Genomic DNA, 461,373 nt, shown 5'->3' with positions numbered 1-461,373 from the left:
GTACTCCGGGTGGGATGGCACGCCGAGCTTGCGCACCAGCATCAGGTCCAGGCGAACCTTCAGCGCCGTGGCCACCTCATAAGCCACCGGCACGCCGCCACGGGGCAAGGCCAGAACGATGACATCGGGGCGATTGGCGTAAGGCAGCAGCGGCTCGATCAAACGCCGCCCGGCCGCTGGCCGGTCTTGCAGGATGGAATGGGACAAGGGGCTCATGTGAAAACCTCCCCAGGCGATTGCGCCTGACTTTTTCAGTCACACCGTCCTTTTGTGGCAAGGGGCTCTGTGGCAGGGGCTTTTGTGGCGAGGGGGCTTGCCCCCGTTCGAGTGCGAAGCACTCGCTAACACCGTTGATCATAAGATTTCTGGGGCCGCTACGCAGCCCAACGGGGGCAAGCCCCCTCGCCACAGAGTTCAGTGAACAGCATGCCCCTCCCGACGCGTCCCGCCTACACCAACCGCTCAATCTTCTGATGCTGCCACACCAGTTTGTAATACAGCGTCTGCAGCACCAGCATCCCCAGATACGCCACCGGAAACGCCATCCACACCCCTTGCAGCCCGAACTTCGCATCCAGCAGATACGCCGCCGGCAACTGCACCCCCACCACGCAGACAATGGAAATCGCCACCGGCACCATCACCGTGCCGCTGGCGCGCATGATGCCGCCGATGATCGCCTGGAAGCCAAACACCAACAGGCTCCAGAGCATGATGTGCAACAGGTGCTGGGCCATGCTCCGCGTCGCTTCTTCCGTGAGGAACGACGCCAGCAGCCAATGCGACAGCAAATACCCGAGCACCACCAGACCACCGGTCAGGCACACATTGATCATCAACCCCGTGCGCAGAATCGGCCCCATGCGTTCGATGCGTCCCGCCCCAATCGCCTGCGCGCCAAGAATCGACGCGGTAATCGCAATCGACAGCGCCGGGAACTGCACGTAATTGACGATCTGCGTCACCGCGCCATAGGCCGCCGTCGCCTGGGAACCGTGCTGGTTCACCAGCGCCAGAATCACCAGCTCCGACAGCGACAACACCACCATCTGCAACCCGGTGGGCAAACCGATGCGCAGCACCTTGCCGAGAATCGCCATGTCCAGCTTCATCGCCGCAAAGAACTCACGGTCCGGCGCCAGCGGATGGCCCTTGCCAATCAGCCGCCACGCCAGCAACCCCATCGCCACCAGGTTACCCACCAACCCGGCAAACGCCGCACTCTGAATCCCCATCGGCGGCAAGCCAATCCACCCGCGAATCAACGCCGGCGTCAGCGCCAACCCGACCATGGTCGACACCACCAGCGCCAACAACGGCGACAAGGTATCGCTCACCCCGCGCAACAACTGCGTGAACAGCACAAACACCAACAGCGACGGCATGATCCACAACATCACATGGGCATACGCCACCGCATCGTCCAGCACATCCGCCGGCGTCCCCAACCCCACCAACGCCGAGCGCGCAAACACACTGCCCACCACCGCCGCCGTCAACCCGATCAACACCCCCAGCAACAAGGTTGCCCCGGCAATCGCCTTCACCAGATGCGTCTCCCGCGCCCCCCACGCCTGCCCGATCAACACCCCCGCGCCGGCACCGAGGCCGATCACCAGGGCGATGAAGAAAAACACGATGGGGAACATCCCCGACACCGCCGCCAGCGCCTGGGTGCCAAGCATCTGGCCGATGTAGATGCTGTTGACCGTACCGGACATGGATTGCAGGAAGTTCGACAGCACCATCGGGGCGAGGAAAAACAGGTAGGTTTTCCAGAGAGGGCGTTGGGGGTTGGGGGTTTGCATGGGCGAAGATCCATCTCGACGGCAGTAGCGATGATTAAGGATAGCGTGGGTGGCTGAAACCAAGGGGCGATGACCATCTCAGGTCTGTGTCTGGATATCCAGCGGCCTGAGGTGAAAGGTCTGAAGTTTCATCATCAAAGGTCCTACACAAAGCTCGGAATGCCTCACCTTCCCGCGCTGATCTCGTGCGGCTTATAGTCGGCGCCGTCGCCCTAATGGCGATTCGGGTTTGGCGACCTGACCTCAGAGAATGCGAAGGCTATCCGCTTTATTGCAGGTATCATCGCACCCGCAAAGCCGCTGTTATGGCGGCTGTGCGCGGGAGACCTTCGGGTCTGCCGGTTTTCTCTGTGCCGGTTCGCCAACCTGCGCACAGCTGCCACCCATTCGTTTGGCGACGACTGAGTGACGGCCTTGAGCCAATCAAACAGAGATCTTCACAATGAATCGATACATACCTCTCACCGGAATCGACCTGGTTCCGGCCTCCCTGCTCATCGACACCCAAGCCCCACTCGACGTCCTGCAAGCCATGGCCGATTACCGGATTCGGACGGTTACGCAGGTGCTGGAAAACATCGCCTACCGATCCGAACTCGGTTGTGACACGGTGGTGCTGGAAGACTTTGCCAAATTGCTGGTCATTCCGTTGCGCGATGGTTGTGACTTGATGGATGTGATTGGCAGACGCCTGCGAGCACAAGCAGCGGAGTAAGCGAAAACGGGCGCCAGATCTAATCAGGCGCCCTTTTTGTTTGCGCTGCGTGAAGACGGTTCTGATCACTCACAACACCTTCCCCCAAAGTGCCAAACGCCCCTGCCAACAGTCAATTAGCTAAACTTCATGAGTAAACCACTTCGCGAAACCCTGAATATCAGGAGGCGAACAATGAGCAAGCAACCTCAACCCCAAAGCCGCTCCAACCCCCAACCCAGATCCCGTCCGTTGGTGCCGAACCTGCCGAGCAAAACCGGCAACAAGTCCGGCGGCTTGCGCGGTAACTATCCGCCGAAGAAGTCGTAATTGCCTCGGGTGTAAGACAGGCTTTGCAATGGAGCCTGTCGTACACCCCGTCACTTCAGCATTACTTGCCTCTATATCGGACATTGTTTTCCACAAGCGACGTCGTTCCGGCCAAGAATGATGGCCAAGGGCTACGCTCTACACGGTTTCTCAAATACACCTCGTGCATGCCGGCAATCGATTTGCCTCAATGGCTTAAGCGATAAAAATCCTGTGGCGAGGGAGTTTGCTCCCTCGCCACAGGTTAAGTGTGAGGCTTGTCTTCCGGTATCAGTCCAACCCCTGCTTCTTCGCGGTTCGATTACATGGAGTAAGCGTACATGCCCTTCCCCCCTCGTTTCCTCGACCACTACCGCAAAGCCGACCGCATCATGCTGGGCCTGATCTGGTTGATGTTCGCTTTCGCGGTGGGCCTGGCGTTCTGGCACGACACCTTCAAGCAGGCACTGTTGGTGGGTGGCGGTACCAGCGTGTTGCTGACGCTGGTGTATCGCGCCATCGGCGGTTCTCGGTTGATGCGCTGTTTGCTCGGCACAGGCTTGATGGTGATGGCGGCGTTGCACATCAACCAGGCCGAGGGGGTCATTGAGTCGCACTTCGGGATTTTTGCGTTGTTGGCGGTGTTGACGTTTTATCGGGACTGGCTGCCGATTCTGGTGGCGGCGGTGACGATTGCGCTGCATCACGTGGTGTTTCATGTGCTGCAGCACCAGGGTTTTCCGGTGTTCGTGATGGCGCATCACGGTGGCTGGACGATGGTGTTCGTTCACGCTTTTTATGTGCTGATGGAAACGGTCGCGCTGCTCTATCTGGCGGTGCACAGCCAGGCCGATGCGGTAGAGAGCCAGGACATGCTGGACAAGATGCTCGCCGCTGCTTCACAGCTGACAACCGATCCCGGTCAGGGTGACAAGGCGCGGGTGCATGTGTCACTGGCGCAGCGGTTCGATCAGTTCCTGATGCAGATCACCGCGTTGGTGGACGGGGTGGTGCGTGACTCCAACGGCTTGGGTCAGTTGGGCCAGGAGTTGGCCAAGGCCAGCAACACGCTGGAGAAAGGCGCCAAACATCAGTTGACGGAAATCGCGCAGATGACCGGGTCGATGCAGCGCATGGGTGATGCGATGGAGCACATCGTGGTGCATGTCGAGCATGCCGTTGCCCATGCCGGCCAGGCCAGTGTGCAGATCACCCGCGGGCAGGAAAGCGTGAACCGCGCGCGGCAGGAAATCACCCATCTGGCCTCGCGCCTGGAAGGCACCAACCAGACCGTGCAGGTGCTCGCCGGGCAGGCGCAGCAGATCGGTACGGTGCTGGAGGTGATCAGCAGCATTGCCGAGCAGACCAACTTGCTGGCGCTCAACGCGGCGATTGAAGCGGCGCGTGCCGGCGAGCAAGGCCGCGGCTTTGCCGTGGTGGCCGATGAAGTACGCAGCCTGGCGCAGCGCACGGCGGTGTCCACCAAAGAAATCCGGACCATTATCGAGGCCTTGCAGCAAGGCAGCCGCAAAGCCGTGGAGGCCATGCAGGACAGTCGCGAAGGTGTGGAGCGCTGCGTCGAGGACAGTCAGTTGGCGGCAGCGATGTTGCAGGCGGTCGGCAGCGACATCTCGCAGATCGATGAGCTCAATGGGCGAATTTTCACGACGACCCGCGAACAATCCACGGCGAGTGTCGAGATTGTCGGGCGCTTGCAGTCGGTGCAGAGCATCGCGCAGAACACGGCGGATGATGTGCAGACGCTGGCGTCGAGCAGTCGGCGCTTGCCGCCTATTGCGACTCGGCTGGATGCGTTGGGGCGCACGTTTCATCAGTGATGCTCGATGCGGGAGGTTGTCCGCTGGTCGAACCGACTTGCTCTACAGATTCATAATACCTATCTTTGAGTCTATAGAGGCAAGACAGGTATTGATCATGGCCGTCCCCCTGCAACCCCAATCCTTCAGCAAAAACCAATGCGTCACCGGCCTGCGCGCTGCGGTGAGCATTCTGGAAAAGTGGCAGGCCAGCAGCGACCAGGCCTGTCGCATCCTGCGCATTTCCCGCAGCACCTACACCCGGGCGCGGCAGCGCGATGTGGAGTGGGCTGTGGCGCTGGATGCGGACCAGATGCAGCGCATCAGTTTCGTGTTGAACATTCATGCGACGTTGCGCCTGGTGTTCGACAACCCGGACAACGTGTACGGCTTTGCCTCGATGGCCAATGACAATGAGTTTTTCAATGGCCGCAGCCCGTTGGAGATCATGGCCCAGGGCGACATGATTGCGCTGTATGAAACCTTCCGCCGCATCGACATGTTGCGGGGTGCGCAATGGTGATGGCGAGTGAGCTGGCGGTGTTTGCCGGTCAGTCGCTGCAGGCCTATCGGCTGGTCAATTCGAAGTTTCCGCCCATTGCGTTGTTTGATGACGTGGCGGACGCGGATGAGTTTGAGGTGCTGTTCGAGATTCAGGCGCTGACCAATCCGCGGTTGAAGAATGAAGTGGGTCAGCTTGAGTTGATTGCGCGCAGCGAGATCCCGTTCGGGATTGCCGGTTGCTCTTACGCCATCGCGCCGTTTACCCATGTGAATCCGGCGGGGTCGCGCTTCAGTGACGGCAGTTTCGGGGTGTTGTACCTGGCGGATTCGATGGAAGCGGCGCTGGCCGAAGTGCGGCATCACCAGGCTCTGTATTGGTCGAAGGTGCCGAGCCTGAACTATGAGCGGTTTGTGTTTCGCGGGTTGGCCTGTGCCTTTGGCGATGGCGGGATAAAGGACGCCACCGCCCTGCCGCTGACCGATCCGGTGTATGCGTCGGACGATTACAGCCATTCCCGCGTGCTGGGGCGGGCGGTGCGGGACGCCGGTTGTCCCGGTTTGCGTTATCACTCGGTGCGCATGCCGGGCAGTCATTGCTGGGCGTTGATGACGCCGAGGCCGGTCTCGTCGATTGTGCAGACGGCGCATTACGAGATGGTGTGGAATGGGCAGATCACCAGTGTCAGCCAGATCAGCGAGGCTTGAGCCCCGTTGTCAGGCACATGAAAACCTGTGGGAGCGAGCTTGCTCGCGATTGCTGAGTGTCAATCGACACAGATATTGAATGTGAAACTGCCATCGCGAGCAAGCTCGCTCCCACATGGATCTGCGATCCATTGACCGCATCGATAGTCACCATCAGTTCAATGAAGTTCTCTTAAAAAATCCCCGGCGTAACATCTGCTCCATACCAACCCATAAGCACCCCGGAGCACACCATCATGAAACGCCAGACCCTCCTCAGCATCGCTTTCTCGGTTTTCGCAGTTAACGCTTTCGCCGCAAACTCTGCTCAACCCGTGGTCGCTGAAGGCGGCTCGGATCGTCTGATTGAAAGCCGTGTGGCTGAAGGTGGTTCTGATCGCCTGATCGAAAACCGCGTCGCCGAAGGTGGTTCCGATCGCCTGATCGAAAACCGCGTTGCCGAAGGTGGTTCCGATCGCCTGATCGAAAACCGCGTCGCCGAAGGTGGTTCCGATCGCCTGATCGAAAACCGCGTCGCCGAAGGTGGCTCCGACCGCCTGATCGAAAACCGCGTCGCCGAAGGTGGCTCCGACCGTCTGATCGAAAGCCGCGCTGTCTGAATGCAGGGCTTTACCGCAGGACTCAATGAAAAGCCCGGCCTCAACCGCCGGGCTTTTTCGTGCGGGTGATCAATTCGTCCGTTGTTCATGCGCTTTCGCATAGCGCGCCAGGCCAATCTTGATGCCAACCAGCATGGGCGCGGCAAAGACGAACAGCAGGGCCACGGCGAAGAACGCCGTGTCGAAGGCAATCACCGTGGCCTGACCTGACACCGCCTTGCCCAGCAGGCTGGTGGCTGCCCCGCCAGCGGCCAACGGGTCCATGCCCTTCCCCGCCAGCATCGCGGTGGTGGTCGTCAGCCGCTCGATGAGCGCGTGCCCACCCGCAGTGACGTGGGTGCCCAGGACCACGCCGTTGCTGACTGCGTGATGCTCGATCAGGGTCTGCAGTCCGGCGACGCCCATCAGGCCGCCGAACTGACGCCCCGTATTGAACAGGCCGATGCCGCTGGCCAGGTTGCGGCTGTTGAGGTGGGTGAAGGCAATCAGTGTGATCGACAGAAACAGGAAGCCCAGGCCCAGGCCGCGCAGCAGGATGGCCGCCATCATGTCATCGTTGCCGCTTTCGCTGGTGGAGCCGGACAGCATCCACATCGCCGCCATGATCAGCAGGATGCCCAAGGGCACGGTGGCCACCGGCGGCACGCGGCGGACCTGGAACAACCAGGCGGCGATGAGCAGCGAACCGACAAAAAAACCGCCGCTGGGCAACAGCAGCAGGCCGGCATCGGTCGGTGTGAAGGCGAGTACCGACAGGGCAAATGCCGGGATCAGGTAGGCGCTGCCGAACAGCGCGGCACCGGCGACGAAACTGACGATAAAGGCAAAGGTGAAATCGCTCGATTTGAACAGGCTTAAGTCAAGCAGCCCCTGGCCTCCGGTAAGGACCTGTTGGCCGATAAAGCCCAGCAGCGCGGCGGTACCGATCACCGTCAGCACCAGAATGCGCGGTTCCTCGAACCAGTCCCAGCGGCTGCCCTGGCTGAGCACATAGGTGAAACAGAACAGGGACGCACAGAGCAACGAGAACCCGAGCCAGTCAAACGAAGGTTGCCGGCCCCTGGCGGGCATGGGGTGGTCGGCGATGAGCAAGAGGCCGGTCGCTGCCAATGCCAGCGGCACCACGCTGAAGAAAATCCAGGTCCAGGACTGGCTGTCGATCAACCACCCTTGCAGGGCCGGTGCGAGGGTCGCGGACGCAACCACGGCCGCCATGGCGAACAGGGCTTGCAGGATCGGCTGAAGGGCGCGCGGATAACCGCGAAAGATGATCGCCTGGCCCGCCACCAGCAAAGCACCGCCGGCGAAGCCTTGCAGGATGCGCAGTGCGATCAGCAGCTCCAGCCAGGCGCTGACGGCAGCCACGCAGCACGCCAGACCCATGACCAGGGTGGCGCCGATGAGCACGTTGCGTGGAGAAAAGCGCTGCATCAGCCAAGGGGCGAGCATGAACCCGATCAGCTTGAGGGCGATGTAGCCGACATCCAGCCAGGCGAACTCGTCAGGCGTGGCATAGGTGTCGCCGATGATGTCGCCGCGTCCGAGGGCGAGCACGGTGCTGGCGATCGCCTCGGTCAACGCGGCCAGGACGATGCCCGCGATCAGCAGCACGCCGGTCGTCGGCCTGGCGCGACTCATGAGCCGGCCCCTTGCGCAACCTCTACCCGCGCGGACAGCCCCGGCACGATGCGCCCCGGCAGCGGATTGTCAGCCAGGCGGATCTTCACCGGAACGCGCTGTACGACACGTACGAAGTTCCCGGTGGCATTGTCGGGCGGCAGCAGGCTGAACGCCGAACCACTGCCCGGTGCAAAGCTGTCGACCACGCCGGCCAGTGCCGCATCGGGATAGCCATCGACCGTGACGCGCACGGGCTGACCAGGGCGAATCTGTTCGAGCTGGGTTTCCTTGAAATTGGCCACGACCCACACATCGTTGACCGGCACGATATCGAGCAGGGCGACACCCGGCGTAACGAAGCGGCCGAGGCGAACCTGACGATTGCCGACTACGCCATCCACCGGCGCATGCACCACGGTGTGGTCGAGATCGATCCGGGCCAGATCACGGGCCGCTTCAGCCTGAGCCACCGCTGCCACGGCCGCTTCTCTTTGCGCGACAAACACAGTGATGCGTTGCTGTTGGGCCTCGACCGTTGCCGAAGCGGCCGATACCGACGCCACGGCTCTGGATTGTGCCGTGCCGGTTTCATCGACCAGTGCCTGGCTCACGGCGTTGCTGACGATCAGTTTGCGGCTGCGGTCGTGGGTCTTGGCCGCCAGGCTCATGTCGGCGGTGGCCGAGCGTCTTTGCGCTTCAGCCTGCCTGATCAGCGCATGCTGAAGCCGGATCTGCGCGTCGACATGGGTCAGGTTCGCCCGGGCGGCGCTGACATTGGCCTCGGCTTGCGCAAGTCTGGCGCGATAGTCGCGGTCATCGATACGGAACAGCACATCACCCGCGCGCACGGCCTGGTTGTCCTTGACCTCGAGCGCCGTGACATAGCCGGCGACCTTGGCGGCCAGCGAGGTGACATCCCCGCGGACATAGGCGTTGTCGGTCGAGGTCACGCCACTGGAATACGCCATGACGCCCCAAGCCGCCACGACCACCACCGCCGCGACACACAGCAACAGGCCGATGGTCTTGCGCTGGCTGCGCCGCACCACGACCACCGGCGTTGCGGTGGCAATGGCGGCCTTGTCCTGGAGCGAGTTCATTTTTTCATATCCTGTTCAATGCCAAGAGCCAGGCAGCCACGGGGCGGCAGGGTCTGCCGCCCGGCTGTCGAGCCTTCATGAGCGGGTTGATCGGCTCACTGCTTGATCGGTGTGACGAGCACCTTTTCCTCGGTGTCGAGGACGAACACCGCCAACAGGCGTGCCGGTTGGGTGTCACTGGCGTTGGCGCTGACCAGGTGCACGGAACCCGGCTCCTCTACGAAGTTTTCGCCGACCTTGTAGATATGTTCCGGCTGGCCTTTGACCTGGATGCGAAACGAGCCTTCCAGCACCGTCGCATAGATGAAAGCCGTTTTCGGATGGGTGTGGGCTGGCGACGCGGCACCCGGCCCATACTCGACGACCACACCCCTCATACTCTTGCCGGGGATATTGGGAATGGGACGGTCGAACACCACCGTCACCTTGCCGGGGGGCGGCTCGGCGGCCGAGGCGGCGCTGATCGAGAGCGCTGCGAACACAGCGGCCATTAGCAATCGGGTAACCATGGGATGTCTCCTGGATGCATAGGGAAATGAGAGGTGAGATCCGTTACTGCGCTGTCGACCGGGCCAGCCAGTCGTCGAAGCGAATCGCCCCCAGGCGTGCGTTCTTGCCGGTGACCAGCGATTGATCGTCGAGCACGGCGCCGAAGTAACGGGCATGTACATCCGGCACGACCTTGCGGCTGTCCTGGGTCGCCCGCAGATAGCGCCTGGCCAGTTCGTCGATCGGCATGGTTTCCGGGCCGCCCACTTCAATCGTGCCATTGACCGGTGCTGCCAGCACGACATCGGCCAGCGCCGCTACCACGTCGTCGGACGCAATCGGCTGGATCAGCGCCGGCGAAGCATGAATCTCATCGCCGACGGTGAACGACTGGACAATGCCGGCGGCAAACTCAGAGAACTGCGTGGCACGCACAATGGTGTAGGGAATGCCGGACGCCTTGATAAGGGCCTCCTGCGCGACCTTGGCCCGGAAGTAACCGGTATCGGGAAGCCGTTCGCTGCCGACAATCGACAGGGCCACGTGATGACGAACCCCGGCGGCGGCTTCGGCGGCCAGCAGGTTACGACTGGAGGTCTGGAAGAAATCGAGAACGGCCTGGTCCTCCCACGACGGCGCGTTCGCCACGTCGACCACCACGTCAGCACCATCCATCGCTTCGGCCAGGCCTTCGCGGGTGATGCTGTTCACGCCCGTGCTGGGGCTGGCGGCGAGCGCATCATGGCCGCGCTCGCGAAGGGTGTTCACAAGTTTCGATCCGATGAGGCCGGAGCCTCCGATGACGACGATCTTCATGACTGTTCTCCACTTGTCGACTGCAACCATTGCGTCGGTGTAGAGAGATTGCCTGCACGGGCAAGGCAAGTCCTTGCGCCGGGCTTGGGTTTGCCTTGGCGAGCGCTTGGATTTTTGTCCAAGGCAACTGACGGTCGTCCAGCCCCCTTGCCGCTGACGGTGCAGCGGCTGTCGAGCTGCCGTATCATCCTTTTCAGTCACAACCAGCCGCCTGGGGATGCCCGTCTTGCCATTCAGTTTTGAAGATTACGTACTCGATCAGGAACGCCGGGAGCTGACCCTGCGCGGGCAAGTCGTGGCCGTCGGACCGCAGGTCTTCGACCTGTTGCTGCTGTTCGTCAACAATCCCGACCGCGTCGTCAGCAAGGACGAATTGCTCAAGGCGGTGTGGGGCGACCGGATCGTTTCGGAATCGACGATCACCAGCCACATCAATGCCGTGCGCAAGGCCATCGGCGATACCGGTGAGGAGCAGCGCCTCGTACGCACCGTCGCCCGCAAAGGCTACCGCTTCGTTGGCCGGATCAACGGCGACTTGACCGGGCAAGCGCGACAGCCCGAAGACGATGAACGCCCGACCGCCGCCCCGAAGCCAATCCCCTCCCCTGCGCTGGTCCTGCCGGAAAAACCCTCGATCACCGTCCTGCCCTTCCAGAACCTGAGCGGCGATCCGGAGCAGGAATACTTCGCCGACGGCGTCGTGGAGGACATCATCGCCGCCCTGTCGCGTCTTCGCTGGCTGTTCGTCATCGCGCGCAATTCGAGCTTCACCTACAAGGGCCAGACGGTGGACGCCCAAGGCGTTGGCCAGGCGCTGGGCGTTCGCTACGTGCTCGAAGGCAGCGTGCGCAAGAGCGGGAACAAGCTGCGCATTACCGGGCAACTGATCGACGCGACAAGCGGCACGCACATCTGGGCCGAGCGCTTCGAAGGCCTGCTGGACGATATCTTCGAGCTGCAGGACCAGATCACCGAAAGCGTCGTCGGCGCGATCGCGCCGCAACTGGAGCGGGCAGAAATCGAACGCGCCAAGCGCAAGCCGACAGAAAGCCTGGACGCCTACGACTACTACCTGCGGGCCATGGCCAAACTGCACAGCGGCAGCCGGGAAGCCATCGAGCAGGCGCTGCCGATGTTCTACCAGGCCATCGAACTCGATGGAGAATTTGCCTCAGCCTATGGCATGGCTGCCTGGTGCCACTTCTGGCGCAAGCTCAATGGCTGGATGGTCGATCGGCCTGCGGAAATCGCCGAGGGCATACGGTTGGCGCGGCTGGCGGTGGCCCTGGGCCGCGATGATGCCGTCGCGTTGACCCGGGGCGGACATGCGCTGGCCCACCTCGCCGGCGAAGTCGACGGCGGCATTGCACTGCTCGACCGGGCACGCTTGCTCAACCCCAACCTCGCCCCCGCCTGGTTTCTGGGCGGTATCCTGCGGGCGCTGCGCGGTGAAACGGACGCGGCCATCGAGCATCTGAACCATGCCGTTCGCTTGAGCCCGCTGGACCCGGAAATGTTCAGGATGCAGGTCGGCATGGCGCTGGCGCATTTCTTCGCCGGGCACTTCGATGCCGCAGCGGGCTGGGCGGACAAGGCACTGGGTAACCTGCCCAGCCTGCTGGTCGCCGCGGCACTGGTGGCGGCCAGTCATGCGCTCGGCGGTCGAATGGACAAAGCGAATCTGGCGATGCAACGCCTGCAAGCGCTGGATCCCTCTTTGCGCCTGTGCACCCTCAAGGACTGGCTGCCCATTCAACGGCCTGAGGATTTCGCCCGCTTCGTCGATGGATTGCGCCTGGCGGGATTGCCGGAGTAAACGCGAGCACCCTTGACCTGTAGGAGCGAGCCTGCTCGCGATGGTCGTCAACGATGACGCGGGTTACCTGATTAAACGCGGTGTCCTGAAGTCCATCGCGAGCAAGCTCGCTCCTACAGGGGACCAGGGGCCAGGTCGTGCATTAGCTTTTACCTGGCAAAACTTGCACATTGCAACGGTAGGCTAAGCTTTGAGCAACTCGTTGCTCATGATGCTCGGTTCTGCAGGTTTTGGGTGTTTCTGGAGAGCGTCTGCAACAGCGATCTCAGACTGGCCAAAACCTTTCACGCAGGATTGCCGTGATGACCGAGCCCCTCCTCAGCTTTGATGCACTCAAACGCGCCGCTGCCGCCGGCGAAATCGACACCGTGCTGGTCTGCATGGTCGACATGCAGGGACGCCTGGTCGGCAAGCGCTTCCAGGTCGAGTTTTTCATCGACAGCGGCCACGAAGAAACCCATTGCTGCAACTACCTGTTGGCCGACGACATCGACATGGAGCCCGTGCCGGGTTACGCCGCGGCCAGTTGGAGCAAGGGCTACGGCGATTTCGTGCTCAAGCCTGACATGTCCACCCTGCGACGCGTGCCCTGGCTGGAATGCACGGCGCTGGTGCTGTGCGACGTGCTCGATCATCACCATCGCCAGGACCTGCCCCACAGCCCGCGGGCGATTCTGAAAAAGCAGGTCGAGCGTCTGCGCGAGCGTGGCTATACCGGCATGTTTGCCTCGGAACTCGAGTTCTATCTGTTCGATGAGAGTTACGAGGCGATCCACAAGCGCAACTATCACAAACCGAAAACCGCCGGCCATTACATCGAGGACTACAACATCCTCCAGACCACCCGCGAAGAGCCGGTGCTGCGGGCGATTCGCAAGCATCTGCAGGCCTCGGGCATTCCCGTGGAAAACTCCAAGGGCGAATGGGGCCCCGGCCAGGAAGAGATCAACATCCGCTACGCCGATGCCATGACCATGGCCGACCACCACGTCATCATCAAGCACGCCTGCAAAGAGATCGCGCAGTTGCAGGGCAAGGCGATCACCTTCATGGCCAAGTGGCGCTATGACGCCGCCGGTTCCAGCAGTCACATCCATAATTCGTTGTGGGACAAGAACGCGAAAAAGCCGCTGTTCTTCGACGCAAAAGCCGAATTCGGCATGTCGAAACTGATGCGTGCCTGGGTCGCCGGGCAGCTCAAGTACGCCAACGACATCACCTGTTTTCTCGCGCCCTACATCAACTCCTACAAGCGCTTCCAGGCCGGCACCTTTGCGCCGACGCGGGCGGTGTGGAGCCGCGACAATCGCACCGCGGGCTTCCGCTTGTGTGCCGAAGGCAGCAAGGCCATCCGCATCGAATGCCGCATCGGCGGCGCCGACCTCAACCCCTATCTGGCCTTCGCCGCGTTGATCGCGGCGGGCCTGGCCGGCATCGACGAAAAGCTCGATCTCATCCCGCCATTCGAAGGGGATGCCTACCAGGACGAGCATTTGCCGGAAGTGTCCAAGACCCTGCGCGAGGCGAGCGCCGCCCTCAAGGCCTCCGGCATGTTGCGCGAGGCGTTCGGCGATGAGGTGGTCGACCATTACGTGCACACCGCCGAGTGGGAACAGAAAGAGTACGACCGGCGAATCACCGACTGGGAACTGCAGCGCGGCTTCGAGCGCTATTGAGAACATCATGACTGCGAAGGTGCAATTGATCTCCCCGGTCGATGGCCGGGTGTACGTCGAACGAGAGATGGCCGATGCGGCGCAGGTCGAGCAGGCGCTGACGGCCGCTGCCAGCGCACAGGCGGCATGGCAACGCCGCTCACTGAGCGAACGCGCAGCATTGTGCAGCGCCGCAGTGGACGCGATGTTGTCGATGCAGGCGGACATCGTGCCGGAACTGGCCTGGCAGATGGGTCGCCCGGTGCGTTATGGCGCTGGCGAACTGCGCGGTTTTGCCGAACGCGCCCGGCACATGATCGCCATCGCGCCGCAAGCGCTGGCCGCTGTAGAGCCGGTGCCTGTGGCGGGTTTTCGACGCTACATCAAGCGCGAGCCGCTGGGCACGGTGCTGGTGGTCGCGCCGTGGAACTACCCCTATTTGACGGCGGTTAACACGATCATCCCGGCGTTGATGGCCGGCAACAGCGTGATCCTCAAGCATGCGTCGCAGACGCTGTTGGTGGGCGAGCGTTTCGCCGAGGCCATGCGCCGCGCCCATCTGCCGGATGGCCTGTTCCACAACCTGCTGCTCGATCATCGGCAGACCGCCGCGATCATTGATTCGGGCCGGGTGCAGCAGGTCAACTTCACCGGCTCAGTCGATGCCGGCAAGGCCATGGAAAGCGCCGCCACGGGACGCTTCATCGGCGTGGGCCTGGAGCTCGGCGGCAAGGATCCGGCCTACGTGCGGGCTGACGCCAACCTCGAGCATGCGGTGGAAAACCTGGTGGACGGCAGTTTCTTCAATTCCGGGCAGAGTTGCTGCGCCGTGGAACGCATCTACGTCGACCAGAAAATCTTCCCGGTATTTGTCGAGCGCTTCGCCGAACTGACCCGCCAGTACGTGCTGGGCAACCCGCTGGACGAAGCCACCACCCTCGGTCCGATGGTGACACCGGGTGCCGCGTTTTTCGTTCGTGGCCAGATCGCCGAAGCACTGGCCCAGGGCGCGACGGCGCTGATCGATCCGCAGGTCTTTCCCGCCGACGTGCCGGGCAGTGCCTACCTCGCGCCCCAGGTCCTGGTCGATGTCAGCCATCAAATGTCGGTCATGCGCGATGAGAGCTTTGGCCCGGTGGTCGGCATCATGCCGGTGGCCAGCGATGACGAGGCCATTGCCTTGATGAACGACAGTGAGTTCGGGCTCAGCGCGTCCATCTGGACCCGGGACCTCGCAGCGGCCGAACGTCTGGGCAACCAGGTCGCCACCGGCACGCTGTTCATGAACCGCTGCGATTACCTGGACCCGGCGCTGGCCTGGACCGGCGTGAAGAACAGCGGGCGCGGCGTCACCCTGTCGCCACTGGGCTACGAGCACCTGACCCGAGCCAAATCCTTTCATCTGCGTCACGAGGTGTAGACCATGAACCTGACTGGAAACTGGAACTACCCCACGAGCGTTCGGTTCGGCGTCGGGCGCATCGCCGAGCTGGCCGACGTCTGTCGCAGCCAGGGGATCCAGCGACCCTTGCTGGTCACCGACAGCGGCCTGGCCCGCGCACCGATCACCACGGCGGCACTGGACGCGCTGCGCGCCGCCGGCCTGGGCGTCGCGTTGTTCTGTGACCTCAAGCCCAATCCGGTCGAAGCCAACCTGGCCGGCGGGCTCGACGCCTGGCGCGCCGGTAAACATGACGGTGTGATCGCATTCGGCGGCGGCAGTGGCCTGGACATGGGCAAGCTGATTGCCTTCATGAGCGGCCAGACCCGCCCGGTATGGGACTTCGAAGACATCGGCGACTACTGGACCCGCGCCGACGACAGCCGCATTGCCCCGGTCATTGCCGTGCCGACCACGGCGGGGACCGGCTCGGAAGTCGGTCGTGCGGCAGTGATCATCGACGAACGCACCCACACCAAACGCATCATCTTCCACCCGAAAATGATGCCGCGCGTGGTCATCAGTGACCCGGCCCTCACCGTCGGCATGCCCGCCAAGGTCACCGCCGGCACTGGCATGGACGCGTTATCCCATTGCCTGGAAGCGTACTGCGCCCCCGGTTTTCATCCCCTGGCCGATGGCATTGCGGTGGAAGGTATGCGCCTGGTGGCCAACGCCCTGGTGAAAGCGGTACACACGCCGTCGGACCTCGAGGCGCGCGCGCAAATGCTCGCGGCGGCGGCCATGGGCGCCACGGCATTCCAGAAAGGCCTGGGCGGGATGCATGCGCTCTCCCATCCGGTGGGTGCGCTGTACGACACCCATCACGGCATGACCAACGCCACCTTCATGCCCTATGTCCTGCAATTCAATCGCACGGCCATCGAGGAGCGCATCACCCGCCTGGCGGCGTACCTGCGCCTGCCCTCGCCGGGGTTCGACAGCTTCCTGGCCTTCGTCCTCAAGCTGCGCAAGGACATCGGCGTGCCCCATACCCTGGTTGAACTGGGCGTGGATGACCGGCAGGCCGACCTGATCGCTGACATGGCGATTGTCGACCCCTCTGCAGGTGGCAACCCGCTGCCTTTGACCCGGGACGGTGTGGCAAAGATTTTCGACGCGGCACTTCACGGCCGTCTGTAGGAGCGAGCCTGCTCGCGATGGACGTCAACGATGATGCGGGGAGCCTGACACCCCGCGTCGTCCTCCAGTCCATCGCGAGCAGGCTCGCTCCTACAGAAAACCAAGGTCGAGCCTACGGCGGCTCAGTTCGGCCTGTCCAATACCTGAAAAGGGGCATACAACAATGAACCCAACAAGCCAGCCGGGCACCGACACCCACGACGAGGACGTCAAGGTGCTGCACAGCATGGGCTACGCCCAGCAACTCTCACGACGAATGGGGGTTTTCTCCAACTTCGCCATTTCCTTTTCGATCATCTGCATCCTCTCCGGTGGTATCAACTCACTGGCCCAGGGCACCTCGGGCGCGGGTGGCATATCCATCGGAATCGGCTGGCCGATCGGCTGCCTGATCTCCGGGGTATTCGCCATGGCCATGGCGCAGATTTCCTCGGCCTACCCCACCGCCGGCGGCCTGTACCACTGGGGCTCGATTCTCGGTAACCGCTTCACTGGCTGGCTGACCGCGTGGTTCAACCTGCTGGGACTGGTCACGGTGCTGGGCGCGATCAACGTCGGCACCTATTACTTCTTTTTCGGTGCCTTCGGACCGGCACTGGGCATGGAGGACACGACCACGGTCAGGGTGATTTTCCTGGCAATCCTCACGGGCCTGCAGGCCTTGTGCAACCACTTGGGTATCGGCCTGACCGCCAAGCTCACCGACTTCTCCGGCTACCTGATCTTCGCCACGGCGCTGGCGCTGACCATCGTCTGCCTGATCTCGGCACCCAGCTATGAATTCGCGCGGTTGTGGACCTTCGGTAACTATTCCGGCGAAGCCGGCGGCAGCGTCTGGCCGCAGGTCTCCAACGGCTGGGTTTTCATGCTCGGCCTGCTGTTGCCGATCTACACCATCACCGGCTATGACGCCTCGGCGCATACCTCCGAGGAAACCCGCAACGCGGCCATGTCGGTGCCGCGCGGCATGGTCATGTCGGTGGTCTGGTCGTTGCTGTTCGGCTGGCTGATGCTCAGTGCGTTCGTGCTGATGCTGCCGAGCATGGACGAAGCGGCCAAGCAAGGCTGGAACGTGTTTTTCTGGGCCATGAACACCCAGGTCAACCCGACCTTGAAACTGGTGCTTTTCGTGGCAATTTTCATCTCGCAGGTGCTCTGCGGGCTGGCCACCGTCACCTCGGTTTCGCGCATGATCTTCGCCTTCTCCCGGGACGGCGGCCTGCCCTGCTCCAAAGCCCTGTCCTCCGTCTCGCCGACCTTTCGCAGCCCGGTGGCGGCCATCTGGACCGGTGCCACCCTTGCCGTACTGTTCGACTGGGGCTCGTCGGTGATCTCGGTCGGGGCAACGCCGGTCTACACGATCGTGGTGTCCTGCACGGTGATCTTCCTGTTCTTCTCCTTCGCCATCCCCATCGTGCTCGGCCTGTTTACCTACGGGACGTCGAAGTGGCCGACCATGGGCCCATGGAACATGGGGCGATTCTGGTACTCGGTGTTCGCCATCCTCTCGATCCTGTCGATGATCATCATTTTCGTCATCGGCATCCAGCCACCGAACGATTGGGCGCTATACATCACCATCGGCTTCCTGGTGCTGACCGCCATCGTCTGGTTCGGTTTTGAAGCCCGGCGCTTCCAGGGGCCACCGGTGGGCGACATGATCGTCAAGCGCCAGGCTGAAATCGCGGCGGCGGAAGCGGCGTTGAACCGGAAATAGAGCGAGCAATGAGTAACCTGTGGGAGCGAGCTTGCTCGCGATGGCGGCGTGTCAGGCGCCATGGATGCTGGATGTGCCAGCCTTATCGCGAGCAAGCTCGCTCCCACAGGGTTTGTGGTGTTCCAACGCTTGGCTGACTGGCATTAGCCACCTCTGCCAGGCTTTTTTGTATGGCGATGATTTATCCTGTGCCCCCCGATTTCTTCCCGGAGACACCTGTGCCCGCCCTCACCGCCCGCGAGGTTTACCAGCCGTTGCGCGATGCCGCCCAGGGTATTCGCACCTTCAAGCGTATCGATGAATACTGCACGTCGAACCTTGTACAGGTCGACATCGACGGCTGGCGCCTGACGCTCGACGTCGACACCGGCCACTTGCGCCACTGCCTGCACGGCCAATGCCCCGATGGCCGCGAGTATGCGTTCGACAGCGGGCAGCGCTTCGGCACCGACCCGGTGAGTTTGCTCAGCACCTGGGAGCTGGCGCAGATTGAGCGGTTGCTGGCCTGAATCATTCGCAACCTGTCGTTCCCTGGCCGCACTTGTGATACACAAGCCGGAATGATTTCTGCGTCCAAGGAGATTCCGCCCATGCCCCGTTCCCCACGCCTTTCGCACTGGCTGGCTTGCGCCCTGCTCGGTTTGTTCGCTGGCGTTGCCCAGGCCGGCACGACGGCCCCGGCACCCGATGCCCTGCAACCCTTGCTGGCGACGATGAACGAGCGCTTGAACATCAGTGAGCTGGTGGCGCTGACCAAGTGGGACAGCGGCAAACCGGTCCAGGACAATGCCCGGGAAGCGCAAGTCATCGCCAACGCGCGCAAGCAGGCGGACCAGCGCAAGCTCGACCCCGACGATGTCGCCGACCTGATTGCGGCCCAGATCGAAGCCAGCAAACTGCTGCAATACGGCCGACTCGCGCAATGGCAAGCGGCGCACAAGGCACCGGACACGCCACGACCGGACCTCAACAACGACATCCGGCCCAACCTCGACAAACTGCAGAACCTGCTGCTCACGCAGTACGCCGCGTTCCTGCCCTACCGCAAAGACCCGAACTGCCCGCAATGGCTGGCCACCGAACGCTCGGCGCTGATCAAGGATTACCTGCATGGCCAGGCGATGATTCGTGCGACGGGCGAATTGTGTGTTGTGGGTCGATGACAGCGAAGTGATCCAGACGAAGAGCCCGGCCCAATCTGTCGGGCTTTCATGGACGCGCTTTGCTCTTCAGTTCGCTGCCGCTTGGAACCGCTTGCGGTAAGCCGCCGGCAGTAGCCCGACGCGTTGTTGAAACAGCCTGCGAAACGAGTTGCCATCCTCGTAGCCCACCGCATAGGTGATGCTGTCCAGCGTCATGCGTGTGGATTCAAGCAATTGCTTGGCCTTTTCCAGGCGCAAGGTCTGCAGGTAGGCAATCGGCGTGTAGCCGGTGGCGTCCTTGAAACGTCGCTTGAAGTTGCGCACGCCGAAGCCGAATTGTTGGGCCACATCATCGATCAACAACGGCTGATCGAAGTGTTCTTCCAGCCAGTATTGCACCCGCAGGATATCGCCATCACCGTGGCTCTTGGGCATTGACCACATCACATACACCGACTGCTCGCTGCGCACCGAGTCGACCAACAGGTACTTGCCACACTTTTGCGCCAGTTCCAGTGACGCAAAGCGACGCACCAGGTGCAGCAACAGGTCCATGGCCGCACTCGCGCCGCCGCTGGTGACCACGCGATTGTCCTCGCAAATGATTTGCCCTTCGTCCAGCAACGCGTGGGTATAGCGGCGACGGAAAAGCTCGGCAAAAGCCCAGTGCGTAGTCGCACGGGTGCCGTTCAATAGCCCGGCCTCACCCAACATGAACGCCGCCGTGCACATGGAAGCCACCACCGCACCTTGGGCGTGCTGCTCACGCAGCCACGGTCCATAGGCGCAAAAGGCCGGCAAGGCATCCTTGAGGGTGAAGAGGAATCCCGGGATCAGGACCAGATCGGTTCGCGGGATCTCGCCAGTGGAACGGTTCACATGCAACCGCTGCCCGCCCCAGGCGGCGACATCGGCGCCATCGAGCGAAGCGCTGACCACCCTGAACGGTGGTGGGTCGCTATCGGCGAACAGGTTGGCAGCACTGAGCACTTCCAGGGCCATGGTTGCGCTGGCGGTGGAGCATTGATCCGCCAGTAACAAGGTGATGTGCATTGCGACTCCATTGCGCTTTTCGCATGTAAAATGTCATTTGCGCACCTACCTTAGCCGATTTACAAGGCCTAAAGTGCAGCCATCAACCCAACGGTGGCGCACTTATGAATCTCTGGTTTCGACTTTTCCTCATGCTGTTGCGTCGCCCGTGGCGCAAACCCGTGGACGCCTCGGCGACCACCGTTGTGCGCATGCGCGTGTGGCCGCTGGATCTGGACCTCAACCGGCACGTCACCAACGGTCGCTATTTCACGCTGGCAGACATCGGGCGAATGGATTACGTACTGCGCAGCGGGGCCTTTCGTGTGGCGCTTCGTCATAAGGCCGTGCCGATTGTCGGCGATACCTGGGGCAAGTTCCGCCGAGAGTTGCGCCTGTTCGAAGCCTTTGAAATACATACCCGTATGCTTGGCTGGGACGACAAGTGGAGCTTTATGGAGCACCGTTTCGTCAGCAAGGGCCGGGTGGTCGGCGTGGTGGTGATGCGCGGTCTGTTCCGCGCGGGTAGAGGCACGGTGGCACCCGGTGAATTCGCGCTGGAGCTGGGTTTGCCAGAGCAATCGCCGTCGATGCCGCCATGGTTGACGGACTGGTCGCGTAACTGCAACGACATGAGCCATCAGTTGCGTACACAAGAGGCTCCGCCTGCGCGGCAACCGGAGACAGTCGGCTGACCGCGATGTAAAACACCCTTTACATTCGTGAAATCCCCGGCGAAGATGTAAAGGGTCTTTTACATCAGGAAGAAGCAATGAAACGCTATTACATGGAAATGGGCGCCGCAGCAGCGCTGTACTCGGTACTGCTGATCCTGTCGGTTATCCTGCTCAAGGATCAGCAGGAAATGGCCATGGCGCTGAAGATCGTCATCACGCTGTTGCCGGTGATTCCTGCGGGGCTGATGTGTTGGGCAGTGGTGCGCAACATGCGCACGCTGGACGAAATGCACTTGCGTATCCAGTACGAAGCGCTCGGTTTTGCCTTTGCCGCTTCGGCGCTGCTGACCTTCACCTACGGCTTTCTGGAGAATGTCGGCTTTCCACATGTGTCCTGGGTCTGTGTGTGGCCAGTGATGGGCCTGATGTGGATGGTCGGGCTCAGACTGGCCAAGCGGCGCTACCAATGAAAAACCGTCTCAAGGAACTGCGTGCCGAACGCAAGTGGTCGCAGGTCGATCTGGCGGCGTTGTTGAATGTTTCGCGGCAGACCATCAATGCCATCGAAAATGGCCGCTATGATCCCAGCCTGCCCTTGGCGTTCCAGATTGCCCGGGCATTTGCGCTGCCTATCGAAAGTATTTTCGATGACGAGTTCGCCGGCTAATCTCTCTCTTCAATCAGGCGCCTGCCCATGAGCCATACGGAAACCCTCGCCAAAATCCTGCTCGGCCCGTTGCTGCTGATTCAGGGCCTGTACACGCGACGGGTGACGCCGAAGCTGCCGGAGGCCGAAGGTGAACGCCAAGGCGTGGCCGGCAGCGGCGATGTTCTGCGGTTGTTGATTGTCGGCGACAGCGCCGCAGCGGGTGTGGGGGCGGCGACTCAAGGTGAGGCGCTCAGCGGTCGGCTGGTGGAGCGCCTGGTCGAGGATTATCAGGTGTCATGGAAACTCTGGGCGCGCACCGGCCTGGATTCGCAAGGGTTGCTGGAGCTGCTCGAACAGCACGCCCCCGAGCCGTTCGATGTGGCGCTGTTGTCGATTGGCGTCAACGATGTCACCAGCTCGCTCACCCTGGATCAGTGGCTCGCTCGGCAACAGCGCTTGATGAGGCTGTTGTGCGACAGGTTCGCGGTGAGGCAGATTGTGGTCTCGCCGCTTCCGCCGATGCATTTGTTCCCTGCCCTGCCGCAGCCGCTGCGCTGGTTTCTGGGGTTCAGGGCGCGTTGTTTCAACGCACGGCTTGCGGATCTGGCCGCAGGCGTGGATCAATGCACGATGCTGACCACCCCGCTGGCACCCGAACCGGGCTTGATGGCCAGCGATGGTTTTCATCCGGGGCCGATGCTCTACCTGCAATGGGCCGACGATGCCGCCAGGGTTATCGATCAACGCTTTCGCACCACAACAATAAAAACAGGAGTTGAAGATGTCTGAGCTGAACCTGAACCCCAATGTCGCCGCGTCCATGAAGCAGTGGCACGCAATGCTCGGCAACCGCGACTTGAGCGCTTTGCCCTTACTGCTCGATCCGCAGGCGGTGTTCCGCTCGCCGATGGCGCACACGCCGTATCCGGGGGCGCCAGTGGTGTCGATGATCCTCAACACGGTCATGAACGTGTTCGAGGATTTTTCCTATCACCGCGAGCTGGCGACGGCGGATGGCTTGAACGTGATTCTCGAATTCAGCGCCAGAGTCGGCGATAAAGAGCTCAAGGGCATCGACATGATCCGCTTCAACGAACAGGGCAGGATTGTCGAGTTTGAAGTGATGGTGCGGCCGCTGAGTGGCTTGCAGGCGTTGGGTGAGGAAATGGGGCGGCGCCTCGGTGCTTATCTGAAGGCCACAAAAGCCTGAGTCAGCAAATTACCCTGTGGGAGCGGGCTTGCTCGCGAAGGCGGTGAAACAGTCGATAGAGATGTTGACTGACACTCCGCTTTCGCGAGCAAGCCCGCTCCCACAGGTTTTGTGTGCAACCTGGAGTCTTCACGCTATCGGCTGATGGCTGGTCACGCAGTGAATCCCCCCACCACCGGCGGAGATCGCGTCGATGTCGAGCCGTACCACCTTGCCGTTAGGGTTGAGCAACACTGACTCGGTGGTGATCGGGTTTCCACAAGGCCGCCGGCGAGTGATTACTGCGCCGGAAACGTTTGCAGATAGGCCAACAGGTCTTCGATTTTTTCCGGGTCACTGAGGCCCCAGAAAATCATGCGCGTGCCAGGCACCACTTTCTTCGGCGCTTCAAGGTAGGCGATCAGGGTTTCGCGATCCCAGACCAGGTTGGCGGATTTCATCGCGTCGGAATACACATAGTCCGTGGTGACGGCGGATTGGCGGCCGATCACGCCATTGAGCTGCGGGCCGAAGAAAGCGCGAGCCGATTCGCCGATCTGATGGCAGCCGCTGCAGAGGCGCTTGTACACTTTCTCCCCGGCCTGGACATCGCCCCCAGCAAGGGTGGGTGTGCTGAACAGGCCAGCGCTGAGTGCCAGGGCGAGGGCCAGGGCGGCGATTTTCTTCATGTTGCGTTTCCAGTCTGCGATGGCTCGCTATTGGAACATGACAGCTGAGGTTCTCCAAAACAGTCAGGTGGGCACGGCCCAATGTGGGAGCGAGCTTGCTCGCGATGAGGGAGTGTCAGTCGACATCAAAGGTGCCTCACAGATCGCTATCGCGAGCAAGCTCGCTCCCACAGGGGGGCTGTGTACTGAGTTACTTTTTGGTTCGGGAGGTATTGAGCTCAATGGCCGCTTGAATCAACGCCGTCAGCGCCGCTTCATCGATCTGCTCGCCCTCGCGGATATCAATCGCCCGTCGGGTATTGCCTTCAAGGCTTGCATTGAACAGCTTCGACGGATCGTCCAGCGACGCGCCCTTGGCGAAGGTCAGCTTCACCACCTGCTTGTAAGTCTCGCCGGTGCAGAGGATGCCGGCACGGGACCACACCGGCACACGCCACTTCCACTCTTCGATCACTTCGGGGTCGGCCTGCCGGATGATCTTGCGCAGGCGGGCCAGGGTTTCGCCGCGCCAGTCGGCCAGTTCGCGGATTCGCTCGTCGATCAGCGCCCAGGCTTCGTTTGATTCAACCTTGTCCGTTTTCATCACTGTCTGCACCCTCATCATGATGGTTGTGACCGATGAGGGTAGACGCTGTTCGCGGCTTTTCAGGAATCGCTGACTGACGGTGCCTGGGGCGCGGGACGGGTTTTCACGGTGACGAACATTTTGATGCGGTCGCCGATTTCCTGGAGGGTATGGCGGAACGGCTCGTGTCTTTCGCTGGTGGTCGGGTCTTCGAAGCTCCAGACCATCACTTCACCGGAAAACGGCATGCGCGCGGCCTCTTCGCGGGACTTGTCGCACAGGGTGATGACGTAGTCGAATTCCTGCCCTTCGAAATCCTCGAGGGACTTGCTACGCAAGCCACTGGCATCGACATTGATGTGTTCGAGGGATTCGAAGGTGCGTGGATCGATCTCGGTGGCCTCAAGCCCGGCGCTGAAGGCCAGGAAGTCGGCAGGGTCGGTGTGGCGAAGCAAGGCTTCGGCCATGGGTGAGCGGACATCGTTTCTGGCGCAGACGAACAGCACGCGACGTGGTTCGGTCATGGGTTTACCTCGGCTGGCAGGTTGTCAGTGTTTGCTCATCAATCCATGCAGTACGCCGAGCCGCAATCCCGGTTCAGACGCAATCATATGCGTGATCCCGAACACCTTGAACGCCGCCAGCATCACCACCAGACCGCCGGGCAGAATGCTCAGGCGGTGGGTCGGCAAACCGGCCAACTTGAGGTGTTTCACATGTTTGACTTCCAGCAGGCGCAACGACAGGCGCAACAGGCCGCCATAGGTGATGCCGCTTAGCCCGTCATCGTTCAGGCCATTGGCCTTGAGCACCTTGGCCAGCATCCGCGCCGTCCCTGAAGAGCCGATCGCCTGCTGCCAGCCCATGGCGCGGTAGCGGTGGGCAACGCGTTCGAATTGCACCGTGGCCGCGCGTTCGGCCTCCAGCAGCGCTTGGGCCACGATCCGCCCACCGTGGAAGTAATGCGCACCGAAAGTGCCGCTGCCGATGGCAATGCTTTCAGTGACCAGCAACCGGTCGCCACGGCCGATGATCATTTCCGTGGAGCCACCGCCGATATCCACCACCAGCCGCGTGCTTTGCGCCGGCAAGGTGTGGGCGACGCCGGCGTAGACCAGTTGTGCCTCTTCGTGACCGGAAATGACGTCGATGCGAAAGCCCAGGTGACGCTCGGCACTGGCCAGGAACAGCGGCGCGTTGTCCGCTTCGCGCACGGCACTGGTGGCCACCGCCCGCACGCGTCCGGCCTCAAAACCGCGCAGCTTCTTGCCGAATCGCGCCAGCGCCTGCCAGCCACGGTCCAGCGCCAACTCATCGAGCGCCCCGCCCTGCAGACCTTCGGCCAGACGCACCGGTTCGCGCAGGGTCTTCACTTCCTGAATGACCATCTGCTGGTTTCGTCTCACCGACTGACCAATCATCAGGCGAAACGCATTGGAACCCAGGTCGATGGCGGCAAACAGCGGGGCGTCTTTCATACGGGGTTCCTTGCACATTCATCTGCCGGCGGACTGACGGCCGTCGGGCACTCAAGACGGATTGCGAGGATCTTGCCATGGCTTCGATGACACCCGGATGACAGCAGCGAGTTCTTGCGCACCGTACCGGAATTCGAGCGCATGCTTGCCCGCTCCGGCATCCATCACCTGCTGAGCCAGATGCCTTATGAGGAAGTCGAGTTGCCGGTGATCGAATTGCCGCAGCGTGAGCGCCAGAAAGACTATTCGCGGGGACCTGTGCCGCAGGAAATCATCGTGCCGGAGGTTTACTGACTCAACACAGGACCTGTGGCGAGGGGGCTTGCCCCCGTTGGGTTGCGCAGCGCCCCCCAAAATCAGGCGGTGCGATTTGCCAGACAAACTGCACTGAATGATTTTACGACTGCTGCGCAGCCGAACGGGGGCAAGCCCCCTCGCCACAGTTAATCACTCGCAGCGGGATTTTTGGTGTCCTGACGAATGGCCATCAAGTCGTCATCGAATTGTCATGCACCGACCGCCATACTCCAGTCATCCAATGCGTGCTTTAATTTTCTGCTGCCTCTCCCGGCGGCTTTTTTGCCTGAAATTGCGCTTACAGGCATTCCTGCGCCGCACGCTCGAAACTGGACGGCACGAAGGTCGACGCCAGCAGCTTGCGCTCGTACAGGAACACCTTGCCGCCGTTCGAGGCCTTGTAGGTTTCAAGCACGTTGTCCGCCGCCACTTTGCTCGATACGACGATCCGGTAGCTGCGCTGGGTCTGCGACACCGTGGGTGCCAGTGCATCGTGCTGCAACTTCGGCACCACGCAATGGGTGTACTGCTCGGGCGACTTGCTGGTCTGCAAGGTCATGGTCGGATTGTTCGGCGTGGCACAACCGGCCAGCAACAGCGAGGCGAAGGCCAGGATCGGGGCAAAAAAAGTGCGCATGAATCAGGTCCTGAAAAGCAATCTACGGTGAATGGGCTTGCCCGCCGTTCAAAGGTCTTGTGCAACGAACTCAGCAGCCAGTCGGATCAGGATCTTCATCGCGCAGGTTCCTTGAGCAGCGTGTTCAATGCCGGCAATTTTCCGCCTTTGCGCAAAAAACAGAACTTGCGATGCTTGATGGTGACTATTGACTGAACCAATAGTGCGGCGGCGCCAATGCAGGCCTCTGGCGCAAACTTACCGGTCAATGTCGAACAAGCGGCTGTGCCGGGCGCCCACTGTTGATTACAGTGGCGACTGCCCTCAAAACCTGATCAAGGAGTGAAACAATGGTGACCTGCTACCTGAAATACGTGCTCGACCCCTACCAACTCGAGGCATTCGAGCACTACGGCAAGTTGTGGATCCCCCTGGTGGAGAAGTTCGGCGGCCAGCACCACGGCTACTTTTTGCCGTCTGAAGGCGCCAACAACATCGCCCTGGCGCTGTTCACCTTTCCCAGCCTGGCGGCCTACGAACATTACCGGCAGCAATCGATGAACGATCCGGAGTGCATCGCGGCGTTCAAATACGCCGAAGACCGGAAATTCATCCTCAGCTACGAGCGTTCATTCATGCGGCCGGTGTTTGCCTGAAAGGCTTGCTGGCTCAGTCTATTTTCAGATCCAGGCAGTAGGTGTAGTAACCGGGGTCGCGCACCCAGCCCAGGGACTCATACAAGCGCTGGGCGGTGAAATTGTCGGTGGCGGTTTCCAGGGTCATGCCTTTGCCACCGGCCAGCCTTGCAAAATCCCGTGCGGTGTTCATCAGCAAGGTGCCGACACCTTTGCCCCGGGCAGCGGGCGTGGTGAACAGATCACCCAGCAGCCAGGTACGATGGGCGTCAATCGAGGAAAAGGTCGGGAACAGCTGGACGAAGCCGAGGTTTTCACCGTTGTTGTCCCGGGCAAGAAAAATCACCGACTCATCCCGGGCAATGCGCTCGGCGATGAAGGCGCGGGACTGCGCCAGGTTCGACGGCTGCTCGTAGAACATCCGGTAGGCGTCAAACAGAGGGGCGATCTGGTCGATATGCGATGCGTCGGCGCGCAGGGCCTGAATAGCCATAAGGGTGCTCCATTGCGGTCTCAAGGATTTACAGACTAGCAATGGCAACGGAACAGCGACTTAAAATTTTCTGAAAGCACCGCCACCCAATGTGGGAGCGAGCTTGCTCGCGAAGAGGCCGTGTCAGTCGACATAAATGTTGAATGACACACCGCTTTCGCGAGCAAGCCCGCTCCCACATTAGGTTTGCACATTGATTGCGGGTTGCAATCAGACCCGCACATTACGCCCCGGCAGTGAAGTGCGCTGGCTGCTTTCCCAGCCCTCGACCAACCCAACCGGTACATCCGCTGACGGCAGCATCTGCACGCCACGCACCAGGTCGGACGCCCGCTCAGCCAGCATGATGGTCGGCGCATTGAGGTTGCCGTTCGGCTCGGTCGGGAACACCGACGAATCGATCACCCGCAGACCGGCGATGCCGCGCACACGCAATTGGGAATCAACCACCGCCATGTCGTCCTCGCCCATGCGGCATGAACCGCAGGGATGGTAGGTGCTTTCCAGGTTGTCGCGCACGAAGGCGTCGAGGTCTTCGTCGCTGGTCACCTGCGCGCCCGGGGCGATTTCGCCGTCGCGGAAGCGGTCCATGGCTTTCTGGCCGATGATCTCGCGGGTCAGGCGGATGCAGCGGCGGAATCCTTCGCGGTCCTCTTCCCGCTCCAGATAGTTGAAGCGAATCTCCGGATGCTCGTACGGGTCGGCCGAGCGCACCCGAACATAACCACGGCTTTTCGGTTTGTTGGGACCGGTGAGCACCATGAAGCCATGGCCCTTGATCGGCTTGTTGCCGTCGTAGCGCATCGCTGCCGGCAGAAAGTGGAACTGGATGTCCGGCCAGCGCAGGCCCTTCTCGGAGCGAATGAAGCCACCGGCCTCGAAGTGGTTGGTGGCGCCCAGGCCGTCCTTGAACAGCAGCCAGCGCAGACCGATCATCAGCTTGCTCAGCGGGTCCATCTTGCTGTTGAGGGTCACCGGTTCCTTACAGCCGAACTGGATGTACACCTCGGCGTGATCCTGCAGGTTCTCCCCTACCCCCGGCAGGTCATGGCGCACGCCGATCCCGGCTTTGCGCAGGACGTCCGCCGGGCCGATGCCGGAGCGTTGCAGAAGGTGCGGCGAGCCGATCGGGCCGGACGAGATCAGCACTTCGCGGTTGCAAAGCACCTGGTGGGTCTGGCCGCCGTGGTCATACATGACTCCGACCGCACGCTTGCCTTCGAGGATGACCTGGCGGGTCATCGCGTGGGTGATCACCGTCAGGTTCGGTCGACCCATGGCCGGACGCAGATAGGCATTGGCCGTGGAGCAGCGCACGCCGTTTTTCACGGTCATGTGCATGGCGCCGAAACCCTCTTGCATGTAGCCGTTGCAGTCTTCGGTCTTGATGTAGCCCGCCTCCGCGCCGGCTTCGACCCAGGCACCGTACAGCGGGTTTTTCATGTGGTTGCCGTTGGTGGTGTGCAAGGGCCCGGTCTGCCCGCGATAGCTGTCGCCGCCCGACTCATAGCTCTCGGCACGCTTGAAGTACGGCAGGCAGTTGCGATAGCCCCAGCCTTCAGCGCCCAGGGATTCCCACTCGTCGAAATCCAGCGCATGACCACGGATGTACACCAGGCCGTTGATCGAAGACGAACCGCCCAGCACCTTGCCCCGTGGACAGTGAATGCGCCGACCGTTGAGGAAAGTCTCCGGCTCGGTCTCGTAGCGCCAGTTGTACTTCTTGGTGTTCATCGGGATCGAGAAGGCACTGGGCATCTGGATCACTACGCTCTTGTCGCTGCCGCCGAATTCCAGGACCAGCACCGAGGTGGCCGGATCTTCGCTCAGGCGGTTGGCCAACACACAACCTGCCGAGCCTGCGCCAATGATGATGTAGTCGTATTTTTGCGTAGCCATGGTCATCTCCCGACCGTCGATTCAGTGAATACCGGCAGTGGCTGCTGTTTGTGGGTCAGCGTGTCGCCGGTGGTGTATTGCGGGGAGGTTTTTTCGATCTGCTGGATCACCGCTTCTTCGCGCTTGAGGTCGATCGAGCGGCTCAGCCAGTAGTAGGCCAGGCCCGAGACGATCAACCCGACCAGCCAGGCGATGTCGATGCTGCCCAGTGCCTTGGCGAGCGGGCCGACATACACCTCGCGCTGTTCAACGCCGTCGAAGATGTAGAAGAACGGAATCATCGAGATAAAACCGATGGCATAGGCGGCGATCCCGCGCAGTCCCCAGCTGCCATAGATGTTGCCGTGGGGCATGAAGAAGTGCGGGATGGCGTAGCGGCCCTTGCGCACGAAGAAGTAATCGGTGAGGTTGACCGAGGTCCAGGGCACCAGGAAGTACAGCATCACCACCAGGTAGATCCCCAGCACCGACAGGCCTTTGCCCGAACTCTGGATGCTCAGGGCCACGCCCAGTTGCAGCAGGATCACGAAGCCGATGGCCAGGATGCGTGCCTTGCGGGTGGGTTCGATGTGCTTGATCGAGTCGACGCAGGTCAGCGTGGTCAGCTTGGCGCTGTAGATGTTCATCGCGATCACCGGCAGGAACGCCAGGATGGTGACCACCACCACCGCCGTGCCCATCAGTGGCGACACGGTGTTGCCGACTTGCCCCAGGGCCACCAGCACGTCAGTGGTATGCAGGTGATCGGCCAGCCAGCCCCCCACGGAAATCATCCATGCACCGGACAGCGAAGCCCCGAGGAACACCACGGCGATCAGCTTGCCGCTGGAAGTATTTTTCGGAAGGTAGCGCGAGTAGTCCGACACATAAGGCGCATAGGCGATGTTGTAGCTGGCGGCCGCCGCAAACTGCGCGATGAAACCGGTCCAGTTGAAGCCCAGCGGTTCACGGGCCACTTCGCCTTCCGCGAGTGCCGGCAGCACCGCATCCGGCACCCAACCCATCAGCACCGCCATGGTCACCAGGCCATACAGCGGCAACGACAGGAACAGTGCCCATTTGAAGCTGCGGTGCATCCAGTCATGGCCGAGAATCGCCAGCACCGCCGCCGGGATGGTCACCGCCACCGCGATCACCGCAGGGCTGAAACCGAACAGCGTGTGCAGCCCCTGCATCATCAGCACCAGGTTGACGATGTTGAAACCGGCGAACACGAACAGCGTCGCCAGCAGCACCAGGATCACCCCGCGATAACCGAACTGCGCGCGGGACTGGATCATCTGCGGCAGGCCCAGGTGTGGGCCTTGCGAACCGTGAAACGCCATGAACAGCGTGCCGAACATGATGCCCAGCGTGCCGGCCAGGGTGGTCCAGAGCGCGGTCAGGCCGACGCTCGGGCCGACGAAGCCGATGGTCATGGTGAAAAAGGTGAAGTTGCCGAGGAACCAGAACGGGCCTTGGCTCGACAGTTTGTCGGTGCGCTCGTTCTCGGGGATGAAATCGATCGAATGGCTTTCGACGACGGGTTTGTCATCGAGGCTGGACACGCTCGGGGCTGACTTGGCGTTAGTGTTCATGATGGTCTCTTATTGTTGGAAGATCATGACGAGATAACCGCGTTCTTTCGGGTGAACGACTCCCGGGGCGCGTCCTTGCCGTTCCCGAATTTCAAAGGTGCAATTGCTTTCAACTTTGGCGCAAAACCTGTGGGAGCGAGCTTGCTCGCGATGGGGGCGTGACATGCAACATTGATGTTGGCTGACAGTCCGCTATCGCGAGCAAGCTCGCTCCCACAGGGATTGCATTGTTCCTTGTCTTAACTGATCAGCATCAGCCTGGCAGCGTGATCCAGACCGCCTTGGTTTCGAGCAGGTAATCGAGCTGCTCGGCGCCCAGGTCCTTGCCGAACCCGGACTGTTTGTAGCCACCGAACGGCATCGACGGATCGAGGGTGCCGTGGGCATTGACGTAGACCGAGCCGGCCTTGAGGCGCGGGATCAAGCTGTGCACTTTGCCAAGGTCGTTGGAATACAGTGCGGCTGCCAGGCCGTAAGGCGAGTCGTTGGCCAGGGCCAGGGCCTCTTCTTCATCGTCGAAAGGTGCGGTGACCAGCACCGGGCCGAAGATCTCTTCCTGGACAATGCGCATGTCGTTGCGGCAATGGGCGAAGATGGTCGGCTCGACGAAGAAGCCTGGGCCATCGACCGCTTGTCCGCCGTAGACCAGTTTCGCGCCTTCAGCCTTGCCGGTCTCGATGTACTCGGTCACCCGCTGCTTTTGCAGGGCCGAAACCAGTGGGCCGATGAAGCAGTCCGGGTCCAGGCCCGGGGCCATTTTCAGGGTGCGTGTGTAGGCGATCAGCTCACCCAGGAATTGGTCGTAGACACTGCTATGAATATAGGCCCGTGTACCGGCGTCGCATACCTGCCCGGAGTTGAAAAACACGCCGTTGGCGACCGCTTGGGCGGCGGCCGGGATGTCAGCGTCGGCGCAGACGATGACCGGTGATTTGCCACCGAGTTCGAGGGTCAGGCGCTTCATGTCATCCAGCGCTGCGCGGCCGACAGTCTGGCCGACCGGGGTCGAGCCGGTGAAGGTCAGTTTGTCGATGCCGGGGTGGGTGGCCATGGCCGCACCGACCACACTGCCGCGCCCGGTGACGATGTTGATCACGCCGTCGGGGATGCCCGCTTCCTGCACCAGTTCAGCGAAACGCAGGGCCGACAACGAGGTCAGTTCGGCGGGTTTGACTACCACTGTGCAACCGGTCGCCAGCGCTGCGCCGAGCTTCCAGGCCATGGTCTGCAACGGGAAGTTCCACGGCACGATGGCACCGACCACGCCGACCGCTTCCTTGCGGGTATAGGCCAGGTAGTTGCCCGGCAGCGAAGGTTCGACGGTGCGGCCGTGCAGCTTGGTGGCCCAGCCGGCGAAGTAACGCAGGGTATCGACGGTGCCCTGGATGTCCACGTCCTTGGCGAAGGCCACGGATTTGCCCATGTCGATCGATTCGATTTCCGCCAGTTCGGCAGCGTTCTGTTCGATCAGGTCGGCCAGGCGCTGCATCATGCGCTCGCGCTCGGCCGGTTTGGCCTGGCGCCAGGCGCCGCCGTCGAACTGCGCGCGGGCGGCTTGCACGGCGCGGTCCAGGTCATCGGTGGTGCCCATGGGAATGCGGGTGATCAGGCCTTCGGTCGAAGGTTCGATGACATCGGAGGTCTGGCCGTCGCTGGCTTCGACCCAGGCGCCGCCGATGAACATTTTCTGGACCTTGCTGAGGAAGGTCTGGGTGGCTTCGCTGACGCCGAATTTCTGCAGGTAACTCTTGACGATCGTGTCCATTTTTATTCTCTCTGCCCGGCAGTCAGGTCCTGCCGGGGCTCTGGTTTTTGAGCTCTGGTTTCTGAGCTTTATGGTTTCGATGATCAGGCTGGAGTTGTTTCGCTCTCGGCGGCCGCACGCACCTTGCCGCGCTCGTGGAAGATGAAACCGATGCTGTTGAGCAGCAGTTGCGCGGCGAGGATCGAGGTCATGCCGGTCGGGTCGTACACCGGCGCCACTTCCACCAGGTCCATACCGACGATGTTGCCCTTGCTGCGTTTGGCCAGGGCCTGGATGATTTCCAGCACTTCGTAGTAGAGGAAGCCGCCGTGGCTCGGGGTGCCGGTGCCGGGGGCGATGGACGGGTCGAAACCGTCGATGTCGATGGTGATGTAGTAGTTGATGTTCTGCGGGATCAGCGCCAGCACACCCTCGACGCCGAGGCGGCGCACGTCACGTACCGAGAGGATTTTCGAGCCGGCTTCATGGGCCGCTTCGTAATCGTCACGGTTGGACGACGATACGTTGCGGATGCCCATCTGGGTCATGCCGACGATGTGGTTCATTTCGGATGCACGGCGCAGCGGGTTGCCGTGGCCGTAGCGCACACCGTGGCGCTCGTCGACGAAATCCAGGTGCGCATCGAAGTGGATGATGTGGATCGGGCCGCGGCCTTCGAAGGCCTTGATCACCGGCGCGTGCACCGAGTGGTCGCCGCCGAGCACCACCGGCATCACGCCGGCGTCGAGGATCTTGCGCACGGCGTATTCAGTGTTCTTGTTGCTGGTGGCCATGTCGGTGTGGACGATGTCGGCATCACCGACGTCGACCATGCGCACATCCGATGCGGTGAGGTACATCACGTCATCTTCGTGATCGTAGGCGCCGGCGTGGCCGAAGGAAAACAGCGTCGATGCTTCACGAATACCGCGGGGTCCGAAGCGTGCGCCGGAGCGCCACTGGGTGCCCATGTCGTTGGGCACGCCCAGCACCGCGACGTCGGCATCCAGTGCGTCCCAATCGGTGCACACCGGGGATTTGCCAAAGGTGCAATGACCCACGAATGGCAGGTTCAGGCGACCGGATTCATAACCGTTGTTCGACATTTCTAGCCTCTCCACTTCTTGTTATCGGCCTGGCGGACTGCAAGGCGACCGCCGTTGGAAAGACTATGGGCGCAGGTTTTCGTGGAAAAAATGCTAAACATCAGATACTCATATCGGCATTCCCGATGCGTCCACAGGCCGGAGGTCCAAGATGATCCAGCTGCACGATGTCGACCTGAAACTGCTCAGGGTGTTTGCCACGATTGTCCGTTGCGGCGGCTTCTCGGCTGCACAGGCGGCGCTGAATGCCGGGCAGTCGACCATCAGCGAGCAGATGACCCACCTGGAAACCCGCCTGGGGGTCAAACTCTGCCAGCGCGGGCGCAGCGGCTTTCGCCTGACCGAACAGGGCGTGGCGATTCATGAAGCCACCCAGCGCCTGCTGTCGGCGGTGGAAAACTTCTGCATGGACGCCGACGTGCTCAAGCAGCACATCAGCGGCAAGCTCAACCTGGGGATCATCGACACCACGATCACCGACCCCGACTCGCCGATCCCGCGCACCACCCAGCGCTTCGTTTCCCGCGGCCACGACGTGCACCTGAACGTGTACGTCGGTACCCCGGCGGAACTCGAAGAACGGGTGCTCGACGGTCGACTCCATCTCGCCATCGGGCACTTCCCGATCCATGTGCCGGGGCTGCTGCAATCGCCGCTGTACCAGGAAGCCCTGGGCTTGTATTGCGGACGGCGCCATCCGCTGTTTGGCAGCCAGGCTGAAGGTGCGGAACTGCTCGAGGAAGTCGCTGCCGGGCGCATCGTCGTGCGCGGCTACATGCAGCAATACGACCTCGAGCACCTGGGCGTGAGCAAGGCAGCCGCCACCGTCGATAACATCGAGGCTTCGGCCATCCTGATCATCTCCGGCGCCTATGTGGGCTTCCTGCCCGAGCACTTCGCCAGCCAGTGGGTCAAGAGCGGCGAGATGCATCAACTGGCAGCCGCGAGCCTGCGCCTGAAGTCACCCTTCGATGTGATCACCCGGCGCGGTACGGCACCGCCGCCCATCCTCCAGGCGTTCCTCGAGGACCTGGCCGCCAGCGCCCGTAAAACCGCCAAGCCGTGATATGACACTCGCCAAATCGAAATTTTGCCGGGCATACTGATTCGGTTCGCCAACCTTGCAGGCCCGTCATGCGCATCCACGTCACCTTCATCGACCGCGTCGGCATCACCCAGGAAGTGCTGGCCCTGCTCGGTGGACGCAGTTTCAACCTGGACGCCGTGGAGATGGTCCCGCCGAACGTCTACATCGATGCGCCGACCCTCGGCGCCGAGGTGCTCGAAGAGTTGCGCGAAGCCCTTTTCGATGTGCGCGGCGTGCAGGCCGTGACCCTGGTCGACATCCTTCCGGGGCAACGCCGGCGCCTGCAACTGGACGCCTTGCTGGCCGCCAGTTCCGACCCGGTGCTGGCGGTGGATGACCGTGGTCATGTGCTGCTGGCCAACCCGGCGCTGATCGCCCTGTGCGGCCGCGAACCGGCCGGTGAATCGCTGACCGCCCTGTTCGACGATACCGATTTGCAGCGCACCCTGATCGCCCATCATTTCCGCCTGCCGATGCACGAGGTCAGTCTCGGCGGCCAGACCTTGCTCCTCGACGCGATGCCGATCACCGACGCCGGCGCCCTGCTCACCCTGTATCAACCCAATCGCATCGGCGAACGCCTGTCGGCACTGCATCACGACCATGCTGAAGGCTTCGATGCGCTGCTCGGCGAATCGCCGCCGATCCGCGCGCTCAAGGCCCGCGCGCAACGGGTCGCAGCATTGGATGCACCACTGTTGATCCAGGGTGAAACCGGCACCGGCAAGGAGTTGGTGGCCCGTGCCTGCCATGCCATCAGCCCGCGTCACGACGCGCCATTCCTGGCCCTGAACTGCGCGGCACTGCCGGAGAGCCTCGCTGAAAGCGAGCTGTTCGGCTACGCCCCCGGCGCCTTCACCGGCGCGCAACGGGGCGGCAAGCTCGGCCTGTTGGAACTGGCCGACCAAGGCACGGTATTCCTCGATGAAGTCGGGGAAATGTCGCCCTATCTGCAAGCCAAGTTGCTGCGTTTCTTGAGCGATGGTTGCTTCCGTCGGGTGGGGGGCGACAAGGAAGTGCGGGTCAATGTGCGGGTACTCAGCGCCACCCACCGCGACCTGGAAAAAATGGTCGCCGAAGGACGTTTTCGCGAAGACCTGTTCTACCGCCTCAACGTGCTCAACCTGCAAGTGCCGCCGCTGCGCGAGCGCGGTCACGACATCCTGCTGATGGCCAATCACTTCATGCAACAGGCCTGCGCGCAGATCCAGCGACCGGCCTGTCGCCTGGCACCGAGCACCTTCAGCGCCCTGCTCGGCAACCGCTGGCCGGGCAACGTGCGGCAACTGCAAAACGTGATCTTTCGCGCGGCGGCGATCTGCGAGAATCCGTTGGTGGACATCGATGACCTCGACATCGCCCGCACCGCCGTCGAGCGGCAAAACGACGGTGAAGTGGGCAGCCTGGAAGAAGCGGTTGGCGACTTTGAAAAGAACCTGCTGGAACAGCTTTATCGCAGTTATCCGTCCAGTCGGTTGCTCGCTGCACGGTTGCAGACGTCCCATAGCGCGATTGCGATTCGCCTGCGCAAATATGGGATTCCCAACAAGCCCTGAGTTATCTGTCGGAACACATTGTCACCGACAACACATTCCCCTGTGGGAGCGAGCTTGCTCGCGATGACGGAGTGTCAGTCAATATCAATGTGACTGTCATACCGCTATCGCGAGCAAGCTCGCTCCCACAGGGGACTGAGTCGCGCGCGGGCTCCCCGTCTTCAAATCGATACAGCGTAGCGAAATCAAGACAAAACCCTTCACACCGCAATCACGGCATCCGCGTCCACCGCCCGGCTGCCCCGTATTGATTTCAATACAGAAGAAATCTTCAGCGCCTTAAAAAATTAGTTTAAGCCATTGATTTAAAACGACTAATAAACATTGGCACCGCCCTTGCTATCACTCCTCCAACCCCGCTCGTCGCCCCGCCACGAGCCTTAAAACAATAAGGAGTTGATATGAGCCAATTGCGTTTTACCGTCGATCACGAATGGTTGCGTCTTGAGAGCAATGGCCTGGTCACAGTCGGCATCACGGCGTTTGCCCAGCAGGCGCTGGGGGATGTGGTGTTCGTTCAGGTGCCTGAACTGGGCGCCTTCGGTGCCGGCGCTGAAGTGTCGGTACTGGAGTCGGTGAAAGCCGCCAGCAGCATCGGCATGCCGCTGGACGGTGAGGTGGTCGAGGTCAACGACACGCTGGAGAGCAGCCCGGAACTGGTCAACGAAGACCCGTTGGGCGAAGGCTGGTTCTTTCGCTTCAAACCGGTCGATGTCGAGGCGTTGAGCGACTTGCTCGATCAAGACGCCTATGCACGCCTGACCGCCGAACACGCCGACGCTTGAAGCCCCCACGAACCCAGAAAAAGGACCACACCATGTTCAGCAAACACGACCAGATCAAAGGCTACGACGACGAACTGCTGGCGGCGATGAATGCCGAGGATGCGCGGCAGGAACACCATATCGAACTGATCGCCTCGGAGAACTACACCAGCCAGCGGGTGATGCAGGCCCAGGGCAGCGGCCTGACCAACAAGTACGCCGAAGGGTATCCGGGCAAGCGTTACTACGGCGGCTGCGAGCACGTCGATGTGGTCGAACAACTGGCCATCGACCGCGCCAGGCAGCTGTTCGGCGCCGACTACGCCAACGTCCAGCCGCACTCCGGCAGCCAGGCCAACGCCGCGGTTTATCTGGCGTTGCTGCAAGCGGGCGACACCGTGCTCGGCATGAGCCTGGCCCACGGCGGCCACCTGACCCACGGCGCCAAGGTGAGTTTTTCCGGCAAGCTGTACAACGCGGTGCAGTACGGCATCGACACCGCCACCGGCCTGATCGATTACGACGAAGTCGAGCGTCTGGCACTGGAGCACAAGCCGAAGATGATCATCGCCGGCTTCTCGGCCTATTCGAAGACCCTGGACTTCCCGCGCTTTCGTCAGATTGCGGACAAGGTCGGTGCGTACTTCTTCGTCGACATGGCCCACGTCGCCGGGCTGGTGGCCACGGGGCTGTACCCGAACCCGCTGCCCTACGCCGACGTGGTCACCACCACCACGCACAAGACCCTGCGCGGCCCCCGTGGCGGTCTGATTCTGGCCAAGGCCAACCCGGAGCTGGAGAAGAAGCTCAACGCCGCCGTGTTCCCCGGCGGCCAGGGTGGCCCGCTGATGCACGTGATCGCGGCCAAGGCCGTGTGCTTCAAGGAAGCGCTGGAGCCGGCATTCAAGACTTATCAGGCGCAGGTGATCCGCAATGCCCAGGCCATGGCGCAGGTGTTTATCGAGCGCGGTTATGACGTGGTGTCCGGCGGTACCGACAACCACCTGTTCCTGGTCAGCCTGATCCGCCAGGGCCTGACCGGCAAGGACGCCGACGCTGCCCTCGGGCGTGCCGGCATCACCGTGAACAAGAACGCCGTGCCCAATGATCCGCAATCGCCCTTCGTGACCTCCGGCCTGCGCATCGGTACGCCGGCGATCACCAGCCGTGGCTTCAAGGAAGCGCAAAGCATCGCCCTGGCCGGCTGGATCTGCGACATCCTCGATCACCTGGGCGATGCCGACATCGAAGCCAATGTCGCCCGCCAGGCGGCCGCCCTGTGCACGGACTTCCCGGTCTATCGCGACTGACCACACAACATAGAACCCTGTGGGAAAAAACCTGTGGGAGCGAGCTTGCTCGCGATGGCGGACTTTCATTCAACATCAATGCTGAATGTAATGGCCTCATCGCGAGCAAGCTCGCTCCCACAGGGTCTCCCACAGGTTCAGTACCCTGTTGTACAAGGAAAACACCATGAACGCCATTGTCGAATCGACCGGCAACCACCCGGCCAAGGTGGAAGTCGGCACCAAACTGCGCGGCGCGGACAAGGTCGCGCGGATTCCGGTGAAGATCATTCCCACGGATGAATTCCCGCGCAAACCCGACTGGATCCGCGTGCGCATGCCGATCTCTCCCGAGGTCGAGCGGATCAAGCAACTGTTGCGCAAGCACAAGCTGCACAGCGTCTGCGAAGAAGCCTCGTGCCCGAACCTCGGCGAGTGTTTTTCCGGTGGCACCGCGACCTTCATGATCATGGGCGACATCTGCACCCGGCGCTGCCCGTTCTGTGATGTCGGCCATGGTCGGCCCAGGCCGCTGGACACCAACGAGCCGATGAACCTGGCCGTGGCGATTGCCGAGCTGCGCCTGAAGTACGTGGTGATCACCTCGGTGGATCGCGACGATTTGCGCGATGGCGGCGCCCAACACTTTGTCGATTGCCTGCGCGAGATCCGCAAGCTGTCACCCGGCGTGCAGCTGGAGACCCTGGTGCCGGATTATCGCGGACGCATGGACGTGGCCCTGGCGATCACCGCCACTGAGCCGCCGGATGTGTTCAACCACAATCTGGAAACCGTACCGCGCCTGTACAAGGCCGCGCGCCCCGGTTCGGACTTCGAGTGGTCACTGGACCTGCTGCAGAAGTTCAAGCTCGCCGTGCCCCACGTACCGACCAAATCCGGCCTGATGCTGGGCCTGGGCGAAACCGACGAGGAAGTCATCGAAGTCATGCAGCGCATGCGCGAGCACGACATCGACATGCTGACCCTCGGCCAGTATCTGCAGCCCTCGCGCAGTCACCTGCCGGTGCAGCGCTTCGTGCACCCGGACACCTTTGCCTGGTTCGCCGAAGAAGGCACGCGCATGGGCTTCAAGAACGTGGCGTCCGGGCCGCTGGTGCGCTCGTCCTATCACGCCGATCAACAACTTCATGGAGGTGCCGGCGGTTTCCAGCCATGATGGAGTGACTGGTCATGCATGGAGCCGTTCCCGATGCCGCGTTCACCCTGTCTGTTGTTGCTGTGCCTGAGCCTTGCCCTGCCGTGCATGGCCGACGAGCCAAAACCCGGGCACATGCTGTATGTGCGCAGCGTCGACCCGGGCATCGCGCAGGACATCCGCTACGCCAGCGCGCACAATTTCACCGGGCATCCGCTCGACGGCTACCAGGCGGCAGAGTGCCTGCTATCGCAGGACGCGGCAAAGGCGTTGGCCCGAGTGCAAAGCGCACTGAAAGCCGAAGGTTACGGCCTGAAGGTATTCGACTGCTATCGCCCGACCCGCGCGGTGGCGGACATGGGCCGCTTCGCCAGCGAACCCGGCGACCCGCTCAAGACCGAGTTCTATCCGCGGGTCGACAAGCAGGACTTCTGGCGCCTGGGGTATGTGGCCCGGGTGTCCAATCACTCCCGGGGCAACACCGTCGACCTGACGATGACCGGCCCCGACACCCTGCCCGCCGACACCTGGACGCCTTCGGTGAAACCGGTGGATTGCACGGCGCCTTACGGCGAGCGCTGGCACGACGGCGCGCTCGACTTGGGCACCGGTTTCGATTGCTTCGATGAGCGCGCGCACACCGACTCGGCGCTGATCAACGCCACGGCCAGGGCCAATCGCCAGCGACTGACCCGTGCCATGGCCAAGGAAGGCTTTGTGGGTTATTCGGCCGAGTGGTGGCACTTCACGTACAGCGGCAATCCGCCGAAGCCGGACGTCATGGACTTCCCGATCACGCCGTTCACGCCATGAACAATCTGCTCAAGGCCATGTTGATGGCGTTTTTTCCGCTGGCCGCCATGGCCCAGGGACTCGACGGCAGCGACCAACTGATCGTGGTCACCAGTAACGGCTGGAATGACATCCAGGGTACTGCCCAACGCTATGAACGGCACGGGCAGACCTTGCGCAAATTCGAAGCGCCCTTTGCCGTCGTTCTCGGCAAGAACGGCATGGGCTGGGGCAAGGGGCTGCTCGACAGCGGGCCACCTGAAGGACCGGTCAAACAGGAAGGCGATGGCAAGGCGCCAGCTGGCATGTTCAAGCTGGGCACGGCGTTTGGCTACGCGCTTTCGGCCGATACCCGCCTGCCCTATCTGTCGCTGACACCGAGCATAGAATGCGTGGATGACAGCCAATCGACTCGCTACAACGAACTGGTCGACGGCGCGGTCGTCGAAAAGGACTGGAGCAGCTCCGAACGGATGCGCCGCCCGGATGAGTTGTACCGCCAGGGCATTTTCATCCAGCACAACACCCCGGCCTCTCCCGCTGCCGGCTCGTGCATTTTCTTCCACATCTGGCGCGGCCCCACGGCGCCGACCCGTGGCTGTACGGCCATGGACCCGGTGGATATCGGGCGTTTGTTCAACTGGCTGGACCCCAGAAAATCTCCGGTGCTGGTGCAACTGCCTGAAGCGCAGTACGAGGCGCTGCGTGAGCGTTGGAAACTCCCCAAGCGCTAGTCAACGCCGGACCCTGTGGCGAGGGGGCTTGTCCCGTTGGGCTGCGAAGCGGCCCCAAAAGATGGGCCTGCTCGCGCACGTCCAACGGGGGCAAGCCCCCTCACCACAAAAGCTCCCTCACCACAAAAGCCCCCTCGCTACAAATGCGGGTGTTAACCCCGCTCAACCACCACGCCACTCATCGACGGCTTGGCCAGCGCGTAATAGATCACCCCCGGCACCAACAACCCGACGATCCAGGAAATGTCCACGCCGCCCAGTTGCGCAACCATCGGCCCGGAGTAGAAATGGGTGTCGACAAAGGGCAGCTGGATCAACACGCCGATCACGTACACGCTGATCCCCAGCACGTTCCAGCGACCGTAGCGGCCGTTCGGGTCGGACAGCGCCGGGATGTCGTAGCGTTCCTTGTTGATGAAGTAGTAGTCCACCAGGTTGATCGCGCTCCAGGGGGTGAAGAACGTCAGCAAAAACAGGATGAAGTACTTGAACGAGTTGAGGAACGAGTACTGCCCCGCCAACGCCAGCGCGGTGGACGCCGCGACGATCAGCAGCACAAACAGCATGCGCTGGCGGGCGCTGATTTCCAGGCGGCGACGGAAGCCACTGATGATGGTGGCAATGCACATGAAGCTGCCGTAGGCGTTGAGGGTGGACACCGTGACCTTGCCGAACACAATGCTCAGGTACAGCAAGGACGCGATCACACCGCTACTGCCCAGGCCGACAATGGTCGCCACTTCGTGCCCACGGAAATTCGCCCCGGCCAATGCGGCGGCGAACACCCCGAGCACCATCGAAGCCTGGGCCCCCAGCACCGTGCCGAGACCGACGGCGGTGAAGGTTTTCCACGATGAGGTCTTGCTCGGCAGGTAGCGCGAGTAGTCCGCCACGTAGGGGCCGAAGGCGATCTGCCAGGACGCCGAGAGCGACACCGCCAGCAGGAAGGTGCTCCAGCTGAAATGACGGTTGTCGAGCAGCAGGCCGATGTCGTTGAGGGTCATCAACCGGGTGAACAGGTAGGCGAAGGCGATGATGCCCAGCACACTGGCCACCCGCCCGACCAGGTGAATCACCCGATAGCCGAAGATCGTCAGGAACGCGATGCACGCCGCGAAAATCAGGATGCCGGCGCTGTCGCTGACACTGATCAACTGAGCAATCGCCTGCCCCGACAGCACCGCGCCGGTGGCGCTGAAACCGAGGTACATCAGGCACACCAGGACAATCGGGATCGCCGCGCCATACACCCCGAACTGCACGCGGCTGGAGATCATCTGCGGCAGCCCGAGCTTGGGCCCTTGCGCCGCGTGCAGCGCCACCACGGCGCCGCCGAGCACTTGCCCGATCAGCAAGCCGATCAGCGACCAGAACACGTCACCGCCCAGTACCACGGCCAGGGCGCCGGTGACGATGGCGGTGATTTGCAGGTTGGCGCCAAGCCACAGGGTGAACTGGCTGTAGAGGCTGCCGTGACGCTCGGCCTCGGGAATGAAATCGATCGAGCGGGTCTCGATCAGGGGACTGCGTTGAGCACTCATGAAAGTGTTTCCTTTGTGGAACTGTTTTTGTTGTCAGGGACGGAATCTAAAAGGTCTTGGTTGCACTGGCTACAACGGTCGCCGAACACAGGTCGTCATAGCCATACCAACTGCTGCACTCGCTTTTCGACAAGTCCGTGTCGACATAGCTCAGACCCCAGGTCACGCCGACGAAGTCGCGTGTCAGCTTGGCCTCCCACTCGTAGTAAGACTCGCGGTTATCGCCACTGGCGGACCAGAACGCGGGGTCTTTCACATCGTTGCGTCCAAAGCGCAGGTCCAGGCCGACTTCAGCCGGCAGATCGATTTTGTAGCTCAGGTAGGTGTAAAGGGTGTCCTGGTCCTCGCCGAAAAAGTTCGGTGTGTCCTTTGAGTAATAGGCACCGAGCTTGACGCCATACAGATCGAGAATGGCGTACACCTCACTGAGGTTGAATTCGGAGTTTTTCGGGTAGTCGTACTTGATGTAGCCCAGGTCCAGGCTGATTGCCTCGGTCGCCTGCCAGTAGTAACCCGCATAGTACTCAAGCTCCTGCCGGGTATCGAAGCCGCCACCGAAATCCACGTTGGAGGTCCAGGCGCCGATGTACAGGCCACTGCTGTGCAGCAGCGTTGCCCCGCCCTGCACGGCCGGATCACCCAGGGTTTGCGAGATGCCACGGGTACGGTAGTCGCTGACCACGCCCAGGGTCATGTCAAGGCTGAAGTCATCGTTGAGGGCCAGGGCGTGGCTGCTCAGGGGGGCCAGTGCCAGTGCGGCGAGGGTCAATGCTGAAAGTGCGTTCATACAGTTCTCTTGTTGTTATGGCGTACGGGGAATTTCAGGCATGGCGATGCCAGGCCCCTCGCGCGACGAGGGGCTGGCGGTGTTTGCGTATGTCGGGTGTTCGCAGGTCAGGACGCGGGGGCGTAGACCTGCTTGCCGGCGAAGAAGGTGTTCAGGACTTTGGTTTCGAACAGGTCGTCATCGCTGACCTTGAACACATCGCGGTCGAGAATGATCAGGTCAGCCTGCTTGCCCGGTGCCAGCGAACCGATCTGCTTGTCCAGGCCCAGGGTTTTCGCGGCATTAAGGGTATAGGCATAGAACATGGTCTTGCGGTCGATGCTTTCCTTGGCATTAAGTACGCCCAACGGACCTTTGCGGGTGCTGGCCTGGGCAATGGCGTTGAACGGATTGGCGCTCGACACCGGCCAGTCGCTGCCACCGGCAATCGTTGCGCCTGCGTCATGCAGGGACCGCGCGGGATACTGGTAACCGTAGGCAAAGGCGCTGATGTAGGGTTTGACCAGTTCGACGGTGTAGGACTCGCCGGTGGCCCACAGCAATTGCATCGAGGCGATCACGCCGAGCTGCTTGAAGCGTGGAAACTCCTTGGGATTGACCAGTTGCAGGTGCGCGATGCTGTGCGGCACCGGGGTCGGGCTGAGCTTGCGCGCATAGGCCACGCCATTGAGTGCTTCACGCACCGCGCGGTCGCCGACGGCGTGCATGTGCACGATCCAGCCGCGCTTTTCCGCCGCCACCACCAGTTCACCGAAGTGCGCCGGGTCGGTCAGCAGTTGTCCGTCCTTGTGGCTGTTCTTGTACGGCACGATGACCGCAGCGGTTTGCCCCGGGAACTCGAGAATGCCGTCGACAAAGACCTTGATGCCGGGGAACGTCAGGTTAGGCACGCCCTCGAACTGCTTCATCACCGTGTCGATCACTTCCAGGTCGGCCGGTTTGCTCTTCGGGTTGGTGACCATCAACGCGGCGACGTGGGCGCTGAGTTCGCCGTTCTGCGCCAGCGCCTTGTACAACGGCAGGACGCCGACGGTTTCTGCGGTGGCATGGAAATCGAACAGTGAGTCCTCACTGCCGCCGTTCGCCGCGGCGTCCATCCACGCAGTGATGCCGAACTGGTTGTTGACCCGCACCGCCTCTTTCGCGGCCTTGAGCATGCTCTCCTGGCTGGGCGCGGGAATTGCGCTGCGCACCACGTCCCAGCGTGATTCGGCAAAGTAGCCGTTAGGGGTGAAGTCCGCTTCATGGCCGACGTAACCGCGCTCTTTCTCCGGCAGGCTCTTGACCAGTGCCGCGTCGATGTTCAGACGCTTGAGCATCGCGTTGTTGGCCCAACCGGTGTGGCCGTCGATGCCGCTGAAGACGACAGGCTGATCGGCCCAGCGCCCCTGATTGAACACCTTGCCCAGTTCACGGCTTTTTTCCCAATAGGCCGAACTGACCCCGGCGACGCTGATCACATCGCCAGCCCGGGCACGCCCGGCCTTGTCCTCTTCAATCAACCACTGCTCCAGTTCCGGCAGCGGTTTGACTTCGTCCAGCAGGTTGGCCTTCATGCTGTCGAACGCCCCCACCACCGGGTGGCTGTGGGTGTCGATCATGCCTGGCATCAACACCTTGCCCGCCAGGTCGATGCGCTGGGTCTTGGCATCGGCCAAGGCGTTGATTTCGGCATCACTGCCGACTTTCAGAATCTTGCCGTCTTGCACCGCAACAGCTTGCACCAGCGCCTGGCCGGGTTCGGCGGTAAAGACCTTGCCGTTGAACAACACCAGGTCAGCGGCGGCCATCGCCTGCACCGAGGACAAGGCCAGTGCGGCGGCCAACAGGTTTGGAATCAATCGCATCGGAACGCTCTCTAGTTTTTATTGGGCGGATCGGGAAGTAACAGCCTGGGAAACCACATTCGGCGCAAGCCCCAGGAACGGCGCCTTGGCCCACACGACCTTGCCGCCGACCAGCGTCAGCAGCACGCCATTGCGGCCCAGCTCCTCCTCGGGCACCTGCATGAAGTTCTTGTCGAGCACGATCAGGTCAGCGAACTTGCCGACTTCGACCGAACCCAGCACCGCATCCAGCTTCAGCTGCTGGGCGGCATTGAGGGTGATGCTGCGCAGCACTTCGGCTCGCGACATGGCCGGATCGCTGTTGAGTCGCCCGGCATACTTGGGTCCATAGCTATGCGGATTGGTGGGGTCGCCGGAGCGGGTAACACCGACTTTCAGCGCCAGGAACTCATCGAGGGGATCGACCGGCCAGTCGCTGCCAAACGCCACACGGCCACCGGCATGGGCGATGCTGCCCGAGGGCTCCATGCGTTCGAATCGCTCGGCGCCGAGGTGATCGCTGGTGCCGTCGACCGTGGACGGTGCCTGCTGCGCCCACTGGAACGACATGGTGGCCGTGACGTCCAGTGCCTTGAAGCGTGGGTAGTCGGCAGGGTCGACCGACTCGGCGTGCGCGATGGCCGGGCGCAAGTCCTGACCGGGCAGTTCCTTGCGCACGTAGGCGACGCTGTCCAGTGCATCGCGCACCGCGCGCTCGCCGGTGGCGTGCAGGTGCGGATCGAAACCGGCCTTGACCGCTTGCAGCAACAGCGGATTGAGCACCTGCGGCGGGAAGTACAATTCGCCCAGGTTCTTGCCCGGCGTCCACTTCGGCGCCTGTTCGGTGCCGCTGTTGTGCAGATACGGGGTCAACATGGCGCCGGTGTCCGCCGGGGCATTGATGATGCCGTCCATGAACAGTTTGACGTGGCGCATGTTCACGCCCGGCGCGACATGCACTTCGCCCTGGTCGTAGGTGTTGGCCAGGGCCTTGGCCTCGGCGATGGTTTTCACCGGGTCGGCGGCAGCGGCGGCCGGGTCCAGCTTGATCGCCAGCAAGGCTCGGGCGGTCAGTTCGCCGGACTTTTGCAGGTTGGTGAAGGCCTTGGCGCTTTCCGGTCCCGACAGGGCATCGAAGAAGCTGGTGATGCCCTGTTGGCGCATGGCGTCGAGGGCAGCACGGGTCTGGTTGAGTTTTTCTGCATCGGTGGCGGGCGGCACCATGGCAGCCAACGACTCGGCGGCGCCGTCCTCGCAGATGCCGTTCGGATTGCCGGCGCTGTCACGTCGGTACTTGCCGTCTTCGGGGTCGGCGGTGTTCTTGTTGATCCCGGCCAGCTCCAGGCCGCGAGAGTTGGTCAGCACGGTGTGAAAATCGGTAGAGCGCACCTGGATCGGACGCTTGGTCTTGAGCGCGTCCAGGGTCGACTTGTCGGCGTCGCCGTCAAGCCCGGTCATGCCCATGCGGTCCCAGCTGCCGACTTCCAGCCAGACATCCGGGCCCTTGTCCTTCTCGGCATCGAGGCAGGCCTGGATGCTCGCCTGAAACTGCGCACGGGTCATGGTCTGGTATTTCAGGTCGCACAGCGTCATGGCGCGACCGCCATCCCCCGGGTGCATGTGCGCATCGACGAAGCCTGGCATCAGCATGCGCCCGGCCAGGTCGATCAGTTGGGTTTGCTTGCCGATGTAGCCGTCGACCCCGGCATCGCTGCCCACGTAGACAATCTTGCCGGCGGAAATCGCGATGGCCTGTTGCACGGAATTCTGGCCATCGACCGTGTAGACGTAGCCATTGCGCATGACCGTGTCGGCGGGCGTCGCGCCCCATGCCATGCAGGAAAATGCCGTTGTCGACGCAACGGCGATGAACAACCTGGAAAGTCTCAAATGCCTCACCCCTGTTCTTATTGTTTTGAAGCGGCCCGAACGGCTGCACAAGCCCTTGTATAGACAGGGCCTACCCTATAGGGCGCAGCGTTCGAATGGACCTCTGCAAATGAGGAGGGGTCAGGCAAATAATTGAAACGGCTGGGATTAATCCCGGCGCACGGACTCCGTCAGCGCGCCCGGCGAGCGCAGGACCGAGCCCAATTCCACCTTGCTTTTCACACCGAGCTGCAAGTAGCAGTTACGCAGATAGGTGCGCACGGTCGCGGGGCTCAAGGCGAGGAGTTTGGCGATCTCTTTGTAGGAATGGCCGGCGGCGAACAGCATCGCTGCCGTGCGCTCCCGAGGTGCCAGGCCATCCCCGCCCGAGGGGGCTTCGAGGGACAGGATGACGTGTTCGGCGTTGGGGCTCAGGGTCAGGGCGCAGCGACCCAGACGGATCACGCAGGGGGCTTTGGACAATTGCGCGATCACCTCAGGTGGCAGCGTGGAACCGCTCCAGCCGGGCAGTTCGCGCTGGATGGCGACGCACAACCTGGCCCCCACATAGAGCAGACTGCCGTCCATACGCGCGATGCCAAAATCACTCGCGCCATTTTCGCTGTCGAAGCGAATCATGTCCTGCACCTGGAACCGCCACAGCTGGAACAGGTGATCGCAGAACGCCAAAAACAGCTCGGCTTCGTTCTCCTCGAACGCCTGTTCATCCTCACCCCGGTAGAGGCAGACGAAAAACATCAGGCCGCTTTCGGGCAATTCGTAGGTGATGCTCATCAAGTGATAGAGATCGAAGCGCCGGGCGAAATCATTGACTGCCTCGCAAGGGTCGGTGAAACCCTTGTCGCGCACCACTTCACCGGGATGATTGAGCGTGGCGTAGGAGAACTGATCGTTGGCCGCCACCGGATGCCATTCGGCGGCAAAGGATTCAGGGAGATTGATGCTGCCATGCATCCAGCTTTGCATGGGCACCTCAGGACCTGGCGCAGACATTTCGCCCCACCAGGCAGAGGCGAAGGGCACCAGTTGACCGAAGGCCTGCAGGCCATCGGCGATGAACCGCGACGCGCCGCTCTCCCGCGCCAGCCGACCAAGGTGCAGTACGCAATGATTGAACGCCTTGAGCGTGACCATCGTTGCGTCACCGTCGACTTTATTTCCCGCCCCCATCATTGCGATCCCGTTCACTGCATGGCCTTTCGTTTCGACGATGCCATAGGCCCCTGACGGGCGTCCAGCACGCAATGACATCATCGGTTACAAAGTGCTGTGCAACCCATACAACTGTGGCCGGCGGTCCTGATGCAGGTCGTTGCGGGCGCTGATGCGTTTGTTGCGCGCTTCGGCGAGGTTCAGCGTCGCCAGCAGGATTTGCTCGCCGCCCTGCTCCGCCGGCCCGGCCAAGGGGTAACCGTCAGCATCGACGATGACCGACCCTTGCACCCAGCCGACCCCGCGTTCATGGCCATAGCGATCGCATGCTGCAATGAACATGCGGTTCACCGAGGCATTGGCCTGCACCCGCAAGACTTCCGCCGGGCGCTCGGTCTGCGGCCGCGGACCGTCGGGCCAGTTGACCGGCGCACACAACAGATCGGCGCCAGCCAGTGCCGGCAGTCGCACCCACTCGGGGAATTCCAGGTCGTAGCAGATCAGCATGCCGAGCCGTCCATGCAGCGTTTCGACCACCGGCGGCGGTGCATCGCCAGCGGTGAAGATGTCCTTTTCGGCATCCCACAGATGCGCCTTGCGGTACACCGCACGCAGGCCATTGGCGTCGATCATCGCCGCGCTGTTGGCCAGCTCATCGCCGGGCAGGCGTTCGCAGAAGCCGCCGACGATCACCAGGTTCAGCTCACGGGCCAGGGCCTGCCATAACTGCAAGGTCGGACCGTCAACGGTTTCCGCCAGGCTCAGCGCTTCGTCGCGGTCGGCAAACAGATAGCCGCTCTGCACCAGCTCAGGCAGCACGACGACTTGCGCGCCCTGGTGCGCCGCCTGGCGAATCGCGCGCTCGGTGAGCGTGCGGTTGTAGGCCAGGTCACCTATTTTCGGTGCCAGTTGGCAACAGGCGACCAGGGTATTTTTTGCGTTGTTCAACGCCCTGCCTCCGCAGATGAATGGGTCATGGCGACGATGTCGCTCTCGCTCAGGGCATCGATCACCCGGCGTTCGGCGGCCAGGTCAATCGAACGGCTGAGCAGGTAATAGGTCAGCCCCGAGACCACCAGGCCCACCAGCCAGGCGATGTCCACGCCTTCGAGCACCCGCGCCAGCGGGCCGACAAAAACCTCTTTGCCGGCGGCGGCATCGAAGATGTAGAAGAACGGCACCATCGCGGCGAAGCCGATCAGGTACGAGACGATTCCGCGAAATTGCCAGGCGCCGTAGATGCCCTTCGGCGTGAAGAAATGCGGGATCGCATAGCGGCCCTTGCGCACGAAGAAGTAGTCCACCAGGTTGACGGCGGTCCACGGCACGAGGAAGTACAGCAACAGCACCAGGAAGGTGTTCAACAGCGCGATGCCGTCCCCTTTGATCGACAGCACGCAGGTCAACAGAACCACGCTGATCACACTGATCGACAGCACACGGGCGCGGGGTGTCGGGGTGATTTTCCGGATCGAGTCGACACCGGTCAGCAGCGTCAGCATGGCGCTGTAGGTGTTGAGCGCGATGATCGGCAGGAAGCCCGCCACCGAGACGATCACCAGCAGATTGCCCAACCCCGGCACCATGGAAGAACCGACCTGATTCAACGCCACCAGTGCATCCGCTGCTTTCAACTGCTGCGCCAGCCAGGCGCCGAGGCCGATCATCCAGCTGCCGGACAACGAGGCACCGATGAACACCGCCGCGATCAATTTCACCCGGCTGGTGTTTTTCGGCAGGTAACGGGAATAGTCGGACACGTAGGGCGCATAGGAAATGTTGTAGCTGGCACCGATGGCGAACAACGTGGCGAAGGCCACCCAGTTGAAGCCCAGATCGGTCGCCGGCGTGACACCTTCCTGACCCGCACCGAACATCAGGGCGATGGTCACCAGGGCGTACAGCGGCAAGGTCGCCAGCAAGGCCCACTTGAACGCCTTGTGCATCAGGTCGTGGCCGTAGATCGACAACAGCGCACCGATCAGCACCACGGTGACGGCGACGATGGTCGGGTCGATGCCGAAAACATGTTCAAGGCCGTTCATGATCAGCGAGATGTTGACCACGTTGAAACCGACGAATACGAACATCGTCGCCATCAACGCCAGGATCACCCCGCGATAGCCGAACTGGGCGCGGGACTGGATCATCTGCGGCAGGCCCATTTCCGGGCCCTGGGAGCCGTGGAACGCCATGAAAATGGTGCCGAACATGATGCCCAGGGCACCGGCGAGCATGGTCCACAGTGCGGACAAGCCGAGGCTCGGGCCGACAAAGCCGATGGAGATGGTGAAGAAGTGGAAGTTGCCCAGGAACCAGAACGGCCCCTGGCTGCCGAGTTTGGCGTGACGTTCGTTTTCCGGAATGTAATCGATGGAGTGGCCTTCGATGGCCAATCCGCCACTCGCCTCGGCGGCGCGCGCAGACACTGGGGAACCTGACATACGATTGTTCCTATGCTGGTGTTTGTTGTTTTTGTGGTTACAGCGCTCGCTACGACGTCCAGATCGGGTGAAACTCCAGAAAAAGCTGACGATGACGCTGGTTTCACGGCAATGTAGGGTGTGAGTCCGGGCAATAAAATATCGCAGGCACACTGTTCACATAGATCAGCACCTATGTAATCGACAATCGGGAGCCCTCATGCTGGGAACTGTAACGGAGCTGGATCTGCGTCTGATCCGGGTATTTCTGACCGTCGTCGAGGCGGGCGGCATCTCGGCGGCGCAAACCGCCCTCAACGCCACGCAACCGACGATCAGCGCGCAATTGGCGACGCTGGAAGCGCGGGTCGGTTTTCGTCTGTGCGAACGCGGGCGTGGCGGGTTTTCCGTCACGCCCAAAGGCACGCAGTTCATCGAGGCGGCCCGACGCTTGCTGGCGGCGGCCGAAGGATTCCGGGTCGAGGTACAGCACATCAACCGCAAAGTCTCGGGCAGCATCAACATCGGCCTGCTGGGGCAAATCGATCCGGTGGCGAACAAGAAAATCGGCCTGGCCATTGCCCGTTTGCGGGCTCGGCACGAGGGGCTGTACTTCCATTTCACCGAGCTGTCGTCGTCCCTGCTGGAAGAGAAAATCATCAACGGCCATATCGACCTGGCCATTGGTTACTTCTGGCACCGCTTGCCCAGCATCGATTATTTCCCGCTGTTCCCGGAAACCCAGATTGCCTACTGCGCCCCCTCGCATCCGCTGTTCGGCCAGGTCGGCGCACTGACCCGCGAAGATGTCAGCGGCTTTGACTGGGTCTGGCCGAGCCATCCGCTGCCGGAGATGCCGGCCCCCACCTCCATCGAACGCCTGACCGTGCTCACCGACAGCATGGACGGCGCCGCCCTGCTGATCCTGTCCGGCCAGCACCTGGGGTTTCTGCCACAGCACTACGCGACCCGGCATGAACAGCTGGGGCAATTGCACCCGCTGAACCCGGATCTGCTGCGTTATGAGGTGAGCTTTCATGCAGCGGTGCGGCATTCATCTCGTCAGAAGGATCTGGTGAGTGCGTTCCTCAACGAGCTGATCGAGATTTTCGGAGCGGTGTAGGGCCCTGTGGGAGCTGTGGGTCAGCTGACATCAACGCTGGCTGTAATGGCGCCTTCGCGAGCAAGCCCGCTCCCACAGGGTTAGTGGGTGTACGCAACATCTGCGAGCAACCGGGATTACTGTGGGAGCCTGCTTGCGAAGGCGGTGGGTCAGCCAGCATCAATGTTGAATGTGCTGGCCTCATCGCGGGCAAGCCCGCTCCCACAGGGTTAGTGGGTGTACGCATCATCTGCGGGCAACCGGGATTACTGTGGGAGCGAGCCTGCTCGCGAAGGCGGTGGGTCAGCCAGCATCTATGTTGAATGTGCTGGCCTCATCGCGGGCAAGCCCGCTCCCACAGGGGGATGCGGTGGTTTCAGAAATGGATGTCCTTGGCCGGGACCACATCGATCCGCGCCACGGAACCGGTCAGCTTTGCAAGGTCCTTGTTGTGTTCGGCGATGATGTCTTCGGCGGTCTGGTTGCCGTTGTCGACGGTGGAATGTGCGTCGCTCGCCAGCACCACGTCGTAGCCCAGTTTCAGGGCCTGGCGCACGGTGGTATTGATGCAGTAATCGGTTTGCAAACCACAGATGACCAGGCGCTCGAATTCTTGCTCCGGCAACTGTTTTTGCAGGTGGGTCTTGTAGAACGAATCCGGAGTGGTCTTGCGTACGAGCAGGTCCTTGGGCGAGGTTTGCAGCCCTTCGGCCAGTTGCCAACCGGCAGCCTTATGCGTCAGCGGACTGCCCACTTCTTCGTGCTGGATCAGCACCACTGTCACGCCGGCCTTGCGCGCCCGGGCTGACAGGTCATTGATGGTGTTGATGACCCGTCCGATCTCGAAGCACTCGTACTCACCGCAACACAAGGCCTGCTGGACGTCGATGATTAACAACGCAGTGGTCATGATTTCCTTCCTTGAACGGTCGATGGTTCAGGGGACGAACATAAGCCCGTCCCCCTCCGGGCACAACCCTCAATAACCCAGCGACAACCCGGTGTTGCGCCGAGGGTCGTTCGCCCCGTAGAAACGGTTCTTGCCCACCGGCTTGCCACCCAGGGACGGCGCACCGACGAGGATCGCCGCCAGGTGGTTGGCGTCCTGTGGACCGGCAAACTTGTGTCCCCAGCTTTCGAGGATCTTCACCGTGTCCGGGCTGGTGGTGAAGGCTTCCAGGTTGGTCTCCTCCGGCAGCCACTGCTGGTGGAAACGCGGTGCATCCACCGCTTCCTGGATGTTCATGCCGTAGTCGATCACGTTGAGCATGGTCAGCAAGGTCGCGGTGATGATGCGGCTGCCACCCGGAGTGCCGACCACCATCACCACTTTGCCGTCCTTGGTGACGATGGTCGGGCTCATGGACGACAGCGGCGCCTTGCCGGGTGCGATGGCATTGGCCTCGCCCTGCACCAGGCCGTACATGTTCGGCACGCCGATTTTCGAGGTGAAGTCGTCCATTTCATCGTTGAGGATGACCCCGGTCTTGCTCGCCATCACGCCCGCGCCGAACCAGTCGTTGAGGGTGTAGGTCACCGACACCGCGTTGCCCCACTTGTCGACGATGGAGTAATGCGTGGTGTTGTTGCCTTCATGAGGCGCTACGCCGGGCTTGAGCTCACTCGATACCGCGGCTTTTTGTGGATTGATCGCTTCGCGCAGCTTGGTCGCGTAGTTTTTATCCAGCAGGTGGGCAATCGGGTTCTTCACGAAATCCGGATCGCCCAGGTAGCTGTTGCGGTCCACATAGGCGTGGCGCATTGCTTCGATCTGATAGTGCATGCCCTGGGCCGAGTGATAGCCCAGATCCTTCATCGGATAGCCTTCGAGAATGTTCATGATCTGGCAGATCACCACGCCGCCGGAGCTCGGTGGCGGTGCCGAGACCACGTGGTAGCCACGGTAGTCGCACTCGATGGGCGCCAGTTCGCGGGTCTTGTATTTGTCGAGGTCGGCCTGGGTGATGATGCCCTTGTTGGCCTGGCTGGAGGTGACGATGGCGTCGGCCACCCAGCCCTTATAGAAGCCGTCGGCGCCTTTCTCGGAGATTTCCCGCAGGGTTTTGCTCAGGTCCTTTTGCACCAGCTTCTGGCCGACCTGCATCGGCTCGCCGTTACTGAGGAAGATCGAGCCGGAATCCTTGATGTCCTTCTTGAACATGTCGGTGGCGTAGTCCAGCAGATCGACGTCGCCCTGCTCCAGTACGAAACCGTCTTCGGCCAGCTTGATGGCCGGGGCGATGATTTCCTTGCGCGGCTTGGTGCCGTACTTGGACAGCGCCAGTTCCATGCCCGAAACGGTACCCGGCACACCCACGGCCAGGTGGCCACGGGTACTGAGATCGGGAACGACGTTGCCGTCCTTGTCCAGGTACATGTTGGCGGTGGCGGCCAGCGGCGCTTTTTCACGGAAGTCGAGGAAGGTCTTGCGCCCGTCCGCCAACTGAATGGTCATGAAACCGCCGCCGCCGAGGTTGCCTGCCGCGGGGTACACCACCGCCAGCGCATAGCCGACCGCGACCGCTGCATCGACCGCGTTGCCGCCGTTCTTGAGCACATCCACGCCCACATGGCTGGCCAGGTGCTGGGCGGTGACCACCATGCCGTTTTCCCCCGTCGCCGGGGCCACGGAGGCGGCGTGAGCAGTCAGGCAGCTGAGAGCCAATGAGGTCGCAATCAGCGATTTGGCAAAAGGTTCGTACTTCATGAGTCGGTCTCTTCTTGTTATTAACCAGGGGAACGCTTCAAAATCAGTGAGCAAGTATGGTCGGGATTACGTATTGCGCCTCCTCGTCGACACAGTATCCTTAACGCTTGTTCAGCCATTTCCCGCGAGCCCTGGCATGACCTATACCTGCATCACCGTGGCTTCCCCGGTCGGCCAGTTGAAGCTGGTGGCGAACGGTTCGCGACTGGCAGCCATCCTCTGGGAAAACGACAAACCCGGGCGGGTGCGCCTTGGCCCGATGAGCGAGGCGCCGGACAACCCGATCCTGGTGCGCACCGCCGCGCAACTAAGCGAATATTTTTCCGGCACCCGCGATCGCTTCGAACTGGAACTGGACTTTGCCGGCACGCAATTTCAGAAAAAGGTCTGGGCGGCGCTGCTGACCATCCCGTTCGGCGAGACCCGCAGCTACAGCCAGATCGCCGAACAGATCGGCAACCCGGCGGCGGTCAGGGCGGTGGGTGCGGCGAATGGCAAGAACCCGATTTCGATCGTGGCGCCGTGTCACCGGGTGATTGGTGCGTCGGGAAAGCTCACCGGGTTTGCCGGCGGGCTGGAAGCGAAGGCGTTGTTGCTCACCCTTGAAGGCGGGCAAACGCCCGGCACCGCGCGCCTGCCCGGCTTTTGACCTTGTAGGAGCTGCCGCAGGCTGCGATCTTTTGATCTTGCATTGAAAAGATCAAAAGATCGCAGCCTGCGGCAGCTCCTACGGGGAGATCAGGATTGGTTGAAAAGGTTTTTCATCGCCGCATACTGCAGCAGCATGATGGTCTTGGCGTCGCAGATCTCGCCACGGTAGAACGCTTCGAGGGCGTCGTCGAACGCCCACTCCAGCACTTCCAGTTCTTCGGTTTCCGCCTCCAGCCCGCCACCGTCGCTGACTTTCAACCTGGCGTCGTATTCGGCAATGAAGAAGTGCAGTTTTTCCGTCACCGAACCGGGGCTCATGAACGCTTCGAACACCTTCTGCACATGGTGCACGCGGTAACCCGTTTCTTCCTCCGCTTCATCGCGGATGCGGTCTTCAGGCGCCGCGCCTTCCAGCAACCCCGCCGCCACTTCGATCAACAGCCCGTCGTGACCGTTGACGAACACCGGCAGGCGAAATTGCCGGGTCAGTACCACGGTTTTCTTTTCGCGGTTGTACAAGAGAATCGCCGCGCCGTTGCCACGGTCGTAGACCTCTCGCGTCTGGCGTTGCCACTCGCCGTTGTTGCGTTGGTAATCGAAGGTGATTTTCTTCAGCAGGTACCAGTCGTGGGACAACACCTGGGACTCAAGGATGTTGACCCGCTCGGTTGTGTTCGACATGACAACGCGTCCTGTTATTTGTCAGAGAGTGCACATGTTAGGTGAAAACCTGCCTCCTCAAGCAAGCTGCGCCTTGTACTCCTTCTCGTATTGCCCGGCCAACGACTCTTTCTGTTTGTCGTCGAGCAGCTTGCCGGCCATCTGGAAGAACTTCTGCTCTTCTTCCTCGAGGTGGTGATGCACCTTCTCCGAAAGCTTCTTCGCGGTCACCAGCCAGGCCGGGCTGGACATTTCGGTGTCATCGAGCGCCTCCATCATTTCGTCCATTTCGTGATGTTCGGCGATGCCATGACGGCTGAGGTCGACCCCGTTGTCGAACTTCATCAGCGGAATGTAGAAATGCCGCTCTTCGGCCGTGGCGTGAGCCTGCAATTCTGACTTGAGTTGCTTGTACGCCTCGACCCGCTCAGGCGTATCGCCGCTGGTATGGATCAGCGCCTTGGCATAGGTCCGTTGGCGTTCGTGGCTTTCGCGCAAGGCTTCAAAAATGTTCACGGGGCGTTGTCCTCATCAGCGGCGTCTGGAGTGACGCGTCTTAAGGAATGACAGCTGTGCGTTGGCGACGGTTCAACTTTCCCGGGGATGGAACAATCACAGCAACCGGGATAGGCTGCGGCTTCACTGCCATAAGGATATAGCCATGAACCTGCGTATCGAACTGTCGCAAAACCCCACGGAAGAACAACGCCAGGCCATCCTCAAGCCATTGCGCGCCTACAACGGCTCGAAGGCCGAAGGCAACGTGCCCGAGCACATCGCCTTGCTGGTGCGCGACGACAACGACGAGATCCTCGGCGGCCTGCATGGCCGATTGTTTTACCAGTGGCTGTACATCGACTTGCTGGTGGTGCCGGAACAGGCACGGGGACAGGGCCTGGGTTCGAAACTGATGCAGATGGCCGAGGACCTGGCGCGGGAACGGCATTGCGTCGGTCTGTGGCTCGACACCTTCGAATTCCAGGCGCCGGAGTTCTACAAGAAATGCGGCTACAGCGAGATCGGGCACATTGCCGATTACCCGCCGGGGCACAAGCACTTCTTCTTCCAGAAGCGCCTGAGCTATTGATCCATACCGCCCCCCCTGTAGGAGCGAGCTTGCTCGCGAAAAAAACCGGAACACCGCGGGGTGTCAGGCACCCAGCGTTTTCGTTGTCGACCATCGCGAGCAAGCTCGCTCCTACAGGGGGGTACAGCGTCAGATCAGAGGCAAGTCGCCAACGCCGCCAAGCGGCGCTTGGCCACGAAATCATCCTTCTGTGCGTAGTAGCTCAACACCGTGCCCGAGGCATCGGTGGTCACGTCGACGAAGGACTCCGCCGAACGGGTATAAACGGTCGTGCCGCCCTTCTCGCCAGGCTCCAGATAGGCGGCGGCATCAACGCCGAACACAGCCTCGTCCTGCCAGGAAAACTGCACGCACTGGGCAACGTCCTTTCCCGGTTTTTCCGAGTTCAGGGTTTTGTACGGGGCCTTGGTGCGGGCGTCGTTCATCGCCGAGCTGGCGCATCCGGCCAGCAAGGTCACGGCCAGCGCCACCATCAGAATTCGCATTGCATTCACTCATCGGGAAAAAGCGGACTTTATCACCCCGGCAGCCCGTATCGTTCTGCTTTACTGCATTTATAGCGCGACAGCGCACAACGATTCGCGCACCCTGTCGCGCCAATATCGCCCCATCGCAGCCCTGACTGGAAATCTGATGACACCTAATGCCGAGTTCTACAAACCGAGCACTGAATATGCCGACAAGCTGATCAGCCAGATCGGGCAGACGCCGTCCTGGATCGCCAAGCGAATCGGCGTCACCGACAAGCGGATTCGCTACATCCTCGACGGCGAAAGAACCGTCAAAGGCGAAACCACGCCGATCCAGATGACCTACACCGAACAGTTTGCCCTCGAATGCCTGGCGGCAGCGGCCAAGGCCAGCAAGAAGCAATCCTCGTAATCCGTTCTCAAGGAGCGACCATGGCGGCAACCGAGCAGCAACATGAGCAGGCACTGAAGCGATTTCTCGACGAACGCCCCGAGTTGCGCCACGACCTCGACAACCTCAACCCGTTGCAGGCCCAGGCCAAGGGTGAAACCCCGGCGCAGTACCGCGACGAACGCTTGCACGAAGCCTTCGAAGCCGAGGCAGAACGGCAAGGATTGTTCGCCTGGGAGCTGACGCTGCAACTGACGGCTGCTACGGCCGAAGACTACGAAGCGCAGCGCCTGGAAGTGCACCGGGAAGTCGCGGAAATGGCCGGTATGGACTGGCTCGAGTATTGCGAGTTGAATGGGATAAAACCCTAAGCACTGTTCAAGGATGCCGTCGCCCATGCTGCCCAACACCGCCAGGACCCACGCCAGCCCCGGTCACTTGCACACGCAGAAATGGCGCGGGCGCATAGGCCTGAGCCTGGTGGCCATGCTCTCGGTACTCGCCGGCATGACCGACGCCATCGGCTTCATGGCCAGCGGCGACTTCGTCTCGTTCATGAGCGGCAACACCACCCGGATGGCTGTCGCCATCAGCACTGGCGACCTTGGCTTGACCTTGCGCCTGGTGATACTCGTCGCCACCTTCATCGTCGGCAACGCGCTGGGCATTATCGTCAGCCGCCTGGGTCGCCGTCGGGCCCTGCCGCTGCTGTTGTGCATCGCCACCCTGCTGTGCGCCGCCGCAGCCTGGCCTTATGAGGCGCAACTGCCGGCCCTGCTGGCGGCGATCATTGCAATGGGCATGCTCAACGCCGCGGTGGAAGAAGTGAACGGCCTGCCGGTGGGCCTGACTTACGTTACCGGCGCCCTGTCGCGTTTCGGCCGCGGACTGGGCCGCTGGATGCTCGGCGAGCGCCGTAACGGCTGGCGCGTGCAACTGATCCCATGGACCGGCATGTTCGCCGGTGCGGTACTCGGTGCCGTGCTGGAACATCACCTGGGGCTCAAGGCGTTGTTTGCCAGTGGCCTGCTGGCTGCCGCGCTCGGGGTATTGTCGTTGAAGATCCCGCGGCGCTGGCAGTTGGGGTACATGCCGCGCTGAGACTGGTGTTGACTGTGGTGCCGCCTTCGCGAGCAGGCTCGCTCCCACAGTGGACCTGTGGTGATTGCTGATTTGTATCCGACACAAATCCCTTGTGGGAGCGAGCCTGCTCGCGAAGAGGCCCGCCCGGACAACATCACTTTGGCCGCCCCGCCGATAAAGCTTTATCATGGCCGCAGTTTCGCTGATCGAGTCTGTCATGAAGTTCGCCATCGCCGTGTTTTCCGCCGCCCATGCGCCCTCCTCGCGCCGCGCCCTGCTGTTCGCCCAAGCGGCGCTGGCCGGCGGGCATGAGATCGTCCGGCTGTTTTTCTATCAGGATGGTGTCTACAACGCGTCCGCCAGCGTGGTCACGCCCCAGGATGAAGCGGACTTGCCCAAGCAATGGCGCGCCTTTGTCAGCGACCACCAACTCGACGGTGTGGTGTGCATCGCCGCCGCCCTGCGTCGTGGAGTCTTGAATGAAGAAGAAGCCCGGCGCTATCAACGCGAGGCTGTTGCCGTCGGTGCGCCGTGGGAATTGTCCGGCCTCGGCCAATTGCATGATGCGGCGCAGGATGCCGACCGCCTGATCTGTTTCGGAGGCGCATGACATGGCCAAATCCATATTGATCATCAGCCGCCAGTCGCCATGGTCCGGCCCGGGCGCGCGGGAAGCGCTGGATATCGTGCTGGCCGGCGGGGCCTTCGATCTGCCGATTGGCCTGTTGTTTCTCGATGACGGCGTGTTCCAGCTCGCCGCCAGCCAGAACGCCAGGGCCTTGCAACAAAAAGACCTGAGCGCCAACCTGCAAGCCCTGCCGATGTTCGGTGTCGAGGAACTGTTCGCCTGTGGCGACAGCATCGCCCGGCGCGGCCTCGACCCGAGCGGCCTGGCGCTGGAAGAAGCCCGGGTGTTGGCCGCCCACGAAATCACCGCCCTCATTGATCGTTACGACCAGGTGATCACCCTCTGATGTCGACTTTACATGTGTTGTCTCACTCCCCGTTCGCTGACGAACGCCTGACCAGTTGCCTGCGCGTGATCGGTGCCAACGACGGCTTGCTGCTGTCCGGCGATGCCGCCTATGCGTTGCAACCAGGCACTGTACCGTTCACGGCACTCAGCACCCGTGGCCTGAAGCTGTTCGTCCTGACCGAAGATGCCCAGGCCCGTGCGCTGGTGGTTCCGGACTGGGCCCGGGCCATCGATTACCCGGCCTTCGTCGAACTGTCGATTCACTATGACAAGGTCAACAGTTGGCTATGAATGCATTGACGGTCGGCGCCCGCGCCATCGAGCTGGACAAGGACGGCTTCCTGGTCGAACTGAATGACTGGTCTGCCGATGTGGCCAGCGCCCTGGCGGCTGCCGAAGACATCGAGTTGACGCCCGAGCACTGGGAAGTCCTCGAACTGCTGCGCAGTTTCTACGCCGAGTTCCAGTTGTCACCGGCCACCCGCCCGTTGATCAAGTACACCGCATTGAAACTCGGCCCGGAAAAAGGCAACAGCCTGCACCTGAACCGACTGTTCAAAGGCACCCCCGCCAAACTCGCCGCGAAGCTGGCGGGCCTGCCCAAACCGACGAATTGCTTATGACCGATTACCCAGCACTGACCCTCGAAACGCCCGCCGAGCACCCGTTCGCCCAATTCGTGCGGATCCTTGGCAAAGGCAAGCGCGGCGCCCGTGACTTGACCCGGGTCGAGGCCCGCGAGGCCATGGGCATGGTGCTCGATGAAAAGATCGAGGAAACCCAGCTCGGCGCATTCCTGATGCTGTTGCGGCACAAGGAAGAAAGCGCCGAGGAAATGGCCGGGTTCACCGAAGCCTTGCGCGAACGCCTGAACCCTCCGGCGCTGGCGGTGGACCTGGACTGGCCGACCTACGCCGGCAAGAAACGGCACTTGCCGTGGTACCTGTTGGCGGCCAAGTGCCTGGCGCAAAACGGCGTGCGGATTTTCATGCATGGCGGCGGCGCCCACACGGCCGGTCGCTTGTACAGCGAGCAACTGCTGGGTGAGTTGAACATCCCGCTGTGCCGCAACTGGCAACAGGTCGGCTCCGCGCTGGATAACGGCGGCCTGGCCTTCATGCCGCTGGTGGACTGGGCACCGCAGCTGCAACGGATGATCGACCTGCGCAACACCCTCGGTCTGCGCTCGCCGATCCACTCGCTGGCGCGGATTCTCAATCCGCTGGGTGCGCGTTGCGGCCTGCAGAGCATTTTCCACCCCGGCTATCAGGCCGTGCATCGCGATGCCAGCGGCTTGCTCGGCGATACCGCGATCGTGATCAAGGGCGATGGCGGCGAAATCGAGATCAACCCGGACGCCGACAGCCATCTGTACGGCACCACTGGCGGCCAGAGCTGGGACGAGGAATGGCCGCAGTTATCGGCGCAACGTCATGTCAAACCCGCCTCGCTCGATCCCGAGCACCTGAAAGCGGTGTGGCGTGGCGATGTGGTCGACAGCTACCCGCAAATGGCCCTGATCTCGACCATGGCCCTGGCCCTGCGTGGACTCGGCCAGAGCCGCGAACAGGCCTTTGAAACCGCCGGGCAATACTGGGCCGCGCGCAACAAATCGATTTAACCGATAATTCACGCCCGATCTTTGCGCTTTTTGTTCGAACCCATGGGAATAGACTCGACTCCAACGATTATTGGCTTCGGGAGTCTTGAACATGGGTTTGTTAGTCGATGGCCGCTGGCAGGACAAGTGGTACGAAAGCAGCAAGGACGGCGCGTTCCAGCGTGAACAGGCGCAGCGTCGCCACTGGCTGACCGCAGATGGCAAGCCGGGACCGACCGGCGTCGGCGGTTTTGCCGCAGAACCCGGTCGCTATCACCTATACGTGTCCCTGGCCTGTCCGTGGGCCCATCGCACCCTGATCCTGCGCAAACTCAAAGGCCTCGAAAGCCTGATCGACGTTTCGGTGGTCAGTTGGCTGATGCTGGAAAACGGCTGGACCTTCGACAAAGCCCTGGGCTCCACCGGCGACAAGCTCGATCACTTCGACTTCATGCACCAGCGCTACACCGCCGATACCGCCGACTACAGCGGCCGCGTCACCGTGCCGGTGCTGTGGGACAAACAGCACAAACGCATCGTCAACAATGAATCATCGGAAATCATCCGCATGTTCAATAGTGCCTTCGACGATCTGACCGGTAACGACCTGGACTTCTACCCGGCGCCGCTGCGCGGTGAGATCGATGCGTTGAACGAGCGGATTTATCCGGCGGTGAACAATGGCGTGTACCGCGCCGGGTTTGCCACCTCGCAACAGGCTTATGAACAAGCCTTCGACGAGGTGTTTGCCGAACTGGACCGCCTGGAGCTGCTGCTGGGCGCCAACCGCTATCTGGCTGGCGAATACCTGACCGAAGCGGACATCCGCCTGTTCACCACGCTGATTCGCTTCGATGCGGTGTACTACGGGCACTTCAAGTGCAACCTGCGGCGGATTGCGGATTATCCGAACCTGTCGAACTGGCTGCGGGAGATCTATCAGTGGCCGGGGATTGCCGAGACGGTGGATTTTGAACACATCAAGCACCACTACTACGCAAGCCATCGCACCATCAACCCGACGGGTGTGGTGCCCAAGGGGCCGGCGCAGGACTTTACCGTGGCCCATGATCGGGAGCGGTTGAGTGGGAAAGGGGTTTGGCGCAGAGGTTGAGTAATTCGGTGCTTTTGAAGGCCCCATCGCGAGCAGGCTCGCTCCCACATTGGATCTGTGTCGTTCACAAATCCCCTGTGGGAGCGAGCCTGCTCGCGAATGGGGGCAACTCGGTCTCTAGACCTGCCCCTGAGCCCCTTCGAACCACGCCAGTTTCTCGCGCAGTTGCACCACTTCACCGACGATCACCAGGGTCGGCGCATGCACTTCATGCTCCGCCACCAATCGTGGCAAGTCGGCCAGGGTTCCGGTGAAGACGCGCTGGTTGACCGTTGTGCCCTGCTGGATCAACGCCGCAGGGGTATCAGCACCGCGACCATGCTTGATCAACTGCTCGCAGATGATCGGCAAGCCCACCAGGCCCATGTAGAACACCAGCGTCTGCGCCGGCGCGACCAGATCGGCCCACGGCAAATCGGTTGAGCCGTCCTTCAGGTGCCCGGTGACAAAGCGCACCGACTGCGCGTAATCGCGGTGGGTCAGCGGAATCCCGGCATAGGCCGCGCAACCACTGGCCGCGGTGATCCCCGGCACGACCTGGAACGGGATGCCATGGGCCGCCAATTCTTCGATCTCTTCACCGCCACGACCGAAGATGAACGGATCGCCGCCCTTCAGTCGCACTACACGCTTGCCCTGTTTGGCCAGGTCCACCAATTGCTGGTTGATCTGATCCTGCGGCACCGCGTGATCGGAACGGCGCTTGCCGACGTAAACCCGCTCGGCGTCGCGACGGCACAGTTCGAGAATCGCCGGTGCCACCAGACGGTCGTACAGCACCACGTCGGCTTGCTGCATCAGACGCAGTGCCTTGAACGTCAGCAGATCGGGATCACCTGGCCCTGCGCCCACCAGATAGACCTCACCGGTCGCCACAGGGGCTTCACCATCGATTTTCGCCTGGAGCAATCGCTCGGCTTCAGCGCCCTGCCCGGCCAGTTGCCGATCGGCAACCGGGCCCTGGAAAACATCCTCCCAGAATGCCCGACGCTGCTGCACATCCGGAAACAGGCCTTTGACCTGGTGACGAAAACGCGCCGCCAGACCGGCCAGTTGACCGTAGGTGGAAGGAATCCAGGTTTCGATCTTGGCGCGGATCAAGCGTGCCAGCACCGGCGCATCGCCACCGCTGGACACGGCAATGATCAACGGGGAACGGTCAACGATGGCCGGGAAGATCACGCTGCACAGGGCCGGCGCGTCCACGACGTTGACCGGCACGCAACGCCGATGGGCATCGGCGGAGACTTGTGCATTCAGCGCTTCGTCGTCGGTGGCGGCAATGATCAGCCCGCAACCGTCCAGGTCCGCCTCGGCGTAGCCACGCAACAGGCACTCGCCACCGCTGCCGGCAACCAGTTCGCGCAGTTGTGCTTCGATTTCAGGTGCAACCACCCGCAGCTGCGCACCGGCATCGGCCAGCAGGCGGGATTTGCGCAAGGCAATTTCCCCCCCGCCGACGACCAACACACGACTGCCGCGAAGGTTGTGAAACAGCGGCAGATATTTCATTTAGCCGATGACCTCAAGGCCACCCATGTACGGCTTGAGAACCTCGGGCACACGGATCGAACCGTCGGCCTGCTGATAGTTCTCCAGCACCGCCACCAGGGTGCGACCCACTGCCAGGCCGGAGCCGTTCAGGGTGTGTACCAGTTCCGGCTTGCCGGTTTCCGGGTTGCGGAAGCGCGCCTGCATGCGGCGGGCCTGGAAGTCGCCACAGTTGGAGCACGATGAGATTTCGCGGTACTTGTCCTGGCTCGGGATCCACACTTCCAGGTCGTAGGTCTTGACCGCGCTGAAGCCCATGTCGCCGGTGCACAGCGCCAGGGTGCGGTAAGGCAGTTCCAGCAGTTGCAGGACTTTCTCGGCGTTGGCGGTCAGGCCTTCCAGCGCTTCCATCGACTTCGACGGCTCGACGATCTGCACCATTTCAACCTTGTCGAACTGGTGCTGACGGATCATGCCGCGGGTATCACGACCCGATGCGCCGGCTTCACTGCGGAAGCACGGCGTGTGGGCGACGAACTTGATCGGCAGCAGTTTCGAATCGACGATTTCTCCGGCGACGATGTTGGTCAGCGACACTTCGGCGGTCGGGATCAGGTACAGGTCGGCCTCGCCTTCGCGGGCGATCTTGAACAGGTCTTCTTCGAACTTCGGCAGCTGACCGGTGCCTTGCAGCGCCGGGGCCTGGACCAGGTAAGGCGTGTAGGCCTCTTCGTAGCCGTGCTCGGTGACGTGCAGGTTAATCATGAACTGCGCCAGGGCGCGGTGCAGACGGGCGATCGGGCCACGCAGCAGGGCGAAACGGGCGCCGGACAGCTTGGCGGCGGTTTCGAAGTCCAGCCAGCCGAACTTCTCACCCAGGGCAACGTGGTCCTGAACCGGGAAATCGAAGGCAGTCGGGGTCCCCCAACGGCGCACTTCGACGTTGCCGTCTTCGTCTTCGCCAACCGGCACGGATTCGTGCGGCAGGTTGGGAATACCCAGCAGGATCGAGTCCAGTTCGGTCTGGATCGCGTCCAGTTCGACTTTACCGGCGCTCAATTCGCCCGCCATGCGCTCGACATCCGCCATCAGCGGCGCGATGTCTTCGCCACGCTGCTTGGCCTGACCGATGGATTTGGAGCGCGCGTTACGTTCAGCCTGCAGTGCTTCGGTGCGGGTCTGGACGGTCTTGCGCTGTTCTTCCAGCGCTTCGATGCGCGCAACATCCAGCACAAAGCCACGGGATGCCAGGCGGTCCGCTACGTCCTGAAGGTTGCTACGTAACAGTTTGGAATCGAGCATGTCGGTTTCTCGTTTATCAAAGTTTGGTCAAGGACAGGCCGGCCCAGGTGGCAAGCAGCCCGCCGAATACGCTGAGTGCCGCATAGCCCAGGGCCAGCGGCACTTGCCCGCTTTCCAGCAGGCGCACCGTATCCAGTGAAAAGGATGAAAAAGTCGTCAGCCCCCCGAGGAAGCCGACCATCAACCCGGCGCGCACCTCGATAGGCACCTCCGGGCGTATCAAAAACAGACCGTATAGAACGCCGATCAGCAAACAGCCCACGATATTAACGGCCAGCGTCGCGGTATAGAAGTGCCGCGGCCAATTCGCGTTGATCCAGTTACCCGTGGCAAAGCGCAACAGCGTGCCGGCCATCCCGCCGACGGAAACCGCAACGATCAAGGGAAGCACTATTTTCTCCGCTGCCGGGGGCTTAAACGGTCGAGTTTTGCCAAGTGGTTGAGTTTTTCGCCGATCTTCAACTCCAGGCCACGGGGCACCGGCTGATAGAACGGAATCGGGTCGAGTTCTTCGGGGAAATAGTCTTCCCCGGCGGCGTAAGCATCCGGCTCGTCGTGGGCATAGCGGTATTCGTCGCCATAGCCCAATTGTTTCATCAGCTTGGTCGGCGCGTTGCGCAGGTGCAGCGGCACTTCCAGCGAGCCATGTTCGGCGGCGGCGCGCAGTGCGGTCTTGAAGCCCATGTACACCGCGTTGCTTTTTGGCGCGCAGGCCAGGTAGGTGATGGCCTGGGCCACCGCCAGTTCGCCTTCGGGGCTGCCGAGACGCTCCTGCACTTCCCAGGCCGCCAGGCACAGGCTCAGGGCGCGCGGGTCGGCGTTGCCGATGTCTTCGCTGGCCATGCGCACCACGCGCCGGGCCAGGTACAGCGGGTCGCAACCGCCGTCGATCATGCGCGCGAACCAGTACAGCGCGCCGTCGGGGTTGGAGCCGCGCACCGATTTGTGCAGCGCGGATATCTGGTCGTAGAAGGCTTCGCCACCCTTGTCGAAGCGTCGACGGGTGTCGCCGAGCAGGCTCTGAAGGAGCTCGGTGCCGATCTCGCTGTTGTCTTCGGCCAGGTCCGAGGCGTTTTCCAGCAGGTTGAGCAGGCGTCGACCATCGCCGTCCGCGGCCGACAGCAGCATCTGGAAGCCTTCATCGCTGAGGGTCAGGTTGCGCTTGCCCAGGCCCCGCTCTTCGGTCAGCGCGCGCTGCACCAGTTTGCGCAGGGCCGCTTCGTCGAGGCTCTTGAGCACGTAGACGCGGGCGCGGGACAGCAAGGCGTTATTGAGTTCGAACGAAGGGTTTTCCGTGGTCGCGCCGATGAAAATCAGCGTGCCATCCTCGACATAAGGCAGGAACGCGTCCTGCTGGGACTTGTTGAAACGATGCACTTCGTCGACGAACAGAATGGTGCGGCGGCCGTACTGCGCGGCCTGCTGCTTGGCGATTTCCACCGCCTGACGGATCTCCTTGACCCCGGCCAGCACCGCCGAGACCGTTTCGAAGTGCGCATCCGAGACTTCCGCGAGCAATCGCGCCAGGGTGGTTTTGCCCACACCCGGCGGTCCCCAGAAAATCATCGAATGCAGGGCACCCTGCTCCAGCGCTTCGCGCAAGGGCTTGCCGCGAGCGAGCACGTGTTCCTGACCGACGTACTCGTCCAGGTTGGCCGCGCGCAGGCGGGCGGCCAGGGGCTGGGCGATGGGGGTGCTGCGAAACAGGTCCATCACGTACGTTTAAAACCTCGTCTTATTACGTAGCTTTCATGTCTGGCAAAATACTGTGGCGAGGGGGCTTGCCCCCGTTCGGCTGCGAAGCAGTCGTAAAAACTCTGCATGCGGTGTGCCTGATACAACGCAATTGCAGGTTATGGGGCCGCTTCGCGGCCCAACGGGGGCAAGCCCCCTCACCACAGAAGCCCGTTCCCACAGGCTCCGTGGTTATTCCTGGATCACGTCCGCACCCTTGGGGATGTCGAACTTGAATTTGGATGCCGGGATCGGCTCGTTGGCCTTCACCCCGGTGAACAGGATATTGGTGCGTTGGCCGACACTGTCGATCAGTTGCATGTCGTTGACCAGACCATTGCGGAACGACAGGCGCAGGCTGTCGAACAGGGTGTCCTTGGTCTTCGGCTTCAGGGTGAAGTCGATCACGCCGCCGGCTTCCTTGGCGCTGATGTCGAAGCTCTGGCTGATCTTGGACACGTCACCGGACAGCAGCAAGGCCGGAGTCTGGGTCAGGCGCTGGTCGAGGTTCTTGATGGTGGCCTGTTCCAGGTCCGGATCCCACAGGGTGACCTTCTTGCCATCGGACACCATGGTCTGTTCGGCCGGTGCATCGGTGTGCCAGTAGAACAGGCCCGGGCGCTGCAGGGACATGTCGCCGGAGGTTTCCTGCAACTGGGTGCCGGTGCCATCAAGGGTCAGTTGCGAAAAACGCGCAGTCAGGGTCTGGGATTTTTCCAGCAGTTGGGTCAGGCGTGCCACATCCTTGTCATCGGCGTTAGCCTGGAGCGTGGTCAAAGCCAGTACCGGCAGCAACAGCATGCGGATCAGACGCATGGGAGTCCTCATAACATTCGTGGGAGTGCGAGCGGCGCCAAAGGGCGCCACCCTTTCTATTCGTGTCAGTCGCGCACCGGGCCAGGGGCCAGGACTTCACGCGAACCGTTGGTGTTCATGGACGTCACGACCCCGGCCATTTCCATGGCTTCGATCATGCGCGCGGCGCGGTTGTAGCCGATCTTGAGCTTGCGCTGAACCGCGGAAATGGAGGCGCGACGGCTTTCCAGCACGAACTGGACCGCTTCGTCGTACAGCGCGTCGGCCTCGGGATCGTCACCGTCGCCGCCCCCGCTGCTGCCTTCGAAGCCACTGCCCGCCTCTTCGACGCCATTGAGGATATCGTCGTTGTATTCCGGCGCGCCCCGCAGCTTCCAGGCCTCCACCACGCGGTGAACCTCATCGTCGGACACGAAGGCACCGTGAACACGAATCGGCAGACTGGTGCCCGGCGGCATATACAGCATGTCACCGTGGCCCAGCAGTTGTTCGGCGCCGCCCTGGTCGATGATGGTCCGCGAGTCGATCTTGCTCGACACCTGGAAAGCCATGCGGGTCGGGATGTTGGCCTTGATCAGACCGGTGATCACATCCACCGACGGACGCTGGGTCGCGAGGATCAAGTGAATGCCGGCCGCACGCGCCTTCTGGGCGATACGCGCGATCAGTTCTTCAACCTTCTTGCCGACGATCATCATCATGTCGGCGAATTCGTCGACCACCACCACAATGGTCGGCAGCTTTTGCAGGAGCGGCGCTTCGTCGTGGATGCTTTCGCGCTTGTACAGCGGATCGCTCAACGGCTCGCCGGCGTCCTGGGCTTCCTTGACCTTGGCGTTGAAACCCGACAGGTTGCGCACGCCCATCTTGGCCATCAGCTTGTAGCGTCGCTCCATCTCGGCAACGCTCCAGCGCAGGGCATTGGCGGCGTCCTTCATGTCGGTGACCACCGGGCACAGCAGGTGCGGAATGCCTTCGTAGATCGACAGTTCCAACATTTTCGGGTCGATCATGATCAGCTTGGCGTCTTCCGGGCCGGACTTGAACAGAATCGACAGGATCATCGCGTTCACGCCCACCGACTTACCGGAACCGGTGGTACCGGCCACCAGCAGGTGCGGCATTTTCGCCAGGTCGGTGATGACCGGTTTGCCGCCGATGTCGTGGCCCAGGGCCAGGGTGACCGGGGATTTGAAGTTGTCGTACTCGGGGGTCGACAATACCTCGGAGAAACGCACGATCTGCCGGTCTTCGTTGGGAATCTCGATACCGACCGTGGTCTTGCCCGGAATCACTTCCACCACGCGCACGCTGGTCACGGCCAGGGAACGGGCCAGGTCTTTGGCCAGGTTGGCGATGCGGCTGACCTTGACGCCGGCGGCCGGCTGGATTTCGTAACGGGTAATCACCGGACCCGGGTGGATCGAGTCCACGGTCACTTCGACGCCGAACTCCTTGAGCTTGATTTCCAGCAGGTGACCGACCGCCGCCAGGGATTCGGGCGAGTAATTGAGCTGTTTCTTTTCCGCGGGATCGAGAATCGAGATCGGCGGCAAGGTGCCTTCAACGGCGCTGTCGACGAACAGTGGCGCCTGCTTCTCTTTTTCCACGCGTTTGCTCGGCGCGGCAGGTTTTGGCGGCGCGGGTGCAATCACCGGCGGCACCTGCTTCTCGCGCTCGGACATGTGCTTGCTCAGGGCCTGCTCACGCTCGATCAACCGCTCCTTGACCTTGGCCTGCTCGCGCTTGTCGGTGACGGTCGGCGCAACCACTTCATCCATACGGTCATCGACTTCACGCAGCTGGGCGACCAGCTGTTTGCGTTCGGTACGGGCCGCCCACCAGCGATTGGCCGCCCCCTGGAACAGTTCGAACAGGTCGAGGGTGATCTTGCCGGTGATGTCCATCACCTTGAACCACGACAGGTCGGTAAACACCGTCAGGCCGAACAGGAACAATGCGATGAACAGCAGCGTACTGCCCTGGATATTCAGCGCGTTCCTCGCCAGTTCGCCGAGGCTTTCGCCCAGCGCACCGCCTGCACCGGCCGGTAGACCGGTCGCGGCATGGAAATGGATATGGGCCAGCGCGGCCCCCGACAGCACCAGGAACACCAGGCCGATCAGGCGCCAGGAGAATAGCCAGCCGCTCCACTGCCAAGGCTCGTGACGCTGACGGAAGATCTGGTACGCCTTGACCGCCAGCAGCAACGGGAAAATGTAGGCGAAGTAACCCAGCACCATGAACAGGATATCGGCGCTGTAGGAGCCCGCGGGCCCGCCGAAATTCTGCACGTCGTCGATCTTGCTGTTATGGCTCCAGCCCGGATCATCCTTGCCATAGGTCAGCAAGGCCATCATCAGGAACAGGCACAGGGCACCGATGGCGATCAGCGCACCTTCCTTGAGTCGGTAGTGCAAGTGCTGGCGCCAGAGCGGAACGACGGCTGGTTTAGGTGCTGCGGTGGATTTCTTCAAAACGCTTCTTTTCCTGCGCCAATGGCGCGTCCATCTGTTGAATGTCTAAAAAACTGCCCAATCCAGGCAGGTAAAAAAGTTAACACACGTAACCGGGACTACTTTTAACACTGCGTCCCGGCTTTTATAAACACGGTGCGCACTGAATATATGTAACACGCAGGGCATTGTACGGGTTTGTACGCACGACGCCATGCTTGAGACCCTTGGGTGTAGCATAGTCAACAGCACATGACATGCTATTCAATTTGAGCATGCATTGTCTTTTGTGACAAAGGCTTATGAGGTGTTTTTATGAGCGAAGCGAAGCATTCCCGCTTGATCATCCTGGGCTCCGGCCCTGCCGGTTACAGCGCAGCCGTTTATGCCGCCCGCGCCAACCTCAAGCCCGTTGTCATTACCGGCATACAGGCAGGTGGCCAGCTCACCACCACCGTCGAAGTCGATAATTGGCCAGGCGACGTCGAAGGCCTGACCGGCCCCGTGCTGATGGAGCGCATGCAAAAACACGCCGAGCGCTTTGCCACCGAGATCGTTTACGACCACATCCATACCGCCAAGTTGCAACAACGGCCATTCGAGCTGATTGGCGATGGCGGCACCTACACCTGCGACGCCCTGATCATTGCCACCGGCGCCTCCGCACAATACCTGGGCCTGCCCTCGGAGGAAGCATTTGCCGGCAAAGGGGTGTCGGCGTGCGCGACCTGTGACGGGTTCTTCTATCGCAACCAGGTGGTCGCGGTGGTCGGCGGCGGCAACACGGCGGTCGAGGAAGCGTTATACCTGTCGAACATCGCCAAGGAAGTGCACCTGATCCATCGACGCGACAAACTGCGCTCGGAGAAAATCCTCCAGGACAAACTCTTCGAAAAAGCCGCCAACGGCAATATCCGCCTGCATTGGAACCAGAATCTGGACGAAGTGCTCGGCGATGCCAGTGGCGTGACCGGTGCCCGCCTGCGGGACAGCCAAACAGGTGAAACCAAAGAGCTGCCGCTGGCCGGGGTGTTTATCGCCATCGGCCACAAACCCAACACCGACCTGTTCACCGGGCAACTGGAAATGCGCGACGGGTATCTGCTGGTCAAGGGCGGCAGCGAAGGCGATGCTACCGCCACGGCGATTGCAGGTGTGTTTGCCGCCGGCGACGTGGCCGATCATGTTTATCGCCAGGCCGTTACGTCTGCCGGGGCCGGTTGCATGGCGGCGCTGGACGCCGAAAAATACCTCGACGACATTCCTGCCGTTTGAAGGCAAACTTTACGGCGGGCCAATGCCCGCCACTGCCCTCCCCTTCTGCAAGCCCGGATGCCATGCTGACTTGGTTACAACGCAATACCTTGCATTTCCCACCGCTGGAAAAGGCCATGCGCGACCCCAACGGGCTGCTGGCTGCCGGTGGCGACCTGTCCGCCGATCGGTTGATCTCGGCTTATCGCCACGGCTGCTTCCCATGGTTTTCCGAAGGCCAGCCGATTCTCTGGTGGTCGCCGGATCCGCGCACGGTTCTGTTTCCCGACGAATTGCACGTCTCGCGCAGCCTGAACAAACTGCTGCGCCAGCAACGCTATCAGGTGACCTTCGACCAGGACTTCGCCGCCGTCATTCGCGCCTGTGCGGCGCCCCGGGATTACGCCGACGGCACCTGGATCACCGAAGCGATGCAAGAGGCCTACATCGAACTGCACAGGCGTGGTCACGCGCACTCGGTGGAAGTGTGGGACGGGGAGGAACTGGTCGGCGGCCTGTATGGCCTGGCCATGGGCCGGTTGTTTTTTGGCGAGTCCATGTTCAGCCGCACTGACAACGCCTCGAAATTCGGCTTTGCCACCCTGGTCCGACATCTGAAAGACTCGGGGTTTGTACTGATCGACTGCCAGATGCCGACCGATCACCTGCACAGTCTGGGCGCTCGAGCGATACCCCGCCGCGAATTTGCGAGCTATCTGGTCAAGCACCTGGACCAACCCAACACCGCCACCTGGGTTTGCTGAGCGACTTTCTCCCGTGTGGCTTACACTTATTCAAAAGCATTATCCCGAGGGTTGATCATGACCGAGTTGGCGCGTTTGAAGTTCTATGCCACTCAGCCGCACTCTTGCAGTTATCTGCCCGATGAGCAGGCCACAACCCTGTTCCTCGACCCTAGCCAGCCCATGGATGTGCATGTCTATGCAGACCTGTCGGAGATGGGGTTTCGTCGCAGTGGCGATCATCTCTACCGGCCGCATTGCCAGAATTGCAATGCCTGCGTTCCGGCGCGCATCCCCGTGGGGCAGTTCACGCCCAACCGGCAACAGAAACGCATTTTCAAGCGCAACGCGGACTTGCAGGTGCGCCCGGCCAAGCCCCGCTTCAACGAAGAGTACTTCGAGCTTTACCAGCGCTACATCGAACAGCGTCACGCCGATGGCGACATGTACCCGCCCAGTCGCGACCAGTTTTCGACCTTCCTGGTGCGGGACCTGCCGTTTTCACGGTTTTATGAGTTCCGCCTGAATGGCCAGCTACTGGCCGTCGCCGTCACCGATTTACTGCCGAACGGTCTTTCGGCGGTCTACACCTTCTACGAGCCAGCCGAAGAGCGTCGCAGCCTTGGACGCTATGCAATCCTGTGGCAAATCGCCGAGGCCAGGCGACTGGGGCTGGAGGCGGTCTACCTCGGCTACTGGATCAAAAACTGCAAAAAAATGAATTACAAGACTCAATATCGCCCTATTGAGTTGCTGATTAACCAGCGCTGGGTGGTTCTAAACTAGAGCCGGCCCTAAACCCCTTGGCTTAAACCCCTCTTTTCGGGCACAATGCACGCCGCTTTTGCCTGGCGCAGTTGCACCGGGCCATTCATTGGACACCGAGGGCTTTACTGCATGTCGAAAGAAGACAGCTTCGAAATGGAAGGCACTGTCGTCGACACCCTGCCCAACACCATGTTTCGTGTGGAGTTGGAAAATGGGCACGTCGTAACCGCGCACATCTCCGGCAAGATGCGCAAGAACTACATCCGTATTCTTACCGGCGACAAAGTGCGCGTAGAGCTGACTCCCTATGACTTGAGCAAAGGGCGCATCACTTACCGCGCCCGCTAATCTGGTCAATACAAGACGCCCGGCTTATGCCGGGCGTTTTTGTTTGTGCGGGATTTAGCTGCCAAACCACTGTAGGAGCGAGCTTGCTCGCGAAAAACCTGAGAACGCCGCGTCAATCCAGGTTTCCCGCTTCATCGTTAACAACCATCGCGAGCAAGCTCGCTCCTACAGACAACAAAAAGGCGCCTTTCGACGCCTTTTTGCTTTGTTGCGATTTAACGTCAGGCCATCTCGGCCGTGGTCTCGAACTCGAAGGTCAGCTCGCCATCCTTGATGTCGATGTGCACCACACCGCCATGTTCGGCCAGTTCGCCAAAGAGAATCTCCTCCGCCAGTGGACGCTTGATCTTGTCCTGGATCAGGCGAGCCATTGGGCGAGCACCCATCGCCGCGTCGTAGCCACCTTCGGCCAGCCAGCTGCGGGCCGCATCGGTGACTTCCAGCAACACTCGCTTGTCTTCCAGCTGCGCCTGAAGTTCGGTAAGGAACTTGTCCACCACGCTCTTGATGACCTCATGACTGAGGCGACCAAACTGGATAATGGTGTCCAGACGGTTGCGGAATTCCGGCGTGAAGCTCTTCTTGATCACTTCCATCGCATCGGACGAGTGGTCCTGGAAGGTGAAACCGATCGAAGCACGAGCAGCTGTCTCGGCACCGGCGTTGGTCGTCATGATGACGATCACGTTACGGAAATCCGCCTTGCGCCCGTTGTTATCGGTCAAGGTACCGTGGTCCATGACCTGCAGCAGCAGGTTGAAGACTTCCGGATGCGCTTTCTCGATTTCATCGAGCAACAGCACGCAGTGTGGCTGTTTGGTGATGGCTTCGGTCAGCAGACCGCCCTGGTCGAACCCGACATAACCCGGAGGCGCACCGATCAGACGCGATACGGTATGGCGCTCCATGTACTCGGACATGTCGAAGCGAATCAGCTCGACCCCCAGCGCCTTGGCCAACTGACGCGCCGCTTCGGTTTTACCGACACCGGTAGGCCCTGCGAACAGGAACGAACCGACAGGCTTGTCAGGGGACTTGAGGCCCGCACGGGACAACTTGATCGCGGTTGCCAGCGAGTCGATCGCGGCATCCTGACCAAATACGGTCAACTTCAGGTCACGCTCGAGGTTACGCAGCAGTTCCTTGTCGGAGCTGGTGACGTGTTTTGGCGGAATCCGCGCGATTTTCGCGACGATGTCCTCGACCTGAGGCACTTCGATGCGCTTGACACGCATCTCGACCGGCTGCAGGCGCTGGTAGGCACCCGCCTCGTCGATCACATCGATCGCCTTGTCCGGCATGTGACGATCGTTGATGTAACGCGAAGCCAGTTCGGCAGCCGCGCGCAGGGCTTCATCGCTGTATTCGATATTGTGATGGCTTTCGAAACGCCCCTTCAGGCCGCGCAGAATGCCAATGGTGTCTTCCACCGAAGGCTCCGACACATCGACCTTCTGGAAACGCCGGGCCAAGGCACGGTCCTTCTCGAAGATGCCGCGGAACTCCTGGAAGGTGGTCGATCCGATGCAACGGATATCACCCGAGGACAGCAGCGGCTTGAGCAGGTTCGAGGCATCCATGACACCACCGGACGCGGCACCCGCACCAATGATGGTGTGGATCTCGTCGATGAACAGGATCGCCTGCGGCCGTTTCTTCAGCTCATTGAGCAACGCCTTGAAGCGCTTCTCGAAATCGCCACGGTATTTGGTACCGGCCAGCAAGGCACCCAGGTCGAGGGAGTAAACCACGCTGTTGGCCAGCAGGTCCGGCACCTGGTTGTCGACAATGCGCTTGGCCAGGCCTTCGGCGATCGCGGTTTTACCCACCCCCGCCTCGCCCACCAGCAGCGGGTTGTTCTTGCGTCGACGCGCCAGGATCTGTGCGACACGCTCGACTTCCAGCTCACGCCCCACCAAGGGATCGATACGACCCTGGCGCGCGAGTTCGTTGAGGTTGCTGGCATAAGCATCCAGGGGATTGCCCGAGGAAGAAGACTCACCGCCCTCGTCGTCCTGCATATCCTGCTCACCTTCAGAGTGATCGCCATGCCCCGGCACCTTGGAAATGCCATGGGCGATGTAGTTGACGACATCTATGCGGGCAACGCTCTGCTGTTTCAGCAGGAACACCGCCTGACTCTCTTGCTCACTGAAGATCGCGACCAGCACGTTGGCACCAGTCACTTCGCGTTTGCCCGAGCTCTGTACGTGAAACACAGCACGTTGCAGTACACGCTGGAAGCCCAGGGTTGGCTGGGTTTCGCGATCCTCGTCATGCACGGGGATCAATGGCGTGGTGGAGTCGATGAACTCCTGCAGGTCATGCTTGAGTTTGTCGAGGTTTGCGCCGCACGCGCGCAGAACGGTGGCGGCAGCCTCATTGTCCAATAGGGCCAGCAGGAGGTGTTCGACGGTCATGAACTCATGACGCTTCGAACGGGCTTCCTTGAAGGCAAGATTGAGGGTGACTTCGAGCTCGCGGTTTAACATAGCTTCACCTCATACCCAAGTGGTCGGCGATTAACCGTCCTTCTCGATTTCACAGAGTAGCGGATGCTGGCTTTCCCTGGCGTACTGGTTGACCTGCATGGCCTTGGTCTCCGCGATGTCGCGGGTAAACACTCCACATACTGCCCGTCCTTCTGTATGGACGGCCAGCATGACCTTGGTCGCCAGCTCGCGATTCAGGTTAAAAAACACCTCGAGCACTTCGACGACGAAATCCATCGGTGTGTAGTCATCATTGAACAAAACCACCTTGTACATCGGCGGCGCCTGTAGAGCAGGCTTTGCCTCCTGAACAGCAATGCCTGCGGAATCGTCGTCGTGTAAATCAGGGCGATCCTGATTGAATGTTAGTCGAATCTGGCTGATTGCATGCATGGAAAGAAAGGTTCGTCAGTTGTTCAAATACAGTGGTGGGGGCGGCTATCAGCGATTTCAACTCCGACTGCCGGTCAGCTTGACTATCGGCAAAAGGGTGTTACAACCAATAGAGCCCACAGTGGGTAAAAAAGGTCCGCGGAGTCAAACTTATTTACAGGTTCGGCTGCGGATGTAGTGGATGATACTCCAGTGATGGAGTCTGTTGCAGAGGGAGTTGGGTATGGCAGTCGGCAAGGTGAAGTGGTTCAACAACGCCAAGGGTTACGGATTCATCAACGAGGAAGGCAAGACAGAGGATCTGTTTGCCCACTACTCGGCCATAAAAATGGAAGGTTATAAAACCCTGAAAGCCGGGCAAGCTGTCGTATTCGAGATCATCCAGGGCCCCAAAGGCCTTCACGCGGTCAACATCGGCAACCCGGTGGACGCCTCGAAAACCGCGACACCGTCACCTGAGCAGACCGTTTCGGTTTAATACCGCCGCGTCATCCAGTCATAAAAAAACCGCCTGACTCAACTTCTTGAATCAGGCGGTTTTTGTGTACCTGCGTGTTCTTACATGTGCGAGATCAGCGCATCACCGAAACCGGAAGACGACACCAGTTTCGCCCCTTCCATCAGACGCTCGAAATCATAGGTCACGGTCTTGGCGGAAATCGCGCCATTGGTGCCCTTGATGATCAGGTCGGCCGCTTCGGTCCAGCCCATGTGGCGCAGCATCATTTCAGCGGAGAGGATCAGCGAACCCGGGTTGACCTGGTCCTTGCCGGCGTACTTCGGCGCCGTACCGTGGGTGGCTTCGAACATGGCCACGGTGTCGGACAGGTTGGCCCCTGGCGCGATACCGATACCGCCCACTTCCGCCGCCAGGGCGTCGGAGAGGTAGTCACCGTTCAGGTTCAGGGTCGCGATCACATCGTATTCGGCCGGGCGCAGCAGGATCTGCTGGAGCATGGCGTCGGCGATGGCATCCTTGACGATGACGTTCTTGCCGGTTTTCGGGTTCTTGAACTGCATCCACGGACCGCCGTCGAGCAGGGTCGCACCGAACTCCTCAGCCGCCACTTCGTAGGCCCATTCCTTGAAGGCACCTTCGGTGAACTTCATGATGTTGCCTTTGTGCACGATGGTCAGCGAATCGCGATCGTTGTCGACCACATATTGCAGGGCCTTGCGCGCCAGACGCTTGGTGCCTTGCAGCGAAACCGGCTTGACACCGATACCGCAGTTCTCGTCGAAACGGATCTTGGTGACGCCCATTTCTTCTTTAAGAAACTTGATGACCTTGGTGGCTTCCGGCGTACCGGCCTTCCACTCGATGCCGGCGTAGATGTCTTCGGAGTTCTCGCGGAAGATGGTCATGTCGACATCACCCGGCTTCTTGACCGGGCTGGGCACGCCTTCGAACCAGCGCACCGGGCGCAGGCAGACGTACAGATCGAGTTGCTGACGCAGGGCCACGTTCAGCGAACGGATGCCGCCACCGACCGGGGTGGTCAGCGGGCCCTTGATGGAAACCACGTAATCCTTGACCGCGTCCAGGGTCTCCTGAGGCAGCCAGGTATCCTGATCGTAGACCTGAGTCGCTTTTTCCCCGGCGTACACCTCCATCCAGGAAATCTTGCGCTCGCCACCATAAGCCTTCTTAACTGCAGCATCGACAACCTTGATCATGACCGGGCTGATGTCGACGCCAATGCCGTCGCCTTCGATGAAGGGGATGATCGGGTTATTAGGAACATTGAGAGAATGGTCTGCATTGACGGTGATTTTGTCGCCGACGGCTGGAACCTGAATCTTCTTGTAACCCATGCTGAACTCCATTGATTGGATTGAACATCTGGCTTGGTTCGAGCGTAACCCAGTTGAATCGGCGCGCAAACCCTATGTTCTATCCATATGCCGCAAAGCCGCACAACCAGCGGCCTACAAGCCTGAAAGCAAAGGGAAAAACGCCAAACTCAAGCACGACGAATGACCTTACGCCCTCCTCGCCCCTGCGACCTTTAGACCAATGGACGACATTGGTTGCGTATGAACCATCGGCAGATTGCCAGCTACCTATGTATAATGCCGCCGCTGACTAAAGGGTCACGACGGCCTGAACAGCTCTACGATGAGTGTTTACGCCCGATTAGCCGGTCTGTTACCGCAGCCCGACTGCATGACGCCCTACTGATGCACCCAACATCACAGCAACGAAACCTCGATATTCGGCTCATGGATGACTTTGAACGAACGCGCTTACCCGGCGCCCTCGAGTTTCTGCGCACGCTTTAGCAAAGAAGAGAGAGTTAATCCGAATATGCCCACCCGCTCGAAGATCATCTATACCTTCACCGACGAAGCTCCTGCCCTCGCCACCTATTCACTGTTGCCTATCGTAGAGGCGTTCACCGCCTCGGCTGATATCGCCGTTGAAACCCGCGATATCTCTCTTGCAGGGCGCATCCTGGCCAGCTTCCCCGAGCAACTGGGTGACAAAGCCGTAGCCGACCACCTCGCCGAACTGGGCGCCCTGGCCGTTACGCCTGAAGCCAACATCATCAAGCTGCCGAACATCAGTGCTTCGGTTCCACAACTGCAAGCCGCGATCAAAGAGCTGCAAGCCCAGGGCTACAACCTGCCGGACTACCCGGAAACCGTGACCTGCGACGCCGACAAAGAAGCCAAGGCGCGCTACGACAAGGTCAAGGGCAGCGCCGTGAACCCGGTTCTGCGTGAAGGCAACTCCGACCGCCGCGCTCCGCTGTCGGTCAAGAACTACGCGCGCAAGCACCCGCACAAAATGGGCGCCTGGGCCAAGGACTCCAAGTCCCACGTCGCGCACATGAGCACCGGCGATTTCTACGGCAGCGAAAAAGCCGCCCTGATCGACGCCGCTGACGCCGTGAAAATCGAACTGATCGCGCAAGACGGCACCGCCACCGTCCTGAAAGAAAAGACCAGCGTACAAGCCGGTGAGATCCTCGATTGCGCGGTCATGAGCAAAAACGCCCTGCGCAGCTTCATCGCCGCCGAAATCGAAGATGCCAAGGCACAAGGCGTGCTGCTGTCGGTCCACCTGAAAGCCACCATGATGAAGGTTTCCGACCCGATCATGTTCGGCCAGATCGTTGCCGAGTTCTATAAAGATGCACTGGCCAAGCACGCTGACGTGCTGGCACAGATCGGCTTCAACCTGAACAACGGCATCGGCGACCTGTACGCTCGCATCAAGGCCCTGCCTGCCGAACAGCAAGCGGCCATCGAAGCTGACATCCAGGCGGTCTACGCCGCTCGCCCTTCCCTGGCGATGGTCAACTCCGACAAAGGCATCACCAACCTGCACGTGCCGAGCGACGTCATCGTCGACGCCTCGATGCCGGCGATGATCCGTGACTCCGGCAAGATGTGGGGCACCGACGGCCAGCTGCACGACACCAAGGCCGTGATCCCGGATCGTTGCTACGCAACCATCTACCAGGCCGTGATCGAAGATTGCAAAGCCAACGGCGCATTCGATCCGACCACCATGGGCAGCGTACCGAACGTTGGCCTGATGGCGAAGAAAGCCGAAGAATACGGCTCCCATGACAAGACCTTCCAGATCAAGGCTGACGGCGTTGTTCGCGTCACCGACAGCAAGGGCAACCTGCTGCTGGAGCAGTCGGTCGAAGCCGGCGACATCTTCCGCATGTGCCAGACCAAAGATGCACCGATCCAGGACTGGGTCAAACTGGCAGTCAACCGTGCTCGCGCCAGCAGTACTCCGGCGATTTTCTGGCTGGACCCAATGCGCGCCCACGACGGCGTGGTGATCGAGAAAGTTCAGGCTTACCTGAAGGATCACGACACCACCGGCCTGGACATCCAGATCATGTCGCCTGTCGACGCCATGAAGTTCACCCTGCAGCGCACCCGCGAAGGTAAAGACACCATCTCGGTGACCGGCAACGTACTGCGCGACTACCTGACCGACCTGTTCCCGATCATGGAACTGGGCACCAGCGCCAAGATGCTGTCGATCGTGCCGCTGATGAACGGCGGTGGCCTGTTCGAAACCGGCGCCGGCGGTTCGGCTCCGAAGCACGTTCAGCAATTGCTGGAAGAGAACTTCCTGCGCTGGGATTCGCTGGGTGAGTTCCTGGCCCTGGCCGCGTCCCTGGAACACCTGGGCGTGACCTACAACAATCCAAAGGCGCTGGTACTGGCCAAGACCCTGGACCAGGCCACCGGCCAGTTCCTGGACAACAACAAGTCGCCATCGCGCAAAGTCGGCAACATCGACAACCGCGGCAGCCACTTCTACCTGGCGTTGTACTGGGCTCAAGCCCTGGCCGCCCAGACCGAAGACGCTGCACTGCAAGCGCAGTTCGCGACCCTGGCCAAAACCCTGACCGAGAACGAAGCGACCATCGTTGCCGAACTCAACGCCGTTCAGGGCAAGCCAGTGGACATCGGCGGTTACTACCACGCCGACGCCGAGCTGATCAGCAAGGCCATGCGCCCAAGCGCAACCTTCAACGCGGCGGTTGCTGCGCTGGTTTAAGGTTGTAAGGGAACATCACAAACCCCGGCCATGTGCCGGGGTTTGTGTTTGTGGCCCATACATATTTTTATCGGTGAAATCCGATCCAATGTGGGAGCGGGCTTGCTCGCGAAAGCGGTTTATCATTCAACATCTTTATTGACTGACCCACCGCTTTCGCGAGCAAGCCCGCTCCCACAGGGACAGCATTTCAACTTCGAGGAGATCTCATGGACTGGAAACCCCACATCACCGTCGCCACCATCGTCGAAGACAATGGCCGCTTCCTGATGGTCGAAGAACTCAAGCACGGTCGCGTGGTGCTCAACCAGCCCGCCGGGCATCTCGATCCGGACGAAACCCTGACCGAAGCCGCCGTGCGCGAAACCCTCGAGGAAACCGGCTGGGACGTCGAACCGACCGGCGTACTGGGCATTTACCTCTACACCGCCCCGAGCAACGGCGTGACTTACCAGCGGGTCTGCTTCATCGCAAAACCACTGAAACACCACCCTGATTATCAACTGGACGACGGCATCGTCGGCGCCAAGTGGTTGACCCGCGAGGAATTAATCGAGCAGCGCGGCAACTGGCGCAGCGAGCTGATCATGCGCTGCATCGATGACTATCTGGCAGGCATTCACTTCGGCCTTGCATTGATCCGTCCTTCTCTTTAGCCATGCGGGCTCCGGCCTGTTAGAATCGCGTCCTTTTTCAAGACACTCATTGAATCCCTATGCGTGATCCAGCCCCTTCTGACACACAAAAGAAGCGCGTCATTGTCGGCATGTCCGGCGGCGTGGACTCTTCCGTTTCCGCCCTCCTGCTGATCGAGCAGGGCTATGAGGTGGAAGGCCTGTTCATGAAGAACTGGGAAGAAGACGATGGAACGGAATACTGCACCGCCATGGATGACCTGGCGGACGCCCAGGCCGTGTGCGACAAGATCGGCATCAAGCTGCACACCGCCAACTTCGCCGCTGAGTACTGGGACAATGTGTTCGAGCACTTCCTGGCGGAATACAAAGCCGGACGCACGCCGAACCCGGACATCCTGTGCAACCGCGAAATCAAGTTCAAGGCGTTCCTCGACTACGCCATGATGCTTGGCGCCGACCTGATCGCCACCGGCCACTACGTGCGTCGCCGCGACATCGATGGCCGCACCGAACTGCTCAAGGGCCTGGATCCGAACAAGGACCAGAGCTACTTCCTGCACGCCGTCGGCGGCGAACAGATCGCCAAGACCCTGTTCCCGGTCGGCGAGCTGGAAAAACCGCAAGTGCGCGCGATTGCCGAAAAGTACGAGCTGGCAACCGCGAAGAAGAAGGACTCCACCGGGATCTGCTTTATCGGCGAGCGCCGTTTCAGCGACTTCCTCAAACAGTACCTGCCGGCACAACCGGGCGAGATCAAGACCACCGAAGGTGAAATCATCGGCCGTCATCACGGCCTGATGTATCACACCATCGGCCAGCGTCAGGGCCTGGGCATCGGCGGCCTGAAAGACGCCAGCGACGAGCCGTGGTACGTGCTGATCAAGGACCTGGAGCACAACGAGCTGATCGTTGGCCAGGGCAATGACCATCCATGGCTGTTCTCCCGCGCCCTGCTCGCTTCCGATATCTACTGGGTCAACCCGATCGACCTGAGCCAGCCACGCAAGCTGACCGCCAAGGTTCGTTATCGTCAGAGCGACCAGCCCTGCACCCTGGAAAAAACCGCCACCGGTTATCGCGCGACCTTCGATGACCCGCAACGCGCGGTCACTCCAGGCCAGTCCGTGGTGTTCTACGACGGTGAGATCTGCCTCGGCGGCGGCGTGATTGAAGTAGCCGAGCCGTGGACGAGCAAGGGCCAGGCCCTATGAACCCGATTCAGGAGCAACTGACAGCACTGGGCGGCGTGTTTCTCGCCGCCGTGCTGGTGGACAGGATTGCCAAGAGCGGCCAGACCAACGAGGCCGGCCTGAGTTGCATGCTCGGCAGCCTGCTGATCCGCGACCCCAAGGACACCCTGGAAGTCTATGGCGGCGATGACATCAACCTACGTGAAGGTTATCGCGCCCTGATCGGCGCCCTCGAGCGCGACCCAAGCACCCTGCAGCGCGAACCGCTGCGCTATGCCCTGGCAATGCTCGGTCTTGAGCGCCAACTGGCCAAGCGCGAGGACATGCTCGAGGTGATCGGCAAGCGTTTGCCGCAGATCCAGTCCCAGGTCGAACACTTCGGCCCGGCACACGAAAACGTGATCGCCGCGTGCGGCGCGCTGTACCAGGATACTTTGAGCACCCTGCGCCAACGTATCCAGGTGCACGGCGACATGCGCAACCTGCAACAACCGAGCAACGCCTCGAAAATTCGTGCCCTGCTGCTGGCCGGCATCCGTTCTGCACGCCTGTGGCGGCAATTGGGCGGTCATCGCTGGCAGCTGGTGATCAGCCGTCGCAAATTGCTCAAAGAGCTTTACCCCTTGATGCGTAACGAATAACCCGCATCGACAGAACAGAACTTAGCAATACGCGTAATACGCCGGTCAGTTGGCGACGGACCGGCGGATTTTTTCATGTATGATACGCGCCCCATTTCGTTGCCCGACTGTCCGAGAACACCCCATGCAGCTCTCTTCGCTCACTGCGGTTTCCCCTGTTGACGGCCGCTACGCCGGCAAAACCCAGGCCCTGCGCCCAATTTTCAGCGAGTACGGCCTGATCCGTGCCCGCGTTCTGGTTGAAGTGCGCTGGCTCCAGCGCCTGGCCGCTCATCCTGCCATCAGCGAAGTGCCGGCGTTCTCCGCCGAAGCCAACGCTGTGCTCAACGCCCTGGCGGAAAACTTCTCTCTGGAGCACGCCGAGCGCGTCAAAGAGATCGAGCGCACCACCAACCACGACGTCAAGGCCATCGAATACCTGCTCAAAGAGCAAGCGGCCAAGCTGCCGGAGCTGGCCAAGGTCAGCGAGTTCATCCACTTTGCCTGCACCAGCGAGGACATCAACAACCTGTCCCACGCCCTGATGCTGCGCGAAGGCCGTGATGACGTGATGCTGCCGCTGATGCGCCAGACCGCCAACGCCATCCGCGAACTGGCCATCCGCTTCGCCGACGTGCCAATGCTGTCGCGCACCCACGGTCAACCGGCCTCGCCGACCACCCTGGGCAAAGAACTGGCGAACGTGGTTTACCGTCTGGAGCGCCAGATCGCTCAAGTCGCTGCCGTTCCGCTGCTGGGCAAGATCAACGGCGCTGTCGGCAACTACAACGCCCACCTGTCGGCCTACCCTGAGATCGACTGGGAAGCCAATGCCCGCGCCTTCATCGAAGACGAACTGGGCCTGGGTTTCAACCCGTACACCACGCAGATCGAACCCCACGACTACATTGCCGAGCTGTTCGACGCGATCGCCCGCTTCAACACCATCCTGATCGACTTCGACCGCGACATCTGGGGCTACATCTCCCTGGGTTACTTCAAACAGCGCACCATCGCTGGCGAAATCGGTTCGTCGACCATGCCGCACAAGGTCAACCCGATCGACTTCGAAAACTCCGAAGGCAACCTGGGCATCGCCAACGCACTGTTCCAGCACCTGGCGAGCAAGCTGCCGATCTCCCGCTGGCAGCGCGACCTGACCGACTCCACCGTACTGCGCAACCTCGGCGTCGGCTTCGCCCACAGCGTGATCGCGTACGAAGCCAGCCTCAAGGGCATCAGCAAGCTTGAGCTCAACGAGCAGAAGATTGCCGCTGACCTGGACGCTTGCTGGGAAGTATTGGCCGAGCCGATCCAGACCGTGATGCGTCGCTACAACATCGAAAACCCGTACGAAAAACTGAAAGAATTGACGCGCGGCAAGGGCATCAGCCCTGAAGCGCTGCAGACTTTCATCGACGGCCTGGACATGCCAGCCGCCGCCAAGGCAGAGCTGAAACTGCTCACCCCGGCGAACTACATCGGCAATGCTGTGGAACAAGCCAGACGCATCTGATCGATCGCTAGACCCTTTGAAGACGCCCGGCCGCGCCGGGCGTTTTTATTCCCGTCTGAAAAGTGCATTTTTTCAATAGGTTACACATGAATCCTGATATTCCTCTTCAACTTCTGGGCGGCATCACGGCACGGGAATTCCTGCGCGATTACTGGCAGAAAAAGCCGCTGTTGATCCGCCAGGCGATTCCTGATTTCGAAAGCCCGATCGACGCCGACGAACTGGCCGGCCTGGCGCTGGAAGAAGAAGTCGAATCGCGCCTGATCATCGAGAATGGCGAGCGTCCATGGGAGTTGCGTCGCGGCCCGTTCGCCGAAGATGAATTCAGCAAGCTGCCTGAACGTGACTGGACCCTGCTGGTTCAGGCCGTGGATCAATTCGTCCCGGAAGTCAGCGAACTGCTGGAAAATTTCCGCTTCCTGCCGAGCTGGCGCATCGACGACGTGATGATCAGCTACGCCGCACCAGGCGGCAGCGTGGGTCCGCACTTCGACAACTACGACGTGTTCCTGCTGCAAGGCCACGGCAAGCGCAACTGGAAGATCGGCCAGATGTGCAACACCGAGAGCCCGATGCTGGCCCACGCCGATCTGCGCATCCTCTCTGAATTCGAAGCCACCGATGAATGGGTGCTGGAACCGGGCGACATGCTCTACCTGCCGCCGCGCCTGGCCCACTGCGGCGTCGCCGTGGATGACTGCATGACCTACTCGGTCGGTTTTCGCGCGCCGAGCGCCGCTGAAGTGCTGACCCACTTCACTGACTTCCTCAGCCAGTTCCTGTCGGACGAAGAACGCTACACCGACGCCGACGCCTTGCCGACCGCCGATCCTCACCAGATCCAGCGCGATGCACTCGATCGCCTCAAAGGCCTGCTGGCCGAGCACATGAGCGACGAGCGCCTGCTGCTGACCTGGTTCGGCCAGTTCATGACCGAGCCACGCTACCCGGAACTGGTAGTGGGCCCGGAAGACGTCGAAGAAGAGGACTTCATGTCCGCCCTCGAGCAAGGCGCGATCCTGATCCGCAACCCGAGCGCGCGCCTGGCGTGGTCCGAAGTCGATGACGACCTGCTGCTGTTCGCCAGCGGCCAGAGCCGTTACCTGCCGGGCAAACTGCGCGAACTGCTGAAAATGATCTGCGCCGCCGACGCGCTGCACGCCGACAACCTCGGCGAATGGTTGAGTGATGAAGACGGCCGCGGCCTGTTGTGCGAACTGGTCAAGCAAGGAAGCCTGGGGTTTGCCGATGAATAAGATTCACGTACGTGTCGCAGACTGGCAAAAGGACAACGCCGAGATCCGGCGCATTCGTGAAGCGGTGTTCGTCGCCGAGCAATCCGTTCCGCCGGAACTGGAATGGGACGCCGATGACATTGATGCAGTGCATTTCCTCGCTTACGAAGGCGACTTTCCGATTGGCACCGCGCGCCTGTTGCCTGACGGTCACGTTGGCCGGGTCTCGGTACTCAAGGACTGGCGCGGCCTGAAAGTCGGCGATGCGCTGATGCAAGCGGTCATCGGCGAAGCCGAAGAGCGCGGACTCAAGCAGCAGATGCTCAGCGCCCAGGTACAAGCCACGGCGTTCTATGAGCGCCTGGGCTTTCACCTGGTCAGTGAGGAGTTCCTGGAAGCCGGGATTCCGCATGTGGACATGGTTCGGCATTCGGCCTGAGACCGAGTCGCCTACATCGCGAGCAAGCTCGCTCCCACAATAGATTTGTGAGTTGTTGAAGATTCTGGCAACACCATCGATCCCAGTGGGAGCGAGCTTGCTCGCGATAGCAGCCTCAAGAACACCACAAAACGCCCCGACATCAAGCGATGCCGGGGCGTTTTGCTGTCTACGATTCAACTAGCGCCACTACCGGCCGACAAACTGGCAATATCAACACATGCACCTGTAGGAGCGAGCTTGCTCGCGATGCACCTGAGAGCGCCGCGGGGTGTCAGGCTTCACGCATTATCGTTGACGACCATCGCGAGCAAGCTCGCTCCTACACAAATCACGAAGCCGGAGATAACGGATATGTCCCTACGCCCCCTGCTCAGCACCCTGCTGGTAGCCTGCAGTTTTTCGGTCATGGCAGCCACCGAAATCGTGCCCCTGAACTACCGCACCAGCGCCGATCTTCTGCCAGTGGCGCAGGATTTCGTCGGCAAGGACGGACAGGTCAGCGCCTACGGCAATCAACTCATCGTCAACGCCGATCAGCGCAAGATCGACGAACTTAAAGCCCTTATTTCCCAACTCGATACGGCACCCAAGCGCCTGCTGATCACTGTCGACACCAGCGACAACAACTTCCAGGGTGACCAGGGTTCTTCAGCCAATGGCGCCAAGACTCGCATCATCAACTACAGCACCGACAGCCGTGACGGCGGTATCCAGCAAGTGCAGGCCAGCGAAGGCGCACCGGCGCTGATCCAGGTCGGCCAGAGCGTGCCGCTGACCAGTTCGCAGACCGATGGCTATGGTGACCTGCGCAGCCAGACCGAATACCGCAACGTCACCCAGGGCTTTTACGTCACCGCAAACGTCACCGGCGACATCGTTCACCTCTCGATCAGTACCAACCGTGACCGCCTGAGCCAGGAACGTCAGGATGTAGTGAACGTGCAAAGTACCGACACAACCGTCACCGGCCACCTCGGTGAGTGGATCCTGCTGGCCGGGGTCAACGGCCAGACCCAGGCCGACAAACAGGGCCAGACCCGCAGCTACTCAACCCAGAGCCGCAACGACATGACTTTGCGGGTGAAAGTCGACACCTTGGACTAAATCACCAAAAACTGACTGACGAGTCGTATTAGACCAAAGATGTAGTGCCCGAAAAAAAGCACTACAAAACGTTTGACGAGCCAAAAAAGCGAAGGCATGATGGCCTCGCTCCCGCTAATCAGGGGCCCTGGCAAGGGCCTTCGAGGCGACGTTCGCACCTACCCCGCGAACCGCTTCGTGTCTGTACCGCCCACAAGGTGTGTTTGACGAGGTTGTCGACTGGAACGAAGTTGTCCCGAGGGACGGAAGCGTAATAGGTAACCCGGCACCACACTGATGTTCGTACCAAGGCCCACGACGCCCGAATGCGCCCGCAGTTCGCCTTTACCTGCTCACTTCCCCTCGAGCCCGTCGTTCATCCCGTCGCCCTCCCCGCCGAATCCGACTTGACCGCTTAAGCTTCTGGTCAGCGAGCGCAGGAATTTTCCACCGCAGAACAACTTTTCATAAAGACGCGACGAGGTTTATCTCCCATGGCACTGACACGCGAACAGCAAATTGCAGCCCTCGAAAAAGACTGGGCTGAAAACCCGCGCTGGAAAGGCGTGACTCGCACTTACTCCGCTGCTGACGTCGTCCGCCTGCGTGGCTCGGTTCAACCTGAGCACACCTTTGCAAAAATGGGCGCCGAGAAGCTGTGGAACCTGGTCACCCAGGGTGCCAAGCCAGCCTTCCGTCCTGAGAAAGATTTCGTCAACTGCATGGGCGCCCTGACCGGCGGCCAGGCTGTGCAACAAGTCAAAGCCGGCATCCAGGCAATCTACCTGTCGGGCTGGCAGGTTGCTGCGGACAACAACTCCGCCGAATCGATGTACCCGGACCAGTCGCTGTACCCGGTGGACTCGGTTCCAACCGTGGTCAAGCGCATCAACAACTCGTTCCGTCGTGCCGACCAGATCCAGTGGAAAGCCGGCAAGAACCCTGGCGACGCTGGCTACATCGACTACTTCGCACCGATCGTGGCTGACGCCGAAGCCGGTTTCGGCGGCGTACTGAACGCCTACGAGCTGATGAAGAGCATGATCGAAGCAGGCGCCGCCGGCGTTCACTTCGAAGACCAGCTGGCTTCCGTGAAGAAATGCGGCCACATGGGCGGCAAGGTACTGGTTCCTACCCAGGAAGCCGTGCAGAAGCTGACCGCTGCCCGCCTGGCAGCTGACGTCGCCGGTACTCCGACCATCATCCTGGCCCGTACCGACGCCAACGCCGCTGACCTGCTGACGTCCGACTGCGACCCGTACGACCAGCCATTCGTGACTGGCGAACGTACCCAGGAAGGCTTCTACAAAGTGCGCGCCGGTCTGGACCAGGCCATCGCTCGCGGCCTGGCCTACGCTCCGTACGCCGACCTGATCTGGTGCGAAACCGCCAAGCCGGACCTGGACGAGGCTCGTCGCTTCGCTGAAGCGATCAAGAAGGAATACCCGGACCAACTGCTGTCGTACAACTGCTCGCCTTCCTTCAACTGGAAGAAAAACCTGGACGACGCGACCATCGCCAAGTTCCAGCGCGAACTGTCCGCCATGGGCTACAAGCACCAGTTCATCACCCTGGCCGGCATTCACAACATGTGGCACAGCATGTTCAACCTGGCGCACGACTACGCCCGCAACGACATGACTGCCTACGTGAAGCTGCAAGAGCAGGAATTCGCTGACGCCGCCAAGGGTTACACCTTCGTGGCCCACCAGCAGGAAGTGGGCACCGGCTACTTCGACGACATGACCACCGTGATCCAGGGTGGCTCATCTTCGGTAACCGCGCTGACCGGCTCGACTGAAGAAGAACAGTTCCACTGATCTGCTTCTTGAGTAAACAGCCGCTGCGGACTGAATAGAAAGCTAACCGCAGCGCTGCACATCTGACGCCCCGACTGGTTCGGGGCGTTTTTTTGCCTGCGATTTAACCAACACTGCAAAACCCCGGTAGGAGCTGACGAGTGAAACGAGGCTGCGATCTTTTGATCTTGCTTCTAAAAAACAAAGTCAAAAGATCGCAGTCTCGTTTCACTCGTCAGCTCCTACAAGGGTCGGCGGCAGTCTGGGCAAAAACGTTGCTCCATCTCTAAGCGGAGTGAGCGACCGGAAATCAGATAACGAAGTTAACCAGTCGATTGGGCACCACAATCATCCTGCCCGCGCCTTCCAGATAACTGCGCAACACCGGATCAGCCAATGCCTGGCTCCGTATCGCATCGTGATCGGCATCAACCTGGATCATGATGTCCCCACGCAACTTGCCGTTGACTTGCACCATCATTTTTACTTCGTTCTGTTTCAAGGCTTCATTGTCGGGTACCGGCCACGAACTGTCGTAGATGTCACCTGCGAAACCCAGTTCCGCCCAGAGTGTCTGGGCGATGTGCGGCGTAACGGGATACAGGACCTGCAACAGGATCGCCATCCCCTCGCGGGCCGCGTGCGGGCCAGCCGACCTGCCGCCCTCCAGCACCTTGAACATCTTCATCGCACCCGAAACCACAGTGTTGTATTGCAGCCGTTCGTAATCGTTGTTGATCTGCTGCAGCAAGCGATGTATCTCAAAGCGCACGCGTCTGGATTCGGCAACGTCCTCAACCCGAGCATCCCCACCATCCGGGGCCCGGCTGTCACAGGCAAAAGTCCATAGCCGGCGCAGGAAGCGATAAGCACCCTCCACCCCACTGTCGCTCCAGATCGTGTCCTGGTCGGGAGGTCCCGCGAAAATAGTAAACAAACGGGCAGTGTCGGCGCCGAACGTGTTGATGATGTCCTTCGGCTCGACGACGTTGTTCTTCGACTTGGACATTTTCTCCACGCCGCCAATGGTGACGGGCAAACCGTCCTCAAGCGCCGTAGCCTTTACCGGGCGACCTTTTTCATCGTACTCGACCGTCACCTGCGCGGGATAAAACCATCGCCGACTGCCATCATCCGCTTTGCGGTAATAACTTTCCCGCAACAGCATGCCTTGGGTGAACAGGTTCTTGAACGGTTCGCTGAACGCCACCAGCCCTTCATCCCGCATAGCCCGGGTCCAGAACCTGGCGTACAGCAAATGCAGCACAGCATGCTCGATACCGCCGATGTATTGATCGACGGGCATCCAGTATTGGCTGCCTGGCCCCACCATCGCGGTAGCACTGTCGGGATCGCAGTAGCGCATGAAGTACCAGCTTGAGTCGACGAAGGTATCCATGGTGTCCGTTTCTCGAAGCGCCGGCGCCGCGCAGCGAGGGCAAGCCACATGGCGAAATCCTTCATGTTCCAGTAACGGGTTTGCGCTGCCGTCGGGAACACAATCGGTGGGTAACACCACGGGCAGATCTGCGTAAGGTACCGGGATGTCGCCACATTGTTCACAATGGATGATGGGAATTGGGGTTCCCCAGTACCGCTGCCGTGAAATCCCCCAATCGCGCAGGCGCCACGTGGTGGTTTCCTCGCCCATGCCACATTCAACCAACGCCGCGACGATGGCCTGAGTGGCCTGTTCGACTGTCAGCCCATCGAAGGTGCCGGAGTTGATCAGATGGCCGTCCCGACGGGTGTAATCGTCTGACCAGACCTCGGGCTCGTACGCCTGATCATCGGAGGCAATGACCTGGCGAACAGGCAAACCGTATTGATGGGCAAAGTTGAAGTCACGCTCATCGTGGGCAGGCACGGCCATCAGGGCCCCTTCACCGTATTCGCTGAGCACATAGTTGGTAATCCACAGTGCGACAGGCTCACCGGTCAACGGGTGCTCGACGTGCAAACCGCTGGGAACGCCGATCTTGACCTGAACGCTGGAGGCGGGACCGGCATCCGCCGCTTGACGACACGCCCGCACCTGCAACTCCAGGCTCGGATCAAGCTCCAGAGCCCGCCTGGCCAGTGCATGCTCGGGAGAAATGGCACAGAAGGTCACCCCCATCAGCGTATCCACCCGGGTTGTGAACACCCACAGCTTGCCTGCATCGATAAGTTGCTCCGACGCATCCCGGATCTGGTGGGCAAATGCCAGACGAACACCGCTGGCCTTGCCGATCCAGTTGCGCTGCATGGTGCGCACCCTGTCGGGCCAGCCATCCAGCGTGTCGATGGCCGATAGCAACTCTTCGGCATATTGCGTGATACGCAGGTAGTACCCGGGAATTTCCCGCTTCTCGACCAGCGCCCCCGAGCGCCAGCCTCGACCTTCGATCACCTGCTCATTGGCCAGCACCGTTTGGTCGACAGGATCCCAGTTGACTATCTGGGTTTTCTTGTAGGCCACGCCTTTTTCCAGCAACTTGAGGAAGAACCACTGACTCCATTTGTAATACTGTGGGTCGCTGGTGGCGATCTCGCGCGACCAATCGAAGGCCAGCCCCAGCGGCTGCATTTGCGCCTTCATGTCCGCAATGTTCAGTCGTGTCCACTCGGCGGGAGAAACACCCGACTGCATGGCCGCATTCTCTGCCGGCAAACCAAAAGCATCCCAGCCCATCGGCATCAGGACATTGAACCCTTTCATGCGTAAATGACGGGCCAACATGTCGTTGATCGTATAGTTGCGAACGTGCCCCATATGCAACTTTCCCGATGGATAGGGAAGCATCGAGCAGGCATAAAACTTCGGCCGACTTTGATCTTCGACCGCCCTGAATACATCACCTTGAAGCCATTTGGCCTGAGCCGTACTTTCAACCCAGACTGGATCATACTGTGGTCGCATAGAGGTTCCTCAACATTGCAGGAGCTGAACAACGACTCGCTCGGCTCACACTCCTTAAAAGTTACCGGTCGATTTGCTTCAGTTCCTGTCCGGCGATGAAACACGGGGCGCTACAGCCGTCCTGGCAGCAACCAAAAGACAGCCGCCTCCGAACAGGAGGCCCAACAGCCCATAAAGACTCCAACTCAGCTGGAAACCGACCCCGCTGATCAACGAGGCGCCCAGCCCTACGGATACCATCCTCGCCCCCGCCAGCACGATCGGAATAAGGGAAAAAAGACTGGCCTGGGTTTGCAATGTGGTTTTCTGTGAAATCAGCGCGGTGATGTAGGTAATGCCGAGAATCTCACCCAGCGTCCAGAAGAAAACAAACGACAGGATCAGAACTGTCTGCTCGAAAAAGGCATAGGCGCCAAATCCGATACCGTAAAAAACCGCAGCCAGGGACAGATTGGTGAGCGCCCCGAAACGCGACGTCAACGCTATCAGTGGTTGCGTCAACACGATCACCATCAACGCATTGACGATACCTACAGCACCGAACACGCTGGCGGCCTTCCCCGCCGTTACCACGTCAAGCCATAGAGGCAGCTGATATTCACGCTGCGCATCCAGCACCGACAACGCAAAGAACATTGCGCCCGCAACGATCACGATCCTTGGCACATCAACCAGTGCGCCGATGGAAGCCCTTCTGGCTTCAGGTACGGCGCTCTGGCGTTCCGGCAGAGCCAGAAAGATACTCGCCAAAAGGCACAACACACTCACGACCATCGCAAAAATCATCAGGTAGTGACTGTCCAGGCCGAGCAAATACCCACCAATCACGAACAGCAGCGCGCCCCCCAGATTGCTGGCCAGGTGTAAATAGCCAAAGTTGGCGACGCGATTGCTTTCATCCGCCGCCAAGGACGTGAGGACACTAAATACCGGCGTGATCAGGCCCGCACACAGCATGAACAGCAGCACCATCACAATGGATGCGATCGATGAGCTGAACAGTGCAGCAAACAACAAAAACACCGATGAACAAGACGAGGTACAGATCAATAGCACCCGGAAGGAACAACGACCGATCAGCACCCCGCCCAACAGATTGCCCAACAGATAGAACGCCGACATCAGCGTGATTACCAAGGCCACCGCCGAACTGTCGAGCTGGTAGTGGCGCTGGAAAAACAAAGCAGCAAAAGGCCCCAAGGCATTCGCCATGACGAACAGCAACCGAAGCAAAACGATATTGCGCATCCCTTCTGCCATACCGATCCTTTTCAGCAATCCCTTCACTTGAGAATCACCTCGACGCTGCGCAAGTGAGCAACGCTGGCAGCCGTACTGCCGCTGCCAAGCAATATTGCCATCAGGAATGTTTTGAGATCCGACGAAGCAGGAATGGCCACACGCAACATATTGTGGAGCAGGCCGAAGCTGTGGGGGTACTGCGAACAGTCGCTGACGCGAATTTTGGCCTGAGCGAAAGCGTTGGCCAGACGACCGTCGGACTGATCCTGCAACAGCAAAAAATTCGTATCGCTTTCGTATACGACGATCGCGTTGGCCCGACAGACTTCGATTATTTCACGCTTGATCTGCGCGAGTTTATCGTGAGCCCGCTGCAATGCTTCCCGGTTCTGCAAGCAGAACAGCGCAGCTTTCACCGCCACATGGTTTACATCCCAGGGTCCGCGCACCTTCATCAGTTCACGGATTGATTCCGGTCGCGTGATCACATACCCCAGACGCAACCCGGCAAGGCCAAAGTACTTTGAGAACGAACGGATAACGAACAACTGCCTGGCCGTGTTGAATGTATCCAGACACGAGTGTTGCAGGTACTCAAAGTAGCATTCGTCAACGATCATCGGCTTGTCTTGTCTTACACAAGTCTCGACAAGAGCTTTCAATTGCTCAGGATCAATACGTACGCCCAGAGGATTGTTGGGGTTACACAGGATCAGTCCCTGACAGGTTTGCAAAGCCTCGAGCACAGCCTCGGTCGGCAGCACGAATCTTTGGGCTTGTTTCTCGAAGCCCACGATCACCGGCGCCACGCCATTGACGTCGAGCATCTGGTAATAGAAGGAAAAAACCGGAGAAGGAACTACCACCCGATCCCCGGGCGAAAACACCGACCGTATCACCAGATCGATTGCCTGATCCGCCCCATTGGTCAACAGCAAGCTGTCGGTCGACACCTTGCAGTACTTTGCCAGCTCGCTAAGGAGTGGCTGATAATTGGGGTAGGTGAACAGATCCCGAGGCTTCAATTCGGTGGCCATGAACCGCGCCAGAAACTCATGTAGAAACTGGTTTTCATTCAGATCCAGCAACACCGACGAGAGATCGCGTTCCGGAGACTTCCATAATCCGGAACGCAAGATGTGTCCGTGAAACTTCATTTGTGCATCCCTCCGTAGATCACCTGTTCGCCGAGCTCATACATCTGCCTGACCTCTTCGTCGCTGGCATACACCACCGACTTCCCTGTGGCCGCCGATAAATACTGGCTCGTAATCAATCGACTGATTTCCGCAGTGAATGCCACGGCACGATGAAACGCCTCGGACAGGTCGCGGCCAAAACAGGTAATGCCATGACTGGGCATGACAATGCAGTTGGTGTCGCTGGCGCAGCGGCCAATGGCACTGACATCCAGTTCGACATTCACACCCTCACCAAGAATGCACGGTGGCTTGCCCATCACCAGTGCCGTGTCGTTCGACACGTACTCCATTTCACGCCATTGCATGACAGCGAAGAAGGAAATGACTTCATTGGGATGAAGATGCACCGTGGCATTGACATCAGCGCGACAGCGCATGATTTCCCGGTGCATCTGGTGCCCCAGGCTGGGTCTGAAACGACCGTGCAAAAGCTCATCGGACTGCATATCCAGCACAGCCAGATGTTCAAGACCGCACTCTTCCAGGGAGACGCCGCGGTGTTTGGTGTAGATCACTTCGCGCTGCCAGTATGCGCAGTGGCTTCGTACAGCGATATTGCCCAGCGTATTGACCAACAGCTGTCGCGCCGCCAAGCGCTGACCGTATTGAAGAATACTGCTGCCGATCGCCACGTCGAACCAGGCTGGCAACCCGGATCGGGAAGTTTCAAGTCCCGCCAGTTTTAATTCAGGCATATCCCTTTGCCTCCCCCCGATACGCAATCGGGATTGACCACGGTTTTGATCTTTGTCCCCTGTAGCAGACCCAGAATCGTTTCCAGGGCATTGGCCTTCAAATCGGCCAGAGAGCGTTCGCTGTAAAACGCGGCATGCGGCGTCAATAACACACGCTCATGTTCGATCAGGGCCTGGGGAGGTGCCGGTTCCTCCTGCACGACATCCAGCAGTGCCATTGACACTACCCCGGACTGCAGGGCCAGAAGCAGAGCATTGGTATCGACGATGCCACCTCGCGCAGTATTGACCAGGGTCGCACCGTGCTTCATCCGCGAAAATCGCGCATCGTTCATCAAATGCGCAGTGTCCGGATTAAGAGGCAAATGCAGCGATATGACATCGGCCGTATCGAGCAACGACTCCAGCGTGCCGCCCTGCGCAATACCTTCGACACAGCGCTCGACCCAAGGATCGTAAAAACAAATCCGGTAACCCAGGGCCACCGCTCTGCGCGCCAATGCTCGCCCTGTTGCGCCATAACCGATCAACCCCAGGACCGTATCTGCGCAGGCTTTGACCTCGCCAGTATGAGCTCGCCAGCTCCAGCCGCCCTGCCGGGTGTGCCTGGCGTAGTCGAGAAGCTTGCGCTGGGCAAAGAGAATCAACGCCATGGCGTGCTCCGCGACTTCCTCCGCCCCCACAGAGCCGATGTTGGAGCAAAGAATGCCTTTCGCGCTCAAAGCCTCGACATCCACATCATCAAGGCCAATGGTCGCCTTCACCAACGCGCGGCATCGATGCATCCTGGCCACCAATGGCGCGTCGATGACAACCGAATGAAAGGCGATGATCCCGTCGGCGCGGGCCAATTGTTCATCCGAGGGCCGGGATGTGACCTCCAGGCTATAGGGCTGATGCGCCGAACCCGAGACATACTCCCCAGGGTCGACATAATTCACTCTCCGCGAATCGATCATCAGAATATTCATGAGCTTCTCCTCCTTCCCTAGCAGTAGCATTGCCGATTCAAATTTCGCGCCTGGCAGCCCTCAGCCGCTGAGGTAGTCGCAGTGTTTGCCGATGTTCCGTGCCATGGCCACGTCATATAGGCAGGCAGCGACCACCATGTCCTGACTGGCGTGGCCGACGCTGCGGAAATAACTCAGACCTTGTTTATGCGTTACTGGCGAAGGCTGCTCGACGGCTAAAGCACCGATTTCCCGGATGTCCTTTACACCAATCACCGACAACGCCAACGCCTGAGCAATTTCGCCCGACTCACGACATGCGGCGTCCAAATGATCGACATGAACTTGAGCGTTGCCCAGTAACCGGGGATCGATCTCGCACGCCTGAAGCGTACTGCCACCAATGGCATTGATATGGGCATCGGATTTGAGCTGATGCACTCCAATCAAGGGCAGTGGACTGTCATGGGAGGTCGTCGTGCAGACTATGTCCGCATCAGCCAGCGCCTCCTCCATGCGGTTGACGGCCTCGACCGGCAGCGCAAGCTCAATGGACAGGCGCTCGGCCAAAGCGACACTTTTGGCCAGGCAACGGGAAAATATCCTGACCTGCCCCAGATCTCTGATAGCGGCCATCGCCTTGGTATGCGCTGCGGCCTGAGCCCCAGCACCGATCACCGCCAGATTGAGTCGCTCCCGCGGGCAGAGCTTGTCCGTCGCCAGGGCACTCATGGCACTGGTACGAATCGCCGTCAGGGCTGCACTGTCAATCATGGCTAGCAACCTCCCGCTGTCGATATCGATCAGCAAAACCGCGCCATTGACCCCCGATAACCCATGCATAGCGTTGCCGGGATGAAACGACGACACTTTGATGCCCAGCGTCTGGCTTCCGGGCAAAAAGGCCGGCATGAACAAAGAGAATGCTTTCTGTCGCTCGTGTGTGATGATCGAACGTTGCGGAACCACAGGAGGCGAGAGTGCAAACCCCCGGTGGGCTTTTTCGAGTGCGCGAACAAGCGTTAGTAACTCGACACAACGCCCGATATCTTCGCGATTAAGAAGCAGCATGGCTTTTCCTTTTCCATCAAAGCTTTTCGAAGATACGGGCCATCCTCGAGCCGGCAGCACTCATGCTTGAGTGCCTCCATCCATCGACATCGCCATCCCGAGACGCCTAGCCGACCGGGTAGTCTTGGGAATGCCCTTGCTTGGGAACCAAAAAGGTGCGCAGGTAAGTGATCACGGGGGTGTCATCCTGCTTACGACCAATCACCCTGATGGTGACAATGCCTTGCCCCGGACGCGATCGGGATTCACGCTTGGAGACAACCTCGCTCTCGGCGTACAAGGTGTCGCCGACATAAACCGGATTTGGCAGACGAATTTCGTCCCAGCCCAGGTTTGCGATCGCCCGGGCACTCATTGTCGCTACCGTCATGCCGCTGATAATCGACAAGGTCACCGAACTGTTGACCAGCAATTTCCCGAATTCGGTGCGCTGGGCATAAGCAACGTCGATATGTGCAGGATGGTTGTTCATGTTCACCAGTGACTGCCAGATGTTGTCCAGCTCAGTCACAGTTCGGCCGGGGCGGTGCTCGAATACATCCCCCACCACAAACTCTTCGTAGTGCAAGCCATAAGACTCCCGGTAGCGATTTGCACCGATCCGTACATGGGCCGAAATCATCGGTTCCATAACCTTCTCCTCAAAGGCCCAGTTCCTGGGCGCGCTGGATAAGTTTCCTGGCTTGCTTCACAAACGGCGGTCCCACCATGAGGTTTTTCAACCGGGTGATTTTTTCACCACTGTTCTCCGCAGCCTGCACAACTGCCAAAGCATGTTCGTACTCAGCGATGGAAGGAGTGAACACATCATTGATGATGGGAATCTGCCTTGGGTGAATGGAGGTCTTGCCACTGAATCCCAACTCCCGGGTGTCCTGGCATTCCTTCAGCAGCCCCGCCTCGTCGTCGAGATTGAAGTAAGCGGTGTCGAACGCGGGAATACCCGCGGCGCTTGCGGCCGCGACGATGCTCCCACGGGCATGCAGGATGTTGCTCCAGCCACCGATCTGCACCCCCAGGCTGGCCGCATAGTCGGCGGAACCAAAGATCAGTCCATCGGCACTCGATGCAATGGCGTAAATATCCCGCAGACAGGCCGGTGTTTCGACGGTGACCAGTATTTTCGGACTTTCTCCATCACGACTTAAATTGGCGCGCACCACCTCTATCTCCGCCGCCGCTTCGGTCATTGCCAGGACAACGAACTCGGGCCGCTGGTCAAGTGATTGCACCAGCAGCAGATCGAGCAACCCTTGATTGTCCCGCAGAGGATTGATACGCAGTGCTGTACGCTGCGTAACACGGGAACGATAGAACTGTTCGACACACAACCGGGCTTCAGCTTTCCCAGAGAGCGGAACACCGTCCTCCAGATCAATCACCATGACATCCGTCAGAGCACTCTTGGCGTATTGCTCAGGGTGCAAGGCGGAGCAATACAGCAAACTTCTTGGTGTGGGATTGGACATCGCAACCTCTCAACGCTGGACAGGTTTCAGGTTCAGACGGGCCTCTTTGACCGCTGCCTGGACAGCGGAGCAGAAGCTCCGGACATCTTCTTGGGACATGTCTGCACGCATCATCACGCGCAAACCGGATTTGTTCCTGGCCACGATGGGAAAGAATACTGCCGAGGTGTAATACCCGCGTTTGAAGACACCCTCCGAAACAGAAATCGCCATATCCGGACTGTCTAATGGGATAACCCGAATCGGTAGACCCGACCCCGCGTGCTCCGTCGCAAACAAGCTGTCGAACAGGCGAATATTGGCACTAAGCTTCTGCTGCAAAACGCCAAGCTCACTGGTCTTGTGAATATCCAGAGAAGCCATGGCAGCGCCTATAGCGGCGGGATTCACATATTGCGAATAGGACATTGGCCCGCCAAAACGACGGAAAATCTTCTGATAGTTGGCCTTCTCCGACATGAATATACCGCCTCCATTGGCGCCAAATGCCTTGGCCAATGAATAAACCAACAGGGTCCGCGGATTGAGCTCAGGCAGGAAATTACGAATATAACCCTCACCCCGCTCGCCATAGGCGCTCAATGAATGAGAGTCATCGAAGTAGAGAAACAGCCCAAACTTGTCCTGCAAAGCCAACAGCCGCTCAATAGGCGCACTTCCCCCCATACTGTAAGCACCGTCAGCAACATACGCGACCAAAGGATGACGCTTGCACATATCCTCGATGAAATCGACATCATTGTGATTGCAAGTGACAACCTGCGTTTCATCACCGCAGATGGCCTTGACCTGGTTCAGTGCAAAATGGGCATGTTTATCAAAGATCAAAAAGGGGCGCTGGCCATCAGTAAACATACCGGCTGCCAGCAGGGGAAGAGACGCGACGATGCCCGCGCTGCAGGAAGTCGCTGTGAATGCTCGACAATTGAAATGGGCAGATAAGGCGTCTTCAAGCTCATCGAGCTCTTTCAACCTTATTCGGATACGCGAAGTGGGCAAATTCACGGTACCGCAACTCAGCACATAATCTGCAGCACGTCGCGCCAGACGTTCATCGACCTCAAGCCCCAAATATGAACAAGAGCACATATTCATGAATTCATGACCGTTCTGGTCTTGCATGCGCCCCTGTCGAGTATGCTCGATACTCAAATCGGTAAGCCCCGACTCTTGTGCAAGCCCCCAGGAGGGATTACCCATTTCGACGGATCTGGCAGTGTTGATATATTTATTTTTTTGCTCTGACATACACGACCTCTCTATGACCGATGACACATGAAGAGCCAGTACAACAGCAAAATTCAATACACCAGCCACTTCATGCCAGCCCAATTAGCCTTACACACTCATTTCTTTCCGGCAACTCAGAAAAGTCTGTAATTTACGAATGAAAGTTCCGTAGGAATTTTCGCCAAAACCAAACCGAAATACTAACAAAGCTTCAACAGATAGATATTTACGCAAGTGCAATCCTGATGAGAAATTATACCCAACGCCGCTCTGAATTATCATGTAACAAACCAAGATAGTTTTGTTAGATCCCACGCCAGCAAAATGCAGATCCCTCTCTATATTCAAACGTTACGCCTACTTGAACTATTTGCACCCAACCACCAAACGGAGGTTCCTTCATGGAAGGAAGATTAAAAGGTAAGCGAGCTCTAATAACAGGCGCATCGGCAGGCATTGGAAGAGCAATAGCCGAAGCTTTCATTGCGCAGGGGGCCGACGTTTTCATTACCGCACGCACTGATGAAGCCGGCGCGCGTGCAGTTATTGAAATAGCCGAGCGTCTTGAACAGCGGGCCAGTTTCATGCTTATGGATGCCGAAAGCTGTAGCGTAAATGCGCTCTTCGAGAAAGCGCACGCAGACATCGGACCGATAGATATACTTGTCAATAATCCCGCATTCATAACCCGCACTCCATTTCTGGAGCTGAGCGGCGATGAGTACGAACGCACCCTTGCAGTCAACCTCCGCTTCCCCTTCTTTGCAACTCAACGCTTTGCAAAAGATTGCATAGCACGCAAACAGGGCGGCAGCATCATTAACATTTCATCGGTCAGCGCCTTCAAGGCAGTCAGCCGAATGTCAGCGTATCAAGCCAGCAAGGCAGCACTGTCGATGCTTACACGAAGCTGTGCCTTGGAACTGGCTCCCTATGGCATCAGGGTCAACACCCTTTCACCTGGACTGACCGCCACCAACGGCAACGCCAACCAGTGGCGGGACGCTCCAGAGCTATGGCAGAACAGAAAAAAAGAGATTCCAATGCAGCGCGCCGGAATTCCCTCGGATATGACGGGCGCTGCCATCCTCCTGGCATCCGATGAGTCATCATGGATGACCGGTGCTGATCTGGTAATTGATGGGGGGCACAGCTGTATTTAGAGAACCTTAAAGTCGCAGCAGACTTTATGTTTTTTTCCTATTGGCACGAGGCATAGCAAGGTCGTACCTGTCGCCTCTGATCTGCTTGGCCTAAACAACTGGCCGTTGCGGACCGAAAGCCAACCGCAACGCCGCACATCTGATACCCCGACCTGGTTCGGGGCGTTTTTGCCTGAGATATACAATCACCGCCGAACCCTGTGGGAGCGGGCTTGCCCGCGATTACGGTGGATCATCAAGCGCATGGTTGGCTGACACACCGCCATCGCGGGCAAGCCCGCTCCCACAACGGGCGATGGTGATTCAGGGAAAAACATTGTTCCAGAGCAGTTTCTCGCTCGGAAAACCAAGGTAAAAATGCCCCGTCCGCTGCTCGCAGTAGCGCGCATGTAGGACAACCTCCCGACCACTCACCCGTTAAACAGTTTGAAAACCGACTCAAACAATATTGATTATCATTTGGCGACAACTATGTTCGTTACATTCCCTACAAAACATAATTGATGAAAACCCTGCTAATGCCCGCATCGCATGGGCTGCGGGGCTTTGGAGGTGCGCTATGTCCTTATTCCTATAAATAATTTCGCTATAGGAATTTTACTTGCCGGGTGTTTAGCCATAAAATCAGCGGGATTGATTGCTGCGACATATCGTCACTGCTTTTGTTTCTTTTCAAGCTCAGAGACCTTTGCTCTCTGTTAAGGATTACCAGCATGCCCGAAGCGACAGGACTCATGGCCCACAACTGGGGCTTTGCCATTTTCCTTCTAGGCGTTGTCGGCCTCTGCGCCTTCATGCTGGGCGTCTCCAGCCTCCTCGGGTCAAAAGCCTGGGGCCGCAGCAAAAACGAACCGTTCGAGTCCGGCATGCTACCTACAGGTGGCGCCCGCTTGCGGCTCTCAGCCAAATTCTATCTGGTCGCGATGCTCTTCGTGATCTTCGATATCGAAGCCCTCTTTCTCTTTGCATGGTCTGTGTCCGTCCGCGAAAGCGGCTGGACCGGATTCGTCGAAGCTCTCGTTTTCATAGCAATTCTGTTGGCAGGCCTTGTCTACCTATTCCGAGTGGGCGCCCTTGACTGGGCTCCGGAAGCTCGGCGCAAGCGGCAAGCGAAGCTGAAACAATGAGGCTTTGGCAATGCAATACAATCTCACCAGGATCGACCCCGATGCTCCTAACGAGCAGTATCCGATTGGCCAGCGGGAAACCGTTTCCGATCCGTTAGAAGATCAAGTCCACAAAAACATTTTCATGGGCAAGCTCGAAGACGTGCTCAACGGCACGATCAACTGGGGGCGCAAGAACTCCCTGTGGCCGTATAACTTCGGTCTTTCGTGCTGCTACGTGGAAATGACCACCGCCTTCACGGCGCCCCACGACATCGCGCGCTTTGGCGCCGAGGTTATCCGGGCATCGCCGCGCCAGGCGGATTTCATGGTTATCGCCGGTACCTGCTTCATCAAGATGGCGCCGATCATTCAGCGTCTCTACGAGCAAATGCTCGAGCCTAAATGGGTCATCTCCATGGGTTCGTGCGCCAACTCCGGTGGCATGTACGACATCTACTCCGTCGTTCAAGGGGTGGACAAGTTCCTGCCCGTGGACGTCTACGTGCCTGGCTGCCCGCCCCGCCCTGAAGCTTTCCTGCAAGGCCTGATGCTGTTGCAGGAGTCGATTGGCCAGGAGCGTCGCCCACTTTCCTGGGTCGTTGGCGATCAAGGCGTGTATCGCGCCGAGATGCCTTCCGAGAAGGAAAAGCGCCGCGAACAGCGTATTCAGGTAACCAACCTGCGCAGCCCCGACGAAGTCTGATCCAGATCTGCTTCTTATATAGAACGAGAACCTGGCTTCATTCTTTACGTTGACCGAAAGCGATAAATAACCATGACTACAGGCAGTGCTCTGTACATCCCGCCTTACAAGGCAGACGACCAGGATGTGGTCGTCGAACTGAACAACCGTTTTGGCCCGGAGGCGTTCACCGCCCAGCCTACCCGCACCGGCATGCCGGTGCTTTGGGTTGCCCGCGCCAAACTCGTCGAAGTCCTGACTTTCCTGCGTAACCTGCCCAAGCCGTACGTCATGCTCTATGACCTGCACGGCGTGGACGAGCGTCTGCGTACCAAGCGTCAAGGGCTGCCGAACGGCGTCGACTTCTCCGTGTTCTACCACTTGATGTCGATCGAACGTAATAGTGACGTAATGATCAAGGTCGCCTTGTCCGAGAGCGACCTCAGCCTGCCGACCGTCACCAGCATCTGGCCGAACGCCAACTGGTACGAGCGTGAAGTCTGGGACATGTACGGCATCGACTTCAAAGGCCACCCGCACCTGTCGCGCATCATGATGCCGCCGACCTGGGAAGGTCACCCGCTGCGCAAGGACTTCCCGGCCCGCGCCACCGAGTTCGACCCGTTCACCCTGAACCTGGCCAAGCAGCAGCTCGAAGAAGAGTCTGCGCGCTTCAAGCCGGAAGACTGGGGCATGAAACGCTCCGGCCCGAACGAGGACTACATGTTCCTCAACCTCGGCCCGAACCACCCTTCGGCGCACGGTGCATTCCGCATCATCCTGCAGCTGGACGGTGAAGAGATCGTCGATTGCGTACCGGACATCGGCTACCACCACCGTGGTGCCGAGAAGATGGCCGAGCGTCAATCGTGGCACAGCTTCATCCCGTACACCGACCGTATCGACTACCTCGGCGGCGTGATGAACAACCTGCCGTACGTGCTCTCGGTCGAGAAGCTGGCCGGCATCAAGGTGCCGGAGAAGGTCGATGTCATCCGCATCATGATGGCCGAGTTCTTCCGGATCACCAGCCACCTGCTGTTCCTGGGTACCTACATCCAGGACGTCGGCGCCATGACCCCGGTGTTCTTCACCTTCACCGACCGCCAGCGCGCGTACACGGTGATCGAGGCCATTACCGGTTTCCGCCTGCACCCGGCCTGGTACCGCATCGGTGGCGTCGCCCACGACCTGCCGCGCGGTTGGGAAAAGCTGGTCAAGGACTTCGTCGAGTGGATGCCCAAGCGTCTGGACGAATACCAGAAAGCCGCCCTGGACAACAGCATCCTGCGTGGCCGGACCATCGGCGTCGCCGACTACAACACCAAAGAGGCCCTGGAATGGGGCGTCACCGGTGCCGGCCTGCGTTCGACCGGTTGCGATTTCGACCTGCGTAAAGCGCGCCCGTACTCGGGCTACGAGAACTTCGAATTCGAAGTGCCGCTGGCCGCCAATGGCGATGCCTACGACCGCTGCATCGTGCGCGTCGAGGAGATGCGCCAGAGCATCAGGATCATCGACCAGTGCCTGCGCAACATGCCGGAAGGCCCGTACAAGGCGGATCACCCGCTGACCACGCCGCCGCCGAAAGAGCGCACCCTGCAGCACATCGAAACCCTGATCACGCACTTCCTGCAGGTTTCGTGGGGTCCGGTCATGCCGGCCAACGAATCCTTCCAGATGATTGAAGCGACCAAGGGCATCAACAGTTATTACCTGACGAGCGATGGCGGCACCATGAGCTACCGCACCCGGATTCGTACCCCAAGCTTCCCGCACCTGCAGCAGATCCCCTCGGTGATCAAAGGCAGCATGGTCGCGGACTTGATTGCGTACCTGGGTAGTATCGATTTCGTTATGGCCGACGTGGACCGCTAAGCATGAACAGCACGCTTATCCAGACAGACCGTTTCGCCCTGAGCGAAACCGAGCGCTCGGCCATCGAGCACGAGTTGCATCACTACGAAGACCCGCGCGCGGCGTCGATCGAAGCCCTGAAGATCGTCCAGAAGGAACGTGGCTGGGTGCCGGACGGCGCCCTGTACGCCATCGGCGAGATCCTCGGCATCCCGGCCAGCGACGTTGAAGGCGTGGCTACTTTCTATAGCCAGATCTTCCGTCAGCCGGTCGGCCGCCACATCATTCGCGTCTGCGACAGCATGGTCTGCTACATCGGCGGCCACGAGTCCGTGGTCAGCGAAATCCAGAGCAAGCTCGGCATCGGCCTGGGTCAGACCACCGCCGACGGTCGTTTCACCCTGCTGCCGGTCTGCTGCCTCGGCAACTGCGACAAGGCGCCGGCGCTGATGATCGACGACGACACGTTCGGTGATGTGCAGCCAGCAGGCGTTGCCAAATTGCTCGAGGGCTACGTATGACCCTGACTTCCTTCGGTCCAGCCAACCGCATCAAGCGTTCGGCCGAGACTCACCCGCTCACCTGGCGTCTGCGCGACGACGGCGAAGCCGTATGGCTCGACGAGTACCAGGCCAAGAACGGTTACGCCGCTGCGCGCAAGGCCTTCGCCGACATGGCCCAGGACGACATCGTCCAGACCGTGAAAGATTCCGGCCTCAAGGGTCGTGGCGGTGCAGGCTTCCCCACTGGCGTGAAGTGGGGCCTGATGCCCAAGGACGAGTCCATCAACATCCGCTACCTGCTGTGCAACGCGGATGAAATGGAGCCGAACACCTGGAAAGACCGCATGCTGATGGAGCAACTGCCCCATCTGCTGATCGAAGGCATGCTGATCAGTGCCCGTGCGCTGAAAACCTACCGCGGCTACATCTTCCTGCGTGGCGAGTACACCACCGCCGCCAAGCACCTGAACCGTGCCGTGGAAGAAGCCAAGGCAGCAGGCCTGCTGGGTAAAAACATCCTGGGCAGCGGTTTCGACTTCGAGCTGTTCGTCCACACCGGTGCCGGGCGTTATATCTGCGGTGAAGAAACCGCACTGATCAACTCCCTCGAAGGCCGCCGCGCCAACCCGCGCTCCAAGCCGCCCTTCCCTGCCGCCGTTGGCGTGTGGGGCAAGCCGACTTGCGTGAACAACGTCGAGACCCTGTGCAACGTGCCGGCGATCATTGCCGACGGCGTGGACTGGTACAAATCCCTGGCCCGCGAAGGCAGTGAAGACATGGGCACCAAGCTCATGGGCTTCTCCGGCAAGGTCAAGAACCCGGGCCTGTGGGAATTGCCGTTCGGCGTCACCGGTCGCGAGCTGTTCGAAGACTACGCCGGTGGCATGCGCGACGGTTACAAGCTCAAGTGCTGGCAGCCAGGCGGCGCCGGGACCGGCTTCCTGTTGCCGGAACACCTGGACGCACAAATGTACGCCGGCGGCATCGCCAAAGTGGGTACCCGTATGGGTACCGGCCTGGCCATGGCGGTGGACGACAGCGTCAACATGGTGTCCCTGCTACGCAACATGGAGCAGTTCTTCGCCCGCGAATCCTGTGGCTTCTGCACCCCGTGCCGCGATGGCTTGCCATGGAGCGTCAAGCTCCTGATGGCCATCGAGAACGGTGAAGGCCAGCCAGGCGACATCGAGACCCTGCTGGGTCTGGTCGGTTTCCTCGGCCCGGGCAAGACCTTCTGTGCTCACGCACCGGGCGCCGTGGAGCCGTTGGGCAGCGCAATCAAATACTTCCGCCATGAGTTCGAAGCCGGTATCGCGCCTGTCAGCGCCGCCGTCCCGCCTCTGGCAAGGCCGATCGTAGTCGGCGCGTAACCGCTTAAAAAGGCGAAGGGTCCGTGCCCTTCGCTTTTCGTGTGATGACGCCGTAAGCGGCTGTGTTGATTCACGCGAATGACAAGATTCCATTAGCCACGCCCGCTGACACCGGGCCAACGAAGAACTTTGAACCATGGCCACTATCCACGTAGACGGCAAAGAGCTCGAAGTCGATGGGGCAGACAACCTGTTACAGGCATGTCTGTCGCTAGGCCTCGATATCCCTTATTTCTGCTGGCACCCTGCCCTGGGCAGCGTTGGCGCTTGCCGCCAGTGCGCGGTCAAGCAGTACACCGACGAGAACGACACCCGTGGTCGCATCGTCATGTCCTGCATGACCCCTGCCACCGACAACACCTGGATCTCCATCGAAGATGAAGAGTCCAAGGCCTTCCGCGCCAGTGTTGTTGAATGGCTGATGACCAACCACCCTCACGACTGCCCGGTCTGTGAGGAAGGCGGTCATTGCCACCTGCAAGACATGACGGTAATGACCGGCCACAACGAGCGCCGTTATCGTTTCACCAAGCGTACCCACCAGAACCAGCAACTGGGCCCGTTTATTTCCCACGAAATGAACCGCTGCATCGCTTGCTACCGCTGCGTGCGCTTCTACAAGGACTACGCCGGCGGCACCGATCTGGGTGTGTTCGGCGCCCACGACAACGTGTACTTCGGTCGCGTTGAAGACGGCACCCTGGAAAGCGAGTTCTCCGGCAACCTCACCGAGGTCTGCCCGACCGGTGTGTTCACCGACAAGACTCACTCCGAACGCTACAACCGCAAGTGGGACATGCAGTTCTCGCCGAGCATCTGCCATGGCTGCTCCAGCGGTTGCAACATCTCCCCGGGCGAGCGTTACGGCGAACTGCGCCGCATCGAAAACCGTTTCAACGGTTCGGTGAACCAGTACTTCCTGTGCGACCGTGGCCGTTTCGGCTATGGCTACGTCAACCGTGAAGACCGTCCACGTCAGCCGCTGCTGGCCAACGGCACCAAGCTGAGCCTCGACGAAGCACTGGATAAAGCTGCCGATTTGCTGCGCGGTCGCAACATCGTCGGTATCGGTTCGCCTCGCGCCAGCCTCGAAAGCAACTACGCGTTGCGCGAACTGGTCGGTGCCGAGCACTTCTACTCGGGTATCGAAGCCGCCGAACTGGAGCGCATCCGCCTGGTCCTGCAAGTGCTCAAAGACAGCCCGCTGCCAGTGCCGAACATGCGCGACATCGAAGACCACGACGCCGTGTTCGTCCTCGGTGAAGACCTGACCCAGACGGCTGCGCGCATGGCCCTGTCCCTGCGTCAATCGGTCAAGGGCAAGGCCGAAGACATGGCCGACGCCATGCGCGTCCAGCCTTGGCTCGACGCCGCCGTGAAGAACATCGGCCAGCACGCGCTGAACCCGCTGTTCATCGCCAGCCTGGCTGAAACCAAGCTCGACGACATCGCCGAAGAATGCGTTCACGCCGCTCCAGACGACCTGGCCCGCATCGGTTTCGCCGTGGCTCACGCCCTCGACGCCAGCGCACCGGCCGTTGAAGGTCTGGACGCTGAAGCCCTCGAACTGGCCAAGCGCATTGCCGACGCCCTGCTTGCGGCCAAGCGCCCACTGATCATCGCCGGTACTTCCCTGGGCTCCAAAGCCCTGATCGAAGCTGCCGCGAACATCGCCAAGGCCTTGAAGCTGCGCGAGAAGAACGGTTCCATCAGCCTGATCGTGCCGGAGGCCAACAGCCTCGGCCTGGCCATGCTCGGTGGCGAATCGGTCGACGCTGCGCTGCAAGCCGTAATCGATGGCAAGGCCGACGCCATTGTCGTGCTGGAAAACGATCTGTACACCCGTACCGACAAAGCCCGTGTCGATGCTGCGCTGACCGCCGCCAAAGTGCTGATCGTCGCCGACCATCAGAAGACTGCCACCAGCGATCGCGCGCACCTGGTGCTGCCAGCCGCCAGCTTTGCTGAAGGCGACGGTACCCTGGTCAGCCAGGAAGGTCGCGCCCAGCGCTTCTTCCAGGTCTTCGATCCGAAGTACATGGACGCGAGCATCCTGGTTCACGAAGGCTGGCGCTGGCTGCATGCCCTGCGCGCCACCCTGCTGAACCAGCCGATCGACTGGACCCAACTGGACCACGTCACCGCCGCCGTCGCTTCCAGCACTTCGATCCTGAACCGCATCGTCGATGCCGCACCGTCCGCCGCGTTCCGCATCAAGGGCATGAAACTGGCCCGTGAACCGCTGCGTTACTCCGGTCGTACCGCCATGCGCGCCGACATCAGCGTGCACGAACCGCGTACCCCGCAGGACAAGGACACCGCGTTCGCCTTCTCCATGGAAGGTTACTCGGGTTCGGCCGAACCGCGTCAGCAAGTGCCATTCGCCTGGTCTCCGGGCTGGAACTCGCCGCAAGCCTGGAACAAGTTCCAGGACGAAGTCGGTGGTCACATCCGCGCTGGCGACCCGGGCACCCGCCTGATCGAAAGCACCGGTGACTCGCTGAACTGGTTCGCCAGCGTTCCGCGCGCGTTCAACCCGGCTCCAGGCACCTGGCAGGTCGTGCCGTTCTTCCACCTGTTCGGCAGCGAAGAAAACTCTTCGAAAGCCGCTCCGGTCCAGGAACGCATTCCGGCGGCCTACGTTGCACTGGCCAAGTCCGAAGCCGACCGCCTGGGCGTCAACGACGGTGCCATGCTGAGCCTGAACGTGGCCGGCCAGACCCTGCGTCTGCCGCTGCGTATCAATGAAGAGCTGGGCGCAGGCCTGGTGGCATTGCCTGCGGGCATCGCCGGCATTCCGCCAGCGATCGCAGGCAAATCCGTTGACGGTCTGCAGGAGGCAGCTCAATGACCTGGTTCACTCCTGAAGTGATCGACATCATCATCACGGTCCTCAAGGCCGTGGTGATTCTGCTCGCCGTGGTGGTTTGCGGTGCCCTGCTGAGCTGGGTCGAGCGTCGTTTGCTCGCCCTCTGGCAGGACCGTTACGGTCCGAACCGCGTCGGCCCGTTCGGCGCGTTCCAGATCGCCGCCGACATGATCAAGATGTTCTTCAAGGAAGACTGGACGCCTCCATTCGCCGACAAGATGATCTTCACCCTGGCACCGGTCGTGGCCATGAGCGCCCTGCTGATTGCCTTCGCGATCATCCCGATCACCCCAACCTGGGGCGTGGCGGACATCAACATCGGCATCCTGTTCTTCTTCGCCATGGCTGGCCTCTCGGTCTACGCGGTGCTGTTCGCCGGCTGGTCGAGCAACAACAAGTTCGCCCTGCTGGGCAGCTTGCGTGCCTCGGCGCAAACCGTGTCGTACGAAGTGTTCATGGGCCTGTCGCTGATGGGCATCGTGATCCAGGTCGGCTCGTTCAACATGCGCGACATCGTTGAATATCAAGCGCAGAACCTGTGGTTCATCATTCCGCAGATCTTCGGCTTCCTGACCTTCTTCATCGCCGGCGTGGCCGTGACTCACCGTCACCCGTTCGACCAGCCGGAAGCGGAACAGGAACTGGCCGACGGTTACCACATTGAATACGCCGGCATGAAATGGGGCATGTTCTTCGTCGGCGAGTACATCGGCATCGTGTTGATTTCGGCGCTGCTGGTGACCTTGTTCTTCGGTGGCTGGCACGGTCCGTTCGGCCTCCTGCCGCAGATCCCGTTCATCTGGTTCGCACTGAAAACCGCGTTCTTCATCATGATGTTCATCCTGCTGCGCGCGTCGATCCCGCGCCCACGGTATGACCAGGTGATGGATTTCAGCTGGAAGTTCTGCCTGCCGCTGACCCTCGTCAATATGCTGGTGACCGCTGCGATCGTGTTGCTCAACACGCCCGCCGTCGCGGCTCAGTGAGGATAGAGAATCATGAAGTACATATTTGACATCGTGCATGGCTTCTACACCCAGCTTCGCAGCCTGGTGATGATTTTCGGCCACGCCTTCCGCAAGCGCGACACGCTGCAGTACCCGGAAGAACCGGTCTACCTGCCGCCGCGCTACCGTGGACGTATCGTCCTGACCCGCGACCCCGACGGCGAAGAGCGTTGCGTAGCCTGCAACCTGTGCGCCGTGGCCTGCCCGGTCGGTTGCATCTCGCTGCAGAAAGCTGAAACCGAAGACGGTCGCTGGTACCCGGACTTCTTCCGCATCAACTTCTCGCGCTGCATTTTCTGTGGCCTCTGCGAGGAAGCCTGCCCGACCACCGCGATCCAGCTGACACCGGATTTCGAGATGGCCGAGTTCAAACGTCAGGACCTGGTCTACGAGAAAGAAGATCTGCTGATCTCCGGCCCCGGCAAAAACCCTGATTACAACTTCTATCGTGTTGCAGGTATGGCGATTGCCGGGAAGCCGAAAGGCTCCGCGCAGAACGAAGCCCAGCCGATCAACGTGAAGAGCTTGCTGCCTTAAGGAAGAAAGATGGAATTCGCTTTCTATTTCGCATCGGGTATCGCTGTGGTGTCCACGCTTCGCGTGATCACCCACACCAACCCCGTGCACGCCCTGCTCTACCTGATCATTTCGCTGATCGCCGTGGCCATGACGTTCTTCGCCCTCGGCGCACCGTTTGCCGGTGTCCTGGAAGTGATCGCCTACGCTGGCGCCATCATGGTTCTGTTCGTGTTCGTGGTGATGATGCTGAACCTGGGCCCGGCCTCGGTTCAGCAAGAGCGCGCCTGGCTCAAGCCCGGCATCTGGGGCGGCCCGGTCCTCCTCGCCACGCTGCTGCTGGTGGAACTGCTGTACGTGCTGTTCTCCCATCAGACCGGTGAAGCCATCGGCCACACCACCGTAGACGCCAAGGCCGTGGGCATCAGCCTGTTCGGTCCTTACCTGCTGGTGGTTGAACTCGCCTCGATGCTGCTGCTCGCCGCAGCCGTCACGGCGTTCCACTTGGGCCGCAACGAAGCCAAGGAGCAATGACGATGCCTGCTATCCCCATGGAGCATGGTCTGGCGGTCGCCGGCATCCTGTTCTGCCTCGGTCTGGTCGGCCTGATGGTCCGCCGCAACATCCTTTTCGTGCTGATGAGCCTGGAGGTCATGATGAATGCCTCCGCTTTGGCGTTCATCGTTGCCGGTAGCCGCTGGGCGCAGCCGGATGGACAGATCATGTTCATCCTGGTGATCAGCCTGGCAGCCGCCGAGGCCAGTATCGGCCTGGCGATCCTGCTGCAACTGTATCGCCGCTTCCACACGCTCGATATCGACGCTGCCAGTGAGATGCGCGGATGAACCTTCTCTATCTGACTTTCGTATTCCCTCTCATCGGTTTCCTGCTGCTGTCGTTCTCCCGTGGACGCATCTCGGAAAACCTGGCCGCGCTGATTGGCGTCGGCTCCATCGGTCTGTCGGCGATCGTTACCGCCTACGTGATCTGGCAATTCAACGTCGCCCCGCCGGAAGGCGGCCACTACACCCAGGTGTTGTGGCAGTGGATGGCGGTGGAAGGCTTCACCCCTAACTTCGCCCTGTACCTGGACGGCCTGTCCGTGACCATGCTCGGTGTGGTCGTCGGCGTCGGCTTCCTGATCCACCTGTTCGCGTCCTGGTACATGCGCGGTGAAGCCGGCTACTCGCGTTTCTTCGCCTACACCAACCTGTTCATCGCCAGCATGCTGTTCCTCGTGTTGGGCGATAATCTGTTGTTCCTGTACTTCGGCTGGGAAGGCGTGGGCCTGTGCTCGTACCTGTTGATCGGTTTCTACTACAGCAACCGCAACAACGGTAACGCCGCACTCAAGGCCTTCATCGTGACCCGCATCGGTGACGTGTTCATGGCCATCGGCCTGTTCATTCTGTTTGCCCAACTGGGCACGCTGAACGTCCAGGAACTGCTGGTGCTGGCACCGCAGAAATTCCAGGCCGGCGACTTCTGGATGGTCATGGCCACCCTGATGCTGCTGGGCGGCGCTGTCGGTAAATCCGCGCAACTGCCACTGCAAACCTGGCTGGCGGACGCGATGGCCGGTCCTACTCCGGTTTCGGCACTGATCCACGCCGCAACCATGGTGACCGCCGGTGTCTACCTGATCGCCCGTACCCACGGCCTGTTCACCCTGGCGCCGGAAATCCTGCATCTGGTTGGCCTGGTCGGCGGTGTGACGCTGGTACTCGCCGGTTTTGCAGCCCTGGTTCAGACCGACATCAAGCGTATCCTCGCCTACTCGACCATGAGCCAGATCGGCTACATGTTCCTGGCCCTGGGCGTCGGTGCCTGGGATGGCGCGATCTTCCACCTGATGACCCACGCCTTCTTCAAGGCCCTGCTGTTCCTTGCATCCGGTGCGGTGATCGTTGCCTGCCACCACGAGCAGGACATCTTCAAGATGGGCGGCCTGTGGAAGAAACTGCCACTGGCCTACGCCAGCTTCATCGTCGGTGGCGCGGCCCTGGCGGCCCTGCCACTGGTAACCGCGGGCTTCTACTCCAAGGACGAAATCCTCTGGGAAGCATTTGCCAGCGGTAACGAAGGTCTGCTGTATGCAGGTCTGGTCGGTGCGTTCATGACTTCGCTGTACACCTTCCGCCTGATCTTCATCGCGTTCCACGGTGAAGCGAAGACCGAAGCGCACGCCGGTCACGGCATTGCCCACTGGCTGCCACTGTCGGTGCTGATCGTATTGTCCACCGCCATCGGCGCGATGATCGTTCCACCGCTGCACGGCGTACTGCCTGAGAGCGTCGGCCATGCCGGCGGCGAAGCCAAGCACAGCCTGGAAATCGCTTCGGGCGCCATCGCCCTGGCCGGTATCCTGCTGGCCGCGCTGCTGTTCCTCGGCAAGCGTCGTTTCGTGACGGCCATCGCCAACAGCGGCATCGGCCGTGTCCTTTCGGCCTGGTGGTTCGCTGCCTGGGGCTTCGACTGGATCTACGACAAACTGTTCGTCAAGCCTTACCTGGCGATCAGCCACATCCTGCGCAAAGACCCGCTCGACCAGACCATCGGTCTGATCCCGCGCATGGCCAAAGGCGGTCACACCGCCCTGAGCCGTACCGAGACCGGTCAACTGCGTTGGTATGCCGCCTCGATGGCTGCGGGTGCCGTGCTGGTCATCGGCGCCGTCGTGCTGGTAGCGGTCTGATATGAACCTTGCGAATTTGCGAAAGGAAACGAACCCGTCATGATTCTGCCTTGGCTAATCCTGATCCCCTTCATCGGCGGCCTGCTGTGCTGGATGGGTGAGCGCTTCGGCGCCACCCTCCCCCGCTGGATTGCGCTGATCACCATGTCCCTGTTGCTTTCCCTCGGCCTCTGGCTGTGGGCCAACGGTGACTATTCATTCGCTCCGGCACCGGGTGCCGATCCGACCTGGGCGCTTGAGTTCAAGCACGTCTGGATCCAGCGCTTCGGTATCAATGTGCACCTGGCCCTCGACGGCCTGTCGCTGTTGATGATCATGCTGACCGGCCTGCTGGGTGTCCTCTCGGTACTCTGCTCGTGGAAAGAGATCCAGCGTCACGTTGGCTTCTTCCACCTGAACCTGATGTGGATCCTGGGCGGTGTCGTCGGCGTATTCCTCGCCCTCGATCTGTTCATGTTCTTCTTCTTCTGGGAAATGATGCTGGTGCCGATGTACTTCCTCATCGCGCTCTGGGGTCACAGTTCTTCGGACGGCAAGAAAACCCGGATCTACGCGGCGACCAAGTTCTTCATCTTCACTCAGGCTTCCGGCCTGATCATGCTGGTGGCGATCCTGGGTCTGGTACTGGTCAACTTCAACGACACCGGCGTGATTACCTTCAACTACGCCGACCTGTTGAAGACCAAGATGTCGATGACCACCGAGTACATCCTGATGCTCGGCTTCTTCATCGCCTTTGCGGTCAAGCTGCCCGTGGTGCCGTTCCACTCCTGGCTGCCTGACGCTCACGCCCAGGCGCCGACCGCAGGTTCCGTCGACCTCGCCGGTATCCTGCTGAAAACCGCTGCCTACGGCCTGCTGCGTTTCGCCCTGCCGCTGTTCCCGAATGCCTCGGCCGAGTTCGCGCCGATCGCCATGACCCTGGGTCTGATCGGGATCTTCTACGGTGCGTTCCTGGCGTTCGCGCAAACCGACATCAAGCGTCTGATCGCCTTCTCGTCCGTTTCCCACATGGGCTTCGTACTGATCGGCATCTACTCCGGCAGCCAACTGGCACTGCAGGGCGCGGTGATGCAGATGCTGGCCCACGGTCTGTCGGCGGCGGCACTCTTTATCCTGAGTGGCCAGCTGTACGAACGCACCCACACCCGCGACATGCGTGAAATGGGTGGCCTGTGGTCGAAGATCGCTTACCTGCCGGCCCTCAGCCTGTTCTTCGCGGCGGCGTCCCTGGGCTTGCCGGGTACCGGTAACTTCGTCGGTGAGTTCCTGATCCTGATCGGCACCTTCCCGATCGCCCCATGGATCACCATCATCGCCACGTCCGGCCTGGTGTTCGGTTCGGTCTACTCGCTGATCATGGTCCACCGTGCCTTCTTCGGCCCGGCCAAGTCGGACGCGGTACTGCATGGCATGGACGGTCGCGAAATGATCATGGTGGTCGGTCTGGCAGCGCTGCTGGTCTACATCGGCATCTACCCACAACCGTTCCTCGATACCTCTGCCGCTACGATGCATGGCGTGCAGCAATGGCTCGGCACCGCCTTCACTCAACTCGCTTCGGCCCGGTAAGAGCGCTATGGAATTCACGACTCAACACTTTATCGCGCTAGCGCCGCTGTTGATTACCAGCGCCACGATCATCGTGGTGATGCTGGCGATCGCCTGGCGCCGCAACCACTCCCAGACCTTCCTGCTGTCCGTGGCGGGTCTGAACCTGGCGTTGCTGTCGATCCTGCCAGCCTTGAAGGTCGCGCCATTGGCCGTGACCCCACTGCTGCAAATCGATAGCTTCGCTTGCCTGTACATGGCACTGATCCTGGTCGCCACCCTCGCTTGTGTCACCCTCGCCCACGCCTACCTCGGCGATGGCGGCACGGGTTACCCGGGCAACCGTGAAGAACTGTACCTGCTGATCCTGATGGCCGCCGCCGGTGGCCTGGTGCTGGTCAGCGCGCAGCACCTGGCCGGGTTGTTCATCGGTCTGGAACTGCTGTCGGTGCCGGTCTACGGTCTGGTGGCCTATGCCTTCTTCAACAAGCGTTCGCTGGAAGCCGGTATCAAGTACATGGTGCTGTCGGCTGCCGGCTCCGCGTTCCTGTTGTTCGGTATGGCACTGCTGTACGCAGACTCCGGCTCCCTGAGCTTCGTCGGCATCGGTCAGGCGCTGGCGGCTACCGGCCTGCCAAGCTCGCTGGCACAACTGGGCCTGGGCATGATGCTGATCGGCCTGGCGTTCAAGCTGTCGCTGGTGCCCTTCCACCTCTGGACTCCAGACGTCTACGAGGGTGCTCCGGCACCGGTCGCAGCGTTCCTGGCCACCGCTTCCAAAGTGGCCGTGTTCGCAGTGATGGTGCGCCTGTTCCAGATCTCGCCAGCGGCCAGCAGCGGCGTGCTGAGCGACGTGCTGACCATCATCGCCATTGCGTCGATCCTGTTTGGCAACCTGCTGGCACTGACCCAGAGCAACCTCAAGCGTCTGCTGGGTTACTCGTCCATCGCCCACTTCGGCTACCTGCTGATCGCCCTGGTGGCGAGCAAGGGCCTGGCCGTGGAAGCCATCGGCGTATACCTGGTCACCTACGTGATCACCAGCCTCGGCGCTTTCGGCGTGATCACCCTGATGTCCTCGCCGTACAAAGGTCGTGACGCAGACGCCCTGTACGAGTACCGCGGCCTGTTCTGGCGCCGTCCGTACCTGACTGCCGTACTGACCGTGATGATGCTGTCCCTGGCCGGTATCCCGCTGACCGCGGGCTTCATCGGCAAGTTCTACATCATCGCCACCGGTGTCGAGTCGCACCAATGGTGGCTGGTCGGCTCCCTGGTACTGGGCAGCGCCATCGGCGTGTTCTACTACCTGCGTGTGATGGTCACCCTGTACCTGATCGAACCGAACCTGCGTCGCGTCGACGCCCAACTGCACTGGGAACAACGTGCAGGCGGCGTGATGCTGCTGGCCATCGCGGTACTGGCCTTCTTCCTCGGCCTGTACCCACAACCGCTGCTGAACCTGGTTCAGCAATCGGGTCTGGCGGGTTGATCGCTTAGGCGACTCTCGGCAACAAACAGAAACGGCACCTTCGGGTGCCGTTTTTGCGTTTGGGGTTTTCAAGGTCAAAAGATCGCAGCCTGCGGCAGCTCCTACATTGGGGAGGCGTACAGCCTGTAGGAGCTGCCGCAGGCTGCGATCTTTTAATCTTCATTGCCTACCCTCCTTTCAGAAAGTATTTGTCTGGCGATCAGCAATCGATGACATCCGGCGATTGCTCCGAACGCTAGTGTGAGCGACGGGCTTACAGGAGTATTCAAATGAAACAAGAACCGATGGTGATGATGTGCAATGAAACGGCGAAACCGAGCCATGGTTCGATTGCCTTTGCCACCCCGAAAAATTCTGGCTATATTTGTCCAGAATATGGGAGAGAAATCATGATCGTCGTTCCGTTGGCCGAAGCAAAAAACAATCTGTCCAAACTCGTCGACGATGCGGCGGCCGGCCAGATCATAACGATTGCCAAGCATGGTCGAGCCTTGGCCCGCCTTGTTCCCGTAGGAAAAACCAGCGGGAAGCGTATCGGTGCGATGAAAGGCAAACTGCTTCTGGATGAAGATTTCGATGCACCACTGCCGGACGACATGCTGGATGCTTTTGAAAGAACCCACGAATGAGGGTTCTGCTGGACACTCATGTTTTGCTTTGGGCTCTGAGCGATGACCCCAAACTATCCGGCAAGGCCAGAAAGCTCATTGAAGGCGCTGCCGACATATACATCAGCGCAGCGACATTCTGGGAAATGGCAATCAAGGTCGGGTTGGGAAAGCTCAATGTTGATCTGGAAGAAATCCGCCAGTACTGCCTCGAAAGCGGGTTCATCGAATTGCCTGTGACTTCAGAACATGCCATTGCCGTGAAAGACCTCGAACATCACCATCGTGATCCGTTCGACCGCCTCATTGTTGCAACCGCGATGACTGAACCCATGAAACTTCTAACGTCTGACCCATTGGTGGCCAAGTACACGGATTTGGCTATTTTGATTTAGTCAGCCCAACTCCGATCAAATGCGAGAGCGGGCTTGCTCGCGAAGACTGTAGGTCAAACACAAATGAAAACGGCACCTTTCGGTGCCGTTCGCCTTTCACACTCCCGCCACGTTACTTACGCGCATCCGCCCAAGATTTCAGCAGCTCGCTGTAGCTCACGGTCTCCCCCTTAGGCTTCTCGTTTTCCAGTTTAGGTTTCGGTGCACCCGGCTGATCGAACCAGTACTGCGCATCGCGCTCGGGGTTCATTTTCGGTGCGCAGGTGGCTTGTGCCTTCGAACGCTCCAGGCGGGTCATGATCGCGTCCTGATCCTTGGCCAGGCCATCGAGCGCCTGTTGTGGGGTTTTGTCGCCGCTGGCCGCTTCGGCGATGTGGCTCCACCACAACTGCGCGAGGCGAGGATAATCAGGTACGTTGGTCCCGGTCGGGGTCCATTGCACGCGGGCCGGGCTGCGGTAGAACTCCACCAGGCCACCGAGTTTCGGCGCCAGGTCGGTCATCGCTTGTGAGTTGATGTCCGATTCGCGGATAGGCGTCAGGCCGACGATGGTTTTCTTCAGCGACACGGTTTTCGAGGTCACGAACTGCGCATAGAGCCAGGCCGCCAGTTTCTGCTTCTCAGGCGTGGACTTCATGAAGGTCCAGGAACCCACGTCCTGATAGCCCAACTTCATGCCCTCTTCCCAGTACGGTCCCCGTGGTGACGGCGCCATGCGCCATTTCGGCGTGCCATCGGCGTTCATCACCGCCAGGCCTGGCTTGGTCATGTCGGCAGTGAAGGCGGTGTACCAGAAAATCTGCTGCGCGATGCTGCCCTGGGACGGCACCGGACCGGATTCGGAGAAGGTCATGCCCGCCGCTTCCGGTGGCGCGTACTTTTTCAGCCAGTCGACGTACTTGGTGGTGGCGAACACCGCCGCCGGGCCGTTGGTGTCGCCGCCGCGGGTCACGCTGGAACCCACCGGGTGGCAGTCCTCGACACGAATGCCCCACTCGTCCACCGGCAAGCCGTTGGGGATGCCCTTGTCGCCGCCACCGGCCATGGAGAACCAGGCATCGGTGAAGCGCCAGCCCAGGGATGGGTCCTTTTTGCCGTAGTCCATGTGCCCGTAGACGCGCTTGCCGTCGATTTCCTTGACGTCTTCGCTGAAGAACCTGGCAATGTCTTCATAGGCCGACCAGTTCACCGGTACGCCCAGCTCGTAACCGTACTTTTCCTTGAACTTGGCCTTGAGGTCCGCGCGTTCGAACCAGTCGGCACGGAACCAGTAAAGGTTGGCGAACTGCTGGTCAGGCAACTGGTAGATCTTGCCGTCCGGCGCAGTGGTGAAGGAAATGCCGATGAAGTCCTTGAGGTCGAGGGTCGGCGAGGTGAAGTCCTTGCCTTCGTTCGCCATCAGGTCGGTGATCGATTCGGTCTTGCCGTAGCGAAAGTGCGTACCGATCAAGTCCGAGTCGTTGACCCAGCCGTCATAGATGCTTTTGTCCGATTGCATCACGGTCTGCAGCTTTTCCACCACGTCGCCTTCCTGCAGCAGGTCGTGGGTCAGCTTGATCCCGGTGATCTCGGTGAAGGCCTTGGCCAGCACCTTGGACTCGTACTCGTGGGTAGCGATGGTTTCCGACACCACCTTGATGTTCATTCCGCGAAAGGGTTCCGCCGCCTTGATAAACCACTTCAACTCTTCCAGCTGTTGATCGGCCGTCAGTGTGGATGGCTTGAATTCACTGCCGATCCATTTTTTCGCGGCATCTTCGTAAGCATCGGCCCAGGCCGAAGCGCTCAAACCGCTGAGTGCCAGCATGGCTGCCAATGAAATGCTATGTCGCAGCTTATTGTTTTTGTCGAACATAGAGACCTCCTTATAGGGTTTCGGAGCAACAGTGCCGAGCGATTCGACTAGCCCCAACGCATCACAGCCAACAGCCACACCAGGGACAACGCGAACGCCACCCAGATGCTCCAGTCGGTGACGCCGATTACCAGCAAATGCAGGTAGGCGCTGCCGAGAAGACCGATGAACAAGCGATCGCCACGGGTGGTGGCAATCGGTAGCAAACCTCGCCGAAGCACGCTCGGCGAACGCAACTCCCAGGTGGTCATGCCCACCAGGATCAAGGCAATGACGCCGAAGAACGCCGCCGTGGGGGCGGTCCAACTCATCCATTCCATCATCAGCTCCTCATACCCGGCCCAGGGCAAAGCCCTTGGCCACGTGGTTGCGAACAAACCAGATCACCAGCATGCCCGGCAGGATGGTCAACACCCCCGCCGCTGCCAGTACACCCCAGTCGATACCGGATGCCGAAACGGTACGGGTCATCACCGCCGCGATGGGTTTCGCGTTCACCGAGGTGAGGGTTCGCGCCAGCAGCAGTTCTACCCAGGAAAACATGAAGCAGAAGAACGCCGTCACACCGATGCCGGAGCCGATCAACGGGATGAAAATCTTCACGAAGAACTTGGGGAAACTGTAGCCATCAATGTAGGCGGTTTCGTCGATTTCCTTGGGCACACCGGACATGAAGCCTTCGAGAATCCACACCGCCAGCGGCACGTTGAACAGGCAGTGAGCCAGGGCCACGGCAATATGGGTGTCGAACAACCCGATCGACGAATACAGCTGGAAAAACGGCAACAGGAACACCGCCGGCGGCGCCATGCGGTTGGTCAGCAGCCAGAAGAACAGGTGCTTATCACCCAGGAAGCGATAACGCGAAAACGCATAAGCCGCCGGCAGTGCCACGGTCAGGGAAATGATCGTGTTCAGGCTCACGTAATACGCCGAGTTGATGTAGCCGGTGTACCAGCTCGGGTCGGTGAAGATCACCTTGTAGTTGGCCAGGGTGAAATCCTGCGGGAACAGCGTCAGGCCGCCGAGGATTTCGCTGTTGCTCTTGAAGGACATGTTCAGCAGCCAGTAGATCGGCACCAGCAGGAACAGGATGTAGAGCAGCAGGGGGATAAGCTTTCTTTTGCTCATGGCGCGGGCCTCAGCGGTTGGCGTCAGAGTGAGTCATGGCGGTGTAGAACAGCCAGGACACCAACAGGATGATCAGGAAGTACACCAGCGAGAACGCTGCGGCCGGCCCCAGGTCGAATTGCCCTACGGCCATCTGCGTCAGGGTCTGGCTGAGGAAGGTCGTGGCATTGCCCGGACCGCCACCGGTGAGTACGAAGGGCTCGGTGTAGATCATGAAACTGTCCATGAAACGCAGCATCACCGCGATCAGCAGCACGCTCTTGAGCTTGGGCAACTGGATGTGCCGGAACACCGCCCAGGCCGAGGCACGATCGATCCGCGCCGCCTGGTAATACACATCCGGAATCGCCCGCAGGCCGGAGAAGCACAACAACGCCACCAGCGAGGTCCAGTGCCAGACGTCCATCACCAGCACGGTGACCCAGGCGTCCGCCGTGTTCGCCGCATAGTTGTAGCTGATGCCCATGGCGTTGAGGCTCGAACCGAGCAGGCCGATGTCGGCGCGGCCGAAGATCTGCCAGATGGTGCCGACCACGTTCCACGGGATCAGTAGCGGGATCGCCAGCACGATCAGCACCACCGAAGACCAGCGGCCCTTGGTCGGCATGGTCAGGGCGATGGCGATGCCCAGCGGAATTTCGATCAGCAGCACGCAGGCGGAATAGATGAACTGGCGCAGCAACGAGTCATGCAGCCGCGGGTCGAGCAGTACCTGTTTGTACCAGTCGGCACCGACGAAATAGCGGCTGGACTGGTCGAAAATGTCCTGCACCGAATAGTTGACCACGGTCATCATCGGGATCACCGCACTGAACGCCACCAGCAGGAACACCGGCAGCACCAGCCACCAGGCCTTGTTGTTCTGCACCTTGTTCATGGCTGCGCCTCTTGATTGGCATTGGCTTCGAGCAGGAAATCATCGGCATAGACCATCAGCCATTGCGCCGGAAAGCTGATGTAGGCCGTGCCTTGCGGCACCGGTTTGTCTTCGGCCAGGCGCACCTTCAGGGTGGCACCGTCGAGGTTGAGGGTCATGATCTTGTAGGTGCCCAGGTCCTCGACGTGTACAACCTGTGCCCGCAGCGCGTCATCAAAGGCTTCGTCCCACACATGGACGAACTCCGGGCGAATGCCGACCTTCAGGGTTTTCCATTCGGATTCTGCGATGCGTTGCTGCATGGCCTCGGACAGCGGCAGGTGGGTCGAAGCGAACCCGACGCCACCCGGTTGCGGCTGCACCTCGATCAGGTTCATCCCCGGGCTGCCGATGAAGTAGCCGACAAAGGTGTGGCTCGGGCGCTCGAACAATTCCCGTGGTGTGCCGAATTGCACGATCTGCCCGCCGTACATCACCGCAATCTTGTCGGCGAAGGTCGAGGCCTCCAGCTGATCGTGGGTGACGTAGACCATAGTGATGTTGAACTGCTCGTGGATCTGCTTGAGCTTGCGTCGCAGCTTCCACTTCAGGTGCGGGTCGATCACCGTCAGCGGTTCATCGAACAGGATCGCCGACACATCGTCGCGCACCAGCCCGCGGCCCATGGAGACTTTCTGTTTTTCGTCGGCGGTGAGGTTGCGCGCCTTTTTGCCCAGCAGGTTCTGCAGGTCGAGGACCTCGGCGATTTCCTGCACCTTGGTATGAACTCTTGCCTCGGCCATGCCCTGGTTGCGCAGCGGGAAGGCCAGGTTGTCGAACACCGTCATGGTGTCGTAGACCACCGGGAACTGGAAAACCTGGGCAATGTTGCGCTTCTCCGGCGTCAGGTCGTTGACCGCTTTGCCGTCGAACAGCACATGACCCTGGGACGGGCTGAGCAGCCCGGAAATAATGTTGAGCAAGGTTGATTTGCCACAGCCCGACGGACCGAGCAACGCGTAGGCGCCGCCCTGCTCCCAGATGTGGTCCATCTCGCGGATCGCGTAGTCCTCAGGTCCCACCGGGGTTTTGGTGTAGCTGTGGGCGAGGTTCTGCAAACGGATTTCGGCCATCAGGCTACCCTCGCGACACGCTGGCCCGGCGCCTGCACCAGCCGGCCCTGCGTATCGAACACAAACAGTTTATGGGTCGGGATGTAGATACGGATGGGCGCATCGACGTCGTATTCGTGAACACCCGGCAAGTGCAGCACCAGCAGAAAATGCTCGTTGCGCACGTGCAGAAAGGTTTCCGAGCCACTGATCTCGGCCACCTCGACGGTCACCGCCAGTTCGAGGTCATCGTCATTGCTCGGCACCAGCGAGATATGGCTGGGTCGCACGCCGAAACGGAACTCGCCCTCGCCCACCGGGCGCAAATCGACGTTCAGCGGAAAGTGCACGAAGTTGGCGAAACTCACTTCGTTGCCGGCAATGCGCCCCGGCATCAGGTTGATCGGCGGCTCGGAGAACAGCTCCGCCGCCAGCACGGTTTGCGGCTGGTGATAGACCGAAGACGACTGGCCGCTCTGGATCACCCGCCCTTCGTGAAGAATGGTGGTGGTACCGCCCAGGGCCAGGGCCTCGTTGGGTTCGGTGGTGGCATAGATCGCGATGGTATGGCGCGCCTTGAACAGCTCGCGCATTTCCTGGCGCAGTTCCTCGCGCAACTTGTAGTCGAGGTTGACCAGCGGCTCGTCGAACAGGATCAACTCGGCATCCTTGACCAGCGCCCGGGCCATGGCCGTGCGTTGTTGCTGGCCACCGGAAAGCTCCAGCGGATAACGCTTCAGAAATTTTTCGATGCGCAGCATCTTCGCGGTTTCCAGCACCTTGCTCTGGATCAGCTCGCTGGATACTCCGGCCTGACGCAGCGGCGAGGCGATGTTGTCGAACACCGTCATGGTCGGGTAATTGATGAATTGCTGATAAACCATCGACACATTTCGCAAGCGCACCGGCCGTTGGGTAACGTCGACGCCGTTCATCAGGATGCGGCCGCTGTCGGGCTTGTCCAGACCGGCCATCAGGCGCATCAGGCTGGTTTTGCCGGACAGGGTTCGTCCCAGCAAAACGTTGAAGGAACCGGGTTCAAAACTCAGGTTGGCATCGTCGATCCAGGTCTGGCCCTCGACGGTGCGGCTGACGTGCTCCAGGGTGAGTGACATGGCTCGGCCTTTTATTATTGGAGTCAAGCGACCGGAGCGATAAAGCGACATCCGTGCCAAAAATCCCAAGCCGTTGATTCAGCTTGAAATTAGTGAAAACAACGGGCCGTCGACGTTCGTTGCTGAACACAAATGAACAATCTGAAATGAACAATTGAACAGTTCACCCATTGACAGTGAACAATAGTGAACAACACTCTACGGATGCGTTTTGCCTTTCCTGATACCTGAAATAAATGCAAAACCTGTGGGAGCGGGCTTGCTCGCGAAAGCGGTCTGACAGTCACATTGATGTTGAATGTGCCGCCGCCTTCGCGAGCAAGCCCGCTCCCACATGAAGTTCATCGCGCTGCAGAACTACCCATAAAAACAATAAAATCTTGTTCAGAGATCGACTGCCATGGCCGCACCTGCCCTGCCGCTGTCCCACGACGCCATCATCCAGGACTCCTGGTCGCGTTGCCGCGCGTTCGGCCTCAGTCATCAGAGCGTGCCGGCATTCGATCAATTGCCGGCCGCGGGCATCGCGCAACTGCTGGAGAGCCAGCATTCACTGGTGCAAACCACCCATCAGGAAGTGCTGCCCTACTACGAGAACATCCTGAGCAATTCCAATTGCCTGATCATGCTCGCCGACCATCAGGGCCAGGTGCTTACATCGTGGGGCACCCAGCGCTTTATCGAGCCGAAACTGGCCCGGGGTTTCAGCGCCGGCGCCAGCTGGGTGGAACGTTGCACCGGCACCAACGCCATTGGCACCGCCCTGGCCTGTGAACAGGCCGTGCACATCGAGCACGACGAACATTTCCTCAAGGCCAACCGCTTCATGACCGGTTCCGCTGCGCCGATTTTCGATGCCGAGCGCAAGGTGATCGCGGTGCTGGACGTGTCCAGCGACAGCTACCTGCCGCCATCCCATACCCTGGGCATGGTCAAGATGATGAGCCAGACCGTGGAAAACCGGCTGATCCTAAACCTGTTCCATGGCCAGCATTTCCAGTTGACGTTCAACACCGGGCTGAACAACCTCGACAGCCAATGGGCTGGCTTGCTGATTTTCGATGAAAGCGGCCAGGTGCTGTCGGCCAATCGCCGGGCCGACAATCTGCTCGGCATCAGCCTGTCGCGGGTCAGTGTCGAGAGCCTGTTCAAGGTCTCGCTGCTGGAGCTGCTCAATCAGCCCGAAGGCCTGCCCTTCGCCTTGCAAACCTCCGGACGCAACCGCTTCCAGTGCCTGCTGAAGCGGCCGAAACAGGCATCCATTCAACCCCGAGTATTCACCGAGCCGGTTGTAGCTACACCCGCGGCCATCAGCCTGAACACCCTGCATTTCGGCGACAGCCGCGTGGAAAAAGCCGTGCGCCAGGCCGAACGCTTGCTGGAAAAAGACATTCCACTGCTGATCCACGGTGAAACCGGGGTCGGCAAGGAAGTCTTCGTCAAAGCCCTGCACCACGCCAGCTCACGCAGCAAACAATCACTCATCGCCGTCAACTGTGCGGCGATTCCCGCCGAACTGGTGGAATCCGAGTTATTCGGTTATGAGAAAGGCGCGTTCACCGGCGCCAACCAGAAAGGCAGCATCGGGCTGATCCGCAAGGCTGACAAAGGCACGCTGTTTCTCGACGAAATCGGCGATATGCCGCTGCCGACACAGGCGCGACTGTTGCGGGTGTTGCAGGAACGTTGCGTGCAGCCAGTGGGCAGCAGCGAATTGTTCCCTGTGGACTTGCGCATCATTTCAGCGACCAATCGCTCGCTGCGCGAACAAGTACAACTGGGGCGGTTTCGTGAAGACTTGTACTACCGCATCGGCGGCCTGACCCTGGAACTGCCGCCCCTGCGTGAGCGCAGCGATAAGGAGGCACTGTTCAAACGCCTGTGGGAGCAGCACCGTGAACCGACGCAATGGGCCGGTTTAAGCCAGGAAGTGATGGCGTTATTCAGCCGCCACCCGTGGCCGGGCAACTTGCGCCAGGTCAGCAGCGTGATCCAGGTGGCCCTGGCCATGGCCGAGGAACAGCCGGTGCGGGCTGAGCACTTGCCGGATGATTTTTTTGTCGACCTGGAGATGGAGCCGGTGGAGACGCCGGAGCCGCTGGGCATCGACTTGAATGATGTGGAAGCACTGAATCGGCAGTTGCAGGCGGTCGGGGGGAATATTTCGTATCTGGCGCGCAGACTGGGAGTTAGTCGTAATACCCTCTATAAGAGACTGCGCCAGACTTAATGACAGGTGAACCGCACCGGCGGTGTTCGGCTTGAGACCTTCGCGAGCAGGCTCGCTCCCACAGGGGCTTGGTGTCGACCACAGAATCCAAAGCTGACGAAGGTCCAATGTGGGAGCGAGCCTGCTCGCGAAGGCGTCAGTCGAGACGCCACCAACTTGCAGCTACCCAAAAAACAAAAACCCGCACAAGGCGGGTTTTGCTTTACAGCGGATCAGGCAATCAGTCAGCCAGACGCCAGGTCGTGCCGCCCTTGCCGTCTTCCAGCACCACGCCCATGGCGGTGAGCTGGTCGCGGATGCGGTCGGATTCGGCCCAGTCCTTGCCGGCACGTGCCGCCAGGCGAGCGGCAATCAGCGCCTCGACTTGGGCTGCATCAACCCGCCCTTCGGCACCGGCCTGCAGGAAGTCATCGGCTTCGAGCTGCAACACACCCAACACGCTGGCCAGTTCTTTCAGACGCGCCGCCAGGCCGGCCGCTGCATTGAGATCGCTCTCGCGCAGACGGTTGATCTCGCGGACCATCTCGAACAGTACGGCGCAGGCTTCCGGCGTGCCGAAGTCGTCGTTCATCACCTGGGTGAAACGCTCGACGAAGGCTTCGCCGCCCGCCGGCGCCACATTCGGCAGGCCTTTCAACGCGTGGTAGAAACGCTCCAGGGCGCCCTTGGCGTCCTTGAGGTTGTCTTCCGAATAGTTGATCGCACTGCGGTAGTGGCTCGACACCAGCAAGTAACGCACGACTTCCGGGTGGTACTTGTCGAGCACGTCGCGAATGGTGAAGAAGTTGTTCAAGGACTTGGACATCTTCTCGCCATTGATACGGATCATGCCGCAATGCATCCACGCGTTGGCGTAGGTCTTGCCGGTGGCCGCTTCGCTCTGGGCGATTTCGTTTTCGTGGTGCGGGAACTCAAGGTCGCTGCCGCCGCCATGAATGTCGAAGGTTTCGCCCAGGCAGCAGGTCGACATCACCGAGCATTCGATGTGCCAGCCCGGACGCCCGGCGCCCCACGGCGATTCCCAGCTCGGCTCGCCCGGCTTGGTGGCTTTCCACAGTACGAAGTCCAGCGGGTCCTGCTTGGACTCGTCGACTTCGATACGCGCGCCGATGCGCAGGTCTTCGATCTTCTTGCGCGACAGCTTGCCGTAGCCCATGAACTTGGCGACGCGGTAGTACACGTCGCCGTTGCCCGGGGCGTAGGCATAACCCTTGTCGATCAGGGTCTGGATCATGCTCAGCATGCCCGGGATGTGATCGGTGGCACGCGGTTCCATGTCCGGCTTGAGGATGTTGAGGCGTGCCTCGTCCTCATGCATGGCGGTGATCATACGCTCGGTCAATGCGTCGAACGGCTCGCCGTTCTCCCGGGCCCGATTGATGATCTTGTCTTCAATATCGGTGATGTTGCGCACATAAGTCAGGTTGTAGCCACTGAAGCGCAACCAGCGGGTCACAAGGTCGAACGCGACCATGCTGCGGCCGTGGCCGATGTGGCAGTAGTCGTACACGGTCATGCCGCACACGTACATGCGCACATTGTTGCCATCGAGCGGCTTGAAGACTTCTTTGCTCTTGGTGAGCGTGTTGTAGATCGTCAGCACTTTAATTTCCTTGACGCTGAATCACTGGCCCCACGAATCACGCAGGGTCACGGTACGGTTGAATACCGGCTGACCTGGTTTCGAGTCCTTCAAATCGGCGACGAAGTAACCTTCGCGCTCGAACTGGAAACGGTCTTCCGGCTGTGCATTGCCAAGCGAAGGCTCAGCACGACAACCAGTGAGTACCTGCAGCGAGTCAGGGTTGATGTTGTCCAGGAAACTGGCGCTGTCTTCGGCCTTCTCCGGGTTCGGAGAACGGAACAGGCGATCGTACAGACGCACTTCGCACTCGACGCTGGCGGCGGCCGGCACCCAGTGGATCACGCCTTTGACCTTGCGGCCTTCCGGGTTCTTGCCCAGGGTGTCCGGATCGTACGAGCAGCGCAGTTCGACGATGTTGCCATCGGCGTCCTTGATCGCTTCGTCGGCGCGGATCACGTAGCTGCCACGCAGACGCACTTCACCGGCCGGTTCCAGGCGCTTGTAGCCCTTCGGCGGCTCTTCCATGAAGTCTTCACGGTCGATGTAGATTTCACGGGCGAACGGCAAAGCGCGCACGCCCATGTCTTCCTTCGGATGACGCGGCAGTTCGAGGTTCTCGACCTGGCCTTGCGGGTAGTTGGTGATCACGACTTTCAGCGGACGCAACACGCACATGGCACGCGGGGCACTCTGGTCGAGGTCGTCACGGATGCTGAACTCGAGCATGCCGAAGTCCACCACGCCGTCGGAACGGTTGGTGCCGATCATTTCGCAGAAGTTGCGGATCGATTTCGGCGTGTAGCCACGGCGGCGGAAACCCGACAGCGTGGACATGCGCGGGTCGTCCCAGCCGTTGACGTGCTTTTCATCGACCAGCTGCTTGAGCTTGCGCTTGCTGGTGATGGTGTAGTTCAGGTTCAGGCGGCTGAACTCGTACTGGCGCGGGTTGGCCGGCACCGGCAGATGCTCGAGGAACCACTCGTACAGCGGACGGTGGCTTTCGAACTCCAGGGTGCAGATCGAGTGAGTGATGCCTTCGATGGCGTCCGACTGACCGTGGGTGAAGTCGTAGTTCGGGTAGATGCACCACTTGTCACCGGTCTGGTGGTGGTGAGCGTGACGGATGCGATACATGATCGGGTCGCGCAGGTTCATGTTCGGCGAGGCCATGTCGATCTTGGCCCGCAGCACGCGTGCGCCGTCCGGGAACTCGCCGGCCTTCATGCGGGCGAACAGGTCCAGGTTCTCTTCGACGCTGCGGTCGCGGAACGGGCTGTTCTTGCCAGGTTCGGTCAGGCTGCCACGGAATTCCTTGGCTTGCTCCGGAGTCAGGTCATCGACGTAGGCATTGCCGGATTTGATCAACTCCACTGCCCAGTCGTGCAACTGGTCGAAATATTGCGAGGCGTAGCGCACTTCACCGGACCACTCGAAGCCCAGCCATTTGACGTCGCTTTCGATCGCGTCGATGTATTCCTGGTCTTCCTTGGCCGGGTTGGTGTCGTCGAAACGCAGGTGTGTGACGCCGCCGAACTCCTGGGCCAGGCCGAAGTTCACACAGATCGACTTGGCATGGCCGATGTGCAGGTAGCCGTTGGGCTCAGGCGGGAAACGGGTGACGATCTGCGTGTGCTTGCCCGAGTCCAGGTCTGCCTGGATGATCGGCCGCAGGAAGTTGACCGGCACGGCTGGGCCGGTCTTGGCATTCGAGGTAGGGTCGACAGTGGGCTTGCTCATAGGATCCTTGAACGTACAAGTGCGTGGCCGTAATGAAGGCCGGACAAAACAAAGCCGCTATCATAGCCGATGCCGTCAAGTACCTGACAGAGCGCACTCTGTAAACCGTCGCATTTAATGGGCCGCAAATGAAAAAACTGCCTCGAAATTCGTGCCTGTCACGCTAAACTGCGCACCTTGGCCGAGACAGGCTGAACCGGTTGCGGGACGGAATGTTCCAAAACCACGAATTCCCTTAGTGAGTAACGATCATGACCCAAGTCAAACTGACTACCAATTTCGGCGACATCGTCCTCGAACTGAACGCCGACAAAGCCCCGATCACCGTGGCCAACTTCGTCGAGTACGTTAAAGCCGGTCACTACGAAAACACCGTTTTCCACCGTGTCATCGGCAACTTCATGATCCAGGGCGGCGGTTTCGAGCCAGGCATGAAAGAAAAGAAAGACAAGCGTCCAAGCATCCAGAACGAAGCCGACAACGGTCTTTCCAACGACAAGTACACCATCGCCATGGCCCGCACCATGGAGCCGCATTCGGCTTCCGCTCAGTTCTTCATCAACGTGGCGGACAACAGCTTCCTCAACCACAGCGGCAAGAACGTTCAAGGCTGGGGCTACGCGGTATTCGGTAAAGTGACCGCCGGCACCGACGTTGTCGACAAGATCAAAGGCGTGGCCACCACTTCCAAGGCCGGCCACCAGGACGTACCGGCAGACGACGTGATCATCGAGAAAGCCGAGATCATTGAGTGATATTGCTGATTTCAGATTTACATCTGGAAGAGGAGCGCCCGGACATTACCCGGGCGTTTCTGGATTTGCTCGCCGGACGCGCCCGCTCGGCGAGTGCGTTGTACATCCTGGGCGACTTTTTCGAGGTGTGGATTGGCGACGACGCCATGACGCCCTTCCAGCGTTCCATCTGCCAGGCCCTGCGCGACCTCAGCGACAGCGGCACGGCCATTTTCCTGATGCACGGCAATCGTGATTTCATGCTCGGCAAGGCCTTCTGCAAGCAGGCTGGCTGCACCCTGCTGAAAGACCCGAGTGTCGTGCAATTCAACGGCGAGCCGGTGCTGCTGATGCACGGCGACAGCCTGTGCACCCGCGACGAAGGCTATATGAAGCTGCGCCGCTACCTGCGCAACCCGATCACCCTGTTCATCCTGCGCAACCTGCCCTTGCGCACCCGGCACAAGCTGGCACGCAAACTGCGCAGTGAAAGCCGTGCCCAGGTGCGGATGAAGGCCAATGACATCGTCGACGTCACGCCCGAAGAGATTCCGCGGATCATGCAGGAGTTCGGGGTGAAGACCTTGATCCACGGGCATACCCATCGTCCGGCCATCCACAAGTTGCAGTTGGGCGACCAGGCAGCCCGGCGCATTGTGCTGGGGGATTGGGATCGTCAGGGATGGGCGTTGCAGGTGGATGAGCAAGGGTTTGCGCTGGCGCCGTTTGACTTCGCAGCGTCTTGAAGATCAAGAGATCGCAGCCTTCGGCAGCTCCTACAGGTGTACACATGCCTGTGTAGGAGCTGCCGAAGGCTGCGATCTTTTGATTTTCGGGCCTAGAAATCCCGCTTGTAGAAGATGTCCAGCGAACTGGCCACACCGCCGGCGGCTTCAAGGTAGACCCTTTTGCTCAGCTTGTAGCGCAAGGCAATGGTGTTGGCCGGTTCGAACACGCCGACGCCATAACGCAGGCTGAGCTTCTCGGAAATATTACCGCTGGCCACAACACTGGTGGCGTCGCCACTGCCCTGGGTGTCGAGCTGGAAGTCCTGGATGCCCAGGTTCTTGGCGATGCCGCTGGTCACACCGGAACTGCCCATCAAGCCCAACCCGAGGGCCGCCTGGGCGAGCATGTTGTTGTCTTCGCCATTGCTGCTCAGTGGACGCCCGAGCACCAGATAGGACAAGGCCTGCTCCTGGCTCATCGCCGGCTCTGAAAAGATTTGCGTGGTCGGTTGTTCGGCGCTGCCACTTAAACGAATGCCGGCGATGATGTCGTCGGTCTTGCGAATGGCTTCGATGTCCAGGTACGGCTGATCGATGGGCCCGGCAAACAGCAAGCGTGCCCGGCGCACTGAAAGCCGCTGGCCATAGGCGCGGTAACGCCCGTCGTTGAGCCACAGCTCGCCACGGGTGTCCATGTTGTCACCGATGTGCACATGCCCCTGCACATTCGCCGTCAGGCCAAACCCGGCAAAGCTCAGCTTGTCCTCGCCGACCAGCACTTCGATGTCCATCTTCATCGCCAGCGGTGGCTTGCCCTCCTCGGTCTGCTGACCGACGATCACCGTGTCATCGGAGACCTTGACCGTCGACGGCGGCAATTCACGAATGGTGATTTCGCCCCTGGGCACCAGCACCTTGCCGGCGATGGCCAGCTCATCGCCCTTCATTGAAATCTTCAGGTCCGGCGCGACTTCAAGCTTGGCGTAAGGCTCGACGGTGACCGGCAACTGCGAGCCCTTGAGTGCCAGATCCACCACCAGCGCCTGCCCCCAGGCGATGTTGCCGTTCAAGCTGCCCTGCCCGGCCTTGCCACTGTTCCAGCCACCGTTCAGTTGCACGCTTTCACCGGCGATGAGCGCCTGAACGTGCAGATTTTGCAGCTCCATCGGCAATTCAGGCCCGGCCACCACGCCGTCACTGAGTTGCAGACTGCCATTGACCTGCGGCGCCAAAAGACCGCCGGAAATCGTGCCGCTGCCATTCAGGCGCCCGGTCAGCTTCTCGACCATTGGCACGAATGGCCGAGCCACCGACAAGTCCAGCCCGCTCAAACGGAACGAGCCGCTCAACGGCTTGTTCTTCGGCAACGGATTGAGCTGCGCCTGCACCCTCAGTTCGCCGAGTTTGCCGCCAACGAAATTGAGTTCGGTGTCGATACGTTTGGGCGTGAGTTTGCTGGTGAGTTTCAGGGTCTGGTACGGGAAATCCAGCCACTGGTCCTTGTCCTTGATGCGCAACGTGCCGCCGCTGGCATCGACGCTGACCTGGCCGTTCGGGCCACTGGCCGGCAGATCCAGTTGCAGGTCGGCATTGAGCCGCCCCTGCCAGGCGAAATCCTTCGGCAACCACTGTGCGAGGCTGTCGATCGGGAACTGCCTGAGGTGATAACGCAGCTTCGGCTCGGGCATCAGGCGTGAGTCTTCACCGCACAGACTGGCCTGGCCGGATGCCCAGCAATGGGCACCGAAGTTGATTTTGCCGTCCGCCAGGCGTTCGAGCTTCGCCGGCCCTTGCAGCTTCCAGTCCTGGCCACCGGCCTGGATATCACCGCTGGCCAGGCGTCCACGCCAATTGCCTTTATCCAGCGCACCGTCCAGACCCAGCGCCAGTTTCAGCTTCGGCCCTTGCAGATCGAGGCTCAACTTCTGGTTCTTGATATCGCCCTGGCCGCTGGCGGTCAGGGTTCCCAGCGAGGTGTCACCGGCCTGGATGCCGCTGCCCTTGAGATCGATTTTCGCCCGTTGCGCACTGTCCAGCGTGGCGTCCAGGTTCAGGCTTTGCAGGCGATTGTCCTGGAAAACCAATTGCGAGCCTTGCAGGTCAAGCTTGCCTTGGGGCGCCTTGAGCGTGCCGGCGACATCCACGCGGCCATTGAGTTGGCCGCGCAGCTCTGGCCAGAGCTGGGCCAGGCGCGGCAGCTTGAGATCGATCTGCCCGGCGAGTTTCTGTTGCAGGCTGCCCTTGCCGCTGATGCTGTTCTCGCCCAGGCGAACCTGCAGGGCGTTGAGGTTCCATTGCTCACCACGGCCATCGGCCTTGGCCTGGATCACCGCTGGCTGGCCGCGCAGTTTGCCCTTGAGGTCCAGGTCGGCATTGAGGCTGAGCACTTCGTTTTTCAGCTCGCCCGTGCTGCGCAACGGCCCCGCCAGCGTGCCCGGCAGCTCCGCGACCCAGTACGCCGGGTTGATCGCCGACAGATCCAGCGCGGTGTCCCAGGCAATGCCGTCGGCGAACTGCAGGTTCAGGTGCCCTTCAGCCTTGCCCTGCCCGGCCTGGAGTTGAATCTGTTGCAGGTAGATTTTCGTCAGGTCGCCCGCGAACGGACTGGCCAGGGTGAAGGCACCGGCCGGACCATCCGCCGCGGCTTCAAAATGACCGAGGTACTTGCCGTCGGTGTAGGAGACCTCACCGGTGAAGCGGCGCAACGCCACCTCCGGCTCGTCGATCAATGGATAGAGACGGTGCCAGGGGAAGTCCAGCCAGTCGATTTTCGCTTCGGCGCTCAAGCCTTTGCTCCAGTCCACAAGCCCTGTGAGCTTGAGGCTTTGCTTGTCGTTGGCGGTCAGGTCGAGCGCGGCGATCTGCGCGCCGTTGGCGTCGACCTTGCCTTGCAGCGCCAGGGCGACCGGCCCTTGCTCGGCGGGCAGCGTGGCTTTGCCGAGCAGCGCGTAGCCGTTCTTCAGGTCGCCGGCACCGCTGAGTTCAAGCTGATTGAGTTGCAGGGTGTCCGGCAGATCGGCACCGGGTTTGAAGCCATCGGCGGTGATCCGCACCTTGGCCGGCAGGTTGTCCACCAGCGGTTGCAGTTCGCCGGTCAGTTGCCCGTTGAGGTAACCGCTGCTGTCGGCTCTGAGATTGAGGGTTTTCAGCAGGTCGCCATCAATCTTGAGCGCCAGCTCCCACGGCGCGGGGGTCGACAGGGTCAACTTGCCTTGCGCTTGAAGCGGCCAATTGCCGATCGGTTGCAGCGAGCCGGACAGGTTCAGGCTGAGGTCATCGCGCTGCAAATGCACGGAATCGATCTGCATGCCCTCAGGGGTCCAGTGTGCTGCCAGCTGCAAACCCTTGAGCTCTTCACTGCCGTTGAACAGCAGGCTGCCGACCTTGACGTCTCCCAACTCGATGGCCAGCGGCAACTTCAGTTCCGGCAGGGTAATCGGGCCGCTGTCCGGCTCTTCGCCACCCGGCGGGAACGTCAGGCTGACCTGGTCGGCCTGCAATTGCTCGATGCACAAGGTCATGCGGGTCAGGCACAACGGCGACCAGGCGAAAATCACCTGGTTCAGTTCAACCCGGCTGGTGTCCTGCTGCCACAGCACCCGGTCGGCACTCCACTGCCCGCCCAGCCGGCCCTGGAAGTTGTCCAGGGTCAACCCCGGTACGAAACCCAAGGCCCAGCGGCTGCCCGTCGCCGTGCCGAGCACAGTGGCCAGCGTCAGGACAACCAGCATCAACAGTGCGGCTATTGCCAGCAGCGTTACTTTCAAACCACGCTTCACAGCTCAGGCCCCATGGAAAAGTGCAGTCGAATGCCACCATCGTCGTCCAGCGCATGGGCCAGGTCGAGGCGGATCGGCCCCACCGGCGAGACCCAGCGCACGCCGATACCGACCCCGGTCTTGAGGCTCGGCAGTTCGAGGGTGTTGAAGGCGTTGCCCTGGTCGACAAAGGTCGCTATCCGCCATTTTTCGGCGACCGAATACTGATACTCCGCGCTGGCGGCCACCATGTAGCGGCCACCGATGCGATCGCCATCGGAGTTTTCCGGGGACAGGCTCTGATAGTCGTAGCCACGCACGCTCTGATCGCCACCGGCGAAGAAGCGCAGCGATGGCGGTACAGATTTGAAGCCGTTGGTGGCACTGCCGCCGACCTGCACCCGTCCGAGGAAGCGGTGTTTATCGAACACCGTGGTCAGGCCTTTGACCAATGCCGTGCCATAGAGCAGGTTGCTGTCGGAACCCAGCCCCTCCTTGGCCACCTTGGATTCGAATTGCAGGCGATAGCCGTTGTGCGGATCGATGCGGTTGTCGCTTTTGAGGTACGAATAGCTCACACCGGGCATCAGCAAGGTGCTGAGCCCCGAGTCGTCGCCCAGTTGATAATCCTCGTGCTGCCACTTCAGCGACACCACCCGTTGCCAGCCGCTGGGCAGTTTGCTGTGCCACTCGGGGCCGAGGGTCAACAGCTTGCTGTGGCTTTCCTTATCGGCGATTTCTTCATTCTGGTAACCACCGGCAAAACGCAGTTTGTCGGTCAATGGTGGGTCCAGCGGAATGTCGTAGAACAGCCCGACGTTTTGCCGGGGTGCCGAGACTTCGGTTTCCCAGCCATAACTGTGCCCTTGTGCATTGACCCAGTGCCGGGTCCAGTTGGCCTTGGCCCGCGGGCCGACGTCGGTGGAGAAACCCAGGCCCAGGCCCATGGTCCGTGGCTTGCGGGTTTCGAGCTTGACGTCTACCGGGATCGCATTCTCTTTTGACGCCGCGGGTGCTGCGTCCACGCGCACGCCTTCGAAGTAGCCACTCGATTGCAGGTTCTGATTGAGTTCGGCAATCAGCTCCGAGTCGTAAGGTGTACCGGCCTTGAAGGGCACCATGCGTTGCAGCAGTTCGTCATCGAACGGCGTATCGCCCTCGAAACTGACCTTGCCCAAGGAATAGCGCGGACCGCTTTCATAGATAAGGTCGATATCGGCAACGCCGGCCCGCGGGTCGACCGACAGTGTCGAACGGGTGAAACGGCCGCTGAAAAAGCCATAACGCGAAGCCTGGTTCTGGATCAGGCGCTTGGCGTCCTCGTAATGCCCATGGTTGAGCACGGCACCGGGCTTGAGCGCGTCGCTTTTGGGGACTCGAAAGGATTTGAGGGACGCTGCGGGTCCTTCGACTCGCACCGTGACATTGCGCAAGTGCACCGGCTCGCCGGGGTCGACCTTCAACACCAGGCGCGGCTTTTCGCCACCCTTCACTTCGCTGTCGATGTGCGGCTGGTAATAACCCAAGGCCTGGGCGGCCTTGCGCGCCTGCTCCTCGGCGCCACGACTGAAGCGCTGCAAGGCTTCTTCGTCACGATCGCCGAGGCTGCCGATATAGCCCTCTATATTGGCCTTCAGTTCATCGTTGGACGGTTTGATCCGCACATCCAATTCACTTTGCGCCAGCGCCGTGCAGCTGGATAACAGCATGAGCACGCCACTGGTAAATCTTCCTGGAAACTTCATAGGCGCGGATGCTATCACGAGCATGGTTCATGAACATGGAAGCGTGATAGAGCCTGACATGCCCGGAAAGTTCGTGGTCTAAGCCGTTGCTGTTTGTAACACCTGGGGATTGGGGTGAAAAAACACGTGTTCGCGAACCGGCCCAACCGCAACTTCACCGATTTCCTCATAGCCCTGACGTTTATAGAACTCCAGATAGCGAGGGTTCCCGGTGTCGAGGATCACGCCCTGTGAGTGTTCATCCACCGCGCACCAGTTGTGCACGGCTTGCAACAGCTGTTCGCCGAAATGCTGGCCCTGGAACTGCGGGTGAACCCCCAGCAACGGCAAGACGTGCACCGAGTCGTTCGGCACGCAGGCCTCCACGGCAGCGTGATACTCGAGGTAGCGACGGGTGCAGCGAAATCCCGTGCTGAGCACCATGCGCAGGCGCCACGCCCAACTTTCGGTGACCCCAAGGCGACGTTGCGGCGGCGCAATCAGGGCGATGCCGATCAGGCGGTCGTTGACCAGCAGACCGATGGCCGGCAGGTCCTGGAGAAAATGCTGGGTCACCAGTTCGCGCACCGTGGCGCGAACCCGCTGTTCGTAACCGGGGCGTTCAGCTTCGAACAGATAGCCGAAGGTCGGTTCGTGTCGATAAGCCTGGTACAGCAGCGAACGGGCTTCACGGGCGTAGCCGCTGTCGAGCATGTGAATATCGGCGATGGCGGACGAGGTTTCGGGCATGACGGTTGATCTCCCCGGCACAGCTCGGATGGCTGCGCTCTTGTTGTTACTGTTGTTACGAGCTGATCGGCGCTGACACAGTTCCTTACAGACCAGCAATCAGTGTAGGCAATGAAATCGCCTTCGCGAGCAGGCTCGCTCCCACAAAGGTACAGGCTCCATCCATTCCCTGTGGGAGCGAGCCTGCTCGCGATGAGGCCATCACTGCCCACACAAGGCTGACTGGAAAAACTCAATCCCCTCACCCCACACTGGCCCGATTCCCCCATGTCAGCTAGCATCGCCCTTTTGCCAGGACTGCCGACCATGAAGATCGTCTCCTTCAACATCAACGGGCTGCGCGCCCGTCCCCATCAGCTGGCGGCGCTGATCGAAAAGCACCAGCCCGATGTGATCGGCTTGCAGGAAACCAAAGTCCACGATGAGCAGTTCCCGCTGGCCGAGGTGCAGGCGCTGGGCTACCACGTGTATTTCCACGGGCAAAAAGGCCATTACGGCGTCGCCCTGCTCTCGCGCCAGGAACCGCTGGCCCTGCATAAAGGTTTCGCCACCGATGAAGAAGATGCCCAGCGGCGTTTCATCTGGGGCACCTTCGCCGACGCCAACGGTGTCCCGGTCACCATCATGAACGGTTATTTCCCACAGGGCGAAAGCCGCGACCACCCGACCAAATTCCCGGCCAAGGAGCGTTTCTACGGCGACTTGCAGCAATTGCTGGAAAGCCAGTTCAAGAACGACCAGCCGCTGGTGGTGATGGGCGATGTGAACATTTCCCCGGAAGACTGCGACATCGGCATCGGCCCGGACAACATGAAGCGCTGGCTGAAGACCGGCAAATGCAGCTTTCTGCCGGAAGAGCGCGAGTGGATGGCCCGCCTGAAGAACTGGGGCCTGGTCGACAGTTTCCGTCACCTGAACCCGGACGTGACCGACACCTTCAGCTGGTTCGACTACCGTAGCCGTGGCTTCGAAGACGAACCCAAGCGCGGCCTGCGCATCGACCTGATCCTCGCCTCCCACGGCTTGCTGCCGCGGGTGAAGGCCGCCGGTGTGGACTACGAACTGCGCGGCATGGAAAAACCTTCGGACCATGCGCCGATCTGGCTTGAGTTGAGCTGATCCCTCACGGCTGCATCAATTCCCTGTGGGAGCGAGCCTGAACTGGCCTAATGATTTTGGACACTTCAATCGGGCGCTATGATGGCGCCCAAATCTGAGGTGTTTGGATATGCGTAAATCTTATTCCAGTGAGTTCAAACTCAAGGCCGCAGCATGGTGCTGGACGAGGGCCAGTCAGTTCCCGATGTTTGTGCCAGTTTGGATATTGGCCTACGGCCTTGCGCCGTTGGGTCGACCAGGTTCGCAAAGAACGCTTGGGTTCGACCCCGGTGGGGGCCAAGGCAATCACCGCCGATCAGCGGGAGATTCAGCAGCTCAAAGCGTTGCTCAGGCAAAAAGACCTGGACATTGAAATCCTAAAAAAAGGCCAGTGCTCTCCTGCTTTTGGACTCCAAAGATCATTCTCGCTGATCAATGAGCTGGACGAGCAGTACGGCGTTAACAATTGCTGTCGGGCGTTTGGAGTCACCCGCAGCAGCTTTTACGCCTGGCGTCAGCGTCAGGGCAAGGTGAATCCTGAGCGGGAGAAACTTAAGGCCGTGCTGGTCAAGCATCACAAGGAATCCAGAGCGTCCGCAGGGTCTCGCACCCTGTCCAAGGAACTGCAAGCCAAGGGGCATCGTGTCGGGCGACATATGGCTCGCAGCTTGATGCGCGAAGCCGGTGTTGCCAGCCATCAACGGCGGCGGCACAAGTACAAATCTTCCGGCGTTGAGGCGCTGGTGGCGCCGCATGTGCTCAAGCGCAAGTTTGATGTCACTGCGGTTAACCAAGTGTGGTGCGGCGATGTGACCTACATCAAAGTCGGCACGCGCTGGATGTATTTCGCGGCGGTGCTGGATCTGTTTGCCCGCAGGATCGTGGGCTGGTCGTTTTCGATGATTTCCGATGCCACGCTGACCTGCGAAGCGTTGCGGATGGCGGTCGACCTGCGAGGCCGGCCAAAAGAGGTGCTGTTTCACTCTGACCAGGGCTGCCAATACACCAGTCATAAATTCAGGAAAGAAATGCGCAAACATGGCCTCCTGCAAAGCATGAGTCGCAAAGGTGAGTGCTGGGACAACGCTCCGATGGAGCGTTTCTTTGGAAGCCTCAAGTCAGAGTGGGTACCAGAAGATGGCTACCGCTCGGAACATGAGGCGCGGGTGGATGTGCAGCGTTATGTGATGCGTTACAACAACGTCAGGCTCCATAGCTACAACGGCTACCGGTCGCCGGTAGCTATGGAGAAACTGGCGGCATGAAACCGTAACTGGTGTCCAAAATTAGTTGACCAGTTCAGCCTGCTCGCGAAAGCGGTGTGTCATTCAACAATGATGTCGACTGATACGCCCTCTTCGCGAGCAGGCTCGCTCCCACATTGGAAAAGTGTCATTTTTCGGAAACCTTACTGACTTAATCTCCCGACACCTCCTTTGGCTATATAAGGTGCCGGCATGATGCTGCGCGTGTTGTTCCTGTTGATGCTGTGCCTCGGCTTGCCACAGCTGGCGGCTGCCGGCAATTTGCCGACATCCGGACAAGGCCCGGTGCTGCGCATTCAGGGCTCCAACACCATCGGCGCGGCCCTGGGGCCGGCGCTGGTCGAAGGCCTGCTGGGCGAACAGGGCCTGCGCAGGATTCACCGCGAAACCCTGGCTACCGCCAACGAACTGCGCATCGTGGGTGAAACCGATCAGGGCAGCCAGGTTGTCGTTGAAGTCGCAGCCCACGGTTCGAGCACCGGTTTTGCCGCCCTGAAAGCCGCCAATGCCGACCTCGCCGCCTCATCACGTCCGATCAAGGACAGCGAACGGGTGAGCCTTGCATCCCTGGGCGATCTGAAAAGCCCGGGTGCCGAACAAGTCATCGCCATCGACGGCCTGGCGATCATCCTTCACCCGGACAATCCGCTGACTCAACTCGGCACCGAGCAACTGGCGCGCATTTTCAGTGGCGAAGTCAAAACCTGGGAAGAAATCGGCGGCCGCGTCGGGCCGATTCATCTGTATGCGCGGGATGATCAGTCCGGTACCTACGACACCTTCAAGGAACTGGTCCTGAGTGATCGCGGTAAAAGTCTCAGCAGCACGGCGAAACGCTTCGAATCCAGTGAACAACTGTCCGACGCCGTGAGTGCAGACCCACAAGGCATTGGTTTTATCGGCCTGCCCTACGTCCGCCGGGCCAAAACCGTGGCGATTGTCGATGGGCAATCACAAGCCATGCCGCCACTGAACAACCTGATTGCCACGGAAGACTATCCGCTGTCCCGCCGACTGTTTTTTTATCTGCCACCGAGCGGGGAAAACCCTTGGGCCGATGCACTGGTGGCGTTTGCCCAAAGCAGTAAAGGACAAGCGATTGTCGCCGCCAACGGTTTCATCGCCCAGACCGTCCAGGCCATGACCGTGACACCCAATGCGTTGATGCCCGAGGGTTATCAGGCGCTGAGCCGTCACGCACAGCGTTTGTCGGTCAACTTTCGTTTCGAAGAAGGCAGCGCAACGCTGGACAACAAGGCGCAACAAGACTTGTCCCGGGTTCTCGACTATATAAAGCAGCACGACAAAACCAATGGCCGGGTAACACTGGTGGGCTTTGGCGATGCCAAGAGCGACCCGGCGCGCGCCGACTTATTGTCGAAACTGCGAGCCATGGCAGTGCGGCGGGAGTTGGTGAAAAGCGGTGTGGTGTTTCGCGAGATTCGCGGGTTTGGAGCGCAGATGCCGGTGGCGGCCAATAGCGCCGATGAGGGAAGGATCAAGAATCGGCGGGTTGAGGTTTGGGTGCATTGAATCTGATGTTGCTGCATTGAATGGAATGACGCCTTCGCGAGCAAGCCCGCTCCCACAGTGGATCTTCAGTGAACACACTATCTGTGACCACAGAATTCCCTTGTGGGAGCGAGCCTGCTCGCGAAGAACGATGACGCGGTCTTAGTGCCCGCTACGCATCATCTCTTTCGGCACATACTTGCCGATTTCGAACTTGCCGATCGCCGCTCGGTGCACTTCGTCCGGGCCGTCGGCCAGGCGCAGGGTGCGCTGCATCGCATACATGTAGGCCAGCGGGAAATCGTTGGAAACCCCTGCCCCGCCATGGATCTGGATCGCCCGGTCGATCACCCGCAACGCAACGTTTGGCGCGACGACCTTGATCTGCGCGATCTCGCTGCGGGCCACTTTGTTGCCAACGGTGTCCATCATGTACGCCGCCTTCAGTGTCAGCAGACGTGCCATGTCGATCTCCATCCGCGAGTCGGCGATCTTGTCGACGTTACCGCCCAGCCGCGCGAGGGGCTTGCCGAATGCCGTACGGCTCACCGAGCGCTTGCACATCAGTTCCAGTGCACGCTCGGCCATGCCGATCGAACGCATGCAGTGGTGAATCCGGCCCGGGCCAAGGCGACCTTGAGCGATTTCGAAGCCGCGTCCTTCGCCCAACAGGACGTTTTCGTACGGCACCCGGACGTTTTCAAACAGCACTTCGGCGTGACCATGGGGCGCATCGTCGTAACCGAACACCGGCAGCGGACGCACAATCTTCACGCCGGGGGTATCGACCGGCACCAGAATCATCGAGTGCTGGGCGTGGCGTGGCGCGTCCGGATTGCTCAGCCCCATGAAAATCAGGATTTTGCAGCGTGGGTCGCAAGCACCCGAGGTCCACCACTTCTTGCCGTTGATCACCCACTCGTCGCCATCGCGCACCGCACGGGCGGCCATGTTGGTGGCGTCGGAGGAGGCAACGTCCGGTTCGGTCATGGCGAATGCCGAGCGAATCTCGCCGCGCAGCAAGGGTTCGAGCCAGCGTTGCTTCTGTTCTTCGTTGGCATAACGCACCAGCACTTCCATGTTGCCGGTGTCCGGTGCCGAACAGTTGAACGGCTCAGGTCCCAGCAGCGAGCGGCCCATGATTTCCGCCAGCGGCGCGTATTCGAGGTTGGTCAGACCGGCACCGAGCTCAGACTCAGGCAGAAACAAATTCCACAGCCCTTCAGCCTTGGCCTTGAGTTTGAGTTCTTCCATGATCGCGGTCGGCTGCCAGCGGTCGCCCTCGGCGACCTGGCGCTCGAACACGGCTTCGGCGGGATAAACGTAGGTGTCCATGAACGCTGTTACGCGCTCACGCAGTTCCTGAACCTTGGGCGAATAAGCGAAATCCATGAGCGAGATACCTTCTTGGGGGAGGTTGTTTAGATCATGCAATCGATGCTAGAACAGCCATGAAAATTTACCTAGCCTATTCTCGGCGTGTATAAACATTCATCACCGATATATGATCGGCTGATCGTCAAGGTCAGCCCGCCCACACAATAAGAGAGCCGCGTAATGAATCTGAGCAAGGTCGATCTCAACCTTTTCATCGTCTTCGACGCGATCTACACCGAAGCCAACCTGACCCGTGCCGGGCAGATTGTCGGCATCACTCAACCGGCGGTGTCGAACGCTCTGGCCCGCCTGCGCGAGACCTTCAACGACCCGCTGTTCGTACGCACGGCCCAGGGCATGGTGCCGACGCCCATGGCGCAGAACATCATCGGCCCGGTGCGCAATGCGCTCTCACTGCTGCGCGTGTCGGTGCAGGAAAGCCGCATTTTCAACCCGCAGCAAGCGGTCAAGACCTATCGCATCAGCATGACCGACCTCACCGAAGCGGTGATCCTGCCGCCGCTGTTCCAGCGCCTGCGCCGCCTGGCGCCGACGGTGATCATCGAGAGTTTTCTGTCCAAACGCCGCGAGACCACCAAGGAACTGGCGGCCGGCCGCCTGGACTTTGCGGTCGATGCGCCGCTCAACACCGACCCGCAGGTACGTCACGTCAAGTTGATGGAGGACCGCTACGTGTGCGCCATGCGCAAGGGGCATCCGCTGGCGGGCAAGGAAAAACTCACGCTGGATGATTACCTGGGCCTGACCCACATCCATATTTCCAGCCGCCGCAGCGGCCTCGGTTATGTCGACCTGGCGCTGGGCAAGATGGGCATCCAGCGCAAGATCGCCCTGCGTTCCCAGCATTACCTGATGGCCTCGCAGGTGTTGCAGCAGACGGACATGGTCATGACCGTGCCGGAACGCTTCGCCCGCCGCAACGACCTGCACGCCTTTTATCTGCCGGTCAACGATGTGCCACCGGTGGAAACCCACCTTTACTGGCACGAAAGCACAGACCAGGACCCGGCGAACCGCTGGATGCGCGAGCAGATGATCGAGTTGTGCCAGCAGGTGACGGCGCAGGAGAAGAAGCTCGAGAAGGTGTAAAGGAGTCACACCGCGTTATCGTTCTTCGCGAGCAAGCCCGCTCCCACATTGGATCTTCAGTGGACACAATACTGGTGCCCTGCACAAATCCCTGTGGGAGCGGGCTTGCTCGCGAAGGGGCCAGCAAGAACGCTGAAAATTCACGCCCCTTGACGTAAACGTCAACCTGCCATTAGCTTAGCGCCATGACCTTTTGCGAGCGCTTCCATGAGCAGCCAGACCTACAGCATTTCCGACCTCGCCCGCGAGCTCGACATCACCACCCGCGCCATTCGCTTTTATGAGGAGCAAGGCCTGCTCAGCCCCGAGCGCCGTGGTCAGGAACGCATTTACTCGCCCCGGGACAAAGTCAGCCTGAAGCTGATCCTGCGGGGCAAACGCATCGGTTTCTCGCTGGCTGAATGCCGCGAGCTGATCGAGCTTTACGATCCGTCCAGCGGTAACACCAAACAGTTGCACAGCATGCTGGCGAAAATCAGCGAGCGCCGTGAGCAGCTCGAACAACAGTTGCTGGACATCGAACAGATGAAACTGGAGCTCGATACTGCCGAAGAGCGCTGCGTACAGGCGCTGGAGCAGACCCTCAAAAGCCAGGAATCAATTCAGTAAATCCACACCGCCCCCTGTAGGAGCGAGCCTGCTCGCGATGGTCGTTAACGATAACGCGTGTTTGCTGGATAAACGCGGTGCCTGAGAACCCATCGCGAGCAGGCTCGCTCCTACAGGGTTCTGCGAACAATCAGCACAGGTCAAAGCCCATGTCCCTCCCCTCCCACGTACGCATTGTCGAAGTCGGCCCGCGCGATGGCCTGCAAAACGAAGCCCAACCCATCAGCGTTGCCGACAAGGTGCAACTGGTCGATGCACTGACCGCAGCCGGGCTCGGCTACATAGAAGTCGGCAGTTTCGTGTCGCCCAAGTGGGTGCCGCAGATGGCCGGCTCCGCCGAGGTTTTCGCGCAGATCCAGCGCAAACCGGGTGTGGTCTATGGCGCACTCGCTCCCAACCTGCGCGGCTTCGAAGATGCCCTCGCCGCCGGGGTCAAGGAAGTGGCCGTGTTCGCCGCAGCGTCCGAGGCGTTTTCCCGGCGCAACATCAATTGCTCGATCAGCGAAAGCCTGGAGCGTTTCGCGCCAATCATGGAGGCCGCCAGACAACAGGGGGTGACCGTGCGCGGGTATGTGTCCTGCGTGCTGGGGTGCCCCTATGAAGGTCACGTCACCCCGGAGCAAGTCGCTTTGGTCGCTCGCGAGCTCTATGCCATGGGCTGCTACGAGGTCTCGCTGGGGGACACCATCGGCACCGGCACCGCTGGCGCGACCCGGAAAATGTTCGAAGTGGTATCAAAGGATGTACCCCGTGAAAAGCTCGCCGGGCACTTCCACGACACCTATGGCCAGGCCGTGGCCAACATCTACGCCAGCCTGCTGGAAGGTATCTCGGTGTTCGACAGCTCCATCGCCGGTCTCGGCGGCTGTCCCTATGCCAAGGGCGCCAGCGGTAACGTCGCGACCGAAGACGTGGTTTACCTGCTGAACGGCCTGGGTATCGACACCGGAATCGACCTCGACGCCCTGATGCTCGCCGGTCAACAGATTTGCAGCGTATTGGGTCGCCCTACCGGTTCCCGCGTGGCCAGGGCCCGCAGCGCACAGTGAGTGCGTTGAGTGTGTCCGGGTGTTACCGCGCAGACTCAAACGTGGGCGCAAGCGAGTAACACGGAAACAAAATGTAGGGTTTTGCCTGAGGCAAAAAAACCTGTAAAACCGCAAAGCATTGATTTTAAAGGCTTTTAAAAAGTTGGCACGGCTTCTGCTATATCTATCGCATAACAAGAATAAAAAAATTGCGGCAACCCTAATAAAAACAAGACGTAACGACTCTGACATAACAAAAACAACACGGCAGAGACGCAGCTAACAGATTTTTTTGGAGAAGATGTGCTTTTCAGGGTGCTTTTCGAAGTGACCCGCAATCAGACAGAGAATAATAAAACTACCTTCAGGTAGCTCCCGTACTGGTTGGATCGCTCAGCGAAAAAGCAGATCAGCGCTCAAAAAAATACGTTTGCTCTTGATCCCGGATGGGGATCGCCAAAAACAGCGGTAAAGGGCAACGGTTGCCAAAAACAAAAACAGACCGACCCTCAATAATAAAAAAAGAGCACGCGCAACGACAAATTAAAGGGGAGCTTCGGCTCCCCTTTGTGCTGTCTGGCATTCAGGTTTTCCTCGATCAAAACTGTGGGAGCGGGCTTGCTCGCGAAGACGGTGCTTCAGTCAATACATGTATCGACTGATCCGACGCCTTCGCGAGCAAGCCCGCTCCCACATTAGGTTGTGTTCAGCCTTTGTTGATGCGCAACTCCTCGATACTTATCTCGCGCATCCGGAATTTCTGGATCTTGCCGGTCACGGTCATTGGAAACTCTTCCACGAACTTGAAGTAACGCGGTGTCTTGAAGTGCGCGATGCGCTCCTTGCACCAGGCTTGCAGCTCTTGTTCGGTAGCGCTGTGGCCGGGGTGGAACTTGATCCAGGCGACGATCTCTTCGCCGTAGCGCGAGCATGGAATGCCGATTACCTGAACATCCGCAACGGCCGGATGCGTGAAGAAAAACTCTTCCAGCTCCCGGGGGTAAATATTCTCGCCGCCACGGATGATCATGTCCTTGTTGCGCCCGGCAATACACACGTACCCCTCATCGTTCATGCTCGCCAGGTCACCGGTGTGCATCCAGCCTGCCTGATCGATGGCTTCTGCGGTGCCTTCGGGATTGTTCCAGTAACCCAGCATCACACTGTAACCGCGAGTGCACAGCTCACCGATGGTGCCCCGCGGTACCAGGTTGCCGGCTTCGTCGATGATCTTGCTTTCAAGTTGCGGCTGGGTGCGGCCGACGGTGGTCACGCGCAGTTCCAGGTCGTCTGAAGGACCGGTCTGCAATGACACCGGACTGGTTTCCGTCATGCCGTAGGCAATCTGTACTTCGCTCATGTGCATTTCGCTGATGACCCGACGCATCACTTCAATAGGACAGGTTGCGCCTGCCATGATCCCGGTGCGCAGGCTCGACAGATCGAATTCGGCACGTTGAGGTTGATCGAGCATGGCGATGAACATGGTCGGCACGCCGTACAGCGCCGTGGCTTTTTCGTCAGCCACAGTGCCGAGGGTCAGCAACGGATCGAACGCGTCGTTCGGATAAATCATCGTGCTGCCATGGGTGATGCAGCCGAGATTGCCCATGACCATGCCGAAGCAGTGATACAAGGGCACCGGAATCACCAGGCGATCGGCCGCCGTCAGGCCCAGGCTTTCACCGACCATGTAACCGTTGTTGAGAATGTTGTAGTGACTGAGGGTCGCGCCCTTGGGGAAACCGGTAGTGCCAGAGGTGTACTGGATATTCACCGGCTGATCGAAATGCAGGCTGTTCTGGCGCTCATGCAGTTGCTCGACCGTCACGCTGTCCGCCAGACCGGCCAGTTGCGACCAGGGCAGGAACCCCGACGGCGGCTGGGCATCCAGGCTGATAACGCCACGCAACTGCGGCAACCGCTCGCTCTGCAGTTTGCCGATGGATTGCTCGGCCAGCTCGGGCACCAGGCCTTGCAGCATCGCGTGATAGTTCGACGTTTTGAAGGCGCCGGCGCAAACCAGCCATTGGCAGCCGGATTGCTTGAGTACGTATTCGAGTTCGGAACTGCGATATGCCGGATTGATATTGACCAGGATCACGCCGATTTTCGCGGTGGCAACCTGGCTGATGCACCACTGCGCGCAGTTCGGCGCCCAGATACCAAGGCGGTCCCCGGCTTGCAGCCCCAGCGCCAGCAGTGCCCTGGCGTGCAGGTCCGCGGCCTCGGCCAACTGCCGCCAGGTGTAACGCAGCTGTTGATGGCGCACCACCAGCGCCTCCCCGTCCGGGAACTGCGCGACCGTGTTGTCGAACGCCTGGCCGATGGTCATCGCCAGCAAGGCTTTGTCCTGGGAACCACGGGTGTAACTGCGTTGCGGGCTTGCACTGGGTTGATCCATGACGACCCCTATTGTCTTTATTTATGGGCTACCGGCGGCCTCTTGTAGGAGCGAGCTTGCTCGCGATGGAGGTCAACGATGACGCGTACCACCTGAAAAATGCGTCGCCTTCAAGTTCATCGCGAGCAAGCTCGCTCCTACAGGAACTGATCCGCGTTCTATCTTGAACTGGCTCTACTCTCGCTCAAGTTGACGTTAACGTAAAGGGTGATTGACAGCCATTCGCCACAGGCTTACGTTAACGTAAAGGTGAGAACCCGATCACGGCCCTCTCCCGCCCTACAAAAAAGCCAAAAGGTGACCCATGAGCTATCCATCCCTGAACTTTGCCCTCGGTGAAACCATCGACATGCTGCGCGATCAGGTCCAGTCCTTCGTCGCCAAGGAGATCGCCCCGCGCGCCGCTCAGATCGACATCGACAACCTGTTCCCCGCCGACCTGTGGCGCAAATTCGGCGACATGGGTCTGCTGGGCATCACCGTGCCGGAAGAGTACAGCGGCGCTGGCCTGGGTTACCTGGCTCACGTGGTCGCAATGGAAGAAATCAGCCGCGGTTCGGCCTCGGTGGCCCTGTCCTATGGCGCCCACTCCAACCTCTGCGTCAACCAGATCAACCGCAACGGCAACCACGAACAGAAATCCAAATACCTGCCGAAGCTGATCAGCGGCGAGCACATCGGCGCGCTGGCCATGAGTGAGCCGAATGCCGGTTCCGACGTGGTCTCGATGAAACTGCGCGCCGACAAGCGTGGCGACCACTACGTGCTCAACGGCAGCAAGACCTGGATCACCAACGGTCCGGACGCCAACACCTACGTGATCTACGCCAAGACCGACCTGGAAAAGGGCCCCCACGGCATCACCGCGTTCATCGTCGAGCGCGACTGGAAAGGTTTCAGCCGCAGCAACAAGTTCGACAAGCTCGGCATGCGCGGTTCGAACACCTGCGAGCTGTTTTTCGATGACGTCGAAGTGCCGGAAGAAAACATCCTCGGCGTACTCAACGGCGGCGTGAAAGTGCTGATGAGTGGCCTCGACTACGAGCGCGTCGTCCTTTCAGGTGGCCCGACCGGGATCATGCAGGCGTGCATGGACCTGATCGTGCCGTACATCCACGACCGCAAGCAGTTCGGCCAAAGCATCGGCGAATTCCAGCTGATCCAGGGCAAGGTCGCCGACATGTACACCCAGCTCAACGCTAGCCGCGCCTACCTGTACGCCGTGGCCCAGGCTTGCGAGCGCGGCGAAACCACGCGCAAGGACGCCGCCGGCGTGATCCTCTACAGCGCCGAACGCGCCACGCAAATGGCCCTCGACGCGATCCAGATTCTCGGTGGCAACGGCTATATCAATGAATTCCCGGCCGGTCGTCTGTTGCGTGACGCCAAGCTGTACGAAATCGGCGCGGGCACCAGTGAGATCCGTCGCATGCTGATCGGTCGCGAACTGTTCAACGAAACCCGCTAAACGGAGCTGTCCATGGCTACCCTGCATACCCAGCTCAACCCCCGTTCAGCGGAGTTCGCCACCAACAGCGCGGCGATGCTCAAGCAGGTCGACGCGTTGCACACCCTGCTCGCCCAAGTGGCGCAAGGTGGCGGCCCGAAGGCTCAGGAACGCCACACCTCGCGGGGCAAACTGCTGCCTCGCGAGCGCATCAACCGCTTGCTCGATCCGGGCTCGCCGTTTCTGGAAATCAGCCAACTGGCGGCGTATGAGGTGTATGGCGAAGACGTCCCCGCTGCGGGCGTGATTGCCGGGATCGGTCGCGTGGAAGGCGTCGAATGCATGATCGTCGCCAACGACGCCACGGTGAAAGGTGGCTCGTATTACCCGCTGACCGTGAAAAAACACCTGCGCGCCCAGACCATCGCCCAGCAGAACCGTCTGCCGTGCATCTACCTGGTGGATTCGGGCGGCGCCAACCTGCCGCGTCAGGATGAAGTGTTCCCGGACCGCGAGCACTTCGGCCGGATCTTCTTCAACCAGGCCAACATGAGCGCCATGGGCATTCCGCAGATTGCCGTGGTCATGGGTTCCTGCACCGCTGGCGGCGCCTACGTGCCGGCGATGGCCGACGAAGCGATCATGGTCCGCGAGCAAGCGACGATCTTCCTCGCCGGCCCGCCGCTGGTGAAGGCCGCGACCGGTGAAGTGGTCAGCGCCGAGGACCTCGGCGGGGCCGATGTGCACTGCAAGATTTCCGGGGTGGCCGACCATTACGCCGAGAGCGATGAACACGCCCTGGCCCTGGCACGCCGCAGCGTCGCCAACCTCAACTGGCGCAAACAAGGCGAGGTTCAACAACGCACGCCGATCGCCCCGCTCTACAGCAGCGACGAGTTGTACGGCGTGGTGCCGGCCGATGCCAAGCAGCCGTTCGACGTGCGCGAAGTCATCGCGCGACTGGTGGACGGGTCGGTGTTCGACGAGTTCAAGGCGCTGTTCGGGACAACGCTGGTCTGCGGTTTTGCTTACCTGCACGGTTACCCGATCGCGATCCTCGCCAACAACGGCATTCTATTCGCTGAAGCGGCGCAGAAAGGCGCGCACTTCATTGAACTGGCATGCCAGCGCGGCATTCCGTTGTTGTTCCTGCAAAACATCACCGGCTTCATGGTCGGCCAGAAATACGAAGCCGGCGGTATTGCCAAGCACGGCGCGAAACTGGTGACGGCGGTGGCTTGCGCCAAGGTGCCGAAGTTTACGGTAATCATCGGCGGCAGCTTCGGTGCCGGTAACTACGGCATGTGCGGTCGCGCCTACGATCCGCGCTTCCTGTGGATGTGGCCAAACGCACGCATCGGGGTGATGGGCGCCGAACAGGCGGCCGGCGTGCTGGTGCAGGTCAAGCGCGAACAGGCCGAACGCAGCGGCCATGGTTTCAGTGCCGAGCAGGAAGCCGAGATCAAGCAACCGATCCTCGACCAGTACGAAGAACAGGGTCACCCCTACTATTCCAGCGCGCGCCTGTGGGACGACGGTGTCATCGACCCGGCCCAGACCCGCGACGTACTGGCCCTGGCCTTGTCCGCGTCGTTGAACGCGCCAATCGAACCGAGCCGCTTCGGCGTGTTCCGGATGTGATTTTTTTGTTGTAGGAGCGAGCCTGCTCGCGATGGACGTTAACGATAACGCGTGTTTTCTGAAAAAACGCGCCGCCCTGTAGCCCATCGCGAGCAAGCTCGCTCCTACACAAGAACCGTGGAGACGGACGAATATGAGCGACTTCAACACCCTCGAACTGCTGAGCGATCCGCGTGGTTTTGCCACCCTGTGGCTCAGCCGTGAAGAAAAGAACAACGCCTTCAACGCCGAAATGATCCGCGAACTGATCATCGCCCTCGACAAAGTCGCGAGCGATGCCAGCCTGCGCTTTCTGATCGTGCGCGGCCGTGGCAAGCATTTCAGCGCCGGCGCTGACCTGGCCTGGATGCAGCAATCGGCCGAACTCGATTACGCCACCAACCTCGATGACGCCCGGGAACTGGCGGAGTTGATGTACAACCTGGCCAAACTCAAAGTGCCGACCCTGGCCGTGGTGCAAGGTGCAGCCTTCGGCGGCGCGCTGGGCCTGATCAGTTGCTGCGACATGGCCATCGGTGCCGATGATGCGCAGTTCTGCCTGTCGGAAGTGCGCATCGGCCTGGCACCCGCGGTGATCAGCCCATTCGTGGTGCAAGCCATCGGCGAGCGTGCGACCCGGCGTTATGCCCTGACGGCTGAGCGCTTTGGCGGGCAACGGGCACGGGAAATCGGCCTGTTGTCGGAGAGCTATGCAAGTGCCGAGCTCGAACAGAAAGTCGAGCAGTGGATCGACAACCTGCTGCTCAACAGCCCGGCGGCCATGCGCGCCAGCAAGGATCTGTTGCGCGAAGTCGGAGACGGCTCATTGACCCCGGCATTGCGCCGCTACACCGAAAACGCCATCGCCCGCATCCGCGTCAGCCCCGAAGGCCAGGAAGGCCTGCGTGCCTTCCTGCAAAAACGTCCGCCGAGCTGGCAAGCCGAAACCACCAAGGAGCCCCGTTGATGAGCGCACCTGTCCTCACCACCCTGCTGGTGGCCAACCGTGGCGAAATCGCTTGCCGGGTGATGCGCACCGCCAAGGCCCTGGGCCTGACGACCGTGGCCGTGCACAGCGCCACCGACCGTGACGCCCGGCACAGCCGCGAAGCCGACATTCGCGTTGACCTGGGCGGCAGCAAAGCCGCCGACAGCTATCTGCAGATCGACAAACTGATCGCCGCCGCCAAGGCCAGCGGCGCCCAGGCGATTCACCCTGGCTATGGTTTTCTGTCGGAGAACGCCGGATTCGCCCGCGCCATCGAAAACGCCGGCCTGATTTTCCTCGGCCCACCTGCCTCTGCCATCGACGCCATGGGCAGCAAATCCGCGGCCAAAGCCTTGATGGAAACCGCCGGCGTGCCACTGGTGCCCGGTTATCACGGCGAAGCCCAGGACCTGGAAACCTTCCGCGCCGCCTGCGAACGCATCGGCTACCCGGTGCTGCTCAAGGCCACCGCGGGCGGCGGCGGCAAAGGCATGAAAGTGGTCGAGGACGTCAGCCAGCTGGCCGAAGCCCTGGCCTCGGCCCAGCGCGAGGCGCAATCGTCGTTCGGCGATTCGCGGATGCTGGTGGAGAAATACCTGCTCAAGCCACGTCACGTGGAAATCCAGGTGTTCGCCGACCAACACGGCAACTGCCTGTACCTCAATGAGCGTGACTGCTCGATTCAGCGCCGGCACCAGAAAGTCGTCGAAGAAGCCCCGGCACCGGGCCTGAGCCCGGAACTGCGGCGCGCCATGGGGGAAGCGGCCGTGCGTTCGGCGCAGGCCATCGGCTACGTCGGTGCCGGCACCGTTGAGTTTTTGCTGGATGCGCGCGGCGAGTTCTTCTTCATGGAGATGAACACCCGCCTGCAAGTCGAACACCCCGTCACCGAAGCCATCACCGGTCTCGACCTGGTGGCCTGGCAGATTCGTGTGGCGCGCGGCGAAGCGTTGCCGATGACTCAGGATCAGGTGCCGCTGGTGGGCCACGCGATCGAAGTGCGGCTGTACGCCGAAGATCCGGGCAATGATTTCCTGCCGGCGACCGGTCGCCTGGAGCTGTATCGCGAATCCGCCCCGGGGTCTGGGCGCCGGGTGGACAGCGGCGTTGAAGAAGGCGATGAAATTTCGCCGTTCTACGACCCGATGCTCGGCAAACTGATTGCCTGGGGCGAGGATCGTGAACAGGCACGGTTGCGCCTGCTGAGCATGCTCGACGAGTTCGCCATCGGCGGATTGAAGACCAACATCAACTTCCTGCGGCGCATCATCGGTCACCCGGCGTTCGCCGCTGCCGAACTCGATACCGGCTTCATTCCGCGCTATCAGGAACAGTTGCTGCCAGAGCCAGCACAACTCGGCGATGAGTTCTGGCAAGCCGCCGCCCAGGCATTTGCCCAGAGCCAGCCGCATGCAACCCGTGCCGATGACCCGGGTTCACCGTGGGCGGCGCCTAATGGTCTGCGTGCCGGTTTGCCGAGAGAGATCACTCTGCACTTGAGTTGTGAAGGCCAGGACCGTGCACTGACGCTGGGCGATATCAATGCTGACAGTGCCCGGCTCAAGGGTGAGCATCTGTTGACCGAGCAGGCTGGCGTGCGTCGTCAACACCGCGCAATACGCCGTGGCGAGCATGTGTATTTGCAGTGGGATGGCGAATTGCACCGCATCGAGGCCTACGACCCGATCAGCGCCGTCGAGGCCAGCCACAGCCATCAGGGCGGGCTGACCGCACCGATGAACGGCAGCATCGTCCGCGTGCTGGTGGAGGCCGGGCAATCGGTCGAGGCCGGGGCGCAGTTGGTGGTACTGGAAGCGATGAAGATGGAGCACAGCATTCGCGCGCCCCATGCCGGGGTGATCAAGGCGCTGTATTGCCAGGAAGGCGAGATGGTCAGCGAAGGCAGTGCGCTGGTCGAACTGGAAGAAGCGTGAAATGAAGATCGGTCCTGCGCATTGCCAGGACCGATCTGATCAGAACCTGGCTGTTGCCTGAACCACTACGCCGATGATTCGACACTCATCGGCGTACAAGGCTTTCGGATACGTCGGATTGAGCGGGACCAGATAACGCTGACCACCCTCTTCGATCAGCTTGCGAAACGTGGCTTCGGTGCTGTCCGGCCACTGGGCAATGACCAGTTTGCCAGGCACGGCTTCCACAGCCGGGTCCACCAGGATCAGCATGCCTTCCGGGATGCTGATGCCATTGGGCGCGGTCATCGCATCGCCCGCCACTCGCAACCAGAATGCCGGCCCCCGGGCGTGGTAATCGGACAGTTCATAGCGCTCCTTGCCATACACCGGGACCTCGCCGTCGCGCACTTCGGCAGGCTCGTGCCAGTCACTGATCGGGTAGCGAAAGTACGGGTTGTACTTGTGAGTCAGGGGGATTTCGTCGTCGGTTGACGCCTGCGGTTCCCTGATCACCAGCGCCACTTCGAGAAACTCCAGACCCAGCGCCTGCAACACACGGTTCATGTCTTCGATGCCGGGTTCACGACGTTTGTTGAGCCAGTGGCCAATGCCGCCCTGGGACATCCCGAGGCGCTCGGCGAGTATCTCTTGAGTGATTTTGAGTTCACTCATCTTGGCCTTGACCAATTCAATCCATTTATCCATGTGCGGCACGATACGTGGGCGACTCCGACCATCAAAACACAAATTGTAGTATTTAAATCCTCGTCACAAATACAGTTCGTATTAGGATCGACTCACGGATCTGAATCTAACACGGAGCTTGCCATCGCCATGAACCCACCCGCCAATGACCTGCCGGACGCGCAAATCGACACCACCCTCACCTCATCCCTGGACTCGGCGGCGGCACAACGCGCGCTGGACTATTACTTGAAACCTGCCGTTTCGGAGGAAGTGGCCGAGTCGCGTTTTTTTGATGTCAACCGCAACATCAGCGGCGAAGAGGCGCTGGTCCATGCCTTGGACCTGTTGCGCTGTGCAGCCGCCACCGCGTACGAATCAGCCAGTCACCTGCAAGGCGCAAACCGCGACCTGGCGTTTTCGACGGTGCACATGATCGACATGGCCAAGGCGATGGTCGATCGCTCGCTGGAAAAGTATGAAAACGCTTGAAGTGAGAAGGCAAATCGAGAGGACAGGAAAGAATTTTCCTGTCGCGCAGGTAAAAATGCTTGACCCGCAAACGAGAATGATTATTATTGCTGCAACTGGTCGCGAGATCAGTCGATGGACCAGGTGACCTTAGGTCGGTCTCCTGGACTATCTCCTCATCAGGCTAATCACGGTTTTTGACCCGGCTTTTTGCCGGGTCTTTTTTTGCCAGTTTTTTCTGGCTTTGGCTTCAGGCTAATGAAGTCTTTGGGTGCCGCAAATTCGATGGCGCGGATGATATCAAAAGAATGCCAGTTGGCAAGAGTGGCCCGGAATCATGGGTTCAAACCAGCGACAGATAGCACTTGAGAATCAATCGCATAGCCTCTAAGCTGCGTCAGCGTCAAGGAGGACGCCCCCACCTCTGCAGCCCGCAATTTCCCTCGGTTTCACCCCCTCTTGCGTGTAAAGTAGCCGCGATAAAAATCATATTCAGGACCCGATTATGACCGTGGGCAAATCCTCTTTCGACATCAGTGCCAACTTCGACAGCGGCAACATCCAAGTCATCGACATCAGCGATCCGCTCAAACCGCTTCTGGCCATTCGCCCGGACACCCGCAGTGCCCATTTCCAGTGGTTCCACTTCAAGGCCAGCGGCCTGCATGTCGGCCAGGAGCACTGGTTTCGCCTGAACAATGCCAGCCAGTCCTCCTATAACAAGGCCTGGACCGGCTATCAGGCGGTGGCGTCCTACGATCACGTCAACTGGTTCCGCGTACCCACCATTTTCGAAGGCGACTGCCTGCGTTTCAGCCTCGAAGCCGAGCAGACCCACGCCTGGTTCGCCTACTTCGAACCCTACAGCCGTGGCCGTCACGACTGGCTGATCGAGCAGGCGCTGAGCAAGGCCGGTACCGAACTGCTGGCCACCGGCAAGAGTGTCGAAGGCCGTGACATCCAGTTGTTACGCAAAGGCACCGGGGCCGAAGGTCGACGCAAGGTGTGGATGATTGCCCAGCAACATCCGGGCGAACACATGGCCGAGTGGTTCATGGAAGGCGTGATCGAACGCCTGGAAAAACACGACGACCCGGTGCTGAACAAACTCCTGGCCAGCGCCGACCTGTACCTGGTGCCGAACATGAACCCGGACGGCGCCTTCCACGGCCACCTGCGCACCAACGCCATGGGCCAGGACCTCAATCGTGCCTGGCAGAGCGCCAGCCAGGAAATCAGCCCGGAGGTCCTGTTCGTTCAGCAGCAGATGGAAAAGTACGGCGTCGATATGTTTCTCGACGTCCATGGTGACGAGGAAATCCCTCACGTGTTCACCGCCGGCTGCGAAGGCAATCCAGGCTACACGCCGCGGATCGAAAAGCTCGAGGAGCACTTCCGCAGCCACCTGAAGCACACCACCAAAGACTTCCAGACCAAGTACGGCTACACCCGCGACGAACCGGGCCAGGCCAACATGACGCTGGCCTGCAACAGCGTTGGCCAGAAGTACGACTGCCTGTCGCTGACCCTGGAAATGCCGTTCAAGGATCATGATGATCATCCGAATCCGTTGACGGGCTGGTCGGGCAAGCGGTCGAAGCAGTTGGGGAAGGATGTGCTGACCACGCTTGCGGATATGGTCGATACCCTGCGCTGATTCGATTACATAGTGACGTGGCCTGACAATAGGCCGCGTCACTCACTTGAGCATTTATGGCCTTGCAACAACGGAATTGCTCGGGACTGAAACCAGTCCAATAGAACTAACAGCCTTAACAAAGTACAGTGCCTCCCCTGAAATATTGGTTGCGGTAAACGTTAGCGCTGTACTGTCTCCAATTTTTTTTGGCAAGGGGTCCAAAGCAACGTTCACACGGTATATTTCATATTGAACGGCTTCAGGTGATGCGTTCCAGCTAAAAGTAATCGTACTAGCAGTTGACCCAACTTTGGCAAAGTTTCCTGGCGCGGTTGGCCGGGAGGGAGCGTAAGAGGATAGCCGCTCAGCATTTTCGCGCCATATACGCGCTGTATCTGCGGTTACAGCATCCCCACGCGGCAAACCGAACTCATCGCTCAGAGCAGGTGTTGAATAGTACCCCGTTGACTCTCCACACAAAATCGTAGAAGTCTTCCCATTGTTATACCCATAATGGTATTTAGCCCCGCCGTTGGAATTGCAATGAATACTTCCAGCATTGTGACCTACCTCATGCCTATACGTATTGATGCTACGTGCCAATCCAATACCCGCACGGCCTCCTATATTCCCCCAACCTGTGGCCGTATCCTCTGGAGTCGAATCAAAAAAACCATAAATTATGTCAGGTACGTATTCGGCCATGCCTGCAGAAAAAATCATTCTTAATTGCCCCAGGGTCCCGGTCGTTGTTGGGTAATTCTGCTCCACTACCTGAATCCCGACCAATCTAAGTGAAACATTGGAGACCTCTGAGATTCTCAAGGCTAAGTTAACAGACTCTATTTGTGATAACGCATGGGCCATCACATCCCCGCCTACTCGATTAACCGCCGCACGAGAATAGCCCAACAAGACATCAACAATTTTGGGATCCTCGCTGGCTGAATTTACCAGCGCCGTGGCAACTTTTTCATCGGGACTTGGAATGCCGTCCTCGACTGCCGGATCAAATTTTGGCTCTGGACTAAACGTACTCAAGCCTTGTTTGTTGACTAAAAACAGCCCGCTTTTGCCTGGCTTATTGACTAACGAGACAAGACTTCCATTTGCCGAACGCACCGTCACCAGCGAACCCTCGGACTTATCTGGCATGCGCAGCTTGCCACTCTCAACGGTATAACCATCAATAACCTTCGAACTCGAACGTTCGAAAACCGCCGGCGCAATCAAATCCGCATACAGCTCTGCTGTCGATTTACTCGCAACATTTTCGACAACCCAGCTTTTCGGTTCTCCGGAGTCAGTCGTCGGCGGATGCGCACAAGCACCGAGTATCACCGCCAAACACACTAACGACAGCCCGAAAAAAGCGCGTCGTATGGAACGCACGCCTGCAGTCTTGAACATGGTTCGTCTCCCTGAATGGCACGATCAGTGCTGTCCGACTGGCCCCATTCGGGACCACTGCAGTCTTTGAGCATTGAACGTGCTTTTTCAGATCAGCGAAACTGTCAGAGTTGACAGGTAAGCAGACGATCACCCTGTGACAAAAGCCAAATCACAGCCCAGCGAGATCAACCGCGATCCTTACCCCGCAACATACTGTCCAGCACTTCATCTCGCCGCACCCAACCGTGAAACAACGCCGCCGCCAGATGCAGCAACACGGTCAGAAACAACAGATACGCCAGATACCCATGCGCCTTGCGCAAAAACGCAAACAGCTGTGCATTCGCCGACACAATCGACGGCAGTTGCAACGAACTGCTGAGCATGACCGGTTCGCCCGATGCCGAAATCATCGCCCAGCCAAGCAACGGCAAGACCAGCATCAGTGCATACAACAAGACATGCGAGGCCTTGGCCGCCAGCGCTTGCCAACCCGGCAGATCCGCCGGCAGCGGAGGCTGCGTGGTAGAGAAACGCACCACCAGACGCACGATTACCAACAGCAAAATCGCGACCCCCAAGGGTTTGTGCAAATGGATCAGCCATTCATGCCGCTCGGAAACCGAGGCGACCATGCCGGCACCGATAAACAGCATGGCGATGATCATCAGTGCCATCAGCCAGTGCAGCAGGCGTGCCAGCGGGGCGAAGTGGTTCGGTTGAGTGCTCATTGCCGGGTCTCCTGTGTGGCGGCGGGCAACTGGCTGACTTCGCTGGTGCGACGCAGGTAGGAATTGGCGTAACCGGCTGAACGAGCGGCAAGCAACGGGTCGTCGGAACCTTCGATTCCGGCAGGCAACACCAGCGGATCGTAATTGATGTCACGGCATTCGCCGTTGAGTTGCGGCTGAGTCTTTTCAAGCACCAGAGTGCCAGCGTTCAATACCTTGCGTCCTTCGGGCCAGGCCTTGCTGGCGTCGTTCACCGGATCGCCGGGGTTGGCCAGGGTGATGTTCAACTGCCAGCGCAACGGGCCTGCGGCGATTCGCTCGACCAGGTCTTTCTCCAGGAAATCACTACCCTCCGGCGCCGTGGCCCCGGGTGCGTCCTGGGCCAGAGGCACCATGTTCCAGCGCACGGCCTGACGTTGGCCCGCCGCGTTGACCAGGTAGAACGCATTGACGCTGTTGTAGTTTTCGGTCACATAACTGGCCGACGGCTTGGCGGTTTTGATCCAGGCCAGGAAAGGTGCCGCTTCGGGGTGCGAAGCAAAGAATGCGGGCACAGCCTTGGGGTCCGGTTTGCCGGTGGCCGGGTCTGGTGACTGGGCTTTTTGCAATTGATAGAACGCCTCGGGCGTGCCCACCGGGAACACCGGCATGCTGTTCATCCCGGTGCGCCACTGCTGGCCGTTGGCCTGAGTGAAGCGCAAGGCCATGCTGCGGATCGGCACGGCACTGTCCGGCGCGTAGGGGTTACCGGCCGGCAAGGCGAAACGCCCGACCACCGGCGTCTGCGCCTCATTGAAGACCTGAGCGGTGGAATAGCTGCGCGCCTCACCGCTGCTTTCGAAGTGCCCGATCACGCACACGCCTTTTGAATGGTTGCGACGGAAACCCGGATGCACGCCGTTGTTGGTTTCCAGCACGTTGATCAGTTTCTTCGGGGTCAGGCGCTGTGGGTCGAAGGTGCCGTTGACGTAGGCAAACGCCCCTGCCAGTGCGGCAACGACCACGGCAATGCCAGCCAGACGCAACGTCAGGCTTGCCGCACTCAAGGGTGGCCGGATGGGCGGTGATGATCGATCTACCATGAAAGACTCCAGGGCCATCGGCCACAAGTGAGAAGAATCAAGCAGACGAACCGCAGGCAGGTTTATTCCCACACGCGGTATTTATTTTTTCAGACGTGGAATAACCTCGAGTACCGGGCGTCTTCCTAGTCCCAAGCGTAGTGACTAGCCAGAACTTCATGAACGATATCGACGAACAACTGAGAGAAATTATTCCCAGATTGCGGCGATTTGCTGTGTCGTTGACACGCAACTCCAGCAGCGCCGACGATCTGGTGCAAGCCAGTCTGGAGCGGGCACTGTCGAGTTGGGCTGGCAAACGCGCCGAGGGCGACTTGCGCGCCTGGCTGTTCTCGATTCTGTATCGGCAGTTTCTCGATGCGCACCGCCGCTCCCGGCGCTACGCGCGCATGCTCGATTTTTTCACCGGCCGTGACGATGCCCAGCCCTCGGTGGAGCGCACCGTCATTGCTCAATCGACCCTCAATGCCTTCGATCAACTGCCCACCGAACAACGCGCGCTGCTGCTCTGGGTCTCGGTAGAAGGCTTGAGTTACAAAGAGGTCGCCGAGATTCTCGACGTCCCCACCGGCACCGTGATGTCCCGCCTGTCCCGGGCTCGCCAAGCCCTGCGCCAACTCAGCGATGGCGAAATCAACCGCCCATCCCTGCGGAGACTCAAATGATCAGCATGCCCCCCAGCGAGCGAGACCTGCACGCCTACGTCGACCACCAACTGAGCGACGCCGACCGGCGCCTGATGGAGACATTTCTGGCCAGTAACCCGCCCGTGGCGGCACAAGTGCGCGCCTGGCAGCAGGATGCCCAGACACTGCGCGCGGCCTTGAGTGGCGCCTTGCAACAACCGTCGAACCCGGACCTGGATCCGGTGGTGATACGCCAGCGCCTCAAACGCCAATCCCGTCGACACCTGGCCACTGCCGCGGTATTGATCATCGCCGTCAGCGTCGGCGGTTTCAGCGGTTGGCAAGCGCGGGAGATGACACTTGCGAGCCCCCAGCTTCCAATGACCGATGCCCTGCAGGCGTATCGCCTGATTGCCCAGCAAGGCATCCTGCCGGCGGATTACAAGGCCGGCGACGACGGTGACATGCAAGGTTGGCTCGACCGCTACTTCACCCGGGCCAATCGCCTGCCCGACCTCTCGGGGGCCGGGTTCAAGCCGGCCAGCGGGCGTTTGCTGAGTACCGAGCAAGGCCCGGCAGCGATGGTGGTCTACGAGAATCAGGGCGGGCAGAAAATCAGCTTCTATGTGCGCCCGCCAGGACCGAAAAACTTCCTGCTGCCCCGTGGCAGCCGTAGCGATGGAGACCTGCAGGCCGAGTACTGGTCGGGTGCTGGCTACAACTATGCGATGGTCAGCCCGGCGGACACAGCGGCGGCGCGGATGCTCAAGCAGACCACTCGGTTCTGATCCCCCTCTGCGGGAGCGAGCTTGCTCCCACAGGGTTTGCGGTGTTCCTTCAGAACCCGGTTACGGTGGCCCGGACAGGTCAACTCCGCTGGAAGCACATTCCCTGCTCTGGTTAAACTATGCCGCCGCAGCTCGGGGAGCCTGCCCGCACACCAGAGGTGACATCTCAGTGGCCGTTCGACCACCCAATCGTTCGCGAATCAAATCGCGCTGGCAATCGTTGCGTCGTCTTCTCGGCAAGGCACCGGCTGCCGGCAACGCCGAGGCAGGCGAGGCTATCCACGACTACTTTCGTCACCAGGCCCATTCCCGGGGCTACACCCTCAGTCACAGCCAGCAACGCGTGATCGACTGCATGGCCCGGCATACCTGCATGTTGATGGGCACTTCGACGCAAACCCTTCCGGGCCTTTACCTGCATGGTGCCGTGGGGCGCGGCAAGAGCTGGCTGCTCGACGGTTTTTTCCGCGCCGTTCCCCTCGCGCATAAACAACGCCTGCACTTCCATCAGTTTTTCGCCCAACTGCACCAGGGCATGTTCGAGCACCGCGATCATCCTGATGCCCTGGCGATCACCCTGGATGCCCTGCTCAGCGATTGCAGGGTGCTGTGTTTCGATGAGTTCCATGTGCACGACATCGGCGATGCGATGCTCATCACCCGGTTGTTCAAGGCACTGTTTCAGCGCGGCATCCTGTTGCTGGTCACCTCCAACTACCCGCCCGCAGGCCTGTTGCCCAATCCGCTGTACCACGCCCGCTTCAAACCGGTGATCGACTTGATCAATGCACGCATGCAAGTCATGGAAGTCGGCGGTCCACACGACTATCGCAGCCAGGTCCGCAGCCATGCGCAGCAGCTGTTCACCCAAGGCCATTATGTGTGGCCAGCCAGCGCGGTGCAGCGGCGCTCATTGAATCTGCCGGATCGCGGCGCCCCGCCCCTGTCGCTCCCCGTAGGCACCCGGCATTTCCAGGCGCGTTTGTACGATGAGCGACGCATCGGTTTCACTTTCGCCGACCTGTGCGACCAGCCTGTGGCCGTGATGGATTACCTGGAGCTGTGCCGCCGCTTCGATCGCTGGATCATCGATGACCTGCCGCGGCTCGCTGAGTGCTCGATGGCCGCCCAACAGCGCTTCATCAACCTCATCGACGTACTGTACGACCAGGACAAGCACCTGACACTGCTCGCACAACACGCCCTGCGCGAATGCCTGGACGGCGATGCCATTGATCTGGCACGCACCCGCAGTCGACTGGGGCAACTGGTCGAAGTCAGCGAGCCAGTTTGATCGATATCTTTTTGTTGCATTGACTGGCCCCTTCGCGAGCAGGCTCGCTCCCACAGTTGACCGAATTGCCCGGACGGGAGTGATCCAATGTGGGAGCGAGCCTGCTCGCGAAAGCGGTCTGACAGTCACCACATCTTTCCCGCTATCATGTCGCGCCTTTGCGGGGCCTCGTGCCTATTCCTTGATCAATAGCGAATCTGTTCATGCATACCCTTGCTCAATTGCGTGCCGGCGAGTTGTCAGGCATCACGCGGCTGGATCTGGTCGACGGCCTCACGGAATTCCCTCGGGAAATTTTCGATCTGGCGGACTCGCTGGAAGTACTCAACCTCAGCGGCAATGCCTTGAGCGCCCTGCCGGAAGACTTGCATCGCCTGACCCGTCTGCGCGTGCTGTTCTGTTCCGATAACCGCTTCACCGAGTTGCCGGCCTGCCTGGGCCAATGCGCCGCACTGACGATGATCGGCTTCAAGGCCAACCGCATCGCCCACGTGCCCGCTGCGGCACTGCCACCGCTGCTGCGCTGGCTGATCCTGACCGACAACTGCATCGAGACGCTGCCGAGCGAGTTGGGAGAGCGGCCATACCTGCAAAAGCTCATGCTCGCTGGCAACCGTTTGCACGCGCTGCCGGAGTCGTTGCGTCAGTGCCATCGGCTGGAGCTGATCCGCATCGCGGCCAACCAGTTGACCGAGTTACCGCAATGGCTGCTGGAATTGCCGAGCCTGACCTGGCTGGCCTATGCCGGTAACCCGCTGGAAACCGAAGCCGATGCCGCGGCCCTCGACGCGACACCGCGCATTGACTGGTCGGCATTGCGCCTGGAAAAACAGCTCGGCGAAGGTGCGTCCGGGGTGATCCATCAGGCGGTCTGGCAACCGGCAGAGCAACCGCCCATGGCCGTTGCGGTGAAGCTCTACAAGGGCGAAATGACCAGCGATGGTTCACCGCTGCACGAGATGAACGCCTGCATCACCGCCGGCCTGCACCCGAACCTGATCCGCGTCGAAGGGCGGATTGTCGATCATCCGCAGCAAACCGCCGGGCTGGTGATGCAACTGATCGCACCGAGTTACCGCAACCTCGCCGCACTGCCGAGCCTGGCGTCGTGCAGCCGCGACATCTACCCCGACGACTTGCGCTTCAGTGCGGCCGTGGCGCTGCGCATTGCCTCGGGCATTGCCTCGGTGGCCGAACACCTGCACAGCCATGGCATCACCCACGGCGACCTCTACGGGCACAATATCCTGTGGAATGAGCAGGGAGACTGCTTGCTGGGGGACTTTGGCGCGGCGTCGTTCCACGGGATTTCCGACAGCCTTGAAAGCCGTGCCTTGCAGCGGATCGAGGTGCGGGCGTTCGGGGTGTTGCTGGGGGAGTTGCTGGTGCGGATCGACTCGGGGTTGAGCGATGATCGGCGTGGAGTGCTGGAAGATCTGGAGCGGCGTTGCTGTCAGCCGCAGGTGCTGGCGCGGCCGGGGTTTAGCGAAGTCGTGCGGCAATTGGAAAGTCTGTGACCGCTATGCAGTCAATCGCGAGCAAGCTCGCTCCCACATTATTAGACCGCGCCCAACCAGGCAACTCGGTCAACTGTGGGAGCGAGCTTGCTCGCGATGACGGTCTGACAGACAACAGAACCGTCATTGACACAAAGACTTAACCCGCCAACCCGACAAACATGTCCTGCACGTCGTCATGGTTATCAAGGCCTTCGAGGAAGGCTTCGACTTCCGCCATCTGCTCGTCGCTCAGGCCGCTGACCGGGTTTTTCGGCTGATAGCCCAGTTTGGCCGACAGCACGGTGAAGCCTTGTTCCGGCAGGGCTTTCTGTACCGCGTCGAGGTCGGTCGGTTCGGTCAGGAACAGGGTTGCACCCTCTTCACCCGGTTCGAAATCCTGAGCACCGGCTTCGATGGCGGCCATTTCCGGATCGGCGTCCGGGGTGTCCGGCGACGCTTCGATCATGCCGACATGGTTAAAGTCCCAGGCTACCGAACCGGAAGCGCCCAGTTGACCCTTGCGGAACGCCACGCGGATTTCGGCAACGGTGCGGTTGATGTTGTCGGTCACGCACTCGACGATCAACGGCACCTGATGCGGGGCAAACCCTTCATAGGTCACGCGATGGTATTGCACGGTCTCGCCCAACAGGCCCGCGCCCTTCTTGATGGCGCGATCCAGTGTTTCCTTGGGCATCGAAGCTTTCTTGGCCTGTTCAACGACCAGACGCAAGTGCGCGTTGGTAGCAACATCAGCGCCATTGCGCGCAGCAATGGTGATTTCTTTCACCAGTTTGCCGAAGATCTTGCCCTTGGCATTGGCTGCCGCTTCTTTGTGTTTAACCTTCCACTGTGCGCCCATTTCTCACTCTCTTATCTGTGACATCTGTGGCGTCGAGACAACCATTGGCCGACGCTTTGCGCAAGTTTATACGGCCTAAAGTTGGCAATCGACCAAAAAATCCCGACTGGCATCGACATCTTCACCAGCGGTTGTAGGGGGATTCTGAAATGCCGCTTTAGCCTGTCCGCAATGCGCCGGGGTTTCGTACGCTTTGCAGCCTATTCAACGGCAGCAGCGTGTTCGATGCACAACGACAAGGAAAGTCCCACCACCCTGACGCTTCTCGATGACGACCTGAGTTTCCAGGTGGTCCGGTTCAGCGGTCACGAAGCACTCAACCAGCCCTATCGATTCGACATCGAGGTTATCGGCCTGGCACCGGCCCTGAACCTTGAACGATTGCTGCACCAGCCGGCGTTTCTCGAGTTCGGCCACGACCAGGGCATACATGGCGTGCTGCACAGCGCCGGGTGTGAATATCGAAGCGCACACCGGGTCGCTTACAAACTGGTGCTGGTGTCCGGTATCCAGAAACTGGAGCAGCAACGCTGCCGACGGGTTTTCCAGCACGCCAGCGTGCCCATGATCCTGCGCCAGTTGCTCGAGGAACATGGGCTGCCCGCCAGCAGCTATCGCTTTGAACTGGCAACCGGCCACTATCCCGTGCGAGCTTTTTGCATTCAGTACGAAGAAACCGACCTGGCATTGTTGCAACGACTGTGCGAGGAAGAAGGCATCCATTACCACTTCGAGCATCAACGCGACGGCCATGTACTGGTACTGGCCGATGACAGCCTGAGTTTCCCCCAGGAGCCGCTGCTCATGCCGCTGTGCAGCGACGCAGGCAACGACCCTCACCAACCTGTGATCAGCGAATTGTTCCAGCGCCATGATGCTTCGCTCCCCCCTGTGCGCCCGGGTGCGAGCAATCCTGGTGCAGCGGACATCAGCGACGGTGCAGCCAATCACTCGTTCACCACGGCCAGACAGGTTCTCGCTGGCGAACAGCAGCATCGCGACCAGCTCAGCCGGCGACAACTGGAACGCCTGCGGTGCCGGCACCTGCAGATCCACGGTCAAAGCAACCTGGGAGCATTACGCAGCGGCCGGATCGTGCAGGTGGCCGGGCATCCCCTGGCGAGTTTCAATGATCAATGGCTGGTGACCGAAGCAAGCCATCAGGGGTGCCAGCCATCGATTCTGCTCGACGACTCAACGGGCATGGCCCTGGGTTACCGCAATCAATTCAGCGCCATCCCCTGGTCGACGGTGTTCAGGCCCGCGCTTAAACAACCCAGGCCGAGTATCCCCGGGTATCAACCAGGCCAGGTGTGCGGCCCGGTCGGACAACCGCCGACAGTGGACGAGGATGGCCGGATTCGGGTGAACCTCTGGCCCGCCACACATTCAGCCACAGAGTCGTTGTCCAGCGGCCTGTGGCTACCCTTGGCGCTGACCACCGCCGAGGACTGGATCGATCCGTCCCGCTTGCCCGTGGCCGGCAGTGAGGTACAGGTGATCTTCCTCGACAGTGACCCGGATCGCCCGGTGCTCTGTACGGCGCTGGGCCCTCGACCACAACCTCTGAACCCACCGCCCCGTGAACCCCGGGGCGATACCCGCCTGCTGTTCGACTGGCTGCTCCACCGTCCTTGAGCATGACCGAGGTCCACAAACCGGTGTAACCGCCGCCGACGATGTACACATCGGCGACGAGGAACAGCACTCAGGTACGCAGGGGTTTGATGTTCATCGCCCGATCGGGCACGGAGGGATGGTTGGTTTTCAGGCCGCCGGGGCGGCTGTTCCAGTGCGGGATCAGCACCAGCGCCGAGAACATCGCGCAGCCGGCGAAGACAATGAACACCGTGACCGAGTCGAAGTAACCTGGCAGCAATCCGCCAAGCACCGCTCCGACGGAACCGCAACCGTTGACGAACCCGGCTGCCGTCGCGCCGGCCTTGGCCGTGCCGAAATCGATCGCCGCCGCGCCGCTGATCATCGAGTCCGGCCCGTAGAGGGTCAGGCCCATGACGAACAAGAGCGCCACCACCAGGACCACACTGCCGGTATGCAGGGCGCCCATGAACAACGCCAGGGTCACGGTGAGTGCCAACAGACTGAGTACGCAAGCCGGCATGCGCCGGGCGCCGAACAGTTTGTCCGAGGCCAGGCCGATCATGATCGGCCCGAGCAACCCGGCCAGTTCGAACGAGGTCGGAATGATCGCCGCACCGACCTTGCCCACCGAAGGCATCTGTTCGAAGACGATCACCGGTCCCCACAGCAGAATCGCGTAGCGCGCCGGTTTCAGCATGAAGTACGCCAGCCCCAGCACCAGTACCGTGCGGTTGCGCAGGATTTCCTTGAGTGGCTCCCAGATTCTGATTCTGCTTTGGGCAAGGGTTTCTTCAGCGGTCAGTTCGGGCTCCGGTTCCACAGCCGGCAAGCCGACGTCTTCAGGTTTGTTGCGCTGGAAAATAAAAAACAGCACGGCGACCAGCCCGACCACCGCCGCACTGGAAATGAACGCCGCATGCCAGGTGCCGATGAGCGTATACGCCCACCAGCCGGCAAACGGCGAGGCCACGAGCCCGCCAAAGGCGTAGCAGGAACTCCACAGACCCAATACCCGACCGCGCTGTTCGGAGGGAAAGAAACTGCCCAGGTTCTTGCACAATCCCGACCAGCCGGTGGACTGCGCCAGGCCTTGTACCAGCATGCAGGTAGCAAAAATCGGTAACGTCGCAAAGTTGCCCATCACCAGCGCCGCACCAGCGGAAATCAGCAACCCGCCGAGCACCACCACCCGCGGACCGAAGCGGTCGGCCAGGATGCCCCAGGTGAATTGGCCGACGGCGTAAGCCGTCAGGTAGATGGCATCGAGGTTGGCCATGGCCATTTTGTCGAGCATGAAGGTCGGGTCTTCGGCGATGCCGAGTTTGGCCACCGAGAAGGCTTTTCGGGTGAAGTAGAACGCGGCGTAGGCAAGCCAGGTGATCGCGAAGATCTGCACGCGCCAACGCTTGATGGTGCCGATGTGCTTGTTCATTGTGCTTCTGACCTCAGGGTGTGAGTGTGCCGGCAGAATTGGAAGCAAATGCCTGTTTTCTTATTGTTGAGCACTGCGATATCGCCCTGTCCCTACGGCGGATACCGGTCAGATGAGTCCTGTTTTGCACGCCCAGGCTCATGGCACCCGCTGCGGTTCGACTGACCGGTCAGCGGGGCTGAGAGTGATAAAAACAATTACTGTTTAATAAGTGAAATCGATTTATCGTATTTCCAAAATAAGCTTTGCTTGTTACTGGAGATATCGATGTCGGTTTCCCACGCCCAACTCAAAGCGTTCCATGCCGTTGCGGTATATGGAAGCTTTACCAAAGCCGCCGAGCGGCTATTTCTGACGCAGCCAGCGATTTCCGACCAAGTGCGCAAACTTGAAGAGCGCTACGGTGTTTTGCTGTTTCACCGCAACAAGCGTTCGGTACGCCTGACCGATCTGGGCGAACGCCTGCTGAGCGTTACCCAGCGGCTTTTTGTGATTGAGGCCGAAGCCCAGGAACTGCTGCAGGACTCCCAGGCCCTGCAGACCGGCAGCCTGATCCTGGCGGTGGATGCGCCGGTGCACGTGCTGCCGCAGATTGCCCGATTCTGCGAACGCTACCCGGGGATCAGCGTGAAGATCGAAACCGGCAACACTGATGAGTCGCTGTTTCGACTGTTCAACTATCAGGCCGACCTGGCGTTGCTGGGCCGGGACGTCAGTGACGAACGCCTGATCTCCTTGCCCCTGCGCAATGACCCGATGGTGGCGTTCGTGTCGCGCAATCATCCGTGGGCCGACCGTGAATCCATCACCCTCGCCGACCTTGATGACACACCGCTGGTACTGCGGGAAATCGGTTCGGTGACGCGCCAGACCCTGGAGGAGGAAATGGCCGGCGCCGGGCTGCGCATTCGTCCGGCGATCCAGGTTGAAGGCCGGGAAGCCGCTCGTGAAGCGGTAGTGGTAGGGATTGGCATCGGCGTGGTGTCGGCGGCCGAGTTCGGCGCCGACTCACGTGTATGCGCCTTGCCAATTACCGATTGCAAACGGCGGCTGACTGAAACGCTGGTGTGCTTGCGCGAGCAGAGTTCGCGGCGAATCGTGGCGACGTTTCTTGAGATGGTGCGCGAGAGTCTTGTGTAGGCAGGGCCGGCCCCTTCGCGAGCAGGCTCGCTCCCACAAAGCTCTGTGCACGCCAAAGATCTACTGTGGGAGCGAGCCTGCTCGCGAAAGGCGCGACTCGGTCTGTTAGGTGGGCGCCAACCCCAAAAAAGCCTGAATCAACCGCAAATCCCGGCGCCGCTCCATGCACCCGATCATGTGCCGGTTCACCAACCCCTCGCCAATGATCGGCACCGCCGCCACTCGCGGGTCGTGGCTGACTTCCACCGACGACACCACCCCCACCCCCAGTTCGGCGGCCACCGCCTCGGTCACCGCTTCGCGGCTGTCCAGTTCCAGCAGCACCCGCGGATTGACCCTGGCCTGAGCGCAAGCCTCATCGAAGGTGCGCCGGGTAATCGAACTCGGCTCGCGCAGCACCATGATTACCTGATCCAGCTCCTTGAGCTGCACGCCTTTGGTCTTCTGCGCCCAAGGGTGCCCGTCGGGCACCAGCGCACAAATCCGTGATTCGCTCAGTGCCTGCAGATGCAAGCCCTTGCGCGGCTCGACTTCGGTCAGCACCGCCACGTCGGCATGTTCGGACAGCAGCGCCGCCAGGGTTTCCTGGGCGTTGCCCAGGCGCAGGTTCACCGTGATCCCCGGATAGCGCGCGCGCAGGCTGGCGAGCATCGGCATGACCATGTGCGGACCGTCCGCCGCCACCTCCAGGCGTCCGGTCAGCAATTGCCGGTTGGCTTCGAGCATCGCCTGCGCCTCCTCGGCCAGGCCGAACATCGCCCGGGTGATCGCCGCCAGCTTGGTGCCCTCCTCCGTCAGTTCCACCCGTCGGGCGGTGCGGCGCAACAGGGTGATCTGGTAGTGCTCTTCCAGCGCCTTGATGTGCCCGGTGACCGCCGGCTGGCTGATGAACAGCCGCGCCGCCGCCCGGGTAAAACTGCCTTCCCGGGCCACGGCATCGAAGGCGCGGAGCTGAAACAGGTTCATGAATAACCCTCACTGATGGCTGGCATAACAACAAACAATTTGATTGATAGCACGGCAAATTGCAATTTAAGCCCCGTAGCTTCACCCCATCGATTGCGAGGACACGAAAATGAGTGCTGCCGAACCCATCCTGCTCACCCCCGGCCCGTTGACCACTTCGGCCCGCACCCGTCAGGCGATGATGATCGACTGGGGCTCATGGGATGAGCGCTTCAATCAACTGACCGCCAGCCTATGCGAGCAATTGCTGGCGATCGTCAACGGCGCCGCCACCCACCACTGCGTGCCCTTGCAAGGCAGTGGCACCTTCGCCGTCGAGGCCGCGATCGGCACCCTGGTGCCTCGCGATGGCAAGGTTCTGGTACTGATCAACGGCGCCTACGGCAAACGCCTGGCGAAAATCTGCGAAGTGCTGGGCCGTTCCTTCAGCACCTTCGAAACCGCCGAAGACGAACCGACCACCGCCGCCGACGTCGACCGCCTGCTGCGCGCCGACAACGGCATCACCCACGTTGCCCTGATTCACTGCGAAACCAGCACCGGCATCCTCAATCCGTTGCCGGAGATCGCTCAGGTCGTCGCCGGACACGGCAAGCGCCTGATCATCGACGCCATGAGCTCCTTCGGTGCCCTGCCGGTGGACGCGCAACAAGTGCCGTTCGACGCCCTGATCGCCGCCTCGGGCAAATGCCTGGAGGGCGTGCCTGGCATGGGTTTTGTCTTCGCTCGCAAAGAATCCCTGGCCAGCGCCGCCGGCAACTCGCATTCGCTGGCGATGGACCTGCAGGACCAGCACGCCTACATGGCCAAGACCGGCCAATGGCGCTTCACCCCGCCGACCCATGTGGTCGCGGCGCTGCACGAAGCCCTGCTGCAATACAACGAAGAAGGCGGCTTGCCGGCCCGGCACGCACGCTACGCCGCCAACTGCCAGGCACTGATGGAAGAGATGGGCAACCTGGGGTTGCGCAGCTTCCTGCCGGCGGCCATTCAGGCGCCCATCATCGCCACCTTCCACGCCCCGAAAGATCCTCGCTACCAGTTCAAGGAGTTCTACGAGCGGGTCAAGGCCAAGGGTTACATCCTCTACCCCGGCAAACTGACCCAGGTCGAAACCTTCCGCGTCGGCTGCATCGGACATGTGCAACCGGCCGAGATGCGCGAAGCCGTGGCCGCGATTGGCGAGGTGTTGCGCGAGATGGAAGTGCTGGAGATCTAACCCACACCGCATTCCCCTGTGGGAGCGGGCTTGCCCGCGATTGCGGTCTGACATTCACCACTGATGTCGACTGACAGGGCCCCATCGCGGGCAAGCCCGCTCCCACAGGTAACGCGAACTACCGAATAGCTCATTCTCACAGGAATCCAAACACCATGAACTACTCCAACCCAGGCAAACTCCAGGCCGCGATCCTCGACTGGGCCGGCACCGTGGTCGACTTCGGCTCCTTCGCCCCGACGCAGATTTTCGTCGAGGCCTTCGCCGAGTTCGACGTCCAGGTTTCCATCGAAGAAGCCCGTGGCCCGATGGGCATGGGCAAGTGGGACCACATCCGCACCCTGTGCGATCTGCCGGAAGTTGCCGAGCGTTATCGCAAAGTCTTCGGCCGCACGCCGACCGACGACGACGTCACCGCAATCTACCAGCGTTTCATGCCGCTGCAGATCGAGAAAATCGCCGAACACTCGGCGCTGATTCCGGGCGCTCTGGAGACCATCGCCAACCTGCGCCAGCAAGGGATCAAGATCGGCTCCTGCTCCGGTTATCCGAAACAGGTCATGGACAAGGTGGTCGAACTGGCTGCCACCAACGGTTATGTGGCCGATCACGTGGTTGCCACCGACGAAGTCCCGAATGGCCGCCCGTGGCCCGCCCAGGCGCTGGCCAACGTCATTGCCCTGGGCATCGACGATGTCGCCGCGTGCGTGAAGATAGATGACACCGTACCAGGCATTCTCGAAGGTCGCCGCGCCGGCATGTGGACCGTGGCGCTGATCTGCTCGGGCAACGCCCTGGGCCTGGATTACGAAGGTTATCGCGCGCTGGGCAGCGACCAGCTGGACAGTGAGCGCAAGCGCATCCATGGGATGTTCGAAAGTTCGCGCCCGCACTACATGATCGACACCATCACAGATCTGCCGCAGGTCATCGCCGACATCAACAAGCGTCTGGCCAACGGCGAAATGCCGCAATCGAGCTAAAAACCACAACGCCCCCTGTAGGAGCGAGCTTGCTCGCGATGGAGTGTCAGATACGTTGATGTCGACTGACACACCATCGCGAGCAAGCTCACTCCTACAATGTTTTTCTATTGCCCCGATCCAGAGCATCGAGCGATCGATCACCTCAGGCAAACCCGGTGAAACAGGATTACAGTTAAGGCACACCGTCGGACAAGAGCGGTGGCTTTAAACCGGACCTCTGAGGAACACCGAATGCCGTGGAAAAACTCCGAGTCGCGCTACAGCACCGTATCGATCACGCTGCATTGGTTGATGCTGGTCCTGCTGGCGTTGGTTTATGCCTGTATCGAGTTTCGCGGGCTCTTTCCCAAGGGCAGTGGCGGGCGCACGCTGATCGTCGAATCACACTTCATGCTCGGCCTGACCGTATTCGTCCTGGTCTGGCTGCGATTGTTCGCACGCAGTCTGGGCCCGGCGCCGCAGGTCTTCCCCGCCTCGCCGCCGTGGCAAACGACGCTGGCCAGGCTGATGCACTGGGCGCTGTACATTTTCATGATCGTCACGCCGATCCTCGGCTGGCTGGTCACCAGCGCCAAAGGCAACCAGGTGATGTTCTACGGTTTCGACCTGCCGATGCCGATCGCGGAAAACAAGGACCTGGCCAAACAACTCAAGGACTGGCACGAACTCGGCGGCACTATCGGCTATTGGCTGATCGGCCTGCATGCCGTGGCCGCGCTGTATCACCATTATGTGGTGGGCGATAACACCTTGCTGCGGATGACGCCCAAAGGCGGAACCCGCGATAACTGAACTTGGCGGCAACCCGAGATGTGGGAGCGAGCTTGCTCGCGATGGCGGTGTGTCAGTCGACAAATGTGCTGAAGGCAATGCCCTCATCGCGAGCAAGCTCGCTCCCACATTGATTTGCGGTGCGTTTCAGGCTTGTGAATCAAACCCTCGCCGCCCCTGCAAGCCGCCGGTGTGGATGAAGATCAGTCGCGTACCTTGGGCGAATCGGCCCGCTTCGACTTGGTGCTTGAGTGCCAGCAGTGCCTTGCCGGTGTACAGCGGTTCGAAGGGAATGCCGCTGGCCTGCCCGGTCTTTTCGATGAACTCAAGCAGCAGCGGATCGACCTTGGCGAAGCCACCGCGACTGGCCTCAAACAGTTCATACACCGGATCTGACACGCCCGCTTGCCCCACGATCATCTCGACCTGCAGCGCCACGCCATGATCTTCAGGCACCGCCAACGCCCCGAAAACCGGATGATCACCAGCTTCTGCCAGTACCAGCCCCGCGAGGGTCGTGCCGGTTCCGCAGGCCAGCCACCAGCCGTCGTAATCACTCCAGCCCAATCCGGTCAGTTGCGCACAAACCTGCGCCCGCAACTGCATGCACCCTCGTGCACCGGGTAATCCGCCTCCACCTTCAGGCACCGGATGCAATGTCGGATACTGCGTTTGCCATGGCTGCCAAAAACCGGCCTCATGTCGCGCCCGATAGCCGCCGTAACCCAGCCAGTGCAACTGCATGCCAAATGCCTGCAAATCCTTCACGGTCGGTGTTTCCTGAGGATGCCCGCGCAACAAGCCGACGGTGGAAAAGCCGAAACGCTTGCCCGCCGCAGCCAACGCATGGAGGTGATTGGAATGCGCGCCACCGAGACTGATGATGCCTTCGGCCCCTGCGCGGTCGGCAGTCTTAAGGTGTTCGATGAGCTTGAACCATTTGTTGCCGCTGATCAGCGGGTCGATCAGGTCCAGACGCAGGATGGCGACTTCGATGCCGGCATCGGTAAGCCAGTCGAGATCAACGCGTTCGAGGGTGGGCTGGGGTAGCCAGGTGGAAGAAGGGAGAAGCATCAATGCCGGCTCTAGGTGAAGAGCCGGCATCTTAACAGCCATGCGGACGCTATCGCGGGCAAGTCGAATCGTCGCACCGCCGCTCCCACAGTGGATTTGTGTCGCTCACAAAACTCATGAACAACGCAATAACTGTGGGAGCGAGCTTGCTCGCGATGGCCATTGGCACGCTGAACCTGCTATTACAACTGCGCCGCCAACCGCGAACCCTGATTGATCGCCCGCTTGGCATCCAGCTCTGCCGCGACGTCCGCGCCACCGATCAGGTGCACGCTCTGCCCCGCCGCCACCAGGCTCTCATGCAACTCACGCAACGGGTCCTGCCCGGCGCAAATCACGATGTTGTCCACTGGCAGCACCTGCGGCTCGCCGGTTTCGCCGATGCGGATGTGCAGGCCTTCGTCGTCGATCTTCAGGTATTCAACGCTGTTGAGCATCTGCACCTGCTTGTTCTTCAGCCCCGTGCGATGGATCCAGCCGGTGGTCTTGCCCAGGCCGTCGCCGACCTTGGACTTCTTGCGTTGCAGCAGGAACACCTCGCGGGCCGGCGCATGGGGTGCGGCCTTGATACCGGCAACACCACCGCGTGCCTCAAGGTGCGTATCGATGCCCCACTCCTTCCAGAACGCGGCGCGGTCCTGACTGGTAGCGACACCTTCATGAACGAGGAACTCGGAGACGTCGAAACCAATACCACCGGCACCAATCACCGCGACACGCTTGCCGACCGGTTTGCGCTCCAGGATCACATCCAGGTAGCTCAGCACCTTGGCGTTTTCCACGCCAGGAATCGCCGGCACGCGCGGCGCAATGCCGGTGGCCAGGATGATCTCGTCGTAGCCGCCTTCGACCAGCTGTGCCACGTCGACTCGGGTGTTCAGGCACACCTCGACGTTGGTGGTCTGCAGCTTGCGGTTGAAGTAGCGGATGGTCTCATAGAACTCTTCCTTGCCCGGAACGCGCTTGGCGATGTTGAACTGACCGCCGATTTCGCTGGCCGAATCGAACAGCGTCACCTGATGGCCGCGCTCGGCCGCCACGGTCGCGGCGGACAAACCGGCAGGGCCGGCACCGACCACGGCGATTTTCTTCAGTTGCTGCACAGGCAGGTAATTGAGTTCGGTTTCGTGGCAGGCACGCGGGTTGACCAGGCAGCTGGTCAGCTTGCCGCCAAAGGTGTGATCGAGGCAGGCCTGGTTGCAGCCGATGCAGGTGTTGATCTCATCGGCGCGACCCTCTGCGGCCTTGTTGACGAAATCCGGATCGGCGAGGAAGGGCCGTGCCATGGACACCATGTCGGCATCGCCCTCGGCGAGTATCTGCTCGGCGACTTCCGGTGTGTTGATGCGATTGGTGGTGATCAGCGGAATATTCACCGAACCCCGCAGCTTGGCCGTGACCTTGCTGAACGCCGCACGCGGCACTTTGGTGGCGATGGTCGGAATCCGCGCTTCGTGCCAGCCGATACCGGTGTTGATGATGGTCGCGCCGGCCTGCTCGATGGCCTTGGCCAGTTGAACGATCTCTTCCCAGGTGCTGCCGCCTTCGACCAGGTCGAGCATCGACAGCCGGAAAATGATGATGAAATTCGGGCCGACCGCTTCACGCACGCGGCGAACGATTTCCACCGGCAGGCGCATGCGGTTTTCATAACTGCCACCCCAGCGGTCGGTACGGTGGTTGGTGTGGGCGGCGAGGAACTGGTTAATGAAATAGCCTTCGGAGCCCATGATTTCCACACCGTCGTACTCGGCGGTTTGCGCCAGTACCGAGCAGGTGACGAAATCGCTGATCTGCTTCTCGATGCCTTCCTCGTCCAGCTCCTTGGGCTTGAACGGGTTGATCGGCGCTTGAATGGCGCTGGGTGCAACCTGTTTCGGGCTGTAGGCATAACGACCGGCGTGGAGAATCTGCATGCAGATCTTGCCGCCCGCGTCATGAACGGCACGGGTGACGATACGGTGCTTGAGCGCCTCTTCTTCGGTCGTCAGCTTGGCCGCACCGGAATACACGCCACCTTCGTCGTTCGGGCCGATACCGCCGGTAACCATCAGGCCGACACCGCCACGGGCACGTTCGGCAAAGTACGCCGCCATGCGTTCGAAACCACCCGGTTTCTCCTCAAGACCCGTGTGCATCGAACCCATCAGGGTGCGATTGCGCAGCGTGGTGAAACCCAGGTCCAGCGGAGCCAACAGGTGCGGGTATTGAGCGGCGGTCATCGGTAACTCCACATCGATCGATCACGGAAAGTGCAGGAGCTCTGTGGCCCCCATCAGTCATGTTCGACAGACTAAGAGTCGCAGCGCCGTCGCTCAATGACCGTAACTGACAACTTAATGATCGAAATGTGCAGCAACAGGGGGTGACCGAGAGTGGCCACCCCTCATAAGGTCAATTACCCGTAAATACCGGCTTGCGCTTTTCGAAGAAGGCGCGTGCACCTTCAGCCTGATCCTTGCTCGCCGCGCAGTGCAGGAAAGCCTTGCGCTCTTCACGCAGTCCTTCGTCCAGTGTCCTCTCGTCGGCGCCTACGATACAGCGCAGCACACCGTCCACGGCCAGCGGTGCCTTCTCAGCCAGTTCCTGCGCCAGCGCCATCGCTGCTACCTTGAGTTCGGCGACTGGATGAACGGAACGCACCAGCCCCATGCGCAAGGCCTCGTGACCGTCAATCCTGCGGGCACGCAACACCATATCGAGCGCGTTGTCACGACCAATGCAGCGAGTCAGGCGCACCGAACCGCCCCATGCCGGCACGGTTCCCAGATCCATCTCGGGCAGACCTATCTGAGTGCCAGTATCGGCGGCGAGACGGAAATGGCAGGCCAGGGGCAATTCGAGCCCGCCGCCCAGGCAGTAGCCGAACAGGGTGGCAACCGACGGCTTGCCCAGGGACTCGATGCGCGCCAGAACGCGTAGGCGCTGGTCGAGCACGGTGTCCCAACCACCGCGGGCTGGAACCTCGCGCATCGCCTCCTTGAGGTCCATGCCAACGGAGAAATTGGCCTCGCCTTCACCCGTGAAAAGCAGGGCACGTACACTTGAATCGGTGGCGGCCTCTTCAACCGCCGCTTCCAGAGCGTCGATGAAAGCGAAGCTCATTCGGTTGATCGGTGCGTCATTGATGCTGATGGACATAACGGCGCCGTGACGCGTGATCAACAGGGGGTTTTCGTTGGACATGATGAGTGATTCCTTTTTTTGTAAGGGGTGCCTACGACGGTCGCAAAATTATCGGCCGTCAAAAATGCGCAAATGTTTTCGTCGCAGCGAAGCGTGTCAGGCCACTTCAGGAGGCTGTTCCGGTTCCGGGAAAATTTGACCGCCTTCCATGGCCCATGAAGCGGGTATGTCGACCACTGCCACGACCACTGCATTCGCATCGGCCCCGGTGACGGCCATGTAAACGTCGGTGATTGCGCGCAGGATGGCGTGGCGTGTCGCCTGTGGTCGTCCTGCACGTATCTGTCCGCGAATTATCGCGGGGGTCGCGACTTGGCCGGCGGTGAATGCGCTTCCCGGTTCAAGCTCCTTGAACAGCACGTGCACATAGCTGGCCGGCGCGCCAGTTTCCCTGGTGTGAATGGATGTGATGGACTCGGCCAGCGATTGGCGTTGACGCTCGCTGAGCGTTCCTTTGACGGTCTGGCATTCATAGAGGGGCATGGAAAACTCCTTTGAAGACGTTATGCAACAGTCAGGTACACAGGGCTTCAGCCCTTCAACTTGATGATCAGTTCGATCAGCTTGTTGGGCTTGAGCGGTCCTTTGTCGTAGGGCGGCAGCATCATCCTGGTGGCCGCGAAGAAGCCCTGACGATAGACGGGGCGCATTTTGGAAAAGGTCTGAAAGCCTTCGTAACCGTGGTAATGGCCCATACCGCTGGCGCCGACGCCGCCGAAGGGCATGTCGTGCTGAGACACGTGCAGCAGCGCGGTGTTGATGCATACGCCGCCCGACATGATGTGGGTCACGTAGTAGTCCTGCAGGGCGCGGTCCCTGGTGAAGGGATACAGCGCCAGGGGCCTGTCGTGCTTGTTGACGTAACCAGCCACTTCTTCGCGAGTGGTGTAGGTCTTGACCGGCAGCAGCGGGCCGAAGATCTCGCGCTGCATGATGACCATGTCGTCGCTGACGTTGAATACCAGAGTCAGCGGGAACTTGCGCAGGGTCTTGTCCGGCGTCTGCTCGGGGAAAAGATTGACCACGCGCGCGCCCTTGGCCACAGCGTCATCCAGCGTGGCCTGCATGCGGTCATAGGCGCGCTGGTCGATCATGGACGTGTAATCGGCATGATTGATGTCAGGGTAGCGCTCGGCTATGACCCGCAGGGCTTCCAGCTCGAAGTCCGCCTCGGAGCCGGCGGGAATGAAGACATAGTCGACGTTGGTGCAGATCTGGCCCGCGTTGAAGGCCTTGCTCCACATGATGCGATCGACGGCCAGGGTCATCGGGAAATCCGGCGCGACCACGGCGGGTGATTTTCCGCCCAACTCCAGCGTCACCGGGGTCAGGTTGCGTGCAGCGTTCGCCATCACGGAGCGGCCGGTCTGACCCGAACCCGTGAAGAAGAGATGATCGAAGCGGATCGAGGAAAAAGCCGGGCCCACCGAGCCATTGGCGCCGCTGTCTTCGAAGAACTGAAGCTGTTGCGGCGGGAAATATTTCGGTGAGATGGACATCAGAAGACGCGTCAGATTGTTCGAGTTTTCCGACATCTTGACCATCGCCCGGTTGCCGGCGGCGAAGATGGCGGTGAGTGGCCCGAACGACAGCAGCAGCGGAAAGTTCCAGGGTACGATCACGCCGACCACGCCCAACGGCTGGGGAATGACACGGTTGCTGGAGGTGGGGTAGACCATCAGATCGATGTGACGCTTCTGCGGTTTCATCCACTTCTTCAGGTGCTTGATGGTGGACTTGATATCTCCCAGCACGACGAAAAACTCGGCGAACAGCGTCTCGAAGGTGGAGCGGTTGCCGTAGTCCTGGTTGATCGCTTCGATCAGTGCCTGGCGGTTGTCTTTCAGCATCCGCGCCAACTTCTTGAGGTCTTCCACGCGCTGGGCATAGCTGCGCTCGGGCGTGGCGAGGTAGGCGGCGCGTTGGTGCTCGAAACAGGATTGCATGGCGGGGGGAACGATGGGCTGGGCAATATTCAGGGCACTCATGCCGAGGTCCTTGTGTAGTGATTGAAAGGCGGCAAATGGGTTTGGCTACGCTTGTCGCGCAGCCGCCCCCCTTCTATTGCAAAGGATTCAATGCATCCGGTGTGGCGCTCACGCGTCCTTGAAGTTCGGCGCTCGTTTTTCCAGGAAGGCCGCAGCGCCTTCCTTGAAGTCTTCTGCACCGGTCAACCGGGCGACTTCACTTAGCAGTGTTGCAAGCGCCGCCTCGGGGCCTTTTTCACGAGCCAGGCGCACCGACGCAAGCGCTGCTTTAACCCCGGACGGTGAGTTCTGCGCAATCAGCCGTGCGAATTCGAAAGCGCGCGTCATCAGCTGGCTCTGCGGTACGACTTCTTGCACCAGCCCCATCCGGCAAGCGGACTGAGCATCGAACTCTTGCGCCGTCAGGATGTAGCGAAGCGCGTTACCGAGACCGATTTTTGCCGGCAAGAACACGGTGGCACCCCCGAACGGGAACAACCCGACTGCCACCTCGCGTTGAATGAACGTGACATCTTGCGCGGCGATAACGATATCTGCCGCTGCCGCCAGCTCCACCCCCAGGTTCATGCACTTGCCATGAACGGCAAGGACCACCGGTTTGCTCCGGCGGCGAACGGCCGGGTCGATTTCGAGCATATCCACCAGCGATGGATCGCCGATACGCAACTCTCCCCGCGCGGCGAGAGGCGCAGTACTGACGATGTCCATGCCCGAGGTGAAGACCAGGCCATTGGCATGCAACACCGCACAACGCAGGCCTGGATCGTCCTCGTAGATCGCCATGGCCTTGGCCAGGCCGATGAACATGTCGCGGTCGAAGGCATTCATCTTGCGCGGACGGTCCAGGCAGATCGACAGCACATTACCGTGGCGTGTGATAACCACCCGATCCTCAAGACGGTCGCCGGACGCGGCATGGGTTTCGCGTTTTTCGCGCTCGCGCAGTACCAGGATCCGCCGCAGGATTTTCCCTGCCGGGTTCTTCGGAATGGCGTCGATGAACTCGATGTCGCGCAGTTTCTTGTAGGGGGTTACACGCTGTGCGACGAAGTCGATCAGTTCGGCTTCGGTCACAGGTGAGCGCAGCACAACGAAGGCTTTGGGCACCTCACCGGATTCGGTGTCAGGGCTGGGCACGACGCCGGCATCCGCCACCGCGGGGTGCATCAACAACACACTTTCGAGTTCGACCGGGCTGATCTGGAAGCCTTTGAACTTGATGAACTCTTTGGCGCGGTCGATGATTCGCAGATTGCCGTGCTCATCGAGCCGGCCGACATCTCCGGTTCGCAGCCAGCCCTGCGCATCGATCGTTTCGGCGGTTGCCGCCGGATTGTTGAAGTAGCCGAGCATCACGTTGGGACCGCGTATCAGCAGCTCGCCATCCGCACCTGGCGCCACGTCCTGGCTGCCGCCGATTTCCACGACCCGCACCTCAATGCCATGCATCACCCGGCCGACCGAACCTTCGGCCTCTTTGGGCATGCCTGGCTCGGAAACAGCTCCGGTGGTGGTGGATTCGGTAAGGCCCCAGCCGTTGAGCACCGGTACTTTCAATCGATCGGCGGCGCTCTTCAGCAGGTCGGCACTGATGGGTGAGGCACCGGAGATGGCCAGCCGCAGGCTCGACAGGTCGAAATGATCGACCAAAGGGTGCTTGGCAAACTGCAACACAACGGGAGCAACGACCGGAGCGACAGTGATTTTGTAGTCCTGAATCACGCGCAAAGTCACTTCCAGGTCGAGAGCGGGCAGCACGATCAAGCGCGCGCCCTGAGAAAGAGCCGAGCCTATGAAGCTGGTTTGTCCATAGATATGGAAGAACGGCAGCGCCGCCAGGATGGTGTCGGACCGGCGGAAAACCTGGGCGGCGGTCACCTGCTCGGTCGCCGCGACGTAGTTGCGATTGCTGAGCATCACCGCCTTGGGGAAGCCGCTGGTGCCACTGGAGAACATCAGGGCCAACAGGTCTTTTTGCACATCACGGCAGCGTTCTTCGGCCAGAGGCTTGCCCATCAGCAACGAGGAAAACGGCGTGAGGCCCGCAGACTCACCCAGCACGAAAATTTCTTTGAGCTGCAATGTGGACAGGGTGTCACGTAGCCTTTCGAAGACTTGCGGGGTGACGATCACACGCGTGGCCCCCACCAGCTTGAGGAGTTCTCGCACGTCCTCTGGTGAGGACATGGGATTGAGTGTGGAGTACACGCCGCCGGCGAAGGCTATACCGTACAGAGCCACCGGGAACCAAATGCTGTTCGGCGCGATGATGGCGGTGACCTCGCCCGGCTCCAGACCGCGCTCTATCAGGTTGGCGGCAAGCACACGCACATGCCGGGACAGTTCGGCGTAGGTCAGTTGTTCACCGCTCAGCCCGTCGATCAGCGCCGGGTTGTCTGCGTAGTGTTGGATTCGCTCCAGAAATAGCCCGGCGAAGGAACCGACGGGTACTTCCAAAGGCCTTTGCGACAGAAATGAATTCATGTATTTACCCCGCTCGTGGTATTGGTCATTGCGTGTTCCGAGGCACGTTGGTGCGCCTTAGGGGTCATCGACTCGTGAACAACAGTACGAGCGGGGTCGTGAGCTCGACAAACGACATTGGTTTTACTTGGATGACAAAATGTCACGTGAAAAGAAGATCCTCATCCCTACGGAGAGCGTGCGACAGCTGCCCGCGCTCAATGCTTTTGAAGCGGCTGCGCGGCTGGGCTCCTTTCAAGAGGCCGCAACGTTCCTGCACCTGACGCCTTCGGCAATCAGTCACCAGGTTCGAAGGCTGGAAGGCGTATTGGGTGTGGCGCTTTTTGTTCGACGCAATCGGCAAATCGAACTGACCGAAAGCGGCCGCAAGCTGCAGCTGCACGTCAGCCGGGGCCTGGCCGAGATCGCTATCGGGCTTCAGGCGGTCAAACAAGCCAGTGACACCAGCCCTTTACGCATCAGTGTGGCGCCCAGTTTCGCGGCTACCTATCTGAGTGCGGGCATGGCGCAGTTCGAGCATGAGAACCCGGATATCACCGTGCATATGGAGTTTTCATCCAGAGTGGCCGATCTGGAAGCCCGCGAGCTGGACATTGCCATTCGCCACACCACGCAAACCCGATTCAACGTATTTTCCGAAAAACTGGCGGATGTTTCCGGTGCACCTGTCTGTGCACCGCAAATAGCGGCAAGACTCGTTGCCGGGGAGCGTATCGAGAGTATCCCTCGCATTACGCTAGCCCAGGCACCTGGCGTCTGGACACTTTGGAATCAAGCCGCCGGACGCATGGATATCCCGCCACAGCGTGAGCTGCTTTTTGAAAGTCTGAGTGATGGCCTGCAGGCGGCAATTGACGGTCAGGGATTGATGATGGCTCCGCTGGGGCTTATCGAAAAGCACCTGAAGAATGGCCAATTGGTTCTGCCTTTCAAGGAGAAGCTGGAGCGAGTGTCGGCCTACCGCTTGCTGTGTCTCAATGGCAATGAGATGTCTCCCAAAGTCTTGCGGCTGCGGCGCTGGCTAAAGGCGGTGATTCGCAACAGCGGCCATTTCGGCGACGGTCTCGATGTCGCCAGCCATCAGGTCCCGCGCGCAGATCGATAACCTTTCATTCGAACAACTGACGACGCCTGGCTCCCGGCGACATGGAAAACCAGCGCTGGCAAGCGCGATTGAACACGCTCTGTTCGCTATAGCCGAGCAGACCGGCAACCTGGGACATCGGCATGTGCCGCTCCGCCAGATAGTGGTCGGCACGGTCACGCCGCAGGCTCTCGACGATTTCATCGAAGCTTCTCCCCTGCTCGGCCAGCCTTCGCTGCAACATACGCACGTGCATACCCAGTTGCTCGGCAATCAATGGCAAACGGCAACGCTGTATCGGCATCATGCGCAAGACCAGGCGCTCGACCTGACTGACAACATCCGACGTCGCTTGCAAGTCGAACTGCTGGAAATACTGTTCCAGTGCGCGATGCAGGTAGGGGGCCTGCTGTTCAATCCGCTGATTGAGTTGTTCGTCACGAAGTACCAGGGCGTTGCAGGATTGACCGGTGCACACCGCAGTTTTGAAATAGCGCCGGTAACGTGCTTGAGCCACTGAGTGATTGGCGGAAAACAGAACCGCCTGGGCAACGAAGTTGTCGCCATACAGCAACCTCATGCCGTTATGCGCCACCCCCATTGCCAGCTCCACCATTTGCCGTCGCGGGGTCGGTCCGGACAGGCGGATGTCGATCAACAGACGCGGCGCCTGTTTCTCGCTAAGGTCCAGATCAAGCTGGATGCCCGGGCTGTGGTAGCCGATAAAACGGATGATTTGCTCCAACGCCTCCCCCGCCGTTGCGCACGTTCGAGCGATGACCGCAATCGGCCCCAAGACGTGCAAGTCCTGGTACTCGGCCATGCGCAAGCCAAAGTCAGGGCAGTCCAGCTCTCGTGCGGCAAACTCCAGCAGCCCGACCAGCGAACGCAACGGCACCCGTGCCTCCTCGTCCATCAGCACGTCCGGATGGATGCGGAAGCGCTCGAGCATGAGGTCAGCTTGCCCGCCGAGCTGGCTTGCCACCTCACGGAACCCGGTAAACGAGCTTGTTCTGATCAATGTAGTCATGTCGTCAAAGATCAAATAAATGGCATGAGAGGTCAATTATTTTCTACCGCCTTCAGCCAACAATCGGTCCCAGGTAACTCTGTTGCTTCCTGGTGAAGCAGCCCCTGTTCGCTCGCTCGGGATCATTGTGTGATGGAATTCGACTACGTAATCATTGGTGCCGGTTCAGCCGGCTGTGTCCTGGCCAACCGCTTGAGTGCAAATCCCGATATCACGGTATGTTTGCTGGAGGCCGGTCCGGAAGACCGCTCGCCATTGATCCATGCCCCGGTGGGCGTCGCGGCGATCCTGCCGAGCCGACACGTCAATTGGGCATTTCACACAGTACCGCAGCCCGGCTTGAACGGACGTCGCGGCTACCAGCCACGCGGCAAGGTACTGGGCGGAAGCAGTTCGATCAACGGCATGGTGTACATCCGAGGCCACCATGGTGACTTCGACGATTGGCAGGCGCTGGGCAATCCCGGCTGGTCGTTCGCCGATGTACTGCCGTACTTTCGCAAGAGTGAAATGAGCCACCGCGGCGCATGCGACTACCACGGGGCGCAAGGCGAACTTTATGTCGGCAGGAACCCGATGCATCCCGTCACGCAAGCTTTCATCGAGGCGGGGCAGATGGCCGGACACCGCCACAATCCCGACTTCAATGGCGTCGACCAGGAAGGCGTTGGCCAGTTCGATGTGACGATCCGCGACGGTCGGCGCTGGAGCACGGCCACCGCGTTCCTCAAACCGGTTCGACACATCCGCAAGAACCTCACGGTGCTGACGTCGGCCGCTGCCGAACGCATTGTGCTCGAAGGCAAAAAAGCCGTCGGTGTCGAACTGCGCCTCAAGGGCAATCGCCAGACCATCAAAGCACGCCGGGAAGTCCTGCTCAGTGCCGGTTGTTTCGGTAGCCCACAATTGCTGATGCTCTCGGGGATTGGCCCGCAAGAGGAACTCAAGCCCCAAGGCATCACGGTGCAGCACGAACTGCCCGGTGTCGGGCAAAACCTGCAGGACCATCCGGATGTCGTGCTCAGCTACAGGAGTCAGGATACGTCATTGATGGGTGTCTCACTGCGCGGCAGTGTGAAGATGGGCAAGGCATTGATCGACTATGCCCGTCATCGGCGCGGCCCTTTTGTGAGCAACTTCGCCGAAGGTGGCGGCTTCCTGAAAACCGATGCCAAACTTGCACGCCCGGATATCCAGCTGCATTCGGTGATCGCGATGATCGACGACCACAACCGCAAGCTGCACTGGGGCCACGGCTTCAGTTGCCACGTCTGCGTGTTGCGGCCCAAGAGCATCGGCAGCGTCGGCTTGCAATCAAACGACCCGAGCGCCCCACCGCGCATCGACCCGAACATTCTCGGGCATGACGAAGATGTCGAGACCCTGCTCACGGGCTACCGCATGACCCGGAACATCATTCAACAAGCGCCGATGGCGCGTTATGGCTTGAAGGATATGTTCAGCGCGGGCTTGTACGGCGATGAACAGCTGATCGAACTGTTGCGTCAGCGTACCGACACCATTTATCACCCGGTCGGTACCTGCAAGATGGGCAACGACGAGCGTGCGGTGGTGGACAGTCAATTGCGCGTGCATGGCATCGAGGGGTTGCGGGTGGTGGATGCCTCGATCATGCCGACGCTGGTGGGCGGCAACACCAACGCCGCTTCAATCATGATCGCCGAACGCGCGGCGGACTGGGTGTCCGCGAGCAGGTGATCCTGCCGTCGAATCGACCTTCGGCGTTGCTGCCGGAGGTCAGCGGTTTGGATACACAGGTTCCGAACAGTGCGGCAGTGGTTTGAGGTGATTTGCTCCTGATCAGCTAAGGTAACTTGGTCAACCACCCGTTTGGGCAGATCATCCATGAACGCCTACTTCACCCTGTTCTTCGGCATGTTCACTACCCTGCTGGCAATCATCAATCCTCTGGAAGCCATCCCGGTGTTCCTGGGTCTGTTGCAAGGCAAAGATGCCGCCGAACAGCGGCGGGTGGCGCGCAAGGCCTGCCTTTACGCGCTGCTGTTGATGTTTTTCTTTTTGATCTTCGGCAACCTGCTGCTGCGTTTGTTTGAAGTTCCGCTGAGTATGATTCGGGTAGTCGGCGGGGTGATCCTGATGCGGATCGGGTTCGAGCTTTTTGCGCCCTCGCCCGACAGCAGCCTGATTCCAAGCGGTGGCAAAGGCGACGAGGACGTATCTTTCATCCCCATGGCCATGCCGATCATGTTCGGCCCCGGCGCCATTGCCACGGTGATCGGCCTGACCAGCACCATCAAGGACTCCGACCGCGCCGTACTGTCCTTCGCCGTCGTGGCGCTGGCGATCTGCGCCACCATGCTGGTCACTTACCTCTCTTTGGCCTACGCCAACAACATCCTCAAGAAGATTGGCCCGCAAGGCATCGATGCCGCGACCCGCATCGTCGGTTTCTTCGTTTCGGCGATGGGCGTGGGGCTGATCTTTCACGGGACAGTGGAGTTTCTCCAGTCGTATGGGGTGCTACTCAACGGTGTAGCGAAGTAGGACTGCAAAGCTCTCATGCAAAAAAACGGGCGCCTGTTTGGGGCGCCCGCACGGCTGATCAGTCACGGCGTCAATCGTGTCCGTTATGACCGTTCTGCTTCATGGCTTTGAGGATGCCGTCCAGGTTGTAGGTTTCCGGCGCCTGCATGGGCGGGAAGTCCTTGTACGACATCAGCTCCTTCTCCCAGAGCAACTGTCCGATCGGCAGCATGTTCCAGTTGTAGATATAGGCGTTACCCGGTGAGCCCAAGGCACCGCCATAGCCCGTGATGGACTTCGCGTCGGCACCGACCGTTGTTTCAAAAGGGTCGCGCTTGAGGTTGAGCAGTTGGGTCCAGTGGAACGTGGTCGCGCCATACAACCCGCCCGTCGCGGTATCCGGCACCATGGTGTAGTACATCTTCCAGTTCTTGTAGCGCACCGCCGAAGGTTGCGAGCCGGTGTAGTAGAAGAAGGTGTCGCGCGCCGACTTGTCGGACTTGCCGGTCAGGTAGTCGGTTTGATCCACGCCATCGAGCTTGGTCTTGACGATGCCGGGGTAATTGCCCGCCATGATCTGCTCATTGAGCTCATTACCCTTCTTGCCGCCAGCGATATTGACCAGGGTCGGTACCCAGTCGAGCGAGGCGAAAATATCGGTCAGGACCGTGCCAGGCTTGATCACCCCGGGCCAGCGAATGACCAATGGCGCGCGCATGCCACCCTCCCAGGTGGTCAACTTGCCGCCTTTGAACGGGGTTGTACCGCCATCCGGGAAGGTAATGGTTTCCGCACCGTTGTCGGTGGTGAAGACGACAATGGTGTTGTCCAGTTGGCCCATGTCCTCGAGTTTCTTCAGGACATAACCAATATTGTCGTCCAGTTGCTTCATGCCTGCTTCGTTGGTGCCCCAGTCTTTTCCGCCGGGCTCACCGACCATGGCGTCATACTTGGGTGGCAGCACCGTGGTGATGTGCATGCGCGCCGGGTTGTACCAGACGAAGAAGGGCTTGTTGGTCTTCTTCGGATCGTTGCGGTCGAGGAAGTCGATGACCTTGGCAGAGATTTCTTCATCCACGGACTTCGAGCGTTCCAGCGTCAGCGGCCCTTCGTCCTTGCACGTGGTGTTCTTTTGCGTACCGTCGCTGGAGACGCAGGACATGACCGGACGAGGTGGCGTCAGGCAGGTACCTTCCCGCGGATCGATGGCGCCAGGCACGTCCGGCAGCCCGTTGATCGGCGTGGCCTTGCAGGGTGGGGCGATGCCCTGCACCTGCGGCGTCTTGTTGATGTCGACAAAGCTCACGCCCTGCATTGCATCGAGGTGATAGAGGTAACCCCAGAACTCCTGGAAGCCGTGGGAAGTCGGCAGTGCCTCAAAATTGTCACCCAGGTGGTTCTTGCCAAATTCGCCTGTGTTATAGCCTAGATCCAGCAGGAACTTGGACAGCGCAGGTGTGCCAGGACGCAGCCATGACGGGCTGCCGGGCAATTGCGGTGGGATCATGCCGGTTCGCAGCGGGTGCATCCCGGTAAAAAAAGCATTGCGCCCCGCCGTACAACTCTGCTCGGCGTAGTAGGTCATGAATTTCGCGCCTTCCTGGGCGATGCGATCGATATTCGGCGTTTCACCCACCGCCAGGCCCTGGTGATAGATGCTCGGCTGCATCCAGCCGATGTCATCGGCCATGATGAACATGATGTTGGGTTTCTTGTCGGCCGCTTGAGTCACTGTCGACAGGCTGACGGTACTGGCAAGACTGCTTAACGCCAGTCCCGTCAGTACAAGTTTTCTCAGTTTCATGAACTTGATCCTCTTCCAGTTGATTCACATAACTACCCATCTCGGATACGTCGTGCTCTCATCTCTCAAGGCTCAAAAACTTCAACTGCCCCATCCTTAATACTGACGGTCATCCGTCACGGGTGCGGCTTCCTTAAATATGTTGAGCTTTGACCGCAATGGTGTTTGGCTCCAGTCATTTGCATACCCAGAATTCAGCCCTACCACTAACCGGATGGTGAGTATAGACGCGCATTTACAAGGAGCCGGCCGCAAAGCCGCCCCTCCATGGATCACATCACTTCATCGCTTTGCCTGCGCGACATCGCCGCAGAAAATATCGACGCTGCCATCTTCGGGTGATGTACGCACGACGATGGAATATTGTCCGGAAAGCAACTCTGACGTTGCGATCGGCGCATTACGGTAAAAACTCCAACCGTTGGACCCGGCTTCATTTTTTGTATTGACCTTATCGTTCATTGCATAGGCGACAGGTCCGGGTTGCTGACAGCTGCCTTTGTTGATGAAGGTGTAAATGCGCGGCGGCAGGAGGGTTCCGGTGGGAACGCCAGTGATATAGAAATCAAAATTGGTCTGGTTGCCTTCGGCTGTCAGGGTGGCGTTGCCCGTCTGGCCCGCATTGCGGTGGGTGGCCGCCAGAGGCAGATTCATTGAGTGGTTCGAAGCCGTGCTGCAACCGAAAAGACCTGCCATGAGTAGCGCGAGTGGAACGATGCGGGTATTCATAACAACCTCCAAAAGTGGAAGAAGTGCATGGGGGAACATTGGGTATAGCTCATTAATAAATGGGCTGTACCTCAATAAATCCGCATTGGAAAACTTCGCACCTGTCACCCGGCGATCAGGCAAAAAAATAGAAGAAACGCTGACAGTGTCATCTGTCCCTGGCTTTCACGCCTCCATGATCTTGACCAACAGACTTTCGCGCTGGCAAACGTCGGCCTCCACTGCCCTCACTTCTTTCATGAATACCTCTACCGCGGGTGGCAGCGAACGTTCCTTGAGGTAAATGAAGCCGTACCGGGTACGCAGTGCGAGGTCCTGAACGGGTAACGGCGCGATTTCTCCCGCCGACAATTCGCGTTCGAACGTCGACAGATTCCCCAGCGCCAAGGCGTTGCTGTTCTCGACGAACTTCACGATTTGCATGGGGACATCAATTTCGATGGCCGGTACGAAGTCTCCGCTCAGCGCATCATAGGCACCGGCGCAGCCCAGCGTTGCCGGAAGCAAGTGGGTCGCCAATCGCAAGGGAATGCGCGACGCCACCCAGGGGTAATCGAGTGTTTGTGCCAGCGTCAGGGAACGGTTTTGCGCCAGCAGCGGATGGTCCGGTCGACAGAACAGGCGGCCTTCATGCTCCCCCAACAGCTCGCAGGTGAGCTCTTCCCGGCCTTGCAGGGTACTGATTTCAGCGATGCCCAGATCCACCACGCCGGTTGTGACCTGATGCGCCACCTCCCGCCACCCGGCCACATGGGCCGTCACCTTGATTTGCGGATGCCGGGCATGCATCCGCGCAATGCTGGCGTATCCGCTGATGATGCTGGGGTAAGGACCGAAAGCGACTTTCAGTGCGCCGATATCCCCGCCCGCGAGCAAGGCGATGTCACGGCGCAGATCCTGCTCCGCCACCAACAGGCGCTGACTTTTCTCCCGAAGCAAATGACCAAATGCAGTCAATACAACGCCGTCGGTGCGTCGATCGAACAACGTGACCCCGAGTTCGCGCTCCAGCAACTGGATGCTTTTGCTCAGCGCCGGCTGGGAAACACCCAGCGCCTTTGCCGCTCGGCCAAAGTGTGCGTGCTCAATCAATGCCAAAAACTGACGTAGACGGTTCGGCGTCATTTCATAACCTTTATGTTATCGAAAGCCTTTAAAACGGAATTTTTCGGAATTAACTCAATATGCTATTCATGGTTCGACAGGTCAAGCCGAGAACGCAGAACACTCGCGTTGCCTTGACGCCCTTGGACACTTCATCTGGCGCAGGAACCTTTCATGTACAACAAGACCCTCCATCTGGCATTGGCGATCACACTTGGCGGTGGCATCAGCCCTTGCGTTTTCGCTGCCGATGCAAACGGCGCAGCTTCCGATCCGGCTCCATCGCAAAACGTGCACTTCGACAGCAAGGGCAAGGCGCCTTCGTCCTACACGGTCGACATGCAGAACACTGTGCGCAAGACACTCCCCTTTGCAGACAAGCGCGACCTTGAAGAAGCGAAAAAAGGCTTCATCGCCGCACCGCCCTACAAGAAGATCATGGCCGACGCCGGGAACGTCGCGTGGAACATGGGGAGCTACAACTTCCTGAATGAAGGCAAGGATTACGACAGCATCAATCCGTCGCTGCAGCGTCAGGCGGTGCTCAATACGGCCTATGGCCTCTATGAAGTCGTTCCGGACAAGATCTACCAGGTGCGCGGGTTTGACCTGGCCAATATCACATTCATCAAGGGCGACACCGGCTGGATTGTCTTCGACACGCTGCTGTCGAAGGAAACCGCCAGGGCCGCCCTGGACTTCATCAACGAAAAACTGGGCAAGCGCCCGGTCGTGGCGGTGGTGATCTCCCACTCCCATGCCGATCACTTTGGCGGAATCCGCGGCGTGGTCGACGAGGCCGATGTCCGCAGCGGCAAGATCCCGCTGATTGCGCCGCAAGGTTTCATGGAGCATGCCGTGGCTGAAAACGTCTACGCCGGCAACGCCATGAACCGGCGAGCGTTCTTGCAATATGGTTTGCTGTTGCCGCACAGCCCCTATGGTCATGTCGACATGGCCATTGGTAAAAACGCTTCCAGTGGGAACATGGGCCTGATCGAACCTAATCGTTTCATTACCAAAGATTTCGAGACCCTGACCATCGACGGTATCGAAATGGAGTTCCAGAGCACGCCCGGCACTGAAGCGCCCGCAGAGATGAACACCTGGTTCCCACAGTTCAAGGCGTTCTGGGCAGCCGAGAACATCACTGGCACCATCCATAACATCTATACCCTGCGCGGCGCCCTTGTCCGCGACCCGCTGGTCTGGTCGAAGAACATCAACAATGCCCTGTATCGCTACGGTCAAACGGCAGACGTCATGTTCGCCTCCCACAGTTGGCCACGCTGGGGCAATGAGCGGATTCAGGATGTGATGCGCGCGCAACGCGATGCCTATGCCAACCTGAACAACGCCGTGCTGCATGCCGCCAACCAGGGCGTCACCATCAACGAGATTCAAAACGTCTACAAATTGCCCGAAAGCCTGAAAAACAACTGGGCGACCCATAGCTACCACGGCTCGGAAGAACACAACAGTCGCGCCGTGATCAACCGCTACCTGGGTTACTGGGATGCCAATCCGGCGACGCTGATGCCGTTGTCTCCGAAGGATTCGGCACCCTTGTATGTGGAAATGATGGGAGGCGCCGACAAGATCATGGCCAAGGGCAAGTCCTTGTTCGATCAGGGCAAGTACCGCGAAGCCTATGAAATCCTCAACAAGCTGGTGTATGCCGAACCGCAGAACAGCAAGGCCAAGGACTTGCTCGCGGATGTCTATGAGCAAGTCGGTTATCAGAAGGAAAGTGCCGGCGTGCGCAATAGTTTCCTCTCGGCCGCGTATGAACTGCGCCATGGCATGCCCAAGGGCGTGCCGCCAAAAACGGGTGGTGCGGACATGATCCGCGGCATGAGCACCGAGTTATGGCTGGAGTACCTGGGCATTGCCCTGGATGGCAGCAAAGTCGCGAACCAGCACTTCATCTTCAACCTCAAGACACCCGATAACGGCGAGCAATTTGTCGTGGAGTTGAGCAACTCGACACTGACCAATATCAAGGGGCAGCAAGCCAGCAAACCCGACCTCACCATCACCCTTGACCGTGCTGACCTTGAAGGTGTGATGGCCAGGAAAACCAGCTTTGATCAACTTGTTGCAGCCGGCAAAGCCACTTTCGAGGGCGATCGTAAACCGTTCGAACTGTTGATGGTGGCGATCACCCCGTTTACCCCGACCTTTGAACTACTGCCAGGCACCCAACAGTAATCAACAAGGGCTGCGCTTCATCCTGCACCGGGGTGAAGCGCTTTTTGGCGTTCTACTCGTAACCCTGAATAAACAATAACGAGCATGGATGGCGCTATTCATAAGTTGTTCCTTCCAATATCGAGAATATGAACTACCACTTATGTGTGACCCCACCAGGCCGCTTGAACGTAATTCAGGTTTTTCGACGTTCGTTAATTCACCCTTATTCGAAAATGCACATTTGCCGGGATTTAATCCATGCAAACCAGAACAGGTGCACTGCCTGCCTTTACGCTACTTGCCTTGTGCAGCCAGCAAGCACACGCCGGCGGCCTCATGCTCTACGAAATCGGCACCGATAACGCCGGCCTGGCCAACGCCGGTGCCGCTGCCCGCGCCCAAGGCCCCTCGACCATCGCCAGCAACCCGGCGGGCCTGAGTTACCTGCCGGGAACACAGATCACCGCGGGCTTGCAGGTGCTTTACGGCAACCTCAAATTCGATCGCGACGAAGACACCAACGTGCCGGGTAGCGGCAGTGGCAACGCCCTCGACCCGATTCCCGGCGGCAGTTTTTTCATCAGCCATGAACTGGACGAGCACTGGAGTGTCGGCTTCGGCCAATACGCCGACTTCGGTCTGGCGGTCAATTACGACAACGACTGGTCCGGGCGCTACTTCGCGCAGAACGCCAGCCTCGGTGGTTTGTCGTTGGTGCCGAGCGTGGCTTACCGCTTTAACGAGCAATGGTCGGTGGGTCTGGGCGTCAAGGCCATGTACGGCATGCTGCAAGCCCAGACCGCGATTGACCGCTCGCCGTTCGGCTTTACCGACCGCACCGACGGCCAATTCAAGTACAAGGACCAGGATTGGGGCTTCGGTGCGAATGTCGGCGTGATCTACGCCCCGCAAGCCGGCACGCGCATTGGCCTGACCTACACCAGCCAGGTCGATCTGGACTTCGAGGACCGGCTGGACGTGAATGGCGATGGCCGACTGCTCGAGCGCGTCAACAACACCAAAACCGAACTCGATGTGAAGGTACCGCAAACCGTCACCCTGAGCCTGTTCCAGCAACTGGACCGGCAATGGGCCTTGCTGGCCTCGGTCAACTGGCAGGACTGGTCAGAGTTCGGCGACATCGCGGTGCAGGTCGACACCACGGCGCTCGGCGCCCGATCAACCACTGTCGACGCACATTTCAAGGACACCTGGCACCTGTCGCTCGGCGCGCAATACCAGGCTACCCCGCAATGGTTGTGGAACGTCGGTGTGGCGTACGACAGCAGCGCCGTGTCGGACCACAACCGCAGCGTTACCGTACCGATGGCCGAGTCCTGGCGCCTTGCAACAGGAGCCACCTATGCGCTGGACAAGGACACCGACGTCAACCTCAGTTGGGCCATGATCTGGATTGGCGACATGCCGGTTGACCAGACCAGAAACGTTTCGGGCAATCGAATTTCCGGTCAATTCGACAATGCCTGGATTCAAGCCGTGACCGGAAACATGACCTGGCGCTTTTGAGTGTCTTGCCACACCAAAGCGACTTCATCCGAGGAGCACACAGCATCATGAATCTGTCCCGAAACCTGCTTGTCGGTGCCGCCGTGGCCGGGCTTCTGCTCGGTGGTTGCACCTCCAAAGTCACTGAACAGGCGCAGTACTCCGGCTACCTGTCCAACTACGACAATCTGCAGGAGGTCACCACGCCCAGCGGCGGCACGGCGATGCGCTGGGTGAGCCCGTCGTGGAACCCCAATGCCTATGACACGGTAGCGTTCGAGCGACTGGAGCTGTATCCGGCGCCCAAGCCCAATGAGCGGGTCAACCAGCAGACACTCGATGACATCCGGGACTACATGAGCAGCAGGGTCAAGGCGACGCTGGGGCAGAAGTACCGGATGGTCCACCACACGAGTGCCGCGCCAAAAGGTTCGAAAACCTTGATCCTGCGCGCCGCGATTACCGGCGTGAGCGCCTCCAATGAAGGCATGAAATGGTATGAAGTGGTGCCCGTCGCCGCTGTCGTCGGAGCGACACAGGCGGCCACCGGTCACCGCGATCAGGACACCGAGCTGTATATCGAGGCCGAGCTCATCGACGCGAAAGACAACCAGACCGTGGCCAGGGTAGTGCGCAAGGTGTTCGGCAAGCAGTTGTCCAACGAAACCCAGAAAATCACCGCCCAGGACTTCAAGGCGGCGATCGACAAGTTGAACGTCGATCTCTGGGCATTCATCCGCAGTTGAATCGCTTCCCCGTAGAGGAATAGCTGACATGGCTTCCCATACATTGCTTCGACTCACAAACTTGCACAGACCTTTAATCGTCGCAACGCTCATCGCCAGCGCGCTTGCGTTAAGCGCTTGCGCAACGGTGGATGCCCAGACGACCGCCTACGTCGGGGTCGAGCACCCTGCTCCGACCCTGCCCAGCGAAGTCCAGATACTACGCACGGAACCGACGCGCCCCAGTGTGCGTTTGGGCGAAATCCTGATCGATGCCAGTGTCGACCCCGCGCCTCCCATCACCCAGGTCGAACAGAAACTGCGTGAAGAAGGCGCCAAACTGGGTGCAGACGCGGTGGTGGTGGTTTACGACCAGATCCAACCCGTCGCCGCCTACGTGACCGGTCCTCTGTGGAACCGCGACATCGATACGATCCAGGGCCGCAAGCTCAAAGGCATTGCCATCAAATACCAATGACGAGGTGCACAGCTATGAAAGCAATCCTGTCCTGGCTGACGGTCACGTTGGCGACTGTCTTGATCAGTGCCTGTTCCGCCGTGGGATCGAACGATGGTGGTGCCGGTGAAATGGAGATTCGCTCGGGCAAGATCGAGCAGATATCGCTGACGCAGATGCAGACCAATCACGACAGTGGCGTCGGCGCCGTCCTTGGTGGTCTCGGCGGTCTCGGCATTGGCAGCCTGATCGGCAGTGGCACCGGGCGCGACGTTGCAATGGTTGCCGGCGCACTCGCCGGTGCGGTGGGCGGTAACTATGCAGAGAAGAAAAAGTACGATCAGCCGGTCGCAGCGCAACAGGTCATCGTGCGGGTGAAAAGTGGCGTGCTGGTATCGGTGACCCAGCCGATCAATCCGGCCCTGAGCAATGGCATGAACGTTTACATCGAAGGCTCGGGAAATAATGCCCGGGTGCTGCCACAGGGTGGGTAGCGGCCACGTCTGGAGCGGTAAAACGCCGTTGATCAGGCAGCCCAAGGCATAAAGCAAGTCATTACAGTAAAAATAAATAAACCTACTGTTGTGTAATATTACACTTCACGATAGATTTGTTAATAACCTGTAATGAGCTGAAAAGACCATGAAACCTTGCGTAAAAAGCCTGGTGCTCGAACTGCTGGTCGCTAAAAACGGCGTTCCCTTGCAGGTCAGGGAAGCCATCGTCGCCTGCGAGCTATTCGGCATCAGTGAAAACAACGTCCGGGTCACCTTGGCGCGCCTCACTATCGAAGCATTGCTCGAAGGTGCGGGCCGAGGAAGTTATCAGTTGGGGCCGCAGGCCAGGGACATCTCGGCGCAGCTGTTCGAGTGGCGCAACGTGGAGCAGCATCTGCGGCCGTGGGACGGCAGTTATCTGATGGTGGCGTGCAATGCCCTGGGGCGCAGTGATCGCAACATCTTGCGCCAGCGTGAACGTGCCCTGCAGATGCTGGGTTTCGCGGAGCTGGACAAAGACCTGTACGTGCGCCCGAACAATATCTCGCCTGATATCGAGTCGTTGCGTCGACGTTTGATCGAACTCGGCCTGGAACCGGCCGCACTGGTTTTCCAGGCCCAGGGCTTCGAAGAGGCGCAGTCGCAGCGAATACAAAACCTGTGGAAGGGTGAGTTGCTCGACGACAGCTATCGCCGCAATTGCGAGCAATTGGAAAGCTGGATGCTGCGCGCGGGGCAACTGAAGCCGGATATGGCCGCACGCGAGTCTTTCATCCTCGGCCGCGAAGCCATCCGCCAGATCGTCTTCGACCCCCTGCTACCGGAACCTATGGTCGATGTGGCGCTGCGCACGGAATTCTTTGCCTGCACCCAGCGCTTCGTGGATCGCGGCCATCAAATCTGGCGCACCTTTGTGCAACAGCCCTGAAGACTCAACTGACTCATCACCCGGGCCGGTACCTGGCCCTTGATGTCGAGGATAGACATGCATAACAAAACCAAAATCAGCGATATTCTCAGCCGCGACGAAATCAAATCCTTCAGCGAACGCTCAGACCTCTGGGGTGCCTGGGCCGTAGTGTCTACTTGGGGTGTGTTGGCCTTGACCTTTACAAGCCTGGCCTGGGCCCGCGAACTCCTGCCCTGGTGGGGATTTTGTCTCGCCCTGATCGTGGGTATCGTGATTATTGCCGGACGCCAGTTGTGCTTTGGCATTTTGCAGCACGACGCCGCGCACGGGACATTGTTCAAGACCAAATGGTGCAATGACGTACTGGTGGACTGGTTGTGCGCCCGGCCGATCTGGAACGAGCTGCGCAAATATCGTCCCTATCACCTGACTCATCACGCCAGGACCTCTTGCGTCGACGACCCCGATCTCTGCCTGGTTGCCGGATTGCCTACGACGCGACGCTCCTTGATGCGCAAGTGCCTGCGCGATCTTTCAGGCATTACCGGTCTGAAGTTCCTGGCGGGACGCGTGCTGATGGATGCCGGCGTGCTGCAGTGGTCGCTCACCAGCGATATCCACCGCCTGCCGCAGGCAGGTCGTCGCTGGTGGGACTACCCACGGACCTTTTTCAGAAACGCCAGCGGCATGCTACTCACCAACGGCCTGCTCCTTGCCGCATTCTGGATCAGTGGACAGGCGTGGTTGTACGGTGTGTGGGTGCTGGCCTATATCACGCCGTTTCCGTTGTTCATCCGCATTCGCTCCATGGCCGAACATGCCTGCCTGGAATCAGGCACGGACGTCCTTCGCAATACGCGAACCACACAAGCCGGTGTTATCGCCCGCGTTTGCGTGGCACCTATCCGGGTCAACTTTCACATCGAGCACCATCTGATGGCATCGGTGCCGTATTTTCGCCTGCCGAAGTTGCATGCTCTTTTGCGACAGCGTGGCATCGTGCCGCAACCGCCCACTTACTTGCAGGTGCTCAAGCGTGTGAGCCAGCGAATTCACACCGCCTGATGGGTGAATACTGTTCGCCCCAGACTCAAAAGCCGAAGTAGACAAATGCCGTAGCTGCCGCCATACCCCACGCGACCAATGCCATGACCGTTGAGTTTTGCGGTAATCCGGATTCGCTCAATCGCTGCAAACCGGGCTTCGCAACACCGACCTGTACATAATAACCATGCCTGATTGCCTGGTAGGTATACCGCAGGCCGACCAACAGAAACAGGGCGATCAGGCCAAGGGCAAGCCCACGCCTGATAGCCGGTTTAGCCAATGCTGCAAGGTGATCCTGCTCGCAGGCAACGCTATTGAGTTGCACAACGGTAATTCGTTGATAGTCCGTCGAAGAGCGCTTTTGCCCCATCTGGATCGCCGCCTGTTGCTCCAGATCCAGCACCTGATACTTCCAGAGTGTTGACGATCCTTTTCGGCAAAAGGTAAACGCAGCAGGACTTGAGACGGAGATAATACAAGCGTCGTTGATATCCAGTTTTTCCAGCGTTTCCATGGCTGACCTGGTGAAGTCCAGGTCGAAGACAGAAGCGGCCCCGGTAGCAGATGCCGCGGCCGAAACCAGTAGGCTGCTCAAGATGCAGATGGCAGAAATGTTCACGACCTGGTGTCCCCTTTTCCATTTTTTGATTTCGCAGCTCAATTCCAGCCTGCTTTGTTGAGCTCCAGTACGCTGCTGGCACCCCGATTACCGATGGGTCATTGAGTGGAAGGAAAAAGGGAGGGCATCCATTGCCCTCCCTTCCGTGGTCCACGCTCCCTGCGACAGTACTGGCCAGGACCTCAAGTGGCCAGGATGAAGTCCGTTTGATCAACGGCCGCGCTGTTGACACCGACAAGCTGAATGCTGTCAGCCCCGATCCCTACCACCGTGTCTGCCCCGTTGGCCGTGATGGTCACGTTGGCAGCGAACGTCGCGCTGGTGATCCCCAGCGCCGTGATATTGAGCAAGTCCTGCCCGACTGGATTGGCTCCGAAGCCGAAGATCTGGTCGTTGCCGAAACCTGCGGCAGCAAACACAAACGTATCGTTGCCGGCGACGCCACCACTCATCACGTCGTTACCGCCACCGCCGGTTAGAACGTCGTTACCCGCCCCCCCCACGATCGTGTTGGCCTGCGCGTTGCCGCTGCCCGCAAAGTTGCCGCCACCGCCGAAAAACAGATTTTCGACGTTGGCATCCAGGGTGTAGCTCGCGAGTGAGGTCCACACCGTGTCGCTGCCACCACCGGCGTTCTCGCTGACCACGTCCCCAAGGTCGGCGACTGCGTAGATATCATTGCCATCACCGCCGGCCATCGTGTCGGCACCGCCGCCGCCGACCATCGTGTCGACTCCGTCGCCGCCGTTGAGGGCGTCGTTACCCGCGCCGCCGACCATCGTGTTGGCGAGCTCGTTGCCGTTACCCACAAAGTTGCCGCTGCCGCCGAAAAACAGATTGTCGACGTTGGCACTCAGGGTGTAGTTCGCAAGCGAGGTCCAGACCGTATCCGTGTCGGCACTGCCAAGCTCGCTCACCACGTCCCCAAGGTCGGCGACTTCATAGGTATCGTTGCCGACGCCACCGACCATCGTGTCGGCACCTGCGCCACCGATGATGACGTCGTTACCTGCGCCGCCGGTGAGGACGTCGTTACCCGCACCACCCACGACCGTGTTGTCGAGCACGTTGCCGGTGCCCGCGAAGTTGCCGCTACCGCCGAAATACAGATTCTCGACGTTGGCACCCAGGGTGTAGCTCGCAAGAGAGGTCCAGACCGTGTCCGTGCCTGAGCCGCCAAGCTCGAACACAACGTCCCCGGTGTCGGTGACTTCATAAGTATCGTTGCCGGCGACACCACCATTCATCACGTCGTTACCGCCACCACCGATGATGACGTCGTTACCCGAACCACCCACGAGCGTGTTGTCGAGCGCGTTGCCGATAGCCACAAAATTGCCACTGCCGCCGAACGCGAGGTTCTCGACATTGGCACCCAGGGTGTAGCTCGCGAGCGAAGTCCAGATTGTGTCGTTGCCTTCGCCGCCAAGTTCGGTCACCGTGTCCCCAAGATCGGAAACTTCAAAGGTATCGTCGCCAAGACCTCCCGCCATCGTATCGGCACCACTACCGCCGATAAGAATGTCATTGCCCCCGTCACCATTGAGGATGTCGTTGCCACCCAGGCCGTTCAGGAAGTCGTTGCCATCACCTCCGCTGGCCACGTCGTCGCCTGGCGTGCCGATAAAAATGTCGGCACCGGCGGTACCGACAAACACTGCACCGACGGTCACCGGGGCCGTGGCGTCGGACGCAATGCTTTCGGCCACACCGAAGTCATCGACGTAACTGACCACCACGCGCACCTGATCGCCGACCTGAGCCTGGCCAAGCGTAAACGTGCTAGCGGTGGCTCCGGCGATGTCAACGAAGGTCACCCCATTGGTCTCCTGCCACTGGAAGGTGAACTGCGGATTGCTGAGGCCATCGACGTCGACGATGGTCGACAGGTCGGCGGTCAACACCTGGTTCAGAAACGCAAACCCGAGGATGCCCGGCCCTGCGGTCGGTGCGTTGTTCGCCGACGAGTCGACGATCTCCAGCGTACCATTGCCATCCTGATACACCGCGCGAACGCGGATGTTCAGCCCGGCGACATCGTCCGCCACCATATAGGTGGCGCCCGTCACCCGCGATGCCTCGCCGGCGGCGAGAATGGTGATGTCATCATAGATGCCCGAACCGGCAATGGTTTCGACCTGCCAGTAGTACGCCACCGGTCCGGTAACCGCACCGGTCGGATTGGCCGCACCCACGCTGTTGGCGTCGCGTATCGACTGGCTGCTGACGCGCAGCAGTTGGCCGGCGACAGGCGCATCGACACGCGCACCGGTGGTAGCATCGAGGATCGCCAGACGCCCCACAGGAGCGCTGTTCGAGGCGGTGCCAACACCGGAGGCCTGCGTCTGGTCAGCGAACTGCAGGCGCTCGATGCCGGTCAGGTGATCGACGCCATCACGCCCGGCCACCAGGTCGGTCACGATGACGGCGTTGCCCTCGACAGCGACCGTGTACTCCGACGCGTTACCGGAATACAACGCAGTATCGAAGTTGTCAGTGCCGGTCAGAATCTCCCGCACGATGACCAGTTGGCCCGGGTTGTAGGTACCGTTGAGCATGAACGGCACCAGTGGTTCCATGCTGTTGAACGTGGCGATCTCCGCGCCGCTTCCATCAGCATTCGCCCGTACGCTGATGCGCACGTTCAGCCACTTGTCACCATCGATGATGTCGTCACCACCGCGACCTTCGATGAGGTCGCTGCCGCTGCCACCGAGGATGATGTTGCCGCCGTCAAAGAACGTAGCTCCCGCTGCCAGCAGATCGGACAGACCGTTGATCAGGCTGATGTTGGTCAGCACACTGCCGGTTGCACCCGCAGTGGGTAGCGTTGTCGCATCTGTGCTATCGCCGCGCAGGTAATCACCGTGAGACGAACCCGACAGACCTTCCATGGCGTCGAAACGCACCAGCGCCGACGCTCCCGAACCCGGCGTCGGTGGTACATCGAAGAAGCGGTCACTGAAATCGATGCTCACGCCCTGGGCGAGTCCCTTGAAGGTCGCCCAGTCATAGCCCGAGCCGCCGATATAGCGATCACCGAAGCCGAGACTGCCGACCATGATGTCGTCACCGCCTTCGCCGTTGAACTTATCGTTCTCGCTGGCGCCGACGAATACATCGTGGCCGATCACAGGGTCGTTACCGAGCGGGTCGAAGTTGTCGCCAGGTGCACCGTCCGAGGTGCCCTTCTCGATCCAGTCGTCGCCTTCGTTACCCATGTCCTGTTCGTTGGCCTTGCTGCCCAGGATGAAGTCGTTGCCCTGGCCACCAATGGCTTCGGAGGCGTCCTCACCGGTAATGATGAAGTCGTTGCCGAACCCGCCAATGATCAGGTTGACGCCGTTGCCTCCGTGCAGCACGTCATTACCGTCGCCACCCTGGAGGTTATCGTCGCCGCCGGTGTCGGTAATGATGTCGTCGCCGGCGCCACCGCGCAGCTGGTCGTTGCCGTCACCGCCTTCGATGCGATCGTTGCCGCCATCACCCCAGACCGTGTCGTCGCCTTCACTGGAGATGAGGATGTCTGCGTTTTCGGTACCGCCCAGCACGATGTGCTGGTCACCTGTGTACTTGATGTAGTTGGTGTCCGCCCCCACGGTCAGCGGATTGTCGCGGAACACCACTTGCTCGCCGTTCGGGCCGAGCGGATCGGCGGCGGCCAGGCCTTCGTTGAATTGCCTGCCCGGGTCCACTTCCAGGTAGAGTCCCGGGGTCGAGAACACCAGGCCCGGCAAGTGAGTGGCCGAAGTGTTGGCCATGATCAACTTGGCAAACGAGTTGCTTTCAAGCTCCGCATTCATCGTCAGGCCAGCGGTACGCTCCAGGTAGTAGAAGCGATCGCCGTCCTGCAGTTTTTCCAGCTGGTTCTCGAACACGAAGTTGAAGGTCGAGCCGAGCATGCCGCCGAACGGGGTTTTCTGTTCGGCCAGGCCGCCGATCCAGAGATCGATGGCATCGACGCCAGTGACCGTTACACCCCTCAGGTCGTCGGCAGTGCCCAGCACGCCATCCGTGCCGGCCAGCGTTACGTTGGCATAGGCACCGGTGCTGTTGAGGAAGTCCAGACGATCGACTGGCTCCGTAACACCACCATCGCCAAACACCAGCAACATCGCCGCAGCGCGCTTGCCTTCCAGCGTGGTCGCCGCGGTGATCGTGTCATGCGTGCCGTAGGCCGCGATGAAGTTGATCAACGACTCCGGATGTTTGAGGTGCTGCACCAGGTCGACCCAGCTGGTGTACGGCTTGAGTTGGGTATCACCGGTTTGGCTGTAGATGTCGCGGCGGATCGCGTTGAGCGAGGGAATCCCCACGTCGCGGCCACGGGCGATGTTGATCGCCGGCAGGTCGAGCGGCAGGCCGAGCAGGTTGTTGCGCAGCGCCTCGGTGACGAACTCGTCGATTTCGTTACCGGCTTGCCGGGTCACCCCACGGATGATCGCACTGGTCGCATCCTCTGCCGACACACCACTGGCGGCGAACGCCAACGGGTTGAGGAACGCCGCGATCAGGCCGAGCTGCTGAGTGGGATCAGCGCTGTTCGGATCGCTTACCACGTTGAAGTCGATGTCGTAGCGATCGACGGTCTCGGTCAGCATCGAGTGGCCAAACCGGTACACGGTGTGGGCGAACTCGGCAACGATCGAGGGGTCGAGGTCAACGTCATAGACCTGGGTCGGTGCGAAGAACAGGTCGATGTTGGGCTGGATGGTCCGCGCAAACTCCTCGAATACCAGGTGCTGGTACTGCATTTCGGTGCCGAACTTGGCAGCCTGGAACAGGCGCTCGCCATTCCACACCAGCGCATCGAACTCGGCCTGGTTGGTTGGCAGCGCACTCACCGGAGTGAGCAGCCACTCGTTGAGGAAGGCCACGTCACCCGAATCGAGCACGGTGTCCTTGGTCTGCGCAACCAGCCGGTTGTGCTCGGAGTGGAAGATCGCATGCACCGCGGTCAGACCGATGTTCTCGTTGACCCGGCCGTCGCCGGCGATGTAGTGAGCATCGAGCAGCTCGTTGTCATAGGTCAGGTTGTTGCCGCCTGGGCCAACAGGCTGCGCATTGCCGACATCGGTGTCAGCGTCCGCCTGCAGAACCCCACCAACGACGACCGGCACGGCATTGTGGGCGATGTCGGCGAGGAACTGGTGACCGGTGCGCACGGCATTGCTCAGGTCAATCGGCGCTAGCGGATTGCCTTCGACAAGGACGTCATCAGGCGTGCCGCCAATACCGTCAACCCCTGTCATCACCACCATCGGGAAGCCGTTCGGCCCCTTGATGAAATTGCCATAGGCGTCGGTCGCCAACAGCGGGCCACTATCGACATCGGCATCGGTAAGGTTGATACCCAGGATGTCGCGGGCCTGTGCCTTGACCACTTTCCAGGTCGCCATGCCACCCAGTTCGATGTCATCCGAGGTACCAAACTGGCCATCCGCCCCCAGGTCACGGTTGGTGATCAACCGGCCGGTCGCTATGGGACCGTTGTCAGTCAATTGATAAGCGCGCAGGAACACCTGGTGCGACGGATGCGAGCTATAGGTCTGGTTCTGGTCCACGAACGGCGAGGTGGTGTTGGTGTGCTCATGGATGTCGTCGGCCGTGCCGAGAATGCCATCGGCCCCCGGCTGGTTGGTCGCGCGGGTCAGAACCATGAAGTTCGTCGGGCTACCAGGCACAAACAGCGGATCATCCGGTTGCAGCGGGATGAACACGGTGCCCGAACCACCTTTAGTCACCAGGTCCAGGCCATGATCGAAGAACTGCCCGAAGAAGGTCATCCAGGCGTTGAAAGGTGCGGACAACCCCGCGTCCGCCGTGGTGTTCTCGAACAGGTACACATCGCGGTCGTCGGCAGTGCCGAACTCACCATCCAGGCCGGGGCTGGCGACTATCGATACGCCATCCTTGAGCACGTCGTCATTACCCGCCAGGCCGAAGTTGAGCACACCGTCCGCGCCCGGGTCGAAAGCCGTGGCATAGGCCGCCGGATTGTTCGACGTCTGGTCGACGATCAGGTTACTGATGGTGCGCGGCTGCGAGTCAATCACAATGCCGTTGTCCTGCGCATACGACGTTCCCTGTTCCGCCGGATTGAAGACCGGATCGGTCACCCGCGGAAAGAGGTTATCGGCGGCGCCGAACTCGGTATTGTTGATGCCGTCGAGGTTCAACAGGTTGTTGTTCGACCCGTCTACCGTACGCAGGCCCAACGGCGCGCGGATGTTCGGGAGCAGCGAGAGTATGTCCTGACCGGCTGCGTCAGCCTCGGCAATCTTGATCTGGTCAAGGATGAAGTTGAGGTCAGAGCGGACCATGTGCAGGCCCGCGCCACCCGCGGTGGCATCGACCACCGGGGTCTGCGCGGTCGGCACGACCGGCGCGCCGGGAGCCACCACTGAAGTGGGTTGCGAGAACAACACCTCAGTCGTGCCATGACCGTCCTGGTAGATCGCCTTGACCCGCAACGACAGCCCGGCAAGGTCGGGAGAGACCTTGAACGTGGTGCCGTCGGCACTCTGGAACGCCACGTCGCCGGCAGGCAACAGGATGATGTCCTCGAAAATGCCGCTGCCTGGATCCGCCTCGAATTGCCAGAAGTAGGACACCGAGCCGTTGATCAAGCCTTGCGGATTACCCGCCGCGACGTTGTCGGCATCGGTCACCCCGGCCACGCTGACAGTCAGTATATCGCCCACGACTATCGCGCCGCCGTTGCCATCCGTGACAGTCGGACTGCCAGTCGGTTCGGCATTGAGTCCATCCACCAGCACTAGCTGGTTATCGGCGAATTGCAGGCGTTCGATATGCAGCAGGGTATCGGCGCCGTCGCGGCCCGCTACGCTGTCTGTCACCGTATAGACGTCATCCGCCAGATCGTCGGTACCGCGGTCGTCGACGGTCACCGTGTACTCGTCCTGAAGCCCGGAGAAAATGGCGGTGTCGAAGGCCTCCCCGTCAGTCGAGGTGCCGGGCATGATTTCCCGCACGGCCTGGAGCTGACCAGGGTTGATGGTGCCGTCCAGCATGAGCGGAATCATATCGACCATGCTGTCGAAGGAGGCGATTTCGGGACCGGTATGGTTGACGTCAGCCGGATCATAAACGGCAATCCTGACGTTGATCCATTTGTCACCGTCGATCAGGTCATCGCCACCGCGACCCTCGATCAGGTCACTGCCATCGCCGCCAAGGATGATGTTGCCAGTGGCAAAGCCGGTGACCGGCAACCCGGCATCAGCCAGGAACTGGTCCAGACCGCGGATCAACGCCACATTGGTCAGCGCACTGCCTGTGGTACCGCCGTGGTTGATGATGGTGTCCGCATCAACATTATCGCCTTTGAGCACATCGCCGAAACTCGAACCGGACAAGCCCTCGACCTCGGCATATCGGTCGAGAATCGAGGCCGGCGAGGCACCGACCGGATTGAACACCCCGGTGTTCTGGTTGGGCGCGTTGCCGTGTGGCTGTGCCAGCGTGGCCATGGTCAGGTCGGCAGTCACGCCGTGCCTGTCATTCTTGTAGGTCACCCAGTCGAAGCCGGACATGCCATCCATGTTGTCTTGGGCGTCGCTGCCGGTAAAGATGTCATCGCCACCCTCGCCGATCATTTCGTCGAAGCCGGGACCACCGATAAAGATGTCGTTGCCTATCACATCGTCATTGAGCAGTGGCGAGAAGTTATCACCAGGCGCACCGTCCTGGGTGCCCATCTCGATCCAGTCATCACCTTCGCCACCGGTAGGTGGCAGGTTGGTCTTGGCACCGAGGATGAAGTCGTCGCCCTGGCCACCGAAGGTGGTGCTGATGTCTTCCGTGGTGATGATGAAGTCCTGGCCAGCGCCACCCAGGATCAGGTTGCCACCCGCCAGCATGCTGCCGGCCACGATCACATCGTTACCGTCATTGCCTTCCAGACGGTTGTCACCGAACGAGTCGCTGATGATGTCATCACCCGCACCGCCCAATACCGCGTCGTTCCCGGCGCCGCCTTCGAGGCGGTCGTTGCCGCCGTCGCCGTAAAGGGTGTCATCGCCCTCGCCGGAAATGAGGATGTCATTGCCGGCGGTGCCGCCCATGACGATATGGTCTTCACCGGTGTATTGCAGATAATTGGTATCCGGACCCACGGTGTCAGGGTTGTCGCGAATCACCAGCGACACGACTTCGACGCCGTTGATCATGATGCCGCCCGTAGGGTCGGCTCGGCCGTCCGCGCCAAGGCCGGTGAACTGAGCGGTCTGATCCACCTCGAGGGTGAACGTCGGTGTCAGGAACACAGTGTTCGACAGGTGGGTGACATCGGAGTTGAGCATGATCAGCTTGGCAAAGGAGTTGTTTTCCAACTCGGTGCCGAAGTCCAGGCCAGCCGTACGCGCCAGGTAGTAGAAGCGGTCGCCGTCCTGCAACGCCTCCATCTGGGTTTCAAACACGAAGTTGAAGGTCGAGCCGAGCATGCCGCCGAACGGCATCTTCTGTTCGGCGAGGCCACCGACCCAGAAGTCGATGTCGTCAACGCCCGTGATCGTCACACCGGTCAGGTCATCTGCAGTACCCAGTACCCCATCCGCGCCGGCCAGCGTTACGTTGGCATAGGCACCGGTGCTGTTGAGGAAGTCCAGGCGGTCAGCGGGCGAACCCACGCCCCCCAAAACCAGCGCCAGGGCTGCATCGCGTTTGCCTGCCAGTGTGGTCGCCGCCGTGATCGTGCTGTGCGTGCCATAAGCCGCGATGAAGTTGACCAGAGACTCGGGGTGCTTGAGGCTGTCTGCCAGGTCAGCCCAACTGATGTAAGGCTTGAGTTGGCTGTCGCCGGTTGATTCGTAGAACTCCCGGCGCGCCTCATTCAAGGTGGGGATACCCGTGTCGCGACCACGCGCCAGGTTCAGGGCCGGCAAATCGAGCGGCAGACCGAGCAGGTTGTTGCGCAACGCTTCAGTGACGAACTCATCGATCTCGTTGCCAACCTGGCGGGTCACACCGCGAATGATCGCACCTGCCGCCTGGTCCGCAGTCAACCCGCTGCTGGCGAACGCCAGAGGGTTGAGGAAGGCCGCGATCAACCCCATTTGCGAGTCCGGGTTGGTGGGGTCAGTGAGCAGCGGATTGAACGCGGGGTCGAAGCGATCGACGGTCTCGGTCAACATCGAGTGACCGAAGCGGTACACCACGTGGGCGAACTCGGCGAGGATTGCCGGATTGATCGAGGTGTCATACCCGTTGGGCGCAAGGAACGCGTCGATCTGTGGCTGAACGGTACGCCCGAATTCCTCGAACACCAGGTGTTGGTACTGCATTTCAGTACCGAACTTGGCGGCCTGGAACAGGCGTTCACCGTCCCACACCAGTGCCGCGATCCCGGCGGGTGTAGTCGGTATCGCAGTCACGTCGTCAGCCAGCCATTCATTGAGGAAGGCCAGGTTACCGGAGGCAAGGATGGTGTCCTTGGACTGCTGGACCAGACGGTTGTGCTCGGAGTGGAACACATGGTGCACGGCGGTCAGGCCGATGTTCTCGTTAACCCGGCCGTCGCCGGCAATATAGTGGGAGTCGAGCAATTCGTTGTCATAGGTCAGGTTGTTGCCGCCCGGGCCAACAGGCTGCGCATTGCCGACTGCGGTGTCGGCATCCGCCTGCAGAACGCCACCGACGACGACGGGTGCAGCATTGTGGGCAATGTCATCGAGGAACGCATGCCCGGTACTCACCGCGTTGGTCAGACTGATCGGAGCAGCCCGGTTGCCTTCGACCAGTTGCGTGACGTCATCCGCTGTCCCGGCGATGCCGTCGGCACCGTTACTGATGCGAATCACCACCTGCGGCATGCCGCCAGGCCCGCGAATGAAGTTGCCGTACGCATCGGTTGCCAGCAACGGCACGTTGTGCACATCGGCGTCGGTCAGATCGATGCCGAGCATGTCACGGGCCTGCGCCTTGACCACTGCCCAGGTCGCCATGCCGCCATTTTCGCCGCCGGTAATCAAGCGCCCCGTGGCAACAGGGTCACCTGCCGCGTTGAGAACGTACTCGCGCAGGAACACCTGATGCGAGGGGTGCGAGCTGTAGGTCTGGCTTTGGTCGACGAACGGCGAGGTGGTGTTGGTCTGGCCATCATCGGCCGTGCCGACTACGCCGTCCGCACCGGCGGTACGCACTGCGCGTGAGAGCACCATGAAGTTGGTCGGGCTGCCCGGTACGAACAACGGATCGTCCGGCTGCAGCGGAATGAACACAATGTCGGTAGCGCTTTTGGTGACAAGGTCGAGGCCGTGGTCGAAGAACTGACCGAAGAAAGTCATCCACGAGTTGAAGCCGGCGGTCAGGCCGACGTCCGGCGACTCGTTGGGAATGAAGAACACTTCCTTGTCATCGGCCGTTCCGAACACGCCATCCAGGCCGGGGCTGATCACTGGGGCGGCGCCGCCGTTCGCCGCTACCGCGGCTGGGTTGTTGGCAGTCTGGTCGACAATCAGGTTACTGATAATCCGTGGTTGCGGGTCGACCACCGTCCCAGTTCCTGCGTATTGCGCCGATAGAAAGGAAGGATCAAGCAGGCGCGGAAAATCAGCGTCCGCCGCGCCGAAATCAGTCTGGCCGGTGACCAGGTTGTTGAAGCTGCCATCGACGGTACGCAGACCGAATGGCACCTGAGTGTTGGGAAGCAAATCAATGAGGCTGGTGCCGGCGGCATTCGCTTCGGCGATAAAGATTTGCTTGAGGATGAATTCCAGGTCCGATTGGGTGAAATTGGCCATTTTGGATTGCCCTCGATCTGTCTGGGTAAAGGCGCGGGACGAGAAAATCCTCCCGCGCCAAGTCAAGTGCTGGCTTGCGCAGTGTGTTGGTCATGTTTTTTTGCGAGAGCTGGCGTTACCCGGAACCCGGGATACGCGCCTGGAATTCGCGTAGTGAATGGCTCGCCGAACGGTCAGGCAGAGCAAGTACGACCCTTGGGCGGGCCATGGAAACAGGAGGTAAAGGCAAACTTGCTGGAAAGCCCCTTCACTCTGCAAAAGAACGCAATGATCGACATGCTTTGCTCCTTCCGGGAAATCACCGCGCCTTGCGTTGCCAAAACGATGACAAGCTTCAGGCGGGCGGCCCCCCCGATAACTAAGACTAAAGTTCCATAGCAAATCTTTGTCAATATTCCGTCGTGAAAACAGACGACTGGTGTTTAGTCGACACAACTAGCTGTTTTTAAACGACATATAGAAAGTTGAGTGCAGGTATAGAGCGAAATGTTATTTCGGAGGGTTTCAGCGCGACCTACGCTCCTGCATAAGGGAGCAACGCAGAGATTTCGGAAGACTCGCCATTCACAGAGCGACCAGCCTGCGTGTGCATAAGTCGTTTAAGGGACTACATTTACTGTTAGCTGTTGCGTCCCTAGGGCAACCGCCTTTTCGAAGTGGGAGGATCACCATGCCCAAGCAGTCGAGCATCCGTTCCGAACTGGCCGACGCGCTGTTTCGCCTGCGGCGCAGCTTTTATTCGCTGGCAGCGTTCAGCGGCGTCATAAACGTCATGATGTTGACGCCAGCTATTTATATGCTGCAGGTCTATGATCGAGCCCTGGTCAGTCGGAACGTTACGACGCTGACAATGCTGACTGTGCTGGTGGTGGGTCTTTTCCTGTTGATGTCCACGCTGGAAATGGTCCGCACCAAGGTGCTGATCCGGGTCGGCAACTGCCTCGACATGGACCTCAACCGACGCGTTTTCAACGCTGCATTCGAACGCAACCTGAACCGCGCCGGAGGTAATCCGGCCCAGGCCCTGCAAGATCTCTCCCAGGTTCGTCAGTTCGTCACCGGCAATTCCCTGTTCGCCTTCTTTGATGCACCGTGGACGCCGATCTACCTGTTGGTCGCCTATCTGATCCACCCGATACTCGGGCTGATCACGCTGATCGGCTCCCTGATTCTGATAGGCCTGGCTTATCTCACAGAAAAGTCGACGCAGAAGCCGCTGGCCGAAGCCAATCAGGCCGCCATGTCCTCAGCCCAATACGCCAACAACAACCTGCGCAATGCCGAGGTCATCGAGGCCATGGGCATGCTGCCGTCGATCAGCAAGCGCTGGTTCAATAGCCATTTGCGCATCCTGGAAATGCAGACCCTGGCCTCCGACCGCGCCGCCTTGATCAGCAGTACCGGACGCTTCGTGCGTATCACACTGCAGTCACTGATCCTCGGCGCCGGCGCGCTGCTGGCGATCGAAGGCAAGATCACCCCGGGGATGATGATTGCCTGCTCGATCCTCACCGGCCGTGCACTGGGCCCGGTGGAACAGGTCATCGCATCGTGGAAGCAACTGCTCGGCTGCCGCTCGGCCTGGGGCCGGCTCAACGAGATGCTGCAAGACTTTCCGCGCCGGCCACCGAGCATGTCGCTGCAGCGGCCGCAGGGCATGCTGGCAGTGGAGAATGTGTATGCCGGGGCCCCTGGTACCAACAACACGATTCTACGCGGCGTGGGCTTCAGTCTGGTCCCCGGTGAAAGCCTTGGCATCATCGGCCCGTCCGCCTCGGGCAAATCCACCCTCGCCCGCCTGCTGGTCGGGGTCTGGCCGGCGCAGGCCGGCAAGGTGCGCCTGGACGGCGCGGACATATTCACCTGGAACAAGGGCGAACTCGGCCCCTGGCTCGGTTATCTGCCACAGGACGTGGAGCTGTTCGAGGGCAACATCGCCGACAACATTGCGCGTTTTGGCGAAGTGGACAGTGAAGCGGTCATCCGCGCCGCCAAGAGCACCGGTGTGCACGAGATGATCCTGCGTTTTCCGCAGGGTTATGACACCCGCCTGGGCACCGATGGCAGCCCGCTTTCCGGTGGCCAGAAACAGCGAATCGCCTTGGCCCGCGCACTGTATGGCGAGCCCAATCTGATCGTGCTGGATGAGCCGAACGCCAACCTCGATGACGTCGGCGAAAAGGCCCTGGTCGATGCGCTCGCCGAACTCAAGGGCCGTGGCGCCACCGTCGTCCTGATTTCCCACCGTCCCAACGTACTCTGCGCCGTCGACAAGGTGCTGATGCTGCGTGACGGCGGCGTGCAGATGCTCGGCACGCGCGATGAAGTATTCGCAGCGCTGCGCAAGGCCAGTGTGATGCCTGCAGGCGCGTCGACTCCGCTGGCCTCCGTCAAAGCACGGGAGTGACCGATCATGCAACTGAGCCAACACACCGAGATGATTCCTGCCGATCCCCGCAGCGCGGTAGACCTGGACGTCGGCAGACCCACGCGATGGGGCGTGTGGCTGGTGCTCGCCGGGTTCGGCGGCTTCCTCCTGTGGTCCTGGCTGGCACCACTGGATGCCGGCGTGGTCGCGACCGGCACGGTCAAAGTCACCAACAATCGCAAAGCCGTACAGCACCTCACCGGCGGTACCGTGGAAGCCATACTCGTTCGCGAAGGCGATTTGGTGAAAAAAGGACAGGAAGTGGTCCGCCTCGACTCGTTGCGTGCCGCTGCCGAAGAGGGTGCGATCAGCGCTCAGTACATCGTCAGCAAGACCGTGGAAAACCGCCTGGAAGCGGAACGAGACGGTCGCGATGTAGTGACCTACGATCCCGAGTTGCTCAAGCGCTTCAAGGGTGACTACCGCCTGGAGGCCGCCATGGACCTGCAGCAGCGCCTGCTGGACACCCGCCGCGCCGGACTCGCTGGCGAAATCAGCATCCTGCAGGAGAACCTGGCAGCGTCGGCAGTGCAGCTCAAGGGCCTGCAACAGGTCTACAGCGCCCGCGCTTCGCAGATCGGCTTCCTCAATCAGGAACTGCAGGGCACCCGCGTGCTGTCGGCTGAAGGCTATGTGCCGCGCAATCGCCTGCTCGAGCTGGAACGCAGCAACGCCGACCTCTCCGCCGGCCAGGCCGAGAACCTCAACAACATCGCCCGCGTGCGCAGCCAGACCACCGAAATCAAGCTGCGCATCCTGCAGCGCCAGCACGATTACCTCAAGGAAGTCGAATCGCAGTTGACTGAAACCGCCAAGGAAAACACCACCCTGGCCGACCGCTTGCGCGCACTCGACTATGAAGTGACCCACACGGTGATTCGCTCGCCAATCGATGGCATGGTCCAGGGCCTGAGCATTGCCACCGTCGGCGGGGTCATTCAGCCCGGCTTCAAGATCATGGAAATCGTTCCGCTCAACGAACCGTTGCAGGTCGACGCGATGATTCCCGTGCAGGCCATCGACAAGATGGTCCCCGGCTTGCCCGTGGACATCGCCTTCCCGGCCTTCAACCATGCCCAGACGCCAAACATCCCAGGTCGCGTGCTGACCATCTCCGCCGACCGCCTGATGGACGAGGAAAGCAAACAACCCTTCTATCTGGCCCAGGTGGAAGTCACGCCCGACGGCATGAACCTGCTTGGCAGCAATCACATTCGCCCCGGCATGCCCGCCACCGTCACCATCAAGACCGGCGAACGCAACATGATGAGCTATCTTCTTAAACCAATGCTCGAACGCGTGGACAGCTCATTCAAGGAACAATGAAATGGAACGTCATTGCCTGCTCTTCTGCTTGTTGGGGTTGGCCCTGCCGGCTGACGCCATGGACCTCAAGCAAGCCTGGGATCTGTTGCAGTACCAGGGCCCTATCTACCAGGCCGCCGTGCATGAAAAACAAGCCGGCGGCGAAAACCGCGCCATCGGCAAGGCCGGCCTGCTGCCGCAGATCAACGCCTCGGCCTACAACAACAAGGTCAACGGTTCCCAAAGCCAGAACAACATCGACAATGATCTGCACTACGACTCCAAGGGCGCCAACGTGCGCCTGCGCCAGCCGCTGTTCAACAAACAGAAGATGGCTGAGTACCGCCAGGGTCAGCAACGTGCCGACTACAGCAACGCGGTATTCGATGCCAAGAGCCAGGACGCCGCGGTGCGCCTGGCCGAAAGCTATTTCGACGTGCTCCTGGCCAGCGAAACCATCACCCTGGCCAAGTCCAAGCTGACCGCCTTCGATGAGCAACTCGCCTCGGCGAAACGGCGCATGGAGTTGGGGGCCGGCACCATCACCGACATCGACGAGTCAGCCGCCCGCCGCGACCTTGCCGAAGCCGAACTGATCGAAGCGCAGGACAATCTGGTCAACGCGCGCGCCAAGCTTGAGGAATATATCGGTGAAACTCCCGAATCGCTGACCACCTTGCGTCCGAGTTTCGATACACCGCCGCTGCTGCCGAGCAACCTGCAGGACTGGTTGGTCAAGGCCCAGACCGACAGCCCGCTGATCCATGCGCGCCGCTATAGCCGCGACCTTGCCGCAGAAGAAGTGAAGCGCGCCAGGGCCGGCCACTGGCCAACACTGGATTTCATCGCCGGCTACACCGCGGGTGAGAGCCAATCGCTCTCCGAGTTGAACCAACGCAACCGCTACGGCTCGATCGGGCTGGAAGTCAATATCCCGCTGTACAGCGGTGGCGGCGTCAGCGCACTGACGCGCCAGGCCAGCGCCAATAGCGACAAGGCCCTGGATGAGCTTGACGCCGCGCGTCAGGAAGTCATCACCGGAACCACCCGTGAGTATCAAGGCATACTCAGCGGCGCCAAACGCATTCGCGCCCTGGAAAAGGCAGTAGCGTCCAACGAACGCTCGCTTGCATCGACACGCAAGGGCTTCAAGGAAGGTGGCACCAGCACCAACTCGGACGTACTCAATGCCGAAGAGCTGCTCTTCGTTGCGCGTCACGACCTGTTCGATGCCAAGTTGCGCTATTTGATGTCGCGTCTGCGCCTGGCTTCTTCGGTGGGCAGCCTGGGCGACGACGATATCGACCAGATCAACGACTACCTCGGCCCGGAACTGCTGGTCACCAACTAACGTTCTCCTGCCGGCCGGTCGAGCAAAATGGTGGCTGACCGGCGCCCCCCCTCCCCCTCAATTCCCCTCGCGTTTAACCCGGTCATTCAGTGCTGCATCTCGATGCAGAAAGGCCGCCGACCGCAAAAAACCGTCAGCGTGAAATTTGCCCACCAAGCCCTTGATTCCCTTTATGCTTAATCCGGTTCCAAATGAAAAGCCACGCCCGGCTCCAGGCTGTAAACTGTGTCCCCATGCGCAAACTTTTGTACCTGACATTCTCCATGGCGTTGCTCGCCGCCCTCACGACCTACGCGATGTGGGCCGCGGACCGGCCGGTGGGTCACTACCTTTCGGACCTGCGGATCAACCTGGCTGTCGACCAGGGTACGCCTGCCGATCGTGGCAATCTGCTGGGCATTCAGCCCGAACTGTTTCCTACCGATTATCAAAGCCCCGAGCGTTTGCACCGCAAGCTCGCGGCCTATTTGCAAGCAGCCCGGGACCAGGGTTTGTTGAACGGCAAGACCGTCGTCGTGTTGCCGGAACACGTCGGTACCTGGCTGATGGTCAGCGGCGAAAAAGATGAGTTGTATCAGGCCAGCACCCTCAAGGAGGCCATGAACTGGCTGGCGGTGAGCAATCCCCTCAAGTTCGCCAGGGCATTGATCAGCGCCGAGGGTGGCAACCGCCTGGATGATGCCCACCTGCGCATGAAAGCCAAGGCGATGGCCAGAGACTACCAGGCGTTGTTCGGAGGATTGGCCAGGGAATTCCACGTGACGCTGGTCGCGGGCTCCATCGTGCTGCCCGAACCGAGCATCATCGACGGCACCTTGAAAATCGGTCGCGGCGCGCTGTACAACAGCAGTGTGGTGTTCAACAACGATGGCCTGCCGATCGGCCAGCCCCAGCGCCAGATGCACCCGTTCTTCGCAGAACAGAACGTGATCAAGGCGAACGCCGACCACTCGCTCAACGTCGTTGATACCCCCGCAGGAAGGTTGGGCGTATTGATCGGCCACGACAGCTGGTACCCGGAAAACTACCTCAAGCTCAACGACCAGAGCGTACAGCTGGTTGCGGTACCGGCCTTTGTTCCCGGCCGTGGCAACTGGGAGCAGCCGTGGCGTGGCTACGGGAGGTCATCGGAACCGGCGTCGCTCAACCTCAAGCCCGGAGAAGTCAGCGAAGGCCAGGCCTGGCAGCGCCTGACCCTCACGACCCGGGTACCGGCCAGCCAGGCTGTCGCTGGCATGAGTGTGTTCCTGCGGGGTCAGTTCTGGGATCAGGGCAGCGCCGGGCACAGTTTCCTCAGCCGCAACGGCCAGCATTTTGCCGACGGCAACGCCCAGGGTGCGCGCTTGCTGAACCTCTGGTTGTAAGCCATGAAACCGCAGCCGATGCGCCTCGGCGATCTGTCGGTGGGCTTTGTTCATAGCCTGGCCGATGCCGTGCGCAGCCATGGCGTCGATCCGCAGCCACTGCTCGATCAATACGGCCTCGATGCAGCACGACTGAGCGAGGCCGGTGCCCGCCTGTCAATACCGCGCTACATGCGCCTGGGCCACGGCGCCATTCAACTCACCGACAACCCGGCCCTTGGCTTACGCATGGGTCAACTCAGTCGCCTGAGCCAGATCGGCCTCGCAGGGGTCACCGCCGCCCAGGCACCCACAGTACGTGAAGCCGCACGCTGTCTGATCCGCTTCGAAGCCTTGTATGGTTCCAATTATCGCGGCCAATCAAGCTTCCACGAAGACGCCCAGGGTGCCTGGCTGCGCTTCTATTCGATCAGCCCCTACAACGCCTACAACCGCTTCGTGGTGGATTCGATCATTGCGGGCTGGTTGCAGCAATTATCCAGTGTCAGCCCCATCCCGCTGCGCGCCGAACGTATCGAGATCGAATTCGACGAACCCGGTTACCGCGCGGCTTATGACGTTCTGGGTGACTGTCCGATCCAGTTTGGCAGCGAACGCAATCAACTGCGCTTGAGCCTGGCAAGCCTCGCCCAGCGCAACCCCGAGCATTGCCCGAGCACCTGGCGGCATTTGCTGCAACTGTGCGAGCAAGAGCTGGAACAACTGACACGCACCCGCAGCCTGCGTGAGCGCATCATCGCGCTGCTGGGCCCCTTGCTCAATGGTGGCCGGGAGCCCGACCTGGAAGAAGTGGCGGCACGCCTGAAGCTGCCCACCTGGACCCTGCGCCGCAAACTTGCCGAGGAAGGCACGCAATTTCGCGCAATCCTCAATGAAACCCGTCGCGATCTGGCCATGACCTACATACGCGACACCGAACTGGCGTTCGGGGAAATCGCCTACCTGCTGGGCTTTGCTTCAGCCGAAGCCTTTCAACGCGCATTCAAACGCTGGAACGGGCAGACTCCCGGCGAGTTTCGCCGCAGCCATCGCCAGTCCGCCTGATGCCTACAGCTCGGTAGCGTCTTCCGCCGGCTCCAGCGGGTCCAGTTCGAAAGCCTGATACTCGAGCAGTTCTTCTTGATAATCGTCCATTGTTGAATCCCCCGACATGCATTGAAAACGCTTGAATAAATGACCAGCCCCTTGAGCATAAAGTGCCCGCATGAAAGAAAAATGACGCGGACACGACACTGCGTCGCTACTGAATAAAACGTAGCAGCTGGTCAGGAATTTATCATTGGGTTTTTTCGCGGGAGGCCACAGGACAGCGGCCTTGCTTGACGCAGATCAATCCATGCGCTCGCTACGGGATCGTTACTCGCTGGCCGATCCCGTAACGCGAACAATCACTGACCGGTGACAGGCATCGCCGGAATCGCCTCGCTCGGCGGCGGCATGTCTGTCGGATTTGTCGGTGGCGTGATGGTTTCTACCGACGGTGCCGGATCCATGCTCTGCACCGGGGTGATCGGTGCCGCTTCAGGCGGCGGCATGACCGGCTCAGAGGCCGCTGGAGCGGGTTCCACTGGAGCCGGTGCCGGGATTACCGGGGCTGGCTCTGCGATCGGCGCAGTGGTCGCTGCAGGCGCCAGGGGAGCCGGTACTGCCTTGGCTTCAGGCATCCCCAGGTCTGTTTTCGGCTTTTCGGGGATATGCGCAGCCTTCTTCGCTTCTGGCGGCAGGAACAGTTCGACCAGTGCAAAGAAACGCTCGTAGAACTTGGCAGACGATACGGTTTCGCTGGCGACCTTGACCATCGAGTCGTCAGAGGAACCGATCGGCATCGACACCGAGCCCAGCACACCCACACCAAGACTGGCGGAGTTGTTGGTTTTCTTCAGCGCATAACGATCCTGCAGGGCGTTGGCGAACACGGTCGCGTGGTGCCCTTCACTACCGTCATCGGCACACACCACATTGAAGCTGATCTCCATGTGGTTCTCGCCGGTCTGCTGGAAGCTCTTGTGACCGCTGACCAGCTTCGGATCGTTGCTGGTGATGATGTAACCCTGGCTGAGCAAGGCGCGGCGGGCGGCTTCACAGGTCTGGATATCGGTGACCGGATAGTTTCGGGAAAAGGTGCCGGAATCGTCGAAGTTCTCATGCTCGTAGATGGCAGCCTTGTTCGATGAACAACCGGCTGCAACGGCCAGCACGGCAGCCACGCCGACAATCCGCATGGGAAATGATTTAAACATTGAACATCCTGAGGAAAACGGTTCGGGGCATATTGTGCAACAGATCGATGCTTAGCGGAGTATCGATTGTGTCTTAAAACGGTTACAGGCTGATTGACCCCGGTTTTGCACAAAAGTCACCGCGGCAATTGACGTACGGCACAACAAAAAGACCCCGGCGTTTCGGCCGGGGTCTTCTGTGTAGCGCTAAACCTGCAAAGGCATCAGTATTTCTTGATGTCTGCCTGGCTTTCCAGTTGCTTGCGATACGCCGCAAAGTCTTGCTGGCCGATGCGCGAAGCGAGGTAGCGACGGTACTGCGCTTTCTCTTCTTCGGTCGGTGCCGCTGCTTCGTTCACGCCATTGAGGCGCACGATCATCAGGCTACCATCGGCCAGCGTCACGCTGGTGAAGGTCGGCTTGTCCTTGGCCGCAGGCTTCGCCATGCGGAACAGCGCTTGCAGCACAGCAGGGTCGACCCCTTCCTGAGCGCGAGTCGCCGCTTCGGTGACTTTCCAGGCCTGGCCGTCGACTGCCTGATCCAGCGGGGTCTTGCCATCGCGCAGGCTGGCAATCAAGGCTTCAGCCTTGGTCTTGGCATCGGCGCTGGCGTGCTCCTTGGCCAGCTGTACCCGGATTGCAGCAGAAACACTTTCCAGCGGCAACTGCGAAGGCTTCAGGTGCTCCTTGGCACGCAACACGATCACGGTTTCCGGATCGAGCTCGATGGCGGTGCTGTTCGCACCCTCATCCAGGACTTCCGGGCTGAACGCGGCAGTGATCACGGCACGGTTGGCTGCAATACCCTCTCCGCCTTCGCGACCGAACGGCTTGGTCGTCTGTACGGTCAGTTTCAGGTCCTGCGCCGGCTGAGCCAGATCGGACGCTTCGAACGAGGCGTCTTCCAGCTGCTTGCTCGCCTCAACGAAACGCTGCTCGACCTGCTGGGTTTTCAGCGCGCGGGTCAGCTTGTCTTTCAGGCTGGCGAAAGTTGGCACTTCAGGCGCTTCCACACCCAACAGCTTGATCAGGTGAAAACCGAAGTCGGTGCGAACCGGCGTCGAAACCTGGTCTTTGGCCAACGAATACAGGGCTTTTTCGAACGCCGGATCGTAGACGCCAGCACCGGCATAACCCAGGTCACCGCCGTTGTTCGCCGAACCCGGATCCTGGGAGAACTCCTTGGCCAGCGCCTCGAACTGCTCACCCTTGGCCAGACGGGCCTGGATCTCTTCGATCTTCGCTTTGGCTTGTGCCTCGGTGGTCTTGTCGTTCACTTCAATCAGAATATGCGCAGCCCGGCGTTGCTCGGACAGGTTCGCGATTTCTTTCTGATAGGCCGCTTGCAGTTCTTCGTCGCTGACGCTGACCTGGTCAAAGAAGGAAGACTTCTTCAACTCGAGGTAATCGATGACCACCTGATCCGGCGTCATGAACTCCTTGGCGTGCTCGTCGTAATAGGCCTTGACCTCTTCGTCGGTCAGCTTCACAGCCGACGGATCAGCCTTGATGTTCAGCGAAGCGAAATCGCGGGTCTGTTTTTCCAGACGGGCAAACGCCAGCACCTGCGCATCGGTCACGAAGCCGCTACCGGCCAGACCGGCACGCAGCTGGCCAATCAGCATTTCCTGAGCCAGCATCTGGCGGAATTGCATGCGGCTATAGCCGAGCTGGCGAATCACCTGGTCGAAACGCTCGGAGCTGAACTTGCCATCAACCTGAAATTCCGGTGTTTGCAGGATGACCTGATCAAGTGCCGCTTCGGAAAAGGCAAACTTCGATTGTTCTGCGCCTTGCAGCAGCAGCTTGCGATCGATCAGGCCCTTGAGAGCCGATTCGCGCAACATTTTTTCATCCAGCAAGGAAGCATCGAAATCCTTGCCCAGCTGTTGCATGAGCTGGCGGCGTTGCATATCCACCGCCTGGCTCAGCTCGTTCTGGCTGATTTCTTCACCGTTGACCTTCGCCGCTTCATTCTTGCTCGTCGTGGCCTGGAAAATGGCGTCGAAACCGGTCAAGGCCATCAGTGCAACGATGACCCCGATAATAGTCTTGGCAATCCAGCCTTGTGAATTGTCCCTGATATTCTGCAGCATGCGTCCCCCAGAAACGGTTGAACTTCAAAATTAGGCAACCGTGGAGCGTGGGTAGAATCCGGATAGAAGAAAGGCGCATCCGAGGATGCGCCTTCTCGTAACTGGCGGAGCGGATCAAAGGCTCGAACTGGCGACCCTTGGTGTCTTGAACCGGCGACCTGCAGTCAGGACTGCCGCTCCGCTGCCAAGTCAGGCATGACCCCGACCCGGATGGGTAAAAACCTGAATCGAACTTAGTTGACAGCTTCTTTCAGTGCTTTACCGGCTTTGAAACCTGGTTTTTTGGCTGCTGCGATTTCCAGCGTCTTACCGGTCTGTGGGTTACGACCAATGCGAGCTGGACGATCGGTTACGGAGAAAGTACCGAAACCTACCAGAACAACAGAGTCGCCAGCCTTGAGAGCGCCAGTGACGGATTCGATTACAGCGTCCAGCGCACGGCCAGCAGCAGCTTTCGGGATATCAGCGGATGCAGCGATAGCATCAATCAGTTCCGACTTGTTCACTCTAAGTCCCCTTATATCTATTTGAGTATGATTCTAAGTTTTTTTGGTGAAAGCAAAAACGAGTGCTGAATGGCCTACAGACACTTAAGAGCCGCTTTATAACAAGGGCTCTAAAAAACTGTCAAGGAAGCCCCCCAGGCAAATACGTACTAATGCGTACTAATTCTTTCCTTAGAATCCGCGTCGCGTTTCTCATCCTTCGCGACTATCTCCGGAGCCACGTCCGGCAAGGGCTCCGGCGCGTATTGCAACGCAATTTGCAGGACCTCGTCAATCCATTTAACCGGTTTAATCTGTAGATCCTGCTTGATATTGTCCGGAATCTCTTTGAGATCGCGCACATTCTCTTCAGGAATGATCACGGTCTTGATCCCGCCACGATGGGCAGCCAGCAGTTTTTCTTTCAAGCCGCCAATGGCCAGCACCTGGCCACGCAAAGTGATTTCGCCGGTCATGGCGACATCCGCGCGTACCGGAATGCCGGTCAATGCCGAAACCAGGGCCGTACACATGCCCACGCCAGCGCTAGGACCGTCTTTCGGGGTTGCCCCTTCAGGCATATGGATGTGCGTGTCGCGCTTCTCATGGAAGTCCAGGGGAATGCCCAGGCTCTTCGCCCGACTGCGAACAACGGTCAATGCGGCCGTGATCGACTCGACCATCACATCACCCAGGGAACCGGTCTTGATCAACTGGCCCTTGCCCGGTACCACGGCGGCTTCGATGGTCAGCAGTTCGCCACCCACCTGAGTCCACGCCAGCCCGGTCACCTGGCCGATCTGATCCTGCTGCTCGGCCAGGCCATAACGGAATTTACGCACGCCCAGGAAGTGCTCCAGCATGTCTGCGGTGACCTTCACCGAGAAGCGTTTTTCCAGCGCATGTTCCTTGACGGCCTTGCGGCACACCTTGGCAATCTGCCGCTCAAGGCCACGCACACCGGCTTCTCGGGTGTAGTAGCGGATGATGTCGCGAATCGCTTCGGCGTCGAATTCCAGCTCGCCTTTTTTCAATCCGTTGGCAGTGATCTGCTTCGGCGAAAGGTACTTCACGGCGATGTTGATCTTCTCGTCTTCGGTGTAGCCAGGCAGACGGATCACTTCCATCCGGTCCAGCAGCGCCGGCGGAATGTTCATCGAGTTCGAGGTGCACAGGAACATCACATCGGACAGGTCGTAATCGACTTCCAGATAGTGATCGTTGAAATTGTGGTTCTGCTCGGGATCGAGCACTTCCAGCAACGCCGATGCCGGGTCGCCGCGCATGTCGCTGCCCATTTTGTCGATTTCATCGAGCAGGAACAGCGGGTTGCGCACGCCCACTTTTGTCATCTTTTGAATCAATCTTCCTGGCATCGAACCGATGTAAGTACGGCGATGACCACGAATTTCCGCCTCGTCACGCACGCCACCGAGAGCCATGCGTACGAACTTGCGGTTGGTGGCATGAGCAATCGACTCCGCCAGGGACGTTTTACCCACCCCGGGAGGACCGACCAGGCACAGCACCGGACCACGAATCTTCTTCACGCGTTTTTGCACGGCGAGGTATTCGAGGATGCGTTCTTTGACTTCTTCGAGGCCATAGTGGTCGGCATCCAGAATGTCTTCGGCACGCGCCAGATCCAGGCGCACCTTGCTCTGGGCCTTCCACGGCACCTGAACCAGCCAGTCGATGTACGAACGCACCACGGTTGCTTCCGCGGACATCGGTGACATCTGCTTGAGCTTGTTCAGTTCGGCCGTCGCCTTGGCCAGTGCGTCTTTCGGCAGGCCGGCGGCGTCGATACGCTTTTTCAGCTCTTCGACTTCGTTATGACCTTCGTCGCTGTCACCGAGCTCTTTCTGAATGGCCTTCATCTGCTCGTTCAGGTAGTACTCGCGCTGACTGCGCTCCATTTGCTTCTTGACGCGGCCGCGAATGCGTTTTTCGACTTGCAGCAGATCGATCTCGGCATCAAGCAACGCCAGAACGTGCTCGACCCGGGCCGACAGATCGATGATTTCGAGTATTTCCTGCTTCTGCTCGATCTTCAGGGCCATGTGCGCAGCCATGGTGTCCACCAGGCGGCCTGGCTCATCGATGCTGTTGAGCGACGAGAGGACTTCAGCCGGGACTTTCTTGCCCAACTGCACGTATTGCTCGAACTGGGACAGCAGGCTGCGAACGAACACTTCCGACTCGCGCTCTGGTGCATCAACTTCGTCGATCAGGGAGACTTCAGCACGGCAGTGGCCGTCCACTTCGCTGAAGCGCTCAACGGCGCCCCGCTGCTCACCTTCGACCAGGACCTTGACCGTGCCGTCAGGCAGCTTCAGCAGCTGCAGAACGGTGGCAATCGTACCAACGCGGTACAGAGCCTCTTCACCGGGATCGTCGTCAGCCGGGTTTCTCTGCGCCAGCAGAAGAATCTGCTTGTCACCCGTCATCGCAGCCTCGAGGGCTTCGATGGATTTCTCGCGCCCCACGAACAGCGGGATAACCATGTGCGGATAAACCACGACATCACGCAATGGCAGGAGAGGCAATTCAATGGTGGTCTTCATGATTTCGCCTCTACGGCGGCCGTAAGGCCGTAAACAGATGGAAGTAAGCTTGAAACCAAGATGGGGTCTAGTTTCGAAAAAAACAAGCGGATAAAAGCAGTAAAAGATCTCAGCCCGAAGAAGCTTGAGAAAATGGCTGGCTGTCAGGTCGCCTTCGCTGGCAAGCCAGCTCCCACAAAAGAAAAGGGGCCCGAAGGCCCCTTCTTTGTTCAAGCTGCGTGACGCTTAAGCGTCTGGCGCGGCCTTGGCGGTCGGCTCACTGTTTTCATAGATATACAGTGGCTTGGACTTGCCTTCTATCACGCTTTCATCGATCACTACTTTGCTCACCTCGGATTGCGAGGGGATTTCATACATAGTGTCGAGCAATACACCTTCGAGAATCGAACGCAGGCCACGGGCACCGGTTTTACGCTCCAGGGCACGCTTGGCGACCGATTTCAGAGCGTCGGAACGGAATTCCAGATCAACGCCTTCCATCTCGAACAGCTTGGCATACTGCTTGGTCAGAGCATTTTTCGGCTCAGTGAGGATCTGCATCAACGCAGCCTCGTCAAGCTCGTCCAGCGTTGCAAGCACCGGCAGGCGACCGACGAATTCCGGGATCAGACCGAACTTGACCAGATCGTCAGGCTCGACTTCACGCAGGGACTCACCTACTTTCTTGCCTTCTTCCTTGCTGCGCACTTCCGCGTTGAAACCGATACCGCCCTTGGTGGAACGGTTTTGAATAACCTTTTCCAGACCGGAGAACGCACCGCCGCAGATGAACAGGATGTTACGGGTGTCGACCTGAAGGAATTCCTGCTGCGGATGCTTGCGACCACCTTGAGGCGGAACGGAAGCGACCGTGCCTTCGATCAACTTGAGCAGGGCCTGCTGCACGCCTTCACCGGAAACGTCCCGGGTGATCGACGGGTTATCGGATTTGCGCGAAATCTTGTCGATTTCATCGATGTAGACAATACCCATCTGGGCCTTTTCCACGTCGTAATCGCATTTCTGCAGCAGCTTCTGAATGATGTTCTCGACATCTTCACCCACGTAACCCGCCTCGGTGAGGGTGGTTGCGTCGGCGATGGTGAACGGAACGTTCAGCAAGCGAGCCAGGGTTTCGGCAAGCAGGGTCTTACCCGAGCCTGTCGGGCCGATCAGCAGGATGTTGCTCTTGCCGAGTTCGACGTCGTCATTCTTTTTGTCACGCTGATTCAGGCGCTTGTAGTGGTTGTACACCGCTACGGCCAGAACCTTTTTCGCACGCTCCTGACCAATCACATACTGATCAAGGATGCCGCTGATTTCTTTAGGCGAAGGCAATTTATGCGCGCTGCTTTCGGCCTGTGCTTCCTGCACCTCCTCGCGGATGATGTCATTGCACAGGTCGACGCACTCGTCGCAGATAAAGACCGAGGGGCCGGCAATCAATTTGCGTACTTCATGCTGGCTTTTGCCACAGAAGGAGCAATAGAGCAGCTTGCCGTTGTCCTCGCCGTTGCGGGTGTCAGTCATTCGTTCGATCCAAATCCGATAGGCTTGCAACACAAGATGAAGGCTATTGCGGGCTTTTTCAAGCCCGCAGGTGATCGGACCCGCCGACCAACCTTATTTTGAGCTGCTTATTTTAAGCAGGGCGCTGACTGATCACTTCGTCGATCAGCCCGTACTCACGCGCAGCGTCCGCACTCATGAAATTATCGCGGTTGGTATCGCGCTCGATTTCTTCAAGCGTGCGCCCGCTGTGCTTGGCCATCAGCGTGTTGAGACGCTCACGAATGAAGAGGATTTCCTTGGCGTGGATTTCGATATCCGACGCCTGGCCCTGGAAACCGCCCAGTGGCTGGTGAATCATCACACGCGAGTTCGGCAGGCAGTAACGCTTGCCCTGGGCACCGGCCGTCAGCAGGAATGCGCCCATGCTGCACGCCTGACCGATACAGGTGGTTGACACATTGGGCTTGATGAACTGCATGGTGTCGTAGATCGACATGCCCGCCGTCACCGAACCGCCCGGGGAGTTGATATAGAGATGGATGTCCTTGTCCGGGTTTTCCGCTTCAAGGAACAGCAGTTGCGCACAGATCAGGTTGGCCATGTAGTCCTCTACCGGGCCAACCAGAAAGATCACTCGCTCCTTGAGCAGGCGCGAGTAGATGTCGTAGGCGCGCTCGCCACGAGCGGACTGCTCGACAACCATCGGGACCAGGCCGCCTGCGGCCTGGATATCAGAGTTCTGCTGAATATACGAATTACGGAACATGCTCTGCAGTCACTCCCAAATAGTTATGTCTTGAATACGCATAAGCCAGCACGAAGGCTGGCTTATGGTGATTGCTTCTTACCGCAAAAGTGATCAGTCGGCTTGTGGTGCTTCTACCGGCTTGACCGCTTCTTCGTAAGAGACCGATTTGTCGGTCACGCTAGCTTTCTGCAGAACAGTATCCACAACTTGCTCTTCCAGCACAACCGAACGAACTTCGTTCAGTTGCTGGTCGTTTTTGTAGTACCAGGACACAACTTGCTCAGGCTCCTGATAGGCCGAAGCCATTTCCTGAATCATCTCGCGAACGCGGGTTTCGTCCGGCTTGAGGTCGAATTGCTTGACCACTTCAGCCACGATCAGGCCCAGCACTACGCGGCGCTTGGCTTGCTCTTCGAACAGCTCGGCCGGCAGTTGGTCAGGCTTGATGTTGCCGCCGAACTGCTGGACGGCCTGCACGCGCAGACGGTCAACTTCGTTGGACAGCAGAGCCTTTGGCACTTCGATCGGGTTGGTGGCCAGCAGACCATCCATTACCTGATTCTTGACCTTGGATTTGATCGCCTGACGCAGTTCACGCTCCATGTTCTTGCGAACTTCGGCGCGGAAGCCTTCCAGACCGGTTTCCTTGATGCCGAATTGAGCGAAGAACTCTTCAGTCAGTTCTGGCAGCTTTGGCTCGGAAACGGTGTTGACAGTCACGGTGAACTCGGCAGTTTTGCCAGCCAGGTCCAGGTTCTGATAGTCCTCTGGGAAAGTCAGGTTCAGAACGCGTTCTTCACCGGCCTTGGCGCCAACCAGGCCATCTTCGAAACCAGGGATCATGCGGCCGGAACCCAGGACCAGCTGGGTACCCTTGGCGGAACCGCCGGCGAACACTTCACCGTCGACCTTGCCGACGAAATCGATGTTCAGCTGGTCTTCGTTCTGGGCAGCGCGATCGGCCACTTCGAAACGGGTGTTCTGCTTGCGCAGGATTTCCAGCATCTTGTCCAGATCGGCGTCAGTCACGTCAGCGCTCAGACGCTCGACGGCGATACCGTCAAAACCGGCAACGGTGAACTCAGGGAACACTTCGAAAACAGCGACGTATTCCAGGTCCTTGCCCGCTTCCAGGGATTTAGGCTCGATCGATGGCGAACCAGCCGGGTTCAGCTTCTGCTCAACCACAGCTTCGTAGAAGGAGGACTGGATCACGTCGCCTACAGCTTCCTGGCGAGCATCGGCACCGAAACGGCGCTTGATTTCGCTCATTGGCACTTTGCCTGGACGGAAGCCAGCAATCTTGGCCTTTTGGGCGGTCTGCTGCAGACGCTTGTTGACCTGGCTCTCGATGCGCTCAGCCGGCACGGTGACGCTCATGCGGCGCTCAAGAGCAGTAGTATTTTCAACAGAAACTTGCATGGATATTCCTCGTTGCACAGACGTTAGCCGGCCGTTTCCGACCCCAGAATCAAGGGCATGCATTCTAGTGGGTCAAACTCAAGAAGTCACCCTACTGAAAACGGGTAAAAAAGCAGCAGGCAATTTATAGGTGCGAATGCACGAATGCACCTCGCCCCGATGGCAAATACAACCAATCACGCCAGGGCTCTGCGCCGACCCTTCCTATATAGAAGAGGTCGCCAATCATCTCCCTGACAGCCAGCCCCGCACACAGGACCGGCGGACAGGACGGCATCATCGAGAAACATAAATACGACGAAACGCCCCGCCCCTGCGACCCGGAACTTGCGGCCGCCGAAACAAAAAAGGCGCCAGACTTTTCAATCTGGCGCCTTTCGAAATATGGGGTGGACGATGGGGATCGAACCCACGACAACGGGAGTCACAATCCCGTGCTCTACCAACTGAGCTACGCCCACCATATTGCCTGTTAAAGAAGCCAAACAACTTCTTTATCAAGCTCCAGCCAGGCCAACAGCCTGATCGAAGCTTTATTTGGTGCGGATGAAGAGACTCGAACTCTTACGCCTCGCGGCGCTGGAACCTAAATCCAGTGTGTCTACCAATTCCACCACATCCGCGGATGAAGCCGTTAAAGCAAAGGCGCCAGACTGTTAATCTGGCGCCTTTCGAAATATGGGGTGGACGATGGGGATCGAACCCACGACAACGGGAGTCACAATCCCGTGCTCTACCAACTGAGCTACGCCCACCATATCGCGTTACTTGTGCCAAAGCTGCCTAATGGCGCACCCGGCAGGACTCGAACCTGCGACCATCCGCTTAGAAGGCGGATGCTCTATCCAGCTGAGCTACGGGCGCCTTGTTAGCTGTACCCTTGGAGGACTACAAACTAAGTGCTTTCCAGTCTCGCAGAACCGTAATCCCGCTCAACCTTCTTAACCAGTGCTAGGCTGTGCCCGACAAGTGCGACGAATAGTATAGAGCCACCTGAAGGTCGTCAAATCCTTTTTAAAAAAAATTCATTTAATTAAAGGAGTTAGGGGAATTTGCAGACCAAGCGCCTTTGCCCTCACCGCATGACATGCGAGAATGCGTTCTCTTTTTTTCCCCTCTCGATGGTTAATCACGCGCAATGACTGCACAACTAATCGACGGCAAATCGATCGCCGCCTGCCTGCGCCAGCAGATCGCCCAACGTGTCACCGAGCGTCGCCAGCAAGGCCTGCGCACGCCCGGCCTCGCGGTGATCCTGGTCGGTAGCGATCCTGCCTCTCAGGTTTATGTCTCGCACAAGCGTAAAGACTGTGAAGAGGTCGGCTTTCTGTCCCAAGCTTATGACCTGCCTTCCGAAACCACTCAAGAAGCGCTGACCGAGCTGATCGATCGCCTGAACGACGATCCTGCGATCGACGGCGTCCTGCTTCAGCTTCCGCTTCCCGAACACCTGGACGCCTCCAGACTGCTGGAGCGCATTCGTCCGGACAAAGACGTCGACGGTTTCCATCCTTATAACGTCGGTCGCCTGGCCCAGCGTATCCCGCTACTGCGCCCATGCACCCCCAAAGGCATCATGACCCTGCTGGAAAGCACCGGGGTCGATCTTTACGGGATGAATGCCGTGGTCGTCGGTGCGTCCAATATCGTTGGCCGCCCGATGGCGATGGAATTGCTGCTGGCCGGTTGCACCGTGACCGTCACCCACCGCTTTACCAAGGACCTGGCCGGGCATGTCGGCCGTGCGGACCTGGTCGTCGTCGCCGCCGGCAAGCCGGGACTGGTCAAGGGCGAATGGATCAAGGAAGGCGCGATCGTGATCGATGTCGGCATCAACCGTCAGGACGATGGCAAGCTGGTCGGTGACGTGATCTATGAAACCGCCCTGCCCCGCGCCGGCTGGATCACTCCGGTGCCGGGCGGCGTTGGCCCGATGACCCGTGCCTGCCTGCTGGAAAACACCCTCTACGCCGCTGAAACCCTGCACAGCTGAGTTTCACCGCAGACGCTGACAGCGAATCGAAGAACCCCGCCCTTGGCGGGGTTCTTTTTGCCTGCGAAACACACTCGACCACCCGACGGAAAATGACATTTTTTTCATGTTTCTCAGGACTTTCGCCTGTTGTTTGAACAACCATCGACAGTTATTCAGCCATACTCCAGAATGTCGCGCTTTTTACGAAATAGCCCGTTACAGAACGGCCTATCAACACTTTGTGAGTCTGCCAGCGTGAAAATCCGTCTTTCCATCCTGAGCCTATTTTTTGCAGTTACAGGGACTTTCCTCACGCCAATCGCCAGTGCTGACGAGACCACCGCAGCACCGCGAGATACGAAGACACTCAAGCTCGCTTCCGGCAGCTCCCTGCTGCTGGACATGCAAACCAACAAAGTCATCTATGCCAGCAATCCTGACGTCGTCGTCCCCATCGCGTCCGTCAGCAAACTGATGACCGGCCTGGTCGTGGTCGAAGCCCGCCAGAACATGGATGAATACATCAACATCAACATCAGCGACACACCGGAAATGAAAGGCGTGTACTCCCGGGTCAAGCTCAAGAGCGAACTGCCGCGCCGGGAAATGTTGCTGATTGCCCTGATGTCATCCGAAAACCGCGCCGCCGCAAGCCTGGCCCACCACTATCCGGGAGGCTATGCCGCGTTCATTGCTGCCATGAACGCCAAGGCCCGGGCCTTGGGCATGACCAACACGCATTTCGTCGAGCCGACCGGACTCTCCCCGCGCAACGTTTCGACCGCTCGCGATTTGAGCAAACTGTTGATCGCCGCGCACAAGTACCCGCTGCTTACCGAACTGAGCACGACCAAGGAAAAAACCGTTTCGTTCCGTAAGCCCAACTACAGCCTGGGTTTTCGCAACACCGACCATTTGGTCCGCAAGCCGGACTGGGACATCCAGCTGACAAAAACCGGTTTCACCAACGAAGCAGGCCACTGCCTGGTGCTGGTGACCCGAATGAGTAATCGCCCGGTGGCCCTGGTGATCCTTGACGCCTATGGCAAGTACACCCATTTTGCCGATGCCACGCGCATGCGTAATTGGGTAGAGAGCGGAAAGAGCGCAGACGTGCCTTCCGTAGCCTTGCAGTACAAGGCAGACAAGAACCTCAAGCAGCGGCAGAGTGGCGTGGTTGAGGCGTCGCAGTAACCTTGCTGCAAACATATTAAAAAAGCCCCGATCACTCGGGGCTTTTTTTTTGGTGATTCACGGAACACAGATTACGAAATACCTGTAGGAGCGAGCTTGCTCCGGGCGGCGTTCCGACGAAAAGCCTGAGAGCACCGCGGGGTGTCAGGCTCCCCGCATCATCGTTGACCTCCATCGCGAGCAAGCTCGCTCCTACAGGCCGGGCGGCGTTCCGTTTTTCCAAGTGCCCCCCCCCCCCCGTAAGACCGGAACCATAAGTGGCCGTCATCGCCAGCAAGCCGGATCCTACGAGGATCGGTGTTCCCCGGGGTTGCGTGAAGAACCTTTTTTTCGCCGGCTATTCAGTCGTTGGGCAGCGGCATCTGGTCGTCATCAGGGATGCCGTCGCCGGTACTTGGATCTCTCCACCCCTTCGGTTTTTCAGTGGGCACCACCGTTGGCCGCGCCATGGGATCCCTCAACGGGCTGTCCGGATCCATCACCGGATCGGTGCTTTGCTCCGGGGTCGTGGGGACGGTTTCCGGACGTTTGTCGTCAAAACTGGAATCGGTAGACATACACACCTCCATTGAACCTAAGGTTTCAGATCACCCAGTGGATCGTAGGGCTTGGCCGGAGCCTTGGGGTTGTCACCCGGCTTCACGTCCCTCGGTGCCTTGGCGGGCCCGATCGGGTCGACCTGAGGATCGGCAAGGTCCGGGGAATCGGGGTCGAAACCCAGCTCATCGCCAGACGAATGTTCAGACGAGTGCGGACCGACGGGCGTTGTGGAGTGAGCCATGGGTGCCTCCTGATCTCGGCCCGGAACCGGGCCTTTGAAGATCAGAGGCCGGCGACGAGCGATGGTGCCCGTCGGGTGACCAACGGACTTAGTGTGCGGCCAGGGCTTTTTTCGCCTTGGCGGCGGCCTGCTCCTGACCGGCTTGGGCCAGATCGTTGGCGGCCTTGAGCCAGCGCTGCTGATCGACCTGAGACGGGATTTGCGTCGGATTCTGGATCAGCACGGCCCAGCCACCGGCGTCCTTGAATGCCGACTCGAAGGCGCTGAAGCTCATCAGTTCGCGGCGGTTCATCCCCGCGCGCAACAGGACCGTCTGCTTCTGACGGTTGTAGCCGGCCAGAATGGCGTAACGCGGTTCGGCCCACATGGCCGAGCCCTCGGTGAAGCGCACCATCACCGGATAACCGGCGGCGACCTGCGTCAACAAGGCCGCAAGGTTGCTGTCGAGGGAATAAACCACCATCCCGTACTCGCGGGCCAGATTCTGCATGTTCTGTTGCAATTGCGCTTCGCCCCCCGGCAAATGCAAGGGCTTTTCGAGCAAGCCTGGGGTGATCACGATGCCCTGCTGGGACAACATGCTGGCCAGCACCTGCGGTCCGCTTTGATACGCATCGCCCCTGTAGAATCGGCCGCTGAGTTCGACTCGCTCCGGCAAACGCTTGATCTCGGGTGCAACGCTCCCGGCACACCCCGCCAGACTCGCCACGCAACCGGCCATCAGCATGGCCGACAAAATTCGAGAAAATACCCGCACCATCAGCTCTCTCTTGTTCAGGTTCAGACGCCAGGCAATCCCATTTCTGGCTCGGTCGTCGATCATAGGTCGCCGCGCTGCCCGGGTATAGCTTTAAACGGCAGACGCGTGCATTCGATAGAGCGAACTGGTTGGTGACTGCCGACTTTCGGTCAATAGTCTGAAATGCAGTAACGGCTAAACTGTGTTCTAAAGAGACGACAGTGAAGCGTGTGTGCCCGCAGCAGGGCAAAGAGGAGGCACAGATGAGCCTGACCATGATCATTGCGATGTTGATTTGCAGCTGGCTGGCGGTAGCCGCTGCCATGCTGTGGGGCGTGCTGCGCATCACTCGCCACCACCATCACCCTGCCCCGCCCGCAACGGCGCCAGAAGCGGACGAGACGCGCAGCCAACACGCCAACGCTCACTGACCGATATTTTCCTCAAACAAACGAAAACGGCCGCCTGGGTTCAGGCGGCCGTTTTGCTTTCATCTACCGTCAAGCGTCAGCGTTTACCTGCTTCTGCCGGGCCCGGCGGGACATCATGTTCAACACCTCGATCGAAGCCGAGAATGCCATGGCCGCATAGACGTAGCCTTTCGGTACATGGGCGCCGAAGCCTTCGGCAATCAGTGTCATGCCGATCATGATCAGGAAGCCCAGGGCCAGCATCACCACCGTCGGGTTGTCGTTGATGAACTTGGCCAACGGATCAGCGGCAAACAACATCACCAGCACCGACACCACCACCGCGATAATCATGATCGGCAAATGCTCGGTCATGCCGACAGCGGTAATGATGCTGTCGATGGAAAACACCATGTCCAGCATCAGGATCTGGCCGATCGCCGCAGCAAAGCCCAGGGTCACGGTGGATGTCTTGGACGTCGGATCATCCGGCGCCGGGTCCATGCTGTGATGGATCTCGGTGGTCGCCTTCCACAACAGGAACAGGCCACCGGCGATCAGGATCATGTCTTTCCAGGAAAACGCGTGGCCGAGAATCTCGATCACCGGAGCGGTCAACTGGACGATGAACGCGATGGTGCTCAGCAGACCCAATCGCAGGATCAGCGCCATGCCGATACCGATGCGCCGCGCCTTCTGCCTGTGTTGCTCGGGCAGCTTGTTGGTCAGGATCGAAATGAAGATCAGGTTATCGATGCCGAGCACGATTTCCATCACCACCAGGGTGGCCAGGGCAACCCAGGCAGTGGGGCTGGCGGCAAGTTGTAAAAGGTAGTCCATGGGTCAGTCCTGACTCGTTGTAATACGGTTTAGATTTCCTGGGAGGAAGATTCGGTTTTTTCCGATTCTTTTTCCGGTGATTCTTTTTTGCTGATCAACCCGCTGGTGGCATCGTTGAGTGCCTGTTCGGCAGCCTTGTGGGTATCGTCAATCGCCTGTTTGGCGCTTTCGGCGGCCTTGCCCATCAACTGTTGAGCGCTTTGCTCGGCCTGGTCGCAACCGGCCAATACCAGTAAAGATGTGATCAACAGCGCCGTGGCTTTAATTTTCATGATGCTTCCCTCGATAGAACGAACGGGACCGAAACGATGGCCCGTTGATAGCGATGCATTCTAGGGAAGCAAACACTTCAGGAAAATTCGTATTTTTGCGGTATATACTTCGATTTTTACGAACCAATACTTCCTTGCTTTTATGTAGAAGCTGCCGAAGGCTGCTCTTACAGGGACCGTACCTATGTTGAATTATCGACAACTGCATTATTTTTGGGTGGTGGCCAAGACCGGCAGCATCGTGCGCGCCTGCGAACAACTGAACCTCACGCCGCAAACCATCAGCGGGCAGATTTCATTGCTGGAACAGACCTTTGGCATCGAGTTGTTTCGGCGCGTCGGACGACAACTCGAACTGACCGAGGCCGGACGCCAGGCACTGCCCTACGCCGAGCAAATGTTCCAGCTGGGTGGCGAACTGGAACTGATGCTGCGGGCACAACCCAATGAGCAGCAAATTCTGTTTCGTGTCGGGGTGGCCGACGTGGTGCCCAAGTCCATCGTCTATCGCCTGATTGCACCGACCATGGAGCTGAGCGAACCGCTGCGCATCACCTGCCGCGAAGACAAGCTTGAACGTTTGTTGGCCGACCTGGCGATCCAGCGCCTGGACCTGGTGATCTCCGATAGCCCGATGCCGTCGCACCTGGACATCAAGGGCTACAGCCAGAAACTGGGTGAGTGCGGGATCAGCTTCTTCGCCACCCCTGAGTTGGCGGCACGCTTCGGTCAGGACTTCCCGCGCAACCTGCACGGTGCGCCACTGCTGATTCCAGGTCCGGAAACCGTGGTGCGCAGCCGTTTGCAGCGCTGGTTCGCCGAGCAGCAGATCCAGCCGCAGATTGTCGGCGAGTTCGACGATAGCGCCCTGATGCAGGCCTTCGGCCAATCCGGCAGCGGGATCTTCATCGGTCCGAGCGTGATTGCCGATGAAGTGCGACGCCAGTATGGCGTGCAAGTGATCGGCCAGACCGATGCGGTGAGCGAGTCGTTCTATGCCATCTCAGTGGAGCGCAAGGTCAAGCACCCCGGCATTGTCGCCATTACCGAAGGTGCCCGACGCGAGCTGTTTACAGCGCTGTAACCGCTTCGCGCGGCTTGAACGTCATCAGGGCGATGGCCAGCAGGATCGAAGCCAGAATGAAAGCGGCGGCGGCAAAGCCAAGGCCTTGCAGGCCGACGCTGTCGATCACCCGACCACCGATCATCGCGCCCAGGCCGATGCCGAGGTTGGCCCCGGCGATGTTCAGCGACGCGGCAAATGCCGGCGCTTCGGGCGCGGCTTTCATCAGGCGCACATGGCTGACCAGGAACAACGCCGCCTGAGTCACGCCCCAGATGCCCATCGCCGCCGCCAGACCGAGCGGCGAATGGATGTTCGGCACCAGCGCCACCAGACCGGCAATCATGAACGCGCAGAACATCATTGACGCCATCAGCGGATGCCGATCCACCGCCCGGCCGCCCAGGGAGTTGCCGATCAACCCGACCGCGCCGAAGCCCATCAGGCACCAGCCGACCAGTGTGCCGTTGAAGCCGGCCAGACGCTCGAGGATGTCGGCCAGATAGGTATAGGCCGTGAACATGCCGCTGAACACAATCACCGACAGCAACACATGACCGAGCATCAGCGGGCTGCGCAGGATCTTGAACTGCGACACAAAGCTCACCTGATGCTGGTGCAGGTTGGTCCTGGGCAGATAGATAAACAGCAGCAGCGCCTTGGCAAAGGCGATGACCGCCAGAATCGCAAAGGCACTGCGCCAGCCGAACGCATCGGAAATCAGCGTGCCCACCGGAATGCCGAACACAGTGGCGCAGACAATGCCGAAGCCGATCTTGGCGATGGCGCGACCGGCGTAATCCGGCCCGACGATGTCCACCGCCGTTTCGCTGGCCAGCGCCCAGAACACCGGTAGCCCCAGCGCCGGGATCAACCGGGCAAACGCCATCACCCAGATGTTCGGCGCCAGCGCCGCCAGCGTATTGGCCAGGCCAAACAGGATCAGTACCGAGATGAACAGCTTGCGCCGCTCGAAGCGGGCGAACCAGGCCGTCAGGAACGGCCCGAACGCGGCCACGGTAAACGCGAACAAGGTCACCAGCAAACCGGCCTGCGGGATGCTGACTTCCAGGTCCCTGGCGATAGCCGGCAACAGGCCAACGATGATGAATTCCGTGGTCAGCACCGTGAAACCGGCGGCAGACAACAGAAGAATGGGCAACAACCGCATGCACAACTCCAGAAAACGACGACACCAGCGATAGCCCGAAGGCCCACTGGCAGACATGAAAATGAGGATGGCGAATCTTAACAGAGTGTTTTCGGATGCGGTTGCACGAACCTGCAATTCGCGTTGAAGACCAGGGCGGCAGTTCGTCACAGGTCTGAAGGATCATACCTGCGCTGTGATAAAGTCCGCGCCCTGAAAAAGTACACCCTGTGGTTAATGCCGATTATTTAAGGGCAAAACCTGTGGGAGCGAGCTTGCTCGCGATGGCGGACTGTCAGACAACGCAACTATGGACTGTGCCACCGTCATCGCGAGCAAGCTCGCTCCCACAAGAAATGCGACGTTCAACACCTTAAAAGACATTGATCCCTGTGTTTCCTTCTCGGTTTCCTGCCTGCGGCCTGCCCTGTTTGTTGCCGCAAACCTGCGAAACCATGCATTAATAAAAAATCAGAGATGCTGTTTTATGACTGCTTCATCCCCTTCTCTATTACACCGCATTAAACGCTTGAGCCTGGTCACACAGATCGTGGTCGGCCTGATCGCCGGTATTACCCTGGCCCTGTTGGCCCCCGACGTGGCGAAATCCACGGCGTTCATTGGCAAAGTGTTTGTCTCGGCACTGAAAGCCGTCGCGCCGATTCTGGTGTTCGTGCTGGTCATGGCGTCGATTGCCAACCACAAGCACGGCCAGGAAACCCACATCCGGCCGATTCTGTTCCTGTATCTGCTGGGCACTTTCGCCGCGGCCGTGGTCGCGGTGGTTGCCAGCATGACGTTCCCGTCCAGCCTGGTGCTGTCGACCCAGGACGTCGCGGTCACAGCGCCAGGCGGGATTGGCGAAGTGCTGCAAAGCCTGTTGCTGAGCGTGGTCGACAATCCGGTCAGCGCGCTGATGAACGCCAATTTCATCGGCATTCTGGCGTGGGCCATCGGCATGGGCATCGCCATCCGCCATGCCGGCGACACCACTCGTGAAGTGCTGGGCGACCTGTCCAACGGCGTGACCGTGATCGTGCGCCTGGTGATCAGTTTCGCTCCACTGGGCATCTTCGGGCTGGTGGCCTCGACCCTGGCCACCTCCGGCTTCGGCGCCTTGATCGGTTATGCGCACCTGCTGGCCGTGCTGCTGGGCTGCATGCTGTTCGTGGCACTGGTGATGAACCCGATCATTGTCTTCTGGAAACTGCGCCGCAACCCGTACCCGCTGGTGCTGACCTGCCTGCGCGAAAGCGGTATCACCGCATTCTTCACCCGCAGTTCGGCGGCGAACATTCCGGTCAACCTGGAATTGAGCAAGCGCCTGGGCCTGCACGAAGACACCTACTCGGTATCGATCCCGCTGGGCGCGACCATCAACATGGCCGGCGCGGCGATCACCATCACCGTGCTGACCCTGGCCGCCGTACACACCCTGGGCATCACCGTGGACATTCCCACCGCGATCCTGCTGAGCGTGGTCGCAGCGATCTGCGCCTGTGGTGCTTCGGGTGTGGCCGGCGGTTCGCTGTTGCTGATTCCGCTGGCATGTAGTCTGTTCGGCATCCCGAGCGAAATCGCCATGCAGGTGGTGGCGGTCGGGTTCATCATCGGCGTGTTGCAGGACTCGGCGGAAACCGCGCTGAACTCGTCCACCGATGTGCTGTTCACCGCGGCGGCTTGCCTGGGTGAAGAGGCAAAAACAGAGCGCCTGGCCTGACACAAATCCCTGTGGGAGCGAGCTTGCTCGCGATAGCGGTGGGTCAGTCAACATCAATGTTGAAGGTTACACCGCCATCGCGGGCAAGCCCGCTCCCACAGGGTCGGCGGTGTATTTGAAACATATGCGTGTATGAAAAAGCCCGCCAAGGCGTAAACCTTGGCGGGCTTTTTTGTACCCGGGCGGTTTAGAACGCGCCCATGTAGTCGCGCTTGCCCACTTCCACGCCGTTGTGACGCAGCAGTGCATAAGTGGTGGTGACGTGGAAGAAGAACTGCGGCAGGCCATAGGTCAGCAGGTAGGACTGGCCGCTGAAGCGCTTCTCTTTAGGCGTGCCCGGACGGGTGACGATCTCGATGCCTTCCTTGCCGTTGATCTGCTCAGGCGTGAACTCGCCGATGTAAGCCAGAACTTTGCTCAGCAGCGCTTGCAGTTCGGCGAAAGTGGTTTCGGTGTCGTCGTACTTCGGCACTTCAACTTCGGCCAGACGGGAAGAAACGCCCTTGGCGAAATCAACGGCGATCTGTACCTGGCGCACCAGCGGGAACATGTCCGGGAAGAGGCGCGCTTGCAGGAAGGCGTTAGGGTCGATGTTTTTTTCAGTGGCGTGAGCCTCGGCCTTTTTCAGTACATCGCTCAGGGCATTGAGCATTTGCTGGAAAACAGGCACGGAAGCGTCGTACAGGGAAATGGTCATGGCAGGTCTCGTATGGTGACGGGAGGATCGCGGGAAACCTGTGGGAGCGAGCTTGCTCGCGATGGACGTGAACGATAACGCGTTCTGTCTGAATACACGCGTCGCGCTGGAGTCCATCGTCGGAACGCCGCCCGGAGCAAGCTCGCTCCCACAGGGGTTCGATTTTGGCCGATTATAGCCGCGTGCCGCCCATCCGAGACCGGTCTTTTTCAGCTGCCGTACACTTTGGCCGCCGGGACCGCTTGCATCAGCAGCTGCGCGACAGCATCCCCCATCTCGCCAACCGCCCAGCGGCCCTGGCGATCCAGTTGCGGGCCACGGCGCCAGCCATCGGCGATCGACAACTTGCCACCCTCGACTTCGAACATCTGCCCGGTCACCTCGGCGGACGCCTCGGAACCCAGCCACACCACCAGCGGCGCGACGTTTTCCGGGGCGAAGTAATCGAAGCCCGCTTCAGGCTTTTTCATGGTGTCGGCGAACACCTGCTCGGTCATTCCGGTACGCGCGGCCGGCGCCAGGGCGTTGGCGGTGATCCCGTAACGGCGCAGTTCAGCCGCCTGCACCAGCGTCAGCGAAGCAATACCGCCCTTGGCCGCCGCATAGTTGGACTGTCCAATGGAACCCTGTAAACCGGCGCCGGAACTGGTGTTGATGATCCGCGCATCGACCTTGGCGCCGCTCTTGGCCTGCTCACGCCAGTACTTCACGGCGTGGCTGGAAATGCAGAAGTGGCCCTTGAGGTGCACGGCCACCACGGCGTCCCAGTCGGATTCGCTGAGGCTGGCGAACATGCGGTCACGGCAGATGCCGGCGTTGTTGACCACCACGTTCAGGTCGCCAAAGGTTTCGATGGCCTGGCGCACGATCAGCCCTGCCGAGTCATAACGGGTGATGTCGTCGCTGTTGGCCACGGCACTGCCGCCCTGGCCGAGGATTTCGCCGACCACGGCCAGGGCCGCTTCGCGGTTGATGTCGTTGACCACCACCTTCGCGCCTTCGGCAGCGAAGGCCATCGCGTAGGCGCGGCCCAGACCACCGCCGGCACCGGTGATGATCACGACGCGGTTTTCACAGATTTTCATGAGTCTATTCCTTCAAATTCTTCACTAATCGACACAATCCCCTGTAGGAGCGAGCCTGCTCGCGATGGTCGTTAACGAATACGCGGGGTATCTGAATAACCGCGTCGTTCTTGAGTCCATCGCGAGCAGGCTCGCTCCTACAGGATCGGTGTGATTCCTGATTACAAACGTTCGATGATGGTCACGTTGGCCTGCCCACCGCCTTCGCACATGGTCTGCAGGCCAAAGCGTCCGCCGCTGCGCTCCAGCTCATGCAGCAGGCTGCACATCAAACGGGTGCCGGTGGCGCCCAGCGGATGGCCGAGGGCAATCGCGCCGCCGTTGACGTTGGTCTGTTCGTGGGGATAGCCCGTCTCTTTCAACCAGGCCATGGCCACCGACGCGAAAGCCTCGTTGATCTCCACCCGGTCGATGTCTTTCAGTTTCATCCCCGCACGCTTGAGCGCGTAGGCCGTGGCCGGGATCGGGGCGGTGAGCATCCAGATCGGGTCTTCGGCACGCACGCTAAGGTGATGGATGCGTGCCCGTGGCGTCAGGCCGTAACGCTTGAGCGCCGCCTCCGAGACGATCAGCATCGCGCTGGCCGCGTCGCAGGTCTGGCTCGACACTGCCGCGGTGACCCGGTCACAGCCGAACAGGAATTCCAGCTCGGCCATTTTTTCCAGGCTGGTCTGGCGCGGCGTTTCATCGTGCAGCACGCCGGCCAAGGGCACGATCTCGCGGTTGAAACGGCCTTGCTCGATGGCCTGCAGGGCCCGTCGATGGGACTCCAGCGAATAGGCTTCAAGCTGCGCCCGGGACAGGTCCCACTTTTCGGCGATCATCTGCGCCGAACGGAACTGCGTCGGCGGTTGCGCACCGTAGCGCCGCACCCAGCCTTCGGAGCCGCTGAACGGATCGGTGAAGCCCAAGGGCTCGGCAGCGATCATCGCCGAGGAAATCGGGATCTGAGTCATGGTCTGCACGCCACCGGCGATGACCACGTCCTGGGTGCCGCTCATCACCGCTTGCGCCGCGAAGTGCACCGCTTGCTGGGACGAACCGCACTGGCGATCGATAGTGGTGCCCGGCACTGATTGCGACAGGCCGGCCGCCAGCCAACTGGTGCGGGCGATGTCACCGGCCAGCGGGCCGATGGTGTCGACACAGCCGAAGATCACGTCGTCGTAATCCTCGTCGGGAATGTCATTGCGCTCGACCAGTGCGCGCAAAACATGCGCGCCCAGATCGGCGGCGTGAATCTGGCTCAGACCACCCTTGCGCCGCCCGGTGGGCGTGCGCAGGGCGTCGACGATATAGGCTTCAGGCATGGTCTACCTCGGTGAAAAAATTGAAATCTGGTATTGAGAGCGCCGAAAAACCTGTGGGAGCGAGCTTGCTCGCGATGAGGCCGACACATCCAACATTGATGCCATCTGACGCACCGCCATCGCGAGCAAGCTCGCTCCCACAGGGATGTAGTCACCCTTACTGACGGGTTAAAACGTACTGCCCGCGCCCAGCGCCGATTTGCCGTCAAACAGCGCCGCACGAATCCGCCCTTTGTGATGGCCGCGATCGCCCCAGACCTTGTCCAGCGCCCACGCGCGTTTCATGAACAGATGCAGGTCGACTTCCCAGGTGTAACCCATGGCGCCGTGGGCCTGGATGGTGTTCTTCGCCGCCAGCATGGCCGCTTCCGCCGTTGCCAGCTTGGCGTGGGACACCAGCACGTCCTGCCCCGGTTGCTGCTCGGCCAGCGCATAAGCGGCGCGGTACAGCGGACCTTTGGCGAACTCGATCTGCACCGCGACGTTGGCCATCAAATGCTTGACCGCCTGGAACGAGCCGACCGGCTTGCCGAACTGCTTGCGCTCGAAGGTGTAGTCCACCGCCAGGTCGACCATGCGTTTGGCCAGCCCCAGCAATTGCGCAGCGCTGGCGAGAGCGCCTCGGTTGAAGGCGGCCGCCCACAGTTGCCTTCCTTGTTCGCCGCTGGCTACGCAAGTAGCGGGAGTCGGCGTCCATTCGACCTGGAACAGTTGACGGCTCGGGTCGACCGACTCGTTGCGGGTCAGGCGCACGGCATTGCGCTCCAGTGCATGCACTTCATCGCCATGGGCCAGCAACAGCAGATCGGCAACATGGGCATCGCTGACCAGCGGGTTCCCCGGTTCAGAAACGGTCAGACGTGCACTGCCCTCGGCAACTCGCGCCAACCAGTATTGCTTGAGCGTCGCGTGTTGCTCATCGAGGGCGGCGAGCATCGGCACGCCCACCAGCATGGTGTCCACCAGCGGTTCGGGCAGACCGGCGTAACCGCATTCCTGGGCAATCAGCACGAAATCCAATTCATTCATGCCCATGCCGTCCTGCGCCTCGGGCACGGTCAGCGCGGTCAGGCCCAGTTCCACCAGTTGCGCCCAGAGTCGCTCACTGCGCCCGCCGTCGCTCTGCCACAGTTCGCGAATGCGTTCCGGGGTGACTTCGTTGATCAGGAAGCTGCGGACGTTGTCCTGAAACAGCAGTTGGTCGCGGCTGAAACTAAAGTCCATGGTCTATTCCTCAGGCACGCGGCATGCCGAGCATGCGTTCGGCAATGATGTTGCGCTGGATCTCGTTGGTGCCGGCGTAGATCGGCCCGGCCTGGGCAAACAGGAAACCGTCCAGCCAATGGCCGACGTCACCGGCGGCCGGGGCTTGCGGCAGCAGCTCACCACGCAGGCCAAGAATGCTCATGGCGGTGTCGTGCATGCGCTGGTCGAGTTCGGACCAGAAGATCTTGTTGGTCGACGATTCCGGCCCGATCTTGCCGCCCTGCACCAGTTGCGAGGCCGTCATGTAGGTGCTCAGGGTGTAGGCCTCGGCATCGAGCCAGGCGCGCATCACCGCCTCACCGATGGCCGGGTCGCGGTCGGCCTGCTCGCGGTTAGCCAGGTACAGCTGCACCAGACGCTTGGCGGTTTCCTGGAAACGCGCCGGCGAGCGCAGCAACAAACCGCGCTCGAAACCGGCGGTGGACATCGCCACGTGCCAGCCCATGCCTTCGCCGCCGAGGGCGTTTTCCACCGGCACCTTGACGTCGTCGAAGAAGATTTCGGCGAAACCCGGCAAACCATTGAGCTGCGGAATCGGCCGCACGGTGATGCCCGGCGTATTCAGCGGCAGCAGGATGAAGGTCAGGCCGTGATGGCGCTGGGACTGTGGATCGGTACGGAAAATACCGAACACCCAATCGGCCCACACCGCGCGGGTCGACCAGGTCTTCTGGCCATTGATCACGTAGTGGTCGCCCACCCGTTCCGCCTTGGAGCGGATCGCCGCCATGTCGGAACCGGCACCCGGCTCGGACCAGGCCTGGGCCCAGATGTCTTCGCCGGTGGCCATGCGCGGCAGAAACCGAGCCTTTTGTTCTTCGCTGCCGTACTCCATCAGGGTCGGGCCGAGCAGGAAGATACCGTTCTGGTTGACCCGTGCCGGTGCCCCGGAACGGTAGTATTCCTCCTCGAAAATCAGCCACTCGATCAGGTCGCAGCCGCGCCCGCCGAGTTCGGTCGGCCAGGTGACCATGCCCCAACGGCCTTCGTTGAGCTTGGCTTCCCAGGCGCGGTGCTCGGCAAAGCCCTGTTCGGTGTCGAACGATTGCAGCGGTTCACTCGGTACATTGGCCGCCAGCCAGGTTCGCGCCTCAACGCGAAAGGCCTGCTGGGCCGGGGTATAGGTCAGGTCCATGGATATGCCTTCAGCCGTTGAATCGGGCATCGCGTTTCTCGACGAACGAGTCGCGTGCTTCCTGAGAGTCCAGTGAGCGGTAGGCTTCGAGGGTGAAGCCCTGCTCCCAGCGGTATTTGTCTTCCAGATTGCCGTCTTCGATGCCTGTCAGCGCTTCCTTGGCCAGGCTGATCATGCCCGGGCTCTTGGCGGCGATGGTGCGGGCGATCTGCAACGCGGCTTCGCGCAAGTCTTCGCGCTTGACCACCTGCTCCACCGCGCCCAGGCGGTAAGCTTCGGCGGCGTCGATCGGCTCGCCGGTGAAGTACATGTGGCGGACCTTCTGCACCGGGAACAGGCGCTGCAAATGCGCGCCGCCACCCATGGCCCCGCGATCCACTTCCGGCACGCCGAAGGTGGCGCACTCGGACGCGACAATGATGTCGGCAGCGCCGCAGATGCCGATGCCGCCGCCCAGCACGAAGCCGTGCACGGCCACTATCACCGGTTTCGGGTTGCGGTGAATGGCCTTGAAGCTGTCGTAGTTGCCCTTGTTCACCGCGACGATCAGGTTGCCGTCGGCGGCCAGTTCCTTGATATCGACCCCGGCACAGAAGCCGCGACCTTCAGCACGGATCAGGATCACCCGCACGTCGTCGTTGCGGCCCAGGCCCTCGATCTCGCTGGCGATATCAGCCCAGCCCTGGTTGTTGAAGGCGTTGACCGGTGGCCGGTTGAACACCAGTTCGGCAATGCCGTGTTCGATGCTGACGCTAAATGGTTTCATGGTTTCCTTCCTTCACAATGCATGGCCCCTTACGACACACGGCAGCACAGTTCGCCCAGGCGCGCTTCGGCGTCGCGGACGATCTGTTCAATCAATTGGGCGCAGCTGGGCAAGCTGTCGATGGATGCGGCGATCTGTCCGGCAGGCAACACGCCCGCGGCCGGTTGCCCGTCGACCATGGCTTTCTGGATCACCATCGGCGCGTTGGCGGCCATGATGCTTTGCGCGGCGGTCAACTCTCCGGCACCGCGCATCTTCAGCGCGCTGGTCAGCAGTTGCGTCAGGCTCATGCCCGTGTGGCGGCGGTAGGCCAGACCACTCTGCAAGGCCAGCAACAGGCGCTTGAGACCGCCGCTGTTTTCCAGCTGGTTGAGCAACTCGTTGCGGATCATCCGTTGCGGCATGCCGTCGATGGCGCGGCTGATGATGATCGCGGCCGGGTCCTTGACCGCCAGGTAACGCGCCAACGTCGCCTGCGGCACCGGGCTGTCGGCGCACATCAAAAAACGCGTGCCCATGGCGATGCCTTCAGCACCGTAGGCCAGGGCCGACACAAGGCCTTTGCCGTCCTTGAAACCACCGGCCGCCACCACGGGCACCGAAACCGCATTGACCACTTGATCAAGCAGCATCAAGGTCGGCACGGAACCGGTGTGCCCACCGCCCTCGCCGCCCTGTACGGTCACCGCATCGGCGCCCATTTCCACGGCTTTCTGCGCATGCTTGAGCGCGCCGACCGTGGGAATGCACACCACCCCGGCATCTTTCAGGCGGCTGATCATTTGCTTGCCCGGCGAACGGCTGTAGCTGACCGCACGGACTTTATGGCGCAACACCAGCTCGACGATCTCGCCGGCATTGGCCTGGTACATGTGGAAATTCACCCCGAACGGCTGATCGGTCAGGCGCCGGGTTTCGATAATCGCCGCTTCCATCTGCTGCGGTTCGATGGTCGCCCCGGCGAGAAAACCGAAACCACCGGCATTGCCCGTGGCCGCCACCAGTTTCGGATCGGCGACCCAGCCCATGGCGGTCTGGATGATCGGATAGCGGCAACCGAGCAGCTCGGTCAGGCGGGTATTCAACGAAATCGCCATGCTCACGCCTCGCCCGTTTTGCGCTGGGAACTGGCCATGGCCTTGGCGTCGTAGCCGCCGAGGCGGTCGCCGGACACCAGTTCGTTGTGGGCATGGGCGAAGTGATGCAGGCCGAACACCATGTCCATGGTCGCGCGCTTGCCCATCAGGTCTTCGGCGTTGTTCACCGCTTGCTTGCTCAGTTGCAGGCCCAGGCGCGGCATCTGGGCGATGCGCCCGGCGATGTCGAGGGTCTGTTGTTCCAGCTCGTCGCGCGGCACCACCCGATTGAGCATGCCCATCTGATAGGCACGCGGTGCCGGCATGCGTTCGCCAAGGAACAGGAATTCCTTGGCGATGCGCGGGTTCAATTCATGCACGTGGGCGAAATACTCGACCCCGGGAATGCCCATGCGCACCACCGGATCGGCGAAGTACGCATCCTCGCTGGCGACGATCAAGTCACACACCCAGGCCAGCATCAGCCCACCGGCAATGCACGCGCCCTGGACCATGGCGATGGTCGGCTTGGGCATCTCGCGCCAGCGTCGGCACATGCCCAGATAGACTTCCTGTTCGCGGGCATAGAGAAACTCGCCGCCCGGCTTGTTCACATGGTCGTACCACAGGCTGGCGCGATCGAAGCTCTTGTCGACGTCGCGGCCCGGGGTGCCGATGTCATGCCCGGCGGAGAAATGCTTGCCGGCGCCGCGCAACACGATGACCTTCACTTCATCGTCATCGCAGGCCCGGCGAAACGCCGCGTCCAGCGCATAAGTCATCTGCGAGTTCTGTGCGTTGTGGTACTCGGGGCGGTTCATGGTGACGATTGCCACCGCGTCGCGCACTTCGTACAGGACCACCTCGGCCTCGTTCTTGTCGTTATGTTCAGCCATCACTTGTCTCCGAAAACGCGGGCGCTCAGCGCTGGCCTGGCGGGTTGTCTTTAAGCTGCAGGGCGCGCAGGTTGTGCGGGTCCAGACGCTGGATCAGTTGCAATTGCTCGGTGGTCGGGGCTGCGGTGGTCGGGCAGTCGTCCGGCACGTGCAACTCGAAGCCGGTGTTGTCCTGGACCTGCGCCGCCGTCACGCCGGGGTGCAGCGAACGGATGCGCATCTGCCGTTGCGGGCCTTGGAAATCCAGGACGCAGAGGTCGGTGATGATCAGGCGAATGTCGATGTCGTCCAGCTTCCAGCCACGCGCCAGGCGGGCCGGGTTGTAGCCGACCGAAGCGACCATATCGACCTCGCCTTCGACGAACACCCGACGGTTGTGGCTCGGCACGCAAAACGAGTTGGCGTGGCTGACCGAGTTGCCGGGGAAACCGCGCACACCGAGCATCTGCGCCTTGGGTTTGGCGTAGTCGCCGATGCAGGAAATGTTCGCCTGGCCAAAGCGGTCGATCTGGGTCGGGCCGACCAGTGCATGGCGCTTGCCGCCCCAGACGTTGTCGAAAATCCGCGAGAAACCCATCCAGCTGTCGCGCTTGGGCTCGTAGCCCTTGCGCGCGCCCAAAGGCACCGGTTCGGCGACCATGTAGGCTTCGGAGTCGGTCATCAGCAGTTGCGGGTTGCTGGTCAGCATGGCCAAGGATGCTGCCAGGCGCGGGATCACACCGATGCCGGTGGCCAACACTTCGCCGTCTTCGCGCCAGGCTTCAGAGGCGGCGCAGATCATCAGTTCGGCGAGGCTGTAAGTGGTAGTGCTCATCGCAAGGCTCCCTTAGAAAATCGGCAACGGCAGTTCACGGATCGCAGCCAGGCCGCCAACCTTGTCCAGGTACTGTTCGTGGGTGCAGTCGACGTAGTCGCGCACGTAACCTTCCCAGCCATCGGCCGCCTGTACGGTGGCGTTGTAGGCCTTGAAGTGCGCGACGTCGAAACCGTACAGCGGCGCGCAGGACGACGGATGCGCACCGCCCGGCACGTGGGCCACGGCTGTGGTCAGGTTGCGTTCCCAGAACACTTGATGGGCATGGGCGCTGTCCTGATGGAAGTACTCGCTGTCGACCAGTTCATCGCAAGTCACGTAGCTGTGGGTCGCGGCCCGCACGAACAGGTCGTCCATGTAGTGATCCGGGCCGCTGATCTGGCACACGCCGCGTTTGTCGGCACGGTCGACATGCACCAGCGCCGCGTCGAGCTTGAGGGCCGGCATCGCCACCCAATCCTTGCCATCGGCGTAGGGCGAGGCGATCAACTTGATCTGGCGGTTGTGGCGCAGCACATCGGTGCCCAGGCCCACGGCGGTCGGAATGAACGGCACATTCATCGCCGCCGCCCGCAGGCCGAGCAGCAGCATGCCTTCGTCGATTTCCATCACGTCCAGCGCGGCTTCCTGGCGCGCCTTGCGGAAGTACGGCTCCAGCGGAATGAAATCCAGGGAGACGAAGGCGAACACCAGTTTCCTGATCTTGCCGGCGGCGCAGAGCATGCCGACATCCGCACCGCCGTAGGCGACCACGGTCAGGTCCTTGAGATCCGAGCGCAGAATTTCGCGCACCAGCGCCATCGGCTTACGGCGCGGACCCCAGCCACCGATACCGATGGTCATGCCGTCACGCAGTTGGCCGACGATCTCGGCGGTGGTCATTTGCTTGTCCATCGTCATGTTCCTCATTGGCGACCGACACTGAAGTCGTGGCCCCAATGGCTGACCACGGTACTTTCGAACGGCGTGTGGCGGTCCCAGTCGACCACCAGGCCGTCGCAGCCGTACTCCAGGTCAAACCCGGACGGGGTCTTGATATAGAAAGAAATCATCTGGTCGTTGGTGTGCTGGCCGAGGGTGGCCGACAGCTTCACGCCATTGGCGTGGACGCGATCCAGGGCGCGACCGACTTCGTCCAGCGCGTTGACTTCGACCATCATGTGCACGCAGCCATGGGGCATCGGGCACTCGAAAATCGCCAGCGAGTGGTGGCGACCGTTGTTGCAGTGCAGGAAGTGGATGCGCTTTTGCGGCTCGGCCGGGTCCGGGGTGAAGCGGACTTTCATCAGGTCCGACAGGCCGAATCCCATCACTTGTTCGTAGAAGTCGCGGCAGCGTTCGAAGGCCGGCGCCGGCAACACCACGTGGCCCATGCCGAGGTCGTTGGTGACAAAGCCTTTGACGCCCACCGGCGAAACAAAACGGGCGAAGTCCTGCAGCGGGCCCCAGAAAATTTCGTGGCGGTTGCCATCCGGATCGCTGAAGTGCACCAGCTCCTGAACCTTGCGCAGCTCGGCTTCGGACGCGGTGCCACGGGTCACTTGCACGTCGGCCTGCTGCAGCTCCCTGACCGCCTGCTCCAGCGCCGCTTTGCCGGCCACTTCCCAGCCGCAGGCACCGAAACCGTTCTCGGCACTGTTCTGCACCAGCACGCGGTAATGACGCTCGTCCATTTTCAGGTACAAAAGCTCATCGTCGCCGCTGACCATCATGCCCAGCACCTGGCTTGCGTAGTGGCGCCATTGCGCCAGGTCGCTGGATAACAGGGTGACGTAACCCAGACCGCGGATATCCATGGATGCACTCCTCGTTTTACTCAGGCCGTGCCGCCCTTCGGCGACTGCCGGGGGAGACTTTATGTAGGGGCTATTTGTAGGAGCTATTCAAACGGGTTCGGGGAGGGGCAACATCGTCCAATGGGACTAGCGGATTTGATGGCGCGGAACATGAAAAACCTGTGGGAGCGAGCTTGCTCGCGATGGCGGAGTGACAGTCAACAGAGCTGTTGGATGACAGGGCCTCATCGCGAGCAAGCTCGCTCCCACAGGGGTAAGTGGTGTTGCGGGTTTATGTAGGCGGATCGATTTGATCCAGCACACGGTTCGCGGTGATCTCGGCGAGCATGACGCTATTGGAGATGCCCAGCAGTGCATTACGGTCACCGCCCTCCAGATGATCCACCAGTTGATGCACCATCACATCCACCGAGGCCAACGTCTCGACCAGATAAACCACCAGAGTTTCGGTCGTGGCCTCAGGGGCGACGCTGAACAACGTGCTGATTGTTCGAGGGGTGGCTCTGATATCGGCGGTCGAGGGGAAGTGGGAAGCGAGGGCTCGCTCGGCGGCTTCGTTGAGTTTTTTGGAATCGGGTTCGTATGGGGATGCCGGATCGGTGTCCGGCGGATTGGGCGTTACCTTGAACATTTACGACTCTCCAATAATGTGGAGCCGTCACCGACTTGCGACTAAACGAGAGGTGGCAGCTGTACGCAGGTTAGTCGACCGGGGAGAATCGAAACCGGCGCGCCCGAAGGCGCCCTGCGCACAGCTACCATAAAGTGCAGGCATGAAATGACCTGACTGTCTGGATGCAAATGCGCTTCGATTGACCACGGGCGACTAAACCCGATCACTGATGGGCAGTGACACGAATCAAGTTACCGAGCGGCCCCAAGGCGCACAAGCCGGCGGATTCTGGCGTACCTGTAGGCAACGACGCAAGGCGTTGTAGCTTTCAAGAAGTGATTCCGGCAGGCATTAAACAACCCTCACAAACACCCATAGGAGCTGCCGAAGGTGTCGTGGCTGTGGGATTACTGCAGGTATAAAAAAACGGGCCATAAATGGCCCGTTTGAGGAAAGTGCGATTGTGTTCACAACCGAGGAAAATCCTACAGGCTCAAGACGCTGCGCATTGTCTCTGTGATTACTGGGTAGACTTGGCTTCTCGCACTTTCTTTTGCTCTGCCAGGGCTATTTCCTTGAAATCATAAGTCGGAAAGAACTCTGTCCGGTAGCTTCCCCACGCGGTGTTTTCAAGTGCGAGGTTGACCGCTGCGAGACGCGAGGCAGGCAGGCGTAGAACGATGACCTGTCCTATCCCCATGGTTATATTCCAGCTGACAACCTCCACCCCGGCAGGAGGGAACACCTTGTAGAAATCCTGTTTGGCGAGTTGCTCTTTCAACTCTCCCAATGGACGCGATTGATCGTGCTTCAGGAAAACAGTCAGCATGAGTGCATTATCTGGCGTGGCGATAGCGTCTTTTGCGGCCGAAGGCGTTGTCGGCTGTGCATGGGCGCCAGCCGAGTATATTCCGGCCAGTAGTAACGTAGACATCAATAGCGTTCTGAATTTCATACTCATGTTGCACCTTTTATTTTGGGTTTTTATGGATGCTACTTCAGAGTGGCGTCATTTAACGCGGACGCCTTGAAGTATCGAAATAATTACTTAATAAATGACTGCCGAAAGGCGTTTAGTGCGACATTGAGGTCTTTAAAGGTCCTCTGTAGGGCGCATGGACCACATAGATCCGGACAGGGGCATTGGTATCCACCATGTCGCGAGGTACCTCTCGTGAATAGGTGAACTCTTCGTCATTCAACTTTTCCAGTCTTCTGACCACCGTCCTGACCGTTCCTTTATCAGGCACCAGGATATGCGTTGTTTTGTCACCGGTGACAAGGAAGTAACCGCCGCCGCCATTGTCATATTTTGATTGCCCGGTATCGGTATAAAAAAATTCATAGCGATTACGTCCGGGATCCCACATTGATATTCCAACAACACCCGGATATTTTTCCTTGACGTCTACTTCCGGGGCTCCCTCTATATAAACCTTGGTTGTCAACCATTGAGGAGATGTGGCCAATGCCTGAATATCAGTCTTATCCTCCATCTGCTTTCCGTGGCTGACAAGTGGACTGAGTAATCCAGCGAGGAGCAGGCATTTAAACATTGCGTGGTATTTTCGCATGGAATAATTCCTTGCCGAGTTTAGTGGTGACGTTTGCTTGTTGTTTTTGCTCTCGTAAAAAAATAATCACTGCGAGCAGCTAATGAAATATAGGAGCGATATCAGTAACCCACAATACCAGGTATATATTTGCAACAACTGCAGCAGTAATGACCTTCAATAAAGCCCAACAAAATAATGGGCGTTTGAATCTCTTCGTCAAGACCCGGAAACCCCTGTAGGAATTATCTCTGGTCGTGATTTTCTGATCTTGATCTTCTCGGAGTCGATGGAAAATAGAGATCAAAAGATAGCAAACCGCGGCAGTTCCTGGCGTTGCGTTATACAGGTGGTGAGATTTGGTCCAGTACCCGGTTCGCCGTGATCTCCGCCAGCATCACAATATTTGAAATACCCAGCAAAACATTGCGTGAACTGCCCTCCAAATGGTCGACCAGGTAATGGACCATGACATCGACCGAGGCCAGCGTCTCGACCAGCTACACCGCCAGGATTTCGGTCGTGGCCAGTGACGCGAACTTGCGCAATAACCTGTAGGAGCGAGCCTGCTCGCGATGGTCGTCAACGATGACGCTGAAAGCCTGACACCCCGTGGCGTTCTCCGGTTTATCGCGAGCAGGCTCGCTCCTACAAGGGGTATGCGGTGTTCAATCTTTATTCGGCAGGCATAAAAAACGGGCCTTGGGGACCCGTTGGAAAGTTGGCCTGACGTCCGTGCCTGGCCTGAAATGCGGTCAAACTGTGGGAGCGGGCTTGCTCGCGAAGGCGGTGTGTCAGGCAGCATAAATATTGAATGTGCCGGCCTCTTCGCGAGCAAGCCCGCTCCCACAGGGGTTGTGGGGTTTGACCCGCATCAACCCTTGCGGAAGTGCGGAATCACCTTCTCGCCAATGTTCTTCAGTGTCTCGAGCTGCGCCCACTGCGGCACAGTGCCCATCTGGCAGATGAACAGGATTTCGTCGGCGCCGGCGTCGATCAGCCGCTGCACGTAGCCGATGCAATCCTCGACGGTGCCGTAGGCGTGGTTCGGGTTCATCATGGCCATGGTCGGGTCGGAGAAGTCGACGCTGACTTCTTCGGAGGCGAAGCGCGACTTGATCACGCTCTGGCCGTTGCCGTCGACGAAGGTGTCGTCCTTCCACTTCTCTGGATCCGGGCGCTCGCCACCGCCGTACCAGTAGCCCAGGGATTCCATGAAGTAACGCTGGCCACGGATACCAATGCGGCGCGCTTCTTCGTTGTCGTCCAGCACGATGGCCGGGCACAGCGCGGCGATGTGCCGGTTCGGGCGGAAGCCCACTTGCTTCTTCTCATCGCGGTTGTCGTAGGCCGAGTGATACACCTCAACCTTCTTGGCGATTTCTTCCGGGCCACCGAAGCCCAGCACCAGCGCACCCATGCCGCGACCGCCGGCATTCTTCAGCGACTCGGTGTTGGTACACGCCAGGTACATCGGCGGGTGCGGGTCCTGATACGGCTTTGGATGAATCGGGCGCTTGGGGATCTGCACGAAGTCGCCGTTGTGCTCGATCTCGTCCTGCACGAACATTTTCGGGATCAGGTACATCATCTCGTCGATCTGCGGCTGCAGGGTCGCCAGGTCGTAGCCGAAGGTGCCGGCTTCCTGCTGGGTGCCGCCCTTGCCGACGCCAAAGTGCACACGGCCCTTGGACAGCAGGTCGAGGGTGGCGATGCGCTCGGCGACTTTCACCGGATGGTTCATCGCTGGAGGCAGGCAGACCACGCCGTGGCCGATACCGATGCGCTCGGTTTTACCGGCCACGAAAGCCAGCATGGTTTCCGGCGCGGACATGTGCGAGTAGTTGCTCAGCGCCGTGTGCTCTACGCACCAGAAGGTGTCGAAGCCGAGCTTGTCGGCCAGCACGGCCTGCTCGACCGTGTCTTCGAAAATCTTGCGGTCGCCTTCGCGGCTGGAGTCCACCGTCTGGGCTTCGTAAATCAGGGAAAATTTCATGGTTGATCCTTGTGCTTATTTGGATGCGCAGTCGGCGCCGTAGACCTTCGCCTTACCGCCAATGCTCGTGCATCGACGGGGCGCTCGAATCACGCAAACGGACTAGCCCGTTTCATAGAAAAAGAGCTGTAGGGAAGCGTCAGAGGAAAAAGTCGCTGCTGTCCTGCCCCATGCTCACGCCGCCAAGGTTCCAGGCGTACTTGGCCGGGCTGTTGGCAACGTGGGCGCGACCGGTGTGAATGTCGCGGAAGGCACGGTTGATCGCGTGACTGCGGAAGATCGTCGAAGCACCGCTGTTGAACATCAGGTCGCCAACCGCCTTGGCGCACTTGTCGGCCACCAGCGCCGAGTCGTAACGCATCTTCACCCGCTCAGGCATGCTCAACGGCTCGCCCTTCTGCGCGCGCTCCAGCATCAGGGCGAAGTTGCGATGCAGCACGGTCTTGCATTCGTCGACGCAGACCAGGGCATTGGCCAGGGCCGATTGCGCAGCCGGGTCCTGGACCATCTTGCGACCGTCATTGACCCCGACCCGGGCGCGGTTGTGCTCGACAAACTGATCCACCGCGCCTTGCAGCGCGCCGATAGCGGACGACGACACCGCACGCACGAAAATCTGCCCGAACGGCAGGCGGAACAAGGGCGCGGTGTTCACCGCATTGCCCGGACTGTTCTGCATGAAACCGTCGAGCGCGCGATGGGTGCGGTACTCGGGGACGAAGGCGTTTTCCACCAGAATGTCGTGGGAGCCGGTGGCTTCAAGGCCCATGACATTCCAGTTGTCGAGAATCTGGTAGTCACTGCGCGGCACCAGGAACGTCCGGTAATCCGGCGCCCCGCCCGCCTCTTCCGGCGGCACCAGCGCACCGAGGAACGCCCAATCGCAGTGCTTGCTGCCGGAAGAAAAGCCCCAACGGCCGCTCAACTTGAAACCACCGTCGACCCGCTCGACCTTGCCCACCGGCATATAGGAAGACGAGATCAGCACGCTGGAATCGCTACCCCAGACATCCTGCGCCGCGCGGTCGTCGAACAGCGCCAGCTGCCAGTTGTGGATCGCCACCACCCCCAGCACCCAGGCCGAGGACATGCAGCCTTCGGCCAGGGTCATCTGCACGTCGAAGAAATCCTTGGGCTCCAGCTCATAGCCTTCCCAACGGGACGGTTGCAGGATGCGAAAGAACCCGGCGTCGTGAAAATCCTTCAGGGTTTCTTCAGGCAACTGCCCGGCTTGCGCAGCATTCAGGGCGCGCTCACGCAGGATCGGCACCAACTCACGGGCACGTTGGCTCAGACGCTGGCGAATCAGGTCTTGGTTGAGCATTTTTATTGTTCTCCTTTGTTCACCCCATCCGCCGGGGCGCGCGTGCAACGGGGCGGGTGTAGTGCCCCTACGCTGGCATTCAAACAATGCGCAAAGCGGCGGGCATCCCTCAAACGGACCATGTGGGATTGCGGAACGGGTCTCTGGGGGTGTATCTGAAAGGGATGTGTTTGCTGGCAGGCCGCCTTCGCGAGCAGGCTCGCTCCCACAGGGAACCGGGTTGTTCACAGCATTTGTGAGCAACACAGATCCAATGTGGGAGCGAGCCTGCTCGCGAAAGCTGAGTATCAGCCAGCAGAGATGTTGAATGATCAACCCCCTTCGCGAGCAAGCCCGCTCCCACAGAAGAGCAAAAGCAGAGCAGCCCACACCGCGCCGCTTCTCACCACTCATCAGGCCGAGCGTTAGCTCGCCTGCAGCTATTGATCTTGATCCACCCGCCCCCTCGGCAGGCTGAGCGCAGGTGTTCATCCGGGGATGGGCGCGCAGCGCCGTTCGACGCAGTCGAACTCATTGCATGTAGGTCGAAGCGAAGCCGACCGGAGGGCAATGCCCCCGGATGAATACCGGAGCGAAGGTACCCCGAGCCTCAGCGAGGGGCCGTACGTAAGGGGCGAGCGTTTTTTTGCTTACTTTTTTTAGGCGCTTGTAAAAAAAGTGAGTCGCCGTCAGGGCGAAACCATAAGCCGCCGTTACCGCAGCAACGGATATGTACACAACACAACAACAGCCTGGTCGGCCCAGAGGCCGCCAAGGCCTAGTCCCCTCGGACGATGTTGAGTCTGTACACCAGAGCAAGAATCCATCGCACTCCACCCCCAACAAAAAAGGCCCAGTGCGATGAACGACGCCAATCTCAAAGCCGACATGCTCCAGGCCATGCGCCGCCTGGCCAAGTCCGTCACCATTATCAGCACCAGCAATGGCTCCGAACGCTTCGCCATGGCCGCCACCGCGGTCGACTCCCTGAGCACCGAGCCGCCATCGCTGCTGATCTGCGTCAACAAGACCGCCTCGCCCCACGCCGCACTGGCGACCGGCGCCGACTTCTGCGTCAACATCCTCGGCGTCGACCAACAAGACCTGGCCAACCTGTGCAGCGGCGCGATCAAGGGCGAAGCACGCTTCGACCGTGGCAACTGGCTCACCAGCCCCGGCGGCATTCCTTACCTGGGTGACGCACAGTCGGCGATCCTCTGCCGCCAGGACGGCCACTTCAGCTACGGCACCCACACCGTGTTCATCGGACGCATTCTGCAGATCCACACCACTGACGCCATCACCCCGCTGGTCTACCTCGACGGCAGCTACACCACCACCGCCAAACCCGCACCTTCTCTCGCAGCCGCTGGCTGAGGCCCGAACATGGACAGCCTGAACCGGTTGACGGCGTTGCGAGTGAACAGCGCCGACCCGTTGCCATGGGATGACCGCTGCGACTTGCTGATCGTCGGGTTTGGCGGAGCTGGCGCCTGTGCCGCCATCGAAGCCAGCACTCGCGGCCTGTCGGTGCTCGCACTGGATCGCTTCGAAGGCGGCGGCGCCACGGCACTCAGCGGTGGCGTGGTCTATGCCGGCGGCGGTACGCCGTATCAGCGCCAGGCTGGCTATGAAGACACCAGCGACGCCATGTTCAACTACCTGCGTCAGGAAGTCGGCGAAGCCGTCAGCCACGAGACATTGCGCGCGTTCTGCGAAGGCAGCCGTGAACAACTGGCATGGCTGGAACAACAAGGCGCGGCCTTCGAAGCCAGCGTGCCGCCGCATAAAACCTCGTACCCTAGCGACCAGTACTACCTCTATTACTCCGGCAACGAAGCCGTGCCGGCCTATGCCGCCAGCGCCAGACCAGCGCCCCGCGGTCACCGCACCAAAGGCCCGGGCATGTCCGGCGCCAGTCTGTTCGCCCCGCTCAAGGCCAGCGCCTTGCGCCACGGTGCACGCCTGCGCAGCCAGTGCGAAGTACGGCGGCTGGTGCTCGACCTCGACGACAAGGTCCTCGGCGTCGAAGCCTGGCAGTTGCCGTCGGGTAGTCGCGCTGCCAAACAACATGCGCGCCTGTCGCGCTGGGCCGCGGCCATTCATATGTACGCTCCGGCCTTGGCCGACCGCTTGCGCGCCCGTCAGCGTCGCATCGAACAGACCAGCGCCATCCGCCAATTGATTCGCGCCGAACAGGCAGTGCTGTTGAGCAGTGGCGGCTTTATTTTCAATCGTGATCTGGTGCGCCAACACGCGCCGCAGTACCTGGCCGGTCTGCCGCTGGGCGCCACCGGGTGCAACGGCAGCGGCATCGCCCTGGGTCAGAGCGCCGGGGCCAGCGTGGCACGGATGGACAAGATCAGCGCCTGGCGTTTCATCAATCCGCCGCTGGCCTGGGCCCGCGGGCTGATCGTCAATGCCCGCGGACAACGTTACGCCAACGAAGAAATCTATGGCGCGACCCTCGGCCACGCCATGGTCGAAGAACAGGATGGCCGCGCCATTCTGGTGCTCAACCGCGCACTGGTACGTGAGGCATTGAGTCAGGTCGGTCCCGGCAAGGTATGGAATTTCCAGCGCCTGCCGGTGCTCCTCAACCTGCTGTTCAACGCCAAGCGCAGCACCAGCCTCGCCGGCCTGGCCAAGCGCTGCAACCTGCCGCCGGAACTGCTGCGCCAAAGTGTCGAACGCTATTCCCGCGCGGCACGGGGCGAGGTGGCCGACGAATTCGGCAAGTCCGCAGCGATGCTCGCCAACCTCGACCAGGGCCCGTGGTACGCCCTCGATCTTTCATTCGCCAGCAAACTGTTCCCCTGCCCGGTCATCACCTTGGGCGGGTTGAAAGTCTGCGAGGCCAGCGGTCGGGTGCTGGACCCTGCCGGCCAGCCAATAGACGGCCTGTACAGCGCCGGCCGCAATGCGGTCGGGGTCGCCTCCAACCTGTATGTCTCCGGCCTGTCACTGGCCGATTGCATCTATTCCGGTCGCCGGGCTGCCGCCCACGTGGCCGACCAATTCGCACTTCAAACCGCACGATCAGGAGAACAACAATGCAACGTGTAGAAGGCAAAGTCTGCATCATCACCGGCGCCGCCAGCGGCATTGGTCGCGAAGACGCCCTGCTGCTGGCCCGCGAAGGCGCCAAAGTCGTACTGACCGACCTCAACGAAGAAGCCGGTCGCCAGGCGGCCGCAGAAATCGGCGCCAACGCGCTGTTCATCCGCCACGACATCGCCAGCGAAAGCGACTGGCAACACGTGGTCAAGACCACCGTCGAACACTTCGGCCGCCTCGACGTACTGGTCAACAACGCCGCGATCCTGGCCCTGGGCAGCATCGAAGACACCACCCTGGAGCTGTGGCAGAAGGTGCAGAAGATCAACGGCGACGGCTACTTCCTCGGTTGCAAGTACGCCATCCAGGCGATGAAGGAAAGCGGTGGCGGCTCGATCATCAACATGTCGTCAGTCGCCGCCCTGGGCGCCATGCCGATGTTCTGCGCCTACTCGGCGTCCAAAGGCGCGGTGGCGGCGATGACCCGTTCCATCGCCCTGCACTGCAAGCAGCAGGGCTATCGCATCCGCTGCAACAGCGTGCACCCCGATGGCGTGAACACGCCGATGACCCAGGCCCTGGCCGGCGGTCAGCCGATCCCGCAGGAAGCGCTGGACCAGGACCCGATGAACCGCATGGCCGCGCCACGGGACATTGCCAACGTGGTGCTGTTCCTCGCCACGGACGAGTCGCGGTTCGTCAACGGTGCCGAGATCCGCGTCGACAACGCCCAACTGATCAGCGGGCTCTGAGGTCGAGGTGAACATGGGCACGCAACAACAGAACCTGACCCCGGCCGAACACATGACGGCGAGCGTCTCATTGCAAGTGTGCGCGGTGATCGACGAGACCTTTGATGCACGCTCGCTGGTGCTGGATGTACCGCCAGACCTGCGTGAGCGCTTTCGCTACAAACCGGGCCAGTTCCTGAGTTTTCGCGTGCCCTTCGCCGGCAAACTGTTGACCCGCTGCTACTCCATGGCCAGCTCGCCCCTCGCGGACGCGCTGCCCAAGGTCACGGTGAAACGGGTTGACGGTGGCCGGGTGTCGAACTGGATGAACGAAGTGCAGATCGGCGACTGGCTGGAAGTATTGCCACCGGCCGGGCATTTCTACCTGGACCCGCAGGTGGACACCGAAAAGCCCCTGGTCCTGTTCGGGGGCGGTTCGGGCATCACCCCGGTGTTTTCCATTCTCAAATCAGTGCTCCATGGCAGCCGGCGGCCGATCAAGTTGATCTACGCCAACCGCGATGAGGCGTCGGTGATTTTCAAGGACGAGCTGTGCCAGCTGATCCAGGCGCATCCTGATCAACTGCACGTGGTGCACGTCCTCGATTCGGTGCAGGGCTTCCTGACGGACCATCAGGTCCGTCATCTGCTGCGCGGATCGGCCGGCGGCGACTACTTCATCTGCGGCCCGGGCCCCTTCATGGACACCGTGGAGCGCACGCTGCTGGCACTGGGCGAAGCGGCCGAACGCATTCATGTCGAACGTTTCGTCTCGCCACCGGACCCCGACGAGCTGTTGGCCGAAGAAGCCCTCGCCCGCGAGGCCGCGATGGGGTCGCAGTGCGAGGCGCTTATCGTCGAGCTCGACGGCCAGCAACACGAAATCGCCTGCCGCCCCGGCGACACCTTGCTGCAAAGTTGCAAAGCGGCTGGCCTCGATGTGCCATCGTCCTGCGAAGAAGGTTTTTGCGGCGCGTGCATGTGCGTGGTCAAGGAAGGTGAAGTCCAGTTGGCGCGCAACGACGTGCTGACCCCCAAGGAACTCGCCGACGGCTGGACGCTGGCCTGCCAGAGCCGACCGACGGGTGCCCGGGTACGCCTGAAATTCCCGGATTGAGGCTACGCATAACCCTGTAGGAGCGAGCCTGCTCGCGATGGACGTCAACGATAACGCGCCCTGTCTGAATGAACGCGGTGTCCAGACGTTTTTCGCGAGCAGGCTCGCTCCTACAGTTGAAATGTGCCGGACGGGAGAACTGTTGCTTAGTCTCAACGGACGATCACTCAGGCCCGGTCTGCAGTTAGACTCGGCCACAGCATTAGCCCACAACAATAAAGAGGTGCAGTTATGGCTCGTTTGCAGAACAAGGTCGCGGTGGTCACCGGTGGCGCTTCGGGGATCGGTCTGGCCTGCGTGCGCCGTTTCGCTGTCGAAGGCGCGCAAGTGATCGGGCTGGACATCGGCAGCGCACCGGCAGACTTTCCCGGCCTGTTCATGACCCTGGACGTGCGCGACGAAGCGCAGGTGCAGCAGGTCATGCAAGACGTCATCAGCCGCTTCGGGCGCATCGATATTCTGGTCAACGCCGCCGGCGTCGCCGACCAGGGCAGCGTGACCCAGACCACCACCGCCAACTGGCAACGGGTGATGGACATCAACCTCACCGGCAGCATGCTCACCAGCAAGTACGCGCTGGCGTCGATGGTGGAACAACGCAATGGCTCGATCATCAACGTCGGTTCGATCTTCGGCCTGCAAGGCTGCGACGGCAACGTGGCCTACAACGTGTCCAAGGGCGGCATCAACCAGCTGACCCGCTCGATGGCCATCGACTACGGCTACGCCAACATTCGCGTCAACGGCCTGTGCCCGGGCCTGATCGAAACGCCGATGACCAGCATGGTCCGTGACAACGATGCGTTCCACGCCTTCTTCGCCTCGCAGCACATGCTCAGCCGCTCCGGGCAACCGGAAGAAGTGGCCAACGTCGCGCTGTTCCTGGCCTCGGACGAAGCGTCCTTTGTCAGCGGCCAGATGATCGCCGTGGACGGTGGTTTCTCCGCCGGTCGCCGTTTCGCCCCGCCCGCCCAGTAATTCGCAATCCGGCCGGGCGCCCTGCCCGGCCTACTCCCTTTTTCGCAACTGTCTTCTAACCGGGGAGGCCCCATGCCGCCTGTCGCCACCGCACTGACCATCGCTCAACTGTTCGCCAACGCTGCCCAGGCCTACGGCGACCGCCCGGCCATCGAGGACGCGGGCCACGTCATCAGCTACCGACAACTGGACCAGTTGCGCCGCCAGGCTGCCCGCGCCCTGCTGGCCCTCGACGTACAGGCCGGGGACCGCGTGGCGATCTGGGCGCCCAACGTGTGGGAATGGATCGTCGCCGCCGGCGCCCTGCAAAGTGTCGGCGCCGCCCTGGTACCGCTCAATACCCGGATGAAGGGCAGCGAGGCTGGCTACATCCTGCGCGAAAGCGGCACCTGCGTACTGTTTGCCATCGGCGAATTCCTCGGCGCGGACTACCCCGGCATGCTGGTGTCGGAAGATCTGCCTGCGCTGCGCCACATCGTCAGCCTGCGCGGCGCCAATTCGGGCACCCTGGCCTGGGAGCGGTTTATGGATCTGGCGGCCGACGTGCCGCAACTGGCCTTGCGCACCCGCGAACAGAGCGTTGGCCCGCAAGCCTTGTCCGACGTGCTGTTCACCTCGGGTACCACCGGCAAGCCCAAGGGCGTAATGACCAACCACGGCCAGAACCTGCGCATCGTACGCGACTGGAGCGACATCGTCGGGCTGCGCGAAAGTGATCGCTACCTGATCGTCAATCCATTCTTCCACTCCTTCGGCTACAAGGCCGGCTGGCTGGCCGCATTGATGCGTGGCTGCACCCTCCTGCCGCAGCAAGTGTTCGACGTGCAGGCCGTGCTTGAATGCGTGCAGCGCGAACGCATCACCGTGTTGCCCGGACCGCCGACGCTGTATCAATCGTTGCTGGCCCATCCACAACGCAGCGAGTTCGACCTGAGCTCCTTGCGGGTAGCGGTGACCGGGGCGGCGGCGATTCCCGTGGAGATGATCCACCGCATGCGCGACGAACTGGGGTTCGCCACCATCGTCACCGCGTATGGCCTGACGGAAGTCTGCGGTTTCGCCACGATCTGCCGCGCCAGCGACTCTGCGGAACTGGTCGCCAACACCAGTGGCCGGGCGATGCCTGGAGTGGAAGTGCGGTGTGTCGACAACACTGGCCGCAGCCAACCGGCGAACACTCCCGGTGAAGTGCAGATCCGCGGTTACAACCTGATGCAGGGCTATCTCAACAACCCCGAGGCCAGCCAGGAGCTTCTCGACGCCGACGGCTGGCTGCACACCGGCGACATCGGCATGCTCGACGAACAGGGTTACCTGCGCATCACCGACCGCCTCAAGGACATGTTCATCACCGGTGGCTTCAACGTGTACCCGGCGGAAATCGAACAGTGCCTGCTGACTTATCCGGGCGTGGCCCAGGCCGCGGTGATCGGCATCCCCGATGAGCGCATGGGTGAGGTGGCGATGGCGTTCCTGTTGCCTGCACCCGGAATGGAAATCGAGCAGGCGCGACTCCTCGCCTGGTGCCGTGAGCAGATGGCCAACTACAAGGTGCCGCGCCGGGTGCAGATGCTGCAGAGCATGCCGATCAATGCGGCGGGGAAAGTGACGAAGAATGTGTTGCGGGAGTGGGCATTGCGGCCGGTCAGTTAATCCCAATCCCTGTGAGAGGGTGTAAGCAGATTTCGCATTCGATACAGATCAACTGTGGGAGCGGGCTTGCTCGCGAAGGGGTCATCAGCTTCAACATTATTGTTGACTGACACACCATATTCGCGAGCAAGCCCGCTCCCACAGGATCTTATGTTTTACCTGCTACTGAGTCAGACTACCCTCGCCGGATGCTGTTGACGCGGGTCGCCGAGCATGACGCGGTGGGACGGCGGCTGGCGGCCTTCGGCTTCGCTGATGCCATAGCCGGGAGCGACTTCGGCGGTGATCAAGGTCTGCCCCGACAGCGCCATCAACTGCGGATCATTGAGCAAGGCATGAATTACCCGCCCGTTGAATTGCGGGGTTTCGGCATGGGCGAGAAACGCCTGGTACTGCTCGCCGTGCTGCTCGCCGGCAATCCGGGTGCGTTCGGTCAGTTGCGGGCCGAGCCACAGCGACAACGCCGCCACGCCCTGCCCCTCGAAATCGATCGCCATGTCCGCCGCCAGTTTGTCGACGCCGGCCTTTTGCGCGCCGTATGCCGGACCGTGCATGTAGCACCCGGCCCCGAACGACGACGTGAAGCAGATCAGTCCTTGGGCACTTTTGAGCAACAGCGGCGCGGCGTAGTAGCTGGCGATGTAGGCCGAGCGCAGGCCGACGTCGAGAATCCGGACCAGCTCCAGCGGTTTGGCCCAGAACGGCCCCGGCTCGATCAATTGGTCATGGATGAAGGCGGCGTTGTTCACCAGCAAATCCAGGTGCCCGCACTCTTCTTCTACGCGGGCAAACAACGCCCGAACCTGCGCGTCATCGGCATGGTCACAGACCACCGCGATACCGCGCCCACCGGCGGCAGTGATCGCCGCGGCGGTGTCCTCCAGCGAGCCGCGCAAGGCATGCCCGTACAGATTCGAGCCGCCCTGCGCCGGGGCGCGGCCAGTGATGTACACGGTCATGCCGGCCGCCCCGAGGGCCAGGGCGATACCCTGGCCCACTCCGCGACTGGCACCGGTCACGACGGCGACCTGTTGACGTGGCTGATTCATTCAACGCTCCCTAACGAGGTTTTCGCCGAAGCGGTTTCGCTCTGGCGCTTGATGTGATTGGCGGCCAGGTAGCCGAAGGTCATGGCCGGGCCGATTGTCGAGCCGGCGCCTGGATAAGTGCGGCCCATCATCGAGGCGGCGCTGTTGCCGATGGCGTAAAGGCCGTTGATCGGTTGCCCGTCTTCGTGCAACACGCGGGCGTGCACGTCGGTCAGCAGTCCCCCCTTGGTGCCGATGTCGCCGGCGTCGATGCGCACGGCGTAGAACGGCCCCTTGAGCAACGGCGCCAGGCACGGATTGGGCTGCACGTTTGGGTCGCCGTAGTAGCGGTCGAACAGTGAGTCGCCCTTGTGGAAATCCTCGTCGACGCCCTGCACGGCCATGCCATTGAAGCGCTGCACGGTGCGCAGCAGCCCGCCAGCGTCGACGCCGATTTTCGTCGCCAGTTCTTCCAGGCTCGACGCCTTGTGGAAGTAGTCACGCAGATGCTCGGGCAATTGCCAGTCGCGCTGGGCATAGCCCGGCAGCAAGGCACCGCACGGGTATTTGCGGCGGAACTCGGCGTCGAACACCATCCAGCACGGCACGCTCTCGCTGCCTTCGCGGTTGTTGGCGTACATCGCATAAACGATATCGGTATAGGGCGCGGCTTCATTGACGAAACGCTCCCCCGCCGCGTTGACCATCACGCACCCCGGCAAGGTTCGTTCGACGAACAACGCGCGCTGCTTCTCTTCGCCCTTGACGAAAGTGGTCGGCGCCCACCAGCTGTGCTCCATCAACGCGGTCCGCGCGCCGATGGCCTGGCCGGCGCGGATGCCGTCGCCGGTATTGTTCGGCGGCGTGGCACTCCAGTTGGCCCGGGACGGCTGCGGCAGGTACTGCTCGCGCATCGCCTGGTTACGCTCGAAACCACCGGCGGCAACGATCACCCCGTAACGCGCCTTGACGTGGAGCAACTGACCGTTGCGATTGACCCGCGCACCGCCGACCCGGTCGCCGACCAGCAGCAGTTCTTCGAGCGCACAGTTGAGCCACAGGGATTTGCCGCGATCCTGCAACGAACAGCGCAAGGCACCGATCAAGGCATTGCCCAGGGTCAGGTAGCGGTCGCGGCGGGACAAGCGCCGACCCTCGCGGTCACGCCAGTAACGCCACATCACCCGTAGCGTCAGGCGCAACCAGCCGGGGCCACGGCACAGCAGCACTTGCGCCTCTTTCATGGTCATCGCCATGCGTCCCATCATCAGGGTGCCGGGGGACGGTGCGCGCATGCGCAGGAATTCTTCGCCGAGCTCAGATGCATCGAAGGGTTGCGGATCCATCGAGCGATAGCCCGGTTTGCCGCCCGCGACTTCCGGGTAGTAATCGGCGTAGCGCGGTTGCGCCTCGAAGCGCACCCGGGTGTGTTTTTCCAGGTACTCGACCATCTCCCGGCCATGTTCGACATAGGCTTCGATGCGCCCGTCGTCGATCTCGCCATGGGTAACGGCGCGGATGTAGGCAATCGCTTCGGCTGCCGAATCACTGCCGCCGAGCGCGTTGATCCGGTGGTTGTTGGGGATCCAGATACCGCCGCCGGACACCGCCGAGGTGCCGCCGTACTCGCCGCTCTTCTCGATCAGCAGCGCATTCAAGCCCAGGTCGTGGGCGCGCAGCGCAGCGGTCATGCCCCCGGCTCCCGAGCCAATCACCAACACATCACAGCACTCGTCCCATTTGATCCCGGCAGCGTTCATGCGATCACCCTTGTTCAGCGCCCATCAGGCAGAAACCGCCACCGCCGGATCTTCGCCCGGTGCAGTCGGTCTCGGGATTGTTCGCCGCACGCGCCGGGTGTTCATCGTCCGATGGGACTAAGGCCGGGACTGCGACAGCCCCGTACAAATCGCTTAGTCCGCTTGGACGATGTTGCGCGCAAGTCGTGACTCCATAGTCGCCCACAACACCAATCCCCCCCTGAAATGCAGGTCGGGCAGGTCTGACCTGGACCATGAGGACGACATGATAAAAACAATAATCGCCCCACCAACACAGCACCCTCGCACACAGCTTGTTCTATTGATGCTGGCTGGCGGATTAAGCGCTCACGTTAACGCCATGAGCTTTCAGCCGAGCGAAGACTTGAGCATCGACTGGGACACCACACTGACGTACAGCCTCGCCTGGCGGACCGAGTCTCGCGATCACAAACTGACTGCCGATGCCAACGCCAACGACGGCGACAACGCGTTCGACAAAGGCAGCCTGATCAACAACCGCAGCGGCTTTCTCACCGAAGCCAACATCAAGTGGCAAGACAACTACGGCGTGTTTGTCCGCGCAACGGGCTTCTACGACAACGTCTACGATCAGGGCAACGACAACACCACCGGCACCTCGAACTGCTTCGCCGGTGGCCATTGCAGCCAACCCGACCGTTTCTCCCAGGACACCATCGACCAGCACCGCAATGAACTGCGCATGCTCGATTACTACGCCTACGGCACCTGGGACGTGAGCGGCCACGCCCTCAACGCACGCCTGGGTAACCAGGTGGTGAGCTGGGGTGAAAGCCTGTTCTACCCGGGTATCTCCGCAGCGCAGAGCCCGGTCGACGCGACCAAGGCGACCACCCCGGGCGTCGAGGTCAAGGAAATCCTGCTGCCGGTCGGCCAACTGTTCACCCAGTTCGCCCTGACCGAAAGCCTGGGTATCCAGGCGTACTACCAATACAAGTGGGAAAAGACCGAGCTCTTCGGCGTGGGTAGCTACTTCTCCACCACCGACTTCATCGATGAGGGCGGCTTCAACGACGCCTCCGGTTTCGTCACCCGCCTCAAGGACGACAAGCCGAGCGACAGCGGCCAGTACGGTCTGGCCTTCACCTACGCCGCCGAGTCGTTGAACAACACCGAGTTCGGCATCTACTACTCGCGCTATCACGACAAGACCCCGTCGCTGGACTTTGCCTCGACCCTGGGTCGCTACCAGGTGCGCTACTTCGACAACATCGACCTGTTCGGCGCGAGCTTCGCCACCGTGCTGGGCGACGTCAGCTGGGCCGGTGAAGTCAGCTACCGCGACGGCACGCCAGTGATGGTCGACAACGGTTTCTCCAGCCCCGTGCGTGGCAAGACCGTGCAGGCGCAAACGTCGATGATCTACGTGCTCGGCCCGACCGCCTTCGCCGACAACACCACCCTGACCGGCGAGCTGGTCTACAACACCGTGGTCAGCAACGACAAGTCGCAACCGGTGCCCCTGGCGCCGGGCTTCGCGCTGCCGGGAACCGACAGTCTGGTCTATGACCGCGATGCCTGGGGCTACACGGTGCAGGCGAACTTTGACTACAACGACGTGTTCAGCGGATGGGACATGTCGGTGCCTGTCACCTTCAGCGCCGCCGCCCACGGCGACAGCTCGATGGTCGGCTCGATCAACGCCGGCCAGAACGATAACCGCGCCAGCATCGGCAGTTCGTGGCGCTACCTGGGCAACTTCACCGTCGAGGCCCGCTACAACGCCTACCTCGCCAGTGCCAACAACAGCCCGTTGGCCGACCGCGACAACGTCGCGCTCAACTTCAAGTACCGGTTCTGATTCCCCTGTCGGAGGAGCACAGCATGTCCAGATTCACCCAAACATTATTGAGCACGGCGCTGACCGTCAGCCTGCTCGGCAGTGGCCTGGCCTACGCCAAGGTCAACCCCGAAGAAGCCGCCCGCCTGGGCCAGGACCTGACCCCGATGGGTGCCGAAAAAGCCGGCAACGCCGACGGCAGCATCCCGGCCTGGACCGGCAAATGGCGCGGCCTGCCACCCGGCCTCAAATACGCCGGCCCGGGCACGCCGTACCCGGACCCGTACGCTGCGGAAAAACCGCTGTTCGTGATCGATTCGAAGAACATGGACAAGTACGCCGACAACCTGACCGATGGCCAGAAAGCGTTGCTCAAGCGTTACCCTGACACGTTCAAGATCCCGGTGTACCCGAGCCACCGCGACTTCCGCTTCGATCAGCGCCTGGAAGACCAGATCAAGAAAAACGCCGTCACTGCCGAACTCGACAATGACAACAACGACACGAAAAACGCCTGGGGTGCTTCGCCGTTCCCGATTCCGAAGAACGGCAGCGAGTTGATGTTCAACCATACCTTGCAAGGGCGCGCCAACACCGAAGAAGCCAACTATGGCCAGGCGGTGATCTACTCCAACAAGGAAAAGGTGCTCGAAGAGGTCAACTACAAGATCTTCTCGATCTGGTCGAGCCCGGACAAGACCCTGGATACCGCCAACGGCGTGCTCACCAACTTCCTGATCACCACGCTGGAGCCGGTGCGCAAGAAAGGCGAGATCGTGGTCGGCCACGAGTTCATCAACCCGACCGCCTCCCCGCGCCAGGCCTGGCAGTACAGCCCGGGCCAACGCCGGGTCCGTCGCGCACCGACCGTAGGCTACGATTCGCCGACCGGTGCGGGAGGTTTTCGCGTGTACGACGAAGACCGTCTGTTCAACGGTGCGCCGGACCGCTACAACTGGACCATCGTCGGCAAGAAAGAGATCTACATTCCGTACCACAACTACAAGATCGATGACCCGAGCGTAACGACCGACCAGATCCTGGACACCACCGGTCACGTCGATCCGCAGTACATGCGCTACGAGAAACACCGCGTCTGGGTGTTGCAGGCCAACCTCAAGGAAGGTGCCCGCCACGTATACGCCAAGCGCGTGCTGTACCTTGACGAGGACACCTGGTCGGCAACCATGGCCGACAACTACGACAGCCGTGGCCAGTTGTGGCGCACCAACATGCAGACCTCGATCTACGCCTACGAGATGCAGCGCTACCACGCTCGCCTCGGCATCTACCACGACCTGATCGCCGGCTCCTACCTGGTTGACCGCATGCTGGTCGATCAGAAACCGGCCAAGCTCAACGCCACCGCCTTCACCGAAGACGAATTCACCCCTGGCAACCTGCGCAAACTCGGCACCCGCTAAACTCACCGCGCCCCGACCGATTTCTTCGGTCGGGGCGTTGTGCTTTGTAAAATCCGCGCCTCCCACGGAAAAGTCCCCATGAACAAACTCCTCACCGGCGTCATTGCCTTGGCCAGCGTTGGCCTGTCGATGCAAGCCAGCGCCCTGAACATCCTGCTGACCAACGACGATGGCTGCCGCGCACCCGGCATCGATGCGATGTACCGCGCCCTGACCGCTGCCGGACACACAGTCACCCTGGTCGGTCCGTTGAATGACAGCAGCGGCATCAGTGCCGCCAGCGTGGTCGTGCCCGGCCAGGCCCTGGCGGTGACCGAACTGGCGCCGGGGAAATTTTGCGTCGGGCCGCCGCAAGGCTACACCCCGCCTGCCGGCAAGACTTCCGCCATCGGCACGCCGGTGGATGCGGTCAACGTCGGCCTCGACGTGATCCTCAGGGATTCACCGCCGGACCTGGTGGTCTCGGGCAGCAACTTTGGCGAAAACGTCGGCCCGCTGACGCAGATGTCCGGCACCCTCAACGCGGCTGTGCGGGCGATGTTCAAAGGGGTTCCGGCGGTGGCGGTGTCCACGGCCATCGACATGGACCTGATCATCCGTGACCAGCAGGCCGGGTACCGCAAGACCCTCGGCGCGATGGACGACACGGCGCGCTTTGCCGTGAAGGTGATAGACCAGGCGAGCCTGGCCGGTACAGACGCCAAACAGGCCTGTGCCAGGAGTAAACATCTGTGTGATTTGAACGTGCTGGGCCTGCCGGGTGTCAGCGGCCTGAACCTCAACTACCCACCGCTGAAACCCGATGAGGTCAAGGGCGTGAGCTTTGCCCCGATCGGCAACTGGGACCGGGTGAACTTCACCTCACAACGTGGCGCCGATGGCGTGGTCCACGTCAACCTGGCCCCGCCGTCGACACCGACCGACGTCCAGCAAAAGGCCGATGCCTATCTACTGTGGCAAGGCCATGCAGTGATCACCGTGATCGACGGCAACATGACGGCACCGGAGGCGGTGCAGGATCAGGCGAAGAAAATCTTGCGAGGGATCAAGCCTTAAGCGCACTCATTCAAAAGAGATGTCGACTGACACTCCGCCATCGCGAGCAAGCTCGCTCCCACATGGTTAGCGGGTGTACGCAACATCTGCGGGCAACCAAATCTACTGTGGGAGCGAGCTTGCTCGCGATGGTGGCAACGCGGTTACGGATCAAACCCATATCGCGTCCCACAGCGGATAATCGCCCAGCTTCCCCACCAATCCCGCGCGCAGCGGGTTGGCGACGACATATCGAGCAAGCTTGACCAGGTCGTCATCCCGCCTCAACGCCCGATCGTGATAGCCCTGCTGCCAAAGACTGCCTTTACGTCCGACGGACATGTTCACGGCTCGCGTACTCAATGATTTGGTTTTTTGCATCAGTTGACTGAGTGAGCACTGCTGCAGTTCGATCAACCAATGAAAATGATCGGGCATGACGACCCAGGCTAAAGAGTTCGCCCAGTATTGTTCCTGTGCAAACTGAAATTGCTTGACGACCAGCCTGCCCAAACCGAAATCCTTGAAAACCGGTTCTCGGCCCAGCGTGTTGCTCGTCAGCAGGTAAATCCTGTTGGGTTCAGGATAGCGGCCTGTGCGCAGGCGATGTGAGGCGGGTAAATCCGGCATTCCTTTGCCCTCTACATGGTGAGTTCAGGAGAAAGGCTAGACCGGTGGATGCTTGAGAGTTGGGTCAGCTTTTGACTGGATGTGTCTGATAGATCGTCATCGCGAGCAAGCTCGCTCCCACAGGGTTTGTGGGTGTACACAAACTATGCAACCAACCGAAATCACTGAGGGAGCGAGCCTGCTCGCGAAGAGGCCGGCACATTCAACATTGATGTTGACTGACCGACCGCCTTCGCGAGCAGGCTCGCTCCCACAGGTTCAGGTGTTGGCTTCAGACTACCGGCTGGAACGGCACAAACTCGGTCACTTCCAGATCAAACCCGGACACGGCCTTGTAGGGCACCGGCGAGCTCATCAGGCGCATTTTGCGCACGTTCTGGTCGCGCAGGATCTGTGCGCCAATGCCCAGGGTCCGTTGCGGAAACTGCGGTGTGCGCGGCTTGGCGCCGCTGCGCTGGCGCAGTTGTTCGAGCACGCCGTCGGCGGTTTCCTTCTGTGCCAGCAATACCAGTACGCCGTTACCGGCGGCGGCGATGCTCGCCAGCGAGCGTTCGAGGGTCCACTGCTGTGTCCCGCCTTCGCTTTCACACCCCAGAACGTCGCGCAACGTCTCGATGCTTTGCACCCGCACCAGCACCGGTTGCGTGCTGTCGATCCGGCCCTTGACCAGTGCCAGGTGCAACGCGCCCTGGTAGGTGTCCTGATAGGTCGTCACCTGGAACTCGCCATGGCGTGTCTGTAACGGATACTCACCGCCGCGCTCGATCGTGCCCTCATGCAGGATGCGGTAGTGAATCAGGTCGGCAATGGTGCCGATCCGCAAGTCATGACGCTGGGCAAATTCATGTAACTCGGCGCCCCGGGCCAGTTCGCCGTCCTCGTTGAGAATGCCCACCAGGGTGGCCGCCGGTTGCCGCCCCGCCAGCCGTGTCAGGTCGCAAGCGGCCTCGACATGTCCGGCGCGCTGCATCACGCCACCGGGCAAGGCTTGCACCGGGAAGATATGCCCCGGCTGCACCAGGTCCGCCGGTACGCTGGCCGGGTCGACCGCCACCTGGATCGACCGCGCCCGGTCCGCCGCCGAGATGCCGGTGGACACCCCGGTGGCGGCTTCGATCGAGCGGGTAAACCCCACGCCATGCTGCGCCCGGGAGTTGGGCACCATCAGGTCCAGGCCCAGCGCGCGGCAGCGCTGCTCGGTCAAGGCCAGGCAAATCAGCCCGCGTGCCTGCACCGCCATGAAGGTGACGGCCTCGGCCCCGGCCTGTTCGGCGGCCATCAGCAGCGAGCCTTCGCCGTTGTGTTCATCGTCGGTAATCACCACCATTTGACCGGCGCCGATGGCCTCGATCAGTTGCGGCACCGTGTTGAAAACCAGGCCGCTCATTGGAGTGCCCCGCGCAAATCGGCGCAAGCGTCTGTCAACGCTTGTGCTGCGGCTTCAACAAACGGCGCCATGCTGATAAAGCCGTGGATCATGCCTTCGTAACGCTGCACGCGCACCGCCACACCGGCTTCGCGCAGGCACTCGGCCAACGCTTCGCCCTCGTCCCGCAGCGGATCGAACCCGGCGCTGAACAAGGTGGTCGGCGGCAAGCCTGCCAGGCTTTCGGCTCGCAATGGCGAGGCCAACGGATCATCCGCCTGTCCATCCTCTTGCAGGTATTGCTGCCAGAACCAGCGCATCGCCTTGGCGGAAAGCAGGTAACTTTCGGCGAATGCCTCGAAGGACTGACTGTCGCATCCGGCATCGGTGACCGGGTAGAACAGGCACTGATAGCTGATCTTCGGTCCCTTGCCTTGCGCCGCCAGTCGGCTGACCGCCAGCGCCAGATTGCCACCGGCGCTGTCGCCGGCCACGGCCAGCCGGCTGCCATCGACGCGCAGTTCAGCCGCGTGCTCAACCAGCCAGCAGGTGGCCGCATAGCAATCGAGGGGCGCCGCCGGGAACGGGTGTTCCGGGGCCAATCGATAAGCCACGGACACCACCACCGCCTCGGTCTGGCGCGCCAGCGAGCGGCAAAGATTGTCGTGGGTATCGAGATTGCCCATGACAAATCCGCCGCCATGGAAAAACACCAGCAACGGCAGGTCGGGCGCTTGCGATGGCCGGTACAGCCGTGCATCCCGATCACCGTCCGCGCCGGCCACTTTCAGATCGCGCACCTCGCTCATCGGATCGCCGGGGATGGCCGGCAGCAGGTTATCGGAGAACTGCCGGTACTGAGCGGCATCGACCTGGCTGAAATCGGGTTCCGGGAGGTCGCGAAATTGCTGGAGAACCCCGGCGATCTGCTTATCGAGCGGCATGGGCATCGTCCTCTACGTCGGTCATTTGAAATTGCGGATTGGTCTCGCCCAGGATGCTTTGTACCCGCCGCTCGAGGGCCGGTTTGAAACCCTTGTGGGGCAGGATCCAGAAGCGTTTTTGCGCGACGGCGGCGAACACTAGCGCGGCCAGCTCCGCCGGGGTCATGCCCTGGCGAATAGTGCTGTCGAGCAGTTGACTGAAGTCGGATCCGGCGGTGTCCACCACCTGGTTCGATGCCATGATTTCACTGGCCACCGGCCCCGGGCACAGCACCGAAACCGACACCTGTGCACCGAGCATGGCGAGTTCGTAATGCAGGGTTTCCGAGAGCGCGACCACGGCCTGCTTGGTCACGTTGTACGGTGCCATCAGCGGACTACTGACCAGCCCGGCAAGGGACGCGGTGTTGATCACATGGGCCGCCCGGCCCTGGCTGAGCAACAGCGGCACAAAGCTGCGAATGCCGTTGATCACGCCGCCCAGGTTGACGTCGAGCATGCGCTGCCATTGCGCCTCGGTGATTTCCCAGCTGAAGCCGGTCTGCATGACGCCGGCGTTGTTGAACAGCAGGTCGACCCCGCCAAAGTGCTCGACAGCCCGGTCACGCAAGCGCTCGACCTGCTTCACCTCACCGACATCGGTGACGCAGGCAATCGCTTGCACACCACCGGCCTTCAATTCGTCGCACAGCGCTTGCAAGCCCGCCGCATCCCGATCCGCCAGCACCAGGCGCATGCCCAGTGTCGCCGCGTGTTCGGCCAGGCCACGGCCAATACCACTGGCGGCCCCGGTAATCACCGCGACCGGCCCTTGTTCATTACTCATCGCCAACTCCTGCCATGGGTCCAATGGCGCCAGTAGAGCGGGCCGGCTTGAAGCAGCCATCGTCCATTCAGACGATGCCCGCTTTTACAGGGGCGGCAGAATCCCTTGCATGCGCCAACCCCGTGATCCCTTGGGAGAATAATAAGATGAGTACCCTGCACCGCATCGAAGCCAAACTGCTTCAAGACCGCTACGCCCGTGGCTGGCATTGCCTGGGCCTGGCTGCGCAATACCGCGACGGCAAGGCCCATCGCCTGGAGGTGTTCGGCACCCGCTTGGTGGCGTTCCAGGGTGAAGACGGCGAACTGCATATTCTTGATGGCTACTGCCCGCACATGGGTGCCGACCTGAGCACCGGTTGCGTTGAGGGCAACTCGATCCGCTGTCCGTTCCACGCCTGGCGCTGGGGCGCCGATGGCGTGTGCGACGACATCCCCTACGCCAAACGCATTCCGCCACGGGCCAGGATCAAGAGCTGGCCGATCATGGAAGAGAACCAGCTGTTGTTCGTCTGGAATGACCCCGAAGGCAACCCGCCGCTGCCGGAACAACGCATTCCGCGCATCGACGCCTGCTACAGCGACGAATGGGCCGAGTGGGAAGTCGCCGAGTTGCAGATTGGCACCAACTGCCGCGAACTGATCGACAACATCGCCGATATGGCGCACTTCGGCACAGTGCACGGCGCGCCGGTCGATGAGTTCATCAATGTTTTCGAAGGCCACCTGGCCACCCAGATCATGCGCGCCCGCAGCGAACGCTTGTCCGGCGACAGCGTGTTGACCACCGAAGCCACCTACTTCGGCCCGGCCTATCAGATCACCGAAATGAACGGCGCCATGAACGGCCAGCCGATCCATTCGATCCTGCTCAACTGCCACGTGCCGATCGATCTGGACAGCTTCACCCTGCGCTACGGCGTGCTGGTGAAAAAAATCCCGGGGCTCAGCGAAGAGCAGAACCAGGCGATGGCCAAGGCCTACGTGGCACAGGCCCAGGCAGCCTTCTACGAAGACGTGGCCATCTGGCACAGCAAGACCCGCGTCGACAACCCGCTGCTGTGCGACGGCGACGGCCCGGTCTATCAGTTGCGCCGTTGGTACGAGCAGTTCTACACCGACGTCGAGGCGCTGTCGGCGGACGTTGCCGAACACAAGAAGTATGTCGTGCGCGCCAGCGAACGGGTCTGACGCCAGCGGCTTTTCGCCCGCCCCGGGCCTGATCGGCAGCCGCCTGTCAGGCCCTGAGCCCGAGCGTTGCAAGGAGTCGATACCGGCGCTTATTCTCGGCCACCGCCAACGCTAATAATAAAAACGGTTTTTCCCTATGCAGCAGAGCCTCAGCCTCGATACGTTCAGTGATTTGATCGGCAACCTCTATCAGGGTCCGCTGGAAAACATTCCCTGGGCGACTTTCCTCAATCAGCTCAATGTGCATCTGAACAGCAAGTACGTGACTTTCATCCTGCGTCCACCCAGCGCCCACGTGGACGGGTTGATGGTCAACACCACCGGCACTTCGACCGAGGCGACCGCGTCGTATAACAAACACTTTTTCAGCCTCGACCCCTTTGTCGACCTGCCCAACCGCCAGGTCGTGACCCTCGCCGAGTTCGTCTCCAACGACGACTGGCAGAACTCCGAGTTCTACAAGAATTTCCTGGAACCGGTGGACGTGTTCCACATCCTCGGTGCCGACATCAACACCGTCGAGGGCGCCCAGTGCCGCATTCGCATCAGCCGCGGACGTGACGACAAGCCTTTCGGCAATGAAGAAAAGGCCATGCTCACGCATTTCATTCCACACCTGGAGCGGTCGATCAAGATCCACATGCAGCTCAACCGCATCGAAGCCGAGCGCAACCTGTACGCCGGCGCGGTGAACCAGATGGCGGTCGGCACGATCATCCTCGACGAGTCCGGCAAGGTGCTGCAGACCAACCAGGTGGCCGACCGGCTGATCCAGGAAAAGGACGGCATCAAACTGGTCAACGATGGCCTGCAGGTGGGAACGGCCCGGGACACCCAGGAGTTCCGCCGCCTGGTCAAGCAGTCGCTGCTGTCGCAAAAGAGCAGCAACCCGTCCGTGGTCGAAGCCCTGCGCGTGCAGCGGCCGTCCGGCAAAGCGGACCTGGGGATCATCGTGCGCTCGGTGCCATTGACCGACTGGAGCGAGGGCAAACAGTGCCCGACCGTGGTGATTTTCATCAGCGACCCGGAACAACAGTCCACCGCACCGCAGGAAATCGTGCGCGCGCTGTTCGACTTCACCCCGGCGGAAACCCAGTTGGCGATGTTGCTGGCCAACGGTCTGACCCTCGACGAAGCCTCGGAAGAGCTGGGCATCAGCCGCAACACCTCGCGGGCCCACCTGCGCTCGACCTTCTCCAAGACCGGCGTGACCCGCCAGACCATGCTGGTGCGCCTGATCCTGCGCAGCGTGGCGACCCTCGGCTGAGCCTCATTGCCGCCCTCGTCCGCTCGGACGATGGCGGCCCCCGTGGTACAGCGCACAGTGTCCCCATCCCAAACAGGGGACTGCCCCATGCGCAACTGCCCAACCATCCTCAAGACTGAACTGCTGGCGCAAAGCGGCCACTTTCAGATCGAAGCCCTGCACCTGCAATTCAGCAACGGCCAGCAGCGGGTCTACGAACGCCTGCGCGGCACCGGTTATCGCTCGGTGATGCTGGTGGCGATGCCCGATCCTGCGCATGTGCTGCTGGTGCGCGAATACGCGGTCGGTGTGGAAAAAACCATACTCGGCCTGCCCAAGGGCGGCGCCAAGCCCGATGAAGACTATTTGCAGGCGGCGCAACGCGAGCTGAGCGAAGAAGTCGGCCTGCGCGCCGCACGCCTCACCGAACTGGGCGAACTGACCCTGGCACCGGGGCATTTGTGCCATCGCTACCGGGTGGTATTGGCCGAACAACTGAGCCCCTGCCAACTCGAAGGCGACGAACCCGAACCCCTTGAATGCTTGCGTGTACCCCTGGCACAGATCCCCGAACTGGTGGCCCGCGGTGACCTCCACGAAGCCAGGGCCATTGCTGCGCTGTTCATGGCCATGGGCGCCCTCGCCCGAAGAACCTGACACCACACAGAACCTGTGGGAGCGAGCCTGCTCGCGAAGAGGCCGGCACATTCAACATCCTCGTCGCCTGACACTCCCCTTTCGCGAGCAGGCTCGTCCCACAGGGAATTGCAGCCAGACGCAAATCCCGGAAACGCCAAGTAACCTGTGGGAGCGGGCTTGCTCGCGAAGGGGCCGGCACATTCAACATCCACGTCGCCTGACACTCCGCTTTCGCGAGCAGGCTCCGTCCCACAGGGGATTGCAGCCAGACGCAAATCCCGGAAACGCCAAGTAACCTGTGGGAGCGAGCTTGCTTCGAAGGGGCAGCACATTTAACATCCATGTCGCCTGACACTCCGCTTTCGCGAGCAGGCTCGCTCCCACAGGGATTGCAGCCAGACGCAAATCCCGGAAACGCCAAGTAACCTGTGGGAGCGGGCTTGCTCGCGAAGGGGCCGGCACATTCAACATCCACGTCGCCTGACACTCCGCTTTCGCGAGCAGGCTCGCTCCACAGGGGATTGCAGCCAGACGCAAATCCCGGAAACGCCAAGTAACTGTGGGAGCGGGCTTGCTCGCGAAGGGGCCGGCACATTCAACATCCACGTCGCGTGATACACCGCCTTCGCGAACAGGCTCGCTCCCACAGGGGATTGCAGCCAGACGCAAATCCCGGAAACGCCAAGTAACCTGTGGGAGCGGGCTTGCTCGCGAAGAGGCCGGCACATTCAACATCCACGTCGCCTGATACACCGCCTTCGCGAGCAGGCTCGCTCCCACAGGGGTTGCGGAGCTCTCAAGCCATCAACTAGTCCATTCGGACGAAGCCACTGGCGAACCGTCGCCATAACCTGTCTCTACAACAATAAAACCGTGTCGAGACCCACCATGCGCAAATCCACTTGTGCTCTATTCATCATCGTCTGTGCAGGCGCTTCCACCAGTCTGTGCCAACTGTTCAAAAACGAAGCCTATCGACCGACCACGGCGTATTTCAGTTGTGCGAGCACGGCGATCAATTGCTATCCACCGCTGGTACGTAATTTGTTGCCTTAAGCGCAAGATTTCACCGGCAATAAAAAACCACCGAATCATCGGTGGTTTTTTTGCTTCCCCGGGATCAGGTCGGTAACACCGCCCTCGCCCGCGACAGAGTCAGCGCCAGGTCTTCAATCATGTCCTCCTGACCACCCACAGTCCCGCGTCGGCCCAGCTCCACCAGCAGCTCACGGGCGGCAATCCCGTACTTCTGTTCAGCACGCTTGGCGAACAGCAGGAACGAACTGTAAACCCCGGCATAACCCAAAGTCAGCGCATCGCGGTCAAGGCGGATCGGCTGGTCCATCATCGGCACCACCAGGTCTTCGGCCACGTCCATGATCTTGTACAGATCCACGCCACTGTTGACCCCCATGCGCTCCAGCACCGCGACGAACACTTCCAGCGGCGTATTGCCCGCCCCTGCGCCAAGGCCCGCCACAGACCCGTCGATCCGCGCAGCACCGGCCTCGATCGCGGCCAGTGAGTTGGCGATGGCCATGCCCATGTTGTGGTGGCCGTGAAAACCGACTTCGGTCCCGGCGTTCAGGCCGGCGCGCAGGGCACCGATCTTTTGCGTCACTTCATCGGGCAGCATGTAGCCGGCCGAGTCGGTGCAATAGATGCAATTGGCGCCGTAGCTTTCCATCAGCCGCGCCTGCTCCAGCAGTTTCTCCGGGCTGACCATGTGCGCCATCATCAGGAAGCCGACGGTGTCCAGACCCATCTTCGCCGACATGCCGATGTGCTGGCCGGACACGTCCGCTTCGGTGCAATGGGTCGCCACGCGAATGGTCGAAACCCCATGTTCATGGGCCATTTTCAGGTGGTCGAGGGTGCCGATCCCCGGCAATAACAGGGCCGAAACCCTGGCCTGTTTCATCTGCGGGATCACCGCAGCGAAGTACTCTTCGTCGCTGTGGGCCGGGAAGCCGTAGTTCAGCGACGCACCGCCCAGGCCATCGCCGTGGGTGATTTCGATCAGCGGCACACCGGCCCCATCGAGGCCGGTGGCCACCGCGACCATTTGTTCAATGCTGATCTGATGCTGTTTGGCGTGCATGCCGTCGCGCAGGCTCATGTCATGCAGACGGACGCTCTTACCTTGCAAATTCATACTCATCTCCACTCAACGGACAGGCAGTTGCAGGGTGCCCTTGTGGGCTTCTTCGGCGAACATCTCGGCCGTGCGCAAACCGGCGGCGGTCATGATGTCGAGGTTGCCGGCAGACTTGGGCAGGAAGTCGCCGAGGCCTTCGACCTCGATGAAGATCGACACCTTGCGCCCGTCGAACACCGGCCCGTTGATCAGCTTGTAGCCGGGCACATAGCGCTGCACCTCGCGAACCATGTCCAGCACCGAGGTGCGGATCGCATCCTGGTTCGGCTCGTCATCGGTCAGGCAGTGGATGGTGTCGCGCATCATCAGCGGCGGCTCGGCCGGGTTGATGACGATGATCGCCTTGCCGCGTCGGGCGCCGCCGATCTTCTCCACCGCACCGGCCGTGGTGCGGGTGAATTCATCGATGTTCTGCCGGGTACCCGGGCCAACCGAACCGGACGACACGGTGGCAACGATTTCGCCGTAGCTCACCGGTTGCACCCGCGACACCGCCGCCACCATCGGGATGGTCGCCTGGCCACCGCAGGTGACCATGTTGACGTTCATTGCCAGGCTCGACGCGTGCTCCTTGAGGTTGACCGGCGGCACGCAGAACGGGCCGATGGCCGCCGGCGTGAGGTCGATCATGATCACCCCGAGCTCGTTGAGCTTGCGACTGTTTTGCGCATGCACGTAGGCCGAGGTGGCGTCGAAAGCGATCCGAATATCATCGTCGAGCACGTGCGGCAGCAAGCCATCGACACCGTCGGCGGTGGTTTTGATGCCCATTTCCCGGGCTCGTTTCAGGCCTTCGGATTCAGGGTCGACGCCAACCATCCATACCGGCTCGATCCATTGCGATCGGCACATTTTCATCAGCAGATCGGTGCCGATATTGCCCGGGCCGATAATGGCCGCTCTGAGTTTTTTGCTCATGGGGTCAAACTCCAAAAGTCAGGCGCAGAAAGACACCCGGGCACTGCCCAGGCCATCGATGGTCAGAGAAAAACAGTCGCCGGCACGGGCCGGCTCCAGTGGCACCAGGGAGCCGGACAGGATGATTTCCCCGGCCTTGAACGGAATGCCGAAGGCGCCCAAGGTGTTGGCCAGCCAGGCCACCGCCGTCAATGGATTACCCTGAACCGCCGAACCCAGGCCTTCGCTCAAGGGTTCACCGTTCTTGAACACGCGCATGCGCAAGTTGGGCAGGTCCAGCTCGCGAGGGTCGACCTTGCTGTCGCCCAGCACGAATACGCCGCAGGAGGCGTTGTCAGCGACCGTGTCCTGGATGCGGATGCGCCAGTCGTGAATCCGCGAATCGACGATCTCGAAGCACGGCATTACGTACTCGGTCGCGTCCAGCACATCGGCCTCGGTGATGCCGGGGCCGACCAGGTCGTGCTTAAGCTTGAAGGCGATCTCGCCTTCGGCACGGGGCTGGATCAGTTTGTTGGCGGACAGGGAAATTTGCGCATCGTCGTCGAACGACATCTGCCGGGTGATGAAGCCGAAATCCGGTTGATGCACGTTGAGCATCTGTTGCACCGCCGCCGAGGTCACCCCGATCTTCTTGCCGACGATCTGGTCGCCGGCCGCCACCCGACGCTCAATGGCGTACAGGGAAATGTGATAGGCGTCTTCGATACTGATCGACGGCCAACGCTCGGTCAGCGGCGCCAGGGTGGAGCCGCTGAGCAGCGCCTGATAAAGCTCTTCGCCGAACTCACGGCGCAATTGCACGCTCATCCGCGGGCCTCCTGAAGAAACGCCAGGCACTGGCTGTTGAAATAGTCACGGTGCTCGACCTGAACCCAATGCCCGCACTCGCTGAGCATCACGAAACGGATTCTGGAACAGTTCTCGAGCATGGTCCGGGCGCCGGAGGACGGGCAGAACTTGTCGTTCATGCCCCAGAAACCGAGGATCGGGCACTGCAACTCACCCAGGCGCGACGTCATGTTCGGTACCTGCATGGTCGACAGCACGCACACCGGCTGCTGTTGCACCACGGCCACCCGCTCGTTGACCGTCTCGTCGCTGATCAGGCTTTCGTCGAACAGCTGCAGCGCCAGCAGGCGACGCATGCCCGCCGCGTCGTTCAGCTCACCCTTGGCGAAGGCCGCGCCCATTTTCTGGATACCTTCCATCTGCAGGTAATACTGTTCCTTTTCCATCAGGCCACCGGGGGCCATCAGCACCAGACGGCTGACACGCTGCGGTTGGTCGAGGGCCAGTTTGATCGCGATCGCGCCGCCCAACGAATTACCGACCAACACACAACGCTGGATGTCGAGGGCATCGAGCAAACCGCTCAGGGCTGCGACAAAAAAATCCAGGGTGTAGAGGGTGTCGGGTTTGTCCGAGGCGCCGTAGCCCGGCAGATCCGGGACTATCACCCGGTAACCGGCCTCGGCAAACACCGTGTAGTTCTGCTTGAAGTTGCTGTGACCGCTGGCGCCCGGCCCGCTGCCATGGATGAAGATCACCGGCTCGCCGTTGCCGCCATCCTTCCCGCCTGTATCCACATAGCGCAGCTGCAAACCATCCGGCAGCGTAACGAAGTGCCCTTGCGCTAAAGCGCCCATAAGGTGTCCTCCCGGCCTGTTGTTGTAGCTGGATTATTCAGACGGGCCGGCTGCGCAACATCGTCCGACAGGACTACGCCCCTGTAGGAGTGAGCCTGCTCGCGAAAAACGCCAGGACACCGTGGGGCATCAGGTTTTACGCGTTATCGTTGACGTCCATCGCGAGCAGGCTCGCTCCTACACCGTTCCTAGTCTCATCGGACGTTGGATTACAGGAACCACAGACCTAGCATCGACGGCATTCCCGAGCAGCAAAAAGAGAATTCCCATGCTGGATCCAATGGACTTTCGCGGCAAAGTGGTACTGGTCACCGGCGGTGGCAAAGGTGTGGGTCGCGGCATCAGCCAGCGCTTTCTCGAGTGCGGCGCCGAGGTGGTGATCTGCGGTCGCCAAGCCCCGCCATCCTTGCCTGCCAGCGGCGGGCGCGAGGCGCTGTTCGTGCCCTGCGACCTGCGGGACGTCGAACAATCCGGGCGCTTGATCACACAGATCGTCGAGCGTTTCGGCCGCCTCGATGTGCTGGTCAACAACGCCGGCGGCTCACCGAATGCCGACGCGGCCACCGCTTCTCCCCGTTTCAGTGAAGCGATCATTCGCTTGAACCTGATCGCGCCACTGAACCTGTGCCAGCAGGCCAACCAAGTGATGCAGGCCCAGGTCGACGGCGGCGCGATCATCAACATCTGCAGCGTAAGCGCCACCCGCCCCTCCCCCGGCACCGCCGCCTATGGCGCGGCCAAGGCCGGCCTGCTGAACCTGACCACCTCGCTGGCGGTGGAATGGGCGCCGAAGGTGCGGGTCAATGCGGTGATCGCCGGGCTGATTCTCACCGAGCAGGCCGCCTTGCATTATGGTGACGACGCGGGCATTGCCCGGGTGGCGGCAACCATTCCAATGCAACGCCTGGCGACCCCGGAGGACATTGGCGATACCTGCCTGTACCTGGCGTCGTCTTTGGCCCGTTACGTCAGCGGCGCGGACATCGCGGTGCACGGTGCTGGCGAGCGACCGGCGTTTCTCGACGCGGCACAATCCCATTCATAAGAGGACTTTCGACATGCCCGTAGCCAGCCACAGCGTTGTACTGAACCTCACGCAACAAGCCGCCTGGGCCAAACTGTGCGACCTGAGCCTCGCTCCGTATTACGTACCGGGCCTGACCGGTTGCCAGTTTCATCCAGGCGCAACAGAGGGTGTCGGCGCCAGTCGCCGGGTGTTGCGCAAGGGCGGTCAGTATCTGGATGAAAGCGTGGTGCAGTGGCGCGAAGGCACGGGGTTCGTCCTGCGGTTGCACAAGGGCGGCAATGACTCGCCCTTTCCGTTTCGCGAGGCAAGCTTCAGTTATGCCCTGCAAGCCGAAGGCATTGCCACCCGCATCACCCTGCAAATGCGTTACAGCCTGCGCGGAGGCAGGTTGGCAGAGTGGTTGCTGGCCAAGTCCTTCAACAAGGTCGTGCAGCAGATTGCCGAGAACCTCAAGGCCTTCTACGAAACCGGCCGCACGCAGAATTCCGATATGGCTTTGAGCACATCCAGCATTGATGTCGCCTGACACGCCGCCTTCGCGAGCAAGCCCGCTCCCACAGGGGATTGGGGGGTGTTTGCAAATGCCGGGGTCACCACAAAAACTGTGGGAGCTGGCTTGCCTGCGAAGGGGCCGGCACATCCAACATTGATGTCGCCTGACACCCCGCCTTCGCGGGCAAGCCCGCTCCCACAGGGGATTGGGGGTGCTTGCAAATGCCGGGGTCACCATAAGACCTGTGGGAGCTGGCTTGCCAGCGATGGGGTCGGAACATCCAGCATCAATGTCGCCTGACACACCGTCATCGCTGGCAAGCCAGCTCCTTGGGATCGCGGCGACCCTCAGGAACGCGCCACTTCCGAGTGAGCAATAAAACGGGTGGCGACGATCTTCCATTGGCCGGCGATACGCTGGTAACGGTCCTGATAGAACCCACCCAACTGCCGCGTCGCCCCGCTCTCGCCATCCAGGTTGAAATACCACAGGGCCCAACGGCCCCGGGCCTGATCCTCGCCCAACACCTCGATTTCCGGGTTGGCGCCATGATGCAGGTCGATCACCCGCTCATGGCAGGCCAGCTCGCGGTACAGCGCGACAAAACTGTCGCGCTCATGAAAGATCCCCAACGGACCGTAATCGATCAGCACTTCACCGTCGGCAAAGCAGTCGGCAATCACCTCGACCTGCTTGAGGTCGCAGGCATTGAGGTAGCGATGCTTGAGCTGGCGGATGTCCTCCATCGCTTCCAGGCGGGCGACCCGCTGTTCCAGATTCATGCCGCACCTCGCGCCGTCACGTTGACCTCGCTCCAGAAGGCTTTCATCGAGCGGATCTGGCCGTGGGCATCGAACTCCATCACGTCGATCACATGCAGCGAGCACGGTTGCCCGCCCCACTCCATGTCGACCCGGAACGGCATCGCCCCGCAACCGTTGAGCGTGGCGCGCACCGGGCCGGTCCGGGTTGCGGAGACTTTCATCGCCCCCAGCCCCTCACGATAAAAACGCGCGATGGCGTCGATGCCCTGCAACGGCGCCTGGCCGACCGGGTCTTCAACAGTGGCGTCTTTGGCGTAGAGCGCGAGGATGCCTTCGATGTCGCCGGCATCCACCAGCTCCACATAACGCGCCATGGTTGCCTGGATCTGCTGTGCGCTGATCATTCAGACCACCTCGAACAGGGCGGCGGCGCCCATGCCGCCACCGATGCACATGCTCACCACCACATAACGCAAACCGCGACGCTGGCCTTCGATCAGCGCATGGCCAACCATCCGCGCCCCGGACATGCCGAACGGATGACCGATGGAAATCGCCCCGCCGTTGACGTTCAGGCGCTCGGCGGGAATGCCCAGGGTGTCGCGGCAGTACAGCACCTGACAGGCGAACGCTTCGTTCAGCTCCCAGAGGCCGATGTGGTCCATGGTCAGGCCGTGGCGCTTGAGCAGCTTGGGAATGGCGTAGACCGGGCCGATGCCCATCTCGTCGGAATTGCAGCCGGCGACGGCCATGCCGCGATAGATCCCCAGCGGTTCCAGGCCACGCTTCTCGGCCAGTTTGGCGCTCATCAACACCGAGGCCGACGCACCGTCGGACAACTGCGAGGCATTGCCGGCGGTGATGAAACGCCCCTTGTCGCTCCACTGACCGCCCGGCCATACCGGCTCCAGCGCTTTCAGGCTTTGCAGGGTGGTGTCGATGCGGTTGCACTCGTCGCGCAGCAATGTGACGGATTCATAACCGGTTTCGCCGGTAGCCTTGTCGAACAGTGCCTTGCGGCTGGTCAGCGGCGCGAGTTCGCGGTCGAAGCGCCCGGCGCTCTGGGCCTGTGCGGTACGCAGCTGACTCTGGTAGCTGTATTCGTCCTGCTCGTCGCGGGAGATGCCATAGCGCGCGGAGACGATCTCGGCGGTTTCGATCATCGGGATGTAGGCGTGCGGGTCCAGCTCGATCACTGAAGCCGACTGGTTGCGATAGAGGTTCTTGTGCTTGTTCTGCACCAGGGAAATCGACTCCAGGCCACCGGCCACGGCGATGTCGATTTCGTCGCACATGATGCCTTTGGCGGCCATGGCGATGCTCATCAGGCCCGACGAGCACTGGCGCTCAACGGCCATCCCGGCAACCGATGTCGGCAAACCGCCGGCGATCGCGCACAGGCGCCCCAGGTTGTAGGACTGCGTGCCCTGCTGCGCGGCGGCGCCAATGATCACGTCGTCCACTTCACCCGGCTCGATGCCGGCACGGCGCACGGCTTCGCGCACCACGTGGCCGCCCAGTTGCGGCGCCTCGGTGTCATTGAACGCACCGCGAAAGGCCTTGCCGATCGGAGTACGGGCGGTCGAAACGATGACGGCTTCTTTCATGCTGGATTCCTCGAAAATGCTGTTGAAGGTCAGGCCGGGTAATAGCGACTGATGGTGTCGACCACGGCGCCTGGACGTTCCTGGCCGTCGATGTCGACGCTGACGCGGATGGTCGCCTGCACGCCGCCCTTCACTTCCTCGACCGCGATCAATTGCGCACTGCCGCGTACCCGCGAACCGACGCGCACCACCGAAGGGAAGCGCACCCGCTCGCAACCGTAGTTGACGCCCATGGCCAGGCCACGGACTTCGACGATCTGCGGCAGGAACAGGTTGACCAGTGACAGGCTCAGGTAGCCATGGGCAATGCAAACACCAAACGGGCCGCTGGCAGCCTTGAGCGGATCAACGTGAATCCACTGGTGATCGCCGGTGGCGTCGGCGAACCGGTCGATGCGGTCCTGCTCCAGTAGCAGCCAGTCGCTGACGCCGAGCGATTGGCCAACGGCCTCGAACAGGGCCATCGGCGTCTCGAAAATACGTGGCATGGTCACGCCCTCTGGCTGGATACCGACAACACTTCGCCGGTCATGTAGGAGCTGTAGTCGCTGGCCAGGAACATCATCACGTTGGCCACTTCCCAGACTTCGGCGGCGCGGCCGAAGGCTTCGTTGGCGGCGAGTTGATCGAGCACCGCCTGGGGCGCGGATTTGCGCAGGAAATCGTGCAGGGCGATGCTCGGACTGACCGCGTTGATGCGGATGCCGTAGTCGGCGGCCTCGACCGCTGCACAGCGGGTCAGCGCCATGACCCCGGCCTTGGCCGCGGCGTAGTGCGACTGTTCTTTCTGCGCGCGCCAGCCCAGTACCGAGGCGTTATTGACGATGACGCCGGCACGCCGCTCCATCATTTTCGGCAGCATGGCGCGGGTCATGCGCATGGTGCCGGTGAGCGTCACATCCAGCACCCGGTTCCACTCCTCGTCGCCCATCTCCACCAGCAGGCGTGAGCCGCCAAGGCCGGCGTTGTTGATCAGCACGTCGACGCCTTGCAGGTCGCGCTCGGCGCAGGCAATCAGCTGCTGCACCTGGGCTTCGTCAGCGACGTTGCAGACCTGGCCGAAGACCTGCTGCAACCCGGTGGTTTCGCGAATTTTCAGCACTGCTTCGGCCAACCGGCCTTCATGGATGTCGCTGATCATCAGCGCACGGCAACCTTCCTCGGCAGCACGCACGGCGGCGGAAAAACCGATCCCGGCACCCGCCGCCGCGGTGATCAGTACCGACTTGCCGCGCAGCAGGCCGCGACCTTCAACATATTGAGGTACAGACATGAACTCTCTCCTTTCAGGCGCGCGGACGCGGCTCTTTGGGCATGCCCAAGGCACGCTCGGCGATGATGTTGCGCTGGATTTCGTTGCTGCCGCCGTACAGGGTGTCGGCGCGGCTGAACAGGTACAGCGACTGCAAACGGGTCAGTTGGTAGGGCGCCGCTTCGAGCAGTTCCGCTTCGGCGCCGAGCACGTCCATCGCCAACTTGCCGAGGCTGGCGTGCCAGGTCGACCAGAACAGCTTGTAGATGGTCGCCTCTTTGCGCAGCGAACCGTCCTGGCTACCCGAAAGCATGCGCAGCGAGTTGTAGCGCATGATCCGCAACCCGCTCCAGGCTTCGGCCAGGCGCTGGCGCAGGATCGGATCGCGGTCGGCACCGTTGGCTTTAGCGATGGCGATGATTTCGTTGAGTTCGTTCTGAAACTGCATCTGCTGGCCGAGGGTCGACACACCGCGCTCGAAACCGAGCAGCGCCATGGCGATCTTCCAGCCGTCGCCCGGCGCGCCGATGATGTTGGCGGCGTCGGTGCGGGCATCGTCGAAGAACACTTCGTTGAACTCCGAGGTGCCGGTCAGTTGCTCGATAGGCCGCACGGTGATTTCCGCCTGGGCCATCGGCACCAGCAGGAACGACAGGCCGCGATGGCCGACGCTGCCAGGTTCAGTACGAGCGATGACAAAGCACCAGTCCGATTCGTGGGCCAGGGAGGTCCAGACTTTCTGGCCATTGATCACCCATTGACCGCTCGCCTCATCCAGCGTGGCGCGGGTCTTGACGTTGGCCAGGTCGGAACCGGCCCCCGGCTCCGAATAGCCCTGGCACCAGAACGACGTGCCGCTGACGATTCCCGGCAAAAAGCGCTGTTGCTGTTCAACCGTGCCAAACGCGGCAATGGTCGGCCCGGCCAGCCCTTCGCCGATATGACCCATGCGACCGGGGCCGCCGGCGCGGGCGTATTCTTCGTGGAAAATCACTTGCCGGGTGATCGACAAGCCACGCCCGCCATGCTCCGGCGCCCAGCCGACGCAGGTCCAGCCACCTTCGGCGAGTTTGCGTTCCCAGGCTTTGCGCTCTTCGGGAAACATGTGCTCGTCGCCCGGACCGCCGCGAAAACGCAGGGCCTCGAACTCACCGCAAAGGTTGGCGCTCATCCAGTCGGCCACTTCCTGGCGGAAGCATTCGTCCTGCTCGCTGAAACTGATTTTCATGGCTGCTCTCCAAGAATCACCGAAGCAATGCGCTCGCGATGCCAGGCCGGTAGCCCGAGGAAACTCTCGCTGGCGCGGGCGCGCTTGAAGTAGAGGTGCGGGTCGTATTCCCAGGTGAAACCGACACCGCCGTGCAACTGGATCGATTCGGACGCGCAGTGGAAATAGGTCTCGGAGCACTGCGCCTTGGCCAGCGCCGCCGCCAGCGGCAATTGGACCGCGACCTGCGGATCACCCTGGGGGTCGAGAACCTCCTGGGCCACGCACGCGGCGTAGTAGCTGGCCGAACGCGCGCATTCGACTTGCAGCATCATGTCCGCGGCGCGGTGTTTGAGGGCCTGGAAACTGGCAATCGGGCGCCCGAACTGCTGGCGCTCCTGCATGTAGGCCACGCTGAGATCGAGCACCTGCTGCGCGCCGCCGGTCTGCTCGGCAGCCAGGCCGATGCAGGCCAGTTGCAGGACGCGCTCAAGGTGCGGCCAGCCGTGACCGAACTCCCCCAGCAGCGCATCAGCTTCAAGGTACAGGCCCTTGAGCTGGATCCGCGCCTGGCGCCGGGTCTGGTCCATGGTCGGCAACATCTGTCGCGCGATGCCTGCGCTTGCGGCGTTCACGGCAAACAGGCTGATGCCCTTTTCGCCAGTGGTTCCGGGTTGTCGTGCGGCAATGATCAACAGATCAGCGCCATGGCCGTCGAGCACATGCTTGAGGGTGCCGTCGAGGACGAAGCCGTCACCTTCGGCCAGCACCGTTGCCTGGACATCGTCGGCTGACCAGCCGTTGGCACTGCTGAACGCCAGGGTCGCCGTCACGCTGCCATCGGCGATCGACGGCAACCAGCGCTGTTTCTGTTCATCATTGGCGGCCAGCAACAGCGCGGGTGTGGCCATGCAGGCGGTGGCGAAAAACGGTGAGCACAGCAAACGCCGGCCCATCTCTTCGAGCAGGATCGTCAGCTCGACAAAACCGAGGCCAAGGCCACCGTAGGTTTCGGGGATATGAATGGCGGGCCAGCACATTTCCTGGCACAAACGCTGCCAGAGGACTTCGTCAAAACCCCGTTCACTGACCATTGCCGCCCGCACGGCGGCAGAATCCGAGACATCGGCGAGGAAGCCCTCGGCCGATGCGCGGATCATTTCCTGTTCGTCGCTGAATGCAAACTCCATCGCGGCGCCTTCTGCTCGTTTGGCGGGGCGCGCATGGCGCAACACCCCTTTGAGCATGAAGTCTGGCGCCAGCGGGACGCGGCAGAATCGTTAGCCTTGCCTAGTCCGAACGGGCGATGTCAAAGTGCGCTCACGCAAGTGAAAAACATGAATCAGCTAAGGATGCAGAACCATGAGCACTGAGCAAGAGACGACTTTCGACGAACCGCGGCTCAACAGTACGGAAATTCGCATTCTGGGTTCGTTGATCGAGAAACAGGCCACCAGCCCGGAAACCTATCCCCTGACCCTCAATGCGCTGGTGATCGCCTGCAACCAGAAAACCAGCCGCGAGCCGGTGATGAACCTGACGCCGGGCCAGGTCGGCCAGAGCCTGCGCGCGCTCGAAGGGCGCGGCTTCGCCAGGCTGGTGATGGGCAGCCGTGCCGATCGTTGGGAACACAAGGTCGACAAGGCCCTGGAACTGGTGCCGGCGCAGGTGATCCTGACCGGGCTGATGTTTCTGCGCGGCCCGCAGACCGTCAATGAACTGCTGACCCGCAGCGGCCGCATGCATGAATTCGAAGACGCCGAACAGGTCGTGCATCAACTCGAACGCCTGATCGCCCGGGGCCTGGCCGTGCTGATACCGCGTCAGGCCGGCCAGCGTGAAGACCGCTATACCCACGCTCTGGGTGATCCGGCGGATATCGAAGCCATCATGGCGGCACGACAGAACCCGACCGAACGTGGCAGCAACGGGGTTTCGGTAGAACGGATCGAAGAACTGGAAGCGCGGATTGCGGCGCTGGAAGAGCGGTTGGCACGGCTGGAATAGCCTGGATGTTTGCCTGGCACAAAACCTGTGGGCTGAATGGCATTTGTGATTGACACAAAACCTGTGGGAGCGGGCTTGCTCGCGAAAGCGGATTGTCAGTCACATCAATGCTGGATATGCCGACGTATTCGCGGGCAAGCCCGCTCCCACAGTGGATCGATGGGCTGACTGACATGTGTGATTGACACTGAAGGGCTTTGAGTTACTCCCCGTCCCAGTAATCCACCCCATCCGCCTGCCGGGCCACCGCCACAAAGCCTGAAGCATTCCCCTCGGCATCGACCTTGAAGTCATCCATCACGGCGTATTTGCCGGAATCCGGGTATTCGCAGATCTCCGGTGATTGCTGGGTGCTGACGGCCAGATACCGCAACTCGCCGTTGCTGGTATTGATGATCTGATGCGCCTGTTCAGGCCCACCCGGTGGACAGGCGATCACATCACCGGTGCGGATTGGAAAACGCTCGTCTCCCAGGCGCACCTGCCCTTCCCCGGCCACGACGTAGAACATTTCCTCATTGACCCGATGACTGTGAAACGGGCTGCCACGCATGCCCGGCTCCAGCACATAGAGGCGATATCCCAGCTTTTGCGCCCCCAGTTGCTGACCGACCCGGGCCTGGCGCTGTTGATAACGACCGGCGGTTTCACCGCTCGGCGCAAACGCTTCGGGCAGCGGTTCAAGCTCGACAGTGTTCAAATTGAGAATGGGGGGATGCATGGGCACCTCTTAGCTGCGGGCAAACGCCACGGCCTTCTGGAATTGCTCATCCGTCGGCCGTACACCGGTATAGAGCACAAATTGCTCCAGCGCCTGGATCGCGATCACTTCCAGCCCGGTGATGACCCGCTTGCCTTCGGCGCGGGCACGCACGATCAGCGGCGTTTCCGAGGGGATCGCCACCACATCGAAGACGGTTTCCGCTTTTTCGATCACATCGCCCTCAAAGGCCAGTTGCTCGGCCTCCGGCCCTCCCGTCATGCCGATCGGGGTGACATTGACCAGCATCTGCGGGCGACGACTGCCCAACTCTGCCTGCCACTCATAGCCCAACGACTGCGCCAGCGCCTGCCCGGCGCGCTCGTTGCGGGCCACGATCAGGCCGTTCTCGTAGCCGCCATCGCGCAAGGCGCTCGCCACGGCCTTGGCCATGCCGCCGCTGCCGCGCAAGGCAAAGGTCGAGTCCTTGGGCACCTGGTGTTTTTCCAGCAACTGGGCCACGGCGATGTAATCGGTGTTGTAGGCCTTGAGATGACCGTCGGTGTTGACGATGGTGTTGATCGATTGAATGGCGGCGGCAGAGGCGTCGAGTTCATCGACCAGGGCAATGCAGGCTTCCTTGAACGGCATCGACACCCCACAACCACGAATGCGCAGGGCGCGAATGCCGGCGACGGCGCCCGGCAGGTCCTGGCTGGCAAAGGCCTTGTAGTAGAAGTTCAGGCCCAGTTGTTCATACAGATGATTATGAAAACGCAGGCCAAAGTTCCCGGGGCGCCCTGAAAGGGACATGCACAGCTGGGTGTCTTTGTTGGGGTTCATCTGCATGGCAAAGCTCCTTCAAATGCACTTTTCGGATGGACGGGATTAGCCGTCCATCGGGATCTGATCGATCATGAAAGCCTGGACGCACAGGCTTGAACAGGTCGGTAAGAAAGTCGGTACAGACCTTACACAAAATTTACCTGGCGGCCGTGCTGTTTTTCGAAAAAAAGCTGTCTTAGAAGTATCCCCGCGACAATCCCTGGGTCTATTGCAGGCACAGGCGCCGGGCTGAAGAACCGAGGAACTATCATGATCCGTAAAATCCCCACAGTAGCCTTGCTGATCGGCGCCCTCGCTATCACGGGACAGGCGCAAGCCCATGGTGGTGGTAATTACTGGCAGGGTCCGGCGGTGTTTGGCGCGATCGTCGGTACTGCCATCGTAGGTTCGGCTCTGATCAACGCCAACCGCCCGGTCTATGTCGCGCCGCAACCGGTCTACGCCCCGCCGCCTCCGGTTTATTACGCGCCACCGCCCCCGGTTTACTACCAGCCGGCCCCGGTCTACGTGCAGCAACCGATCTACTACCGCCCGGCCCCGGTTTACTATGGGCCACCCCGTGGCTACTACGGCCCGCCACGCGGCTACTACGGCCCACGACACGGCCGCTGGTAACGAAGACATCAAGCCCCGCTGAAACAGCGGGGCATTTTTTTTGAGCCCGTTGGTCGGCGCAGGTCTGGATAAATCTCGCCAAGGTCGCTATCGGGACAGTGCGCCCGGCAGAAACGGGCAAGATGGACTCGACCGGTTTTGTGCCGCGCGGCGAAAAACGGTCATATTTTTGTCATGACAGATCCGCAAGCTCGGTGCTGTCCGTCGAAAACAGCTTGATAACAACAAGGACGACCACATGCCAACGCAAAACCCGCACCGCATCGTCGGTCTGTGCACCTCCAGCAAGGTGTACAACGCACTGACCGAACTCAAGCACCTGGAAGGTCATCGCAGCGCCAAGTTTCTCTCGCTGCTGACGCAAAACCTGGTGCGCAAGGGCCTGCTCAACGAGCAGGAAGTGGTGAACATGCTCGATCAGGTGGTCAACTGACCGACCAACGGTCGTTTGCCCCCGCTGGCATCAATGACCACTATTGAAAGCGTTGATTACTCCTCGAGGCACCCGGACTTTAAAGTAGCTCCACAGATTGATGGAGGTACTTGTCATGTCCCAGGTTCAGATCATGTCCGTTATCGGCAGCGCCGTCCCCGCCCAGCTCAGAGAGCTGGGCATGCTCGCCTGCTGGTATCTGGTGCAGGACGGTGTGCAGATCAGCGGCCCGCTCACTTCGCTGCCCGCCGCCCGTGAACTGTCGCAACGCATCGGCACCGCCCAGTCCGGCAGGCTCAGCGCCTAAGGCAGCTGTACCCGCGGTTTGGTTTCGATGAAAATGTCCCAGCTGGACATGAACAGGGCCGCGATCAACGGGCCGATGACAAAGCCGTTCAGCCCGAAAATCGCCAGGCCACCGAGGGTCGAGATCAGGATCATGTAATCCGGCATCCGGGTGTCCTTTCCCACTAGAATCGGTCGAAGCACGTTATCCACCAGGCCGATCACGAAGATCCCGAACAATCCCAGCACCACGCCCTGCCAGATGGCCCCGGTGAGCAGGAAAAACGCCGCCACCGGTACCCAGACAATCCCCGCCCCCACCGCCGGCAACAGCGACAGAAACGCCATCAACACCGCCCAGAGCACTACGCTGGGAATGTCCAGGAACCAGAAAATCAGGCCACCCAGCGCGCCTTGTGTGATCGCCACCAGCAGGTTGCCCTTCACCGTGGCCCGTACCACACGATTGAACTTGAGCTGCAAACGACGTTTCTGCTGTTCCTCCAACGGCACCGCCGCACGCACCTTGCGTGCCAGTTCCGCGCCGTCGCGCAGGAAGAAGAACAGCAGGTACAGCATGATGAAGAAACTGACGATGAACTCGAACGTGCCCTGGCCAAAAATGAAGGCCTTGGCGGCCAGTTCCTGCCCGCCGGTCATCGCACTCTTGACGATTTTCTCTCGCAGCCCGTTCAGCTCACCCATGCCGAAGCGATCCAGCAGATGCTGGAAATACGGCGGCAGGATGTGCTTGAACTGCGTCACGTACCCGGCGATGTCCAGTTCGCCGCTCTCGATGTTCTTGTAGAGCGCAACCCCCTCCTGGACCAGGAGGCTGCTGAGGACTATCACTGGCAGGATCGCGATCAACAGGCAGATGCTCAGCGTGAGCAGTGACGTGAGGTTGCGCTCCCAGCCGAACCTCAACTGCAGCCGCCGTTGCAGCGGAGCGAAGAGGATGCCGAGGATTACCGCCCAGAACACAGCGCCGTAGAACGGCAGCAGGATCCAGATGAAGGCGACGCTCACCAGGGCCAGAAGGACGGTCAGCGATCTGTCTTTCAGGGTTTCTTCGTTCATATCCGATCCATGCCCGCCTGGACGAAACACTTCCGTCCTGATCTTTAGTCCGCTACGGCTCGCGCGAGTGCCATCTCTTTGTTGATCAGACATAGATCCAGGTCAATAAACGCTCGGCACGGGGCGTTTACCCTGTGCGGCTTTTGCGACGACACCACCATGAACCTCACCGCGCCAGAACTGCTCGCCCCCGCCGGCACCCTGAAAAACATGCGTTATGCCTTCGCCTACGGCGCCGATGCCGTGTACGCCGGCCAGCCGCGCTACAGCCTGCGGGTGCGCAACAATGAATTCGACCACGCCAACCTCGCCCTCGGCATTCGCGAGGCCCAGGCGCAGGGCAAGCGCTTCTACGTGGTGGTGAACATCGCGCCGCACAACGCCAAGCTCAAGACCTTCCTCAAGGACCTTGAACCGGTGATCGCCATGGCCCCCGATGCGCTGATCATGTCCGACCCCGGCCTGATCATGCTGGTGCGCCGGCACTACCCGCAGATGCCGGTCCACCTTTCGGTGCAGGCCAATACCGTGAACTGGGCAAGCGTCGAGTTCTGGCAGCAGCAAGGCTTGAGCCGGATCATCCTGTCGCGGGAGCTGTCGCTGGAAGAGATCGCCGAGATCCGCGGGCAAGTGCCGGCCATGGAACTGGAAGTGTTCGTGCATGGCGCATTGTGCATGGCCTATTCCGGGCGCTGCCTGCTGTCGGGGTACATGAACAGACGCGACGCCAATCAGGGCAGTTGCACCAATGCCTGTCGCTGGAAATATTCGGCGCAGCCGGCCACGGAAAACCAGCTGGGCGAAATCGTGCAGACATTCGACCCCGAACCGACCCTGGGCATCGGCGCGCCCACCGATCAGGTGTTCCTGTTGCAGGAAGCCAATCGTCCCGGCGAACAGATGCCTGCCTTCGAAGACGAACACGGCACGTACATCATGAACGCCAAGGATCTGCGCGCCGTGCAACACGTCGAACGCCTGACGCAGATGGGCGTGCACTCGCTGAAAATCGAAGGCCGGACCAAATCGCACTTTTATTGCGCGCGCACCACCCAGGTTTATCGCCGGGCCATCGACGACGCAGTGGCGGGCCGGGCCTTCGACCGCGGCCTGATGAGCGACCTGGAATCCCTCGCCCAGCGCGGCTACACCGAAGGTTTTCTGCGCCGGCATGTGCATGACGAATACCAGAACTACCAGAACGGCAGCTCAGTATCGGAGCGGCAACAGTTTGTCGGTGAGCTGACCGGGCAGCGCCGGGATCGCCTGGCCGAGGTCAAGGTGAAAAACCGCTTCGGCGTGGGCGACCACATGGAGCTGATGACGCCCAGGGGCAACTTCCACTTCGATCTGCATCAGCTGCAGAACGCCAAGGGTGGAGCGATCGACATTGCACCGGGGGATGGGCATAGGGTGTATTTGCCGATACCGGATGCGGTGGATCTGCAGTTTGGGTTGTTGATGCGGGACGTAGGTGTGAACTGACCTTCAAATACACACACAACCCTGTGGGAGCGAGCTTGCTCGCGATAGCGGTGTATCAGTCAATATTGTTAGCGACTGACACTCCGTCATCGCGAGCAAGCTCGCTCCCACAGGCTCTCCCACAGGTACTGCGTCAGGCAAATTCCTCGCGGAGCATCGCCACAAACGCCTCACGCGCCGGGTGCACCCCGGCGTTTTCGTGCCAGTAGAACAGGCTCTCGATTGCCGTCAGTTCGGGAAACTCAAACGCCACGCACCCGGCGCCCTTGGCGTATTGATCGAAAACCCCTTTAGTCACCAGCGCCACACCGGCCCCGGCGCTGACGCAACCGACAATCGCGCCATAGCTGGCCAGGCTGACAATCGGCAGCGCCAACCCATTTCGCAATAGCCAATGCTCCATCGCCGCCCGGTAAGGACAGCCCTGGGGCCAAAGGAACATCGTCTTGTCATGCAGGTCCGTCACGCTGCGCAACGGCCCCAGGGATGTCGAGGCGATCAGCAGCAACTCTTCGCGGTACATCGGCGTGCGCTTGAGGTGCGAACGCTCGACGTCGACCGCGACGATGGCGCCGTCGAGCTTGTGATTGAGCGTGTCGTCGAGCAACTGGCTCCAGGTGCCGGTGGTCAGTTCCAGCGCCACCTGCGGGAAACGCTTGTGGAATTTCGCCAGCAGGCGCGGCAATCGCCCGGTGGCCGACGACTCGATGGCGCCGATGCGCAACGGCCCTGAGGGTTCGGCCGAAGGGTCGACCGCCCGCTTGGCCTCGACGGTCAGGGCGAGAATTTTCGAGGCGTAGGCCAGGAAGGTCTGCCCCGACGGGCTGATGCGCAGCCCTCGGCCTTCGCGCAGGAACAGCGCGACACCCAGCTCAGCCTCGAGGGCCTTGATCCGTGCCGTGATGTTGGACGGCACGCAATGCAGCAATTGCGCTGCGCGGGCAATGCTGCCGACCTCGGCCACGGTCTTGAACATGCGAATCTGTGCCAGCTCCATACATCACCCATAGTGAACAATTAGCGCAGTATAAGTCAGTTGTGGCGAACGATAGGCTTTCTGATACTCCGTGCATCAGCCCACAGGTGCACGACCATGACGCCGCTCACACCCTCCCCCGCTTCACCCTGGAAAATCATTCTGGCCATGGCATTTGTCGTGGCGTGCTGGGGCTACTCCCCGACCGGCATTCATATCGGCTTGCAGGCCTACGACCCCGTGCACCTGGCCCTGCTACGCTTCCTGCTGGCCTCCGTGTTCATGGCCGTGGTCGCGGTCATCAAAGGCATCCGCCTGCCCAGCCTGCGAGACTTGCCGCTGATGTTCGGCCTGGGTTTCTTTGCCGTGAGCCTGCATCACGTGGCGATCAACTTCGGGCAGCAGGGAGTCAGCGCTGGCGCTTCGAGCGTCCTGGCCCAGACCACGCCACTGTTCAGCACATTGATCGCACGCTTCGTGTTCAAGGATCAGGTGAGCCTGTGGCGCTGGGGTTGTGTGCTGCTCGGGTTGTTCGGCGTGGTGATAGTGGTGGCGGGCGATCATGGCCTGGGCAGCATTGACGCCCACGGCTTGCTGATCCTGCTGGCGGCGGTGTCCTGGAGCCTCTACTTTGCCCTGCAAAAACATCACACCGGGCGTTACGACGGGCTGACGCTGGTGTGCTACACGGTGTGGTCCGGTACGGTGCTGTTGTTGATTTTTCTGCCCGGCCTTGTGGATCAAGTCGCCCTGGCGCCGATGCGCGTGCAGTGGGCGGTGATTGCCCTGGGGATATTCCCCAGTGCCCTGGCGTACCTGGCCTGGGCCTATGTGCTGGCGCATGTCGATTTGAGCCGGGCGACCATGACGCTGTATCTGACGCCGCCGACGGCGATGGTGATGGCCTCCTATGCGCTTGGCGAACGGCCGACGTTGATGATCGTGGTGGGTGGGCTGGTGGTGTTGGCGAGTGTGCTGGCGTTGAATCTGGAGCGGCGGGCTGTGGTTGTTCAGGCTGTCAGGGTCTGATTCAGGTTTTTCGCTGTCAGGTCTGGCGCTATCGCGAGCAAGCTCGCTCCCACAGGGTTTTATGGTTGCCGCGGTTCCTGAGCACGACCCAGAACCTGTGGGAGCGTGGCTTGCCCGCGATGAACGATAACGCGGAATCACTGACCATCAGCTGGCCGAAAACCGGTCACGACTGTTGGTCAGGTGCAACCACATCGCCGCCCGCGCCGCGTCCGGGTCCTGGCGCTTGATGGCGTTGAGGATCGCCTCGTGCTCAAGATTGGCCAGCTCGCCGAGCTTGCTCAAGTCCACGGCCCCCCGCTCGGCCGCATTGACCCGGGTGCGCGGGATCATGGCGCTGCCCAGGTGCTGCATGATTTCGGTAAAGCAGACGTTGCCGGTGGCTTCGGCGATCAGCAGATGAAAACGCCGGTCCGCTTCGACACAGCTGTCGTTGTTGGCCAGCAGGCTTTGATAATCGTCCAGCGCTTCACGCATCTGCGCCAGTTGCAGATCGGTGCGGCGAGTTGCCGCCAGCGCCGCCGCCTGGGTTTCCAGGCCCATGCGCAACTCCAGAATGCTGCGTACCCCCAACGCCGTATCGACATTCAGTCGCAGCCCCTGCTCCGGTGCGCGCTCGATCACGAACGTGCCAATGCCATGCCGGGTTTCCACCAGCCCCGAGGCCTGCAACTTCGAGATCGCCTCGCGCACCACCGTGCGACTGACCCCGTGTTCCTGAACGATGGTGTTTTCCGACGGCAGCTTGTCGCCGGGCAATATCTGGCCCAGCAGGATGCGCTGGGTCAGTTTCTCCACCAGGTCATGGGCCAGGTTGTGGCTGCGCTTGCGGGCGGGTGCTTCGAGGTCTTCTTGCATGAGGGTGTCCGGAAATCAGGGCTATCGAATCGTAGCACCGCGCCGGGCGGGAATCCTGAAAAATCTCGCTCAGCTTGTATGACAACACTCAACAATTAGCCCATATCGATTCGTTTTAAAGGCCACACGCCACCATCACCAGAATAAAAAATCTCTAATGCAGCGCCATTTCATTGGACAAAGGCAGTTGCAAGATCAAAAAACCTAGTTGTATGATGTCTATCAACAACGCAGCACTCAGCTTCACCCCGCATAAAAATAACGAGTGGGAGAAAACGCAGTGAATACATCCGTCTCCGGGATGCACGACGACGCCAATTCAGCGCTGAAGTCCGCCATCGCCAAAGTCAAACGTCACGTCTTGCCGCTGTTCGTCATCATGTTCATCGTCAATTACATTGATCGAGTGAACATCGGTTTCGTCCGCGCCCACATGGAACACGACCTGGGCATTGGCGCTGCAGCCTACGGCCTCGGCGCCGGCCTGTTCTTCATCGGCTATGCGCTGTTCGAAGTGCCCTCCAACATCCTTCTGCAAAAAGTCGGCGCCCGCATCTGGCTGACGCGGATCATGCTGACCTGGGGCCTGGTCGCCGCAGGCATGGCGTTCATCCAGAACGAAACTCACTTCTACATCCTTCGATTTCTGCTGGGCGTGGCCGAGGCCGGATTCTTTCCCGGGGTGATCTACTACTTCACCCGCTGGTTGCCTGGCGTGGAGCGTGGCAAGGCGATTGCGATTTTCCTCAGTGGCTCGGCGATTGCCTCGCTGATCTCCGGCCCTCTGTCCGGCTTGCTGCTGCAAATCAGCGGACTCGGCATGCATGGCTGGCAATGGATGTACTTCATCGAAGGCATGTTCTCGGTGGGTCTGTGTGTTTTTGTCTGGTTCTGGCTCGATTCCAAACCCCACGATGCCAAATGGCTGAGCCGCGACGAGCAGGACGCGCTGGTCAAGGCCATCGACGACGAACAACTGGCCCGCGAAGCCGCCACACCGATCAAGCCGTCACTGGGCAAATTGCTCAAGGATCGCCAGATCATCCTGTTCTGCGTGATCTACTTCTTTATCCAGCTGACCATCTACGCCGCGACTTTCTGGCTGCCGAGCATCATCAAGAAGATGGGTGACCTCAGCGACTTCCAGGTCGGAATGTTCAACTCGATTCCGTGGCTGCTGTCGATTGTCGGCATGTATGCCTTCGCCTCGTTGTCGGCCAAGTGGAAGCATCAGCAAGCCTGGGTCGCCGCGGCCCTGCTGATCGCCGCTGCCGGGATGTTCATGTCCACCACCGGCGGGCCGGTCTTCGCCTTCGTCGCGATCTGCTTTGCGGCGCTGGGTTTCAAATCGGCCTCGTCGCTGTTCTGGCCGATTCCCCAGGCTTATCTGGACGCACGCATCGCCGCCGGTGTCATCGCGCTGATCAACTCGGTGGGCAACCTCGGCGGTTTCGTCGCGCCGACCACCTTCGGCCTGCTGGAAGAACGCACCGGCTCCATCCAGGGCGGACTCTACGGCTTGGCCGCGACCTCGATCATCGCCGCGATCATCGTCTTTGCCGCACGCAACAAACCCAAAGTCGCCCCCGTCACCGCACCAGGCAAACCAGCGTCCCACCACGCCTGAAACATTGGTTCAAAAGGACAACAACATGACCGCACACGACACCGCCAAAGCCCCGATCATCACCAGCATGCAGGTTGTTCCGGTGGCCGGCCACGACGGCATGCTGCTCAATCTCAGCGGCGCCCACGGCCCGTTTTTCACCCGCAACATCGTGATCCTCAAGGACAACGCCGGCCACACCGGCGTCGGCGAAGTGCCGGGTGGCGAGCGCATTCGCCAGACTCTGGAAGACGCACGCAGCCTGGTGGTCGGCAGCCCGATCGGCACCTACCAGAAGATTCTCAACCAGGTACGCCAGACCTTCGCCGACCGCGATGCCGGCGGTCGCGGATTGCAGACCTTCGACCTGCGCATCACCATCCACGCCGTCACCGGCCTTGAAGCCGCGCTGCTCGACCTGCTCGGCCAGCACCTGGACGTGCCGGTCGCCGCCCTGCTTGGCGAAGGCCAGCAGCGCGATGAAGTGAAGATGCTTGGCTATCTGTTTTATCTCGGCGATCGCAACGAAACAGACCTCGCCTACCGCTGCGAGCCAGACGCCGAAAACGACTGGTTCCGCGTACGTCACGAAAAAGCCATGACCGCCGAGGCGGTGGTCCGCCTGGCCGAGGCGGCGCACGCGCGTTATGGCTTCAAGGACTTCAAGCTCAAGGGCGGCGTGCTCAGCGGCGACGCCGAAATCGAAGCGGTCACGGCCCTCGCCGAACGCTTCCCCGATGCGCGCATCACCCTCGACCCGAACGGGGCCTGGTCGTTGAAAGAAGCCATCCGCCTGTGCCGCGATCAGCACCGCGTGCTGGCCTACGCCGAAGACCCGTGCGGGGCGGAAAACGGTTACTCGGGACGCGAAGTCATGGCTGAATTCCGCCGGGCCACGGGGCTGAAAACCGCAACCAACATGATCGCCACCGACTGGCGGGAGATGGGCCACGCGATCCAGTTGCAGTCGGTCGATATTCCCCTGGCCGATCCGCACTTCTGGACCATGCAGGGTTCGGTGCGCGTGGCGCAGATGTGCCACGAATGGGGCCTCACCTGGGGTTCGCACTCCAACAACCACTTCGACATTTCCCTGGCGATGTTCACCCATGTCGCGGCAGCCGCGCCGGGCGAGATCACCGCCATCGACACCCACTGGATCTGGCAGGACGGCCAGCGCCTGACCAAGGCCCCGCTGCAAATCGTCGACGGCTGCGTGCAGGTGCCGCAGAAACCGGGGTTGGGGGTGGAACTGGACATGGATCAGGTCGCCAAAGCCCATGAACTGTACAAAGGCATGGGCCTGGGGGCGCGGGATGACAGCGTGGCCATGCAGTTTTTGATTCCGGGCTGGACGTTCGATAACAAGCGGCCGTGCCTGGTGCGTTGAAACGCCCAGCGAGTTGAATCAAGGGTTGCGCGTGGCCGCCTGTTGGCGGCCGGTTAAAAAACGCTCGGAGCACAGCACTTAACCCCCTAAAATGGCGCGCAACTGAATCAACGACGGATGAAACCCACATGGACAGGCTGAAAACCATCGCCGCCGGCATGGCGATATTTGCCGCAGGCCATTGCGTGGCACAGGATCAAATCGAGACGCTGGTGAACGCCGCCGTACAACCGGTGATGCAGGCCGAAGGTATCCACGGCATGGCCGTGGCGGTCACCGTCAACGGCCAAGCGCACTACTTCAACTATGGCGTCGCCTCGCAAGAAACCGGCAGCCCCGTCACAAAGGACACCCTGTTCGAAATCGGCTCCGTCAGCAAAACCTTCACCGCCACCCTCGCCGCCTACGCCCAGACTTCGGGCAAACTGTCACTGTCGGACAAGGCCAGCCAGGTCTTGCCGGCCTTGCGCGGCAGCGCTTTCGACAACATCAGCGTGCTGCAACTGGGCACCTACAGCGCCGGCGGCCTGCCGCTGCAATTTCCTGCTGAATATGATTCGGCCGACAAAATGCTCGGCTACTACAAACAATGGAAACCGCTCTACGCCCCCGGCAGCCACCGACTGTATTCGAACCCCAGCCTCGGCCTGTTCGGCTACCTCGCCGCCCACAGCATGGGCCAGCCTTTTGATGACCTGATGGAGAAAACCCTGCTGCCGAAACTGGGCCTCAAGCACACCTATGTGCATGTACCGCAGGACCAGATGGCGCTGTACGCCCAGGGTTACAACAAGGACGGCAAGCCAGTGCGGGTCACTCCGGGGGCGTTGGATTCCGAGGCGTACGGGGTGAAAACCAGCGCCGCAGACTTGCTGGCCTACGTCGACGCCAACATGAAGCCGGCGCCTCTGGAAAAGCCGTTGCAGCAAGCCATCGCCTTGACCCATAGCGCCTACTACAGCGTTGGCGACATGACCCAAGGCCTGGGCTGGGAGATGTATCGCTACCCGATCACACTGGATCGCTTGCTGGACGGCAACTCCACGCCGATGGCCATGCAGGCGCACAAAGTCCAGTGGCTGAATCCGCCGCAAGCACAGCCACAGAACGTGTTGATCAACAAGACAGGTTCAACCGGTGGCTTTGGCGCTTACGTGATGTACGTGCCATCGAAGGAAATCGGCATTGTGATGCTGGCCAACAAAAACTTCCCGAATGCGCAGCGGGTCAGGATTGCTCATCAGATTCTGAGTGCGCTTGCCCGATAAGCCTGGTTCGCGCCCCCAGAGAAAAGTCGACCTCTGGAGGTTAATACTGATCAGTTAACACACGAAACCTGTGGGAGCGAGCTTGCTCGCGATGGCGTCGTAACAGTCAATATAAATGTTGAATGTCAGGTCCCCATCGCGAGCAAGCTCGCTCCCACAGGTTAATTGCTTACCACCAGGATTCAGGGCCGGCTCAATCATCCGGCATTTCCGGTGGCTTGGCGGGCTTGGCCGGTTTGCTGTTTTTCCCGGGCTTGGCACCTTTGGCCGCCGGCTCGGCTTCAGCGACGGGAGCGGCCACTGTCGCGGTAAATTCTTTCTCGGTCGCCGGCAATTGATCGACCGCGCTGAAAATCTCTTCCAGCTTGATGGCGTCCGATTGTTCCAGTTTCTTTTCGCCGTCCTTGCCGACCAGAATCACCTTGGTCTTGGCGCCGGCACCCAGCTTGAGCGAGCGGATCAGCGCCGCGGTGTCCTGTGGCCCGAGGTCTTTGCCGTCGCGCTGGCCCATCAGGTTGAGCACGGTGTAGAGCACCATGTTGCGGTCGGTGAAACCCTTGCGATTGGCCGGTTCATCCAGCGACTTTTTCAGGCTGACCCAGGTCGGATCCACAGTGCTTGGAGCGATGACAATCAGTGGCCGGGCCCTGCCCTTGTCCATGTCCAGCGGTGAGTCGCCATCAGCGGCGAACGAGGTGCCGGCAATCGCCAGCAAGATAGCCATGGTCAGTGACCTGATGAGCATGCGCATCTCCTTTTTGATATCCACGCTCTAATGATTGCGCATCGCGGCGATCGTTCCGGGTGACGTGCCGCAAATTTTTCGCCTTGTCCCAAGCTTAGGTCAGGGCGGTCATTGCGCAACAGCTCGGGGTCATCTCAGGACTTACAAAGTTCAAGGCAGATCAAGGATCAAGCGGGTCGCAAGGGGTGCCCGGACAGGCACCGACTGGGCATTGCACCCGCGAAGGAGGCTGGCGTAACGAATTGAATCAGAACGCCAGTTTGTAGCCGATCAGCAACAACATGGTCGCCAGGCAAGGGCGCAGCAGTTCGTCGGAGATGCGCCCGGTCAGGTGGCTGCCCAGGTAAATCCCCGGCAACGAACCCACCAGCAAGTAACCCAAGACCTGCCAGTCCATGTTGCCCATGCTCGCATGGCCGAGGCCGGCGACCAGGGTCAGCGGCACGGCGTGGGCGATTTCAGTGCCTACCAGGCGACGGGTCGGCAGCATCGGATAGAGAATGAACAGGGCCACGGTGCCCAGTGCACCGGCGCCGATGGACGTCAGCGCGACCATGGTGCCGAGGACCAGGCCTGTGATGACCGTCAGGACATTGAGGCGCTTCCCGCTGGGGTTGTAGTGGCCGCCAGCACGTTTGTGGGCGAAATCCAGCAGACGTTTCTTGAACAGAATCGCCAGCGCCGTGGCGAATAACACAAAGCCGAGGGCCTGCTTGATGATGGCGTTCATCGCATCGGGGCTGGAGTGCAGGCTGCTCAGGAACCACAACGTCAGTGCCACCGCCGGCACGCTGCCAAGGGTCAGCCAACCGGTAATCGCCCAGTCGATGTTGTTGTTCTTTCGATGAACCAGTACACCGCTGGATTTGGTGATTGCCGCGTAGAGCAAATCGGTACCGACCGCCGTTGCCGGATTGATGCCGAACCACAGCAGGATCGGAGTCATGAGCGACCCGCCACCGACGCCAGTCATGCCGACAATAAAGCCAACCACCAACCCGGCCACGACCAACCCGATGTTCACTAAATCCATTGATACGTCCACAAAGATCGCAGGGGAAATCTGGCCCGCAGCATAGCGATATTTCTTATAACCAGTTATATCGATGCGATCTATCTTTATTCCGGAACCGTCATGCAACCCTGTGGGAGCGAGCTTGCTCGCGATAGCGGTGTATCAGTTGGCATCAATGGCGACTGACACTCAGTCATCGCGAGCAAGCTCGCTCCCACAGGGTTCCGTGTCGTGCTCATTGCACCGGCAGGAAATTCAGGAACAGCAGGCTCTGGGCATAATTCAGGCCGATGCGCCGGTAGCGTTCGTCGAGCATCTGGGTCAGCAAATCCAGCCGGGCGACGATCTTGCCGAACTCGACGGCAAAGCTCAGGTTGCTGCCCTCCTCCGAGATTTCGTTGGAAAACAGCAGGGGTTGGCCTTCCTTGTCTTGTCGCTGGCTGAGGATCCAGGTGGCAATCTCGATGTTGCGTGCGGCATTGCTGACGAATACCGGGTTGATCGTATCGGTCATGTAGAACTCGGTGCGATTGCCATGGGCGGTCACCAGCATGCTGCCGATGGCATAGATGAACGCTCCGACCCGATCGCCGAGAAATTCCGGGCTCATGGCAAAACGCAGGGCCGCCAGGTCCTTTTTGCCGCCCAGGGTCGGTAAGGGCTGCTGCTGTTCAATGGCTATGCGCACTTGCTTGCCGGCCGTACGGGCATCGAGGAAACCGGACTTTTTCAGCTCATCGGGGTTGCGCAGGTAGAGCTTGCCCATAAGCAGGTAAAGGCTGTCGAGGTTGTCGCGCATGGTCAGGGTGGCCATACGGTCGACACTGGTCTGCAGGAACTCCTGGGGTTTGCCTTCGCGCATCTGGGTGATGATGTCGCCGCCCTGCTGCTGGCTGCAACCGGTGACGAAGAACATCGACAGACCTGCCAGCAACAGGCAATGACGGCGGATTCTTGAGCTGTTCGCGGGTAAAACTCGAGCCATGGGTTCTTGAACTTGGGCATGGGCCGACGGTGGGGATCGCCGCAGGCTGCCATGGATAGAGCCGGACATTTCGAAAAAGTGCAGTATCGGAGCGCACCAATCGATCACCGGCGCGGTGCAGCTCAATAGATCGCAGCCTGCGGCAACCCCGGCGAGGGAACCGATGGACTATTCTGGTGCCCACTGAAATAACCATCGGCATTCATAAAGGAGGTTTGCATGCGCACGCTTCAATTGGCTGGCGCCCGGGTGCCCGTCATTGGCCAGGGCACCTGGCAGATGGGCGAAGACCGCTCTCGGCACAGAGAAGAAGTCGCGGCACTGCGCCTGGGCATCGAACTCGGGATGACCCTGATCGACACCGCTGAAATGTACGCCGAAGGCGGTGCCGAGGAAGTGGTGCGCGATGCCATCGCCGGCCAGCGCGACAGCGTCTTTGTGGTCAGCAAGGTGTACCCGCACAACGCCAGCCGCCAGGGCATTCCCCAGGCTTGCGAGCGCAGCCTGCGCAGGCTCGGCACCGATTACATCGATCTGTATCTGCTGCACTGGCGCGGCCAGTATCCGCTGGAGGAAACCGTCGACGCCTTCGAGCGCCTGCGCGAAGCCGGCAAGATCGGGCGTTGGGGCGTGTCCAATTTCGACCTCGACGACCTGCTGGAACTGGATGCCCCGGCCTGCGCCACCAATCAGGTGCTCTACAATCTGGAGCAGCGCGGCATAGAATTTGATTTGTTACCCTGGAGCCAACAACAGCGGCTGCCGGTCATGGCTTACTGCCCGATCGGCCAGGGTGGAGAAATGCTCGCCAATGCCACGCTCAAGCAGGTGGCAGCCCGGCACGGCGTGACGCCAGCACAGGTAGCGCTGGCATGGATAATGCGCCAGGACGGCGTGACCGCCATCCCCAAAGCGGTCCGGCCCGAGCATGTGCGGCTCAATGCCCAAGCCGCCACACTGCAACTTGAACCCGGGGATCTGGAGGCGCTGGACCACGCGTTTCATGCGCCACATCGCAAACAGCGGCTGGCCATGGTCTGAGCCAACGCAGTCTGTCTGAGAGCTTCGCCATGAGAAGCACCGACCACCTGGACCCGTTCAATCTGCAACGCTTTGTCCAGGCTCAGGACCCGGTATTCGACCGGGTTCAAGACGAGCTGAACAATGGACACAAGCGCAGTCACTGGATGTGGTTCATTTTTCCGCAGTTTGCCGGGCTCGGCGGCAGCGAGATGTCGCGCCGCTTTGCCATTCGTTCGCGGGAGGAGGCCCTGGCCTACCTTGAGCATCCGCTGCTCGGCGCCCGCCTGCGCACCTGTACCCAGGAAGTGTTGAACATCCGGGAGCGCTCGGTGGCCGGGATTTTCGGTCATCCCGACGACCTGAAATTTCATTCCTCGATGACCCTGTTCGCCCAGGTCGATGCCGCCGACAGCCTTTTCCAGCAAGCCTTGAACCAATACTTCCACGGCATCCTGGATGACTGGACCTTGTCGCTGATGGACTCAAAACAGGCCCAACTGCCCCCCAATCAGGGTTGAGAAGTCGTCGTCGACAAACGGCAGTATCGCGTCCGCCACCGGTTGCAGTTGCCGGGTGATGTAGTGGTCGTAATCGATGGGCGCGCTGCGCACTTCCAGCGGTTCGGGGCCGGCGACGGTGATCACGTAGCTGATCCAGCCGCCGTTCTGGTATTGCCGCGGGCGACCCTGGCTGTCGTTGTACTCATCGGCCAGGCGCGCCGCGCGCACGTGGGGCGGGACGTTACGCTGATAGTCATCGAGGGTGCGGCGCAGACGTTTGCGATAAACCAGCCGGTCATCGAACTCGCCGGCCAGGGTCTTGCGCACGTAGTCACGCACGTAATCCTGATAGGGCTTGCGCAGGAAGATCCGCGAGTACAGCTCTTGCTGGAATTGCCGGGCCAGCGGCGACCAGTCAGTGCGCACGGTTTCCAGGCCTTTGTAGACCATTTCGTCGCTGCCATCGGCGCGGGTCACCAGTCCGGCGTAGCGCTTTTTGCTGCCTTCTTCGGCGCCGCGAATGGTCGGCATCAAAAAGCGCTTGTAGTGGGTTTCGAACTGCAACTCGAGAACGCTTTGCAGGCCGTATTCCTGCTGCACATGCTCGCGCCACCACTGATTGACGTGCGCCACCAGCGCCTGGCCGATTTGCGCCGCCTCCTGCTGGCCGTGGGCGCGACGCAGCCAGACGAACGTCGAATCGGTGTCGCCGTAGATCACCGCATGCCCCTGGGCCTCGATCAACTGGCGGGTGCGCAGCATGATCTCGTGCCCGCGCAAGGTGATGGACGACGCCAGGCGCGTGTCGAAGAAGCGACAACCGCTGGAGCCGAGCACCCCATAGAACGCGTTCATGATGATTTTCAGCGCCTGGGACAGCGGTGCGTTGTGTTCGCGCTTGGCGGTTTCCCGGCCTTCGGCGACCCGGGCGACGATGGAGGGCAGGCAATGCCGGGTGCGAGAAAAGCGTGCGCCGCGAAAACCCGGCACCGACTCGCTATCGTCCGGGTGCCTGAGCCCTTCTATCAGCCCCACGGGGTCAATCAGGAAGGTGCGGATGATCGACGGATAGAGGCTCTTGTAGTCGAGCACCAGCACCGATTCGTACAGCCCCGGTTGCGAATCCATGACGAAACCGCCCGGGCTGGCTTCAGGTGGCTTGCCACCGAGGTTCGGCGCGACGAAACCCTGACGGTGCATCAGCGGCATGTACAGGTGGGTGAACGCCGCCACCGAACCGCCCATGCGATCGGCCGGCAGTCCCGTGACGCTGGCCCGCTCCAGCAGGAAGGTGAGCAACTCGGTCTTGGCAAAAATCCGCGTGACCAGTTCGCAATCCTTGAGGTTGTATTTGGCCAGCGCCGGTTTGTCCTCGGCGAACATGCGATTGATTTCGTCCATGCGCTGGTACGGGTTGTCGAGGGACTTGCCCTCGCCGAGCAGGGTTTGCGCGACGTTTTCCAGGCTGAACGAGGGAAAGCTCCAGGTCGCCGAACGCAGGGCCTCGATACCGTCGATGATCAGGCGGCCAGCGGCTGAAGCGAAGTAATGGTTGCCGTTGCCATGTTCGCGCCACTGCATTTCCTCGCCGCCACGCCCCAGTTTCAACGGCACCGCCAGGCGCCGGGCGTGTTCGTGAAGCACGCGCAAGTCGAACTGCACGACGTTCCAGCCAATGATCGCGTCGGGGTTGAACCGGGTAAACCATTCGTTGAGCTTTTTCAGCAGCAGGGTCCGCGAATCGCAGTACTCGAGCTGGAAATCCACCTGGCTATCGTCGCCATTTGGCGCGCCGAGCATGTACACCTGACGCTCGCCGCAGCCCTCCAGGGCAATGGAATACAACTCGCCCTGGGCCGTGGTCTCGATGTCCAGGGACACCAGTTTGAGGCTCGGCCGGTAACCGGGATCGGGCTTCATCTGTGCGTCGAGCAGCAGGCCCTCGGCATTCGGCGTGCCACTGAAGCGCACCGGCGCGGTGATGAAGCGTTCCATCATGTAGCGTTCCGGCGGGCGCACATCGGCTTCGAACACTTCGACGCCGGCCCGGCGCAACGCGGTTTCCAGGCGCATCAACTGGCCATGTTGCCGGCAGTAGAGTCCGAGGACCGGACGATGGTCGAAATCCTGCAGGGCCAGGGGCTTGAGTTCGACGTTCTTTTCGTCATGCAAAACGCTTTCGGCCTGCAGACGCTGCGCAGCAGGGATGAACGCCACCGAGGGCTGGCAAGGCAGGCGGATGCGCCGGGGACCGCTGTCGGTCGCCAGCCAGAACTCGACTTCCGTACCGGCCGGGGTGTCGCGCCAATGCCGGGTCAGGACGAAGCCCTGCTGTAGATCCACCACTGCAAACCTCACGTTGATTCAGAGGGGGATTCTACCTGTCATCCGTCGCGATAGCCCGTTTGCCGCAGGCCTAACAGGCAGACACAGAACCTGTGGGAGCGGGCTTGCTCGCGAAGGGGCCAGCACATTCAACATCTTTGCTGGCTGACAGTCCGCTTTCGCGAGCAAGCCCGCTCCCACAGGTCAGCTGCTGGCCGGAAATGAGGGGGTTTAGCGAAGAAAAACCGCCAAATGACGTTTTTTGCGTGTTATCTGCCGCTTTCGCTCTTGCCCTGAGCGCTTGCGTCTACGATTCTTCAAGGACAACGACAACACCCGAGTAACCACCATGAAAACCGTCGCCCAACTGCTCAAGCTCAAAGATCAGAAGAATCAGGAAGTGCACCAGATCAAACCCGATCACATGGTGCTCGAAGCGCTGATGAAGATGGCCGAGAAAAACGTCGGCGCCTTGCTGGTGGTGGAGAATGATGAAGTGCTGGGCATCATCAGCGAACGGGACTATGCGCGCAAACTGGTGCTGCACGGCCGCTCCTCGGTGGGAACGCCCGTGCGCGACATCATGGTGTCACCGGTGATTACCGTCGACACCCATCAAACCGTGGATACCTGCCTGGGCATCATGTCCGATAAACGCCTGCGTCACTTGCCAGTGGTCGAAGGCGGCAAATTGATCGGCCTGCTGTCGATCGGTGACCTGGTCAAGGAAGCGATTGCCGAACAGGCGGAGTTGATTCGCCAGCTTGAGCAGTACATTCGCGGGGAGTAAATCCGGACATAACATTCACCCGAAAACCTGTGGGAGCGAGCTTGCTCGCGATAGCGGCCAGACATTCAACATAGATGTCGACCGACATGGCCCCATCGCGAGCAAGCTCGCTCCCACAGGGTAAGTGGTGTTTTCAGGCGGGCCAATGCCGGGCGAACACCGGTGCCAAAGCCGGGTGGCGGTCGATGCGTTCCAGCCAGGCGAAAAACCCGGGCCGCGTCGTGCGCAAATGTTCCCGACTGCCCGCCCATCGCGAGATCACCGCCGTCAGCACATCCAGGGCCCCCGGCTTCTCGCTGCCCAGATACAGCTCGCCCGAAAACTGGTCGGCAAACACCTCCCAACTCCAGTGCAGGCGTCGGCGGGTTCCCTCCATGAGGTTATGCCTGGACGACTCATCCGCCCCGGCCAGCCAGCGTTCGGGGTAATCGATGATGCCGATGGCCGCATAGCAATTGCTGACGATGTACGCCATGGCGCGAATGGCCTGGTCCCGCTCGGCCGGGTCCTGGGGCAACAACCGCGACGCGGGAAAGCTCAGCCCTAGGTGAATCAGGATCGCCACGCTCTCGGTCAGGACAGCGCCATCAGGGAGTTGCAGGGTCGGAATCTGTTTAAGCGGATTGAGCTTCTCCAGCGCATGGGCCGCCTCCGCGGACGCCTGGACATCGATGAAGCGATAGGGAACATCACAGAGTTCAAGGGCGGCTTCGATGGCCGCGGCCCCGGAGTTCTGATGGCCATAGAGCTGGTACATAATCGTCTCCTTGCACACCGCGATCTCTGCAGTGCCTCATCATCCGTCCCGGCAGAGGAACGCGCCAGCTTTGCAGTGTAGAAGCCGCCACCTGCCACGCAGCGACCATCCGACGATCGCACCATCAAGCTCACAAGAGGTATGGCGCAGGTCCTATCACTGCCATCGATGTTCACCATCACCTCAATGAAGTTCTCTTAAAAAATCCACGGCGTAACATCTGCTCCATACCAACCCATAAGCACCCCGGAGCACACGATCATGAAACGCCAGACCCTCCTCAGCATCGCTTTTTCGGTTTTCGCAGTTAACGCTTTCGCCGCAACTTCTGCTCAACCTGTGGTCGCTGAAGGCGGCTCGGATCGTCTGATTGAAAGCCGTGTGGCCGAGGGTGGCTCCGATCGACTGATCGAAAACCGCGTCGCCGAAGGTGGTTCCGATCGCCTGATCGAGAATCGTGTCGCCGAAGGTGGTTCCGATCGCCTGATCGAAAACCGCGTCGCCGAAGGTGGTTCCGATCGCCTGATCGAAAACCGTGTGGCTGAAGGTGGTTCGGATCGTCTGATCGAAAACCGCGTTGCCGAAGGCGGTTCGGATCGTCTGATCGAAAACCGCGTTGCCGAAGGCGGTTCGGATCGTCTGATCGAAAACCGCGTCGCTGAAGGTGGTTCCGATCGCCTGATCGAAAACCGCGTTGCCGAAGGTGGTTCGGATCGTCTGATCGAAAACCGCGTCGCTGAAGGTGGTTCCGATCGCCTGATCGAAAACCGCGTTGCCGAAGGTGGTTCGGATCGTCTGATCGAAAGCCGCGCTGTCTGAATGCAGGGCTTTACCGCAGGACTCGACGAAAACCCGGCCTCACCCGCCGGGTTTTTTATGCGTTTTTTTAGCTCGCGATTACTTCCCTGCCCGCGCCATGCAGCGCTGGTAACGTTCATCGACCCGTTTGGCGAACCACGCGGTGGTCAGTTTGCGCGTGATTTTCGGGCTTTGCAGCACGATCCCCGGCAACACTTCACGGGGTAACGGCCGACCTTCGGCCCGTTCGGCCAGTTCGAAAACCCGTCGATAGAGCTTGCTGTCTTCGAACGCCAGGGTATTGCCCTCTTCCAGTTGCTCGCGGATCGTCGGATTGCGCATGTCCAGTTGCTTGCCGAGGGTACGCACGGCCAGTTCCGTGGTGCCGGGCATGATCGAACCGTAACGCACCAGGTCGCCATCCAGCGCCAACGGGATACCGGAAGCCCGGCTCACCGCGTTCTGAAACGCGGCATTACGGCTGGCGTACCAACCCGCGTTGAAGTCCGCAAAGCGGTACAGCGGCTGTGGGTAGCTCGCCGGATACCCCAGCAGGTGCGCGATGCCGAAATACATGCCGCCGCGCCGGGTGAACACTTCATGACGGATCGAGCCCTGCACCGGATACGGGTAGCCCTTGGCCTGCTGCTCGGCAAAATCGATGCTGACCTGCATCGGTCCGCCGGTATGCACCGGGTTGAAGCCACCGAACAGGGTTTTGCCCATCGGTACCATGCCAATGAAGTCGTCGAAAATGCCACTCAGCTCCTTTTCACTGCGCGCGGTATTCAGGCGGGCGCTGTAGCTTTTGCCGTTGGGCGAGTCGAGCTTCAACGCACCGCTCACCAGCAGGCCGGGAATGTGTGCCTTGGCGGCGCGACGGTCGATCTCGTCGCGGGCGATCTTGCCCAGGCCCGGTACGCTCGGATCGACCTGAAAGGTCGATTCCTGTTCGGTCACGGCCAGCACCGAGCACAGGTTTTGCGTGGTCGGCGAGATGTCTTGCGCGGTAAACGCCACCTGGATATCCGTGGCCCACCCCTGGGGATCGGCGGCTTTGGCCGGCAGCAATCGCACAATCTCAGCCTTCACCTGGGCCGGACTACGCGCCGCCGGCTCCTGGGTCCGCTGGCTGCCGCAACCGGCCAGTATCAACAAAGCGGCGATGCTGAAGATCAATCGATTGGCTTGCATGTCGTTCCATCTAGTCCTTGGGTCCGGCTTAACCATACGAGCAATGGCAGGGCACCGGCTATAACCGTTGTCCACCACGTGCCTTTATTTGCCACTGAAACGGCCCTGAAGCCCCGTTATCCGAAATCTGCATGTGCAGAAAATGCCTGTGTACCTTGCAGAAAACGCATTGCACAACGTTACTGAGAACAACTACCATTCGCGCTTGGAGTCGCATTTGCGCATGGAGTTCCCGCGCCGCCCCTTTTTCCAATCGGCCGCGCGCCGCCCAGGAACCCATCATGATCACTCCAGCACGACTCCGTGTGCCTTTTCACCCGACGCTACTGGCCCTGTTTTGCTCCTTGTCCCTGACGGCCCATGCCGCAACGCCCGAAACATCCGAGGCCCAGGGAAAACCGCTGGTGCTGGGCGACGTCAATGTCAACGCCCAGGCCCCGGCACCGTCCGACCTGCCCCCGGTTTACGCCGGTGGTCAGGTCGCCCGCGGCGGTCAACTGGGTATCTTGGGTAACCAGGACATCATGGACGTTCCGTTCACCATGACGTCCTACACCGAAGCGTTGATCCGCGACCAGCAGGCCGAAACCGTCGGCGATGTGCTGCTTAACGATTCCTCGGTGCGCCAGGCATCCGGTTTTTCCAACCAGGCCCAGACCTTCATGATTCGCGGCCTGCCCCTGAACGGCGATGATATTTCCTTTAACGGCCTGTACGGCATCCTGCCGCGGCAGATCATTTCCACTGATGCCCTGGAGCGTGTGGAAGTGTTCAAGGGGCCGAACGCCTTCATCAACGGTGTCACCCCGACCGGTTCCGGCATCGGTGGCGGCGTCAACCTGCAACCCAAGCGCGCCAGTGACGTGCCGCTGCGACGGTTCACCACGGACATCAGCGACGACGGGCGCATCGGCGAACACCTTGACATCGGTCAGCGCTTTGGCGAGGACAACCGCTTCGGTGCCCGCCTGAACCTGTCCCAACGTGAAGGCGACACCGCCATCGACGACGAGAACCAGCGCTCCAAACTGTTCGCCCTGGGCCTGGACTACCGCGGCGATGCGCTACGCCTGTCCGGCGATTTCGTCTATTCGAAGGAACGCATCAACGGCGGCCGCAGCTCGGTCAACCTTGGCGACGCCACGCACATCCCGGATGCGCCCTCCGCCGACACCAACTACGCGCAGAAGTGGGGTTTCAGCGAGATCGAGGACACCTTCGGCATGCTGCGCGCCGAATACGACCTGAACGACAGCTGGACCGCCTACGCCGCTGGCGGCGCCAAGCATACCCGCGAAGTCGGCAACTACGACTCCACCACCCTGGTGGGCAACGATGGCAGCTCGGTGACCAGCGGCTCGTTCATTCCCCACGAAGAAGACAACACCAGTGCCATGGCCGGCCTCAATGGCCGTTTCGCCACGGGTCCGGTGACCCATAAACTGAACTTCGGCCTGGCCGGGATCTGGACCCAACAGCGCAACGCCTTCGATTTCGATCTGACCCAATACCCGAACAACATCTACCACCCGATTGACGTTCCGGCGCCAGCGGGCGGCTTCTCCGGCGGTGACCTGGGCGATCCGGGCATCACCGGCAAAACCTTCATGCGCAGCGCCGCCGTGTCCGACACCCTGGGCTTTATCGATGACCGCCTGCTGGTCACCCTGGGCGTACGCCGTCAACAGCTGGTCGTTCAAGGCTACGACTACAACACGCAAAACCGCACATCCAACTACGACAAGTCGATCACCACGCCGGTGTACGGCATCGTGTTCAAGCCGTGGGACCACGTGTCGTTCTACGCCAACCGTATCGAGGGCTTGGCCCAGGGGCCGACGGCTCCGACGACCTCCGGCTCCAGGGTCGTGGTCAACGGCAATGAAGTGTTCGCACCATCGCGTTCCAAACAGGTTGAAGCCGGGGTCAAAGTCGACATGGGTACCTATGGTGCGACCCTCGGTGTGTACCGCATAGAACAACCGGCTGACGGCTACACCCAAGTCATCGACGACACCACCGCCGTGTTCGTTCATGACGGTGAACAGATCAACAAGGGCGTGGAGCTCAATGTCTTCGGCGAACCCATCGACGGCCTGCGCCTGCTCAGCGGCGTGACCGTGATGGACACCGAACTGAAGAACACCCAGGACGGCCTCAACGATGGCAATCGGGCCATCGGCGTGCCGAGCTTCCAGTTCAATGCCAGTGTCGATTGGGATGTGCCGGGCCTGCCGGGCGCAGCCCTGAACGGACGCATGTTGCGCACCGGCGGCCAATACGCCGACGCGGCGAACAACCTCAGCCTGCCGGCCTGGAACCGCTTCGATGCCGGCGCCCGCTACGCGTTCAGGGTCCAGGAAAAAGACGTGACCGTACGCCTGGGCGTGGAAAACGTCGCCAACAAGAGCTACTGGGAATCGGCCCAAGGGGGTTACCTGACCCAGGGCGAACCGCGCACGGCGAAGCTGTCGGGCACCATCGACTTCTGATTGAGGGCTGCCCTGTACCTGTAGGAGCGAGCTTGCTCGCGATGGACGTTAACGATAACGCGTACTTTCTGGATTAACGCGGCGCTCTTTCGTTCATCGCGAGCGAGCTCGCTCCTACAGAAGGCGGAGTGCCTGTACCTGTACCTGTACCTGTACCTGTACCTGTACCTGTACCTGTACCTGTACCTGTAGGAGCGAGCCTGCTCGCGATGGACGTTAACGATAACGCGTACTTTCTGGATTAACGCGGCGCTCTGTCGTCCATCGCGAGCAGGCTCGCTCCTACAGAGGGCCGAGTCGTCCATACTTGTTCTACCCAGCGAGGAGGATGAGCTCATGCACAGAAGCGATGTGTTGATCATCGGCGCCGGCCCGACCGGGCTGGTCCTGGCGTTGTGGCTGAGCAAGCTGGGCGTGCGCGTGCGGATTGTCGACAAGGCCTCGGCCCCTGGCACCACGTCCCGGGCGCTGGCTGTCCAGGCGCGGACGCTGGAACTGTATCGACAACTCGGGCTTGCCGACGCGGTTGTGCAATACGGCTATCGGGTGGCAGCCGCCAACTTCTGGGTCAAGGGCGAACCCGTGGCGCACCTGCCACTGACTCAGGTCGGCGAGGGACTGACACCCTACGCGTTCCTGGAAATTTTCCCGCAGGACGAGCACGAACGGCTGCTGATCGAGCGCCTGGAAGCCTTCGGCATCTCGGTGGAACGCAACACCGAACTGGCAAGCTTCGAGCAAACCGCAGACGGCATCACCGCCACGCTGCATCTGCCCGACGGCCAGCAGGAAATCTGTCAGGCCTGTTTCCTGGCCGGGTGCGACGGCGCCCGGTCGATTGTGCGCAAGACCCTGGATACCGGGTTTCCCGGCGGCACTTACCAGCAGATTTTCTACGTCGCCGACGTACAGGGCAGCGGCCCGACATTCAACGGTGAACTGCACGTGGACCTCGACGAGGCGGACTTCCTTGCCGTGTTCCCGCTGGCGGGCAGTGGCCGCGCGCGCCTGATCGGCACCGTACGCGACGAACGCGCCGACCACGCCGAGACCCTGTGCTTCGAAGACGTCAGCAGCCGGGCCATCGAGCACATGAAGGTGCAGATCGAGCAACTGAACTGGTTCTCGACCTACCGCGTCCATCACCGGGTGGCAGATCACTTTCGCAATGGCCGGGCGTTTCTGCTCGGCGATGCGGCCCACGTGCACAGCCCGGCGGGTGGCCAGGGCATGAACACCGGGATCGGCGACGCCATCAACCTGGCCTGGAAACTGGCGGCCGTGCTGAGCGGCGCTGCCGAGGCCAGGCTGCTCGACACCTATGAAACCGAGCGCATCGCCTTTGCACGCAAACTGGTGGCGACCACTGACCGGGTCTTCACGTTCGTCACCGCCGACGGGCCGATGGCCGATTTGCTGCGTACGCGCCTGGCGCCGTTCCTGATACCGAAAATAACCTCGTTCGAAACCTCCCGCCAATTCCTGTTTCGCACGGTGTCGCAGATCACCCTGAATTATCGGGGCATGCCTTTGAGCACAGGCGTTGCCGGGCACGTGCATGGCGGTGATCGCCTGCCCTGGGCCCATGACGGTGAGGGGGACAACTTTGAGTCACTGAAATGCATGACCTGGCAGGTGCATGTCTATGGCGACACCAGCGACGAGATGATCGCCTGGTGCCACGAGCACCATCTGCCGTTGCATGTGTTCGACTGGCGTCCGGCGTTCGAAGCGGCGGGCCTGGGGCGCAACGGCTTTTATCTGTTGCGGCCCGATACCTATGTAGCGATTGCCGAGACGTGCGCGGACCCGAAAGTGATCGAACGGTATTTCCGCGACCACGGGATCCGCTCGTTTTTTGGCACGCCCTGAGAACACCACATCCCCCTGTGGGAGCGGGCTTGCCCGCGATGGCGACGGCACATCCAGCATCTATATGTCTGACATACCGCTATCGCGGGCAAGCCCGCTCCCACAGGGTTATGCGTTGTTTTTCAGATCCCGGCCAACGCCAGATCCATCGCAAAATACGTAAAGATCAGGTCTGCCCCGGCACGCTTGATGGCCCCCAGGCTCTCGCGCACCACGCGGTCTTCATCGATGGCCCCGGCCTGGGCGGCAAACTTGATCATCGCGTATTCACCGCTCACCTGATACGCCGACAGCGGCAGGCGCGAGGCTTCGCGAATGTCGCGGATGATGTCCAGGTACGCACCGGCCGGCTTGACCATCAGCGCATCGGCGCCTTCCTGTTCGTCGAGCAACGACTCGCGCACCGCTTCGCGGCGGTTCATCGGGTTCATCTGGTAGCTTTTGCGGTCGCCCTTGAGCGCACTGCCACCCGCCTCACGGAACGGACCATAGAGCGCCGAGGCGAACTTGGTCGAATAGGCCATGATCGCCGTCTGGGTAAACCCGGCGTCATCGAGCGCCTGGCGGATCGCCTGGACCTGCCCGTCCATGGCCGCCGACGGGGCGATCACATCGGCACCGGCCCGGGCCGCCGCGACGGCTTGCCTGCCGAGGTTGATCAGGGTCTGGTCGTTGTCGACTTCATGGTTGTGCAGCACGCCGCAATGGCCATGGTCGGTGTACTCGCAAAAACAGGTGTCGGACATCACGATCATGTCCGGCACCGCGTCCTTGGCGATGCGCGACATGCGCGAAACCAGGCCGTCGTCGCGCCAGGTGTCGCTGCCGCTGCTGTCCAGATGATGGGACACACCGAAGGTCATCACCGACTTGATCCCGGCACGGGCGTAGCGCTCGATCTCGCCGGCCAGCTTCGACTCGGGAATGCGCATCACGCCAGGCATGCTTTTGATCGGTACGAAGTCGTCGATCTCTTCTTCGACGAAAATCGGCAGCACCAGGTCGTTCAGGCTGAACTCGGTCTCCTGGAACAGGCTGCGCAGGCTCGCATTGCGGCGCAGACGGCGTGGGCGTGCTTCGGGGAACTGGCTGGACATGGGAATTCCTGAATTTCAGAGGACAAGATGTAGGAGCGAGCCCGCTCGCGATGGTCGTTAACGATAACGCGCATTGTCTGAATGACCGCGTGCCCTTACGTTTTTCGCGAGCAAGCTCGCTCCTACAGGGAATGGTTTCAACCCGCGACCGGGCTTGGAATCTGCAACCCGCGCACCACCGCCGGCCGTGCCAGGAAGCGCTCCAGCACCCGTGTGACGTTCGGGAAATTCTGAATGCCCACCAGATCGCCGGCTTCATAGAACCCAATCAGGTTGCGTACCCACGGGAAGGTGGCGATGTCGGCGATGGTGTAGCGCTCACCCATGATCCAGTCGCGCCCTTGGAGCCGGCCGTCGAGCACCTTGAGCAGGCGTTTGCTCTCCTCGACATAGCGATCACGGGGACGCTTGTCTTCGTAGTCCTTGCCGGCGAATTTGTTGAAGAACCCGAGCTGGCCGAACATCGGGCCAATGCCGCCCATCTGGAACATCAGCCATTGAATCGTTTCGTAACGCGCGGCCGATTCCTGGGCCAGCAGTTGCCCACTCTTGTCGGCCAGGTAGATCAGAATCGCTCCCGACTCGAACAGCGCCAGCGGTTTGTCGTCCGGACCGTGGGGGTCGAGGATCGCCGGGATCTTGTTGTTGGGGTTCAACGACAGGAATTCCGGGGACATCTGGTCATTGGTGTCAAAGCCTACCCGGTGAGGCTCATACGGCAGGCCGATCTCTTCGAGCATGATCGAGACCTTGACGCCGTTGGGGGTCGGCAAGGAGTACAGCTGAATCCACTCCGGGTATTGGGCAGGCCATTTGCGGGTGATGGGGAAGGCGGACAAATCGGTCATGGGCAGGATCCACGAAGACATTGAGAGTGGCGATCATAATGGAGATATCGGCTCAGCGACCCCTTGGAACCATCAATCTCGCTGATAGAGGAGATCAAAAGAGATCACGACGGTTTGAACACCATCAGGTGTAGGCTGTCCACAAATCCGCAACATCCTGTCGATAACCTTCACTGCAATCCGCTGAAGGTTACCGGTACATTGCTGCGCTCTTGGCCGGAATCGAACCAAACGGGATCAGGGGACTCTGAGCACCACCCCTTTGAAAACGGACCGGCTTCAACGACATGGAAAACATCCGACGCTGGAAAGTCGTGGTGTAAAGGTTTGTCAGCCTTAACCGAATTGCGCTGAAGAACCTTTTATTCATGAATCTGTTCAGTTTTACCAACCGCTTTAAACATCGCGCCTACCTGTTGTTACCCGCATTGCTGGTAGTCAGCGCGGTGTTCCTGTTGCTGGAATCCGGCCTGAGTCGCGCCCAACCGATGGATGGCACCCAGACGCTGGTCTTCCTGCGCCACGGGGAAAAACCCGACGGCGGCCTCGGCCAGCTCAATTGCCAGGGGCTGAACCGCGCCATCGACCTGTCCACGTTGCTGCCGGAAAAGTTCGGCAAGGCCGACTACGTGTTTGCGGCGAATCCGACCCGTAACGTCGAGGAAGGCGAGTTCGACAATTCCTACAGCTACATCCGTCCCCTGATGACCATCAGCCCCAGCGCCATCAAGCTAGGCCTGCCGGTGAACATCAATTTCTCCGCCAATGACACCAGCGACCTGGCCAATGAACTGCTTCACGACAAGTATCACAACTCGGTCATCTACACCGCCTGGTCGCACGGCTACCTGCCGGAGCTGATCAACAAGGTGGCTGGCGACGCCACCGGCAAGAAAACGACCATCACCGATGACTGGGAATCCAGCGACTACGACTCGCTGTATGTGCTCACCCTGACCTGGCACAACGGCAAGGCCAGTTTGCAGAGCCATGTGTACAAGCAAGGTCTGGATAATGGTGCTGAAACCTGCCCGACCTGAGTTTGAGCATTGCTTGATCGGGCCTCATCGCGAGCAAGCTCGCTCCCACATTGGATTTGCTGTGTGATCACTAAGGCATGAGCACCACTGAACCCTGTGGGAGCGAGCTTGCTCGCGATGGGGCCAGTAAAGATGACATCACTTTCGTTGATTCACCCGCTCGCGCAAATACTCGAGAACCGCCCCCCGCTCCCCGGCAAACTCGATCCGCGCACCTTTCTTCTCCCGCTGGAACGCGTACATCGGATCGTAATACTCGCTCAGCAATCCTTCGATCCAGCCCCGGTGCAGATCCACCGCGCCACTGCGGGCCTGCTCTGCCAGCGCCTCTTCCATCAAATCCAGCATGCGCCGATGACGTTCGCCGCCCAGGCGTTTCTGCACATTGTTCAGGCTCGCCAGCAACCGTTCGGAAAACAGTGCGAAGCCGTCTTCGCCATGCACGTCGATGAATTCGGCGCACAGATCCACCACGTAATCGCGCAGGATCCGCTCGACCCGACCTTCCAGGCTGTCTTCCAGCCAGACCATCGGGAACTGCTGCATGCCCTGGTACAGCGGCAACGGCAACGCGCAACTGCCCACCGCACGACTTTCGTCTTCCAATACGAACTGCTCGATACCCCGGGCGCGTTTTTTCAGCACATCCACGGCCAGGCGGTTTTCGAAGTCGATGTTCGAGGGCTGGCCGGTGGCGCGCTTGCCGAAACTGGAGCCGCGGTGGTTGGCATGACCTTCAAGGTCCACGCTGTTGCCCAGTTGCGTTAGCACCTCGGTTTTGCCGGTACCGGTCATCCCGCCCAGCAGGACGAAATCGCACTGGGCAACCGCTTGATCGAGGGTGTCCAGCAGGAAGGTACGCATGGCCTTGTAGCCGCCGCCCACCCGTGGGTAGTCGATGCCGGCTTCATCCTTGAGCCATTGCTGGACAATCTGCGAGCGCAGGCCGCCGCGAAAGCAATACAGCAGGCCATCCGGATGCGCCCGGGCAAAGTCGGCCCAGGCCTGGATGCGTTCAGCCTTGACCGCCCCCGATACCAGTTGATGCCCGAGCACGATGGCCGCCTGCTGGCCGTGCTGCTTGTAGCACGTGCCGACCCGCTGGCGTTCATGGTCATTCATCAACGGCAGGTTGATCACACCGGGAAACGAACCCTTGTTGAATTCAACCGGCGCGCGCGCGTCCATCATGGGCCGGTCGTTGAGGAAGATGTCGCGGTAATCGGTGCAGTCGACGAACATCAAAACACCTCGACCGCGTTGCCCTGTCGCTCGACCAGTTCGCCGATCGGCTCCAGGCTCAGGCCCAGTTCGGCGGCCACGGCAAGAAACTGCTCGTTGCCTTGCGGTGTTACGGCAATCAGCAGGCCGCCGCTGGTCTGCGGGTCGCAGAGCACACGTTTGTGCAGCTCCTGAAGGCGTCCGAGCTTGCTGGCGTAGCTGTCGAAATTGCGCAGCGTACCGCCCGGTACGCAACCCTGTTCGAGGTAATACTCAACACCCGGCAGACGCGGAACCCGGTCATATTCAATGCGCGCCGTGAGCTGGCTGCCGTCAGCCATTTCCACCAGGTGCCCGAGCAGGCCGAAACCGGTGACGTCGGTCATCGCGGTCACGCCATCGAGCTTGCCGAAACGGCTGCCGGGCTTGTTCAGGGTGCACATCCAGTCCCGGGCCAGGCCGATGTCGGCATGGCGCAACTTGCCCTTTTTCTCGGCCGTCGTAAGGATGCCGATGCCCAGGGGCTTGGTGAGATAGAGCAGACAACCGGCGGTAGCGGTGTCGTTGCGCTTCATGTGGCGTTTTTCCACCAGACCGGTGACGGCCAGGCCAAAGATCGGCTCGGGTGCGTCGATGGAGTGTCCGCCTGCCAGCGGGATGCCCGCTGCGTCGCACACCGAACGCCCACCGCGAATCACTTCCCGGGCGATTTCCGGCGCCAGCACGTTCACCGGCCAGCCCAGGATCGCAATCGCCATCAAGGGATCGCCGCCCATGGCGTAGATGTCGCTGATGGCATTGGTGGCGGCAATTCGGCCGAAATCGAAGGGATCGTCTACGATCGGCATGAAAAAGTCGGTGGTCGAGACCACACCGCGTTCTTCATCGATGGCATACACCGCCGCGTCGTCACGCGAGGCGTTGCCGACCCAGAGTTTCGGGTCGAGATTCTGCGCCCCGCTGCCGGCCAGGATCACTTCCAGCACCTGGGGGGAAATTTTGCAACCGCATCCGGCGCCGTGACTGTATTGGGTCAGGCGAATCGGCTCGCTCATAGGGTCACCTCTTGGAGTCTAGGTAACCAATCCTACAGCAAACGCGCCTTTTTCTTTGTAGGAGATACGCTGGTGAATACGGGCCACTGTGGGTTATGGCAACAGGATCAGCCGGCATCCGACAATCCGAGTGAATTTTCCTGATGGCACGCGATCCTTTTATGTACAACAGGGAGGAACCGGGGCTTTATGAACAGTGCAAAATTATTCGTCATCGAGTACACACTCCATGGCACTCCGAAATCATTCATTATCCGGCTGGAAAAAATGGATAACGCAGAAGCCTGGCATTGGGCGAGCTGTGACGCGGGGGTGGGGCGAATTCCCCGGTTTGGACGCGAGAAGGTGCAAAAGACCAGCAAGCCGATGGCTGAAAAATTCGGCGTGGAAAACGTCAAGTGGCGGCCGGCGAACTAATCACTGGCAACCGTCAGGTTCGGGGGAAGCGATATGAGTGCGACATCCGTCTACAGCCCTGCGCAGCTGGACTATGGCCTGGACACGCAGTCCGGTCGCATCACCAAAAGCGCCGAGTGCCCGATCGGACTGGAAGCGGTCGAAAACGACCCGTTTTGCTTCGCCGTACGCGTCCCCGCGCCACTGCCGGAAGATCTGGAGCAAGCCAGGACCCTGGTGCTGTGGGTCGAAGGGCGGCGCTTGCAGGGCACCGTTCGCCACAGCGAACGCCTGGAGGACGACAGCCTCAGGCTGGAAGTGGAGCCGGACTAGGCTCCACTTTTTACAGCTTGTCGTGAATGCCGTCAGCCATGGGAGCACTTGCAGCCTTTATGAGCGCACTCCTCGCCGTGCTCATGGTGTTTGGCGCAGGCTTCACAGCAGTAGTGCTTGCCGTGACGGGCAATCGGATGTTCACCGAGTTTGCAGGAACATTTCGGACAATCGCAGATACTTTCACGGTCAATCATGGGTCTGACTCCTCTTGTGTGGTCGCCAGTGCTCAGATGCACACCGTAAGTGTAGGAGCTGCCGCAGGTTGCGATCTTTTGTGGCGAGCAAGCTCGCTCGCCACAAAAGCTTTAATCAGATACGGAACTGCCCGACCAGTCTGCCCAGGCGCTGACCGAGCTCGGCCAGGCTGCGCGAAGTCTGCGCGCCGAGCTGGGTTTCGTCGGCGACGTTGTCCACCGCCACGGCAATCTGATGCACGCTGCGGTTGATCTCTTCGGCCACGGCAGTCTGTTCTTCAGCGGCGCTGGCGATCTGCGCGTTCATCGAATTGATGGTCGCGATCAACTGGGCCATGGTGTCCAGCGAAGCCCCCGCCTCGTTGGCCTGGGCCGAGGTACCGTCGCCCGCCTCGCTGGAGCGACGCATCGCCTCCACCGCCGACTGGGTGCCGGCCTGCAGGCGGTCGATCATGCCCTGGATTTCCTGGGTACTGATTTGCGTGCGGCTGGCCAGCGCCCGCACTTCATCGGCCACCACCGCAAAACCGCGCCCGGCCTCGCCGGCACGGGCGGCTTCGATGGCCGCGTTGAGCGCCAGCAGGTTGGTCTGATCGGCAATCGAGCGGATCACCCCCAGCACGCTGACAATCGATGACACGTCTTTTTGCAGGCTGTCCAGAGACACGCCGCTGCTGCGGATGTCGTCCACCAGCGCATGGATCTTCTCGATGCTGCCGGCCACCACCCGCTTGGCCGCCTGGCCTTCTTCATCCGTCTGTTGGGCTGCCACCGCAGCGTTCTGCGCGCTCTTGGCCACTTCCTGGGCCGCCGCCGACATTTCGTTGATTGCCGTGGCCACCTGATCGGTCTCATGACGCTGACGTTCCATGGCCTGATCCGAGCGATTGGCCTGGTCGGACACCTGATTCACCAGTCCGGTCAGTTGCGTGGTCATTTCGCTGATCTGCCGTACTAGCCCGTGGATCTTGTCGACGAACCGGTTGAACGAGCCGGCCAGTTCGCCGAGTTCATCCTGACTGGTGATGGTCAGGCGGCGGGTCAAATCGCCCTCGCCCGCCGCGATGTCGTCGAGGTTGGCTTTCATCAAGTGCAACGGACGCAGAATGGTCTTGGCCAGCAACATCCCGGCAGCAGCGATCACCAGCAACACCACGACCGCCACCCCGACGATGCTCAGCACCATGCCTTGCATGCGCTCCTGGACCTTGTCCTGGACCACCGCCACTTGTGCTTCGATGCCGTCGAGGTTGACTGAGGTGCCGACCGCCATGTCCCACTTGGGCAGGTATTCGGTGTAGCCGAGCTTGGGCACCAGCACCTGGGTGTTGCCGGGCAATGGCGAGCTGTATTGCAGATAGTGCGTACCGTCTTTGGCGACTTTCACCAGGTCGCGGTTGACGTAGACACCGTTCGGGTCGCGATTGTCCTTGAAACTCTGGCCTACGCCTTCGGGGCTGTTGGCCTTGAACAGGCGCACGGTGTTGGAGTCGTAGCCGAAGAAGTAGCCGTCCTTGCCATAGGTGATGCTCGACAGCAGCTTGATCACCTGGGCCCGCGCCGCCTCGTCGCCGGGGGCGGCTGCGTCATACAGCGGTTTGATCGTGGTCATGGCCACGGCCACATAGCTTTGCAGGGTCGCCTTGGCATCGCTGAGCAGGCGTTCGCGGGTCTGTTCGACTTCCTTTCGGGCCTGCTCCTGAAGAATGAACAGCGTGGTCAGGCTGATGACCAGCGCAAACAGCAGCACCGGGAGGACGGCAAGGGACAGGACTTTGGCCTTGAGGCTCATGCGCATGACGTTCACTCTTTTGTTTTTGTTGGCGTGGTTAAAAGCTTTAACGGCATGCCAGGTCAAAAGTTGAACGCGGTCATCAGCTCCGCAGAAAATCCCTGTGGGAGCGAGCTTGCTCGCGATGACGGCGGCACATTCAGCATCAAGTTGTCTGACAGACCGCTATCGCGAGCAAGCTCGCTCCCACAGGGTAAGTGGTGTTTTACAGCACCATCGCCGCCACCCAGCCAAACGCCAGCAGCGGCAGGTTGTAGTGCAGGAAGGTCGGGACCACGGTGTCCCAGATGTGATGGTGCTGGCCGTCGATGTTCAGGCCGGAGGTCGGGCCGAGGGTCGAGTCCGAGGCCGGCGAACCGGCATCGCCCAGGGCACCGGCCGTGCCGACGATGCACACGATCGCCAACGGGCTGAAGCCCAGTTGCACGCACAGCGGCACGAAGATCGCCGCCAGAATCGGCACGGTGGAGAACGACGAGCCGATGCCCATGGTCACCAGCAACCCCACCAGCAACATCAGCAAGGCGCCAATGCCTTTGCTGTGATCGATGTACGCCGCCGACGACTCGACCAGCGTCTGCACTTGACCGGTGGCCTTCATCACTTCGGCAAAACCCGAGGCGGCGATCATGATGAAACCGATCATCGCCATCATTTTCATGCCTTCGGTGAACAGGTCATCGGTGTCGCGCCATTTGACGATGCCCGACACCGAAAAAATCAGGAAGCCGACCAGTGCACCGATAATCATCGAATCGAGCAGCAACTGAATGATGAACGCCGCGGCGATGGCCACGCCGGCCACCATCAGGCTCAGCGGGTTGTATTGCACCGCCACTTGCTCGACTTGCTCGATCCTTGCCAGGTCGTAGACCCGCTTCTTGCGGTAGCTGACAAACGCGATCAGCAGGCCCGCCACCATGCCCAGCGCCGGAATGCCCATGGCGTGGGTCACATTGACGCCGCTGATGTCCACACCGCTGCGGGCGACGTTGGCCAGCAGGATCTCATTGAGGAAGATATTGCCGAAGCCCACCGGCAGGAACATGTAGGGCGTGATCAGGCCGAAGGTCATGACACAGGCAATCAGTCGACGGTCAAGTTGCAGCTTGGTCAGCACATATAGAAGCGGCGGCACCAGCAACGGAATGAACGCGATATGGATCGGCAGGATGTTCTGCGAGGCGATGGCCACGACCCAGAGCAGGCCAATCAGCAGCCATTTGACCTGGCCGCCGCCGCTGGCGTGCTGGCGATCGACCATCGCCAGCGCCTTGTCGGCCAGCGCATGGGCCATGCCGGATTTGGCAATGGCCACGGCAAAAGCTCCGAGCAAGGCGTAGGACAACGCCACCGTCGCCCCGCCACCCAGGCCACTGTTGAAAGCCTTGAGCGTCGCCTCGATGCCCAGGCCACCGGTCAGACCACCTACCAGCGCACCGACGATCAGGGCGATCACCACATGCACGCGGGACAGGCTGAGCACCAGCATGATGCCGACCGCGGCAATGACTGCATTCATTTCGTAACCTCGTGACAAACGGAAAGAGTCCGGCCGGCAGTCTGCGTGAGCCACCAGCGGATAACAGGAATGGGTTTTATTAGAGGGCGCGCACTTTGCCGCAGAGTCGGCGCGGTGTCAAAGTTCGTGGGGATTCTGAATGTGCAGTGAATTGCGATCCCCTGTGGCGAGGGGGCTCACCCCCGTTCGACTGCGTAGCAGTCGCGATCCAGACAACTCGGTATGACCGGACAATATAGGGGCCGCTTCGCGACCCAACGGGGGCAAGCCCCCTCGCCACAAAAAGCAGTTACAAACCTTATTCGAAGCGCGGCATAAAGAAAGCCGGATCGCGGCCGCTACAGTGCAAAGTCTCAGATATTTATCGAATAAGGACGCCTCCATGTCGCTCAGACAACTTTCCATTCAATGGAAAATCACCCTGCTGGCCGGGCTCTGTCTGGCGGGCATCGTGACCCTGCTGGTGGGTCTTTCGCTATACCGCATGGAGCACAGCTCCGAGCTGGTGAAAGCCTCGAGCATGGAGATGCTGACCGAATCGGCCCAGGCCCGGATCGAGTCCCAGGGCGAGAACCAGGCACTGGGGATTCGCCAGCAGTTCATGGACGCCTATCAGTACGGCCACGGTTTCTCCCGGCAGGTGCTGTTTTTGCGCGAGCAGGCCGAAAAGCGCTTCCTCGATGCCTTCGACCTGCGCGAAGACCTGACCCGCCAGGTCAAGTCGGCCCTGCAGGCCAATCCGGACCTGCTTGGCCTGTCCCTGGTGTTCGAACCCAACGGGCTGGACGGCAAGGACGACCTGTTCGCCGGCCAGGCCGAACTGGGCAGCAACGACAAGGGCCGTTTCGCCCTCTACTGGTCGCAGCCGACGCCGGGCAAGCTAACGTCCATGGCGCTGCCGGAAAAGGACATGGCCGACACCAGCACCGGCCCCAGCGGCGAAGCGGCCAACGCCTGGTTCACCTGCCCGCGCACCACGCTCAAGCCGTGCGTGATCGAACCCTACTTCTATGAGATCGACGGCCAGAACGTGCTGATGACCAGCATCGTTTTCCCGCTGATGGTCAACGGCAAGGTGATCGCCTCGCTGTCGGTGGACATCAACCTCAACAGCCTGCAAGCGGTCAGCCTGGGGGCCAGCAAGAAACTCTACGACGGCCAGACCAGTGTCAGCATCATCAGCCCGGCGGGCCTGCTCGCCGGCTACAGCCCGGACGCCAGCAAACTCAGCCAGCGCCTGGATGCCGTCGACAAGGCCAGCGGTACCGAACTGCTGCGCATGCTGGCCGCCAGCAGCAAAACCGCCAGCCTGCACAGCCATCAGCAATTGAAAGTGCTGGCCCCCTTCCAGCCGATTCCCGGCGGCAAGTCCTGGGGCGTACTGCTCGACGTGCCGGAGAAAGTCCTGGTCGGCCCCGCCGAAGCCCTGAAAAAGCAACTGGACGACAGCAACACCGCCGGCACACTGGTCGAGCTCGGCCTGGGCGTGCTCGCTGCGCTGCTGGGCCTGGTACTGGTGTGGCTGATGGCCCGCAGCGTGACCAGACCGATTCTCGGCGTGGCGCACATGCTCGAGGACATCGCCAGCGGCGAAGGTGACCTGACCCGCCGGTTGGCCTACGACAAAAAGGATGAACTGGGGCAGTTGGCCGGCTGGTTCAACCGCTTCCTCGACAAGCTGCAGCCGATCATTGCCGAAGTGAAACGCTCGGTGCAGGACGCCCGCAGCACCGCCGACCAGTCGTCCGCCATCGCCACCCAGACCAGCGCCGGCATGGAGCAGCAATATCGCCAGGTGGATCAGGTTGCCACCGCCTCCCACGAGATGAGCGCCACCGCCCAGGACGTCGCCCGCAGCGCCGCGCAAGCGGCACACGCCGCCCGCGATGCCGATCAGGCGACCCGTCAGGGCCTGACCGTGATCGACCGCACCACCGCCAGCATCGACAACCTCGCCGCCGACATGAGCGCGGCCATGGTTCAGGTCGAAGGCCTGGCAGCCAACAGCGAGAAGATCGGCACGGTGCTGGAAGTGATCCGCGCGATTGCCGAGCAGACCAACCTGCTGGCCCTCAACGCGGCGATCGAAGCGGCTCGTGCCGGTGAGGCCGGGCGCGGTTTTGCCGTGGTCGCCGACGAGGTGCGCAACCTGGCGCGGCGTACCCAGGAGTCGGTGGAGGAAACCCGTCTGGTGATCGAGCAACTGCAAAGCGGCACCCAGGACGTGGTGGGTTCGATGAACAACAGTCATCGCCAGGCCCAGGGCAGTGTCGAGCAGGTTGGCCAGGCCGTGACCGCGCTGCGCCAGATCGGCGACGCGGTGACCGTGATCAACGACATGAACATGCAGATCGCCAGCGCTGCCGAAGAGCAAAGCGCGGTGGCCGAGGAGATCAACAACAACGTGGCGACCATTCGCGACGTGACCGAGTCGCTGTCGGGCCAGGCCAATGAGTCGGCACGGGTCAGCCAGTCGCTCAACAGCCTGGCGAACCAGCAGCAGAGTCTGATGGACCAGTTCCGCGTTTAAGCCTTGCAAAATCCCCATGTGGGAGCGGGCTTGCTCGCGAAGGCGGTGGGTCAATCAACAAAGATGTTGTCTGATCCACCGCCTTCGCGAGCAAGCCCGCTCCCACATTTGTTTTCCACATTTTTTTCTGCGCGCTGCTCAATGAAATGGTGGCAAGTGGATATCTGCCGCAAGCCGATTATTCTTCATGGAACCTTGCAGCTTTTTCTGGCGTCAACTTGAATGCAAGCCACGTAATCCGATCACTTCAGCCCCAGGGCCTGGGTACGGCAAGTGTTGGTGGGAACTCCGGCCTACAACAAGAGCAAGACGGAGAAGACTCATGGCAGCAATCGACAATGCAACCACGGGCAGCGCGCCCAACCACGGGCTCACCAAGGAGGAACGCAAGGTCATCTTCGCGTCGTCCCTGGGCACCGTGTTCGAATGGTATGACTTCTACCTGTACGGCTCCCTCGCGGCGATTATCGCCAAGCACTTCTTCGCCGGCGTCAACGAAACGACGTCCTTCATCTTCGCCCTGCTCGCCTTCGCCGCCGGCTTCGCCGTCCGGCCGTTCGGCGCCATTGTGTTCGGCCGCTTGGGCGACATGATCGGACGCAAGCACACCTTCCTCATCACCATCGTGATCATGGGGGTCTCGACGGCCGTGGTGGGCTTGCTGCCCGGCTACGCGACCATAGGCGTGGCCGCGCCGATCATCCTGATCAGCCTGCGTTTGCTCCAGGGCCTGGCGCTGGGCGGTGAGTACGGCGGCGCAGCCACCTACGTGGCCGAACATGCCCCCAAGGGCAGGCGCGGCTATTTCACCTCGTGGATTCAGACGACAGCCACCCTTGGCCTGTTTCTTTCACTGCTGGTGATCCTGGCCTGCCGTACCGCGCTGGGCACGGAAGCATTCGAAGCCTGGGGCTGGCGGATTCCGTTCCTGCTTTCGATCCTGTTGTTGATTATCTCGGTGTACATCCGCCTGCAACTGAGCGAATCACCGGTGTTCATGAAAATGAAGGCGGAAGGCAAGTCCTCCAAGGCACCATTGACCGAATCCTTCGCCCGTTGGGACAACCTCAAGATCGTGATCATGGCCCTGCTCGGTGGCACCGCCGGCCAGGCCGTGGTCTGGTACACCGGGCAATTCTATGCGCTGTTCTTCCTGTTGCAGACGCTGAAGATCGACGCGCAGACCGCCAACTTGCTGATTGCCGGCTCGTTGCTGATCGGCACACCGTTCTTCGTCATATTCGGCAGCCTGTCCGATCGTATCGGCCGCAAGGGCATCATCATGGCCGGCTGCATCATCGCAGCACTGACTTACTTCCCGATCTTCCAGGCGTTGACCCAATACGGTAACCCCGACGTGTTCGTGGCACAGGAGAAGAACCCGGTCACGGTCATCGCCAATCCTGACCAGTGCTCGTTCCAGTTCGACCCGGTGGGCAAGGCCAAATTCACCAGCTCCTGCGACCTGGCCAAGACCGTGCTGGCCAAAAAGGCCATCCCCTACACCAACGTCAACGCCGAGCCGGGCGCCGTTGCGCAGGTGCGCATCGGCGAGAAAGTGATCGAGAGCTTCGAGGGCACCGGCATGCCGGCCGCCGACTTCAAGGCCAGGAACGATGCCTTTACTGCCAGTCTCGCCACCGCCCTCAAGGACGCCGGCTACCCCGAGAAGGCCGACCCGGCCAAGACCAACTACCCGATGGTGCTGTTGCTCCTGACGATCCTGGTGATCTACGTGACCATGGTCTACGGGCCGATCGCCGCCTGGCTGGTGGAACTGTTCCCTGCGCGCATCCGCTACACCTCGATGTCGCTGCCCTATCACATCGGCAATGGCTGGTTCGGTGGCTTCCTGCCGACGGTGGCGTTCGCCATGGTCGCGGCCACGGGGGATATCTATTACGGGCTGTGGTATCCGATCGTCATCGCGGTGATGACGGCCGTGCTGGGTATTTTCTTCATGCCGGAAACCAAGGATCGGGAGATTCATCACACCTGAGACTTGCCAGCCAATCAGTGAACCCCTGTGGGAGCGGGCTTGCTCGCGAAGGCGGTGTATCAGTCGATGACCGTATCGGCTGACACTCCGCCTTCGCGAGCAAGCCCGCTCCCACAATGGATCTCAGTGTCTGGGTAATTCGATGACAACCTTCAGCCCGCCCCACTCGCTTTCCAGCAACGACAGTGTCCCGCCCCAGCTATCGACGATGTCGCGCACGATGCCAAGTCCCAGGCCATGCCCATGGGTCTGTTCATCCAGCCGCGTTCCCCGGCTGAACACTTGATCGCGACGCTCTTGGGGAATGCCCGGGCCGTCATCTTCCACACTGAGTTCAAACCCGGTCGCCAACTCCGCCACACTCACGCGAACTTCGGCATCCGCCCATTTGCAGGCGTTATCCAGCAGGTTGCCCAACAGTTCCAGCAAATCTTCACGATCCCAGGGCAATTGCAGGCCGGCCGGAGCACGGTAGCTCAGCGCCAGGTGTTCGCCATGGATCATGTTCAGGGTTGCCAGCAACCCGGGGAGTTCGGCATTGCAATCAAACAGCGCACCCGGCAAAGCATCACCGGATAACCGCGCACGATTGAGTTCCCGATTGAGCCGTTGCTCGACCTGTTGCAGTTGTTCCTTGAGGGTCTTGCGCAGCTGCGGGTGCGCCTCAAGCTGCTCGCTCGAGGCCAGGCTCAACAGCACCGCCAGCGGTGTTTTCAACGCATGGCCGAGGTTGCCCAGGGCATTGCGTGAGCGCTTGAGGCTGTCCTCGGTGTGGGCCAGCAGGTGGTTGATCTGCGCCACCAGTGGCTCCAGCTCCAGCGGTACCTGATCATCGAGTTGCGAGCGCTGGCCCTGTTGTAACTGCGCGATCTGCTCGCGCGCCTGTTCCAGCGGACGCAAGGCGCGGCGCACGGTGATCCGTTGCAGCAACAGAATCAGCAGCAACCCGCTCAAACCCAGGCCCAACCCGAGCTGTTGCACGCGCCGGAAGCTTTCGCGTATCGGCGTGTAATCCTCGGCGACGCTGATGGAGATCGGCAACCCCAGACGCCGATAGTCCGTACGCAGCACCAGCAACTGTTGCCCTTCCGGCCCCAGTTGCAGATCGTCGTGCAGGCCGGGGTGATCGAGCGCCGGCAGTTCCTGATCCCATAACGAACGGGAACGCCAATGGCCATCGGTGAAATCGATGCGGAAATAGTGCCCGGAAAACGGCCGCTGATAGGCCGGCGACAGACGTCGCTCATCCAGTTGCAAGCCTTGCGGCCCGCGCACCAGCGCCGCCAGCAGGCTCTCGCTGTCATTGCGCAACCCGGCTTCGAGGTAGCGCTGCAACCCCATTTCGAACAGCCACAGGCTGGTTTGCGCCAGCACCAGGCCAACGACCACCATCACGCTGATCAGGCCCAGGCTCAAGCGACGCTGGATCGATCTCACCGGGCTTGCCCACCGAACAGGTAGCCCTGGCCACGACGGGTTTCTATCACGCTTTTGCCGAGCTTGCGGCGCAAATGGTTGACATGCACCTCCAGCACATTGGAATCGCGCTCGGTTTCACCGTCGTAGAGGTGTTCGGCCAGGTGGCTTTTGGAGAGGATCTGCTCGGGGTGCAGCATGAAATAACGCAACAGGCGAAACTCCGCGGCGGTCAGCTGAATGTCCGCACCGTCACGGACAACGCACTGGCGACCTTCGTCCAGGTGCAGCCCGGCGGCCTGGAGCGTCGGCTGGTTGACCTGGCCATGGGAGCGGCGCAGCAACGCCTGGATGCGCAAAAACAGCTCTTCGGGATGAAAGGGTTTGGTCAGGTAATCGTCGGCGCCGGCCTTGAGGCCTTCGATGCGTTCGGCCCAGGAATCCCGGGCCGTGAGGATCAGCACCGGCGTGGCCAGCCCCGCCGCGCGCCATTGCGCCAGCACCTCAAGCCCCGGCACGCCCGGCAAGCCGAGGTCGAGGATGATCAGGTCGTAAGGTTCAGTGCTGCCCTGATGCACCGCGTCGCGACCGTCGGTCAGCCAGTCCACCGCATAACCCTGGCGGTTGAGACCGGCCAGCAGTTCGTCGGCCAGGGGCACATGGTCTTCGACCAGAAGCAAACGCATGGATCAGTCTTCCTTGTCTTTGAGTAAACGGCCGGTGGTGGCATCGATGTCCAGTTCGCGGACCACGCCTTCAGGGGTCAGCAGCTCGACTTCATAAATGTAGACGTCGTGTTTTTCTTCGAGCTCGGCCTCCAGCAGTTTCGCGCCGGGGTAGCGATCCATTGCCTGCTGCAGCAGTTGCTCCAGCGGCAGGATCACGCCCTGTTGACGCAGGTGCAGGGCTTCGTCCTGGTCCAGGTCGCGAGCCATCACTGCCGAGCAAAATGCCAGAAGCACCAGCGCCATCCGGCTGCCGGTGCATCGATTGGATAAAAACACCTTCATTACCAATCCTGATGATCCTTGAGAACCTGCCCGCTGACAGCGTCTAATTCCAGATCCCAGTCGATACCCTGGGGATCGCGCAGCTCTACCTTGTACAAGTACCTGCCGTAATGCTGCTCCAGCTCGGATTCATTGACGGTGGAGCCTGGATGCCTGGCCACTGCATTGGCATTGAGTGTCTCGAACGAGACAATGGTACCAGCGTCGCGCAATCTCAGCGCTTCATCCGGGCCAAGTTCCCGGGCATGGGCGATGCTCGCGATCATGCCAATGATGCACGCGGTGAACAGGGCTGTCGGGGTTTTCATGGGTGTCTCCGTATTTCTTCAGGTGCTGCCTGTGGACGACACCTTAACCGGATGAACTTAATTGAAACTGAATGGCCATCATTGCTGAAACCCCAGCCCCTGTGGGAGAGAGCCTGCTCGCGATGGACCTTGGAACGCCGCGGGGTGTCAGGTTACCAGCGTAATCGTTGACGACCATCGCGAGCAGGCTCGCTCCTACAGGGGATGTCGTGTTTATATTTCCCCGCTTGCCAACATTCGAGACCGGTATGACCGCCATCCACATCAAGTTTCCTTCCCTGACCCTCAAGGCCGGTCCGCGGGCTTTTGCGCGCATCCGTGAGAGCGGCCTGAACGCCGCCGAGGTCGGCACCCTGCCCGGTGCAGCCGGCGGTCCGAAGGCGCTGGGGATTCAGGGGCTGGACCTGGCGCTGTTCGGCGAGTGGCTGCCGGCGGCACCGCGGGAGCGCTCGCTGATTGGTGCATCGGTGGGTTCCTGGCGCTTCGCCAGCGCCTGCCTGCCGGACGCCGCCGAGGGCATCCGGCGTCTCGGGCAGCTGTACACCGAGCAAAACTTTGCCAAGGGCGTGACCATGGCGCAAATCAGCCAGAGCTCGCGGCGCATGCTCGATGACCTGCTCGACGGTCGTGATGCCTCGATCCTCGGCAACAGCGCTTATCGCCTGAACATCATGGTGGTCAAAAGCCACGGCCTGCTCGCCGACGACCATCGCGGTCGCCTGGGGCTGGGCCTTTCCTCGGTCATTGCCGACAACCTGCGCGGCCGGGCGCGGCTGGCCCGGCACTTCGAACGCCTGATCATCCACGACCCGCGCCTGGCGCCGCCGGTCGACGCCTTGAACGACTTCCCGTCGCGCTTCGTCGCCCTCAATGCCGGCAATTTGCGTCAGGCCCTGCTGGCTTCGGGCTCGATCCCGATGGTGATGGAAGGCGTGCGCGACCTGCCGGGCGCCGGCACCGGCACCTTCCGCGACGGCGGTCTGCTGGACTATCACCTGGACCTGCCCTACAGCGGCGATGACATCGTGCTCTACCCGCACTTCACCGACCGGGTGATTCCCGGCTGGTTCGACAAGCCCCTGCCGTGGCGCCGCGCCTGCCCGGCACGCTTGCAAAACGTACTGCTGCTGGCACCGTCGAAGGAATACCTGGCGCGCCTGCCCTACGGCAAACTGCCGGACCGTAACGACTTCAAGCGCTTCATGGGCGACGCCCCGAGCCGGCAGAAATACTGGCGCACCACCATGGAAGAAAGCCGCCGCATGGGCGACGAATTCCTCGAACTGGCCGCCAACGGTCGCCTCGGCGAGCGCTTGCTGACCCTTTAGTCAGGACAAACTGGTAAACTCGCCGCCTGCCCGAATCGCTGCGGCGAACGCCACCTGAACAGAGCTGAAAACACTGTGGAAATTTTCAAGGAATTTACTTTCGAATCCGCCCACCGCCTGCCCCACGTACCGGACGGCCACAAGTGCGGGCGCCTGCACGGGCACTCGTTCAAAGTGGCGATTCATTTGAGCGGCGATCTTGATCCGCACACCGGCTGGATCCGCGACTTCTCCGAGATCAAGGCGATCTTCAAGCCGCTGTACGAGCGTCTGGACCATAACTACCTGAACGACATTCCTGGCCTGGAAAACCCGACCAGCGAAGTGTTGGCCAAGTTTATCTGGAATGAGATGAAGCCGTTGTTGCCGGAGCTCAGTGCGATTCGTATCCACGAAACCTGCACCAGCGGCTGCATCTATCGCGGCGAATAAAGACACCGCCCCCTTGTAGGAGCGAGCTTGCTCGCGATGGACGCCAGAGCACCGCGGGCTGCCAGATACCACGCGTAATCGTTGACGTTCTTCGCGAGCAAGCTCGCTCCTACAGGGGAACAGCGTTTTGTCAGAGAAATAAAGAACAGCCTTCATCGGCTGTTTTTTTATGCCTATGCTTTTTGCCTCTTCCCCCGCCAAGAGGACAAGCCCATGACTGACTGGCCGCTGCCTCAGACCTATCGCTTCAAAGGGCACTCCGTGCGCTACGCCGTGCGTGGCGATGGCCCGCCGCTGGTGTTCGTGCATGGCACGCCCTTCTCCTCCTGTGTCTGGCACCGGATTGCCCCGCACTTCATCACCACGCACCGGGTGCACTATTTCGATCTGCTGGGCTACGGGCAATCCGAGAAAGTCGATGGCGACGTGTCCCTGGGTGTGCAGAACGAATTGCTGGCGCAGTTGCTGGAGCATTGGAGTCTGGATCGCCCCGACGTAGTGGCCCACGACTTCGGCGGCGCCACCGCCCTGCGCGCGCATTTGCTCAACGGCAAGGATTACCGCAGCCTGACGCTGATCGATCCGGTGGCGCTGACGCCCTGGGGTTCGCCATTCGTGCAGCATGTGCGCCAGCATGAAGCGGCGTTCAGCGGACTGCCCGATTACATCCAGCGGGCCATCGTGCCGACCTACATTCGCGGGGCCATCCAGCGCGAAATTCCCGACGCCGAACTCGCCCCCTACGTTCTGCCGTGGCTGGGGCAGCGGGGGCAAGCGGCGTTCTACCGGCAGATCGCGCAGATGGACGAGCGCTATACCCGTGAGGCCGAAGGTCTGTACCCGACGATTCGCTGCCCGGTGCAGATTCTCTGGGGTGAAGACGATCAGTGGATTCCCGTCGAACGCGGGCGGGCCTTGCAGCAGATGATTCCCGGTGCGCAGTTCCATCCGATACCCAACGCCGGTCATCTGGTTCAGGAAGATGCGCCTGAAGCCATAGTCGCGGCGTTGCTGCGATTCCTGCCCCTGTAACAATTCTCCTGAACAAACCCAATCCCCTGTGGGAGCGAGCCTGCTCGCGAAGACAATGTCACCTCCGACATCGAATGGGCTGACACACCGCCTTCGCGAGCAGGCTCGCTCCCACATTGGTTCTACAGTGATCAATGTCACTGGCGGGGACCGCCGTTGGCGAGCTAACGTAAAGGTATTGCCAATACGACTCGCTAAAAGGACTCGCCCGATGCACATCATCAACGCCCGTCTGCGCAACCAGGAAGGCCTGCATGAGTTGAACCTGGAAAACGGCCTGATCAGCAGCATCGCCCGCCAGATCGAGGCCCCGACCCTGGGCCCTGGCGACCTGGATGCCGGCGGCAACCTGGTGGTGCCGCCCTTTGTCGAGCCGCACATCCACCTCGACGCCACCCTGACCGCCGGCGAGCCGCGCTGGAACATGAGTGGCACGCTGTTCGAAGGCATCGAGTGCTGGGGCGAACGCAAGGCGACCATCACCCACGAAGACACCAAGACCCGCGCCAAAAAAACCATCCAGGCCCTCGCCGCCCACGGCATCCAGCATGTGCGCACCCACGTCGACGTCACCGACCCGCAACTGACTGCGCTCAAGGCGATGCTCGAAGTGCGTGAGGAAAGCCGGCACCTGATCGACCTGCAAATCGTCGCGTTCCCTCAGGAAGGCATCGAGTCGTACCGCAATGGTCGCGAATTGATGGAAGAAGCGATCCGCATGGGCGCGGACGTGGTCGGTGGCATTCCGCATTTCGAGTACACCCGCGACCAGGGTGTCAGCTCGGTGAAGTTCCTCATGGACCTGGCCGAACGCAGCGGTTGCCTGGTCGACGTGCATTGCGACGAAACCGACGACCCGCATTCACGCTTTCTCGAAGTGCTCGCCGAAGAGGCCCGCAGCCGCGACATGGGTTCGCGGGTCACGGCCAGCCACACCACGGCCATGGGCTCCTACGACAACGCCTACTGCGCCAAGCTGTTTCGCTTGCTCGGGCATTCGGGGATCAGCTTTGTCTCCTGCCCCACCGAAAGCATCCACCTGCAAGGTCGCTTCGACAGCTTCCCGAAACGCCGGGGCGTGACCCGGGTCAACGAGTTGCTGGAAGCGGGCATGAACGTGTGCTTTGGCCAGGACTCCATCGTCGATCCGTGGTACCCGCTGGGCAATGGCAACATTCTGCGGGTGCTCGAGGCCGGGCTGCACATCTGCCACATGCTCGGTTATCGCAACCTGCAAAGCGCGCTGGACCTGGTGACGGACAACAGCGCCAGGGCCATGAACCTCGGCGAACGCTATGGCCTGGAGCGCGGGCGGCCGGCGAACCTGCTGATTCTGTCGGCGGAGAGTGATTACGAGGTGATCCGCAGCCAGGGGTTGCCGCTGTACTCGGTGCGCGAGGGCAAGGTGTTGATGAAGCGGACGATGCCGGTGGTGGAGTTCGCTGGGCTGAGCTGAGATTTGCATTGACCCGAACTGGCCCCTTCGCGAGCAGGCTCGCTCCCACACTGGATTGATGTTGTTCACAAAACCCCTGTGGGAGCGAGCCTGCTCGCGAAAGCTTTCTCAAAATCAATCGATCATTCGAGCCGTACCAAACAGACTGACCCGACTCAACTCCCCCTGCTCCTCTTCCAGCAAGATCGGCGCCGTGCCACCCGGCATCGTCACCCTCACTTCCCCGGCGCTGACCCAACCCACGCGCCAGGCCGCACAGGCCACCGCACTGGCGCTGGTCCCCGAAGACGCTGTCGGCCCCTCGCCACGCTCGAATACCCGCGCGGCGATATGTCCTTCGGACAAGCGCATCGCCCATTGCAGATTGATCCCCGCCGGACAGGGTTTGCCTGCACCGACCGGCATGGCGTAGGCAATTCGCATCAACCCGTCACCCAGCGCCGGCTCTCGCATCTGCTCGTTGCTCGGCAAGTCATCGGCGTTTTCGACCAGCGTCACGCAATGCGGATTGCCGACCCGCGCGAACTGGCTGCGCGACCATGCGCCATTGAGGGCCGACAGCGGTTTGACGTGGCTGAGTTCGCGGCCATTCAACAGCGCCGTTTCAACGCCCTCGGCACTGACCGCCGACGGCCCGAAACCAGGCTGGCCAAGGTCAAGCCAGAAACCCTGCACGTCCTCGACTTGAGCGGCTTTCACCGAAGTCTGCCCCGGTGAAGGCGTGTCGGACTTGTCGTGGTGAACCCTGAGCAGACAGGCTTCGTCGCCGGGTAAAAGCCCTTGGTCGCTCAAGGCCTGGGAAAAAATCGTCAGCCCGTTGCCACTGCGTTCGGCCAGGGTCCCGTCGGTGTTGACGATCAGCAGGTCAAAGGGTGGCGAGGACTGGAACGGTCCGACCAGCAATCCGTCGCTGCGATGATCCTTGCTGCCGGCCGGTTGCGTGCCGGGTGCCCAGTTGCAGCAGGCTTCGATGGCCGCCGCAGCCCATGCCTGACGAGTTTGTGCCGCGTGGCTGGCCTGATCGGGCAAGTCGATGCCCTGGCGGCGCAATTCTTCGGGCGCTACCACGATGTAAATATTGCCCCGTGCATCGTACCTCTGCGCCATGGCGCCCTCCGTGTGTCATTGGAATGGCTCAACATATCGCGAAAACCAGCGGCGCTGTGCAACGATGTCGCCCTGTTTGACCGTAAAACTTTCCGGGCACTGATCGAACCCTCCTCGATCGATCACTGTCCGTTGAGGACGTAACATTTTTGCCAGGGATTGATATGACCAGCCTCAACAGCCAAACCACCTTCGTTCCCGGCCGCCTGGAACAGATGTCCACGCGCATCGCCTTTTTCATTGCCGGGTTCGGTATCGCCGCGTGGGCGCCGCTGGTGCCCTATGCCAAGGCCCGGGCCGGGCTGGATGAAGGCACCCTGGGCCTGTTGCTGCTGTGCCTGGGGGTAGGTTCGATCCTGGCGATGCCGATGGCCGGGATCCTGGCCACGCGTTTCGGCTGCCGACGGGTGACGACCGGCGGGACCTTGCTGATCTGTGCCGCCCTGCCGCTGCTGGCCACGGTGTCATCGATTCCGGCCTTGATCGCGGCGCTGTTCATGTTCGGCGCGGGCCTCGGCACAGTGGATTCGACGGTCAACCTGCAAGCGGTGATCGTCGAGCGCGCCAGCGGCAAAAACATGATGTCGGGTTTCCATGGCCTGTTCAGCCTCGGCGGGATAGTCGGCGCGGCAGGCGTCAGCGGCTTGCTTGGCCTGGGGATTTCGCCGTTGGGGGCCACGCTGGTGGTGATCGTGATGCTGCTGATCGCATTGGCCAGGGCCGTACCGCATCTGTTGCCCTACGGCAGCGAGAGCTCGGGGCCGGCGTTCGCGGTGCCCCATGGCATCGTCCTGTTTATCGGTGGCATGTGCTTTATCGTGTTCCTCGCCGAAGGCGCGGCGCTGGACTGGAGCGCGGTATTCCTGGCACAGGAACGTGGCATCGACACGGCGTATGCGGGCCTCGGCTATGCGGCGTTTGCCTTGACCATGACGGCCGGGCGTTTGACCGGTGACAAAATCGTACGGCGGTTGGGCGCGACACGGGTGATTGTGTTCGGCGGGCTGACGGCTGCCGCGGGCTTGTTTCTGGCGACGTTTGCGCCGGGTTGGGAAGCCGCGCTATTGGGGTATGCGCTGCTGGGTGCCGGTTGCTCGAACATTGTGCCGGTGTTGTACACCGCGGTGGGCAAACAGACCGTCATGCCCGAAAGCATCGCCGTGCCGGCCATTACCACCCTGGGTTATGCGGGAATACTCGCAGGGCCTGCGCTGATCGGCTTTGTCGCCCATGGCGCCAGCTTGAGTTTTGCCTTTGCCTTGATGGCAGTGTTGCTGGTGGCGGTGGCGATTGGCGGGAAGGTGTTGAAGGTCTGAAAAGCTTCGCGAGCAGGCTCGCTCCCACAGGATTTGTGTCGTACACATGATTTGTGAACGATACGGTCATTGTGGGAGCGGGCTTGCCCGCGATGAATTCACCTCGATCTATCAGAACCCGACACTGGCCTGCACAAAGAACGTACGCGGCGCGCCGACGTACATGCCCGAGTTGTTGTCGCTGGAGCGGGTAAAGTACTGCTTGTCGAAGATGTTTTTCACCCCGGCACCCAGTTTCAGGTTCGACACCTGCGGGCCGAAGTCATAGCCACTACGCACGTTCCAGGTCACATAACCCGGAATGTCGCCGAACTGGCCGTCGGCGGAGCCTTCGGTGATGTAGTTGCCGTTGAAGCTGCCGTCGGCGTTCACACCGGTGCCCGGCGAGCGCTGTTTCGACTGGGCGAACGCATCGAGGTTCCAGGTCCAGCGGTTGATGTCGTAACGCAGGCCGGCGGTGGCCACCTGACGGGAGTAGAACGGCAGGTCACGGCCCTTGAAGCCCGGGATTTCACCTTCATAAGTGGCACGGGTGTAGGTGAAACCGGCGTTGGCGGTCAGGCCGTCGAGGCGTGGGTCCAGCGCCGCCAGATCGTAGTGCACCGAGGTTTCGATGCCCTGGTGTTTGGTCGCGCCGAGGTTGGTCCAGCCCACGTCATTGCTGATGTATTGCAGTTCGTCGTCGAAGTCGATGTAGAACAGCGTCACCTCACCGCCCCACACGTCATCGTTGTAGCGCGTACCGATTTCGTAGGTCTTGGCCTTTTCCGGCTGCAGGCCGTTGGCAGGCTCATCACCAATACCGCCCTGCCCCAGTTGGAAATACTGCAGCGCGCCGAACGAGGTTTCGTAGTTGGCGAACAGCTTCCAGGCCTCGGACATGTGGTACATCACGCTCAGGGCCGGCAGCGGTTCATTGCTCTCGATGCTGCGTTTTTTCTCCGGCACCGGTTTACCGGCATTATCGAGCACCGGGCGGTCATGCCAATCGGTGCTGATGTGCTCGAAGCGAATACCCGGGGTGACGGTCCAGTGGCCCACGTCGATCTTGTTGTCGACGTAGACCGAATTGGCCTCGGTTCCACCGGTGCGGTCCTGATAGACATGGCCGTCCGCCCCCGGACGCACGACGGGCTCGTTGTTGACCAGCGCCACTCGACTGGCCTCTTCGTGCATGGCTTCCTTCAGGTAGCGATAACCGACGCTGACTTCCTGGGTGGTCGGGCCCACATCAAACACATGGGACACCCGTGGTTCGATACCGAAGGTGTAGTAGCTGCGCGGATAGGAATTGAGTGTCTTCAGGTCACGGGAGGCGATGGTGCTGCCACGAAAACTGTCGGTGTAGTAGGTCAGCACTTCGGCCTGGGTGCGATCGTCAATCTGTCGTGCCCACTTGAACGACACATCCTTGCGACGGCCGCTGAAGTTGTCGTAGTCGCGCACCGACTGGAACGGGTCGGCGTCGTACTGCGCCTGGGTCAGGCCGCCGGGCATGTCGGCCTTGGCGTCGTAGTAGTGGAAGTTGAGGCTGAAATCGTCGACATCGGTCGGCGCCCAATGGGTCTTGAGGATCACGTCGTCGATGTCGTTGCCGTTGTTGCTTTCACGGTAACCGTTGCCGTTCACGCCGGAGTACAACAGCGCCACACCCATGCCGTTGTCGGCGGTGCCGCCCATGAACGCCGTATCGATGTGTTTCCAGCCACCGTGCTGCGACGTTTCCAGGGTGGTGCCGATTTCCGCGGAGGCCTGTTCCGGGATCGCGCGGGTCACGAAGTTGATCACACCGCCGACGTTTTGCGGTCCGTAGCGCACGGAGCCGGCACCGCGTACCACGTCGATGCTGTCGAGGTTGCCGGAGGAAATCGGTGCCATGGACAGTTGTGGCTGACCGTAAGGCGCAAACGCCGCCGGGATGCCGTCGATCAGCACGGTGGAGCGAGGCGACAGGCGCGAAGTCAGGCCACGCACGCCGACGTTGAGGGAAATGTCGCTGCCACCGGTGCCGTTGGCGTCCTGCACTTGCACGCCGGGAACCCGTTTCAACACGTCGCCGACGTTCATCGCGCCCTGCTCGATCATGGCTTCGCGGCGCACCACCGTTCGTGCGCCAGGGTGGTTCTGCACCAAGACGGCATCGGCGTCATCGAGCCAGTCGCCAACCACCTTGATGTCGGTCACGCCCAATTCCAATGGGCCGTTGGCCGCCGAAGTCGGCGCCGGCATCAGGGTCACCGAACCTTCATCGATCTGGTATTGCAGGCCGCTGCCTTGCAGCAACTGGCGCAGTGCGTCTTCCGGGGACATATTGCCGTCCACCGCCGGAGCCTGTTTGCCGGCGACCAGTTCAGGGCTGAAGAACACCTGAAGCGAGGTTTGCTGGCCCAATTGGCTCAAGGCTTGTCCCAAGGGTTGCGCCGGGATGCGGATGCCGTCGGCGGCAAAGGCCTGGGGCAGCGCAACGTTGACCGCCAGGACGAGCGCCAGCGGCAACCAGGGAAATTTGTTGTTTTTAGCGGTGGAATTATTCACGTCGAACGTAATCCTGTGGATCGCAAAAGTGTGCGCTTGTTAATGCAAACCAGTTGCAGTTGAACAGGAAGACGATGAACTCGAAAAAAACCTGAATTTTATTTTGAAATTATTTCCTGGCTGCCATCGCCAAGGGTGCGCACGGCCACCGGCAGAATGCTCGGCAAGGCCTTGAGCAGTGCGTCGGTGTTGTCGGACTTGAACACGCTGGTCAGGCGCAGATCGCCGACCGCTGCGCTGGCGACCTTGAGCGGTTTCTCCCGATAACGTGAGACCTGCTCGGCGACGTCGACCAGGCGGGCGTTGTTGAACACCAGTTTGCCGCTGCGCCAGGCAGTCATTTCCGCCGGGTTGACGGCGTAGGCGGCCGCGACCTTGCCCTGGGCATCGACGTGGGTGCCCAGGCCCGCTGTCAGATTGATGAAATCGTTATCGGCAGCCTCGCGCCCCTGGACCTTGACCGTGCCCTGCTCCACCACCACCCGGGTTTCGCTGGCGCCACGGCGTACGTCGAACCGGGTGCCGGTGACCGTGACCTTGCCGCTGCCCGACTCGACCACAAAGGGTCGGCGGGTGTCGTGCGCGACGCTGAACATCGCTTCGCCTTCGCTCAGCTCAACGTGGCGTTGAGCCTTTTCAAAACGCACCTGAATCCGGCTGCGGCTGTCCAGATCCACCGCCGAACCATCCGGCAACGCCACATGGCGCCGCTCATTCAGGGCCGTTGAAAACTCGGCCGTGTAAGGCGCCGGATGATTCAGGCTGCTGAACAAACCCAGGCCAAGCGCCACCGCGACCACGCTGGCGGCTACCGCGTAACGCAGCACCGGACGAGTTTTTTTCAGGGCTGGCGGAGTTTCACACAAGGCACGCAAACGCGCCGCCGGCAGCAAATCGGCGGCGCTCCACACTCCCTGGAGCACTTCGAATTCATTTCGGTGTTGGGGGTGTTCGTCCAGCCAGGCCTGAAACCGGCGACGCACTTCGACATCGACGACAGGCTCCTGCAAACGTACAAACCATAGCGCCGCGTCATCGCGAACCGTTGTTTGCCCGCACGCACAATCACGAGTATCCATCATGGAAGTTCCTGTTGGGCTGGGGAGGAGATGGCGCGACCGATCATGACTGCAACCCGTCCAGGCGATCACGCAGGTGCCGAAGCGTGCGGATCATATACTTTTCCACCATGTTCTTGGACAGCCCCAGGCGTTCGGCGATTTCGGCCTGGGTCAGGCCCTCGATTTTCTGCCAGACAAACACCTTGCGGCAGTTGACCGGCAGCTCGGTGAGCGCCCGTTCGATGGAATCAGCCAGCTGGATCGCGTGCATGAAATGCTCCGGGTCGCCGCTCGGCGACTCACTGAGATCGATCGCCTCTGACTCCATGGCGCCCCGCCGGTCCTCACGCCGATAACCATCCACGGCAATGTTGCGCGCGGTCTGGTGCAAATACGCCCGGGGCTGTTCAACCCGCGCCGAATCGGACTCAAGCACCCGCACAAAGGTATCGTGGGCCAGGTCCTCGGCCTGCTGACGATTCCTCAGGCGACGGGTCCAGGTACCAACCAACTCTTCGTAATGCTCGAAAAAGCCGTGTCTGCGGGGCAGCTTGAGGGTCATTGCGCTGTGCTGTGGAAACGGGGCGTGAATAGTAATGCTTCTTATTAAACCAAAGCAATCGCCACCCACCTCAAACACGCCCCCTGTAGGAGCTGCCGAAGGCTGCGATCTTTTGATCTTTCTTTCCAAAATCACAGTCAAAAGATCGCAGCCTTCGGCAGCTCCTACAGGTAACGAAAAAAGGCCGCTGATTGCTCAGCGGCCTTGTTCAATCCGATGGGTTAGTCCGCCTGGCAGATGCCATCGAAGCCGAAATTCACAGGTCGGTAATTTCCTTGTGGCGAGGCACCAGCATCTTCATCACACTCCACGCCACCAGATAGGCCAGCGCGCAGACGGCGAACATGATCATGTAGCCGGTACGGATTTCACCCACCGATTTGTAGTAGTCGAACACCCAGCCACCGATCTTGGTCAGCAAGACTCCGCCCAACCCACCCGCCATACCGCCAATGCCGACCACGGATGCGACGGTCTTTTGCGGAAACATGTCGGACACCGTGGTGAAGATGTTGGCCGACCAGGCCTGATGCGCCGACGCGCCCACACCGATGAGCAACACCGGTACCCAGACGCTGATGTGACCCAATGGCTGCGCCAACAGCACGACCAACGGGAAAACGGCAATCACCAGCATGGCTTTCATGCGGCCGTCATACGGCTTGTCGCCACGTGCCATGAAATAGCTGGGGAACCAGCCGCCGCCAATACTGCCCACCATGGTCATGCTGTACAGCACGGCCAGCGGCACCACGATGGCTGCGCCTTTGAGGCCGTACTGCTCCGACAGGTAGGTCGGAAGCCAGAATAGAAAGAACCACCACACACCATCGGTCATGAACTTGCCGAAGGCGAACGCCCACGTCTGACGGTATTTCAGCAATTGGAACCACGAAAACTTTTTGCCGACGCCCGTCTGCACTGCGGCGCTGGCGGGGGAATCACTGCGAATGTGCGCCAGTTCCTGTGCCGACAGGCGCTTCTGCTGCTCCGGCTTGTCGTACAACACCAGCCATACGCCCATCCAGATAAAGCCCAGCATGCCGATCACGATGAACGCTACCTGCCAGCCCCACAGGCCAGCGATCAGCGGCACCGAAATGGGGGCCAGGATCGCGCCGACGTTGGCCCCGGAGTTGAAGATGCCGGTGGCGAAGGAGCGTTCCTTCTTCGGGAAATACTCAGCGGTGACCTTGATTGCGGCCGGGAAGTTGGCCGACTCACCGACCGCCAGCACGGCGCGCGACAGCATGAAGCCGGCGATCGAGACCGGGATGACCGCAATACCGAGCGCGGCACAGATGGCGGCGATACCCTCGCCCATGGGTTCTGCAAAGGCGTGCATGACGGCGCCGGTCGACCAAACACAAATCGCCACCACAAAAGCAGCCTTGGTGCCGATCTTGTCGACCACACGGCCCGCGAACAGCATGGAAATCGCGTAGGTGAACTGGAAGACCGCGGCAATGTTGGCGTAATCGGTGTTGCTCCAGCCAAATTGCCTCGACAGCTCCGGCGCCAGCAGGCTGAGCACCTGGCGGTCGAGGTAATTGACGGTGGTTGCAAAAAACAACAATGCACAAATGGTCCATCGGTATTTACCGACAGACTGGCTGACGCGTTGCGCAGTAATTGGCTCGTTGAGGTTCATGGCATCACTTTATTGTAGATTTTTGGTGATGATCTCTCGGTGTAAAACGAGATCGATTGGGCCGCCGGGCTTCACTTCAATGCATCAGTCCAGACGAAACGGGCCCTGTTCCGCCGAGGGATTGGGCCAACTGATTTCGGACAACTCATCAGACAACTCACAGAAAAACAGGGACTGATTGCTCAGCCTGCGTTTCTCACGCGAGTCAGTGACGGGTTGTCACAGATAACGGACTCAAGGGGGTGTGGGCGTAGAAGCCGATGGCTGAACACGGGAACTTCAGGGGCGAGAGGGAGGCGATTGGATTCATGTTGGGGTCGACACTCTTTTTATTTTTAGTTTGGACACGCATGTCATACGTCGTCGTATGACTTAAGAGATTTATAGCCAGTACCATGGGATGCTGTCAACAAGAAAACCCCTTAGACCTGAACGGCCTGACCGCCCTGAAAATACGACATGTAATCGAATAAACCCGTTAAACAGGCTCTTGGGCCCAGGTAACGCGACGCTCCTTGTAGGAGCTGCCGAAGGCTGCGATCTATTGCGTCCTAATGCCTGCGCAACCACTCGATAAACAGCGCAAACAACTCCGACTGCGAACCCACCTCCAGTTTCAGGTACAGGTTCTTGCGGTGCATGCGTACGGTTTCCGGCGAGATGTTCATCTGGCTGGCCGTGGACTTCACCGAATGCCCGCGCAGCACCATGTGCGCCACTTCCCGCTCTCGCTCGGTGAGCAATTCACAACCGAAGTTCTCGAACGCCGCCTGCACCCGATGCTTGAGATCGTCGCGCATGCCTTGCTCGTCATCTCGCTCGATCCCGGCACTGCGCAGCAGTCCACGCTGGCTGAACTCGCTGATGAATTCCCGCACCAGCGGTTCGACGGCACGCAGCAGGTTCAACTGTTCGTCGCTCAGACACTCACCGCCGAAACCCTGATAGAGGCTGACGGAAATCTTCGTGTCATTGCCGGTATCGACGATGTAGTAGCTGTCTTCCGAACAGCCCGCCTTCAGGTAATAGGATTTGTAGTAGTCACTGTCGAAGAAGTTGTCCGGGGCGATTTCCTCCAGGTGATAGAAGCCTTGCGCCAACCCCTGCTCCACCGCCAGGCAGAAGGGGTCGAGCAAATAGCCCCCGGAAAAATAGCGCTCAAGAATCGAGACCTGATACTCCTGGGCAATCCCGCGCTGATGCAGCAGCTGTGGTGCGCGGTCCTTGCGCTCCAGGCTGATCATCATCGACTCCACGGACACCAGCTGCGCCAACGCTGACGCCAGGTATTGCAGGGCGTCAGGCTCATCGACATGGGCGAATGCCTCGCGCATCCCCCCATGCCATTTGTGCAACGCCCCGAAGGGCATCGCGATCAGCGTATCGTCGTCTGGTTTGCTCATGCCCCGCAGTCTAGCGGGTGCGCAGGCCCTTGGTAACAGCCTGTGTGGCGAATTCATTGGCCGCCATACTGACCGCTGGCCTGAAGCTCAGCGGCCACTTCGACAATGCAATCGCGCAAGGTCTCGACGATTTCATCGACCTGGGCAAACGTCAGGATCAGCGGTGGCGACATCACGTTGAGGTGCATGATCGGCCGCACCAGCAAACCCCGGGCCTGTGCCCGCACGTGGATCTTCTCGCCGATGTTGATCTCGTCGGGGAACAGTGCCTTGGTGCGTTTATCCGCCACGAACTCCACGCAGGCCATGAGTTTCTGGCAGCGCACATCCCCCACCAGCGGCAAGTCGCGCAGGGTTGCCAGACGTTCCTCCAGATAAGCGCCCACCGTGTCGACATGGGCCAGCAGGTTTTCCCGCTCGATGATTTCGATGTTCTTCAGCGCCGCCGTGCAGCACACCGGGTGGCCGCTGTAGGTGAAGCCGTGGGTGAAGCAGCGGCCCTTGCCCGGCTCGGCGATGACCTTCCAGATGCGCTCGGAAAAGATGCACGCGCCCAGCGGCAGGTAGGCCGAGGTCAGGCCCTTGGCGGTGGTGATGATGTCGGGCTGCACGTCGAACACATCCCAGGAAGCGAAGAACTTGCCCAGGCGCCCGAACGAGGTCACTACTTCGTCGGCGACGAACAGGATGTCGTAGCGCTGGCAGACGTCCCACATGCGTTTGAGGTAGCCCCGGGGCGGAATGATCACCCCGCCCGAGCCCATGATCGGTTCGGCAAAGAAAGCGGCGACCTTGTCCGCGCCAATCGACAGGATCTTGTCTTCGAACTCCTTGACCAGGAACTCGAGGAACTGCGCCTCGTCCATGCCGTCCGGCGCGCGGTACGGGTTGGGGTTGGAGACGTGGTGGATCAGCGGGTTGGCGTAATCGAACTCCGGCACCCGGTCGGCGGCCTTGTTGCCGATCGACATGGTCAGGGTGGTGGAGCCGTGATAGGCGTTGAACCGGGCGATGACGTGTTTCTTTTCCGGCTTGCCGCGGCAGTTCTGGTAGTACTGGATCAGCCGGTACGCGGTGTCCACGGCGGTGGAGCCGCCGGTGGTCAGGAACACATGGTCGAGATCGCCGGGGGCCAGGCTGGCGAGTTTTTCGCACAGCTGAATCGCCACGTTGTTCGACATGTCGGAAAACGGGTTCGAATAGGCCAGTTGGCGCACCTGATCGGCGATGGCCTCGGCCATTTCCTCACGGCCCAGGCCGATGTTGGTGCACCACATGCCGCCCACCGCATCGAGAAAGCGGTTGCCCTGGGTGTCGTAGATGTAGGCACCATCGCCGGCAACGATGTTCAACGAGCCTTGCTCGGCGTGTTCGTCGAACATGTGGTAGCCGTGCATGTGATGGGCCTTGTCGGCCTTGACCAGCCGGGACTCGTCCGCTGGGGAAAAAACGCTGCGTGTTGGCGTCGCCATAAATAAACCTCTAACCGAAATGACTCACGATCGAACAAATCAGATGCCGCTTTTCACGGTGCTCCAGACCCGGGTAATCGCCCGCATGTCCTTGGCGTCCTGGGTCTTCTGCGGGAACAGGCGCTCGCGGGTCTTTGCATCGGGGTAGATCGCCGGGTTGTCGCGCACTGCGGCGTTCAACAGGGGCGTGGCCGCCGCGTTACTGTTGGCGTAATTGATGTAGTCACTCACATCCGCCATCACCTGCGGCTGCATCAGGTATTCCAGGAATTTGTGCGCATTGGCGACGTGCGTCGCATCGGCCGGGATGTACAGGTTGTCGAACCAGATCAGCGAGCCTTCCTTGGGAATGAAGTACGCCAGGTTGATCTGCTTCTTGGCTTCTGCGGCGCGGGCCATGGCCGTGGCGTAGTCGCCGGACCAGGTCATGGCCATGCACACATCGCCGTTGGGCAGGCTGGTCAGGTAATTGACCGAGTCGAACTTGCGGATATACGGCCGCACCGACAGCAACAGCTCCTGAGCGGCTTTCAGATCCGCCGGAGCGGCGCTATTCGGGTCACGCCCCAGGTAGGTCAAGGCCATGGGGATGACTTCGGTCGGCGCATCGAGCAGGGTCACGCCACAGTCGGCGAAGCGCGAGACAATCTTCGGATCGAAGATCATCGCCAGCGAACCGATCGGCGCGTCCGGCATGCGTTCCTTGATCTTGTCGACGTTGTAGGTCACGCCGTTGCTGCCCCAGGTGTAGGGCGCAGAGTACTGGGTGCCGGGGTCGTAGCCTTGCAGATCCTCGAGGATTTGCGGGTCGAGGTTGGTCCAGCCCGGCAGCTGTTTTTTGTCCAGCGGCTGGAACACCTTGGCCTTGATCAGGGGGGGCGCGAGCGAGGCGTTCAACACGATCAGGTCATAACCGGAATGGCCGGTGAGCAACTTGGCCTGTACCGTTTCATATGAATCGAAGGTGTCGTAGACCACCTTGATACCGGTGGCCTTTTCGAAATCGGCGATGGTTTTTTCACCGATGTAATCCGCCCAGTTGTACAGCCGCAGCGTATTGCTGTCGTCCGCGTAGGCATTCAATGTCAACGGTACAACAAACAGACTGGAAATCACCTTAAGCAGTGTCTTGCCCATTGCAAATGCACCTTATAGCGAGTTCGGCTCTGGATGAGCGGATGCCTGCACTATTGGTCGATTGGCCGGGCGGAACCATACCCCGAATGGGTGTGTGTCGTTTTTGGCACACCGGCATGGCAAAAAGCGGCAGCGCAGTTGACCCGTTTTGCCATAGATCGGGATTTGTCCGACGCTTAAAGTGGCAGCCTGAACCGACCCTGCGGAGCCTGCGATGACAGATTTGATCAAACACGAGCAACGCGACGGCGTGTTGACGCTGACCATCGACCGCCCGGACAAGCTCAACGCGCTGAACAACGCCATGTACACGCAGCTGGCCGAGCTGTTGCTGGCCGCCGACGAAGACGCGCAGACCGGCGTCATCATCCTCACCGGCGGCCCGGCCTGCTTCACCAGCGGCAATGACCTGGTGGATTTCCTCCAGCATCCGCCGACGCATCTGGACGCCCCGGCGTTTCGCCTGATGAAAGTCGTCACGCACCTGCAAAAACCGCTGATCGCGGCAGTCTGCGGGGCGGCCATCGGCATTGGTACTACGTTGCTGCTGCATTGCGATCAGGTGTTGGTCACCCGCAACGCCAAGCTGCGCATGCCGTTCGTCAACATCGGCCTGTGCCCCGAATTCGGTGCCAGCCTGTTGCTGCCCCGTCGACTCGGCCATGCCCGCGCCGCGAGCCTGCTCCTGCTGGGCAACGGCCTGGATGGCAACGAAGCGGTGAATTGGGGCATCGCCAACGAAGCCTTCGATGATGGCGAGCAATGCCTGGCAGCGGCCAGAAAAATCGCCCAGCGCTTTTTGGCCCTGCCCCGGGAGGCCTTGCGCCAGTCCCGGCAGTTGATGAAGCAGGCGACGTTGCCGGAACTGGAAGCCACCCTGCGCGAAGAAAACACGCTGTTCATCCAGCGCCTGAATACCGACGAGGCAAAAAACGCCTTGAACGCCCTGCTCAATCGCAGTACAGACAAGAATCCACCGAAAGGAAACCAGCCATGAACACTCCGGAAATCTACGTCGTCAGCGCCGCCCGTACCGCCATCGGTACGTTCGGCGGTTCGCTCAAGGACGTGCCCCTGGCCGACCTCGCGACCACGGCCGTGAAAGCCGCCCTGGAACGAGCCGCCGTGGACCCGGCGCTCGTTGGCCATCTGGTGATGGGCAACGTGATCCCGACCGAAACCCGCGACGCCTACATCTCCCGCGTCGCCGCGATGAACGCCGGCATCCCGAAGGAAACCCCGGCCTACAACGTCAACCGCCTGTGTGGTTCGGGCCTGCAAGCGATCATCAACGCCGCCCAGACCCTGATGCTCGGCGATGCCGACATCGTCGTCGGCGCCGGTGCCGAATCCATGAGCCGTGGCCCGTACCTGATGCCAGCCGCCCGTTGGGGTTCGCGCATGGGCAACGCCCAGGTCATCGACTACATGCTCGGCATCCTGCATGACCCCTTCCATGGCATCCACATGGGCATCACCGCCGAAAACGTCGCCGCACGCAACGGCATCACCCGCGAAATGCAGGACGCCCTGGCCCTGGAAGACCAGAAACGCGCGGCCCACGCAATTGCCAACGGCTACTTCAGCGAGCAGATCGCGACCGTGGAAATCCAGGATCGCAAAGGCGTCAAACTGTTCAGCGTCGACGAACACCCGCGCGCCACGTCCCTGGAACAACTGGCAGCCATGAAGCCGGCGTTCAAGAAGGACGGTTCGGTCACCGCCGGCAACGCCTCGGGCCTGAACGACGGCGCCGCCGCACTGGTCATGGCCAGCGGCAATGCGGTCCAGGCCAACAACCTGAAGCCACTGGCCCGCCTGGTCAGCTACGCCCACGCAGGCGTCGAACCGGAATTCATGGGCCTGGGCCCGATCCCGGCCACCCGCCTGGCGCTCAAGCGCGCCGGCCTGACCGTCGCCGACCTGGACGTGATCGAAGCCAACATCGCCTTCGCCGCCCAGGCCTGCGCCGTCAGCCAGGAACTGGACCTCGACCCGGCCAAGGTCAACCCGAACGGTTCGGGCATCGCCCTGGGTCACCCGGTGGGCGCGACCGGCGCGATCATCGCCACCAAAGCCATCCACGAACTGCACCGCACCGGCGGCCGTTATGCACTGGTGACCATGTGCATCGGTGGTGGCCAGGGGATTGCGGCGATTTTTGAACGCGTCTAAGCAATAGCCGCAAAAAAGGCCGGTGATCGCGCAGATCACCGGCCTTTTTCATTCCGGTAAACCAGTAGCGATCCCCTGTGGGAGCGAGCTTGCTCGCGATGGCGGCATGTCAGGCACCATCATTGTTGACTGGACTACCGCTATCGCGAGCAAGCTCGCTCCCACAGTGGTTCTCTAGCGCATGCAGAATCTCCTTCTCTCTGAACCAAGCACCTGACGACCGGCAGCAAAAACCATTTGCCGCAAAATATTACATGCGTCATATTACAGGCATCATAATTAAGCGCCGCCTGACAGGTATCCCTCCATGACCAGCATGCCCACCGTTGAACCCGACCTGGACGCCCCGGTGCAACCGGCAAAACGTCCCCTGCTCAAGCGCCTGTTTGTGCCAACAATGGGGATTGCAGCGTTGGTGTTGGCCGGTGTGTATGGCGCGCATTGGTGGACGGCCGGGCGTTTCATCGAAGAAACCGACGATGCCTACATCGGCGGTGACGTAACGGTGATCGGGCCAAAGGTGGCGGGTTATATCGATGAAGTGCTGGTAACCGACAATCAGAAGGTCAAGGCCGGCGATGTGCTGATCCGTATCGATTCGCGCGACTACCGCGCCAACCTGGCCAAGGCCGAAGGCGCAGTGGCCGCCCAGGAAGCCTTGCTGGCCAACCTCGACGCCACCGAACAACTGCAACAGGCGGTCATCGGCCAGGCCCGTGCCGGCATCGACGCCGCCGGTGCCGAAGCCACCCGTTCGCGAGATGACGATGCCCGCTACAGAAAACTGGTGTCCACCAACGCCGTCTCGGTGGAAAGCGCCCAGCGGGCCAATGCCACGTTCAAGACCGCCCAGGCCCAAAGCAACCGCGCCCAGGCGGAGTTGCTGGCCGCTCAGCGCCAGTTGAATGTGATCGACACCCAGAAACAACAGGCCCGGGCCGCCTTGATCCAGGCCAAGGCCGAGCGTGATCTGGCGCAACTGAATGTCGGCTACACCGAACTGAAGGCACCGGTTGACGGCGTGATCGGCAACCGTCGGGCACGGGTCGGCGCCTATGCCCAGGCCGGCTCGCAATTGCTCTCGGTGGTGCCGGCCAGCGGCCTGTGGGTCGACGCCAACTTCAAGGAAGACCAACTGGCGCACATGGTGCCGGGGCAGCGGGTGGTGATCCGTGCCGACGTACTGTCGGGGCAGGAATTCCACGGTCACCTGGACAGCCTAGCCCCCGCCAGCGGTTCGCAATTCAGTGTGTTGCCGCCGGAAAACGCCACCGGCAACTTCACCAAGATCGTGCAGCGGGTGCCGGTGCGGATTCACCTCGACCCGGCCGACAGTGTGCTCGGCCACCTGCGTCCGGGTTTGTCGGTCACCGCTGAAGTGGACACGCGCAAGGAGCCTGAAGCGCCCGCCGTGGCCAGCGCGCCATGAGCCGCGCCCTCGCCGCCCCGGCGCAACCGTTCAACGCCGCGGACATGGCGACGGCGACCAAGGTCTTCGCCTTTGCCAGCATGTGCATCGGCATGTTCATTGCGCTGCTGGATATCCAGATTGTCTCGGCTTCGTTGCGTGACATCGGCGGCGGACTCTCCGCCGGCACCGACGAAACCGCGTGGGTGCAAACCAGTTACCTGATCGCCGAGATCATCGTGATCCCGCTGTCGGGCTGGTTGTCCCGGGTGTTTTCCACGCGCTGGCTATTCTGCGCATCGGCGGTCGGCTTTACCCTGACCAGCCTGCTGTGCGGCGTGGCCTGGAACATCCAGAGCATGATCGCCTTCCGCGCCCTGCAAGGCTTTCTGGGCGGTTCGATGATCCCGCTGGTGTTCACCACGGCCTTCGTGTTCTTCACCGGCAAACAACGGGTGATCGCCGCCGCGACCATTGGCGCGGTGGCATCCCTGGCACCGACACTGGGGCCAGTGATCGGTGGCTGGATCACCGACATCTCGTCCTGGCACTGGCTGTTCTACATCAACCTGGTGCCGGGGATTTTCGTCGCGGTCGCCGTGCCGATGCTGGTCAAGATCGACCAGCCTGAACTGTCGCTGCTCAAAGGCGCGGATTATTTGAGCATGGTGTTTCTGGCGCTGTTCCTCGGCTGCCTGGAATACACCCTCGAAGAAGGCCCGCGCTGGAACTGGTTCAGCGATCGCACGATCCTGACCACTGCGTGGATCAGCGGCCTGGCCGGGTTGGCATTCATCGGCCGGACCCTGCATGTGGCCAATCCGATTGTCGATCTGCGCGCCCTGAAAGATCGCAATTTCGCCCTTGGCTGCTTCTTCTCGTTCGTCACTGGCATCGGCCTGTTCGCCACCATTTACCTGACGCCACTGTTCCTCGGCCGGGTGCGTGGCTACGGTGCGTTGGACATTGGTCTGGCGGTTTTCTCCACCGGGGTGTTCCAGATCATGGCGATTCCGCTGTACGCCTTTCTGGCCAACCGCGTCGACCTGCGCTGGATCATGATGACCGGCCTCGGGCTGTTCGCGTTATCGATGTGGGATTTCAGCCCGATCACCCATGACTGGGGGGCCAGGGAATTGATGTTGCCGCAAGCCTTGCGCGGGATTGCCCAGCAACTGGCGGTGCCGCCCGCGGTAACGCTGACCCTCGGCGGCCTGGCACCGGCGCGGCTCAAACATGCATCGGGGCTGTTCAACCTGATGCGTAACCTGGGCGGGGCGATCGGTATCGCCGCCTGTGCGACCATTCTCAACGACCGTACCAACCTGCATTTCACCCGGTTGGCGGAGAACCTCAACAGCACCAACGAGGCCCTCAACCAATGGCTGTCCCAGGTCGGCAACAACTTCGCCGCCCTCGGCCAGAGCGGTGACGCCGCGGTCACCGCCAGCCTGCATCAACTCTGGTTGCTGACCTACCGCGAAGCCCAGACACAAACCTATGGCGACGCGTTTCTGATGATCGGGGTGTGCTTCGTCATCGCCACGGCGATGGTGCCCCTGATGCGCAAGGTGCAACCACCGGCCGCGCCGAGTGCCGATGCTCATTGAGGATCTTTGTCAGGAATCGACCGTTTCCCTTGGCCAGTAACTGCCCAAATTCAAGGAAAATGAGGTTGTATTGATTTGAGCATGCTGTACACGCCCCACCGGAATCTCGGTCTCGGGCACGGAACTCTCATTTCTAATTCGACAACGTGTGGGCTCTCTATGCATAACACTCAACACCATATCGGAGAAAAACGGGAACTGAACACTACTGGCTGCCACGGGAGCATTCCCTCGAAGATCTCGAACATAAACAAGCTCACCTGTCGCCGACGTCAACACAATTGATAAATATACCGAGGAAAAGTATTCATGAGCATTGGAGTTAGCGAGGAAGGTTATTTCCACCCTACGCGAAAACAAATTTATGCGTATCGATCCTATCTCACGATTGCCATTTCCTCGCAAGAGCCAAACAAAAACCGCCCCCACAATAGCAACATCAAATCCAGGCCTGACAAACTCAACCGCGCGATATTTATCGAAAAGCAAACTGCGAACAGGCTCATCAAAAGCATTAATTGCGCGCCGCATATCTTGCTTCAATAAAACCTCATTACTCAGAACAAAGTGCGGATCCCTTTCAAACGCCCTTGCACAATTATCAATTTCGGGTCTCAAATTTTCACCTGCATCAGTGCCAAGACTTACATTTACCAGTCCTTGCTCAGTCACTTTCAACCTATTGACCTGTGTATTCGAATCAATTACTGCCGATACCGTCGCATTAGACACTCCTATACGCGATGGCTCCTTATGCATTATATCAATAGTAAATCCTGGAGAAATCAGAACCGTCCCCGAGAACAACTCGGTCTTATCACCCAACATCGATCGATGAAAAACAATACGACCCTGCGCATTCCTCACTGTTATTCCCCCATATACCTGCCCCGGAAAATAATCGTGTGGCCTTTTACTAACAACTTCGACCAACAGACGCCCGAATGAAACATCTACTGCAATTCGGCAAAAATCGCCACTCAGCCCTCCCAGGCTTATGGTTTGATTTACCAGAGAACTCGCATATTTTTTTACGCACGTGCAGTTATACTCAATATGCTTGTCCTGAACCGCAACATAGTGGCAATCCCACTGATACTCGTCATCACCTATAGCCGGTAGTTGCAATGCATATACACCCAACTCCAAACTACTGACAACCACCCTTACCCCATTTATCTGTGCAACTTTGGCAGGACCCCATCCATTTCTCAGGAGCAGGGTCTTACCCTGAATCTTATCAAGTATGTTTTCATCAAAAATAAATGATACGCTGCCGATCAAACCAGTAACACTGAGATCGGCACAACTAACCAAATCCAATGGACTTCTTAGCCCCAGTTGATTTTGAATCTGCTGAATGTCGTGATTTTCAACAAGCAGATACAGAGGATAAACAGCACTGGCGTTGCTAAAGGAATTAAACTCAACTTTTTCAGGCGACAGGACAACCCCCACGTAAGACATGACTGGTGAAAAATCAACATTTCCGATATCGATACCTACTTCACTCAACAAATCCATACCGGCATAATCGGCAACGACATAACCGTCGGAATTACTGTTTAGACGAAAGCGTCGATAGAGCTCTATCAACCCAGTTTCCCCCATCGATTTAACCAGTAGCAGATAGAAAAAAAGTATCAGGTGCCCATGAGGCCCTACATCGACAAGCCCTTTATCAAATGCCGCTTTGGCATTGATATAAAGCTGTTCTTCCCCGGCACCGTACAGCCAGCCGACTTTGTAAAATTCCTCCCCCAGTTCCTTCTGTTGATACATTGCACACAAAATATTGTTCCAAATTTCACTCATCCTGACGACAGCATCACTGATGAACCGTCCTTCGTAACCATGAGATATTTCATGAAGAGAGCCCCAATTGGTAGCCCTGATATCCAACCAGAAACTCGCTACCGAATCCGAAGACTCCGCGGTCCATCCGCCTCCATAATAGGCAGCACCGCCACCTGATTTGTCCGCCTTCATGAAGTAACGGTTAGGAATATTTTTATCGGTGGGCACGCTCGGGGCAAATGAAAGACCGGCAAGATAATTGAAGTATTCAAAAACACCATCATAGTAAGCAGTCAGGCTATGCAAGCCAGATTCCACATGCAACCTGCGCAAGGCTTCTTTATCCTTAGCGGGAATTAAAATCATTGCATAATCACAAACATACAATGCATATGGTGCTGCCAATCGGTCCCACTCTTTAAAAAACACATCTGCATCCAAACCCGCCTGACAGGTTGGCAAACTTCCCCCGCCGCTTACAAACTCCACCTCAACATTAACCTGCTGGCCAGCGGTATCGGTATAAGGCGTAGTCAAAAATATGGCTGACGCATGCTCGGCGAAAACTTCTTTCCACTGAGTGGTCACTGTGTGGTGGTTCTCTTTTGCGCTGTCATCATTCAGCAAGTTCAGAGTTACCCCTATACCCGTTTCCGGGAGAGATTGACGAAATCGTATTGACTTGCCTGCCGGGACAATTAACGAAGTTGATTTTCGGTCATGAAAAATTCCTTTGCTGAGTCCCGACTTAAGCAACCAATCAGGTCGCTCAAGGCTGTAAATTGTCTGCGTGTATCTCTTAGTCTCTTCGTTAGCCATTTCAACTCGCCCATAGAAAAGCGCTGGATTTCGAAAAGACATTAGGATCAAAAACATATTTATATAACTGTCATAAATTACAGTTCGTTAGACGGTAAACCCATAAGCCCGCCATTACGCAGAGAGAAATTGAATAAATAGAGCTAATCCGGAAAAAGGAACGCCTCCGAAGTGGAGGCGTCCGTTATCAATAAGCAAGTTGGGGTGACTCAAAAATCAATGGTCCGTAGCGAGTTACCCATCCCCGCATCGATGACCTGAATGTCAGGCCTGAGGCATTTTACGGAAGCCAACCGCCAGGCGGTTCCAGCTGTTGATGGTGCTGATGGCGACGGTCAGGTCGACCATTTCCTTAGGCGTGAACTGTGCGCTGACCACTTCGTAGTCTTCGTCCGGGGCGTGGGTCTGGCTGAGCTGGGTCAGGGATTCGGTCCACAGCAGCGCAGCACGTTCACGCTCGGTGAAAAACGGCGCCTCGCGCCAGGCCGTCACGGCGAACAGACGACGCGGGGTTTCGCCCCCCTTGATCGCATCGGCGGTGTGCATGTCGATGCAGAAGGCACAGCCGTTGATCTGCGAAGCGCGCAGCTTGACCAGTTCAATCAGGCTTTTTTCCAGCGGCAGCTTCGACACTGCGGTTTCCAGGGCGATCATCGCCTTGAGGGCGTCGGGGCTGGCAGTGTAGAAATCGATACGGGGTTGCATGACGTGCTCCAGGGCAGGTGGGTGTGTCGCTACGTTAGTCCCCCGGCCGGTCTACACAAATAGCCAATATTCCAGAAGTCGAGGAGGCCATTGGCGCGGGTGTGATGGGTTTCACTCTTCACTTTTGGTGAATTCACTGCCGTCATCGCGAGCAAGCTCGCTCCCACAGGGAAATGCACTCAAATGTGGGAGCGAGCTTGCTCGCGATCCGCGCAGCGGCCATTCACCACCGAGCTCAAACCCGATTGCGCAACCACCGCAGAAAGCCCTTTTTCTCCACCGCCACCGGCAGCTCCTGAGTCAGGGTTTTCGCTTTTTGCAGCCGGTAATCGAGCAAGGCTTTCATTGCATCGTTGATGTCGTGACGGGCATCCAGACACGGCTTGAGGTATGACTTTTCGATGCGGTACAGGCCACAGAATGTCTTGGCGGTAAACTGCGCCGGCAGCGCGCTGTCGGTGAGAATACCCGCCTCGCCGATCACCTCCCCCGGCCCCATGCGTCCGGATTCGAATGGCGTTCCGTGGCGCATCAAGGTCACCGAGATCACGCCGGATTCGATAATGAACAAGTGATCGCTGACCTCCTCCGCTTCCAGGATCACCTCCCCGGCGCGAAAGGTTTGCAGGGTCATGTTCTGGCTGAACGTGTCTTTCTCCTCCTGACGCAGGGTGGAGAAAATCGGCGAGCTGTCCAGCAACGCCCGTTTGCGTGTCGAGTTGATCGGCGGGTTGGGCTCCACGCTCGACAACAAATTGACCCCGCACGCCTGCAAGTGCCGGTAGGCCAGGTCGTACAGCTGATTGCGCACTGAGCGTTTCTCGTCCATCGATGCGACAAACCCGCTGATTTCATAGACCACACCAGTGTTGCTGGCATTTTTCAGGCCGACGCTGGGCGACGGCGTCTCCAGCAGCGCACGGCACCCTTGCATGGCCCGCTCCAAGGCTTCGATCACCCTGTTCGGCCTCGCGTGGGGGCTCACTTCCAGGGATACGGAGATACCGAACATGTCGTTCGGCCTGCTGAAATTGATGATCTTGGCCTTGGCCGCCAACGAGTTGGGAATCACCGCCATGCAGCCCTGGGAGGTCTGCAGGCGGGTGGCGCGCCAGTCGATGTCGGTCACCTTGCCCTCCATGCCGTCGATGGAGATGTAGTCATCGAGTTGATAGGGCTTGGTGGTGTTGAGGACGATCCCGGAGAACACGTCGCTGAGGGTACTTTGCAACGCCAGACCGACGATGATCGCCAACGCGCCGGAGGTGGCCAACACGCCCTTGACCGGCAGTTCCAGCACATAGGCCAGGGCCGCAATCACCGCGATCAGGAAAATCACCGCGCCGAGCAAATCCTGGAGCAAGCGCCCGGTATGCCCCACCCGTTGCATCATCACCGCGCCGATCAGCACGGTCAGGGTCCGCGCGCCGAACAACCACCAGCCGATCTGCAAGCCGGTGGCGGCCAGGTGCAGCGGCACGTTATCGGCCCAGGGCGGCGGCTCCATCGGGTTCAGGCCTTCGTTGAACAACAGGAGGCTGAACAACGAAAAAATCACCACCCGCACCAGCAGCCGCCAGGCACTGCCAGCGGCACTGAGCAAGTACCACAACCCGAGATCGATCAGGATCAGCGCCATGGCGCAGATCAATGGGTGTTCAGTGAGCAATGACAGCATCAAGCAACTCCATCCAGGGCCAATGACGCGAAGATCGCATGGATTGGCACTAGTGTAGGAGCAATTGATTTGGCGGGATTCTGCAATCGCCACAAAAACAAATGTGGGAGCGGGCTTGCTCGCGAATTCAGTGTGTCAGGCAACATCTATGTTGTTTGACACACCGCTTTCGCGAGCAGGCTCGCTCCCACAGAGGGGATGCGTGAAGCCGAAGTTACTTGCTGTTGGTCAGCGTGCTGTAGCTGGTCATCAGGTTGCGGTAGTCCGGAATATGGTTGGAGAACAGCGTGCCCAACCCTTCGATATCGTTGCGCCAGTCGCGGTGCAGTTCACAGGCCAGGCCGAACCAGGTCATCAATTGCGCGCCCTGGGCGGTCATGCGGCTCCATGCCGATTCGCGGGTCAGTTCGTTGAAGGTGCCAGACGCGTCGGTGACCACGAACACATCAAAGCCTTCGGCCAGCGCCGACAGTGCCGGAAACGCCACGCAGACTTCGGTCACTACGCCGGCGATGATCAGTTGTTTCTTGCCGGTGGCCTTGATCGCCTTGACGAAGTCTTCGTTGTCCCAGGCGTTGATCTGGCCAGGGCGAGCGATGTACGGCGCATCCGGGAACTGTGCCTTGAGCTCCGGCACCAGCGGGCCGTTGGGGCCGGTTTCGAAACTGGTGGTGAGGATGGTCGGCAGCTTGAAGTACTTGGCCAGGTCGGCCAGGGCCAGCACATTGTTCTTGAATCGATCAGGATCGATGTCGCGTACCAGCGACAGCAGGCCGGTCTGATGATCCACCAGCAGAACGGCGGCGTTGTCCTTGTCCAGACGCTTGTAGGAAGTGGTCATTGCAGTAATCCTCGCAGGTTATCGATGCCGATTGGAGATCGGCGTGGGGTAGCCGGTTAGCGCTGGGAATCCAGCGCCTCGTGTTCGTTCGCCACTTGCTGGGCCTTGAGGTAGCTCTCGATCAGCAATTGATAATGCGGCATGGCCTGGGCGTAGACAGCGGCCCACTGCTCGGCATCGGGGCGGTTCCACGAGCCTTGCAGTTCGGAGAGCGTCGCCATGATGTCGATCGGCACCACCCCGGCCTGGGCCAGGCGGGCAACGGTCAGATCAGTGGCCAGTTTCGAGTGGTTGCCGGAGGCGTCGACCACCGCAAACACCTTGTAGCCTTCATGCACGGCGGCGATGGACGGGAACGCCAGGCACACGCTGGTCAGGGTGCCGGCGATCACCAGGGTTTTCTTGCCGGTGGCTTTGACCGCCGCGTGAAACTGCGGGTTGTCCCAGGCATTGATTTCGCCTTTGCGCGCCACGTACTGCGCATGGGGTGCGGCCTCGTGAATCTCGGGAATCAGCGGCCCGTTCGGCCCCTGGGGAACGGAAGCCGTGGTGATCACCGGCATCTTCAGCAGGGTCGCAGCCTTGGCCAGGGCAATGGCGTTGGCGCGCAGTTGGGGCACGTCCATGTCCTTGACGATCTGGAACAGTCCGCTCTGGTGATCGATCAACAGCATCGCGCTGTCGCTGGGATCGATGGTCGGTTTCTGGCCGTTGAAGTTGGCCGCGTAGACAGTACTCATGTGCGTTTCCTCTTTCTTTTGGGCAACAGCCATCCCTGGCCTGAAAACCGGCCTACTCATCCTGTGTAGAGTCGGGTGTTGAAGCGCTGCGAATTAAGCGTGCATCCGGCCGAAGCGTCCGGACTGGAAGTCGGCGAAGGCCTGGTGGATTTCTTGCTCGGTGTTCATCACGAACGGCCCGTGACCGACGATCGGTTCGTCGATCGGCTCGCCGCTGAGCAACAACACCACCGCGTCTTCGCTGGCTTGGAGGGTCATCTGATCGCCCTTGCGATCGAACAGGGCCAGTTGCCCCTGGCGCACCGGTTCCAGGCCATTGACCTGAACCGTGCCACGCAAGACCACCAGTGCGGTGTTGCGCCCTTCATGCAGGCCCAGGGTCAGCGACTTGCCGGCATTCAAACGAATGTCCCACAGGTCGACCGGGGTAAAGGTGCGTGCCGGGCCCTTGTGACCGTCGAACTCACCGGCGATCAGGCGCAGGCTGCCGGCGCTGTCCTTCAAGGCGATGCTCGGGATGTCAGCATCGAGAATCGTCTGGTAGCCGGGGTCGGCCATTTTGTCCCTGGCCGGCAGGTTGACCCACAGTTGCACCATCTCCAGGGTGCCGCCGCTTTTGGCGAATCCTTCGGAGTGAAACTCTTCATGCAGGATCCCCGAGGCAGCGGTCATCCATTGCACATCGCCAGGGCCGATCTTGCCGCCGCTGCCGGTGGAATCCCGGTGCTCCAGTTCGCCCTTGTAAACGATAGTCACGGTTTCAAAACCACGATGAGGATGCTGACCAACGCCACGTCGTTCGGTGGTCGGGGTGAATTCAGCGGGGCCGGCGTGATCGAGCAACAGGAACGGGCTGATGTGTTTGCCCAGGTTGTCGTAGGAAAACAGCGTGCGAACCGGAAAACCGTCGCCAACCCAATGGGTCCGTGGGCTGGTGTAGATACCGATGATGTTTTTCATGGTGTCTCCTGGTGAGGGGGTGGTGAAGCCATGGACAAAGCTTAAAACCGTGACCTTTGCTGCGCTAGACTGCAAAAATCAGCTTTAGCGTTCTATCTGGAGAACGATGGTGGAAGACCTCAACACCCTCTACTACTTCACCCAAGTGGTGGAGCATCACGGTTTCGCTGCGGCCGGCCGGGCACTGGACATGCCCAAGTCGAAGCTCAGCCGACGCATTGCCGAGCTTGAAGAACGTCTCGGCGTGCGCCTGCTGCACCGCACCAGCCGGCATTGCTCATTGACGGAAATCGGCCAGGCGTATTACCAGCGTTGCCTGGCCATGCGGGTGGAGGCGGAAAGCGCCGCCGAACTGATCGAGCGCAACCGCTCCGAGCCTCAGGGCATGGTGCGTATCAGTTGCCCGACGGCGCTGCTCAACACCTGGGTCGGGCCGATGCTGACCCGTTACATGCTCAAGTATCCGTTGGTGCAAGTGTTCATCGAGAGCACCAACCGCCGGGTCGATCTGATTCACGAAGGCTTCGACATTGCCCTGCGGGTACGCTTTCCACCGCTGGAAAACACCGACATGGTGATGAAGGTGCTGGGCAACAGCACCCAGAGCGTGGTCGGCAGCCCGGCCTTTTTATCGCGCCTGTCGACACCGGCCTCCCCGGCCGACCTCAGCGGCCTGCCGAGCCTGCACTGGGGCGCGGCGCAGCGCGAATATCAGTGGGAACTGTTCGGCGCCGATGGCAGCACGGCGATGATCCGGCATGCCCCGCGCATGGTCACCGATGACCTGTTGGCCTTGCGCCATGCGGCAGTCGCCGGGATCGGCATCGTGCACCTGCCCAGCGTGGTGGTGCGCGATGAAATCGCTGCCGGGCAACTGGTGGAACTGGTGCCGGGCTGGGCACCGAAGAGCGGAGTGATCCATGCGATATTCCCGTCGCGTCGCGGCCTGCTGCCGTCGGTGCGCACGTTGATCGATTTTCTCGGGGAAGAATTCAGCCGCAGTGATATTGCTTGAAGGCAGCGGCAAGCTTTGAGCTGAAAGCGGCAAGTTGATTGGGGGGGGGTAGCGGAGATTTTATTTCGGGCATAATATTAAATTTGATTACACCCATAATATTGAGCCCACCGAGGACTCCGTCATGCAAAGCCCTAACCGCGACGCCACCCTCGCCCAATGGATCGCCCAGGAACAGGCCATGCGCGCCCGCCTTGCCGGGCCCGGCAGTCTGTCCATGGCCGAGGTCAGCGCGTTGTCCCCCGCCGAGTTTTTCGAAGGCATTGGCAACGGCGAATTGCCCTCCCCGCCGATTGGCACGCTGATGGATTTCATCCCCATCCAATGGTCGACCGGACTGTTCATCTTCCAGGGCACGCCGGACGCTCGGCACTACAACCCGCTGGGCACGGTTCACGGCGGCTATGCTGCAACCTTGCTGGATTCATGCATGGGTTGCGCGGTCCATACACAACTGAAAAAAGGCCAGGGTTACACCACGCTGGATCTGCGCATCAGCTACGTCCGCGCGTTGAACAACGCCAGTGGACCGGTGCGTGCCGAGGGCAAGATTGTGCACTTGGGTCGCTCGACGGCGCTGGCCGAGGGGCGGATTTATGATGTGGATGGGCGGTTGTATGCGACGGGTACCACCACTTGCATGATTCTTGAACCTCGGGGCTAAGGCTTCAGACCGAGTCGCTACCTTCGCGAGCAAGCCCGCTCCCACATGGGGAATGCATTCCAAATGTGGGAGCGGGCTTGCTCGCGAAGGCGTCGGATCAGACACCATCACCCCACCAGACTGCCGATGATTCTTGATCTACGGTAAACATTGCTTTGCCAATCCAGCGGTTTTTCTCACGGATGCAGGCGCAGATACTGTCGCCCATTCCCACTGCAACCTCTGGAGTCATCAATGTCCATTCCCGCCTTCGGCCTGGGTACGTTTCGCTTGCAAGGCCAGGTGCTCATCGATTCGGTGAGCACCGCCCTGGCGCTCGGTTACCGGGTGATCGATACCGCACAAATCTACGAGAACGAAGCCGAGGTCGGCGAGGCTATCGCCGCCAGCAGCATCGCCCGGGAAGACCTGTTCATCACCAGCAAGATCTGGGTCGCCAACCTGGCCGGTGATCGACTGATCGACAGCCTGAAGGAAAGCCTGGGCAAACTGCAGACCGATTACCTGGACCTGACCCTGATCCACTGGCCTTCGCCGGACGATCAAGTGCCTGTCGCAGCGTTCATGGGCGCCCTGCTCGAAGCCAAACGCATGGGCCTGACCCGGCAGATCGGCGTGTCCAACTTCACCATCGACCTGATGAAACAGGCGATTGCGGCCATCGGCGCCGAGCACATCGCCACGAACCAGATCGAACTGCACCCGTACCTGCAAAACCGCAAGGTCGTCGCGTTCGCGCAGAGCCAGGGCATTGGCATCACGTCCTACATGACTCTGGCTTACGGTGAAGTCCTCAAGGACCCGCTCATCCAGCAGATCGCCGAACGCCTGCGAGCGACGCCGGCTCAGGTCACCCTGGCGTGGGCCATGCAATCGGGTTACTCGGTGATCCCGTCGTCCACTCGCCGGGCCAACCTCGAAAGCAACTTGAAGGCTCGCGAACTGACCTTGAGCGAGGCCGACATGGCCTTGATCGCAACACTGGATCGCGGCCACCGGTTGACCAGTCCCAAAGGCATCGCACCGAGCTGGGATTGAGCCTCAGTCCTGCTCGAGACGCAGGTCCAGGCGGGTCATGGCTTTCTGCAACTGGTCGACGGCGGCGTCGATCAGTGCCGCGCGGCCGTCATTGCACGCCCGCTCCAGTTGTTCGCAACACTCGACCAGGCCAAGCGCTTGCACCATCAGCGCCCCGCCCTTGATCCGGTGTGCCAGTGTCTGCAAACCCGGGCGGTTGTCGCTGGCGTGCAAGGCCAGCAAATGCACGCGGTCCTCACGGTTGGTCAGCGCCAGATCGTGCAGCAGTTGATCGACCAGCTCAGGGTCCGTATCCGCATAGCGCTCCAGCCCGCTCAAGTCGAACTCGGCCAAGCCTGGGTCGTCATTTGCCGCCGGGGGTGTGCTGGAAAAGCGCAGAGCCAGCCACGCCTGCAAATCCACCAGGCGAATGGGTTTGAACAGGCAATCGTCCATGCCCGCCGCCTGACAGCGGATTTTCTCCTCAGCCTGCGCATTGGCGGTAAAGCCCAGAATCAGCGTAGGCGACAACCCCTGCAGCCGCTCTTGCTCACGTATTGCGCCCGCCAATTCGTAACCGCTGAGCACCGGCATGTTGCAGTCGGTAATGACCAGTTCGAAACTCTGTTCGAAACTCTGTCCGCGCCACTGTTCAAGCCCCTGCGCCCCATCCTCCGCCAATACCACACTGTGACCCAGATAGCTCAACTGCCGCGAGAGCAGCAGGCGATTGGCCGGGTAATCGTCAACCACCAGGATCGACAACGCCCGGGTCGTGAGTTGCGCCGAGTCCTGGGGCATCCCCTCCACGGGCAACGCTTGCAGGGCGGGCAGCATCAGGCTGATGTCCACCCGCGTGCCGCGCCCAGGCTCACTATCGAGATGCAACTGCCCGCCCATCATTTCGCACAAGGTACGACTGATCACCAGGCCCAGGCCGGACCCTTGCCGGGCGGTCTGCTGATTGTTATCGGCCTGCACGAACGGGCTGAACAGGCGTTGCTGGTCGAAAGCGCTGATACCGATGCCGCTGTCCTCGATCCGTACGCTGACGGCGAGATGCGCCGGAGCTTGCGGCCGCACTCGCAGTGTCAGGCTCACCTGGCCTGCACGGGTGAACTTGATGGCGTTGCTCAGCAGATTGGACAGCACTTGTTTGAAGCGCACGGGATCGAGCATCACATCGAGGTCACTGTGTTCGGCGAGCTCGACCCGCCATTGCAGATTCTTCTGAATCGCCAGCCCTTCGAAAACCCGGCAGACCGATGTCACCAGCGCATGCAGGTTGACCCGCTCCGGCGCCAACGACAAATGCCCCGATTCGATCCGGGCGACGTCCAGGATGTCGCCGATCAAATCCAGCAATTGCTGCCCGGCATTGGAGGCCACCTCGATGGCGGCGCGGTCGGTCACCCCTTCATCGGCCCGTTTCAGCGCCAGTTCGAGCATGCCGATCAAGGCGTTCATCGGCGTGCGAATCTCATGGCTCATGGTGGCCAGGAACGTGGTCTTGGCCCGGTTGGCGTCGTCCGCCGCGTCCTTGGCTTCCTGCAATTGCCCGAGCAATTGCTGACGCTGACGAATCTGCCGCCGCTGCCAGACGATCCCGGCCAACGCGAGCAACAGCAAGACACCCGCCAGCGCAAACGCCTGCAAGATCGCCTGTCGGTGTCGCAGCCAGTAACTCTGCTCGACCACCGAGTCATAGCGCCAGGGTTGAGTCAGCTCGTCTATTTCTTCGGGAGGAATGCTTAACAGCGCCTTATCCAGAATCGAATGCAGTTCTGCAGCCTCGCGACTGGTTGCCAGAGTGCTTCGGACAGGGTTGGCACCCACGGTGCTGGTCACCTGCAGGCGATCGCGATACTGCCTGGAAATCAGGTAGCGAGCGCTGATCAAGGAGTTGATGCCGCCGTGGACCTTGCCCTGGGCGACCATTTTCATGGCGTCCGTCGACAGTGGTGCATCCACCAGCTGGATCTGCGGGTGATGCTGGCGAAGGTACTCGCCGGCAATGTTGCCCTGGGTCAGTGCCAGGGCTTTTCCCGCCATGTCTTCCAGCGTCCTGGGGCTGTCCCCGGTCGCTCGGGTCACCAGCACCGAAGGGCTGCTCAGAAACGCCCGGGTGAACAGCAGTTCATCCTCACGCTGGGAACTGAGGCCGATACCGGCCAGTACATCGACCTGCCCATTGGTGATTCCGGACACCATATCAGTCACTGATTTCATGCTCTGGATGTCGAATTGCAGCCCGGTGCGCGAAGTGATTTTCGCCAGCACATCGACGCTGATACCGCGAAACTTGCCTTCGCTGTCGATAAATGAAATCGGCGGAATATTGTCGTTGATTGCCACCCTCACCCGCGGGTGGCGTTCGAGCCAGTGCTGTTCCGCCACACTCAATTGCAATGACCGGGTGCCGTGGATAGATACGCCATTGCCCCCCCAGCGACGCAGAATGTTCATCTGTTCATTGGGGGTGATGGCCGCCAAAGCCTTGTTGACGATGCGCAACAGCGAAACGTTGTCGCGGGTCATCGCGAAGGCAAAGCGCCCGGACTCCATGGGCGAGAAGTCGGTCAGTTGCACGTTGTTCAGGTAGTTCCTGCTGATCAGGTAGTGGGCATTGATCGCATCGCCCAGATAGACATCGGCCTGGCCGAAAGCCACGGCACCCATCGCCGCCAGTGTCGAGGGAAACAGCTGGACCTGCGCCTTGGAATAGAACTGTTGCACGCTGTATTCGGGCAAGTAGTGATACAGCATCACCAACCGCTGGCCGGCCAGAGTCGAGTCAAGCACCGGAGGGGAATCGGTGCGGGTGACCAGCACCGGTTGATCGACCGCGTAGGCGCTGGACATCTGTAACTGCGGGTCCTCGGCTTCATATCGATTGGCGGTTCCCAGAAGGTCTGCCCGCCCCTCCTTGATGGCCTGCAGCGCGTCGGCTCGCGACGGATAACAGTGCACCTCTATGTCAATGTTCAACAATTGTTCGAGCAACCCGGCGTAATCGGCTGTCACGCCTTCGAATACCTTGCCCGCCGTATTGAACTCGAAGGGGGGATAGTCCGGCCCCGAGACAGCCAGCACCAATTTGCCCTTTTGCTGCAGCCAGCGTAACTCGGTGTCCGACAACCTGACGCTCAGGCCTTCGGCACTCGAGCGTCCCAACAGGGTCAACGACTGTTGCGCACAGACCGTCGGTACCCAAAGAAGAAGGCCCGTCAGCAACCAACCAGCCAGTCGTCGGAGAACGTTCATTCAGATCAGATGATTGCGCAGGGCGAAATCCCTCAAGTGCACCGACGAGCTCATGTTGAGCTTGAGGATGAGCCGGGTCTTGTAGGTACTGACGGTCTTGTAGCTCAGGTGCATGATCTCGGCGATCTCCAGGTTTTTCGAGCCCCGGGCCAGGTACTGCAGAATGGTCAGTTCACGATTGGAGAGTTTGTCGATCAACTGCTTTTCACTACGTTGCAACTGCCCCATCGCCACGGAGCTCGAGGGGGTCTGGGCGAAATAGGTGTAGCCGGCCATCACCGAATTCACCGCCGCCTTCAAGTCATCCAGGTCCTTGCTCTTGGAAACATAGGCCACAGCCCCGGCGCGCATGCAGCGGTCCTGATAAAACTGCGCCTCCAGCGAGGTGAACACCACCACGCGACATCGGGTGTTTTCAGCCTTTATGCGATCCATCACCTCAAGCCCCGCCACCCCGGGAAGACCCAGATCAAGCAACACGACATCCGGTTGATGCTCCCGGATCAACGACAGGACCTCATCGCCACGGGAGGCCTCGTAAATCCGCGTGAACCCTTCACCCTTGAGTATGAGTTTGATCATGGAGCGAACCACCGGATGATCTTCCACAATCAGTGCTGACTTCATGACAACTCCCGTGCAAAACAACACGATCGGGCCAAAAAAAGCCCTCCAGACACTGCAGCGGTTGGGCACAACGCTGCGCAAAGACAATTGCATGGAAGGCTGGAAAGAACTACCTGACAGAAATGACAGTTCCGACGAACGGCAGGCGACGATCGACAGTGCTCATCAACTGCGTGATTGACGCAAGGTCAGGCAGAGCGGCCTGGCTGACCTGGACCTTGCCCGCAACGGACGGCACCGGCGCCTGCTGCTCATTGAAGATATACCCGTGATGAACCTGCGGGTTGTCAGCCAGGAAACTGAACAGGTCCAGCCCTCCGCTGGCCATCGTCCCATTGACGAGCACCAGGTCCAGCGGCTCGCCAGCGTACTCCACCAGTGGAAGGAGCTCGTCGAGGCTGTGCACCGGCGCCACCCGAAAGTAGCCGAGCTGGTTGAACAGCCGCTCGATCCGCAGGCGATTGAAGTGCTGCGCATCGGCGATCAGGATGCGCAAGGATTTATCCGGCAAGGTGACCTCCAAAAGGATGTCGGTTTCAAGAGGTCGCAAAGCCTACGGTAGCCCCCCCCCAGGTTTATGTAGGAATATTCCTAAATGAATACCGGTTAGTCTGACGATTGCCAGGGAAACCTTGGCCTTCACTCCGTAGTACTCGGACTCCAGAACGCCTGCACCACCAGGTTCGAGGTCGAAATCCTGGCCACCAGCGCATCCAGTTCATCACCATCGACCGAGGTGGTCGCCAGGGTGGCTTCGATTTCAATTTCATCCGTGCCGAAGGCATGCACATCGACATCGCTGGCCGGATAGTTGCTGCGCTCCAGCTCGGCTTCGAGCAAGGCCAGCACGGTTTTTTGCTGCGTACGCCGGGCGATGACATAGACGATGTTGGTGACTTCCGCCGAAATCACGTCCAGCGGCTGACGGTTGATGTTGTTGACGATCGGCCGCAGCAAGGTGTTGGCCGCCAGCACGAACAGCGTGCCGAGCAAGGCCTCGGCCAGCAGGTCGGCACCGGCGCAGGCACCGACCGCCGCCGAGGTCCAGAGGGTGGCGGCCGTATTGAGGCCGCGCACATTGCCCTCTTCACGCATGATCACCCCGGCACCGAGAAAACCGATGCCGGAAACCACATACGCCACGACCCGCACGGCGCCATCGGCACCGGCAAGCCGGTTGGCCATGTCGACGAAAATCGCCGCGCCCACCGCCACCAGCACGTTGGTGCGCAGGCCGGCGGTGCGCTGCCGGTACTGGCGCTCGAATCCGATCAGGCCACCGAGGATGAAGGCCGCGCTGAGGCTGACCAGGGTGTCGAGCAGAGAGGTCAGGTTGAGGTTGTTGATGGCTTGCATGATGAAATCCTTGAAAAATACACGATCCCCTGTAGGAGCGAGCTTGCTCGCGATGGTCTCAAGAGCGCCGCGTTTAGCCAGTAAACACGCGTTATCGTTAACGACCATCGCGAGCAGGCTCGCTCCTACATCTGGCAGCATTACTGCCAGCCAAACCGCCGGATGTAGACCCCCTTCACCGCCTGGGTCAGCGCCATGTACGCCAGCAGGATCACCGGCAGGAACACGAAGTACATTGACGGCAATGCCTGCAGCTTGAAGTAGTGCGCCAGCGGGCCCATCGGCAGGAAAATCCCCACGGCCATGATCAACCCGGTCATCACCAGCAACGGCATGGCCGCGCGGCTTTGCAGGAACGGGATCTTCGGCGTGCGGATCATGTGCACGATCAGTGTCTGGGTCAGCAACCCGACCACGAACCAGCCGGACTGGAACAGGGTCTGGTGATCCGGGGTGCTGGCATCGAACACGTACCACATCAAGGCGAATGTAGTGATGTCGAAGATCGAACTGATCGGCCCGAAGAACAGCATGAAGCGCCCGACATCCGCCGGCTGCCAGCGCTGCGGTTGCTTGAGCATCTCGTCATCGACGTTATCGAACGGAATGGCGATCTGCGAAATGTCGTAGAGCAGGTTCTGCACCAGCAGGTGCATCGGCAGCATCGGCAGGAAGGGGATGAACGCACTGGCCACCAGCACCGAGAACACGTTGCCGAAGTTCGAACTGGCGGTCATCTTGATGTACTTGAGCATGTTGGCGAAGGTCCGGCGCCCTTCCAGCACCCCCTCCTCCAGCACCATCAGGCTCTTTTCCAGCAGGATGATGTCGGCTGCCTCCTTGGCGATGTCCACGGCGCTGTCCACGGAAATACCGATGTCGGCCGTGCGCAGGGCCGGGGCGTCGTTGATGCCGTCGCCCATGAAACCGACCACATGGCCGTTACCCTTGAGTAGCCGGACGATGCGCTCCTTGTGCGACGGCGTCAGTTTGGCGAAGACGTTGGTGGTCTCCACGGCTTTCGCCAGCTCGGCATCCGTCATGCGCTCGATGTCGTTGCCCATCAGCAGGCCCTGCTGCTCCAGGCCGACTTCGCGGCAGATCTTCGCTGTAACCAGTTCGTTGTCACCGGTCAGCACTTTCACCGCCACGCCGTGGACCGCCAGCGCCTTGAGGGCCGGCGCGGTGCTTTCTTTCGGTGGATCGAGAAAGGCCACATAACCGATCAGTGTCAGTGCCTGTTCATCGGCCAGGCTGTAGGTGTCGCGGCCTTCAACCATTGGCCGTGCTGCTACCGCAACCACCCGCAGGCCCTCGGCGTTGAACGTGGCCGTGGCCTGACGGATGCGCACCAGCAGTTCTTCGTTCAAGGCTTCATCGACTTCGCCATGGCGCACCCGCGAGCAGACCGCCAACACTTCCTCCACCGCCCCCTTGCAGATCAGCAGGTGCGGTTGATCGCGCTCGGCGACCACCACCGACATGCGCCGGCGAGTGAAGTCGAACGGAATCTCGTCGACCTTGCGAAACGCCGTGCCGACTTTCAGTTCACGATGGATTTCGACGTGTTCGAGCACCGCCACATCCAGCAGGTTTTTCAGGCCGGTCTGGTAGTAGCTGTTGAGGTAGGCCATTTCCAGCACGTCATCCGAGTCGTTGCCCCAGACGTCGACGTTGCGCGCCAGGAAGATCTTGTCCTGGGTCAGGGTGCCGGTCTTGTCGGTGCACAGCACGTCCATGGCGCCGAAGTTCTGGATCGCGTCGAGGCGTTTGACGATGACTTTCTTGCGCGACAGGAACACCGCGCCCTTGGCCAGGGTCGAGGTGACGATCATCGGCAGCATTTCCGGGGTCAGGCCCACGGCAATCGACAGCGCGAACAGCAGCGCTTCGGTCCAGTCGCCCTTGGTGAAACCGTTGATGAACAACACCAGCGGCGCCATCACGAACATGAAGCGGATCAACAGCCAGCTGACTTTGTTGACGCCGGTCTGGAACGAAGTCGGCGCGCGATCCGTCGCCCCGACCCGCTGGGCCAGGGCGCCGAAATAGGTGCTGTTGCCGGTGGTGAGGATCACCGCCATGGCCGTGCCGGACACCACGTTGGTACCCATGAACAGGATGTTGTCCAGGTCCAGCGGATTCTGCGTGTCGCGGTCCTGCTGCCGGGGAAATTTTTCCACCGGCATCGATTCGCCGGTCATGGCCGCCTGGCTGACGAACAGGTCCTTGGCGCTGAGCACCCGGCAATCGGCGGGAATCATGTCCCCGGCAGACAGCACGATCAGGTCACCCGGCACCAGTTGTTTGATCGGCAATTCGATGCGCTGCGCGCTGTGGTTCTCAAGGTCCCGGCGCATCACTGTGGCCGTGTTGCTGACCATGGCCTTGAGGGCATCGGCGGCCTGATTGGATTTTGTTTCCTGCCAGAAACGCAGCAGGGTCGAGAGCACCACCATGGAGAAAATCACGATGGCGGCTTTCATGTCTTCAGTCAGCCAGGAGATGACCGCCAACAGTGTCAGCAGCAGGTTGAACGGATTCTTGTAGCAGTGCCACAGGTGCGTCCACCAGGGCAGCGGTTGTTCGTGCTCGACTTCATTAAGGCCGAACTGCTCGCGCAGGGCATCGGCTTCAGGCTCGCTCAAGCCATCGGTGTGAGAGCCGAGTGTGTCGAGCAACTGGCCAGTTTCGCTGCCGGCAGCGTTGACCAGGGTTTGCGCCAGGGTGGGCGGGACTTCACGGCTGACCGTGGTTTCGGTGAAGGTTTCCAGCAACGCCAGGCGACGGAAGTGCCGGGCGATGTGGCGGTTACGCAGGAAGCCTGCGAAGAATTCCTTGAGGGTAAGTTTCATGGCTGGTGCCCCTTTGGTCAGCCGGGAAACCGTCGAGCAGGCAGGTCCACGCCTCTGCCGCCGGAACAACCGGCAAAGCAAGGCCTGGCGCGCCGGTCACGAATGACAGGCGTGTCGATAGAGCGGCGGCCACGACAAAAAGTCGAAACCACGCACTGTTCAGTGTCGATGAGAGGGACGTCGGGACACGGCCGGGACTGGCCATGATCAGGATGCCGCTGCTCGCTTGTCGGCGAGACAACGGCACTGGAGACTGCGCGTTATCTTGCCGAGAAAATGCCGGTTACCGAGACCGGCCGACAACTGTCACTCGAACAAGTACCCACTGTGGGTCTCCGTAATGGATGAAAACGCGCGAAGCTTACGCCCCGATGTTTGGGGAGTAAACCCGTTACATAGTCTTGCAGGGGGAAAATCAGGGTTCTTCAGGAAGGGTTCAGCTTTCAAGAATTCTGGTGCTTTCAATGGCCCCTTCGCGAGCAGGCTCGCTCCCACAATGGACCTGTGTTCACAGGGCTACTGTGGGAGCGAGCCTGCTCGCGAAGGCGGCCTGTCAGTCGCCGCAGAACTCAGCTGGCCGTGGCCAACAACAGATCCACCACCGACCGCCCATGCCCGCGATGCTTGCCGTGCTCATACAACGAACCGGCAATCTCATCGGCACGGATCGGCAGGATCGACAACAAGGTGTCGCTCAACCCGTGGCTGGCCTGGCAGAAGCCCTGCATGTAGAGGCCGGCCTTGCAGCGTTCATCAGTGATCAGTTTGTAATTGCGATCGACCTTGAAATCGCCCAGGTACTCTTCCAGCGGCGCCAGCAGCTTGCGGTGCATCTGCCGCTCGTAACCGGTGGCCAGCACCACGGCGTCGTAGTGACGCACCGAGACTTCACCGGTGGCGTTGTTGCGCAGCACCAGTTCGACGCCGCGTTCGTTGGCGGTGGCCTTTTCGATCGTGGTCAGGGTATGGAACGCATGACGGGCGATGCCCGAGACCTTCTGCCGGTAGAAGATGCCGTAGATGCGCTCGATCAGATCGATGTCCACCACCGAATAGTTGGTGTTGTGGTACTCGTTGACCAGGCGCTCGCGTTCGCTGTCGGGCTGCTGGAACACCAGGTCGGTGAATTCCGGCGAGAACACCTCGTTGACGAAGGGGCTGTCGTCGGCCGGCTTGAGTGCCGAGCCGCGCAGGATCATGTCCACCTGCACCGACGGGAAGCTGTCGTTCAAATCGATGAAGGCCTCTGCGGCGCTCTGCCCGCCACCGATGATCGCAATGCTCATCGGCTGGTTGTTCACGCACGGTTGTTTGGCCATCTGCGCCAGGTACTGGGAATGGTGGAACACCCGGCCGTCATCCTTGAGCGCCTTGAACACTTCGGGAATACGCGGCGTGCCACCGGCGCTGACCACCACCGAACGGGTGGTGCGCACCTGTTGATGGCCGCTCGCATCGCGGGAAATCACCCGCAATGCCTCGACCTGATGGTTGTGCAGCACCGGCTCGATGGTCAGCACTTCTTCGCCGTAACGGCTTTGCGCCGAGAACTGCCCGGCCACCCAACGCAGGTAGTCGTTGTACTCCATGCGGCACGGATAGAAGGTGCCCAGGTTGATGAAGTCCACCAGGCGCCCGTGGGCCTTGAGGTAATTGACGAACGAGTAAGGGCTGGTCGGGTTGCGCAGGGTCACCAGGTCCTTGAGGAAGGAAATCTGCAACTCGCTCTGGGTCACCAGGGTGTTGCCGTGCCAGCGATAGTCGGCCTGCTTGTCGAGAAACAGCACATCCAGCTTGCCCTGGCTCGCCCCGCGCTCTTGCAGCGCGATGGCCAGTGCCAGGTTCGACGGGCCGAAACCGACGCCGATCAGGTCGTGAACGAGGGGCGATGCAATTGCCTGTGTCATTTCCAGTGTCCTCTGGATGTTCCCCGCAACAGCGGGGCATTGAACCTAAGTGACCTGACCGGCCTTGGGCAGGGCAACAGGTCGTCTGTTGAGTAGGAACGAGGACAATGGAACAAAATTTAACCGGGCTTGATGAATCCCGCAGGATCAGTGGCCTTCCCACTGGCGCATCCGCGCACGGCAATGCTTCATGGCATTGACGATGTGCTTTTCCACCAGCGCACGGGAAATACCCAATTGCCCGGCGATTTCCAGATGGGACAGGCCATCGATCTTGCGCAGCAGAAAACTCTCGCGGCACAGCCGTGGCAGTTCCGCCAGGGCACGCTGGAGCATGTCCAGGCGCTGGCCGTGATCGAGGACCTTGTGCGGTGAAGGTATGAAGCAGCTTTCTTCGCTGTCGAGTACGTCCAGCGGCTCGGTGCGACGCAAGGCGTTGCGCCGGTGGTCATCGACGACCAGGTTGAGGGCGGTGCGATAAAGAAATGCCCGGGGCTGCTCGATCGGTGTATCGCTGGAACGCTCCAGGACCCGCAGGTAAGCGTCATGCACCACATCTTCGGCCACCTGACGGTTGCCCAGCCTGGCGTTCAGGAAACACACCAGCTCGCGATAGTAGTTTTCCAACATGACTCCCGTCCGCACGGGGGTGCGGTTGCTGTCCTTGAGCCGTTTCGGCGACCGCTGGATCAAGCAGTGGCACGATAGTGGCAGTTGAGTAGTGTAATTTATAGTAATTCTCATATAGATTTAAAGTACTGCTTCACCTCGCCCGATAAATAGTCCCCCGCAGGTGTTACGTCGTGTGTCTGTAGCTAAATTCACGGGGGCTTTCATCGTATTAAGGACAGCTCCCCGTCTCTGCCCGGACGGGCCGATTTCCCAAGGCCGGAACCCTGCATGAAACGCCCCCGACAGACCCGACGCGCCCTGCTTGCAGCACTTTGTCTGATCCCCGTGGTGGCCGTCGCCGCCTGGCAGTTCATCCCGCCGGGCCGCGACCGGTTCACCACCGTCCAGGTCAGCCGCGCCGACATTGAAAGCAGCGTCACCGCCCTGGGCACCCTGCAACCGCGGCGCTATGTCGACGTCGGCGCCCAGGCCTCCGGGCAAATCCACAAGATCCACGTGGAAGTCGGCGACCGGGTCAAGGAAGGCCAGTTGCTGGTGGAAATCGACCCGTCCACGCAACAGGCCAAACTCGATGCCGGACGCTTCTCCATCGAAAACCTCAAGGCGCAGCTGCAGGAACAGCGGGCGCAACACGAACTGGCCCGGCAGAAATACCAGCGCCAGCAGAACCTCGCCGCTGGCGGCGCCACCCGTGAAGAAGACGTGCAGACCGCCCAGGCCGAACTGCGCGTGACCCAGGCGCGCATCGACATGTTCCAGGCGCAGATCCGCCAGGCCGAAGCCAGCCTGCGCAGCGATCAGGCGGAGCTCGGCTACACGCGGATTTATGCACCGATGGCCGGCACAGTAGTGGCGCTGGATGCCCGCGAGGGCCAGACCCTCAACGCCCAGCAGCAGACACCGCTGATTCTGCGCATCGCCAAGCTGTCGCCAATGACTGTGTGGGCCGAGGTCTCGGAGGCCGACATCGGCCACGTCAAACCCGGCATGCACGCCTGGTTCACCACCCTGAGCGGCGGCACCCGGCGCTGGACCAGCACCGTGCGGCAAATCCTCCCCGTGCCGCCCAAGCCACTGGACCAGACCAGCCAGGGCGGCGGCAGCCCCGCCAGCACCAGCAAAAGCGGGAGTGCCCGCGTGGTGCTGTACACCGTGCTGCTGGACGTCGACAACGCCGACAACGCGCTGATGGCGGAAATGACCACCCAGGTGTTCTTCGTCGCCAACCAGGCGCAGAACGTCCTCACCGCCCCCATCGCCGCCCTGCAAACCGGCGCACAGCCAGACCTGCAGACCGCGCAAGTGGTCGCCAAAAACGGCAGCATCGAACAGCGCGACGTGCGCACCGGCATCAGTGACCGCCTGCGGGTGCAGATCCTCGACGGCCTGCAAGAAGGCGATCATCTGTTGATCGGCCCGGTCGACGGGAGTGGCGGCTGAATGCTGACGCCCCTGATCGAACTTTCGGACATCCGCAAAGCCTACGGCGGTGGCGAGGCGCCTGAAGTTCACGTATTGCGCGGTATCGACCTGTCGATCCATGCCGGAGAGTTCGTGGCGATTGTCGGCGCCTCCGGTTCCGGCAAGTCGACGCTGATGAACATCCTCGGCTGCCTCGACCGTCCGACCTCGGGCGAATACCGTTTCGCCGGGGAAAACGTCGCCGCCCTCGACAGCGACGAACTGGCCTGGCTGCGGCGCGAAGCCTTCGGTTTTGTGTTCCAGGGCTATCACCTGATTCCGTCGGGTTCGGCCCAGGAGAACGTCGAGATGCCGGCCATCTATGCCGGCACTCCGGCCGCCGAACGTCACGCCCGCGCCGCCGCCCTGCTCGAGCGCCTCGGCCTGGCTTCGCGAACCGGCAACCGCCCCCATCAACTCTCCGGCGGCCAGCAGCAACGGGTGTCGATCGCCCGCGCGCTGATGAACGGCGGCCACATCATTCTTGCCGACGAACCCACCGGCGCCCTCGACAGCCACAGCGGTGCCGAGGTCATGAGCCTGCTCGACGAGCTGGCGAGCCAGGGCCACGTGGTGATCCTCATCACCCACGACCGCGAAGTGGCAGCCCGGGCCAAACGCATCATCGAGATCCGCGACGGCCTGATCATCAGCGACAGCGCCAGTGAGAACCCGACCGCGCAAAACCCGGCGAACCCCGGTGCGCTACAAGCCGTCGACCTGCGCAAGCGCTTGAGTGAAGGCGCCGAAGCCACCGGCGCCTGGAAGGGCGAATTGGTCGATGCCGTGCACGCGGCGTGGCGGGTGATGTGGATCAACAAGTTCCGCACCGCGCTGACCCTGCTCGGGATCATTATCGGCGTCGCCTCGGTGGTGGTCATGCTGGCCGTGGGTGAAGGCAGCAAGCGCCAGGTGATGGCGCAGATGGGCGCGTTCGGTTCCAACATCATTTACCTCAGCGGCTCGGCGCCCAACCCGCGTACGCCGATGGGCATCATCACCCTCGATGAGGTCGCAGCGATTGCCAGCTTGCCCCAGGTCATGCGGATCATGCCGGTCAACGGCCAGGAGGCCGGGGTGCGCTTCGGCAACCTTGATCACATGAGCTATGTCGGTGGCAACGACACCAACTTCCCGGCGATCTTCAACTGGCCGGTGGTCGAGGGCAGCTACTTCACCCACGCCGATGAACAGAACGCCGCGGCGGTCGCGGTGATCGGGCACAAGGTGCGGACCAGGTTGCTCAAGGACGTGGCCAACCCGATCGGCCAGTACATCCTGATCGAAAACGTACCCTTCCAGGTGGTCGGCGTGCTCGCCGAAAAAGGCGCCAGCTCCGGCGACTCCGACAGCGACGACCGCATTGCCATCCCCTACTCCGCCGCCAGTGTGCGCCTGTTCGGCACGCACAATCCCGAGTACATCGCCATCGCCGCCGCCGACGCGCGCAAGGTCAAGGAAACCGAAAAAGCCATCGAGCAATTGATGCTGCGCCTGCACGACGGCAAGCACGACTTCGAACTGACCAACAATGCCGCAATGATCCAGGCCGAGGCACGCACGCAAAACACCCTGTCGCTGATGCTCGGTTCGATTGCCGCCATTTCGCTGCTGGTGGGCGGGATCGGCGTGATGAACATCATGCTCATGACCGTGCGCGAGCGGACTCGAGAGATCGGCATCCGCATGGCCACCGGTGCGCGCCAGCGCGACATCCTGCGCCAGTTCCTCACCGAGGCGGTGATGCTCTCGGTGGTGGGCGGCCTCACCGGGATTGCCCTGGCGCTGATCGTCGGTGGCGTGCTGATTTTCAGCGAAGTGGCTGTCGCGTTCTCCCTGATAGCGGTGCTGGGCGCCTTCGGCTGCGCCCTGGTCACCGGTGTTGTTTTCGGCTTTATGCCGGCCCGCAAAGCTGCCCGACTCGACCCGGTCACGGCCCTTACTAGTGAATGATCGATTGATGAAGCCGCCACTCAGTGTATTAACCCTGTGCCTGTTGCTCAGTGCCTGCGGCACCCCGGCCCAGCGCCCCGACAGCGGCATCCAGCCGCCGGCCTCTTGGCAATCGCCACACACCGCAGGCGCTGTCCATGACAACCAGCAATGGTGGAATCGCTTCGGCAGCCCGCAACTGGGTCGCCTGATCGAACAGGCGCGCCTCGGCAGTTACGATTTGGCCGCCGCCATCGCCAGAGTGCGCCAGGCCCAGGCCGACACGGTCATCGCCGGTGGCTCGCAACTGCCGGAGGTCAAGGCCTCGGCCAATGCCAATCGCCAGAAGCTGATGCGGGGCAGCGGCTACAGTCAGCTCGATGCCGACAGCGATAACGACGCCGTCGACTACTTCAATGCGAACCTGGTGGCCAGCTACGAAATCGATTTCTGGGGCGGCCAGCAGGCCAGCCGCGACAGTGCGCAATTCAGTCTGAACGCCAGCGAGTTCGACCAGGCCACCGTGGAATTGACCTTGCTCAGCGGCGTGGCCAACAGTTACGCGCAAGCCTTGTCGTTGCAGGAGCAGAGCCGCATCGCCGAGTTGAACCTGGCCAATGCGCAAAGCGTGCTGAAACTGGTGCAGACCCGCTTCGATTCGGGCTCGGCCACGGCCCTTGAACTGGCGCAGCAAAAAAGCCTGGTGGCGGCGCAGCAACGCCAGCTGCCGCTGGTGCGGCAACAGGCCGAGGAGGCGCGAATCAGCCTCGCCGCCCTGCTCGGCCGCCCGGTACAGGCACTGTCGCTGGGTCAGGAACGCTTCGATCAACTGACCTGGCCGGCCATCGACGCCGGGGTGCCCAGCCAGTTGCTCAGCCGCCGTCCGGACATTGCCCGGGCCGAGGCCCAACTGGCCGCCGCCCAGGCCGACGTCACCGTCGCCCGGGCCGCCATGCTGCCCACCGTGACCCTCACCGCCGAAATCGGCTCCGGGGCCGACCGGGTCGACGATATTCTGCGCAGTCCCTTCTACAACCTCAGCGCCGGGCTGCTTGCGCCGGTGTTCAACAACGGCCGCCTCGGCGCCCAGCGCGACAAGGCCACGGCGCGCCAGCAAGAACTGCTGGAAACCTATCGCGGCGCGATCATCAACGGCTTCGCCGACGTCGAAAAAGCCCTCAACAGCATTCGCGGGCTGGATGAACAGCGCGGCTGGCAGAGTGAGGAACTGAGCCAGGCACAGACCGCGTTCAACATCGCGCAAAGCCGTTACCTGGCCGGGGCCGAGGATTTGCTGACGGTCCTGGAAACCCAACGCACACTGTATGCGGCGCAGGATTTGAATGTGCAACTGCGCTTGTCGCGGATGCAGGCGAGTATTGCGTTGTACAAGGCGTTGGGTGGGGGGTGGCAGGCTCTGTAATTTTTGTCGTTAGTGAGTACGCCTTCGCGAGCAGGCTCGCTCCCACAGAGGATCACCAGTGAACACAAAATCTGTGTACGACCAAGATCAAGTGTGGGAGCGAGCCTGCTCGCGAAGAACGATAACGCGGAATCAAGCCTGAGATTGCTTAGCCTTCAGATTGCGCGCATACCACGGCCGCTGCGGCACCTTGCGGAACAAATCCTTCAGCTTCTTCTCGTCCTCGCCAAAGGTAATGCGCAGCGCCAGCTTCATGGTTTCCGGGTCCATTTCCACTGACTTGCCCGCCTGTAACCCCGGCGTGGTGCTGCAGCCATGGGTGACCGGGCCGAGCCACGGATCATCGATTTCGACCCAGCGCCCCGGCGCAAACCAGGGCACGCCATTGACCTGCAGCCGACTGACCTGCCCCGGGTGGAAGCGCTCATGGGCGCGGAACCAGTCCTCCAGACGATCGTCGATCCAGCCGTGGAAATGCCAGAACACCGGGTTCACATGGGAGGAAAACGGGTCGCCGAGGAAGTCGTTTTCCGCGGCGAACCAGCGCGCGGAAAAGTCCGCCGGATCACGGGCAAAGGGCACCGGCTGACCGTTGGACGGATCACGCGGCACAGAAGCCCAGCGCATGTGCAGCCAGTCGTGCAGCCCCAGCTCAACCTCCGAACCGAACTGGCCGAGGGTCAGCGTCGACAGGTAACGCGGATCACGGTAGCGCGATTCCCAGACCTGGAAATTGCTGTGATACGTCTCGCCGGTCTTGATGTCACTGACCCATTGCGAGTATTCATCATCGTCCTCGGCCAGCCAGGTCGGTGGCAGCGCGGTGCCGTCGTGGTTGTCGAAGTATCGGGCAAAGCCGGACCGGTCCCGCGCCAGCTCCGGTTGCGGCAACGGGAAGTGCTTCCAGGACGGCAAGTCCTGCATCGAACGCGCCGTGCCAAGCATGTGCCGGTGCATGAAGAAAAAGTCCACGCCCGACCCGTTGCGATCCTTGCGCACACCTCGGCCATCGCGCTCCCTGTCTCGCGGACCGGGTTGCCAGCCGAGCCCGCGCAGGGCGCCGCGCTGGTCTTCGGACAGCTTGTGCCACTTGTCCCGGGAGGCATGCCAGAGCTGGTGGAACAGACGGTGCTCCGGCGATACCAGCCAGGCCAGCAGAGCCGGATTGAGGCCAGTGCGTTCACGTGCTTCAGGGAACACCTGTTTGACGGCAATGAAGCGATGGTCCTGGGCCGTCAGCATCAGCGGACGCTTGAGGTCCAGCACACGCCCGCTGAGACTGCCGCTGCCGGCGTTACCGAAACCGGCCCAGACCTCATCCAGGGTCATTTCGAACTCGTAATCGCAACAGCCGCTGGCTCCCAGCAGTCGCCAACCGAGCTGCTTCGGGTTGGCCCCGGACAGATCGCCGAGCACCCGGTAACGGGGCTCCTCGGTGGAGCGCAAACGTTCGGCAGTGTCGAGGAAACCGACGACGCCACGACCTTTGTGAGCGATGTCGAGAAAGACCTCCAGCCCTTCCAGCGGCAAGCCTTCTAGACCGGCGTCACGACCTTCGAACCGAATCTGCCAGACCCCGCGCAAGGCGTCCGCCAACCGCTGGCCGGCCACGTCCGCCACGTCGAACGAGGCTTCGTCCGGGGTGATCGCAGGGTCCGGTTTGGTCAGTTCGCGATGCCCGTAATAGACCGCAGGCACGGCGGCACCGGTCAGCGCCAGACCCGCGAGGAACCATCGTCGAGAAATCGTCATTGCCCTACCTGTGTCAGCCATGGAGCAGGCTTTATCCAAGCTAGAACGTTTGTTGCCCTGACAAATTTAAAAGCTTCGCGAGCAGGCTCGCTCCCACAGGCGACCGCATTCCCATGTGGGAGCGAGCCTGCTCGCGAAGAGGCCGGCACAAACAACTAAATTCTCAGCCCGGCCACTCGTTCCCCCCAGATAGCAAAGGCCCCCGCGCCTGATCCCCGACGGCGAACCTGACTGAGACGGCAATGACAAAACCACGTTCGAAAAAGGCTCTTTTCATCGGCTTGCCGCTGGCCCTGGCGATCAGCGCGGGGGCAGGCTTCGGGGCTTGGGACTATTGGTTCAGGGACAATCCCGGCTACCCGGTGAAGGTGATGAAACAGGCCGATCAACTGCAGGAGCGTATCCTCTCGTTCGACAGCCACATCACCATACCGATGGACTTCGGCACCGCCGGCAACGAAGTCGACAAGGACGGCGAAGGCCAGTTCGACCTGGTCAAGACCGGACGCGGGCGCCTCTCCGGGGCGGCGCTGACGATTTTCGGCTGGCCGGAAATCTGGAACGGCCCCAACGCGCCCCATCGCCCTACCGCCGGTTTCGTCGACGAGGCCCGACACGAGCAGGAAACCCGCTACAAGATCATCAGCGCGATGGTGCGCGACTTCCCCCATCAAGTCGCCATCGCCTACACCCCCGACGACTTCCGTCGCCTGCACGGCGAAGGCAAGTTCGCGATATTCATCAGCATGCTCAACGCCTACCCGCTGGGCAATGACCTCAACGCCCTGGACAAGTGGGCGGCGCGAGGCATGCGCATGTTCGGCTTCAGCTACGTGGGCAACAACGCCTGGGCCGACTCGTCGCGGCCGCTGCCGTTCTTCAATGACTCGCGGGACGCCCTCGGCGGGCTGTCGGACATCGGCAAGCAAGCAGTGCAGCGTCTCAACGACCTGGGCGTGATCATCGATGTGTCGCAGATGTCGACCAAGGCCCTGGAGCAAGTCGCGCACCTGAGCCGCACGCCGATGGTCGCCTCGCACTCGGCGCCGCGCGCCTTGGTGGACATCCCGCGCAACCTCAGCGATGCGGAAATGCAGTTGATCAAGAACAGCGGCGGCGTGGTGCAGATTGTCGGTTTCCCGACCTACATCCGCCCGCTGAGCCAGGCCACCCAGGACAAGCTCAACGCCCTGCGCGCGCGCTTCGACCTGCAACCACTGCAAGGCCTGGAGATGGCCCTGATGCCGGGTGACCCGGTGATCACCGTCTGGCCCGAGCAGCGCTTCGGCGAATACGCCAGCCAGCTCTATTCAATCCTCGACGAAGAACCCAAGGCCAGTCTCAAGGATTACGGCGACGCGATCGATTACGCCGTGAAAAAAATCGGCATCGACCACGTCGGCATCAGTTCCGACTTCAACGATGGCGGCGGCCTCGACGGCTGGAAAGACGTCAGCGAAGCCCGCAACGTGACCGCCGAACTGATCAGCCGCGGCTACAGCGAGGCCGACATCGCCAAGCTCTGGGGCGGCAATTTCCTGCGGGTCTGGGACCAGGTGCAAAAGTCCTCCCGGCCCGTGGTCCAGAACTGATTTTTCCTTTTGCCAAAGCGAACCGAACCCATGACCAACCGTCGTTCATTCCTCAAGCAGGCCGGCATTCTGGCGGCCGGCATTCCCTTGGCCTCGGCCGTGAACCTGCCGGCACTGGCCACTGTCCCGGCGCCCTTGCCCAAGGACAAATGGGACCAGTTGCGCCAATTGTTCACGCAGGACCCGAACTACCTGCACTTCGCCAACTTCCTGGTGACCTCGCACCCGCGTCCGGTGCGTGAAGCCATCGAGATGCACCGCGCCAACCTCGATCGCAACCCGGGCCTTGCCATGGACTGGCATCGCGGCGAAACCGAACGCCGCGAAGAAGAGGTGCGCGTCTGGGCCGGGCGCTATCTGAAAGCCAAGCCGTCGCAGATCGCCCTGACCGGCAGCACCACCGAAGGCCTGGCGATGATCTACGCCGGCATCCACGTGCGCCCGGACCAGGAGATCCTCACCAGCGAACACGAGCACTACGCCGCTAACAGCGTGTTCGAATACCGTACCCAGAAGGACGGCACCCGGGTTCGCAAGATCAGATTGTTCGAAGACCCGTACAAGGTCTCGACCGCCGAAGTGCTGGCCGCGATTGAACGCAACATTCGCCCCGAGACCCGCGTACTGGGCATGACCTGGGTGCACTCCGGCAGCGGCGTGAAGCTGCCCATCGGCGAGATCGGCAAACTGGTGGAAGAGAAAAACCGTGGCCGCGAGGATAAGGACCGCATCCTCTACGTGATCGATGGCGTCCACGGCTTCGGCGTGGAGAACCTCGACTTCCCGGACATGCACTGCGATTTCTTCATCGCCGGCACCCACAAATGGATGTTCGGCCCACGGGGCACCGGGATCATCTGCGCCCGTTCCGACGAGCTCAAGGACGTGACCCCGACCATCCCGACCTTCTCCGAAGCCACGCAATTTTCCACGGTGATGACCTACGGCGGCTATCACTCGTTCGAACACCGCTGGGCATTGACCGAAGCCTTCAAGTTGCACCTGGACCTGGGCAAGGCCGAAGTCGCGGCACGCATCCATGACATCAACAGCTACCTGAAAAAACGCTTGCAGCAGCACCCGTCGGTGGAGCTGGTCACGCCACTGTCACCGGAGTATTCCGCCGGTTTCACCTTCTTCCGCATCAAGAACCGCGACTGCGAAGAAGTCGCCAACTACCTGATGGATCAGCGCGTGGTGTGCGATGCCGTGGACCGTGATGTCGGGCCGATCATTCGAGTGTCGCCGGGGTTGCTCAATACCCAAGCGCATATCGACCGCCTGATGGAACTGCTGGCCAACCAGGCCTGACTGAGCGAGAGCCATTATGAAAAATACCCTGAATAAACTTGGCGCCCTGACGCTGTTGGCCGTGCTCGGCAGCGCCTTGCCTGGCCTCGCCCAGGCCTACACTGCGCCATTGCCCGGCAAGGTCTTCAAGGATTGCCGCAACTGCCCGGAAATGGTCGTGCTGCCCGCCGGCACCTTCACCATGGGTACTCCGGACGACGAAGTCGGCCGCGAGCCTGATGAAGGCCCGATGCATGAGGTGACGTTCGACAAACCGTTCGCCATGAGCCGTTACCAGATCACCGCCGGCGAATGGAACCAATACATGAAGGAAACCGGCATCACCCTGCCCGACGGCGACACCCGCCCCGGCCGCGCGTGCACCAACGGCAAGCCGAGCTACCCCCAGGGCCCGCGCCAGCCGGCGGTGTGCATGAACTTCGCCGAGGTCAGCGCCTACGTCGCCTGGCTGTCGATGAAAACCGGCCAGCACTACCACATCGTCAGCGAAGCCCAGCGCGAGTACGCGGCCCGTGGTGGATCGACGGGCGCGTTCCCCTTCCCGTTCGACCCCGGCACCGAATACAGCATCGCCACCCACGCCAACACCTACGGCCCGACCGACGGCTACAGCTACAGCTCGCCGGTCGGCAGCTTCCCGGCGAATGCATTTGGCCTATATGACATGCACGGCAACGTCTACGAGTGGATCGCCGACTGCTACCACCCGGACTACGTCGGCGCGCCCACCGACGGCAGCGCCTGGACCGAGCCCGACTGCGACACCCTGCGCATCCGTGGCAACGACTGGGGCGAAGCACCGGTGTTTTCCCGTTCGGGCAACCGCAACGACATCGACCCGCAGACTCGTGGCGACTGGATCGGATTCCGAGTCGTACGCGACCTGACCCCCAACCTCTGAGCCCTTCCACACCCCCTGTGGGAGCGAGCTTGCTCGCGAAGGCGTCGTGTCAGCCAACATAAAATTTTCTGACCCGCCGCTTTCGCGAGCAAGCTCGCTCCCACAGGGGTTTATGTAACTCCCCAGCCACCAGTCGCCCCGCCTTTAAATTCAGCCCCCCACCAGACGTTCTACTGGGTATCTGCCTCAAGACCCAAGGAACCCTCTGCTCATGACCCAGCCAACGCGCGGTGCAATTCATGAATTGTTCAGCCTCCTGAAACCGTTCCGGCTCGTCGTCAGTCTGTCGATCCTCCTGGGCATGGTCGGCGGCCTGAGCGTCACGGTGCTGCTGGCCACCATCAACAACGCGCTGCATTCGCCGGACGGCCTGACCCAGGGCGTGGTCGCGCTGTTCGGTGGCCTGTGCCTGCTGGCCCTGGGCAGTTCGATCTGTTCGGACATCGGCACCAACTACGTCGGCCAGCACATCATTGCCAAACTGCGCAAAGAGCTGGGGGAAAAAGTACTCTCGGCGCCCATCGAGCAGATCGAGCGCTACCGCAGCCACCGGTTGATCCCGGTGCTGACCCACGACGTCGACACCATCAGCGACTTCGCCTTCGCCTTCGCGCCGCTCGCCATTTCCCTGACCGTGACCCTCGGCTGCATGGGTTACCTGGCGATGCTGTCGTGGCCGATGTTCCTGATGATGGTGCTGGCGATTGCCATCGGTACCGGCATCCAGTTCTACGCGCAGGGCAAGGGTATCCAGGGGTTCATGGCCGCCCGCGACGCCGAAGACGAATTGCAGAAGCACTACAACGCCATTGCCGGCGGCGCCAAGGAATTGCGCATCCACCGTCCGCGCCGCCAGCGCATGTTCGTCAAGGGCATCCAGGGCACCGCCGATTTCATCTGCGACACCCAGGTACGTTCGATCAACACCTTCGTGATCGCCAAGACCCTCGGCTCGATGCTGTTCTTCGTGGTTATCGGCCTGGCGCTGGCCCTGCAATCGTTCTGGCCCAGCGCCGACCAAGCGGTGATGAGCGGATTCGTGCTGGTGCTGCTGTACATGAAAGGCCCGATCGAGCACCTGGTCAGCACCTTGCCGATCGTCAGCCGGGCGCGCATCGCCTTCCGGCGCATCGCCGAGCTGTCGAGCCGGTTTTCCTCGCCGGAACCGCACCTGCTGCTCAACGACCAAGGCACCCCGCCGGCTGTGGTCAACAGCCTGCAACTGAACAACGTCAGCTACGCCTTCCCCGCCGCACCGGGCAGCGACGCGTTTCGCCTGGGCCCGGTGAACCTGACCATCGCGCAAGGCGACATCATTTTCATCGTCGGCGAAAACGGCTGCGGCAAGACCACGCTGATCAAGTTGCTGCTGGGCCTCTACGCCCCGCAACACGGCGAAATCCTGCTCAACGGCCAAGGCATCGATGCGCACAATCGAGACGACTACCGCCAGTTGTTCACCACGATCTTTGCCGACTACTACCTGTTCGATGACGTGGTGCAGGGTGACCAGCACATCCCCGAAGATGCCAATGCCTACCTGCAACGCCTGGAAATTGCGCACAAGGTCAGCGTCAGGGACGGCAGTTTCACCACCACCGACCTGTCCACCGGCCAGCGCAAGCGCCTGGCGCTGGTCAATGCCTGGCTGGAAGAACGCCCGGTGCTGGTGTTCGACGAATGGGCCGCCGACCAGGACCCGACCTTCCGCCGCATCTTCTACACCGAGCTGCTGCCGGACCTCAAACGCCTGGGCAAAACCATCATCGTCATCTCCCACGACGACCGCTACTTCGACATGGCCGATCAACTGGTGCGCATGGAATCGGGCCGGGTCATCACCGAGCGCACGACCGCCTGACAGCGGTAATTGCACGCAGGTTGTTGTTTTTTTGAAGTTTGTTTTCCGGTTTAGGCAAAGTGGCCCGTCTAATAATAATTATCATTAACTAAAAAACTGCACACACACTTCTGGAGCGATTCGAGCAATGCAAAGCCTTACTCTGTCCCGCGCACCCTTGGCATTAGCCATCGATCGGCAAAAGAAATTCCGAACGGTCGTGCCGGGTGCGCTGTTGACCCTATTGCTGCTGGGCACTTCCCAGGTCGAGGCGGCCCCGGTGAACGTCAACGTGCCGGCCCAGTCGCTGGCCAGTGCATTGCGCGAACTGGGCCAGCAGACCAACCTGCAGATTCTCTACAGCCAGGACATGGTCAACGGCATCAAATCCACGGCGGTGTCCGGCAGCATGGAACCGGAACAGGCACTGAAAACCTTGCTGCTGGGGAGCGGCATCAATTTTCAGTTGAATGGCAACACCGTGTCGCTGGTGCCAGCGGTCGGTGACTCCAGTGCATTGCAACTGGGTGCGACCTCCATCACCGGCGTGGCGTTGGGCCCGACCACCGAAGGCACGCATTCCTACACCAGCGATGAAGTGACCATCGGCAAAGGCAACATCAAGCTCAAGGACATGCCGCAGTCGGTGTCCGTCGTCACGCGCCAGCGCATGGACGACCAGAACATGAACAGCCTGCAGGACGCCATGCGTCAGGTCACCGGCGTGACCATCAAGACCTACAACTCCGGCTCCAGCCTCAACGACGTCTACATGCGCGGCTTCCTCGTCGACCAGGTGCAGGTCGACGGCGTCTCGCAACCCACCGGTCAGGGCGACATGGCCACCAGTTTCGACCTGGCGATGTACGACCGCATCGAAGTGCTGCGCGGTCCGTCGGGCCTGTACCAGGGCGCAGGTGAACCCGGCGGTACGATCAACGTGGTGCGCAAGCGCGCCCTGGGCAAATTCGCCCTCGGTGGCGAGCTGGCCGCCGGCTCCTACGATCACTACCGTTCCATGGTCGATGTCACCGGCCCGCTGAACGACCAGGGCACCGTGCGCGGCCGCTTCATCACCGCCTACGAGAACAACCAGTCCTTCGTCGACTACGCGCAGAACGAACGCCCGATGGTCTACGGTCGCCTTGAATTCGACCTCGACCCGGCCACCACCCTGTCGGTCGGTGGTGCTTACCAGAAGAACAACTCCACCCCGGCCTTCGGCTTGCCGGCCTATGCCGACGGCACATTGCTCGACGTTCCGCGCTCGACCTTCGTCGACGCCAAGTGGAACACCCTGAACGAGAAGGTCTGGGAATCCTTTGCCGAAGTTGATCACGAACTGGACAACGGCGGGCAGTTCAAGACCACCCTGACCTATCGCGACGCCGAAACCCCGGAGCGTAACTTCACCTGGGCCGACGGCGCGGTCGACCCGGCCACCGGTGACAGCTGGGCCGTGGCCTACGACTACTACACCCACATCAAGACCATCGGCGTCGACAGCTTCGTCACCACGCCCTTCGAGTTCGCCGATCGCCGCCACGAGTTCACCCTGGGCGCCGAGTACCAGCACCTGGACAAGGACTTCACCTACGGCGGCGGCGAGTACTTCCCGATCAACGTGTGGGATCCGGGCAGCATCGACATTCCCCGCAACGACTATGCACACGTCAACGGCAACTGGTCCAAGTCCGACCAGTACGGTGTCTATACCCGTGCCAAGTTCAACGTCACCGACTGGCTCGATGTCATCGGTGGCAGCCGCGTAACCTGGTACGAAAGCGACGCGAAGAACGCCAACGCCTTCTTCAACAACTTCGGCGAAGCCCACACCAGCATCAACCGCAAGGTCGTGCCGTACGGCGCCCTCATCGGCAAGATCACCCCGGAACTGTCGACCTACTTCAGCTACACCGGCGTGTTCAAGCCGCAGAGCGAAATCGGCGCGGACGGCGAGCCGGTCGGCCCGCGCGAAGGCAAGCAATACGAGATCGGCCTCAAGCGCGAGTTCTACGACGGTCGCCTGAACGCCAGCATCGCGGCCTTCCGTATCTACGATGAAAACCGCGCCGAATACGACAACAACTCCGGTGCCTACATGACCGAAGGCAAGGCACGCAGCGAAGGTTGGGAAACCGAACTGAGCGGCAACCTGACCGAGAACTGGAGCATCGTCACCGGTTACGCCTACACCTCCACCAAGTTCCTGGACGGTGATGCGGCCAACAAAGGCAATACCTTCAGCACCATCACGCCCAAGCACAACTTCAACCTGTGGACCAAGTACGAGTTCACTGACGGTCCGCTCAAGGACTTCAGCGTCGGCGGTGGCGTGCGTGCGGTCAGCGACACCTACTACCAGCGTGACGTGAAGTTCCAGCAAGGCGGCTATGCCATCACCACAGCGCAGGTCGGCTACAAGTTCAACGAAAACCTGTCGTCGACACTGACCGCCAACAACCTGTTCGACCGCAAGTACTACGACCGCGTCGATGCGTCCTGGGGCACCAACTTCTACGGCGACCCGCGCACCCTGACCCTGAGCCTGCGCGCACAGTACTGATTGCCGGCAGCTAATGCCTGTCAGCCGAGGCGCAGAACCTGTGGGAGCGAGCTTGCTCGCGATGACGATTGCACAGTCAACATCATCGTTGACTGACATTGCGCTATCGCGAGCAAGCTCGCTCCCTCAGAAGGTGCAGCGGCCAAAGCCTTGCCCGGTTCTGTTTTCTGTGGCGTGCATGTGACAACTCGGCGCTCTCTGCCTATCCTGCAAGGCAGTCTTTGCCCCCCTCACAACACACCCTTCATGGATCGAAAATGGCGACGCCTGCGGATGCCCCCAACAGTGCCATCAACGAGCAAGGTAGCCGCGCGAAGCTGTCCAGGCCCCTGCCCATCAACCTGCGCGGACTGATTCTTTTCTTCGTCCTGCTGTCGGTCCTGGCGACGCTGTGCAACAGCCTCTACGTCGCTTACCGGGTGCAGCGTCAATCCCTGATCCATACGACGCTTGAGGCCAACGCAGCCTACGCCGCAAAAGTCGCTTCCAGCATCGGTGAGTTCCTGAACTCGGCGCACAGTCGCTTGAACTACAGCGCCAATACACTTGGCCGGCACTGGAACGACCCCGAAGTGCTGCGTAAAGAAGCCATTCGCCTGCAAGCCCAGGATGCCGACTTCAACTCCATTGCCATTGTGGATGCGACAGGCAAAGTCCTGCAGGCCTATCCGGATACCTCGCAGATTGTCGGCGCCACGTTGACGTCGGAGGGCATCCAGCAGGCGCTCAAGGAACGTCGTCCATCGGTCAGCGCAGCTTACGTTTCCGCGGCGGGCAACCTGGTGGTGTTCATTTCACAACCGGTTTTCAACCCGTCAGGAGCGTTCCTCGGCGTCGTCGGCGGCTCGGTCTACCTGCTCAAGCAAAGCACCTTTCATACGATCATCAGCCGTCACTTCCATCACGAAGGGACCTTTGCGTTCATCGCCGACGGTAATCGGCGGCTGCTGTATCACCCGGACCAGAAGCGCATCGGTGAGGTTCTGGGCTGGAGCCTGACGGTCGATGCGGCCTTGCGCGGCGAACGTGGTTCCCTGGAAGGCCCGAACTACAAAGGTGTTCCCATGCTCGCCGGTTTTGCCCAGGTGCCAGACGCCAACTGGGCGGTTGTCGCGCAACAACCCCGGGACCTCAGCCTGGCACCGCTGGGACAACTCATGCGCGACATGGTCCTGGGCATGATCCCTGCCGGGCTGTTGGGTCTGGGGCTGATTTTGCTCGGGACCACACTGATCGCCCGCCCGTTGCGCCAGTTATCGGCAGCCGCCGACCAGTTGGCCGCCCCGCAAACGACCGAGCAACTGCGGCAAGTCCATGCCTGGTACCGCGACGCATCGGCCATCCGCCAGGCCATGCTGACCGGTGTGCAGCTGCTCCAGCAAAAGCTTGGCCAGCTCAGCCACGAAGCGCAAAGCGATCCCCTGACCGGCCTGGCCAATCGAAGGGCCATGGGCGGCGTACTGGATCTGCTGGCAAAAACCGGGCAAGCCTATTCGGTGCTGGCGCTGGATATCGATCACTTCAAAAAGGTCAACGACACCTTCGGGCATGACGCCGGTGACGTGGCCCTGAAAGAGGTCGCCGGCATACTCAAGCAGAACTCCCGGACCGGCGACCTCGCCTGCCGCTCCGGGGGTGAAGAGTTCGCGCTGATCCTTCCGGATACGCCGCTGGATACCGCCAGGGTCATTGCAGAACGGATACGCGAGCACATCGCGCAGACCGAGGTGCCGCAGGTTGGAAAGCTGACGATGTCCATCGGCGTGGCTTGCCGGAATGCGGACACCCCGATACCCGAAAGCGTTCTGAAACTGGCCGATGAGCGTCTTTATCTGGCCAAGCAGAGCGGGCGCAACCGGGTGATGGCATAGACGTCGCGTAATGGCCGGGAAAAACCGGTCGATTCAGGCTGTCACTGCGTGGGTTCTTTTTCTTCGTCCTTCGAACCACTTGAGGTCGCGGCATCCTTCTCCATCGCTTGCGAATCGGCGCCGGAGTTTGAGCCTGCGGCCTCCTCGCCCATCTTGTCGGCCTTCTCGTCTTTGACTTCAGCGCCTTGAGGCTGGTTGATGCCAGGCACGGCAGCAGGCGGGACAGCGGAACCCGCCGTCGCGTTCTCGGCGACCAGCGCAAAAAAAGAGCCCGTCGACAACAGACCCGCAGCCATGAGTGCGAGCATTTTCCTGTTCATTATTTGGGTCTCCCCGGAGAGGTATAAAACCTTGGAAGACCCGGCATCGTAAAAGGTGCTGTCTCGCTGACGAACGGCGAAGACGCCGGGATCAGGAATCGACCTTGTTGTCGTGCGCGGCGGCCCTGAGTTGCTCAGTATCAACGCGGACAAACGTGGAGTCCCCGACAGCGGTCAGGACATCCCCGGCGAAAACCTCACAGATGACGCGACTTTTGCGCCCGACATCACCCTCGACTTTCGCCCGCAATGTCAGGCGTACGCCCATCGGGGTCGGCTTGATGTACTTGATGCCCAGGTTACCGGTGACGCAGGTGACGTGGGGCAAACTGCCCACTTCGCGCTGTTCGGCGCGGTAGTGATAGGCCATAGCGGCCCAATTGGAGTGGCAATCGACCAGCATCGCGATCAAACCGCCGTAAACCAGCCCCGGCCAGCCGCAATACTTGTCATCGGGCATATGCTCGGCCATGACATGCACCCCGTCTTCATGCCAGAAGCTCTTGATGTGCAGCCCGTGCGGGTTCTGGCTGCCGCAGCCATAACAAACGCCTTCAGGCGCGGCGATGTCTTGAAGCGAAATGTCCTGCGTGGTCATGGCGTGTTCATCCTAAGTGGCAGGTGGTTCAAAGCGGACCGGGTCGCCCCGGCCCGCACCGCGTGATCAGTATTGGCAGAAGCGAATCCGATTGCCGAACGGGTCGTAGACCTGCAACTCCTTGCCCCAGCCCTGCTGAACAATCTCCGGGCGTCCGTAGCCGTAGCGCTTGCCCTGCAATTCGTCCCTGAGCAGTTCGATGTTTTGCATCGGCACAAACACCGTCGAGCCCGGGCTGGCATCGCCGTGATGTTCGGAAAGGTGCAGTTGCAGCCCGTCGCGGCTGATGCCCAGGTACAGCGGCAGATCAGCCTCGAAGCGATGTTCGAACTCGACGCTGAAACCCAGAAAATCCAGATAGAACTCCCGGGCCTTGGCTTCGTCGAAACTGCGCAAAATGGGGATGGGTTTATCGAAGGTAATGCTCGGCGCTGGCGGGGTATCGGCCTGGGCCAGCATCGCCGACGCGGTGTTCCAGTCCTTGTAGCCCAGCTGCTGCGCGACCAGTTCCAGCGCGGTGGAATGGGTCACCGCCTGATTGCGTTCCTCCAGCGAGGCGCGCAACTGTTTGGCCATTTGCTTGGCTTGCTCGATTGAAAACATGTCTGCTCCTGTAGCCGAGATGCTTTGGTGCTCGCATTGCCAAACCTCGACCGTCAAGAGAGGCGACAGGGTTTGTATGAGGCGGAGATGCTTTCACCTTTCCCAGCGGGAGCGAGCGGCGGGCAACATCGGGCCGATGTCGATAATACATAGCGGCTGCCGAGTTATGAAGTGGGCTTCATATGCGTCGCATAGTCATCCCGTGTCGGCTGGAACCCGCAGCGAAGGTAAAAGGCAGCACCCTCGGGTGTGGCCGTGGACAGTCGCACAACCCGCAAATGCCCGGCTCATGGGCTTGAAACTGAAAGCAAGCTGCAGCTTCCGTTACTCAGATGCTGACAGCTCAGTTGGAAGAGTTGTTCAGCTGCTGAAGCTCAAGTTGCTTGGCAGCACTGGCTTCGAGGCTTGCACGCTCTTGGTCCAGATACCGATAAATGCTTTGGAAGTTGGCGATTTTCTGTTTGATTTCCGCCATCTTCTTTTCAATTAGCTTGGCGCCGTCAGCACAATCGATCAGTTTGTTGCGTTGCGCATCCAGAATCTCGCCTATTTCCCCCAGGGAAAACCCCATGCTTTGCGCGCGCTGGATAAAGTCCAGATCCTGCAGAGTTTGCTCTGTGTAAACGCGATAGTTGTTAGTTTGCCGCAGCGGTGAGATCAGGCCGATTTGCTCGTAATAACGCAGCGTATGGCGGCTGGCGCCGCTGCGGGCCTCAAGTTCGCCGATTTTCATGAAAACACCGCTTGACTATAGAGTTGGGTCGATAGTTTACGCTTGATTTTTCATCTTGAACAAGGAGCAGGGAAATGAGCGTGGAGTGCTTTGTCACGGGGGGTACCGGCTTTATCGGTCAACATTTGGTGGCGTACCTGAGTGCAAAAGGTCACACCATTCGGGTGTTGATGCGTCGCCCAGAGCGACTGGCTGCATTGCGCGAGCAAGTCGACAATTTGGGAGGCTGCGCGACCCGGGTATTTGCCGTGGCTGGCGATCTGGAACGGGACAACCTCGGGCTGAGTCTTCCTGACCGAGAAGTATTAAGGCGCGCCAGAGTCATATTCCACTTGGGCGCCCACTTCGCATGGGGGCTTTCCGTGGAGCATTCTCGTGCGGTGAATGTGGAAGGGGCAAAGCGCGTTGCGCTGTTGGCGGCTGAGCAAAAAAGCCGGTTAGTGATGATCGGCGGCTACATGCTGAAAAATCATGAACATCTGCAACGCATCGGAATTGACCCTCGTTACCCGGAGCTGACGAACTGGCCTGCCGTCTACCGACGTGTCGGTGGTTACGAGGGGAGCAAGCTGGAAGCGCATTTTGCGACCCTGGAGGTCATGTCCGCCAAGGGCGGGGAGATTACCGTTGTCCACCCCGCGACGGTTTGTGGCCACAGCCGCACGGGGCATATCCTTGACGGTCAGCCGCTGGTGGAGCTGATACGCAACCTTGTGCTGGGAAAGCTGACTGCAGTGCCCGGTACCGCCGAGCACTGGCTGCCACTGGTCACCGTGGATTACCTGGTTGAGCTGGTGGCGGTTTGTGCTTTTGATCCTGCCATGGCGGGCCAGGAACTGCTGGCGCTCGATGACCAGACTCCCAACTTGCGAGAACTGCTGGTACAGGTGGCACAACCGTTGGGCTTAAAGTCTCCCAAGCATTACATTCCACTGCGCTTGCTGAAGTTGCTACTGAGTATTCCTCCCGTTGCGCGTTTTTTGAATACAAAACCCGAAGCCCTGGACTTTATCCAGACCACTCGTTTTGATACAACGGCGGTCGGGCAATTTGCCAACAGGCATGGAATAGCCAAACCGGATATACGTCAGTCTTTGCAGCACACTGCAACGTTCGTCAACTCATATTGCATAGCCAAGGGCCAGGCCCTCTGACTGCTCCCTTGGGGCTATCCGCAAACTTTGCGCCGTCGATGCAGGGCGGCATTCTATCGAACGACAATTCAGCGACAGGGATCGTCAACAATGCAATCTACTTTCAGCAAAGGCGTCATATTTGCACTCTGCGCTGCGGCACTGAACGCAACGATCGGTGTACTCAGCAAAGTACTCATGAGTAATGGTTTCACCGCCAGCAGTGTCGCTGTCATCAAGACTGTACTGGGTTGCGTGCTTCTCTCGATCCTACTGTTTTTCCTCAAGCGCCCGGCGCCGTCGATCAAATGGACTCAGGCGGCTATCTGCGCATTCCTCGGCATCTTTGTGCTGTTCCATTTCGAAACGTCCGCCTATCGACACTACGCTGCGGCAGGTGTGGTGGTGGTGCTGATGGCCAGTGCCTCAATTTCCTCGATCATTCTGGGGCGCATTTTCCTCAAGGATGCCATCACCGCGAACGCTACCGTCGGCGCCACATTGGCTATCGCCGGGATCTCGGTGATCTTCGGCGGCGACCTGCAGCAGGGCTTTACCCTGCAAGGTGCTGCGCTTGCCTCCATGGCCGGCTGCGGCTATGGGGCCTTTTCGGTTGCCATGAAGCGTATGGGTGTGTCGGGGGGGCTGCACTTCACCCGACAATTGTTGTTCTTTGGCAGCCTGTACCTGTTGATGCCGGCTGCGGCCGATGGTTTCGCGATGGGCGAGCTGTCGCCGCTGGCGATCGCCGCGCTGCTGGCACTGGCCACGCTGCCGACAATCCTGGGCTTCTTCTGCACCACCAAGGCCATCGAGTATCTCAAGCCTTCCCAAGTGCAAGCGCTGGAGCTGACCGAGCCACTGTTCGCCGCGCTGCTGGCGTTTGTGGCGCTCAATGAAGTACCGCGCGAAAGCCTGTACGCGGGAGCGGCACTGATCATCGTCGGCCTGTGTTTCTCCAATGAACTGATTCGCTTGGGCAGCAAAGCATCCGTCCCTTCGACCGAGTGAGCTATTTCGGATCCTGGTTACTTTAGCAATCAGTGGTTTTTAGGTGTTTTGAGCGACTGACAGCCTCTGGCCGATTTCTGTCTTTTGTGACCGGCTAAAATCGATTCAAAGCTGTCGGTGGCGAAAGGTTACAAACGGCCAAAACAGCCGTAGACAGCCGGTAGGCTTCATCAAGACCGGATGGACCATGGTTTGCTTTCGTCAATGGGCCGCCTTCAGCACATGCTCAAACCTATGTCATTGACCTGCCATCACGGCCCTCAAATTGCCCTGCGCTTGGAGCGGACGCCATCCACCATCAGTCCGATCCCTGGTCAGGGAAAGGTAGAGTTCCTGAGGCAGTCTCCGATAGTTTTCGACTTCGTAGATGGTTTTTGACAGCTTCTCGGCTTCAGATATCAGAAAGTGCGGCAGCTTTGGAAGGCAGGGCGCGCTTGGATTGATGGCGCCTTGTAGGCGCAGCGCAGCCTAGCGGCATGAGCACAAAACGACAGCGGTTGATCGGTCGTATGCGAGCGTCAGTTGACGAGTAGTGGCAGATTGACTTCCTGCATAAGTGGCCAGCACTATCCAACCATCGGAGAAGGGATAACGGCTTTGTTTTCTCGCGTTGAAGCGTTGGAAACACGGACTGATGTATGCCAATTCTGCGTGACAATTAGCCAACAATGATTAGGGATTGACCTACATGAAGTACCTTACAGTAATTGCCATAACACTCTCCTTGGCGGGTTGTGGTGATGACGTGTTGGACTGGCGCAACGCGTCTGTTTCTGGCGGCAAAATTTACGCTAGTAGCGAAAACACGCCTTTCAGCGGAGCTGTTACGAATATACCTGGGGACAAGCTTCCACCCAGCGAGGCCTTTAGCAGCCTGCTCGTGACTCACAACAAAGTAATGGAGCGAATCAAGGTGCAAGCCCAATTCGTTCGCGGCACCTTTGTATGCGACTCCGTAGTGGAAGACGGCTACATTTCCGGCACCACAACTTGCCGAGACGCTGCAAACAACAAGCGTTTTGTCTTCAATCTGAAAGGCGGCAAGCTCCAGGGGACGGCTGAGATTTACGACCTCACAGGGTCAAAAGTGCTGACGCGCGGTGAGTACACCGACGGAAAGAGCAACGGGACGATTGAGATTTTTGGCCCGCAGAACGGGAAGCTAGTCGGCAAGTACAGCAACAAGGACGGTAAGGCTGACGGCGAGCAATCGTCTTGGAACGAATCGGGCACCATGATTTACCATGTCAACGCGAAGGATGGGGCCTACGTTGGAAACATGGAGGCGTGGACTGAAGACGGCGTAAAGGTCTTGGAGGTGCCGTACGTTGATGGATTGCGGGATGGGATCGTCAAGTCGTGGCATCCGAATGGAAAGCCAGAGCAGTCGATCACTTTCGTGAAGGGCCGCCAGAACGGTCTATCCGAATCGTGGAGGGCAGATGGCTCCAAGTCTGGTGCCTCCATTTTCGAAAATGACCGATTCGTTCGGCACGTGCGTGAGGAAGAAGAAGCGCCTGTAGTGGATGAGTGGGCAGCGGCGGTTAGCTCAGCTAACCAGCAATGCGTAGATGAGTGGACCGCCTACTTCCGCAAGTCGCAGGGAGACGACGCCCCGGTGACGCTTGAGCATATGAAGGACTGGAACAGCATGTGTTCGAGTGGCGATCATCCTCCGACATAATAAGATCGCTGGCAGGACCGACCCGAAACCGTACTGCTCAAGTTACTTTGCGGAAAGAGCCTCATTGAACACTTAGAAGCCCCGGCGCCTGCCGGGGCTTTTCGTTTGTGCGCCAGGCATGGCGCGTTGCGCGTAAGCGCAACCAGCTTGGCTGTGGTGGCCTCGCTGGTGACTTGGAGGTGAAAGTCCTCTACACACCCGGCAAGGGGAAGTGTTAGCCAGAGGCAAGGGTGTCGTGGGTGACTGCGAATCTGAAGGAAGCCCGAGGCAAATTGCTGGCCTGACGAACAGAAAGCGAATAACCGCTTAACCTGAACCGCCGTATACGGAACCGTATGTACGGTGGTGTGAGAGGACGGCGGATGTAAATCCGCCTCCTACTCGATTCTGAAGAGCTGCCGATTCGTTATCCTTCGGCAACCCCAAGGTCCGCTTTTGGCCGATTCTGTTGAAAAAGTAGCTCCCCCGTCTGGCCTGCGGCAAAATTCGCGCATCGGCCAGCAGGGAAACACGCAGTATGATGGGGCAGTTATCGAGTGGGCAGGAGCGACTGTTTTACTCGTTCAACCTTGAAGATCACATCCCCGCCAATCACCTTCTGCGCAGCATTGATCGGTGTCTCGATCTGAGCGACTTGCGCCATTACCTCGCCGATTTTTACAGCCCAATTGGGCGTCCTTCGATTGACCCAGAGTTGATGATCCGCATGCTGATCGTGGGCTATTGCTACGGCATTCGCTCAGAGCGGCGGTTGTGCGAAGAGGCCCATCTGAACCTGGCGTATCGCTGGTTCTGCCGGTTGAGCCTTGAAGATGAAGTGCCCAATCACTCGACCTTTTCCAAAAATCGACACGGCCGTTTTCGGGACAGCGATCTATTTCGCTGGCTGTTCAATGAAGTGCTGCGTCGCTGCATGGATGCGGGGTTGGTGAAGGGCGAAGGCTTTGCCGTGGACGCCAGCATCATCAAAGCGGATGCGAGTCGGCAGCGCGGCGTACCGGGAGATGAACAGGTCAACTGGAGCGATCCGGCCCTGAGCACCCGCGCCGTGCGTGAGTATCTTGAGGCACTCGATGAAGAGGCTCTGGCCGAAACGCTACCGAAGCGCCTGTCGCTGACGGATCCTCAGGCTCGCTGGACCGCCGCTCCAGGTGGCCCAGCGTTCTACGCTTACTCCACGAATTATCTGATCGATACCGAGCACGGTGTCATCGTGGATGTGGAACCCACACCGGCTCATCGCACGGCCGAAGTCGAGAGCACCAAGATCATGATGGAACGGGTCGAGGCGCAGTTCGACATCAAGCCGGAGCGCCTTATTGGCGACACCGCTTACGGAACCGCGCCGATTGCTGGCCTGGATGGTAGAGGAAAAGGACATCGAGCCGGCATGTGCCGGTGTGGGACAAAACCGAGCGCAAGAACGACAGTTTTTTCGAGCAACGATTTCCACTGGAATGAAGAGGCTGAGGAATACCGCTGTCCGGCCGGCAATGCATTACGTAGCGAATGGCGAGCCTCCAAAAACGAGCGTTCGCACGTCACCAAAGCCAACACCATCATCTTCCGATCCCGACAGGCCGACTGCGTAGCCTGTCCAATGAAGGCCAAGTGTTGCCCCAACACTGCGTTTCGCAAGATCGTCCGCAGCGTCCATGAAGCCGCTCGTGATGTGGCTCGACGCATCGCAGCGACGCCGGAGTATGTGCGCTCTCGCCACGAACGTAAGAAGGTCGAAATGTTGTTTGCCCACCTCAAGCGCATCCTGAAACTGGATCGCTTGCGACTACGTGGCATGAGTGGCGCGACTGATGAATTCACGCTGGCTGCTGCGGTGCAGAACCTGCGACGGCTGGCCAAATTTTCTTCTCAAGGGCCACCGGTTACGGGATAGGTGCGTCTGCACAAAGCAAAAAACCTCAAATCAACCCAATAACCGAGCTGCAAAGCTCAACGAAGGGCCGAAAAACCACTCAATGTGGTGAGTAGGTTCTCCGGTGGAGATCGTGCGTGAGTTCAGCCGATCTGCAAATCAGACTTTTTCAACAGAATCGGCCGATTTCTGCCTGTCGCGATATGCAGCAATCGACCCAACGCAGACGCTTGGCTCTTTCTAGAACTGTCCGTTGGATGCAGCCGAGCTAACTGAAAAGCCCCGTTAGCGACCGTGGCAGTTCTTTGGCAGGCCTCACATGGATTGAATGAAGCACCCTGACCGGTTCATGATCAGAATTGTTTCGTCGATTGAGCGCTCCTTCGCCGACTCCGGGCTAGCACTGCCCACGAAAAGGTAAGCGCGGCCGATCAAGCGGTCGCAAACTCCGCTGTTTTTTGTGTTCAATTCCAAGCCCTGGACAACTGACATCTGCGGTTCCGTGGTTTTGTCATAGCGCCGCTTCATAGCCGAGCGGAAGATCTTTGGGTCATCCTTCGCCAGTTTCTGGTCGCGCATCATCTGGACGTTGAAGCGCTGGGACTCTTCTGAAATGCCCTTCATGTCATCGTCAGCATTTGCCAGCCGGACGGCCGAGGAGCGCATGGTACCCAAGTCGGTGCCGGTCATGTCGATCTTCAGCATGTAGCCCTGATTGTCCATAAAGATCAGTGTGCAGGTCAGGCCTTTTTGGGCTTCATAGCAGGTGCGAGCCGACTTATTCGATGCCAAGTAGAGCGCCTTCGAAACGGCAGCATTCTGGAACTTATACTCGGGCGAGGCCAACGTAACCGTGCCGATTGCGTGCTGCTGGGTAGTCGCCATCAGTTCGGCGATATTGAGATTACGGTAGTCCGGGATCGATTTACCCGTCAGCGAATCTTCGGTGGATTGAATCTTCGGCAGCTTCTTCGGCACCAGTTTAACGAGTTCATTTTGAACGCAAGTTTCGTCGCACTGGTCGGCGGCAATACGTAACTGCAAGTCGTTCAGGGCAACAGTAGCTGGGGCCGCCTTGTGCGCGCCATTGCCATCGGGGAGTTCCAGTTGGTACGCGGTCTTTTCCAGGTGCTCCACGCGGTCGACGCCGCCACCCTCGGGTATGTAGACGCTGACGCCGTAAACTTCGCCTGCCTTGTTCTTGTGTAGGTAATTGCAGAAGCCGATGCCTCCGCAGGCCTCCACTTCCGACCGACCTTGTTGGCGCTGCTCGGTAATCCTGGAGTCCATGCCATCGAGGGGCTCAGTGGTGACTTTCGCTACCTCATCCTGATTCAGCGGCGTGAGTCCTGCTACGGCCAGCGTCTGCTTCGCTTTGTCATAAGGTTGGCCAATGATATTCGGAATGTCGGCAGCGTAGGCAATCGAGGTCAAGGCGCTTAGAAGCGTAGAGATGATCAGTGTTTTCATAGACGTCCCTGTAGAGTACGCGTGTGATTGCGTGGTGCCATTATAGTGTTTTTTAAGGTATGCATTGTCTTCACGACGAACCACTGAAGTGAAACAGGGGGCAGGTCTAACTTCCTAACGGCGGCTTCTGGCCGGATAGCGACGGTCTGGCTCAGACCGCCGCAGTGTAGGTCAAACTTCTGTTTGCTCTGCCATTTCCAGAGCATCATCGACCTCGATGCCCAAGTACTTGACAGTGCTTTCGAGTTTCGTATGACCAAGCAGGAGTTGGACAGCTCTCAGATTCTTCGTCCTGCGATAGATCAACGATGCCTTGGTTCGCCGTAGTGTGTGAGTACCGTACATGGTTGGGTCAAGGCCTGTGGCTGTCACCCACGCTTTGACTATTCGAGCGTACTGTCTGGTGGAAAGATGGTCTGAGTCGTGCAATCGGCTCGGAAACAAAAAGTCCTCGCTTCGGAGACGCGCCCGATGCATCCAAGCTTCCAATACCGTTCGGGTCTGCTCAGTGATTTCAAATTGCACTGGGTGATGGGTTTTTTGCTGCATCACGATGGCCCGTGACGACACATGCTCCCCATGGGCGATGTCTCGGACTCGCAGCTTGGTTAAGTCACAGGCACGCAGTTTACTGTCGATGGCCAAGTTGAAAAGCGCCAAATCACGTGTCTTCTCTGCGAGTTGGAGTCTGATCCGGATGGCCCAGATATCTCTGACTCGGAGCGGGGCTTCTGCCCCGACAAGCTTTCCCTTGTTCCAAGGCTGATGGCGGGATCTAGTAGTGGCATTCATGGCTTGTCCTCCATGTTGATGGAGGACAAGGGTGGATTAGTCAGAACGAGCGGTGGTCGCAGTTCGACCCATAGCGGCAGATCATGGTGTCTACGAAACTAGGGGCGATTCATGTATGTGCTGCCCGATATGGTCGACTCAGCAGTTACGAGTCATTCCTCGCCATCTTGGTCATGACTGTATGGCAAAGAGAGTGACTTCCAACCTCTTGGAGAGAAAACCAACCTTTATCTATGTAGGCCACCAGTATTGATTTGAAGCCTGTATATCCGCCAAATGAATTCTTAGAATTGACGCTAACGCATGCGAATTTTTTGGGGATGACATCCATCTCTGCATACTTTGCAGAATCTGCATCTTTAAGAGCGCTACCGACAGATTTTACCAACTGGACCCGCTCGCTCTGACTTGCTTTTCGCACGCTAATAGCGGGTAGAGCTTTTACGGGCTTTGGTTCTGCTTTGCTGGCTGCTGGCGGCTCAGCACTTCGTTTTATGGCAGGGCTGGACTTTTGGATCTCAGGCTCAGCGCTTGGAGGCATCGAAACCTGCAGGGGAATGCTTGGCGTGGCTCTTGCCACCTTTGGCCCCTCAGTGACCGGGATAACTGAAAGCGGCTTGATGGCCGTGAATGAATAGCCAGCTTGCTTGCAGGCTGACTGCGCAGATTCAGCAAGTTGAGGGACAATTTCCTGCAAAGCCTTAATCTTGTCATTCGCGAACTTGAGGTCGGAATTTGCCTTCATATCGGCCACTTTCGGCATAACATCGCTATTTAGATGTCTATTCAGGGCTGACGAACCCACTTCCCTTGAAACCACTTCCACATACCCAGCAGAAGGATGGGTTTTCATGCGGTTTTCAAGAGCCGATTGCATCGAAGCCGGCACCGGACCAGTGCGAAGGTCACGTTCAACGCGCTGTGTCAGCACGGTGTCAGAGAGAATAAACACCACTAAATCAGCACCACACTCTATCATTTTAGGGTAACGAGGGTCGCTGGCAGGAGCACTTCCTCGTGATGCGCAGCCCATTAGAGCAGCAAGAAAGAAGGCAACAGCCACAATTTTGTTATGCATACAGTCTACTTATCTGAATTTTTATTGGGATATTTCTATTATGCCCCAAGCTGACGGCACTGAATCGCCACGGCTTCCGTAGAGATCTTGAAGCCTCAAAAGGAGGTAAGCTCAAGAAAGGTTTGATCAGTCCGTTTTTGGCCGTTCTCTGCCGATCATGATTACAAAGCGTGCTGGTCAAATCCGATGCAATCGGTGGTCAGAACGAATGCAAACGAGTGGTCAAGTTGGGGGGAATTTCGCACGGAGGCTCCCAGAAAGCATTCGCCTGCCTGATCGAATCGATTCGCTCCCGTTTTCCATTGCACAATCAGTCGGGTGAGAAACCTGAATCCGCCTGTAGCCGCCTCCGCTTCCAACACCAGGACCTGGGGTGCAAGCGCCGAGATCTTACGCATTGTCAGATCATCTATGGTCATGATCACTGGCTATCTCTTGTGTTTTCCAAAGCGACACCGTTTGTCGCACATGCTCGGCAACCTGGCGTCACTCGAAAGCCGCAGGATTCTGCCGGAAGATGTGAGCCTCTTTCCTTCACGGTACAAAAGCCAGGTCATTTACCTGAGCCAGGACGCTAAAGTATTCAAAGAGTTCATGCTCGACGAAGGCAGCTGGCAGCACATTTGTGCTAACAAACAGGGGATCTTGAGCGTTTACTCCCCCGACTCTCATGAGACGTTCCTGAAGGTCGGTCAGTTTGTTTGCCAGCCGAAAGGGTGATCCATTCGGGGCATCGTAGATGCTCCGCTGGTTCGGTCAGGGCTTTTTACTCTACGTTGGATTTGAGCATCAAACACCGCTCGGCAGCGCCTGTTTAAGCGGCCTACAGGTTACTTCGTGAAAGCCACAACGCCTTGCGCCGCTGCCTACAGGTACGCCAGAATCCGCCGGCTTGCGCGCCTTGGGGGTGGTCGGTAACTTGGTTCGGGTCACTGATTGTCAGTGATCGGGTTTAGTAGCCCGTCTTACCATCCAAAATCGGTTGCATAAGTGTCCTTCAATCAGGTGTCCGCCTGCATTTGATGGTGGCTGTGTGCATGGCGCCTTCGGGTGCGCCGGATTTGGGTGGTAATCCGGTCTACTAACTTGCGCACAGCCGCCACCCTTCCGTTTAGTAGCGAGACAGGTTGCGGCTCAACTGAGAGGTTTACCATCCATGTTCAAGCCCACACCCAATCCACCGGATTCCGACCCGGCCTCCCCACACGAAAGTCCCGAATCAAAACAATCCCAAGAAGCCGCCGAGCGCGTCCTCAATCCGGGCCCCAGCATCATGGCCACCCCGCGCACACCCAGTACGATGTTCATCGTCAACCCCGAACTCAATACCGAAACCCTGCTGGTGCACGCCTGCGAATCCCTGGCGTCGGCCAATGTCATGGCCAACGATCTGGTGGATCATTTGCAGGGGACAAGTCGCAATGCGCTGTTGGGGATTGCGCAGGTGATCATGCTGGGGGAACTGGCGGTGAATCGGGCGCTGGATCGGCTTGATCCGCCCTGACCACAATCTCCGGATCACAGATAGACCTGTGGGAGCGAGCTTGCTCGCGATGGCGGTGCATCAGACACATAGATGTTGAATGTACGACCGCTATCGCGAGCAAGCTCGCTCCCACAGGGGTTGTGCTTAACTGATCGACCTCAGGGCAATTCCCACAAATCAGCCCAGACTCTCGCTGATCTGCGCCGCCAGTTGCACCAGCATCCCCGGCACTTCCTGGACAATCTCGCCCATGCGCGCAAAGTCGTGGGTCATGCCGGCCTTCACGTCCAGCACCAGGGATTGCCCCGCAGCCCGCAGTTTTTCGGCCCAGGCCAGACCTTCATCGAGCAATGGATCGTACTCGGCCAACCACAGCACAGTCGGCGTCAGGCGTTGCAGGCCCTCGACGTACAGCGGTGAAAAACGCCAGTCGGCACGATCCGCTTCGCTGCGTTGGTATTGCTGGTAGAACCATTCCAGCGTGGTGGCTTCGAGCAGATAGCCTTCGGCGAATCGCTCAAGCGACGGGCGTTTTTTTAGCGCATCGATCACCGGGTACAGCAACACTTGCAGGCGCGGCACCAGCGGCCATCCCAGCGGATCCTGGGCAATGGCGATGCACAGCGATGCCACCAGGCTGCCGCCGACGCTATCCCCTGCCAGCGCTATGCGCCTCGCGTCCAGTCCCAAGGCTTGGGCACCGGTAATAGCCAGCCAGCGCGTCACGTCTTCGGCATCGTTGTAAGCGGTGGGAAAACGGTGTTCCGGCGCCAGTCGATAATCCGCCGACAACACGACAAATTCCCCTGCCAGCGCCAGACGCCGGCACAGGGTGTCGTGGGAATCGAGGCTGCCCACCACGTAGCCGCCGCCATGGAAGTACAACAACACCGGGCGTGGTTCGTTGTGCGGTTGCGCTTTGGCGTACAGCCGCGCGTTGAGCACATGCCCGTCCCGCGCAGGCAGGCTGACCGCCGTCACCGTCAATGCACCCGTCGGGGTGGCATCGAGCAACTGCGACGTCTGTTCGAATTGCTGCCGCGCTTCGCCAGGCGTCAGCTCATGCATGGGTTGGCTTTTGCCGCTGAGGCGGCCGAACTCGGCCAGCTCCAGAAAACCTTCGATGTCCGGGTGCAATGCCATGGGCGGTAGTCTCCAAAAAATAAACAGGCTTGCCCTGGTAAACGAACCGGGAGGGTTGTTCATTAGGGCGAGCTCAAGAACTGCTCAAGCCGAGTGACAATCTGTGGCCAGAACCACTTTCCTGTGGTGAGGGGGCTTGCCTGTGGCGAGGGGGCTTGCCCCCGTTGGGTCGCGTAGCGGCCCCAAAACCAGCGATCGCGGTTCTTCAGGCATATCGCGTTGTTCGGGTTTACGGCTGCTGCGCAGCCGAACGGGGGCAAGCCCCCTCGCCACAGGCAAGCCCCAAATCACAGGTAAACCCCCAGACCACAGGCAAGCCCCACATCACAGGCAAGCCCTCCACAAGTGATCGGCTTAGATCTGCGGCACCACCTCCCGGCCAAGCAGCGCCACCACGGCGTCCAGGTACTCATCCTGCTGCAGGATATCGAAGTGGCCAGCCGTCACCGTTTTCACCTGGCGCAGCCGCGGTTGCTGGCGTTCGAGCGTGGCGCGTTCGGCCGTCGGGTTGCCATCGGCCCACCAGCAATGCAGCCCGGCTTGCGGAATCGGCAGGGTTTCGACTTGCCGCGACAGGGCCTTCAAGCGCGTGCTGACCATGAACGTCTGGGCCAGCTCATCGGCACCGAGCAGTGCATAACCGCTAGCCTGATCGCTTTGGCTGTCGATCACCGCGCGAATGATCCGCGCCACGGCATCGTGGTCCCCCGCCGACTCGGTACTCAATGCCCGGGCGATCACCTCGCCATCCATGCCCAAGGTCGCGCCGAGGAACCCGGCCAGATCCACACGCCACTCATCCGCACTGGCAACGGCATTGGCCTGGGTCGGTACAAAGCTGTCCACCAGACCGACGAACGCCACGCGCTGGCCCTGCTGTTCGAACAGCTCACTCACCAGCAACGCCAACGCCCCGCCCAGCGACCAGCCCAGCACGTGGTACGGTCCCTGGGGTTGTCTGGCGCGGATCGCCTCGACGTAGTCGGCGGCCATCTGCGAAAGCGAGGTGTCGTGCCACTGCCGGTCGAGCAGCATCCGGCATTGCACGCCGTACACCGTGCGCTCACCGTCCAGGCGCCGGGCCAGCGGCTCGTAGTCGAACACCGTGCCGAAACCGGCGTGCAGGCAGAACAATGCCGGCTGATCCGCCACCAGCTGATTGAGCAGCAACAGCGGTTGCGGGCTCTGGCGCACGGGTTGCTCATCGACACCGGACAACCCGGCAATCGTCGGCTTGGCCATCATGTCGCGCAGCTTGATCTGGAAATCCGGCTCGTTCAGCGCACGCACTTTCGAGATCACCTTGAGGGTGCGCAGCGAATCGCCGCCCAGTTCGAAGAAATTGTCGGTGATGCCGACCTTCTCGATGCCCAGCACCTGTTGCCAGATGTCCGCCAGCGCCCACTCCAGCGGCGTGCGCGGGGCCACGTAGTCGCGGCCGGTGAAGGCCGGATCCGGCAGGGCCTTGCGGTCGAGCTTGCCGTTGGGCGTCAGCGGGAAGCGCGGCAGCACCACGACCTGCGTCGGCACCATGTAGTCGGGCAGGCTTTCGCGCAATGCCGCCTGGCAACGCGGGCCGAGGCCATCGTCTTGCGCCGCCACCACATAGCCCACCAGTTGCGGTCCCTGGCCGTTGTCCCGCACGACCACCAGCGCATCGTTGACCCCGGCCTGCTCGCGCAAGCGGGCTTCGATTTCGCCCAGTTCGATGCGGAAGCCACGCACCTTGACCTGATGGTCGATGCGCCCGACGTAGTCGAACACGCCATCCTCGCGACGGCGCACCAGATCACCGGTGCGGTACAGGCGCCCGCCTTCAGGGCTGAACGGATCGGCGACAAAGCGCTCGGCGCTCTGCCACGGATGACGATGGTAACCGCGCGCGACACCCCGTCCGCCGATGTACAGCTCACCGACCATGCCCACCGGCAGCGGGTTGAGGTCCATGTCCAGCACGTGCAGGCTGCGGCTGCCGACACGTTGGCCAATCGGCGCGTACATCGCCTGGCAATGGCCGTCGGCAGCGATCTTCCACAGCAGCGGCGTGACCACGGTTTCGGTCGGGCCGTAGCCGTTGACCAGGTATTGCGGCTTGAGTGTGTGCTTGACCCGCTCGAACGTGGCGTCCGGCACCGCATCGCCACCGAAGCAGTAGATGCGCACCGGCGGCGGATCACCGCCCTGCAGTTCGGCGTGCTCGGCCAGTTGCAGCAGGTACGCCGGGGGGAAGCAGGCGACGCTGATGCGCTGGCGGTGCAGCACGGCCAGGGTCTGTTCGGCGGTCCACAACGTATTGTCGCGAATGACCAGGGTCGAGCCGCTGATCAGCGCGGTGATCCAGCGTTCATGGGCGCCATCGAAAGCGAACGACATGAAGTGCAGTTCGCGATTGCCCGGGTCCATTTCGTACAGCTCGGCGATGGCCTGTACGTGCATGCTCAGTGGTCCGTGGGCGACGGCGACGCTCTTCGGTTTGCCGGTCGAACCGGAGGTGTAGATCAGGTAGGCCAGTTGCTCGGCGTGTACGGCGCACGATGGCGCCACCACCTCGATGTCGAGGTTCAATCGGTCCACCGCGACCATCGCCGTGCCTGGATTCAACTGCGCTGTGTCGCGCAGCCGTTCCTGGGTCAGCAGCAGGCGCATGTCGCTGTCGGCCATCATGTAGCGCAGACGTTCCTGCGGGTATTGCGGGTCCAGCGGCACGTAGGCGGCGCCACACTTCATCACCGCCAGCAGCGACACCACCAGCTCCAGCGAGCGCTCCATGAACACACCGATCACGTCCTCGGCCTGCACGCCTTGTTCCAGCAGATGCACCGCCAACGCATCGGAGCGCCGGTCCAGTTCGGCGTAGCTCAGGTGCTCGGCGTCACGGTCGGCATAGCTGAGCACCAGCGCCGTGTGATCCGGTTGCAGTCGCGCACGCTGACGGATCAGCTCGTGCACCGGTGTCTCGTCACCGTCCGCCAATACCGGCCGTTCGCCGTCCAGCGCCCGGCCTTCGTCCAGGGTCAGCAGGCCCAGTTCGCCGACGGCACGCCCGGCGTCTTCGCACAGGCGCTGCATCAGGCTTTCCAGGTGGCCGCGCAGGCTTTCGACAGTCGCCAGATCGAACTGGTCGCGCTGGTGCATGTACTCGATGCGCAGCCCCTCGTCGAGGCTGACCATCAGGTCCATGGCGAAGCTGGTCAGGCCGAAGTCGGACACGTCTTCGAAGCGCAGCGAGTCGCCGTTCCATTCGCGCAGGGTACGGTCCACCGGCTGGTTTTCGAAGACGATGATGCTGTCGAACAACGACTGCCCGCCCTGCCCGGCCCAGCGCTGGATATCGCTCAGCGGGGTTTGCTGGAAGTCGCGGATGTCGAGGTTGTAGGCCTGGATTTCGCGCAGCCAGTCACCGACGCTGGCCTCGGTCGGCACGCTGTTGACCACCGGCAAGGTGTTGATGAACAGCCCGAGCATGTTCTCGGAGCCGTTGAGGGTTTCCGGACGCCCGGACACGGTGGCGCCGAACGTCACCGTGCGCTGGCCGGTGTAGCGCTGCAACAGCAGCAACCACGCGGCTTGCACCAGGGTGTTGAGCGTCACCTGCTGTTGCTGGGCAAAGGCCTGCAAACGCACAGTCTGCCCGGCACTCAGGTGCGTGTAGATTGCGTGGTAACCCGCTTGCGGCGCCTTGACCGGCAAGGCGCGGGCCAGGTACGTGGCGCCTTCGAGGTTGGCGAGTTTGCCTTTCCAGAACGCCTCGCTGGCCTCGGCGACTTGCTGGCCGAGCCAGTCGATGTAGTCGCGATAGGCAGCCACCGGCTCGTGCTCATCGCCGCTGTAATAGCGCAGTACTTCACCGATCAGGCGCGACACGCTCCAGCCGTCCATGAGGATGTGGTGGTAGGTCCAGATCAGACGATAGCGGTCGTCTTCCAGACGCACCAGCAACAGGCGCAACAAGGGGGCGCGATTGAGCGAGAATCCGCGTTCACGCTCCTCCAGAGCCAGTTGACGGACGCGTTCTGTTTGATCATCCAGCCCGCGCCAGTCCAGCTCGGTCAGCAACGCAGGCGCATCGCGCCGCACCACTTGCAGCGGCTCCTTGTCGCCTTCCCAGAGGAATGCGGTACGCAGAATCCCGTGACGTTGGGCAGCATCGGCCCAGGCTTCACGAAAACGCGTGCCATCCACGCCGCGCACGCCCACTTCGATCTGGTTGACGTACAGCCCCGAATCGCCGTCCTGCACCGAATGGAAGAGCATGCCTTGCTGCATTGGCGACAGCGGATAAACGTCCTCGACTTCGTCCGCTGTCAGTTCCAGCGCCTGATATTGCGCTTCACTCAGTTCGATTTTTGCTGCCGGTGCAACCACAGTCGGCACGGCTTGATCCGCCGTGACGGGTTGGGCGACCGTCGCCAGTTCGGCGAGGGTCGGATGGCTGAACACATCCTTGGGCGAAATGCTCAACCCGGCCTTGCGTGCGCGGCTGACGGCCTGGATCGAGACGATGGAATCGCCGCCCAGTTCGAAGAAGTTGTCGTGCATGCCAATCTGCGGCACTTCGAACAACGCCTGCCACACCGCTTGCAGCGTCGCTTCCACGGCACTGCGCGGCGCAACGTATTCGCGTATTTGCTGGTCCGGCTGCGGCAATGCGCGGCGGTCGAGCTTGCCGTTGGGTGTCACCGGCAACTGATCGAGCAACAGTATGTGGCTTGGCTGCATGTGCTCTGGCAGCGCGTTGCGCAGGTGTTGCTTGAGTGGCTCAAGGTCGGCATGACCGACGACGTAAGCCACCAATTGCCTGGACTTGCCGACATCCAGGGCAATCACCGCGGCTTCGCGCACCTGTGGATGCTCCAGCAGGCAGGCTTCGATTTCCCCCAGTTCGATGCGCAAGCCGCGGATCTTCACTTGATGGTCGATGCGGCCGACGTATTCGATCACGCCGTCCTCGCGGTAGCGTGCCAGATCGCCGGTGCGATACAGGCGTTCGCCCTGCTCACCGACCGGGCTGGCGACGAAGCGCTCGGCGGTCAGGTCCGCACGGTTGTGGTAACCACGGGCAAGGCCGATGCCGCCCAGGTACAGCTCGCCCACACACCCCTGCACCTGCGGTTGCAGGCTGTCGTCGAGGATGTAGGTCACCAGGTTGGCAATCGGATAACCGATCGGCACGCTGAACCCGCCGTCATCGACACAGGTCCAGTGGGTTACGTCGATCGCCGCTTCGGTCGGGCCGTACAGGTTGTACAGGCCGACGTCCGGCAGGACGCGGAACAGGCTGTGCTGCAAGTCTGCCGACAAGGCTTCGCCGCTGCACATGATCTGCCGCAGGCTGGCGCAGCGCTCGAAGCCTTCGCCCTGGACAAACGCCTGCAACATCGACGGCACGAAATGCAGGGTGCTGACCCGGTACTGCTCGATCAGGCTGACCAGTTGCGCCGGATCGCGATGGGCACCCGGCTCGGCCACGGCCAGCCGTGCACCGGTCATCAGCGGCCAGAAGAACTCCCAGACCGACACGTCGAAACTGAACGGGGTTTTCTGCAAGACGGTGTCGCGCCCATCCAGCGGATAGGCGCCCTGCATCCACGCCAGGCGGTTGTACAAGGCATCGTGACGGTTGGCCGCGCCCTTGGGTTTGCCGGTGGAACCGGAGGTGTAGATCATGTAGGCCAGCGATTGCAGCTCGACCACGCAGGACAGGTTTTCCTCGCTCAGCCCTTCGAGCAGCGGCGCCATGTCGTCCAGGCAGATCGCCGTGGTGGTGGCCGGGATCGGCAACTGCTCAAGCAAATGACGCTGGGTCAGCAACAGGTGCACGCCACTGTCGTCGAACATGTGTTCCAGGCGTTCGCGCGGGTAGTCCGGGTCGAGCGGCACGTAGGCGCCACCGGCCTTCATGATCGCCAGCAAGCCGATCACCAGTTCCAGTGAACGCTCGGCAGCGATGCCCACCAACACTTCGGCGCCCACACCCTGACGGCGCAACAGGTGCGCCAGGCGGTTGGCCTGTTGGTTGAGCTGGCGATAACTCAGGGTCCGGCCGGCAAACACCAGGGCCGGGGCCTCCGGGGTTTGCAGCACCTGGGCTTCGAAGCACTGGTAGACCGGGCGCACATCCGCCCAGTCCTGCACCGTGCGGTTGAAGCCTTCGACCTGCTGCGCCGTTTGCACGGCATCAAGCAGGCTCAAGCGCCCCAATGGCTGTTGCGGCGCGCAGACCATGGCATCGAGCAATGCCACCAGCCGAGTGCTCAAACCCTCAATCGCTTCGGCGCTGAACAGAGTCGTGTCGTAGTTGAAACGCAGGTCCAGGCATTCGCCCAGCTCGGCGGCAATGGCCAGCGGGAAACTGGTCTGGTCGTGGTTGCTGATGCCGGAGAATTTCAGCGCGCTGCTGTTACCCTCCTCCAACGCTTGCGCCACCGGGTAGTTTTCGAACACCAGCAGGGTGTCGAACAGCGCCTCGCCGGAGTGACCGGCCCAGCGCTGCACGTCCGCCAGCGGCGTGTATTCGACTTCGCGCAACCTGAGGTTGAGCGCCTGGACTTCATCGATCCATTGGCTGACCGTGCGCTCGGGGTGCGGCGTGGCGATCACCGGCAAGGTGTTGATGAACAACCCGATCTGCTGCTCGATGCCTTGCAGCTCACTCGGACGCCCCGACACCGTGGCGCCGAACGCCACCGTCGACTGGCCGGTGTAGCGCTGCAATATCAACAGCCAGGCGGCTTGCAGCAGGGTGTTGGGCGTGACGCGGGCCTCGCGGGCGAACCCGCTCAGGCGCTCGGTAGCCGCGCGGTCCAGGTTCAGGTGCACGCTGCGATGATCGCCGCGATGAGCGCTGCCCTGCCCTGCAACCGGCCCCGGCAAGGCGCCGGCCAGTCGCGTCGGCTCGGTGAACGCGTGCAATTGCTCCAGCCAGAACGCCTCGCAAGCGGCACGGTCACGGGTACCCAGCCAGCTCATGTAGTCGCGATAACGGCCAACACCCGGCGCCGGCATGACGCCGCAGTAGCGTTGCAGCACTTCACCGAACAACTGCGAAGTGCTCCAGCCGTCCAGCAGGATGTGGTGGTTGGTGAAGATCAGGTGATGGCTGTCATGGGCAGTCTGCACCAGGGTCAGGCGCAGCAGCGGTGCCGCCGTCAGGTCGAAACCGCGCAGGCGATCGTCCTCGGCCAGTCGCTCCAGCGCGTGCGGCAGATCAGGCCGGTCGCGCCAGTCGAGCAGGCTCATCGGCAACGTGGCTTCGGCCAGGATCACTTGCAGCGGTCGCGAGCCATTGCTTTCGCTGAAGAACGCCGCGCGCAGCACTTCATGGCGCGCCAGCGTCTGCTGCCAGGCATCGCGGAACGCCGCGACGTCGAGCCCCTGCACATCCACGCGCATCTGCGGCACGTAGGCACCGGCATCCGGGGCGAACAGGCTGTGGAACAACATGCCTTGCTGCATCGGCGACAGCGGCAGGATGTCTTCGATGCGGCTGGCTGCCAGCGGCAAGGCATCGAGCTGCGCCTGATCGACGCGCACCAGCGGTACGTCGCTCGGGGTCAGGCCACCGGCGCCGCTCAGGCAATGTTCGATCAGCCGTTGCAACTCCATGGCATAGGCATCGGCAAGGTGCTGTACGGTTTGCGCTTTGAACTGGTCGCTACTGAAGGTCCAGCTCAGGCGCAGTTGGCCAGCGTAGACCTGGCCGTTGATGCTCAGGCCCCGGTCCAGCTCGGTCGAGGCGCCCTGCTCGGCACCACCACTTTCCTTCGCCGGACGCCACGGCGCCTGCTCGTCGAAGCTGGCGTCGAACTGGCCCATGTAGTTGAAGGTGACCTGGGGTGACGGCAAAGCCTCAAGGCCAGCGTCGGCCAGATAGCGCAGGATGCCGAAGCCGATGCCTTTGTCGGGCACGGCGCGCAGCTGTTCCTTGACCGCCTTGATGCTCGCGGCCAGGTCGTCGGCCGGGGTGAGCTTGACCGGGAAAATCGAGGTGAACCAGCCCAGGGTACGGGTCAGGTCGATGTCATCGAACAGGTCTTCGCGGCCGTGGCCTTCCAGTTTGACCAGGGTCGAGGATTGACCGGTCCACTGGCCCAGTACCCGCGCCAGTGCCGTCAGCAACAGGTCGTTGACCTGGGTGCGGTAAGCCGCCGGAGCGTCTTGCAGCAGTTGGCGGGTCAAGGTGCTGTCGAGCACGGTTTCCACGCTGATGGCGTGCTGGCTGGCCAGGCTGCCTTGCGGGTTGTCCGCTGGCAGTTGCACCGCAACGTCCTGGTATTGGGCTTGCCAGTAAGCGGCTTGCTGCGCCAGCGCCGGGTTTTGCGCATGGCGTTGCAAACGTGCGGCCCAGGCCTGATAGGCGCTGGTCTTGGCCGGCAGGCGCAGCGGCTCGGTCCGACGTGCCTGAGCGTAAGCGGCTTGCAGGTCTTCGAGCAGCAGACGCCAGGAAACGCCGTCCACCGCCAGGTGATGCACCACCAGCAACAGGCGCTGGCCTGCCGTGCCCATGTCCACCAGCAAGGCACGCAGCAACGGGCCGTCCTGCAAGTTCAGGCTCGCCTGTGCGGCGTTGCACAGTTCAAGCAGTTCATCGGCATCGGCGGCTTGGCGCTGCCACAGTACATCGGCGCTGTTCCATTGCTCGGCTTGTGCCTGTTGCCAGACACCCTCCACCTGACGCAAACGCAGGCGCAATGCGTCGTGATGTTCCAGCAACGCCGCCAGCGCCTGTTGCAGGCAGCCGCTGTCCAGAGGCTCGCGCAGTTCCAGCAATACCGACTGGTTCCAGTGATGGCGGGCCTCGATGCCTTGTTCGAAGAACCAGTGCTGGATCGGCGTCAGCAACACGTCACCGCGCACCGGCCCCTGATCGATGACCAGCCCGGCGCTGCGCACAGCGACCTTCGCCAGGCTCTGCACGGTCTGGTGCTGGAACAGGTCACGCGGGGTGATGCGAATCCCGGCCTGACGCGCGCGGCTGACCACCTGGATCGAGATGATCGAGTCGCCGCCCAGCTCGAAGAAGTTGTCATCGATGCCTACGCGCTCGAGCTTGAGCACGTCTTGCCAGATCGCCGCCAGCTCGATCTGCATGTCATCCATCGGTGCCGTGTAAGCCTGCTGCGCCAGCGCCGCATCAGGCTTGGGCAGTGCATTGCGATCCAGCTTGCCGTTGCTGGTCAGCGGCCAGTGCTCGAGTCTGATCAGGTGCGCCGGCACCATGTAGTCCGGCAAACCGCCCTGCAAATGTTCGCGCAGGGACTGGCGCAAATCCTTGTCGTCGTTGGTCGCGGTGAACCACGCCACCAGTTGCTGGCTGCCGTTGACCTGCGGTGCCAGGACCAGCGCCTGCTCGATGGCCGGGTGGCTTTGCAGGCGGTCCTGGATTTCCCCCAGTTCGATGCGAAAGCCACGGATCTTCACTTGATGGTCGATACGCCCGGCGTACTCGATGCTGCCATCGGCGCAATATCGCGCCAGGTCGCCGGTGCGATACAGGCGCGCGCCCGGCTCGGCGGCGAACAGGTCCGGCACAAAGCGCGTGGCGGTCAGGTCGGCACGCTGGTGATAACCCCGGGCCAGACCGGCACCGCCGACGTAAAGCTCACCGACGCAGCCCTTGGCCACCGGGTTCAGGCGCGGGTCGAGCACGTACCAGCGCAGGTCGGTGATCGGCTCGCCCAGCGGCGAGCTGTTGGCGCCATCGAGGTCGGCGCGGGACAGCGGGCGGTAGGTCACGTGCACCGTGGTTTCGGTGATGCCGTACATGTTGATCAGCAATGGCTGCCGGTCGTCGAAAGCGTCGTACCACGGCCGCAGGCTGGCCACGTCCAGCGCCTCGCCACCAAACACCACGTAACGCAGGGCCATGCCTGGTGCGTTGGCACAGGCGAACGGCATCAACTGACGGAAGGCCGAGGGGGTCTGGTTGAGTACCGTGACGCCTTCATCACAGAGCAAGCGGGCGAAGTCTTCCGGGGAGCGGCTGACCGCGTGCGGCACCACCACCAGCTTGCCGCCGTAGAACAGCGCGCCAAAGATTTCCCATACGGAAAAGTCGAAGGCATAGGAGTGGAACAGGCTCCAGACGTCGTCCGCATTGAAACCGAACCAGTGCCCGGTGGCGCTGAACAGGCGGGTCAGGTTGCTGTGGGGCAGCAGCGTGCCCTTGGGTTTGCCGGTGGAACCGGAGGTGTAGATGACGTAGGCCAGGTTCGCTGCAACGGTCAGGTTCGGCAGGTTATCGGCGCTGGCCTCATCGAGCCAGTCGCTGGCGTGATCGAGGCAGATCACTTCAATGCCTTCGTTCAACGGCAGGCGCGGCATCAGCGCCGAATCGGTCAGCAACAGGCGCGTGCCGCTGTCGGCGAGCATGTAGGCCAGGCGATCCTGCGGGTAATCCGGGTCCAGCGGCACATAGGCGCCACCGGCCTTGAGGATCGCCACCAGGCTGACGATCATCTCCAGCGAACGCTCCAGGGCGATGCCCACCAACACGTCCGGGCCGACCCCGCGTTCGCGCAGACGATGGGCAATGCGGTTGGCGCGGCTGTTCAGTTCGGCGTAAGTGAGGGTGATGCCCTCGCAGGTCACGGCAATGTTGTGCGGGTGCGCGGCGACCCGGGCTTCGATCAGTTGATGGGCACACAGGGCATTCGCAGCTTCTGCCGTGTTGATTCCGACGCTGCGATTCCAGTCCAGCAAGGTGGCCTGCTGCTCGGCAGCGTCGAGCATGCTCAGGTCGGCCAAGGCCACACCGGCATCGGTGCTGATGGCCTGCAAAAGGTTCAGCCAGTGTCGGCCGAGACGCTCGATGGTCGCGGCGTCGAACAGTTCGGTGGCGTAGACGAACGACGCGTGGATGTCCTCGTCGCTTTCGACGGTGTCGAGCATCAGGTCGAACTTGGTGGTCTTTTCGTCCCAGATCAGCGGTTCGACGCTCAGCCCCGGCAGGTCCCAGCGTTGCGGGTCGCCACTGTCGCGCTGGTGGTTGAACATCACCTGGAACAGCGGCGTGTGGCTCAGGCTGCGCTCCACGCCCAGGCCATCGACCAGTTGCTCGAACGGCAGGTCCTGATGGGCCTGTGCGCCGAGTGCCGCGGACTTGATCTCGGCCAGCAACTGCACGAACGGCTGGTCGGCCCGGGGCTGGCTGCGCAACACCTGGGTGTTGACGAAAAAGCCCAGCAGGTTTTCCACATCCTGGCGGGTACGGTTGGCAATCGGCACGCCGACGCGAATGTCCTGCTCGCCACTGTAGCGATGCAACAGCGTCTGCAACGCTGCCATCAGCAGCATGAACAGGGTGCAGCCTTCGCGACGGGCCAGCTCGCGCAGTTGCGCGGTCAACGCAGCGGGGATTTTCAGCTCGACGCTGGCGCCCTGCTGGCTCGGAATCGCCGGGCGACGGCGGTCGGTCGGCAGGTTCAGCGGTGGATGCTCGTTGCCCAACTGCCCGCGCCAGTAAGCGAGCTGACGCTCGGCTTCGCCGGCCTCCAGCCACAGGCGCTGCCAGCGGGCGAAGTCGGCGTATTGAATGCCCGGTTCCGCTAGCTGCGCGGGCTGTCCTGCACTGAGTTGTCCATAGAGTTGGGTGAATTCCTGCAACAGGATCGGCAGCGAGCCGCCATCGGTGACGATGTGATGGAAGGTCAGCACCAGCACATGTTGCCGGGCATCGAGGCGGATCAAGCGGCAGCGCATCAACGGGCCGTGCTGCAGGTCGAACGGCTGCTCGGCGTTGAGGGCAATCTGGCGTTGCAGTTCGATGTCGTCGGCGGCAGTGACCTCGACCAGCGGGGTGTCCATCTGCGGGTGGATGTGCTGCAGCACTTGCTGTTCATCGAAGACGAACGTGGTGCGCAACACCTCATGACGTTGCACCAGTGACGCCAGGGTCTGCGCCAATGCATCGCGGTTCAGCTCGCCATTGAGGCGGAAGGCACCGGTCAGGTTGTAGGCCGTGGCCTGGGGCTGCATCTGCCAGAGGAACCACAAGCGCTGCTGCGCATAGGACGCCGGCAGCGTGTCGACGGCGCGGTCCCGTGGCGGGATCGGCAGCAATTCCAGGGTCAGCCCCTGAGCGTGCATCTTTTGTTGCAACGCACGCCGGGCGTCCGCGCTCAAGCCGCAGAAACGCTGGGCCAGGGTCATCATTCTGTCCGGTGCAGCACTCATTGCGCGTGTTCCTCATCCACTTCGTCGAACAACGCTTCGAGGGCGTCTACATCGTTGTCTTTGTGTTCACTTTGCTGGCGGAACTGCTCGATCTGCGCCGCCAGGCGTTCCAGGGTATCGCCGTCGAAAAACAGCTTGAGCGGGATCGCCAGGTTCAGTTCGTCCTGAATCCGCGCGCGAATGCGCGTGGCCAGCAGCGAGTGCCCGCCGAGTTCGAAGAAGCTGTCGTGCACGCCCACGCGCTCGACGTGCAGCGCTTCGGCCCAGATCGCCGCCAGGGTTTTTTCCAGGTCGTTGCGCGGCGCGACGAAGGCGCTGCGGCGCACATCGAGATCGAGCAAGGCCTGGCGATTGAGCTTGCCGTTGGGCATCAGCGGGAAACGCTCCAGTACCTGCAAGCGCGCCGGCTGCATGTGCTCGGGCAGCACCTGCCCCAGATGGCTGCGCAATTCGTTGAGGCGGATGTCGGCGGTGTCCGCCGGGGACACCACGAAGCCCAGCAGTTGCGGGCCGGTCGGGGTTTCCCGGGCGATGACGGCGGCGTCCTCGATGCCCGGTGCGCTGCGCATGGCCGCTTCGATTTCGCCCAGCTCGATGCGGAAGCCGCGGATTTTCACCTGGTGATCGACCCGGCCCAGATACTCCAGCACGCCATCGGCGCGATAGCGCGCCAGGTCACCGGTGCGGTACAAGCGTTGGCCCGCCGCCTTCGCAAACAGGTCGGGGACAAATCGTTCGGCCGTCAGCGTGGCACGCTGCAAGTAACCCCGGGCAATGCCGGCACCGCCGACATAGAGTTCACCCTCCACGCCCACCGCCACCGGTTGCAGGTCCGGGCCGAGCACGTGAATGCGCATGCCGGCAATCGGCTGGCCAATCGGAATGCTGTCGGCGTCCTGACCGACCGGAAGCTCCCAGGCCGAGCACCACACGGTGCCTTCGGTCGGGCCGTATTCGTTGACCAGTGCCACCCCCGGCAATGCCTCGCGATGTCGCTGCACCAGGGCGTTGCTGCAGGCTTCACCGGCAACGATGACGCAGGCCAGGGTCTGCTGATCGAGGTGTTCGAGAATCTGTGCGTGGTAGGACGGCAGAGTCAGGTAGTGGGAAATCTCTTCGCGCCGGATCAGCGCCACGAGTTGCGCCGGATCCTTGTAGCTGTCTTCGTCCGGCAGGCACAGGGTCGCGCCCTGCCCCAGCGCCCAGAACACCCCGGCCACCGAACTGTCGAAGGAGAACGACGAGAGCATCAGGAACGCGCGCAGCGGCTGGCGATAAAACCCAGTGCGCGCCAGGGTCGAGGCCACGGCGTTGGCATGACTGATCATCACGCCCTTGGGTTTGCCGGTGGAACCGGAGGTGTAGATGACGTAGGCCAGGTTCGCGCTGTCACCCTGAGGCGCAGGTTCGGTTTGCGCGGCGGTCCAGACATCGGCCCCCGGCATCAGGGAAATTATCTGTTCATGACGCAATGCGTCCGGCAGCGGCTGGCAGGCCAGCACCTGGCGCGCGCCGGTATCGGCGAGCATGAACGCCAGGCGCTCGATCGGGTAGTTCGGGTCCAGCGGCAAGTACGCAGCGCCGGCCTTGAGTGTACCCAACAAGGCAATGACGATTTCCAGCGAGCGCTGGCCGTAGACCGCCACGATTTCATCCGCCGCCACACCTTGGGTGCGCAAGACATTGGCCACCTGATTGGAACGGGCATCGAGTTCGGCATAGGTCAGGCGCTGACCGTTGATACTCAGGGCGATGCGTTGCGGATGCAGGCGTGCCTGCTCGCTGAACAGCTCTTGCAGGAAACGGCACGGCAAGGCCTGGCCGGTGGCGTTCGGGTTGAAGCCCTCGATCAGGCGGGTTCGCTGTGCAGCATTGACCAGACTCGCCTGAGCCAGGGTCAGCTCGGGCGATGCCAGCAATTGACGGCTGAACTCGACAAACTGCTCCAGCCATTCGGCCAGCATCGACTCCGGCAGCGCACCGTCGAGACACGACAGCTGCAACTGTTCGCCCTGGACACGCAGGCGCAGGACTTCGGGGTTGGCGTCGTCCACCTCGATACCGGCTTCGATGGCGGCTTGATAGACGAAGCCGTAACGCAGAGGCGCGGTGCCTTCGGCGCTCAGTTCGAACTCGTTGAGGCAGTCGAGCCAGGACAACGACTGCTCAACGCTGGCCGCAAAGGCTGCCAAGGCTTGCGCCAGTGTCTGCTGGCTACGGTGCTCGAAGGCCACCGGCAGACGCCGGGCGAAACGGCCGAGGGTGGCGGCGGTCTGCTCGTTGCGACCGTCCATCTGCCAGCCCATCAGCAGTTTTTCCTGCTGGCCGATGCGTGCAACGAACGCGGTCCACAGCAACAGCGCCACTTGCTCCGGCTCAACGCCCGCGTCAACAGCGGCCCGTTGCACCCCAGCCAACCATGGCGCGTCAATCAAGGTGGCCTGACGACGAACCAAGGTGACATCGAGCGCTTTTTCGAACGGCAAGCGGTGGGTCACGGCGAACTGCTGTTGCAGGTTGCGCCAGAACGCGGCGCCCTGGTGGCCGATGTCTTCTTCGCGCAGCTCTTGCTGCCAGGCGCTGTAGTCCAGGTATTGCAGCGCGTCCTCGTCTTCGACCAGAGTTTCGCCGCGCAACAGACTGGCGAGTTCAGCCGACAGCACCCGCAGCGAGGCCTCGTCGAAGCTGCACGCCGGGGTCAGCAGAGTGACGATGGATTGCCCTGCTTCGCCCTCGACCTGTGCCACCACCAGCACTTGGTTCGAATCTTCAACCAGGATTTCACGGCTGCAGCTCAAGGCCTCGGCCACCGAAGGCTGGTCGCCCAGCACTGTCAGTGGCAGCGCCTCGCACAGGCTCTGCACTGGCCACTTCATGCCCGGCAAGCGGCGGTACACCGTGCGCAGGGTTTCGTGACGCCGGCCCAGTGTCTCCAGCGCCACACGTAACGCCTGGGCATCCACCGGCCTGGCGACCGGCAATGTCAGGGCGGCGAACAGCGGCCGGGCACCCAGTTCCTGGACGCGCAAATAAAAGGCCTGCTGGGCCGAAGTCTGGAAGACGTCTACCGAAGGTTCGAGGGCGGTGGTGTTCATGTCGGGTGTCCTTATTCCTGATCCAGGTCGGCGCTTTTCTGCGCGATGGCCATGGCCGTGAGGATTTTTCTGAAGCCAGTGAATTCGTTGCGCGCATGCACGCTGAGGATGTTGTCGAGCAGGACCACGTCGCCCTTCTCCCAGGCGAACTCGACCATCACCTCGCGGTAGATGCCTTGCAGGTGGCGAATCACGTCGTCGGGAATCGATGAGCCGTCGCCGAAGAAGGTGTTCTGCGGCAGGTCTTGGGGGCCGAATTCACGCAGCAGGTTGTCGCGGATGCTGTCCGGCAGGGTCAGCGCGTTGAAGAAGGTGCCGTGGTTGAACCAGATGCGCTCACCGGTCAGCGGATGGCGCACGATGGCCGGGCCGTTCTGCCGGGTGCGCAGGCGGTTGCCGGACTTCCACTCGGCCTGGATACCGATTTTGGCGCAGTAGGCTTCGACCTCTGCGCGGTCCTCGCTCTGGAACACGGTCTGCCACGGCAGGCCCATGCCGTCGCCGTAGTTGCGCACGTACATGATGCGTTTACGGGCAAATTCTTCGCGCACCGCCGGGTCGATCCGCGCGAGGATCCGGCGGGTATTGCCGAAGGGTGTTTCGCCGCCAGTGGCCGACGGGGTGTCGCAGTAGAAATACAGGTGACGCGGGAACACCGGCGAATACGAGTGTTCGTTGTGCGGGAAGATTTTCTCCGGCGCCGGGTAATCGGTGGAGCTGTAGATCTTGAACTGACCGGTGATCTGGGTGCGTGGCGAGGCGCGGAACAGGTACTCCAGCGCGCCGCCGGATATCGCATCGACGCAGCGGTTGAACTCGCCGATATCGGCCACCTGGAAGCCACGGAACAGGATCACCGCGTGTTCCAGCAGCTTGCTTTCGATCAGCGCGCGATTCTGGCTCGCCCATTCCACCAGGTTCACGCCGGACACGGCCGGACGGCACACCAGCGGCATGCTGTGGCCTTCGAACATCGGCGCAAAACTCACCAGCCGCGTCGGATCGGTGGACAGGCTTTTGCGGGCACCACGACCCATCTTGGGAATGGACTTGGTCGTTGAAACGGTCATAAACCCCTCCAGAAAATGTTGACGGCGGCGCTAAAGGGCGCCGCCGCCTGAATCAGTCCGCTGCGGTTGGCGCTGTCGGCGCGCCCCGGTTCGCCGAGCGGCGCTTGATCGCCATGGCACCGCCGAGCAGGGCCTTGCGTTGCTCGTTCAAGCGCGCATCGGCACGGCGCTGGACATCGCTGGCCAGGTTCAGCAACTCACCGACCTGCAACGGCTCAGCGCCTACCAACGCCTGGAGCACCGCCCGGATCTGTTCGAACAGACATTCCAGCGTGCTCGGCAGGTACTGGCCGGCCGGTGTCTCGAAGCTCAGGTGGATGTGCTGCGCGTCGTTGTAGAACGCAGCGACCATGCCGATCTCGGCGGCCTGACGCCCGGAGGGGAAATCCTCCACGTGCAACCCATCCATCGAGGGCAAGCGAGCGACGCCTTCCTGGTAAATCAGCTTGATGTCGAACAGCGGCGAACGGCCGGCCCGGCGCGGCAAGCGCAAGGCTTCCACCAAGCGCTCGAACGGCAGGTCCTGATGGTCCGAAGCCTCCAGCACCGCCCGGCGACAGGCCTCCAGCAATTGCGCTGCCGGCTGCCCGGCATCGACTTCCACTTGCAGTACTAGTTGGTTAACGAAGAAGCCGACCATTTCTTCAAGCTCGGCTTGATTTCGGTTGGCGATATCGGTGCCGATGCGTACCCGAGCGACCTCGGTACGCTGGCGCAACACCAAGGTGAAACCGGCCAGCAGCAGCATGAACAGCGACAGGTCGCGCTGCTGGGCAAAGTCGCGCAACTGCTGGCTGAGTTCGGCACTGAAGGTGAAATGCGCGCTGGCACCTTCTTGCGCCGTGCGCCGGTCGCCATCGGCGGGCAGCTCCAGCACGGCTTGCGGCTCGGCAAGGCGCTGCTGCCAGTAGTCGAGCTGGCGTTGCAACTCGCCGCCCTGCTCTAGCCACTGGCGCTGCCATTTGGCGAAGTCGGCGTACTGCACGCTGTGCGCCGGCAATTGCGGGGTCTGGCCACGGTTGAGGGTTGAATACAGCGTGACGAATTCATTGATCAGCACGCGGAACGACCAGTCATCGGCGACGATGTGATGCACCGTCAGCAACAACACATGCTGGTCATCCGCGACCCGCAGCACCCGCACCCGCAGCAACGGGCCGTGGCGCAGGTCGAATGGCCTTGCGACTTCCTCGCGGGCCAGCTGTTGCGCCTCGACGTCCGGCGCCGGCAGATGCCGCAGGTCGCCGGCCTCGAAGCTCAATGGCAATTGCCGGTGTACCCGCTGCCAGGTCTGGCCGTCTTCTTCGTAGAAGGTGGTGCGCAACACCGCGTGGCGCTGCACCAGGCTTTCGAAGGTCTGGCGCAGGGCGTCGAGGTTCAGCTCGCCGCGCAGGCGCAAGGCACCCGGCATGTTGTACATCGAGCTGTCCGGTTCCAGGTTCCACAGGAACCACAGGCGCTGCTGGGCAAAGGACAGCGGCTGGCGTTCGCCAGAGGTGTCCGCCACCAGCGCCGGGCGTTCACAGCGGTGTTGCAGGGTCTGCACCTGAGCGGCGAAATCCTCAAGGCGCGGGTGTTCGAACAGGCTGCGCAGGCTCACCGACAGGCCCATGCGCTGGCGGATCTGCGAGACGATTTGCGTCGCCAGCAACGAGTGCCCGCCCAATTCGAAGAAGCTGTTCTCGCGGTCGACGCGACTGACCTGCAACACCTGCTGCCAGATCTGCGCCAGCTGGATTTCCAGTGCCCCCTGCGGTGCGCTACCGGTTGCCGCCTCCCAGACTGGCGGGGCCGGCAACGCGGCGCGGTCGAGTTTGCCGTTGCGGTTGAGCGGCAACGCGGCCAGCAGCACCAGTTGCGTCGGCAGCATGTAGTCCGGCAGGCGCTCGCCCAAGGCGCGGCGCACGGTGTCGGTGAGTTGCTGCGCATCGGCGTCCAGCTGTTCACCCGAGGCTGGCACCACATAACCGATCAACTGCTTGCCACCGACGCCTTCGTGCACCAGCACTGCGGCTTCGCTGATCATCGGCAGGCCTTGCAGGTGCGCCTCCAGCTCACCCAGTTCGACGCGAAATCCGCGGATTTTCACCTGATGGTCGATACGCCCCAGGTATTCCAGTGCGCCGTCCTCGCGATAGCGCGCCAGGTCGCCGCTGCGGTACAGCCGTGCCCCCGGCGTGGCGGAAAACGGATCGGCAATGAAACGCTCGGCGCTCAAACCCGGACGCTGGTGATAACGCTGGGCGAGGCCGGCGTCACCGCCGATGCACAACTCGCCGACGCAACCGGTCGGCAGCAGGTGGCCTTCGCTGTCCAGCACATACAACGCACGCCCCGGCAGCGCGCGACCAATCGGCACGCCAAGGGGGTTGCGGGTATCGGCCAGGGTGCATTCGTGGGTACTGGAAACGACCGTGGCTTCGGTCGGTCCATAGGTATTGAGCAGGCGCACATCGCCCAGACCGGCGGCATGCCACAACTTCAGGCCTTCCAGCGACATGGCCTCGCCACCGACGTGGACCTGACGCAAGCGCCCTTTCTCACGCTGCGGTTGCGCAGCCCACTCTTGGGCCAGCAAGAACCAGTAGGCGGCCGGCAGGTCGGCCAGGGTCACGCCGCGCGCGATGATCTGCCGATAAAGCCTGTCGGTGTCCCACAACTCATCGCCGCGCATCACCAGCGCCGCGCCCACGCACAGCGGCGGGTAGCACTGCTCGACAAAGCCGTCGAAGCTGAAAGTGGCGAATTGCAGCACACGGTCTTGCGCTGTGAGTTGTGAATAGTCCGCCGCGATCACGCAAAACTCGCGCAGCGCGGCGTGGGCCAGGCACACACCTTTCGGGCGTCCGGTGGAGCCGGAGGTGTAGATCAGGTAGGCGAGGTCTTCGGCGCTGGCGAGGTTGTCCGGGTTTTCGGTGGAGTAACCGTCAACGCTCGCCTCCAGCGCCAGGCGCGGCAAACCTTGCGGCAGCGCTACATCGGCGAGCAAGCCCGGTTGCGCCAACAGCAGATCCATGCCGCTGTCTTCGATCATGTAGGCCAGGCGCTCGGCCGGGTAGTCCGGATCGAGCGGCACATAACCGGCGCCGGACTTGAGGATGGCCATCAGGCTGACGATCATCTGCGCATTGCGCCGCACCGACAGGCCGACCCGCTGCCCCGGTGCCACACCCTGGGCGCGCAGGCGATGGGCAAGCTGGTTGGCTTGCGCATTGAGCTGGGCGTAGGTCAGGCACTCGTCGCCGACCATCACCGCCAGTGCATCGGGCGTGCGTGCCGCCTGTTGTTCGAAACGCTGGTGGGCCAGCAACGGGCTGTCGATTTGCGGCGCAGGCGGACGGGAATACGCCAACACTTTTGCTTGGGCCGTGGGATCCAGCAAGCTGACCGCGCCCAGTGCCTGTTGTGGCTGAGCGACGAACTGCTCCAGCACCTGCAACAGGCTGGCGCCCAACTGGCTGATCTGCGCTGCGCTGAACCGGCTGCGGTCGAAACTGAAATCCAGACGCAGGGTGGCGCCGACTTCGATGCCGAGGGTCAGCGGGTAGCTGGTGATTTCGTGATTGCGCAGCGCGCCGAAGGTCAGGCCCGCCGGCGCCCCTTGCTTGAGGGCTTCGGCCACCGGGAAATTCTCGAACACCAGCAGGCTGTCGAACAGCGCCCCCTGTTGCCCGGCCCAGCCCTGAATGTCGTACAGCGGCACGTGCTCGAACTCGCGCAGGCTCAGGTTCAGCGCTTGCAGGTGGTTGAGCCACTGGGCCACCGACTGCCCTGCCGGCGGCGCGGCAATGATCGGCAAGGTGTTGATGAACAGCCCCAGTTGCTGTTCGATACCCGGCAGCGGCGCGGAGCGTCCGGCCATGGTGGCGCCGAACGCCACGCAGGACTGGCCGGTGTAGCGCTGCAACAGCAGGCCCCAGGCGCCTTGCAGCAAGGTGTTGAGGGTGATTTTCTGTTGGCGGGCGAAATCGCCCAGGCGCTGTAGTGCGGCGCTCTCAAGGGTCAATTGATGTTCGCCCATGCCGCGTCCTTCGACCGGTGTCGGCAAGGCTTGCGCCAGCAGCGTCGGCGTTTCCAGTGGCGCCAGCGCTTGCTTCCAGAACTGTTCGGCGGCCAGCAGCGGCTGCTGTTGAATCCAGCCCAGATAATCGCGGTATTGCCCCAACGGCCTGGCCAGCGTCTGCCCGGCATAGTGCTGGATCACTTCGCCGAGCAACTGCGCGTTGCTCCAGCCATCCATGAGGATGTGATGGCTGGTGTAGATCAGGTGCCAGTCTTCAGGGGTTCGGCGCACCAGCACCAGGCGGAACAACGGCGCGGCGCCGAGTTCGAAGCCGCGACTGCGCTCTTCGGCGGCCAGTGCATCGAGGTCGACATCGTCCGCCTCGATCACTTGCAGTTGCAGGTCGATCTGGCGATGAATCACCTGATGCGCGCACTCAAGCCCCAGCCAGTGGAAGCTGCTGCGCAGAATGTCGTGTCGGTTGATCGCCGCCTGCCAGGCCCGGCCGAATGCCGCCAGCTCCAGCCCCTGGATGTCCAGGCGCAACTGATTGATGTAGGCCTCGGCCTGGGGCTCGTACAAGGTGTGGAACAGCATGCCCTGTTGCATCGGCGTCAGTGGGTAAACGTCCTCAATGGCCGGCGCCGGGACAGGCAAGGCATCGAGTTGTGCCCGGGTGATGCGCGCCAGCGGGAAGTCCGACGGCGTGACCTGGCCTGGCGTTGTCGCGCAGCAATGTTCGATCAGTGCCTTGAGTTCTTCGGTGTAGGCATCGGCCAGTTGCTGCACCGTGGACTCGGTGAACATGTCGCGGCTGAAACCCCATTGCAGCGAGAGCTGCCCGCCATACACCTGGCCTTCCACGGTCAGCCAGTTGGCCAGCGGTGCATCATCGCCCTGGGCCTGACCAGCGCTTTCCACGGCCGGGACGAACAGCGCAGTCTCATCGAACTGACGGTCGAACTGCCCCAGGTAGTTGAAGGTGATGCGTGGCGCCGGCAGGTCTTGCAGAACCTGGCGCTGCGCCGGCTCGCCGAGATAGCGCAGCAGCCCATAACCCAGGCCTTTGCCGGGAATCGCGCGCAGTTGTTCCTTGATCGACTTGATCGAATTCGCCGCCCCGGCCTCGGGTTGCAGGCGCACGGGAAACAGGCTGGTGAACCAGCCGACGGTGCGGCTCAGGTCGAGATCGTCGCCCTGGTCCTCGCGGCCGTGGCCTTCAAGCTGGATCAGCGTCGAGCCCTGCCCGCTCCAGCGGCAGATGACCCGCGCCAACGCCGTGAGCAACAGGTCATTGACCTGGGTGCGATAGGCCGCCGGTGCCTGTTGCAACAATTGGCGGGTCAGTTCGGCATCCAGTGTCGATTCGATCTTGTGCCCGTGGCGCTGCTGCAAGCTGCCCTGCGGATGCTCACACGGCAGGTCCCGGGCATCGGCCAGTTGCGCCTGCCAGTACGGCATTTGCCCAGACAAGGTGCCGGCATGCTGTTGCAGGTGCGCGGCCCAGGCTTGATAGGCGCTGGTTTTCTCGGGCAGCGCCACTTGCCGGTAAGCCTGCTGCAAGTCTTCGAGCAACACCCGCCACGACACGCCGTCCACCGCCAGGTGATGAACCACCAGCAGCAGGCGCTGGCTGCCATCGTCGAGGTTGACCAGCAAGGCCCGCAGCAGCGGCCCGTTGGCCAGATCGAGGCTGCGTTGCGCTTCATCGCACAGCGCGGTCAGGGCTTCGGCCGAAGACGCCTGACGCAGCCACAATCCAGCGGATTCGACCTGCGGCCCATGGTGTTGCTGCCAGCCTTGGGCACCGTCGATGAAACGCAGGCGCAAGGCGTCATGATGATGGATGACGGCCACCAAGGCCCGCTCCAACGCTTGCGGATCCAGCGCTTCCCGGGGCGTCAGCAGCAGCGACTGGTTCCAGTGCTGACGTTGGGCAATGGCCTGTTCGAAGAAGTAATGCTGCGCCGGGGTCAGGATCACCTCGCCGCTGACCGGGCCTTGATCGATGCTGCTGCGGCTATCGAACGTCGCGACCAAAGCCAGGCTGCGCACGGTCTGGTACTGGAACAGATTTCGCGGGCTGAGGCGAATGCCGGCCTGGCGGGCGCGGCTGACCACCTGGATGGAAATGATCGAGTCGCCGCCGAGTTCGAAGAAATTGTCTTCAAGGCCCACCGGTTGCGTGCCCAATACGTCCTGCCAGATCTGCGCCAGCGTGGTCTGCATGGCATCCTGCGGTGCGACGAACGCCTGTTGCGGCGCGGCGTCCGGTGGCGGCAAGGCCTTGCGGTCGAGCTTGCCGTTGGCGGTCACCGGCAAGGCGTCCAGCGGCATCAGGTAGGTGGGCACCATGTATTCCGGCAGGCTGCCGAGCAGCCAGGCCTTGAGGGTTTGTGGCCACTGCGCATCGGCGTCGGCGTTTTCCAGCACCAGGTATGCCACCAGATGCTTGCCGCCCTGCACCAGCACCACGGCCTCGCGCACCAGCTCATGCTGCATCAGGCGGGTTTCGATCTCCCCCAGTTCGATGCGCAGGCCGCGCAATTTGACTTGATGGTCGAGGCGCCCGAGGTATTCGATCACGCCATCGGCGCGCTGCCGCACGCGGTCACCGGTGCGGTACAAGCGCGCACCGTCGTGGAACGGACACGGCACGAAGCGCTCGGCGGTGAGCGCCGGCCGCCGGTGATAACTGCGCGCCAGCCCGGCGCCGCCGAGGTACAGCTCCCCCGCCACGCCGGCCGGAACCGGAAGCAATTGCGCATCCAGCACATGGGTGCGCAGGTTGGCGATGGGCCGGCCGATGGGCACGCTGTCGGCACCTTCGTCGACGCAGGTCCAGTGGGTCACGTCGATGGCCGCCTCGGTCGGGCCGTAAAGGTTGTACAACCCGGCGCCCGGCAGCTTTTTGAACACCTGCAATTGCGCATCCAGCGGCAAGGCTTCACCACTGCAAGCAATGCGTTTGAGGCCGGTGCAGGCCTCGACACCCGGCTCGTGGATGAACGCCTGGAGCATCGACGGCACAAAGTGCAGCGTGCTGATGCGGTGGTCAGCGATGAGGCGGATCAACTGCGCCGGTTCCCGATGTGCGCCCGGCGGCGCCACCACCAGACGCGCGCCGGTCATCAGCGGCCAGAAGAACTCCCAGACCGACACGTCGAAACTGAACGGGGTTTTCTGCAATACCGAATCGCTGCCATCCAACCCGTAAGCCTGCTGCATCCAGCACAAGCGGTTGACCAGCGCCGCATGACTGTTGCCGGCGCCTTTGGGCTTACCGGTGGAACCGGAGGTGTAGATCACATAGGCCAGGTTCAGCGGATGCACCTCGACCTGCGGGCAGGCGTCGCTGTAGCCATCGAGCCAGTCTTGCGGCTGGTCCAGGGCGATGACCTTGACGCCGTCGGTGGGCAGCGCGCCGAGCAGGGTGCCTTGCGTGAGCAGCACGCCAATCGCGCTGTCGTCGATCATGTAGGCCAGACGTTCAGCCGGGTACTCCGGGTCCAGCGGTACGTAGGCACCACCGGCCTTGTGAATGGCCAACAGGCCAATGACCATGTCCAGCGAACGCTCGACGCAGACCCCCACCAGTACATCCGGGCCAACGCCCTGCTCGCGCAGATAGTTGGCCAGGCGATTGGTGCGGGCATCGAGTTGCGCGTAGCTCAACTGGCGCTCGCCAAACACCAGCGCCGTTGCCTCGGGCGTGCGTCGGGCCTGGGCCTGAATCAACTGATGCATGCACTGCTCGACGGGATAGACCTCGGCGGTGCGGTTCCAGTCCTGCACCAGCACCTGTTGCTCATCAGCGCTCAGCATCGGCAACTCACCGATTTTTTGCGTCGAGTCGTCGACTAACGCCTGCAACAGACGCGTCCAGTGCCGGGCCATGCGTGCGATGGTGTCGGCTTCGAACAGGTCGTTGGCATAGGTCAGCGCGGCGTGCAGCTTGCCGCCCTTCTCCCAGGTGTCGAGGGTGAGGTCGAACTGGGTGGTGCGGCTTTGCCAGTCGAGGCTGCCCAGCACCAGACCGGAGGCGGTGCTGACCGACGCCATGTCGGCCACGTGCGGCTGGTGGTTGTACATCACCTGGAACAACGGCGTGTGACTGAGGCTGCGTTCCAGTTTCAACGCTTCGACCAGGCGTTCGAACGGCAGGTCCTGATGGGCCTGGGCGCCGAGAGCGGTTTCCTTGACGGCGCGCAGCAGGTCATCGACCCGGGTCTGGCCGTCCAGCTGGGTACGCAACACCTGGGTGTTGACGAAGAAGCCGATCAGGCCTTCGATTTCCCCACGGTTGCGGTTGGCGATGGGCACGCCGACGCGGATGTCGGTTTGCCCGGTGTAGCGATGCAGCAACGCGTTGAAGGCGCCGAGCAACAGCATGAACAGGGTGATGTTGTGCTTCTGCGCGGTGCTGCGCAGTTGTTCGGCCAGTTGCGCCTCGACCGCGAATTCAAAGCGGGTGCCGCGATAGCTCGGCATGGCCGGGCGCGAATGATCCAGGGGCAATTCCAGCACCGGATGTTCATCGCCCAGTTGTGCCTGCCAGTACGCCAGTTGCCGCGCCTGCTCGCCCGCCTCCAGCCAGCGGCGCTGCCACAGGGCATAGTCGCTGTACTGGATCGGCAACGCTGCCAGCTGCGGTTGGGTGCCCGCATCGAAGGCGTCGTAGCAGCGGATGAATTCGTCGATCAGCACGTTCATCGACCAGCCGTCGGACACGATGTGGTGCAGGGTCAGCAACAGCACGTGCTCAAGTTCTGCGAGCTTGAGCAAGGTGACCCGCAGCAGCGGACCGGTCGACAGATCGAACGGCAGCATCGATTGCTGCTCGGCGGTGTGCGCCACGGCCCGCTCGCGTTCCTCGGCGGGCAGTGCGCTGAAATCCACCTGTTCGATCATCAGCGGCGCCGTGGCCGGCACTTGCTGCAAGCTGTCGTCGACTTGACGCTGGAACACTGTGCGCAGGGTTTCATGCCGCGTCACCAGACTGGCGAACGCCTGGTCCAGCGCCAACAGGTTCAAGTGCCCGGTCAACCGCACCGCGCCCGGCAGGTTGTAGGCGCCACTGTGTGGGTCCAGCTGCCAGAGGAACCACATGCGTTGCTGGGCGTACGACAACGCCTGGCGATCCTCGGCCTCGATGCCGGCCGGGATCGGGAAACGGGCGAAGTCCACGCCCTCCTTGTGCAAGGCCGCAAGGAACATCTGGCGCTTTTCCAGGGGCAACCCGATAAACCGGCGAGCAAGTTTCAAGGAGTCTTCAGCATTCATCTATCGGCATCCGCATCAGTAGGCAGCAGGCGCAAAGGCGCGTCGTCCCTGTAAAACGAATGCAGGCGGGAAAAATTAGCGGATCAGGCGAAAGGTAAAGCGCGGAAAACAGCGCAATGAAAACCACTGTGGGAGCGAGCCTGCTCGCGAAGACGGCGTGTCAGTCGACATCAATGGTGTCTGACACATCGCTTTCGCGAGCAGGCTCGCTCCCACAGGTTTTGTGGTGAATTCAGAATAGAGTTAGCTCACAGCCATCAACCCATGCCGCCGATGATGCCCCTCAAGCTGGTCCTTGATCACCCGCAGCACCTTGGCCTCCTGCTCATGGATGAAGAAGTGCCCGCCGGCCAGCATGTCCACCGAGAAACTGCCGCGGGTTTCCTGGCTCCAGCCGATCAATTGCTCGGTGGTGGCGCGGTCGGCCTTGCCGCCGAGCACGTGCACCGGGCACTTGAGCAAGGGGCGCTCGATCGGCGCGAAACGCCCGCACAACAGGAAGTCCGCGCGCAGCACCGGCAGGGTCAGGCTCATCAACTCTTGATTGGCCAGGATCTCTTCACTGGTGCCGTTGAGGGTGCGCAATTGCTCGATCAGTTCGGCATCGGTTTTCGGCTGGGCAAAGCCGCGGTCGTAGTCGGCGCGCAGGGTCGGCGCGGCAGTGCCCGAGGCGAACAGCGCGACCGGTTCCGGGCAACCCAGCGAGCGGAACGCGTGGGCCATCTCGCAGGCCAGCAACGCCCCCATGCTGTGGCCGAACAACGCATACGGCGCCTTGAGCGTGGCCTTCTGTTCGTGGGCCAGTTGCAGCGCCAGGCGGCGCATGTCGGTGTGCAGGGGCTCGCCATATCGTGCGCCCCGCCCCGGCAATTCCACCGGTTGCAGCTTGAGCCATTCCGGCAGTTTGCGCCGCCAGCGGCTATAGACCATGGCACTCGCGCCCGAATAGGGCAGGCACAGCAATGTCAGCGGGGTCACCGGGCTTTCCTCGAAGGTTGTCTACTTGGAGAACGGATGAGGTGTTCCGGGAATTAGCCATATGAGTAACCCTGTGGGAGCGAGCTTGCTCGCGATGGGGGCGTGTCAGACACCAATGATACCGACTGATACTGCACCATCGCGAGCAAGCTCGCTCCCACAAGGAAATGCCCCGCAGTCAGATCTTCATTTCAAATGGCGATAGCTCGGGATCGCCGAGCCGAGCACCAGCGCCCCCGCCGCAATCGCCAGCCAGAACCCGCTGCGCGCGCCGAAGGCGTCCACCAGCCAGCCGGAGCCGGCGGCACCGATCGCGACGCCGATGCTCAGCCCGGTGACCAGCCAGGTCAGGCCTTCGGTGAGTTTGGCCGGTGGCACGATCTGCTCCACCAGGGCCATGGCGACGATCAGCGTCGGGGCAAAAAACAGCCCCGCGACAAACACCGCCAGCGACAAGCCGAGAATGTTCGCCGCCAGCAACAACGGCAAGGTGGTCACCGCCGTTGCCACGCCGCCGTACAGGAACAGGCGCGCCAGCGGTACTTTCGAACGCAGTGCGCCGAAGGCCAGCCCGGCCAGGCACGAGCCGATGGCGTACACCGACAGCACGATGCTCGCCGCCGCCGGTTGACCCTGCTGCTGGGCGAAGGCGACGCTGACTACGTCCACCACGCCGACGATGGTGCCCATGGCGACCATCAACAGCATCAGCAATTGAATGTCGCGCGAGCGAATGATCGAGCCTTGATGGTGATCTTCGTGGGGATGTACCGGCGGTTCCGTGCTGCGCTGCAACACGAACGCGGTGACGCCGACGGCCAGCGCCAGCAAGGCCGCCAATGGCCCGGCCTCGGGAAACGCCACCACACACAGGCCAACGGAAAGCGGCGGCCCGACGATGAAGCAGACTTCATCCAGTACCGATTCCAGGGCGTAGGCAGTCTGCAACTCGGGGCGGCCACGATACACCTCGGTCCAGCGGGCCCGCACCATCGCCGACATGCTCGGCATGCAACCGGCCAGCGCGGCGAAGACAAACAGCGTCCAGTGCGGCGCCTGCAACCGCGTGCACAGCAACAACAGCAACAGCGCCCCGCCGCCGAGCAGCGCCGCCACCGGCAGAATCCGCCCCTGGCCATACCGATCCACCAGTCGCGAGACCTGGGGCGCACAAAAGGCCGTGGCCAGGGCGAACGTCGCCGCCACCGCGCCCGCCAGACCGTAGCCACCCTGCAACTGCGAGAGCATGGTGATCAGGCCGATGCCGGTCATGGAAATCGGCATGCGCGCGAGCATGCCGGCCAGCACGAATGCGCCGCTGCCAGGGGCTTTGAACAGCTCGCGATAGGGGTTTGCCATGGGTCAGGTCTCATCAGGGGACTGCACGTTGCCATAAGGGCGAATCGAGGGGGAAGCGGCAATTTGTTGGTTGAATGTGAAGGCCCCATCGTCGGAACGCCGCTCGGGGCAAGCCCGCGTCCACAGGTGCTGAGTACATCTGCAAGAAATGGATCGACTGTCAGGCCGCCATCGCTGGCAAGTCGGATCGCCGCACCGCAGCGCCTACAGAAGAGCAGAGCAAAGCAGATCCGCGTACCCCCACGCTCTTCACCACTCAACAGGCCGAGCGTTAGCTCGCCTGCCGTTTTTGATCTTGATCCACCCGCCCCCTCGGCAAGCCTCGTTCCGGTGTTCATCCGGGGATCGGCGCGCAGCGCCGTTCGACGCAGTCGAACTCATTGCATGCAGGTCACGCGAAGCCGACCTGAGGGCAATGCCTCCGGATGAATGCCGGAGCGAAGGAACCCCGAGCCTAAGCGAGGGGCCGTACGTAAGGGGCGCCCCTCACCACAGGTCTTGCACACCGAGTCCTACATTTCTCAAACAAACAGCTTGCAACATCCCGAAAATGTCCGGTTGCCGGCTGCTAAATCCGCACCTAACATCGACTATCAAGGGTACAGCGGAGCTGTCCAGAACCACCCGAATTCAAGGAACCAGAATGACCCAACGCATCCATCGCAGCATCGACACCCCGCTCAGAACCGGTTTGAACCGCGAAGAACTCTGGGAGGCCGACGACAAGGGCCTGATCAAATGCTGGGAAGTCGGCCGCCAGCGCGCAACCCGTTTCCCCGAACTCGCCCGACAGTGCCTCGCTGGCGAGTTGCCGGTACTGGGCTGGAAAGGTGGCGTCAGCCGCAGCCTGAAGAAAACCGAAAAATACGGCTCCCTCAAATACCTCGCCCAGTGGCAAGGCTTGCGCGGGGAAGACCTGGACGTGGACCTGGCGCAAGAACGAGCGCTGAGGTGTGTACGAACAGCCATGGTGGTGACGTTTACACCGGATCGGGCGAAGTATTTCAATCAAGTAGCGGAAGTTGAATCCTAGGAGCAGGGACGATGGTCGATTTGCATCAGGAATTTCAAAACAGTGGATTCTTCCACGAAGCACGCATTGATAGACGTTCAGCCGACGCGTTGACAGGTATTGCGGCTGGACTCGCTGCCGATGGCAAGATCAATCAGCAGGAAGCCGAGTTTCTCAAGAGCTGGATCGAAGCTCATTTGTGTCATCTGGGTGATCCGGTCGTGAACATCCTCTATAAACGCCTCTCCGACATGTTGAGCGATGGCGTGCTGGACTCCGAAGAATCGGCTGAGCTACTGGATATGCTGCACCAGTTTGCAGGTCTGCCGGTTGGCTCTGGCCAGGTCTTCACAACGCCTTGCAGTCTTCCACTCGACAACCCTGCCCCCGCACTGAACTGGGTTGATCGGGTTTTCCTGTTCACCGGAGTCATGGCTTACGGTCCGCGCAAAGCATGCGAATCGCTGATTGTCGAACGCGGCGGCCTGATTGGAGGTTCGGTCAGCAAGAAAATCAACTATCTGGTGGTCGGCAGCATCGGAAACGATCAATGGCTTCATAGCACCTATGGAACCAAGATCAAAAAAGCGGTTGAGCTAAGAGAGAGTGGCGTTCCAATCGCAATCATCAGTGAAGAACACTGGCAAAGGGTGTTGTTCGGGTGACCGTGGGGTAACTGCATCGGGCTCAGGCAAAAAGGTGCTCAACGTCCCACTGGATCTACTTCGGCACTGACCGAAAACCGCTCCCGATAAGCCTGCGGTGTCACCCCCATGGCCCGCAGGAAGCTGCGGCGCAGGGTTTCTTCGCTGCCGAAGCCGCATTGCACCGCCACCCGTTTGATCGGCACACCGGTATCGCTGAGCAGACGCCGTGCGGTTTCGACGCGGATCAGTTCGATGGCCCGGGCCGGGGTCTGGCCGGTGTCGGCGCGGTAGTGGCGCACGAAGCTGCGTTCGCTCATGCCGGCCTGCAAGGCCAGGGCCGGGATGCCAAGGTCCTTGGTCAGGTTTTCGCTGATCCAGGCGTGAAGTTCGTCGAATCTCTTGCCTTCCTGTTGCAGGGACAGGGTCACGCTGAATTGCGACTGGCCACCCGGACGCTTGAGAAACACCACCAGTTGCCGGGCGACTTCCAGGGCCATGTTGCGCCCCAGGTCCTGTTCGACCATGGCCAGTGCCAGGTCGATGCCAGCCGTCACTCCGGCCGAGGTCCAGACCGGGCCGTCGTTGATGAAGATCGGGTTGGGCTCGACCTGCAAGCGCGGGTGCTGTTGCGCCAGTTGCTCGCAGCGGGTCCAGTGGGTGACCACCCGCCGGCCATCGAGCCAGCCGCTGGCCGCCAGCAGAAACGCACCGGTACACACCGAGGAAACCCGTCGGCAGCCACGGGCATGCTCGCGTACCCAGGCGACCAACGGCGCATCTTGCGCCGCCGCGTAGACCCCCCAGCCACCGGCGATGATCAGGGTGTCAGTGCCGTCATCCGGTAAGGGTTCGGCCAACAGCGCCAGGCCCGCCGACGACATCACAGCCCCGCCGCCGCTGGCAATCACCGTCGGCGCGTAGGGTGGCGGCAGGTTTTGCTGGCGGGCAATGTCGTTGGCCGAGGCGAATACCTGCAACGGCCCGGTGACGTCGAGCAATTGCACGTTGGCGAACGCGAGTACATGGATGGTTTTCGACATTTGGCGTAATTCGTGGGGATATTGGCGTATACGCCAAATCCTACGAGCCTACAGTTAAACCGTCCACCCACTTCACGAGAAAAACACCATGACGTTGCAGATCGGCTTTCTGTTGTTTCCTCAGGTTCAGCAACTGGACCTGACCGGCCCTTATGACGTACTGGCCTCGCTGCCGGATGTGAAAGTGCACCTGATCTGGAAGGACCTGATGCCGGTCACCGCCAGCACCGGCCTGCTGTTGAAACCGACGACCACTTTCGAGGATTGCCCGGCACTGGACGTGATCTGCGTACCCGGTGGCAGTGGCGTCGGGCCGTTGATGGAAGATGACCAGACCCTGGACTTCCTCAGGGCCCAGGCCGCCAACGCCCGGTACATCACGTCGGTGTGCACCGGCGCACTGGTGCTTGGCGCGGCGGGATTGCTCAAGGGCAAACGCGCCACCACTCACTGGGCCTATCACGAATTGCTCAAGCCGCTGGGCGCAATCGCGGTGAAAGATCGGGTGGTTCGCGATGGCAATCTGTTGACCGGTGGCGGGATCACCGCCGGTATCGACTTCGCCCTGACCCTGGCCGCCGAACTGTTCGACCCGGCCACCGCCGAGTTGGTGCAGTTGCAACTGGAATACGCTCCGGCCCCGCCGTTTACGGCGGGCAGCCCCGAGACGGCGCCGGCCAGTGTGCTGGAAGAGGCTCGCCGGCGGGCTGCCGCCTCGTTGAAGCTGCGGGCGCAAATCACCGAGCGCGCGGCGGCGGAACTCGATCGTCAGTAAGAAAACGGCGGCAGGAATCCGCTTCTGCCGCCCCGACCTTTCCTGCGGTCACAAAAAAACCCGCCGAAGCGGGTTTTTCCAAGACCATGACGACTCCTTGTCGTAGCGTTCCTTGCATATGGTCGATCATCCGTGATCCTGAGCACATCCTGTGCTTCAGTGGGTGAGGCCAGAATACGCATCGGATCCAAATTGTAACAGGCGATATCGCTACCACCGCGTGTAAGACATTCGCTATAAGCCACCTTCCCGAAACCCTTAGATACCTCAGGCGTCGAGCCGACTTCAGCCACCCTGTTGCTCGTGGGACTTTGCATTGTCGATCAAGAACTGCTCGATATTGTTCATTTGCTCTTCCCATCCACGACTATCCATTCGGAAAGCCTTTTCCCGGCGCACATCGGGGATGTGATCGAAACCGGACTCGGAGACTCTGAGCAAGGTGCCTGCGTCATGATCTTCCAGTTCGAACTTGACCAGGGTGGTTGGCTCCTGGGAATAGTCGATCTCCGGACGCACCGCGTACGGATGCCAGCGAAACGAAAACAACCGCTCCGGCTCGACCCGCTCGACCAACACGTTCCACAATACGTGCTCATAACCGGGGTACGTAACCCGGCCCTGGGTCCACTCGCCTGCCACAAAACGCTTGCCTTCCAGCGCCACGCCAAACCACTGTCCGAATACTTCGGCATTGGCCAGCACGCGCCAGACCTGCGAACGCTTGGCCTTGAGCAGGATTTTCCTTTCGATGCGATCAGATGCTGGGTTCATAAGTCACCTCCTGTACTTGAACAGTAGGTCAGTAAGACCACAAGACCAACCCTAAAGTTGTACCAATCGGGATGCGCAATCAACCATGCCTGAGATATTCGGTTGCATTTGCGCGGATAAGTTCTGGGGTCGGTGAAAAGTCAGAGGCTCGAAACTGCTAACGTTCTCCCTCCAGATCGCCCCACGAAAGGAGTCGTCCATGAAAAAACTGCGCGGCAGTTGCCTGTGTAAAACCATCGAATACCAACTCGATAGCCTCGACATGCCCATCAGCCACTGCCATTGCCAGACCTGCCGCAAGGCTCACGCGGCAGCGTTCGCATCGACCGCCGGGGTCATGCGCGAGCACTTTCGCTGGATCAAAGGCGAGGATCGCCTGAGTCGCTACGAATCGTCGCCGGGCAAGTTTCGATATTTCTGTTCGGTCTGCGGTTCACACCTGATGGCCGAACGGCCGGCCCAGCCTCACGTGATTGTTCGTGTGGCGACACTGGATGATGACCCGAAAATGACACCCCAAGCGCATATCTGGACATCTCATGATGTGCCTTGGCTTGAATACCCATCGGTGGAAAAGCATGCGCAGTGGCAAGCGTAGCCGGCTGAATCCGTCACAAGGCTACACTGCACCTCAACTTTCGGTCACAGCGAGTAATCCGGCATGAACCCACGCTTACTATTGGCATTGACGCCCCTGCTGTTTACCTCCATGGCTGTCGCCGTGGACTGCGACAACGCCAGCGACCAGGCGACGATGAACCAGTGCGCGGCGCAACAGAATGCGGCCGCCGACAAGGAATTGAATGCGCTGTACCAGCAGATCACTTCGCGGTTCAAGGGCAACCCGGACAACAAGAAACTGCTGGTGGGTGCACAGCGGGCGTGGGTTGCGTTCCGCGATGCCGAGTGCAAGTTCTCGGCGTCCGGGGTGGAAGGCGGGAGTGTGTATCCGCTGATCTACAGCAACTGCACCACGGAACTGACCAAGGCACGGGTTCAGACGTTCAAGAACTACCTGAAGTGCCAGGAAGGGGATATGAGTTGCCCGGTGCCGGGGGTTTAAGAGCCTTCGATGGCCTGGATCATCTGCGCCACGCCGTACAAGGCATCCTTGCGCAGCGGCATAGGCGTGGTACCGGCGTGGGCCGCCATGCCTTCGACCCGCACGTCGAGCCAGCGAATCGCCTGGCCGCCGCTGACGACGCCGATGCTCTTGGCGTTGTCTTCGAGGGTCGGCCCTTGTTCGATGTGCGCTTCAAAGTAGGCGTCCACCGCGCCACCCAGCGGGCGCTCGCCGGCATAACCGGTACGCTGCAGTGCCTCGGCGACGCTGATGCCATCGATATCGCGCACCGCCAGCACGGCGTCCAGCGCCATGATGCCGGCAGACGGGTGACGGCGCTGAAGGCCAGCAGCGACAGAATCAATCCCGCCGGGCTGCCCAGTTGCGCAAACGAGGCGAGAAAGTTGCGCCGGCCTTTCGGCGCATGCTCGCCGGCCATCGCATGGCGGTGACGGACGGCCTGTTGCAGGCCGTCGTTTGCGGCGCTGGTGGATCAGGGTTTACGCGCAATGATCACCTGGCTCTTGGCTACCACCGCATCCAGCGCCTGCTTGATCTGTGTACCCCGTGGCGACGCCAGGATCGCCTGCCAGGTGTCCGCCCAGTGGTTGAGCAACGGATGGTCCGGGTTGCTGAAGTCGACCTTGGCTTCCCAGAACAGCAGCATCCACATCGACCAGTAGAATCCGTACTGGCTGTGGCTGATCACTTCCAGGCCGGCATCGCTGACCATGGCCTTGAACTGCGCTTCACTGATGATGCGAATGTGGTTGGGCTTCTGGAAATACTCGGCCGCCGCGATGTCTTTCTGCAGGTCTTCAGAGCTGGGGTGCGGGACGCTCAGCAGATACAGCGCGCCCGGTTTACCGACGCGCACCAGCTCCGCGAGGAACTGGGCCGGATCGTCCACATGCTCGATGACCTCGGTCGACACCACCCGCGTGGCGGTCGCATCGGCAATCGGCAGCGGGTTGCAGTCGGTGACGTGACATTCGACGTCACGGGCCGGTGTATCGCTCAGGCGCTGGCGGGTCGCTTCGACCTTGGCCGCGTCGATATCGGCGATGATGATCTTCGCCCCGCGCATCCCGCAGAAATGCACGTTGCCGCCGTCGCCACAGCCCACATCCAGCAGTGTGTCCTCGGGGGTCACCGGGAAACCGCTGAACAGTTCGCCGGTCTGCTGATTGAACCAGCCGCTGAGCATTGCGTCGTGCAGGCCGAGCATATAGGGGTCGACCTTCTCCGCCACGGGTGGCGCAGGCGCAATCTCTGGCTGCACCGGCGCGGGCGTGCCCGCCGTGAGTTTCTTCAAAAGGCTCAGCATGAGGTGGCTCCAGAGGATGAGACGGCTGTTCGGGAGGTGTCCAGGCGCTTGACCAGCGAGGCGCCGCGGTTGCGCATGGGCATTTCAATGAAGCGATAGTTGAGTTCGCTCAGCAGCACGATCAGGCCGCCGGCCATCAGCAACATCAGTATCGGATGGCCAGCCGGGCTGGGCAGCCCGGCAGCCTGTAAACGGAAAATGAATTCACGTACCAGCAAGTAGGCCGGGATATGGATCAGGTAAATCCCGTAGGAACGGCTGCCGACCCACGTCATCAGGTTCTTGAACACGCCGCGCGGCCACAGGTAATCGCGGTTGTAGGAAGCGATCCAGACCAGCACTGCGCACAGCACCGCGATCACACCAATCCGGTAATGGGTGAAGGTAAAGCGGTCCGTTGCCATGAAGCCGAGCAGCAGCGACACCGCGATCAGTGCGGCGACACCCGCCCATGGACGACGCAGGAATGTTGGCTCCCAGCGCAGGTACGACGGTTGCGTACTCCACATCGCCAACAGCACGCCAAGGGCCAGCGCGTCGGTGCGCACCACCATCAGGATCGGCGTGCGCAGGGTGAACAACTGCACCGCAACCAGCGCCAGCAAAGCCCATACAAGGTGTTTGCGAAACAGCACGATCATCAGCGGGAACAGCAGGTAGAACTGCTCTTCCAGCGACAGGCTCCAGTACACGAAACTGGTGCCGTACTCGTAGCGATAGAAACTGTCGGCAAAGCGGAAATTGGCGTACTGCGCGACGCCGGCCAAGGTCGCCTGAAGGTTCGCGTGCAGGGTGCCGAAGGCGCCGGAGCGGTTGAGAAAAAGACACGCCAGCAACATCAGCGCCAGCCACAACCAGGCCGACGGCAGCAATCGAAAGGCCCGGCGCAACCAGAAATTGCGCGTCTGTTGCCAATACTCCTGACGTGTTGTGCAGCGGCGCATGGCCGGGATCAGGCTGCGGGCAATGACAAAGCCCGAGATCGCTAAAAACAGATCCACGCCCCACCACGGCTGGCCGTACAGGGTGATGGTCTGCAGCACAGGCACAGCCGCCGCGAACAGGCTGTCCTGCAGGTGGTGAAACAGCACGCCAAGCACCGCAATGCCGCGCAACAACTCGATGTCCATGATCCGTTTTTCGTTGCTCATGCGCCCTCCTGGACATGAGGTTTTCGAGCAATGATCACCTGACTCTTGGGCATGAACCGGTCCAGCATCTGCTTGATCGCCAACCCGTCGGGCTGGGCCAGCAAGTCCTGCCAGGTTTTCGCCCAGCTCTCCATCAGCGGCGGGTACGGCGCCTGGATCCGGTCGCGAACCGCCCCCCCCAGGTCGCGCCCGGCGGCCCGTTCACTGGCCCAGAAAAAAATCATGCCCATGACCCAGAAAAACCCGGTGGCCTGACGATGCTCGATGACCAGGCCCGCGTCCTCCACCAGCGCGGCAAACCGCTCGGGGGTGAAAATCTGCACATGATTGGGCGATTGAAAGTAGCTGGCCGGGGCGATGCCTTTCTGCAAATGCTCGCCCACCGGCGACGGTACGCTCAGCAGGTACTGCGCGCCGGGGCGGCCCATGCGCACCAGTTCAGCCATGAAGGGTTCCGGTTGGTCGATATGCTCGAGCACTTCCATGCACACGACTTTGCTCGCGCAACCATCGGCCAATGGCAGCGGCAAACTGTTGCTGACCAGCCCCAGGTTCGCTTGGCCCGATTGTGCCGTCACTTGCCGGGCAAGCTCGCGGACCTTGTCATGTTCACTGTCGGTGAAGATCACCGAAGCGCCCTGGCGGATCGCAAACAAGGTCGCCACGCCTTCGCCGCAACCGACATCCAGCAAGGTGTCGTCGGCGGTGATGGCAAACCCTTTGAGCAGTTCGCCGCTGTCGCCCAGAAACCAGCCGTCGAGCAGGGCATCGTACAAACCGATGTCCCTGGGCGAGACTCGTGTTTCGGGTGCAGCGACCACCACCGGCGCAGGCCGCAACTTCGCAAGCAGGCGCCGGATCATGTGTCAGACGCTTGTGCGCAGTTTGCTTCACGCCGTTGCAGCAACTGCTCGAACACGGCTTTCAGGCGCTGCTCGGCAACGGCCTGGCTGCAAAATCCCTGCAGGCTGCGCACGGCATGGGCCGACATCCGTTGATAGCGCTCGACATCCTGTCTGGCAACGTCATGGCTGACGGAAAAAGCCGTGCACAGCGAGTCCCAGTCCGTGACGTACCGCAGGGTACGATAGGCTGCGCGAGGATCGTGGGGCCAGGATGTCAGTTCATCGGTGCTGTCGACGATAAACGCGTTGTCACGGTCGATGTAGTCGGCCATGGCGGTGTTCTGTGGCGCAATCGCCGGCTTGCCGCAGGACATGAACTCCATCAACGGCAGACATTGCCCTTCGCCGTAGGAGCAGTTGACGACGTAGCTGGTGGCCTCGACCAGGCGCTCGTAGTCGATATCGGCCAGATAGCCGTGGATCAACACGATGCGGCACTGGTAGGACTGATTCTTGTAGACGTGGTGCATCATGTCGGACAGTGCGTTGGCGATGTCATGGTGCGTGAGCTTGAGCACCAGGGTCGCGTCAGGCGTATCGCGAAAGGCGCTGCAGAACGCACTGATCATGTCCTTCCAGTTCTTTCGACCGTCGTACGGATTGAACACCGAGGTGTAGACCACGCCCTCGAGCAACAACTCGCAGTCGCGCGGCGGTTGATCGAAGGCGATTGGCGTGCCCTCGCGCAAACGCTCGGGGCCATAGGGGCGCAAATCCGCCGTGCGACTGTCGATCAACAGCCCGCGCAGGTTCAGGCGTGTGGGGCCCACGACCGGACGCTTGTCCAGCAGCTCGCCACGGGCGGCAAAACGGTCCCAGACGGGGGCCGCGATGGCACTGACCGGATAATCGCGGCCCATCACATCGTGCACGGCATTCACGGTGAAGCTGGAGTGGGTGATCGCCGTCCCGCAGGCGCCCAACACCATCCGCCAGTCATGCCGCGGTTCACCCTGCCAACTCTCGGTCGGAATGGTGCTGAACTCCCAGGCGAAGACCGGAATCGTCGGGCACGCGTAGTGGACCGGCGTGCGATGCGGCGGGGAGAAGGACAGGAACACGCAGTCTTCGCCCCGGCTCAGGCAATCGAAATACAGCCGGTCGACCAACTCGTCGGGGTTGCTGACCTCGATCACTTGCCCCAGCCGTTCGAGCACCGGGCGGAATTCCTTGAGGACGAAGTAATAGCTGTACTCGGGCCGCCCCAGGTTCTGCTGGATGTTGCTCTTGTTGGTTTCCGAATGAATGATGATCAGCACGATGCAGCCCCCGTTTCGGCAACCACCGGCACGACGTCACGGACCGATTCCTGTTTGAAGAACAGCGCCAGCCGCTGTTGTACCGGTGCGAAGCTGCAGTATTCGTGCATGCGTTCGCTGGCCGCGTCCGCCATGGCCTGCCAGGCGTCCGGCTGGTTTTTTGCCATGGCGTAGCTGTTCTCGTAAGCCGTTTTCAACGAGCCCCAATTCGGACGGTGGCGCAGGGTGCGATACAGGATGCGCGCGTCTTCCGGCCAGATCGTCGGTTCCTGGCTGGACTTGACGACGAAGGCCACGCGGTCGTCGATGTAGTCGCGCATCGCCGTGTGGTTCGGGGCGATCACCGGCCGCGCGCATGACATGAATTCCATCAGCGGCAGGCACAGGCCTTCGCAGCGTGAAGCGTTGACGTAGTAACTTGCCGCGCCATAGAGACGGGCAAACTGCTCATCCTGCAGATAACCGTGCATGACCACCACGCGACAGGCGAAGGGCGAGAGTTGGGACAGCAAGGTGATGAGCTCGACGTAATAGGTCGACAGGTCGTTCTGGGTCATCTTCAACACGAGCGTGGCGTCCTCTGCATCACGCAGCGCCCAGCAGAACGCCGTGATCAGGTGGTGCCAGTTCTTGCGACCGTCATCAGGGTTGAACACGCTCACGTAGATGACGCCGTCGACCACGATTTCGACCGTTTGGCTGGTGTCGGGGAAAGCCGCTTGTGGATGCTCGTCCTGCGCGCCAGCTGCGCTGATGACGGGTTCATCCGGCACGGAGGGTGCGCTGACGACGGGTTCGATCGGCAACGGCTGAGGTCTGCGAAACCTGGCCAGCCATGGGCGAACGGCATCCGGCACCAGATCGCGAATGGCTTCGCGATACCACAGCAGCACGTAATGCCTGGTGATGAAGAGGCGTCGCCGCAGGGTCAACGGCGGCGCGGGTTGCGGTTCTGGTTGTGGTTCCGGTATTGACTCCGGCTCAACGATTTCCACGGGTGGTTGCTCGATGATCGGCGCGATCAGGCCATCGGCGGACAACCCCATCGAGCGGCTGTCCAGGATGCAACCCTTGATCTGCAGCGTGGCACCGGCGTTCACCGGCGTACCGGGGTATTGCTGGCGAATGTCGGCAAAGCGCTCCCACAATGGCGTCGGCAGCACCAGCACCGGGAAGTCGTCACCCAGGGTCCGGTGGATGGCTTCGGCGGTATGGGTGGACAAGGTAATCACCCGCCCCAGGCGTGCCAGTGTGCGGCTCCAGTCCTGCCGTGGATCGTTGTCCCAGTGCTCGGCGGGAATGCTGTCGAACTCCCAGGCGACCACGCACACCATCGGACATTGCAAGTCAGTGGGGGTCTTGTGCGGTGGCGCGAACGAAATGAACAGGCAGTCCTGACCGGCCTGCTGCAACTGCCGGTACAGCGGATCGACTTCGGCGGCCGATGACACGACATGCACCGGTCCCAGGCTTTCGAACAGCGGTCGATACGCCTTGAGCACGAAGTAGTAACTGTACTCGGGACGGCCGAGACTCTGGCTGATGGAGCTGTCGTTGACGTCGGAGTAAAGAATGAAATTCATGGCATCCCACGGTGACGCCGCCATCCCGGCAGCCTCACGCTATGACGGGGAGGACAGGGTTCGAGCCCGTGTTTACCGGCGCTCGCCCATCGTCTTCCTGCCCGTCTACGTTCTTGTTTTAGTGGTCAGTTTCTCGCAGTTTCGAAGCGACGCTGCCGAACCCCGGGTAATAGTGACGAGGGGCATTCTAAACACATCCATCGAGGGTTCGTGAACCGCCCGACGAGAATAAATCGGGCTACGCTGACGAGAACTGACCAGTCACGGTTGGACCTGTTGAAATTGCCGAGCAAATGGCACAGATTGGCTCCCAAACAACTACAACAAACATTTCACCCGCCATTCGAGCGATCATGCCGCTCGCAAGTTTTTCCATGGAGCCTGTGGGAAATGGATGAAATGCATGACCAAGGGGTCGCTGTTTGAAAAAACGTCTGTTTGTCACGGGTCTGAGCGGATTCGTAGGACAACACATCCAATCGCGTTTGCAGGCTGATACCTCGGAATGGGAACTGCTGCCGGTTCCCGACCGCTACGATCTTGCTGCACCTTCGAGCCTCGAAGGCTTGTGGCCGCAAATGCCCGATGCGGTGATTCACCTGGCCGGCCAGACGTTCGTCCCGCAGGCCTTTCGTGATCCGGCCGGCACCCTGAATATCAATCTGCTGGGCACCCTGAACCTGCTGCAAGCCCTCAAGGCGCGCGGCTTCACCGGCACGTTTCTGTACGTCAGCTCCGGTGATGTCTATGGCCAGGTCGCTGAAGAGCATCTGCCCATCACTGAGTTGCAGCCCCCCTGCCCGCGCAATCCTTATGCCGTGAGCAAACTGTCGGCCGAGTTCCTGAGCCTGCAATGGGGCCTGAGCGAAGGCTGGCCCGTACTGGTTGCCCGCCCCTTCAACCATATCGGCAGCGGGCAGAAAGACAGCTTCGTCATTGCCGGCGCCGCGCACCAGATCTGCCGGATCAAGCAAGGCCTGCAAGCGCCACGACTGGAGGTCGGGGACATCGACGTCACGCGCGATTTCCTTGATGTCGCGGACGTGGTCTCGGCCTACCTGGCCTTGCTGGAAAAAGGCACCCCGGGACAGGTCTACAACATTTGCTCGGGACGCGAGCAGAGCATTCGCAGTTTGATCGAACAATTGGCAAATCTTGCCCAGGTCGACCTGCAACTGGTCCAGGACCCTGCGCGACTTCGCCGCGCGGATCAGCGTCGTGTGTGTGGCAGCCCTGACAGACTGGCCCAGACCACCGGATGGAAGTCTGAAATCACAACACAACAATCCCTGCGGGCGATCCTGTCCGACTGGGAGAAGCGAGTACGACAAGTATGACTAAAAGTGCATTGATTACAGGTATCACCGGCCAGGATGGCGCCTATCTGGCCAAACTGCTGCTCGACAAGGGTTACAAGGTCCACGGCCTGGTTGCGCGTCGCAGCAGCGACTCGCGCTGGCGCCTGCGCGAGATGGGGGTCGAGGCGGACATCGTCTACCTGGATGGCGACATGGCCGATGCCTGTTCAGTGCAGCGCGCGGTGATCAAGTCGGCGCCGGACGAGGTCTACAACCTCGCCGCGCAAAGCTTTGTCGCGGCCTCTTGGGATCAACCGGTGACCACCGGCATCGTCGACGGCCTGGGCGTTACGCACTTGCTCGAAGCGATCCGCCAGTTCAGTCCGCACACGCGTTTCTATCAGGCGTCCACCAGTGAAATGTTCGGCCTGATCCAGGCCGAGCAGCAGGACGAGAACACGCCGTTCTATCCGCGCAGCCCTTATGGCGTGGCCAAGCTGTATGGCCACTGGATTACCGTGAACTACCGCGAAAGCTTCAATCTGCACGCCAGCAGCGGGATTCTGTTCAACCATGAATCACCGCTGCGCGGCATCGAGTTCGTGACACGCAAAGTCACCGACGCCGCCGCCCGGATCAAACAGGGCAAACAGCAGGAACTGCGCCTGGGCAACATCGACGCCAAGCGCGACTGGGGGTTTGCCGGCGACTACGTCGAAGCCATGTGGCTGATGCTGCAACAGGACAAACCCGACGACTTCGTGGTGGCCACCGGCGTGACCACCACCGTGCGCGAGATGTGTCGGATCGCCTTCGATCATGTGGGCCTGAACTACCGCGACTACGTGAAGATCGACCCGGCGTTCTTCCGCCCGGCCGAAGTCGAAGTGCTGCTCGGCAACCCGGCCAAGGCCCAGCGAGTGCTGGGCTGGAAACCAAAAACCGATCTGGATGCCTTGATCCGCATGATGATGGATGCGGACATGAAACGCGTTGCCAAGGAGTAGGCCATGCTGATTCCCGTGATTCTCTCCGGCGGTGCCGGGACCAGGTTGTGGCCGGTGTCGCGTGAAGGCCATCCCAAACCGTTCATGACCTTGCCTGACGGCCAGTCGCTGCTGGGCAAGACCTATCGGCGTGCCGCTGAGCTGCTCGACGGCTGGGGCGATATCGTCACGGTGACCAACCGCGAGTACTACTTCCAGAGCAAGGATCACTTTCAGGACGCGCACCTTGGCCGTCATCGCGGGCACTTTCTGCTGGAACCGACGGGGCGCAATACGGCGCCGGCGATTGCCGCCGCCGCCCTCTCCCTCCAGGCCCTGCATGGCAACGACGCGATCATGCTGGTCATGCCGGCCGACCATCTGATCGTCAATGTCGAGGCGTTGAAGGACGCAGTCGAGCATGCCGTGACGCTGGCCAGGCGCGGTCACCTGGTGACCTTCGGTGTGGTGCCCAGCGCTCCGGAAACCGGTTTTGGCTACATTGAGGCCGGCACTTCACTGGACGACAAAGGCGCTGCCAGTGTGCGGCGCTTTGTCGAAAAGCCCGACCTGCAAACCGCGACGCATTACGTGGAAAGCGGCAACTTCCTATGGAACTCCGGGATGTTCTGTTTCTCGGTCGCCACCCTGCTGGCCGAACTGCAAACCCACGCTCCCGATTTGCTGGAGCAGACGCAAACCTGCATGGGCGCCAGCGCGGCGGTGGAAAACGCCGGGAGCGTGCAACAGGAACTGTCACCGGCGCTGTTTGGCGAAATCATGGACATTTCCATCGACTACGCGTTGATGGAGCGCTCCGACAAAGTGGTCGTCGTGCCCGCCCGTTTCGATTGGAGCGACATCGGCTCCTGGGGCGCGGTGGCCGCGCTGGTGCCGGCGGATGCACAGAACAACCGTGCCGTCGGCGAGGCGATTTTCATCGACAGCCACAACAACTTTGTCCAGAGCGACAACCGTCTGGTAGCGACCGTGGGCGTGGATGACCTGATCATCGTCGACACCGCCGACGCGGTGCTGGTGGCCCACGCCGACCGCGCCCAGGATGTGCGCCGGGTGGCCAGGCAACTCAAGGACAAAGAGCACGAGGCCTATCGCCTGCACCGTACGGTCAGCCGGCCATGGGGCACCTACACCGTGCTCGAGGAAGGCCCGCGCTTCAAGATCAAACGTATCGTGGTCAAGCCCGGCGCCAAGTTGTCATTGCAGATGCACCACCATCGCAATGAGCACTGGGTGGTGGTCGAAGGCATGGCCAAGGTCACCAACAACGGCACCGGCACGCACCTGGTGGCCAAGAACGAATCGACCTTCATTGCCGCCGGTCACAAGCATCGCCTGGAGAATCCCGGCGTGATCGACCTTGTGATCATCGAAGTGCAAAGCGGCGAATACCTGGGAGAGGACGATATCGTCCGCTTCGAAGACCAATATGGGCGGACGGTTTGAATGCTGCGTAATCTTTACCAATCCCTGTGGAGTTACCGGGGTTTCATCCTCGGCAGCGTCAAGCGGGAGTTCCAGGCGCGTTATCGCAACTCGCTGTTCGGTGCCTTGTGGACCGTGCTCAATCCGCTGTCGATGATCCTGGTCTACACGGTGATCTTTTCCACCATCATGCGCGCCCGATTGCCGGGCGTGGATGACGGGCTCGCCTACAGTGTCTACCTGTGCGCCGGCCTGCTCACCTGGGGCCTGTTCGCCGAGATCACCACGCGCAGCCAGAGCATGTTCCTGGAAAACGCCAACCTGCTGAAGAAAATCAGCTTCCCGCGCATCTGCCTGCCGGTCATCGTGCTGCTCAATGCCGGAATCAATTTCGCGATCATCCTGGGCTTGTTCCTCGGCTTCCTGCTGATCAGCGGGCGGCTGCCCGGTATGGCGTTACTGGCGCTGGTGCCGTTGCTGATCCTGCAAGTGATGTTCGCCGCGGGGCTGGGGATGATCCTGGGCGTGCTCAACGTGTTCTTTCGCGACGTCGGGCAGTTTTTTGGCATCTGCCTGCAATTCTGGTTCTGGCTGACGCCGATCGTTTATCCGCTGTCGATCCTGCCGTCGGGTATCCAGAGCTTCATCGAACTGAACCCGATGACGGCACTGATGAACAGCTACCAGAACCTGTTTCTCTACAACCAATGGCCGAACTGGAACTCGCTGGTCCCCTTGCTGGTGATCGGCCTGTTGTTCTGCGCGATGGCGCTGCGGCTGTTCCGCCAGCGTGTCGGTGAAATGGTGGACGAGCTCTGATGGGACAAATACGTGTCAGTGGCCTGGGCAAGGCCTACAAGCAGTACCCCAATCGCTGGAGCCGGCTGTTCGAATGGCTGGTGCCGTTTTCCCGCAACCGGCATCACCTGCACTGGGTGCTGCAAGGGGTCGATTTCGAGATTCAGCCGGGCGAAGCCGTGGGCATCGTCGGGGTCAACGGTGCCGGCAAAAGCACGCTGTTGAAGATGATCACCGGCACCACCCAGCCCTCCTGCGGCGACATCCAGTTGCAAGGTCGCGTGGCCGCGCTGCTTGAACTGGGCATGGGTTTCCACCCGGACTTCACCGGTCGGCAGAACACCTTCATGGCCGGCCAGTTGCTCGGCATGCAGGTGGAAGAAATCGAAGCGCTGATGCCGGAGATCGAGAGCTTCGCCGAAATCGGCGAGGCCATCGACCATCCGGTTCGCACCTACTCCAGCGGCATGCAGATGCGCCTGGCGTTCAGCGTGGCCACCGCGCGGCGGCCGGATATCCTGATCGTCGACGAAGCGCTGTCCGTGGGTGACGCCTACTTCCAGCACAAGAGCTTCGATCGCATCCGCAACTTCCGCAAGGCCGGCACCACGTTGCTGATCGTGTCCCATGACCGTTCCGCGATCCAGTCGATCTGCGACACCGCCATCCTCCTGGAAAACGGGCGCATGGCCATGCGCGGCAAGCCCGAAGAAGTAATGGACTACTACAACGCCATGCTCGCCCAGCGCGAGGGCCAGACGGTGCGCCAGGAAATGCTCGCCAACGGGCAGGTGCAAACCATTTCCGGGACAGGCGAAGCGGGCATTCTCAGCGTCCGCCTGCTTGACCCCAAGGGCCGTTCGGTGGAAGTGGCAGAAGTCGGTCAGGCGATGGTCCTCGAAGTGCAGGTCGAGGTGCGCCAGGACATCGAGCGGCTGATTCTCGGCTTCATGATCAAGGACCGCCTCGGCCAGCCCATGTATGGCATCAACACCCACCGGGTCGACAAAGCACTCACCGACCTGAGTGCCGGCGAACGCATCACCTACCGTTTTGCCTTCGACATGCGTCTGGGCAAGGGCAACTATTCGGTGGCCCTGAGCCTGTCGCGTCTGGACTCGCACCTGGATCGCAATTTCGAATGGCGAGACTACGGGCTGGTCTTCCACGTGATCAACAATCGCCAGGAAGATTTTGTCGGTTGCTCCTGGCTCGAAGCGCAGACCAGTGTTACCCGCTCCAGCGAGAACCAGGTGGAAACCGTTGGGGTGACGCAATGACCAGACTGCTGGTGGAATGTACCTACGTTTTCGAACACCCCGATGCCAACTCGGGCATTCAGCGGGTCGTTCGCAATGTGATTCACCAATTGCCGGCCGCGGACGCCCAGCGTGAATGCATTCCGGTGGTGATGATCAATGGCGCGTTGTTCGAGGTGAAAAGCCTGGCGCCCCTGCCGACCGTCAAAGTGGACCTGGTGAGCCTGCGGGTGAAGCTCGAACAGTTCGCCAATCAGTTCTGGCTGCGCCACCGCGCGCTGGAACGACGCCGTCCTTTCAGCCAATCGAAGTTCGCCCGCCGGGTGCTTTATGTCGGTTGCCGCCTCACCGCGTTCGCCTGCCTGAGCCTGCCGATGCGCCTGCTGGACCGGGTACTCAAGGGCAAGCCGGTTCCCGAGCGCTGCGTGCCATTGCAACATCGCGCAGGCGACCAGTTGGTGCTGCTGGACTCGTCCTGGCACGCCAATTTTTTCCCCCTGGCCGAGCAACTCAAGCGTGACGGGGTCGGCATCGTGTCGGTGATCTACGACCTGATTCCCCTGACCCACCCGCAATTCTGCGACGCCGGGCTGGTAAAGGTGTTCAACGAATGGTTCGACTGGATCGCCCGCACCGCCGATGGCTACGTGGCGATCTCGACCACCATCCGCGACCAGGTGCGCCAGGAGATGACCCGCAGGATCGGCACCGCGCAGGTCCAGCAACGCTGGTTCGACTACTTTCACCTCGGCTCAGAACTCGACCTGAGCGATGCCCGGTCCGCCGTCGACCCGGGGCTGCTGCAGATGTTCAAGTCGGCGGCCCCTGTATTCCTGATGGTCAGCACCATCGAGCCGCGCAAGAACCATGCGTATCTGCTCGACGCGTTCGAGCGCGCCTGGGCGGCCGGGTCCAGGGCCCGGTTGTGCATCGTCGGCAAGATCGGCTGGAAGTGCGAGGCGCTGATCGAGCGTATCCGCCAGCATCCAGAGTTGAACCAGCGCCTGTTCATGTTCAATACGCTCTCGGACAAGAGCCTGGAACACGCCTATTCCCACGCGACATCGCTGGTGTTCCCGTCCTACGTCGAAGGGTTCGGGTTGCCGCTGGTGGAAGCCATGCAGCGTGGCCTGCCGGCAATGGCCAGCGACATCCCGGTGTTTCGCGAAATCGGTGGCGAGTACATGGCGTACTTCGACCTCGATGATCCGCAGAACCTGGCCGATCTGGTCATCGACATGGAAACGAACGGCGCATTTCCCGCGCCCCTCAACCTGGAAAACTGGCGCTGGCTGAGCTGGCGCGAGGCGAGTGCGCAACTGGTCGACCGTATCCAGCGCAACCTGCACAGCGATGCTAAGGTGCCTGAGAGTCAGCATGCGAATTGCCCTTAACGCCCGCATCCTCCAGGCCCCGCGCACGGGCATCGGCCACTACGTCGCCGAACTGGCGACGGCCCTGGCCCGCGAACCGGACGTCGAGTTGTCGTTGTTCCATGGCTGGGGCTGGAGTTCGGTCCTGCCCGAGGCGGCGATGCCCGGTTACTCGCGCTTGACGCCATTGCTGCGACAGATCCCGGGGGCCTATCAGGCGCGGCGCTGGCTGGAACAGAAGCGCTTCGACCAGCGCCCCGCCCAGTCCATCGATCTGTATCACGAGCCGAGCCTGTGGCCGCTGTCGTTCAACGGCCCGACCATCATCACGCTGCATGACCTCACCCACCTGCACTATCCCGACACCCAGCCACCAGCCCGTCTGCGCGAAATCGAGCGGCGACTGGCCGACGGCGTACAGCGCGCACGGCTGATTCTGACGGACTCGCAGCACATCGCCGATGAAGCGCAGGCCTGGTTCGCACTGCCGGCCGAGCGCTTCGTGGTGGCACCGCTGGGTGTGGCCGCGCGATTCCACCCGCGTGAACCCGAGGCCATCGATCACGTCCTCAAAACCCACGGCGTCGAGGCGCGGAAGTATTTTCTCTGCGTCGGTACCCTGGAGCCGCGCAAGAACCTGACCCAGGCCCTGCGCGCCCATGCGCTACTGCCGGAAACCGTGCGCCAGCGTTTTCCCTTGCTGATCGCCGGTATGGCCGGCTGGCAGCGTCAGCAGTTCAACGACGAGTTGCGTTCGGCCCTCGCCTCGGGTCATGTGTGCCTGCTGGGGTACCTGCCCGACGAGGATCTGGCGCAGTTGCTGGCCGGTGCCCGGGCGCTGGTCTTCCCTTCGTTGTACGAGGGGTTCGGCCTGCCGGTGCTGGAAGCCATGGCCAGTGGCACCCCGGTGATTCTGACGGGTATCTCGGCGATGCCGGAGGTGGCTGGCGATGCCGGCAACTACATCGAGGCGCACGACCCGGACACCTTGCGCGATGCCATGCAGCGGCTGATCGACGACCCGGCACACTGGCAGGCCTGTCGCGAGGCGGGCTTGCAGCGAGCGAAGCTTTTTTCCTGGGAGCGTTGCGCGACGGTGACCGCCCGCGCCTACCGCCAGGCTATGGAGAACTGATATGCGCGTTCTGCACTTTTACAAAACCTACTTGCCCGACTCCATGGGCGGCATCGAACAAGTCATTTTCCAGATGAGCGAAAGTGGCGCGCGCCATGGTGTCGACAGCACAGTGCTGACCCTGAGCAATAACCCGGCGCCGGGCGTGTTGCAGATCCGCGAGCACCAGGTGCATCAGGCCAGGATGGATTTTCAGCTCGCCTCCACCGGTTTTTCCTACAGCGTGTTCAAGCAGTTTCGTGAGCTCGCCGCCGAAGCCGACGTGGTCAACTACCACTTCCCCTGGCCCTTCATGGACCTGGTGCATTTTGTCAGCGCCACCAAAAAGCCCAGCGTGGTGAGTTACCATTCCGACATCATTCGCCAGCGTCATCTGCTCAAACTGTACCGTCCGTTGATGCGCCGGTTCCTGGACAGTGCGGATCGAATCGCCGTGGCGTCCCCCAACTACTTTCACACCAGCGACGTGCTCAAGGGCTATCGGGACAAGACCCGGGTCATCACCTATGGCCTGGACAAATCGGGTTATCCGAAGCACGACGCGGCACGTACCGAGCGCTGGCGCCAGAAACTGGGGGACAAGTTCTTCCTGTTCGTCGGTGTCATGCGCTACTACAAGGGGCTGCACATCTTGCTCGAAGCGATGCAGGGGCTGAACTACCCCGTGGTGATCGTCGGCGCCGGCCCGCTGGAAGAGGAGTTGCATGCCCAGGCCAGGGCACTGAACCTGCAGAACCTGCACTTTCTCGGCTTCCTCGGTGATGAAGACAAGGTTGCCTTGCTCGAATTGAGTTATGCGGTGGTGTTCCCGTCGCACCTGCGCTCCGAAGCATTCGGCATTTCACTGCTGGAAGGCGCGATGTATGGCAAACCGATGATCTCCAGTGAGATTGGCACGGGCACCAGTTACATCAACATCCATAACGAAACCGGGCTGGTAGTGCCGCCAAGTGATCCACTGGCGTTTCGTGAGGCGATGCGCACGCTTTGGGAAAACCCGGTGCTGGCGGCACAAATGGGCGAGAAGGCGCAGGCCCGCTATCAGAATCTGTTTACGGCGGACGAAATGGGTCGCAAATGGGCGGCGTTGTATGAGGAACTGCTGGAAGAAAAAAACCTCGCCTACGCATGAGGCTTTTTTTTGCAGGATCCGACTTGCTTTGGCTGCGGCCGGGGAAATCTACGGGCAAATGTCCCAGGTCAGCAGCGTGCTGGAACAACCGGCCGATGAAGTAATTGGCAAATTGCCGATGCGAGATTCATTTGCTGTGGAACCGCGAACAGAAGATGAGCCCTGACGGTTCAGACGTGAGGATCGCCCGGCGCCTTGCCTGGTGCCGCGTACTGCGGCTTCAGGTGCCCGTCCTGATCGAGTAGCCAGGCGTCCATGATCTGCCGTACGACCGGTCCGGCGACGCGGCCACCCGCCTCACCGTTTTCGATCATCACCGAAATCACGATCTTCGGGTGCTCGGCCGGGGCGAAACCGACGAACAAGGCGTTGTCGCGGTTACGCTCACGGGTTTTCTCCCGGTTGTAGCGTTCGCCCTGCTTGATCGCCACCACTTGCGCGGTACCACTTTTGCCAGCAATACGGTACTGCGCGCCCGCGGCTGCGGCCCGGGCAATCCCGCGGGCATCGTGCATCACCATCTGCATTCCATGGTTGACCTGCTCCCAGTCGCGTGGATCCTTGAGCAGGATGTCCGGCATCGGATGCTCATCCACCGGCGCGACACCGTCCACGGTTTTGGCCAGGTGCGGGCGATTCCACACGCCTTTGTTGGCAATCAGCGCCGTGGCCTGGGCCAATTGCAGCGGCGTGACCTGCATATAGCCCTGGCCGATTCCGAGAATCACCGTCTCGCCAGGAAACCAGGCCTGTCGACGCGTGGCGCGCTTCCATGCCTGGGATGGCATCAGGCCGGGGGATTCTTCGTTCATGTCCAGGGAGACTTTCTCACCCAGTCCGAACATTGCCATGTAGTCGTGAAGGCGATCGATCCCCAGCTTGTGTGCGAGGTCATAGAAATAGGTGTCGTTGGAACGCATGATCGCTGCATCCATATCCACCCAGCCGTCGCCGCTGTGGTTCCAGTTGCGGTACTTGTGATCGAAATCCGGCAGCTGGTAATAACCGGGGTCGAACACCCGGGTCTGAGGCGTGACGACACCCGCGTCGAGGCCGGCGATTGCCACTTCCGGCTTGATGGTCGAACCCGGCGCGTACAGGCCGCGCAGCACACGGTTGAACAGCGGTCGGTCGACGGAGTCGCGTAGCGCAGAGTACTCCCTGGAACTGATGCCGGTGACGAACAGATTAGGATCGAAACTCGGGTTGCTGACCATGGCCAGCACTTCACCGGTCGAAGGATCGAGCGCAACCACCGAGCCGCGACGATCACCCAGAGCTTGTTCGGCTGCTTCCTGCAGCTTGACGTCGAGACTCAGGACAATGTTTTCACCCGGCACCGGATCCGTGTGCTTGAGCACTCGCAGCACGCGGCCCTGGGCATTGGTTTCGACTTCCTCATAACCCACATGGCCGTGCAGTTGCGCCTCGTAGAATTTTTCGATCCCGGTCTTGCCAATGGATTGGGTGCCTCGGTACTCGACCGTATCCAGGACCTTTGACTCTTTCTCGTTGATGCGTCCGACGTAGCCGACCGAATGCGCGAAGTGCGCGCCCAACGGATAGTGCCGAACGAACTGCGGCTCGACTTCGATGCCCGGCAAACGGAACTCGTTGACGGCGAGTACAGCGATCTGTTCTTCGCTCAGCTCATAGAACAGCGTCACCGGTACGAAGGGGTGACGTGCCTGCCTCATCACCTTGTCGAATTGCGACCGGTCTTCAGCGGACAAGTGCAGGAGATTGACGACCTCGTCCAGTTCTTCGTTGACATTGGAAGCACGTTCGCGGCTGATGGTCAGGTTGAAGCTGGGGCGGTTGTCCGCAAGGAGTACGCCGTTGCGGTCATAGATCAATCCGCGGGTAGGCGTAATCGGCAGGACATGTACGCGATTGTTTTCGGAGATGGTCGAGTGATAGTCGAACTCGACGACCTGCAGGACATACAGGCGTACCACCAGAGCACAGGTAATGGCGGCAACAAACAATGCGCAGGCCATGAGTCTCTTGTTGACCAGGCGTGTTTCTTTTTCGTGGTCCTTGATCGGTATCGGTTCAGGCACTTGTGAAGCAACTCTTTGAAAAGAATGCCGATCCGTGGGCGCAGACTCAGTCCATTAGAAATGAGCTGCACCTTAGCAAAACCGGGGGGTCCGGTTTGTGTGATTTTTTTTACAATTGACTTTGAATGGGGCGCTCGTGTTTTTTCGCGCGCAAAAACAAAACCCCAACTGCTTTCGCAATTGGGGTTTCGGAATTTAATCTTGACGATGACCTACTCTCACATGGGGAAACCCCACACTACCATCGGCGATGCATCGTTTCACTTCTGAGTTCGGGATGGGATCAGGTGGTTCCAACGCTCTATGGTCGTCAAGAAATTCGGGTACTGAGTCGTGACCGGATGGCCTCGCTTCAGCAAATTGGGTATGTAATAGAGTTCGGTGTTTTGTGAGTCTTTCGAACTTTCGGTTCGTTTCGTCTTCACACACCGCAATCTGATGCTTCTTTCGAAGTAAGCAAATTGCTTGGGTGTTATATGGTCAAGCCTCACGGGCAATTAGTATTGGTTAGCTCAACGCCTCACAGCGCTTACACACCCAACCTATCAACGTCGTAGTCTTCGACGGCCCTTCAGGGAACTCAAGGTTCCAGTGAGATCTCATCTTGAGGCAAGTTTCCCGCTTAGATGCTTTCAGCGGTTATCTTTTCCGAACATAGCTACCCGGCAATGCCACTGGCGTGACAACCGGAACACCAGAGGTTCGTCCACTCCGGTCCTCTCGTACTAGGAGCAGCCCCTCTCAAATCTCAAACGTCCACGGCAGATAGGGACCGAACTGTCTCACGACGTTCTAAACCCAGCTCGCGTACCACTTTAAATGGCGAACAGCCATACCCTTGGGACCGGCTTCAGCCCCAGGATGTGATGAGCCGACATCGAGGTGCCAAACACCGCCGTCGATATGAACTCTTGGGCGGTATCAGCCTGTTATCCCCGGAGTACCTTTTATCCGTTGAGCGATGGCCCTTCCATACAGAACCACCGGATCACTAAGACCTACTTTCGTACCTGCTCGACGTGTCTGTCTCGCAGTCAAGCGCGCTTTTGCCTTTATACTCTACGACCGATTTCCGACCGGTCTGAGCGCACCTTCGTACTCCTCCGTTACTCTTTAGGAGGAGACCGCCCCAGTCAAACTACCCACCATACACTGTCCTCGATCCGGATAACGGACCTGAGTTAGAACCTCAAAGTTGCCAGGGTGGTATTTCAAGGATGGCTCCACGCGAACTGGCGTCCACGCTTCAAAGCCTCCCACCTATCCTACACAAGCAAATTCAAAGTCCAGTGCAAAGCTATAGTAAAGGTTCACGGGGTCTTTCCGTCTAGCCGCGGATACACTGCATCTTCACAGCGATTTCAATTTCACTGAGTCTCGGGTGGAGACAGCGCCGCCATCGTTACGCCATTCGTGCAGGTCGGAACTTACCCGACAAGGAATTTCGCTACCTTAGGACCGTTATAGTTACGGCCGCCGTTTACCGGGGCTTCGATCAAGAGCTTCGCGTTAGCTAACCCCATCAATTAACCTTCCGGCACCGGGCAGGCGTCACACCCTATACGTCCACTTTCGTGTTTGCAGAGTGCTGTGTTTTTAATAAACAGTCGCAGCGGCCTGGTATCTTCGACCGGCGTGGGCTTACGGAGCAAGTCCTTCACCCTCACCGGCGCACCTTCTCCCGAAGTTACGGTGCCATTTTGCCTAGTTCCTTCACCCGAGTTCTCTCAAGCGCCTTGGTATTCTCTACCCAACCACCTGTGTCGGTTTGGGGTACGGTTCCTGGTTATCTGAAGCTTAGAAGCTTTTCTTGGAAGCATGGCATCAACCACTTCGTCACCTAGAAGGTAACTCGTCATCAGCTCTCGGCCTTAAGATCCCGGATTTACCTAAGATCTCAGCCTACCACCTTAAACTTGGACAACCAACGCCAAGCTGGCCTAGCCTTCTCCGTCCCTCCATCGCAATAACCAGAAGTACAGGAATATTAACCTGTTTTCCATCGACTACGCTTTTCAGCCTCGCCTTAGGGACCGACTAACCCTGCGTCGATTAACGTTGCGCAGGAAACCTTGGTCTTTCGGCGTGGGTGTTTTTCACACCCATTGTCGTTACTCATGTCAGCATTCGCACTTCTGATACCTCCAGCAAGCTTCTCAACTCACCTTCACAGGCTTACAGAACGCTCCTCTACCGCATCACCCGAAGGTGATACCCGTAGCTTCGGTGTATGGTTTGAGCCCCGTTACATCTTCCGCGCAGGCCGACTCGACTAGTGAGCTATTACGCTTTCTTTAAAGGGTGGCTGCTTCTAAGCCAACCTCCTAGCTGTCTAAGCCTTCCCACATCGTTTCCCACTTAACCATAACTTTGGGACCTTAGCTGACGGTCTGGGTTGTTTCCCTTTTCACGACGGACGTTAGCACCCGCCGTGTGTCTCCCATGCTCGGCACTTGTAGGTATTCGGAGTTTGCATCGGTTTGGTAAGTCGGGATGACCCCCTAGCCGAAACAGTGCTCTACCCCCTACAGTGATACATGAGGCGCTACCTAAATAGCTTTCGAGGAGAACCAGCTATCTCCGAGCTTGATTAGCCTTTCACTCCGATCCACAGGTCATCCGCTAACTTTTCAACGGTAGTCGGTTCGGTCCTCCAGTCAGTGTTACCTAACCTTCAACCTGCCCATGGATAGATCGCCCGGTTTCGGGTCTATTCCCAGCGACTAGACGCCCTATTAAGACTCGCTTTCGCTACGCCTCCCCTATTCGGTTAAGCTCGCCACTGAAAATAAGTCGCTGACCCATTATACAAAAGGTACGCAGTCACAGAACAAAGTCTGCTCCCACTGCTTGTACGCATACGGTTTCAGGATCTATTTCACTCCCCTCTCCGGGGTTCTTTTCGCCTTTCCCTCACGGTACTAGTTCACTATCGGTCAGTCAGTAGTATTTAGCCTTGGAGGATGGTCCCCCCATATTCAGACAAAGTTTCTCGTGCTCCGTCCTACTCGATTTCATGACTAAGAGATTTTCGCGTACAGGGCTATCACCCACTATGGCCGCACTTTCCAGAGCGTTCCGCTAATCTCAAAGCCACTTAAGGGCTAGTCCCCGTTCGCTCGCCACTACTAAGGGAATCTCGGTTGATTTCTTTTCCTCAGGGTACTTAGATGTTTCAGTTCCCCTGGTTCGCCTCTTGCACCTATGTATTCAGTACAAGATAACCATCTTATGATGGCTGGGTTCCCCCATTCAGACATCTCCGGATCAAAGTCTGTTTGCCGACTCCCCGAAGCTTTTCGCAGGCTACCACGTCTTTCATCGCCTCTGACTGCCAAGGCATCCACCGTATGCGCTTCTTCACTTGACCATATAACCCCAAGCAATCTGGTTATACTGTGAAGACGACATTCGCCGAAAATTCGAATTTCTCAACTAAGAGAACTCACAAATTTTACCTTAGCCTGATCCGTTACCAGTGAAAGTAACGTTCAGTCTATCTTTCTATCACATACCCAAATTTTTAAAGAACGATCTAATCAAAAGACTAGAAATCAATATTCATTGCAGAATATTCATTTCTAAACTCTCAAACTTTCGAAGCAGTTAATGGTGGAGCCAAACGGGATCGAACCGTTGACCTCCTGCGTGCAAGGCAGGCGCTCTCCCAGCTGAGCTATGGCCCCATACAAAATTGGTGGGTCTGGGCAGATTCGAACTGCCGACCTCACCCTTATCAGGGGTGCGCTCTAACCAACTGAGCTACAGACCCAATTTCGAGCGCGTAACTGTTAGCGTTGAGCTATCAGCTTGGAGCTTAAAGCTGCTTCTATCGTCTTCTTCAATGAATCAAGCAATTCGTGTGGGAACTTATGGAGCAGCTGAGTCGTCGATTAAGGAGGTGATCCAGCCGCAGGTTCCCCTACGGCTACCTTGTTACGACTTCACCCCAGTCATGAATCACACCGTGGTAACCGTCCTCCCGAAGGTTAGACTAGCTACTTCTGGTGCAACCCACTCCCATGGTGTGACGGGCGGTGTGTACAAGGCCCGGGAACGTATTCACCGCGACATTCTGATTCGCGATTACTAGCGATTCCGACTTCACGCAGTCGAGTTGCAGACTGCGATCCGGACTACGATCGGTTTTGTGGGATTAGCTCCACCTCGCGGCTTGGCAACCCTCTGTACCGACCATTGTAGCACGTGTGTAGCCCAGGCCGTAAGGGCCATGATGACTTGACGTCATCCCCACCTTCCTCCGGTTTGTCACCGGCAGTCTCCTTAGAGTGCCCACCATAACGTGCTGGTAACTAAGGACAAGGGTTGCGCTCGTTACGGGACTTAACCCAACATCTCACGACACGAGCTGACGACAGCCATGCAGCACCTGTCTCAATGTTCCCGAAGGCACCAATCCATCTCTGGAAAGTTCATTGGATGTCAAGGCCTGGTAAGGTTCTTCGCGTTGCTTCGAATTAAACCACATGCTCCACCGCTTGTGCGGGCCCCCGTCAATTCATTTGAGTTTTAACCTTGCGGCCGTACTCCCCAGGCGGTCAACTTAATGCGTTAGCTGCGCCACTAAGAGCTCAAGGCTCCCAACGGCTAGTTGACATCGTTTACGGCGTGGACTACCAGGGTATCTAATCCTGTTTGCTCCCCACGCTTTCGCACCTCAGTGTCAGTATCAGTCCAGGTGGTCGCCTTCGCCACTGGTGTTCCTTCCTATATCTACGCATTTCACCGCTACACAGGAAATTCCACCACCCTCTACCATACTCTAGCTTGTCAGTTTTGAATGCAGTTCCCAGGTTGAGCCCGGGGCTTTCACATCCAACTTAACAAACCACCTACGCGCGCTTTACGCCCAGTAATTCCGATTAACGCTTGCACCCTCTGTATTACCGCGGCTGCTGGCACAGAGTTAGCCGGTGCTTATTCTGTCGGTAACGTCAAAACACTAACGTATTAGGTTAATGCCCTTCCTCCCAACTTAAAGTGCTTTACAATCCGAAGACCTTCTTCACACACGCGGCATGGCTGGATCAGGCTTTCGCCCATTGTCCAATATTCCCCACTGCTGCCTCCCGTAGGAGTCTGGACCGTGTCTCAGTTCCAGTGTGACTGATCATCCTCTCAGACCAGTTACGGATCGTCGCCTTGGTGAGCCATTACCTCACCAACTAGCTAATCCGACCTAGGCTCATCTGATAGCGCAAGGCCCGAAGGTCCCCTGCTTTCTCCCGTAGGACGTATGCGGTATTAGCGTTCCTTTCGAAACGTTGTCCCCCACTACCAGGCAGATTCCTAGGCATTACTCACCCGTCCGCCGCTGAATCAGAGAGCAAGCTCTCTTCATCCGCTCGACTTGCATGTGTTAGGCCTGCCGCCAGCGTTCAATCTGAGCCATGATCAAACTCTTCAGTTCAAACATCTTTGGGTTTTGAGAAAACCCTAAACTTGGCTCAGCAATCGTTGGTTACATCTTTGATTTCTCGCGGAGTAACTTGTGATGCTGATAATCTGTTGACTAGCAGTCTGACTCCACAAGCACCCACACGAATTGCTTGATTCAGTTGTTAAAGAGCGGTTGGTTAAGATCTTTCGTCTCAACCGAGGCGCGCATTCTACAGCAGCCTCATTTGCTGTCAAGTGATTATTTTCAGAAGTTTTCAAGGAATCCTTAACAACTTCAACCACTTGCGCTTTCGATCTCTCGTCAGCGGGAGGCGAATTCTACAGCGTTACTCGCTGCTGTCAACACCTCTTTTTCAACTTCCTTTATGCTTCGATGACCTGAAACAACCCGCTGCCGAAAACTGCGTAACTCTTTGTTTATCAAGGAGTTTTCCGTTTCGACTGCGCCGGAAGTGGTGCGAATTATAGACATCTGAAATCTGCCGTCAAGCACTGATTCAGGTTTTCTATCGATATGTGCAAAAACACTGCTTATAGATAGACGCGCCTGCGGAGAATGCGCAGTATATTGCCCAACACAAATAGAAACGCCCTTGATCCCCATATTTCGGACGATGCCACCTAATGAATGATCAGCCTCGCAGCCTGGCCTCTACCCTGCTCTCGGTTGGGCT

Annotated in this window: 380 protein-coding genes, 6 tRNA genes, 3 rRNA genes and 6 pseudogenes (2 of these 395 only partly in view); 191 read left to right on the top strand and 204 right to left on the bottom strand. The window is 60.6% G+C overall.

Going from position 1 to position 461,373, the window contains the following annotated elements:
• Both PPUTUW4_RS09705 and PPUTUW4_RS09700 read right to left on the bottom strand, forming a co-directional pair.
• Window positions 1-216, bottom strand: the 5' end (the start) of a protein-coding gene (locus tag PPUTUW4_RS09705) for a phosphoribosyltransferase (RefSeq protein ID WP_015094466.1). The gene continues 456 nt to the left of window position 1, outside the view; 216 of the gene's 672 nt are visible here — the first part of the coding sequence; its start codon is at window positions 214-216; its stop codon lies off the left edge, out of view.
• A 233-nt stretch (window positions 217-449) separates the two neighbouring features.
• Complete coding sequence (locus PPUTUW4_RS09700; RefSeq protein ID WP_015094465.1) at window positions 450-1,808, bottom strand: MATE family efflux transporter; 1,359 nt, start codon at window positions 1,806-1,808, stop codon at window positions 450-452.
• 442 nt (window positions 1,809-2,250) lie between these two features.
• Between PPUTUW4_RS09700 and PPUTUW4_RS09695 the strand changes: the two genes are divergently transcribed.
• The 6 genes from PPUTUW4_RS09695 (at window position 2,251) to PPUTUW4_RS09675 (ending at window position 6,436) form a co-directional block, all read left to right on the top strand.
• The gene (locus PPUTUW4_RS09695) at window positions 2,251-2,523 is read left to right on the top strand and encodes a hypothetical protein (protein WP_015094464.1); all 273 of its coding nucleotides are present in this window, start codon (window positions 2,251-2,253) and stop codon (window positions 2,521-2,523) included.
• A 174-nt stretch (window positions 2,524-2,697) separates the two neighbouring features.
• Window positions 2,698-2,832: a hypothetical protein gene (locus PPUTUW4_RS30485; RefSeq protein WP_256355847.1), complete on the top strand. Its 135-nt coding sequence runs from the start codon at window positions 2,698-2,700 to the stop codon at window positions 2,830-2,832.
• A gap of 320 nt (window positions 2,833-3,152) precedes the next feature.
• Window positions 3,153-4,649 carry a methyl-accepting chemotaxis protein gene (locus PPUTUW4_RS30555; protein WP_015094463.1) on the top strand — a complete coding sequence of 499 codons (1,497 nt, stop codon included), beginning with the start codon at window positions 3,153-3,155 and terminating at the stop codon, window positions 4,647-4,649.
• A gap of 97 nt (window positions 4,650-4,746) precedes the next feature.
• Window positions 4,747-5,151 (top strand): antitoxin Xre-like helix-turn-helix domain-containing protein, encoded by a 405-nt coding sequence (locus tag PPUTUW4_RS09685; RefSeq protein ID WP_015094462.1) that lies wholly within the window; start codon window positions 4,747-4,749, stop codon window positions 5,149-5,151.
• Window positions 5,145-5,837 carry an RES family NAD+ phosphorylase gene (locus PPUTUW4_RS09680; protein WP_015094461.1) on the top strand — a complete coding sequence of 231 codons (693 nt, stop codon included), beginning with the start codon at window positions 5,145-5,147 and terminating at the stop codon, window positions 5,835-5,837. Before PPUTUW4_RS09685 ends, PPUTUW4_RS09680 begins: the two co-directional genes overlap by 7 nt.
• A gap of 236 nt (window positions 5,838-6,073) precedes the next feature.
• Complete coding sequence (locus PPUTUW4_RS09675; RefSeq protein WP_015094460.1) at window positions 6,074-6,436, top strand: hypothetical protein; 363 nt, start codon at window positions 6,074-6,076, stop codon at window positions 6,434-6,436.
• A gap of 69 nt (window positions 6,437-6,505) precedes the next feature.
• Here the strand turns inward: PPUTUW4_RS09675 and PPUTUW4_RS09670 are convergent, their stop codons facing one another.
• The 4 genes from PPUTUW4_RS09670 to PPUTUW4_RS09655 form a co-directional block, all read right to left on the bottom strand.
• On the bottom strand, window positions 6,506-8,074 hold the full coding sequence (locus tag PPUTUW4_RS09670; RefSeq protein WP_015094459.1) for an MFS transporter: 1,569 nt from the start codon (window positions 8,072-8,074) through the stop codon (window positions 6,506-6,508).
• Window positions 8,071-9,156, bottom strand: a complete 1,086-nt coding sequence (locus tag PPUTUW4_RS09665) for an HlyD family secretion protein (RefSeq protein WP_015094458.1) — start codon at window positions 9,154-9,156, stop codon at window positions 8,071-8,073. The genes PPUTUW4_RS09670 and PPUTUW4_RS09665 overlap by 4 nt, the downstream gene beginning before the upstream one ends.
• Before the next feature lie 95 nt (window positions 9,157-9,251).
• Window positions 9,252-9,665: a cupin domain-containing protein gene (locus PPUTUW4_RS09660; RefSeq protein WP_015094457.1), complete on the bottom strand. Its 414-nt coding sequence runs from the start codon at window positions 9,663-9,665 to the stop codon at window positions 9,252-9,254.
• 43 nt (window positions 9,666-9,708) lie between these two features.
• On the bottom strand, window positions 9,709-10,461 hold the full coding sequence (locus tag PPUTUW4_RS09655; RefSeq protein WP_015094456.1) for an SDR family oxidoreductase: 753 nt from the start codon (window positions 10,459-10,461) through the stop codon (window positions 9,709-9,711).
• Between the two features lie 217 nt (window positions 10,462-10,678).
• Here PPUTUW4_RS09655 and PPUTUW4_RS09650 point away from each other — a divergent pair, with 217 nt between their 5' ends.
• The 7 genes from PPUTUW4_RS09650 (at window position 10,679) to PPUTUW4_RS09620 (ending at window position 19,396) form a co-directional block, all read left to right on the top strand.
• Window positions 10,679-12,277 (top strand): winged helix-turn-helix domain-containing tetratricopeptide repeat protein, encoded by a 1,599-nt coding sequence (locus PPUTUW4_RS09650; protein ID WP_227698117.1) that lies wholly within the window; start codon window positions 10,679-10,681, stop codon window positions 12,275-12,277.
• A 302-nt stretch (window positions 12,278-12,579) separates the two neighbouring features.
• Window positions 12,580-13,953, top strand: a complete 1,374-nt coding sequence (locus PPUTUW4_RS09645; RefSeq protein WP_015094454.1) for a glutamine synthetase family protein — start codon at window positions 12,580-12,582, stop codon at window positions 13,951-13,953.
• A gap of 7 nt (window positions 13,954-13,960) precedes the next feature.
• Window positions 13,961-15,352, top strand: a complete 1,392-nt coding sequence (locus PPUTUW4_RS09640; RefSeq protein ID WP_015094453.1) for an aldehyde dehydrogenase family protein — start codon at window positions 13,961-13,963, stop codon at window positions 15,350-15,352.
• 3 nt (window positions 15,353-15,355) lie between these two features.
• Window positions 15,356-16,516 carry an iron-containing alcohol dehydrogenase gene (locus PPUTUW4_RS09635; RefSeq protein WP_015094452.1) on the top strand — a complete coding sequence of 387 codons (1,161 nt, stop codon included), beginning with the start codon at window positions 15,356-15,358 and terminating at the stop codon, window positions 16,514-16,516.
• A 163-nt stretch (window positions 16,517-16,679) separates the two neighbouring features.
• Window positions 16,680-18,233 carry an amino acid permease gene (locus PPUTUW4_RS09630; RefSeq protein ID WP_015094451.1) on the top strand — a complete coding sequence of 518 codons (1,554 nt, stop codon included), beginning with the start codon at window positions 16,680-16,682 and terminating at the stop codon, window positions 18,231-18,233.
• Window positions 18,234-18,451: 218 nt separating this feature from the next.
• Window positions 18,452-18,742, top strand: a complete 291-nt coding sequence (locus tag PPUTUW4_RS09625) for a hypothetical protein (RefSeq protein ID WP_041475004.1) — start codon at window positions 18,452-18,454, stop codon at window positions 18,740-18,742.
• Between the two features lie 81 nt (window positions 18,743-18,823).
• A complete protein-coding gene (locus PPUTUW4_RS09620; RefSeq protein ID WP_015094449.1) occupies window positions 18,824-19,396 on the top strand; it encodes a chorismate mutase in 573 nt (190 codons plus the stop codon).
• Between the two features lie 66 nt (window positions 19,397-19,462).
• On the opposite strand, the gene PPUTUW4_RS09615 is transcribed toward PPUTUW4_RS09620, so the two are convergent.
• Window positions 19,463-20,428 carry a helix-turn-helix domain-containing protein gene (locus tag PPUTUW4_RS09615; protein ID WP_015094448.1) on the bottom strand — a complete coding sequence of 322 codons (966 nt, stop codon included), beginning with the start codon at window positions 20,426-20,428 and terminating at the stop codon, window positions 19,463-19,465.
• A 104-nt stretch (window positions 20,429-20,532) separates the two neighbouring features.
• Here PPUTUW4_RS09615 and PPUTUW4_RS09610 point away from each other — a divergent pair, with 104 nt between their 5' ends.
• The 5 genes from PPUTUW4_RS09610 (at window position 20,533) to PPUTUW4_RS09590 (ending at window position 22,943) form a co-directional block, all read left to right on the top strand.
• Window positions 20,533-21,102, top strand: a complete 570-nt coding sequence (locus PPUTUW4_RS09610; RefSeq protein ID WP_015094447.1) for a thioesterase family protein — start codon at window positions 20,533-20,535, stop codon at window positions 21,100-21,102.
• A 77-nt stretch (window positions 21,103-21,179) separates the two neighbouring features.
• Window positions 21,180-21,554 (top strand): hypothetical protein, encoded by a 375-nt coding sequence (locus PPUTUW4_RS09605; RefSeq protein ID WP_015094446.1) that lies wholly within the window; start codon window positions 21,180-21,182, stop codon window positions 21,552-21,554.
• Window positions 21,551-21,751: a helix-turn-helix transcriptional regulator gene (locus PPUTUW4_RS09600; protein WP_007988375.1), complete on the top strand. Its 201-nt coding sequence runs from the start codon at window positions 21,551-21,553 to the stop codon at window positions 21,749-21,751. Before PPUTUW4_RS09605 ends, PPUTUW4_RS09600 begins: the two co-directional genes overlap by 4 nt.
• Window positions 21,752-21,778: 27 nt before the next feature.
• Window positions 21,779-22,522: an SGNH/GDSL hydrolase family protein gene (locus PPUTUW4_RS09595; RefSeq protein ID WP_015094445.1), complete on the top strand. Its 744-nt coding sequence runs from the start codon at window positions 21,779-21,781 to the stop codon at window positions 22,520-22,522.
• Window positions 22,515-22,943: a nuclear transport factor 2 family protein gene (locus PPUTUW4_RS09590; RefSeq protein WP_015094444.1), complete on the top strand. Its 429-nt coding sequence runs from the start codon at window positions 22,515-22,517 to the stop codon at window positions 22,941-22,943. The genes PPUTUW4_RS09595 and PPUTUW4_RS09590 overlap by 8 nt, the downstream gene beginning before the upstream one ends.
• Window positions 22,944-23,072: 129 nt before the next feature.
• Here PPUTUW4_RS09590 and PPUTUW4_RS30605 read toward each other — a convergent pair.
• The 5 genes and pseudogenes from PPUTUW4_RS30605 to PPUTUW4_RS09570 all read right to left on the bottom strand — a co-directional run.
• A pseudogene (locus PPUTUW4_RS30605) lies at window positions 23,073-23,171 on the bottom strand (agmatine deiminase family protein); the annotation flags it as partial.
• Window positions 23,172-23,221: 50 nt separating this feature from the next.
• Window positions 23,222-23,611 carry a cytochrome c family protein gene (locus PPUTUW4_RS09585; protein WP_015094443.1) on the bottom strand — a complete coding sequence of 130 codons (390 nt, stop codon included), beginning with the start codon at window positions 23,609-23,611 and terminating at the stop codon, window positions 23,222-23,224.
• Between the two features lie 190 nt (window positions 23,612-23,801).
• Window positions 23,802-24,194: a DUF1801 domain-containing protein gene (locus PPUTUW4_RS09580; protein ID WP_041474820.1), complete on the bottom strand. Its 393-nt coding sequence runs from the start codon at window positions 24,192-24,194 to the stop codon at window positions 23,802-23,804.
• Between the two features lie 62 nt (window positions 24,195-24,256).
• On the bottom strand, window positions 24,257-24,700 hold the full coding sequence (locus tag PPUTUW4_RS09575) for an arsenate reductase ArsC (RefSeq protein WP_015094441.1): 444 nt from the start codon (window positions 24,698-24,700) through the stop codon (window positions 24,257-24,259).
• A 24-nt stretch (window positions 24,701-24,724) separates the two neighbouring features.
• The gene (locus PPUTUW4_RS09570; RefSeq protein ID WP_015094440.1) at window positions 24,725-25,654 is read right to left on the bottom strand and encodes a Ppx/GppA family phosphatase; all 930 of its coding nucleotides are present in this window, start codon (window positions 25,652-25,654) and stop codon (window positions 24,725-24,727) included.
• A 153-nt stretch (window positions 25,655-25,807) separates the two neighbouring features.
• On the opposite strand from PPUTUW4_RS09570, the pseudogene PPUTUW4_RS29070 reads away from it, so the two are divergent.
• Window positions 25,808-25,948, top strand: a pseudogene (locus PPUTUW4_RS29070) (polyphosphate kinase 2); the annotation flags it as partial.
• Between the two features lie 301 nt (window positions 25,949-26,249).
• Here PPUTUW4_RS29070 and PPUTUW4_RS09565 read toward each other — a convergent pair.
• Window positions 26,250-26,588 (bottom strand): hypothetical protein, encoded by a 339-nt coding sequence (locus PPUTUW4_RS09565; RefSeq protein ID WP_015094438.1) that lies wholly within the window; start codon window positions 26,586-26,588, stop codon window positions 26,250-26,252.
• 329 nt (window positions 26,589-26,917) lie between these two features.
• Here PPUTUW4_RS09565 and PPUTUW4_RS09560 point away from each other — a divergent pair, with 329 nt between their 5' ends.
• The gene (locus PPUTUW4_RS09560; protein ID WP_015094437.1) at window positions 26,918-27,223 is read left to right on the top strand and encodes an NIPSNAP family protein; all 306 of its coding nucleotides are present in this window, start codon (window positions 26,918-26,920) and stop codon (window positions 27,221-27,223) included.
• A 13-nt stretch (window positions 27,224-27,236) separates the two neighbouring features.
• On the opposite strand, the gene PPUTUW4_RS09555 is transcribed toward PPUTUW4_RS09560, so the two are convergent.
• The 5 genes from PPUTUW4_RS09555 to speB all read right to left on the bottom strand — a co-directional run bounded on the left by PPUTUW4_RS09555 (window position 27,237) and on the right by speB (window position 34,021).
• Window positions 27,237-27,695 carry a GNAT family N-acetyltransferase gene (locus PPUTUW4_RS09555; protein WP_015094436.1) on the bottom strand — a complete coding sequence of 153 codons (459 nt, stop codon included), beginning with the start codon at window positions 27,693-27,695 and terminating at the stop codon, window positions 27,237-27,239.
• Window positions 27,696-27,905: 210 nt separating this feature from the next.
• Complete coding sequence (betA, locus tag PPUTUW4_RS09550) at window positions 27,906-29,594, bottom strand: choline dehydrogenase (RefSeq protein WP_015094435.1); 1,689 nt, start codon at window positions 29,592-29,594, stop codon at window positions 27,906-27,908.
• 2 nt (window positions 29,595-29,596) lie between these two features.
• On the bottom strand, window positions 29,597-31,171 hold the full coding sequence (locus tag PPUTUW4_RS09545) for a cytosine permease (protein WP_015094434.1): 1,575 nt from the start codon (window positions 31,169-31,171) through the stop codon (window positions 29,597-29,599).
• Between the two features lie 253 nt (window positions 31,172-31,424).
• Window positions 31,425-32,936 (bottom strand): aldehyde dehydrogenase family protein, encoded by a 1,512-nt coding sequence (locus PPUTUW4_RS09540; RefSeq protein ID WP_015094433.1) that lies wholly within the window; start codon window positions 32,934-32,936, stop codon window positions 31,425-31,427.
• Window positions 32,937-33,019: 83 nt separating this feature from the next.
• Window positions 33,020-34,021, bottom strand: a complete 1,002-nt coding sequence (speB, locus tag PPUTUW4_RS09535) for an agmatinase (protein WP_008049320.1) — start codon at window positions 34,019-34,021, stop codon at window positions 33,020-33,022.
• 151 nt (window positions 34,022-34,172) lie between these two features.
• Here speB and PPUTUW4_RS09530 point away from each other — a divergent pair, with 151 nt between their 5' ends.
• From PPUTUW4_RS09530 to PPUTUW4_RS09500, 7 genes are all read left to right on the top strand, one after another.
• Complete coding sequence (locus PPUTUW4_RS09530) at window positions 34,173-35,087, top strand: LysR family transcriptional regulator (protein ID WP_015094432.1); 915 nt, start codon at window positions 34,173-34,175, stop codon at window positions 35,085-35,087.
• A gap of 68 nt (window positions 35,088-35,155) precedes the next feature.
• The gene (locus tag PPUTUW4_RS09525) at window positions 35,156-36,664 is read left to right on the top strand and encodes a sigma-54-dependent transcriptional regulator (protein WP_015094431.1); all 1,509 of its coding nucleotides are present in this window, start codon (window positions 35,156-35,158) and stop codon (window positions 36,662-36,664) included.
• 401 nt (window positions 36,665-37,065) lie between these two features.
• Entirely contained in the window at window positions 37,066-37,449 is a 384-nt protein-coding gene (gene gcvH, locus PPUTUW4_RS09520; protein ID WP_015094430.1) for a glycine cleavage system protein GcvH, read from the top strand.
• Window positions 37,450-37,481: 32 nt separating this feature from the next.
• Window positions 37,482-38,738 carry a serine hydroxymethyltransferase gene (gene glyA, locus PPUTUW4_RS09515; protein ID WP_015094429.1) on the top strand — a complete coding sequence of 419 codons (1,257 nt, stop codon included), beginning with the start codon at window positions 37,482-37,484 and terminating at the stop codon, window positions 38,736-38,738.
• Between the two features lie 166 nt (window positions 38,739-38,904).
• Complete coding sequence (gene lipA / locus PPUTUW4_RS09510; protein ID WP_015094428.1) at window positions 38,905-39,894, top strand: lipoyl synthase; 990 nt, start codon at window positions 38,905-38,907, stop codon at window positions 39,892-39,894.
• A gap of 33 nt (window positions 39,895-39,927) precedes the next feature.
• Window positions 39,928-40,686 carry a M15 family metallopeptidase gene (locus tag PPUTUW4_RS09505; protein ID WP_041475003.1) on the top strand — a complete coding sequence of 253 codons (759 nt, stop codon included), beginning with the start codon at window positions 39,928-39,930 and terminating at the stop codon, window positions 40,684-40,686.
• On the top strand, window positions 40,683-41,399 hold the full coding sequence (locus tag PPUTUW4_RS09500; RefSeq protein ID WP_015094426.1) for a L,D-transpeptidase family protein: 717 nt from the start codon (window positions 40,683-40,685) through the stop codon (window positions 41,397-41,399). Before PPUTUW4_RS09505 ends, PPUTUW4_RS09500 begins: the two co-directional genes overlap by 4 nt.
• Window positions 41,400-41,551: 152 nt before the next feature.
• On the opposite strand, the gene PPUTUW4_RS09495 is transcribed toward PPUTUW4_RS09500, so the two are convergent.
• From PPUTUW4_RS09495 to PPUTUW4_RS09465, 7 genes are all read right to left on the bottom strand, one after another.
• Entirely contained in the window at window positions 41,552-42,940 is a 1,389-nt protein-coding gene (locus PPUTUW4_RS09495) for a cytosine permease (RefSeq protein WP_015094425.1), read from the bottom strand.
• A gap of 46 nt (window positions 42,941-42,986) precedes the next feature.
• Window positions 42,987-43,727, bottom strand: a complete 741-nt coding sequence (locus PPUTUW4_RS09490) for a TorF family putative porin (RefSeq protein WP_015094424.1) — start codon at window positions 43,725-43,727, stop codon at window positions 42,987-42,989.
• Window positions 43,728-43,834: 107 nt separating this feature from the next.
• Window positions 43,835-45,574, bottom strand: a complete 1,740-nt coding sequence (locus tag PPUTUW4_RS09485; protein ID WP_015094423.1) for an amidohydrolase — start codon at window positions 45,572-45,574, stop codon at window positions 43,835-43,837.
• An 18-nt stretch (window positions 45,575-45,592) separates the two neighbouring features.
• On the bottom strand, window positions 45,593-47,389 hold the full coding sequence (locus PPUTUW4_RS09480; RefSeq protein ID WP_015094422.1) for an amidohydrolase: 1,797 nt from the start codon (window positions 47,387-47,389) through the stop codon (window positions 45,593-45,595).
• Between the two features lie 201 nt (window positions 47,390-47,590).
• A complete protein-coding gene (locus PPUTUW4_RS09475) occupies window positions 47,591-48,613 on the bottom strand; it encodes a helix-turn-helix transcriptional regulator (RefSeq protein ID WP_041474819.1) in 1,023 nt (340 codons plus the stop codon).
• An 87-nt stretch (window positions 48,614-48,700) separates the two neighbouring features.
• Window positions 48,701-49,543, bottom strand: coding sequence for a nitrilase family protein (locus PPUTUW4_RS09470; protein ID WP_015094420.1), 843 nt, complete (start codon window positions 49,541-49,543; stop codon window positions 48,701-48,703).
• Complete coding sequence (locus tag PPUTUW4_RS09465) at window positions 49,540-51,039, bottom strand: cytosine permease (RefSeq protein WP_015094419.1); 1,500 nt, start codon at window positions 51,037-51,039, stop codon at window positions 49,540-49,542. The genes PPUTUW4_RS09470 and PPUTUW4_RS09465 overlap by 4 nt, the downstream gene beginning before the upstream one ends.
• A 199-nt stretch (window positions 51,040-51,238) precedes the next feature.
• Between PPUTUW4_RS09465 and PPUTUW4_RS09460 the strand changes: the two genes are divergently transcribed.
• The gene (locus tag PPUTUW4_RS09460) at window positions 51,239-52,141 is read left to right on the top strand and encodes a LysR family transcriptional regulator (protein ID WP_015094418.1); all 903 of its coding nucleotides are present in this window, start codon (window positions 51,239-51,241) and stop codon (window positions 52,139-52,141) included.
• Between the two features lie 355 nt (window positions 52,142-52,496).
• On the opposite strand, the gene PPUTUW4_RS09455 is transcribed toward PPUTUW4_RS09460, so the two are convergent.
• Together PPUTUW4_RS09455 and ggt are read right to left on the bottom strand one after the other, a co-directional pair.
• The gene (locus PPUTUW4_RS09455) at window positions 52,497-53,030 is read right to left on the bottom strand and encodes a cysteine hydrolase family protein (protein WP_015094417.1); all 534 of its coding nucleotides are present in this window, start codon (window positions 53,028-53,030) and stop codon (window positions 52,497-52,499) included.
• 69 nt (window positions 53,031-53,099) lie between these two features.
• Window positions 53,100-54,827 carry a gamma-glutamyltransferase gene (gene ggt, locus PPUTUW4_RS09450; protein WP_015094416.1) on the bottom strand — a complete coding sequence of 576 codons (1,728 nt, stop codon included), beginning with the start codon at window positions 54,825-54,827 and terminating at the stop codon, window positions 53,100-53,102.
• Between the two features lie 136 nt (window positions 54,828-54,963).
• Here ggt and PPUTUW4_RS09445 point away from each other — a divergent pair, with 136 nt between their 5' ends.
• A complete protein-coding gene (locus PPUTUW4_RS09445) occupies window positions 54,964-55,476 on the top strand; it encodes a methylated-DNA--[protein]-cysteine S-methyltransferase (RefSeq protein WP_015094415.1) in 513 nt (170 codons plus the stop codon).
• Between the two features lie 89 nt (window positions 55,477-55,565).
• On the opposite strand, the gene PPUTUW4_RS09440 is transcribed toward PPUTUW4_RS09445, so the two are convergent.
• Both PPUTUW4_RS09440 and PPUTUW4_RS09435 read right to left on the bottom strand, forming a co-directional pair.
• Window positions 55,566-56,159: an NUDIX domain-containing protein gene (locus PPUTUW4_RS09440; RefSeq protein ID WP_015094414.1), complete on the bottom strand. Its 594-nt coding sequence runs from the start codon at window positions 56,157-56,159 to the stop codon at window positions 55,566-55,568.
• 57 nt (window positions 56,160-56,216) lie between these two features.
• Window positions 56,217-56,654 carry a hemerythrin domain-containing protein gene (locus tag PPUTUW4_RS09435; protein WP_015094413.1) on the bottom strand — a complete coding sequence of 146 codons (438 nt, stop codon included), beginning with the start codon at window positions 56,652-56,654 and terminating at the stop codon, window positions 56,217-56,219.
• Between the two features lie 145 nt (window positions 56,655-56,799).
• Between PPUTUW4_RS09435 and PPUTUW4_RS09430 the strand changes: the two genes are divergently transcribed.
• Window positions 56,800-57,225 (top strand): GNAT family N-acetyltransferase, encoded by a 426-nt coding sequence (locus PPUTUW4_RS09430; protein ID WP_015094412.1) that lies wholly within the window; start codon window positions 56,800-56,802, stop codon window positions 57,223-57,225.
• Window positions 57,226-57,359: 134 nt separating this feature from the next.
• Here the strand turns inward: PPUTUW4_RS09430 and PPUTUW4_RS09425 are convergent, their stop codons facing one another.
• A complete protein-coding gene (locus PPUTUW4_RS09425) occupies window positions 57,360-57,710 on the bottom strand; it encodes a hypothetical protein (RefSeq protein WP_015094411.1) in 351 nt (116 codons plus the stop codon).
• Between the two features lie 148 nt (window positions 57,711-57,858).
• Here PPUTUW4_RS09425 and PPUTUW4_RS09420 point away from each other — a divergent pair, with 148 nt between their 5' ends.
• The 9 genes from PPUTUW4_RS09420 (at window position 57,859) to PPUTUW4_RS09380 (ending at window position 62,859) form a co-directional block, all read left to right on the top strand.
• The gene (locus PPUTUW4_RS09420; protein WP_008015571.1) at window positions 57,859-58,107 is read left to right on the top strand and encodes a hypothetical protein; all 249 of its coding nucleotides are present in this window, start codon (window positions 57,859-57,861) and stop codon (window positions 58,105-58,107) included.
• A 20-nt stretch (window positions 58,108-58,127) separates the two neighbouring features.
• Window positions 58,128-58,457, top strand: a complete 330-nt coding sequence (locus PPUTUW4_RS09415) for a DUF6388 family protein (protein WP_015094410.1) — start codon at window positions 58,128-58,130, stop codon at window positions 58,455-58,457.
• A gap of 25 nt (window positions 58,458-58,482) precedes the next feature.
• A complete protein-coding gene (locus PPUTUW4_RS09410; protein ID WP_015094409.1) occupies window positions 58,483-59,187 on the top strand; it encodes a YoaK family protein in 705 nt (234 codons plus the stop codon).
• A 199-nt stretch (window positions 59,188-59,386) separates the two neighbouring features.
• Window positions 59,387-59,779 (top strand): sulfurtransferase complex subunit TusD, encoded by a 393-nt coding sequence (gene tusD / locus PPUTUW4_RS09405; RefSeq protein ID WP_007977064.1) that lies wholly within the window; start codon window positions 59,387-59,389, stop codon window positions 59,777-59,779.
• Window position 59,780: 1 nt separating this feature from the next.
• The gene (gene tusC / locus PPUTUW4_RS09400; RefSeq protein ID WP_015094407.1) at window positions 59,781-60,143 is read left to right on the top strand and encodes a sulfurtransferase complex subunit TusC; all 363 of its coding nucleotides are present in this window, start codon (window positions 59,781-59,783) and stop codon (window positions 60,141-60,143) included.
• Window positions 60,143-60,436 carry a sulfurtransferase complex subunit TusB gene (tusB, locus tag PPUTUW4_RS09395; protein ID WP_015094406.1) on the top strand — a complete coding sequence of 98 codons (294 nt, stop codon included), beginning with the start codon at window positions 60,143-60,145 and terminating at the stop codon, window positions 60,434-60,436. Before tusC ends, tusB begins: the two co-directional genes overlap by 1 nt.
• On the top strand, window positions 60,433-60,768 hold the full coding sequence (locus PPUTUW4_RS09390; RefSeq protein WP_015094405.1) for a TusE/DsrC/DsvC family sulfur relay protein: 336 nt from the start codon (window positions 60,433-60,435) through the stop codon (window positions 60,766-60,768). Before tusB ends, PPUTUW4_RS09390 begins: the two co-directional genes overlap by 4 nt.
• Window positions 60,765-61,766: a glycosyl transferase family protein gene (locus PPUTUW4_RS09385; protein ID WP_015094404.1), complete on the top strand. Its 1,002-nt coding sequence runs from the start codon at window positions 60,765-60,767 to the stop codon at window positions 61,764-61,766. Before PPUTUW4_RS09390 ends, PPUTUW4_RS09385 begins: the two co-directional genes overlap by 4 nt.
• 91 nt (window positions 61,767-61,857) lie before the next feature.
• Entirely contained in the window at window positions 61,858-62,859 is a 1,002-nt protein-coding gene (locus tag PPUTUW4_RS09380) for a glutathione S-transferase family protein (RefSeq protein ID WP_015094403.1), read from the top strand.
• A gap of 117 nt (window positions 62,860-62,976) precedes the next feature.
• On the opposite strand, the gene cysG is transcribed toward PPUTUW4_RS09380, so the two are convergent.
• The 6 genes from cysG to PPUTUW4_RS09350 form a co-directional block, all read right to left on the bottom strand.
• Window positions 62,977-64,371 carry a siroheme synthase CysG gene (gene cysG, locus PPUTUW4_RS09375; RefSeq protein WP_015094402.1) on the bottom strand — a complete coding sequence of 465 codons (1,395 nt, stop codon included), beginning with the start codon at window positions 64,369-64,371 and terminating at the stop codon, window positions 62,977-62,979.
• Window positions 64,372-65,652, bottom strand: coding sequence for a serine--tRNA ligase (serS, locus tag PPUTUW4_RS09370; RefSeq protein ID WP_015094401.1), 1,281 nt, complete (start codon window positions 65,650-65,652; stop codon window positions 64,372-64,374). It abuts the gene before it with no gap.
• Window positions 65,653-65,668: 16 nt separating this feature from the next.
• The gene (gene crcB, locus PPUTUW4_RS09365; protein ID WP_008049383.1) at window positions 65,669-66,043 is read right to left on the bottom strand and encodes a fluoride efflux transporter CrcB; all 375 of its coding nucleotides are present in this window, start codon (window positions 66,041-66,043) and stop codon (window positions 65,669-65,671) included.
• Complete coding sequence (locus tag PPUTUW4_RS09360; protein WP_015094400.1) at window positions 66,043-67,365, bottom strand: replication-associated recombination protein A; 1,323 nt, start codon at window positions 67,363-67,365, stop codon at window positions 66,043-66,045. Before PPUTUW4_RS09360 ends, crcB begins: the two co-directional genes overlap by 1 nt.
• Before the next feature lie 213 nt (window positions 67,366-67,578).
• A complete protein-coding gene (gene lolA / locus PPUTUW4_RS09355) occupies window positions 67,579-68,202 on the bottom strand; it encodes an outer membrane lipoprotein chaperone LolA (protein WP_015094399.1) in 624 nt (207 codons plus the stop codon).
• 65 nt (window positions 68,203-68,267) lie between these two features.
• Complete coding sequence (locus PPUTUW4_RS09350; RefSeq protein WP_015094398.1) at window positions 68,268-70,679, bottom strand: DNA translocase FtsK; 2,412 nt, start codon at window positions 70,677-70,679, stop codon at window positions 68,268-68,270.
• A 294-nt stretch (window positions 70,680-70,973) separates the two neighbouring features.
• Here PPUTUW4_RS09350 and trxB point away from each other — a divergent pair, with 294 nt between their 5' ends.
• The 4 genes from trxB (at window position 70,974) to infA (ending at window position 73,771) form a co-directional block, all read left to right on the top strand.
• Window positions 70,974-71,933 (top strand): thioredoxin-disulfide reductase, encoded by a 960-nt coding sequence (trxB, locus tag PPUTUW4_RS09345; RefSeq protein WP_015094397.1) that lies wholly within the window; start codon window positions 70,974-70,976, stop codon window positions 71,931-71,933.
• A 62-nt stretch (window positions 71,934-71,995) separates the two neighbouring features.
• Window positions 71,996-72,676: a leucyl/phenylalanyl-tRNA--protein transferase gene (aat, locus tag PPUTUW4_RS09340; protein WP_015094396.1), complete on the top strand. Its 681-nt coding sequence runs from the start codon at window positions 71,996-71,998 to the stop codon at window positions 72,674-72,676.
• 57 nt (window positions 72,677-72,733) lie between these two features.
• On the top strand, window positions 72,734-73,441 hold the full coding sequence (locus tag PPUTUW4_RS09335; protein ID WP_015094395.1) for an arginyltransferase: 708 nt from the start codon (window positions 72,734-72,736) through the stop codon (window positions 73,439-73,441).
• Window positions 73,442-73,552: 111 nt separating this feature from the next.
• A complete protein-coding gene (gene infA, locus PPUTUW4_RS09330) occupies window positions 73,553-73,771 on the top strand; it encodes a translation initiation factor IF-1 (RefSeq protein ID WP_002553999.1) in 219 nt (72 codons plus the stop codon).
• 221 nt (window positions 73,772-73,992) lie between these two features.
• On the opposite strand, the gene clpA is transcribed toward infA, so the two are convergent.
• Window positions 73,993-76,263: an ATP-dependent Clp protease ATP-binding subunit ClpA gene (gene clpA / locus PPUTUW4_RS09325; protein WP_007972069.1), complete on the bottom strand. Its 2,271-nt coding sequence runs from the start codon at window positions 76,261-76,263 to the stop codon at window positions 73,993-73,995.
• A gap of 30 nt (window positions 76,264-76,293) precedes the next feature.
• Entirely contained in the window at window positions 76,294-76,656 is a 363-nt protein-coding gene (clpS, locus tag PPUTUW4_RS09320; RefSeq protein ID WP_015094394.1) for an ATP-dependent Clp protease adapter ClpS, read from the bottom strand.
• Between the two features lie 223 nt (window positions 76,657-76,879).
• Here clpS and cspD point away from each other — a divergent pair, with 223 nt between their 5' ends.
• Entirely contained in the window at window positions 76,880-77,134 is a 255-nt protein-coding gene (cspD, locus tag PPUTUW4_RS09315; RefSeq protein WP_015094393.1) for a cold shock domain-containing protein CspD, read from the top strand.
• A gap of 80 nt (window positions 77,135-77,214) precedes the next feature.
• Here the strand turns inward: cspD and icd are convergent, their stop codons facing one another.
• On the bottom strand, window positions 77,215-78,471 hold the full coding sequence (icd, locus tag PPUTUW4_RS09310; RefSeq protein WP_007972065.1) for an NADP-dependent isocitrate dehydrogenase: 1,257 nt from the start codon (window positions 78,469-78,471) through the stop codon (window positions 77,215-77,217).
• Here icd and PPUTUW4_RS30025 point away from each other — a divergent pair.
• From PPUTUW4_RS30025 to aceA, 10 genes are all read left to right on the top strand, one after another.
• A complete protein-coding gene (locus PPUTUW4_RS30025) occupies window positions 78,470-78,637 on the top strand; it encodes a hypothetical protein (RefSeq protein WP_162831814.1) in 168 nt (55 codons plus the stop codon). The two genes, icd and PPUTUW4_RS30025, sit on opposite strands and share 2 nt — an antisense overlap.
• Window positions 78,638-78,964: 327 nt before the next feature.
• On the top strand, window positions 78,965-81,190 hold the full coding sequence (locus PPUTUW4_RS09305; protein WP_015094392.1) for an NADP-dependent isocitrate dehydrogenase: 2,226 nt from the start codon (window positions 78,965-78,967) through the stop codon (window positions 81,188-81,190).
• A gap of 209 nt (window positions 81,191-81,399) precedes the next feature.
• Window positions 81,400-81,846 carry an NUDIX hydrolase gene (locus PPUTUW4_RS09300; protein WP_015094391.1) on the top strand — a complete coding sequence of 149 codons (447 nt, stop codon included), beginning with the start codon at window positions 81,400-81,402 and terminating at the stop codon, window positions 81,844-81,846.
• 59 nt (window positions 81,847-81,905) lie between these two features.
• A complete protein-coding gene (mnmA, locus tag PPUTUW4_RS09295; protein ID WP_007972086.1) occupies window positions 81,906-83,039 on the top strand; it encodes a tRNA 2-thiouridine(34) synthase MnmA in 1,134 nt (377 codons plus the stop codon).
• The gene (gene hflD, locus PPUTUW4_RS09290) at window positions 83,036-83,659 is read left to right on the top strand and encodes a high frequency lysogenization protein HflD (RefSeq protein ID WP_015094390.1); all 624 of its coding nucleotides are present in this window, start codon (window positions 83,036-83,038) and stop codon (window positions 83,657-83,659) included. Before mnmA ends, hflD begins: the two co-directional genes overlap by 4 nt.
• Window positions 83,660-83,783: 124 nt before the next feature.
• Complete coding sequence (gene purB, locus PPUTUW4_RS09285; RefSeq protein WP_015094389.1) at window positions 83,784-85,154, top strand: adenylosuccinate lyase; 1,371 nt, start codon at window positions 83,784-83,786, stop codon at window positions 85,152-85,154.
• Between the two features lie 86 nt (window positions 85,155-85,240).
• The gene (locus PPUTUW4_RS09280) at window positions 85,241-86,410 is read left to right on the top strand and encodes a cupin domain-containing protein (RefSeq protein ID WP_007972092.1); all 1,170 of its coding nucleotides are present in this window, start codon (window positions 85,241-85,243) and stop codon (window positions 86,408-86,410) included.
• Window positions 86,403-86,828, top strand: a complete 426-nt coding sequence (locus tag PPUTUW4_RS09275; protein ID WP_015094388.1) for a GNAT family N-acetyltransferase — start codon at window positions 86,403-86,405, stop codon at window positions 86,826-86,828. The genes PPUTUW4_RS09280 and PPUTUW4_RS09275 overlap by 8 nt, the downstream gene beginning before the upstream one ends.
• Before the next feature lie 354 nt (window positions 86,829-87,182).
• Window positions 87,183-87,935 (top strand): secretin N-terminal domain-containing protein, encoded by a 753-nt coding sequence (locus tag PPUTUW4_RS09270; RefSeq protein ID WP_015094387.1) that lies wholly within the window; start codon window positions 87,183-87,185, stop codon window positions 87,933-87,935.
• 473 nt (window positions 87,936-88,408) lie between these two features.
• Window positions 88,409-89,734 (top strand): isocitrate lyase, encoded by a 1,326-nt coding sequence (gene aceA, locus PPUTUW4_RS09265; RefSeq protein WP_007970439.1) that lies wholly within the window; start codon window positions 88,409-88,411, stop codon window positions 89,732-89,734.
• Between the two features lie 289 nt (window positions 89,735-90,023).
• Here the strand turns inward: aceA and leuS are convergent, their stop codons facing one another.
• From leuS to PPUTUW4_RS09220, 9 genes are all read right to left on the bottom strand, one after another.
• Complete coding sequence (gene leuS, locus PPUTUW4_RS09260) at window positions 90,024-92,615, bottom strand: leucine--tRNA ligase (RefSeq protein ID WP_015094386.1); 2,592 nt, start codon at window positions 92,613-92,615, stop codon at window positions 90,024-90,026.
• Window positions 92,616-92,693: 78 nt separating this feature from the next.
• Window positions 92,694-93,902, bottom strand: coding sequence for an MFS transporter (locus PPUTUW4_RS09255; RefSeq protein ID WP_227698116.1), 1,209 nt, complete (start codon window positions 93,900-93,902; stop codon window positions 92,694-92,696).
• Entirely contained in the window at window positions 93,899-95,014 is a 1,116-nt protein-coding gene (locus PPUTUW4_RS27615; protein ID WP_015094384.1) for a histidinol-phosphate transaminase, read from the bottom strand. Before PPUTUW4_RS27615 ends, PPUTUW4_RS09255 begins: the two co-directional genes overlap by 4 nt.
• Complete coding sequence (locus PPUTUW4_RS09245) at window positions 95,011-95,754, bottom strand: class II aldolase/adducin family protein (protein ID WP_015094383.1); 744 nt, start codon at window positions 95,752-95,754, stop codon at window positions 95,011-95,013. The genes PPUTUW4_RS27615 and PPUTUW4_RS09245 overlap by 4 nt, the downstream gene beginning before the upstream one ends.
• Window positions 95,742-96,725, bottom strand: a complete 984-nt coding sequence (locus PPUTUW4_RS09240; RefSeq protein WP_015094382.1) for a C-terminal binding protein — start codon at window positions 96,723-96,725, stop codon at window positions 95,742-95,744. The genes PPUTUW4_RS09245 and PPUTUW4_RS09240 overlap by 13 nt, the downstream gene beginning before the upstream one ends.
• 60 nt (window positions 96,726-96,785) lie before the next feature.
• The gene (locus PPUTUW4_RS09235; RefSeq protein WP_015094381.1) at window positions 96,786-97,775 is read right to left on the bottom strand and encodes an ornithine cyclodeaminase family protein; all 990 of its coding nucleotides are present in this window, start codon (window positions 97,773-97,775) and stop codon (window positions 96,786-96,788) included.
• 106 nt (window positions 97,776-97,881) lie between these two features.
• A complete protein-coding gene (locus PPUTUW4_RS09230; RefSeq protein WP_015094380.1) occupies window positions 97,882-98,406 on the bottom strand; it encodes a MaoC family dehydratase in 525 nt (174 codons plus the stop codon).
• Window positions 98,407-98,416: 10 nt separating this feature from the next.
• On the bottom strand, window positions 98,417-99,244 hold the full coding sequence (locus PPUTUW4_RS09225) for a CoA ester lyase (RefSeq protein ID WP_015094379.1): 828 nt from the start codon (window positions 99,242-99,244) through the stop codon (window positions 98,417-98,419).
• A gap of 9 nt (window positions 99,245-99,253) precedes the next feature.
• On the bottom strand, window positions 99,254-100,492 hold the full coding sequence (locus PPUTUW4_RS09220; RefSeq protein ID WP_015094378.1) for an aminotransferase class I/II-fold pyridoxal phosphate-dependent enzyme: 1,239 nt from the start codon (window positions 100,490-100,492) through the stop codon (window positions 99,254-99,256).
• Window positions 100,493-100,875: 383 nt separating this feature from the next.
• Between PPUTUW4_RS09220 and PPUTUW4_RS09215 the strand changes: the two genes are divergently transcribed.
• The 16 genes from PPUTUW4_RS09215 to PPUTUW4_RS09140 all read left to right on the top strand — a co-directional run bounded on the left by PPUTUW4_RS09215 (window position 100,876) and on the right by PPUTUW4_RS09140 (window position 118,291).
• Window positions 100,876-101,637: an SDR family oxidoreductase gene (locus PPUTUW4_RS09215; RefSeq protein WP_015094377.1), complete on the top strand. Its 762-nt coding sequence runs from the start codon at window positions 100,876-100,878 to the stop codon at window positions 101,635-101,637.
• Window positions 101,638-102,350: 713 nt separating this feature from the next.
• On the top strand, window positions 102,351-102,764 hold the full coding sequence (locus PPUTUW4_RS09210; RefSeq protein WP_003223812.1) for an NADH-quinone oxidoreductase subunit A: 414 nt from the start codon (window positions 102,351-102,353) through the stop codon (window positions 102,762-102,764).
• A gap of 10 nt (window positions 102,765-102,774) precedes the next feature.
• Window positions 102,775-103,449 (top strand): NADH-quinone oxidoreductase subunit B, encoded by a 675-nt coding sequence (locus tag PPUTUW4_RS09205; RefSeq protein ID WP_007970441.1) that lies wholly within the window; start codon window positions 102,775-102,777, stop codon window positions 103,447-103,449.
• Window positions 103,450-103,521: 72 nt separating this feature from the next.
• Window positions 103,522-105,306 carry an NADH-quinone oxidoreductase subunit C/D gene (nuoC, locus tag PPUTUW4_RS09200; RefSeq protein WP_008020717.1) on the top strand — a complete coding sequence of 595 codons (1,785 nt, stop codon included), beginning with the start codon at window positions 103,522-103,524 and terminating at the stop codon, window positions 105,304-105,306.
• 2 nt (window positions 105,307-105,308) lie between these two features.
• Window positions 105,309-105,806, top strand: a complete 498-nt coding sequence (gene nuoE / locus PPUTUW4_RS09195; protein WP_007970445.1) for an NADH-quinone oxidoreductase subunit NuoE — start codon at window positions 105,309-105,311, stop codon at window positions 105,804-105,806.
• Window positions 105,803-107,158, top strand: a complete 1,356-nt coding sequence (gene nuoF, locus PPUTUW4_RS09190) for an NADH-quinone oxidoreductase subunit NuoF (RefSeq protein ID WP_007970446.1) — start codon at window positions 105,803-105,805, stop codon at window positions 107,156-107,158. The genes nuoE and nuoF overlap by 4 nt, the downstream gene beginning before the upstream one ends.
• A 136-nt stretch (window positions 107,159-107,294) precedes the next feature.
• The gene (nuoG, locus tag PPUTUW4_RS09185) at window positions 107,295-110,009 is read left to right on the top strand and encodes an NADH-quinone oxidoreductase subunit NuoG (protein ID WP_015094376.1); all 2,715 of its coding nucleotides are present in this window, start codon (window positions 107,295-107,297) and stop codon (window positions 110,007-110,009) included.
• A complete protein-coding gene (gene nuoH / locus PPUTUW4_RS09180) occupies window positions 110,006-111,013 on the top strand; it encodes an NADH-quinone oxidoreductase subunit NuoH (RefSeq protein ID WP_015094375.1) in 1,008 nt (335 codons plus the stop codon). The genes nuoG and nuoH overlap by 4 nt, the downstream gene beginning before the upstream one ends.
• A 9-nt stretch (window positions 111,014-111,022) precedes the next feature.
• Window positions 111,023-111,571 (top strand): NADH-quinone oxidoreductase subunit NuoI, encoded by a 549-nt coding sequence (gene nuoI, locus PPUTUW4_RS09175; RefSeq protein ID WP_041474818.1) that lies wholly within the window; start codon window positions 111,023-111,025, stop codon window positions 111,569-111,571.
• A gap of 9 nt (window positions 111,572-111,580) precedes the next feature.
• Window positions 111,581-112,084 (top strand): NADH-quinone oxidoreductase subunit J, encoded by a 504-nt coding sequence (gene nuoJ, locus PPUTUW4_RS09170; protein WP_015094373.1) that lies wholly within the window; start codon window positions 111,581-111,583, stop codon window positions 112,082-112,084.
• A gap of 2 nt (window positions 112,085-112,086) precedes the next feature.
• Window positions 112,087-112,395: an NADH-quinone oxidoreductase subunit NuoK gene (gene nuoK / locus PPUTUW4_RS09165; RefSeq protein WP_007946416.1), complete on the top strand. Its 309-nt coding sequence runs from the start codon at window positions 112,087-112,089 to the stop codon at window positions 112,393-112,395.
• Window positions 112,392-114,245 carry an NADH-quinone oxidoreductase subunit L gene (nuoL, locus tag PPUTUW4_RS09160; RefSeq protein ID WP_015094372.1) on the top strand — a complete coding sequence of 618 codons (1,854 nt, stop codon included), beginning with the start codon at window positions 112,392-112,394 and terminating at the stop codon, window positions 114,243-114,245. Before nuoK ends, nuoL begins: the two co-directional genes overlap by 4 nt.
• Window positions 114,246-114,284: 39 nt before the next feature.
• Window positions 114,285-115,817, top strand: a complete 1,533-nt coding sequence (nuoM, locus tag PPUTUW4_RS09155) for an NADH-quinone oxidoreductase subunit M (RefSeq protein WP_015094371.1) — start codon at window positions 114,285-114,287, stop codon at window positions 115,815-115,817.
• A 7-nt stretch (window positions 115,818-115,824) separates the two neighbouring features.
• Window positions 115,825-117,288 (top strand): NADH-quinone oxidoreductase subunit NuoN, encoded by a 1,464-nt coding sequence (gene nuoN, locus PPUTUW4_RS09150; RefSeq protein WP_015094370.1) that lies wholly within the window; start codon window positions 115,825-115,827, stop codon window positions 117,286-117,288.
• Window positions 117,289-117,581: 293 nt separating this feature from the next.
• Window positions 117,582-117,917, top strand: coding sequence for a type II toxin-antitoxin system prevent-host-death family antitoxin (locus PPUTUW4_RS09145; RefSeq protein WP_227698130.1), 336 nt, complete (start codon window positions 117,582-117,584; stop codon window positions 117,915-117,917).
• Window positions 117,914-118,291 (top strand): type II toxin-antitoxin system VapC family toxin, encoded by a 378-nt coding sequence (locus PPUTUW4_RS09140; protein ID WP_007981254.1) that lies wholly within the window; start codon window positions 117,914-117,916, stop codon window positions 118,289-118,291. Before PPUTUW4_RS09145 ends, PPUTUW4_RS09140 begins: the two co-directional genes overlap by 4 nt.
• A gap of 112 nt (window positions 118,292-118,403) precedes the next feature.
• On the opposite strand, the gene PPUTUW4_RS09135 is transcribed toward PPUTUW4_RS09140, so the two are convergent.
• The 6 genes from PPUTUW4_RS09135 to PPUTUW4_RS09110 are packed head-to-tail and all read right to left on the bottom strand — an operon-like array spanning window position 118,404 to window position 124,360.
• The gene (locus tag PPUTUW4_RS09135; RefSeq protein WP_015094368.1) at window positions 118,404-120,146 is read right to left on the bottom strand and encodes an ABC transporter substrate-binding protein; all 1,743 of its coding nucleotides are present in this window, start codon (window positions 120,144-120,146) and stop codon (window positions 118,404-118,406) included.
• A 47-nt stretch (window positions 120,147-120,193) separates the two neighbouring features.
• Window positions 120,194-120,466: a DUF2160 domain-containing protein gene (locus tag PPUTUW4_RS09130; RefSeq protein WP_015094367.1), complete on the bottom strand. Its 273-nt coding sequence runs from the start codon at window positions 120,464-120,466 to the stop codon at window positions 120,194-120,196.
• Between the two features lie 10 nt (window positions 120,467-120,476).
• Window positions 120,477-121,277: a carbohydrate ABC transporter permease gene (locus PPUTUW4_RS09125; protein WP_007970460.1), complete on the bottom strand. Its 801-nt coding sequence runs from the start codon at window positions 121,275-121,277 to the stop codon at window positions 120,477-120,479.
• A 10-nt stretch (window positions 121,278-121,287) separates the two neighbouring features.
• Complete coding sequence (locus PPUTUW4_RS09120) at window positions 121,288-122,154, bottom strand: sugar ABC transporter permease (protein ID WP_007970461.1); 867 nt, start codon at window positions 122,152-122,154, stop codon at window positions 121,288-121,290.
• Window positions 122,151-123,266: an ABC transporter ATP-binding protein gene (locus tag PPUTUW4_RS09115; RefSeq protein WP_015094366.1), complete on the bottom strand. Its 1,116-nt coding sequence runs from the start codon at window positions 123,264-123,266 to the stop codon at window positions 122,151-122,153. Before PPUTUW4_RS09115 ends, PPUTUW4_RS09120 begins: the two co-directional genes overlap by 4 nt.
• Entirely contained in the window at window positions 123,266-124,360 is a 1,095-nt protein-coding gene (locus PPUTUW4_RS09110) for an ABC transporter ATP-binding protein (RefSeq protein ID WP_015094365.1), read from the bottom strand. The genes PPUTUW4_RS09115 and PPUTUW4_RS09110 overlap by 1 nt, the downstream gene beginning before the upstream one ends.
• 400 nt (window positions 124,361-124,760) lie before the next feature.
• Between PPUTUW4_RS09110 and PPUTUW4_RS09105 the strand changes: the two genes are divergently transcribed.
• Window positions 124,761-126,590, top strand: a complete 1,830-nt coding sequence (locus tag PPUTUW4_RS09105; RefSeq protein ID WP_015094364.1) for a sigma-54-dependent Fis family transcriptional regulator — start codon at window positions 124,761-124,763, stop codon at window positions 126,588-126,590.
• Between the two features lie 220 nt (window positions 126,591-126,810).
• Here PPUTUW4_RS09105 and cysS read toward each other — a convergent pair whose 3' ends face one another.
• On the bottom strand, window positions 126,811-128,193 hold the full coding sequence (gene cysS / locus PPUTUW4_RS09100) for a cysteine--tRNA ligase (RefSeq protein WP_015094363.1): 1,383 nt from the start codon (window positions 128,191-128,193) through the stop codon (window positions 126,811-126,813).
• Window positions 128,194-128,214: 21 nt separating this feature from the next.
• Window positions 128,215-129,912: a glutamine--tRNA ligase/YqeY domain fusion protein gene (locus tag PPUTUW4_RS09095; protein WP_015094362.1), complete on the bottom strand. Its 1,698-nt coding sequence runs from the start codon at window positions 129,910-129,912 to the stop codon at window positions 128,215-128,217.
• Window positions 129,913-130,163: 251 nt separating this feature from the next.
• On the opposite strand from PPUTUW4_RS09095, the gene PPUTUW4_RS09090 reads away from it, so the two are divergent.
• Together PPUTUW4_RS09090 and lpxH are read left to right on the top strand one after the other, a co-directional pair.
• Window positions 130,164-130,667 (top strand): peptidylprolyl isomerase, encoded by a 504-nt coding sequence (locus PPUTUW4_RS09090; protein ID WP_007981235.1) that lies wholly within the window; start codon window positions 130,164-130,166, stop codon window positions 130,665-130,667.
• Window positions 130,664-131,392, top strand: a complete 729-nt coding sequence (gene lpxH, locus PPUTUW4_RS09085; RefSeq protein ID WP_015094361.1) for a UDP-2,3-diacylglucosamine diphosphatase — start codon at window positions 130,664-130,666, stop codon at window positions 131,390-131,392. Before PPUTUW4_RS09090 ends, lpxH begins: the two co-directional genes overlap by 4 nt.
• 92 nt (window positions 131,393-131,484) lie before the next feature.
• Here lpxH and PPUTUW4_RS09080 read toward each other — a convergent pair whose 3' ends face one another.
• The 3 genes from PPUTUW4_RS09080 to PPUTUW4_RS09070 form a co-directional block, all read right to left on the bottom strand.
• A complete protein-coding gene (locus PPUTUW4_RS09080; RefSeq protein WP_015094360.1) occupies window positions 131,485-135,153 on the bottom strand; it encodes a translocation/assembly module TamB domain-containing protein in 3,669 nt (1,222 codons plus the stop codon).
• Window positions 135,150-136,877, bottom strand: a complete 1,728-nt coding sequence (locus PPUTUW4_RS09075) for an autotransporter assembly complex family protein (protein WP_041474817.1) — start codon at window positions 136,875-136,877, stop codon at window positions 135,150-135,152. Before PPUTUW4_RS09075 ends, PPUTUW4_RS09080 begins: the two co-directional genes overlap by 4 nt.
• A 78-nt stretch (window positions 136,878-136,955) precedes the next feature.
• Window positions 136,956-137,606, bottom strand: a complete 651-nt coding sequence (locus tag PPUTUW4_RS09070) for a GNAT family N-acetyltransferase (RefSeq protein WP_015094358.1) — start codon at window positions 137,604-137,606, stop codon at window positions 136,956-136,958.
• 306 nt (window positions 137,607-137,912) lie between these two features.
• On the opposite strand from PPUTUW4_RS09070, the gene xthA reads away from it, so the two are divergent.
• From xthA to PPUTUW4_RS09055, 3 genes are all read left to right on the top strand, one after another.
• Entirely contained in the window at window positions 137,913-138,725 is an 813-nt protein-coding gene (gene xthA / locus PPUTUW4_RS09065; RefSeq protein ID WP_007970500.1) for an exodeoxyribonuclease III, read from the top strand.
• A gap of 218 nt (window positions 138,726-138,943) precedes the next feature.
• Window positions 138,944-139,969 carry an IS3 family transposase gene (locus PPUTUW4_RS09060; RefSeq protein ID WP_265102320.1) on the top strand — a complete coding sequence of 342 codons (1,026 nt, stop codon included), beginning with the start codon at window positions 138,944-138,946 and terminating at the stop codon, window positions 139,967-139,969.
• Window positions 139,970-140,161: 192 nt separating this feature from the next.
• Window positions 140,162-141,502, top strand: a complete 1,341-nt coding sequence (locus tag PPUTUW4_RS09055; RefSeq protein WP_015094356.1) for a phosphate ABC transporter substrate-binding/OmpA family protein — start codon at window positions 140,162-140,164, stop codon at window positions 141,500-141,502.
• Between the two features lie 141 nt (window positions 141,503-141,643).
• Here PPUTUW4_RS09055 and PPUTUW4_RS09050 read toward each other — a convergent pair whose 3' ends face one another.
• Window positions 141,644-142,873: an acyl-CoA dehydrogenase gene (locus tag PPUTUW4_RS09050; protein WP_015094355.1), complete on the bottom strand. Its 1,230-nt coding sequence runs from the start codon at window positions 142,871-142,873 to the stop codon at window positions 141,644-141,646.
• A gap of 165 nt (window positions 142,874-143,038) precedes the next feature.
• On the opposite strand from PPUTUW4_RS09050, the gene PPUTUW4_RS09045 reads away from it, so the two are divergent.
• The 3 genes from PPUTUW4_RS09045 to PPUTUW4_RS09035 all read left to right on the top strand — a co-directional run bounded on the left by PPUTUW4_RS09045 (window position 143,039) and on the right by PPUTUW4_RS09035 (window position 145,626).
• A complete protein-coding gene (locus PPUTUW4_RS09045) occupies window positions 143,039-143,968 on the top strand; it encodes a LysR family transcriptional regulator (RefSeq protein ID WP_008053617.1) in 930 nt (309 codons plus the stop codon).
• A gap of 207 nt (window positions 143,969-144,175) precedes the next feature.
• Window positions 144,176-144,577, top strand: a complete 402-nt coding sequence (locus PPUTUW4_RS09040) for a MerR family DNA-binding transcriptional regulator (RefSeq protein ID WP_007980992.1) — start codon at window positions 144,176-144,178, stop codon at window positions 144,575-144,577.
• 149 nt (window positions 144,578-144,726) lie between these two features.
• Entirely contained in the window at window positions 144,727-145,626 is a 900-nt protein-coding gene (locus tag PPUTUW4_RS09035; protein ID WP_015094354.1) for a hydroxymethylglutaryl-CoA lyase, read from the top strand.
• Window positions 145,627-146,311: 685 nt separating this feature from the next.
• Here PPUTUW4_RS09035 and PPUTUW4_RS09030 read toward each other — a convergent pair.
• Window positions 146,312-148,009 (bottom strand): AMP-binding protein, encoded by a 1,698-nt coding sequence (locus PPUTUW4_RS09030; RefSeq protein WP_015094353.1) that lies wholly within the window; start codon window positions 148,007-148,009, stop codon window positions 146,312-146,314.
• A 304-nt stretch (window positions 148,010-148,313) separates the two neighbouring features.
• On the opposite strand from PPUTUW4_RS09030, the gene PPUTUW4_RS09025 reads away from it, so the two are divergent.
• The 4 genes from PPUTUW4_RS09025 to PPUTUW4_RS09010 all read left to right on the top strand — a co-directional run bounded on the left by PPUTUW4_RS09025 (window position 148,314) and on the right by PPUTUW4_RS09010 (window position 153,998).
• Entirely contained in the window at window positions 148,314-149,477 is a 1,164-nt protein-coding gene (locus PPUTUW4_RS09025; protein ID WP_015094352.1) for an isovaleryl-CoA dehydrogenase, read from the top strand.
• A gap of 12 nt (window positions 149,478-149,489) precedes the next feature.
• Window positions 149,490-151,097, top strand: coding sequence for a carboxyl transferase domain-containing protein (locus PPUTUW4_RS09020; RefSeq protein ID WP_015094351.1), 1,608 nt, complete (start codon window positions 149,490-149,492; stop codon window positions 151,095-151,097).
• A gap of 133 nt (window positions 151,098-151,230) precedes the next feature.
• A complete protein-coding gene (locus PPUTUW4_RS09015) occupies window positions 151,231-152,043 on the top strand; it encodes a gamma-carboxygeranoyl-CoA hydratase (RefSeq protein ID WP_007981004.1) in 813 nt (270 codons plus the stop codon).
• Window positions 152,043-153,998, top strand: a complete 1,956-nt coding sequence (locus PPUTUW4_RS09010; protein WP_015094350.1) for an acetyl/propionyl/methylcrotonyl-CoA carboxylase subunit alpha — start codon at window positions 152,043-152,045, stop codon at window positions 153,996-153,998. The genes PPUTUW4_RS09015 and PPUTUW4_RS09010 overlap by 1 nt, the downstream gene beginning before the upstream one ends.
• A gap of 39 nt (window positions 153,999-154,037) precedes the next feature.
• Here PPUTUW4_RS09010 and PPUTUW4_RS09005 read toward each other — a convergent pair whose 3' ends face one another.
• On the bottom strand, window positions 154,038-154,685 hold the full coding sequence (locus PPUTUW4_RS09005) for an XRE family transcriptional regulator (protein ID WP_041474816.1): 648 nt from the start codon (window positions 154,683-154,685) through the stop codon (window positions 154,038-154,040).
• Between the two features lie 129 nt (window positions 154,686-154,814).
• Between PPUTUW4_RS09005 and PPUTUW4_RS09000 the strand changes: the two genes are divergently transcribed.
• Together PPUTUW4_RS09000 and PPUTUW4_RS08995 are read left to right on the top strand one after the other, a co-directional pair.
• Entirely contained in the window at window positions 154,815-155,156 is a 342-nt protein-coding gene (locus PPUTUW4_RS09000; RefSeq protein ID WP_015094348.1) for a DUF3077 domain-containing protein, read from the top strand.
• A 484-nt stretch (window positions 155,157-155,640) separates the two neighbouring features.
• On the top strand, window positions 155,641-156,792 hold the full coding sequence (locus PPUTUW4_RS08995; protein WP_015094347.1) for a M14-type cytosolic carboxypeptidase: 1,152 nt from the start codon (window positions 155,641-155,643) through the stop codon (window positions 156,790-156,792).
• 54 nt (window positions 156,793-156,846) lie between these two features.
• On the opposite strand, the gene PPUTUW4_RS27920 is transcribed toward PPUTUW4_RS08995, so the two are convergent.
• The 3 genes from PPUTUW4_RS27920 to PPUTUW4_RS08985 form a co-directional block, all read right to left on the bottom strand.
• A complete protein-coding gene (locus PPUTUW4_RS27920; protein ID WP_015094346.1) occupies window positions 156,847-158,184 on the bottom strand; it encodes a hypothetical protein in 1,338 nt (445 codons plus the stop codon).
• A 167-nt stretch (window positions 158,185-158,351) separates the two neighbouring features.
• On the bottom strand, window positions 158,352-158,897 hold the full coding sequence (locus PPUTUW4_RS08990) for a cytochrome b (protein ID WP_007976988.1): 546 nt from the start codon (window positions 158,895-158,897) through the stop codon (window positions 158,352-158,354).
• Window positions 158,894-159,979: a catalase family peroxidase gene (locus PPUTUW4_RS08985; protein WP_015094345.1), complete on the bottom strand. Its 1,086-nt coding sequence runs from the start codon at window positions 159,977-159,979 to the stop codon at window positions 158,894-158,896. Before PPUTUW4_RS08985 ends, PPUTUW4_RS08990 begins: the two co-directional genes overlap by 4 nt.
• Window positions 159,980-160,137: 158 nt before the next feature.
• On the opposite strand from PPUTUW4_RS08985, the gene PPUTUW4_RS08980 reads away from it, so the two are divergent.
• The 4 genes from PPUTUW4_RS08980 (at window position 160,138) to PPUTUW4_RS08965 (ending at window position 164,204) form a co-directional block, all read left to right on the top strand.
• Window positions 160,138-160,644 carry a sigma-70 family RNA polymerase sigma factor gene (locus tag PPUTUW4_RS08980; protein WP_015094344.1) on the top strand — a complete coding sequence of 169 codons (507 nt, stop codon included), beginning with the start codon at window positions 160,138-160,140 and terminating at the stop codon, window positions 160,642-160,644.
• Window positions 160,641-161,393 (top strand): anti-sigma factor, encoded by a 753-nt coding sequence (locus tag PPUTUW4_RS08975; protein ID WP_015094343.1) that lies wholly within the window; start codon window positions 160,641-160,643, stop codon window positions 161,391-161,393. Before PPUTUW4_RS08980 ends, PPUTUW4_RS08975 begins: the two co-directional genes overlap by 4 nt.
• Window positions 161,394-161,562: 169 nt before the next feature.
• Window positions 161,563-162,687, top strand: coding sequence for a cell division protein ZapE (zapE, locus tag PPUTUW4_RS08970; protein ID WP_015094342.1), 1,125 nt, complete (start codon window positions 161,563-161,565; stop codon window positions 162,685-162,687).
• Window positions 162,688-162,890: 203 nt separating this feature from the next.
• On the top strand, window positions 162,891-164,204 hold the full coding sequence (locus PPUTUW4_RS08965; RefSeq protein ID WP_015094341.1) for a leucine-rich repeat-containing protein kinase family protein: 1,314 nt from the start codon (window positions 162,891-162,893) through the stop codon (window positions 164,202-164,204).
• 139 nt (window positions 164,205-164,343) lie between these two features.
• Here PPUTUW4_RS08965 and PPUTUW4_RS08960 read toward each other — a convergent pair whose 3' ends face one another.
• Window positions 164,344-165,048 (bottom strand): YebC/PmpR family DNA-binding transcriptional regulator, encoded by a 705-nt coding sequence (locus PPUTUW4_RS08960; RefSeq protein WP_007976978.1) that lies wholly within the window; start codon window positions 165,046-165,048, stop codon window positions 164,344-164,346.
• Window positions 165,049-165,273: 225 nt separating this feature from the next.
• Between PPUTUW4_RS08960 and tssI the strand changes: the two genes are divergently transcribed.
• Window positions 165,274-166,686, top strand: coding sequence for a type VI secretion system tip protein TssI/VgrG (tssI, locus tag PPUTUW4_RS08955; RefSeq protein ID WP_015094340.1), 1,413 nt, complete (start codon window positions 165,274-165,276; stop codon window positions 166,684-166,686).
• Window positions 166,687-166,756: 70 nt separating this feature from the next.
• Here tssI and PPUTUW4_RS08950 read toward each other — a convergent pair whose 3' ends face one another.
• On the bottom strand, window positions 166,757-168,082 hold the full coding sequence (locus PPUTUW4_RS08950) for an MFS transporter (RefSeq protein WP_015094339.1): 1,326 nt from the start codon (window positions 168,080-168,082) through the stop codon (window positions 166,757-166,759).
• A gap of 267 nt (window positions 168,083-168,349) precedes the next feature.
• Between PPUTUW4_RS08950 and PPUTUW4_RS08945 the strand changes: the two genes are divergently transcribed.
• Window positions 168,350-169,222, top strand: a complete 873-nt coding sequence (locus PPUTUW4_RS08945) for a LysR family transcriptional regulator (protein WP_015094338.1) — start codon at window positions 168,350-168,352, stop codon at window positions 169,220-169,222.
• A 105-nt stretch (window positions 169,223-169,327) separates the two neighbouring features.
• Here the strand turns inward: PPUTUW4_RS08945 and PPUTUW4_RS08940 are convergent, their stop codons facing one another.
• Complete coding sequence (locus tag PPUTUW4_RS08940; RefSeq protein WP_015094337.1) at window positions 169,328-170,188, bottom strand: LysR substrate-binding domain-containing protein; 861 nt, start codon at window positions 170,186-170,188, stop codon at window positions 169,328-169,330.
• 109 nt (window positions 170,189-170,297) lie between these two features.
• Between PPUTUW4_RS08940 and PPUTUW4_RS08935 the strand changes: the two genes are divergently transcribed.
• From PPUTUW4_RS08935 to PPUTUW4_RS08925, 3 genes are all read left to right on the top strand, one after another.
• Window positions 170,298-171,407 carry a 2-aminoethylphosphonate--pyruvate transaminase gene (locus PPUTUW4_RS08935; protein ID WP_015094336.1) on the top strand — a complete coding sequence of 370 codons (1,110 nt, stop codon included), beginning with the start codon at window positions 170,298-170,300 and terminating at the stop codon, window positions 171,405-171,407.
• A 155-nt stretch (window positions 171,408-171,562) separates the two neighbouring features.
• Window positions 171,563-172,390, top strand: a complete 828-nt coding sequence (gene phnX, locus PPUTUW4_RS08930; protein ID WP_015094335.1) for a phosphonoacetaldehyde hydrolase — start codon at window positions 171,563-171,565, stop codon at window positions 172,388-172,390.
• A gap of 234 nt (window positions 172,391-172,624) precedes the next feature.
• Complete coding sequence (locus PPUTUW4_RS08925) at window positions 172,625-173,185, top strand: cytochrome b (protein WP_015094334.1); 561 nt, start codon at window positions 172,625-172,627, stop codon at window positions 173,183-173,185.
• A 126-nt stretch (window positions 173,186-173,311) separates the two neighbouring features.
• On the opposite strand, the gene PPUTUW4_RS08920 is transcribed toward PPUTUW4_RS08925, so the two are convergent.
• The 6 genes from PPUTUW4_RS08920 to PPUTUW4_RS08895 form a co-directional block, all read right to left on the bottom strand.
• Entirely contained in the window at window positions 173,312-174,238 is a 927-nt protein-coding gene (locus tag PPUTUW4_RS08920; protein ID WP_015094333.1) for a pyridoxal-phosphate dependent enzyme, read from the bottom strand.
• A 182-nt stretch (window positions 174,239-174,420) separates the two neighbouring features.
• A complete protein-coding gene (locus PPUTUW4_RS08915) occupies window positions 174,421-176,460 on the bottom strand; it encodes an NADPH-dependent 2,4-dienoyl-CoA reductase (RefSeq protein WP_015094332.1) in 2,040 nt (679 codons plus the stop codon).
• A 172-nt stretch (window positions 176,461-176,632) separates the two neighbouring features.
• Window positions 176,633-177,424: an enoyl-CoA hydratase-related protein gene (locus PPUTUW4_RS08910; RefSeq protein ID WP_015094331.1), complete on the bottom strand. Its 792-nt coding sequence runs from the start codon at window positions 177,422-177,424 to the stop codon at window positions 176,633-176,635.
• A gap of 96 nt (window positions 177,425-177,520) precedes the next feature.
• Window positions 177,521-177,907, bottom strand: coding sequence for a tautomerase family protein (locus PPUTUW4_RS08905; protein WP_015094330.1), 387 nt, complete (start codon window positions 177,905-177,907; stop codon window positions 177,521-177,523).
• Between the two features lie 47 nt (window positions 177,908-177,954).
• On the bottom strand, window positions 177,955-179,412 hold the full coding sequence (locus PPUTUW4_RS08900) for a coniferyl aldehyde dehydrogenase (RefSeq protein WP_015094329.1): 1,458 nt from the start codon (window positions 179,410-179,412) through the stop codon (window positions 177,955-177,957).
• A gap of 108 nt (window positions 179,413-179,520) precedes the next feature.
• Window positions 179,521-181,896, bottom strand: coding sequence for a crotonase/enoyl-CoA hydratase family protein (locus PPUTUW4_RS08895; RefSeq protein WP_015094328.1), 2,376 nt, complete (start codon window positions 181,894-181,896; stop codon window positions 179,521-179,523).
• 139 nt (window positions 181,897-182,035) lie between these two features.
• On the opposite strand from PPUTUW4_RS08895, the gene PPUTUW4_RS08890 reads away from it, so the two are divergent.
• On the top strand, window positions 182,036-183,001 hold the full coding sequence (locus PPUTUW4_RS08890; protein WP_015094327.1) for a LysR substrate-binding domain-containing protein: 966 nt from the start codon (window positions 182,036-182,038) through the stop codon (window positions 182,999-183,001).
• Between the two features lie 4 nt (window positions 183,002-183,005).
• On the opposite strand, the gene PPUTUW4_RS08885 is transcribed toward PPUTUW4_RS08890, so the two are convergent.
• Complete coding sequence (locus PPUTUW4_RS08885) at window positions 183,006-184,010, bottom strand: AraC family transcriptional regulator (RefSeq protein WP_015094326.1); 1,005 nt, start codon at window positions 184,008-184,010, stop codon at window positions 183,006-183,008.
• Between the two features lie 132 nt (window positions 184,011-184,142).
• Between PPUTUW4_RS08885 and PPUTUW4_RS08880 the strand changes: the two genes are divergently transcribed.
• Both PPUTUW4_RS08880 and PPUTUW4_RS08875 read left to right on the top strand, forming a co-directional pair.
• Window positions 184,143-185,729, top strand: coding sequence for a choline dehydrogenase (locus tag PPUTUW4_RS08880; protein WP_015094325.1), 1,587 nt, complete (start codon window positions 184,143-184,145; stop codon window positions 185,727-185,729).
• Window positions 185,730-185,876: 147 nt separating this feature from the next.
• Entirely contained in the window at window positions 185,877-186,536 is a 660-nt protein-coding gene (locus PPUTUW4_RS08875) for a MarC family protein (RefSeq protein ID WP_015094324.1), read from the top strand.
• Between the two features lie 70 nt (window positions 186,537-186,606).
• Here PPUTUW4_RS08875 and PPUTUW4_RS08870 read toward each other — a convergent pair whose 3' ends face one another.
• From PPUTUW4_RS08870 to PPUTUW4_RS08860, 3 genes are all read right to left on the bottom strand, one after another.
• A complete protein-coding gene (locus tag PPUTUW4_RS08870) occupies window positions 186,607-188,319 on the bottom strand; it encodes an arylsulfatase (RefSeq protein WP_015094323.1) in 1,713 nt (570 codons plus the stop codon).
• 282 nt (window positions 188,320-188,601) lie between these two features.
• Window positions 188,602-189,048: a hypothetical protein gene (locus tag PPUTUW4_RS08865; RefSeq protein WP_015094322.1), complete on the bottom strand. Its 447-nt coding sequence runs from the start codon at window positions 189,046-189,048 to the stop codon at window positions 188,602-188,604.
• 165 nt (window positions 189,049-189,213) lie between these two features.
• Window positions 189,214-190,173, bottom strand: a complete 960-nt coding sequence (locus PPUTUW4_RS08860) for a LysR family transcriptional regulator (RefSeq protein WP_015094321.1) — start codon at window positions 190,171-190,173, stop codon at window positions 189,214-189,216.
• A 153-nt stretch (window positions 190,174-190,326) separates the two neighbouring features.
• Here PPUTUW4_RS08860 and PPUTUW4_RS08855 point away from each other — a divergent pair, with 153 nt between their 5' ends.
• From PPUTUW4_RS08855 to PPUTUW4_RS08825, 7 genes are all read left to right on the top strand, one after another.
• Window positions 190,327-192,363, top strand: coding sequence for an alkyl sulfatase dimerization domain-containing protein (locus tag PPUTUW4_RS08855; RefSeq protein WP_015094320.1), 2,037 nt, complete (start codon window positions 190,327-190,329; stop codon window positions 192,361-192,363).
• A gap of 240 nt (window positions 192,364-192,603) precedes the next feature.
• On the top strand, window positions 192,604-193,872 hold the full coding sequence (locus PPUTUW4_RS08850) for an OmpP1/FadL family transporter (RefSeq protein WP_015094319.1): 1,269 nt from the start codon (window positions 192,604-192,606) through the stop codon (window positions 193,870-193,872).
• A 47-nt stretch (window positions 193,873-193,919) separates the two neighbouring features.
• The gene (locus PPUTUW4_RS08845) at window positions 193,920-194,597 is read left to right on the top strand and encodes a DUF3313 domain-containing protein (protein ID WP_015094318.1); all 678 of its coding nucleotides are present in this window, start codon (window positions 193,920-193,922) and stop codon (window positions 194,595-194,597) included.
• A 28-nt stretch (window positions 194,598-194,625) separates the two neighbouring features.
• Window positions 194,626-195,054, top strand: a complete 429-nt coding sequence (locus PPUTUW4_RS08840; protein WP_015094317.1) for a hypothetical protein — start codon at window positions 194,626-194,628, stop codon at window positions 195,052-195,054.
• Between the two features lie 14 nt (window positions 195,055-195,068).
• Window positions 195,069-195,527, top strand: coding sequence for a glycine zipper 2TM domain-containing protein (locus PPUTUW4_RS08835; RefSeq protein ID WP_015094316.1), 459 nt, complete (start codon window positions 195,069-195,071; stop codon window positions 195,525-195,527).
• Between the two features lie 148 nt (window positions 195,528-195,675).
• Entirely contained in the window at window positions 195,676-196,458 is a 783-nt protein-coding gene (locus PPUTUW4_RS08830) for a PaaX family transcriptional regulator C-terminal domain-containing protein (RefSeq protein WP_015094315.1), read from the top strand.
• Window positions 196,459-196,515: 57 nt separating this feature from the next.
• The gene (locus PPUTUW4_RS08825) at window positions 196,516-197,505 is read left to right on the top strand and encodes a fatty acid desaturase family protein (RefSeq protein WP_015094314.1); all 990 of its coding nucleotides are present in this window, start codon (window positions 196,516-196,518) and stop codon (window positions 197,503-197,505) included.
• A gap of 25 nt (window positions 197,506-197,530) precedes the next feature.
• Here PPUTUW4_RS08825 and PPUTUW4_RS08820 read toward each other — a convergent pair whose 3' ends face one another.
• Together PPUTUW4_RS08820 and PPUTUW4_RS08815 are read right to left on the bottom strand one after the other, a co-directional pair.
• Complete coding sequence (locus PPUTUW4_RS08820) at window positions 197,531-198,106, bottom strand: hypothetical protein (protein WP_015094313.1); 576 nt, start codon at window positions 198,104-198,106, stop codon at window positions 197,531-197,533.
• A 182-nt stretch (window positions 198,107-198,288) separates the two neighbouring features.
• Complete coding sequence (locus PPUTUW4_RS08815; protein ID WP_015094312.1) at window positions 198,289-208,869, bottom strand: peroxidase family protein; 10,581 nt, start codon at window positions 208,867-208,869, stop codon at window positions 198,289-198,291.
• Window positions 208,870-209,539: 670 nt separating this feature from the next.
• Here PPUTUW4_RS08815 and PPUTUW4_RS08810 point away from each other — a divergent pair.
• The 5 genes from PPUTUW4_RS08810 to PPUTUW4_RS08790 all read left to right on the top strand — a co-directional run bounded on the left by PPUTUW4_RS08810 (window position 209,540) and on the right by PPUTUW4_RS08790 (window position 216,361).
• Window positions 209,540-211,276 (top strand): type I secretion system permease/ATPase, encoded by a 1,737-nt coding sequence (locus PPUTUW4_RS08810; protein ID WP_015094311.1) that lies wholly within the window; start codon window positions 209,540-209,542, stop codon window positions 211,274-211,276.
• Between the two features lie 6 nt (window positions 211,277-211,282).
• Window positions 211,283-212,623 carry an HlyD family type I secretion periplasmic adaptor subunit gene (locus PPUTUW4_RS08805; protein WP_015094310.1) on the top strand — a complete coding sequence of 447 codons (1,341 nt, stop codon included), beginning with the start codon at window positions 211,283-211,285 and terminating at the stop codon, window positions 212,621-212,623.
• 1 nt (window position 212,624) lies between these two features.
• Entirely contained in the window at window positions 212,625-213,953 is a 1,329-nt protein-coding gene (locus tag PPUTUW4_RS08800; protein ID WP_015094309.1) for a TolC family outer membrane protein, read from the top strand.
• A gap of 233 nt (window positions 213,954-214,186) precedes the next feature.
• Entirely contained in the window at window positions 214,187-215,317 is a 1,131-nt protein-coding gene (locus PPUTUW4_RS08795) for a carbon-nitrogen hydrolase family protein (protein ID WP_015094308.1), read from the top strand.
• A 3-nt stretch (window positions 215,318-215,320) separates the two neighbouring features.
• Entirely contained in the window at window positions 215,321-216,361 is a 1,041-nt protein-coding gene (locus PPUTUW4_RS08790) for an AraC family transcriptional regulator (protein WP_015094307.1), read from the top strand.
• A 344-nt stretch (window positions 216,362-216,705) separates the two neighbouring features.
• On the opposite strand, the gene PPUTUW4_RS08785 is transcribed toward PPUTUW4_RS08790, so the two are convergent.
• From PPUTUW4_RS08785 to PPUTUW4_RS08735, 11 genes are all read right to left on the bottom strand, one after another.
• Complete coding sequence (locus PPUTUW4_RS08785) at window positions 216,706-217,557, bottom strand: DUF2242 domain-containing protein (protein WP_015094305.1); 852 nt, start codon at window positions 217,555-217,557, stop codon at window positions 216,706-216,708.
• A 203-nt stretch (window positions 217,558-217,760) separates the two neighbouring features.
• Window positions 217,761-219,632: a SurA N-terminal domain-containing protein gene (locus PPUTUW4_RS08780; protein ID WP_015094304.1), complete on the bottom strand. Its 1,872-nt coding sequence runs from the start codon at window positions 219,630-219,632 to the stop codon at window positions 217,761-217,763.
• Window positions 219,633-219,865: 233 nt separating this feature from the next.
• The gene (locus PPUTUW4_RS08775) at window positions 219,866-220,138 is read right to left on the bottom strand and encodes an HU family DNA-binding protein (RefSeq protein WP_002552737.1); all 273 of its coding nucleotides are present in this window, start codon (window positions 220,136-220,138) and stop codon (window positions 219,866-219,868) included.
• Window positions 220,139-220,287: 149 nt separating this feature from the next.
• Window positions 220,288-222,684, bottom strand: a complete 2,397-nt coding sequence (gene lon / locus PPUTUW4_RS08770; protein WP_015094303.1) for an endopeptidase La — start codon at window positions 222,682-222,684, stop codon at window positions 220,288-220,290.
• A gap of 225 nt (window positions 222,685-222,909) precedes the next feature.
• A complete protein-coding gene (gene clpX / locus PPUTUW4_RS08765; protein WP_007982210.1) occupies window positions 222,910-224,193 on the bottom strand; it encodes an ATP-dependent Clp protease ATP-binding subunit ClpX in 1,284 nt (427 codons plus the stop codon).
• A 112-nt stretch (window positions 224,194-224,305) separates the two neighbouring features.
• Complete coding sequence (gene clpP, locus PPUTUW4_RS08760; protein WP_015094302.1) at window positions 224,306-224,941, bottom strand: ATP-dependent Clp endopeptidase proteolytic subunit ClpP; 636 nt, start codon at window positions 224,939-224,941, stop codon at window positions 224,306-224,308.
• Window positions 224,942-225,034: 93 nt separating this feature from the next.
• Window positions 225,035-226,345, bottom strand: a complete 1,311-nt coding sequence (gene tig / locus PPUTUW4_RS08755; protein ID WP_015094301.1) for a trigger factor — start codon at window positions 226,343-226,345, stop codon at window positions 225,035-225,037.
• Window positions 226,346-226,730: 385 nt separating this feature from the next.
• Window positions 226,731-226,806: transfer RNA gene (locus PPUTUW4_RS08750), tRNA-His, on the bottom strand.
• Window positions 226,807-226,883: 77 nt separating this feature from the next.
• A tRNA-Leu gene (locus PPUTUW4_RS08745) sits at window positions 226,884-226,968 on the bottom strand.
• A gap of 56 nt (window positions 226,969-227,024) precedes the next feature.
• Window positions 227,025-227,100, bottom strand: a tRNA-His gene (locus PPUTUW4_RS08740).
• A gap of 32 nt (window positions 227,101-227,132) precedes the next feature.
• A tRNA-Arg gene (locus tag PPUTUW4_RS08735) sits at window positions 227,133-227,209 on the bottom strand.
• Between the two features lie 274 nt (window positions 227,210-227,483).
• Between PPUTUW4_RS08735 and folD the strand changes: the two genes are divergently transcribed.
• Both folD and pbpG read left to right on the top strand, forming a co-directional pair.
• Entirely contained in the window at window positions 227,484-228,338 is an 855-nt protein-coding gene (gene folD, locus PPUTUW4_RS08730; RefSeq protein WP_015094300.1) for a bifunctional methylenetetrahydrofolate dehydrogenase/methenyltetrahydrofolate cyclohydrolase FolD, read from the top strand.
• 237 nt (window positions 228,339-228,575) lie between these two features.
• Window positions 228,576-229,514, top strand: coding sequence for a D-alanyl-D-alanine endopeptidase (gene pbpG, locus PPUTUW4_RS08725; RefSeq protein WP_015094299.1), 939 nt, complete (start codon window positions 228,576-228,578; stop codon window positions 229,512-229,514).
• A gap of 341 nt (window positions 229,515-229,855) precedes the next feature.
• Here the strand turns inward: pbpG and PPUTUW4_RS08720 are convergent, their stop codons facing one another.
• From PPUTUW4_RS08720 to PPUTUW4_RS08710, 3 genes are all read right to left on the bottom strand, one after another.
• Window positions 229,856-230,071: a hypothetical protein gene (locus PPUTUW4_RS08720; protein WP_015094298.1), complete on the bottom strand. Its 216-nt coding sequence runs from the start codon at window positions 230,069-230,071 to the stop codon at window positions 229,856-229,858.
• Between the two features lie 17 nt (window positions 230,072-230,088).
• Window positions 230,089-230,295, bottom strand: a complete 207-nt coding sequence (locus PPUTUW4_RS08715; protein WP_015094297.1) for a DUF6021 family protein — start codon at window positions 230,293-230,295, stop codon at window positions 230,089-230,091.
• Window positions 230,296-230,383: 88 nt separating this feature from the next.
• Complete coding sequence (locus tag PPUTUW4_RS08710; RefSeq protein WP_015094296.1) at window positions 230,384-231,118, bottom strand: peptidase C39 family protein; 735 nt, start codon at window positions 231,116-231,118, stop codon at window positions 230,384-230,386.
• 179 nt (window positions 231,119-231,297) lie between these two features.
• Between PPUTUW4_RS08710 and PPUTUW4_RS30020 the strand changes: the two genes are divergently transcribed.
• Complete coding sequence (locus PPUTUW4_RS30020) at window positions 231,298-231,465, top strand: hypothetical protein (protein ID WP_177325097.1); 168 nt, start codon at window positions 231,298-231,300, stop codon at window positions 231,463-231,465.
• Between the two features lie 69 nt (window positions 231,466-231,534).
• On the opposite strand, the gene PPUTUW4_RS08700 is transcribed toward PPUTUW4_RS30020, so the two are convergent.
• A complete protein-coding gene (locus PPUTUW4_RS08700) occupies window positions 231,535-232,284 on the bottom strand; it encodes a TerC family protein (RefSeq protein WP_007977136.1) in 750 nt (249 codons plus the stop codon).
• A 29-nt stretch (window positions 232,285-232,313) separates the two neighbouring features.
• Window positions 232,314-232,556 carry a hypothetical protein gene (locus tag PPUTUW4_RS08695; protein ID WP_015094294.1) on the bottom strand — a complete coding sequence of 81 codons (243 nt, stop codon included), beginning with the start codon at window positions 232,554-232,556 and terminating at the stop codon, window positions 232,314-232,316.
• A 184-nt stretch (window positions 232,557-232,740) separates the two neighbouring features.
• Here PPUTUW4_RS08695 and nhaR point away from each other — a divergent pair, with 184 nt between their 5' ends.
• Window positions 232,741-233,640 (top strand): transcriptional activator NhaR, encoded by a 900-nt coding sequence (gene nhaR, locus PPUTUW4_RS08690; RefSeq protein ID WP_015094293.1) that lies wholly within the window; start codon window positions 232,741-232,743, stop codon window positions 233,638-233,640.
• On the opposite strand, the gene PPUTUW4_RS08685 is transcribed toward nhaR, so the two are convergent.
• Window positions 233,627-234,790 (bottom strand): MFS transporter, encoded by a 1,164-nt coding sequence (locus PPUTUW4_RS08685; RefSeq protein WP_015094292.1) that lies wholly within the window; start codon window positions 234,788-234,790, stop codon window positions 233,627-233,629. The two genes, nhaR and PPUTUW4_RS08685, sit on opposite strands and share 14 nt — an antisense overlap.
• A gap of 466 nt (window positions 234,791-235,256) precedes the next feature.
• Here PPUTUW4_RS08685 and sstT point away from each other — a divergent pair, with 466 nt between their 5' ends.
• On the top strand, window positions 235,257-236,489 hold the full coding sequence (gene sstT, locus PPUTUW4_RS08680; protein ID WP_015094291.1) for a serine/threonine transporter SstT: 1,233 nt from the start codon (window positions 235,257-235,259) through the stop codon (window positions 236,487-236,489).
• A gap of 187 nt (window positions 236,490-236,676) precedes the next feature.
• Here the strand turns inward: sstT and PPUTUW4_RS08675 are convergent, their stop codons facing one another.
• The 15 genes and pseudogenes from PPUTUW4_RS08675 to PPUTUW4_RS30155 all read right to left on the bottom strand — a co-directional run.
• Entirely contained in the window at window positions 236,677-237,186 is a 510-nt protein-coding gene (locus PPUTUW4_RS08675; protein ID WP_015094290.1) for a DUF1993 domain-containing protein, read from the bottom strand.
• A gap of 209 nt (window positions 237,187-237,395) precedes the next feature.
• Entirely contained in the window at window positions 237,396-238,271 is an 876-nt protein-coding gene (locus PPUTUW4_RS08670) for an SDR family oxidoreductase (RefSeq protein WP_015094289.1), read from the bottom strand.
• Window positions 238,272-238,432: 161 nt separating this feature from the next.
• Window positions 238,433-239,581, bottom strand: a complete 1,149-nt coding sequence (locus PPUTUW4_RS08665) for an acetyl-CoA C-acetyltransferase (protein WP_015094288.1) — start codon at window positions 239,579-239,581, stop codon at window positions 238,433-238,435.
• Window positions 239,582-239,749: 168 nt separating this feature from the next.
• Window positions 239,750-240,805 carry an acyl-CoA dehydrogenase family protein gene (locus PPUTUW4_RS08660; RefSeq protein ID WP_015094287.1) on the bottom strand — a complete coding sequence of 352 codons (1,056 nt, stop codon included), beginning with the start codon at window positions 240,803-240,805 and terminating at the stop codon, window positions 239,750-239,752.
• 10 nt (window positions 240,806-240,815) lie between these two features.
• Window positions 240,816-241,982, bottom strand: a complete 1,167-nt coding sequence (locus tag PPUTUW4_RS08655; RefSeq protein ID WP_015094286.1) for an acyl-CoA dehydrogenase family protein — start codon at window positions 241,980-241,982, stop codon at window positions 240,816-240,818.
• Between the two features lie 10 nt (window positions 241,983-241,992).
• Window positions 241,993-242,748, bottom strand: a complete 756-nt coding sequence (locus PPUTUW4_RS08650; protein ID WP_015094285.1) for an enoyl-CoA hydratase family protein — start codon at window positions 242,746-242,748, stop codon at window positions 241,993-241,995.
• Between the two features lie 29 nt (window positions 242,749-242,777).
• Window positions 242,778-243,845, bottom strand: coding sequence for a nitronate monooxygenase (locus tag PPUTUW4_RS08645; protein WP_015094284.1), 1,068 nt, complete (start codon window positions 243,843-243,845; stop codon window positions 242,778-242,780).
• A gap of 2 nt (window positions 243,846-243,847) precedes the next feature.
• Window positions 243,848-244,720 (bottom strand): enoyl-CoA hydratase, encoded by an 873-nt coding sequence (locus tag PPUTUW4_RS08640; RefSeq protein WP_015094283.1) that lies wholly within the window; start codon window positions 244,718-244,720, stop codon window positions 243,848-243,850.
• Between the two features lie 25 nt (window positions 244,721-244,745).
• A complete protein-coding gene (locus PPUTUW4_RS08635) occupies window positions 244,746-245,534 on the bottom strand; it encodes a CoA transferase subunit beta (protein WP_015094282.1) in 789 nt (262 codons plus the stop codon).
• Between the two features lie 12 nt (window positions 245,535-245,546).
• A complete protein-coding gene (locus tag PPUTUW4_RS08630; protein WP_015094281.1) occupies window positions 245,547-246,428 on the bottom strand; it encodes a CoA-transferase in 882 nt (293 codons plus the stop codon).
• 11 nt (window positions 246,429-246,439) lie between these two features.
• The gene (locus PPUTUW4_RS08625; RefSeq protein ID WP_015094280.1) at window positions 246,440-247,330 is read right to left on the bottom strand and encodes a VOC family protein; all 891 of its coding nucleotides are present in this window, start codon (window positions 247,328-247,330) and stop codon (window positions 246,440-246,442) included.
• Window positions 247,331-247,601: 271 nt separating this feature from the next.
• Window positions 247,602-247,961 carry a DUF6124 family protein gene (locus PPUTUW4_RS08620; RefSeq protein ID WP_015094279.1) on the bottom strand — a complete coding sequence of 120 codons (360 nt, stop codon included), beginning with the start codon at window positions 247,959-247,961 and terminating at the stop codon, window positions 247,602-247,604.
• A gap of 502 nt (window positions 247,962-248,463) precedes the next feature.
• Window positions 248,464-248,904 carry a hypothetical protein gene (locus PPUTUW4_RS08615; protein ID WP_041474815.1) on the bottom strand — a complete coding sequence of 147 codons (441 nt, stop codon included), beginning with the start codon at window positions 248,902-248,904 and terminating at the stop codon, window positions 248,464-248,466.
• A gap of 112 nt (window positions 248,905-249,016) precedes the next feature.
• Window positions 249,017-249,517, bottom strand: a complete 501-nt coding sequence (locus tag PPUTUW4_RS08610; protein ID WP_015094277.1) for a DUF4822 domain-containing protein — start codon at window positions 249,515-249,517, stop codon at window positions 249,017-249,019.
• Between the two features lie 320 nt (window positions 249,518-249,837).
• Window positions 249,838-250,023 (bottom strand): annotated as a pseudogene (locus tag PPUTUW4_RS30155) (hypothetical protein); the annotation flags it as partial.
• A gap of 48 nt (window positions 250,024-250,071) precedes the next feature.
• Between PPUTUW4_RS30155 and PPUTUW4_RS30600 the strand changes: the two are divergent.
• Window positions 250,072-250,149, top strand: a pseudogene (locus tag PPUTUW4_RS30600) (outer membrane lipoprotein carrier protein LolA); the annotation flags it as partial.
• Between the two features lie 221 nt (window positions 250,150-250,370).
• Here the strand turns inward: PPUTUW4_RS30600 and PPUTUW4_RS08605 are convergent.
• Window positions 250,371-251,492: an LLM class flavin-dependent oxidoreductase gene (locus PPUTUW4_RS08605; protein ID WP_015094276.1), complete on the bottom strand. Its 1,122-nt coding sequence runs from the start codon at window positions 251,490-251,492 to the stop codon at window positions 250,371-250,373.
• Window positions 251,493-251,631: 139 nt separating this feature from the next.
• On the bottom strand, window positions 251,632-252,816 hold the full coding sequence (locus tag PPUTUW4_RS08600; protein ID WP_015094275.1) for an acyl-CoA dehydrogenase: 1,185 nt from the start codon (window positions 252,814-252,816) through the stop codon (window positions 251,632-251,634).
• A gap of 840 nt (window positions 252,817-253,656) precedes the next feature.
• Between PPUTUW4_RS08600 and PPUTUW4_RS08595 the strand changes: the two genes are divergently transcribed.
• The 6 genes from PPUTUW4_RS08595 to PPUTUW4_RS08570 all read left to right on the top strand — a co-directional run bounded on the left by PPUTUW4_RS08595 (window position 253,657) and on the right by PPUTUW4_RS08570 (window position 260,331).
• The gene (locus tag PPUTUW4_RS08595; protein ID WP_015094274.1) at window positions 253,657-254,172 is read left to right on the top strand and encodes a flavin reductase family protein; all 516 of its coding nucleotides are present in this window, start codon (window positions 253,657-253,659) and stop codon (window positions 254,170-254,172) included.
• Window positions 254,173-254,181: 9 nt separating this feature from the next.
• The gene (locus PPUTUW4_RS08590) at window positions 254,182-255,861 is read left to right on the top strand and encodes an FAD-binding protein (RefSeq protein WP_015094273.1); all 1,680 of its coding nucleotides are present in this window, start codon (window positions 254,182-254,184) and stop codon (window positions 255,859-255,861) included.
• Window positions 255,849-256,604: a glucose 1-dehydrogenase gene (locus tag PPUTUW4_RS08585; protein WP_015094272.1), complete on the top strand. Its 756-nt coding sequence runs from the start codon at window positions 255,849-255,851 to the stop codon at window positions 256,602-256,604. Before PPUTUW4_RS08590 ends, PPUTUW4_RS08585 begins: the two co-directional genes overlap by 13 nt.
• A 13-nt stretch (window positions 256,605-256,617) precedes the next feature.
• Window positions 256,618-257,700: a ferredoxin--NADP reductase gene (locus tag PPUTUW4_RS08580; protein WP_015094271.1), complete on the top strand. Its 1,083-nt coding sequence runs from the start codon at window positions 256,618-256,620 to the stop codon at window positions 257,698-257,700.
• Window positions 257,701-257,931: 231 nt separating this feature from the next.
• Window positions 257,932-258,678 (top strand): SDR family oxidoreductase, encoded by a 747-nt coding sequence (locus PPUTUW4_RS08575; RefSeq protein WP_015094270.1) that lies wholly within the window; start codon window positions 257,932-257,934, stop codon window positions 258,676-258,678.
• Window positions 258,679-258,750: 72 nt separating this feature from the next.
• Window positions 258,751-260,331: a FadD3 family acyl-CoA ligase gene (locus PPUTUW4_RS08570; RefSeq protein WP_015094269.1), complete on the top strand. Its 1,581-nt coding sequence runs from the start codon at window positions 258,751-258,753 to the stop codon at window positions 260,329-260,331.
• Between the two features lie 170 nt (window positions 260,332-260,501).
• On the opposite strand, the gene PPUTUW4_RS08565 is transcribed toward PPUTUW4_RS08570, so the two are convergent.
• The gene (locus tag PPUTUW4_RS08565) at window positions 260,502-261,380 is read right to left on the bottom strand and encodes an SDR family NAD(P)-dependent oxidoreductase (protein WP_015094268.1); all 879 of its coding nucleotides are present in this window, start codon (window positions 261,378-261,380) and stop codon (window positions 260,502-260,504) included.
• A complete protein-coding gene (locus tag PPUTUW4_RS08560; protein WP_015094267.1) occupies window positions 261,377-263,119 on the bottom strand; it encodes an FAD-binding protein in 1,743 nt (580 codons plus the stop codon). The genes PPUTUW4_RS08565 and PPUTUW4_RS08560 overlap by 4 nt, the downstream gene beginning before the upstream one ends.
• 265 nt (window positions 263,120-263,384) lie before the next feature.
• Here PPUTUW4_RS08560 and PPUTUW4_RS08555 point away from each other — a divergent pair, with 265 nt between their 5' ends.
• From PPUTUW4_RS08555 to PPUTUW4_RS08545, 3 genes are all read left to right on the top strand, one after another.
• The gene (locus PPUTUW4_RS08555; RefSeq protein ID WP_015094266.1) at window positions 263,385-264,962 is read left to right on the top strand and encodes a DUF1302 family protein; all 1,578 of its coding nucleotides are present in this window, start codon (window positions 263,385-263,387) and stop codon (window positions 264,960-264,962) included.
• A 23-nt stretch (window positions 264,963-264,985) separates the two neighbouring features.
• The gene (locus PPUTUW4_RS08550; protein ID WP_015094265.1) at window positions 264,986-266,365 is read left to right on the top strand and encodes a DUF1329 domain-containing protein; all 1,380 of its coding nucleotides are present in this window, start codon (window positions 264,986-264,988) and stop codon (window positions 266,363-266,365) included.
• A 78-nt stretch (window positions 266,366-266,443) separates the two neighbouring features.
• Complete coding sequence (locus tag PPUTUW4_RS08545) at window positions 266,444-267,421, top strand: 5'/3'-nucleotidase SurE (protein WP_015094264.1); 978 nt, start codon at window positions 266,444-266,446, stop codon at window positions 267,419-267,421.
• Window positions 267,422-267,571: 150 nt separating this feature from the next.
• On the opposite strand, the gene PPUTUW4_RS08540 is transcribed toward PPUTUW4_RS08545, so the two are convergent.
• The 4 genes from PPUTUW4_RS08540 to PPUTUW4_RS08525 form a co-directional block, all read right to left on the bottom strand.
• Complete coding sequence (locus PPUTUW4_RS08540) at window positions 267,572-268,030, bottom strand: transposase (protein WP_015094263.1); 459 nt, start codon at window positions 268,028-268,030, stop codon at window positions 267,572-267,574.
• Between the two features lie 271 nt (window positions 268,031-268,301).
• Window positions 268,302-269,417, bottom strand: coding sequence for a 3,4-dihydroxy-2-butanone-4-phosphate synthase (locus PPUTUW4_RS08535; protein WP_015094262.1), 1,116 nt, complete (start codon window positions 269,415-269,417; stop codon window positions 268,302-268,304).
• Complete coding sequence (locus PPUTUW4_RS08530) at window positions 269,414-270,340, bottom strand: alpha/beta hydrolase (RefSeq protein ID WP_015094261.1); 927 nt, start codon at window positions 270,338-270,340, stop codon at window positions 269,414-269,416. Before PPUTUW4_RS08530 ends, PPUTUW4_RS08535 begins: the two co-directional genes overlap by 4 nt.
• Entirely contained in the window at window positions 270,327-271,166 is an 840-nt protein-coding gene (locus tag PPUTUW4_RS08525; protein WP_015094260.1) for an SDR family NAD(P)-dependent oxidoreductase, read from the bottom strand. Before PPUTUW4_RS08525 ends, PPUTUW4_RS08530 begins: the two co-directional genes overlap by 14 nt.
• Window positions 271,167-271,312: 146 nt before the next feature.
• On the opposite strand from PPUTUW4_RS08525, the gene PPUTUW4_RS08520 reads away from it, so the two are divergent.
• The 4 genes from PPUTUW4_RS08520 to PPUTUW4_RS30015 all read left to right on the top strand — a co-directional run bounded on the left by PPUTUW4_RS08520 (window position 271,313) and on the right by PPUTUW4_RS30015 (window position 275,297).
• The gene (locus PPUTUW4_RS08520; RefSeq protein WP_015094259.1) at window positions 271,313-272,356 is read left to right on the top strand and encodes a Rieske 2Fe-2S domain-containing protein; all 1,044 of its coding nucleotides are present in this window, start codon (window positions 271,313-271,315) and stop codon (window positions 272,354-272,356) included.
• A 136-nt stretch (window positions 272,357-272,492) separates the two neighbouring features.
• Window positions 272,493-273,623 carry a LuxR C-terminal-related transcriptional regulator gene (locus PPUTUW4_RS08515; RefSeq protein WP_015094258.1) on the top strand — a complete coding sequence of 377 codons (1,131 nt, stop codon included), beginning with the start codon at window positions 272,493-272,495 and terminating at the stop codon, window positions 273,621-273,623.
• A gap of 87 nt (window positions 273,624-273,710) precedes the next feature.
• The gene (nudE, locus tag PPUTUW4_RS08510; protein WP_015094257.1) at window positions 273,711-274,259 is read left to right on the top strand and encodes an ADP compounds hydrolase NudE; all 549 of its coding nucleotides are present in this window, start codon (window positions 273,711-273,713) and stop codon (window positions 274,257-274,259) included.
• An 870-nt stretch (window positions 274,260-275,129) separates the two neighbouring features.
• On the top strand, window positions 275,130-275,297 hold the full coding sequence (locus PPUTUW4_RS30015; protein ID WP_007976884.1) for a hypothetical protein: 168 nt from the start codon (window positions 275,130-275,132) through the stop codon (window positions 275,295-275,297).
• A gap of 64 nt (window positions 275,298-275,361) precedes the next feature.
• On the opposite strand, the gene dmpG is transcribed toward PPUTUW4_RS30015, so the two are convergent.
• Genes dmpG through PPUTUW4_RS08490 form a run of 4 tightly spaced genes read right to left on the bottom strand, consistent with a single transcriptional unit; the run spans window position 275,362 to window position 278,966 of the window.
• Window positions 275,362-276,396, bottom strand: coding sequence for a 4-hydroxy-2-oxovalerate aldolase (dmpG, locus tag PPUTUW4_RS08505; protein ID WP_015094255.1), 1,035 nt, complete (start codon window positions 276,394-276,396; stop codon window positions 275,362-275,364).
• Between the two features lie 12 nt (window positions 276,397-276,408).
• A complete protein-coding gene (locus PPUTUW4_RS08500; RefSeq protein WP_015094254.1) occupies window positions 276,409-277,317 on the bottom strand; it encodes an acetaldehyde dehydrogenase (acetylating) in 909 nt (302 codons plus the stop codon).
• Window positions 277,318-277,335: 18 nt separating this feature from the next.
• The gene (locus PPUTUW4_RS08495) at window positions 277,336-278,127 is read right to left on the bottom strand and encodes a fumarylacetoacetate hydrolase family protein (protein WP_015094253.1); all 792 of its coding nucleotides are present in this window, start codon (window positions 278,125-278,127) and stop codon (window positions 277,336-277,338) included.
• Window positions 278,124-278,966 carry an alpha/beta fold hydrolase gene (locus tag PPUTUW4_RS08490; protein ID WP_015094252.1) on the bottom strand — a complete coding sequence of 281 codons (843 nt, stop codon included), beginning with the start codon at window positions 278,964-278,966 and terminating at the stop codon, window positions 278,124-278,126. The genes PPUTUW4_RS08495 and PPUTUW4_RS08490 overlap by 4 nt, the downstream gene beginning before the upstream one ends.
• Before the next feature lie 268 nt (window positions 278,967-279,234).
• Here PPUTUW4_RS08490 and PPUTUW4_RS08485 point away from each other — a divergent pair, with 268 nt between their 5' ends.
• Together PPUTUW4_RS08485 and PPUTUW4_RS08480 are read left to right on the top strand one after the other, a co-directional pair.
• Window positions 279,235-280,011, top strand: coding sequence for an SDR family oxidoreductase (locus PPUTUW4_RS08485; protein WP_015094251.1), 777 nt, complete (start codon window positions 279,235-279,237; stop codon window positions 280,009-280,011).
• 13 nt (window positions 280,012-280,024) lie between these two features.
• The gene (locus tag PPUTUW4_RS08480; RefSeq protein WP_015094250.1) at window positions 280,025-280,519 is read left to right on the top strand and encodes an SRPBCC family protein; all 495 of its coding nucleotides are present in this window, start codon (window positions 280,025-280,027) and stop codon (window positions 280,517-280,519) included.
• 314 nt (window positions 280,520-280,833) lie between these two features.
• Here the strand turns inward: PPUTUW4_RS08480 and PPUTUW4_RS08475 are convergent, their stop codons facing one another.
• The 7 genes from PPUTUW4_RS08475 to PPUTUW4_RS08445 are packed head-to-tail and all read right to left on the bottom strand — an operon-like array spanning window position 280,834 to window position 286,506.
• Entirely contained in the window at window positions 280,834-281,268 is a 435-nt protein-coding gene (locus PPUTUW4_RS08475; protein ID WP_015094249.1) for a nuclear transport factor 2 family protein, read from the bottom strand.
• The gene (locus PPUTUW4_RS08470) at window positions 281,265-281,654 is read right to left on the bottom strand and encodes a steroid Delta-isomerase (protein ID WP_015094248.1); all 390 of its coding nucleotides are present in this window, start codon (window positions 281,652-281,654) and stop codon (window positions 281,265-281,267) included. The genes PPUTUW4_RS08475 and PPUTUW4_RS08470 overlap by 4 nt, the downstream gene beginning before the upstream one ends.
• Window positions 281,655-282,857 carry an acetyl-CoA C-acyltransferase gene (locus PPUTUW4_RS08465; protein ID WP_015094247.1) on the bottom strand — a complete coding sequence of 401 codons (1,203 nt, stop codon included), beginning with the start codon at window positions 282,855-282,857 and terminating at the stop codon, window positions 281,655-281,657.
• A 29-nt stretch (window positions 282,858-282,886) separates the two neighbouring features.
• On the bottom strand, window positions 282,887-283,345 hold the full coding sequence (locus tag PPUTUW4_RS08460) for a MaoC family dehydratase (RefSeq protein ID WP_015094246.1): 459 nt from the start codon (window positions 283,343-283,345) through the stop codon (window positions 282,887-282,889).
• Window positions 283,346-283,347: 2 nt separating this feature from the next.
• Entirely contained in the window at window positions 283,348-284,130 is a 783-nt protein-coding gene (locus tag PPUTUW4_RS08455) for an SDR family oxidoreductase (RefSeq protein ID WP_015094245.1), read from the bottom strand.
• A gap of 13 nt (window positions 284,131-284,143) precedes the next feature.
• A complete protein-coding gene (locus PPUTUW4_RS08450; RefSeq protein WP_015094244.1) occupies window positions 284,144-285,337 on the bottom strand; it encodes an acyl-CoA dehydrogenase family protein in 1,194 nt (397 codons plus the stop codon).
• The gene (locus PPUTUW4_RS08445; protein WP_041474999.1) at window positions 285,334-286,506 is read right to left on the bottom strand and encodes an acyl-CoA dehydrogenase family protein; all 1,173 of its coding nucleotides are present in this window, start codon (window positions 286,504-286,506) and stop codon (window positions 285,334-285,336) included. The genes PPUTUW4_RS08450 and PPUTUW4_RS08445 overlap by 4 nt, the downstream gene beginning before the upstream one ends.
• 172 nt (window positions 286,507-286,678) lie before the next feature.
• Here PPUTUW4_RS08445 and PPUTUW4_RS08440 point away from each other — a divergent pair, with 172 nt between their 5' ends.
• Window positions 286,679-287,323, top strand: coding sequence for a DUF480 domain-containing protein (locus tag PPUTUW4_RS08440; protein WP_015094242.1), 645 nt, complete (start codon window positions 286,679-286,681; stop codon window positions 287,321-287,323).
• A 202-nt stretch (window positions 287,324-287,525) separates the two neighbouring features.
• On the opposite strand, the gene PPUTUW4_RS08435 is transcribed toward PPUTUW4_RS08440, so the two are convergent.
• Complete coding sequence (locus tag PPUTUW4_RS08435) at window positions 287,526-288,044, bottom strand: cupin domain-containing protein (RefSeq protein ID WP_015094241.1); 519 nt, start codon at window positions 288,042-288,044, stop codon at window positions 287,526-287,528.
• Window positions 288,045-288,053: 9 nt separating this feature from the next.
• Window positions 288,054-288,872: a shikimate 5-dehydrogenase gene (locus PPUTUW4_RS08430; protein WP_015094240.1), complete on the bottom strand. Its 819-nt coding sequence runs from the start codon at window positions 288,870-288,872 to the stop codon at window positions 288,054-288,056.
• Window positions 288,873-289,118: 246 nt separating this feature from the next.
• Between PPUTUW4_RS08430 and PPUTUW4_RS08425 the strand changes: the two genes are divergently transcribed.
• The 3 genes from PPUTUW4_RS08425 (at window position 289,119) to PPUTUW4_RS08415 (ending at window position 290,224) form a co-directional block, all read left to right on the top strand.
• Window positions 289,119-289,484 carry a hypothetical protein gene (locus PPUTUW4_RS08425; RefSeq protein ID WP_015094239.1) on the top strand — a complete coding sequence of 122 codons (366 nt, stop codon included), beginning with the start codon at window positions 289,119-289,121 and terminating at the stop codon, window positions 289,482-289,484.
• A 238-nt stretch (window positions 289,485-289,722) separates the two neighbouring features.
• Window positions 289,723-289,917 carry a hypothetical protein gene (locus tag PPUTUW4_RS08420; protein ID WP_007976845.1) on the top strand — a complete coding sequence of 65 codons (195 nt, stop codon included), beginning with the start codon at window positions 289,723-289,725 and terminating at the stop codon, window positions 289,915-289,917.
• A 115-nt stretch (window positions 289,918-290,032) separates the two neighbouring features.
• A complete protein-coding gene (locus PPUTUW4_RS08415) occupies window positions 290,033-290,224 on the top strand; it encodes a hypothetical protein (protein ID WP_015094238.1) in 192 nt (63 codons plus the stop codon).
• Here PPUTUW4_RS08415 and PPUTUW4_RS08410 read toward each other — a convergent pair.
• Window positions 290,221-291,282: an AI-2E family transporter gene (locus PPUTUW4_RS08410; protein ID WP_015094237.1), complete on the bottom strand. Its 1,062-nt coding sequence runs from the start codon at window positions 291,280-291,282 to the stop codon at window positions 290,221-290,223. The two genes, PPUTUW4_RS08415 and PPUTUW4_RS08410, sit on opposite strands and share 4 nt — an antisense overlap.
• Window positions 291,283-291,441: 159 nt before the next feature.
• Between PPUTUW4_RS08410 and yegQ the strand changes: the two genes are divergently transcribed.
• Complete coding sequence (gene yegQ / locus PPUTUW4_RS08405; RefSeq protein WP_015094236.1) at window positions 291,442-292,767, top strand: tRNA 5-hydroxyuridine modification protein YegQ; 1,326 nt, start codon at window positions 291,442-291,444, stop codon at window positions 292,765-292,767.
• A 133-nt stretch (window positions 292,768-292,900) separates the two neighbouring features.
• Here yegQ and PPUTUW4_RS08400 read toward each other — a convergent pair whose 3' ends face one another.
• Window positions 292,901-293,764 carry a LysR family transcriptional regulator gene (locus PPUTUW4_RS08400; protein ID WP_015094235.1) on the bottom strand — a complete coding sequence of 288 codons (864 nt, stop codon included), beginning with the start codon at window positions 293,762-293,764 and terminating at the stop codon, window positions 292,901-292,903.
• Window positions 293,765-293,860: 96 nt separating this feature from the next.
• Between PPUTUW4_RS08400 and PPUTUW4_RS08395 the strand changes: the two genes are divergently transcribed.
• Window positions 293,861-294,772 carry a DMT family transporter gene (locus PPUTUW4_RS08395; protein WP_015094234.1) on the top strand — a complete coding sequence of 304 codons (912 nt, stop codon included), beginning with the start codon at window positions 293,861-293,863 and terminating at the stop codon, window positions 294,770-294,772.
• Between the two features lie 147 nt (window positions 294,773-294,919).
• On the opposite strand, the gene PPUTUW4_RS08390 is transcribed toward PPUTUW4_RS08395, so the two are convergent.
• Window positions 294,920-295,630: a FadR/GntR family transcriptional regulator gene (locus tag PPUTUW4_RS08390; RefSeq protein WP_015094233.1), complete on the bottom strand. Its 711-nt coding sequence runs from the start codon at window positions 295,628-295,630 to the stop codon at window positions 294,920-294,922.
• Window positions 295,631-295,910: 280 nt separating this feature from the next.
• Here PPUTUW4_RS08390 and PPUTUW4_RS08385 point away from each other — a divergent pair, with 280 nt between their 5' ends.
• The 3 genes from PPUTUW4_RS08385 (at window position 295,911) to ampC (ending at window position 299,894) form a co-directional block, all read left to right on the top strand.
• The gene (locus PPUTUW4_RS08385; protein ID WP_015094232.1) at window positions 295,911-297,257 is read left to right on the top strand and encodes an MFS transporter; all 1,347 of its coding nucleotides are present in this window, start codon (window positions 295,911-295,913) and stop codon (window positions 297,255-297,257) included.
• A 25-nt stretch (window positions 297,258-297,282) separates the two neighbouring features.
• On the top strand, window positions 297,283-298,626 hold the full coding sequence (gudD, locus tag PPUTUW4_RS08380; RefSeq protein WP_015094231.1) for a glucarate dehydratase: 1,344 nt from the start codon (window positions 297,283-297,285) through the stop codon (window positions 298,624-298,626).
• Window positions 298,627-298,754: 128 nt separating this feature from the next.
• Window positions 298,755-299,894 (top strand): class C beta-lactamase, encoded by a 1,140-nt coding sequence (ampC, locus tag PPUTUW4_RS08375; protein ID WP_015094230.1) that lies wholly within the window; start codon window positions 298,755-298,757, stop codon window positions 299,892-299,894.
• 193 nt (window positions 299,895-300,087) lie between these two features.
• Here ampC and PPUTUW4_RS08370 read toward each other — a convergent pair whose 3' ends face one another.
• The 3 genes from PPUTUW4_RS08370 to PPUTUW4_RS08360 all read right to left on the bottom strand — a co-directional run bounded on the left by PPUTUW4_RS08370 (window position 300,088) and on the right by PPUTUW4_RS08360 (window position 302,639).
• Window positions 300,088-300,639 carry a DUF4174 domain-containing protein gene (locus tag PPUTUW4_RS08370; RefSeq protein WP_015094229.1) on the bottom strand — a complete coding sequence of 184 codons (552 nt, stop codon included), beginning with the start codon at window positions 300,637-300,639 and terminating at the stop codon, window positions 300,088-300,090.
• 247 nt (window positions 300,640-300,886) lie between these two features.
• Window positions 300,887-301,672: a sulfite exporter TauE/SafE family protein gene (locus PPUTUW4_RS08365; RefSeq protein WP_015094228.1), complete on the bottom strand. Its 786-nt coding sequence runs from the start codon at window positions 301,670-301,672 to the stop codon at window positions 300,887-300,889.
• 217 nt (window positions 301,673-301,889) lie between these two features.
• Window positions 301,890-302,639, bottom strand: a complete 750-nt coding sequence (locus PPUTUW4_RS08360; protein ID WP_041474814.1) for a hypothetical protein — start codon at window positions 302,637-302,639, stop codon at window positions 301,890-301,892.
• A 219-nt stretch (window positions 302,640-302,858) separates the two neighbouring features.
• Here PPUTUW4_RS08360 and PPUTUW4_RS08355 point away from each other — a divergent pair, with 219 nt between their 5' ends.
• Complete coding sequence (locus tag PPUTUW4_RS08355) at window positions 302,859-303,680, top strand: aldo/keto reductase (protein WP_015094226.1); 822 nt, start codon at window positions 302,859-302,861, stop codon at window positions 303,678-303,680.
• A 29-nt stretch (window positions 303,681-303,709) separates the two neighbouring features.
• Entirely contained in the window at window positions 303,710-304,180 is a 471-nt protein-coding gene (locus PPUTUW4_RS08350; protein WP_015094225.1) for a DUF1810 domain-containing protein, read from the top strand.
• On the opposite strand, the gene PPUTUW4_RS08345 is transcribed toward PPUTUW4_RS08350, so the two are convergent.
• The gene (locus PPUTUW4_RS08345; RefSeq protein WP_015094224.1) at window positions 304,145-306,505 is read right to left on the bottom strand and encodes a DNA polymerase II; all 2,361 of its coding nucleotides are present in this window, start codon (window positions 306,503-306,505) and stop codon (window positions 304,145-304,147) included. The genes PPUTUW4_RS08350 and PPUTUW4_RS08345 overlap by 36 nt on opposite strands.
• Before the next feature lie 331 nt (window positions 306,506-306,836).
• Here PPUTUW4_RS08345 and PPUTUW4_RS08340 point away from each other — a divergent pair, with 331 nt between their 5' ends.
• Window positions 306,837-307,277, top strand: a complete 441-nt coding sequence (locus PPUTUW4_RS08340; RefSeq protein ID WP_015094223.1) for a CBS domain-containing protein — start codon at window positions 306,837-306,839, stop codon at window positions 307,275-307,277.
• Window positions 307,278-307,410: 133 nt separating this feature from the next.
• Here the strand turns inward: PPUTUW4_RS08340 and PPUTUW4_RS08335 are convergent, their stop codons facing one another.
• Window positions 307,411-308,034 carry a glutathione S-transferase gene (locus PPUTUW4_RS08335; RefSeq protein WP_015094222.1) on the bottom strand — a complete coding sequence of 208 codons (624 nt, stop codon included), beginning with the start codon at window positions 308,032-308,034 and terminating at the stop codon, window positions 307,411-307,413.
• Window positions 308,035-308,295: 261 nt separating this feature from the next.
• Here PPUTUW4_RS08335 and PPUTUW4_RS08330 point away from each other — a divergent pair, with 261 nt between their 5' ends.
• Window positions 308,296-308,853, top strand: a complete 558-nt coding sequence (locus PPUTUW4_RS08330) for a hypothetical protein (RefSeq protein ID WP_015094221.1) — start codon at window positions 308,296-308,298, stop codon at window positions 308,851-308,853.
• Window positions 308,854-308,931: 78 nt separating this feature from the next.
• Here the strand turns inward: PPUTUW4_RS08330 and PPUTUW4_RS08325 are convergent, their stop codons facing one another.
• A complete protein-coding gene (locus tag PPUTUW4_RS08325) occupies window positions 308,932-310,026 on the bottom strand; it encodes a DUF1615 domain-containing protein (RefSeq protein ID WP_015094220.1) in 1,095 nt (364 codons plus the stop codon).
• 281 nt (window positions 310,027-310,307) lie between these two features.
• Between PPUTUW4_RS08325 and PPUTUW4_RS08315 the strand changes: the two genes are divergently transcribed.
• A complete protein-coding gene (locus tag PPUTUW4_RS08315; protein ID WP_015094219.1) occupies window positions 310,308-312,518 on the top strand; it encodes a TonB-dependent siderophore receptor in 2,211 nt (736 codons plus the stop codon).
• 336 nt (window positions 312,519-312,854) lie between these two features.
• Complete coding sequence (locus tag PPUTUW4_RS08305; RefSeq protein ID WP_015094218.1) at window positions 312,855-314,390, top strand: FAD-dependent oxidoreductase; 1,536 nt, start codon at window positions 312,855-312,857, stop codon at window positions 314,388-314,390.
• Window positions 314,391-314,512: 122 nt separating this feature from the next.
• Here PPUTUW4_RS08305 and hemB read toward each other — a convergent pair whose 3' ends face one another.
• Together hemB and PPUTUW4_RS08295 are read right to left on the bottom strand one after the other, a co-directional pair.
• Window positions 314,513-315,487: a porphobilinogen synthase gene (gene hemB, locus PPUTUW4_RS08300; RefSeq protein WP_015094217.1), complete on the bottom strand. Its 975-nt coding sequence runs from the start codon at window positions 315,485-315,487 to the stop codon at window positions 314,513-314,515.
• Window positions 315,488-315,624: 137 nt separating this feature from the next.
• Window positions 315,625-316,335 (bottom strand): glutathione binding-like protein, encoded by a 711-nt coding sequence (locus PPUTUW4_RS08295; protein WP_015094216.1) that lies wholly within the window; start codon window positions 316,333-316,335, stop codon window positions 315,625-315,627.
• A gap of 368 nt (window positions 316,336-316,703) precedes the next feature.
• On the opposite strand from PPUTUW4_RS08295, the gene PPUTUW4_RS08285 reads away from it, so the two are divergent.
• Entirely contained in the window at window positions 316,704-317,375 is a 672-nt protein-coding gene (locus PPUTUW4_RS08285; protein ID WP_015094215.1) for a hypothetical protein, read from the top strand.
• A gap of 138 nt (window positions 317,376-317,513) precedes the next feature.
• Here PPUTUW4_RS08285 and mnmH read toward each other — a convergent pair whose 3' ends face one another.
• Both mnmH and selD read right to left on the bottom strand, forming a co-directional pair.
• The gene (mnmH, locus tag PPUTUW4_RS08280) at window positions 317,514-318,617 is read right to left on the bottom strand and encodes a tRNA 2-selenouridine(34) synthase MnmH (protein WP_015094214.1); all 1,104 of its coding nucleotides are present in this window, start codon (window positions 318,615-318,617) and stop codon (window positions 317,514-317,516) included.
• On the bottom strand, window positions 318,617-319,651 hold the full coding sequence (gene selD / locus PPUTUW4_RS08275; RefSeq protein WP_015094213.1) for a selenide, water dikinase SelD: 1,035 nt from the start codon (window positions 319,649-319,651) through the stop codon (window positions 318,617-318,619). Before selD ends, mnmH begins: the two co-directional genes overlap by 1 nt.
• Before the next feature lie 189 nt (window positions 319,652-319,840).
• On the opposite strand from selD, the gene PPUTUW4_RS08270 reads away from it, so the two are divergent.
• Window positions 319,841-320,068, top strand: a complete 228-nt coding sequence (locus tag PPUTUW4_RS08270) for a DUF6555 family protein (protein ID WP_007971981.1) — start codon at window positions 319,841-319,843, stop codon at window positions 320,066-320,068.
• A 33-nt stretch (window positions 320,069-320,101) separates the two neighbouring features.
• Window positions 320,102-320,380, top strand: coding sequence for a hypothetical protein (locus PPUTUW4_RS08265; protein WP_015094212.1), 279 nt, complete (start codon window positions 320,102-320,104; stop codon window positions 320,378-320,380).
• A 32-nt stretch (window positions 320,381-320,412) separates the two neighbouring features.
• Here the strand turns inward: PPUTUW4_RS08265 and PPUTUW4_RS27905 are convergent, their stop codons facing one another.
• The 3 genes from PPUTUW4_RS27905 to PPUTUW4_RS08255 form a co-directional block, all read right to left on the bottom strand.
• Window positions 320,413-320,577 carry a metallothionein gene (locus PPUTUW4_RS27905; RefSeq protein ID WP_015094211.1) on the bottom strand — a complete coding sequence of 55 codons (165 nt, stop codon included), beginning with the start codon at window positions 320,575-320,577 and terminating at the stop codon, window positions 320,413-320,415.
• A gap of 115 nt (window positions 320,578-320,692) precedes the next feature.
• Window positions 320,693-322,375 (bottom strand): methyl-accepting chemotaxis protein, encoded by a 1,683-nt coding sequence (locus PPUTUW4_RS08260; protein ID WP_015094210.1) that lies wholly within the window; start codon window positions 322,373-322,375, stop codon window positions 320,693-320,695.
• 199 nt (window positions 322,376-322,574) lie between these two features.
• A complete protein-coding gene (locus tag PPUTUW4_RS08255; protein WP_015094209.1) occupies window positions 322,575-323,891 on the bottom strand; it encodes a Na+/H+ antiporter NhaC family protein in 1,317 nt (438 codons plus the stop codon).
• A gap of 382 nt (window positions 323,892-324,273) precedes the next feature.
• Between PPUTUW4_RS08255 and PPUTUW4_RS08250 the strand changes: the two genes are divergently transcribed.
• Window positions 324,274-326,421, top strand: coding sequence for a methyl-accepting chemotaxis protein (locus tag PPUTUW4_RS08250; RefSeq protein WP_015094208.1), 2,148 nt, complete (start codon window positions 324,274-324,276; stop codon window positions 326,419-326,421).
• A gap of 322 nt (window positions 326,422-326,743) precedes the next feature.
• Window positions 326,744-328,420, top strand: coding sequence for an MFS transporter (locus PPUTUW4_RS08245; protein WP_015094207.1), 1,677 nt, complete (start codon window positions 326,744-326,746; stop codon window positions 328,418-328,420).
• A 123-nt stretch (window positions 328,421-328,543) separates the two neighbouring features.
• On the opposite strand, the gene PPUTUW4_RS08240 is transcribed toward PPUTUW4_RS08245, so the two are convergent.
• From PPUTUW4_RS08240 to PPUTUW4_RS08225, 4 genes are read right to left on the bottom strand one after another with little or no spacing between them, the layout of a single operon-like run.
• Window positions 328,544-329,857 (bottom strand): sensor histidine kinase, encoded by a 1,314-nt coding sequence (locus tag PPUTUW4_RS08240; protein ID WP_015094206.1) that lies wholly within the window; start codon window positions 329,855-329,857, stop codon window positions 328,544-328,546.
• Window positions 329,854-330,522: a response regulator transcription factor gene (locus tag PPUTUW4_RS08235; RefSeq protein ID WP_015094205.1), complete on the bottom strand. Its 669-nt coding sequence runs from the start codon at window positions 330,520-330,522 to the stop codon at window positions 329,854-329,856. Before PPUTUW4_RS08235 ends, PPUTUW4_RS08240 begins: the two co-directional genes overlap by 4 nt.
• A gap of 3 nt (window positions 330,523-330,525) precedes the next feature.
• The gene (locus PPUTUW4_RS08230; RefSeq protein WP_015094204.1) at window positions 330,526-330,846 is read right to left on the bottom strand and encodes a PepSY domain-containing protein; all 321 of its coding nucleotides are present in this window, start codon (window positions 330,844-330,846) and stop codon (window positions 330,526-330,528) included.
• Window positions 330,846-331,154 carry a PepSY domain-containing protein gene (locus tag PPUTUW4_RS08225; protein WP_015094203.1) on the bottom strand — a complete coding sequence of 103 codons (309 nt, stop codon included), beginning with the start codon at window positions 331,152-331,154 and terminating at the stop codon, window positions 330,846-330,848. The genes PPUTUW4_RS08230 and PPUTUW4_RS08225 overlap by 1 nt, the downstream gene beginning before the upstream one ends.
• Window positions 331,155-331,402: 248 nt before the next feature.
• Here PPUTUW4_RS08225 and PPUTUW4_RS08220 point away from each other — a divergent pair, with 248 nt between their 5' ends.
• The 4 genes from PPUTUW4_RS08220 to codA all read left to right on the top strand — a co-directional run bounded on the left by PPUTUW4_RS08220 (window position 331,403) and on the right by codA (window position 335,402).
• Entirely contained in the window at window positions 331,403-332,482 is a 1,080-nt protein-coding gene (locus PPUTUW4_RS08220) for a patatin-like phospholipase family protein (protein ID WP_015094202.1), read from the top strand.
• Between the two features lie 75 nt (window positions 332,483-332,557).
• A complete protein-coding gene (gene queD, locus PPUTUW4_RS08215; protein ID WP_003223505.1) occupies window positions 332,558-332,914 on the top strand; it encodes a 6-carboxytetrahydropterin synthase QueD in 357 nt (118 codons plus the stop codon).
• A 213-nt stretch (window positions 332,915-333,127) separates the two neighbouring features.
• Entirely contained in the window at window positions 333,128-333,946 is an 819-nt protein-coding gene (locus PPUTUW4_RS08210) for an alpha/beta hydrolase (RefSeq protein ID WP_015094201.1), read from the top strand.
• 211 nt (window positions 333,947-334,157) lie between these two features.
• Window positions 334,158-335,402: a cytosine deaminase gene (gene codA / locus PPUTUW4_RS08205; protein WP_015094200.1), complete on the top strand. Its 1,245-nt coding sequence runs from the start codon at window positions 334,158-334,160 to the stop codon at window positions 335,400-335,402.
• A gap of 114 nt (window positions 335,403-335,516) precedes the next feature.
• Here codA and PPUTUW4_RS08200 read toward each other — a convergent pair whose 3' ends face one another.
• Entirely contained in the window at window positions 335,517-336,509 is a 993-nt protein-coding gene (locus tag PPUTUW4_RS08200) for a hypothetical protein (RefSeq protein ID WP_015094199.1), read from the bottom strand.
• 164 nt (window positions 336,510-336,673) lie between these two features.
• Here PPUTUW4_RS08200 and PPUTUW4_RS08195 point away from each other — a divergent pair, with 164 nt between their 5' ends.
• Window positions 336,674-337,825, top strand: coding sequence for an MFS transporter (locus PPUTUW4_RS08195; protein WP_015094198.1), 1,152 nt, complete (start codon window positions 336,674-336,676; stop codon window positions 337,823-337,825).
• A 111-nt stretch (window positions 337,826-337,936) separates the two neighbouring features.
• Here the strand turns inward: PPUTUW4_RS08195 and PPUTUW4_RS08190 are convergent, their stop codons facing one another.
• The 7 genes from PPUTUW4_RS08190 to PPUTUW4_RS08160 form a co-directional block, all read right to left on the bottom strand.
• On the bottom strand, window positions 337,937-340,360 hold the full coding sequence (locus tag PPUTUW4_RS08190) for a TonB-dependent receptor (protein WP_015094197.1): 2,424 nt from the start codon (window positions 340,358-340,360) through the stop codon (window positions 337,937-337,939).
• A 98-nt stretch (window positions 340,361-340,458) separates the two neighbouring features.
• Window positions 340,459-341,442, bottom strand: a complete 984-nt coding sequence (locus PPUTUW4_RS08185; protein ID WP_015094196.1) for a FecR family protein — start codon at window positions 341,440-341,442, stop codon at window positions 340,459-340,461.
• A 40-nt stretch (window positions 341,443-341,482) separates the two neighbouring features.
• A complete protein-coding gene (locus PPUTUW4_RS08180; RefSeq protein ID WP_015094195.1) occupies window positions 341,483-341,983 on the bottom strand; it encodes a sigma-70 family RNA polymerase sigma factor in 501 nt (166 codons plus the stop codon).
• Window positions 341,984-342,239: 256 nt separating this feature from the next.
• Window positions 342,240-343,634 (bottom strand): MFS transporter, encoded by a 1,395-nt coding sequence (locus PPUTUW4_RS08175; RefSeq protein WP_015094194.1) that lies wholly within the window; start codon window positions 343,632-343,634, stop codon window positions 342,240-342,242.
• A gap of 551 nt (window positions 343,635-344,185) precedes the next feature.
• Window positions 344,186-345,094, bottom strand: coding sequence for a LuxR C-terminal-related transcriptional regulator (locus tag PPUTUW4_RS08170; RefSeq protein ID WP_015094193.1), 909 nt, complete (start codon window positions 345,092-345,094; stop codon window positions 344,186-344,188).
• Window positions 345,091-346,509 carry an aminotransferase gene (locus PPUTUW4_RS08165; RefSeq protein ID WP_015094192.1) on the bottom strand — a complete coding sequence of 473 codons (1,419 nt, stop codon included), beginning with the start codon at window positions 346,507-346,509 and terminating at the stop codon, window positions 345,091-345,093. The genes PPUTUW4_RS08170 and PPUTUW4_RS08165 overlap by 4 nt, the downstream gene beginning before the upstream one ends.
• A gap of 39 nt (window positions 346,510-346,548) precedes the next feature.
• Window positions 346,549-347,646 carry a polyamine ABC transporter substrate-binding protein gene (locus PPUTUW4_RS08160; RefSeq protein WP_015094191.1) on the bottom strand — a complete coding sequence of 366 codons (1,098 nt, stop codon included), beginning with the start codon at window positions 347,644-347,646 and terminating at the stop codon, window positions 346,549-346,551.
• Between the two features lie 214 nt (window positions 347,647-347,860).
• Between PPUTUW4_RS08160 and PPUTUW4_RS08155 the strand changes: the two genes are divergently transcribed.
• The 4 genes from PPUTUW4_RS08155 to PPUTUW4_RS08140 all read left to right on the top strand — a co-directional run bounded on the left by PPUTUW4_RS08155 (window position 347,861) and on the right by PPUTUW4_RS08140 (window position 352,839).
• The gene (locus tag PPUTUW4_RS08155; RefSeq protein ID WP_015094190.1) at window positions 347,861-348,643 is read left to right on the top strand and encodes an enoyl-CoA hydratase-related protein; all 783 of its coding nucleotides are present in this window, start codon (window positions 347,861-347,863) and stop codon (window positions 348,641-348,643) included.
• Window positions 348,640-349,821 carry an acetyl-CoA C-acyltransferase family protein gene (locus PPUTUW4_RS08150; protein WP_015094189.1) on the top strand — a complete coding sequence of 394 codons (1,182 nt, stop codon included), beginning with the start codon at window positions 348,640-348,642 and terminating at the stop codon, window positions 349,819-349,821. Before PPUTUW4_RS08155 ends, PPUTUW4_RS08150 begins: the two co-directional genes overlap by 4 nt.
• A gap of 307 nt (window positions 349,822-350,128) precedes the next feature.
• A complete protein-coding gene (locus PPUTUW4_RS08145; protein WP_015094188.1) occupies window positions 350,129-351,250 on the top strand; it encodes an HlyD family secretion protein in 1,122 nt (373 codons plus the stop codon).
• Window positions 351,247-352,839, top strand: coding sequence for a DHA2 family efflux MFS transporter permease subunit (locus PPUTUW4_RS08140; protein WP_015094187.1), 1,593 nt, complete (start codon window positions 351,247-351,249; stop codon window positions 352,837-352,839). Before PPUTUW4_RS08145 ends, PPUTUW4_RS08140 begins: the two co-directional genes overlap by 4 nt.
• A 9-nt stretch (window positions 352,840-352,848) precedes the next feature.
• Here the strand turns inward: PPUTUW4_RS08140 and PPUTUW4_RS08135 are convergent, their stop codons facing one another.
• The 6 genes from PPUTUW4_RS08135 to PPUTUW4_RS08110 all read right to left on the bottom strand — a co-directional run bounded on the left by PPUTUW4_RS08135 (window position 352,849) and on the right by PPUTUW4_RS08110 (window position 360,379).
• Window positions 352,849-355,455, bottom strand: a complete 2,607-nt coding sequence (locus tag PPUTUW4_RS08135; RefSeq protein WP_144443074.1) for a putative mucin/carbohydrate-binding domain-containing protein — start codon at window positions 355,453-355,455, stop codon at window positions 352,849-352,851.
• Between the two features lie 264 nt (window positions 355,456-355,719).
• Window positions 355,720-356,160: a carboxymuconolactone decarboxylase family protein gene (locus tag PPUTUW4_RS08130; protein ID WP_015094185.1), complete on the bottom strand. Its 441-nt coding sequence runs from the start codon at window positions 356,158-356,160 to the stop codon at window positions 355,720-355,722.
• Between the two features lie 235 nt (window positions 356,161-356,395).
• Complete coding sequence (locus PPUTUW4_RS08125; RefSeq protein WP_015094184.1) at window positions 356,396-357,838, bottom strand: mechanosensitive ion channel domain-containing protein; 1,443 nt, start codon at window positions 357,836-357,838, stop codon at window positions 356,396-356,398.
• 214 nt (window positions 357,839-358,052) lie between these two features.
• Window positions 358,053-358,679, bottom strand: coding sequence for an isochorismate family cysteine hydrolase YcaC (gene ycaC / locus PPUTUW4_RS08120; protein ID WP_007977984.1), 627 nt, complete (start codon window positions 358,677-358,679; stop codon window positions 358,053-358,055).
• 56 nt (window positions 358,680-358,735) lie between these two features.
• Complete coding sequence (locus tag PPUTUW4_RS08115; RefSeq protein ID WP_015094183.1) at window positions 358,736-359,419, bottom strand: isochorismatase family protein; 684 nt, start codon at window positions 359,417-359,419, stop codon at window positions 358,736-358,738.
• A gap of 93 nt (window positions 359,420-359,512) precedes the next feature.
• Window positions 359,513-360,379 carry a pirin family protein gene (locus tag PPUTUW4_RS08110; RefSeq protein WP_015094182.1) on the bottom strand — a complete coding sequence of 289 codons (867 nt, stop codon included), beginning with the start codon at window positions 360,377-360,379 and terminating at the stop codon, window positions 359,513-359,515.
• 106 nt (window positions 360,380-360,485) lie between these two features.
• Here PPUTUW4_RS08110 and PPUTUW4_RS08105 point away from each other — a divergent pair, with 106 nt between their 5' ends.
• From PPUTUW4_RS08105 to dkgB, 3 genes are all read left to right on the top strand, one after another.
• Window positions 360,486-361,394 carry a LysR family transcriptional regulator gene (locus PPUTUW4_RS08105; protein ID WP_041474809.1) on the top strand — a complete coding sequence of 303 codons (909 nt, stop codon included), beginning with the start codon at window positions 360,486-360,488 and terminating at the stop codon, window positions 361,392-361,394.
• Between the two features lie 124 nt (window positions 361,395-361,518).
• Entirely contained in the window at window positions 361,519-362,058 is a 540-nt protein-coding gene (locus tag PPUTUW4_RS08100; protein ID WP_015094180.1) for a PaaI family thioesterase, read from the top strand.
• A 234-nt stretch (window positions 362,059-362,292) separates the two neighbouring features.
• Window positions 362,293-363,096 (top strand): 2,5-didehydrogluconate reductase DkgB, encoded by an 804-nt coding sequence (gene dkgB / locus PPUTUW4_RS08095; protein WP_015094179.1) that lies wholly within the window; start codon window positions 362,293-362,295, stop codon window positions 363,094-363,096.
• A 3-nt stretch (window positions 363,097-363,099) separates the two neighbouring features.
• On the opposite strand, the gene PPUTUW4_RS08090 is transcribed toward dkgB, so the two are convergent.
• From PPUTUW4_RS08090 to PPUTUW4_RS08060, 7 genes are all read right to left on the bottom strand, one after another.
• The gene (locus PPUTUW4_RS08090) at window positions 363,100-366,339 is read right to left on the bottom strand and encodes a transporter substrate-binding domain-containing protein (RefSeq protein ID WP_015094178.1); all 3,240 of its coding nucleotides are present in this window, start codon (window positions 366,337-366,339) and stop codon (window positions 363,100-363,102) included.
• The gene (locus PPUTUW4_RS08085; RefSeq protein WP_015094177.1) at window positions 366,340-366,966 is read right to left on the bottom strand and encodes a response regulator transcription factor; all 627 of its coding nucleotides are present in this window, start codon (window positions 366,964-366,966) and stop codon (window positions 366,340-366,342) included.
• A 109-nt stretch (window positions 366,967-367,075) separates the two neighbouring features.
• On the bottom strand, window positions 367,076-367,477 hold the full coding sequence (locus PPUTUW4_RS08080) for a hypothetical protein (protein ID WP_015094176.1): 402 nt from the start codon (window positions 367,475-367,477) through the stop codon (window positions 367,076-367,078).
• A 128-nt stretch (window positions 367,478-367,605) separates the two neighbouring features.
• On the bottom strand, window positions 367,606-368,322 hold the full coding sequence (locus PPUTUW4_RS08075; protein ID WP_015094175.1) for an MgtC/SapB family protein: 717 nt from the start codon (window positions 368,320-368,322) through the stop codon (window positions 367,606-367,608).
• 140 nt (window positions 368,323-368,462) lie between these two features.
• Window positions 368,463-371,177, bottom strand: a complete 2,715-nt coding sequence (gene mgtA / locus PPUTUW4_RS08070; RefSeq protein ID WP_015094174.1) for a magnesium-translocating P-type ATPase — start codon at window positions 371,175-371,177, stop codon at window positions 368,463-368,465.
• Window positions 371,178-371,746: 569 nt separating this feature from the next.
• Window positions 371,747-373,084 (bottom strand): SidA/IucD/PvdA family monooxygenase, encoded by a 1,338-nt coding sequence (locus PPUTUW4_RS08065; RefSeq protein ID WP_015094173.1) that lies wholly within the window; start codon window positions 373,082-373,084, stop codon window positions 371,747-371,749.
• Window positions 373,085-373,231: 147 nt separating this feature from the next.
• Window positions 373,232-373,714, bottom strand: coding sequence for a sigma-70 family RNA polymerase sigma factor (locus PPUTUW4_RS08060; protein ID WP_015094172.1), 483 nt, complete (start codon window positions 373,712-373,714; stop codon window positions 373,232-373,234).
• A 270-nt stretch (window positions 373,715-373,984) separates the two neighbouring features.
• Between PPUTUW4_RS08060 and PPUTUW4_RS08055 the strand changes: the two genes are divergently transcribed.
• Genes PPUTUW4_RS08055 through PPUTUW4_RS08045 form a run of 3 tightly spaced genes read left to right on the top strand, consistent with a single transcriptional unit; the run spans window position 373,985 to window position 378,533 of the window.
• On the top strand, window positions 373,985-375,157 hold the full coding sequence (locus PPUTUW4_RS08055) for an efflux RND transporter periplasmic adaptor subunit (protein WP_015094171.1): 1,173 nt from the start codon (window positions 373,985-373,987) through the stop codon (window positions 375,155-375,157).
• Window positions 375,158-377,131 carry a MacB family efflux pump subunit gene (locus PPUTUW4_RS08050; RefSeq protein WP_015094170.1) on the top strand — a complete coding sequence of 658 codons (1,974 nt, stop codon included), beginning with the start codon at window positions 375,158-375,160 and terminating at the stop codon, window positions 377,129-377,131. It abuts the gene before it with no gap.
• A 7-nt stretch (window positions 377,132-377,138) separates the two neighbouring features.
• Window positions 377,139-378,533: an efflux transporter outer membrane subunit gene (locus tag PPUTUW4_RS08045; RefSeq protein ID WP_015094169.1), complete on the top strand. Its 1,395-nt coding sequence runs from the start codon at window positions 377,139-377,141 to the stop codon at window positions 378,531-378,533.
• Window positions 378,534-378,665: 132 nt separating this feature from the next.
• Here the strand turns inward: PPUTUW4_RS08045 and PPUTUW4_RS08040 are convergent, their stop codons facing one another.
• Window positions 378,666-380,285: a hypothetical protein gene (locus PPUTUW4_RS08040; RefSeq protein ID WP_015094168.1), complete on the bottom strand. Its 1,620-nt coding sequence runs from the start codon at window positions 380,283-380,285 to the stop codon at window positions 378,666-378,668.
• Window positions 380,286-380,527: 242 nt separating this feature from the next.
• Between PPUTUW4_RS08040 and pvdM the strand changes: the two genes are divergently transcribed.
• From pvdM to PPUTUW4_RS08010, 6 genes are all read left to right on the top strand, one after another.
• Window positions 380,528-381,877, top strand: coding sequence for a pyoverdine-tailoring dipeptidase-like protein PvdM (gene pvdM, locus PPUTUW4_RS08035; protein ID WP_015094167.1), 1,350 nt, complete (start codon window positions 380,528-380,530; stop codon window positions 381,875-381,877).
• 30 nt (window positions 381,878-381,907) lie between these two features.
• Window positions 381,908-383,188, top strand: coding sequence for an aminotransferase class V-fold PLP-dependent enzyme (locus tag PPUTUW4_RS08030; RefSeq protein ID WP_015094166.1), 1,281 nt, complete (start codon window positions 381,908-381,910; stop codon window positions 383,186-383,188).
• Between the two features lie 16 nt (window positions 383,189-383,204).
• A complete protein-coding gene (locus tag PPUTUW4_RS08025; protein WP_015094165.1) occupies window positions 383,205-384,089 on the top strand; it encodes a formylglycine-generating enzyme family protein in 885 nt (294 codons plus the stop codon).
• 211 nt (window positions 384,090-384,300) lie between these two features.
• The gene (locus tag PPUTUW4_RS08020; RefSeq protein ID WP_015094164.1) at window positions 384,301-385,950 is read left to right on the top strand and encodes a cyclic peptide export ABC transporter; all 1,650 of its coding nucleotides are present in this window, start codon (window positions 384,301-384,303) and stop codon (window positions 385,948-385,950) included.
• Between the two features lie 127 nt (window positions 385,951-386,077).
• Complete coding sequence (locus PPUTUW4_RS08015) at window positions 386,078-388,495, top strand: TonB-dependent siderophore receptor (protein WP_015094163.1); 2,418 nt, start codon at window positions 386,078-386,080, stop codon at window positions 388,493-388,495.
• 257 nt (window positions 388,496-388,752) lie between these two features.
• Window positions 388,753-390,366 (top strand): diguanylate cyclase, encoded by a 1,614-nt coding sequence (locus PPUTUW4_RS08010; RefSeq protein WP_015094162.1) that lies wholly within the window; start codon window positions 388,753-388,755, stop codon window positions 390,364-390,366.
• 41 nt (window positions 390,367-390,407) lie between these two features.
• On the opposite strand, the gene PPUTUW4_RS08005 is transcribed toward PPUTUW4_RS08010, so the two are convergent.
• The 5 genes and pseudogenes from PPUTUW4_RS08005 to PPUTUW4_RS07990 form a co-directional block, all read right to left on the bottom strand.
• Complete coding sequence (locus PPUTUW4_RS08005; protein ID WP_015094161.1) at window positions 390,408-390,686, bottom strand: hypothetical protein; 279 nt, start codon at window positions 390,684-390,686, stop codon at window positions 390,408-390,410.
• 91 nt (window positions 390,687-390,777) lie between these two features.
• The gene (locus PPUTUW4_RS08000; RefSeq protein ID WP_015094160.1) at window positions 390,778-391,284 is read right to left on the bottom strand and encodes a PaaI family thioesterase; all 507 of its coding nucleotides are present in this window, start codon (window positions 391,282-391,284) and stop codon (window positions 390,778-390,780) included.
• Between the two features lie 66 nt (window positions 391,285-391,350).
• Window positions 391,351-391,887: a glyoxalase superfamily protein gene (locus PPUTUW4_RS07995; RefSeq protein ID WP_015094159.1), complete on the bottom strand. Its 537-nt coding sequence runs from the start codon at window positions 391,885-391,887 to the stop codon at window positions 391,351-391,353.
• Between the two features lie 164 nt (window positions 391,888-392,051).
• Window positions 392,052-392,162, bottom strand: a pseudogene (locus PPUTUW4_RS30145) (GNAT family N-acetyltransferase); the annotation flags it as partial.
• Between the two features lie 68 nt (window positions 392,163-392,230).
• The gene (locus PPUTUW4_RS07990; protein ID WP_015094158.1) at window positions 392,231-392,620 is read right to left on the bottom strand and encodes a MerR family transcriptional regulator; all 390 of its coding nucleotides are present in this window, start codon (window positions 392,618-392,620) and stop codon (window positions 392,231-392,233) included.
• A gap of 74 nt (window positions 392,621-392,694) precedes the next feature.
• Between PPUTUW4_RS07990 and PPUTUW4_RS07985 the strand changes: the two genes are divergently transcribed.
• The 4 genes from PPUTUW4_RS07985 (at window position 392,695) to PPUTUW4_RS07970 (ending at window position 398,342) form a co-directional block, all read left to right on the top strand.
• Entirely contained in the window at window positions 392,695-393,774 is a 1,080-nt protein-coding gene (locus tag PPUTUW4_RS07985; protein ID WP_015094157.1) for an SDR family oxidoreductase, read from the top strand.
• A 90-nt stretch (window positions 393,775-393,864) separates the two neighbouring features.
• The gene (locus PPUTUW4_RS07980; protein ID WP_015094156.1) at window positions 393,865-394,764 is read left to right on the top strand and encodes an EamA family transporter; all 900 of its coding nucleotides are present in this window, start codon (window positions 393,865-393,867) and stop codon (window positions 394,762-394,764) included.
• Window positions 394,765-395,452: 688 nt separating this feature from the next.
• Complete coding sequence (locus tag PPUTUW4_RS07975) at window positions 395,453-396,448, top strand: toxin-antitoxin system YwqK family antitoxin (RefSeq protein WP_041474808.1); 996 nt, start codon at window positions 395,453-395,455, stop codon at window positions 396,446-396,448.
• 517 nt (window positions 396,449-396,965) lie between these two features.
• The gene (locus PPUTUW4_RS07970; RefSeq protein WP_015094154.1) at window positions 396,966-398,342 is read left to right on the top strand and encodes an IS1182 family transposase; all 1,377 of its coding nucleotides are present in this window, start codon (window positions 396,966-396,968) and stop codon (window positions 398,340-398,342) included.
• A 294-nt stretch (window positions 398,343-398,636) separates the two neighbouring features.
• Here the strand turns inward: PPUTUW4_RS07970 and PPUTUW4_RS07965 are convergent, their stop codons facing one another.
• From PPUTUW4_RS07965 to PPUTUW4_RS07955, 3 genes are all read right to left on the bottom strand, one after another.
• On the bottom strand, window positions 398,637-399,791 hold the full coding sequence (locus PPUTUW4_RS07965; RefSeq protein ID WP_015094153.1) for a hypothetical protein: 1,155 nt from the start codon (window positions 399,789-399,791) through the stop codon (window positions 398,637-398,639).
• A 171-nt stretch (window positions 399,792-399,962) separates the two neighbouring features.
• Window positions 399,963-400,583 (bottom strand): tyrosine-type recombinase/integrase, encoded by a 621-nt coding sequence (locus PPUTUW4_RS07960; protein WP_015094152.1) that lies wholly within the window; start codon window positions 400,581-400,583, stop codon window positions 399,963-399,965.
• A gap of 145 nt (window positions 400,584-400,728) precedes the next feature.
• Window positions 400,729-401,661, bottom strand: a complete 933-nt coding sequence (locus tag PPUTUW4_RS07955) for a hypothetical protein (protein WP_015094151.1) — start codon at window positions 401,659-401,661, stop codon at window positions 400,729-400,731.
• A 417-nt stretch (window positions 401,662-402,078) separates the two neighbouring features.
• Between PPUTUW4_RS07955 and PPUTUW4_RS07945 the strand changes: the two genes are divergently transcribed.
• A complete protein-coding gene (locus PPUTUW4_RS07945) occupies window positions 402,079-402,381 on the top strand; it encodes a hypothetical protein (protein ID WP_144443073.1) in 303 nt (100 codons plus the stop codon).
• A gap of 436 nt (window positions 402,382-402,817) precedes the next feature.
• A complete protein-coding gene (locus PPUTUW4_RS07940) occupies window positions 402,818-403,165 on the top strand; it encodes a DUF6124 family protein (protein WP_015094149.1) in 348 nt (115 codons plus the stop codon).
• 159 nt (window positions 403,166-403,324) lie between these two features.
• Here PPUTUW4_RS07940 and PPUTUW4_RS07935 read toward each other — a convergent pair whose 3' ends face one another.
• The 7 genes from PPUTUW4_RS07935 to PPUTUW4_RS07905 all read right to left on the bottom strand — a co-directional run bounded on the left by PPUTUW4_RS07935 (window position 403,325) and on the right by PPUTUW4_RS07905 (window position 432,252).
• Window positions 403,325-404,290, bottom strand: coding sequence for an alpha/beta hydrolase (locus PPUTUW4_RS07935; RefSeq protein ID WP_015094148.1), 966 nt, complete (start codon window positions 404,288-404,290; stop codon window positions 403,325-403,327).
• Window positions 404,291-404,644: 354 nt separating this feature from the next.
• Window positions 404,645-416,464, bottom strand: a complete 11,820-nt coding sequence (locus PPUTUW4_RS07930; protein ID WP_015094147.1) for a non-ribosomal peptide synthetase — start codon at window positions 416,462-416,464, stop codon at window positions 404,645-404,647.
• Window positions 416,461-419,559, bottom strand: coding sequence for a non-ribosomal peptide synthetase (locus PPUTUW4_RS07925; protein ID WP_015094146.1), 3,099 nt, complete (start codon window positions 419,557-419,559; stop codon window positions 416,461-416,463). The genes PPUTUW4_RS07930 and PPUTUW4_RS07925 overlap by 4 nt, the downstream gene beginning before the upstream one ends.
• An 11-nt stretch (window positions 419,560-419,570) precedes the next feature.
• Window positions 419,571-420,629, bottom strand: coding sequence for a TauD/TfdA family dioxygenase (locus PPUTUW4_RS07920; RefSeq protein ID WP_015094145.1), 1,059 nt, complete (start codon window positions 420,627-420,629; stop codon window positions 419,571-419,573).
• Window positions 420,630-420,681: 52 nt separating this feature from the next.
• Window positions 420,682-429,915, bottom strand: coding sequence for a non-ribosomal peptide synthetase (locus tag PPUTUW4_RS07915; protein WP_015094144.1), 9,234 nt, complete (start codon window positions 429,913-429,915; stop codon window positions 420,682-420,684).
• A 243-nt stretch (window positions 429,916-430,158) separates the two neighbouring features.
• Window positions 430,159-430,893: an alpha/beta fold hydrolase gene (locus PPUTUW4_RS07910; RefSeq protein WP_015094143.1), complete on the bottom strand. Its 735-nt coding sequence runs from the start codon at window positions 430,891-430,893 to the stop codon at window positions 430,159-430,161.
• Between the two features lie 186 nt (window positions 430,894-431,079).
• Window positions 431,080-432,252, bottom strand: coding sequence for an MFS transporter (locus tag PPUTUW4_RS07905; protein ID WP_015094142.1), 1,173 nt, complete (start codon window positions 432,250-432,252; stop codon window positions 431,080-431,082).
• A gap of 643 nt (window positions 432,253-432,895) precedes the next feature.
• On the opposite strand from PPUTUW4_RS07905, the gene PPUTUW4_RS07900 reads away from it, so the two are divergent.
• Complete coding sequence (locus tag PPUTUW4_RS07900) at window positions 432,896-433,285, top strand: hypothetical protein (RefSeq protein ID WP_015094140.1); 390 nt, start codon at window positions 432,896-432,898, stop codon at window positions 433,283-433,285.
• An 11-nt stretch (window positions 433,286-433,296) separates the two neighbouring features.
• Complete coding sequence (locus PPUTUW4_RS07895) at window positions 433,297-433,929, top strand: BRCT domain-containing protein (RefSeq protein ID WP_015094139.1); 633 nt, start codon at window positions 433,297-433,299, stop codon at window positions 433,927-433,929.
• Window positions 433,930-433,967: 38 nt separating this feature from the next.
• On the opposite strand, the gene PPUTUW4_RS07890 is transcribed toward PPUTUW4_RS07895, so the two are convergent.
• Window positions 433,968-434,951, bottom strand: a complete 984-nt coding sequence (locus PPUTUW4_RS07890; RefSeq protein ID WP_015094138.1) for a GlxA family transcriptional regulator — start codon at window positions 434,949-434,951, stop codon at window positions 433,968-433,970.
• 88 nt (window positions 434,952-435,039) lie between these two features.
• Here PPUTUW4_RS07890 and inhA point away from each other — a divergent pair, with 88 nt between their 5' ends.
• On the top strand, window positions 435,040-435,726 hold the full coding sequence (gene inhA / locus PPUTUW4_RS07885; RefSeq protein WP_015094137.1) for an isonitrile hydratase: 687 nt from the start codon (window positions 435,040-435,042) through the stop codon (window positions 435,724-435,726).
• 285 nt (window positions 435,727-436,011) lie between these two features.
• Here the strand turns inward: inhA and PPUTUW4_RS07880 are convergent, their stop codons facing one another.
• The gene (locus PPUTUW4_RS07880) at window positions 436,012-436,500 is read right to left on the bottom strand and encodes an SRPBCC family protein (protein WP_015094136.1); all 489 of its coding nucleotides are present in this window, start codon (window positions 436,498-436,500) and stop codon (window positions 436,012-436,014) included.
• Window positions 436,501-436,699: 199 nt separating this feature from the next.
• Here PPUTUW4_RS07880 and PPUTUW4_RS07875 point away from each other — a divergent pair, with 199 nt between their 5' ends.
• Both PPUTUW4_RS07875 and PPUTUW4_RS07870 read left to right on the top strand, forming a co-directional pair.
• Complete coding sequence (locus PPUTUW4_RS07875) at window positions 436,700-437,098, top strand: GFA family protein (RefSeq protein WP_015094135.1); 399 nt, start codon at window positions 436,700-436,702, stop codon at window positions 437,096-437,098.
• A gap of 63 nt (window positions 437,099-437,161) precedes the next feature.
• Window positions 437,162-437,563 carry a lysozyme inhibitor LprI family protein gene (locus PPUTUW4_RS07870; RefSeq protein WP_015094134.1) on the top strand — a complete coding sequence of 134 codons (402 nt, stop codon included), beginning with the start codon at window positions 437,162-437,164 and terminating at the stop codon, window positions 437,561-437,563.
• Window positions 437,564-437,565: 2 nt separating this feature from the next.
• On the opposite strand, the pseudogene PPUTUW4_RS07865 reads toward PPUTUW4_RS07870, so the two are convergent.
• From PPUTUW4_RS07865 to PPUTUW4_RS07840, 6 genes and pseudogenes are all read right to left on the bottom strand, one after another.
• Window positions 437,566-437,883: pseudogene (locus PPUTUW4_RS07865) on the bottom strand (Zn-dependent hydrolase); the annotation flags it as partial.
• Window positions 437,884-438,056: 173 nt separating this feature from the next.
• On the bottom strand, window positions 438,057-438,890 hold the full coding sequence (locus tag PPUTUW4_RS07860; protein WP_015094132.1) for a class I SAM-dependent methyltransferase: 834 nt from the start codon (window positions 438,888-438,890) through the stop codon (window positions 438,057-438,059).
• Window positions 438,884-440,041: an acyltransferase gene (locus tag PPUTUW4_RS07855; RefSeq protein WP_015094131.1), complete on the bottom strand. Its 1,158-nt coding sequence runs from the start codon at window positions 440,039-440,041 to the stop codon at window positions 438,884-438,886. The genes PPUTUW4_RS07860 and PPUTUW4_RS07855 overlap by 7 nt, the downstream gene beginning before the upstream one ends.
• Window positions 440,038-440,904, bottom strand: coding sequence for a class I SAM-dependent methyltransferase (locus PPUTUW4_RS07850; RefSeq protein WP_015094130.1), 867 nt, complete (start codon window positions 440,902-440,904; stop codon window positions 440,038-440,040). The genes PPUTUW4_RS07855 and PPUTUW4_RS07850 overlap by 4 nt, the downstream gene beginning before the upstream one ends.
• Complete coding sequence (locus PPUTUW4_RS07845; RefSeq protein WP_015094129.1) at window positions 440,901-442,205, bottom strand: glycosyltransferase; 1,305 nt, start codon at window positions 442,203-442,205, stop codon at window positions 440,901-440,903. The genes PPUTUW4_RS07850 and PPUTUW4_RS07845 overlap by 4 nt, the downstream gene beginning before the upstream one ends.
• Window positions 442,199-443,788, bottom strand: coding sequence for a glycosyltransferase (locus PPUTUW4_RS07840; protein ID WP_041474805.1), 1,590 nt, complete (start codon window positions 443,786-443,788; stop codon window positions 442,199-442,201). The genes PPUTUW4_RS07845 and PPUTUW4_RS07840 overlap by 7 nt, the downstream gene beginning before the upstream one ends.
• A 422-nt stretch (window positions 443,789-444,210) precedes the next feature.
• Between PPUTUW4_RS07840 and PPUTUW4_RS07830 the strand changes: the two genes are divergently transcribed.
• The 8 genes from PPUTUW4_RS07830 to PPUTUW4_RS07795 are packed head-to-tail and all read left to right on the top strand — an operon-like array spanning window position 444,211 to window position 453,215.
• Window positions 444,211-445,125 carry a GDP-mannose 4,6-dehydratase gene (locus PPUTUW4_RS07830; protein WP_015094127.1) on the top strand — a complete coding sequence of 305 codons (915 nt, stop codon included), beginning with the start codon at window positions 444,211-444,213 and terminating at the stop codon, window positions 445,123-445,125.
• Window positions 445,122-446,093 carry a GDP-mannose 4,6-dehydratase gene (gene gmd, locus PPUTUW4_RS07825; protein ID WP_015094126.1) on the top strand — a complete coding sequence of 324 codons (972 nt, stop codon included), beginning with the start codon at window positions 445,122-445,124 and terminating at the stop codon, window positions 446,091-446,093. Before PPUTUW4_RS07830 ends, gmd begins: the two co-directional genes overlap by 4 nt.
• A 3-nt stretch (window positions 446,094-446,096) precedes the next feature.
• A complete protein-coding gene (locus tag PPUTUW4_RS07820) occupies window positions 446,097-447,539 on the top strand; it encodes a mannose-1-phosphate guanylyltransferase/mannose-6-phosphate isomerase (protein WP_015094125.1) in 1,443 nt (480 codons plus the stop codon).
• Window positions 447,540-448,337 carry an ABC transporter permease gene (locus PPUTUW4_RS07815; protein ID WP_015094124.1) on the top strand — a complete coding sequence of 266 codons (798 nt, stop codon included), beginning with the start codon at window positions 447,540-447,542 and terminating at the stop codon, window positions 448,335-448,337.
• Complete coding sequence (locus PPUTUW4_RS07810) at window positions 448,337-449,596, top strand: ABC transporter ATP-binding protein (protein WP_015094123.1); 1,260 nt, start codon at window positions 448,337-448,339, stop codon at window positions 449,594-449,596. The genes PPUTUW4_RS07815 and PPUTUW4_RS07810 overlap by 1 nt, the downstream gene beginning before the upstream one ends.
• Window positions 449,593-450,969, top strand: coding sequence for a glycosyltransferase family 1 protein (locus tag PPUTUW4_RS07805; protein WP_015094122.1), 1,377 nt, complete (start codon window positions 449,593-449,595; stop codon window positions 450,967-450,969). The genes PPUTUW4_RS07810 and PPUTUW4_RS07805 overlap by 4 nt, the downstream gene beginning before the upstream one ends.
• Window positions 450,953-452,083, top strand: a complete 1,131-nt coding sequence (locus tag PPUTUW4_RS07800; protein ID WP_015094121.1) for a glycosyltransferase family 1 protein — start codon at window positions 450,953-450,955, stop codon at window positions 452,081-452,083. Before PPUTUW4_RS07805 ends, PPUTUW4_RS07800 begins: the two co-directional genes overlap by 17 nt.
• A 1-nt stretch (window position 452,084) precedes the next feature.
• Window positions 452,085-453,215: a glycosyltransferase family 4 protein gene (locus PPUTUW4_RS07795; RefSeq protein ID WP_015094120.1), complete on the top strand. Its 1,131-nt coding sequence runs from the start codon at window positions 452,085-452,087 to the stop codon at window positions 453,213-453,215.
• A 170-nt stretch (window positions 453,216-453,385) separates the two neighbouring features.
• On the opposite strand, the gene mrdA is transcribed toward PPUTUW4_RS07795, so the two are convergent.
• The 6 genes from mrdA to PPUTUW4_RS07765 all read right to left on the bottom strand — a co-directional run bounded on the left by mrdA (window position 453,386) and on the right by PPUTUW4_RS07765 (window position 460,709).
• Entirely contained in the window at window positions 453,386-455,278 is a 1,893-nt protein-coding gene (mrdA, locus tag PPUTUW4_RS07790) for a penicillin-binding protein 2 (RefSeq protein ID WP_015094119.1), read from the bottom strand.
• Window positions 455,279-455,477: 199 nt separating this feature from the next.
• Window positions 455,478-455,593: ribosomal RNA gene (rrf, locus tag PPUTUW4_RS07785) — 5S ribosomal RNA — on the bottom strand.
• A 161-nt stretch (window positions 455,594-455,754) separates the two neighbouring features.
• A 23S ribosomal RNA gene (locus tag PPUTUW4_RS07780) occupies window positions 455,755-458,648 on the bottom strand.
• Between the two features lie 240 nt (window positions 458,649-458,888).
• Window positions 458,889-458,964: transfer RNA gene (locus PPUTUW4_RS07775), tRNA-Ala, on the bottom strand.
• A gap of 9 nt (window positions 458,965-458,973) precedes the next feature.
• Window positions 458,974-459,050, bottom strand: a tRNA-Ile gene (locus tag PPUTUW4_RS07770).
• A 122-nt stretch (window positions 459,051-459,172) separates the two neighbouring features.
• Window positions 459,173-460,709, bottom strand: a 16S ribosomal RNA gene (locus PPUTUW4_RS07765).
• The 16S, 23S and 5S rRNA genes sit together here with 2 tRNA genes alongside, the layout of an rRNA operon.
• Before the next feature lie 614 nt (window positions 460,710-461,323).
• Here PPUTUW4_RS07765 and rhtA point away from each other — a divergent pair.
• Window positions 461,324-461,373, top strand: partial view of a threonine/homoserine exporter RhtA gene (gene rhtA, locus PPUTUW4_RS07760; protein WP_015094118.1) — the 5' portion only. The gene runs 838 nt beyond the window's last position; the window shows 50 of its 888 coding nt (coding positions 1-50); it begins with the start codon at window positions 461,324-461,326; its stop codon lies off the right edge, out of view.

It is taken from the genome of Pseudomonas sp. UW4, assembly GCF_000316175.1.
Lineage (GTDB): Bacteria > Pseudomonadota > Gammaproteobacteria > Pseudomonadales > Pseudomonadaceae > Aquipseudomonas > Aquipseudomonas laurylsulfatiphila.
This window is presented reverse-complemented; position numbering and strand designations above follow the sequence as displayed.

What these genes read in the sequence shown, in the direction of transcription:
- PPUTUW4_RS08010 (WP_015094162.1), top strand. Translation starts at nt 388,753, where the DNA reads ATGGCGACGCCTGCGGATGCCCCCAACAGTGCCATCAACGAGCAAGGT.
- purB (WP_015094389.1), top strand. Translation starts at nt 83,784, where the DNA reads ATGCAGCTCTCTTCGCTCACTGCGGTTTCCCCTGTTGACGGCCGCTAC.
- lipA (WP_015094428.1), top strand. Translation starts at nt 38,905, where the DNA reads ATGAACGCCATTGTCGAATCGACCGGCAACCACCCGGCCAAGGTGGAA.
- PPUTUW4_RS09075 (WP_041474817.1), bottom strand. Translation starts at nt 136,877, where the DNA reads ATGAAGTTTCCAGGAAGATTTACCAGTGGCGTGCTCATGCTGTTATCC.
- PPUTUW4_RS09130 (WP_015094367.1), bottom strand. Translation starts at nt 120,466, where the DNA reads ATGGAATGGATGAGTTGGACCGCCCCCACGGCGGCGTTCTTCGGCGTC.
- PPUTUW4_RS08060 (WP_015094172.1), bottom strand. Translation starts at nt 373,714, where the DNA reads ATGTTGGAAAACTACTATCGCGAGCTGGTGTGTTTCCTGAACGCCAGG.
- PPUTUW4_RS09440 (WP_015094414.1), bottom strand. Translation starts at nt 56,159, where the DNA reads ATGTCGAACACAACCGAGCGGGTCAACATCCTTGAGTCCCAGGTGTTG.
- PPUTUW4_RS08065 (WP_015094173.1), bottom strand. Translation starts at nt 373,084, where the DNA reads ATGACACAGGCAATTGCATCGCCCCTCGTTCACGACCTGATCGGCGTC.
- PPUTUW4_RS09125 (WP_007970460.1), bottom strand. Translation starts at nt 121,277, where the DNA reads ATGAGCAAAAGAAAGCTTATCCCCCTGCTGCTCTACATCCTGTTCCTG.
- PPUTUW4_RS08050 (WP_015094170.1), top strand. Translation starts at nt 375,158, where the DNA reads ATGCTGACGCCCCTGATCGAACTTTCGGACATCCGCAAAGCCTACGGC.
- PPUTUW4_RS09695 (WP_015094464.1), top strand. Translation starts at nt 2,251, where the DNA reads ATGAATCGATACATACCTCTCACCGGAATCGACCTGGTTCCGGCCTCC.
- inhA (WP_015094137.1), top strand. Translation starts at nt 435,040, where the DNA reads ATGACGTTGCAGATCGGCTTTCTGTTGTTTCCTCAGGTTCAGCAACTG.
- PPUTUW4_RS08390 (WP_015094233.1), bottom strand. Translation starts at nt 295,630, where the DNA reads ATGCAAGAAGACCTCGAAGCACCCGCCCGCAAGCGCAGCCACAACCTG.
- PPUTUW4_RS08655 (WP_015094286.1), bottom strand. Translation starts at nt 241,982, where the DNA reads ATGGACCTGACCTATACCCCGGCCCAGCAGGCCTTTCGCGTTGAGGCG.
- PPUTUW4_RS08185 (WP_015094196.1), bottom strand. Translation starts at nt 341,442, where the DNA reads ATGATGGATACTCGTGATTGTGCGTGCGGGCAAACAACGGTTCGCGAT.
- PPUTUW4_RS08605 (WP_015094276.1), bottom strand. Translation starts at nt 251,492, where the DNA reads ATGAAATTTTCCCTGATTTACGAAGCCCAGACGGTGGACTCCAGCCGC.
- PPUTUW4_RS09645 (WP_015094454.1), top strand. Translation starts at nt 12,580, where the DNA reads ATGACCGAGCCCCTCCTCAGCTTTGATGCACTCAAACGCGCCGCTGCC.
- PPUTUW4_RS08360 (WP_041474814.1), bottom strand. Translation starts at nt 302,639, where the DNA reads ATGGCTCGAGTTTTACCCGCGAACAGCTCAAGAATCCGCCGTCATTGC.
- nuoN (WP_015094370.1), top strand. Translation starts at nt 115,825, where the DNA reads ATGGAATTCACGACTCAACACTTTATCGCGCTAGCGCCGCTGTTGATT.
- PPUTUW4_RS08105 (WP_041474809.1), top strand. Translation starts at nt 360,486, where the DNA reads ATGGTGGAAGACCTCAACACCCTCTACTACTTCACCCAAGTGGTGGAG.
- lon (WP_015094303.1), bottom strand. Translation starts at nt 222,684, where the DNA reads ATGAAGACCACCATTGAATTGCCTCTCCTGCCATTGCGTGATGTCGTG.
- PPUTUW4_RS08255 (WP_015094209.1), bottom strand. Translation starts at nt 323,891, where the DNA reads ATGAATGCAGTCATTGCCGCGGTCGGCATCATGCTGGTGCTCAGCCTG.
- nudE (WP_015094257.1), top strand. Translation starts at nt 273,711, where the DNA reads ATGCGCAACTGCCCAACCATCCTCAAGACTGAACTGCTGGCGCAAAGC.
- PPUTUW4_RS09270 (WP_015094387.1), top strand. Translation starts at nt 87,183, where the DNA reads ATGTCCCTACGCCCCCTGCTCAGCACCCTGCTGGTAGCCTGCAGTTTT.
- tusB (WP_015094406.1), top strand. Translation starts at nt 60,143, where the DNA reads ATGTCGACTTTACATGTGTTGTCTCACTCCCCGTTCGCTGACGAACGC.
- PPUTUW4_RS07815 (WP_015094124.1), top strand. Translation starts at nt 447,540, where the DNA reads ATGCTGCGTAATCTTTACCAATCCCTGTGGAGTTACCGGGGTTTCATC.
- PPUTUW4_RS09235 (WP_015094381.1), bottom strand. Translation starts at nt 97,775, where the DNA reads ATGCTGCTTCTTAATCGCGAAGATATCGGGCGTTGTGTCGAGTTACTA.
- PPUTUW4_RS09665 (WP_015094458.1), bottom strand. Translation starts at nt 9,156, where the DNA reads ATGAACTCGCTCCAGGACAAGGCCGCCATTGCCACCGCAACGCCGGTG.
- PPUTUW4_RS08340 (WP_015094223.1), top strand. Translation starts at nt 306,837, where the DNA reads ATGAAAACCGTCGCCCAACTGCTCAAGCTCAAAGATCAGAAGAATCAG.
- tusD (WP_007977064.1), top strand. Translation starts at nt 59,387, where the DNA reads ATGAAGTTCGCCATCGCCGTGTTTTCCGCCGCCCATGCGCCCTCCTCG.
- PPUTUW4_RS07905 (WP_015094142.1), bottom strand. Translation starts at nt 432,252, where the DNA reads ATGGCAAACCCCTATCGCGAGCTGTTCAAAGCCCCTGGCAGCGGCGCA.
- nuoG (WP_015094376.1), top strand. Translation starts at nt 107,295, where the DNA reads ATGGCCACTATCCACGTAGACGGCAAAGAGCTCGAAGTCGATGGGGCA.
- PPUTUW4_RS08495 (WP_015094253.1), bottom strand. Translation starts at nt 278,127, where the DNA reads ATGAGCGTGCAATTGCGCCGTGAGTTCGGCGAAGAGCTTTATCAGGCG.
- PPUTUW4_RS08550 (WP_015094265.1), top strand. Translation starts at nt 264,986, where the DNA reads ATGTCCAGATTCACCCAAACATTATTGAGCACGGCGCTGACCGTCAGC.
- nuoJ (WP_015094373.1), top strand. Translation starts at nt 111,581, where the DNA reads ATGGAATTCGCTTTCTATTTCGCATCGGGTATCGCTGTGGTGTCCACG.
- mnmA (WP_007972086.1), top strand. Translation starts at nt 81,906, where the DNA reads ATGCGTGATCCAGCCCCTTCTGACACACAAAAGAAGCGCGTCATTGTC.
- PPUTUW4_RS08585 (WP_015094272.1), top strand. Translation starts at nt 255,849, where the DNA reads ATGCAACGTGTAGAAGGCAAAGTCTGCATCATCACCGGCGCCGCCAGC.
- aceA (WP_007970439.1), top strand. Translation starts at nt 88,409, where the DNA reads ATGGCACTGACACGCGAACAGCAAATTGCAGCCCTCGAAAAAGACTGG.
- PPUTUW4_RS09390 (WP_015094405.1), top strand. Translation starts at nt 60,433, where the DNA reads ATGAATGCATTGACGGTCGGCGCCCGCGCCATCGAGCTGGACAAGGAC.
- PPUTUW4_RS07875 (WP_015094135.1), top strand. Translation starts at nt 436,700, where the DNA reads ATGAAAAAACTGCGCGGCAGTTGCCTGTGTAAAACCATCGAATACCAA.
- PPUTUW4_RS08135 (WP_144443074.1), bottom strand. Translation starts at nt 355,455, where the DNA reads ATGGCTAACGAAGAGACTAAGAGATACACGCAGACAATTTACAGCCTT.
- PPUTUW4_RS09615 (WP_015094448.1), bottom strand. Translation starts at nt 20,428, where the DNA reads ATGCACATCACCTTGTTACTGGCGGATCAATGCTCCACCGCCAGCGCA.
- PPUTUW4_RS30020 (WP_177325097.1), top strand. Translation starts at nt 231,298, where the DNA reads ATGAGCCTGACCATGATCATTGCGATGTTGATTTGCAGCTGGCTGGCG.
- PPUTUW4_RS09205 (WP_007970441.1), top strand. Translation starts at nt 102,775, where the DNA reads ATGCAATACAATCTCACCAGGATCGACCCCGATGCTCCTAACGAGCAG.
- PPUTUW4_RS09145 (WP_227698130.1), top strand. Translation starts at nt 117,582, where the DNA reads ATGTGCAATGAAACGGCGAAACCGAGCCATGGTTCGATTGCCTTTGCC.
- PPUTUW4_RS08445 (WP_041474999.1), bottom strand. Translation starts at nt 286,506, where the DNA reads ATGGAGTTTGCATTCAGCGACGAACAGGAAATGATCCGCGCATCGGCC.
- PPUTUW4_RS08865 (WP_015094322.1), bottom strand. Translation starts at nt 189,048, where the DNA reads ATGAATACCCGCATCGTTCCACTCGCGCTACTCATGGCAGGTCTTTTC.
- PPUTUW4_RS07895 (WP_015094139.1), top strand. Translation starts at nt 433,297, where the DNA reads ATGGTCGATTTGCATCAGGAATTTCAAAACAGTGGATTCTTCCACGAA.
- PPUTUW4_RS08330 (WP_015094221.1), top strand. Translation starts at nt 308,296, where the DNA reads ATGAAACGCCAGACCCTCCTCAGCATCGCTTTTTCGGTTTTCGCAGTT.
- PPUTUW4_RS07940 (WP_015094149.1), top strand. Translation starts at nt 402,818, where the DNA reads ATGTTCAAGCCCACACCCAATCCACCGGATTCCGACCCGGCCTCCCCA.
- PPUTUW4_RS08675 (WP_015094290.1), bottom strand. Translation starts at nt 237,186, where the DNA reads ATGACCATTTCCCTGTACGACGCTTCCGTGCCTGTTTTCCAGCAAATG.
- PPUTUW4_RS07955 (WP_015094151.1), bottom strand. Translation starts at nt 401,661, where the DNA reads ATGCATAACAAAATTGTGGCTGTTGCCTTCTTTCTTGCTGCTCTAATG.
- PPUTUW4_RS09570 (WP_015094440.1), bottom strand. Translation starts at nt 25,654, where the DNA reads ATGAAAGACGCCCCGCTGTTTGCCGCCATCGACCTGGGTTCCAATGCG.
- PPUTUW4_RS08595 (WP_015094274.1), top strand. Translation starts at nt 253,657, where the DNA reads ATGAACGACGCCAATCTCAAAGCCGACATGCTCCAGGCCATGCGCCGC.
- PPUTUW4_RS08905 (WP_015094330.1), bottom strand. Translation starts at nt 177,907, where the DNA reads ATGCCCCTCTATGAATGCCAGACCGTCAAAGGAACGCTCAGCGAGCGT.
- PPUTUW4_RS08855 (WP_015094320.1), top strand. Translation starts at nt 190,327, where the DNA reads ATGTACAACAAGACCCTCCATCTGGCATTGGCGATCACACTTGGCGGT.
- PPUTUW4_RS08480 (WP_015094250.1), top strand. Translation starts at nt 280,025, where the DNA reads ATGCCCGTAGCCAGCCACAGCGTTGTACTGAACCTCACGCAACAAGCC.
- cspD (WP_015094393.1), top strand. Translation starts at nt 76,880, where the DNA reads ATGGCAGTCGGCAAGGTGAAGTGGTTCAACAACGCCAAGGGTTACGGA.
- PPUTUW4_RS08645 (WP_015094284.1), bottom strand. Translation starts at nt 243,845, where the DNA reads ATGGCGATTTCGTTGAATACCCGCCTGACCGAGCTGCTCGGTTGCCGC.
- PPUTUW4_RS09585 (WP_015094443.1), bottom strand. Translation starts at nt 23,611, where the DNA reads ATGAAGAAAATCGCCGCCCTGGCCCTCGCCCTGGCACTCAGCGCTGGC.
- selD (WP_015094213.1), bottom strand. Translation starts at nt 319,651, where the DNA reads ATGAGCGAGCCGATTCGCCTGACCCAATACAGTCACGGCGCCGGATGC.
- PPUTUW4_RS08210 (WP_015094201.1), top strand. Translation starts at nt 333,128, where the DNA reads ATGACTGACTGGCCGCTGCCTCAGACCTATCGCTTCAAAGGGCACTCC.
- PPUTUW4_RS08530 (WP_015094261.1), bottom strand. Translation starts at nt 270,340, where the DNA reads ATGCCGCTCGATAAGCAGATCGCCGGGGTTCTCCAGCAATTTCGCGAC.
- PPUTUW4_RS09225 (WP_015094379.1), bottom strand. Translation starts at nt 99,244, where the DNA reads ATGTCCAATCCCACACCAAGAAGTTTGCTGTATTGCTCCGCCTTGCAC.
- PPUTUW4_RS08515 (WP_015094258.1), top strand. Translation starts at nt 272,493, where the DNA reads ATGCAGCAGAGCCTCAGCCTCGATACGTTCAGTGATTTGATCGGCAAC.
- PPUTUW4_RS09045 (WP_008053617.1), top strand. Translation starts at nt 143,039, where the DNA reads ATGAATCTGAGCAAGGTCGATCTCAACCTTTTCATCGTCTTCGACGCG.
- dkgB (WP_015094179.1), top strand. Translation starts at nt 362,293, where the DNA reads ATGTCCATTCCCGCCTTCGGCCTGGGTACGTTTCGCTTGCAAGGCCAG.
- PPUTUW4_RS08950 (WP_015094339.1), bottom strand. Translation starts at nt 168,082, where the DNA reads ATGAACAAGCACATCGGCACCATCAAGCGTTGGCGCGTGCAGATCTTC.
- PPUTUW4_RS08365 (WP_015094228.1), bottom strand. Translation starts at nt 301,672, where the DNA reads ATGGATTTAGTGAACATCGGGTTGGTCGTGGCCGGGTTGGTGGTTGGC.
- PPUTUW4_RS08470 (WP_015094248.1), bottom strand. Translation starts at nt 281,654, where the DNA reads ATGATCAGCGCACAGCAGATCCAGGCAACCATGGCGCGTTATGTGGAG.
- PPUTUW4_RS09385 (WP_015094404.1), top strand. Translation starts at nt 60,765, where the DNA reads ATGACCGATTACCCAGCACTGACCCTCGAAACGCCCGCCGAGCACCCG.
- PPUTUW4_RS08230 (WP_015094204.1), bottom strand. Translation starts at nt 330,846, where the DNA reads ATGAAGGTGTTTTTATCCAATCGATGCACCGGCAGCCGGATGGCGCTG.
- PPUTUW4_RS09600 (WP_007988375.1), top strand. Translation starts at nt 21,551, where the DNA reads ATGAAAAACCGTCTCAAGGAACTGCGTGCCGAACGCAAGTGGTCGCAG.
- PPUTUW4_RS08130 (WP_015094185.1), bottom strand. Translation starts at nt 356,160, where the DNA reads ATGCAACCCCGTATCGATTTCTACACTGCCAGCCCCGACGCCCTCAAG.
- PPUTUW4_RS08880 (WP_015094325.1), top strand. Translation starts at nt 184,143, where the DNA reads ATGGAATTCGACTACGTAATCATTGGTGCCGGTTCAGCCGGCTGTGTC.
- PPUTUW4_RS09410 (WP_015094409.1), top strand. Translation starts at nt 58,483, where the DNA reads ATGCTGCCCAACACCGCCAGGACCCACGCCAGCCCCGGTCACTTGCAC.
- PPUTUW4_RS09545 (WP_015094434.1), bottom strand. Translation starts at nt 31,171, where the DNA reads ATGAACACTAACGCCAAGTCAGCCCCGAGCGTGTCCAGCCTCGATGAC.
- PPUTUW4_RS08305 (WP_015094218.1), top strand. Translation starts at nt 312,855, where the DNA reads ATGCACAGAAGCGATGTGTTGATCATCGGCGCCGGCCCGACCGGGCTG.
- PPUTUW4_RS08075 (WP_015094175.1), bottom strand. Translation starts at nt 368,322, where the DNA reads ATGCAAGCCATCAACAACCTCAACCTGACCTCTCTGCTCGACACCCTG.
- PPUTUW4_RS07980 (WP_015094156.1), top strand. Translation starts at nt 393,865, where the DNA reads ATGCAATCTACTTTCAGCAAAGGCGTCATATTTGCACTCTGCGCTGCG.
- PPUTUW4_RS08940 (WP_015094337.1), bottom strand. Translation starts at nt 170,188, where the DNA reads ATGAACCTGTTTCAGCTCCGCGCCTTCGATGCCGTGGCCCGGGAAGGC.
- nuoK (WP_007946416.1), top strand. Translation starts at nt 112,087, where the DNA reads ATGCCTGCTATCCCCATGGAGCATGGTCTGGCGGTCGCCGGCATCCTG.
- PPUTUW4_RS08270 (WP_007971981.1), top strand. Translation starts at nt 319,841, where the DNA reads ATGAACAGTGCAAAATTATTCGTCATCGAGTACACACTCCATGGCACT.
- PPUTUW4_RS08440 (WP_015094242.1), top strand. Translation starts at nt 286,679, where the DNA reads ATGAGCACTGAGCAAGAGACGACTTTCGACGAACCGCGGCTCAACAGT.
- PPUTUW4_RS07890 (WP_015094138.1), bottom strand. Translation starts at nt 434,951, where the DNA reads ATGTCGAAAACCATCCATGTACTCGCGTTCGCCAACGTGCAATTGCTC.
- PPUTUW4_RS09605 (WP_015094446.1), top strand. Translation starts at nt 21,180, where the DNA reads ATGAAACGCTATTACATGGAAATGGGCGCCGCAGCAGCGCTGTACTCG.
- PPUTUW4_RS08910 (WP_015094331.1), bottom strand. Translation starts at nt 177,424, where the DNA reads ATGTCCAACGAAAACCCCCTGTTGATCACGCGTCACGGCGCCGTTATG.
- PPUTUW4_RS08565 (WP_015094268.1), bottom strand. Translation starts at nt 261,380, where the DNA reads ATGAATCAGCCACGTCAACAGGTCGCCGTCGTGACCGGTGCCAGTCGC.
- mgtA (WP_015094174.1), bottom strand. Translation starts at nt 371,177, where the DNA reads ATGAAACTTACCCTCAAGGAATTCTTCGCAGGCTTCCTGCGTAACCGC.
- PPUTUW4_RS08260 (WP_015094210.1), bottom strand. Translation starts at nt 322,375, where the DNA reads ATGCGCATGAGCCTCAAGGCCAAAGTCCTGTCCCTTGCCGTCCTCCCG.
- PPUTUW4_RS08540 (WP_015094263.1), bottom strand. Translation starts at nt 268,030, where the DNA reads ATGCCGGATTTACCCGCCTCACATCGCCTGCGCACAGGCCGCTATCCT.
- tusC (WP_015094407.1), top strand. Translation starts at nt 59,781, where the DNA reads ATGGCCAAATCCATATTGATCATCAGCCGCCAGTCGCCATGGTCCGGC.
- clpS (WP_015094394.1), bottom strand. Translation starts at nt 76,656, where the DNA reads ATGCATGCAATCAGCCAGATTCGACTAACATTCAATCAGGATCGCCCT.
- PPUTUW4_RS08355 (WP_015094226.1), top strand. Translation starts at nt 302,859, where the DNA reads ATGCGCACGCTTCAATTGGCTGGCGCCCGGGTGCCCGTCATTGGCCAG.
- glyA (WP_015094429.1), top strand. Translation starts at nt 37,482, where the DNA reads ATGTTCAGCAAACACGACCAGATCAAAGGCTACGACGACGAACTGCTG.
- nuoF (WP_007970446.1), top strand. Translation starts at nt 105,803, where the DNA reads ATGACCCTGACTTCCTTCGGTCCAGCCAACCGCATCAAGCGTTCGGCC.
- PPUTUW4_RS08625 (WP_015094280.1), bottom strand. Translation starts at nt 247,330, where the DNA reads ATGGATATCCGCGGTCTGGGTTACGTCACCCTGTTATCCAGCGACCTG.
- PPUTUW4_RS09070 (WP_015094358.1), bottom strand. Translation starts at nt 137,606, where the DNA reads ATGCCCGAAACCTCGTCCGCCATCGCCGATATTCACATGCTCGACAGC.
- gmd (WP_015094126.1), top strand. Translation starts at nt 445,122, where the DNA reads ATGACTAAAAGTGCATTGATTACAGGTATCACCGGCCAGGATGGCGCC.
- PPUTUW4_RS08590 (WP_015094273.1), top strand. Translation starts at nt 254,182, where the DNA reads ATGGACAGCCTGAACCGGTTGACGGCGTTGCGAGTGAACAGCGCCGAC.
- PPUTUW4_RS08870 (WP_015094323.1), bottom strand. Translation starts at nt 188,319, where the DNA reads ATGAAACTGAGAAAACTTGTACTGACGGGACTGGCGTTAAGCAGTCTT.
- PPUTUW4_RS08875 (WP_015094324.1), top strand. Translation starts at nt 185,877, where the DNA reads ATGAACGCCTACTTCACCCTGTTCTTCGGCATGTTCACTACCCTGCTG.
- PPUTUW4_RS08660 (WP_015094287.1), bottom strand. Translation starts at nt 240,805, where the DNA reads ATGGACTTTAGTTTCAGCCGCGACCAACTGCTGTTTCAGGACAACGTC.
- PPUTUW4_RS08055 (WP_015094171.1), top strand. Translation starts at nt 373,985, where the DNA reads ATGAAACGCCCCCGACAGACCCGACGCGCCCTGCTTGCAGCACTTTGT.
- PPUTUW4_RS09700 (WP_015094465.1), bottom strand. Translation starts at nt 1,808, where the DNA reads ATGCAAACCCCCAACCCCCAACGCCCTCTCTGGAAAACCTACCTGTTT.
- PPUTUW4_RS08025 (WP_015094165.1), top strand. Translation starts at nt 383,205, where the DNA reads ATGAAAAATACCCTGAATAAACTTGGCGCCCTGACGCTGTTGGCCGTG.
- PPUTUW4_RS08100 (WP_015094180.1), top strand. Translation starts at nt 361,519, where the DNA reads ATGCAAAGCCCTAACCGCGACGCCACCCTCGCCCAATGGATCGCCCAG.
- PPUTUW4_RS08155 (WP_015094190.1), top strand. Translation starts at nt 347,861, where the DNA reads ATGACAGATTTGATCAAACACGAGCAACGCGACGGCGTGTTGACGCTG.
- PPUTUW4_RS08335 (WP_015094222.1), bottom strand. Translation starts at nt 308,034, where the DNA reads ATGTACCAGCTCTATGGCCATCAGAACTCCGGGGCCGCGGCCATCGAA.
- PPUTUW4_RS08500 (WP_015094254.1), bottom strand. Translation starts at nt 277,317, where the DNA reads ATGAGCAAAAAACTCAGAGCGGCCATTATCGGCCCGGGCAATATCGGC.
- mnmH (WP_015094214.1), bottom strand. Translation starts at nt 318,617, where the DNA reads ATGTTCGTCGACTGCACCGATTACCGCGACATCTTCCTCAACGACCGG.
- PPUTUW4_RS08665 (WP_015094288.1), bottom strand. Translation starts at nt 239,581, where the DNA reads ATGCCTGAAGCCTATATCGTCGACGCCCTGCGCACGCCCACCGGGCGG.
- speB (WP_008049320.1), bottom strand. Translation starts at nt 34,021, where the DNA reads ATGTCGAACAACGGTTATGAATCCGGTCGCCTGAACCTGCCATTCGTG.
- PPUTUW4_RS08935 (WP_015094336.1), top strand. Translation starts at nt 170,298, where the DNA reads ATGAGTGCTGCCGAACCCATCCTGCTCACCCCCGGCCCGTTGACCACT.
- PPUTUW4_RS09630 (WP_015094451.1), top strand. Translation starts at nt 16,680, where the DNA reads ATGAACCCAACAAGCCAGCCGGGCACCGACACCCACGACGAGGACGTC.
- PPUTUW4_RS08635 (WP_015094282.1), bottom strand. Translation starts at nt 245,534, where the DNA reads ATGAGCACTACCACTTACAGCCTCGCCGAACTGATGATCTGCGCCGCC.
- PPUTUW4_RS08235 (WP_015094205.1), bottom strand. Translation starts at nt 330,522, where the DNA reads ATGCGTTTGCTTCTGGTCGAAGACCATGTGCCCCTGGCCGACGAACTG.
- PPUTUW4_RS08150 (WP_015094189.1), top strand. Translation starts at nt 348,640, where the DNA reads ATGAACACTCCGGAAATCTACGTCGTCAGCGCCGCCCGTACCGCCATC.
- PPUTUW4_RS08545 (WP_015094264.1), top strand. Translation starts at nt 266,444, where the DNA reads ATGAACAAACTCCTCACCGGCGTCATTGCCTTGGCCAGCGTTGGCCTG.
- PPUTUW4_RS08985 (WP_015094345.1), bottom strand. Translation starts at nt 159,979, where the DNA reads ATGGTAGATCGATCATCACCGCCCATCCGGCCACCCTTGAGTGCGGCA.
- PPUTUW4_RS07805 (WP_015094122.1), top strand. Translation starts at nt 449,593, where the DNA reads ATGACCAGACTGCTGGTGGAATGTACCTACGTTTTCGAACACCCCGAT.
- PPUTUW4_RS08250 (WP_015094208.1), top strand. Translation starts at nt 324,274, where the DNA reads ATGTCGCTCAGACAACTTTCCATTCAATGGAAAATCACCCTGCTGGCC.
- PPUTUW4_RS30025 (WP_162831814.1), top strand. Translation starts at nt 78,470, where the DNA reads ATGCTGAACTCCATTGATTGGATTGAACATCTGGCTTGGTTCGAGCGT.
- tssI (WP_015094340.1), top strand. Translation starts at nt 165,274, where the DNA reads ATGCACAACGACAAGGAAAGTCCCACCACCCTGACGCTTCTCGATGAC.
- PPUTUW4_RS09480 (WP_015094422.1), bottom strand. Translation starts at nt 47,389, where the DNA reads ATGGCATGGGGCGCGACGCCCGCCGACACGGTCATGCGCAATGGCTAC.
- sstT (WP_015094291.1), top strand. Translation starts at nt 235,257, where the DNA reads ATGACTGCTTCATCCCCTTCTCTATTACACCGCATTAAACGCTTGAGC.
- PPUTUW4_RS08895 (WP_015094328.1), bottom strand. Translation starts at nt 181,896, where the DNA reads ATGAATTCATTTCTGTCGCAAAGGCCTTTGGAAGTACCCGTCGGTTCC.
- PPUTUW4_RS09495 (WP_015094425.1), bottom strand. Translation starts at nt 42,940, where the DNA reads ATGAGTGCTCAACGCAGTCCCCTGATCGAGACCCGCTCGATCGATTTC.
- PPUTUW4_RS07970 (WP_015094154.1), top strand. Translation starts at nt 396,966, where the DNA reads ATGATGGGGCAGTTATCGAGTGGGCAGGAGCGACTGTTTTACTCGTTC.
- PPUTUW4_RS08460 (WP_015094246.1), bottom strand. Translation starts at nt 283,345, where the DNA reads ATGCCACGTATTTTCGAGACGCCGATGGCCCTGTTCGAGGCCGTTGGC.
- PPUTUW4_RS09215 (WP_015094377.1), top strand. Translation starts at nt 100,876, where the DNA reads ATGGAAGGAAGATTAAAAGGTAAGCGAGCTCTAATAACAGGCGCATCG.
- PPUTUW4_RS07860 (WP_015094132.1), bottom strand. Translation starts at nt 438,890, where the DNA reads ATGCTGAGCCTTTTGAAGAAACTCACGGCGGGCACGCCCGCGCCGGTG.
- infA (WP_002553999.1), top strand. Translation starts at nt 73,553, where the DNA reads ATGTCGAAAGAAGACAGCTTCGAAATGGAAGGCACTGTCGTCGACACC.
- PPUTUW4_RS09685 (WP_015094462.1), top strand. Translation starts at nt 4,747, where the DNA reads ATGGCCGTCCCCCTGCAACCCCAATCCTTCAGCAAAAACCAATGCGTC.
- PPUTUW4_RS09485 (WP_015094423.1), bottom strand. Translation starts at nt 45,574, where the DNA reads ATGCGATTGATTCCAAACCTGTTGGCCGCCGCACTGGCCTTGTCCTCG.
- PPUTUW4_RS09540 (WP_015094433.1), bottom strand. Translation starts at nt 32,936, where the DNA reads ATGGACACGATCGTCAAGAGTTACCTGCAGAAATTCGGCGTCAGCGAA.
- PPUTUW4_RS08030 (WP_015094166.1), top strand. Translation starts at nt 381,908, where the DNA reads ATGACCAACCGTCGTTCATTCCTCAAGCAGGCCGGCATTCTGGCGGCC.
- PPUTUW4_RS09640 (WP_015094453.1), top strand. Translation starts at nt 13,961, where the DNA reads ATGACTGCGAAGGTGCAATTGATCTCCCCGGTCGATGGCCGGGTGTAC.
- ampC (WP_015094230.1), top strand. Translation starts at nt 298,755, where the DNA reads ATGGACAGGCTGAAAACCATCGCCGCCGGCATGGCGATATTTGCCGCA.
- PPUTUW4_RS08285 (WP_015094215.1), top strand. Translation starts at nt 316,704, where the DNA reads ATGAATCTGTTCAGTTTTACCAACCGCTTTAAACATCGCGCCTACCTG.
- PPUTUW4_RS09035 (WP_015094354.1), top strand. Translation starts at nt 144,727, where the DNA reads ATGTCCCTCCCCTCCCACGTACGCATTGTCGAAGTCGGCCCGCGCGAT.
- PPUTUW4_RS09010 (WP_015094350.1), top strand. Translation starts at nt 152,043, where the DNA reads ATGAGCGCACCTGTCCTCACCACCCTGCTGGTGGCCAACCGTGGCGAA.
- PPUTUW4_RS07945 (WP_144443073.1), top strand. Translation starts at nt 402,079, where the DNA reads ATGATCACTGGCTATCTCTTGTGTTTTCCAAAGCGACACCGTTTGTCG.
- PPUTUW4_RS08560 (WP_015094267.1), bottom strand. Translation starts at nt 263,119, where the DNA reads ATGAACGCTGCCGGGATCAAATGGGACGAGTGCTGTGATGTGTTGGTG.
- PPUTUW4_RS09575 (WP_015094441.1), bottom strand. Translation starts at nt 24,700, where the DNA reads ATGACCGAACCACGTCGCGTGCTGTTCGTCTGCGCCAGAAACGATGTC.
- PPUTUW4_RS09680 (WP_015094461.1), top strand. Translation starts at nt 5,145, where the DNA reads ATGGTGATGGCGAGTGAGCTGGCGGTGTTTGCCGGTCAGTCGCTGCAG.
- PPUTUW4_RS07975 (WP_041474808.1), top strand. Translation starts at nt 395,453, where the DNA reads ATGAAGTACCTTACAGTAATTGCCATAACACTCTCCTTGGCGGGTTGT.
- PPUTUW4_RS08845 (WP_015094318.1), top strand. Translation starts at nt 193,920, where the DNA reads ATGAATCTGTCCCGAAACCTGCTTGTCGGTGCCGCCGTGGCCGGGCTT.
- PPUTUW4_RS08145 (WP_015094188.1), top strand. Translation starts at nt 350,129, where the DNA reads ATGACCAGCATGCCCACCGTTGAACCCGACCTGGACGCCCCGGTGCAA.
- PPUTUW4_RS08600 (WP_015094275.1), bottom strand. Translation starts at nt 252,816, where the DNA reads ATGCTCAACCAAGACCTGATTCGCCAGCGTCTGAGCCAACGTGCCCGT.
- PPUTUW4_RS08570 (WP_015094269.1), top strand. Translation starts at nt 258,751, where the DNA reads ATGCCGCCTGTCGCCACCGCACTGACCATCGCTCAACTGTTCGCCAAC.
- PPUTUW4_RS08200 (WP_015094199.1), bottom strand. Translation starts at nt 336,509, where the DNA reads ATGGCGCAGAGGTACGATGCACGGGGCAATATTTACATCGTGGTAGCG.
- PPUTUW4_RS09360 (WP_015094400.1), bottom strand. Translation starts at nt 67,365, where the DNA reads ATGGACCTGTTTCGCAGCACCCCCATCGCCCAGCCCCTGGCCGCCCGC.
- PPUTUW4_RS08325 (WP_015094220.1), bottom strand. Translation starts at nt 310,026, where the DNA reads ATGCAAGCCAATCGATTGATCTTCAGCATCGCCGCTTTGTTGATACTG.
- PPUTUW4_RS09445 (WP_015094415.1), top strand. Translation starts at nt 54,964, where the DNA reads ATGACCTATACCTGCATCACCGTGGCTTCCCCGGTCGGCCAGTTGAAG.
- PPUTUW4_RS08420 (WP_007976845.1), top strand. Translation starts at nt 289,723, where the DNA reads ATGCCAACGCAAAACCCGCACCGCATCGTCGGTCTGTGCACCTCCAGC.
- leuS (WP_015094386.1), bottom strand. Translation starts at nt 92,615, where the DNA reads ATGCGACCACAGTATGATCCAGTCTGGGTTGAAAGTACGGCTCAGGCC.
- PPUTUW4_RS09040 (WP_007980992.1), top strand. Translation starts at nt 144,176, where the DNA reads ATGAGCAGCCAGACCTACAGCATTTCCGACCTCGCCCGCGAGCTCGAC.
- PPUTUW4_RS09055 (WP_015094356.1), top strand. Translation starts at nt 140,162, where the DNA reads ATGATGCTGCGCGTGTTGTTCCTGTTGATGCTGTGCCTCGGCTTGCCA.
- PPUTUW4_RS08160 (WP_015094191.1), bottom strand. Translation starts at nt 347,646, where the DNA reads ATGGGCAAGACACTGCTTAAGGTGATTTCCAGTCTGTTTGTTGTACCG.
- PPUTUW4_RS09135 (WP_015094368.1), bottom strand. Translation starts at nt 120,146, where the DNA reads ATGTTCGACAAAAACAATAAGCTGCGACATAGCATTTCATTGGCAGCC.
- PPUTUW4_RS08020 (WP_015094164.1), top strand. Translation starts at nt 384,301, where the DNA reads ATGACCCAGCCAACGCGCGGTGCAATTCATGAATTGTTCAGCCTCCTG.
- PPUTUW4_RS09305 (WP_015094392.1), top strand. Translation starts at nt 78,965, where the DNA reads ATGCCCACCCGCTCGAAGATCATCTATACCTTCACCGACGAAGCTCCT.
- PPUTUW4_RS07810 (WP_015094123.1), top strand. Translation starts at nt 448,337, where the DNA reads ATGGGACAAATACGTGTCAGTGGCCTGGGCAAGGCCTACAAGCAGTAC.
- PPUTUW4_RS08790 (WP_015094307.1), top strand. Translation starts at nt 215,321, where the DNA reads ATGAAACCGCAGCCGATGCGCCTCGGCGATCTGTCGGTGGGCTTTGTT.
- PPUTUW4_RS08465 (WP_015094247.1), bottom strand. Translation starts at nt 282,857, where the DNA reads ATGAAAGAAGCCGTCATCGTTTCGACCGCCCGTACTCCGATCGGCAAG.
- PPUTUW4_RS09565 (WP_015094438.1), bottom strand. Translation starts at nt 26,588, where the DNA reads ATGCGCACTTTTTTTGCCCCGATCCTGGCCTTCGCCTCGCTGTTGCTG.
- PPUTUW4_RS08090 (WP_015094178.1), bottom strand. Translation starts at nt 366,339, where the DNA reads ATGAACGTTCTCCGACGACTGGCTGGTTGGTTGCTGACGGGCCTTCTT.
- lolA (WP_015094399.1), bottom strand. Translation starts at nt 68,202, where the DNA reads ATGCGTCTGATCCGCATGCTGTTGCTGCCGGTACTGGCTTTGACCACG.
- PPUTUW4_RS09430 (WP_015094412.1), top strand. Translation starts at nt 56,800, where the DNA reads ATGAACCTGCGTATCGAACTGTCGCAAAACCCCACGGAAGAACAACGC.
- gudD (WP_015094231.1), top strand. Translation starts at nt 297,283, where the DNA reads ATGACCGCACACGACACCGCCAAAGCCCCGATCATCACCAGCATGCAG.
- PPUTUW4_RS08125 (WP_015094184.1), bottom strand. Translation starts at nt 357,838, where the DNA reads ATGCTGTCATTGCTCACTGAACACCCATTGATCTGCGCCATGGCGCTG.
- PPUTUW4_RS09115 (WP_015094366.1), bottom strand. Translation starts at nt 123,266, where the DNA reads ATGGCCGAAATCCGTTTGCAGAACCTCGCCCACAGCTACACCAAAACC.
- PPUTUW4_RS07850 (WP_015094130.1), bottom strand. Translation starts at nt 440,904, where the DNA reads ATGATCCGGCGCCTGCTTGCGAAGTTGCGGCCTGCGCCGGTGGTGGTC.
- PPUTUW4_RS08140 (WP_015094187.1), top strand. Translation starts at nt 351,247, where the DNA reads ATGAGCCGCGCCCTCGCCGCCCCGGCGCAACCGTTCAACGCCGCGGAC.
- PPUTUW4_RS08835 (WP_015094316.1), top strand. Translation starts at nt 195,069, where the DNA reads ATGAAAGCAATCCTGTCCTGGCTGACGGTCACGTTGGCGACTGTCTTG.
- PPUTUW4_RS08860 (WP_015094321.1), bottom strand. Translation starts at nt 190,173, where the DNA reads ATGACGCCGAACCGTCTACGTCAGTTTTTGGCATTGATTGAGCACGCA.
- PPUTUW4_RS08520 (WP_015094259.1), top strand. Translation starts at nt 271,313, where the DNA reads ATGAGTACCCTGCACCGCATCGAAGCCAAACTGCTTCAAGACCGCTAC.
- PPUTUW4_RS08245 (WP_015094207.1), top strand. Translation starts at nt 326,744, where the DNA reads ATGGCAGCAATCGACAATGCAACCACGGGCAGCGCGCCCAACCACGGG.
- PPUTUW4_RS09475 (WP_041474819.1), bottom strand. Translation starts at nt 48,613, where the DNA reads ATGGGGGCGGGAAATAAAGTCGACGGTGACGCAACGATGGTCACGCTC.
- PPUTUW4_RS07800 (WP_015094121.1), top strand. Translation starts at nt 450,953, where the DNA reads ATGCGAATTGCCCTTAACGCCCGCATCCTCCAGGCCCCGCGCACGGGC.
- PPUTUW4_RS08795 (WP_015094308.1), top strand. Translation starts at nt 214,187, where the DNA reads ATGCGCAAACTTTTGTACCTGACATTCTCCATGGCGTTGCTCGCCGCC.
- dmpG (WP_015094255.1), bottom strand. Translation starts at nt 276,396, where the DNA reads ATGAATTTGCAAGGTAAGAGCGTCCGTCTGCATGACATGAGCCTGCGC.
- PPUTUW4_RS09220 (WP_015094378.1), bottom strand. Translation starts at nt 100,492, where the DNA reads ATGTCAGAGCAAAAAAATAAATATATCAACACTGCCAGATCCGTCGAA.
- PPUTUW4_RS08265 (WP_015094212.1), top strand. Translation starts at nt 320,102, where the DNA reads ATGAGTGCGACATCCGTCTACAGCCCTGCGCAGCTGGACTATGGCCTG.
- PPUTUW4_RS08995 (WP_015094347.1), top strand. Translation starts at nt 155,641, where the DNA reads ATGACCGTGGGCAAATCCTCTTTCGACATCAGTGCCAACTTCGACAGC.
- PPUTUW4_RS07870 (WP_015094134.1), top strand. Translation starts at nt 437,162, where the DNA reads ATGAACCCACGCTTACTATTGGCATTGACGCCCCTGCTGTTTACCTCC.
- PPUTUW4_RS08700 (WP_007977136.1), bottom strand. Translation starts at nt 232,284, where the DNA reads ATGGACTACCTTTTACAACTTGCCGCCAGCCCCACTGCCTGGGTTGCC.
- PPUTUW4_RS08695 (WP_015094294.1), bottom strand. Translation starts at nt 232,556, where the DNA reads ATGAAAATTAAAGCCACGGCGCTGTTGATCACATCTTTACTGGTATTG.
- icd (WP_007972065.1), bottom strand. Translation starts at nt 78,471, where the DNA reads ATGGGTTACAAGAAGATTCAGGTTCCAGCCGTCGGCGACAAAATCACC.
- PPUTUW4_RS09465 (WP_015094419.1), bottom strand. Translation starts at nt 51,039, where the DNA reads ATGTCAGGTTCCCCAGTGTCTGCGCGCGCCGCCGAGGCGAGTGGCGGA.
- PPUTUW4_RS07840 (WP_041474805.1), bottom strand. Translation starts at nt 443,788, where the DNA reads ATGAATTTCATTCTTTACTCCGACGTCAACGACAGCTCCATCAGCCAG.
- nuoE (WP_007970445.1), top strand. Translation starts at nt 105,309, where the DNA reads ATGAACAGCACGCTTATCCAGACAGACCGTTTCGCCCTGAGCGAAACC.
- phnX (WP_015094335.1), top strand. Translation starts at nt 171,563, where the DNA reads ATGAACTACTCCAACCCAGGCAAACTCCAGGCCGCGATCCTCGACTGG.
- PPUTUW4_RS08650 (WP_015094285.1), bottom strand. Translation starts at nt 242,748, where the DNA reads ATGAAACCATTTAGCGTCAGCATCGAACACGGCATTGCCGAACTGGTG.
- PPUTUW4_RS09560 (WP_015094437.1), top strand. Translation starts at nt 26,918, where the DNA reads ATGGTGACCTGCTACCTGAAATACGTGCTCGACCCCTACCAACTCGAG.
- PPUTUW4_RS08620 (WP_015094279.1), bottom strand. Translation starts at nt 247,961, where the DNA reads ATGTTCAAGGTAACGCCCAATCCGCCGGACACCGATCCGGCATCCCCA.
- PPUTUW4_RS08960 (WP_007976978.1), bottom strand. Translation starts at nt 165,048, where the DNA reads ATGGGCGCACAGTGGAAGGTTAAACACAAAGAAGCGGCAGCCAATGCC.
- PPUTUW4_RS09650 (WP_227698117.1), top strand. Translation starts at nt 10,679, where the DNA reads ATGCCCGTCTTGCCATTCAGTTTTGAAGATTACGTACTCGATCAGGAA.
- PPUTUW4_RS08785 (WP_015094305.1), bottom strand. Translation starts at nt 217,557, where the DNA reads ATGTTTAAATCATTTCCCATGCGGATTGTCGGCGTGGCTGCCGTGCTG.
- ggt (WP_015094416.1), bottom strand. Translation starts at nt 54,827, where the DNA reads ATGAAGTACGAACCTTTTGCCAAATCGCTGATTGCGACCTCATTGGCT.
- PPUTUW4_RS09245 (WP_015094383.1), bottom strand. Translation starts at nt 95,754, where the DNA reads ATGCCTGAATTAAAACTGGCGGGACTTGAAACTTCCCGATCCGGGTTG.
- ycaC (WP_007977984.1), bottom strand. Translation starts at nt 358,679, where the DNA reads ATGACCACTTCCTACAAGCGTCTGGACAAGGACAACGCCGCCGTTCTG.
- nuoM (WP_015094371.1), top strand. Translation starts at nt 114,285, where the DNA reads ATGATTCTGCCTTGGCTAATCCTGATCCCCTTCATCGGCGGCCTGCTG.
- PPUTUW4_RS08800 (WP_015094309.1), top strand. Translation starts at nt 212,625, where the DNA reads ATGGAACGTCATTGCCTGCTCTTCTGCTTGTTGGGGTTGGCCCTGCCG.
- PPUTUW4_RS08715 (WP_015094297.1), bottom strand. Translation starts at nt 230,295, where the DNA reads ATGGCTCACTCCACAACGCCCGTCGGTCCGCACTCGTCTGAACATTCG.
- PPUTUW4_RS09525 (WP_015094431.1), top strand. Translation starts at nt 35,156, where the DNA reads ATGCGCATCCACGTCACCTTCATCGACCGCGTCGGCATCACCCAGGAA.
- PPUTUW4_RS09110 (WP_015094365.1), bottom strand. Translation starts at nt 124,360, where the DNA reads ATGTCACTCACCCTGGAGCACGTCAGCCGCACCGTCGAGGGCCAGACC.
- PPUTUW4_RS08885 (WP_015094326.1), bottom strand. Translation starts at nt 184,010, where the DNA reads ATGACTACATTGATCAGAACAAGCTCGTTTACCGGGTTCCGTGAGGTG.
- PPUTUW4_RS09210 (WP_003223812.1), top strand. Translation starts at nt 102,351, where the DNA reads ATGCCCGAAGCGACAGGACTCATGGCCCACAACTGGGGCTTTGCCATT.
- PPUTUW4_RS09580 (WP_041474820.1), bottom strand. Translation starts at nt 24,194, where the DNA reads ATGAAAACGGACAAGGTTGAATCAAACGAAGCCTGGGCGCTGATCGAC.
- PPUTUW4_RS08980 (WP_015094344.1), top strand. Translation starts at nt 160,138, where the DNA reads ATGAACGATATCGACGAACAACTGAGAGAAATTATTCCCAGATTGCGG.
- PPUTUW4_RS08040 (WP_015094168.1), bottom strand. Translation starts at nt 380,285, where the DNA reads ATGACGATTTCTCGACGATGGTTCCTCGCGGGTCTGGCGCTGACCGGT.
- PPUTUW4_RS08815 (WP_015094312.1), bottom strand. Translation starts at nt 208,869, where the DNA reads ATGGCCAATTTCACCCAATCGGACCTGGAATTCATCCTCAAGCAAATC.
- PPUTUW4_RS09590 (WP_015094444.1), top strand. Translation starts at nt 22,515, where the DNA reads ATGTCTGAGCTGAACCTGAACCCCAATGTCGCCGCGTCCATGAAGCAG.
- PPUTUW4_RS08535 (WP_015094262.1), bottom strand. Translation starts at nt 269,417, where the DNA reads ATGAGCGGCCTGGTTTTCAACACGGTGCCGCAACTGATCGAGGCCATC.
- PPUTUW4_RS09050 (WP_015094355.1), bottom strand. Translation starts at nt 142,873, where the DNA reads ATGGATTTCGCTTATTCGCCCAAGGTTCAGGAACTGCGTGAGCGCGTA.
- PPUTUW4_RS09240 (WP_015094382.1), bottom strand. Translation starts at nt 96,725, where the DNA reads ATGAATATTCTGATGATCGATTCGCGGAGAGTGAATTATGTCGACCCT.
- PPUTUW4_RS09105 (WP_015094364.1), top strand. Translation starts at nt 124,761, where the DNA reads ATGGCCGCACCTGCCCTGCCGCTGTCCCACGACGCCATCATCCAGGAC.
- PPUTUW4_RS08640 (WP_015094283.1), bottom strand. Translation starts at nt 244,720, where the DNA reads ATGGCTGAACATAACGACAAGAACGAGGCCGAGGTGGTCCTGTACGAA.
- PPUTUW4_RS09415 (WP_015094410.1), top strand. Translation starts at nt 58,128, where the DNA reads ATGGCGGCAACCGAGCAGCAACATGAGCAGGCACTGAAGCGATTTCTC.
- PPUTUW4_RS07880 (WP_015094136.1), bottom strand. Translation starts at nt 436,500, where the DNA reads ATGAACCCAGCATCTGATCGCATCGAAAGGAAAATCCTGCTCAAGGCC.
- PPUTUW4_RS09490 (WP_015094424.1), bottom strand. Translation starts at nt 43,727, where the DNA reads ATGAACGCACTTTCAGCATTGACCCTCGCCGCACTGGCACTGGCCCCC.
- clpX (WP_007982210.1), bottom strand. Translation starts at nt 224,193, where the DNA reads ATGACTGACACCCGCAACGGCGAGGACAACGGCAAGCTGCTCTATTGC.
- hflD (WP_015094390.1), top strand. Translation starts at nt 83,036, where the DNA reads ATGAACCCGATTCAGGAGCAACTGACAGCACTGGGCGGCGTGTTTCTC.
- PPUTUW4_RS07985 (WP_015094157.1), top strand. Translation starts at nt 392,695, where the DNA reads ATGAGCGTGGAGTGCTTTGTCACGGGGGGTACCGGCTTTATCGGTCAA.
- PPUTUW4_RS07935 (WP_015094148.1), bottom strand. Translation starts at nt 404,290, where the DNA reads ATGGCATTGCACCCGGACATCGAAGGTTTTCTGGAGCTGGCCGAGTTC.
- PPUTUW4_RS09610 (WP_015094447.1), top strand. Translation starts at nt 20,533, where the DNA reads ATGAATCTCTGGTTTCGACTTTTCCTCATGCTGTTGCGTCGCCCGTGG.
- PPUTUW4_RS09140 (WP_007981254.1), top strand. Translation starts at nt 117,914, where the DNA reads ATGAGGGTTCTGCTGGACACTCATGTTTTGCTTTGGGCTCTGAGCGAT.
- PPUTUW4_RS09230 (WP_015094380.1), bottom strand. Translation starts at nt 98,406, where the DNA reads ATGGAACCGATGATTTCGGCCCATGTACGGATCGGTGCAAATCGCTAC.
- PPUTUW4_RS08670 (WP_015094289.1), bottom strand. Translation starts at nt 238,271, where the DNA reads ATGAAAATCTGTGAAAACCGCGTCGTGATCATCACCGGTGCCGGCGGT.
- PPUTUW4_RS08945 (WP_015094338.1), top strand. Translation starts at nt 168,350, where the DNA reads ATGTCGGTTTCCCACGCCCAACTCAAAGCGTTCCATGCCGTTGCGGTA.
- PPUTUW4_RS27615 (WP_015094384.1), bottom strand. Translation starts at nt 95,014, where the DNA reads ATGAAGTTTCACGGACACATCTTGCGTTCCGGATTATGGAAGTCTCCG.
- serS (WP_015094401.1), bottom strand. Translation starts at nt 65,652, where the DNA reads ATGCTCGATTCCAAACTGTTACGTAGCAACCTTCAGGACGTAGCGGAC.
- PPUTUW4_RS09120 (WP_007970461.1), bottom strand. Translation starts at nt 122,154, where the DNA reads ATGAACAAGGTGCAGAACAACAAGGCCTGGTGGCTGGTGCTGCCGGTG.
- PPUTUW4_RS09530 (WP_015094432.1), top strand. Translation starts at nt 34,173, where the DNA reads ATGATCCAGCTGCACGATGTCGACCTGAAACTGCTCAGGGTGTTTGCC.
- PPUTUW4_RS08410 (WP_015094237.1), bottom strand. Translation starts at nt 291,282, where the DNA reads ATGAACGAAGAAACCCTGAAAGACAGATCGCTGACCGTCCTTCTGGCC.
- betA (WP_015094435.1), bottom strand. Translation starts at nt 29,594, where the DNA reads ATGGCTACGCAAAAATACGACTACATCATCATTGGCGCAGGCTCGGCA.
- PPUTUW4_RS09425 (WP_015094411.1), bottom strand. Translation starts at nt 57,710, where the DNA reads ATGCGAATTCTGATGGTGGCGCTGGCCGTGACCTTGCTGGCCGGATGC.
- PPUTUW4_RS08175 (WP_015094194.1), bottom strand. Translation starts at nt 343,634, where the DNA reads ATGAACCTCAACGAGCCAATTACTGCGCAACGCGTCAGCCAGTCTGTC.
- PPUTUW4_RS08805 (WP_015094310.1), top strand. Translation starts at nt 211,283, where the DNA reads ATGCAACTGAGCCAACACACCGAGATGATTCCTGCCGATCCCCGCAGC.
- PPUTUW4_RS09675 (WP_015094460.1), top strand. Translation starts at nt 6,074, where the DNA reads ATGAAACGCCAGACCCTCCTCAGCATCGCTTTCTCGGTTTTCGCAGTT.
- PPUTUW4_RS08615 (WP_041474815.1), bottom strand. Translation starts at nt 248,904, where the DNA reads ATGAGTATGAAATTCAGAACGCTATTGATGTCTACGTTACTACTGGCC.
- PPUTUW4_RS08610 (WP_015094277.1), bottom strand. Translation starts at nt 249,517, where the DNA reads ATGCGAAAATACCACGCAATGTTTAAATGCCTGCTCCTCGCTGGATTA.
- folD (WP_015094300.1), top strand. Translation starts at nt 227,484, where the DNA reads ATGACTGCACAACTAATCGACGGCAAATCGATCGCCGCCTGCCTGCGC.
- PPUTUW4_RS08575 (WP_015094270.1), top strand. Translation starts at nt 257,932, where the DNA reads ATGGCTCGTTTGCAGAACAAGGTCGCGGTGGTCACCGGTGGCGCTTCG.
- PPUTUW4_RS07920 (WP_015094145.1), bottom strand. Translation starts at nt 420,629, where the DNA reads ATGACCGTTTCAACGACCAAGTCCATTCCCAAGATGGGTCGTGGTGCC.
- PPUTUW4_RS08555 (WP_015094266.1), top strand. Translation starts at nt 263,385, where the DNA reads ATGATAAAAACAATAATCGCCCCACCAACACAGCACCCTCGCACACAG.
- PPUTUW4_RS08920 (WP_015094333.1), bottom strand. Translation starts at nt 174,238, where the DNA reads ATGCTTCTCCCTTCTTCCACCTGGCTACCCCAGCCCACCCTCGAACGC.
- PPUTUW4_RS08710 (WP_015094296.1), bottom strand. Translation starts at nt 231,118, where the DNA reads ATGATCGACGACCGAGCCAGAAATGGGATTGCCTGGCGTCTGAACCTG.
- PPUTUW4_RS08115 (WP_015094183.1), bottom strand. Translation starts at nt 359,419, where the DNA reads ATGAGTACTGTCTACGCGGCCAACTTCAACGGCCAGAAACCGACCATC.
- PPUTUW4_RS07795 (WP_015094120.1), top strand. Translation starts at nt 452,085, where the DNA reads ATGCGCGTTCTGCACTTTTACAAAACCTACTTGCCCGACTCCATGGGC.
- yegQ (WP_015094236.1), top strand. Translation starts at nt 291,442, where the DNA reads ATGAACCTCACCGCGCCAGAACTGCTCGCCCCCGCCGGCACCCTGAAA.
- PPUTUW4_RS08295 (WP_015094216.1), bottom strand. Translation starts at nt 316,335, where the DNA reads ATGACCGATTTGTCCGCCTTCCCCATCACCCGCAAATGGCCTGCCCAA.
- PPUTUW4_RS08630 (WP_015094281.1), bottom strand. Translation starts at nt 246,428, where the DNA reads ATGGACAAGCAAATGACCACCGCCGAGATCGTCGGCCAACTGCGTGAC.
- PPUTUW4_RS07990 (WP_015094158.1), bottom strand. Translation starts at nt 392,620, where the DNA reads ATGAAAATCGGCGAACTTGAGGCCCGCAGCGGCGCCAGCCGCCATACG.
- PPUTUW4_RS30015 (WP_007976884.1), top strand. Translation starts at nt 275,130, where the DNA reads ATGCGCAAATCCACTTGTGCTCTATTCATCATCGTCTGTGCAGGCGCT.
- PPUTUW4_RS09620 (WP_015094449.1), top strand. Translation starts at nt 18,824, where the DNA reads ATGCCCCGTTCCCCACGCCTTTCGCACTGGCTGGCTTGCGCCCTGCTC.
- PPUTUW4_RS09555 (WP_015094436.1), bottom strand. Translation starts at nt 27,695, where the DNA reads ATGGCTATTCAGGCCCTGCGCGCCGACGCATCGCATATCGACCAGATC.
- PPUTUW4_RS09420 (WP_008015571.1), top strand. Translation starts at nt 57,859, where the DNA reads ATGACACCTAATGCCGAGTTCTACAAACCGAGCACTGAATATGCCGAC.
- PPUTUW4_RS07930 (WP_015094147.1), bottom strand. Translation starts at nt 416,464, where the DNA reads ATGAGTGCTGCACCGGACAGAATGATGACCCTGGCCCAGCGTTTCTGC.
- PPUTUW4_RS08455 (WP_015094245.1), bottom strand. Translation starts at nt 284,130, where the DNA reads ATGTCTGTACCTCAATATGTTGAAGGTCGCGGCCTGCTGCGCGGCAAG.
- nuoL (WP_015094372.1), top strand. Translation starts at nt 112,392, where the DNA reads ATGAACCTTCTCTATCTGACTTTCGTATTCCCTCTCATCGGTTTCCTG.
- gcvH (WP_015094430.1), top strand. Translation starts at nt 37,066, where the DNA reads ATGAGCCAATTGCGTTTTACCGTCGATCACGAATGGTTGCGTCTTGAG.
- PPUTUW4_RS09670 (WP_015094459.1), bottom strand. Translation starts at nt 8,074, where the DNA reads ATGAGTCGCGCCAGGCCGACGACCGGCGTGCTGCTGATCGCGGGCATC.
- hemB (WP_015094217.1), bottom strand. Translation starts at nt 315,487, where the DNA reads ATGTCCAGCCAGTTCCCCGAAGCACGCCCACGCCGTCTGCGCCGCAAT.
- PPUTUW4_RS08370 (WP_015094229.1), bottom strand. Translation starts at nt 300,639, where the DNA reads ATGCTCATCAGGTCACTGACCATGGCTATCTTGCTGGCGATTGCCGGC.
- PPUTUW4_RS09500 (WP_015094426.1), top strand. Translation starts at nt 40,683, where the DNA reads ATGAACAATCTGCTCAAGGCCATGTTGATGGCGTTTTTTCCGCTGGCC.
- PPUTUW4_RS08000 (WP_015094160.1), bottom strand. Translation starts at nt 391,284, where the DNA reads ATGACCACGCAGGACATTTCGCTTCAAGACATCGCCGCGCCTGAAGGC.
- PPUTUW4_RS09280 (WP_007972092.1), top strand. Translation starts at nt 85,241, where the DNA reads ATGAATCCTGATATTCCTCTTCAACTTCTGGGCGGCATCACGGCACGG.
- PPUTUW4_RS08430 (WP_015094240.1), bottom strand. Translation starts at nt 288,872, where the DNA reads ATGCAGATGAACCCCAACAAAGACACCCAGCTGTGCATGTCCCTTTCA.
- PPUTUW4_RS08085 (WP_015094177.1), bottom strand. Translation starts at nt 366,966, where the DNA reads ATGAAGTCAGCACTGATTGTGGAAGATCATCCGGTGGTTCGCTCCATG.
- trxB (WP_015094397.1), top strand. Translation starts at nt 70,974, where the DNA reads ATGAGCGAAGCGAAGCATTCCCGCTTGATCATCCTGGGCTCCGGCCCT.
- PPUTUW4_RS09595 (WP_015094445.1), top strand. Translation starts at nt 21,779, where the DNA reads ATGAGCCATACGGAAACCCTCGCCAAAATCCTGCTCGGCCCGTTGCTG.
- PPUTUW4_RS08780 (WP_015094304.1), bottom strand. Translation starts at nt 219,632, where the DNA reads ATGCTGCAGAATATCAGGGACAATTCACAAGGCTGGATTGCCAAGACT.
- PPUTUW4_RS09655 (WP_015094456.1), bottom strand. Translation starts at nt 10,461, where the DNA reads ATGAAGATCGTCGTCATCGGAGGCTCCGGCCTCATCGGATCGAAACTT.
- clpP (WP_015094302.1), bottom strand. Translation starts at nt 224,941, where the DNA reads ATGTTCCGTAATTCGTATATTCAGCAGAACTCTGATATCCAGGCCGCA.
- PPUTUW4_RS08180 (WP_015094195.1), bottom strand. Translation starts at nt 341,983, where the DNA reads ATGACCCTCAAGCTGCCCCGCAGACACGGCTTTTTCGAGCATTACGAA.
- PPUTUW4_RS08720 (WP_015094298.1), bottom strand. Translation starts at nt 230,071, where the DNA reads ATGTCTACCGATTCCAGTTTTGACGACAAACGTCCGGAAACCGTCCCC.
- PPUTUW4_RS09090 (WP_007981235.1), top strand. Translation starts at nt 130,164, where the DNA reads ATGACCCAAGTCAAACTGACTACCAATTTCGGCGACATCGTCCTCGAA.
- aat (WP_015094396.1), top strand. Translation starts at nt 71,996, where the DNA reads ATGCTGACTTGGTTACAACGCAATACCTTGCATTTCCCACCGCTGGAA.
- PPUTUW4_RS07960 (WP_015094152.1), bottom strand. Translation starts at nt 400,583, where the DNA reads ATGAATGCCACTACTAGATCCCGCCATCAGCCTTGGAACAAGGGAAAG.
- PPUTUW4_RS30485 (WP_256355847.1), top strand. Translation starts at nt 2,698, where the DNA reads ATGAGCAAGCAACCTCAACCCCAAAGCCGCTCCAACCCCCAACCCAGA.
- PPUTUW4_RS08965 (WP_015094341.1), top strand. Translation starts at nt 162,891, where the DNA reads ATGCATACCCTTGCTCAATTGCGTGCCGGCGAGTTGTCAGGCATCACG.
- PPUTUW4_RS09335 (WP_015094395.1), top strand. Translation starts at nt 72,734, where the DNA reads ATGACCGAGTTGGCGCGTTTGAAGTTCTATGCCACTCAGCCGCACTCT.
- PPUTUW4_RS08110 (WP_015094182.1), bottom strand. Translation starts at nt 360,379, where the DNA reads ATGAAAAACATCATCGGTATCTACACCAGCCCACGGACCCATTGGGTT.
- PPUTUW4_RS08475 (WP_015094249.1), bottom strand. Translation starts at nt 281,268, where the DNA reads ATGAATCTGGAACAGCGGGTCGCCCGCCTGGAAGCGATGGAGGACATC.
- PPUTUW4_RS08165 (WP_015094192.1), bottom strand. Translation starts at nt 346,509, where the DNA reads ATGGCGACGCCAACACGCAGCGTTTTTTCCCCAGCGGACGAGTCCCGG.
- PPUTUW4_RS09025 (WP_015094352.1), top strand. Translation starts at nt 148,314, where the DNA reads ATGAGCTATCCATCCCTGAACTTTGCCCTCGGTGAAACCATCGACATG.
- PPUTUW4_RS09095 (WP_015094362.1), bottom strand. Translation starts at nt 129,912, where the DNA reads ATGAGCAAGCCCACTGTCGACCCTACCTCGAATGCCAAGACCGGCCCA.
- PPUTUW4_RS09275 (WP_015094388.1), top strand. Translation starts at nt 86,403, where the DNA reads ATGAATAAGATTCACGTACGTGTCGCAGACTGGCAAAAGGACAACGCC.
- PPUTUW4_RS08840 (WP_015094317.1), top strand. Translation starts at nt 194,626, where the DNA reads ATGGCTTCCCATACATTGCTTCGACTCACAAACTTGCACAGACCTTTA.
- PPUTUW4_RS08850 (WP_015094319.1), top strand. Translation starts at nt 192,604, where the DNA reads ATGCAAACCAGAACAGGTGCACTGCCTGCCTTTACGCTACTTGCCTTG.
- PPUTUW4_RS08915 (WP_015094332.1), bottom strand. Translation starts at nt 176,460, where the DNA reads ATGACCGCCGCTCAATACCCGCACCTGTTGGCTCCGCTGGACCTGGGT.
- PPUTUW4_RS09380 (WP_015094403.1), top strand. Translation starts at nt 61,858, where the DNA reads ATGGGTTTGTTAGTCGATGGCCGCTGGCAGGACAAGTGGTACGAAAGC.
- PPUTUW4_RS08890 (WP_015094327.1), top strand. Translation starts at nt 182,036, where the DNA reads ATGTCACGTGAAAAGAAGATCCTCATCCCTACGGAGAGCGTGCGACAG.
- PPUTUW4_RS08925 (WP_015094334.1), top strand. Translation starts at nt 172,625, where the DNA reads ATGCCGTGGAAAAACTCCGAGTCGCGCTACAGCACCGTATCGATCACG.
- PPUTUW4_RS09460 (WP_015094418.1), top strand. Translation starts at nt 51,239, where the DNA reads ATGCTGGGAACTGTAACGGAGCTGGATCTGCGTCTGATCCGGGTATTT.
- PPUTUW4_RS08450 (WP_015094244.1), bottom strand. Translation starts at nt 285,337, where the DNA reads ATGAAAATCAGTTTCAGCGAGCAGGACGAATGCTTCCGCCAGGAAGTG.
- PPUTUW4_RS08525 (WP_015094260.1), bottom strand. Translation starts at nt 271,166, where the DNA reads ATGAGTAATGAACAAGGGCCGGTCGCGGTGATTACCGGGGCCGCCAGT.
- PPUTUW4_RS08825 (WP_015094314.1), top strand. Translation starts at nt 196,516, where the DNA reads ATGCATAACAAAACCAAAATCAGCGATATTCTCAGCCGCGACGAAATC.
- PPUTUW4_RS27920 (WP_015094346.1), bottom strand. Translation starts at nt 158,184, where the DNA reads ATGTTCAAGACTGCAGGCGTGCGTTCCATACGACGCGCTTTTTTCGGG.
- PPUTUW4_RS08415 (WP_015094238.1), top strand. Translation starts at nt 290,033, where the DNA reads ATGTCCCAGGTTCAGATCATGTCCGTTATCGGCAGCGCCGTCCCCGCC.
- PPUTUW4_RS07855 (WP_015094131.1), bottom strand. Translation starts at nt 440,041, where the DNA reads ATGAGCAACGAAAAACGGATCATGGACATCGAGTTGTTGCGCGGCATT.
- PPUTUW4_RS08400 (WP_015094235.1), bottom strand. Translation starts at nt 293,764, where the DNA reads ATGGAGCTGGCACAGATTCGCATGTTCAAGACCGTGGCCGAGGTCGGC.
- PPUTUW4_RS08490 (WP_015094252.1), bottom strand. Translation starts at nt 278,966, where the DNA reads ATGGGCGCTTTAGCGCAAGGGCACTTCGTTACGCTGCCGGATGGTTTG.
- PPUTUW4_RS08195 (WP_015094198.1), top strand. Translation starts at nt 336,674, where the DNA reads ATGACCAGCCTCAACAGCCAAACCACCTTCGTTCCCGGCCGCCTGGAA.
- PPUTUW4_RS09015 (WP_007981004.1), top strand. Translation starts at nt 151,231, where the DNA reads ATGAGCGACTTCAACACCCTCGAACTGCTGAGCGATCCGCGTGGTTTT.
- PPUTUW4_RS08685 (WP_015094292.1), bottom strand. Translation starts at nt 234,790, where the DNA reads ATGCGGTTGTTGCCCATTCTTCTGTTGTCTGCCGCCGGTTTCACGGTG.
- PPUTUW4_RS08005 (WP_015094161.1), bottom strand. Translation starts at nt 390,686, where the DNA reads ATGAACAGGAAAATGCTCGCACTCATGGCTGCGGGTCTGTTGTCGACG.
- PPUTUW4_RS08220 (WP_015094202.1), top strand. Translation starts at nt 331,403, where the DNA reads ATGACCGCCATCCACATCAAGTTTCCTTCCCTGACCCTCAAGGCCGGT.
- PPUTUW4_RS09020 (WP_015094351.1), top strand. Translation starts at nt 149,490, where the DNA reads ATGGCTACCCTGCATACCCAGCTCAACCCCCGTTCAGCGGAGTTCGCC.
- PPUTUW4_RS08900 (WP_015094329.1), bottom strand. Translation starts at nt 179,412, where the DNA reads ATGAGTGCCCTGAATATTGCCCAGCCCATCGTTCCCCCCGCCATGCAA.
- PPUTUW4_RS09455 (WP_015094417.1), bottom strand. Translation starts at nt 53,030, where the DNA reads ATGACCACTGCGTTGTTAATCATCGACGTCCAGCAGGCCTTGTGTTGC.
- PPUTUW4_RS08315 (WP_015094219.1), top strand. Translation starts at nt 310,308, where the DNA reads ATGATCACTCCAGCACGACTCCGTGTGCCTTTTCACCCGACGCTACTG.
- PPUTUW4_RS08975 (WP_015094343.1), top strand. Translation starts at nt 160,641, where the DNA reads ATGATCAGCATGCCCCCCAGCGAGCGAGACCTGCACGCCTACGTCGAC.
- PPUTUW4_RS07995 (WP_015094159.1), bottom strand. Translation starts at nt 391,887, where the DNA reads ATGTTTTCAATCGAGCAAGCCAAGCAAATGGCCAAACAGTTGCGCGCC.
- PPUTUW4_RS07900 (WP_015094140.1), top strand. Translation starts at nt 432,896, where the DNA reads ATGACCCAACGCATCCATCGCAGCATCGACACCCCGCTCAGAACCGGT.
- tig (WP_015094301.1), bottom strand. Translation starts at nt 226,345, where the DNA reads ATGCAAGTTTCTGTTGAAAATACTACTGCTCTTGAGCGCCGCATGAGC.
- PPUTUW4_RS07925 (WP_015094146.1), bottom strand. Translation starts at nt 419,559, where the DNA reads ATGAACACCACCGCCCTCGAACCTTCGGTAGACGTCTTCCAGACTTCG.
- PPUTUW4_RS08015 (WP_015094163.1), top strand. Translation starts at nt 386,078, where the DNA reads ATGCAAAGCCTTACTCTGTCCCGCGCACCCTTGGCATTAGCCATCGAT.
- cysG (WP_015094402.1), bottom strand. Translation starts at nt 64,371, where the DNA reads ATGAAATATCTGCCGCTGTTTCACAACCTTCGCGGCAGTCGTGTGTTG.
- PPUTUW4_RS08045 (WP_015094169.1), top strand. Translation starts at nt 377,139, where the DNA reads ATGAAGCCGCCACTCAGTGTATTAACCCTGTGCCTGTTGCTCAGTGCC.
- PPUTUW4_RS08170 (WP_015094193.1), bottom strand. Translation starts at nt 345,094, where the DNA reads ATGAATTCGCCACACAGGCTGTTACCAAGGGCCTGCGCACCCGCTAGA.
- PPUTUW4_RS07965 (WP_015094153.1), bottom strand. Translation starts at nt 399,791, where the DNA reads ATGAAAACACTGATCATCTCTACGCTTCTAAGCGCCTTGACCTCGATT.
- PPUTUW4_RS07915 (WP_015094144.1), bottom strand. Translation starts at nt 429,915, where the DNA reads ATGAATGCTGAAGACTCCTTGAAACTTGCTCGCCGGTTTATCGGGTTG.
- PPUTUW4_RS08990 (WP_007976988.1), bottom strand. Translation starts at nt 158,897, where the DNA reads ATGAGCACTCAACCGAACCACTTCGCCCCGCTGGCACGCCTGCTGCAC.
- PPUTUW4_RS08425 (WP_015094239.1), top strand. Translation starts at nt 289,119, where the DNA reads ATGATCCGTAAAATCCCCACAGTAGCCTTGCTGATCGGCGCCCTCGCT.
- nhaR (WP_015094293.1), top strand. Translation starts at nt 232,741, where the DNA reads ATGTTGAATTATCGACAACTGCATTATTTTTGGGTGGTGGCCAAGACC.
- PPUTUW4_RS09635 (WP_015094452.1), top strand. Translation starts at nt 15,356, where the DNA reads ATGAACCTGACTGGAAACTGGAACTACCCCACGAGCGTTCGGTTCGGC.
- PPUTUW4_RS08580 (WP_015094271.1), top strand. Translation starts at nt 256,618, where the DNA reads ATGGGCACGCAACAACAGAACCTGACCCCGGCCGAACACATGACGGCG.
- PPUTUW4_RS08395 (WP_015094234.1), top strand. Translation starts at nt 293,861, where the DNA reads ATGACGCCGCTCACACCCTCCCCCGCTTCACCCTGGAAAATCATTCTG.
- PPUTUW4_RS09505 (WP_041475003.1), top strand. Translation starts at nt 39,928, where the DNA reads ATGCCGCGTTCACCCTGTCTGTTGTTGCTGTGCCTGAGCCTTGCCCTG.
- pvdM (WP_015094167.1), top strand. Translation starts at nt 380,528, where the DNA reads ATGACAAAACCACGTTCGAAAAAGGCTCTTTTCATCGGCTTGCCGCTG.
- PPUTUW4_RS07820 (WP_015094125.1), top strand. Translation starts at nt 446,097, where the DNA reads ATGCTGATTCCCGTGATTCTCTCCGGCGGTGCCGGGACCAGGTTGTGG.
- PPUTUW4_RS09660 (WP_015094457.1), bottom strand. Translation starts at nt 9,665, where the DNA reads ATGGTTACCCGATTGCTAATGGCCGCTGTGTTCGCAGCGCTCTCGATC.
- xthA (WP_007970500.1), top strand. Translation starts at nt 137,913, where the DNA reads ATGAAGATCGTCTCCTTCAACATCAACGGGCTGCGCGCCCGTCCCCAT.
- PPUTUW4_RS08485 (WP_015094251.1), top strand. Translation starts at nt 279,235, where the DNA reads ATGCTGGATCCAATGGACTTTCGCGGCAAAGTGGTACTGGTCACCGGC.
- PPUTUW4_RS08350 (WP_015094225.1), top strand. Translation starts at nt 303,710, where the DNA reads ATGAGAAGCACCGACCACCTGGACCCGTTCAATCTGCAACGCTTTGTC.
- PPUTUW4_RS08810 (WP_015094311.1), top strand. Translation starts at nt 209,540, where the DNA reads ATGCCCAAGCAGTCGAGCATCCGTTCCGAACTGGCCGACGCGCTGTTT.
- PPUTUW4_RS09005 (WP_041474816.1), bottom strand. Translation starts at nt 154,685, where the DNA reads ATGGATAAATGGATTGAATTGGTCAAGGCCAAGATGAGTGAACTCAAA.
- codA (WP_015094200.1), top strand. Translation starts at nt 334,158, where the DNA reads ATGCACATCATCAACGCCCGTCTGCGCAACCAGGAAGGCCTGCATGAG.
- PPUTUW4_RS09000 (WP_015094348.1), top strand. Translation starts at nt 154,815, where the DNA reads ATGAACCCACCCGCCAATGACCTGCCGGACGCGCAAATCGACACCACC.
- nuoH (WP_015094375.1), top strand. Translation starts at nt 110,006, where the DNA reads ATGACCTGGTTCACTCCTGAAGTGATCGACATCATCATCACGGTCCTC.
- PPUTUW4_RS27905 (WP_015094211.1), bottom strand. Translation starts at nt 320,577, where the DNA reads ATGATTGACCGTGAAAGTATCTGCGATTGTCCGAAATGTTCCTGCAAA.
- PPUTUW4_RS08435 (WP_015094241.1), bottom strand. Translation starts at nt 288,044, where the DNA reads ATGCATCCCCCCATTCTCAATTTGAACACTGTCGAGCTTGAACCGCTG.
- clpA (WP_007972069.1), bottom strand. Translation starts at nt 76,263, where the DNA reads ATGTTAAACCGCGAGCTCGAAGTCACCCTCAATCTTGCCTTCAAGGAA.
- PPUTUW4_RS09300 (WP_015094391.1), top strand. Translation starts at nt 81,400, where the DNA reads ATGGACTGGAAACCCCACATCACCGTCGCCACCATCGTCGAAGACAAT.
- nuoC (WP_008020717.1), top strand. Translation starts at nt 103,522, where the DNA reads ATGACTACAGGCAGTGCTCTGTACATCCCGCCTTACAAGGCAGACGAC.
- PPUTUW4_RS08225 (WP_015094203.1), bottom strand. Translation starts at nt 331,154, where the DNA reads ATGAAAACCCCGACAGCCCTGTTCACCGCGTGCATCATTGGCATGATC.
- PPUTUW4_RS09030 (WP_015094353.1), bottom strand. Translation starts at nt 148,009, where the DNA reads ATGGATCAACCCAGTGCAAGCCCGCAACGCAGTTACACCCGTGGTTCC.
- PPUTUW4_RS08830 (WP_015094315.1), top strand. Translation starts at nt 195,676, where the DNA reads ATGAAACCTTGCGTAAAAAGCCTGGTGCTCGAACTGCTGGTCGCTAAA.
- PPUTUW4_RS30555 (WP_015094463.1), top strand. Translation starts at nt 3,153, where the DNA reads ATGCCCTTCCCCCCTCGTTTCCTCGACCACTACCGCAAAGCCGACCGC.